This is a genomic window from Sphingobacterium sp. UGAL515B_05, from assembly GCF_033097525.1.
In the GTDB taxonomy this organism is placed as follows: domain Bacteria; phylum Bacteroidota; class Bacteroidia; order Sphingobacteriales; family Sphingobacteriaceae; genus Sphingobacterium.
On sequence record NZ_CP109907.1, the window covers coordinates 3056590 to 3517962 of the forward strand.

Here is a 461373-nt window from a genome sequence, read left to right on the forward strand (position 1 = left end):
TTCCCATAAGGATTAGATCATTCCTACGACTAATATAGTCTTGTAGCATCTCAATCGCTAATGCTTCATCTTCAATAAGTATACATGAAAAACCATTCTCCATCATGTTAAATTTTAATAAATAATCATTTATGAATAGGAAGTTGTCATTGTGACTGTACCAGTTTCATCTGTCTCGTCAAAAATTCCTTTACCTGTACTATTTGAATAATCTGCACTTCCGATAATTTCCTTTTCAATTTTTAAAAATTGTTCAATTTCTGAATTAGATAGTTCCATAATTTTTATTGTTTAGTGACTAATATTTTTCACTAAAATCTGCCTACTATCCACTCGAAAAAAATATTCTCGTCAAACTCGTGTTTGACCATTATGAACTACCGATTTTACCCTATTTCTTTGTTTTATAGGTTTTAAGGGTGTTTTTTCTGTGTTTTTCCAGTTTGTCGAGTAATTCTATTGTTTTGGATGGGTGAAAATTGAGTTTGACGAGAAAAGTTGGTTCGTGACTCTTTATATGTTATAATCATTGACAATGAAATGGAAGCGGATCACTTCATCATATGGAATCTTATATCCATGTACCTTAAGATCACAGTAACCAAGAACTAGGGTATTCGAAGTAGTATGGCACGAATCAATAACGGTTTATATAACGGGAATATTAATGTCAATTTCTAAAATATGAGGTTGACATTTTTCTGTATTTATAGACCTAGAAGCCAACTTTATCGATAAAGATGAATTAAATTGAGATCAGCCTTCAATAGTGGCAAATCTTACTCATGTTAAAAGAATCTTCCCGAAAAACATTAACCCATTAAAATTAGGAAGGTTAATCTTAACTCGAATACTCAATTATATCAGACTAACAAATTCTAAACCTATGCAATTTGCTAAAGAAATTATATATTCCGATTGGTCCACAAGTGAATGGTTATTTAAAATTGAAGAAGTGTTTTGTCCTCTAGAATATTCTGATCATAAAAATATGATGGTCATTCAAACTGAATTTTTGGAATTGCTTAAAACGAAGATGATCTATTTTCTTTCTAGTTTTACAGAAATCATAGGAACGACGACAAAAAAGGCAAAAACTGCGATGTCTCAGCTTATTTTGACCAGTGATAAGATATATTCCTATTTAATCACCATATCAAAGATTGAGAAGAGCCTTCAAGTTCGCAATTTGTATCTTCAAATATTATCAATAATAGAGTCTCTATTAGATGATTGTGAAAAACTAAATGAAAAGTTGTTACGTGAATTGTCATTAACGAGATATGCCTCATTTGTTGGAAAGGGGATATTTAAAAATAACGTCGAGATAGTAAAATCGAAACTAAAAAATACCTCATTAGATCCTTCCCTTACTCAAGTGATAATAAATGGTATGGTTAGCATAGTTCAACGAAAAGAGATTAAAAGAGGAGAGCTAAAATACGCATATATGATATTAGGTAAACTTTTAAATATGGATTTCTTAGTTTCTGAAAACGTTGAAGAGCTTTTAATCACTTATGATTTTAATTCGCCCGAATTTTTTAATTATCATGCCAAACGCTGTAGCGATCTATTGCTCAAAAACTCAAGTCTGCACTTTCAAATGGAGTTACTGATCGCTATGGAGGACCATTTAAATGAAATACCAATGTTGAGTGGACAGCGATTTAAATTGGATGATGAATCAATAAGGGAACAATTAAAGATCTTTTATCGAGAGAAAAAGGACAATATCAAACAACGGATAGAATTAAGAAGGTCGGAAATCCAAGATTCCAAACTTTGGGAAGAAAATGAGAAGGCTCAAATAAATCTTCCTGTCCCTCAAATTGGGTTTCTAATTCGCCTATTTATGGAGCAGGGTCTAATTCCCAAGGAGGATATCGGAAAAACATTCAGTTACTATGCTAAACATTTCAGAACTCCTAATACAAGTTTTATCTCCGCCGATAGTTTGCAGAAGAAATCATTAGACGTTGAATTCTCTACAGCAAGAAAAATGAAAGGACACTTAATTGGAATGGTAAACTGGATTAATGAACATTATAATACCTCAAATTATAATAAATTATAATTGTTTTCTCACAAACTGTTCCATTAAACCCTGATTCTCCAAAAATTGTAGTAATTCAAAATACCAATGGTAATTGAAATTTTCGTTTTTACGTAAAAGTGGAAGATTGACATTCAACATAAGTAACATTCCAATAAAGGATAAAGGAATCTTGGGGTTTTCCATAGGGATTCCTATTAATCCTTTTGGAAGAAATTAAAGAAAGTTAAATAACGAGGAGTATTCCATCGTTATTTAACTTTATAAATATGGATTCTTTGGTATTTCAATTAATTTGTATCCATCCTTTTTTAAAGATTCCCGTAATTCGACTACAGGAAGGGTTTTAAATATTATTATGCTTAAAGACTGACTTGGTACAATGCCAAAATTTGATAAAAAATCCCTAAGACCTTTTTTGAAGAGAATTTTTCTAAACTTCATCTCTGATTTTTCAGCTGGAATTTTTTCACTTCCTGGAAACCAGAAGTTTGGATTGAAATTTTTGATCGCTACCAATGGTAAGTTTATACCAGCTGCAAACTTTTCCATTTCCCTTTCAGAAACCTTATATACAAAGTTGCCAACTGCTTCATAAGAAAAGCGGTTTTTCCATATCTTATTTACTAAGCCATATTTTACCTTCTCTAAAACATTGTTCATAAATAACAAGAAAGGCATTTTCATGATCGGATCTTGCGGTTCGATAATTACAATCCCCTTTTTTGCTACTCGGATCATTTCATAAAGAGCGGCATAAGGCCGTGGAAAATGATGATAGGTTTCTTTACATAGGATATAATCTATGCTATTATTTTCGAACGAGAGATTTTCTGCATTTTCAGCGGAGTATTGCTCAACAATGCCAACCTCTTTAGAGACGGCAAGAAATTCATCACTTATATCGGAGGCAATTACGTTTTGGACGCCATTCTCGATTAAATAGTTCGCATCATGCCCGTAAGCGTCACCTACGGTCAACCAGGAAGCATTTTTATATTTTGTAATTGGTTTAACACATTCAAAAAACTGATTCTGCAACCAATGATTTATGGTTCCTTTATATGTCTTTATTCCATTTAACAAAGCTATCTTCTGTTCTTTTTCGGGAAAGAGATTTGTATACCAATTGGAATGCCTATTATAACTGTCTTCTTGAAATGATTTCACCTTCATACTAGTATTTTTCACTTTATAGACTTTTTAATGAACTACATTAACAGAATAAAATACAATTACAATTTAGACGGAGCAAAAATTCTCGACCAACTCTATTTTGACCTATACCAACACGTATATAACTTGGATATATTAAATAAAAAAGCTGGATGATTACTTGCTTTAATAAAGCTATGGCGATATTAGCTAAAAATGGAATTCATGTAGCTTGGATGCCGAATCGTTAAGGAGAAATCGAACTCTGGAAAAACGATAGGAGAGTGGCTATAAACCTCATTTTTTGCTTCATAGATAACCAAGGATTACAAAATTTTGTTAAAATTTTCGAACTATAAAAGAACATGCTTTAATAGTTTGGTTAACAGTTTTTTATGGGTATAAAAAAAGGAGACACTTTCTGTTAAGTGTCTCCTTAAGTGGAGCTGGAGAGATTCGAACTCTCGTCCAGTCATGGTACTGTATACGCTTTCTACATGTTTAGCTTCTCTTTAATTGTCGAGCGAGGGAAGGTGAGTCGCTTACCTATACCGTACGCCGTAGTTGCTGTTTCTCACAAGTGCTTAGCAACATCACACTTGCCAGTTCTATTGTTCGATGCCCCGAATGTTAAACCAAAGAACAGGATCTAACGGGACAAATAGCTATGTTAAGTCTAACTTAAGCAGCTAAGGCGTAGTTTTCTTCGCCAGTTATAATTCTGAAAGTTCAGATTAAAGTGCTCTACTAACAACGCACTACATGCTTACATAACCGTCTCCATCCTGTCAATTCCGGTCAACCCCAATTATGTCTTACAAAGGTACTATTTTTTTGCTTAATCAGCAAGATACGTGCGATTCTTATTTAATGCTTTGGTTCTGAATGGAAAACAAATGATGCTTTAATAAAATTGCTAAAGAATCGAACCTTATTTGACCGGCTGAGTGTTCTGTTATTTTTACAGGGATTTTGATAGGCAGAAAGTTCTTGATGGATTTATGTTTTCAATAAAAAAGCTGGATTTTATATCCAGCTTTTTTATTATTTGATCAATCCAATTATTTGATCAATCCAGCCCTTTTCAACAAAGGTTCTACCGAAGGTTCTTGTCCCCGGAAACGTTTGTAAAGAACCATTGGATGTTCGGTTCCACCTTTTGAAAGAATATTATCCTTGAATTTGGTTGCGATTTCCTTATTGAAAATACCGTTTTGTTTAAAGTAGTCAAATGCATCGGCATCCAGTACTTCGGCCCATTTATAGCTGTAATAGCCCGAAGAATAACCGCCATTGAAAATATGGGAGAAGGCTGTGCTCATGGCATTGTCCTTGACATCGGGATAGAGTTTTGTCGAGGCAAACTGTTGATCTTCGAATGCTTTCAGATCCGAGATCGCGGTTGGATCCTGTCCATGCCAGCCCATATCCAATAGACCAAAGCTCAATTGGCGCATTGTTGCCATACCCTCAAGAAATGAAGCGCTTTCGCGGATCTTTTCGACAAGTTCAATCGGAATCACTTCGCCAGTTTCATAGTGTTTGGCAAATAGCTCAAGAGCTTCTTTTTCGTAGCACCAGTTTTCCATCACCTGACTCGGTAACTCGACAAAATCCCAATATACAGAGGTTCCAGATAGTGTAGGATAAGTGCTATCAGCTAGCATACCATGTAGGGCATGTCCAAATTCGTGAAATAATGTGGTCACTTCCTGAAAGGTCAACAGCGAAGGTTTTGAAGCTGTAGGACGTGTAAAATTGCAAACAATGGAGACATGCGGACGTTCTTGTTTACCCTGTTGAATGTACTGTGGCTTGAAAGATGTCATCCAGGCCCCATTTCTCTTTCCTTTACGCGGGAAGAAATCGGCATAGAAGATAGCGACTAATTCACCGTTGTCTTTACTGACCTCAAATGTTTGTACTTCTTCGTGGTAGGTATCTATTGTATCGACTTCCTTGAAGTTGATGCCAAACAAGCGATGGGCTACTTCAAATGCACCTTGTAAGACATTTTCGAGTTTGAAATAAGGTTTGAGCTTTTCATCGTCCAAATTAAAGCGTTCCTGTTTCAGCTTTTCGGCATAATAGGCGCCATCCCATTTTTCCAATTGGTCTATGCCATGCATGTTTTTTGCAAATTGGGATAATTCTGCAAATTCTTTCACTGCCGCTGGTTTCGCTTTTCCAAGTAGGTCGTTTAGGAATTCGGTGACTTTACTTGGGTTTTGCGCCATACGTTCGGCAAGGACAAAGTCTGCATGGGTGGCGTAGCCTAATAAGTTAGCCCGTTCGAAGCGCAGTTTTACAATTTTAAGGACATTGTCCACGTTGTTGTGCTCGTTATCCTGAAAAGCTTTACGGCCTGCGGCGAGGGTAATTTCTTTGCGAAGTTCCCGATTGTCGGCATAAGTGACAAAAGGAAGATAGCTCGGGAAATCCAGGGTAAAAAGCCAGCCTTCTTTTTCGTTGGCTTTAGCCAAAGCATGGGCAGCTTCTACAGCACCCTCTGGAAGTCCAGCAAGATCTTTTTCGTCTGTTACCAACAGCTGATAGGCATTGGTTTCGGCCAGGACATTCTCCCCGAATTTCAATTTTAAAAGCGATAGCTCGGCATCTATTTCGCGGAGCTTTTCTTTCTGTTCATCATTTAAAAGTGCGCCGTTGCGTACAAAATCCTTATAGGATTTTTCCAATAAGGTGGTTTGCTCTGCCGTCAATGTCAGTTGATCCTTCTGGTCGTATACAGCCTTAACCCTTTTGAAAAGATCGAAATTTAAGGTGATATCATTGCCTAAAGCAGATAGTTTTGGGGCGACATCCTGTGCGATCTTTTCGAGATCAGCATTGGTTTCAGCGGAATGCAGATTGAAAAAGATATTGGACAAACGATCTAGTGTCTGTCCAGAGTAGGACATAGCAGCGATGGTATTGTCGAAAGTTGCCGTTTCGGGATTGTTGACGATAGCATCTACTTCATCTTTTGTCTTCTGAATAGCCTCATCAAATGCGGGAATATAATCTTCGTTTTTTATCTGTGAAAACGGAGCCGTGTCGTGCTGCGTTTTAAATTTTTCTGTTAAAATACTCATAGGAGTAAATGTAATAAATATTTATTTCAAGCGATAACATCTGCTTAAATTATGGGGCTGAGATGATATTTGACCGAATAGGCGTTTAGGCTGCGCCGAAAATTTAGGAGGAAAATTAGAACTGCATAAAAAAAGAGCTCAGAGGAGCTCTTTTTTATATTTGGGTAGGAGATTAGGCCAGTTTTCCTAATGCTTCTTTGATTCTTTTTAAAGCTTCAATCAAACTTTCGTCTGAAGCAGCATAAGACAAGCGGATGTAATTGTCGTTACCGAATGAATCTCCACCTACTGTAGCTACGTGACCAACATTCAATAAGTACAATGCCAAATCAGATGAGTTTTTAATGACATTACCATCTTGGTCTTTTTTACCAAAGAACGAAGAGATTTCTGGGAAGAAATAGAATGCGCCCTCTGGAAGATTTGTTCTTACGCCAGGGATTTCAGTCAATAGATCGTATACCAATTGGCGACGACGAGCGAAAGCTTCTTTCATTTTGTTGACAGATTCTAATCCTTGTTCATAAGCGACGATTCCTGCACGTTGAGAAATTGAACATGTACCTGAGGTTGTCTGTCCTTGTAATTTATCATTCGCGGCAGCAATGGTTTTGTTGGCAGCGATATAACCTAAACGCCATCCCGTCATTGCAAATGCTTTTGAAAAGCCATTGATGATAATTACTCTATCTTTGATGCTTTCAAATTGTGCGATGGATTCGTGTTTGTCTACAAAGTTGATATGCTCGTAGATTTCATCGGATAGGATAAATACCTGTGGATGTTTTTCGAAAACTTCAGCTAATGCAGCCAATTCATCTTTGCTGTAAACTGTTCCTGTGGGGTTGTTTGGCGAAGAGAACATAAACAATTTGGTTTTTGGTGTAATTGCCGCTTCCAATTGTGCTGGTGTAATCTTAAAGTTATTGTCGATCTCTGTATTGATAAATACCGATTTTCCTTCTGCTAAAACGACCATTTCGGAGTATGATACCCAATACGGTGTTGGGATAATTACCTCATCACCTGGGTTGATCAACGTCAAAATTACATTAGACAGGGATTGTTTCGCACCTGTAGAAACAACAATTTGAGAGATATCATAATCTAAATTGTTTTCTGTCTTCAACTTGTTTACAATTGCCTGGCGCAATTCAGGGTATCCCGGTACCGGCGAATAACGCGTCCAGTTTTCATCTAGGGCTTTCTTCGCTGCATCTTTTACATGCTCAGGGGTGTTGAAATCAGGTTCACCTACGCTAAGGCTAATTACATTAACGCCTTTCGCTGCTAATTCGCGGCCCAACTTGGTCATTTTAAGTGTAGCCGATTCGGACAAATTATTTATCCTGTCTGATAAGTATGATGATGTGCTCATGGTAAGACAAAGATATTATATACGTTGCAAATAATCTTCTTTATTTTTGAGAATTTACAAAGAAAAGTAGCTCTTTTATTGGGCTTTTTTAATAAAAGGGCAGTTGAAGCGATTTAGCACAGTTATTTAATTGATCCCTGATGTTGGATGTTCAAAACTAATCGTTCTGATTTGTCGTTATATCTTTACCTTTGCGCTCACAAAAATGCTGGCTAGTCCTCATTTCATCATTAGCTATAGAAGGTTTCATATAGAAGATAAGCATCATGTCAAGACAAAGAAGATTGGTTTTATTATCGCTTTTTACGGGAATAGGTTTGATGATTGTGAAGTTTTTTGCCTACTTTTTAACGGACTCCAGTGCAATCTTTACAGATGCGGCAGAGAGTATCGTTAATGTGATTGCTTCGGGTTTTGCATTTTATAGTATTTATCTTTCGGCGCAACCTAAAGATGAGAATCATCCCTACGGGCATGGTAAAGTGGAGTTCTTTTCGGTGTTTTTGGAAGGTGGACTTATTTTTATCGCCGGCGCCATTATCTTAGCCAAGGCTTGCTACAATCTTTTCTTTCCGGCAGCGTTAACGCACCTTGAACAAGGGATTTATCTGATCGGTATTACATCTGTGATAAATTTTGCAGTAGGATTCTATATCATGAAGCGTGGACGTGCATTGGGCTCTATTACCTTGGTGGCGGACGGAAAACATCTGCAGGTAGATGCCTATAGTACGGTCGGATTGATACTGGGTTTACTATTGATGAGACTGACAGGTTTCCAATGGATCGATGTGGTCATTTCAATTGTATTGGGGCTTTTTATCCTCTTCAATGGTTATAAGCTACTTCGCCAATCGATCGGTGGATTGATGGATGAATCGGATACAGCGCTCGTACAGGATGTCGTCGAAATCTTGGAGCGCAATCGGAAAGATGAATGGATTGATGTTCATAATCTTCGTGTACAGCGCTATGGGAACGAACTCCATGTAGATTGCCATCTCACACTACCCCGTTACCTTGACCTTATCCAGGTGCATGATGAAATTTCTGCTGTGGATAAGATTGTTAATAAGGAGATGTCGGTACGGACCGAATTTTTCGTTCATGCGGATCCTTGTCTTCCACAGTGCTGCCAATATTGTCAGGTCGACAATTGCCCAATTCGTTCGGAGCAATTTCGGGGACGAATTTCGTGGGACACAGACAATGTTACACGAAATCAGAAACATTTTTTATATGCTATTGCTGAATAGCGGATGCAGTTTCTGCCGTTCTTAATAGGAATAGTGTCTAGTCTGATTTCTTCGCGTATAGTAAACTAAAAAAAAGCTAGTTTATATAAATATATATAAAAAAAGGTATCTTTGCCTTTTAGCAAAAGAGTTTAAAAATCCTATATGAAGCACATTCGTAATTTCTGTATTATTGCGCATATTGACCATGGCAAAAGTACTTTGGCAGACCGCCTTTTAGAGTATACCAATACCATCAGTCAGCGTGAGGCACAGGCACAATTACTTGATAATATGGATTTGGAACGTGAACGTGGTATTACGATCAAGAGTCACGCCATCCAAATGAATTATAAAAGAGATGGTCAGGAATATATTTTGAACCTGATTGATACCCCGGGACACGTGGATTTTTCTTATGAGGTGTCGCGTTCAATTGCTGCCTGCGAGGGCGCTTTATTGATCGTTGATGCATCTCAAGGTATTCAGGCGCAAACGATTTCAAATTTATATCTAGCGTTGGAGCATGATTTGGAAATCATCCCAATTCTCAACAAAATGGACCTTCCTGGTGCTATGCCGGAAGAAGTCAAAGATCAGATTGTGGATTTGATCGGTGGTGACCGCGATGCGATTATTCCTGCATCTGGTAAAACAGGTCTTGGTGTTCCGGATATTTTGGAAGCTATTGTGGACCGTATTCCACATCCAGTGGGTGATCCTGATGGACCTTTGCAAGCCTTGATTTTTGACTCTGTTTTCAACTCATTCCGTGGTATCATGGCTTATTTTAAAGTTGAAAATGGTGAAATCCGCAAGGGCGACCGCGTGAAATTTGTTGCTACTGGGAAAGAATATTTTGCCGATGAAATTGGTACACTGAAGTTGAATCAAGTACCTAAAGAAGTCATTAAGACCGGTGATGTAGGTTATATTATCTCTGGTATCAAGGAGGCACGTGAGGTGAAAGTAGGGGATACCATTACGCATAAAGATCGCCCTTGTTCTGAGGCTATCCAAGGGTTTGAAGAGGTGAAACCGATGGTCTTTGCGGGTATTTATCCTGTCGATACGGAGGATTACGAGGAGTTGCGTGAATCGATGCACCGTTTGCAGCTAAACGATGCTTCTTTGGTGTTTGAACCAGAGTCGTCGGCAGCCTTGGGTTTCGGTTTCCGTTGTGGTTTCTTGGGTATGCTTCACATGGAGATTATTCAAGAACGTCTAGAGCGCGAGTTTGATATGACGGTGATCACGACAGTTCCCAACGTATCCTATAAGGCCTATATGACCAAAGATAAAGAGGAAGTGGTCGTACATAATCCTTCTGATCTACCGGATCCAAGTAAATTGGATTCAATTGAAGAACCATATATCAAAGCTAATATTATTACGAAATCGGATTTCGTTGGACCTATCATGTCACTTTGTATCCAGAAACGTGGTACGATCATGAACCAACATTATTTGACTTCAGATCGTGTTGAATTGGTCTTTGAAATGCCAATGGGAGAAATTGTATTTGACTTCTATGATAAGTTGAAAACGATCTCTAAAGGTTATGCTTCATTTGATTACCATCAGATTGGTTATCGCAAGTCAGATTTGGTAAAACTGGATATTCGATTGAACGATGAACCTGTAGATGCCTTGTCATCGTTGATACATAGGAGCAACGCCTATGATTTTGGTAAAAAAATCTGTGAAAAACTAAAAGAACTATTACCCCGTCAACAATTTGAAATTCGTATCCAGGCGTCAATCGGTGCAAAGATTATTGCCCGGGAGACGATCTCAGCTTTACGTAAAGATGTTACGGCAAAATGTTATGGTGGTGATATCTCCCGGAAGCGTAAGCTTTTGGAAAAACAAAAGAAAGGTAAGAAACGCATGCGTCAGGTTGGGAACGTAGAGATTCCGCAATCTGCATTTATGGCGGTATTGAAATTAGATTAATCAAAATAACACAATAATAAAGGAGCTCTTGGGCTCCTTTTAAATACAATAAAATCTCCTAAACATGAATCTTTTAGATGGTAAACTAGTTTCCGAAAAAATTAAAGAGCAAATTGCGTTAGATGCTGCTGAATTTACGACACAGACCGGCCGTAAGCCTCATCTGGTTGCTATCCTTGTGGGGAATGATGGTGGTAGCGAAACCTATGTAGCTAGCAAAATGCGCAACTGTCAACTGGTCGGCTTTGAATCAACAAACATTCGTTATGATGAAAACATAACAGAGGATGAATTGATCGCTAAAGTCAAAGAAATCAATCAGGATGAGTCTATCGACGGTTTGATTGTTCAGTTGCCTTTACCAAAACATATTGATCCGGATAAAGTTACCGAAGCAATTGATTACCGCAAAGATGTGGATGGTTTCCATCCGATCAACCTCGGACGTATGCAACGTAATCTTCCTTGTTTTATTCCAGCTACGCCATATGGTATTATGTTGATGTTGGATTATTATAAGATCGATACAGCAGGCAAGCACGCTGTAGTGGTTGGAAGAAGTAATATTGTGGGATCGCCAATGAGTATCTTACTGGCTCGTAATTCCAATCCAGGTAATTGTACTGTGACATTAACACATAGTCGCACAAAAGACCTTAAAACAGAGGTTTTGCGGGGTGATATCATTGTTGCAGCAATCGGTAAGAAAAATTTTGTTACAGCAGATATGGTTAAAGACGGTGCGGTTGTGATTGATGTCGGTATTAATAGAGAAACTTCTACAGCAACAAAATCTGGTTTTAAGCTATATGGTGATGTCGATTTTGAAAATGTTGCTCCTAAAGCGTCCTGGATTACACCGGTACCGGGCGGAGTTGGGTTAATGACAATCGTGGGGTTATTGAAAAATACGTTAGAAGCTGCGAAAGGAACAATCTATCCGAAGCAATAATTTTGTCTAATTGGCATAGAAGTTGTAAATTGATGTATACGTGCTCTGATGAGCCGTTGAAAACTACACTCATAAATCAATTTATAATGAAAAAAATTGCACTTTTAGCAGTCGTAGCAGGAGCATTGGTCATGTCTTCTTGCAACAATTCGGAGAAAAAAGACACTACAGCGACAGATTCGGCAAAAACAGTCGGTGAGCATGTAGATGCGGCAATCGCAGATTTAAAAAATGCGGAGGAAAATGCCCGTTTGAAAGCAGAGCAGGCGAAAAAGGATTTGGATGAAGCTATCGCAAAAGGCGATAAAGCTGCCGAGGAAAAGGCTCGAGCTGCTTCTGAAGAAGCTAACACTGCCTGGGAAAAAACCAAGGATGCTTTGCGTAATGCTGGAGAAGATGTAAAAGAGGGATTGAAAGACGCAAAAGATGCGACAGTAGATGCGACAAATACAGCTGTTGATAAAACAAAAGACGCTGCAAAAGATGTCGCTGACGGTACGAAGAAAGTTGCAAATGATGTTGCTACCGGAACCAAAGAGGCTGCTAAAGATGTAAAAGATGCTTCCAAAAAAGTAGGTGACGATATTAGTCGGAAAGCTAAAAATGTAGGTGAAGCGTTGAAAAATTAGTTGACGTATTTCATTTGAACGATAGGGAAGGGGAGCACTTTTTTGAGTGCCCCCCTTTTTTATATCACATCTTTATAATATTGACTTAAATAGGTTTATTGGTAATAATCCCATAATAATTTGGAAAGCTTACGGGTAAGTGCCTCTGCTTCATTTGTTTTACCCCAGCTTTTGTCTACATTGTTCTTGGTGAAAATACTGAAAACATAATCTCCTTTCGGCGCATTGACCAAAATGACCTCATTGCGTACGTCATCTAAAGAGCCTGTTTTTGAAGCTGTTTTAACAGTGGACGGGATTTGCGATAGCCCTCTTTCATCATAGAACATGTTGCCCATAAAACGATACATCTGATCGGAAGATTTTGGCGATACAACTTTGCCTTGTCGGATTAGTGTGACCAGGTCGGCCATTTCTTTTGGTGTAGTCTGGCCCCAGCCATATCTTTCCCAATCTGACTTCCGTCCCTCTGTCTGTGAGTTGACACGCGTCTGAGTTAGTTGAAGCCCGCTCATTAATTTATTGATCGCGACACCTCCGCCCGCAAGTTTTTGATTCCAAATGCTGGTTACATTATCACTATAAGATAGCATAAGCGCAACCAGGGTTTTAAGATCAACTTGTGTACTGTCTTTAAAAAATTGCATTAGCCCTGAGCCGCCATATCGTTGACTAGCACGGTAGAGCAGTTGCTGATCAAGTTGTAGTTCACCTTTTTCAATTTTATCAAAGATGCCGACTAAAATGGGGATTTTAACAATGCTTGCCGTCGGGAAAATGCTGTCGCCCTGGATGTTGACTTCTTTGTTTTTTTTGAGGTGGTGTACATAAATGCCAACATCGCCTTGAAAACCCTGAATCAGCTGTTTAATCTGTGATTCGAGTTTTTTATCGGTAGCGGTTTTTTGGCCAAAGGACAGTAATGATAAGAATAGTAACGCAAATGATAGGAATATTTTGTGCATTGTGAAGATATAATATATGTTAAATGTGGTGGATAATAGTTATTTTTATTGTTTATAGGGCTTAAGTTATGAAATATCCATGATTCGTACGCACAGACATCGATGAAAAATAAACTGGATATACTAGCACGGACATTGAAGACTGATTTTGACTATGAAATTATTTATGATTTTGATCGGTTGTAAACCGAGAAATAGACGGACAGAACAGCATGACATTTTCTTCGGTATTGGTAATGAGCTGAAGGATTTTGTCTATCCCATTAAAGATTTTTGGCCCGAGGCTGACGGTAAAATTCACATTGATGCGTACCGTATTGTCCATAAGATTGGGGAATATGAGATCAAGGTTACTGAAAGGGAGGATGAACAGGCTATTGATTCAGAATTGAAGTTGTTTTTTGTTAATTTAGGTGGCTACAAACCGAATGAATTTGACGAGTTCCATTACAAAGAACTCATTGTAGCATCCAGTTTGGCCAAGGCGACTGAAAAGGCAAAACGCACTGTTTTTTGGAAGCACCACAGTTCGGCACATATCGATGATAAGTACGGTTTGGATGTTGATGATATTTATGAGATAGAAGATTTGCTATTACCTCATGATAAAGAGCTGTATAGTATTCAAATTACGCCAAAGACCGGTCTAGAAGAAGATACCATTGCGAATGGATATTTTAAACTGAGTGCGCTGTAATAAGAATGTGCTATTGGATTTCTTAAACATAAAAAAGGCTTCTTTATTAAGAAGCCTTTTTTATGTTTAACCAATATTTTGTTGGTTCTGATGTTGTTTTCTAATGACACTATGTTTTTTACCGTATACAAAGTAAATCAATAAGCCTAAAGCGAGCCAGACCGCTAAACGCTCCCAGCTTTCAATTGGCAATGAGGCCATCATTAAAATACAGACCAAGATACCCATGATCGGAACGAAAGGAACCAATGGTGTTTTAAACGGGCGCTCCAAATTAGGATCTGTTTTACGTAGTACTAGAATACCTACACATACAAGGGTGAAGGCAAATAGGGTACCAATACTTACCATATGCCCAAGGTCAGAAACTGGAACGAAACCTGCGAATATACTTACGAATACCATGAAAATAGCATTTGTTTTCCAAGGAGTCTGTCTTTTGGATAAGTCTGAAAATATCTTTGGAAGCAAACCATCTTTACTCATCGAATAAAATACGCGGCTCTGACCAAGTAACATCACGAGAATAACTGAAGTATATCCTGCAATAATCGTAATAATCAACGCTGTATTTAAGAAATGATAGCCTGTTCGAGCAAAAGCTGTCGCAACTGGTTTAGCATCACCTTTGAACATCGTATAGTTTTCGATACCTGTCATGACGTAAGAGAATAAAACATACAAAAGTGTACAGATTATTAACGAGCCGATGATACCGATTGGCATACCTTTTTTTGGATTTTTTGCTTCTTGAGCAGCTGTACTTACCGCGTCGAAACCGATGAATGCAAAAAAGACAACGCCTGCAGCCCGTAATACTCCACTGATACCAAAGTGACCGAAGTCATCACTTTTTAAAAATGACCAAAAGCTTTGCTGTCCACTTTTCACAAGCTCTTCACCTGCATTTGTAGGGATAAATGGATCGTGGTTAGCAGGATTGATAAAGCTCCATCCCAAGGCAATGAAAATCAATACTACACCAACTTTTAGGATAACCAATATATTGTTTACGCGGGATGATTCCTGTGTGCCGCGCATCAGTAACAGCGATAGTAAACAAACAATAATGATGGCCGGCAGATTGACTACACCACCTTCCCAAGGGCCTTTGAGCAGGGTGTCGGGGAGCTGGATATGAAATATCATCAGGAGCTGATTGAAATACTGAGACCAACTGACGGCAACCGTGGCTCCTGCTAGTGCATATTCTAGGACGAGATCCCAGCCGATTATCCAGGCAACAAATTCACCCATTGTGGCGTAGGAATATGTGTAAGCACTTCCCGCAACAGGGATCATAGAGGCAAATTCGGCATAACAAAGACCTGCGAATCCACAGCCTACTGCTGCGATAATGAAAGATAGGATAACAGCTGGCCCTGCATTTTCAGCAGCGGCAATCCCTGTTAGGGAGAAAAGTCCTGCCCCAATGATAGCCCCGACACCGAGGGCGATAAGGCCCGAGCTGGACAGTGTCCTCTTTAGCGTGTGTTCTCCATTTTCATTTGCTTCAGCAATGAGTTGAGGAATCGATTTTTTAAATAGCATAGGATTAATTCTTTACGATTATTTAGCTTTTCAATTGTTTAATTAATGTCAAATATAAATGATCTCAATGAAAAAAGGGAAGATTGCTCCTCCCTTTTGTAATAAAATCTGAATCAAATGCCTGTTTGGGTACTAATACGCTGCTGTAAAGCGTTTATTGAGGAATTGTTTGTTCTCAATTTCGTCTGCTATTGCTACAGCAAGATCCTCTACTGATAATCTAGAACGACCCTCCTGATCAAATACAGGAGTATCAAGGCCTGTGCGGTATTTTCCGGTACGGGTTCCACCAGCATGGGAATTCATTTCTATAGCAGGACTAAACATGGTCCAGGTAAGTTGATCTTCTTTCCGGATGGTATTCAGATAATCTGCTGCAGCTAATGCCCCAGGTTTAATTTCTTTTGGAAAATCCGGTGAATCGACCAGTCTATTTCCATCAACCAATAAACTTCCTGCACCACCAATAACAATGAAACGATTGATACCGGCATCTTTAACAGCCTGTTGGATGGCCAATGCACCTTTTGTAAAATCTTCATAAAGATTAGGGTTGGTCCATCCGGCATTGAAAGCCGAAACAACAACATCAACACCTTTTAGCGCAGAAACCAATTGATTATTATCATTGATATCTACTTGGAGTTTGGTTACTTTTTCACTCGATGGAATATTTTCGATGTGGCGGGCGATGGCGACTACGTCATAGTTACGGTCTACCAATTCTTTTACGAGATGAGATCCTTATCCTGTGGATCCAATTACTGCTACTTTCATGTTTCCTTTAATTAAATGTTTTGCTAAAATCAGCCAGGGTTATCTTTTCCAAACGTTGTACAATATCAGTGTCGACTTCCTGATACAGATCCTGGAGTTTGGAGTTGATATTTTTGCCCACAATACATGCCGGATTGGGATTGTTAAATTTCCCGCCGAAATCGGTTTGCTTGGTGCTGATATAAATATCAGCCAAGGTAATCGTTGGATTCTCGGGATTTATGCGAATACCGCCGCCCTTACCTTCTTTACTTGTCAGTAAAGATGCTGTTTTGAGAGATGCAATTTCTTTGCGAACCACACTTGCATTGACCTGGATGCTTGACGCAATATATTCAGAAGAAAGCCATTGATTTGACTCTTCTAACTGTGCCAGAACCATAATGTGTAATGCTGTTGCGAACCTCAAGTTGTGTAACATCCTCTGCTGATTTTTCTAAATTATAACACAAAGTAACAGAAAAGGTTTTAAACTGAAATAAAAATTATTACAGTTTAAAACCTTCTGACAATCACGTGATAAAAGTGTTTGTTTTTTATTTTTTCTCGTTAAATTTTTTATAGCTATCCATGATATAGACCTTCAGAGTCTCTTGGCTGCTGTTTTGAATAAATTTATAGGAAGGTCTAAACCTTTCCTTAAACAGGGCTAGATCTGAACCATTGAGCGGAGTCAATTCTTTGATCAGATTTTCGGTGAATTTTCGATCAACTGCTCTTTTCTCAAGTTCTGCGACGAGGAGTTTGTGATTTGAACGTGCCTGTTTTCCCTCTTTGCTAAATATACGGCTTGGAGAAATCCGTACTCCGCCGCGGTTTTGACTTGCGTCGGAATACTTTCCTAAAGTCTTCTCGCGCTGGATTTCAGCAGCAAGTCTACTGTCTGTCATCCGTTCTACGACAACTTCATTGAGTTCGATAACATTATTCATTCTGTTCAAATAGATTCTGCGTAAGCTGCTATCATAAATGAAGACAGTATCTTGTTCATATCCCACAGCCTTGATTAACAAGAGGTCGTTAATATTGGCGTCAATTGCAAAGGAGCCATCTCTATTGGTCTGTACTTCAGCCTTGGTTCTTAAATTTTGAATTTGTGCAGCCTCAATTTTCTCACCGCTGACAAGTTCCATAATAATCCCCTTGGTTTTTTCCTGTGCAACAAGATGTCCACTCATTAGTGTAATAAGTAAGCAGCTTAGAATCGTTTGTAAGATTTTCATGTGAATAAATATAGTTATGTATTTTCAATCTATGAATGAACAGGGTATTTGCCGTTTTGTTTAGGCCGTACGTTCATGATCGTTCTCTAGCCAAAAATAACGAATAGATTTTGAAAATCTGCTAATTTGCTTTCCACGAATTATTGTCTGGGTTTTTGTCCGGCATGACCATGTCAGGATCTAGCTGTACAGATTGCAATGACTCTGTGGTGGGTATTTTAAATTGCCATACGTCGTTTCTTTCCCAGATTTCCACGGGTAGTTTTTTTCGAATCTTCTTGCCTGATACGGTTGTAGCTTCAACAATAACTGGCATCGGTAATTTTTCGAGATTTTCCACGGTGACAAGTGCGCCAAATTTTGGCTCATTGTTGACATAGGATACCGATTTTATACCTTGGTCCATTTGCCAGTTGTTGACAAACCACCCGCGCCAGAACCAGTTTAGGTTTTCTCCAGCACCATTTTCAATAGCTTTGAAGAAATCCTCCGGTGTAGGGTGTTTGTAAGCCCATTCTTGGATATACTTTTTAAAGGCGTAATCGAAGCGCTCAGGACCGATGATTTCGTTTCGCAATAATTTCAGTCCATAAGCTGGCTTATAGTAGACCAAAGCACCAATATTACGTTCTTTCATGTTTTGCGGGGTACTCATGATCGGTTCAAGATTACGGGCAGTAAAGATGTACGATCTGCTCGCCTGATTACGGTAATATTCGCCATTGTTGAATTCCTTTGTTGCGAGTTCGTTAATAAATGTATTGAACCCTTCATCCATCCATCCATGTTCACGTTCGTTGGATGCGACAATCATTGGGAACCAATTGTGACCAAACTCGTGGTTGGTAACACCCCAAAGTGAGCCTGCTTTGGCCTGATTGCCACAGAACGACAAGGCTGGATATTCCATTCCACCGACATTGGAGGCTACATTGACCGCTACAGGGTAAGGATACTCAAACCAGCTTTTTGAATAGATTTCAATTGCAGCTTTCGTGTATTCTGTCGAGCGTTCCCAGGCATTGTTACTGTTACTTTCAATTGGATAGGCTGACAACGCGAGGGATTTTTTTCCACTCGGTAGATTGATCTTCGCACCATCTAAAATAAATGCCGTAGAGGACGCCCAGGCAATGTCTTGTGCATTATTAAGTTGATATTTCCAGGTTAAGGTTTTCTTGTCAGGCCTGGAGTTTTTTGCGTTAACTTCTTCGGCGGAGCGGATGATCACGGTTTCGTCGCTGCGTTGTGCCTGTTGGTATCGCTTGAGTTGCTCAGCTGTAAATACTTCCTGTGGGTTTAATAATTCGCCACCCAATACAACCATGTGGTTTGCCGGAGTAGTGATCTCAACCTGGTAATTTCCGAATTCACGATAGAATTCTCCCGGTCCTGTATAAGGAAGGGTATTCCAACCTCTAATGTCGTCATAGACACACAGTCTTGGGAACCATTGTGCAATGGCATAGATTTTTCCGTTTTTTGTGTCAAGTATACCTGTACGGTCCGCACCATATTTAGGAACGGTGTATTGGTATTTAATCTTAAAAGTTATTTTTCCGCCCTTGCTCTTTAATGCCGCAGGAAGTCGAAGTTGCATACGGGTATCGTCAATAATATATTCGATGGCATTTCCGTTTACATCCGTAACAGATTGTATCTGATATCCACCATCAAAAGTTGAGTTACCATCACCGTAACGGCTGTTGGTCAAGGGGGAGATCAATTGACCACGGCCATGTTGTGAAAACATATTTTGATCTAATTGTAACCACAGATAGTTCATATTGTCTGGACTATTGTTGCTATAGGTAATCTCGACAGATCCTGTAATTTGATCATTTTGATCGTTCAGGGAAGCCTGAATTTTATAGTCGGCTGCATTTTGCCAGTAGGCAGGGCCCGGTTTTCCGGCTGCGGAACGATATTCATTGCCATTATTTTTAAAAAACAAGGGTGCAAAGGCCTCTGTATAGCTGTAATTGGATGTTTTCTCCTGTGCAAAGGCCGGATAAGCATAGCTCAACGCAACAAGGCTTAAAGAAGCCAGTGCAATTCTTTTCATCATACGTCTACTTAAATTATGTTTATTTGCTCCAATATACAATGAAAAGTACATTGAGCCAAAAAAAACGCAAACGACGTTTCATAATATAAGGGATAGAAAGGGATCTTAAAGGTTTATTTAAGATAATTGGAGGCTTTTTAGAACCTCCATTCCGGGAAGCTTTGTGGAACTATTTTAAATTTGTTTCGTACTCTGCTTCATTAAAACCGAGTAATATACCTTTGTTGTATTCAATAACAGGACGTTTAATCATACTTGTATTTTCCTGAAGTACTTTATTGGCACTATCACCATCAATGACTTGCTCTTGAGTTTCTGGAGATAACTTTTTCCAAGTGGTTCCCTTTTTATTCACTAGCGCCTGCCAGTCTACCTGTGTTTCCCACTCTTTTAATTTATCTACACTGACGCCTTCTTTTTTGAAGTCATGAAATTGAAAGGGAACATTATTGTCTTCCAACCATGTAAGTGCTTTTTTTACTGTGTTACAATTTTTGATACCGTATACCTGTAGCATAATAGTGACAATTTGGTGAATTCAAATTTAATCAATCCCGATACAATTTTTAAAATAATTCATATTTCTATGGTGTCTTTTCTGTGGTTGAAGGATAATGGTGGATATTTTGTTGGCAATGCCATTGAAAAAGGAGCAACCGGAAAGTTCCTATTCAATTGAACAATTCAAGGTTTTATGATTTGTTAAGATTCTACATCCCACGGGAAATGATAGTGTATTTAGTACACTATAAAAATTAGGAAGTAATAATAATTTTTAATAATTTAGTAGCTTCAAGTTTAATGAAAGATTAAAATAAATCAATAACAGAAATATGAGCCTAAAAGATTTTAAAGGTGTATTGACAGGAGATCAAGTACAAGAGTTGTTTGAGGTTGCGAAGAAACATAAGTTTGCTTTGCCTGCGGTAAACATTATCGGAACAAACTCTATCAATGCGGTTATGGAAACTGCGAAAGCAGTAAATTCTCCTGTAATTATTCAATTGTCAAATGGTGGAGCGCAATTCTACGCTGGTAAAACCTTAAACAACGATAATTTACAAGCTTGCGTATTGGGAGCTGTATCTGCAGCACAACATGTTCATTTATTAGCTGAGCATTATGGTGTAGCAGTTATTCTGCATACAGATCACGCAGCTAAGAAACTTTTACCTTGGATCGACGGTTTGTTGGACGCTGGCGAGAAATTCTTTGCGCAACACGGAAAACCATTGTTCTCTTCTCACATGTTGGATTTATCGGAAGAGCCAATTGAAGAAAATATTGAAATTTCAGCTAAATACTTAGCGCGTATGAAACCACTTGGTATGACTGTTGAGATCGAGCTGGGTGTGACAGGTGGTGAAGAAGACGGTGTTGACAACTCGGATGTAGATAGTTCAAAACTGTATACCCAACCGGAAGAGGTTGCGTATGCTTTTGAAGAATTGTCTAAAGTATCTGACAAATTTACAGTGGCAGCTGCATTTGGTAATGTTCATGGTGTTTACAAACCAGGTAATGTGAAATTGCAACCAGTTATATTACATAATTCACAAGAATATATTCGTGAGAAATATAATCTTACTGCTGAGAAGCCTGTAAACTTCGTATTCCACGGTGGTTCTGGTTCTTCTCCTGAAGAAATTGCAGAGGCGATTTCATACGGTGCGATCAAAATGAACATTGATACGGATATGCAATGGGCATTCTGGGATGGTGTAAGAGCTTATGAAGCGAAAAACCATGATTATTTGCAAGGTCAGATCGGTAACCCTGAAGGAACTGATTCTCCAAATAAAAAATATTACGATCCACGCGTTTGGTTACGTAAAGGTGAAGAAACTTTTGTTGCTCGTCTGAAAGAAGCGTTCGCTGATTTGAATGCAGTAGACGTTAATAGCAAACTATAAGCATAGGTTGAAAAAATAGATCATAAAGGCGCCCTTATATAGGGCGCCTTTTTTATGTCAAAATAGGTTAAAAATGTTGTTCTTAATAGGAATTGGCTTATTTTTTGACGAACAACAATAAAAAGTCAAGTAAATATGAAATTTTTAGGAGTCAGTGTAATTCTTTTATTAATTGCCCAAATGGGGTTTGGGCAGGTGAAGCAAAATGTTGGCGATTTTTCTTCGGTTGTAGCGACGGACAAGATTCAGGTGGAGTTGATTAAATCCGACGAGTCCTTGGTGACGTTTGAAGGACAGAACCATGAAAATGTTAAGGTCGTCAACACAAATGGATCCTTGGTTTTGAAAATGAATACCTTGAATATGCTGCAAGGGGGGAATATCTCTGTGAAGGTATATTACAAGAGTTTGAACAATGTGGAAGCAAAAAAAGGAGCCAAGGTATTTGCAACGACAAATAATCCAGTTGCTGCTGACCACTTAAAAGTATATGCTTCAGAAGGTGGTTTGGTCGATCTCTATACAGCGGTAAAAACAGCTGAAATAAAAGTGACCTCGGGGGCTACAATCGCTTTGTATGGAAAGGCAAATAAACAGGAGATCATTTCGAATTTTGGCGGCAAATATGAAGGTAAAGACTTTAAGACAGCAACAACGGTAGTTACTGTCAATGGCGGGGGAAAAGCGGATGTTTTTGCCACTGATTCGATCGAAACAAAAACACGTGGTGGTGGTGTCATTGATGTCTATGGAAAACCGGAACAACGTGTAGAAAAGAAAATGGCCGGCGGAACAGTCAACTTTAAATAAGTAAACTGTCTTGAATTTGTCAATTTTAGTGCGAGTTTATTTTAGTTGATTTTATAGAAAAGAGTGGAAATTTGAGGTAATAGATGAAATAAAAAGGGTTTAGCTTGATTGGGGTGATGATTGTTGTTTAACCTTTTTATTAAAAAGGTCAGTTATTTTGTTTTTCTCATCAGAAACCTTCTTCATTTGTGCTTAAAATACTTATTTTTGTGAGGGAATAATAAAAATAGTATTATGGCAAAGCGTAATTATGTTTCAAATTCTACGGAATCTACGCGCATGTTCAAGAATGACTTTTTAGAGTCTTTGACGAAAGTGCATTGGAGTGTACCTTTGATTTTCTATGTACCCGTGGTTGTTTTCTTTTCGTATAAAGCTCTAGTTTGGGGAGAGATTTCTTTTTTAACATACAGTGGGTATTTTATTTTTGGTTTAGCTTTCTGGACTGCTTTTGAATATGCATTACATCGTTGGGTGTTTCATTTTCATCCGACATCGGAATGGGGAAAGCGAATCGCTTTTATTTTCCATGGTGTGCATCATGATTATCCAAGAGACCGTATGCGTTTGGTGATGCCGTTGTCAGCGAGTATTCCACTAGCTCTTTTGGTGTATCTTGGTTTTACATTGTTTTTTTCGAATGAGTTTATCTTAGCCTGTTTTTTCTCAGGTTTTATGGTGGGGTATTTGATCTATGACGAATGTCATTATGCAATGCACCATGCTAATTTTAAAAGCGGTATTTTCAAACGGATCAAGCAGCACCATATGTTGCACCATTATTCTGATCCAGAAAAAGGTTTTGGAGTGAGTTCTTCCTTATGGGATGAAATTTTACGCTCAGGTTTCGAAGAAAAGGAACCCAAAAAAGATTCTACTTCCTTAAAGGAAGAAAAAGCATAAATTGAATCACATCAACTAAAAAAGCCCTTGGAAACTCCAGGGCTTTTTTTATGGATTAATTTTTCTTTTTATTTGACAATGTCAAGTGGGCCTTGTAGGCTAACTTTAGATCAATGGCTTCTTGTCGGGGTTGGCGTGCAGGTATTCCAGTTTGAACTGAAACATTTGGGCCATTTTCTGCGCACGCCATTTGGCTTCTTCTGCCTTTTGTCCACTGTATAGGCGATCTACTGTTGCTTCGAATAATTTGAGCCATTGACCAAAATGTTGCGCATCAATGGGTAAGTTGATATGGGGTGGAAAGGGGCTGCCAAAATAACGATGTTCATCCAGTAGGATAGTCTGCCAGAAACTATACATCTTCTCAAGATGGATCGCCCAATTGTCTCGGATTCGTTCTTTAAAAATAGGTCCGAGCAAAGTATCGTTACGTATCGTCGTATAAAATTGATCTACTAATACTTTAATGTCATCGAGTGTTTGGATATCTTGTTTCATCGGCGTATGATCTAAGCTCATGAATAAAGACCTGTAGCTGGATCAAAAGCTTCTTCATGATGTTTATCTGGATTAAATGTAGTGACATTTAGGGAGAATCGCATCACTTGGATGTAAAGATGTCTCGTTGAAATATTGTAATTCTCTTTTATTGTCAGTAAATTGACTCAATACTAAGGGAAAAACATATGGGAAAATACGTTCTTTTAATCCTATTATCGATGGGATTTTATGCTGTCGAGGCGCAGGTTACAACAATTTCGATCAATAAGGAAAATTTTCAATCTTCTGGTTTTCCATTTAAGGGGAAGCGTGTGTTACAAGTGGAACGCATTCAAACTCCAAAAGAAGACAATTATATTGTATTTTCAAAAGAGGAACGGGGTGCCGATCCCGATAAGCTTTATGTACAGCAATTTCAGCAGATCGATGGAATGTGGCAGCTTGTGGCTGATGAATTGATATCCGAAGAGGGGATCGTTACGTCGGTTTGGGAATCTCGGAAGGCATTTTTTGATGCGGATAAGGATGGTAAATTGGATGCATTATTTATCTATTCAAGGCATCCAAAAGATGATCTCCAAAAGCAGCTTAGCTGTATAGGACTTGTTCTTTACAAGAACAAGTTTTACCGTCTTCGTGCGGAGGAAACAGATGGTTATAGTCAAACAACGTTTTCAGAAAATTATGCATCCCTACCGGTTGAGGTAAAGGAAAATGTGGAGCGTTATTGGAATAATCTGGATAAAAGATAATTTTCGGTACGGGTTTGGAATCTACCGAAAGATCGATCATACGACCTTTCGGTAAACTTGTTATTGTCTATTTTATCAGATAGAAATCATTCCCATGTTTTTTGATGACATTAATTGATTTTACCTATGAAAGGCTCGTTCAATCGGTTGTTTCAATGCATGGATAGGACATCGCTCAAATCAATGTTACTGGAGTACAGTGAGCAATTGCTTTTCTTCTTCGATTTGTGTTTTACTGATCACATAACGTGCAATATGCTGGTCCTTCAATTGATCTATCGTCTGAATAACGTCTTTTGTGCGCGCTTCTTTGCTAGGCTTAATCAATACAATCATGTCCTTTGTGTCGGGCATAGAGCTTATCTTAGCTTTTAACTGTGCAATAACGACTGAGAGCCCTTTCTCGATATCTACCGGTACTTTTGAAGAGCTGATCGGTTTTTTGAAATCCCCATGATACCACATGAATTTTCCTTCGCCTAAGATGAGGGTCGCCGTGCGGTTTTCATCAATAAGAACCGAACTTTCTACATCTGATTTAATTTTGTCTGGCATGGCGATATCCATTGCAGATGGTTTATTTAATGTTGTGGTCAGCATAAAGAATGTAATGAGAAGAAATGCGAGGTCTACCATGGCTGTTAAATCTACTTTAGGAGCCATTTTTCTGCTTCTTATTTTTTTCTTTCCCGTTTCTTGCGTTTTTTGGTTTAATTCTGCCATGATCGTCATCTTTAGGTTAACACGTTGTTGTTACTCACTATGATGATGTCAGCGAAGAACGGATTCCACAGTATTTTTTTTAAAAAACTGGGGTTTTTCTCAAGTACTTTCTGTGTTTTTTTTCTTAGTTGTTGATAATCAGTTTTTTTTATGCTATGTTTTAGTTTGTTCATTGTTGATCCGATTTGACCAATTCTCTTGTCATTTTGTCCTTTCGATCGATTTAGGGCGCTTGCTAGGCTGTCGAAATTTTTTTAGTGGTTTGAAAAAAAACCCTTCAATGCTGAAAGGCTTTTCTTGTGGAGTTGTAGTTAAGTTGCTCAGCAACCGCTTTGGTTAGGCATGCGTTTATAAATTATTTTGTTATCTCTTTGTACATAGTCGCCCGCTACTATTGGACACGAATACTTCGGCGCGAACATGACACTACGCCCCCTTATCGTTATTTTGTCGTTTACTTTCAGACTTTTCAATTGTTGAAATTCATTAGAATTTTCCAGACCAAAACTTAGAATATAGTCTTTACGATTAATCCTAATCATCACTCCAAAACCTAACTGTGCACCAAGAGGAAGATAGAGAGAAGTTACAACCGCCTCTATGTTAGCAGAATTCTTTACTTGATTCTTTATTTTCGCAGCATTGTCAAGTACTTTTATACCTTCGGGAGATTCTTTCCATTTTTTGAATTTTATACCATTGGGGCTCGCTTCCCATTTATTCCTTTCGGTGGTCGTTTCAGTGAGAGTGCGTGAATTCGGAGCCGTTTTTTTTAAAGTTTCATTTTTGATTTCGCGATTAGCAAAGGCCAAGCCGCTTCCTATAGCGAGCGGTAAAACCAATACGTAGATAATTTTTTTCATATTTTTAAAAGTTTAATGAACATTAGATTTATCCCAGTAAATTAGATCCGTTCAAACTTTTTTTCTCGTATCTGTTTTAGAGTGATGTAACAAAATTACTTTGATGATACTTATATAGAGGGATTTAGATTGTAAATAGTGATGTAATCTTTGTAAATAAATTGTAAATCGTATGTCTGAAAGCCGAAATATTTTCTCAGGGAACCGCAAGTACTTGTATGGCGGCATAATACTCTTGTTTATTGCGATGGCCTTTGTTGCTTTTGATATGACTGGCACAGACGATTTTGATAGCGCTAGGAGGGAAGTTTTGCTTAGGAGGATAGGGGATGAACTGCTTACGCAGTCTGGAGACAGTAGATCAAGGGTACTTCCGGTAGAAAAGATTCAAGAAAATGAATATCAGATCAGGTTTGAGAATGAAATCACCTTTACACCAGACTCACTGGTGAGTGCTATTCAGCGCCTGTTGATCAATGATCCTCATGCCCGTGATTATGTCGTTAATGTACTCAACTGTGGCAATTCGAGTGTAGCTTATGGATATGCTATTTCCCATAATGAAAAGGATGATATTATTGCTTGTAGAGGTAGAGTGCAACCTAAAGGATGTTACATGATCAATATTAAATTTAAACCGAGCGGGATAAATACAGCAGCGAATAGCTATTTTCTTGGTATTCTGTTGTTTTTAGCATTTGCTGGATTCTTTTTTTTGAAATCGGATCGGAGGCGAAGCAATGTGTTAGACGATCAAAATAGCAGTATTTTAACCTTTGGGGCCGTTTTGTTTAATCCGCAGGAGCGAGAAATGGTCATTAATGAAAACACCATAGATCTCACTGGAACGGAAGCTCGTCTGTTACATATTTTCGCCTTGTCTCCTAACCAGACAATAGCGCGAACACGGCTGCAAAAAGAAATTTGGGAAGATGAGGGAATTATTGTTGGGCGCAGTTTAGATATGTTTATATCAAAACTTAGGAAAAAATTGGAGTTTGATCCGAATATCAAAATTACGGTTATACGTGGTAAAGGATATAAACTTGAGGTAAGTTCTTAAGAAGAGTAAGGGGATAAATTGGGCTAAAATGCAAAAAGCCTTTCATTTCTGAAAGGCTTTTTCCGCGGAGAGTGAGGGATTCGAACCCCCGAACCTGTGACAGTTAACGGTTTTCAAGACCGCCGCATTCGACCACTCTGCCAACTCTCCGCGACAAAAGTAGAAATTTTGGGTAGAATTACAAAACTTATTTTACATTTTTCTTTGTTTAAAAGCAGTTTTAGCACTCTTAAATAGAAATGTAGTTGAATACCAGTTGGTTATTTTTAGAGGTTGACCACCTTTCGATGTCATATTGGAGATAGCGGACTCTGCTTTGGGCGATATGTCCGCTTTTAGATGGGATCATAATCTTGTTTTAAGGTTATTTATTGCAATTAAAAAAGTAATCATGAACGTATTTTTAAGGAACAAACATCATCCGATTTTTCAATTCCCGAACTGCCGTTCTAACTCCTGTAATTCAAAAATAACTTCGTTGATTGATCGGTCAATTTTAGCGAGTTGTTTTTTACCCAGATAAAAGTATGAAAATAGAATCCAGCTATAGGTTGGAAGGTAAGTCAGTAAATAATAGTGGAAACTGGCACCTGTTAGGATTTCCCGAAGATAGATCGAGATCGCTATCCCGAGAAGAAGATGATAAATCGGCATATTCCAATGAATTCTTTTCTTTCGAAAGTAGTCAAACTGTTGCCACTGTTGTAAATGTTCGGTAGGTAAAGCTGCTTCGTTGATCTGTTTGATTTTACGTGCAGTAGTCAACATTAAGTATGCCTGTATAAAGCAAAGGAAGGATACGATAAACATCGATGTGTACAATGCGAGCGTTTTATGCCTAAAATCAAGAAAATATGCCAGAGCAAGAATAATTAGACCTGTTACAAGCAATAAAACAGCACCGGCTATTTCTTTCCTTATTAATTCTTGACGAAAGTTTTTGACCTTATTCAGGTGTTTTGGGGGCAAGATATTTTGTTTGCTATCCTGTTTCCAAAGATGTTGTAAATCGTTAAAGTCTTGCATATTTATGGAAAATTTCGGTTAATTCTTTTTTAATTCTATGGATTTTTACACGGAGATTATTCTCTGTAATTCCCGTAATTTCTGCTATTTGCTCATAAGGTTTTTCATCTAATACCAATGTGATCAGTACCCTATCAGCTTCTTTTAGTTTGCTGATGCATTTGTATAGCAGATCAATCTGCTGTACTTTTTCAGACGATGATTCCTCTGGTATTTCGATGCAGCTTGTGTCGGTCATTTTTTTTAAATGTTGATGTTTTTTTTCGCATACTCGTCAAGCAATTATTGATCGCTATTCTGTAGATCCAGGTACCTAATTTGGCATCGTTGCGAAAACTGTCGAGTTTTTTCCATACAGTAATGAAGGTCTCTTGAATTAAATCTTCTGCATTATCTCGGTCTCCGGTATAACTGAGGCATAGCTTGCGGATGGCCGGCGCATATTCTTTGTAAATAATCTCAAAGTTTTCTTTGTTGGTCATCGGGTTATTTTAAAAATGTGTCTAGTTCTTTAAAAAACCATATTGGCTGATCATACATAATAAAATGCTTACTGTTGGTATTGTGTAAAGTTAGCTTTTTTACATACTTATATTGCTCGGAAAGAATATGCTGCGATTTTTCCAGCGTTTCGTACTTACTACCCAGTACCAAAACGGGTATGGTAATTTTAGCAAGATCCTGACGGATATCCGTTGTCATCATTTCATAAAAAGCAGATGCTAATGTAACTCTATCGCTCTGTACTTGCCATTCGGCTATTGTTTTGGCTTTTATAGAATCGGTTACCAGCTGTCGTGCTATATTTTCAGCATATACACTAAGTTGTTGGTCTCCCATTGAAGTAAATTGTGCGATAAGTGCATCTTTATCGACCAACTTTTTCACTTCCTCTACACTTGTATTTGGGTTCTGCATGCCCGGGTAGAACGGTACTCCGTCCACAACGATAACTTTTTGAAATAGGGAGGGTGCAGTGCTTGCGATCCAGAGACTCAAAAAGCCTCCTAAACTATGGCCTAGAAGAATCGGATTTTGCAATTTTTTTGCCTCTGTATATGCTATGATTTCATTGCGCATAGTCTCAAGCAATGCTTCTTTAATCGGTGCTTGTCCTGCGAAGCCAGGAAGTGTAAGCACGTGACATTCGTATTTATCTTTTAAGTGATTTACAGTTTCTGTCCATACAGTTCCACTACAGCTATATCCTGGAATAAGAATGATTGGTGTTCCTGTTCCATAGATACTGACCTGAAAATCATATTTTTTTTGTGCAAATGCCGATCCGTAAATTATGAGTAAAAGTATTGAAATACCGACTTTGGTGAAATGGCTTAAATAGTTCGGTAGATCTTTATTGATACGAAGAACAATAGTTTTCATAAGCATTGAATTTAAAATTAGTAATTATGGTTTTCTAGAATATTCTGCCTATTAGATGTTATGAATTACAGATTATTACATAAAGGAATGAAAAAAGTGAAAAAGAGTGCATGTGGCCAGGAAGAGTTGTGTGAATTGTTGTTTTCTTGTAGGTAACGCTCTGATAATTCGAATGGAATGGTACTATAAGAAAATTGATCTTTTGATGGGAGAGAATAAAGGGGCAAAAGCAAAAAGCCTTTCATTTCTGAAAGGCTTTTTCTGCGGAGAGTGAGGGATTCGAACCCCCGAACCTGTGACAGTTAACGGTTTTCAAGACCGCCGCATTCGACCACTCTGCCAACTCTCCGCGACAAAAGTAGAAATTTCGAATAGATTTACAAAACTTATTTTCTATAGCTAGTCTTAGCGTTTGAAAATGAGCTAGATTGTTTTTAAAAAAGTCTATGCAGGGATAATCTCATGGCAGTGTTTCCTGATGTTGGCCGCAATTTTGTCGATCGGTAAATCGTCTTGGTCGATACCAAATGGCTCTTCAATGGACTCACCAATTAATTCAAGAGATGCTAAAACATATAAGATAAATGGTACAGCAATCACAACAAAGTAACCGATAGAAAAAACATAACCTACTGGAAGGGTCATGGTATAGAAGATAATGAACTTCTTGATAAATGCACTATATGCCAATGGTATTGGGGTGTTTTTAATACGCTCACAAGCTCCACAAACATGTGTCATGGTAATAATTTCCTCATTAAGGATAATAAGCTGATCGCCAGTTATAGTTCCTTCTTTATATAGATCATTGATTTTGTGGAAGATCATGGTAGAAACTTGGTTCGGACCATGTTTTTTATTATCCAAAGCCTTTAACTCAGGGTGTTCGTTTTCGTCGAGCATAAACTTGGTGTAATCCGATCTTAGAAAATCGTATAGTGTTTCTGCGAATAGGGGGATTGCCTTTCTGAAAAAACTACGATTCACTTTGTCATCTACATCCAGCATGGCATTTAGTTTATACGAAAAGGCTCTACTAACATTAGTCAATGTACCCCATTGTTTTCTGGCTTCCCACCAGCGGTCATAGGCCGTGTTTGTTCGGAATACCAGTAAAAGCGATATAACAAAACCGAGTAAGTTGTGGACAATGGTAATGTTTTTGACCCAGCTCTTTTCATTTAGTTTGAGGTATTCCAATTCTAGAAAGGCAATCATCCAGGAATAAAACGCTATCAAAACAAGAAATGGCAGTAACTTTTTGAAGGTATCTGATTTATGCAACTTGAAAGTTGCCGAAAGCCAGTCTTTGGGGTTGTATACGATCATACACAAAAATATAAATTGTTGCGAAAATTTTGCGAGTTAATTGCTATTGCCGTAACTTCATCGTGCTATGGCACAACAGCAATCAAAAAGAAAGAAAACAAGTATAAAAGGAAGTCAGGTTCGTGGAACAAAGTGGATTTGGATGATAGCAGGGATGCTGGTGTTTTTCCTCTGTCTTGTTGTGTGGCATTATCGGGCTGGAATTATATACTATTTTCGCGTGGCTACCTCCAAAGACAAGTCTCTGACGAAGGAAGCTAAATATGATATTCGTAATATTGAGATTATGAGCAAGCACGATGATAAGGTGTTTGGCATAGACGTGTCTACCTATCAGGAAGAAATAGATTGGCAGAAGGTAAGTACAATAAATGATCATTTTCCGATAGATTTTGTGTTTATCCGGGCGACAATGGGTGAAAAAGGCATTGATGATAAGTTTAGTCAAAATTGGAGTAAAACGGAAAATAGGGCAGTTTTGAGAGGGGCCTATCATTATTTTAGACCCAATGAGAACTCGGTCAAGCAAGCGAGGAATTTTATTCGGAAGGTTAAACTACAGTCTGGCGATCTTCCACCGGTCTTGGATATTGAGGAGCATCCAAAACAACAATCGATGGATAGCTTGAAAGTCGGGCTAAAACGTTGGCTTGAAGAAGTCGAAGCCCACTACAAAGTAAAACCCATTCTTTACTCCGGAGATAAGTTTTATAGTGACTTTTTGGAAAAGGAATTTGCAGCTTATACGTTGTGGATTGCAAATTATAACTTTTGGGTTGAGAACCCCAAAGAGCATTGGGCGTTTTGGCAATTTTCTGAAAAAGGTACTGTCAGAGGGATTCAGGGCAATGTGGACTTAAATATATACAATGGTAAAATTGAGGAATTGGAAAAGCTGCTTATTCCTTTTAAATAGTAAAATATATGCATAGAGTTTTTATCACATTATGTGGGGTTTGGTTAGCACTGTTTAATGGTCAAATGCAATTGCATGCGGAATCGAAGACTCATCGGGTCGAGATGTCGCAACCCGCTTCAGATTTACCACGATTAACATTGAAAGAATTTAAAAAATTGCGTCGTGAAACAGCTATCCAAGTTCTTGATACGCGACCTGGCGATATTTTCCTACAAGGATTTGTACCTAAATCTATAAATATAGGCTTTAAAGGTCCTTTTGATCACTTTTTGGGGCAAGTATTTCCAAATAAAGCTCAAAAGCTTTTATTGATTACAGACAGCGATAGTCAAGATACAGTTTATCATCATTTATTACAGTTGGGTTATACCCATATTATTGGGGTTTTAGAAGGCGGCATTGAAACTTGGAAAGCTAGCGAAGATGTAGTCTCGTTGCGTAATATCAGTGCAGGAGAATTCAGGAAAAGATCAGATCAAGGTCATATTGTGGATGTAAGAACAGCTAAAGAATTTGGTAATGGACATATTGACAATGCAATGAATATTCCATTAACAGATTTCGTTAATTTTGGTTCTACGCTTAAAAAAGACAATCAACAGCTGTATGTACACTGTCAATCAGGTTATAGGAGTGCAGTGGCTGTATCTATTTTGAGCACTAAAGGATTTAAACATATATGCAATATCCAAGGTGGGTATAAGGCATTGCAAGAAGAAGTAAAGGAGAATCAATAATGGCTACTTTTGACCAGATTATTCAATCAAATTCGCTGGTTTTGGTGGATTTTTTTGCGACGTGGTGCGGTCCCTGCCAGACTATGGCGCCGATTTTACAGGATGTAAAGGAATTTTATCAAGATGATTTGTCTATCATTAAGATTGACGTGGATAAGAATCCAAAAATTGCTTCGATTTATAAGGTAAGTGGCGTGCCTACTTTCGTGTTGTTCAAAAATGGCCAACAGGTATGGCGACAAAGCGGCATGATTCCCAAGATGGAATTACATAAATTGATCGATCAAGTAAAGTAAAAAATCAAGTAAAGTAAAAAATAAGGCGTTCAATTTGATTGAACGCCTTATTTTTTAATGATACTCTGGTGTTTTAATAGGTAGTGTTATATCGCACTAAAATATTAAAATTCATCGTCATCATCGAAGTCATCCAATCCTCCAATCGAGTCGATTTCAGGTAAATCGAAATCATCATCGAAATCATCATCATCGTCATCAGGACCGTTGAAAGATGCGAATTTTACTTCTTCAAGATCTTCGTTAGCTAAAGTTGCCGTGTTCATAAAATAATACTTTATTGTTTCTTATTCAATGTTGTAAAATTAGAGAAGAAAACTATTTTTTAAAACTTTTTTTTAAAAAAATATTAAGCTTTATTTTTCTGTTAATCAGTATGTTGAACTGTATTTTGAAAATAAAAATTTATTTTATTTTATTTATTCATTTGTTTCGCCAATCGCATTGTCCTCAGTAACGATGTCTTTCAATTGTGGGAGATCTCTCACACCATTGATTCCGAAGTGATCCATGAACTGCTGGCTTGTTGCATAAAGTAATGGTTTTCCGATACTATCTGCTTTTCCCGCAATTTTGATCAGTTTCTTTTCCAGTAATCGTTGAATAGAATAATCACAGCTTACACCTCTAATCTGCTCCACTTCTAATTTTGTTATCGGTTGTCTGTAGGCAATGATTGCGAGTGTTTCTAGTGCTGATTGACTTAGTTTTCGCTTGTTATTGTGATTTTGGAGCTGTTGTATCGATTCATGATAAAGAGCTTTTGTCAAAAACTGATAGGCGTTGTTGATATAGCGTAATTCGAGTACATAGTCTTCGTCCTGGTACTTCGTTTCAATTTTTTTAATCAACTCACGTAGCTCTTCCCTGGATACTTCAATGGCTAAGGATTCCTGCAAAATCTGTTTGATATCGGCAAGATCTATTCCTTCCGCAGAAGCAAATATAATTGCTTCAATATTTCTTATGACGTCTTTCAATGTATCGTATTAATAGTTAATGACCTGTTCGACCATATGGGCTGGTAGCTCGCGGAACTCATATTTTTGTGTTCGCAGTTGTGGGCTGAATCCAGCTTCCAAAATAGCTTCCTGTATAGATTTTGATGTAAACCGATGTGGTGCACCAGCTGCCGAAACGACATTTTCTTCAATCATAATTGAGCCGAAGTCGTTCGCTCCAGCGTGCAGACATAATTGCGCTGTGCGCTTTCCGACGGTGAGCCAAGAAGCCTGTATATTTTTAATATTAGGAAGCATAATGCGGCTTAAGGCAATCATACGAATATATTCTTCACTTGTTACGTTGTTAGTAATGCCGCGAAGTCTTTTCAATAAGGTACCATCATCTTGGAAAGGCCAAGGGATAAATGCAATAAATCCATGGGACTCCTGAGGTTTTTCATCCTGTACTTCGCGAATCCATGCCAAATGTTCAAAACGTTCTTCTATCGTTTCGATATGACCAAACATCATGGTGGCAGAAGTTGGTAAATTAATTTTATGGGCTGCCCGCATAACATCTAGCCATTCTTTACCACCGCATTTTCCTTTTGATATAAGACGTCTCACACGATCATTGAGAATTTCAGCTCCCGCTCCAGGTAGCGAGTCTAGTCCTGCTTCTTTCAATTGCGTCAAAACTTCAATATGGCTCATATTCTCCAGTTTGGAAATGTGTGCAATTTCAGGCGGGCCGAGCGAATGTAGTTTTAGCGTAGGATAAAGTTCCTTTAATTGCTTGTAAAGGTTTTTGTAAAACTCAATACCTAAATCCGGGTGATGGCCACCTTGCAGCAGCAGTTGATCGCCCCCGTATTTAAAAGTTTCCTCTATCTTTTGTTTGTAGCTTTCAATATCGGTAATGTAACTATCTTCATGACCAGGGCGACGGAAAAAATTACAAAACTTGCAATTTGCAATACACACATTCGTGGTATTGACATTTCTGTCGATTTGCCAGGTTACTTTGCCATGTGGCACTTGTATTTTACGCAATTCATTGGCTACGAAAGTCAAATCAGCTGTAGGTGCGTTTTGATATAAAAAAACACCCTCTTCCTTGGATAGGAACTCAAATCGGAGCGCCCGTTCTAATAAATTACTTACATTCATCAACAACAAATATAAGGAGCTTTTAGCTTATTTGGACCTATTTGCGGAATATTTGACAATGCACATTGAATTTTGGGAAACGTTCCGGATATAAAAAACAAAAGGATGTGCTTGTGTAACAATACTATTGCATTTTAGCTTAGTGTATAAAATACAATAACTTGATTTATAGCGCTTTGTGAATTAATTAAGATTTTTCCTTTTTTTTTACATTTATTATTCTTTACATTTATTTAACAGATTTTAACATTTCTGGAAAATAACCAAATTAGAAAAAAAATGAATAACCAAAGGGCCTGAACCTGTCAATAATATCGCATTGTTGTCGTCAGACCTAAAAAAATGACCAAAAACTTAAATTAAAACCAATATCAACTAAAACAACTAAAGAATAAACATAAATTTTTTTAAACCACCTATTTAGTAAAATTATGATGAAAAAAACGGACAAAAATTGCTGTTTTGATCTCATATTGGGCCAAAAGTTCAATAAGAGGTTTCTGATTATGAGTTCTCTTCTCATTGGGGGAGGAATGACCACTCATGGATTTGCCAGTGGATTAACCAACCATGGCAAAGTTGAAGTCGTTTCATTAATGAAAACCAAAGGCTTACAACAGACACCGATCAAGGGAGTAGTGAAGGATGCGGCTACAGGTCAAGGTCTTACTGGTGTATCTGTCAAAATTAAGGGGAGTAGTAATGGAACATCGACAGATGAAAATGGCGCATTTACTATTCAAGGAAAAATCGGGGATGTGCTTATTGTCAGTTACATTGGATACAAAAGTACGGAGGTAGCTGTTTCTTCGAAAGCTGATCTTACGATTTCACTAAGCGGCAGTGAAGATGCATTAGAGGAAGTCGTTGTCACTGGTTATTCTACACAGCGGAAGAAGGATCTGACCGGATCTGTTGCTGTAGTCAATACAGATCAATTGAAGACCACACCAGCTGCGAGTGCTGTAGAGTCCTTACAGGGACGTGCCACAGGGGTTCAAGTTGTTACGGACGGTGCACCGGGTGCTACTCCAGCGATTAAAATCCGTGGCTACAGTACAATTAATAACAATGAACCGCTATATGTTATCGATGGTGTTCCATACGAAGGAAAACTGAGCTGGTTAAACCAGAATGATATCGAGTCTATGCAGGTCCTGAAAGATGCGTCGGCAGCATCTATTTACGGTTCTCGTGCAAATAATGGTGTTATTATTATAACAACAAAATCGGGTAAATCAGGTAAACCACAGATTAATTTGGATACTTATTATGGCGTACAAGTACCTAATAGCAGTAGATTTCCGAAAATGTTAGATCCTCTGCAGGTATATAGGATAAATGGTAATACAGGTGATCTTCCCGTTTATCTCCGCTATGGTTCGCTTTCTGGGAATGAGATAGATCCTAAGAATGTAGATATGTCGAAGTATAACTACGCGGACAACAAAGAAGAATTTTTTCAAATTACAAAAGCCAACCAGGCGGGTACGGATTGGTTTAAAGAATTATCACAAAATGCCCCTACGCAATCCTATCAATTGAGTGCAGTTGGTGGTGGTGAAAACGCATCTTATGCAGTCTCGGGAGGATATTTAGGGCAAAAAGGAACAGTAATCCATACTGGATTTGAAAGATTTAACGTCCGTTCAAATACGAACTTCTCTGCATTTAACAAGAAACTTCGTTTTGGAGAAAATATGCAGTATTCGATGACAAAAGGTCATGGTATTGGTGTTAATACGAATACAGCCGGAGATTATATAGGTGAAGGTAGTGCGCTTGGCTTTGCCTATCGGATTAAGAACATTATTCCTGTGTATGATGAGGGAGGGAACTTCGCTGGGTCGATTGGTGGATGGGGAAATGGTGAAAATCCTGTCGCTATTGCTTATCGCGCAAAAGATGATGTGAATAGATCCAATCTATTTTTTGGCAATGCTTTTGGAGAATATGATATTTTGAAGGGATTGACATTCAGGACAAGTTTTGGTATTAAATATGAAAATTATTATGGTGTTGATTATACCTATCCAAATCTCGAGTTTCAGGAGGGAAGTGCCAATAATGGGATTGCCGAAACGGCAGGTTACAATACTGAGTGGACTTGGACCAATACATTGAATTATAAAGTGAATTTTAACGACGTTCATAATTTAAATATTTTGTTGGGAACGGAGGCTATTGACAATTCGCATCGCCAAGTTAGAGGAACTGATAATGATTTCTTTATTACGAATAACTTAGATTATTTTTATGTCGGTTCGGGTAGCAAGAAATCGGGAGCAAGTGAAGGAGCCTACGGTTCGCTGTTTTCATTGTTTGGAAAGGTAGACTATTCTTATAAAGATCGTTATATATTAAGTGCCACAGTAAGAAGGGACGGTTCTTCAAATTTCGGACCGAATAACAAGTATGGTGTATTTCCGGGAGCCAGTGCAGCATGGCGCTTGTCACAGGAGGATTTTATGAAAAATATCTCTTGGTTGAATGATTTGAAAATCAGGGCGGGTTATGGAATTACGGGAAATCAACGAATTCCCGGTTATCAATACTTAAAGAGATTTCAACTATCACAAAATTCCTCTTCCTATCCAATTGGTGGAAGTCTTGTAAGTGGGATGTGGATCAGCGATTATCAAAATGAAAATGTGAAATGGGAACAGGTCAAATCGCTCAATCTCGGATTGGACTTCTCTATTCTTGAAGGTAAAATAGACGGAACATTTGACTGGTATAATAAGAAAACTACCGATATGTTATTTGCTTTACCTCTACCTGCAACAGCAGTTGGAAGGGGGAACTCTCCTTATTTAAATGTGGGTGATATGCAAAATAAAGGGGTAGAGTTGTCTCTTAACTATCACCATAAGCAACATGATCCGAATAAATTTGATTTTGACTTAGGGGTTAATTTCTCGAAAAATGACAATAAAATTCTTTCACTCGCTCCGGGAGTCGAACAGGTTGTGTACGGAGCGTTTCGGAGTATGGAGACATCTATTATGAAAGCGGGAAGCCCTTTTGGCGCATTTTATGGATTTAAGGTCGCAGGAATTTATCAGAATAGCGGTGAGTTGACTCAGTATGCTTCTTATGATTTGGCTCGTGTGGGCGGCTTCCGCTTTGAGGATATCAATAACGATGGTAAAATAGACGAAAGTGATAAAACGATTATTGGTAGCCCACATCCGGATTTTACCTATGCAATTAATTTTAACGCGCGGTATCAAAATTTTGATATGATGATGTATTTCTATGGATCAAAAGGTAATCAAAATTATGAAGCAACTCGTTATTTTACTGATTTTGGTGTTTTTGATGGACAAAAAAGTACGCGGCTCCTAGACATGTGGAGTACTGAAAACCCATCTGGTTCTGTACCATCGATAACCAAAGATAAAGTGTCTCCAAATGAATACGCTTCATCAACATATTATATTCAAGATGCGAGCTTTTTCAAAATGAAAAATTTCCAGATTGGATATAACTTTCAGACTGATAAATTATTTGGATCAAATACCGGGGTGAAGAGACTTCGTGCTTATCTAGGGGTGACCAATTTGTTTACAATTACAAAATATAAAGGATTAGATCCTGAAGTTACGGCGACACCTTCCAAATACCCTGCACTTGGCGTTGATTTTGGGGTGTATCCACAGTCAAGACAATACATGTTGGGCGTAAGTGTAGGATTTTAGTTTAATGTTTAATTTGAGTAAAATGAAAAATATAAAAATATTGCTTGGAATCACGGGTATAGCTATTCTGGGCTTAGCGAGTTGTGGTAAAAGTTTTTTGGAAAAGAATCCGCAAGGACAATTGATTGAAGATCAGGTCGGCATTAAAAAAGGTGTAGAAGCATCGCTAATAGGTGCCTATTCCATATTAAATGGTAATGTGAGTGGTACCTGGGGCAATTATTCTTCTGCTCCGAGCCAATGGGTATTTGGTGAAATTACTTCAGATAATGCGCATAAAGGATCCATACCGACAGATCAACCTGATATGAATGCATTGGTGAACTTTTCTCCTATTTCATCGAATGATAATTTAAGTACGATGTGGCAAGTGTACTATGAAGGTGTTCTCCGTACAAATACAACGCTCAAATTATTAGCTGAGGATCAGAGTAAAGGTAAGACTGTAACTGCAGAGCGTGCTAAACAGATCGAAGGAGAGGCAAAATTGTTACGGGCCCACTATTATTTTCTATTATGGCGTGTATTTAAAAATATTCCAATTATAAATGAAAATACCTCAATTGAAGAGGCTAAAACTATTAAAAATGATCAGGATATTTTGCCGCTGATTGAAAGTGATTTGAAAACTGCTGTTGCGAATTTACCTTTGACAAAAATTAACAACGAGGCTGGACGAATGGACCAAAATGTGGCAAAATCATATTTAGGGAAATTTTACCTTTATCAGAAAAAGTATAAAGAAGCACTTGATTTGTTTAAGGCTGTCATTGCAGGAAAAGACATCACCACAATGCCTTACCAGGACAACTACGATGTACTGAAAGAAGACGGTCCTGAGGCAATTATGGTATCAAAGCATATAATTAACCCGGATGGTTCGGGAGATAATGCAAATGTTGGGGATATGTTGTCGGGTTTAAATGGTGGACCTGTTGGATGTTGTGGTTTTTATCAACCTTCCATAGACTTGGTTAATGCCTATAAAGTTGACGCGAATGGATTACCGTTGTTAGATGGATCTTATAGAAACAATCCGTATACTTCGGATATTCTTTTGACAGGAAAGGATCTTACTGATTATAAGGTGAATACAAATCTACAATTCGATCCTCGCCTTGATTATAATGTCGGAAGAAGAGGAGTCATGTATTTGGATTATGGTGTATTTCCTGGAGATCCTTGGTTGAGACGTGAGGATGGACAGCGACCACATGCTGGCCCCTTCTCTATTATAAAGACAATGATCCCTAAAGCGCTATTTTCAGGACATACGGCGAATGATGGCACCTATGTTACAGATTTAGATGTAAATATTATTCGCCTCGCTGATGTTATATTAATGGCGGCTGAGTGTGAAGTTGAATTGAATAACCTTCCTGAAGCATTGAAGTATGTCAATGCTATTCGAATCAGGGCATCTAAATTGCCTGGAAAGCTGACAGATACAGGAGTTCCTGCTGCAAAATATAATGTGAAACCTTATCTCACTTTCACTGACCAAGATCAGGCTAGACGAGCAGTACGTTTTGAGCGTAGATTGGAGCTCGCAATGGAAGGACATCGTTTTTATGACCTTGTACGTTGGGGGATAGCGAAGGATGTAATTACAGCCTATTCGGCCTTCGAAGGAGGTATTCTTCCTACATTTAAAAATATCAACTTTACTCCCAATAAAAATGAAATCTTCCCGATTCCTCAAGTTGAAATCAATGCGAGTATGGGAAATCTAAAACAGAATCCCGGATACTAATTTTTTGTATTCGATTATTTACGCGGCCATCTAATCAGATGGCCGCATTTTTTGTTATGTTTACAGCAATGAAAAAATTTTTAAGTGCATTGTTGCTGTTGTGGTTTGTGTCAGTTGCTAGTTTCGTGACGAAGGCTCAGGGTTTTGAGGATGTTTATCAGCTATTTCAAGAATCTAAAATATTAAATGATCATTTTGTTGGTTTTTCTTTGTATGACCTAAATGCCAATAAATATGTCATGGATATAAATGGTAATAAGCATTTTACACCAGCTTCCAATACAAAGATGTATACTACCTATGCTGCTCTAGCACTTTTGGGGGATTCAATACCTGGTTTGGAGTATGTGGAACGTGGAGACTCGCTGCTTATTTGGGGGACAGGTGATCCGACGTTTTTGCATAATCGCTTAGATACCCGGGTGGTGTACAACTTTTTAAAAAATACGAATAAACGCATTTTTGTTGTGCCAGGGACAATGAAGAATAAGTTCTTTGCGCATGGTTGGGCGATGGAAGATTTTGAAGCTTATTATCAGCCTGAAATCAGTACATTTCCTATTTATGGCAATGTGGTCACTTTTCGACAAAAAGGTTATAATTATTTATCAACTTCTCCAGCTAGTTTTCAAAATTCACTGGATTTTTTGCCGGAACCTAAGGTAGGTGATTTTGAACTTTCCCGTTCATTTCGTGCAAATTCCTTTTGGATGTCCAAACGTCCCGTTCCGAACGGCTATGTCAATGAAGTTCCTTTTATCTATTCTGATAGCTTATTTATTAAATTATTGTCGGATAGTCTAGGTAAATCCGTGACCTTATTGTCTTACCAAAAACCAAGCAATACCAAGATACTCTATTCCGGCAGTACCAAAAATTTAATCCGTGAAATGATGTTGCCAAGTGATAATTTTATTGCTGAACAATTTTTAATGATGTGTTCGTGGAAACAATTCGGTCAATTTGATACTTACTTGGTGCGGGACTGGATGAAGAATAACGTTTATAAATACTTTTCAGCTGAGGTTGCCATTTTTGATGGATCGGGCTTGTCGTCCTATAACAAAGTGACTCCGCAAAATAATGTCGATCTATTGGTCGTCTTGAAAAATAAGTTGCCGGATGAGAAGGAACGGTTTCGTCTTTTTCCGGCTGGAGGTGTAGATGGTACCCTGAAACGTACCTATAGCAAAGATCTCGGAGAACCGTTTGTTTTTGCTAAAACAGGAACGATTACATCTGTCTATAATCAAAGTGGTTATTTGATCACACGGACAGGAAGGCGCCTGGCATTTTCTTTTATGAACAATAATTATATAGATGATCGAGCAAGTGCAATTCGTAAAGAAATGGCTAAAATAATTACTTATATTCGTCAAACTTATTAAGCCAATTTAAATGGAAGCAATTGTAAAAAACAATAAAAAATTGATTCGTTCTTGGGCCATGTTCGATTGGGCCAATTCTGCATACAACCTTGTTATTACTTCCACGATATTCCCTGTTTACTATACCGCAATTACTACAACAAAAGAGCATGGTGATGTTGTTCGTTTCTTTGGGATTGAAGTCGTCAATACCGCACTTTCCAATTTTTCTTTGGCTTTTGCCTATCTGTTGATGTCTTTTTCTTTGCCCTTTATTTCTTCGTACGCTGATGCAAAAGGAAAAAAGAAACAGATTATGAAATTCTTCACTTATGTTGGCGCAGTTGCATGTATGTGTTTATTTTTTTTCAAACTTGAAACTTTGGAAATTGGTATCATCTGTTTTGTGCTAGCAGCGATGGGGTATATTGGCGGTGTTTTGTTTAATAATTCCTATTTGCCGCTTTTGGCGACAGTCGATCAGCAAGATAAGGTGAGTGCGCAAGGTTTTGCCTATGGTTATATTGGCTGTGTCACTTTACAGATTCTTTGTTTTGTAGTGGTGCTTAAGCCTGAATGGTTTGGTATTACAGATGCTTCACTACCGGCCCGTATATCGTTTCTAATGGTCGGATTGTGGTGGCTTGGGTTTTCAATGATTCCTTTTAAATACCTGCCTAAAATCGAAGCAACCGAGAATAACACAGGTAAGAGTTTCGTTCAGAATGTACGGGATGAATTCGGCCATGTTATCCAAAAGATCAAAGGTATCCCTGAAATAAAACAGTTTTTGCCAGCTTTTTTCTTTTATGCAATTGGTGTTCAGACTTTGATGATTGTTGCCTCTTCTTTTGGGGAGAAAATTTTGCATTTAGGTGCAGAAAGGTTGATTGCTACCATTCTTCTCATTCAACTAGTAGCTATCTTAGGTGCATTTTTAATGTCTTATTTATCTACGCTTTTTGGGAATATCAAGGTGTTGATCGTTGTGGTGATGATCTGGATCGGAATCTGTATTTCGGCCTTTTATTTATCTACCCCACTTCAGTTTTATATCATTGCTGCATTGGTCGGTTTAGTGATGGGCGGGATTCAGTCCTTATCGCGTTCAACCTATTCTAAATTAATTCCGACCGATATCAAAGATACGACTGCTTTCTTCTCTTTTTATGACGTCACAGAAAAAGTTGCCATTGTCATTGGATTATTCTCATTCGGGTTTATAGAACAGGTTACACACAATATTCGATATTCGGCATTGGTTCTTTCTTTATTTTTTGTAATTGGATTGTTACTTTTGATCCGGATATTAGTATCCAATAAATCTTAATTTTATTGATTGAATTGCATATGAAAGTAGAACTTTTTGTTCCTTGTTTTATAGATCAGCTTTACCCTGAGACCGCTTTTAATACGGTTCGTTTATTAGAAAAGGTCGGCTGCGAGGTTGTCTATAATCCTGAGCAGACATGCTGTGGCCAGCCTGCCTATAATGCTGGATTTTGGGATGATGCAAAACAGGTCGGACGGAAGTTTTTAGGTGATTTCTCGGGAGATCATGTGATTATTTCTCCTTCGGCGTCCTGTACTGGTATGGTACGACATGCCTATAATGATTTATTCGCAAATTCGGCAGATTCCCATCAATGTCATAAAATACAGCAACAGGTTATGGAAATCTCTGATTTTTTAGTAAACGTGCTAAAAAAAGAGTATTTTGGAGCTGAGTTGGAGGGTGTTGCGGTGTACCACGATTCTTGTTCGGCTTTGCGGGAGTGCAAGATTAAAGAGGAACCACGGAAATTATTGAGTAAGGTCTTAGGTTTGGAGATGGTGGAGGTGAAAGATAGCGAGACATGTTGTGGGTTTGGGGGTAGTTTTGCCGTTAAATTCGAAGGAATATCCGCAGCAATGGCTGAGCAAAAAGTGCGCAATGCACTTGATCTGAATGCGGATTATATTATTTCCACTGATTCATCTTGTTTGCTACAGCTTCAATCTTATATCGATAAACATAAATTACCCATTCAGACGCTGCACCTCGTTGATGTGTTGACTACTGGCTGGGGAAATATTTAAATAACACATTAAATCTAAACACATGAATTCAAGAAGAGATTTTCTTAAAAACCTTGCACTAGCGTCTGCTGGTATAGCATTAGCTCCCTCTTTGGAGAGTTTTGCGGTAGCAAAGAAAGATTGGTTTGACATTTCCTTGGCTGAATGGTCATTGCATAAATCCTTGTTCAAGGGAGATTTGAACAATTTGGATTTTCCGGTATTAGCTGCCAAAAAATACGGTATCTACGGGGTGGAATATGTAAATCAGTTTTTTAAGGATAAGGCTAATGATAATAACTACCTTACTGAGCTAAATATGCGTGCAAAAGATAATGGTGTACGTAATGTACTCATTATGATTGATGGTGAGGGAAATCTCGGTGATGAAGATGAAACAAAGAGAAAACAAGCCGTGCAAAACCATTATAAGTGGATTTCTGCAGCTAATTTCTTAGGTTGTCATGCAATCCGTGTCAATGCGGCTGGAAAAGGGACTCCTGAGGAAGTAAGTAAACGTGTTGTTGAAAGTTTAACAACGCTATCTGATATTGGTAAAAAAGCAGGAATCAGTATTATTGTGGAAAACCATGGTGGTATCTCTTCGCATGGTGACTGGTTGGCCAATACATTAAAAGCAGTAGGTAGTAAGTATTGTGGAAGTTTACCTGATCTTGGTAATTTCTATGAGTATGATCGTTATCAAGGTGTGACGGATCTAATGCCTTATGCACATGGTGTGAGTGCCAAAACACATGATTTTGATGCCAATGGAAATGAAACGCAAATTGACTATGAGCGTATGTTGAAGATTGTTAAAAAAGCAAAATTCAAAGGTTATGTGGGGATCGAATATGAGGGAAGTAAGTTGAGCGAAGAAGAGGGTATTTTTGCTACTAAAAAATTACTTGAACGTTTGCGCCCTTTGATTTAATATTTAACTAGCCGAGTTCTTTCCATTTCCTGAAAAGAACTCGGCTAGTTAAATAGGTTTTAATTGAAGTGTTGCTCGGATGCAACAACGAAAAAAACTGCCGTCCATTCTTTAGAAACCTATTAAAATCTTCACTATCTTGCTTGAGTATATGAAGACGAGTGAACAACCTCTTTCTTTGTGTAGAGGATCATCGGATTTTTCCGTTTACCGATGGTATATTTTATAAATGGAAATCGCACTACCTTATTTTGAAAAATAACGACTAAAAAAACATGAATTTTGAAAAAAATGCAGTTCTTGAAACCCATTTGCAAAAAGTAGGGGCGGAACATGTATTGGTACAAGGGCATCCTGCCGGCTTGTTTGTATTATTCTTCACAGAGATGTGGGAGCGTTTTAGCTATTATGGTATGCGGGCGCTGTTGGTAAATTTTCTGGTTTCTACCATTGCCCAACAAGGATGGGGTTGGACCAACTCCGAGGCCATGAAGCTTTATGGTTTGTACACCGGGATGGTGTTTTTAACGCCACTGTTCGGCGGGATTATAGCCGATCGCCTAACAGGATATAAAAAATCCATTATGGTCGGAGCCATAATTATGACGCTGGGACATATCGCTATGGCTTTAGAGGGATTTAATAAAAGCTTCTTTTTGGTGGGTTTGGTGTTGATTGTTTTGGGAAATGGATTGTTCAAACCCAATATTTCTTCGATGGTAGGGAAATTATATCCGGATAAAGGCGGTAAAAAGGATGCGGGTTATACCATCTTTTATATGGGCATCAACGGGGGAGCGTTTTTAGGAATGATGCTATGCGGTTATATTGGTGAAAAGATCGGCTGGCATTATGGCTTTGGGCTTGCCGGAGTATTTATGTTTTTGGGAATGTTGCAGTTCTATTTTGCACAACCCATTTTCGGAAAAATTGGAAATACACCAGAGAAGCGAGACGAGTTAACCGATATTGCGGCCGGTCAAGAAGAAAATCCAAAGCATATTGTTCGTGATCGTTTGCTGGTAATAGCCATTTTTATGTTGTCAAGTATTGTTTTCCATTTAGCTTTTGAGCAAGCAGGTGGCTCGATGACGATCTTTGCGAAAAATTATACACAACGGGTATTGAGTGGTGAAGTGGCGGTTTTATTTAAATGGTTGGATGCTGCATTGACGGTGTTGCCGATTGTGGTAATTACCGGAGTACTGTTTGTTTTAGCAAAGAAAATCGTACGTAAATACCCTATGATCATACTTTTTTCGAGTATTTCTTTTGTGATCATTTGGTCTTTGTGTCTTTGGAAAGTTTATCGGGAATATTATGGTATGAATTCAGAAGTTACTGTATCCTGGTTTCCGATGTTAAATTCTTTCTTTATCATTACGCTGGCCGCATCATTTAGTAAGATATGGGAGAAAGTATGGAATCCTTCTGGTCCAATTAAGTTTGCCATGGGACTGACATTGGTTGGGATTGGTTTTGCAGCTTTATCCATTGGAAGCTCTGAGATTCCTACCGGTGCAAAGACGGCCTCTGTTAGTATGATCTGGTTGGTGTTGGCGTACTTTTTTCATACAGTGGGCGAATTATGTATTGGTCCGGTCGGACTTTCTTATGTCAGTAAACTATCGCCCAAAAAATTCCTGGGCTTATTGTTTGGTTTTTGGTTTTGTGCCAATGCCATAGCTAATTTTATAGGGGGCTTCATTGGGTCATATATTGATAAGATTACAGAATCTCATTCCATGTCATATTTCTTTGCTGTATTTACAGTAATTCCTATGGTGGCTGCTGTATTTCTTATTCTGGGTAACAAAAAAATAAAAAAGATGATGCATGGAATTGATTAATTCATAGAAAAATAGTGTATCTTCAAGCGATTTTTATCAAAATAAAAACAAAACCTGAGTTATAAAACAATTATTGAAATTATATGAATCAAGAAAAAGATCAAGTTCTTGTAGCACATCTTGCTAAGCAGGGGATCGATGACAAGATGGTAAATGGGCATCCTGCCGGATTATTTGTGCTATTCTTTACAGAGATGTGGGAGCGGTTTAGTTACTACGGTATGCGGGCATTGTTGACCTTATTTTTAATAAGTTCCCTTGCTGATGGGGGATGGGAATGGAGTAATGAACGTGCCATGAAACTTTACGGTTTATATACTGGTTTTGTCTATTTAACCCCATTGATCGGTGGAATGATTGCCGATAAGCTAACCGGTTTTAAGAAGGCGATTTTGATAGGCGCTTTGGTAATGACTTTGGGGCACTTGTCTATGGCATTTGAGGGCGTGAATTCCAATTTCTTTTATCTTGGTCTTGTGTTAATGATTTTGGGTAACGGGATGTTTAAACCGAATATTTCTTCCATGGTAGGAAATCTTTATCCAGATCAAAGTCCTAAAAAAGATGCAGGGTATACCATATTTTATATGGGCATCAATGCGGGTTCATTTTTGGGAATGCTTCTATGTGGTTATATCGGCGAAAAAATTGGCTGGCATTATGGTTTCGGGCTTGCTGGTGTATTTATGTTCTTTGGGATGTTGCAATTCTATTTTGGACAAAAAATATTTGGAATTATCGGAGATTCACCTAAAGCACTTCAGGCTTTCCATGAAAAAAAGATCAAAAATCACGAAGAGGAGGAGGAGGTCATTCCTGCACATGTTGTCCGTGATAGGTTAATCGTTGTCACCATATTTATGTTGGCTAGTGTGGTTTTCTTTCTGTCTTTTGAACAGGCGGGCGGATCCATGTCTATCTTTGCAAAGGATTATACACAAAGGGTCCTGTCTGGAAGTTCGGCAGTGACATTTAAATGGATTGATACTATTTTGACTATTGTGCCTATCGTTATTGTGACGATCGTCCTAACAGCATTGGCTAGAAAAATATATAAACAGTATCCATTGACTATTTTATTTACCGCTGTCTCATTTGGTATCATTTGGTGCTTGGGCTTATGGAAAGTTTTTCGAGAAATTGGAATAACCGGATCGGAAGTTGGGGCCTCATGGTTTCAGATATTGAATGCATTTTTTATTATTTCACTGGCATCGTCATTTAGCAAATTCTGGGAGAAGATATGGAACCCTTCGGGACCAGTTAAGTTTGCGCTAGGTTTAATATTGGTGGGAATTGGATTTGCAGCATTAGCTTATGGGGCAAGTGAGATTCCTCAAGGAGCAAAGACAGCGTCTGTCAGTATGATTTGGTTGGTGATCGCCTATTTCTTCCATTCAGCAGGGGAGCTTTGTCTTTCACCAGTTGGCTTGTCTTATGTTAGTAAGCTTTCGCCAAAGAAATTTTTAGGACTTCTTTTCGGTTGCTGGTTCTGTGCTTCGGCTATTGCCAATTTTATCGGTGGATTTTTAGGCTCATACATTGATCGCATTACAGAAGAACATTCGATGTCCTATTTCTTTATGATATTTGCAATAGTTCCTGGGGTTACGGCATTGCTATTAATTGTCTTCAATCCAATATTGAAAAAAATGATGCATGGGATCAACTAATCAGGATCGATAGCATCATAAAAAAAGGGCTAATCAATACACTGATTGGCCCTTTTTTATCTCTTTTACTTTTCTGTTGATGCTTATTTATGTTTATTCTTCCACTTTTAGAAGTAGCTTATCGATGCGATGTCCATCCATATCAAGCACTTCGAAAATTAGATTTTTAAATCGGACACGTTCGCCTTCTTCGGGTACGTGATCTAATCTTAGAAACACGAGGCCTCCTACAGTGGTTACGTTACTAATCTCATCTTCGTCTTCTTCGGAAAGACCGATTTCAAATTCATCCAAAAGATCCTCAATCTGATATTGTCCGTCGACAACATAATCGCCGTTTTCCAATTGACGTATTGTCGGACGGGCACTTAGGTCGCTTTCTGTGATGTTGCCGACCAAATCGCCAACGATATCCCGTAAAGTAATAATTCCCTGTGGTGACCCATACTCATCAATGACAACCGCTTGATGGATACTGGAGGTACGCAAGGTATTCATAATGCTATACGATGAACTGAATTCGTTAACAAACTTGATCGGTAACATAAGTGTTTTGAGATCAAATGCTTCGTTCTGGAGGCATTGACGGAGTAATGATTTTACATGAACAACGCCTTTAATATTGTCGAGGCCACCTTCACAGACCGGGTAGATGGAATGATCGTTGTCTAAAATGATCTTTCTGTTTTCTTCAAAGGAATCTTCCAGATCCAAAAAAACAATGTTTTTGCGGTGAGTCATTAGGTTGACCGCTTTTTTGTCCCCTAAACTCAACAGACGGTCGACGATATCGTGCTCAATACCTTCGATGACGCCACTGTCGACACCTTCGTCTACTAATGCCTTAATTTCTTCTTCTGTGACACTATTGCCGCTGCTCTTGATATTGAGTATTTTGACAATAAACTCCGTCGACATACTGAGTAGCCATACAAATGGCCGAACGATTTTGCTAAGCAGGTTCATCGGGTAAGCAATCAGCATCGCGTACTTCTCCGGAATAGCCATACCGATACGTTTGGGGACCAGTTCACCAAGCACCAACGAAAAGTAGGTGATGATAAAGACGACAATGATAACGGCGAGCTGTTCACTATAGGGGGCTATGATACTGGATTTATTAAAGATCTCTACGAGGTAAGATGAAATACTGCCGCCAGAAAAGAATCCGGTTAGGATGCCAATAAGGGTAATGCCTATTTGTACAGTGGATAGAAAGCTGTTGGGCGATTCTTTTAGGTTTAGCGCTATTTTTGCAGCGGCATTGTTTTTATCGCTTTCAGCCTGTAGCCTTGCCTTTCTGCTGGATACGATGGATATTTCTGATGCCGATAGTATTCCGTTTAGAATAATCAGGACTAAAATAATAATTGCTTCGGTAAGCATAATGAGTTGAAAAAGTTGTTTGCTAGGCTAATTTACGGAAAAGACCGGCCAAATAGTAGGATTATTCTGATTATGTCGAGCATTCATAAAAAAAGCCGTATATCTTTCAATACGGCTTTTATGATAATAAGCGTGTTTTTTCAATTACATTCCACTATCATCTAACATAAAGGTATTTTTCTTGGTTTTCCATTTTCCTTTTGTGAAATCAGGGAATTCCAACGTTTTATTTCCTTTTGCAATAGACTCGGTAGATAATGGGAATACAGCACTCATGGTTACTGAATCATACACGTCAATTGGAGTCTGTACTTTTTGTTTTACAGCCTGAATGAACGCATTGAATACGAACCAGTCCATACCGCCATGACCAGAACCGTTTGCTACCTCTTCATATTTTTTCCAGATTGGGTGATCGTATTTCTTTACCCATTCGTCTGCAGAATCCCAGGTGTGTGGTTTGGATTTACCCTCGATGTGAATACCTTTGGCAACATCCATCCAAATACCGTCTGTTCCTTGTACGCGGAAACCGATAGAGTAAGGTCTTGGTAAGTGTGTATCATGCGTTAATAACATGGTTTCTCCATTCGCACATTGTAACATCGTTTGAGTGATATCACCATTTTTGTAATTGATCTTACCGTTAGGATGTCCCGGGGAAACTTTATTGACATAGGCTGCCAATCCACGGGCTTTACTTGAGTACGAAGTGATATGAGTGAATCTGTTCCCCTTGTTGATATCTGCAAATTGCATAATTGGACCTAAACCGTGTGTAGGGTATAGATCACCATCTTGGTCGATATTGAACTGTGTACGCCATTGTGCCTCAGAAATCGCTTTCGGACCATATTCAACGCCATGGCCATAATAGGCTTTTCCGTCATTGAATAATACTTCGCGTAAATCGTGTTGATAACCGCCTTCCAGGTGCAACAATTCACCAAATAGTCCTTGTCTGTGCATATTCAATACCGCAAGTACATCACGACGGAAGGCAACATTTTCTAGGGTCATGTAAGGTTTTCCAGTTTCTTCGGATGCTTTCACAATATCCCAGTGATCTTGTAGCGTTAAACCTGCAATAACCTCGCAACCCACGTATAGACCAGCTTTCATTGCATCAATAGCTTGGTTTTTGTGGAATTGCCAAGGCGTTGCAATAATGACAGCATCTAATTTTTCATTGCTTAACATCTTTTTGTAAGCATCAACTCCACCAGTATACTCTTTTGGAAGTTTGGTGCCTTTTGCGTTGAATTGTTTACGGCATTGTGCTAGAGATTCTTCCTGGGTGTCACAGACAGCCACAATTTCTAGATCATCTCTGTTTAGGGCAATTTGAACGTGATTACGTCCTCTAAGGCCTACGCCAATAAAACCGATTTTTATTTTCCCATTTGTTTGAGCAAATAATTCTGTACTTGAAAGGACACCGATTCCAGCTGTAGTGATGGCAGTCGATTTTATGAAATTTCTTCTATCCATTGTTTTGAGATATAAGGAGTTTGTATATTAGTTATTTACTTGTTTGAAAACAGTCTTTAAGACTGGCTACTATTAACAAATATATTATTTCATTTGGGATAAATGAAAGTGCAAACGTTTGCTTAATTTTATTAAATTTCATGCAAACGTTTGATTGAAATAAAAATTATCATTTATTAATTCAATTTGTGATATTGCAAGCACATTGATGATTTAAAAAACATAGTTTAATGTCTGATTTTAACCAATTAGTAGTAGAGAACGCAGCAAAACAATTCACATTAGAAGGAGATATCATTTCAGTGCAACCGTTTGGTTCTGGCCATATCAATGATACTTATCGCGTAGTTACTACTGTATATAGCGGTGTATCGCATTTATTACAACGTATTAATCACCATGTTTTTCCGAACGTGGATGGATTAATGCACAATATTGAGATTGTCACCAAGCATCTTAGTAAGAAAGTTAAAGTCGCTGAAGGAAAAAGAATCAGCGACTATGTATTGACAATAGTTCCTACAAAAGATGGGAAATTATATATAAAAGATAGTCAGGGTAATTATTGGCGCATGTTTATCCTCATAGAGGATACCAAAAGCTATGATATTGTAGAGACTGAAGTACAGGCAGCGGAAGGTGGTCGTGCTTTTGGTTTGTTTCAAAAGCAGCTATCGGATTTAAATGCCTCATCGATCGTTGAGGTACTTCCTAACTTTCATAATATAGAGTTTAGACTCGAAAATCTTCGAAAAGCAATCGCTAATGATGTCTGTCAACGCGTAGCGTCGGTGAAAGACAAATTGGATTTTATCTTTAGTCGTGAAGATCGAATGAAAACCATTCTTGAACTTGGTAGTAAGGGGGAACTTCCGCTGCGTATTACACATAATGATACCAAGTTTAATAATGTATTGTTAGATCGCCAGGATAAGATGCAATGTGTGATCGATTTAGATACCGTCATGCCGGGCTATGTGGCATACGACTTTGGAGATGCTATTCGGACGATTATTAACCCCGTTGCTGAGGATGAGAAGGATGTTTCGAAAATTCTGCTAAATCTTGCTTTGTATAAAGCATATGCCGAAGGTTATTTGGAGGAAGCGAATGACTTCTTGACAACTTTGGAGAAAGAAACATTGGTAGATGGAGCCTTCTTATTGCCATATATGCAAGGAGTACGTTTCTTAACGGACTATTTGGAAGGAGACCATTACTACAAGACTAAATATGAGGACCATAATCTTGTGCGTACAAATACGCAACTGAAATTGGTTGAGGAGATGGAAAAGAATGAAGCATTTATGCGTAAGGTAGTTTTTGATTGCATTTAACAATTTTATACCTTTAATCATATTGAGAAGCTTCGATCGCGTAGATGAAGCTTCTTTTTTCTGTAAAAAAAATATTCGAATGAAAAAACTAACCATTTTGCCTATCGCAGCAGAGCTGACCAATACACTAGATTATCATACTTTGTCGAAGCTCTTGAGCCATCTTGAATCGCATTCTTTGGAGTTTAATAATTGGAGCGAATCTTTCCCGTATAAACCTGAGGTACAATTTAAGATTGGCTACACCCGGGAGTATCTAGTGTTGCAATATGATGTCATCGAAGAACAACTTCGGGGTAATTATTCCGATACAAATCAAAATGTATGGGAAGATAGTTGTGTGGAGTTCTTTATTTCATTTGATGGACGCAAACATTATTATAATCTTGAATTTAATCTAATTGGAACGGGCCTTATCGGTTATGGCCCTGCCGAAAAGGCGAGTAGAAATCGGTTGGACATTGCAACAATAGAACAGGTGCGTACTTACTCTTTAATTGAGCGTAATGGTTCCGATAAGCGGTGGAGTATGATTGAGGTCATTCCACTTGCAGTATTTCAGTTTGACGATCTTGTAGAGCTGAAAGGTAAACTGATACATGGGAATTTTTATAAATGTGGCGATCATCTCAAACAACCACATTTTATCTCTTGGAATAAAATAGAAAACCCAACTCCTAACTTCCATCTCCCCGAGTTTTTTGGAGAAATGGTCTTTGGTTAGGAGTTAAGTAAAAAAGGTGATGCTTATTGGTAAACAGATTCTTTTTTGAATTTCTTTGCCAATAAAGCATATACTAATACACGGTATTTATTTTTATTGGATTTACCAATAGCGGTAATAACCTCCTCTAATGCTTTGTCTAGCTCAGGGCCGTCTTTTAGCCCTAGTTTTTTGATTAAGAAATTTTGTTTGATACGGTTCAGTTCTTCGGGATCTGATGCAGCGACGGTTTCGGAGTCTGCATTGTAAATGGAAGGTCCTATTCCTTTTGTTACTTTTGCAATAAATGCTTCATCTAATGATAAGCCTAGCTTTTTTGATTCTGCAACATATGCAGCAATTTTTTCATCTAATTTGCTCATAATTATGTAAGTGATTTAATTGTAGGTAGTTAAGTTAGGTAAAAAAGTCGATAAACAAAATTATTCTTTTGTTCCGGGAAAGAATGTTACATTTGCAGTCTTGATAAGTGCCGTTAATTAAAATGTGGAAAAATTCAGCTAATTATTCTTGGTAATTGTTGTAAGTTACATTTTTATAAGTTATCTTTGCACCTCAATAATTGAATATACGTAATCATAATAATAATGAAAAAAGATTTGCATCCTTCAAATTACAGATTAGTTGTATTTAAAGATATGTCAAATGACTATGCTTTTATTACAAAATCTTGTGTTGATACTAAAGAAACTATCACATGGGAAGATGGTAATGAGTATCCAGTTGTAAAACTAGAGATCTCTCATACATCACACCCTTTCTATACAGGTAAAATGAAATTGGTTGATACTGCTGGTCGTATCGACAAATTCCGTAACCGTTACAACAAAAAATAATTGTAGCAGATCTGTATATTACAATATTAAGAACTCGATAAATATAATTTGTCGAGTTTTTTTTGTTATTTTTAATTTGTGAAAATCTTCTTTACAGATTGCTTTGATTCGATCCAGTTGTTGGATAAGCTTAGCTCCCCATTAACTACTTTTGATAGAAAGAGTCTTTATCCATTTACTTTCGTGAAATCTTGCTTGGACCTTCGGGTTGGTATACTGACTTTACGGGAGAAATGGCAAAAATTAGCTTTAGCATTTGATGTACACTATATTGCCGCTCATTCGAACGAAGAGGGGATTATTTGGCTGTCTGAGAACGTTATCCCGTCAGTAGTATTATTGCAGGCTATACAGCGCTTGGGTGTAGGAGAGGTCCTTGTACAGGGTGGATACGTTATCGCTTGTTGTTATGCACGTATGGGTTCTTATCGTGTACAAGAGATTGATACGTCAGTGGATCTACTAAAGGGGGTAGAAGATCTGTTTTTGCTTACAGGAACTGAAATAACAAGTGATTTCAATCTGCTGGTACAAGATGTTCAGTCGTCCAGTATAGCTGTGACGAATCAATTGTTAGGAAATGACCTTTATGTAGCCGATCGTGTTAGCGTGGAGTGTGCTACGATCAATACCCTCCAAGGCCCCATATATATCGATGAAGATGTTACAATTATGGAGGGAGCGCATTTGCGTGGTCCATTGTACCTTGGTAAAGGAGCTGTTGTGAAAATGGGCGCCACGATTTATGGCAATGTTTCGATAGGGAAGCAGAGTGTCATTGGGGGAGAGATCGGGAATTCGGTCATAGGTGATTTTTCGGCCAAGGGGCATCATGGTTATCTAGGTTGCTCGGTGATAGGGGATTGGTGTAACTTAGGGGCTGGTACCTCTAATTCCAATTTGAAGAATAACTTAAAGACCGTTTCAATTTACGATTATGCATTGGACGGTGTTCGGGATACAGGTCTGTTAAAATGCGGAGCCTTTATTGGAGACTATACGCGCCTTGGTATCAATTCGGCTTTAAATACAGGTACGGTAATTGGAATTGCAAGCATGCTAGCAGATACAAGTTTTTATGCTAAATTTGTACCGTCATTTGCTTGGGTGTTCGACGGAGGTGTGCAAACTTATGAATTTGATAAGTTTATGGCATATTTGGAGACGCTGTATGCATCAAAAGGGGAAGAGCTCACGGAGCAGATTAAAGATAAATTGAATCAACTTAACAAAAAATATAATTAAATCGTAAAATCATGCGTAAAAAAATCGTAGCTGGTAATTGGAAAATGAATTTAGACTATCAATCAGGATTGAGCTTGTTTTCTGAAATTATCAATATGGCCAAAGATGAAGTGATTGGAAACCAGGAATTGGTTGTTTGTAGCCCATTTATTCATTTGTCAAGCCTTGGGCAATTGTCGAAAAATGTTGCAAATGTAAATATCGGTGCGCAGAATATTCACCAAGCTGAGTCCGGAGCCTATACAGGTGAGATTTCGGCTTCACAGGTAAAATCAGTAGGCGCTTCACATGTTATTTTGGGGCACTCTGAAAGACGTGCTTATTTTGGTGAGACTGATGCATTGTTGGCATCTAAAGTGGATATTGCATTAAAACATGATTTAACACCAATATTCTGTATTGGAGAAACGAGAGAAGAACGTGAATCTGGAGCTTTCTTTGATGTGATCAAAACACAATTGACAGATGGATTGTTCCACTTGTCTAAAGAAGCTTTTGCATCTGTGGTATTGGCATATGAGCCAGTTTGGGCAATTGGTACTGGCTTGACAGCTAGTCCTGAGCAAGCACAGGAGGTTCATAAATTTATCCGCGAGGTGCTAGCTGATCAATATGGTCAGGAGATTGCTGATAATACAAGTATTCTGTATGGAGGGTCTTGTAATCCAGGTAATGCAAAAGATTTGTTTGCTCAAGCCGACATCGATGGTGGTTTGATCGGAGGGGCTTCTTTAAAATCGAGAGATTTTATTGATATCGCTAAAGTATTTAACGGCTAATTTTTAGAAATGAAATACGTAGAGGTTATCTTTCAAATGCGATCAGGTGAAGAATGGCAGAAGGATTTGTTGATATCTGATTTGGCTGATATTGGCTTTGATACTTTTGAGGATACCGAATCTGGATTTGCAGCTTATATTTCAGCTGCAAATCTTGACTTGCAAGCATTAGAAACTTTGATGCTTCAACCTTATGAAGGCCTAGAGGTCGATTATAAGATACAGGAAATAGAAAACCAGAATTGGAATAAATTGTGGGAAAGTAATTTCAACCCAATTGAGGTGGGGGGGCAATGCTATGTGCGTGCAACTTTTCATGAGGCAAAACCTGAGTTTCCCTATGAAATCATTATAGATCCGAAGATGTCTTTTGGCACGGGCCATCATCAAACAACTTCGATGATGCTTCAGTATATTTTGGAGAATGATTTTAATGGCAAGCAGGTTTTGGACATGGGCTGCGGTACAGGGATTCTGGCCATTTTGGCATCAAAAAAAGGTGCTAATTCTGTGTTGGCGGTGGATTATGATGAAATATGTGTCGAAAGTGTGATCGAAAATAGGGCACTCAATCATGTTGAGCATATTGAGGCGCTCTGTGGATCTTACGAAGTATTAACAGGTCGGGTCTTTGATGTGATTTTGGCAAATATTAATCGTAACATTCTTTTAGAACAATTACCTCAGTATGCATTAAGCATTCGAACAGGGGGTGAGCTGTACCTAAGCGGTTTCTATGAGCAGGAAGATTTAGCAATCTTAAGCGATGCGGCGACGTCATTAGGTTTTGAGTTTATCTCCAATAAAGTTTTAAATAATTGGTGTGCAGCCAAGTTTGTGAAGCGATAATTTAGCTATGCGGATTCATTTTATAGCAATAGGTGGTAGTGTGATGCATAACCTTGCTATTTCATTGGCAAAACAAGGGCATCAAGTGACAGGTTCTGACGATCAGATCGTAGAGCCTTCCCGTTCCCATTTGATTGAAGCAGGCTTGCTTCCCAATCAATTGGGCTGGTTTGCGGAAAAAGTGACGGAGGATATTGATGCTGTGATCTTGGGTGCTCATGCCCAGGCAGATAATCCTGAATTAAAGCGAGCACAGGAATTAGGTCTTAAAATTTATTCTTTTCCAGAATTTATACAAGAGCTTTCACAGGATAAAATCCGGGTGGTTATCGCTGGAAGTTACGGTAAGACAACCATAACGAGCATGGTGATGCACGTTATGCGATTTCTAGGAAAAGAATTTGACTATTTGGTAGGGGCTCAATTAAGGGGCTTTGATAAGTTGGTCGATATTACTAAGCATAATAAGATTATTATTATCGAAGGAGATGAATATGTTTCATCCAAGATTGATCCGAAGTCTAAGTTTTTGTATTATAAACCGAATATAGCCTTAATTTCGGGTATTGTATGGAACGAGTTTAACTCGAAGATATCACAAGAGGAATATATTAAACAATTTGAAGATTTTATTGACTCAATTCCGCCTAAAGGTACCTTAATTTATAATAAGGAAGATGTTGTGTTACAGAAGGTTCTCCAAGATACGAAAGATTGTAAGATCAATAGACATGGCTATAAGATTCCTGATTATACAATTAATAAGGGGGTAACTTATATCAATACACCGGATGGAGATGTTCCTTTGCAGGTGTTTGGTAAGCACAACCTATCTAATATTGCTGGGGCCTATACGATCTGCGAATGGCTGGGGATCAAAAAGAAAGAGTTCTTTGAGGCAATAAAAAGTTTTAATACTTCGATTCGTTATTTGGAGTTTGTTGCAAGCTCGGAAGGATCGGTGGTTTATCAGGATTATGCCTGTAATGCGGATAAAGTGAAGTCAAGTATTCACGCCGTGAAAGAGCAATTTCCTAATCAGAAATTGGTCACAATTATCGAATTAAACTCGTATGATAGTTTAGATTCTTCCTTTTTGTTACAATATGCAAACTCGATGAAAGAGTCGGATGTCTCTGTGGTCTACGTGAATATAAATTCTTGTAAAGAACTTAATAAAGATATCGAAAGTGTCCCAAATAATATTAAGGATAATTTTAATAATCCTGATTTAGAGGTTGTTGTAAGTTTAGACGGACTCTATTCATTTTTAGATGGTGTCAAATCAAAGGGCTACAATTTACTTCTTATGAGTTTAAATAATTATAATGGGGTTAATTTGTCCGTGCTGGCTGATCGGTTTTTTAGAGATTTTTAGAGAAAAAATTATAATTTAATGTAAATTAAATTGTAATTTATTATTTTTGTTTAAAATATCTACCAGATGAATGCATTAGGAAAAAAAATCAGATTACTTAGACACCAAAAGGGGTGGAGTCAAGAGGATGTTGCAAAACGATTGGATATCTCAATCCCAGCATTTTCTAAAATTGAAACAGGGATTACAGATGTGAATTTGTCTCGCCTGAATCAAATTTCAAAATTATTCAATTTGACAGTTGTTCAACTTTTATCTACTTCTGATTCTGAAGAAGACAAAGAGTATGTAAATGAGGTGAATGCTTTGACGCAAAAATTACAACAACGCGATAGCGAAGTAATTGAATTGCAGAAAAAGGTTATTGATCTTTATGAGCAATTGCACAAAAGATAAGGCATATTAAAATTGTTACCGAAAAGGCAATCCAAAGGGTTGCCTTTTTTTGTTTATGCAACTTTATTTTGGTCAAAAGTGATTTTGTTTTTGTTTCTTTGTAAGTATTTTATCAAAAAAATAAAGGTTGATTATTTATGGGGAGATTAAACGGGGATATTACGACTAGCCCGTCGACTGATTTTTTTAAGTCAAATGTATTGGGACAGCGTTCAGGGCTTTTTGTCCTTTTCTTTACAGAAATGTGGGAACGTTTTTCGTTCTACGGGATGCGTGTACTCTTAATGCAGTTTTTAACTGCTGCAGTTATTCAAGGTAGTCCTTTCTCGGGATGGTCTTGGACTGCACAACAAGCTGGAGCACTTTATGGAACCTATGCCATGATGCTCTATTTAACTCCTATTATAGGAGGGATTATAGCGGATAAATATATTGGATCGCGTAAAGCTGTGATCATCGGTTCGGCGATTATGACGCTTGGCCATGCTGCCATGGCCTTTGATACTTCGATTATGTTTTTCCTTGGTTTAGTGTGTCTAGTTATCGGAACGGGTTTCTTCAAGCCTAACATGCCATCTATCTTAGGTGAGATGTATAAAGATCTGCCAGAAAAAAAAGACGGCGCTTATACCATATTTTATATGGGGGTCAATGCCGGTGCTTTCTTTGGTATGATGCTATGTGGATATATTGCCGAAACTTATGGCTGGCATTGGGGATTCGGTTTGGCTGGTATCTTTATGCTTTTGGGAACACTGCAGTTTGTTTTCGCAAAACCACTCATGGGAAATCTTGGTGTTTTAAATAAGTCCACCTCTGGGGAGCATAAAGTTATCGCTGAGGATACGGATACAAGAAATCCATTTACCATACGGGATTATGTATTGATCGCGATAGTTTCTATTATTGGTTTTGTATACGCTTTTAATGACCCTTTATCTAAGAATGGTATTGTTGATGTATTTTCTCGTTTGGATACGCCGTTTCTAAGGGGGCAGTATATAATGGTCATTGTGGCGTTAATTCTCTTCATATATCTTATTGTTACACGGATTATGCGTTATGATAAGGTTGTAAGGGATCGGATGTTCGCAGTTGTGCTGTTAGCTTTTTTCTTGGTCTTCTTTTTTATGAGCTTTGAGCAGGGGGCAACTTCATTAGTTCTTGTGGCTAGAGATAATATTGATAGATCACTTACTGGTGCTGCATTGACAACCTTTAATGTGGTAAATGGTTTATTGACGATTGTACCGCTTTCGATTATCTCTTGGGTTCTGATTAAATTGGCAAAAGTAACCTGGAACAAAATTGCCATTTCAAATATCGTATTGTTTATCTGTTTTGGGTTGATTTGGGGAGCAGTAATCTGGATGTTGTACAATGAGTTCAATAAAGAAGCATCAGAAATCAAAGTTTCTTGGTTCTCTATTCTAAACTCATTTTTTATCATTGCACTAGCCTCTTCAGTATCCAAAATTTGGGAGTCGAAGTATAATCCATCAGCAGCCTTTAAATATGGCTTTGGTCTGATCTTGGTTGCGATAGGATTTTTCATTATTGGATTAGGATCAATAGGAATAAGTCAGGGGGCTAAAATCTCGATGGTATTTTTGGTGCTGACCTATTTGTTCCATACATTGGGTGAATTATTTATTTCACCGGTAGGCCTCTCTTACGTATCGAAATTGGTGCCGGCTCGCATGCTCGCATTTATGTTTGGAATCTGGTATTTAGCGATTGCTATAGCACAGAAGGTTGCAGCGGTATTGGGGGGACAAGTGGAGACCATTCAAGAGGAACACTCTTTGAGTTACTTCTTCTTCTTATTTACAGCAATTCCTGCCTTAGCAGGCCTGTTAGTAATGCTGTTTAATCCATTGATTAAACGATTGATGCACGGAATTAAATAACAAATATATAAGCTTCTTTTACGAAAGAAGCTTTTTTGATTAATATAAATTAGTATGGAGGTTAGTACAAGGGAATCGCTAGAAGAGATTCAAAATTTTGACGGAAAGTACCCAAAGCAAATCTGGAGTTTGTTTTTTTCCGAGATGTGGGAAAGATTCTGTTTCTATGGTATGCGCGGTATGTTGGTGTTCTTTATGATCACACAACTAAACTTTGCTGAAAAGGATGCCAATTTACAGTATGGAGCGACACAGGCATTTGTTTATGCGTTTACATTCATAGGTGGGCTGTTTGCAGACAAAATTCTTGGTTTTAGAAAGTCTTTATTCTGGGGTGGCTTATTGATGATCGTAGGGAGCTTATTTCTTGCAGCAGATCCGCATAAGTATTTCTTTTTTGGTTTATCATTTATCATTATAGGTACCGGTTTTTTTAAACCCAACATATCGACGATGGTAGGCGAGCTGTATAAAAAAGGTGATGTTCGTCGTGATGGTGGTTTTTCGTTGTTTTATGCGGGAATAAATTTAGGTGCATTCTTAGGCGGATATATCTGTGTTGCGATTGGTAAAGGATATATGCTGACGTCAATTATTTCTGAGGGACATCGTTGGAATGTTGCTTTTGGTTTGGCGGCGGTAGGAATGTTGGTTAGTTTAGTGAATTTTCACTTTACCAAAAGGCATTTAGGACCAATAGGACTTCAACCAGGGGATCCTGAGGCCATAGTAAAGACGAAGGCATTACCAAAATGGGTAGAATATGCTGTATATATTGCCACGTTGATTTTTATCCCTATTATTCAGATCATGGTGTCAAAAACGCAGTATACAGACTATTTTATGTACACAATTGGCCCATTGACGCTGTTGTATCTTTTCTATGAAATGTCTAAAGTGACTGCTGAAGAGCGCAAGAAGTTAATTGCTGCCCTGGTGTTTATTCTTTTCTCGATTATTTTTTGGGGAATATATGAGCAAAGTGGCGGTTCATTAAGCATCTTTGCTGCAAAGCATTTGAATGATTCTTTATTGGGCGTTATGACGCTCGATCCAAATGGTGTTAACAATTCAGGGGGAGCGTTATTTATTATTGCATTAGCACCTCTTTTTGGCCTTTTTTGGATTTGGCTGGGCAAACGTAAACTTGAGCCAAATACCATTATTAAGTTTGGTCTTGGTTTTGTTTTCTTGGGATTAGGCTATTATGTCCTATTTGCTACGCGTTTATTCGCTCACGATGGTATGACCTCATTGGATGTCTTTACACTTGCCCTGCTAGTGATCACCGTTGGGGAGCTTTGTCTATCACCAATTGGTCTTTCCATTATGACGAAATTGTCTCCGGCGAGATTGCAAGGTATCATGATGGGAATGTGGTTCTTGGCGAGTGCTTACGGTCAGTATGTAGCAGGTTTGATCGGTGCTAGTATGGCCGAAGCTAAGGAAGGAAGTTCATTGGCGGATAAATTGGTGACTTATACAGAGAGTTATAAACAATTAGGTTTATATTCTTTGATTGCCGGTGTGGTGCTTATAGCCTTGTCGCCTGTTGTACGTAAATTGATGGGTAACGTGAAATAAGCGTTAACAATTTTGACACATTAAAGTTATTCGTTCAACATAAAAAAAGCTTGATTATTAAATCAAGCTTTTTTTATATCAATAAATCCATTTGAATTTATAATCTTTTTCTGGAACCTTCATCCGATCAGCCAGTCTAGCCAAACGATCGGGTAGTTTTAGTAGATAATCTCTCGCTTTCTCGCCTTTATCATTCAGCCCTGTGACTTGATCTATTTGCCATTCGTTGTTTAGGTCTTTCAATATATCAACATAGTCTAAGGCAGTATATACACCCAGTCGTTGAGCTGCATCAGAGAAATGTGCAAATGCTTCTCCTTGGGGCTCGCCTGCTTCTCTTAAGAACTGGGCTGGCATAACAATTTTTTTACGCATCATATCCTCAAATGCAATCATGACTTCACTCGGGTCTACTGTGATTGCTTTTGAAATAAAAGACATATAGGCTTTGGCATGGCGTGCTTCATCAGATGCGATGACACCACACATTTTTGCCAAAAGTTTATCACCGCTTTTTTTAGAAAGCCCAGATACACGACGGTGGGAAACGTTGGTTGCCAATTCCTGAAATGAAGTATAAATAAAATTCCGGTAAGGGTCTGCACCAGTACCGATATCAAAACCGTCTTGAATAAGATATTGCGTAGACATTTCAAATTGACGCATGTCTATTCTACCTGACAAATAAAGGTATTTGTTCAACAGGTCCCCGTGGCGGTTTTCTTCAGCCGTCCAAGCGCGTACCCATTTCATCCATCCACCTTGTTCGTTTTTGTCAACATCTTCTACCATGGTCAACCATGATTCGTACGTTGGAAGGGCCTCTTCGGTGATGGTGTCTCCAACTAATACTGCGACCAAATCATAAGAGAGTTCTTTTGCACTTTCCTGCAACTCTTTTACTTCCTCAAAAAAAGTGTCCCTAGAAGAATCTGGAAGAAAATCGGCAGGTTGCCACATGTCTTCAACAGGCTTCAGGTATTCGCTCATCTCATTGAGCATGAACGGTTCCAAATAGGCCATCACTTCTTTACGTGAGCCTTCTGGTAAATTTAGAGGTAATTCTTGCATATCATTACAAAGGTAACTAAATAGCATCAATAAATTATAAAAGCGAACTATAATTGTTTAAAATGCCAGAAATTACTTTTTTGGCTGAGGATACCTTGGAAAACCGACATTGATAATGACATAAAAAACAGATTGGCCAGCCTGTATTCGATAAAATACTATTAACTTTGTATAAATTATTTAGACGACGTTGGAAAAATTTAATATAGATAAAATACGTGCCGATTTTCCGATTCTGAAGAGAGAGGTCAATGGTAAACCATTGGTTTATTTGGATAACGGCGCGACAACACAGAAGCCGAGTTCTGTTATCAATTCGATTGTACATTATTATACAGATATGAATAGTAATGTGCATCGGGGCGTACATTATCTTAGTCAGATATCGACGGACGCTTTTGAGGTGACTCGGAAAAAAGTTCAGGCTTTCATCAATGCTGCTGAAGATAAGGAAATCATTATCACCAAAGGAACCACAGATGGAATTAATCTGATTGCAACTTGTTATGGCAGAGCTTTTATCCACGAAGGTGATGAGATTATTATCTCAGCGATGGAACACCATTCTAATATTGTGCCTTGGCAGATGCTTTGTGATGAAAAGGGCTGTAAAATTCGGGTTATTCCGATGAATGATAAAGGTGAGCTTGATATGGATGCCTACAGCAATTTGTTTAATGAGAAAACCAAATTAGTTGCTGTAACTTATGTTTCAAACTCCCTCGGGACAATCAATCCTGTGCGTGAGATGATTTCAATTGCTCACCAACATGGTGCTGTTGTGTTAGTTGATGCTGCACAGGCGGTTCAACATATACAGATTGATGTTCAAAAGCTTGATGTAGATTTTTTGGTATTCTCCGGGCATAAAATGTACGGCCCTACTGGAGTTGGGGTGTTATACGGTAAAGAGGACTTATTGAACGCGATGCCGCCTTATCAGGGTGGTGGAGATATGATTAAAGAGGTCACTTTTGAAAAAACGACCTATAACGAACTGCCCTTTAAATTTGAGGCGGGTACGCCCAATATTGAGGCCGGTATCTGTCTGAACGAGGCTATCGATTATATCAATTCTATAGGTCTGGAAAATATCGAGGCCTACGAACACGATTTGTTGCAGTACGCTACGGAGAAGTTGGCTGAAATTCCGGGAATGCGGTTTATTGGAACAGCCGAGAAGAAATGTTCCGTTATTTCATTTGTAATCGACGGTACGCATCCTTATGACGTTGGTGTGATCTTGGATAAATTAGGAATCGCTGTGCGTACAGGCCATCATTGTGCCCAACCTGTCATGGATAGGTTTGGCATCCCGGGAACGATTCGTGCTTCTTTAGCCGTATATAATACAAAAGAGGAAATAGATATTTTGGTCGCCGGTATTCAACGCGCGGTCAATATGTTGGTTTAATAAAAAATAGGTATGACCATTAATGAAATACAGGATGAATTAATTGAGGATTTTGCTTTCTTTACGGATTGGATGGAAAAATATGAGTACATCATCCAGCTGGGAAAAGAAGTGCCTCTAATTGATGAACAATACAAAACAGATGAATATATCATCAAAGGATGTCAGTCCAAAGTATGGCTTTTCCCGGAAATAAAAGATGGAAAAGTGTATTTTACGGCAGATAGCGATGCGATTATCACAAAAGGCTTGGTGAGTTTAATGGTCAAAGTGCTATCTGGACATAGCGCCAAGGAGATCGTTGATGCCGATTTATATTTTGTAGATAAAATAGGGTTAAAAGAACATTTGTCACCGACAAGGGCAAATGGCTTGCTATCCATGATTAAACAAATGAAATTGTACGCATTGGCATTGCAAGTGAAAGCTTAAAAGGGGATTATTCATCCCCTTTTCTTAATACTCTTTTACATAGCTCTTATCCTCAGCTTGAGGTTCCTCTTGAAATTATCCTATGAGCTCCTGGATAATGATTTTTTTCATTTTCATGAGCGCTTCATTTGCCCCCGGTCGCTGAAGTAATGTTGCAATTTGTTCGGGTACGATCTGCCAGCTTACGCCGAATTCGTCTTTACACCAGCCACACATGCTCTCTTTACCTTTCTTCGTGATATTATTCCAGAAATAATCAATTTCCTGCTGATCTTTACAGAGGATGGTGAGTGAAATACCTTCGTTAAACGTGAAAGTTTGAGGAACTCCGCTATCCATTGCCATGAGCGTAAAATCCCGGACTAAAAATTGGGTATGTTGGATTGATCCGATATATTCACCTGCTGTGTATTTCATGATTCCATTGCTTCGAAAATCATGAAATAATTCTGCATAAAATGCTAAAGCTTGTTCGCAATTTCCCTGTTGCTCTCCGCAATACATTAAGGTTGGTACAATTGCCTGTTGGTTGGTGTCGCTTAGTTTACCGAGGTATAATTGCCAATTGACACCAAACTTGTCGGCCAGCCAGCCGTAGTAAGGGCTCCAAGGGTAGGAGTTTAGTGGCATTAAGGTATTGCCGCCCACAGCAAGTGAATTCCAGATACGATCAATTTCCTCTTTGCTTTCGCAAATGGCCATAAATGATATGGAGGGGTTGGGTTTGAATATGGGACCTCCATTTATTCCAATAAATTTTACACCGTTTAGGACAGCTTCAACAACGATGGGAGAGCTATTGCTAATATGGCTTTCCGGGAAGATGCGACAGTAAAGATCAAAGGCTTCCTGCGCGTTTTGATCGAACCAAATGGATGGGATAATTGAATTATTCATCATTTTCTTTTTGTTTTAGCGTTCACCTATTTGTATTTGTCGTTCAAGCCCTTTTTAGCGAGGACCAACGGCTTAATTTTTTCAAGACGGGATTGTTTCGTTTTTTCTTGCTTGGCCTCATCGATGTACTCGACGTATTCTTTCTGTTTTCCTGGTGTTAAAGCCCGAAAACTTTTCCCGAAGGTCGGATCTGCCTGTAGCGCTTCTAATAATAGGCCAGTGGGGGGCTTCGTTGGAGATTTCGTTGGTTTGAGCTCTTTTCCCTCGTCAATGGTTTGGATGGATTCTTGGATATAGGCGGCTATTTTTTCGACATCCATATCCATAACGTCTTCAAAGCGCCATTGTCGTAATGCTTTCGTTTTTCCTTCGGAGGCACTGATGAGATGTTTATCCGGATCGGCTAAGAATACACCATTATAAAACCAGAGGGAAAAGAAATTTTTAAAGCCGCCCCAACCGATGACATTTTTTCCTTTATGAGTATAGATGTAACTCCCCCATTTGAATTCCTTTTTTAAGGAAGTTCGCAGGATGATTTGCTGCATGAGTTCTTCGGCCTCCTGCCAGTTCCCTCGGCTTTGGTACCAATTAGGGCCTTGTTTGTCTTTAAGCTTATCAATATTAAAATTGACAATATCGGTAATTATTTGTGTTGGAATCGGTTGATCCAAGGGGATTTGTATCGCACCTTTTGTGGTCTTAAAATTTTTGAGTTCTGTAGCGAAGTGCGCAATAGCAGCTGGTCCTGGATAGAGGCCCAAATGGTTTTTGTTCATCGCAAAATGGATGATATTACCCTTGTATCTGAAGGTCGGCATTTGATAAGAGATCGTTTCATCTGCAGAAGAAGGGACTAAGCCAGCAATAAGCTGTCTCACCTTGATCAGATATTCTTTTTTCTCCCCTTCAAATTGATTGATATATTCGTCTATTGTTGCGATGCTCGTTGCCATAATTTGTGTTATTCTTTGATTCTCGTATACTTATTTTCAATAAACTGTATCGTTTCGGACATAAGCTGATGGAGTATCTCTATATTGATGTCGCTTAATTTCTTGATGTATATGCAGGCTTTGCCTATTTTGAATTTCCCTAGCTGATCGACCAAATGTCGGTGCTCATCGGTACCGGTAAATACATAAAGGGAGATTGCTGATTTTCGGGGACTGAATCCGATCAAAGGAGCATAGCCTTCATGCCCACTTGCATAGGTATAATGATAGTTTCCAAATCCGATGATCGTTGGTCCGTACATTTTAGCCGGCTCACCCGTTGTGGCTTCCATAAGTTGTATCAATATTGCACTATCGATTTGTTTTTGTGGGTCGTCAACTGTTTTTATAAAGTCTTGGACAGATGCTTCGGTATATGCCGTTTTATTTTTTGCCATGTATAGTTGAAGTCTTTGCCGGATATTCGGATAACTTTAATTGAATATATTGTGTTTGAAGTAATTCGATGAGCAGCTATTTTTAGATAGCACTATTTTTGGAACATAAAATCGAAAGCTCCAGTTCTCAGATTGATATCATATTCTAGATAGGCTTTCATACACGCTAAAAAGTTGGCCCAACCTTCTGTTTGTCGCATCATAATCAGAATTCCATCTGCATCGTTGTTCATTTCGTGTTCTGTGATCTTGATGACCGTCGCGTTTTCTCCGAATGTGGATAGTGTGATTTCTACCCGTTGATTGGGAAGTCCCCCGCTCCAGTCAAAAGAGATATAAGAATTGGGGTTGATGGTTTTTCCTGTCACGGGAAAACTGTCGGGAAATTCTGGAAATGTCCATTCTACCGTTTTATCTGTCTCTAGACGTCCAGTTGAAGATTTTATAAAATAGTGATTCATTTTATTAGGATCTACAATGGCCTCAAAAACTTCGTTGATTGGTTTCTGAATTTGGATGCTGGCTTTGGCGGTTAGTTTTTCCATATTAATTTAAAGTTTTAGACAAATATTCAATAAATACAGATAGCTTGTATCTGATTATGTTAAAAATATTTTAAAGATCTTTTGGTGACCATGGAGCAATCTATTGCTTAGATCACTGTTTATTTATATTAAGATGTATATACGATATAAACATCCTATTAAAGAATAGGTTTTCTTTTTTGGGACTCGGATCAATATTTCCCCTAAAACGAACGAATTGTACACTTATAAAATGTAGTTTTAGATTATTTTTGATTATAGTTAAAATCGCCCCTGTATTCCTTCCATTAGGTCGCCGGGAACGATAATTCAATAAATTTAGAAAGGGTGTCTGCCTGAAATCTTTCAGGTTGGATTTGCCACCTTCATAAAACCAAAGTTATGTTTAAAATCAAGTGTTTTTTTCTTCTTATGCTTTCTTCGGGAATATTGTTTTCGAGCGCACAGATTAAAAATGTAAATGAGGGCAATGAGGCTTCAAATATGTTTAATGATGCGACAGCACGTGATAAAAATGCGATTGTTGAAGCAGAGACTGGTTGGTGGAAACAAGCTGCATTAACTCGTGAACAACGCCTAGAAAAATGGAAGGTAGCCTCATTTGGTATGTTTGTTCATTGGGGTGTTTATTCTCAATATGGAAATATTTGGAAGGGGAGGCCGGGAGGGGGCTATGCGGAGCATCTGATGCGTGTGATGAAAATCCCACGTACTGAGTATCTTGATTCTGCACGTAGATTTAATCCTTTTAAGTTTGATGCAGAGGAATGGGTATTGTTGGCAAAAAATGCAGGGATGAGATATTTTATCATCACGGCTAAGCATCATGATGGCTTTGCGATGTATCCTTCTGCATTTTCAAGTGACTATTCATTGTCAAGCACCGCATTTAAAAGGGACCCATTGGCGGAATTAGCAGCAGCCTGCCATAAATATGGGCTTTTGTTTGGATTCTATTACTCGCATGCTTTTGATTGGGAGCATCCGGATGCTCCGGGCAATGACTGGGATTACAGTAATCCAGGTGGGGATAAATTGTTGGGTGGTACAAATTGGTTTGACAAGCATCCCGAATGGTTGACAAAGGCCAGGCATTATGTAGATCAAAAGGCGATTCCACAGATTGAGGAACTTATTCAGCGCTATCATCCGGATTTGTTGTGGTTTGATACACCTCATAAGTTGCCGCTATCTGAAAACCTGAGAATTTTAAAGGCTATTCGAACAGCAGATCCGAATATCATAGTCAATGGTCGATTGGCGCGTACCGAGGAAAAGAATTATGGCGATTATCTGAATACGGCAGATCGACCTGAGGAATATTATCCAGTTGCTTCTGGCGCTTATTGGGAGGCCATACCAACTACAAATGAATCCTATGGCTATTCGTCGACCGATAAGAGCCATAAACCGACTGCTCATTTTATCAAACTCTTAGCGAAGGCTGGGGCCATGGGTGGGAATATTCTAATGAATATTGGCCCCAAGGGTGATGGAAGCATCGACAGTGCTGACGTCGAAATTTTAAAGGGCTTAGGACAGTGGATGCGGGGGAATAGTGAAAGTGTCATTGATGTTGGACCATCTCGTTTACCTCGTCAGCCCTGGGGAGTCATTACACAGCGTAAAAATACCTTGTATTTACATATTTTCGAACGCCCCTTACGGAATGATCTCATTGTCGGCGGACTGATTGCTAAGGTTAATTCTGTTTCGTTATTGTCGGGAGAAACGATCAGAAAATATAGATGCGAAAAAGATGGACTACATATTCCTATAGATCAAATTACGTCTCAGGATGATGACCTGGTTGTGGTGGTGCAATTGAAGGATACGATAACGAATCCAATTAATCCTGATTTAATGTATGTGGATCATAATATCAATAAAAACCGGCTACTGACCTTTTATGCAAAACAGATAGGTAGCCCGATGAAGTTTGGGGATGGTAAAAGGAATCGCTACTATGTGACGGGTTGGACTAGTTTAAGTCAGGGTTTGAGATGGGAAACGAATGTGTTAAATGGCGGACGCTTCAAGGTGGCTATACGGTATGTGAAAGATGTTGCAGGTACGGGAGGGAAGCTCGGCTTAAATTTAGGAGGGAAGAATATGGATTTTACAATAGATCCGTCGTCTTCTGTCAGTTTGCATGACAATCAACTTGAATTGGGTACGGTGCTATTACCAAAGGGCAAGCAAGTGATTGAATTACATGCCCATACTATAGCGGGGACCGAAATGGTGAAGTTTTTGGAAGTCATATTGCTTCCGGAATAATTTGTATTGAGCTTGGTGAGCATCCCCTCTTGCGGAATCGAGAGCCGTTCAAAATGCTAGAGCTAAATACATTCCGGTCAGGTGGATCGCCTACATGATCTAAGCGAGAGCTATCTCAGTATCTGATAGCTTTTAAGGTAAAATACCGTAGAAATATCTTTCATAATCCATTCGCATTTTATTAAATTACACTAGTAAATATTAACCGCTATCGAAGGATTGCCATGGATCAAACCGCTAAAAGATCATCTCTTATTTTATATTTCTTTATCATGTTGTTTTCGCAATGTGCCATCGCCCAACAGACTTTCTCCTATGGAAGTTTCGGCAAGCTGAGCATGTACGCCCCGAAAGGTAAACCAAATGCCTTGGTGTTATTTGTTTCTGGAGATGGAGGTTGGCAGTTTGGGGTAATTAATATGGCTAAATTTCTAGCTGCACAGGGGGCGCTCGTCGCGGGTATCGACGCGAAGCATTTTGCTACTTCAATGGCACGTTCAAAAAAGGATTGTTATTATCCAGCTGCAGATTTCGAGCAGCTCAGCATGGCCCTCCAAAAGAAATATCAGTTTGAAAGCTATCAGAAACCCATATTGGTAGGTTACTCCTATGGGGCAACCCTGATCTATGGCTTGATTGCCCAGGCTCCGGCAGGTACTTTTCGTGGCGGGATTGCCTTAGGCTTCTGTCCGGATATCAATATGGCTAAACCACTCTGTAAGGGCAGTGGATTATCTTCCCATATCTTAAAGCCAGGAAAAAGTTATTATCTGGATCGTAGCGAAAAGCTGGCCGCTCCGTTTTGGGTACTTAATGGTGTAAAAGATCAGACCTGCCCCTTTAACGCCACAGCAGATTTTCTTAAAGGGATAGGAAATGTCCAATTGGTCAGCTTGCCCAAAGTAGGGCATGGTTTCTCCATTGCCGATAATTGGCTGCCCCAGTTCCGGATGGCCTTTCAAAAGTTGCAGGTGGCGGGCCAGCCTAGCCAAAATGCGGGTGTACTCAAAACGGATATGCCTATTGAGATATTGGAACCCAAGGGCGCTACAAGGGAATTGATGTTTATGATTTCTGGCGATGGTGGTTGGACCAGTTTCGACAGGGAGCTGGCCAGTACTTTTGCGACAAAAGGGATCAAAGTGATCGGCTTGGATGCACAGAAATATTTTTGGAATGCAAAGACACCAGAACAAACGACAAAGGAAGTGTCCGAGATCTTGACCTATTTTCAGGAAAGGGAACCTAATATCAATTTTTCGATAATGGGTTATTCTTTTGGGGCCTGTGTGATACCCTTTATCGCCAACCGCCTTCCCGAGAAGTTAAGAAAAGCGACCACTGGATTGGTTTTGTTATCGCCAGATGATCAGGCCGATTTTGAGATCCATGTGGCGGATATGCTAAGTTTAGGTGATCGAAGCGAACCTTATGATGTGGTAGCGGAGTTAAAGAAAGTCAGTCTGCATAAACTGTGTATATTTGGTTTCGGGGAAGATAGCGAGATTGCAACGAAGTTTAGAAATACAGGAGCACCTGTAGAAATCTTACCTGGAGGGCACCACTTTGATAATGATTATGAAGCTATTGCCGCCAAGGTGATCAGCTCCATAGCGATCAAATAGCCACGTTTAATCATATCGTCTAGCCTAATGATGAAACGTTCACTTAAGGCTAATGATTATTATTTCAAGGAAATTCTGGCTTTTCTATTCTTCTTACTAAAGGTACTTTCTTGGAGGCCTCGCTGATCGATGGATTGAAGTCTTTTGGCATGAGCAATATTGATTTGATTGCTGTGTTTGTGCTTTAACCCGCCCATTTCCGAACCTTGAGAAGATCAATTTTGGTGATTGCCACAATTTCTTGATGATAAGATGATAGAGATAAATATCAAAAATGATATATCCTAATACCAGCTTATAGCTAATACCAGTTTTCAATCAATCTTTAGACAGTAATTAGTCAGTCATTAGTCAGTTTATACTGAACCATCACTGAACGAGCACTGAACAATCACTGAACCATCACTGAACAAGCATTGTAATAAGAGCGAATTTCTTTCCTACTTGATCCTAATTTGTTACAGCTAAAAAAAAAGACTACGCTTAGGTAACAGAACGATCGTTATCGTGGGGTAATAAAGCATTTTGGGAAGTAGATTAACATGTTCCGATCAAAACCTTCCGATAATTCTTTCGGGTTCAAATACTGTTAAAACAAAAAAAGCTAATCGTAAGATTAGCTTTTTTTGTTTTATCTCATTGAATGAATATTAAAAAAGCGATTCCACGAATGAGATGATCTATCTAAGGTGCCCGTTAGCCCCAAGTGCCATGTACAAATTAATTCTTTCTATGCGTTGTTGCAAATGGAGGTCGATAGTATTCATTTCTTTTTTTATGAGATCCCTTTGTTTTTGAAGTAACACGAAGTTGTTGCTACTCCCGACATCAATCTGTTTTTTTGTTAAAGCTATATTCTGTTCTAAGGCAGAAATTGCTTGTTGTTGTAAAACGACTTGCTTGTCGATAGAGCTTAGATTTGCCAAAGCAGATTCAACTTCATTGAAGGCTAGTAGTACTGATTTTGCATATTCTTCGACCAGTTGTTTTTGTCTGGCCGTTTTTATTTCTACATTTTTTCTTAATTTTCCACCATTGAAAATGGGAGTAGTAAGGCCTCCGCCGATTTTGATTAGTGGATTAGAGAATAAGTTGCTGATACCATCTACATTCGTTTCCGCAGCTCCCACTGAAGCGCCGATATTAATAGCGGGTAATCTAGCTGCTTTGGCTTCCTGTACTTCATAAAAGCTAGATTCTATTTGGAATTGACGTGCCATGATATCAGCTCTTTTCTCCAAAATATTGAGCGGGAAATTAGTGGGGATATCTTCTTTCAATGGCGAAAATTTCGAATATACTTTAATTAATCCTTCGGGGTATTTTCCACATAATATTTCTAAACTCCGTCTTGATTGCGCGTTGCCATTTTTTATTTTCTCAAGATAGGAATTCAAAAGAATAATTTCACTTTCGATACTTGACAGGTCTAGCATATTAGCCGTTCCGACTTTATTCTGAATAGCACGAATTTTTTTTAAATCTTCCGTTTTAGCGATAAAGTCCCTGATTTTTTGTTCTTGATACTGTCCTGCAATATTGAGATAATATGTTTTAGCAATTGTAGCTGCAACCGACTGTTCTAGCATTTTCTGTTGTGCTAGTGCCGAAAAATACTGACTCACACCAACCATCTCCGCGGATTTATTTTTCCCCCATAGATCAAGCTCCCAATTGGTTTTTAATTGCAGATTACCAATGTGACTACCGCTAACAAGATTGTTATTAGTATTTGCCAAGGCATTGACGGTTGGATAAAGGCTACTACCAGCGATATCCATGGCTAGTTCTGCTTGATTCAGTTTTTCTTTTGAAATAAGGATATCGGCATTATGGGCAATACCCTCTTTAATTAAATTCTCCAGATCAAGCGTCAATAATGTATTCATCCATGCGTATGAAAAACTAGGCTGGTCTTGATTCTTCTCTTGAATCCATTTGGCGGGAATCTCTGTATTGGCCATGATCGTACTCGAGTTTTTTAGACTGTCTATTTTATCAGGTGTTGCACTTTTGTAACCGATACAGGAAGTCAGGCTTAGGAAAAGACTGCCAACAATACTTATTTTTTTTAACATATTAATGCAGTTTAGGGATTAGATAATTGAGTTTACTGCTAACACGTACCATCACTTTTCGGATAAGGTGTAATGGTTTGATATGTTTTGAGTAAATAACTGCAGTTCCTCGGGAGCCGACTGTCAATAACTGTTCGTTTTCGTCCAGGACAAATTTTGCGATGAGCTTTCCATCAGTTTCTGGTAATTGCCTTGCCGTTTCTGGGATTCCCGAAGTGGTTGAATTCCCTCCAAGTAGCCCTCCGGCATTGTTCATGATACCTTGACTCGTTGCATCAACTACATAATCCAGCTTTGCTTTCACGACTCTTCCAGGCGCTGTTTTTAAGGCTAGCTCTACTTCATCTCCATTTTTAACAGTCTCTAATTCATTTTGAGAGAAAAATGCGATGACGGATTGTTGTTTTTGGATCAAGACAAAAGCCGATTTAAAAGGAGCCATCATTGCGCCTTCATTTAATTGTACATTTGGAATTAAGCCGTCTGTGGGAGCTAAGACAACCGTTTGTGAAAGATTCCATTTTGCCTGCTCTAGTTTGGCCTTAAGTTCCGCTATAGAAGCATTTTCTCCATGATGCGTAGCGTTATATTTGGTTTCTAGAGACGATTTTTGTGCTTGAGCGGCATTAATTCTTGATTGCAGGTCTTGTGATGTTGCAGTAGCTTGTTCCAGATCAAATCTGTTGGCAGCGCCTGCATCGACCAATTCTTGGTACTGTTTGATTCTTTTATTGATCAAATTAAGTTGGTATTGTAGGCTTGTGATGTTTTTACGAGCAGCATCAATATCCAAATTGTAAGATGACACGGTAGATTTCACATTGCTTAACTGAGCTTCCAAAGAATTAATTTCTTGCTGATAGGGGACGGGATCGATGGTAAACAAGGTATCTCCTTTTTTTACTTCCTGATTAGTTTTAACATATACTTTTTTTACTTTTCCCAAAGTTTGTGTGGTAATATCCACACTCCGGTTGCCTACTTTGACGTCAGATGTAATGGGGCAAAAATAGTTGAGGCTCAAAATAAGTGCAATTGATCCGAAGATTGGCAAGGAGAATACAATAATCTGCGTATTGAAGTTCCAGGGGATAAGTTTTAGTTTTTTGATGAGCAGCCAGCAGATACCAGCGTATATACCTATTAGTAATTCTAACATAACTTTATTCTTTGTAATTTTTTGTTGTAATCGGATACGATTCTTTAATTGATCAGTTTGTGTCCTTTGAGGGCTTTGCTGTTTCCTCCAGATCTGTTGAAGGTAATTTTTCTTTTTTGTAATCGTAGTTTGCCCAAATTAAAGCAACTGGCCAAAGTAACCCTCCAAAAATCAATGAAAGCAAGCACATGCTTTTTATTGCGCTTAGCTGCGGATGATTTTTCCTTTCAGCTATTTTCTCTGGGTAAATATGAACCTTCCAAAAGAGGACAATCCCTGCGATAGGTAAAATTAATATGATAAACCATGATGCTATATCTGCGATTGTATCCTCAGCACCTCCAGTAGACGCATGTGATACACTGCATAGCATGATTAAACACAATGTTGTTAGTAATTTTTGCATTATAAAATAAAATTGAATGATAAAAATCTCGGCGATATCAGTTAAGATAAAGCCGAGTATCATGAAAGCATGATTTAAAACGAATCGTTTGTGTTGTATTCTTCTCGAATGACATTTCGCAGAAGTTCAACATTTTCATGGTAGATTGCAGCTTGTTGGGGACTTAGTATCTTGTCGAATGCCTGATCTGTTTTCTTGAATGTTTGCTGTAATCTATGTTGCGCTTTCCTTTTGCTCCTCTTGCTATCGGCCGATAAATAAGCCTCAAGTTCGTTTCGGACATGCTCAGCTGTCTTTTGATTGATATCGAAAACAGGATCCAACTGATCTTGGGTTAATTCCAGCATTTTATTCATGGCCATTGTTCTAAAAGTAGCTGCCCTTACGATTTTATTTTCTTTAAAAATCTCGAATTGAGTCGGTGATAAAAGTTCTTGTAAAGCGATGTTTCTTTGTTTTAGAATTTTTATCAGACCATCGATTTCCTCGGCATGGGTTAGATGTTGAGCTTTACTTTCATTATTTAAACTTTCAAGTGTATTTGCTGCGTGAAGGTTAATTTGATACACTTGTTCTGTTTGTGAGGTCGTCATATTCAAAAATGACATTTCATTTGTTATGTAGATTCCGATGTTTTCAACGTTCTTGGATTGTGCATTGACGACATGATTTGTTAAGATTAGGAATAGGCCCAATGTGCTTATTCTTAAAGAAAAGTTGTTCATTTTGTTTTTCGTTTTAAATTATACTTTTAGACAAAAGGCTGTTTTACAGCTTTTTTGACGAAGCAAAATTAGAACGAATAAACGCTGAAAAAGTATTCCTAAGTTACTTTTTTGGTGGATTTTTTTTATGTATACGGGCTGTTAATCGAGATAGGGAGTTCGGTGTTATGCCGAGGAAATTGGCGATATATTTTCGGTTTGTATTCCTGGTGATATAAGAACGGTCTTTTAAAAAAACTTCATAGCGGGCGCTTGGAGAATCACTGCACAATTGTTCTGTGCGAGTTCGTAATGCATCAATAATCGTTTTTAACGATTTGATGTAAAACTGGAAAATCCCCTTGTATTGAAAAGCTAGCTCTTCAAAGCTATCTTTTGAAAATAACAACAATTGAGTGTCCAAAACCGCTTCAACGGTATATTTGGTTTCCCGCTGATCGGAGTAATGCTCGGGAATTCCGACGATAATAGCATCGTCTGCTTCCGAGGTTAGAAAAACATTATTTTCTGTGCCATCATCCGAATAAAAATACCAACGTAGTAAACCTGTAGTGAGTATAAAAATAGAGTCAAATTTATTGCCCGCTGTTGTAAGTTTGGCCTTTTTTGGAAGGAATAATGGTTTACATATTTTAGACAATTCAATTTGCTCTTCATCACTAAGCTGCTGAAGCTGTTTCAACTGTTTCAATAAGTCCAATTGAGTTTGCATGATGGTCTTTGAGTTATTAATCCAAATTTAGAAAAAATTGTGTTGAATTGAAAAATACGCAACGGCAAAAGAATGGCTGGCTGACTGTTAAAACAAAAAAAGCTAATCGTAAGATTAGCTTTTCTTTTGTGATCCCGCTGGGATTCGAACCCAGGACCCATACATTAAAAGTGTATTGCTCTACCAGCTGAGCTACGGAATCCTTTCTGTTTTTGAAAGTGATGCAAAGGTAGAAAAATAAGTTATTTGTGCAAAATGTTTTTGTCTTTTTTATTGATTAAAGTTGTAACTATTTAAAAATTACTGAATTATTTTTTATTAAAAAAGCCTTTTAGGAAACTTGCGGATAGGATTGGTTTGTATGGAGGCTGTTTTTTGGAACGAGGAGACATATTTTTGATGTAGAATAGCCATAAAAAAAGCCAGCTAATTGCTGACTTTTTTATTTTTTAGGCTGGTATTGATAACATTATTCAGTTACCACGCCCATTTTACTAAACTTGTCAATTCTTTCAGTAACTAATGTATCGCTATCTTTTGCCGTCAATTCTGCAAGATCTTTCAACAGCTGGCTTTTTAGATTAGCCGCTGCTGCCGCAGGATCTTGGTGAGCACCACCTAGCGGTTCAGGGATAATACCATCAATCAAGCCGTTACCCAACATGTCTTCTGAAGTCAATTTTAATGCCTCAGCGGCTTTTTCTTTATGATCCCAGCTTCTCCATAGGATAGAAGAACAAGATTCAGGTGATATGACCGAATACCAGGTATGTTCCATCATGTAGACTCTGTTTCCAACGCCAATACCCAAAGCTCCACCTGAAGCTCCTTCACCAATAACAACGCAAATGATTGGAACTTTCAATACAGCCATCTCCATGAGGTTACGTGCAATCGCTTCACCCTGTCCGCGTTCTTCAGCTTCAAGTCCTGGATAAGCACCCATCGTATCAATTAAAGTGATCACAGGTTTATTGAACTTTTCAGCCATTTTCATTAAACGTAGGGCTTTTCGGTAGCCTTCAGGATTGGCCATTCCAAAGTTGTGGTATTGACGCTCTTTGGTATTTTTACCTTTTTGATGACCGATGATCATAACGGCATTACCATCAATAGAAGCCATACCACCGACAATCGCTTTATCATCCTTAACGGTTCTATCACCATGTAACTCGATAAATTCGTCGCAGATAGCCTCTATATAATCATAAGTCTGAGGGCGATCCGGATGGCGTGACATTTGAACGTTCTGCCAGCCTGTTAAATTGCCGTATATTTCTTTTTCAGTAGAAGCAAGCTTTTCTTCAAGCTCACGAACGGTTGCGCTCATGTCAACTTGAGTTTTTTCGGCAACTTGAGTTACCTTTTCAATTTGCAATTGCAAGTCTGCAATTGGCTTTTCAAAATCAAACGTGGTTTTCATATATCTATTTTATGAAAATATTCAGAGGGCTAATTTAGCGCATTTTTTCTGAAATTAAAATTAGGGAGGATAATATCATTGGAATTCCTTTGTTACATTTGCGTTATAATCGTACTGGTGGCTTAGTTTTTGATTGTAGGCCTGTGAAAAATGTTGACTTATGCTGAAAAAATATTTTTACTTTCTTTTGTTACTGATCTTACCTACACTTGTTCGATCAGAAAGTTATCCTGAGGTTTTATTTGACAATAGTGTTATCAACGGGAGTTATGCGAAGAGTATCGCTCATTATACTGGTGAATCATGGATCCAAAATGTAAGCTATAGCCTACCGGTTTCCGATAGTTTGTTTTTTACGCCAGGCAATTCGCTTTCTTTGCGGTACGTTTCTTCTCCTAATGGTAAATGGGAGGCAAGTATTTTAAACGATAAACAGAAATTTCCCTATTTAATTGCCAAGGATGATCAGTTAACTTTTAAGCTTTTTATTCAAAGCAATACTGAAAAGGGACAATTGCCAAAAGTCACCTTACAGCAAAATGATACGAGGACAAATGCTGTGGATATCGCAAATTATATCGATGATTTTGCTTATGATACTTGGCTTAATGTTTCCATTCCAGTCGCTAAATTTGTAGGAATTTCATTAGGGAAGCCTGTTTCCGCTTTAATTTTGGAACAGAATGGAACTGCACTGCAGACAAATCAACTATTTATCGATCAAATAGAGTTTTTGCCCAAAAACTATCCAAAGGTAAGACTGTCATCAGCAGCTATCTTATCTAAGATCAGTTCCGTGGATAAACAAGTCGAGTTGGTCTGGCAATTGCCGCTAACACCAAGTATTCGCTATGTCAAAATCTACCGTTCGGAAGATAAACTCAATTTTCAGCCGATAGCAATTTTACCCATCTATGTACAAAAGTCACTAGATAGAGTAAATGAATATAACAAATCTTATTATTACAAGATCGCTTGGGTAGACTATAATTATGTTGAATCTCCTTTTTCTGAGGTTAGGGAGGTACAGACAAAAAAAGGTACGGATACGGAGATGTTAAATTTTATCCGGAATGCTCATGTGAATTATTTTATAGACAACTATGATGTGAATAGTGGTATGTTTCTGCCTGATCGAGGCAACAGGCAGGCTATTGTATCTACAAATGAAACTGGTTATGCGATCTTGGGCTTACTTGTGGCAGGAGAGAATAACTTGATCTCGCGACAAGCTCTTTTGGCTAGATTAACACGGATTGTGAAATTTTTGAGCAGTGCGCAACAACATCAAGGGGTCTTTACGGCGCTTTACGATGGCCGGTCGGGGGTGCCTTTTTATCGCGACTCAATTCCAACGTACGATTTGCGCGGAACCTCCCATATCATGGAGTCGCTTTTAATCGCCCGCCAATATTTTTCTAAAGAGGATCCTGAGGAACAGACGTTGAGAAATAACATTACGAAGCTCTGGGAACGTATAAATTGGAACTATTTTACAGACGCACAGAATCCTGATGTACTTTGGAATAAATGGTCGCCTGTAGACAGTACAGCTCGATCGAGGCCTTTGGGGGGATTTAACGAGAGTTTGGGTACGTATTTGCTGGCGATGTCTTCACCTACCCACCCTTTAGCTATTTCAGCTTATATCAATGGATTTGCAACCAAACATAAAGGCAACGAATTGTATTTTGGGGATGACTCCAATGATTTGGCTCCTGAACTCAAAATGAAATTAAATGATTCTTTAGCGCGTTTAATAAGTGCAAACCCTTTAATTGGCGACACGGGAAATGCCGGAATTTCGATATACTCCGACGACAAAGTTATTTTTGCCAAAAGTATTGCAGGCGGCAGTTTAAATGAATCATTGATGGCTGTCTATCGTCCCTTTTTGATTATGGATCCTAAAGGGAAAGTAGATGATTTTGTAGATTACAAGAAATATTTATCGAATTATATTCTTGCCTATAAACGGAGAGATAATGAAATGAGTATAGGGACTCGATTTACCGATATTTGGGGAGTGGAAAATGTGGAAGATACCTATCAGGGGTATTTGGTGAATCCTGCAATAGCTATTGCAGCTTACCCATTTGAAAAGGAGATTGGTCTAAAAGCATTACGTAAATTTTACGAAGAATACGCTGATGTGTTATTTACACAATATGGTTTCAGAAGCTGGATTGATATTAAAAACAACGATGTTTCTGAAAGTTATCGTGCGAGGAATCAAGCAACGATTGCCGTGATGATCGAGAATGCAAATTCAGGCATGATTTGGAAATTGTATGAGAATATTCCTGAGGTAAAAAAGACTTTAGAAAAAGTATATACCAAGAAATAGATTTGTTACGTTAGATATGACGTAGAACGGATGTCATATTGGACTTTTTTCGCTATATTTACTTGCTTAAATCGATATTAAATACGTTAGAAACGACATGCTTAGAAAAATTAATTTGGGAATTTTAACCTTATGTGCAAGTTTATCGTTATTTTCCTGTAAACAACAAGCTATTGTAGTCAATCCAGGTGCAGTTGTAACAAAAGATGGAACTGATGATGGTTTGAAAAATGTGAAGAAGGATTTTAATGATGCGAAAAGAACTGATGAAGGGATTAAGTTTAGTATATCGTCTGATTTATTGTTTCCAACAAACTCTTCTTACCTATCTGAGAAGGCAAAAACTGAAGTTAGTAAATTAGCGTTGATCTTGAAGGAAAGTAATAATAAGATCAAAGTTGATGGATATACTGATGCTACGGGTACTGTTGAGTATAATCAGTGGCTTTCCGATAAAAGAGCGGCGTCTGTTAAGAAGTTCTTGGTAGATTCAGGGGTTGCTGAATCGCGCATTACGGCAAAAGGTTTCGGTCAATCAAATCCAGTTGGAGATAATAAAAGTCCGGAAGGACGTCAAAAAAATAGAAGAGTGGAAGTTACTATTTTAGATAAAAAATAGTTTATCAGACCAATTCTTAATATAAAAAAAGCGAGATATTTAAGATATCTCGCTTTTTTTATGCAGTTATATGGCGGTTTTATGCCGCTGTGTATGGTCTCCCGAAACAAGGTGTTTTAATACGGGAGAAATCGGAATGGGGCCTGTCTGCCGGAATTGTTTTCGATAAAATCTGAGGCTAAGATAAAAAGCGTTGAAAAAGATGAATTTAGAAGAAGATAATAGACAGAAGCCAATTTTTCGGGAAGCCATTTGGTTTGTGGACTCAGTACACTATATGCACACTATGGCAACTCCGCATTGCTTATTGCTTTATTTTCGGGTTTAAAACCTGCAGTTCTAGCGATCATTATATTTGCAACCTTTCGGATGGGGCAGAAATCTCTTGTCAGCACATGGCATTATTTGGTCGCATTGGCCGCTTTTCTGCTATCGTATTTTGCTGGGCTTCCAATGCCCTGGATTATTGTGGGTGTGATTGCTGTTGGTCTACTACGCTATGCAATCTTGTCAAAAACTTCCAAAATTGATGCTATCCCGGGGCCTTTAGTGATTGTTTTGGCCTATGTTGGTTTTATGGCTGGCTTCAATCATTTTCATCAGTCCTATTCCATGGCAGCAATAGGTTTGATCACTACAGCATATTTTACTTTTCTTCCAAACTTTGCCTTGATTTTTGTTGGGGCGCCACTGATTGAACGGACCCAAAAAAATACATGTATACAATTTATCCTATCTTTAGTGACTGCATCCGTAGTTGGTGTAATCGTTAATTTGGCCTGTTATTTAGGTATAGGGATTCTATTTCCAAGTGGTGTCAGTTCTTGGTATGCCATTGAGCCGATGGCTCTGGTTTGGGTGTTATTTTCACTTTTTCTTTTATTCAAGTATAAAATAGGCATGTTGAAACTTATATTGTTGAGTCTGGCCTACGGCTTTCTCTTATTTTTATGGCGATTAAATAAAATGCCCATGGGCTGATGAGCTTCGCAAGCAAGTTTATTAAAGATTGAAGGGAGTTTTGTGAATTTGACAGGGCCATTCGAGGTAACATATGCGCATAAACAAGAAAAGCCCATCGTTAGATGAGCTTTCTTGTACCTAGGGCGGGAATCGAACCCGCACTCCCTTAACGGGAACAGGATTTTAAGTCCTGCGTGTCTACCAGTTCCACCACCTAGGCAGGTGAGCGAAAAACGAGATTCGAACTCGCGACCCCAACCTTGGCAAGGTTGTGCTCTACCAGCTGAGCTATTTTCGCATTGGAATTTTATTTCAATTTTTAAAAGAACCTTGCGTTCCTTTTTGGTGATGCAAATATAGAGCGAAAATTCAATATTGCAAAATATTTATTTACTTTCTTTCTGTGTTTTTTATAACTCCTTTGAATTCAGTGTAGAAAAAATTAAATCACTTTCAAATCCGCGGGATAGTGCAAACTGATAAACTTTGTTTTTAACTGCATAATGGTTCTTACCACTAATTTCACGGAGTTTTTTGTCAATGATATGATTTAAGATTTGTTCATATTCATCTAGATCGATTTGCTTAAATGCAATTTTTATCAATTGTTCGGATACTCTTTTTGCTTTGAGTGCCTGCTTGATTTTTACTTTACCCCAGCCTTTCATGCGGAGTTTTCCGTTACAGTAGGCAATAGCAAAGCGTTCTTCATTTAAAAAATTATCGCTGATCAAATTGGCCAATACATTTTCGACTTCTTCTTCGTTTAGTCCCCAGCTGTAGAGCTTATCGCGTACTTCTTGCTGTGCGCGTTCTTGATAGACGCAATAGCTTTCCGCTTTCAACTGCGCCTGATGCTGCGTTAATATCTTCTTGTTTCTTTTTTCTTCGTCAAACATATTGTCAAAATTTCAAAAATAATATGAAATAACTAAAAAAATGTTCAGTTTTGACACAATCAAAATATATCAGGAGAATGTACAAAATATCGGAAATCGCCCAGATTTTACATCCCAATCGCACATTTATCACGGATCCCAATTCTTTTGTCCAGCATTTATTTTATGACAGCCGTAAAATTGCCCAGGCGGACAAGGGCATTTTTTTTGCACTTCAGAAGAACAGAGATGGTCATCGGTATATCCGGGAAGCCTACGAAAAAGGAGTTCGTAATTTTGTGCTTCAGGCCGATGAGGGACAGGAAATGGAGCTTTTGGAAGCTAATATTCTTTGGGTAGCGGATAGTTTAGTTGCTATGCAGGAGCTGGCAACTTTTCATCGTCAGAAATTTGATTATCCTGTCATCGGAATTACTGGAAGCAATGGTAAAACGATTGTAAAAGAGTGGCTTTTCCAGCTTATGTCTCCTGAATATAAGATTTACCGAAGTCCTAAGAGCTATAATTCTCAACTTGGTGTGGCTTTGTCCTTGTGGGGGTTGTCCGGTCAGTATAATCTTGCGCTAATCGAAGCGGGGATTTCAGAAAAGGGGGAAATGCTGCGCCTTGAGCAGATGATAAAACCAACTATAGGACTATTGACCAACATCGGTGTTGCCCACAAAGCTGGTTTCAAATCTAAGGAGGAAAAGATTTATGAAAAGCTCGAGCTTTTTAAAAATGTTGAAACCATGATTTTTCCAAATAGTTACCTCGAAAATATTCAATTGCCATATAGGCCACGAAAATTTTCTTGGGGGCTTGATGAGGGCCTTTCTTTGGAAGTATACTCCATCAAACAGGTTAACGACCGATTTACTATGGTCACGTTCTATTATACCGGTCGCACCTTTGCTGTTGAAGTACCGTTTGTGGATAAAGGAAATGTTGAGAACGCGATAAATTGTGTAGCGGTGATGCTACGTTTTGGTTATGAAAATGAAGTGATCGCATCGAGGATTAAAGAGTTGCAGCCCGTGGCGATGCGTCTTGAGTTAAAAAAAGGAAAAAAGAATAGCTCCATTATCGATGACTCCTATAGTAATGATCTGGATGCGCTGCAGATAGCCCTGGAGTTTTTAAATCAGCAGGGACAGCATCCGTTCAAGATGTTGATATTGTCGGATATCCCTGGGGTCCATATCGAAGATGAAAAAAGTTTGTCCAAGCTGAAACGTTTGCTTCGTGAGTATCGTTTGGATAAATTGATATTGATAGGTGAAGTGTTGCCTAAAGTGGCAGCACAATTTGATGTGCCTTCTATTTCATATAGCGATACAACTGCTTTCTTGGCCGATATTAGGTCGCTTTCTTTTGAAAATGCCACGGTGTTATTGAAAGGAGGACGTGAGTTTCATTTTGAACGTATCAGTCAGCTTTTAGTTGCAAAATCACATGATACAGTGCTTGAAATCAATTTGAATGCACTCGAGAATAATTTGAACGTATATCGACAGCTGCTGCCGAAACAGGTGAAGTTGATGACCATGGTAAAAGCTTTTTCGTATGGTAGTGGAAGCTTCGAGATCGCAAATCTTTTGCAATTCAATCGGGTGGATTATCTGACGGTTGCTTTTGCGGATGAGGGAGTTGATTTGCGTGGTGCGGGCATAAAATTACCTATTGTAGTGATGAGCCCTGATGAAAGTTCTTTTGAGTCCATTGTTCAGTATCACCTTGAACCGGAAATTTATAGCTTTAGAATATTGTTCTCCTTTTTGAATTTTCTGAAAACGAAACAAATAGCTTCTTTTCCGATTCATATTAAGATAGATACAGGTATGCATCGGTTGGGTTTTATGCCTGACGAGGTCGATCGTTTAATAGCGGTGCTACGTGCGGAAGCGATTTTAGAGGTCAAATCTGCATTTTCCCACTTAGCGTCTGCAGGTAATGAAAAGGATCGGGAATTTACACAACGACAAATTGATCTGCTGGATGAATTTACAAAGCGTCTCGAAAGTGGTATAGGATATTCTTTTCTACGTCATATTGCAGCAACATCGGGTATTGAATTGTGGCCGAATGCGTATTTTGATATGGTGAGGTTGGGGATAGGTCTCTATGGTATCGATATTGAGCGTCATGATTTACCCATTAGGGAGGCGAGTACCTTGAAAACGAATGTGACACAGATTAAATACCTCCCTGCAGGTGAAACCGTAGGTTATAATAGGCACGGCGTCCTGTATAGAGACAGTAAGATTGCGACAATTAAAATTGGTTATGCGGACGGTTACGATAGGCGTTTTGGTAACGGTGTTGGTAAAATGTTGATAAACGGGTTTTTAGTCCCTACTATAGGTGATATATGTATGGATATGTGTATGTTGGATGTTACGGATGTGGAAGTTGGAGAGGAAGATGAAGTTATCGTGTACCCTGATATAAAGTCAGCGGCGAAAGCTATAGGAACGATTCCTTATGAACTGCTGACGAGTATTTCCCAACGCGTAAAAAGAGTATATTTTTATGAATAATAAAGGATATTCTGCATTTTTGAATAATATTTGATTTTCAATTCATGTTTAGCAAATTAATCAGAGGATTTATTAATTATTTGATACGAGGTATCCTGGTGGTGGTTCCTCTAGCTGGTGCTATTTTTTTAATAGTTTGGATTGTTGCATCAGTTGATTCGGCATTGAATCTAACTGAACATTTTTTGGAGGATGATAGAGGGCACCCCTTGTATATTCCAGGAATAGGTATTCTGACCGTTATTTTGGTATTGGTTCTGGCGGGGCTTATTTTTACAAATTTTGTGACAGACCCCATTAAAGTGTGGATTAATCATCAGATCCAGCGGATTCCACTTCTAAATACCTTATATTCTTCGATTAAAGATTTTACAGAGGCCTTTGTTGGTGATGCAAAGAAATTTAATGAACCTGTCCTGGTGACGGTGAATGAGTTTGGTCTGAAAAAGATAGGTTTCTTAACGCAGCATGATTTAAAAAGCATTGGGCTTGAAGAAGAAGTTATGGTGTATTTTCCATATTCCTACTCTTTTGCAGGGCAGGTCGTCATTATCAGTGCAGATAAGGTGAAAAAATTAGATATGTCTCCAACAGATGCCATGAAACTCGTTGTTTCCGGTGGTGTGAGCGGGATAGCCCATTAGTCGGCTTTCATATCGGTTAAATAAAAATGCTGGAAGTCGTTGTATGATTTCCAGCATTTTTATTTTTGCTTATTCTGTCTTTCTACTTGTGGGGCTTTTCCAATTTATACGTCCATGTCGTTATTGGTATAGGACATTGCTATTGATTTTTTTTCTGCCCTAAAGTCGGATTTACTGGTGGGATTGGAATATAGCCGTCATCGCCAGGTACTTTTGGAAATTCATGATTTTCCCATTTTTCGCGCGCTATTTTTAATGTTTCAATGTCTGAAGCGACAAAGTTCCAGTCGATATATCGTTGTTCAGGAAAAGGTTCGCCCCCAAAAATGTAAACTGAAGTACCCGCCTTCATTTCGAATTCACATAGTTTCGCATCCTTGGCAACTAAAATCTGTTTTGGACCGAATTCCTGGCCTTCCGCATGAACAGTCCCATGAAGGATATATAATCCACTTTCGCCATATAGGTGATCGCCCAGTTTAATGGTCGCATCTTGTTCTGCTTTGATTTCAATAAGATATAATGGACTATATACCGGAACCTCGGAACGGTGGTTTTTAATTTCACCTGCAATTAAGCAATAAGATACACCGTCTTCGGTCCAATGTGGAAGCTGCGGTTCTTCTATGTGAACAAAATTAGGTTCCATTTTTTCGAGTTCTTTTGGTAGGGCCACCCAAATCTGCAGCCCATGTAGGTCGTGCGGCGTCGATCTCAGCTGTTCGGGAGTTCTTTCAGAGTGTGTGACACCCTTACCTGCCGTCATCCAATTGACTGCTCCTGGTTTGATCTCCACGGCATTTCCTAAGCTGTCACGGTGCATAATGCTACCTTCGAATAGATAAGTCAATGTGGATAACCCGATATGCGGATGTGGAGCAATATCCATAAAGTGCGGTTCGGCAATGTTATCAGGTCCCATGTGGTCGATAAAGATAAAAGGGCCGACCATACGTTTCTGCCTGAAAGGAAGAAGTCGCCCAACTAAGAAATTGCCTATGTCAGCGGCTCTTTCTTCAATAACTATTGCAATATTTGACATAATGTTTCCTTATTTTTGTGTTTCTAATCTAAAGCAATTTAAGAAATGTCCAGTATAATCAATCGGTTTTTGGGTAAAAAGAGTGTAAGAAATGAAGAGCTTTTGGCGCTAGCGGATAGGTTGTCTTTTAGGAACAGTCAGCTGGACAGCTTTTTGATAGGGCATTTTATACAAAATAACAAAATAGATCCAGCGGACTATTTTGTTTTTCAAGAGCAGTTGCTTAAGCTTCATGTTGACCGATTTGAGGCTATGCAGGTAGAGCTGAACTTGTTGAACCAATATTTGCAGTTGGCCGAACGTTTTCTTCCAGCAGGTTTTTCAGTCAAATGGGAAAATAAGCTACAGTCTCAGGATGAAATTATGTTGCCGCCGCTCATTCTTTTTCCTGTGGTACAGCATGCTGTTGAAAATGGTTATAATACGATGTCTTCTCATCCAGTTCGGATCCGATTGTCGGGCTCATCAAAGGTGATTATGCTGGAAGTTAGCTACCGCGTGAACCATTATCTGGAAAGTCAGTTTAGCAGCACATTGATACGTGATTTTCGACAGCGATTGGACTATCTTTTTCCGGAAAAACATAATTTGCTGATGAATAGCAACAGCAATACTTCTCGAATTACGTTAACTATCCAACTTTAGATGATATTGAAGTGTTTTAAGGCATTCCAGATGCCATTTTCATCAACGCTGTCTGTTATATAATCTGCAATTTCCTTTACCTCGGGATTGGCATTACCCATAGCAATTCCAATATGGGTGTGCGCTAGCATGGTAATATCATTTCCGCCGTCGCCAAATGACATGGTTTCTTCCAAGGTGAAGTTGAAATGATCTAAAAAAACATCTATTCCAATTTTTTTGCTTTGTCCCATCGGATTGACATCAGCAAAAATGGGCGTCCATCTCGAAGCAACCGAATTTGGCATCACATTTTCCATGAATTCAGCTTCTTCTTCAGGATTGATGAAAACATTGACCTGCATAACTGAGTCAAGATCAAAATCCTTTTCGTAATCCCGAATAGGTGGGGTGGGGACATTGACCTGTTCGTACATTCGTTGTACCTCCGGTGTAACCTGGTTCAAGGAAATTTCTTTTTCAGACATGAATGAAAAAGTCAGGTCTTCACGCTTTTTAGCATAATCCAATAAGGAGCGAATGTCTTTTTGAGGAATGTTATTTTTATAAATGACTTCCTGTTCCTTCGTGACGCAATACCCGCCATTGAAGGTGATATATCCATCAAAATCGAGGTAACGAATATGCCCCAGCTGATTGTAGGACCTTCCTGTTGAAACAAATACCTTGATGTTTTTTTCTTTTAATAATTGAAATGCTTGTTGAGTAGATTCGGGAACTTGATGTGTTTTGAAACTTAGCAAAGTTCCATCGATGTCAAAAAAGATAGCTTTAATCATGGATTTTTGGGTCAAAATCAAATATACTAAATACTTGGGATAGTGTAACTATTACAATATTAAATTTGAGGTGTTTTATCTCCTATAGGCTTATCTCGTTTTTAATTGTATTGAGGATAAGTATGCCCAAATGGAAGTCAGTCGGCCTGTAGATGCGAAGTCTCGGCTCTGGATTTATGACCATTGAAAGTAGTGGTGGGGGGCATGTTATTTGGTTAGGCTCGTTGAAATTAGTCGGAAGAATATTGACATGGGGCCTCATGAAAATTTTTACCACACTGGGGAGAGAGCAATACATATCAACCACATGATTAGAAGGAAATAAAATCGGAGATACAAGGGGGGGGGTAATAGGGAGATTATAAGTATTCATCCGAATAAGGTCCGAATAATGCCCCTATAAAGTCCCTATGAAGTATGTGTTAAAAAAGCTATTCATTTGAAGTTGGTATACTGTTGGATTTTTTGATATACATGATAAAAAAGAGCTCGAGGGCTGGATGATTTGGCTTGATATTGACTTTTCGAGGCGCATAAAAAGAGGAAGATCAAGGAGCTTATGATGCTGTTTTTTGTTGAAGCGAAACAATTGCAAGGTATCGTGTAACGCCGGATTTTCTTTAGTGGATTTTCGCAAAAATCTGACACAATCTTCTCTAATAATTTCGTAAATTTCAAGTTCAAAAAAATGTAAATTGTCTTGCATTTAATGTGTTGTATTAAAGAGGGTTAGAATTTTATGTATATTATTTTCGATACGGAAACGACGGGTTTGCCTAAGCGTTGGGACGCACCAATTACCGATACGGACAATTGGCCGCGCTGTATTCAATTGGCTTGGCAAATTCATGATGAGATGGGAAATTTGGTCGAACATCACGATTTCTTGATTAAGCCAGATGGATTTGATATACCCTATGACTCTGAAAAAATACACGGCATATCGACTGCATTGGCAGAAGAGCAGGGGTTGCCGCTTCAGGAGGTCCTAGAGAAATTCAATGTGGCATTGAATAAAGCCAAGTTTGTTGTTGGACAGAATATTGGTTTTGATTTGAATATCATGGGCTGTGAATTTTACCGTTATGGTGTTGCTTCCAATATGGCTAATATGCCTGTATTGGATACCTGTACGGAAGTAACAGCTGAACTCCTGAAAATTCCGGGCGGTCGCGGTGGACGTTTTAAATTACCCAATTTGACCGAGCTGCATTCCTATTTATTTGGAGTGCCGTTTGCTGAGGCACATAATGCAACAGCCGACGTTGAGGCAACAACACGTTGTTTTCTGGAGCTTGTCAGAAGAGAGGTATTCACTGCCGAAGAACTTCAGGTCGATACGGGCTACTTTGTCGATTTTAAAACCAACAATCCGGGGCCTATACCTACTGTTGGACTGAAACATATCAACCTAAAAGCAGCTTCTGATGAAATTAGAAAACGGTCTCAGCCAGATGAAGTCAAGGTTGTCGTTGATGCGGACGCGTTAGCAGCTTTAAAGGATGCCAAATTTGCCCATTTACATAACCATTCTCAGTTTTCGATCCTACAGTCGACGATGTCGTACGATAAGTTAGTTTCGGCAGCGGTCAAAGATAATATGCCTGCGGTTGCATTGACTGATCATGGAAATATGATGGGCGCCTTTGAATTTGTCTCTCGTGTTATAGGACACAACAAAGAAATTGAAGCACAAAATGCAGAGGCGATTGAAAATGGGCAGGAACCTACTGGTCAGCTTTTAAAGCCAATTGTTGGTTGTGAGTTTTTTGTTTGTGAAAACCACAAAGATAAGTCCAGGAAAGATAATGGGTATCAGATTGTGTTATTGGCAAAGAATAAAAGAGGTTATCACAATTTGGCTAAGCTCGCTTCCTTTGCGTATACAGCAGGGTTCTATTATGTACCCCGTATTGATAAAGATCTTATCCTTCAATATAAGGAGGATGTTATTGCTCTGTCGGGTAACCTACAAGGGGAAGTGCCTAATAAAATACTGAATATTGGTGAGAGCCAGGCCGAAGAGGCTCTGTTATGGTGGAAAGAGCAATTTGGAGATGATTTTTATCTCGAATTGATGCGCCATGGTCAGGAAGATGAGGATCGTGTGAATCAAACCTTGCTTAAATTTTCCCGCAAATATCAGGTCAAAGTTGTTGCAACCAATAATACATATTACGAGAAGAAAGGCGATGCGCATGCGCATGATATTTTGCTCTGTGTGAAAGATGGTGAGAAACTCTCAACGCCAAAAGGTCGAGGACGAGGGTTCCGTTTTGGTTTACCCAATCAGGAGTATTATTTCAAGTCTTCGGATGAAATGAAGGCTTTATTTAAAGATTTGCCCGAAGCCATTCTAAATATTCAGGAGATTGTCGATAAGGTAGAGATATTTAAATTAAATCGCGATGTCCTTTTACCTAAATTTGATATACCCGAAGAATTTCAAGTGGAAGCGGATCTTGAAGATGGCGGAAAACGTGGTGAAAATAAATATCTGGCTCATCTTTGTTATGTAGGGGCTGAGAAGCGTTATGAAGAAATAACAGATGATATTCGCGAACGTCTTGACTTCGAACTAGCTACGATCGAAAAGACCGGTTATCCCGGTTACTTTTTGATTGTTCAGGATTTTATTGCTGCTGCTCGTGACATGGGAGTTTCTGTGGGACCAGGGCGGGGATCTGCTGCTGGTTCAGCCGTGGCCTATTGTTTGGGAATTACCAATATCGATCCGATTAAATATGACTTGCTTTTCGAGCGTTTCTTGAATCCCGACCGTGTGTCAATGCCCGATATTGATATCGATTTTGATGACGAGGGGCGTGGTCGTGTCATGCAATATGTAATCAATAAATATGGAGCTAGTCAGGTTGCCCAGATTATTACCTATGGTACAATGGCAGCGAAGTCATCCATCAAAGATACCGCGCGGGTGTTGGACTTACCTTTGGGTGATGCCAATGAGATTGCCAAGCTGATTCCGAATCTTAAATTGTCCAAGATTTTTACTTTAGATGATGCTGGCTTAAAGGAAAAGCTGAGAACTGAGGAAATTGAAGCTGTTAATCGGTTGAAATCTATTGCTGATGGTGCTGGATTGGAGGCTGAAACGATCAGACAGGCCCGGGTTTTGGAGGGTTCTGTCCGAAATACAGGTATCCATGCCTGTGGTGTTATCATTACGCCAGACGATATTACTAATTTCGTTCCTGTTTCTTTGGCAAAAGACTCGGATCTTTATGTGACGCAGTTCGATAACCACGTTGTTGAAAGTGCAGGTTTGCTGAAAATGGACTTTTTGGGTTTAAAGACACTGACACTGATTAAAGATACAGTCGAAAATGTCAAATTAAGCCATGGTATCGTGCTGGATCCGGATCAATTTCCGATCGACGACGAGCTTACTTATGAGCTCTTTCAGCGTGGAGAGACCATCGGGGTGTTCCAGTACGAATCGCCTGGAATGCAGAAATACATGCGAGACCTTAAGCCGACGGTATTTGCCGATTTGATTGCGATGAATGCACTTTATCGCCCGGGTCCAATAGAGTATATTCCAAGTTTTATTAAGCGTAAGCATGGTATAGATCCTATTGTTTATGATTTGGATGCCTGTGAGGAATACCTCAAGGAGACCTACGGTATTACAGTATATCAAGAGCAGGTCATGCTTTTGTCCCAAAAGTTAGCCGGATTCTCGAAAGGTGATGCCGACGTTTTGCGTAAGGCCATGGGTAAGAAACAAAAAGCGGTACTGGATAAGATGAAGCCTAAGTTTGTTTCACAGGCAGAGGAGAGAGGGCATAATGCCAAAGTTCTGGAAAAGATCTGGACCGACTGGGAGGCTTTTGCGAGTTATGCATTTAATAAATCCCACTCGACCTGTTATGCTTGGGTAGCCTATCAAACAGCCTATTTGAAAGCGCATTTTCCAGCGGAATATATGGCTGCGGTACTTTCTAACAATATGAATGACATCAAGCAGGTGACATTCTTTATGGAGGAATGTAAGCGTATGGGATTAGAGGTACTTGGTCCTGATGTGAATGAATCCTATTATAAATTTACAGTAAACGAACGTGGTGCAATCCGTTTTGGAATAGGTGCAGTTAAAGGTGTCGGGGCAGGAGCAGTAGATGCTATCGTGCAAACTCGACAATCAGGATTGTATAAATCTGTTTTCGATATGGCCAAACGGATTGATCTTCGTGCGGTCAACAAGAAAGCTTTCGAGAGTCTGGCTTATGCTGGTGGTTTTGATAGTTTTGAGAACACGCACCGTGCACAATATTTCCATTCGGATGAAAATTCAACAGGAATGGAAAAGGCGATACGATTTGGCCAGCGATTTAAAGAAAATGAAAGTTCGGCCCAGGCGAGTTTGTTTGGTGTAGGTGGAGCTGCAGAATTGCCGGAACCTGTTTTGGCACCATGTCCGCAATGGGGATTGATTGAAAAGCTTAAATATGAAAAAGATGTTATCGGTATTTATTTGACCAGTCACCCCTTAGATACATACCGGTTTGAGATTGAGCATTTTTGTCAGAATTCGGTTTCAGATTTGGCTTTGATCAATAAAGTTAAAGCGGCAGAGGTCGATGAAGAGACTTTGCTTGAGTTTAATCGAATCAAGAATAAAGAATTAGTGATTGGTGGCATTATCGCATCGGCAAACCATCGATTGACGAAGACTGGTAAGCCTTTTGCGTCGTTTATCATAGAAGATTATAGTGATTCCTATGATATGGCAGTTTTTGGCGAAGAATACGTCAAATTGAAGGGGTATTTGCAAGAAGGCTATTTTGTGCAATTACGGGGTTTGGTACAGGAACGTTTCAGACAGGTTGGAAATTGGGGCTTTGAGCTGCGTAGTGTACAGTTACTTTCGGATCTTCGTGAGAAGATGGCGAAGAGTTTTACGATCAATATTCCTTTACCTAAGTTGAATGAAGCATTTCTTGACGGAATCAAAGATATACTGGCGCAAAATGAGATTGAGGGGGTTGTGCCAAATTGTCAATTAAAGTTTAAAATTTGGGATCCCCAAGATGAAATATCTGTCGAAATGCCAGCTAAAAGTCTGAAAATAAACCTAACAAATGAATTTTTGGACTGTATAGATAAGTTTGAAGGGATAAATTATCGATTGAATTAGTTTGGATTGGAATTTGTGTAATTAAGATTACAAATACATTGGTAGTTGTTACTATCTTTGTTTATTGATTTTAGCAATTAAATAGTATTAAAGATATAACTTCGGTTTATAAAATTAAAAGATTATGGCATTAGAAATTACAGATAGCAACTTTGAAGAAGTTGTCTTAAAAGCAGACAAACCAGTATTAATTGATTTTTGGGCAGAGTGGTGTGGTCCTTGCCGTATGGTAGGTCCTGTGGTTGAAGAACTGGCTAAGGATTATGAAGGTAAAGCTGTTGTAGGAAAAGTAAATGTGGATGAAAATCCAGAGATTTCCGTTCGTTATGGCATTCGTAATATTCCAGCTCTATTGTTCTTTAAAAATGGAGAAATTGTCGATAAACAAATTGGAGCTGTTCCAAAATCAGTATTGAACGAGAAATTAGAAAAACAATTAGCATAACTTAGTTAAAAGCAAAAAAAGCCTGAAATATTCTATTTCAGGCTTTTTTTTGCTTTTAAAATTTAGTTTTTTTGATTTTATCTTGATTTTTAATTGTTTTTGTCTATATTTTTTTTTGTTTTTGGTGCATTTTGTGTATTTATTTTGTTTTTTAGTGTTGTAATTTGCTGTATTTTTAGTGTTTTTGTGTTTTATTATGATTTTGTTGTTATTTTTTATGTGTGTATGCTTATTTTTTGATAAAAAATCATTTTTATTTGCATAAATCAATATTTTTTACTTCTTTTGAGTATTGAAATTGGTTTTCGAAAAGAATTTGTTTCGATTTTTTGATTTTGATGTTATTTTTTTTTGACTCGATGATTTAGGAGTTGTTTTTTTTGAAAAAAATAGAAATTGACAAAGATTTTCCCTTTCAAATACCCTAGATTATGCCTCGCGTTGCTCTCCGTAACGCGAGTTTTTTTTGGCTAAAGTATGGGTAAAAACAAAAGCGGCTATCCGAAAGGATAGCCGCTTTTTATTATTGACTAAATAAACTGAATTATTCAGCAATTACTTCGAAAGGAACTTGAACTTTCACTTCTTTGTGTAAGTTTAAGTTTGCGATGTATTCACCTAGTTCTTTAGGTTCTACTTCGAAAGTGATACGACGACGATCTACATCAAAACCTTTTGCTTTCAACGCATCAGCAATTTGAATGCTGTTTACTTTACCAAAGATTTTACCAGATTCACCTGCTTTAGCACCGATTGAAAGTTTGATAGCTTCCAATTTACCCGCTAATTCAGTAGCGTCTTTTTTGATTTTTTCTTGTTTGAACTGAGCTTGTTTGATGTTCTCAGCTAAAACTTTCTTTGCAGATTCAGTCGCTTGGATAGCAAATCCTTGCGGGATTAAGTAGTTACGACCGAAACCTGGCTTTACATTAACGATATCGTTTTGCTCACCTAAGCCTTTGATATCTTGTTTTAAAATTACTTCCATTTTCTATCGTCCTCCTTATTTAATTGCATCAGCTAAGTAAGGTAATAAGCCGATGTGACGAGCACGTTTAACAGCTTGAGCTACTTTACGTTGAAATTTCAAAGATGTACCAGTTAAACGACGAGGTAAGATTTTACCTTGATCATTTACAAATTTCATCAAGAAGTTAGCATCTTTATAATCGATATATTTGATACCATTCTTTTTGAAACGACAGTATTTTTTACGGTTGTCCTCTACTTTAGGAGCAGTTACGTATTGGATATTTTCGTTAGCCATTAGTTTGCGCCCTCCTCAGTTTTAGTTTCAGCTTTTTTGTTGAATGCACCGCTACGTTTTTTCTCGTTGTATGCTTTAGCATGTTTGTCTAAGCTTACAGTCAAGAAACGCATAATGCGCTCATCACGTTTGTATTCAACCTCTAATTTATTGATTAATTCACCTGGAGCCTTGAATTCAGTTAAGTGATAAAATCCAGTAGTTTTTTTCTGGATTGGATACGCTAATTTTTTCAAACCCCAATTGTCTTCAGCGACAATCTCGGCTCCGCCTTCTGTTAAGATGTTTTTGAATTTTGCGATTACTTCTTTCGCAGCATCATCAGAAAGCAACGGGGTAAGAACGATTACAGATTCGTACTGTTGCATTGTGTTAATTAATTTTGTTATTTAAAATTCCACTTTTGTGGAAGTGCAAAGGTAGTTATTATATTGTTATGTTGCAAAGCTTTGAAATAAAAAAGTTTAGATCCTTTGGAGGGATCTAAACTTTTCTCAACCGAACGTGGCTATATTTTAGTTCAATTTCTTTAATTCTTCTTTGATAGCTGCCTGTATTTTCTCGCTAACAGGGACTAAAGGAAGTCGTAATTGATCTTTTCCGATCCCCAATTCCTGTAGAATATATTTTACACCAGCAGGGTTTCCTTCAATAAAACACAGATCTGTAATGTCAAGGAGTTCATTATGGATCGATCTAGCTTCCGCATAATTGCCTTCAGCGCATAACTTAGCTAATGTGGCGACCTTTTTCGGTAATGCGTTTCCAATCACTGAAATGATACCAGCAGCTCCAAGAGACATCATCGGCAAGGTAACCGGATCATCTCCAGAGATCAATAGAAATCCCGTAGGTTTATCCCTTAGAATTTCGCTGAATTGCGCAAAATTTCCAGAAGCTTCTTTGATGGCTACGATATTGGAAAAATCATTGGCTAGTCGTAATGTTGTCTGTGCTGATATATTGCTGCCTGTACGCCCAGGCACATTGTATAAAATAACCGGAAGTGGAGAGGCCTTTGAAACAGCCTTGTAATGCTGGTAAATGCCTTCTTGTGTTGGTTTGTTATAATAAGGAGATACGGATAAAATTGCACAGAAGCCTGTTGGATCAAAGTTTTTAATTTGTTCCACAATTTCGGCCGTATTATTACCACCAATTCCAGCAACCAAAGGAAGTCTACCGTTCACGCGCTTGACAGTAAAATCCCAGATACGCTTTCGTTCATCATTGGTTAAAGTGGCAACTTCTCCAGTTGTACCTAAAGAAACCAAATAATCCATACCTTCGTTGATTTGCAAGTCAATTAGCTGACCTAATGCTTCGAAATCAACAGATTCATCTGAGTTAAAAGGAGTGACTAATGCTACTCCTGCGCCGTGAAGCTCGTTCATCTTGTTTTTGTATTTATATAAATTTAATTAAAAAAACTTACTTGGGATTAATGAGTTCAAATAGTTCTTGATCATTAATCATCGGGATACCTAATTTTTCTGCTTTCGCTAGTTTGGACGGTCCCATTTTATCTCCCGCTACGAGGTAGCTTAATTTGGCAGAAATGGAAGATAACATCTTTCCGCCATTGCTTTCAATTACTGCTGCAAGCTCTTCACGTGAATGGTCTGCAAATACACCGGAAATCAGGAAGGTTTTCCCTTCAAGTGAATTGCTCGCAAGGATAATCTCCTTTTCCTCAATTTCGAAATTTAAGCCATAATTTCTCAGTGCAACAATCTGTTGTTGATGAATTGGATTGTCTAAGTATTCTTTGACACTCTCCGCAATACGGCGTCCAATATCTTGTACTCCTTCGATTTCCTCTGTCGAGGCTTGCGCGAGTGCATCAATATTTTTGAAATGCTGGGCTAATTTTTTTGCAATCGTCTCGCCGACATGACGTATTCCAAGCGAAAATAAAACTTTTTCAAAAGGTTTTTCTTTGGATTTTTCGATGCCGTTTAGCATGTTATCGATTGATTTTTGACCGAAACGTTCCAGTTGTTGCAGGTCATCTTGATGGTCTTTTAGGCCATAGATGTCAACGATATTGCGTAACAAACCTTTCTTGAAGAAAGTATCCACGGTCTCGTCTCCCATTCCTTCGATGTCCATCATTTTTCGTCCGATAAAATGCTGCATTTTGCCAACAATTTGTGGTGGGCATCCCGTTTCATTAGGGCAGTAGTGTACGGCTTCGCCTTCTTGTCGTATGAGTACTGTGTCGCATTCCGGACAAGATGTGGGGTAGACAAAACTTGTTGATCCTGCTAATCTTTTCTCGAGATTTACCCCAATTATTTTAGGTATAATTTCGCCCCCTTTTTCTACAAAGACAGTGTCATCTTCGTGTAAGTCGAGACGTGCAATTTCATTCGCATTGTGTAAGGAAGCGCGTTTTACCGTTGTGCCTGCCAGTTGTACAGGTTGAAGATTGGCAACAGGTGTAACAGCACCGGTACGTCCAACTTGATAACTAATCGAGTTCAATGTGGTTTCTACACGCTCTGCTTTGAATTTATAGGATATTGCCCAACGTGGATTTTTGGCAGTAAAGCCAAGTTCCTCCTGCTGTGCGTAATCATTTACTTTAATAACAATTCCATCAATTTCATAACCTAGGTTATGACGTTCGACATCCCAGTAGTCAATAAATGCAAAAACATCGGTTAACGTGCTGCATTTTCTGCTATGCTCGCTGACGTGAAATCCCCAGTCTTTGACATGGTTTAAGCTATTCCAATGGTCGTGAAATAGATTTGTTCTGTTGTCGCAGTACAAAAAGTAAAGGAAACAGTCCAATGGGCGTTTTGCAACTTCAGCTGAATCTTGGAGTTTGATGGTTCCAGATGCGAAATTTCTTGGGTTGGCATAGGTTTGCTCCTCATTATCGGCTCGTTCCTTATTCAGGCGGAGAAAAGCTGATTTGTGCATAAATATTTCACCTCGTATTTCGAATTGATCTGGATAATCTCCTTCTTTGAGTTTGATCGGGATAGAACGAATGGTTTTAACATTGTTTGTGACAACATCGCCTTGTGTACCATCACCGCGTGTAACGGCTTTACTTAGTAGGCCATTTTCATAAGTCAAGCTGATGGATAAACCGTCAAATTTTAATTCACAAACATATTCGAACTGATCGCCGATGATTTTGCGGATTCGCTGGTCGAAATCAAGTAACTCCTCCTGATTGTATGTGTTGCCCAATGAAAGCATTGGCCAGCGGTGCTTTTCCGTTTGAAATCGGGAGGTAATGTCTCCCCCAACACGCTGTGTAGGGGAGTTGGGGTCGGCAAAGTTGGGATATTGAGCTTCCAGCGCTTCGAGTTCCTTTAATTTAAGGTCGAAGTCGTAGTCCGAAATAACACTGTTCGCCAATACATAGTATTGATAGTTATAATGGTTGAGCTCTGCCGTTAAGTCTTTTATCTTTTTTTCAATATCCATCACCAACATTTTGCAAAATTACAAATAAAAAGTACGTTTAAATAAAATAAATAAAGAATCTTGTCGTAATGACTGCTTTATTTTGAAAATGCGTTTTTCTGCATTTTATGTTACAGGGAAATAATACGCTATTTGAAATCCTCTGGATTTAGCTGAGAAAATTTATGTTTGTTATTTGTGTAAAAATCAATGATAATCGATTTTTTGTACTGCCCTTTTGTATTTTCTTTCACCTTGTATTTTTTTCGTTTTTTAGCATTTTTGAAAATATTCAAGAAGAAATACTGATGTGCACGACTGATTGCCCAGGCATCCTTGGGTTTCCTGTCGATCAGAAACTTAGCAAGGGCTGCAAAGTCAAACCAAAGCCTGATGAAAATGACCCATATGGCTTTGCCCAGCGGTAGGTTTTTTTGCAGCATGACCATGTTATTCCTAAAATTGAGGTAAGTCTTTTTGGGATTACTTGCATTGAGGGTTCCTCCACCAACATGATACACAATAGATTTAGGACAATAGCCTATGCCATAGCCCATTTTCTTTAATCGCCAACATAGATCGATTTCCTCCATATGAGCAAAGAAATCTTCGTCAAGGCCATCTGCCTCCTTCCACGCGTCAGAGCGAATAAAAAGTGCAGCTCCAGATGCCCAGAAAATCTCGGATTCATTATCGTACTGTCCCGCATCATCTTCTACTTCATGTAGTATTCTGCCTTTACAGAAAGGAAAGCCAAAGTAATCCAGATAGCCACCCGCCGCTCCGGCATGTTCGAACTTCTGCTTGTCATGAAATGAGCGTATTTTGGGCTGTGCTGCTGCCAGGGAAGGGTTTCTTTCCAAGTATTCAATCACTGGCTCAATCCAGTTTTGGCTCACTTCAACATCCGAATTGAGGAGTACATAGTAATCAGCATCTACACGCTGCAGTATTTTGTTATAACCTCCTGCGAAGCCATAGTTTTTGTCATTTTCAAGGATAGTAATCGTCGGATAGTACTGTTTCACAAATGAAATTGAATCATCATCGGAGGCATTGTCTCCAATGACAAATTCGACATTCGGATACGAACTGTTATATACGGATGGTAAAAATTTTTCCAGGAAAAATCGGCCATTCCAATTGAGGATAACGACAGCTACTTTTGGTAATTTACTCATTTTCTACGTTTTCTTTTCCAGCGATTATGTGACCATAACCAATATTCTGGGTTTTCACGAATAAGCTGTTCAGCAAATTGATTGTGTATATCGGTAATTTCATGTTCTCCAAAGCCACTTGGATCTTCGATTAAAGTAACAAATTTACAGAAATATTGCCCTCTTTTGGGCTTTCTTCCGATATAGCAATAGACCACAGGCGCTTTACTTATTCTAGAAAGTCTTTCAGCTCCTGTATAGACCAATGTTTCCTGATTTAGCCAATTAATAAAATAATCGGAATCTGAATACAGCGGTGTTTGATCGGCAACGAGTATACTGATATTGGGCTGGCCTTTCAACTTTACGATATGACGGAGTATTTGTTTCATTGGTACCATTTCGGCGCCAAACCTTCCTCGCATATCATTGTATACTGTATCAATATCTTTATTATTGAGTGGTTTGTATACAATCAGCGTAGGGAAGTTTGTGATTAAGCTCAAACGGTGAATACCCAGCTCCCAATTGGCATAATGTGAGGTCACACCGATTACGTTTTTGCCCGCTTCGAGGTGTTTCGTCAATTCTTCTACATCTTCCAAAGTCATCTTTTTCTTTACTTCCTCAGCGGTAATCGTTTTCAATTTGATCGATTCGACAAGGAGATCGGGGAAAAAACGATAAAACTTTTTGGCAATCACCAGACGTTCTTTATCCGTTTTTTCTGGAAAAGCATTCTTTAAGTTCTGAAATACAATATTCTTCCTATATCCAATAATATAGTAGAGTATGTAATAAAGCCCATCGGAGATCAAATATAGAAACCAATAGGGGAGAAGAGAGATGATATAGATTAATGCGTTTAACGCTTTTTGTTTCATGCTATAGCTAAAATTCCCAGTGTTCTTTACAAATATCCTTAATTTAAGTTATTTTTGCGTCACTTATAACAAAAATCATCAGTTTTTATGGAATCGCAGTTATTACTTCCGGCATGTTATCTTCCACCAATATCCTATTTTCATACGATACAAGAGCATAATCTTCCTTTGGTCATCGAGAAATATGAGCATTTTCAAAAGCAGAGTTATCGTACGCGGGCCCGCATTGCTTCAGCAAATGGTGTACAGGATTTGATTGTACCCATTCAACATGGCAATAAAGAACGTGTTCCTATGAAAGATATTCGGATAAGTTATGAGTTTGACTGGCAGCGTTTACATTGGCTAAGTATCCAGACAGCTTACCGTAGCTCTGCATATTTTGAATATTATGAAGATGATTTTATACGTTTCTATGAGGAAAAGTTTGCGTATTTGGTAGATTTTAATGTTGCTCAATTAGAACTCATTCTAAAATCGATCAAACTTAAACGAACAGTAGGGTTTACAGAAGAGTATGTGCCTGCGCCTTCGGAAATGATCGATTTCCGTAACCTGATCCATCCTAAAAAAGAAAGTATACTGCGTGATCCAAAAGAATATTATCAGGTTTTTTCTGATAAAAATGGATTTTACCCCGATTTAAGCATCATCGATTTGTTATTCAATCAAGGACCACAATCAAAAAGTTACCTGTAGCCTGACGGTTTTTCGAACAAAATGCGTTTAATATTGTTGTTATTCAATATTGAACGCATTCAAATGAAACAATTCTTTTTTACTTTTCTTCTTTTTTCTTTGTGTTGGACTTTCGCGCGGGCTCAGGGCGGTGTTGATACGATACATTATCGAAAAGTTTACTATTGGGGTACAACGGGAATGGGCTTTCCGATCGGAAAAACCAAAGATATACTTTCGCCAAAGTTTTCTGGTAGTATTGGTTTGGATATCTCCCTGAAAAATCCAATGTTTTTCGTATCCCCCACACTTTATACACTTTCATTCAAGTATAAGCAGCGATTGGTCGATCCGAATTTTGAGTATCGTATCGAAGATGCAAATACCAATTTCTATACCCTTTCATTTTCGGGGGGCATTAGGAAGCAGATGCGATTATTGAATATCTATGGTTTTGTGGGGCCTGGTGTAGGATTGACGAGTGAGCCAAGGGCAAATGTACTCGCGGACCAAAAGCTTATTAAGATGGAAAATATAAATCACCTGAATTTCTCCAGCAAAATAGGTGCTGGGGCAGATTATAAATTTAACGGCTTCTTTTTAGGACTTGAGCTTGGTTATCTCCATAATTTTAGGAAGATACAGGATACTCCTGTGAATATTTTTACCGTTATGGTGGGATTGAAATCCGATATTACACAAATTGGGGATAAAGTCATCAATGTCATTGGCATCGATGGTTCCATTAGCGGTAAAAAAGAGAAAAAATAGACGGCTTATTTTAAGACCTGAATGGTGTCTCCAACATGCGCTTCGGCGTCGCTGCCTGTTTTTTTAACTTTTTCCGTTTGTTCAACCGCTACTGCAAATGTGGACGGAATAATGCCTGCACCAAATTTGATTGCATAAAATTTGGTGAATTCTGCTCCAAAGTACAGTATTGCAGCCGAATAGTAAATCCATAATAACATGACGATGATTGATCCCGCAGCTCCGTAAAAGCTTGCTGTGGAGGAAAGATTCAGATAGATTGAAATGCCGTACCGGCCTAACATAAAAAGTAAGCCTGTAAAGATAGCTCCACCAAGCATGTCCCTGAATTTTACTTTCGCATCCGGAAGGAAGGAAAAGATAAAGCCAAATAAAATGACAATGACCGAAAATGTGATACCTGTATTCACCCATGAAATGAGTGCAATCGGAATAAAAGGAAAATAAGTCATGACTAAATTGGTCACGGCAACGATAACTCCGTTGATCATGAGTGAGGCAATTAGTAAAAAACCAAGGGCGATGACGATGGAAAAAGAAATCAGCCTGTTGATGATTAATTTTAGCCATCCCTTTTTCGGTTTCGGTTTTACTTTCCAGATATTGTTTATTGAGTCCTGTATATCAACGAATAAGGTTGTTGAGGATAGAATCAATGTAACGATACCTATCATGATCCCCATATTAGATTTATTCTCGAAAGTTATCTTCTGAAGATAGGACTGGATCTGTGTGGTCACATCCTGACCAAAAAGAACCATGACTTCCTCCAGCACCTGATCCTGCGCTGAAGATCCACTTTGAAGATGTTCTCCATAGAAAAATCCAATACACCAGATAACAATCATAAGAAGTGGGCCGATGGAGAAGACGGTATAATAAGCCAATGAAGCACTCTTCTTCATACATTTGTCATCATTGAATCCATTAAAGGCATCAATTAAGACATGCCAAATGTTTTTCCAGTAGGCGAGTGTAAATAAGTCTCGTAGTGTAACGTGCTTCATAATAAGATGATCAGCTCCAATAATCGTGCAAATTGTTACTCCTGGTTTTGTTCCTGATACAATTTGTCGATTGCTCCTTCGTTCTCTTTTAAAATAATTTTTCGTTTTAGACTCAATTTTGGCGTCAATTGACCGTCGTTGATTGTCCATTCCTTTGGAAGAAGAATAAATTTCTTGACAATTTCCCAATGTCCAAAGTTAGTAGATAATCGGTTAATTTCTTCTTGATATTTTTGGATTACTTCCGGATTTTTGATTATTTCTTCGTTTGAACCGCTGGTAATACCTTTTTGGTTTGCCCATTTGGACAGCACATCAAATGCAGGAACAATCAAGGCTCCCGGAAATTTTCTATTTTCTCCAAAAACCATGACCTGTCCGATTAATGTAGACTCCATGAGTTTGTTTTCAATGGATTGGGGAGCGATATATTTACCACCTGCGGTCTTAAACATTTCCTTTTTTCGATCGGTTATTTTTAGGAAACCATCGGATGTAATTTCTCCAATATCGCCCGTTTTGAAAAAACCATTATCGTCAAAAGCTTCTTTTGTGGCTTCTTCATTTTTATAATAGCCTGTCGTGATACTAGGGCCCTTGACAAGAATCTCACCATCTGAAGCAATTTTAACTTCTAAGTTTTTCAGAGGTTTCCCTACAGTCCCAAATTTCAACCCATTGGGTAAGTAGGAGTTTACAGCAATAACCGGAGATGTTTCAGTCAGGCCGTACCCCTCAAGTACTTTAAGCCCAGCGGCCCAGAATACTCGCGCTAAACGCTCTTGAAGAGCTGCACCACCGGATACAATGATCTTAATATTTCCGCCAAGAGCTTCTTGCCATTTCGAAAATATCAGTTTTCTGGCGATCGCAAGTTTGAGCTTATAAAGCGGTCCATTATGCTCTGGTTCTTGAAATTTCAAACCAAGATCAACAGCCCAGAAGAAAATTTTCTTTTTTAATCCAGTTAAGGCTTTCCCTTTTTCAATAATCTTGTCGTATACTTTCTCCAGGACACGGGGTACGGTGGTGAATACATCCGGTTTGACATCGTTGATATCGGCAACAACATTGTCTAAGGTCTCGGAAAAATAGATCTGGATTCCTTTTGAATAGTACATATAGACCACCATGCGTTCAAAAATATGGCATAGCGGAAGAAAGCTTAGTGCTGTTTTGAAATCCGATCGGATGAGATGATTGCATGCCAAGACGTTGCTGTATACGTTTTTGTGGGACAGGTATACACCTTTAGGGCGTCCTGTGGTACCTGAAGTGTAGATCAGTGTTAATAGATCTTCTTCTGTAACAGCCTCTCGAAGTGGAGCTAGGTCAGTTGTGTCATCTTTTGCTGTTTCGATGAATGTTTTCAGCTGCGTATAATTCTCAATGGCATCAAATGTATACAGTTGTGGGTGTATACCGTGCTCTTTGATGGCTAGTTCAATACGGTCCGTCAATTCTCTGTTGCTGACAAATAGTACGTTGACATCCGAGTCATTTACAATAAACGAAAGATCCTGTGCGGATAAAGTAGGATAGAGGGGGACAGTTGCGAGACCGATTTGATTGCAGGCAAAATCAACTAAATTCCACTCGGGTCTGTTGCCGGACATGATTCCTACCCGATCACCTTTTTTGAGGCCTAATTGCAGTAACGCCCTGCTTAAGGTGTCAATTGCGTCGGTGTATTCTTTGGTAGAATATGTCTTCCACTGGCCATTTCCATCTCGCCCAGCTACCATGATGTCCTTTGCGTATTTTTCTTTATATAAGGTTATAAAGTCAAAAATTCTGCCCATATCACTTGAGTTTATTTGGTTACTACTACATGCTGTATTGACCTAAATATACAGAAATAAAGTTGGATAATTTGGGATTATTGTCATAACAAATTAAACATTGTTTCGTTATAGCTGTAATGGATATTTACCCTATCGAAAAGGTCCTTCGTAAGGGAAGTTCTGGTAAATAGTTTTTTATGTGCACTGCAATTATATTGCATATAAAAAGCAATTTATCTATGTTTGGAAAAATGTAAAGCAAAAAAAGCGTACGATTTTTATGAAAAAAATATTTTTGGCTGTCGGTGGAATGCTGATGTTTGGAGCATTATCCAATAGAGCTATGGCTCAGTTGGACAATAGAGGTGCTATTGGTGGACGATTCGGGTCTGCTCAGGGAATTACATATCGTCACACGCTTAACTCGGACCACGCATTGGAAGGTATTATGAGTATTCAGAGTAATTCTGATTTTCGCCGTTTCCGCGTTGTGGGCTTATATGAAATCTATAAACCATTGACTGCTGGGTTTAATTGGTATTATGGTTTTGGTGGTAGTATCGGTTCCTATAAGGAGAAAGACAAAATTATCGATGGTCAGCGTCATTCATTTGATTCACAGCTTAATCTCAGTATTGACGGTATCGTAGGTATTGAATATAATATTCCGCAGGCACCGTTTCAAATCTCATTGGATGTAAAACCTTATTTCGATTTTCTAAACGAATCCAGTATCAAATTATTTGATCCGATCGGTTTTTCGGTAAGATATAAATTTTAAAAAAAGAATAGCGGGATTTCCCGCTATTCTTTTTTAATGATAATACTTCCGTGTTAAGCCATCCAGATTTTACCTAGCAATTCCTGTAGAAAAGTTTGTTCTTTGAGCGGACGGATTTCGTATATCTTTTTATTGCTCTTTTTGATTTGAACAGGGATTTCCCGCACTAAACCATCTCGTGCCACCAGGAAGTTTAATATTTCCCCCTCTTTGGCATGTTGAACAATGAAATCAATTTCCTTGTCTTTAACATCGAGCCTGTTATTATTAATTGCAATCAGTTCGTCTTTTACACTTAATCCGGCATCATATGCACCAGAATATTTTTCCACTGTCGCTACCGAAATTAACCCATCCACTTTGTTGGTTGTAATGCCTAGTGTCAACGTGTTGTTATCAACATTGGTATCAACAATTTCATAACCGACTAGATTAAAATAATCGTTGTATTCCAGTTCTCCGTCCTGATGAGCAGCATCGAAAATATCGTCCAGCGAAGTGCCTGCGATACGTTCAGCAAGGCTTCTCAATTCGTTTTCTTCAAATCCACGATCAAGTTTTAGGTAGAACTCCTCATAAGCCTCGCGGATAACATCATCCAATTTTAGCCTACCTTCTGTAGCGGCAATAATTTTAATATCCAACAATGCTGTCAGCATTGCACCTTTGTTGTAATAGGAAATTCCTGAATTTATCGAATTTTCATCAGGCCGATAATATTTAATCCAGGTATCGAAGCTTGAGGCTGCTGCAGACTGTATCGTATGCCCAGGGCGGTTTAATACAATGTTGAAATCGTTGGCTAACAAAGCGAGGTACTCTTTTTCATCATAGAATCCACAGCGTTTAATAATTAAATTATCATAGTACGAAGTGAATCCTTCCATGATCCAGAGGCCTGTGGTATAGTTTTCGGCATCGTAATTAAACGGTCCTAATGCTTTTGGACGTAAGCGTTTCACATTCCATAGGTGAAAATACTCATGTGCAACGAGACTCAAATAGTTTTTGTAACTTGTCTCATTTAGATAGGCATTTCTCGAGGCTCCCAATACTGTTGAATTGAGATGTTCTAGACCTCCCCCTCCAGATTGGTAGTTGTGGGTAATAATGACATATCGCTCATTGGGGTTCGAACCCCAGATGCGGGTTTCCTCTTCGACGATACGTGTGATATCTTTCGTTAAGCGTTCTTTATCATAACTTCCGCCTCCGACCATGGCGCATTCATGTTCGACACCGGCAGCCTGGAATTTCCAGACATCCTGATTACCAGCCTCGATGGGCGTATCATATAATATGTCAAAATTTGGCGCATAAAACTTACGTTCTCCAATTTGTTCGAGTCCAGTTGATATACTTGCCCAAGAATCTTTTAATGCTATGCTGATTGTCGAAGGATTGTCTATGCGGCCGTCGATATGAAAGAAAGTTGCCGTAGGCACAATAAAAGCATGGTCACTATCGAAAAAGTTGGTACGCACAGAAACTTCAAAACCGTATACCGCGTAGATGACTTCGATCTGATCCAAAGATTCTGTGGGTATTCGCCAGGTGTTCTTTGAAATTTTCTGGTAGGCAATTGTATTTCCTGTTTTGTCAAATGATCGGAATCGTTCTACGTTTTTAGCATATTCACGAATTAAATAAGATCCAGGAGACCAGACCGGCATTTTTAGATCGACATAAGGCTGGTTGAGCTTTGCGATGCTCATTTTTACTTCGATATAATGAGCTTGTACTTCTGAAAATGATACCTCAAAATGTATTTCGGGTATACTGAAATGGTCACTGTCCATGAAAGATGATTTTAGTATGAGCTTACAAAATTAAAAGTATCGTACGCTTAACCAAACAAAAAAATAGATTGTTGGTTCTACAATTATGAATCAGCGTGCTCCGTCATTGCTCCTTCAGTAGAAAAAGAACAATGACGGGAAGCAGCTAATAGTACCCTCCAATATACATAAATTTATTTAAGAAATGAGGTGTTAATCGATAGGCATAATAGCTGCTTTGGATGAAATACCGGTTTTTATTGGACTGGGGAGATGAAGCAAAAAATCTGTTTTTTATCAGAATTTTTGCTAAGTTTGATACAGTAGTTTATAGGGGGAAAATAATCAAAAATTTGTATGATCTTAGTTGTTGATAGCGGCTCTTCAAAGTCGGATTGGAAGTTGGAATTGCCAGATAGTGCACCTATCTCGTTCAGTACAAATGGACTCAATCCTTTTTTTGTAAATGAAAAGGAAATCACACGTGTTATTAAGGAGATACCCGAAATTATTCCCTACGCCGATGAAGTTACGGAGTTGTATTTTTTTGGTGCAGGATGCATTACACCTGATCGTCGGGAAATGGTTTCAAATGCATTGACGCCCTTATTCGAAAATGCTTACATTTCTGTTGAGAATGATCTTTTTGGTAGTGCCTTAGCAACCTGTGGTAATAAAAAAGGTTATGTAGCGACATTAGGGACAGGTTCTGATTTGAGTTTTTTTGACGGAGAGGAGCTGATGCCATCGCATAATGGAAATGGCTATGTATTAGGTGATGAGGGATCGGGGGCATATTTTGGGAAAAATCTTGTTAGACTTTTTCTATATGGCCGTATGCCGAAAGATCTGAACGAAAAATTTGCGAACAAATACAGAATAAATAAAGAGATCGTCATCAAAAATGTTTATCAAAAAGAACGTCCAAATGCTTTCTTAGCATCGTTTGCACCGTTCATGTCCGATAATATTACCCATCCGTTTATTATTGATCTGGTAAAGAGTGGATTCGAAGAATTTGTTCAAGCTTCGATTTTGACCTATCCGGACTATAATAAATATGCCTGTCACTTTGTAGGCTCTATTGCTTATAGTTTTGATTTAATTTTACGGGAAGTCTGTGAAGCACATCAGATAAAGGTAGGTACCATTTTAAAATCTCCTATCAACGAGCTTTTTGATGCGGTACTGGAAAGAGAGAGTAATTCATTGTTAAGTCTTTAAAATAATTAGATATGATTATTGCAACTATTATGGTGTATATGTCAATGTTATTTGGCAATCCCAATTTTTATGATTTTAAGTTTACGACACTTGATGGGCAAGAAGTGAAAATGTCCGATTTCAAGGGAAAGAAAATATTGATCGTGAATACTGCCTCAAAATGTGGTTTCACAAAACAGTACAAAGATCTGGAGGAATTGCACAAAACCTTTGGCGATAAGCTCGTCATTATTGGCTTTCCGGCAAATAATTTTGGACAACAGGAACCGGGTTCAAATGCGCAGATTCAAGAGTTTTGTGAACAAAATTATGGTGTTGATTTTCTAATGGCCGAAAAGGTCGATGTGAAAGGAGATCAAATATCACCGCTGTTTAAGTATTTGACCGCTCAGGAAAACCCCGATTTTAAAGGTGAAATCAAATGGAACTTTGAAAAGTTTTTGATCGATGAGAACGGTAAACTTGTACATCGCTTCCGTTCAGCGACGAATCCGCTGGATCCGGCTATTGTAAACTGGGTAGAAAACAAGAAATAGTAAAAATAACAAAATAAAAAAGCTGCAAAATCTGCAGCTTTTTTATTTTGTTTATTGTCCAGTCGATCCGAGGGCCTCTGGTTTCCCCATAAAGCTTAGCGACAAGGTTATAGTTTATGGGTTCGCTTTTGTTTACTTGATGTAAGTTGTTGCCTATTTGATATATGCATCGTACAAGGCTCCTATACAGTCTTTAAGCAAAGGGTTGAAGTCATCGCTATCGGGGATATTGCAGCCATTAGTTATCACAATAAACCCATATTTTTTCTTTGGATTGAAAAACAGAGCACTATACAGTCCATATGCCGAACCGGTATGTCCTGTCAGCGTAACACCGGGGACAATTTTTGCATTGTTCATAATCGCTAACCCATAGCCTGATTCTTTATTTACAGCTGTCTGCATAATCTTCGCATATTTTTTACTGATGATGTTTTTTCCCTGACTATGGCCGTAGTTCATGTGCATCATCATGTATCTGGCTAAATCTAAGGCAGATATTTTCATTCCACCTGTCGGAGAAAGCACAGGAGTGCTATACCCCAGGATGTATTGATTGAGTTCTTCCCGACGTGGATTATAGGCACTCGGCTCTTCATGAGGATTTCCCTTTTCATCAAAGGCATATAACGGTACAAATCTTCTCTGGTCCAAAGAGTCGATACAATAACCACCATATAGGTTGAGCGGTTTGAGGATATGGTTAACAATGTAGCTGTCGACACGTGTATTGGTCAGTTTCTCCAGAACGGCACCAGCCATATTAAAATTGAGATTACAATATTGGTATTGTGTGCCGGGTTCATAAAGATTGTAGGAATCTTTCCAATTTGGGTTTTTGGATGGATTGATGACATCAAGGTTGAAGTAACCATTTTTATCATTGACGCTGGACGTATGGGAAAGGATCATCCGGAGTGTTATCTTTTTTCCTGGATAATTGGGGTTTCTGATTGGAAAACCTATCAAATCCCCAAAGTCGTCGTCTAACTTGCATCGGCCATCTGCTATTAATTGCATTAATGATGTTGCAGTGAATGACTTTGAAATAGAAGCAATTCTAAAGAGGTCATTTTCTCCAAGGGCCGTTTTGGTTTCCAAGTTTTTGTAACCATAATTTTTGTGATACTTAATTTTATTGTTTTTGACGACGACCACACTGAGCCCGACAGCATTATAACGACGCATAATTGCTGTGAGATCATGATCAACCTGTGTTTGCTGACCCAGCAAAAATGTGGGAAAGAATAAAAAAATAAAAGCGGAGAGTAGGAGCTTAGGCGTTCTCATTGAATTGATTAGTTAGGATGTTAGTTATGGCATAAATGTAAGGAAATCCTTACGATTAATAGAAATAGTTACAGTGAATCCTTGCAATATATAATAGATGCTACGAAGTTGAATCATTCATATATTATAATTATAAGCTATTTTTATTTAAAACTATTCTAAACAATAAAATAATATCGTATGTTTGCGCCGACAAATAATTTTTACGAACTCACATTTTATTAACATGAGAAGAACTTTTCTGGGACTTGTTTTAAGTCTGGGATTGGTAGGAGCAATTCATTTGGATGCATCGGCGCAAAGTAAAGGGATACATGGCCGTGTTAAAACCAAAGATGGTGCACCAATTGAATCGGCTACAGTAACCATAGTTTCTTTAGGTAGGTCTACTTCGACTTCCGGTGATGGAAGTTTCCATTTTTCTAATCTTCCAGATGGAACCTATACTATTCGGATCAAAAGTATCGGAAATGGAGCTGAAGAGCGTACTATCGAGGTTAAAAATGGAAAGGCAACAGCCATTAATGTTTCTTTGAATATTTCTGAATCTCAATTGGAACAAGTGGAAGTGGTAGGTTACAACTCGCATAACAGTAAAACAGTCCATGTCGGTAAAGCAGGTATTATTGATCGGGATTTGCCGCAGAGTGTACAAATTATAAACGAACAGGTTATTGCAGATCAACAGGTTAATCGCCTGAGTGATGCGCTAAAAAATGCAAACGGTGTCGCGATGGGAGCAAATCGCGGTGGGGTCAACGAAAATTTTTACGCAAGGGGCTATAGCTTAGGCGGGAATAATATATTTAAAAATGGTGCACGAACCAACAATGGAGGTTCGATTGAGGCGAGCACCTTGGAATCTGTAGAGATTTTAAAAGGAAGTTCTGCTTTGTTATATGGGGGTGTATCTGGTGGGGCCGTTGTAAATCTGGTTACGAAAAAGCCTAAATTTTATTATGGAGGCGAGGCTTCGATGCGCGTAGGAAGTTATGACTTCTATAAACCAACAGTAGATGTATATGGCCCAATTTCCAATAAGGTTGCATTCCGCGTTATCGGAACTTATGAAAAAGCGGGCAGCTTTAGGGATCAGGTCACATCAAAACGTACTTATGTAAATCCTTCTGTTTTATATAAAATATCCGATAAAACTGATCTCAACTTTACATTCGATTACTTAAAAAGTGATTTTACTCCGGACTTTGGAATGGGAACTGTGGATGGAAAGTTGAATAATGAAGTTGGCAGAAACACTTTTATGAATGTGCCTTTTGCTTTCAACAGAACAAATACCTCAAACGGGCAGATCAATTTGAACCATAAGTTTAATGATTCATGGAATTTAAACGCAATAGCAAGTTACCAAACATACGACCGTGATTATTATGGATCAGATCGGATTCAAGCAAATAAAAATGGAATTGCACCGCGGAGTTTAACCCGGTCCAAATCAAATGAGTTTACGGCCAATCAGCAATTGAATCTAACCGGAACTGTAAAAACAGGATCCATCAAGCATAAGATCTTGGTGGGAGCAGATGCCGATCAATCGCATTCAAATGCGTATGCCTATAAAATTGATGCATCTAAAAATGTGGGTGGCGTATACGATTCAATTTATGTCTTTAATCCCTCGCAAACTGCGCAGCATTTGGTTTCGGGAAATGGACTTCGGACAGATATTCCACAAGCGGATCTATTGACGAAAACAACGACAGATATCTTCCGTTATGGTGCGTTTTTTCAGGACTTAATAGAAGTTACTGAACAATTTAAAGTATTGGCAGGTATTCGCTACACGTATCAGCGTACACCGAATTCAGAAAAGTATACTTATGCGACGAATCAATCGGAAGAGATTATTAATCTAGATGGTCAAAAAAATCCGATCGGAGCAAAAGTCGACAAAGCATGGTCGCCTAAATTTGGATTGATCTATCAGCCGATCCGCTCATCAAGTGTCTATGTTACTTATGCAAATAACTTTACATCGAATTCGGGATACGATGTAAATTATCAACCGTTGGCTCCCTCCATCATCGATCAGTACGAAGCAGGTGTGAAAAATGACTTTTTCAATGGTAGGTTATCCGCAAATGTTGCTTGGTATAGAATTAACAACAATCGCTTTGCCCAACAATTATTGGTACTTCCGAATGGAACAAGCAATAGCGATGCAAATATGAAAGAATTTTCTGGAAAGACGGCTTCAAGCGGATTGGAAGTTGATGTTACTGGAACCTTACTTCCAGGATTGAATGTTATCGCCGGTTATTCCTACAATTATATGCGTTATACCGAAACCAATCCAATTTCAAGTTATACAACCATCGTTGATGGTAAGGAGAAAGTGACTGAAATCTCTGGAAACGAAGAAAATGTACGTTTGGTAGGAACTACAGCACATACGGCTAATGGAACCGTGTTTTATACCATTCAAAACGGGGCTGTTAAGGGACTGAAGTTAGGTTTTTCCGCATTTTATACAGGTCGACGGAATGCAGGTTGGAATAATACAAAGATCAACGTACGCGATGGTCTTAATCGTTTGATCTCCGTTAGTCCATTTACAACCATAGATTTCTCCGCTGGTTATGCTTATAAAAACTGGAGTATTTTGGGTAAATTATCCAATATCACCAACGCGTTTAACTATTATATCCATGAAAACTATAGTGTGAATCCTATTCCACCGCGTAGTTTTATGGCAACTCTAGCATATAAATTTGAGAAGAGGTAATACCGCTCTTCTACCCATAAAAAAAACGGAGTCAGCAACATGCTGACTCCGTTTTTTATGCTGGAATTTCAATCGATGCCACTTTAGGACGCATTAAAATCAAGATACTCTTTCTGGATACAGGCGATAAATTCGCCTAATGCACTGTTTTTACTTTTTACATTAGAGACCAGGATCACTTCTGTTTTGCTATCCATATCTTCAAGCTTCATGATTTTTAGGTTTAAATGCGGGTATTGTTTGATGGTGGACGAAGGGACGACTGCCAGGCCCAAGCCTTGTGACACCAACTCAAGGATGGAAGACATCGAATTGCTCTGATGTACAATTTTGGGTTCAAAGCCCATGCGATTACAGATATTAATAACAAGTCGGTGGTATTCCGATGCGTATTTCTGATTGAAAGAAATGAAACTTTCATTAAAAAAGTTGATCGCATTAAATTCCACCTGTGACTGACCTACAATAACCATAGGGTCTTCGAAAAGGGGAGTGGTAAGCAATTCACTTGAATAAATTGGAGCACGCATAATACCCAGATCCAATTTTCCGTTTTCGAGCGCCAATTTTTGTTTCTGCGTCGATGTTTCGAAAAGACTAACTCTTAAGTATGGAAATTTCAATTGAATTTGCTTTAATACCGTAGCAAGCATTTTCTTAGGTGTCGAACTGATATAACCCAGTTTGAATTCTCCAGAGATATTGTTGTGGATCTGTTTGGTGATTGTTTTGCTGTGTTCGATATTCTGTAGGATCTCCACAACCTCCTCCAAAAAGTATTTACCTGCTTCCGTTAGCTCGACGCGTTTGTTGGTTCGGAAGAAAAGAATAACACCTAATTCGTCTTCTAGATCTTTAATCTGCCGGCTTAATGGTGGCTGGGACATAAATAAGCGTTCTGCTGCTCGGCCAAAATGAAGCTCCTCGGCTACTGTTTTGAAATAAATGAGATGTCGGATTTCCATCGATACTTTTTTGGTATGAATTGATGACAAAATAAATATTTTTAATGAATTCCAGTTAGTCCTACCTTTAAATTATTAAAAATTAATGGATGAAATACCGCCGACCAGACAGTGTAAGATACTGCTGTGCGGGGGAATCTATCTGAACTTTAGGGAATAAACAATTTACAAATGAACAAAGCGACGCTACAAGAGATTGAAACACGGTTTGACAATGATGTCGAGCGGTTCTCAAATTTAGAAACAGGGCAAGCAACCACATTGGATGCTGTATGGAACATGGAGCTTATTACGGACGCTATTGTCAGTCTTTATCCAAACGCTCAAAATATATTGGACATTGGATGCGGAGCTGGTAATTACGACGTAAAACTATTGCAAAAATTGAAGTCTAATCCAAATGTTAGTCTGTTGGACCTGAGCCAGCCTATGTTAAATAGAGCAAAGGAACGCGTTGGAAAATTAACCAACGGAGAAATTCAGTTGATTAAAGGTGACTTTCGTGCCGCAGCTTTAGAGGAAAACAAATTTGATGTCATTATCGCAACATCCGTTTTACATCATCTTCGAGATGATAAAGATTGGGAAAATGCGTTTAGCAAGCTGTTCCGCCTATTGAGAACGGGAGGAAGTCTGTGGATTTTTGATTTGATTGAGCAAAATAATGAACAGCTTCAAAAATTAATTTACAGGGAAAAATATGGTGAATACTTAACTAACCTGAAGGATGAGCAGTATCGTGATCATGTTTTTGACTATATCGAACATGAGGATACGCCAAGATCGCTGATCTATCAAGTAAACTTATTGACACAAGTTGGCTTTAAAAATGTTGATGTTCTACACAAAAATCTTTGTTTTGCTTCTTATATGGGATTCAAATAAGGGCTGGAAAACGAGTGTCAAATAAATAAGGCGATACGGGGAGTATCGCCATAAAATCACACTAACTATTAAAAAACCTATAGGACTAGGAATTTACAAATTCAATAAACCAATGTATGCTCCATCCCACGCTTCTCTACTTTTATTCCTCGTCACATGCGAGATGTCAAATAAATAATAAAATGTAATTATTAAGGTCAATACTTTAAAAAAATCAAGTATTTCCATTGGTTTACGTAAAGATATGTCTTTATTTTTTAAATACAAATAAAAATGATGAAAATTGAAAAATTATTATTATTTGACTGTTTTTAAGAATTCTTCCCAGGCGATTTGATCTGTTTTGAAGGTCAAATCTTCCGTTAATACCGATTCAATTGGTACCCATCGAAAAGATTGGAGCTTATTATCTTCAGGTTTCTGATCAGGATCGAAATCAAAAGCTTTGGTAGTCGTTCTGATCTGAATAGCTGAGGTATTCTTTACCTGATAGTAAATCGATATGATTTGGCTATCGTTAAAGCTTGATTTCTCATAAAAGTCTGTGGTGTAAATATGTTTAACCACAGCAATGTCAAAATCACATTCTTCCTGATACTCACGGATCAAAGCATCCAATAAGCCTTCCCCGTATTCTAAGCCCCCACCAGGGAATTTGGTAAATGAAACATTTTCCGTTCTTTCGTCGCTGATCAATACCTCTTGATTTTCATTGATCAATATTCCGTACACTCTTACGTTAAATGGAAACATGGGTTAATTATGTTTGTATATATTTAGTTTCTGTTTTTTTACAGTGGCATAAAACCATTGTCTACTGCAAATTCATCCAATCCGATATAGGAATAATGTCTGGGAAGAAACCAGCCTATTGCTTCCATGATATTGGTAAATTCTTTTTCAGTCCTGAATTGATTTGCAACGATATTGAATGCCAAATCTTGTGAAGCATTTTCTTCATCTTTATAATTACGGGCTAGGAGCATAACCTTTGTGTTCTTTACGCCATAATAATCCAAAAATTCACGTAATTGGGTGCGGACAGCCTGTGGAAGAATGGTCTCGGCAGGTTGCCCCACTAATATTTCTTCATCTTTGCCTATAATCGTTTGCTCATTTTTCTTAGAGAAAACACTATCATCTGTATAAAACTCTCCATTTAAAAAGTAGTTAACTAAGTCGCCATAGGTGAATACCCAATCAGGGTTTTCATTTTGTGTATTGATAGCAATTCCAAAACCTTTTGGCAACACGAAATCCTTTAGCCGATTTTTAATGACAAAAGCCTGAAAGTTCTGATCCTTCGGAACACTTTCGAGTTGAAAATAGGGAAATCCGTCAGGCCCAACAACCACTTCTGTTTCTGCTAATTTTAAGGTACATTCAGCAATATTAGCCAGAAATATATCACGCCACTCTTCATCCCGCTCTTCAAAGGGAACTTCCATCAGGCTATTTATTATAATCGTTTTTTCAAGGTCTCCCAATCGATTATCATTCGCATTGTTGCTATCGTCAAATAAATGTATTGTATTCATCTCGGATTGTGATTTTTTGATTTGCTGGTAAAAGTAAAAGAATATTTATTAATTAACGACGTTTTCTTGATTTCGAAGCGCCTTTTCGTTGATTGTTTTGGCTACTGGAAAGCATTTTCTCCCAGCTCAATAAATAAGGATGTTGATCATCAATTTTAATTTGCCGTTTTAAGGATAACTGTAATTTTATCCACTTTTCATTGTCCTCTGCATCGCAAAAGGTAAACGCCTTTCCCGCCGCTTCCGAACGGCCTGTTCGCCCAATTCGATGCGTATACAGCTCGGGGCTATCTGGAATCTCGTAGTTTATGATAGCCTCTAAGTCTGGAAAATCTACACCTCGCGCCAAGAGGTCTGTCGCAATTAATACACGTACCTCTTTTCGTCTGAACTTATCAATAATCTCTTCTCGTTTTTGCTGTGATTTATCGCCATATAATGCCGAGCAAGAAATGCCGTGTCGATCTAGATCTGTTGCGATCCGTTCGACTGCATGAACTGTTCGCGTGAAAACAATTACCTGCCGTGAAACACGGTTTTCAAGGAGATAACGGAGAAGATTCTTTTTATCATTTTTATCGACATAGAGTACAGATTCTTCTATTTGGCCTTTTTTGGCCTTTGCTTCTAGGTTGATCTCGACAGGGTTACTTAATCTCTTTCGAACAATTTTTTCGATTTCAAGGGTTTTCGTTGCTGAACTGAAAATGGTTTGTCTCTCAGCGGGCAATGCGCCAATAATTTTATTGAGTTCTTTCGTGAAACCAAGATCCAACAATTGATCGAATTCATCGATCACCAATGTGTCTATCGTTTTTAGATCGATAATACCTTGTTCAATGAAATCCAACAAACGTCCAGGAGTAGCCAAGATCATCTGTGCATTTGGATAAACTTCAAGTTGACTTTCATAAGTACCCCCACCATAGAAACTAGCTATAGTCAAACCCATACCATCGATAAGGCCCGATATGCGCTGTTTGGTCTGTATACAGAGTTCCCGTGTAGGAAGAAGTATCAGGACCGATAAGTGGTCTGCGGTAATCTTGGTTCGTAAGCGCTGAATAATAGGGATGGCGAAAGCCTCCGTTTTTCCCGTGCCGGTTGGGGCAATCGCCAAACAGTCTCTACCTTCCAAAATGGCAGGGATCGCTATTTCTTGAATAGGTGTAAGCGAAGAAAGCTTTTGTTTTTCAAGATTAGCGACAAGGATTTTATCGAGTTTAAGTGCTGAAAAATTCAAAATAATGAATGTAAAACCCAAAAATAAAAATTAAAAAGGACAATGGTGTTTTTGCCCGCTTATAGGAATTAAAAATCTGTAAAAATTAGGATTTTTTGTCAAAAAGTACTAATTTGAGAAATTAGAATATTCTATTTCAAATCTGAGTTATTGATTATCAATTTATTTGATAAACACCAATTATATAGAATAATATTTTTGTTAAATTTGTTGAAACAAAAAAGAATATGTTTGATACTGCATTTGACCAAAACAATGAATCTATTTCCACTTTGAGCTTTGACGAGTTCAAAAAGATTATTGTGAATGATTATCGAACTGCCTTAGAAAGTCGTTACGTGAGTTTATTGGGACGTAAAGAAGTGCTTACAGGTAAGGCTAAGTTTGGTATTTTTGGCGATGGAAAAGAATTGGCACAAATCGCGATGGCTAAAGTTTTCAGAAATGGGGACTGGCGGTCGGGATATTACCGTGACCAAACATTTATATTTGCTTCTGGCATCAGTGATGTCTACCATTTTTTCTCTCAATTATATGCCCATCCCGATGTCGAGGCAGATCCTTCTTCTGCAGGAAGGCAAATGAACTGTCATTTTTCGACTCGTGTTGTGGACGACCAAGGGAACTGGTTGGATCAAATGGTTCAGAAAAACTCGTTTTCAGATATTTCGACCACCGGTGGTCAGATGGCAAGGTTGCTGGGCTTGGGCTTGGCTTCTAAGTTGTATAAGCAGAATAGAAATTTAGACTACCTATCTTATTTTTCAAATAAAGGAAATGAAGTTGCATTCTGTACTATCGGAAATGCAGCGACTTCTGAAGGTGTATTTTTTGAAGTTATTAATGCCGTAGGTGTTCATCAGATTCCAACAGTGATTTCTATTTGGGATGATGGATATGGGATATCTGTGCCCAATGAAATTCAAACAACAAAGGGAGATATCTCAGAAGTCCTCAAAGGTTTTCAGAAGGAAGAACTGACAAACGGAATTGAGATATTCAAAGTGAGAGGATGGGATTATGCGGGTTTATGTGAAACGTACGAGCAGGCTGCCCATATTGCTCGCGAGAAACATATTCCATGTTTGATTCATGTGACCGAATTGACGCAGCCTCAAGGACATTCTTCTTCAGGTTCACACGAACGGTATAAATCGCAAGAACGATTGCAATGGGAAACTGACTTCGATTGTATAGCGAAAATGAAAGAATGGATCTTAAGTTCTGGTATTGCTACCATAGCGGAATTGGATCAATTGGATCAACATGCCAAAGACCATGTTCGTCAAGAACAAAAACGAGCTTGGGCCGATTATATTAAAACATTGAGCATCGAAGCTAGGGAAGCCATTGATTTACTTCAGGGCATTCCCAATGAGCGGGCTGATTTTGCGTCAAAGAAATTGCAATCGATGGTTGAGCCTTCTTTGAAAGAGGTTTACGGCCAGGTTCGCAAGGTATTGCACGAGCTAAAAGGTCAGCATAGCGATGGGCGCCAGCAATTATTAAATTGGTATAAAGAGAAGCAGGAACTGAATGAGAAACGTTATAATTCAAAATTATTTACAGATGGTGTTGATTCACCTGCTCATGTGACGGTCGTACCTGCAGTCTACAGTGAAGAAGCTAAAGTGGTGGATGGACGTGAGGTTTTGAATCTATGTTTTGAAGAGAACTTTAGACGTGACGAAAGACTGTTAGCATTTGGAGAGGATGTCGGTAAGATTGGAGATGTGAATCAAGGTTTTGCAGGTTTACAAGAAAAGCTTGGTGCGCATCGTGTATTTGATACCGGTATTCGGGAGAATTCAATTATAGGAAAAGGACTGGGTTTGGCAATCCGTGGACTTCGTCCAATTGCTGAGATCCAATACCTGGATTACCTAATCTATGGTATTACGGTCGCAAGTGATGATTTGGCTAGTTTAAGTTACCGCACCTTTGCTGGTCAGAAAGCACCATTAATTATTCGTACACGGGGTCATCGATTGGAAGGTATATGGCATTCGGGCTCGCCTATGTCGGTAATTTTAGGATCCTTGAGAGGTTTGCATGTATGTGTGCCGCGTAATATGACACAGGCAGCGGGTATGTATAATACGCTGTTCCGCTCTGACGAACCGGCTATTGTTGTCGAATGTTTGAATGGGTATCGTCTAAAAGAGCGTCTACCAGAAAACGTTGGTGAATTTACGGTACCAATCGGTTATGCCGAATGTGTTAAAGAGGGAAGCGATATTACTGTAGTATCCTATGGTTCAACTTTACGTGTTGTTGAAGAAGCGGCCGTGGAACTGGAGCGCTTGGGGATATTCATCGAAATTATTGATGCACAGACATTGCAGCCTTTTGACAAAGGAAAACTTTGCGCCGAATCGCTGAAGAAAACAAATAAACTACTTATTGTAGATGAGGATGTGCCAGGTGGGGCTTCAGCTTTCATCTTACAAGAGATCTTAGAGAAGCAAAATGGCTACTATCTATTGGATAGTCAGCCGAGAACACTGACTGCAAAAGCACATCGCCCACCATATGGTTCCGACGGGGATTATTTCTCGAAGCCATCTTCTGACGATGTTGTCGAGACGGTGTATGCCATTATGCATGAAGCTAATCCAGAAAAATATCCATCTATGTTTTAATAGATGGATATCTTTTTTTGTTTGACTAAGCTAAGTATTCCAAAGAGGGATGATAGCTTTTCTTAATTGAATATACTCGCAGCACCAATCATAGCTGCTTTTTCACCAAGTATTGCGGTGTAAATCTGAAATCTTTCAAATTCTTTTCGGTCACCAATAAAAATAGGTAGGGCCTTAGCGATATTGCCACCGATGATAAATATTTCAGAAGAATGTTTCTCTGCGAAGAACTGCATAAAATCAAAGAGATGTTTAGCATATTCATCTTTGATAATTTGAAATTCCTCAGTTTCCCGATGATTATCTAAAATCTCCTTAAGTCCTGTAACATCTTTTCCTGCTACTTCTTTGAAACGCTTGACGAACCACCGTGTGACAAGAAATTCTTCGAAAATACAATCTTCATAAGGGCTGTTCCATAGGGCGGCATCAAAGGCCTTCTCACCTTTATTCCATACCGCAGATCCAAGTCCAGTACCCAACGTAATTCCTAATATCCGGTTGTTTGTTTGCAAGTTCTGTACGAATATTTCACCTTGTAGGAAGGCTGCTGCGTCATTGATAAAGTGAATAGACGTAGGCGAAAGTCCCAATTCTTCAGCTAAAAGAGTTTTGACATCTTTATTGTAAAGATTGTCATACTTGCTTTGTCCCTGTATTTTAGATATGCCATTTTCGTAGTCAAAGGGTCCCGGCATAGCAATGCCGATGAACTGAATAGGAGCAGGAGAAGTGGCTATGATATCGCGTATAGCGGATGCCCAGGTTTGTAAAATCGTTTTAGCATCTCCTTGAGAAAAAACGTGGTTTCTGGCCACGTTTTCTAAGTATATATTCCATTGTTTTGTGTCAATGATACAGGCAGAAATATGTGTGCCTCCAATATCAACACCTACGACATAATTATCTTGCAGCATGTTTGTAACTTTGATTTTTAAGTAGATGATCCGCGATTACAAGTGCTGCCATAGCTTCCACAATAATTACTGCTCTCGAAACAACACAAGGGTCATGTCTTCCCTTGCCACTTGCAATCGCAGGGTTGCCATGGATATCCACTGTTTCTTGATCTCTCATGATAGTGGCAACAGGCTTAAATGCTACTTTAAAAGTAATATCCATACCATTTGAAATCCCTCCCTGAATCCCTCCAGAGAAGTTGGTATGTGTGTGCACTCGATTTAAATCATGGTCATCTGCTACAAATATATCATTATGTTCGGAACCTCGCAACTCCGAACCTGCAAAACCTGAACCATATTCAAAACCATGTACAGCATTGATGCTCATCATTGCTTTTGCAAGGTCTGCATGGAGCTTATCAAAGACCGGGTCGCCTAAACCAACAGGGACATGTCTGATGACAGCCGAAATACGTCCGCCAACGGTGTCACCCGCTTTTCTGACCGAGTCGATAAACTCAACCATTTCATTTGCTGTTGCTGGATCTGCACAACGTGCAATGTTCGCTTCCCGTAATTCAAGCAAAGCTTTTAGATCTTTGGTATCGACATTTGGTGCCTCGATAGTGCCTACCCCCGAAACGTGGGCAAAGATTTCTATGCCAAATTGATTCAGGAAGCTTTTTGCTACTGCACCTGCAGCAACACGGGCAGCGGTTTCCCTCGCCGAAGACCGTCCACCGCCTCGATAGTCACGGATACCATATTTCATCTGATAGGTGAAATCAGCATGGGAAGGCCTGAAGATATCTTTGATATGTGTGTAATCTTTCGAACGCTGGTCTTCATTTGGAATAACAATTGCTATTGGTGTTCCCGTTGATTTGCCTTCGAATACGCCAGATAAAATCTGTGCGGTATCACTTTCTTTTCTTTGTGTCGTGATCTTAGATTGACCTGGTTTACGTTTATCGAGTTCAGACTGGATAAATTCCTCGTCTATTGTTATATTTGAAGGGCAACCATCAATAATTACACCTATAGCTTTGCCGTGTGATTCGCCAAAAGTGCTAATTCTGAATAAATCGCCAAATGAATTTCCTGCCATAAAAATTAAATTTCAATAAACTTAGATAAATTTGCCTTTAAATGCAATTCTAAAGCACCAGACTGGCTACAAATTTATGAATCTGTAACTCGTATATGGCTTAATAGATTACATCACAATTTTTTGTCCCAGGCTAAAGGCTATCTGGGAGATTGAATAATAAAACAGAGATTAATGTTGATGTTAATCCCTGTTTTTAATATGTTAGTCAATTACAAAAGCTTGCGCTTGTAAATGTTTCCAAAAATCAGGATATGATTTTTCTACAACTTGAGGTTCAGCAATCTTGATTTGGTCAAAAACTAAAGCCAGCGGTGCAAATGCCATCGCCATACGGTGATCCTCGTAAGTGTCGAAGGTCACATCTTTAGGCTGATATACCCCTGCTGTTTTCAGGTGATAGGTATCACCATCTTCGATCAATTCAGCACCGAACTTTGCGATTTCGGTCTGTAATGCAGCGATACGGTCGGTTTCCTTAATCTTTAAGGTTTCTAGGCCTGTAAAGGAAACATCACGTTTTAAAGCCGCTGCGACAACGACTACTGTTTGTGCGAGATCAGGACATTCTTTAAAGTCGAACAACGTTTTGTCTGAATTGATTTCTTTTTTATTTAAATGCAATCCATCCGATTCAAAGCTCGAATAAACACCAAAATGTGCCATAATGTCTGTGATGGCAATATCGCCCTGTAAACTATGTTGTCTTAGTCCGGGCAATACAATCGATGCAGTTGCGTCGGCTAGTGCTACAATAGCATACCAGTAGGATGCTGCGCTCCAATCTGGCTCGACATATATGGTTTGCTTTTCAAATTCTTGCGGTGCAATTTTAATCGCATTCTCCGTCCATTCGTGTTGGATCCCGACACTTTTAAGCATATCTAAGGTCATGGATACATAAGGTCTGGAAGTTAATTCGCCTTCAATCTCTAACGTAAGTCCCTTTTTTAATGCCGGAGCAATTAATAGCAGGGCCGATATGTATTGACTGCTGATATTTCCTTTGATCTTAACACGGTCTTTTCCTTGAAATAATCCACCTTCAATCTTCAAAGGAGGATACCCCGCCTTTTTTTCATAATGGATTTCGGCGCCAATTTCTTTCATGGCATCGACCAATATTCCGATTGGACGCTGTTGCATACGCTCTGTCCCCGTCAGGATAAAATTGCCTTTAACAAGGTTGAGGTAAGCTGTAAGGAAGCGCATTGCCGTTCCCGCAGGGCCTATGTCAATCGTATTATAACCGGGTTGCGGTTCTGATGCGATTTGCAATACGCGGTTTAGGGTAACCGTATCTGCAGCCTCAGAGAGGTTGGCTATTTCAACTTGTCCTTTACTCAGCGATTGGATAATAAGAGCACGGTTGCTCTCAGATTTTGAACCTGTGAGTTGGACCGTGCCCTGTATCTTTTTTGAAGGATGCGTCAGCGTGATGACTTGTTGATTCATTATGCTTCTGCTGTTGGTTGCTCCTGAGTATTCATGACCGCATTTTGTTTGCGGATAGATTCGTTGTGAATTAATTCCAGGAATTTCGTCGCAAATTCGCTACCCAAAGAAAGCGCTTCCGCTAATTTAGTGCGTTTTTGAACAATTTCATCCCAACGGTTAACTTGCAAAATTGTCACGTTGTTATCGCGTTTGTATTCGCCGATTTTCTCCGCTATTTTCATACGTTCACCAATTTTTTGGATGATCAAATCATCTAATTTGTCGATGTTGCTACGCAATTCTGCTAATTTATCTTCGAATGAAGGATTGTCAGAAGCTGCTTTACGTAACGTCAAGTGGTCGATCAACTCGGCCAATGCAGCTGGCGTTACTTGTTGTTTTGCGTCGGTCCAAGCGACAGATGGATCAATATGTGATTCGATAATCAATCCTTGCATATCCATATCCATTGCTTTTTGTGCGATGTATGGTAACAATTCGCGGTTTCCACAGATGTGGCTTGGGTCGTTGATGATCGGTAGATTAGGACAAGCAGTTTTTAACTGAATCGCTAAATCCCACATTGGTTCATTACGGAATGCTGTTTTCTCGTAAGAAGAGAAACCTCTATGGATAGCACCTAATTTTTTGATACCAGCACGGTTGATACGTTCCAATGCACCGATCCACAACGATAAATCTGGGTTTACAGGGTTTTTAACAAATACTGGAATATCTACACCTTGTAAAGCATCAGCAATTTCTTGTACGGTAAATGGATTGGCAGTTGAACGTGCACCTACCCATAGTACATCCACACCAGCAGCCAAAGCTTCTTCCACGTGTTTTGCTGTAGCAACTTCAGTAGCTGTTAATAAACCTGTTTCTTTTTTCGCTCTTTTCAACCACTCCAAACCAATTGAACCTATACCTTCAAATTCTCCCGGACGAGTACGTGGTTTCCAGATACCAGCACGTAAAATATTTACTTTTCCGGTATTTGCCAACAAATGCGCTGTTGATACCAGCTGCTCTTCTGTTTCTGCACTACAAGGGCCTGCGATAATTAAAGGTTTGTCTCCTGTGTCCAACCAAGATTTTAAAGGAGTGATGTCTAATGTATTTTTCATGTTAAGTTTGATTATCTATTTTAATATTGTATGCGTAAATTGTTAATTATAGTTTTTCGTTTTTGACATACTCGCCCATAATATTGAAATTGACACTATGTTTGAGTACTTTACGTATTGCTGCTTCGTAGTCTGTTTGTTTTTTCCATTCTACGTCAACGAAAAAATCATATTCATTGCGTTTTCCGATTACCGGCATTGACTGAATTTTGCTCAAGTTGATATTCTGTTCGGCAAAGCATTGTAAAATAGTCGCCAGAGATCCTACTGTATTTCCTGTTTGGAATGATAATGACGCTTTATTGGCATTCTTATGTTCGACAACCTCATTAGATAATACGAGGAAACGCGTTGCGTTCTTTTTATTGGTTTCGATTCTCTTTTCTAATATTTCAAGACCATAGATTTCAGCGGCCAATGTCCCAGCAATTGCAGCAGTATCCGTTAATTTTCGCTCCGCAATCATTTTTGCAGTTGCAGCGGTATCAGATCCCTCGGTTATACGTACACCTTCAAGTTCAGAAAGAAATTCTTCACATTGGCGAATGGCAATTGGATGCGATTCGATGTGTTTAATATCCTTTAATTTAACGCCTGGCAATACCATGAGATTCTGTTGGATGTTTAGGTAAACTTCCCCAGTGATATGGAACTTGTAATCTCTTAATAAATTATAATTCGGTAATAGACTTCCCGCAATTGAATTTTCGATCGCCATAACGATATAGTCGACTTTTCTTTGCTTCAGCAATTCACAAGTTTTTTTAAATGAATCACATTCTACAATTTCAACTTCTCTTCCGAAAAATTTAAATGCGGCCTCTTCATGAAATGAAGCCTTTGCTCCCTGTATTGCAATTTTTAAACTCATTGTTTTTTTGTTCGCTATGTTGTCTCCAAAAAAAAGAGTCCCGATCATTTGAACCGGGACTCTTCTTGTTTGTATTTTTTATGATTTATACACAATCTAATCCCGGCTCTTATTTTTAAAATAAAAGAAGTTAAAATAGAAATATGTATATGTTCTGTTCATCCTGTTGTTGTTTGACATTTCAAATGTACGAATGTTTTTGAAATATCAAAGAAAAAAATAATTTTTTATTATAAATATTGAGTTAATTTCATGATTTTTTCACGTGTTTTTGTGTGGTTTTTTTTGATTAACTTTTAGTGGTTTATTTGTATTTTTTTTAAAGTGTTTATTTCTATTTAATTATGTTATAGTGTTGTTTTTTAGTGTTTTAAATTTTTGTTCTGTTGTTTTTATTTGATGATAAATTGTGTTTTTGTATTGTTTTTTTATGTTAAAAATAGCTTTATTTTTATGTGATTTTTTTGCTGTTTTTTTATATTAAATTTATGTGTTTTTAATATTAATATTTCCGTTTTTTTTGACTGTTTTGTTAAAAAAGTATTTTACTACCTTTGGACAAACGTTGGATTTTATGCTAAAACGAAGTAATTTTTATGTATGTGTATGTATGATCTGTTTTTTATTGACAGGTTTTACTTTTAAAGGAGAGGAAAAAGAGGCGAAGGTAAAGCGCGTTATCGATGGCGATACCTTTGTCATTGAAAATGGAACCTCAAAAGGGGAGAAAGTTAGGCTGATAGGGGTAGATGCCCCGGAAACGAGACGGACGGCACGCAAGGAAATCGGTTACTATGGTCAAGAAGCAAAGCAGTATTTAACGGCAATGTTGAATGGAAAAAGTGTTAAGTTAGTCTTTGACATTGGAAAACGGGATCGGTATGGAAGACTTCTTGCCTATGTGTATATTGGAAAGAAATTCGTCAATCGGGATTTGGTTGAACAGGGTTATGCAGTATCCTATACGCTAGCACCAAATGTACAATATGCAGATTTATTTGTAAAATTGGAACGTCAGGCTCGTCAGGAGAAACGTGGCCTTTGGAAATAAATGAATTTTGAATCATGATTTTTGTTTTATTCAGTGTCATCTGTAGCGTAACCGTTGCTGTTTTATTAAAATTGGCAAAACAAAATGGAGTCGAAACCAAACAAGTTATCGTTTGGAATTACCCCATGGCGGTTGCACTGGCCTATTTTGTATTGCAACCGAATCTAAAATCGCTCGTATGGGATGCTATGCCGGTTACGTTGTATACGAGTCTGGCGATATTACTTCCAGGGATGTTTGTTTTTATAGCTTTGTCCATTCGCTATGGTGGTTTGGTCAAGACAGAGATTGCACAACGCTTATCGTTGTTTATTCCCTTGCTTGCATCATTTTTCTTCTTTCATGAAAAAATGGAGGGACATAAGATGCTCGGAATAGCCCTTGGTTTATTGGCTATCCTATGTTCTATTGGCTGGCAAAAAAATGAGCATAGTGGCTCGATGGGAGCTAGTCATTATAAAGCGCTTTATCCATTATTGGTATTTATCGGTATGGGCATAATTGATATCCTCTTCAAACAGGTCGCCTTGCATGTTAATATACCTTATATCAGTTCCATGTTTATTATCTTTGTGATGGCGATGTTTATTGCAATGGTGCTGTTGCTGTATTTCCTTTTTGTGGAAAAGCAACGTTTTTCAAAGCAAGCTGTGGGATATGGATTGGTTTTGGGCGTATTTAACTTCTGTAACATCCTATTCTATATGAAAGCGCATCGTGCCCTACCAGACAATCCATCAGTCGTATTTACTGGGATGAATATTGGTGTGATCTCATTGGGCGCTCTAATTGGCGTCTTATTTTTTAAAGAAAGGTTATCATTATTGAATTATCTAGGCATAGCGCTTTCTATTGTTTCAGTTTTAATCATAGCATATCTATGAGTTTATTTGAAGATACTTACCGGACTATTGATGCAAAATACGAGGGAATTTTTAGAGATAAGGGCAGTAAATTTATTGCTTATGCTTTTCCATTTAAATCCGAAGAGCAATTAAAAGATCTGATTTTGGAAGTGAAAGCGATTCATCCGAAAGCGAGACACCATTGTTGGGCTTATCGTCTCACGCCAGATCGTGCTGTCTTTCGTGTGAATGATGATGGAGAACCGTCGGGAACAGCAGGACGCCCAATTTTGAACGTCCTCCTATCGATGGATGTCACCAATGTTATCGTGATTGTCGTTCGCTATTTCGGTGGTACATTATTGGGTGTCCCAGGCTTGATTAATGCCTACAAATCAGCAACGCAAGATGCTTTGACCCAAGCAGAAATTATCGAGCGTACAGTGAATGACCATTATGGTATTACCTTCGATTACCTCCATATGAATGCTATTATGCGGATCATAAAGGAAGAGGGCGTCGAAGTTGAAAAGCAGGAATTTGATAATCAGTGTTATTTGGAGTTTGAAGTCCGAAAAATGCAAGTCAATCGAGTTGTTGATCGGTTTTCCAAAATAGAAGGTTGTCAGTTAACTTATTTATATACGATATGATCAACGAATCGGAATTGATTTTGAACGCAGATGGCAGTATATACCATCTGAATTTGTTGCCGGAAGATCTGGCAAGTACAGTAATTACGGTCGGTGATCCAGACCGTGTAGCGAAAGTATCGAAACACTTTGATCGTATTGAACTCAAAAAAGGGAAACGTGAGTTTATTACGCATACCGGCTATCTGGGAAATAAACGGTTGACTGTAATCTCAACAGGTATAGGTACTGATAATATAGATATTGTGTTGAATGAACTGGATGCGTTGGCAAATATTGATTTTGCCAATAGAACGGTAAAGTCGACGCTCAGCTCATTGGATATTGTTCGCATTGGAACCTCTGGAGCGGTACAACAAGATGTTGAGATGGGAACTATTTTGGCCTCTGCGTATGGAATAGGTCTTGATGCATTGATGTACTATTATCAGGGATCTTACGACGGCGAGGAGCAGGCGCTTCAGGTTGAGCTAGCCGAATATTTTTCCGCATTAAACCTAAAGCCTTACGTTGCGAAAGCTGGCGCAAGCCTTCTGGGTCGAATTGCCTTTGATTTACCGAAGGGAGTCACCTTGACTGCGCCCGGATTTTATGCTCCGCAGGGAAGGACTGTTCGCTCAACTAATACGATTCCCAATTTTATAGACTTGATCAAGTCCTTTCAATATAAAGATCAGCGTTTCACCAATCTAGAAATGGAAACAGCGGGTATTTATGCATTGGCTAACATGTTTGGACATCAGGCTTTATCCATTAATGCAATCTTGGCAAGTCGGGTAGATGGTCGGTTTTCTTCCGCACCTGAAGAAGTTGTTGATAAATCTATACAGCTCGTTTTGGAGCGTATTTAACCGTTTATCTGCGCCATGCCGGGGAGTTTTTGTTTTTTTCTCAATTGATGCAGTAAAAAAGTTGAGAAGAACTAAATAAGGGTACAAATAGAAAAGGAGTTGTTTTTAGACAACTCCTTTTCTATTTGAATCAAATTTAAGCATGATGAATAGTAAAATGGTGAAACTCCATAAGGATGAACCGCCATAACTGATAAAAGGCAGCGGAATCCCGATAACTGGAACAATACCTATTGTCATACCGATATTGATAAATAAGTGAAAAAAGAGGATGGACGCTACACCGTATGCATATATCCTGGCGAAGGCTGAACGCTGTCGTTCGGCGATATGAATAATACGTAGCAGTAGGATGAGATAGATAAGTAATAAAGTAACCGATCCAACAAATCCCCACTCTTCTCCAACGGTGCAGAAAATAAAGTCCGTACTCTGCTCAGGTACAAAGTTGTATTTTGTCTGCGTTCCTTGTAGGTAGCCTTTGCCCAGAAGCTGTCCCGATCCAATTGCAATCTTCGACTGATTCAAATTATATCCTTTGCCTTTAGGGTCTTCCATTTTGCCTAGGATAATGTCAATACGGTCACGTTGATGGGGTTGTAGCACGTGTTCATAGACCAAGTCCACACAGAGAACAAATACAGCACAGGCTGCAAAAAGTATACTTAGATTGATAATGTATTTTCTTCTCTTACGATAGTTCCACATGACAAGGCCAATGAGCAATGCTAAAATCAAGATAAGAATCCAAGGATTGACCAATAAAGAAAGAACAAAAAGTAAAATGCATAGCCCGCCAAATATAAGCAGTTCATTATTAACATAGCCCTCGCGGTAGAATACAAAAATCAACGAAAAGAAGGCAAGGGCAGATCCAGTATCGGGTTGTAACATAACCAAAAATACAGGAAATAAGACAATACCGGCACCCATGGCCAGTGTCTGCATGGTCGGCGCTTTGTTACTTTGAGAACTTAGAAAGTTAGCCAAGAGCAGACAGGTTGAAAGTTTTGCAAACTCGGAAGGCTGTAAGCGGAAAAAACCTAAGTCAATCCAGGCCTGGTTTCCGCCGACATTTCGCCCTACAACGAGCACGATGACAAGTAGGACAGCTGTTATACCATAAAATATCGGTGAGGCGGAACTGAAAAATTTCGCGTCTATGATCAGAATGGATACCCCTAGAATAATTGCGGAAACAAGATATAAAGACTGTTTTCCATAATTGGTTCCTAAGGTAAAGAAATTGGGTAGTTCAGGATTGAATACCGCCGCACGGATATTGAATAAGCCAATTAAGCATAGCGCAAGCCAAAGCGTGATGGTTAGCCAGTCTATCTTTCCAAAGAAACTAGTTTTTTGATTATTCATATCTTCTCTTTATCTCGCTATGGTGAACAATTGTTTCCTTTGGTTTTGTTAAGGCTGCCAGCTGGCGTTTTGATTTTAACGTATCCGTTTTTGATTTTACAGAATCAGTCTTTTTTACATCTTTAATCTTTGGATCCACAACTTTTTTAGGTGCAGGAAGAAAATTCGCTTTATAAATGCGATCCTGAATATATTTTGGTGCAGTTATCGTGTCTTTGAGGTATTTCTCAACCATCATACTTGCGATAGGTCCTGCCCAGGTTCCACCGTAACCAGCATTTTCAACAAAGACAGCAATGGCAATTTTAGGGTTTTCTCTAGGTGCAAAAGCAAAGAAAACGGCATGGTTTTCTCCGTGTGGGTTTTGTGCTGTACCTGTTTTTCCGCACATTTCGATGCCTGGGATACGATTGGCCCAAGCGGTACCTTCGGGTGTATTGACAGCATCACTCATCCCTTGGATAACAATAGGATAATACCGCTCATCCACGCCGGCACTGACTTTTTCGGTAAATTCCTTCTTGGCAATTTTCTGTGCGCCAATACCTTTAATCAGATGGGGTCTATAATAAAAACCTTTGTTGGCAACGATAGCCATAATATTGGCCATTTGCAGGGGCGTTATACCCATTTCCCCTTGTCCAATAGATAAGGAGATATTGAAACTTGAACGCCATTTATCGTTACCATAGCGTTTGGTATAAAAATCTGACGTAGGTAGCAAACCTGGTTTTTCACCCGGCAGATCAATGCCTAGTTTATGACCAATTCCGAACTGTGTTACTGCATTGCGCCATAGATCGTATGCCTTAGGTCCCGAAAGCCCACGTCCGTCGATCATCTTAGCATAGGTAAATCCATAGTAGGTATTACAGGATACGGCTACAGATCGCTGTAATGTAGTTGAGCCATGATAGTGCGTACAGCCCATCCAGCCACGGCCACCACCATAGCTATATCCATGCGGGCAGAAAAATACCGTATTGCGATCAATAACACCGGCTTGCTGCGCAGTCAGTGCTGAAACAACCTTAAACACAGAGCCTGGGGGGTAAGAGGCTTGAATAGGACGGTTAAAAAGCGGTTTGGTGTCGTCTTTCAATAATTTCATATAATTATTGCCCGACTGTCTGCCGACCATCATGTTTGGATTGTAACTCGGGCTACTTACATACGCCAATATTTCACCTGTTGCAGGTTCAATAGCGACAATGGACCCCAATTTATTTTTCATGAGGTTTTCCCCTAGAATCTGTAGGTCCTTATCCAACGAGGAAACCAGTCCTTCCCCTGCAACAGCGAGTGTATCGTATTTCCCCTCCATAAATACTCCTTTCGGGCGGTTCAGCGCATCAACCATTAAGTTGTTGACACCACGTTTTCCCCGAATAAGGTCTTCATAAGAACGTTCTACCCCACTGCGACCAATATAGTCACCACTACGATAAAACCCGTTGGAGCGTTCAATATCTTTATCATTTACCTCACTCACATAACCCAAAAATTGAGCCGCTATGCTATCGGGATAACTTCTGATTGTTCTTTTTTGGACATAGAAACCACGAAATTGATATTGGTATTCTTGATATTGGGCCCATGTCCGTACAGAAAGCTGTTTTTCAAAAATGGATGCACGGTAAGGCGAGTGTACTCTTGCCTTTTCCATCCGTTTAATAAAGCCTTCCTTGTCAATGTCTATCAATTTGCAAAACAAAGCGGTGTCGATTTCTTTCACCTCACGTGGCGTAACCATAAGGTCATATACCGGTTCGTTTTGAACTAATACCTTTCCCTTTCGGTCCAATATAACCCCTCTGGCCGGGTACACAATGACCTTGCGCATGACATTGCTGTTTGCGGAATGTATATAGGAATCGTCTATGATCTGTAAATAGAATAAGCGGGCTACCAAGGTCAATGTGATAGCAATAAAGATTCCCGAAACGACGTACTTACGCGCAAAAAAACTGTTCATAGAAATGAATTTCTATCCATCGATCTACTACAACCGATCTTTCTTTTTGTAGAATAATATGCTAAATAATAGCATGATAATTACTGTAAATATACAACTTAAAACTATACTCAATAAGGTGTATTGGATGTGCTGGAAGGAAAAAGATTCCAAGAGATACAAAAATGTATGATGGATCAATGTTCCGAAAAAGATGTAGGAAAAGAACCAGCGAATATTCATGAACCCCAACATCGGGGTAAAAAAAGATTCACGTTCTTCAACTTCGAGCGTAATTTTCATGAAGAAAATACGGAAGGCGGCCAATGCAACACAGGCTGCGGTATTGACACCAAGGGTATCATAAAATGAATCTACGGTAAGTCCCGTAAGAAATGCGATCAAATACACCAGGAAATTAGGTGTTCCTGTCGGAAGTAAAAAAATAAATAAGATATAAGGAAATGCAGCGACCAGATTGTAATAACCGATATTTTGAAATAGGAAAACTTGCATGCCTATCAAAACGATAAATCGAATAATATTAAATATTAAAATCCTAGCCATTGTCCTTTGTCGATTCTTCTAGTGTCTTTAATTCTTTATTTAACAGGTCTTTTACAACGTAGACATGTTGCAAATTGGAGAAATTGGTGCTCAACAATAGTCTAAGATCCAAAAAAGCGTCTCCTGAAGAAATACCTGTCTGAATGACCGTTCCGACAAAAATTCCTTTTGGAAAATGTCCTGAATATCCAGAGGTATACACTTTGTCTCCTTTATTGACTTTGATATGGTTTGGAATTTCCTTGACCATTGCCGCACGGTAATCCATGCTATTGCCCCATACCAACGATCCGAAGACCTCGGTGTGGCCCAGTGTAACGGATATACGCGTATCTGGATGCAATAGGGATTGAACGGTCGAGAAGTTGGGGGAAACATTCAATACAATACCAACTACCCCGTTGGGAGCGATAACACCCATACCTCGCTCTATACCGTCTTTACTGCCTTTATCGAGTGTAATCGTATTTGCCTTTTGGTGGATGCTATTGTTGATGACATTCGCAATAATAAATTCGTAACGCCCAAACTCACTGCTGTCGATTGCTGGGACAGGACCGATCTTGATGCTGTCAGTTGATCGATAGGCTTGTAAGTCCTTTCTTAATTGTGCATTTTCCTTTGCAAGTGCATCGTTAGTCTCCCCGAGGTGCAGGTAGCTTTTCCAGGAATTGACCTTTGCGTACAGGCCTCCGATGATACTATTTGAAGAATTTAAAACAGAATTACGTTGGAAAGAATTGTTGGTGATCACCAAAAATAACGAGAATCCAAAAAATAGGATAAACCAGAAGAATGCATTGTATCGTCTCAGGAATAACCAAAGGTTTCTCATTTTTTAATGTGGGTATTTAATAAGCAAGCGATATAATAGTTTTGCATATTATATCGCTCTTTAATAAAATATTGTTATTAATTATCGAACGTTATGATTGCATCAAGAATTTAAATCGTCCAATATTTTTAAGTGCAATACCAGTCCCTCTTACGACAGCACGTAACGGATCTTCGGCAATATGTACTGGAAGTTTAGTTTTCGCTTGTATACGGCGGTCCAAACCGCGCAATAATGCACCACCACCGGTAAGATAAATACCTGTTTGATAAATATCCGCTGATAATTCTGGCGGAGTGATTTCAAGTGCTTTTAAGATCGCCTCTTCAATTTTTGAAATGGACTTATCTAGACAATGCGCTATTTCGGTGTAAGAAACAGTAATTTGCTTAGGAACACCTGTCATCAAATCACGGCCTTGCACAGCAAAATCTGCCGGTGGTTCCTGCAACTCAGGTAGGGCAGCACCGACTTCAATTTTGATTTTTTCTGCCGTACGTTCACCGATCATGATGTTATGTTGTCTTCTGATGTATTGAACGATGTCAGAGTCGAAGTTATCACCAGCAACACGAATGGACTGGTCACATACAATACCCGATAAAGCGATGACAGCAATTTCAGTGGTACCACCACCGATATCGATAATCATATTACCCATTGGTTCTTCCACGTCAATTCCGATTCCAACAGCAGCAGCCATGGGTTCGTGAATTAAATAGACTTCTTTGGCACCCGCAATTTCTGCTGAATCGCGCACAGCTCTTTTCTCTACTTCCGTAATACCGGAAGGAATACAAACAACCATACGTAGGGAAGGGAAAAACCAGCTCTTACCATTGTTCACCAATTTCACCATCCCTCTGATCAGGTGCTCAGCTGCCGTAAAATCAGCGATTACTCCATCACGTAAAGGACGTACTGTCTTTATATTGTCGTGTGTTTTACCCTCCATTTGCATGGCCTGGCGACCAATGGCGATCACTTTGTTTGTGGTGCGGTCAAATGCAACAATAGAAGGTTCATCCACTACTACTTTGTCATTATGAATTATTAGGGTATTTGCAGTACCCAAGTCAATCGCAACTTCTTGCGTAAACCAATTAAATAAGCCCATCTGCTAATCCTTAAGCTATTTTAAAATAATATGCAAACCTACACAAAAAAAATTAATCTTTTTGAGGTTATACATCAAAAAAAACTACATTCTGAAAGTAAATTCTATCTGGAAAAAACTGTCTTTAAATTTAACGAATATAATCTGTAATTCTTACGTTCCAGGGGAAGTTATTTTTAATTGGATGCGGTGTTAAAAAAGAATTAAGCCGGTGTTTTTGAAATCATTGACTCCGAGAAGAAAGAATCCAATCGGGAAAAGGTGGTTTTGACAACTATCTGGAGAGGGCTGTTGTTTCGAAGTGTTTCTACAGTCTGTTATTACATGTTTTTAGCGAGTGGATTAAACAGGTAAAATAGGGGTAAAAAACAACGCCATTATCACTTGGGATAATGGCGCTGTTGGGTATTGAAATAGTTTATATAGACTCCAATAGAAAGCTATTGTGCTGTTTCTGCCTGCTGTTTTTCTGGAGTTGGTTCATCATATTTGTGGAAGATCAAACGCACACCACTGTTTTTGGTGAAAAATTTGATCGACCAGTTTACGAATGTGATCAATTTATTTCTGAATCCATAGATGGACATCAAGTGGACAAACATCCAGGTCATCCAGCCAAAGAATCCATTGAAATGGATTTTTCCCATGTCAACGACAGCTTTATTACGACCTACCGTAGCCATGGATCCTTTGTCGAAATAGTTGAATTTCTCAGTTGGTTGATTGGACATTGTTTGAAGAATATGTTTGGCAACATAAGCTCCCTGTTGCTGAGCCACCGGGGCAACACCTGGTAGGCCGCGAGGAAGATCATCTGTGATAAATGCCGAAACATCACCAATGGCATAAACACCTGGCATATCAATAACACGGCATTGATCGTCTGTCTGTATACGGTTGCCTCGTTGGATAATCTCCTTTTTGAAACCATTTGGATATTGCCCAGCTACACCTGCTCCCCAGATAACCGTTTTTGTTTCAATGCTTCTGCCATCGGCGAACGTAATTGAATTGCCATCATATCCGGTTACCTGAACATTCAATAATACTTCTACACCTAAATCTTTGAGGTACTTTTCTGAATCTTTAGAAGATTTTTCAGATAAGTTAGCCAATACTTTTGGAAGTCCTTCAACCAGGTAAACCGACATCTCAGATTTTTTCAATTCTGGATAATCTTTCTCAAGAACATTGTTTTTGATCTCTGCGATTGCCCCCGAAAGTTCAACACCTGTTGGACCACCCCCAACAATTACAAAATTCAAATTAGCTTTACGATCAGCAGGGTTTTCTATACGTACTGCTTCTTCGAGATTCTGTAAAACATAGCTTCGAATATTTAATGCTTCTTGTATGTTTTTCATCGGCAAAGCATATTTTGTGATTTGTTGATTGCCGAAGAAGTTCGTCGTAGCACCTGTAGCAACAATTAAATAATCATAGTCAAAATCACCAACATCTGTTCTTACAATCTTAGCCTCGTTGTCAACGCTTTTTACGTCAGCAAGTCTAAAATGAAAGTTGTCTTGGCCTTTGAACATTTTGCGGACAGGGAAGGAGATAGAGTCCGCTGAAAGAGTACCCGTGGCAACTTGGTACATCAATGGTTGAAAAGTATGAAAGTTATTTCTGTCCAGCAACAGAACTTCAACTTCCTTATTTTTAAGCTTTTTAGCAACTTCAATTCCTCCAAATCCAGCACCAATAATGATTACTCTTGGGAATTTTCTATTTGAACTATTGCTTGGCATATTTTTAATAGTTTGTTGTAAAAATTCGGTACAATCGAATTAAGCTGCAAATATCTTAAATTTTGACTCAAAAAGCTAAAAAATATTTATTTATTGTGCTGATATGTTGTGAATTTTATTGTAAAGTAGCTAATTCTTTCAATAATATGTTTTGTACTTGTTTGATTTTTAGTTCTTTATGATGGATATTGCTATCTCAAAAAAAAATCGATTAATAGTGTTATCATTGTGTATTTTATACACAATGATAACACTATTGTAGTGCGCCTTTTATCTTGATTTTCATACCGTTGTTGTTATTGTGCAGATAAAGCTGACAGGCAAGACGGCTTTGATCATCGGCATCCGGGAGCGTGTCCAGCATGTCGAGCTCCTGATCACTCGCTGAAGGAAGCGTATCCAGGCCTTCGACAACTTCGATATGACAGGTAGCGCACAGCGCCATACCTCCACAAGTGGCCAGAATTTCATATTCGGATGCCTTTAAAATCTCCATGAGTGAAAGATTGATATCGGTAGGAACCTCCAGCGTATTTTCGGTCCCATCACGATCAATAACAGTGACATGAATTAAATTATCGTCCATGGCTAGAATGTATTTATACCGTTTACAGTGGTGTATTTGAATGTCAATTTTTGATCTGGGTAGACAAATTTAAAAGCACTTTGACACATCAGTGCAGCCTCATGGTACCCGCAGAGAATGAGTTTCAGTTTGCCTGGATAGGTGTTGATGTCTCCAATTGCATAGATCCGCTCGATATTGGTTGAATAATCAAACGTATTGACCTCTATCGCATTTTTATCGATATTTAATCCCCAATCTGCGATTGGACCAAGCTTCGGCGTAAGACCATATAAGGGAATAAAATAGTCTGCATCTGTTGCGATGACTTCTTTTTCTTTATTGGTTGTTTCAACATGGGACAAGTAGCCATTGCCATGAATATTGGTCAGATTGTGCGATAATAATAAGTTGATCTTACCCTGTTGGGCCAATTTGAAAACCTTTTCAGCTGAGTCCGGAGCGCCCCTGAAGGAGTCACTTCGGTGGATTAACGTGACCTGTTGCGCAATATCTGCGAGATGGAAGGTCCAATCGAGCGCGGAATCACCGCCACCGGCAATGACGATTTTTTTATCCCGGTACTTGGCAGGGTCTTTTACCATATAATCTACGCCTTTTCCTTCAAAGAGATGAAGATTTGGAATTTCGGGCTTGCGTGGTTCAAAGCAACCTAAGCCTCCGGCGATGACAATAACCTGTGTATGAACCATCGTATGATCATTGGTTTCTACAATAAAAGAACCGTCGTCCTGTTTTGTTATATGTTCCACACGCTCACCTAAGGTGAATGTGGGGGCAAAGGGTTTAATCTGTTCAAGCTGTTTATCGATCAACTCCTGCGCAGTGATACTTGGATAACCAGGAATGTCGTAGATAGGCTTATGGGGGTAGATCTCCGAAAGTTGACCGCCCACTTGGGGTAACACATCAATCAAATGGCAGCGCATTTTTAAAAGCCCGGCTTCAAAAACTGCGAATAGGCCAACAGGTCCTGCTCCGATGATACAGATATCCGTATTTATCATAGCTATTCTATATTTAAATTGTTATATATTGTATTCAAAATTCTTGTGAAAGCTTCGAAATCTTCGTCCGTTAGATTTTCCCAGGCCTTCATGCGAATCTCCGCGACAATCGGCGTAAGCGATGCTACTTTTAATTTCCCTTCTTCGGTCAAATGGAGGTAGAGACTCCGACGGTCTGTTTCATCGGTAATCCGCTCAGCCAGATTTTTTTTAAGAAGGATATCTACGATCCGTGTGAGTGTGGGCTGGTCTTTTCCGCAGCGCTTGGCCAGTTCTTTTTGTGAAAGTTGATCTGTTTCGTACAAAGCCTTTAAAATGGTCCATTGGTCTACAGTAATATCAAATCCTTTCTCGGCAAAAGAAGATTGGGCGAACTGTTTTACTTTCTTGGCTGTTTGGTCCAAGATGAAGGAGTAGCGGTCAAATTTTTCGTTTAGCATACAAATATTTAGTACACCAAATATATTCAAAATATTTAGTGTGACAAGTAATTTGAATGCAATAAAAAAGGGCGTTCATTCGAACGCCCTTTTTTATTTTATCAATATGTCTCGTCCTGAAATATCGATACACAAAAAGAATCGTTATGGAAGAAGGAACAAATTATGTAAAGCGGACTCAGCGTGATTACACTTTAACATTGAAGCTGAATGTCGTTAAAGAGATTGAATCGGGGAAATTGACACTCTCCCAAGCTCAAAAACAGTATGGCATCCAGGGAGATAGCACTATTCGCAAATGGTTAAAAAAATATGGTAACTTTGATTGGGAGAATCAAATACCATCCAATATGGCAAAGTCACCAGAACAGCGCATTTTAGAACTGGAAGCCAAAGTCAGACTGCTGGAGAAGCAAAAGGCTCAACTTGAGCATCAGAATCACATCGCTGATTCCAAAGCGATCATCTTTGACATGATGATCGATATTGCAGAAAAAGAATATAAAATCGACGTAAGAAAAAACTTGAAACCCGCGCAATCAATCGTTTCCGGCAAGAAAAACAAGAAAGCCTAAGTTTTACTTGTGGATTGTTCGGGTTAGACAGGCAGGTGTATTATCGAAGGATCAAACGTATAGCCAGGAGCCAGGGTATAGCCGGGAAAATTGTGGACTTAGTTCATGAAATACGCACTACCCAGCCAAGAATAGGCACACGGAAACTTTACCATATATTGGCAAGGGAGCTACAGGCATTAAAAGTGGGCAGAGACAAATTCTTTGATATTTTACGCGCCAACCATTTGTTAATTACACCTAAAAGAAGCTATCATACGACCACTATGTCACATCATAGATTTAGAAAATATCCGAATATTATTAAAGAAGTGACTGTTTGCCGTCCCAATCAGGTTTGGGTAAGTGATATCACTTACATAGGGAAGCGAGAAAGCCCCTGTTACCTGAGTTTGGTTACAGATGCCTATTCGAAAAAAATTGTTGGCTTTGAGGTCTCGCGGACCATGTGCACACCGCATGTTGTAAAAGCACTAAAAATGGCACAAAAACAAAGAAAAACAAACGAGCCGTTAATCCATCATTCCGACAGAGGGGTACAATATTGTGCAGAAGAATACCAATATTACCTAAACAAGTATCAGCTCAGGTGCAGTATGACAGAAAACTCTGATCCTTATGAAAATGCCATCGCTGAACGAATCAATGGTATACTCAAACAAGAGTTCATGATTGATACCTATCATTTAGATCTACATTTGATGAAGCAGATCGTAGCTGAAGCAATCGATATCTATAATAATGACAGACCACATTGGTCTAATCATATGCTAACTCCAAATCAGATGCACATGAAATCAAACATGAACTTCAGAACTTATAAAACAAAAAACAGTAGCAACCTATCGGCTACTACTGTTTAAATTATTTATTTTTAATCACTGAAAACCTGTATCGATTTTTCAGGACTAGTCAATATCAGCTATTATGGTCTTACGACTTCAGCTTTTTTAGCAGTATTACCTTCTGCCAAATGTTTTCCTTTACGTAAGTCATATACTGAAGGTGCAGCTAAGATAATCGATGAATATGTACCTACGATAACACCGATTAAGATCGCGAATGAGAATCCACGGATAACTTCACCACCAAAGATAAACAATACAGCAAGAACAAACACGATTGTCAATGAGGTGATAATTGTTCTACTTAATGTCGAGTTGATCGCATGGTTTACGACATCGCCAAGATCTTCATTATGTGCATTTGGTTTCGATACGAATTCACGTAAACGGTCAAATACAACCACTGTATCATTCACCGAGTAAGCAATTACAGTTAATATCGCTGCTACAAAGTGTTGGTCAATATCAAGTGAGAATGGTACGATACCATCCAAGATAGAGAATAATCCCAATAAAATGATCGCATCGTGAATTGTTGCAATAGCTGCTCCAACTGAATATTCCCATTTATGGAAACGGATCAAGATGTAAGCTGCAACAATAATGATAGAGAAAATTGCTGAGCTGGTTGCTCTAGATTTGATGTCGGTAGCGATACTTGGTCCAACTTTTTGAGACGAAAGAATCTCATGTTTATTGGAAGCATCTACTTTCGATAGACCTTGGTTTAATTTGTCCAATACTTCTTTATCAGCACTGTCCGAAGTTTCTTCGATATGATAAGTTGTTGTAATACGCAATTGATTGGATGCACCGAATACTTTTACTTCTGTAGTTTTCTTGAATATATCATCCAAGTTTGTACGTACAGCTTCTAAGTCCACAGGTTTGTCATAACGAACAGTATAAGTACGTCCACCTTGGAAATCCACACCTAAACTGAATCCTTTTGTGAAAATTGATGCAGCAGAAATTATTACAGCAACGATTGAAATGGCGTAAAAGATTTTACGTTTCTGCACGAATTTGAAGTTTGCGTTATGCAACGTGTTTGCAGACCAAGGAAAGAGACTTTGATTTTGAAATCTTTCGCCAACATCCATTCAAAGATAACACGTGTAACTAAGATCGCAGTAAACAATGAAGTAATAATACCCACCATCAACGTTGTTGCGAATCCTAAGATCGGACCACTACCAAATAAAAATAGGATAATACCAATTAAGAAAGTTGTGATCTGCGAATCCAGGATGGATGGTAACGCATGTTTGTAACCATCGGCAACAGCCTGACGGATCGATTTCCCTAAGCCCAGTTCTTCACGGATACGTTCATAAATCAAAACGTTTGCATCGACAGCAGTACCCATTGTCAATACGATACCGGCAATACCAGGTAGGGTCAGTACGGCATTTAAGGATGCCAATACCCCCATAATGATAAATACGTTTAACAATACCGCGATGTTTGCTACGATACCCGCCGTATTGTAGTAAGCGATCATAAAGATCATTACCACGATAATACCGATAACAGCGGAGTTTACACCGGCATCGATGGCAGCCTGACCCAAAGTAGGACCCACTACAGCTTCTTCAACGATTTTAGCAGTTGTCGGAAGACGACCTGCCTTCAATACGTTCGCCAAATCTTTGGTATCTTCTACCGTAAAGGATCCAGAGATTGATGAGCTACCATTTGGAATTTCACCGTTTACAGAAGGAGCAGAATAAACTACATTATCAAGAACGATAGCAATTGCATCTCTGTTTTGAGCTGCTTTTGCAGTAATTTTCTTCCATTGATGAGCACCCTCACTGTTCATTTGCATACCAACCACAGGTTGATTTTTATCATCAAAGTTTGCTGTTGCGTCAGTGATCACATCACCCGTCAATACAGCGCCATTGTCTTGTCCAGACCCTTTAATTGCGTATAATGATAGTTGTTCAGGTGTTTTTTGCTCAGGTTTTACAGCCCATAAAAGCTTTAAGTTTCCAGGAAGGATTGATTTCACCTCAGGACGTTGCAAGTAAGCATTTACTTTTGCCGTATCTTTTAATGAAGCAATACCCACCAATGGGCCTGGGCCAAGTGTGGGCTGCTGGTTTTCGTTTAGATATGCGTTTGCTCTTAAAATTTCAAATAATGGATTTTTCTGCCCTAGATTAACAGCAGCACTGTCTTTCTTAGCATCTTTTTTACCACCGGTTAGATTAGACAATAAATCATCTGATTTTTTGCTTGTATCTGCTGCAGCATTTGTTGTAGCAGCTGGAGCAGCTTTTAACGTTGATGCTAAAGTTTTATCGATATTTTCCAGTATTGGATAAATTTCCTGGTTTGTATAGGTTTCGTAGAATTCCAATTTAGCCGAACCTTGTAATAGGTTACGAACACGGCTTTCATCTTTCACACCAGGTAATTCGATCAAAATACGGTTTGTACCTTGTTGAATTTGAATGTTTGGCGATGCAACGCCAAATTTATCGATACGTGTACGAAGTACTTTGTATGAGTTTTGGATGGCATTGTCTGCTTCTTTTTGAAGGAATGATTCGACTTTGGAGTCTGAATCACCAGGTTTAATTAGAGCAGCGTTATCTTTTGTTGAAAAGAATGTCGATAGTGGAGTTGTAGCACCGATGGATTTGTACTCTTCCATAAATAAAGCAACGACTGTTTTTGCACTCGTTTTGCTTTTTGCTACTGCTTGCTCCAACGCTTTGTTGAATTTCTCATCTTTTGGATTGTTCGCCAAATTGCGGATCAATTCGTCCAATGAGATTTCCATGGTCACGTTCATACCACCTTTCAAATCCAATCCCAAAGCGAGTTCATTTGCTTTGGCTTCCCGATAGGTGTATTTTGCAAAACCTAAATTGTACACTACTTCACCTGCCATTGAGTCGAGGTAGCTTTTCTCTTTCGCCAAGTCTCCTTTGGCAAAATTCTCAGCATCTCGCTCCACATTGCGGGTCACCCAAGTAAATGATAGGGAGTATAGACACGCTAATGACACCACTATCACTAAAAGTTTAATCAGCCCTTTACCTTGCATCGTCTGTTATAATTGTATTAATTTTAATGTTAAATACTGTTTATGTAATTGATAATTAGTTCTCGTTTAATCACATTTTACCAAGAATGGCAAAGGTATAAAATTTTTGTAGAATGAAAAGTTTTATTTACGCCAATCAGGTCAACGGCATAAAAATAGGAGAATTGAAGAAAAAAAGAAATATTTATTGATTTTATTTATAAAAAAAGGCCCTGCTCAACATAGAGAAGGACCTTTTATACTGTCTAGTTGTTTTTATATTATTTCAATGTGTATTTGATACCGAACGAGAATGTTGAAGCATCAAAATCACTGTTGTGGTTCAATCTCCAGTCAGGTTTCCAGTCTGCGTGGAACGCAATCGGAGCAACTGGAATTTTAAATTCCAAACCTAATTGCGGACGCAACGCAACGTTTGTAATGTTATCACCTACGTCAATAAAAGTCAATTGTGCACCAACACCTGCATACCATCCCAAACCATTAACACCTTGGAAAGGTCTCGCATATTGGTAATCCGCACCAACAGCAACAACATGGTCGTCAAACATCACTTGTGCTTGCCCCATGTTGGCACCACCAAAAGATTGCTTATATTGAACACCCCATAAGTCAGTTGTTGTACCATCGAATACAACACCTATCGCTGATCTAAATGGAGACTGAGCTTTCGCTTCCTGTGCGCCAAATGCTAATGCTGCGACGGCAGCTAATGAGAGTAATGTCTTTTTCATAATTATCTTATCTTTATATTTTCATTAATTAAAATAACTTTTCGTGTTACCAAAAGCAAATAGCCTGCCAAAAAATGATAAAGGTCGGGACGTACACGAAGTGAATGCTTAATTCATAACGTTTCTAATTTGTCTTCCGATTGTAATTTGTATCTTTTATTTTTTATTATTGCTTATTTTTCTTAAATTTGCCTGGCAAATAGAAAACCCAATACATATTTGCCATGCAATTAGATCCACAAAAATTCGTAGCAGAAGGTCTCACTTACGACGACGTCTTATTAATTCCAGCTTATTCTGAGATTTTACCCCGTGACGTTGATACGAGCACTTCGCTAACAAAAAAAATCAAATTAAATATTCCATTGGTTTCTGCAGCAATGGATACGGTAACCGGTGCTGATTTGGCGATTGCGATTGCTCAAGCTGGCGGTATTGGTATGTTGCATAAGAACATGACGATTGCAGAACAAGCTGCTGAAGTACGCAAAGTAAAACGTTCGGAGAGCGGTATGATTCAGGATCCAGTAACGTTATTGGCAACAGCAACTGTGGGCGATGCCTTCAATATTATGAAGGAGCACAAAATCGGTGGAATTCCTGTTGTGAACGAAAAAGGCCAATTGGTTGGTATTGTAACGAATCGTGATCTTCGTTTCCAAAAAGATATGAGCCGTCCAATCAACGAATTGATGACTAAGGAAAATCTTGTTGTCGCGCCCGAAGGAACGGATTTGGTGAAAGCGGAAGAGATTCTTCAAAATGAAAAAATCGAAAAACTTCCCGTAGTCAATGAGGATGGTATTTTGAAAGGCTTGATTACTTTTAAAGATATCCAAAAATATAAACATTACCCCAATGCTGCCAAAGATAGCCATGGCCGTTTATTGGTTGGTGCGGCAGTAGGTGTTACACCAGATACCCTTGATCGCGTTGAGGCTTTGGTGAAAGCAGGTGTGGATGTGGTTACAATTGATACGGCACATGGGCATTCTAAAGGTGTAATTGATAAGTTGAAATTGGTGAAATCTCAATTCCCTGAATTACAGGTAATCGTTGGAAATATTGCGACAGGTGCAGCGGCAACAGCTTTGGCTGAAGCAGGTGCAGATGCCGTAAAAGTAGGTATCGGACCGGGTTCAATCTGTACAACACGTATTATTGCTGGTGTCGGTGTTCCTCAGCTTTATGCTGTATATGAAGTTGCCAAAGCACTTAAAGGAACTGGCGTGCCATTGATCGCAGATGGTGGTATCAAACAAACAGGTGATATTGCAAAAGCAATTGCAGCCGGAGCAAGCACAATTATGGCTGGCTCTTTATTCGCTGGTGTGGAAGAAGCTCCAGGTGAAACAATTATCTATGAGGGACGTAAGTTTAAATCTTACCGCGGTATGGGTTCAATCGAAGCCATGGAAAAAGGATCTAAAGATCGTTATTTCCAAGACGTAGAAGATGATATCAAAAAATTGGTTCCGGAAGGTATTGTTGGGCGTGTTCCTTACAAAGGTACATTGGCTGAGGTCGTTTATCAATATATTGGCGGATTACGCGCTTCCATGGGATACTGTGGAGCTGCAACAATTGAAAAATTACAGGAAGCACAATTTGTCCGTATTACAGGAGCAGGGTTGAGAGAGTCCCATCCACATAATATTTCCATTACGAAGGAAGCACCAAATTATAACAGCAGAGGCTAGATGTTGCCTGGATGATATAAAAACCGATAATCTTGATTATCGGTTTTTTTTTGTGTAAAAATATTAGCAAGATAGCCCCAGTGATCAATAGGAAATTTGTACTTTTATACCCTATTCTCAGGTTTTAAAATTTAAGGAGTTAATTTGGATTATTTAGCGGGTTTAAACCCTTCACAACGAGGAGCCGTAGAGCAAACAGAAGGTCCTGTGATGATTGTTGCGGGAGCTGGTTCAGGAAAAACACGGGTAATTACCTATCGTGTAGCACACTTGATTCGAAAAGGTGTTGATCCATTCAATATCTTGGTATTAACATTTACCAACAAGGCCGCCAAAGAGATGCGCGCACGTATCGTTTCTGTCGTTGGAAGCGAAGCGAAAAATATTTGGATGGGAACATTCCACTCGGTATTCGCAAAGATACTCCGTGTCGAAGCAGAATTGATCGGTTATCCCAGAAACTTTACCATCTACGATACGGACGATACCAAAAGTTTGTTGCGTGCCATTTTAAAGGAAATGAATCTCGATGATAAGCTGTACAATGTCAATCATGTGTATGGACGTATCTCACAGGCAAAAAACAACTTGATCTCACCACAGGAATATAATAAAAATGAGGCTATATTGGCTGAAGATATTTCCAATGGTCGTGGTCAATTGGGACAGATTTATATGACCTATGCGCAACGTTGCTACCGTGCAGGAGCAATGGACTTTGACGATTTGTTGTTTAAGACAAATGTGTTGCTAAATAAGCATCCAGAGGTATTGCATAAATACCAGCATCAGTTTCGTTATCTGATGGTGGATGAGTATCAGGATACCAACTTTTCCCAGTATCTCATCGTAAAACGTCTGGCGGCAGTTAATGAGAATATCTGTGTGGTAGGGGATGATGCACAATCGATCTATGCATTTCGTGGTGCAAATATTCAGAACATCCTGAATTTCCAAAAGGATTATCCAGATGTGAAGATCTTTAAATTGGAGCAGAATTATCGATCGACTAAGATGATTGTGAATGCGGCCAATTCGGTGATTGCGAATAATCAGAATCAATTGGAAAAAAATGTTTTCTCGGATAATGAAGAGGGCGAAAAGATCAAGGTTTCACGTGCTTTCTCTGACAATGAGGAAGGTAAGATCGTTGCTGACCAGATCATCGAAGAGAAATCATTAAAAGGACTTAATTATAAAGATTTTGCTATTCTGTATCGTACCAACGCCCAATCCAGGGCAATGGAGGAGGCCTTACGCAAAATTAATATCCCCTATAAAATATACGGTGGTACTTCTTTCTATCAACGGAAAGAAATTAAAGATCTGATCGCGTATTTCAGACTCACCTTCAACCCAAATGATGAGGAAGCACTAAAGCGTGTTATCAATTATCCACGTAGAGGGATCGGGGATACGACGATAGAGAAGATCATGATCGCTGCAGATCAGAATCAATACCGTATATGGGATGTTGTCGCAAATGCAGCCCAGTTTCTAGACGGACGTAGTGCAACTTCTGTCGGTGGTTTTGCACAGATGATACAGAGTTTTCAAGCTCTTGCCAAAAACAATAACGCATTTGATACGGCAATGCATATTGCGCAGCACTGTGGTATTCTGAAAGAATTGTATGAAGATAAATCGGTAGAGGGGTTGGCGCGTTACGAAAATATCCAGGAACTCCTCAATGGTATCAAGGAGTTTTCGGAACGGGAAGATATCGAAGAGCGTGGACTTGATGTCTATATGCAGGATATCGCCCTGTTGACAAACGACGATAATGATAAAGATCCAAATGCTGATACTGTATCATTGATGACCATTCACTCTTCCAAAGGATTGGAATTTCCGATTGTTTTCATTGTAGGCTTAGAAGAAAACCTATTTCCTTCCCAGTTATCGTTGAATTCCAGGTCGGAATTGGAAGAGGAACGAAGACTTTTTTATGTCGCTGTTACGAGAGCTGAAAAAAAATTACTACTTTCGTATGCTACTTCGCGATATCGTTGGGGAACGCTGAATAACTGCGAACCCAGTCGCTTCTTGGATGAATTGAATCCGGCATGTCTTGCATTGGATTTTAAACCACGACAAACTTCTGCCTCAGCCGGAAGTTTTCAAGGCGAACGAATTGCATGGCAACAAAAGGACAGTGATGATACGTTTTCTAAACCTAAGCCTAAGCCGATGGTGAAAACGACATCAATACTACCGAAAGCCCACAAACCTACTGCGGGTTTTGCTCCTTCAGATACATCAAATCTTCAAGTCGGCATGGAAGTTGAACATGAACGCTTTGGATTTGGGAAAGTTGTTAATCTCGAAGGAAACAAAGGAGATATAAAAGCAACTATTTTCTTTAAAGAGTTGGGACAGAAACAATTGTTGCTTAAATTTGCAAAACTTAGAATAATTCAATAATAAAATACCAAAACGGCATCTTGATCGTTTAATTAGGTACTTATATTAGCTATATGAACTTTGACTACAACAGCACTAGACCAAAATTGATCCTTGCAGAATATGGTCGCAATGTGCAAAATATGGTAGATTACATCTGTACTTTACCCACAAAGGAAGAAAGAAATAAACATGCGCAGATTGTAATCGATATGATGGGGGTATTGAACCCACATTTGAGAGACGTGTCTGATTTTAAACATAAACTGTGGGATCACCTACAGATTATCTCTGATTTTAAATTGGATATTGACTCACCTTATCCAATTGCTACAGCGAAAAGTGTGAAACATGAAGTTGAGCATTTGGGCTATCCGCAGCATTCCATTAGATTCAAGCACTATGGTTTTACCGTAGAGAAAATGATTGAAAAGGCTTTATTGGCTAATGACGAGGCTAAAAGAGAGCAGATGGTTATCGGTATCGCCAATTTTATGAAAATGGCTTACCTGACCTGGAATAAGGATTCTGTTTCGGACGAGTTGATCATCCAGGATCTCAAAGAGTTGTCAGGTTATCAATTGACCTTACCGGAAGGTACCGTTTTGACTAAACTTGACTTTAAAACTCCGCCGCCGGGAAATCGTGTTAAGGGACCTGCCAATAATAATTCGGGCGGAAATCATAACAATAACAATAATAACAATAATTCTGGCCACCAGTCGAAAGGTGGAGGTAAGCCTCGTATGACAAACAACAACAACAATAACAATAACAATACGAAGCGCAATAACTACGGAAGCAATAACAACAGCTACAGTAGGGATAACAATAACAACAGCTACAGTAGGGACAACAATAACAGAAACAGAAAGCCGCAGGGTAATTATAATAATAAACGAGGCTAGTTCTTAAAGATTTTGTTTAAAGAAGCAGGCAATTGCGAAGTGATTAACAGATTTCTTTACAATTGCCTTCTTTTTTTAAGAATCGCGCTGTTTTAATAAAAAACAAGGTTCTTTGGTCTCCGATCCCTGTATGTTAGGCGGAAGGCTAAATATCCCAAGGCTAATACAAGAACTGGGATAAGATACTAAGAAGATATCACTTATATATAAATGAACGCATTTGAAATAATCGGTGGAAAACCGTTAAAGGGAGAGATTATTCCTCAAGGAGCAAAAAATGAGGCCTTACAGATCCTTTCTGCAGTTTTACTGACAGAAGAACCTATGACCATCAGTAATATCCCAGATATTAAGGATGTCAATAAGTTGATCGATCTATTGGCTGCTTTAGGTGTTAAAATTAATCGCGTAGATAAGGACACATACGTTTTTGAAGCCAAAGATATAAATATAGACTATTTCCAGTCACCCGAATTTAAAGAAAAAGGTGGTGGATTGCGGGGCTCTATCATGATTGTCGGTCCTTTGTTGGCTCGATTCGGAAAAGCCGCTATTCCGAAACCGGGGGGTGATAAAATAGGACGTAGACGATTAGATACACACTTTTTGGGCTTTGAAAAATTGGGCGCTAAGTTTGTGTACGATGCGACTACCCATTTTTTTAACGTTGATGCGACGGAGTTAAAAGGAAGTTATATCCTTTTGGACGAAGCTTCTGTAACGGGTACGGCGAATATCGTGATGGCTGCTGTATTGGCAAAAGGGACAACAACGATATACAACGCTGCTTGTGAGCCTTATTTACAACAACTATGTAAGATGTTGAATCGCATGGGTGCTAAAATATCCGGTATTGGATCTAATTTGTTGACTATCGAAGGAGTAGAGCGTCTGGGGGGAACTTCACACCGCATGTTGCCTGATATGATTGAAATAGGTTCTTTCATCGGACTTGCAGCAATGACAGGTTCAGAAATCACCATTAAAGATGTCTGTTTCGAAGAACTTGGCGTTATCCCATCTGTATTTTCGCGCTTAGGTATCAAGTTTGAATTACGTGGTGATGATATTTTTATTCCGGCGCAAGAATCGTATGAAATCGATACATTTATCGATGGATCTATCCTGACGATTTCAGATGCACCTTGGCCAGGTTTTACGCCCGATTTATTAAGTATAGTACTTGTTGTGGCGACTCAGGCAAAAGGAAACGTATTGATCCACCAAAAAATGTTCGAGAGCCGTTTGTTCTTCGTGGACAAATTGATTGATATGGGGGCGCAGATTATCTTGTGCGATCCGCACCGAGCAACCGTTATTGGACTGAATAAATCACACCACCTGAGAGGTATTGAGATGACTTCGCCAGATATTCGTGCCGGGGTGTCTTTATTGATTGCAGCGCTATCTGCCAAAGGAAAATCTGTGATCCACAATATCGAACAGATTGAACGTGGCTATCAAGATATCGAAGAACGCTTGCGTAAATTAGGAGCCGATATTAAACGTATCGATGCCGAACCAAAAGGTCATTAATTAAAGCGAATAGCCTATGTGCTAGTGTAAGATAAAAGAAGCTCCGGATATAAATTCTGGGGCTTTTTTTGTGATATCTGCGTCAAATAAGGTAAATTTGTCTATACTACATTTAAATAGCTATAGATATGAAAAAATATCTAAAAAAGTACGCCTTAGTTTTCCCATTATTAGGCATAGTACTTCTTTTTCACAATTGTCAATCCTCTACACCTAAAGAGGTTAAGCTACATGAAGAATCAAATACAACAACGGATATCCGCTCTTCTAAACGGATCAATGCTGCGGTAATTGTACAGAAAGTTACTTTTCCCAATATGCCATTTGCTGAACTGATCAGGTTGATGAATCTGACAAAGGATAGTTCGCCCGCAGCATTGTGGAAAACGATATCCGCGCTACCTCCGTTAGAGCAAATGAAGAAAGATAGCTTTGATATTGAAAATCCCCTGCAACGCATGGAGCTTATGCTTGTTCCTTTGCGCAAGATGGAAATCAAGTTCGATCAACAACAGGCAAAATCTGATGCGGAGGGCCTGACCTATCGTTTGCAAAATTATGTGAATTATGGCAAGAGCTCGGGCGAAGGTTTTCTTGCAAATCGCGAAAATGAGGGGATCAATTTAGCACTGAACTTTCCTGAAGGAAAACATAAAGAATTCGCTAAAGTGCAGATACGAATAAATCCCAAAGAGTATATGATCGATAAGACCGGAAAAACAAAAGTAATTGCCGGCATTACCTGCCAGCAGGCCATTTACAATAAAATTGATGCAAATGATAATATACTCCCCAAATTTGTCGTTTGGAAAAGTCCAAGGATTCCAAAAGGAATTAATCTGTTACATCCTTATGTGTTTGATGAAAAAGAAGGAATCCTTGAAATCGATGCCTATCTCAATGCAGATGAAAATTCCCTATTGCGCTTTACAACCACAGCTGTCGTCGAAAAAAAATTTGAACCCAAAGATTTTGAGATAAGAGAAGCACATGCCAAGCTTGACGGGGCCAAGGATCAAAACAGCATCGAAAAAAATGTACTTGATGTAGTGTTTCATTAGAAAACACCATAAAAAAGGAGTTGATCAATTGATCAACTCCTTTTTTATTTGGAATATATGTAAAAGTTTACATTAAAGGAGCAGGTGCTTCTTCTTCAAATAAAGGGAATTCCTTGATAATGTTATACCATGTGATTACCTTTTTAATATCCGAAGAATAAACACGTGATTCATCATGGCCAGGAGCTACTTCACGGAAGAAATCTCTTAATGTTGCGCCATCAGATTTTGTATCTGGCAGAGCGATGCCTTTCTCTTTGATTGTTTCAAAAATATTCAATAGACGAATTTCTTCTTCTTCACCATAGATGGTGATATCTTCCAAAGTCGCCATTTTTGTAGAAGATAAACTTACTACAGTTTTGATTTTTGCCTGATCAAGGGTTTCTAAAATAAAACCACCTTTATTTTGTCCAACCAATTTGAACAATCCTGGTTTACCAGTTACGGATACTAATGCTCTTAAATTCATTTTAATACGATTTAAATCTCCAAGAATTAATCTTCGATAACTTCAATTGATAAAATACGGTCACCTTGTCTGATATCGTCAACAATGTCTACGTTTTCGATAACTTTTCCAAAACAAGTATGGTTACGATCTAAGTGAGCAGTGTTGTTACGGCTATGACAGATGAAAAATTGAGAACCACCAGTATTACGGCCTGCATGAGCCATAGACAATACACCTCTATCGTGGTATTGGTTTTCGCCTGTTAATTCACAGTCAATTTTATAACCAGGGCCACCTGTTCCAGGGATTCCTGCAGCTCCTTCACGTGAATTTGGACATCCACCTTGGATAACGAAATCAGGGATCACACGGTGAAATGCCAATCCATCATAATATCCTGATTTAGCAAGTTTGATAAAATTGGCTACTGTATTTGGAGCATCAGCTGTGTAGAACTCCACAGTCATGTCGCCTTTTTCTGTTTTAATAATCGCTTTACTCATATTCAAAAATTTTTATGAAATACAAAGATAACGTTTCAGAGTGAAATGTGAAGTAAATCCCCATTGCCAATTTTTTTTAATTGATAGATTGTGTATTTCTCAGGATATTAAGTAACCGTATTTTTGTATATTTATGTACGCTAGCCAATTATAATTAACTGTATATGTCAAATCCGTACAAACTAGTCATTCGGGAGTGGGCAGAGGCCGATCGTCCGAGAGAGAAACTATTGAGCCAGGGCCGTAGGGCACTTACCGACGCCGAATTACTGGCTATCTTGATCGGATCTGGTTCCAAAAATGAAAGTGCTGTTGAATTATGCCGGCGCATATTGGCCGATGTCAATAACAACCTGCAGACGCTTTCGATGATGGAGGTTTCAGAACTGAGCATGTATAAAGGGATAGGCGAGGCAAAAGCCATCGCTATTCTTGCCGCATTGGAGCTCGCACGCCGCAAAAACGACCTCCCCGCAGAAGAACGTAAGCTCGTAAATAGCAGCCGCTTCGTTTACAACTTTATGAAACCCATACTTCAGGATCTGCCCCATGAAGAGTTTTGGACGCTGTATCTCAATACAGGGTATAAAATATTAGACAAACAACTGATTGGACGGGGGGGTAATGATTTTACGCCAGTCGATGTCCGGATTATATTACGATCTGCACTTAGCCTTAAAGCACATGCAATTATATTAGTTCATAACCATCCCTCGGGCACCTTGTATCCAAGCAATGCTGACAAAATTCTGACGCAAAAAATTGTTGAAGCCTCTAAAATTATGGATATTAGAGTTGCCGATCATTTAATCTTTACCGATAACGGATATTATAGTTTTAAAGATGAAGGTATAATCGACTAGTTACAGCAATTCTTAGTATGAACAAAAACAGTATTGATAGATTCACAAACAGGGTTGTCGATTACGAGAAATTTAGACCTTGTTACCCAAAAGAGATTATTCAGTTGCTTAAAGAACAAATAGGGCTGGATAAAAAGTGGTTGGTTGCCGATATCGGTAGTGGTACAGGGCTATCTACGCAACTTTTTCTCGAAAATGGGAATGACGTTTTTGCTGTTGAACCCAATCGGGAAATGCGTGAATCTTTACTGCATCATTTTAAAACCTATCGGAATTTAATCGCACTGAATGCGACTGCCGAAAATACATCGATTGAATCTGGATGTGTAGATCTCATTTTTGCAGGGCAATCGTTTCATTGGTTTGACCGGGAAGCATGTAAAAGGGAGTTCGCTCGCATTCTCACAGAAAATGGACGTATTGTTCTCGTCTGGAACCAGCGTGATCCCAGCGACGCTTTTCAACAGGAGTACGAAGATTTTCTGCTCAGTCATATACCAAGTTATCAATCTGTGAGTCACAAAAATATCAGTGATGATGATCTCAAACAATTTTTTGGATCACGTTCAATGACCAAGGTAACCTTACCAAATCAACAGATATTGGACCTTCGGTCGTTTTTGGGAAGAGTACGTTCATCATCCTATTTTCCCAAAGAGCAGGCTGAAAACAAAACGCTCTATGACGATCTCCGTACACTTTTCGATAAGTACGCAATCGCTGAGCGTATCGTATTCAAGTATATTACCGAAATTTATATCAGTTAACTAAGAAATAGGAATTTGCAAAGCTTCTTTCGTTGCATTTTTTCTCTTCCAGTCGAAAACTCTTCGCATAGGAGAAGAATGAAAAGGGAAGATTAAGATGAATAACGTTAGGATTACCCCGATAATAAATAGCCCGGAGTAGGCGTCGCGTAAGGATAGTAGCGAGGCTTGAACTTGGACCGATTTCATTATATTTCCTCTTTGTAGCACCAAGCTATTTGTTCGATCGATTATACCAGCAAGATTATTGGCATGAAGGATCTGTAGGTGGTAATACCAATTGGCAATGATGTTTGACCAGACTACAGGCACCAAAAATGAACGTGTAAGAATCAAAAATACTAACCCCGAGAGGTAATATTTGCTGGGAATATTACCGGCCATATATACGCCTATTCCTATGTAGGAAGTGATCACGCCCATTCCTCTTAATGTCAAAGGGAGATAGAACAAAGCCGTGTTTGTTTGTTGGTCGATAATCCTTGCAAAGAAAAAGCAAGATAGGGCATAACACGCTGCGGAGAATGCCAAAATGAACTTGCATTTTTTTGTTAATTTGAAATATATATAAGCGATTACAGCGCCAATCATATAACCAGGAATTACATAGGTATTTATTTCGGCGACTTCCAAGGGGTTTGTACCAAGCGTAATTCCCAAAAGAGAGGAGTACAGCGAGGTCGAGCTATAAAAGATGCCGAAAATAAAAATTATTCCAATGGAGATAGGCAGAATCCGTGTTGAAAAGGCTTCAAAATTTAAGAGTGATTTTCGGATTAGTACACTTCTATTTATAAAAAGTATAAAAAAACAGAGCGATGCGATTCCGGTGACCAAAATAAACCTGGAATGAAACCAATTTTGTGTCAGACCATATGTGCTGAAATAGGCGAAATTCAATAATGAAATGCAAAGTAAAATACTTCCAAACCAGTCATATTGATACAGCGGTACCTTTTTAAAATCTGACGATTTCATAAAGATGATGCAGATTAACAACGCTACTGCAAGTAGTATATTTTGAAATAAAAAGACAGTTTCCCAATAGAAACGTGTTGCAAATAGAACAGATACATAACTTGCCAAGGCAGGAATGATCATTGTCATGGGGTAGTAGACTGCATATAATTGATACCGTTCTCCACGTGGCATGAGAAAAGGGATCATTTCCCCAATGATAGCCATCGTGACAATAATCTTGGCACTCCCAATAAAAAATGTGGCCATACAGATGTTGACACCATTATTGGCATGTTCCAAAACCGCATTGGAAGCGAGGATAATGAAGATAGATACAATTAATATCGTCTTTTTGGAAAATAATTTCAACAACCTAAATACCAGTGGTATGGCACATACCATTCCCGCATAATAACAATATGTAGCCATACTCAGATCTGCGGTAGTACCGGCGTATCCATTCATGACATACGTGTTAATGGATGTTGGGATTCCATTATTGAACGAAAATAAAATATTGAGTACAAACAGAAAGAACAATTCCCAACCTGAACTCAACCAATCTCTGAATATGCGATCTTTCATGATTATTTAATACGTATGATAGCATTCATACCTACGCGAAGCATGGCGAGATCTTTTGGGGTATTGGATGCTGTAAAATTAATTCTAACCGGAATGCGCTGTTGTACCTTAACAAAGTTCCCCGTAGAATTGTCAACCGGAACAGCAGAATACTTAGATCCTGTTGCTTCGGATATGGCCGCCACTTCACCTTCAAATGTCTTCCCGGCCAATGCATCAATTTCAATGTTGACTTTTGCCCCGAGGGCAATATTTTTTAGTTGACTTTCGGTATAATTTGCGGTAATCCATTTCTGCTCATCACGTACAATATTGACCAATGGCGTACCGTTTTGCACCAATTGGCCCTCTTCTATCGTCCGCCGTCCCAATACACCGTCGTACGGTGCAGTGATCACCGTATACGAAAGGTTTAACTTGGCTAGATCAATCGCGGATTCTGCCTTTAGTAATGAGGCATCATTGATTGACAGCTTCTGTTCAGACTCATGTGTGTTAAGTTTCGATACACGCTCTTGCGCCAAAAGTGCCTTATATTTGGCTAACATGGCCTCATAATCTGCTTTTACCTGATCGAATTGATATTGCGTTACTGCCTCATCTTTCACCAGACTCTCGTAACGCCTATAATTCAATTCCATATTATCTAGCCGGGCTCTCATCTCATCGATATTGGCATTTGCTATCGCAGTACTATTGCCGGCAATGGCAATTCCAGATTGCGATATTGTTTTACTTGCTTTGGCATCGGCAAGAGTGGCTTGTGCATTTTGTAATAAAATTCTGTACTCAGCATCATCAATAATGACGAGTGTATCGCCTTTGTGAACTTTTTGATGCTCATCAAATCGAATTGTTTTGATATAACCGCTGATACGCGAATTTATAGGGGTAATATGGGCGTCTACCTGGGCATCATCTGTATAAACAGATTCGTTGATGTGGAAAAAGACTAAGATACCCCAGATAATTGTAACCACAATGACGACTGCAGATAGGATGTTGATGATCCATATCTTCCGCCTTCGTTTTATTTCTTTCTCACTTAATGTTGAATTGCTCATGACTCAATTACTTATCTTCTTTTTTCTGAAAATCAAGGCTCCCGATACGATTGCTTATCAATAATTGCGGTCAATTTTTCGAGAGTTTCTGTAATTTCCAATACTTTTTTTTCTGATATCTCCTGCAGGATAGCACAGTAGAGGTCTTGCTGGACAGGGTCTAATAATGTCCTATATTCGTCTCCCTTTACCGTTAATTCGATTAAATTATTTCGTCTGTCATTGGGATCGCTGACGCGTCTAACCAGATCCCGTTTACAAAGATTATCGATCAGCGGAGTGACACTTGCTTTGTTCTTCTGTATTGCTGTGGCTATATCTTGCTGATTCATTTGCTCCTTTTTCCACAGTGCTGCCAATACTTGTAACATTTCATAGGTGATATCCAATTGCTGTTCCTTTATTTTCTGGATATAGTATTGTTTTAAGCTCGTTCGCAAAGCAATGATACTATCCACTAAGGGTTTTACTGGATTCATGGATTCGTTTTTCATAGTACAAAGTTAAATATAAAACAGTTAAATATCAAACTAATTTACTTTAGTTAAAAATGTGTTAAAGATGAGTGCTTTAGAGAGAGATGGCATTTTATTTGGGAATACTTAAACGAAAGGAAAAAAGATATGTTAAGAGTTGAATTAATCTTTTTTAGACGTTGCTTGCTGCCACTGCTGATTTTAGCAGGCGGGATAAGTGTTGTAAGGGCGCAGCAAATGCATGCTTTTAATAACTTAGAAAATGATTATCATTTTGTATATCGGTGGGTAGATCCGTTCTTCCCTTTAAGCCCACAGGTCGATGTGATGACCTTGGATGTTGCGCCGATCGATAAAGAGCCCGAGCAGCAGGAGAAAATAAAGACGCCAAGGGGAAAACAACGTTTTACGGGCAGGGTGAGTGAGTGCATATATGAAGGTTCGGAAGTAACCGTTGGCTCTAGAGAATCTGTTGGAAATATAACCTACATGTCCACTAATTCATCCACACGGTATCGTGTTGCCATTGATCGAAGGAGTAATGAGTACTATCATGGAAAGCCTGTATTTATCGATGCGAAGGGCGTAAAATATATAATTGATTCGAAATTCAGAAAACAAGTTGTTGAATAATTCCTTCGCTAAGTTAAAAGTATGTTAAAAATGTTTTGTTAAAGAAATTAAATAAAAATATGGCATTTGTATTGTACTTTTATTTACAATTATTTAAATAACAATTGAGTTATGAAAGCAATAAATCGTTTCAAAAAAATCACAGCTGCATTAGCTTTGATCGCTGCAGTGGGATTGGGACAATCCTATGCACAAACGGCTCCTAAAAAAATGGAAAAAGAAGCCAAAAAGTCTGAACAAAAAGCAAAAGAAGTAAAGACTAAAGCCAACGAGGCCGAAACGAAAACGAAGGCAGCGCCAGTGAAAGCTACAGCGAAGAAGGAAGCTGCAGTCAAGGAAAAGTCAACGCAGACGAAAAAGATGGCTGATACAAAAACACCGCCAGCAGCACCAATGGAAGCGAAGGAAAAAGCCGTAAAAAAAGAAAGCGCTAAATCTGAAAAACAAGCCACTGCTGTTAAAAAGGATGCCGTAGCAACAACTGATAAAGCAACAAGTGAAAAATACAACGGCCATACAGTCTATCTCGGTCCAAAAGGTGGCAAATATTACATCAACGGAAATGGTAACAAAACGTACATTTCTGACAAAAAATAAAGAGCAGCTGAAAACGAATTATATCAAAAAGGGGACAGTACGATCGATGTCCCCTTTTTTGATTTCAATAGTTTATCGTAGCAAATTCATTAAATAGCTTTTGTCGAGATAAAAGACATCTAAACTTCCGCCCTCATCCAGAATACTGTTGCTAATCTCCTTTTTATGTTGCTGTAAGGTCTGAATTTTATCTTCGACCGTGTTAGGGCTGATTAATCGAACAGCGGTGACCGTCTTTTGTTGCCCCATACGATAGATCCTGTCGATTGCCTGTTGTTCAACAGCAGGATTCCACCAGGGGTCTACCAGGTACACTACATCGGCTGCGGTAAGATTAAGTCCGGTACCACCGGCTTTTAGACTAACCAGAAAAACGGGGATATCCTTGTCGGATTGAAAGTCACTAACCAATTTACCTCGATTTTTGGACTGGCCCGTGAGCATCAACGCGCGAATCCCCTGTTTATCCAAAGCCTCTTTAATCAGGTTGAGCATACTGACAAACTGTGAAAACACGATCATTTTGTGCTGGTCTTTTTTATGCTGAATCTGCTCGATAAGCATTTCGATTTTGGCAGAGTCCGCAGCGGTAGTCAGATCTTCGTTTTGGAGAAGTTTGCTTGAATTACATATCTGACGCAATTTTGTTAGACCTTTTAGGACATGCATGGGGCTTTTCTTGATTTCATCGCCATCTTTGGCTGAGATAAAATCCCGAAACTCTTTTTCATAAAGATCATAAATTCGCCGTTGGGCAGTTTTCATCTCACAGTAAAGGATCAGTTCATTTTTTGCAGGAAGATCACGTAATACATCCTGTTTTGTTCTACGGAGAATGAAAGGCTTTATTTTCTCTTTCAGCATTTTTTTTCTCTTGCGGTCATGGAAAGCATCAATAGGAGTCGTATAGACATCTTTGAAATATTTTTTGCTTCCTAGTAGCCCCGGCACAATAAAGGAAAGCTGGGCATAAAGATCCATCGTATTATTCTCGATAGGAGTTCCTGTTAAAATAATGCGATTTCTTGATTTTAATAAATTTACCGTTTTGTATCGCTGGGAATCCGGGTTTTTGATTTGCTGCGATTCGTCCAATATGACATAATTGAAGGTTATTTTTTTTAGCGTATTAATATCCGTCAGCAGGTTGTGATAAGAAATTAAAACAAGGTCATATTGTTCAAACTGCATCCCTTTTTCCATTCTATTTGGACCATCTAAAACCAACGTCTGGAAAGATGGAAGGAATTGCTGGATTTCATGCCGCCAATTAAAAATTAAGGTCGTGGGAAGTACAAGTAATGTTGGTGCAGATTGTCCCTTTGCTTTTTGAGTAGCCAGAAAGGCTAATATTTGGATCGTTTTGCCAAGTCCCATGTCATCGGCAAGACAGCCGCCAAAGTTAAGCCCATCCAAGAAATGCAGCCATTGTAGTCCTTGTTGCTGATAAGGACGTAAGTTTCCGACAAAAGTTGGAGGTAGCTGGACCTCGGATAGCGAAGAAAAATTAGCGAGCTGCTTTCTCAATGTGCTGAGCTCCGCCAACACGATGGGGTCTAACTCAGCCTGATCAAATAGTTGATCGATCTCATTGAATTTGTATTTTGGAATTTCAATGAAATCATCAGCGATCGATTCGGCAGCATTAAAATAGGCCTCAAATTTATCGAGCCACTGTTGCGGTAAAATGCCCTGGGTGCCGTCATCCAAGGTGATGAATTGCGAGCGGTTCCGTACTGCCTTTTCAAGTTTTTTTAGGGAGACACTTTTGGGACCAAATTTGACCTGTATATTGGCGTTGAACCAATTTTGTCCACTGAGGACCTCTACATGTATTTTTCCCTTAAAACGGCTTAATTTATTTCCATGTAACGTATTAAATCCAATGATCTGTATACCCTGATGCTGCCATTCCTCAAAAGCATCCAGAAACCAGTTACTGTCCAGAAAGTATTTGCGATGCAAATAAAAATGCTGAAAACTTCCCGCATCCATTTGCTCCTGAAAATAGGGATGCTGTTTCAGTAACAGGGAAATAACTTTTGTTTCAGCTTCACGTTTCCGATCGACCAAAAATTGTGTACCCTTGCTGTCTGTACCGAATATATTCCGCTTACTTAAAATAGGAATTTCGACCTCACCATAACGCATGACAGGAATAAGGTTGACAAAATCTTCCGATTCCTCCAGAAACAAAAGTGGCTGCATGTCCTGATAATACAGATTTTCCTTCAACTGTGGCTTGCTTGCTTTGGGAATATCTTTAAAATTTAACTCCACGGAATGTGCTATCTGTTCCAAAAACAACCTGTTGAATTCTTCGAACTTACGCTGATGGATCAATAATTGCTCCCCCTTATTGCCAAACAAACGGATCAACTTGAGGTGAAACCTATTTTCAATCAGAAAAAGCTGATTTTTGATGAGAATGAAATGGTCCAAAAGAACAACTAAATCCTGTAAATTGTAGGCTATCGTATGAATATGAATTTCTCCATGAATGGCATAAAACGCACCTTTTTTTGTAATAAAGAGCTTAATATCACCTTTGTTTAGGTTAAATTGAACCGGGGATAAGGTGGAGGCTGTTATATTGTCGGATTTTTCATAGTCATGCAGATAAAAATCGAGGTGTAAAGGGTTTTTTGCAACCGCTTTCAGGCTGGAGCTGATTTCGATATCCTGTTGCACAGCTTGGGAAAATTGGTAAACAGCGGTGTAAAATTGCATTTCCTCAATTGAGCTGCTTTGCCAGATACGAGACTGGCTCTCACTAGCGGAAATCGGGTTTTTAGGAAGGCCGGATTTCGTCATTGGCGCTCGACACAGGAGTATTTGTAGATTTTTGTAATACCGGTTGCGCGTTAACACCACAAAATGATGCTGCTGTTCGGCTGTCGTCTTGACCTTCGGAGCAAGAGATTCCTCCACTAAATCAAAGTCATCAATGGAGGTTAGTTGTTTGTCTTTTAACAGAAACTCCAGCTTCCCTGTTTTGATCTGGGCAGCAAAATAGTTTTCTAAAGACGATTCCTTTTCCATCCCATATTGTGCCGCAACCTTCTTGAGGAGATGCTGATAGCGGTTGGGATCAAAAAATGCCAGCCAATTCTCCTGTGTAAATAGTTTACTTAAAGCCGCTTTTTGATGACGGCAGAATCCTGTTTGTGGACAACTGCAAAAGACGGCTGTTGTGGGCAATGTATGGATGATCATCACTTCAAAATCGGTATAATTCTCCAGTACCTGAAAAGTTGCCTGATTGACCTCCATTTCCATCGCATTGACCTGGAAATGGGCCAGTGTCAGGTCCATCCAAGGAAAATAAGAATAACGGCTCACCTTGGTGAAATCGATATCGGTCAATGTATACTGATGGAATTCCATGATGCTTGGTTAAAAATTAAAACTCATTCCGCCATAATAATTACGTAAAGGGGCAGGATTAAAATACCGTCCTCCAAAAGCATTGATATCGTTTCCAAGACTATATTTTTCATTGAGTAGATTGTCGGCCCCAACAAAAAATCTGATTTTATGCCGTGAACAGACAGATTTGCTCCAGGATAATTTGCCTTGTAAAAGATGATACCGTTTGGCATAAACAGTGTTTGCGTCATCCAGTGGTATTGCTGCTGTTAAATTGGAAAGAAGATCCAGATGGAATTCATTCGGGAAAAATATATTCAACGAATTTACCCATACCGTTTTAGGAACCGCAGGAAGTTTATTGTCCTTATAGTTTTTGTCGCCTACCTGATAGGTTTTGAAACTGTAGTCATTGAGGGAAAAATTGCTGGTCAGCTGTAGGCTACGGACCATACCGGTTGTTTGAGGCCTGATCAAATACATGAATAGCGAGGCTTCCAATCCCTTTTGGTTTATTTTACCCGCATTTTGAAAATATTCAGCGCCATTATCTCGTACCTGTCGGATAATGGCATTGTTCATTTGATACGTGTAGGCCGCTGCGTCTAAAATAATCCGGCGATTCCACAAATGCCAACGAAGCCCAAATTCATGGTTTGTACCTGTTTCTGGTTTCAGCATCGTATTAATTGTATTGTCTGACGAGCGGACCTCAGCAACAGTTGGTGCAGAGAAACCTTTAGAAATCGATGCTCTAAGTGCAAGCATTGGAGTGATCAAATAGGATAGTGCTGCTCGTGGCATCCATGTACTCCCGAAATCAATATTTTCTTTGTTTTCTTGTGCGACAGGAAAACGTTGCTGGTAGCCAATTTTATTCTCATTTAATCCGAGCGACAGCTCTACCTGGAGACGCTCTAGCCACTCCAGTTGGGTGCGTGCAAAAAATGATTGCTGACTATTTTCCAATTTGTCCTTGGCCTGAGGATCGGTAGCGACACCTAGGGCGTTGTCATAATTGTCAATAGCATACCAGCCCTTTTGCGCTTCCAAGCCCAGTTGGACTTCATATTTTAAATCTTGGCTCAACAGATCGACATAAGATAAATACAGGCGCGTTCCTAAATTCTTTTCATCTCTTTTCTCGTAATTGGTGATGAAGGGATTTTTGATCTGATTGGATGAACCAAATACACTGGCGAATAAGGTCATCTTAGAACTGAGATGCGTCTGGTTGCTCAGTCCACCAAAGAATGTTTTATCGTAGATTGCTGCTTTTTGTTCAGCAGCACCAGGATTTGGTCCGCCCTTAGGCCGGGCCTGCCTGCGGTCGCTCTCCATTTGTGCTGCGGTGAGCCCTCCCGGAGTTTGGTAACCGAGATCCGAATAGAAACCGGTGAATTTCAATTCGGATGTTTTTGCATATTGCCAATTGTAATTGAGCTGGATATTCTTTTTGTTTAAGGCTGAATTCTGGCGATAACCGTCACTTCTCGTCCAACTTTGATTGATAGCAAGTTGCTGAGTCCGGTTGATGGGTAATATTGCATTGAGCTGTTCTTGGAAAAGACCGTAGGAGCTCCCCGTTAATTGGAGGTTGACTTCAGGTTTGTCAGATCGATCAAATCCTTTACTATAAAAGGAGAGTACACCGCCTGAATTGGCCCCATAGATCGATCCATCTGGACCTTTCAATATATTTATTTGTCCAATTGCGGATGGATCTATCAAGTTAAGATAGGTGTTCCCGCCTGCGTCAGTAAATGGAAAGTCGTCCAGATATATTTTGACATTGCGAACACCAAAAGGTGAACGGATCATACTCCCACGGAGTGCTAGCCGGTAACTCCCAGGGGAACGTTCTTCCATGCGTAAACCCGGCACCCTGTTCATTGCTGAAACAAAAGAGGGCGACTGCTGGGATTGGATCATTTGGCTGCTTAACACAGCCGCAGAAGATGTCAATCGCAATAGCGGTTGTTTATTGAAGTAGGCTTTAACTTCGACTTGTTCTAGCCGATTAGTCGTAGTATCCACTTCCTGCGCATATAATTTGCTACATAAACCAAGGGTAGCAAGTAGGTAATATCTTTTCATCGTTAGGGTTTGGTCGGCTTAGTCTGCAAATTCCTGACTGAAATAAATTTCAAAAATCTGCTTTTTCTTATTGTATTTTAGGCATTGAAAATTCGCATATACGGAGCTGGTCGGCACACAAAGACTGTTGGCCATGGCTTCTTTTGAGAATTTTTTGTTCAGACAGCCCTGCTGCAAATCAAAGTTTTTGTTCGTCGAAATATCGGTCACATCAAAGGAATTGTCGTCAATCAGGTAATTTGAATTGTTTAAACGAATATAATCCTCTTGATAAACCAGTTCGGAAGCAACGAGATAATCGAGCGATCCAAAGCTGGATGAACAATCCAGATTTTGAAGGGTATTGACAACTTTTAACTCTTTATACAAGGTGTTGTATGTATTGCGTTTATGATCGAATAAGGTGATCTCGATGTGATGATTATCTTTGTTGTACAGCATATACCCAAGGTCACCGGAGCCATTTTCGAAGATATTCCCTTTCGCGATCGCTAAAACAGCCAAGTTAGGATGCCCAAGAAAATAATCCTGCTGGTCTGCACTTAGTGTTGTCGTTAACTTCTGATGAAGTTTATCGAAGAGGCCGGCATCGTTCATTTTCATTAACTGCTGCGTTTGTTCTTTAGTTCTATCTGCAAAACGCGGGTTATCGTAGCTCGAAGTATCCGATGGGAGCGGTGGTGATGCAGGAGGGACTACCTGTTCTTTCTTTTGTACGTCATTTTTCGTTGTTTTTGGCGTCTTTGTCTGATGACAGGAAACAAGAGCCAATGATAATACAATGTATAGAAAAAAGGTTTTTAAATTCATGATGAAGTATCGTCAATGCCAATTCAGTCACTCTTCGTGAATAGAAAGAGCAACAACATCGGCTAATTTAGTTATTTTATGGCAAACAAAGCTGTCGCAACCTGGATTTAGAAGGCTTCATTCAGCCCTAAAAAGAAACCACGGGAGCCATATTTTCCAAAGGCATAGTCCAGACATAGATTTGTACGTGTTGCTTTGTTAAAGAGCACCCGTAATCCGGCACCACCCCCAGGTTGCCACCTTTCAAAAAGTTTGGTGCCCAGTTCGTCGCTGGCAGTCTGTAGGTTAAAAAAAGCAGCTCCGCTCAAAAAGCGATTCTTTAAAATTGGGAAGCGGTATTCTGTTTCGGCATAACCGAAAGAAATTCCTTTGAAATAACCAATGGTATAACCCCGTCCACTTCTGACGGCTACGTCTCTTCCCGTTCCTGGGAGATCAAAATAGGGAAGTGTACCACCAAGTTTATAGGAGCCCCAATACCAGAAGGCAAGTACATGAGCGGGGTCGGACTGAGATAGACTAAAGTATTTTCGAAAGTCGGTGGTAAGCTGTACAGCACTTTTGCTACTGCCCAACAGCGTTGTGTTCCATCGCACACCGATATCCGAATAGATTCCTTTGTAAGGCCTATTGGGATTGTCTCTTGTCATATATTGCATATTGAGCAATAGTCCATTGGAATTATAACTGTCGGGCTCGAAGCCATGTTTTTCGGTGTAGATGGTATTGGGCGTAATGTTGCCATTGGGGCCGCTGCTGGTTATTTTTCGTCGTAAGTCAAACGCCAATCCGGCTCCAACAAATAGTCCGTCGGCGATACGTTTATAGACTTTTTCATTAAATGTAAACGCGTTATATTTTGCTCCGTATTTCTTATGGTCGGGGTTGGCAAGGATCTCTTCATCGGCATTGTTCCATTTTCCATGGGGAGTCATGCCCAAACCCGCATCTAAAGCGACCATTTTGACAAGTGCAAAAGCGCCCTGAAAATTTAGTTTATTGTTGGGGGTAAAGATATTATGACTGATATAGAAGACCATGATGTTTTTTGTGGTGATTGAGGCGGATGTCGCTGCGATCGACATGGTCGTTGTTTTGGGGTCGCCCAGTACTTTCCCGGCGACAGCCTTGATTCCGATCTGACCACCAATGGTTGGGTTGTAGGCAATGTTGGGCATTAAGGTGATGGGAGAGCGTTTACTCGCGTGTTCCTTTTTTCGTTTGGGATGGATTATTCTTCCGATTAAATCCGATATATCGTATTGACTGGCCATGGCCGAGTCACGCTGATGTTTGTACTGTGCAAGAGAGTCTGTTTTTGCCTCGGTTTGAGCAGCGAGCAGCGTAGGGATTGAAATTAAAAGTATTCCTAAAAAAGCATGTCGGAAGAAATCGTTAAAACGTAAAAGTTGATGCATACATTCGGGTCTATCTTAAAACTAAACGTCAAAAAAAATAAAATGTTTTCTCAAGTACTCGGAGCCTGTCTTTTTTTGATCTTTGAACAAATGCAAATGTGGTATTGTGTTGAAGAAGTTTATTTTTCTTGCGGAGCTGGAGAATTAAACTTGCAAATCACAGCAAATTTATCTTAGTTTGATTATTTAAACTAGGATATGATAGGACGCACTATATTTAACTATGGATTGACTTTGCTTTTATTGACAGGGGTAGCTCATGCGCAAGAACTGTATACCCCAAGAAATATTCAGCAAGCGATCGAAAAGGGAACCCGTACCAAAACGGGTCTACCAGGGAAAAACTATTGGCAGAATTTTGGTAAGTATGATGTGCGGGTGCAATTGGATCCGGCTACAAAGATGGTGAGTGGAACAGAGACTATTGTGTACACAAACAATAGTCCCGATACATTGAAACGCTTGGCTATCCGATTTGTTAACAATGTGCACAAACCTAATGCGGTACGTGCTGCATACGCTTCGGACGACTACCTGACTTCGGGTCTAAAGATTAAATCGTTTAAATTGAATGGTCAAGTTTACGACGTAAACAGCAAGGACTGGGGAACGGTGAAGTTAGGCGATTTTGGGCAGAAAATCCTTCCGGGAAGCACTGCAACATTGGACATTAGCTGGGAATATCCGTTATCTGTCGAAAGCGACCGTGAAGGGTTGTTGAATACTTCCACCTTTTATTGTGCGTACTCTTATCCGCGTGTGTCTGTATACGACGATTACAATGGCTGGGATCTTCTGGAACATAATGGCCGACAAGAATTCTACAATGGTTTCAACGATTATCAATTTGAGATATCCGTTCCGAAGAACTTTGTTGTGTGGGCGACAGGTGAATTGACAAATGCGGCTGAGGTACTGCAGAAACCTATTCTGGACCGTTTCGAAAAATCAAAAGTCAGCGATACGCCAATACATATCGCGACAGATGCCGAAATGAAAGCGGGGAAAGTGACAACACAAGAAGCCTGGAATAAGTGGAAATTCAAAGCAACCTATGTGCCTGATTTTTGTTTCAGTGTGAGTGACAATTATATCTGGGATGGCGGGAGTGTAGATTTGGGAAGTAAGCGCGTGAGTGTGCAGTCAAGCTATGTCGCCGGAACGCCAGATTTTGAACAATACATTGGTTGGCAGCAATATTGCATTGACTGGTTTTCTAAAAATTGGCCTGGTGTCACCTATCCGTACCCAACAATGACAGCCGTTCAGGGGTTTGCAGATATGGAATATCCGATGATGATTAACGATTCGAGTGTCCCAGATAATCTTGTGGACGCAAGGCAAACAGCGGACCATGAAATTGCACATACCTATTTCCCTTTTTACATGGGTATCAATGAGACGCGATACGGTTATATGGATGAAGGCTGGGCTACTGCATTGGAATTTTGGATTGGAAATGCGGAGATTGGTGCCGAAAAAAATAAAGAACTTTTCAAAGATGCCCGTGTAAAGCGCTATATCTTTGACCCCTCTACCGAAGAAGACCAACCCTTGATTACCATGACCTCTCAGTTGAGTGGTTTAGGGTATGGTAACAATGCCTACATCAAGGCCGCATTGTCTTATATTGCGTTACGGGATTACCTGGGTGATGAACTGTTTAAAAAAGCACTACACCATTACATGGAGCTATGGCATGGAAAACATCCGACGCCTTGGGACTTCTTTTACAGCATCAATGCTGGAGCTGGGCAGAATTTAAACTGGTATTGGAAAAATTGGTATTTCACCAATAATTACATTGACCTTAAGGTGAATGGTTTTAAACAGCTTGCTGGTAAAAATACACTGACGATCACCAATGTCGGGGGATTTGCAATTCCCTTTGATGTGTTGATTACCTATACGGATGGATCGGTGGAGACAAAACATCAAACTCCGTCAATTTGGCAACACAATGAAAAACAGGTAATCCTGACTTGGACTTCGACTAAAAAGGTGAAAAATATTACCTTGGACGGCGGCATTTTTATGGATTACACCGCCAAGGACAACAGCTGGGACGTTATTAAATAACCCGATCGATCGTGTCAGCCTTTATGTTTGAAAAGGTTGACACGATTGGTGACTGAATGCTGTTGAAGTCTGCCTACAACTAGGTGTCCATTCCTGTAAGCCTTACCCTGGGGCTGTAAGATTACAGCTGATCGATGCTTCGAAATGTCAGATTAATTCGTGCACTGAACACCTTTTTTGTCGGTGGAAGCCGATGCAACCAATACGTTTGTGTAAGACCTTTCATCACCAATAAACTTCCATGGCCCAAGATGATGTCTATTTTTTCTTTGCTCGTTTTATGTTTAAAGGCAAACTTTCGTTCAGCACCAAAGCTTAAAGAAGCAATTGCTCCATTTTTTTTGAGGTCTTTTTCACCGTCACTGTGCCAGGCCATTCCTTCGTCGCCATTGTGATAAAGATTCAACAGACAGGAATTATACGTCTCCTGTGTTTGTTGTTCGGCAATCTTTTTCAGTTCAAGAAGTTCCTTTGTCCAGGGAAGCGCCCTTTTAGTGGTGTTGGAATAGCTATATTCGAAAGCCTGGTCGCCATACCAAGCCACTTTTCGTTTGGTGACGATTTCGTTTCCAAAAATAATGGCACGGTCATTTACCCATTCGATCGAGTCCATGAGTCTATCAAAATAGTGGTTTGCTTCCTGTGGAGGTAGTATTTTACCATAATAATTGACAGTCCCATCGTAAGGGAGTAGATTTCTATTGCCATCGAAGAGATTGTCGAAAAGTTCCATGTTATCGTATTGTGTGTGTTTACTAAATAGCCGTATGCAAAGTCTCCCATCCGATCATCGCTGTTTTCCGCATTGGATCCCATCGGTAACCACCAAATATACCGCTGTTTTGTATAACACGGTGACAGGGGATAAGGTAAGCTATCGGATTGCTTCCAACAGCTGTGCCGACAGCACGGGAAGCCTTGGGGTTTCCGATTTGAGAAGCGATAGCACCGTAAGTGCTTAATTTACCCATAGGGATTTTTAATAAAGCTTCCCAGACTTTCAATTGAAAATCAGTGCCTTTTAAATGTAATTTTACCTGACGGATATCTTTATCTTGGGGATTTAATGCGCTGAGTGCATTCTCATGCATGCTGTTCCCCTGTTGTAGGTATGTTGCGTTCGGAAATCGTTGCTGAAGAGCGTCAAAAGCTGTTATGTTATCATCCGCGTAGGCAATATGACAAATACCTTTTGAGGTGGATGCAATTAGCATTGTGCCGAATAAGCTCTGATAATACGCGTAGGAAATCAATAAATTGGAGCCTTCATTTTTATATTCAGCCGGAGTCATCCCCTCAATGTTGATAAATAGTTCATGAAGTCTACTGCTGCTGGAAAGGCCAAGCTGGAATGTTGTTTCAGCAATGTTATTTTCCTTAAGCAATGATTTTGCATAATTTATACTTACGTACTGTAAGAATTTCTTGGGGCTTGTACCTGCCCATGCGGTAAACATGCGTTGAAAATGAGCTTCACTCATGTAAACATGAGAAGCGATCTGACCCAATGTAGGTTGAGACTTAAAGTTTTCCTGTAAGAAATGTATGGCCTTGGCGATACGTTGAAAATCTACTTCTTGTTGAATAGTCATGATTGTTCATTTAATTTATACAAAGTTGCTAATAAGAAGAAGTCTTTAAAATCCGATTTATGCTAAATTAAATGTTGGATGAAGGAGATTTGTCCGAATGACCTAAGGATTTATCTGGTGCGACTAGATCACGGATCAGTTGTTTGAGTTCTTTTATTTCGGGGAATCGACCGGCTCTTTTTCGATCGAATATCTCCTTATCCGCTACCCGTACTGTATAACGGCCTGCAATTTCGCTGGGGACCAGCATCACTCCATGGATCTCATCCGTGAACGAACTCAGTACCTCCTGCGCCATATAGGCGGCGCGCAGCATCCAATTGCATTTTGGACAATATTCAATTTCAATAACAGGTTTTGTTGCCATGGGTTAAGTTCAAGTACGTTGTTTTTGTTTCAAACAAATTTATCAATCCTAGCGCTGCAATCCTAACGCTTTTTGTCATGGAAATTTCGAGATTATTTCCAGGCTCAGCGGAGTCCTGTATACAACCAGCCCATTCCATTGGCCTTGTTCTCGGTTAATGGAATGGGCTGGTATTGTTGGATATTCCTGATAGGTATGCTGGAGGCTTAACCGATTTTCAAAGAAGTCATGGTCAGCGATCCAGCCACTGAATTGTCGTTGAAGAGAAACAACTCATCATTTTTCTCCTGTAAACCCAAGGTATAGATTAAAGGGAGGTAATGTTCAGGCGTTGGAATTGCCAAGTCGAACTCTTTGCCTTGTTTTCTGAAATCTATGAGCGCTTGATGGTTGCCATTCTGAATAAATTTCTTCATTTTTTCATTGGCTATAGTAGCCCATTCATACGCATAGCCTGCCGTATCGAGTTTGTCCCAGGCGACCATCCGTAAGTTGTGCACCATATTACCGCTACCGATAATGAGTACACCTTTTTTTCTTAGCGCGTTTAATTGCTGTGCGATCTCATAATGGTATGCTGCAGGCTGTGTGTAATCGATGCTCATTTGAATAATAGGAACGTCTGCATCAGGGTATAGATGTTTGACGACAGACCATGATCCATGGTCCAGCCCCCATTTGTCGTCGAGGTGAACGTCTGTTTTGCTGACAATGCGCTGTGTTTCTAAAGCGAGTGCCGGGCTGCCTGGAGCTGGGTATTGGACATCAAATAATGCCTGAGGAAAGCCGCCAAAGTCATGAATGGTGGCGGGATGCTCCATCGCTGTGACAAATGTTCCACGTGTTTCCCAGTGTGCCGAGACAACAAGAATCGCCTTCGGTTTTTCGAAAGTTTGGCCAATTTTTTTGAATCCCCGGACAAATTCGTTGTCCTCTATGGCGTTCATGGGACTTCCATGTCCTAAAAATAAGACTGGAAATTTGTCCGTTGCCTCCAGTTCCTCGGAAAATTTATATAAAGAGTTTGCTTTATGAGCTACTCCAGCTAATGGTAATGTTGCCATAATTTTAATAAAATCCTTTCTACGCATTTGATATGATGTGGCTGCGTCAATTTTTATTACAAAGGTAGGGGATGGGCTTAGCTAGGCGGTATCATTATCCTGTCAATCTGTTGTACTATTCGGAAATCTGTTGTACGCTATTCGGAAATAAGTTTTTGGATTTCATTTCTAAATTCCGAAGGCGTCATGCCTGCTTTCTTTTTGAAGACATTGGTAAAGTAGGCTTTATCTTGGTAGCCGAGTTCAAAACCAATTTCCGAGATCGTTTTAGTTGTTGTCAACAAGAGGTTTTTTGCTTCAATAAGTTTCCGTGTTTCGATAATCTCAGAAACGCTTTGTTGTAATATGCTCTGACAAATTAAATTTAGGTTTCGTGTCGACATAAAAAGCTTCTCCGCGTAAAAATTAACGCCTTCGGGACGGCGGTAGTTCTCTTCCAGTATAGAGAGAAAGCTTGTGAACGTTGTACTCTGATTTTTCAATTGCTGTTGGCTGTCTGGAAATTGCCTTTTCCGTTCAGATTCAATCATGGTAAAGATGGTGCTCAATAGCTGCTTGATAACCGCATAGTCTACGCTATTTTGTGAGCATTCCTGTTGCATTAGCTCACACAAGACGATCAATCGGCCAAAGCAGTTGGGGCTGGCGAAGGTCAATGTCGCATTTTCATGAAAGTGGGCGTAGAGCTGGAAAGTCGTTTCGGGGATAAATTCACTTTTAAATCGAACGACCCAAAATTCAATGTTATTATTATGCAAAAGAGGTTTGACGCGGTGGGTTTTGCCCTGTGTGACAAAACTTATAAATGGAGCGGTGTAGGTTTTTGTTTTAAAATCGATAAAATGTTCGAGTTTTCCTGCCACACCAATAATCAATTCCTCGAAATCATGTTGATGTATTTCGTTTTTGGATTGTTGTATGCGCAGTGCCTCGTCGGCGTCAACTTTGTAAATTTTGAAAAGTCCGTTCAAAATAAGGAAAATTTTAATTTGCTATTTACGAATATACGGTTTCATTTACATTTTGTTTGTCAAAGACCATTTGGCTTTTCATATTGATATTTTGCTTGTTTCAGCGGCAGTTTTGACAAAGAGGGGAGGCCTGTTGTTGCGTTGCTTAGGCTCAAATTGTATACTGATTTGTAATTAACAGCAGTATAGCACCGTTTTAACAGGGGGTTAATAGGGCTTGTACCCCTGCTAACCCCCTGTTAACCCCCTGTTATCCCCCTGTAATACCCCTGCAAATTATTAACAAAAATTAAACGAAATGGATAATAGATCCAGTGCGAAGCCTGCCTCCATACGCTATAGGATGACCTGGGTTCTGTGAATGGCCCAATCTGGCGGCCGGATCAGCCATTCCAGCCCTCCGACCACCTGTTTTGCAAAAAGAATCGTGCACCGTTACAGGCAGTTAAGGGAAAAATGAAATAAATAAGAACAAAAGGCTTGGAAGTTTGTTCCTAAACTCCCTATCTTTGCACCACTCCGCAAGGGAGGGACGGTTACCACGAAAGAGGGAATCATGAAAAAAGAAGGGTTTAAGAGAAGTCTGGCAGGATCTAAAATCCCGCTCAGTTTATTTTAAACGCGGAAATCGAAAAAAGGGGAAAGAAAAAAAACTTAAAAAAGTTTTTGGAAGTTCAGAAAAGATTTCTACCTTTGCAGTCCCAACGGAAACGAAGGGAAAAACAAAACGATAAAGAGTGGCGCAATGCCCATCGGAATAAAGCGGATACGGAAGTTGAAGCGACAAAGTTCTTTAAGAAAACACAATCATGTAAGCGTGACGAGTAGACAAACGAAAGTCATGAACAAATTCAAGTAATTCGTTCAATTCGATCCAAGATCAGAGATATAAAAAAAGAATTCTGATTATTATAAATAGTTGGAATCAAAAACTTCATTTTACAATGGAGAGTTTGATCCTGGCTCAGGATGAACGCTAGCGGCAGGCCTAATACATGCAAGTCGGACGGGATCCATCGGAGAGCTTGCTCGAAGATGGTGAGAGTGGCGCACGGGTGCGTAACGCGTGAGCAACCTACCTCTATCAGGGGGATAGCCTCTCGAAAGAGAGATTAACACCGCATAACATCAACAGTTCGCATGTTCAGTTGATTAAATATTTATAGGATAGAGATGGGCTCGCGTGACATTAGCTAGTTGGTAGGGTAACGGCTTACCAAGGCGACGATGTCTAGGGGCTCTGAGAGGAGAATCCCCCACACTGGTACTGAGACACGGACCAGACTCCTACGGGAGGCAGCAGTAAGGAATATTGGTCAATGGGCGGAAGCCTGAACCAGCCATGCCGCGTGCAGGATGACTGCCCTATGGGTTGTAAACTGCTTTTGTCCAGGAATAAACCTAGATACGTGTATCTAGCTGAATGTACTGGAAGAATAAGGATCGGCTAACTCCGTGCCAGCAGCCGCGGTAATACGGAGGATCCGAGCGTTATCCGGATTTATTGGGTTTAAAGGGTGCGTAGGCGGCCTATTAAGTCAGGGGTGAAATACGGTGGCTCAACCATCGCAGTGCCTTTGATACTGATGGGCTTGAATCCATTTGAAGTGGGCGGAATAAGACAAGTAGCGGTGAAATGCATAGATATGTCTTAGAACTCCGATTGCGAAGGCAGCTCACTAAGCTGGTATTGACGCTGATGCACGAAAGCGTGGGGATCGAACAGGATTAGATACCCTGGTAGTCCACGCCCTAAACGATGATAACTCGATGTTGGCGATAGACAGCCAGCGTCCAAGCGAAAGCGTTAAGTTATCCACCTGGGGAGTACGCCCGCAAGGGTGAAACTCAAAGGAATTGACGGGGGCCCGCACAAGCGGAGGAGCATGTGGTTTAATTCGATGATACGCGAGGAACCTTACCCGGGCTTGAAAGTTAGTGAAGAGTGCAGAGACGCACTCGTCCTTCGGGACACGAAACTAGGTGCTGCATGGCTGTCGTCAGCTCGTGCCGTGAGGTGTTGGGTTAAGTCCCGCAACGAGCGCAACCCCTATGTTTAGTTGCCAGCATGTAGTGGTGGGGACTCTAAACAGACTGCCTGTGCAAACAGAGAGGAAGGTGGGGACGACGTCAAGTCATCATGGCCCTTACGTCCGGGGCTACACACGTGCTACAATGGATGGTACAGCGGGCAGCTACATAGCAATATGATGCTAATCTCTAAAAGCCATTCACAGTTCGGATTGGGGTCTGCAACTCGACCCCATGAAGTTGGATTCGCTAGTAATCGCGTATCAGCAATGACGCGGTGAATACGTTCCCGGGCCTTGTACACACCGCCCGTCAAGCCATGAAAGTTGGGGGTACCTAAAGCATGTTACCGCAAGGAGCGTGTTAGGGTAAAACCGATAATTGGGGCTAAGTCGTAACAAGGTAGCCGTACCGGAAGGTGCGGCTGGAATACCTCCTTTCTAGAGTATCGAAGATCGGTGCTCGTCGCGTTACATATGATTGCAGAAGAAAAAACATCAGAAGAAAGTGCCCGCCCCTAAGGGAGCAGGACCGAGAGAAAGAGATGAACAAGATAAGCTAGTCCCGTAGCTCAGTTGGTTAGAGCACTACACTGATAATGTAGGGGTCAGCAGTTCAAATCTGCTCGGGACTACGAAAACGTTTGGGGAATTAGCTCAGCTGGCTAGAGCACCTGCCTTGCACGCAGGGGGTCAACGGTTCGAATCCGTTATTCTCCACATCTCCGGGGAAGTATATAGCGATATACTTCATCTATACCGGAAAAAGAGTTCTTTGACATATTGAAAGAGAAAAAAAATTACAAGAGAAGACAACAGTATAGAGACAATACGTGTATGTGTTCGATGTAGAGAGGAGACCCTCGGTGAATGCCGAACGAATCTTTACGTAGCATACGGGTATATATATCAAAAGCAGCCGCATAGTAGCAAAAGGCTATGCCGGTGAAGAAAGTAAATAAGGGCACACGGGGGATGCCTAGGCTCTCAGAGGCGAAGAAGGACGTGATAAGCTGCGATAAGCTTTGGGGATTGGCAAATGCGACTTGATCCAGAGATTTCCGAATGGGGCAACCTGACTATTTGAAGAATAGTCGTATAAAACGCGAACGCGCTGAACTGAAACATCTAAGTAGGCGTAGGAGAAGAAAATAACAATGATTTCCCAAGTAGTGGCGAGCGAACGGGAAAGAGCCCAAACCGGTCATGTTACGGCATGACCGGGGTTGTAGGACCACGACATTGTACAGCGCTATGAACTGGAAGCAGGTGGGAAACTGCGCGACAAGGGTGAGAGCCCCGTACAGGTAAAGAATGTTGACATAGTGGTATCCTGAGTACCGCGGGACCGGAGAAATCCTGTGGGAATCCACCAGCACCATCTGGTAAGGCTAAATACTCCTGAGAGACCGATAGTGAACCAGTACCGTGAGGGAAAGGTGAAAAGAACCCCGAACAGGGGAGTGAAAAGAACCTGAAACCGTGTGCTTACAAGCGGTTGGAGCAGGCAGGTCCTGTGACAGCGTGCCTTTTGCATAATGAGCCTACGAGTTACTCTTGTCTGGCAAGGTTAAGTCCTTCAGGGACGCAGCCGAAGCGAAAGCGAGTCTTAATAGGGCGCATAGTCAGATGAGGTAGACGCGAAACCTTGTGATCTACCCTTGGGCAGGTTGAAGTTGCAGTAACATGTAATGGAGGACCGAACCGATAAACGTTGAAAAGTTTCCGGATGACCTGAGGGTAGGGGTGAAAGGCCAATCAAACTGGGAAATAGCTCGTACTCCCCGAAATGTTTTTAGGAACAGCGTCGGCGTAGAGTTTGATAGAGGTAGAGCTACCGATTGGGTGCGGGGGAGTCAAATCCTACCAAATCCAGACGAACTCCGAATGCTATCAAATATAGCCGGCAGTGAGGCTTTGGGTGCTAAGGTCCAAGGCCGAGAGGGAAAGAACCCAGACCATCAGCTAAGGTCCCCAAATTCGTTCTAAGTTGAACTAACGAGGTCCGGTTGCCCAGACAGCTAGGATGTTGGCTTGGAAGCAGCCATTCATTTAAAGAGTGCGTAACAGCTCACTAGTCGAGCGGCCGGGCGTGGATAATAAACGGGCATCAAGAACGGTACCGAAGCTATGGATTTGTACTGAAAGATGTACATCTGGTAGGGGAGCATTCCATCGCCGGAGAAGCAGTTTGGCAATGAACTGTGGAGGTTATGGAAAAGCAAATGTAGGCATAAGTAACGATAAGGCGGGTGAGAAACCCGCCCACCGAAAGACCAAGGTTTCCTGATCAACGTTAATCGGATCAGGGTCAGTCGGGACCTAAGGCGCACCCGAAGGGGGCAAGCCGATGGACAACTGGTTAATATTCCAGTACTCTTCATAACTGCGATGTGGTGACGGAGTAGTGACACTGCCGCGAACTGACGGAATAGTTCGTTGAAAGGCGTAGGTATAGGGACGGTAGGCAAATCCGCCGACCCTGCTGAAACCCAATAGTACAGCAAAGCTCCGGTGGCGCTGATAGAGCAGGTAAACAGACTTCCAAGAAAACCCGCTAAGCTTCAGGTTATGAAGACCCGTACCGCAAACCGACACAGGTGGTCGAGGAGAGAATCCTAAGGTGCTCGAGTGAGTCATGGCTAAGGAACTCGGCAAAATGGCCCTGTAACTTCGGGAGAAGGGGCGCTGTCTCGTAAGAGCAGCCGCAGTGAAAAGGCCCAGGCGACTGTTTAACAAAAACATATGGCTTTGCAAAATCGCAAGATGAAGTATAAGGCCTGACACCTGCCCGGTGCTGGAAGGTTAAGAGGGGATGTCATCGCAAGAGAAGCATTGAATCGAAGCCCCAGTAAACGGCGGCCGTAACTATAACGGTCCTAAGGTAGCGAAATTCCTTGTCGGGTAAGTTCCGACCTGCACGAATGGTGTAACGATCTGGGCGCTGTCTCAGCCATGAGCTCGGTGAAATTGTGGTATCGGTGAAGACGCCGATTACCCGCAACGGGACGGAAAGACCCCATGCACCTTCACTATAGCTTAACATTGAGATTGGGTACAGGATGTGTAGGATAGGCGGGAGATGTTGAAGTGGCTTCGCCAGGAGTCATGGAATCAACCTTGAAATACCGCCCTTTCTGTATTCGGTTTCTAACTCGCTATGTCGAGGACATTGTTTGGTGGGTAGTTTGACTGGGGTGGTCGCCTCCAAAAAGGTAACGGAGGCTTTCAAAGGTAAGCTCAGTACGCTTGGTAACCGTACGTGGAGTGCAATGGCATAAGCTTGCTTGACTGTGAGACCGACAAGTCGAACAGGGTCGAAAGACGGACATAGTGATCCGGTGGTTCTGTATGGAAGGGCCATCGCTCAAAGGATAAAAGGTACGCTGGGGATAACAGGCTGATCTCCCCCAAGAGCTCATATCGACGGGGAGGTTTGGCACCTCGATGTCGGCTCGTCACATCCTGGGGCTGGAGAAGGTCCCAAGGGTTGGGCTGTTCGCCCATTAAAGTGGCACGCGAGCTGGGTTCAGAACGTCGCGAGACAGTTCGGTCCCTATCTGTTGTGGGCGTTGGAAGTTTGAGTGGATCTGACCTTAGTACGAGAGGACCGGGTTGGACAGACCTCTGGTGAACCTGTTATGCCGCCAGGTGTACGGCAGGGTAGCTACGTCTGGAATAGATAAGCGCTGAAAGCATCTAAGTGCGAAACTAGCCACGAGATGAGACTTCCTTATAGGGTCGTAGAAGATGACTACGTTGATAGGCCATAGGTGTAAAGGTTGAGAGACCAAAGCCAAGTGGTACTAATAGCCCGAAGCTTTCTCAAGCAGACAGACACTGTTGTCTTCCTCTTTAATTTTTGAAACATACAGGAAACGAACCTCTTTCAATACATATGTCAGTTGGCATGATACATGATAGAATATCATAGATCATGCCAATAAAGATTTTTAGGTGCCTATATCGGCGGTGTCTACCTCTTCCCATTCCGAACAGAGCAGTCAAGCCCGCCAGAGCCGATGGTATTGCCGTAACAGGTGGGAGAGTAGGTCGGTGCCTTTTTTTACACGGAAGCCCTTGCTGGAAACAGTCAAGGGCTTCTTTCGTTTGGATACTTCCATGGCCATTACACTTCGGCCACTGACCATCACTGCCTATCCTCCGACTATCGGTTATCGCAGCACAGGACCGTCGGTGAGCCCTGTCCATCGGCAGCTGTTCCGAAACCGCCGCTATCCTGCAACATTATTATTGGACAATCGTTTGCATTCCATAATCCCTTTTTTACTTCGATTTACTATTGTATTATTGTTATGTTAATTTAATGCATTATAAATCATACGCATGAAGATATCTTTTTGGAGCACAAAAGCACAAATCAGTTTACTGATGGGATTGGCTTCTCCTTTTATTTTTCAACCCTCTCGAGTTGACGCTAAAGTAAGTACGATCAATTATTATAATACAATAGGTCGCGATCAAGGAAACCGTATTATCACGATTCAGAAAATTAATCCGACAACAGTCGAGATTGTATACGATAATGGTCAACGTCTTACTTTAGATTTCTACGGTAATCATATTTTTAGGATGTTCCAGGATGTTCATGGCGGTATTATCCGTGATCCCGAAGCAAAACCCGAAGCAAAAATATTGGTAGAGCAACCTCGGAAAACAGTCACTGGGCTTGAGGTAAAGGATGAAGGTAATAAGGTCAGCATCGCCACGAATGATATTCTTTTTTCAATGGATAAACAGACTTCTCAGTTTAGTATCCTCAATCGGAAAAGCAATAAAATTGTCGTTGAAAGCTTAAAGCCAATTGTTTTCGAAGAGAAACAAGTAAGCGTTGAATTGAAGGAAAATGCGGATGAATACTTTTTTGGTGGTGGCGTTCAAAATGGGCGTTTTTCACATAAGGGAAAAGTGATTGCAATCGAAAATCAGAACAGCTGGACCGATGGTGGTGTTGCCTCTCCAACCCCTTATTATTGGTCAACCAAAGGGTATGGTTTTATGTGGCATACCTTTAAGAAGGGAAGTTATGCCTTTGGAGCCAAAACCCCTGGGACAGTAAAATTGGCGCATGACACAGATTATCTGGATGTCTTTTTTATGATTAATGACGGGATAGTACCCTTGCTCAACGATTTCTATCAATTGACGGGCAACCCAATTCTTCTACCGAAATTTGGTTTGTATGAGGGGCATCTTAATGCCTATAACCGCGATTTTTGGAAAGAAGATGAAAAGGGAATTCTATTTGAAGACGGCAAACGCTATAAAGAAAGTCAAAAGGACAATGGCGGAATCAAAGAATCGCTGAACGGTGAGAAAAACAATTATCAATTTTCGGCTCGCGCTGTAATTGATCGTTATAAGGCTCATGATATGCCTTTGGGATGGATTCTTCCAAATGATGGCTATGGTGCTGGCTATGGCCAAACGGAATCTTTAGATGGAAATATCCAAAATTTGAAAGAGTTTGGCGATTATGCACGTAAGAATGGTGTAGAAATCGGTTTATGGACGCAGTCTGATCTTCATCCCAAAGATAGTATAAGTGCATTACTACAACGTGATATCGTAAAAGAGGTTCGGGATGCGGGGGTGAGAGTCCTAAAAACGGATGTGGCCTGGGTTGGTCCTGGATACTCTTTTGGTCTCAATGGGGTCGCTGATGTGGGACATACCATGCCTTACTATGGTAACAACGCTCGTCCATTTATTATTTCATTGGATGGTTGGGCAGGCACACAGCGCTATGCCGGTATCTGGTCGGGCGACCAGACTGGAGGCGTATGGGAGTATATTCGATTCCATATACCAACGTATATCGGCTCGGGACTTTCAGGTCAGCCCAATATTACCTCCGATATGGACGGGATCTTTGGTGGTAAAAACTTTAAGGTGAATATTCGTGATTTCCAATGGAAGACCTGGACACCAATGGAACTCAATATGGATGGCTGGGGATCGAACGAGAAATACCCGCATGCTTTGGGTGAGCCGGCTACTTCTATCAATCGTCTGTATTTGAAATTGAAATCTCAATTGGTTCCCTATAGCTATAGTGTTGCGAAACAAGCAGTAGATGGACTACCTATCATTCGTGCTATGTTTTTAGAGCAAGCAAATAGTTATACGCTTGGAAAGGCAACGCAATACCAGTACCTCTATGGTCCAAATTTCCTTGTAGCACCGATTTACCAGGAAACACGTGTGGATGAGAAAGGAAATGATATGCGCAATGGTATCTACCTGCCGGATGGTGAATGGATTGATTATTTTACGGGTGAAAAATACCAGGGAGGGCGTATTATCAATAACTTTAATGTGCCTATTTGGAAGCTGCCTGTTTTCGTGAAAAATGGAGCCATTATTCCGGTCACCAACCCAAATAATAATGTGCTGGAAATCAAAAAAGATCAACGTATTTATGAAGTATATCCTTATGGAAGCTCTAGTTTCCTAGAATATGATGATGATGGAAAGACAGAGGCCTACCGTTATGGTAAGGGGGCAAGTACATCCATAACTTCGCAGTTAAACAACAATAAAGTTGTTTTTGCGATTGCTCCAACGCAAGGCGAATTTGACGGTTTTGAGAAAATGAAGTCTACGGAAATTCGTTTCAACGTTAGCAAAGCACCGAAGAAATTGACAGTAAAGGTCAATGGGAAAAATAGCAAACTTAAAGAAGTGAATAGTATAGATGCGTTTAATACTTCTGAAAACGTATATTTCTATGACGCACAACCAAACCTGAATCAGTTTGCAACCAAGGGATCTGAATTTGAAAAAGTACCTTTGGTGAAAAATCCGATGTTGTTGGTACGACTAGCCAAACAGGATGTCTCATCGACCGCAATAGAAGTACAATTGGAGGGTTTCGAATATGCTCCTGCAGACAACTATCTGGCTCAGACTGGTGCTTTGACCTCGCCCAAAGCTGTTATCACAGATCAACATACACAAGCGTATACCTTAACGCCAACCTGGGAAAAGGTTGCAAATGCTGATTATTATGAAATTGAATTCAATAATCTGATCTATTCGACCATCAAAGACAGTCAATTGCTATTCGAAGGATTGGCCGCGGAAACGGATTACCAGTTTAAAATTAGAGCTGTCAATAAATCTGGTGTTTCAGATTGGAGTACATTTGCCGCAAGAACAAAAGCAAACCCGTTGGAATTTGCCATCGAAGGAATCAAAGCAGAGACTTCTGTGGATAACCAAGGTGGAAATGGTATCAATAAATTGTTCAATTATGACGAGGGGGATATGTGGCATACAAAATGGGGACAGACAGCGGTTCCGTTTGATATGACCTTAGATCTAAAATCCGTTAATCAATTGGATAAGTTTGAGTATCTTCCAAGAACCGATGGCGGAAATGGCATCATTTTAAAAGGAAAAGTATTCTATAGCAACGATAAGGACACCTGGACGGAAGCTGGTAGTTTTGATTGGAAACGTGATGGCGAAATGAAACGTTTTGATTTTAGAACCCATCCGGTGGCTCGATTTATTAAAATTTCAGTTTCTGAAGCTGTGGGAGGTTTTGGTTCAGGAAGAGAATTATATGTGTTTAAAGTACCAGGATCGTCAAGCTACTTACCGGGCGATATTAATAATGACCGATTGATCGATCATAATGACTTGACTTCCTACATTAACTATACGGGATTGCGACTGGGAGATGGAGATTTCGAAGGTTATGTCAGCAATGGCGATGTCAATAAAAATAATCTGATTGACGCTTATGATATTTCCAATGTTGCTGTTGTCATAGAAGGTGGTGCGAAACCAAATAAAGAAGAAAAGGTCAGTGGTAAATTAAAATTGGTTCCCTCAAAGACGACCTTAAAGTCAGGCGATATTGTGGAGATTAGTGTTAGTGGAGAGAATCTTAAAGCTGTCAATGCACTTAGTTTTGCCCTTCCTTACAATCAGGGTGATTTTGAGTATGTCGGTATTGAGTCCTTGCATTTAAAAGAGATGAACAATTATAGCAACGATCGTCTTCACACCAATGGAAGTAAGGCTCTGTATGCTACTTTTGTTAATCTAGGTAACAAGGAGACCTTGAATGGATCTGAAGTTTTATTTAAGATTAAATTAAAAGCGAAACGTAATGTCAACTTCAATCTGAAAGCGATAGATGGTATTTTAGTAGACAAGAAGCTAAATTCTGTTTCTTTCTAAATCAGTTACGATAAAAAGAAGGGGGATCTTTATAGATCCCCCTTCTTTTTATCGTAACTGATTGGTGTGATTAATTTAGCGCCATGCTAAGATCCATCAGTAAAATTTCAGTATCAGCCGAAGTAGATTTTAAACTGATTTCTGAGACATCCCAAATACCGAAGCCATCTCGGGTCTCTAATGCTTGTCCTTCTACTGTAACACTTCCTTTAAGTACAAAGATGTAAACACCGTTGCCTGCTTGTTTAATCTGATAGTTCGTTTCGATATCTTTTTCAAAATGACCTAGATGAAACCAGGCATCTTGATGGATCCAGACCCCTTCATCCGTTGGATCTGGCGAAAGTATCTGTTGAAACCTGTTGTGTCGCTGACTGACATCTAGCGTGATTTGATCGTATCGTGGTGTTACATTTCGTTTATTTGGATATACCCATATTTGTAGGAATTTTACAATTTGATCATCATTTTTATTGTATTCACTATGCATAATACCCGTTCCGGCACTCATGATCTGAATATCTCCTTTTTTGATGATCGCTTTATTACCCATGCTATCCTCGTGTTCTAAATCACCCTCCAATGGAATACTGATGATTTCCATATTATCGTGTGGATGTTTGCCAAAACCTCTTCCTTCAGCCACCATATCATCATTTAGTACCCGTAATACACCGAAGTGCATACGCTCCGGGTTGTGATAATTGGCGAAGCTGAAAGTATGATGGCTCTTGAGCCATCCATGATTGGCGTAGCCTCGGCTGGACGCTTTATGCAGTACACTGTGATCTTCCAATTTGGATATTTTGTTTTCAATAGCGTTTGATTCCAAAGCTTCCAATGGTTCTATTTCATCGATATCATTTTGTAAGACATCTCCAGCGGAAGAGTTTTTTGTGAATATGCCGGAACCTAAAAGTCCTTTTTTTATAAAGTTTTGTGTGTTCATGATTTCATTAATTTATTTATTTAATTAGATGCAGGGCATTTAATTAATTGTAATCGCTAATTACTCAGTTACTAATTCAGGAAAAAGGCTGTACACTTCATTTTTTAGAAGGCCGCTTCCTCCACCGTAGTGTTGTATTAAGCCGATCGGATAATTTAAAAGAGAAAGATGATCGGTGATTTCCTTTTCTTCTTGCTGGGAAAGACCTGAGCTCAATAAAATGACGTCTACGGGATTATCCCTAAGGTAACTTTTACAGGCACCCAGCTCCTCTTGAACAATGGCATGCCAGCTCGTATTGCTCTCGATAATTCGCTTCAGCGTTAGAAGGATGTCTGTATTTTTTCCAAATACAACAAAGCTTAAAGTTCTCATAGCGCTAAATTTTTAAGACTGCATGTTTGTATGGATCGTGGTTTGGACAACAGCCGTGTTTTTTAAGATTTTGGAAACTGGGCATTCTTCTGCTATCTGCTTGAGACGTTCCGCAATTTCTGTCGCCAAGGTTTGATCAAATGAGATTTCACGTTCGAAATAGGTGACCACCTGTTCTTTTTCTATTCGGAGATACATATTTGAACTCACGGAAATACCTTGGATAGCGAGACCTTTTTTATCAATATACATTCTTAGCGTCGCTAAAGTACAGGACACCAAAGAAGAAACTAGTAGTGTATACGGATCGGGGCCAAGATCTCTACCGCCGAGTTTTTCAGGTTCGTCTGTGATAAATTCTCCGTTTCTCCATTGGATGGTGGTCTTATATTTCTGTTCCGTGATATGGCCAGACACCGGTTTGTCTAAAATGTACTTCATACGAACTAGTCTTTTTATTTGTGATACTACAAAATTAAGTGGGAATTGATTCATTTCCATTGATGTAGTTCAATAAATATTGACTTATTGTGCAATCCTATGACCAAAAGATGGGGACAATACAGCTTTATTTTTCTCGGATAGACGATCGTTATTTTCAAAGAAAAATAAAAGACGGAAATAAGTTCAATCGCAGAAATTTTCTTACTTTTAACAGTCGAATACATGCAATTTTTTTAAGGGATTTTAATTTAATATTTCGGTTATGATGAAGAGATTTTTACTTGTCGGACTTTTTGCTGGTGTAACCCATTTTATGGCTTTCTCACAATCACATGAGCTTCGTGTGGGAGTTACCTCTGGTGTGTCCAACTTTACGGGATCCGGAACCGAAGCAAAGAGCACGTTGAATGGATCTACGCAGCAGGACTATTATACCAATAATCCTTATGGAAAAAAATATGGAATCAATATTGGTGGCGCTTTAAACTACCGTTATGTTTTTGCCAATAACCTAATATTAGGTTTAGAGGGTGCATATGAACGATTGCAGACAAAGATTGATTTGGAGGGCAATGAATTTATGAATGGAAGTCGAGGCCAAACCCGTCTCAATCAACAATTTATCAATTTTAATCCTTTTGTTGGCTATCGTGTCTTTTTTGAGCCGATGACAATGGATATTCAGTTGGGTATGGATATTGCGAAAACGCTGAGTATCAAAGAAAATGGTAGCATTGAAGATAAACAGGGAAATAAAACAAGTTTTGATCGTGACAGAGGCAAGGTTATCGATTTGGATCTACGCCCTCGTTTACAGTTTAATGTAAATTATGACCGTTATACTGTGTTTGCCGGTTATTCATGGGGATTGAAGGATTATAACAACGGGATGCTTGGTGCTGATCCCGGTGTGGCACGATTAAATGTATTCCGCTTAGGCCTGCAGTATCAGCTATTAACTCCGATCTTCAAAAATGACTAAAGGCAGGTTAGAAGCATTCAGTGATGGTGTTTTGGCCATCATTATAACGATTATGGTACTTGAATTAAAAGTGCCGGAAGGATTTACTTTTGCGAGCCTCAAACCTATATTTCCCAAAATTATTTCTTATATCGTAAGTTTTATGTATGTGGGAATCTATTGGAATAACCATCATCATCTGTTCCAAATTGTTCGTAAAGTGAACGGGAAGGTTCTTTGGAGTAATTTGCATTTATTATTTTGGTTGTCATTAATGCCAGTGACAACGAATTGGATTGGCGAGTCACATTTTGAAAGAGACCCAATTATTGCCTATGGCTTTGTTCTGATCATGTGTTCCATCGCATATCATATTGTTGAATATTTTGTGATTCAAATCGAAGGGGAAGAATCTGCATTGAAAAGAGCTGTCAAATCGAAAGTTAAGGAGAATATTTCTACGACTCTTTACTTTTTGGGGATAGGGCTATCGTTTATTAACCCCTATGTCAGTTTGCTCATGTATGGAACAGTCGCTGTGATGTGGCTTATACCTGATCGCCGTATTGAAAAAGAATTGCAGGATCAATAGCTTTGCTGATCCAATGTTTGAAGGATAAACGTTGCACGTTACCTGACAGTTGTCTGCGGAACAACGATGGTTTCATAGCCTAGTTTCTGGTAGGTATCCCGCATCACTTTAAAGGTATATTTAGCTTCTGCCCAAGTTTGTTTCCGCTCATTGTCATTTTCGTAAATAGCCTTCCAGGGGGGGAGGATAAAAACTTTGTTGTGATACCGTAGTTTTTTTGCCTCTTGTAATATCTCTTCTTCGAAGGCAAGATTTTCCATCGTGATGTAAGCCAGTGTATCGGGGATTCCACGATCAAAAAACACGTAGTCTTTTGTGTTTTTCTTTCGCTGCGCCAAATAGCTAGCAGATGAAGCAGCTAGCATGAGCCTGCTATAGTGAAGTTTATTTTTCCAGGGCAGTCCATCTGTATCGGCTTCCAATTGTTCTCTGATGATGCGACGCGCATCCTCTTCCACCATGCTAAATCCCCGCTTATGTAATTCTTTTAATAAGGTTGTTTTACCGACTCCAGGTCCTCCTGTAAGAACGACAAAATAGTTTGTTTGATCCATAATGATTAAAATGAAGTGATTTCCGAAATGGAAAAAATTGGATGTAAAGAATGATTGCTCGCTACAATTTTAAAAAAATTAGCTGTATTGTTTTGCAATTTTCTTTTCGGGTTCGACGTAGCATGTATATAAGAAAAATAAAAATATATATTCTAGTGGCTTCATCAAAATATAAGTCATATTTGATGCGCTGCTTGAATTAATTTTGACGGAGATATTAAAACCATATTTATCGTAGCAATATCTGACATAGCGATGTAGTGCTGGCGATAAATCGCTTAATATTTCTTCGAATGCGTTGGCCACCTGAAGCTGTCTATTGACAATGATCGTGTTGCCATGTCTTGTGCCTAGCCGTAGGGGTTTAACAAGGGCAGGATCTCCTTTTGCCGCAACTGTACAGAGGTAATGGCCCTGATGATCGAGGATAGGAGGGTGCATTTTTTGTGAAAATGCCCAAGTAGTTGTTTCTGTAAAAACTTTCACCATGGAGTCCCGATCCTGCCCCAATAGGATGAGGATGATCGTTAGTAGGAGAAAGACCGGAACAAGTAAAATAAGAGCACATGCCGGATAATTCAGCTTTGAGGAAAGCAGGTTATTGATTTTATTGAGCGTGCTGTTAGCATAGCTTCTGCTCATAGCGTAACGCCGTTCTTCAACGATGATTTTACGGATTAGCCCAATGCCCATAATCAAGCAGCATATTGGCGTGAAAATAAAGAATAAAGTTCCTTCGTTGCCAACATACATATCCAATGTGGACGTATCGTGGTGGCTGACCTGAACGAGCACAAACAGACTGATAATACTACCTATCATTAACATAATTAGCATCAGGACAAGAGGAATAGGGGGGATTTTTCGTCCCTTGAGCCAAATCGCTATTGCTGAAATATTGAATGCAATGAAATAAAATGATAGCGATACAAGGTGTTTTCCGCCGAAGGGAATATAACAATCACCATCTACGGGATCTACGGCTTGATTATATTGACTCGAGTGGAATAATAGCCCTACCCCGCTTATCATTAATGAAATCAGGTAGCCGATGATAATGGCATACTCAACAATTGTTATTTTCCGCTTTTGTTTTTTGACAGCCGAACGAAGTAGATATAAAATCCCGAACAGCGTAAGAAGAATAAGGAGAAAAATGAAGATCATAATGGGGTGAACAGTTATAATTCTAAAACGAATATCGTCAAATCATTTGTTTAATTCAGTTACAAGGCAATCAATTGTTTTTGGAATATATCCGTATAACGGATTGAATCCAAAATTATTGAAGTGTTTAATGGGTCGGAATTCAAAATTTTCTCAACAGTGTAGAAGCTATTAAGGTATCTATAGTGCCCATGTCCAGCAAAGACCAGAGTCTAATTTTTACCGAATAATCTGCTCCAAAAATTCTTTTTTTTGCTGCTTTGAGAGCTGTCTGTGGTTTCAAAATGTTTAGGGTCTGCATGGATCGTCTCTGTTTTGACATTTGGCAAAATCTCATTTTCTGGAAGTCCATTGCGTTGTTCTATTTCCTGGATCTGTTTTAATGCTGTTGTCTGATATAAAAGCGGTCCGTCTTTGTCGCAGTTAAAGAGGTTGGAGTAACTTTTTGATTCATTCAGATCAAAAGGTTGTGGTTCTACAACTTCTGTTGCTTCCAAGAGACCAAGGTTTCGATCTTTGGCATATTGCAGTGCATTGAGGAAAATAGAAATACGGTTATCAGAAAATAGCGTATCTAATTCAGCCTTGATCGTCGGGTCACTTTGGTAATCTATCAACAATTGCGCGACTTTTTCTGCTGGGATAAACACACCCGAACAATAATTTTCTACAAGCCTATTTTCGATATTATTGGTTAGAAATTCTTGTTGAACAAATTGTTCCCACTGTTTGTAATAGCTGGATAAATGGTCATTTTTGGAGAAGGACAGGGCTCCACCTCGAACATAGAAGTATTTTTCGAAAAAACCTTGGACAACAGCAATGAAAAAACCGTGGGTTTTGTCAAAATAATCATTTTTGTCGGTTTCCCGGCCCGCATTTAAGGTGTCTTGGTACTTGGTTTTATAGAAATCTTCCAATTGGTGAACTGCAGAAACTTCCTCAATCTTTTCGGGATTTTTGAGTAAGTCAAAATACCAAGTTTCTATCTGCTGTTCTGAGATGGGGTGGTAACTAATATCATAGCCCATAATGACTGTTTTTAATCTCTTATGTTGTAATTGCTAATATATTAAAAATTAGCAATTTGTGCAAGATGAATCGCTCTAATATACCGCTTTTTTCGCCTAAAGGGATAGGTTGATGGCACTTTTATATAGGAGGTGTGCGAGGGTGACATGTTTGCCTATTTCATGAATATTAAGTACTTTGGTCACAAACAGAATTTATATATGAAGCACTTACTATTTATTATTTTCATGTCGATGAGCTTATTTTTTACCGCTTGTCAATCCCCAAGTCCAGAGACTTTTTTCGGAAAAGTTGTTTTAAACACAAATCTTATAGCAGATTTTGCCCCTGAACGCTATGGTAAACAGCTCGAGCAGGAGACCGTTGAATTTGCGGATATGCCCTCCAGTAAGAAAGTAGGCGATGAAGCTCAAAAATCTGTCGGAATCAAGATTCAGGTTGTCGAAAAGGCCTTAAAAGATATTAAGGAACTGAATGTTTCCGATGCCGACGCGAAAGCATTGAAAGAGCAGTCGATTGCATTATTTGAAAAAGTATTGCCGGTCTATAAAAATGAATATACTGCTTATGCAAAGTTATGCGACAGCAAAGGTTCGGCAGAAGAAAAGCAGGCATTACTCCAAAAGATCGAAAAAAACGATATGCCTTCCATTAACGAGGTGTTTGACAACGTATATGCTTTAGGAAAAGCGTATGCTGAAAAACATAACCTGAATGTTAACTGGGGGAATTAAGTAGATGAAGGAAACAAGCTTATACAGAAATAAAAAGAAAACAATTCAGCTATTGTCAATTTCGGGAGTCCTATGTTTATTGCTTCTACTCGTTTTATTGTACAGTATCGGTTTATTTGACGGTATATTTAAAGCCAAACCGACAGTTTTTTCTGCAGGAGCATTGCTGGTACTCTTAGTTTTATTGTTTTCTAGCCTACTGAGCCTTCGGGATAAAACAGCGCAAATTGTTTTGAACGACCGTTATTTTCTTGGAAAGACAACACCCGTATCGAAAGCTTTTGGCCAAGGCGACTGGCAGGATGTTAAAAGCATCGACTTACAAAAAGTCGGTGGCGATACGATGGTCATTGTAACACTGCATAATCCTATTAAATATAAAAAGCAGCTTTCGTCGCTGTTATGGAAAATGGCTTATCAAGAATCCACTCAAGAACTGTGTATCATGTATTCGTCCTCAACTATTGATTTGGATCCCTCGGAGCTTTACCAACTTTTTGTATCCTATTGGAAAGAGGCAAAAGTAATCGATAAGTAGTAAACAAATTAGGCCATTGCAGACTTTATAGCATCAATCTTCTGTTGGATGATCTCTTTTTCCAATGTTGTTTTAGCCAGGATTTTTGCTTTGTTAAGGTTTGCGATGGCTTTGTTTTTGTCCAGTTCCTTATAGAGTTCTCCCAAGAGCACAAGATAAAAGTGATTGTCTTCTAGTTGTAAGGTTTTTACTTCGACTAATGCGGCTTTAACACCTTTTACTTTATATAGTGCAAATATTCTATTCAATGCAGCTGCCGGGGAATAATTGACGACTAATAAACGGTCATACCATTGCAGGATTTCGGCCCATTTTTCTGGACTGTCTTCCTTTATACAATGGCATTGCGCAATCTTTGCCTCCAGATGGTAAGATGTGAGCTCGTCGCCCGATGCAGCGTTTTTCAGAAAATGTAGCCCTTGATGTATAAGTGCTTGATTCCAGCGTTCCTCATCCTGTTGCTCATACAAAATGAAATCACCTTCATTGGTCAGCCTTGCCTCGAAACGGGAGGAATGAAAACAAATCAGTGCAATGAGCGCATTGGTCTTAGGAGTATTTGTTTTTTCATAAGTCGAAAGCATTAGCGCAAGGCGTAACGCTTCAATACAGAGCTCCTTTCTTAAAATTTGATTTTGGGTTTTAGAATAATACCCTTCATTAAATAAGAGGTAAATAATATGGAGTACGTTATCGAGGCGTTTAATAATTTCTGCTTCGGAGGGCAGTTCGAGTTCGATTTTTTCTGAACGTAGTTTTTCCTTTGCTCTGAATAGGCGCTTATTGATGGTTTCTTTGTTGGAAAGAAATGCTTCGGCAATTTCGTCTATACCAAAACCACAGAGGATTCTAAGGGCAAGACCTATTTGAGCCTCACTGGCAATTGCTGGTGTACAGATTGCAAACAGCATTTTTAATTGGCTGTCTTTGATATTTTCCTGCGAGAAATTAAAGTCGTCGAAACTTTCCGCTTCCGGCTCGCTCTGCCGCACTGCAGGGATGATTTTATCTGTAAATATTTTATTTCTTCGAAACTGGGCCAGTGTCTTTTGTTTTGCAACCGTGTACAGCCAAGCCCTAGGATTTGCAGGAACGCCTTTGGTCTGCCAAGATTCTGTGGCCAATAAGAAAGTTTCGCTGACGATATCTTCGGCGATTTCGATGTATTGAAGACCAAAACTCTTACTGATGACAGCGACTATTTTGGTAAATTCTTGCTGGAAAAGCTGTTTTAGAAAATCCGGATCCATAAGTCTAAAATAGGGGCGGCTGTGCGCGTATACAGCTGCCCCTGTATATGATTAGTTGAGCAGTGCACGTATCTCTACACTGCCGTTAAATTCGAGAATAGGACAGCCATGGGCTAAGGTTGTAGCTTCGTCGAGATCGTCTGCTGTGACGACAATAAAACCGCCGAGTCTTTCCCTAATTTCTACAAAAGGTCCATCTGTAACGATACCGCCTGGCTTTAATACCTTTCCGGCTGGATCAAGACGGGAACCATGATCCTTCAGTTTTCCTTGCGCATCGATGTCACTAATCCAGTCGTGCCATCTTTTGTTCACAGCTTTTGCTTCTTCCTCTGTCAGCTGACTTTGTTCATTGGCCCCCTGACGAAATAATAATATGAAATCTTTCATTTTTATGCTTTAATTTATCGTATAAATATCGACCTCGTGTTTATGAGGTTGGTTGTACTTTGTGCTGCCCAACTTTGTAGCTTCCTGCTTGTGTGCGGAAGGAAATATTGATCCTGTTATAAGAATTGATCGCTGTAATGGCCAAGGTCAGGTCGATAAGTTCTTCTTCCGAAAATACAGCAGTTGCTTTCGTATAAACCTCGTCCGACACATCGCCATGCGTAATTTTCGTCACGGCTTCGGCCCATTCCAGCGCTGTACGTTCACGTTCGCTATACAGGGGGGCTTCCCGCCAGGCATCCAATAAGAACAATCGTTGTGGTTGATCTCCGGTCGCCAGTAGATCTTTTGAATGCATATCCAGACAATATGCACAGCCATTGATTTGTGATACACGGAAGTAAATAAGATGCAAAAGCTCTTGTTCTATCGAACACTTGCTCAGATATGTACCTATTCCATACATTGATTTCATGGCATTTTGCCCTTTTGCGAAAAAATTGATGCGTTGTTCCATTTTTTTATTGTTTTTAGTGTAACTGATTTACACCACAACAATGCTTGAAGTTAAAGAAATTGGACATGTTGATCTGTGTATTTTTAAATTATGTTGTAAAGTATTGTTTTTCAATTGTTTAATTTAATTATTTCTCTAATGAAATTCTAATAATTTTCTAAAAGATCTCTAACGGATTCTCGGAGCAGGAATGTGGACCTTTGCAGGCAAAGGAGGAAAAAGAGATGAGTGTTTTTGAATTTGCCATACGATTATTTGCAGCCTTGCTTTTGGGGGCTGCTGTGGGAGTAGAGCGCCAATGGCGCCAGAAAAATGCGGGGCTTCGGACAAATACCTTAGTTTCGTTGGGAGCAGCAGCTTTTGTGCTGCTTTCCATAGAAATTGGCGGTGATGCTACCGGACGGATTGCTTCTTATGTGGTCAGCGGAATTGGTTTTCTTGGCGCTGGTGTGATTATGAAGGACGGTTTGAATGTGCATGGTCTAAACACGGCGGCGACGATTTGGTGTTCGGCTGCAGTAGGCGCGCTCTCCGGTCTAGGTTTGCATGCCCAAGCATTTGTCGTTGCGTTGGCTATTATTTTTACACACCTGATCTTTCGTCCAATCGGACAAAAAATGGCCTTCTTGACTTTTAATAAATCGGCAGCATCACAGACCGAATATCTACTGACCATAGGCTGTGGGATAGACATCGAAAATCATATTCGTGTTTTATTGATGCAGATGCTGAGCAGTAACGAAAAACTGTTGTTGTCTTCGCTTTCGAGTGACGATAACCTCGCTACCAATGGCGTTGTCATTAGGGCCATCGTTAGAGCTATCGGTCAGCAAGACAGTCTTATCGAACGGATGGCTAGCCGATTGACCATCGAAGAAAGAGTAACAAAAATAAGCTGGGAAATTATAGGTACAGAGTCAGATCTGTAATAAGAATCGGATCTGTAATAAGAACGGGATTTGCGGAAATTAACAGGAAAGGGGCTATAGGGCTATGATTAAAATGAACAATAAAACAGCAAAGAATCCATTGCACAACATGATCAGTTCCAATGGAATGAATGTGGGGACCGTGACCAAGTTGCAGGGGGTGGCCAGTCAGGATGAAAAACTTGCCTGCGCGATGTTAGAAACGAGCAGAGAGGGGATTACAGACGAAATGGCTAAGGAACGTCAACAGAAATTTGGGTTAAATGAAGTGAAACATCAAAAGGCCCCAAAGTGGTATGTGCAGCTATTGAAATCTTTTGCTAACCCCTTTATATATATCCTGTTATTGATTGCAACTGTTTCCTTTATCATTGATGTAGGGCTTCCAGAGGTTGGCGAACGAGATTATAAAACAGTTGTTGTGGTGTCCATTATGATTTTGGTCAGTGCGCTGCTTCGTTTTGTACAGGAGTATCGAAGTAATGCCGCTGCAGAAAAATTAAAAAGTATGGTCAAAACTACGGCGACGGTATTGCGGAAATTTAAAGGGAAAAGAGAGATTCCTATTGTTGAACTGGTGCCGGGAGATATTGTATACCTTTCTGCCGGGGATATGATACCTGCAGATTGCCGTATCGTTCAAAGTAAAGACCTTTTTGTGAGTGAAAGCATGTTGACAGGTGAGGCGCTTCCTGTAGAGAAGAATTATTTGCCCATCCGGAATGCGGCGGACAAATCACCTATTGAACTTTGTAATATTTGTTTTATGGGGACCAATGTAGTTAGTGGATCGGCGATAGCCGTGATTGTAACGACAGGAAGTTACACCTATTTCGGGAGTATCAGCAAATCGATTACCGGCGAACGTCCCGAAACAAGTTTTGATAAGGGTATAAATAAGGTGAGTTTCTTATTGATCCGTTTTATGCTGGTCATGGTTCCGCTGATTTTCTTGATTAACGGGTTGATGAAAGGGAACTGGACGGAAGCGCTACTTTTTGCTATTGCTGTCGCTGTAGGTTTAACCCCCGAAATGCTACCCATGATTGTCACCGCTAACTTGGCAAAGGGTGCAGTCAACATGAGTAAGCGTAAAGTTATCGTCAAGCGGTTAAATTCTATCCAGAATATAGGTGCTATGGATATGCTGTGCACCGACAAAACAGGCACGTTGACATTGGACAAGATCGTCATGGAAAAACATCTTAATGTGTATGGGGTCGAAGATGACGAGGTGCTCAAGTGGGCCTATCTCAATAGTTTTCATCAGACTGGTCTCAAGAATTTGATGGATAAGGCTGTGTTGGAACATGCCGAATTGCACGATTACTTGAAAGTGGAGGATCAATATCTGAAAATTGACGAGATTCCATTTGATTTTCAGCGGCGAAGGATGTCTGTGGTCCTCAAACAGCATAATGGCAAACATCTGTTGATCTGTAAAGGGGCTGTAGAGGAAATGCTTGAGCTTTGTACACATGCTTTTGATCCGGGAGATGACCGCAGTCTGCATGTCGAAAATGACCGTACTGTACCGATGGACGATACGATGCGTAAAATTGTGTTGAAAACATCCAGAAAGATGAATGAGGAGGGGCTACGTGTTTTATTGGTTGCGATCCGCGAATTTGACGGTGCTCACCCCTTGACCTATGCTGTTGCAGATGAAGAGAAGTTAACTTTAACCGGTTTCATCGGCTTTTTGGATCCGGCCAAACCCTCTTCACAGCCGGCTATTGAAGCTTTACAAAAATTGGGAATCGGGATCAAAGTGTTGACTGGAGATAATGAGATTATCACACGCAAAATTTGTATGGATGTCGGCATTCCGGTGAATCGGATTGTCAATGGAAATGAATTAGATAGCATTCCCGACACCGAGCTAAATCAATGTGTTGATGAGGTATCGGTATTTGCTAAATTGAGTCCTCTCCAAAAAGTTCGTGTCGTTAAAGCATTGCGGGAAAAAGGACATACGGTTGGCTTTATGGGCGATGGTATCAATGATGCAGCGGCACTTAAGGAGGCTGATGTGGGTATCAGTGTGGATACGGCTGTTGACATTACCAAAGAAAGTGCAGATATCATTCTGCTGGAAAAGGACCTTATGGTGCTACGCAAAGGGGTTATTTATGGACGTCGAACTTTTGGCAATATCATTAAATATATCAAGATGACGGCAAGCAGCAATTTCGGCAATATGTTCAGTATGCTTGGGGCCAGTGCTTTTCTTCCCTTTCTACCGATGCTGCCGGTGCATCTGCTAATTCAAAATCTACTCTACGATATATCGCAGGTATCTATTCCTTGGGACAGCATGGATGAGGAATTTATCGTCGAGCCAAAGAAATGGGATGCTGGCAGTGTCTCTAAGTTTATGTTATTTATTGGCCCTATAAGTTCACTGTTTGATTTCGCCACTTTTGCGGTATTGTTTTTCGTGTTCAAGGCCAATACGGTATCGGATCAAACACTTTTTCAGACTGGTTGGTTTGTAGAGGGATTGCTTTCACAAACATTAATTATCCATATGATAAGAACTAAGAAAATACCCTTTATTCAAAGCTGGGCTGCTGCACCGGTTGTTGCCTTGACGAGTTTAATTATGATTATTGGTGTCGTTTTGCCGTTTACGCCATTTGCCGCTGCCTTAAAAATGGAGGCACTGCCTCTGACTTATTTTCCGTGGCTAATCGGCATTTTGGTCTGCTATTGTTTACTTACACAGTGGGTCAAAAATTGGTTTATCCAGAAATTTCATACCTGGTTATAGTTTTAAATTATTGGAGTAAAATGCTGAAATTCATCAACAATAATGTTAATTTTAGACAAATTACTCCAATGAAACTTATAACATATACCCTTGCTATCGCTGGATTGGGCCTAATGGCTTCCTGTGGATCGGGAACTCATAACAGACAATCTACTGCTGATACTGCTGTGAATGAAAAATTTAAATCGTATGAAGACCGTTTTATTCAGCAGCTTTGGAAAGAAAATCCGGAATGGGCTACCCAAGTAGGGTTCCATCAGTATGATTCCTTGTTGACAATTCCGGATGCCAATACGCGAAAACTACGTCTGGAGTTTTCGAAAAGACATTTGGACAGCCTCAAAAGTTTTGATCTGAGGACCTTGAATCTTTCTCAGCAAACAGATTATCATCTGATTCAAAACTATCTTGAATCCAATGTTTGGTCCATTGAGCAAGAGCGCGCGTATGAGTGGAATCCTTCTTCGTACAATGTTGGCGGGACGATCGCTTTTATGCTTGCCGAAAATTATGCGCCATTATCGACCCGACTTAAAGCTATTTATCAACGTTTGACGAAGATTCCGGCCTATTATGAGGCCGCGAAAGTACAGCTTAAAAACCCGGCCTTGGTATTGACCGATTTGGCAATTCAACAGAATTTGGGCGGTTTATCTGTTTTTGAAAGCGATTTACGGGATTCACTGAAAAAATCCGATCTGCCGGCTTCAGAAAAGGATGCCATCCAGAAGGCTTCGCAACAAGCTATTGCGGCGATCAACGGATATGTTCAATTTTTAAAAGTGACACCAAATCCTTCTCCGCGAAGTTTTAGATTAGGAAAAGAACTTTACGACAAGAAATTTGATTTCGATATCCAATCGGGTTCAACGGCCGAACAGATTTATCAGGCTGCTCTAGCGAGAAAAAGCTATTTACACGGAGAGATGTATAAAATCAGCAAAGAACTGTGGCCTAAATATTTTGGAAAATCATCCTTGCCGTCAGATAGTTTGCTTGTCATTCGAAAGATGATCGACACCCTGTCTGTCAAACATGTTAAAGCAGAAGAGTTTCAATCCGCTATCGAAGCACAGATACCTAAGCTGGTTGCGTTTGTCAAACAAAAGGATTTATTGTACATCGATGATAGCAAGCCGCTCGTGGTGCGTAAAGAGCCTGCTTATATGGCTGGGGTTGCGGGAGCTTCAATCAGTGCACCTGGTCCATACGATAAAGGTGGGAATACCTATTACAATGTGGGTAGTCTAACAGGCTGGACCAAAGAGGCAACGGAGAGTTACCTCCGGGAGTATAACCATTATATCTTGCAAATACTCAATATCCACGAAGCTATTCCGGGCCATTATACCCAATTGGTGTATGCAAACCAATCGCCGAGTCTCATCAAGAGTATTTTAGGTAATGGTGCAATGATTGAGGGCTGGGCTGTCTATACCGAACAAATGATGCTCGAAAACGGTTACGGTGACAATGCTCCTGAAATGTGGTTGATGTGGTACAAATGGCATCTGCGTACCGTATGCAATGCTATACTCGATTATAGCGTTCATGTGAAAAATATGAGTGAAAAAGACGCTATGCATTTGTTGGTTGATGAAGCGTTTCAACAACAGGCCGAAGCAGCCGGTAAATGGAAACGTGTGTCTGTGAGCAGTGTGCAGCTGACGTCTTACTTTACGGGATATAAAGAAATTTATGACCTTAGGGAAGCTGTAAAACAAAAAGAAGGGAAACAGTTTAATTTGAAGGCGTTCAATGAAAAATTCCTGAGTTTTGGTAATTCACCCGTGAAATATATTCGGGAAATGATGTTAAAATAAATAGAAGGAATTCGAGTAATGATAAAGCCACTTTGAGGAGTGGCTTTATTTTTTATCACAGCTTATTGCTCAATGGCGACATCAGCAGTTACCTTGGCAAATTTGTTTCGATAATCTATTGGTGTAAGGCCTGTAATTTTTCGAAAAATATCCCGAAAGGCTTTTGTGTCGGTATAGCCTACATCAAACATCACCTCGGAAACGTTTTTTCGTGACGCTTCGAAGAATTTTTTTGCAGCTTCGATGCGCACGCGTTGCAGGTATTCGACAGGCGTGTTGTTGGTTGCTTCTTTGAATCTCCGTTCAAATGTGCGCCGCCCAATATTGACATGATTGGCCAGTTCTTCGACTGTAATTTTCTCCTCGTACTTCTTCTCGATATAGTCTTGAGCTTGTTGGATATCCAGATCAGCATGATTACGTTGGCCTCTGAATATGGCGAATTGCGATTGATTATCCCGGCTGATATCCAGCGCAAAATATTTGGCTATGAGTACGGCTGTTTCCCTGTCGGAATACTTTTCCACTAAATAGAGGATCAGATTCCATAAGCTGCTCGCGCCACCACTGCTGTAGATATTTTCATGTTCAGTGATCACAGCGCCATCCTCAATTTCAATGTGGGGATATTTTTCCTTGAACTCTTCGATATGTGCCCAGTGTGTCGAACATTTTTTTCCATCTAAAAGACCTGTCTCAGCGAGCAGGAAAGCACCCACGCACAGACTGGCAAGACTAGCCCCTTTGTGGTACAGTTTTGTGAAATAAGGGATCGCTTCGGCATTATCGCGTATTCCTTTTTCTATGTTGCCAAAAATAGGCGGTATAATAAGCAGATCTGTTTTCTGAACGTCCTGTAGTAGCCGGTTTGTCTTGATGGTATACTCCCCGCTATTGGCCGGAACGTAAGTCGTTAAACCTACATATTCGACTTCAAAAATAGGCTGTTTTCCAAAGGCCGTTAGAAATTCATTGGCCGTATGAAAGGTTCTGAACGCAGGGGTAATACCTTCGATAGTGCCGTATTCGGGAACAAAAACAGAGATTTGCATATCATTTTTGGTTTATGATATAAAGGTACAAATAGTTTTTGTCGTAATCTACCCCTAAAGTTGTCGTCTTTGCAACAGCCGCAATGTTGTGATCCTTTGCATCTTTGTTATATCAATATAAACGATAGAAAAACAATGGAAAGACAGACAAAAATTACAGTTGAAGCAACGATTAATGCTACTGTAGAAAAAGTATGGAAATTATGGAACAGTCCGACGGATATTATGCAATGGAATTCGGCAGACCCGAGCTGGCACTGCCCAAGCAGTGAAAATGATCTTCGCGTTGATGGTACTTTTAAAAATAGAATGGAGGCAAAAGATGGAAGCTTCGGATTTGACTTCGAAGGAACCTACCATACGGTAAATTTATACCGGGAAATTGCATATACCATGGCTGATGGAAGAGCTGTAAATACGCTTTTTTCCGAAGCGGAAGGGAAAACCAGTGTGATAACAGTTTTTGATGCGGAACAGGAAAATGATCCTGAATTACAAAAATCGGGCTGGCAGGCTATTTTAAATAACTTCGTAAACTATGTAGAATCTGCGAATTAGTAATTCAAGGATTCAAGGCTGATTATCACTGAAATTATACATTTAAACAAACGACTTATACAATGAAAAAGAACAAGATTGCTTTTTGGATAGCAACGGTATTTATAGTTCTCTGGGAAGGACTGATGCCACTTGGAACACTGTTATTTGCGCCGCAATATATCAATGCGGGCACAAAACCATTGGGATATCCCGACTATTTTGCCTATGCTTTAATTATCTGTAAGCTGTTGGGCGTTATTGCAATTGCAGTACCGCAGGTTCCAACCAAATTAAAAGAATGGGCCTATGCTGGATTGACATTCAATTTAATATTTGCTTTTATTAGTCACGCATGTGTTGACAAAAATACAGCATTTATGCTGATGCCCATTTTAGTATTGGGGGTACTTGCTGTTTCTTATTTCTATCAGGCCAAGATTGCTCGTTTAAGCAACAAGGAGACAGCTAGTACAGGAGCATATCATCAGACTTCAGTAGTGTAGCAAGTTTACCGGATTTTATTGGACTGAAAGAATGTACTAATAGCGAGTAAATAAAAAATAAGCAATGGTTATTCACTTATAAACAATATAGATATGAAAACGAATCAGGTTTCATTACATCGAATTATTCAGGCAAGTCCTGAAAAGGTATTCCGTGCTTTCGCAGATCCGATAGCACATGCCAGCTGGCTACCTCCTTATGGTTTTGTCTGTACAGTACAGCAAATGGATTTTAAAGTAGGCGGAAGTTTCAAAATGACCTTCATTAATTTTAGTACCGGCCATAGCCATTCTTTTGGTGGTGAGTACCTTGAAATTGAGCAAGATACCTTTATCAAGTACGTGGATCGATTTGATGATCCCAATTTACCGGGCGAAATGACAACGACTGTTTCCTTGCGTAAAGTGATCTGTGGTACAGAACTTAAGATTGAACAGACTGGAATTCCTGAGGTTATTCCTGCCGAGATGTGCTATCTTGGATGGCAAGAGTCGTTGGAGAAAATGAGAAAACTTGTAGAGCCTGAAATACCGGATGCATAGCCAATTGATATGATGTTAGTTCAGCCAATGGAACGCTTGCAAAGCGGAATTTTCATTACATTCTCAGGAAATTGTAGAGCGGCACTTACGTTTTATCAGACCTGTTTTGGGGGAACGTTACATTTTGATATGTTCGAAGAACCCTTGCAGGGCTGTGCTGAAATACCTGTAGTGAGTGCCACTCTTATTTCCGGACGTATCGCAATTTACGGCTCTGATTTGGTGCACAACGAGGGACGGAGAGTAGGAAACTACGTCGCTGTGTTTTTGCCCTGTCGGGATATTTCCGAGCGTGGGGAATTGATTGAAAGACTTACATCCCAACAAAAAAGAAGAATAGATGATGATAAGCAGCAGAAATTTATTGAAGTAACTGATTTGTTCAATGTACGCTGGGTGCTGGGAATTTAGATTCCGCTTTCCTATACATTTGTTTTTTTTGATAAAAAAAAGCAAATTGGACTTAAAATCAGTGCTATGATCTTTGTAGAAAATGAGTTTGCCCCTTTAAAGAAAGTTATTCTTACGGTGTCTGAATTTGGCTTTCCGGAAATGATGAAAGTTGAAGATCTTCGGTTTTTATCTTCCACCGCGTTGGAGGGTGAATATGCCAATGCAGGAAAAGATTTTGGAGAAGTGTATCCCGAATTGCAAAAGGCATGGGAACAAGAGCGGCATAATTTTGCTTTGCTGTTGGAGAAATATGGCGTTGAAGTGTTGCGGCCACGTAACCTAACAGCACTTGAAAAAGTGTCCGGAGGAGAACACGGTTATTCTAATTTTTTTGTCCGTGACCCATTTTTCACCATTGGAAATGCCGTTATTGAGGGGTCAATCCGTTTTATGCAGCGCCGCAATGAAATATGGCCCATCCGGGATGTGTTGGAACGTGAAGTTTATCAAAGTGACTGCCTTTATGTGGCCGCGCCAAGACCCGCCATGGCGGAGCAGGAGGAGTTGGGATTATGGCATGGCCCTTTTATAGAAGGGGGCGACATCCTGGTATACGGTAAACATATTTTTGTCGGCAACTCTGGGCTTTCCTCAAACAGCCTTGGGATTAAGTGGCTCGCTAAACTATTACAGCCTTATGGTTATCAGGTTGAAGAAGTGATGCTTCATCCCAATATACTTCATTTGGACTGTGCACTAGGACTGATCCGCGAAGGATTGATGATCGTTTGTGAGGAAGCGCTACCCTATGGGATACCCCAAAAACTGAAAACATGGGACAAAATTGTGGTCAATTTGAAGGAGGCGAGCTTGCTAGCAACGAATGGTCTGCCTATTAATCCGACAGTCTATGTGACTGATCCTGTTTTTGGCTATATTGGAGATAAGCTCTCCGCTTGTGGTGTTCATGTTGAATACGTTGATTTCCAGATCAGCCGTAGCTTTGGCGGATCCTTTCGATGTAGTACACAGCCATTATTGCGAAGTTTTTAGTAGATCTTTTAATGCTATCTGTCCCACTTAGCGGGATATTTGTCCAAAGCAAAAACAGTTTTTTTGTCTGCAGATAATGCTATCTGACCCGCTTGGAGACTCATCTTTTAGAGGATTTGTCCAAAAGCAAAAACTTTTTTTTGGCAGCAGATTTGTCCAGTGAAAGCCTTTCATTTTCGTTTGTTTTTAACTTTTACTATATTCATGTAACATATCATTGTTTTGGTATACTAACATATTATTAACAGTTAAAATAAATTATGAATTTATCCATAGAGACCCTTAGTAAGACCTATTCTAATGGAGTAAAAGCTTTAGACGCCGTAAACTTAGAAATTAAGCCTGGGATGTTTGGTTTACTGGGACCAAATGGTGCTGGCAAGTCTTCTTTAATGCGGACAATTGCGACACTTCAGAAACCCGACAGTGGCCGTATTACTTTTGGTGATATTGATGTACTCAAAAATCAGCTCGATTTGCGGAAAGTTTTGGGTTATTTGCCACAGGAATTTGGTGTTTATCCCAATCTCTCTGCATCAGATCTGCTGCAATATTTTGCAAAGCTTAAAGGAATTAAATCGAAAGCCGATCGGGATGCCATTATCAATCGTGTTCTTGAGGTAACCAATCTTTGGGACGTGCGCAATAAAAGCGTAAGTGGTTACTCGGGCGGGATGAAGCAACGTTTTGGTATTGCACAATTGTTGCTGAATGATCCCAAGTTAATCATTGTAGATGAACCGACTGCAGGGCTTGACCCCGCGGAAAGACATCGTTTTTTGAACGTTCTACGGGAGATAGGTACAGATCATACGGTCATTTTTTCTACGCATATTGTGGATGATGTGCGTGAACTGTGTCATGAGTTGGCCATTCTGAATGGAGGAAAGATTCTTTTGAGAGGCACTCCTAAAGAATCCATCGATCAATTGGATGGTAAGATCTGGGTACGTATCATCAGTCGGGATCAACTGGATGAGTATACACAAAAATATAACGTTATTTCAACCAATTACAATCAGGACAATACACTCAATATCCGGGTGTACAGCGATGCGCGTCCTGATGAATCATTTGTGAACGCTCAAGGCCAATTGGAGGATGTCTATTTTGTAGCGCTAAAAAATGATCAACGCCATGTTTAAAGCCATCTTCCATTTTGAGTTTGCGCGTTGGTTTAAGAGTTCTGCCGTCTACATCTATATGGCACTCTTCTTTGCGCTTTCGCTGTTTATTATGTTGTCTTCGCTCGGCATCTTTGACGGTATAACAGCAACGACCTCATCCAACACCATTATGAACTCTCCATGGGCGATTAATGGTATGGTCAATGGGATGTCGACTATTATTTATTTCTTGATACCGTCCATTGTTGGAGCCTGTGTCTACCGGGATTTTCAATATCAGGTGCATACGATACTTTTCAGTTACCCTTTCTCAAAAACGGACTATCTACTCGGTAAATTCTTTGGATCAGTAGCTGTTGTATTGGTTATTGTATTTGCTTCAACCTTGGGGATTATCGTCGCACAATTTGTGCCGGGTATCAATCAATCCTTATTGGGGCCAATTCATGTTTGGGCATATTTACAGACCTATCTTGTACAGGTTATCCCAAATCTCATTATTTTTAGTGCAATTATCTTTGTGCTGGTAACATTGACACGAAACGTATACGTTGGTTTTGTCGCGGTGTTGATCCTTATTATTCTTCAGGTGCTGGTTCAGAATCTGGCGAACAATATGGACAATCGTTTTGTAGGGGCATTGATAGATCCTTTTGGGGATAGTGCCATCTCATACTATACCCAATACTGGTCTCCAGATGAGAAGAATGTCAATAATCTTCCCTTTACTGGTGCTGTTATTTATAACCGGTTAATATGGCTCGCTGTCGCAGCCTTATTCATTGGCGGGTTTTATATGTTGTTTTCTTTTTCACAACATTCGATTTCCTTTAAATCATCGAAAAAAGGAGCCCGTTTAACCAAAAATAACTTTGATAGTATCTTCAAAATCAATCTACCTAAAGTAAACTATGATTTTTCGACCTTTCATTATTTGAAAACAACATGGACAATGGCGCGATACGACTATCGCTATATCGTCAAAAATCCGGTGTTTTTAATATTGACTTTGGTAGGAGTATTATTCATTATCTTGATGGCAAGCACCATTGGCTCGATATTCGGAACGTCGACTTATCCGGTGACCTGGAAAATGCTGATGATCCCGGGGACTACATTTAAGTTTTTCCTGCTGATCCTGACGTTTCTTTTTACGGGACTTCTTGTCCATCGCGGAAGCATTACGCGGATGGGAGGATTGTTGGATACAACAGCGACGCCCAACTGGGCTTTTATGGGATCGAAGATTATCGCAATTCTTTTGATGCAATTGACTTTGCTGGCCGTTGTGATTGCGACCTGCATGGGGTTCCAGGTGTACCATCACTATTATAATTTTGAAATTGGACAATATGTGATGCATCTGATGGTGTATGGTATGCTGTCAAATTTGGTATGGCTGTTTATTTCACTTTTTGTACATACGCTTTTCAAAAATTACCTGGCTGGTTTTTTTGTTTTATTGACCCTCTTTATTGGATTACCTTTTTTATCCATGGTCGGTGTAGAACAGGAAATTTATCAGTTTAACCAGGGACCGGATCTGGATTACTCGGATATGGATGGATTCGGCTATGTTCTTCCATTTTTAACGTATCGGGTTTATTGGCTGCTTTTTGCGGTGTTTTTTGCCGTTATTGCCCTGCTATTATGGCGAAGAGGCGGTTTTTCGGGAGTTCGGGAGCGTTGGGGTATTTTTAAAGCGAATTTAGGGCCGGTAACAACGGCAATGCTCATTTTTGCCTTTGTGGGCTTTATTGGCATCGGTGCTGCAATATATTACGAAAACCACATTAAAAATCCATATTATACCAGTTTAGATCATGAAAAACAGGCTGTAGAATGGGAAAAAAAATATAAGAAATACCAGTACAGGCCGCAGCCCCGTGTCGTGGATATTAAGTTTAATCTGGATATTTTTCCTGATACGCGAAGTTTTAAAGCGCATGCGGACTATGTATTAAAAAATAAGACCAATACGCCTATAGATTCTATTTTTGTCAATTACAATAATTACGATTATACATTTTCTTTAAGTGTACCAAATAAATTGATCTCTGCCGACGATAAATATAATTTCAACATTTATAAACTCGAGAAGCCGATGGCTCCAGGCGATTCTATTGTGTTGAAATTTAGTACTGTTAGTCCGGCCAATACCTGGATAAATGAAAAATCGCCTGTAAAGGGCAATGGTACGTTTATCAACAATATGCTTTTCCCGAATATAGGCTATCTTGACCGTGGCGAGTTGGTCGATAATGATGTCCGTAAAAAGTATGGACTTCCGTATCGCGATAGAATGGCTCCGCAGACTGACAAAAGGGCTCTGCAGAATAACTATATATCCAACGATGCCGATTGGATCCATTTTGAAGCTACAGTAAGTACGGCCAAGAATCAGTTGGCTATTGCTCCGGGCTATCTCACAAAACAATGGGAGAAAGATGGCCGTAAGTACTATCAATATAAAATGGATTCGGAAATCCTGAACTTTTTTGCATTTAATTCGGCCGAATATGAAGTCAAAAAAGATAAGTGGAACGGGGTTAATTTGGAGATTTATTACCATAAGGGGCATACCTATAACCTCGATCGCATGATGGCTTCCAGTAAAGCTTCTTTGGCTTACTATACGAAGGAATACAGTGCTTACCCGCATCGACAATTGCGTATTATTGAATTTCCGCGCACAGCGGGAACTTTCGCGCAGTCCTTTGCAAATACAATTCCTTTTTCCGAAGCGATCGGTTTTATTGCTGATGTCAATGAGAAGAAGGAAGATGCGGTCGATTATCCCTATGCGGTAACAGCCCATGAGATTGCACATCAGTGGTGGGCACATCAAGTGGTAGGAGCCAATGTGCAGGGGGCTACATTGATGTCCGAAAGTATGTCTGAATATTCATCGCTCAAGGTTTTGGAAAAAAGATATGGCAAAGGGCAGATGCGTAAGTTTCTCAAAGATGCGCTCGATGGCTATTTACAGGGACGAAGTGCCGAAAAGCTAGGTGAAAAGCCGTTGATGTATAATGAAAATCAAATGTACATCCATTACCAAAAGGGATCCCTGGTACTTTATGCCTTGAGCGATTATCTGGGGGAGGATCTTTTTAACAGGACAGCCCAATCTTATTTACAACGTACAGCGTTTCAAAACCCACCGTATACAACTTCATCAGAGTTTGTGGATAGTTTTAGGCAGGCGACTCCGGACTCATTACGTTACCTGATTAAAGATATGTTTGAAACGATCACCCTGTATAACAATAAAATAGAAAAAGTAAGTTCTAAGAAACTTAAGAATGGTAAATACCAGGTTGATATCCAATTTGAAGTTTCCAAGTACCGCGTAGATGGCAATGGGAAAAAGAGTTACAATGACGAAGGTGGACAGCCGCTGTCCTTTAAGAAATCAGATCGTGTGACCCTGAAATCATTGCCATTGGCAGACTATATCGAGGTAGGTGTTTTCTCAGATAAGAAAAGCAAAGACGGTAATAAACGTCAGGAGCTTTATCTAAAAAAGCATAAAATCGATCGAATCAACAATACGATGACGTTAGTTGTTGATCAAAAACCCGAACAGGTTGGTATAGATCCTTACAATAAATTGATCGATATTGAATCGGACGATAATCGAAAGGAAATATAAGGAGAGCCCGGTAAAAAAAAAATCCCCATCATGCGATGGGGATTTTTTTATTGATTCCGCTCTTGTGCTCCCATTTGAGCTCCTAATATAGTACGTGCGCTGGCAGGAATGCAACAGCCATGTGGGCAATCAAGAATGGTACGCAAAGATGTTGAGTCCTCACATCTTTGTTAAATGAAGCTGAAGAATGTTTTCAGTTACCTGTTTATGGCCCACCAGTTTAAAATTAGAGATCAATTTATGGTCTGTTGCTAAAATCCCACCATTGCCAATAATTACGGGATGTATGTTAAAGTAAATATCCGTCACCCATTTGCCTTCAAGGAAAAGATTATAAGTTGCGGTGCCACCGCCAATAATAATTTCCTCAAATCCTTTTTCTGAGAGATGCTTCATAGCCTCATTCGGGTGGGCCACAACCTTGAACTCTTTTGATATACTCCCTCCTTCAGAGAGAATGACCAGCTCAATACCCTGGAAAGCGGCTTTGATATTTACAAATGCGCCTTCTAACATCTCAAAGGTTTTTCTTCCCATAACATAGTTACCGGCTTTGGTAGCTATGCTCATAAATTCAATTATGGCTTCTTGTGGTGCCTGGTAGCTGCTGTTTTCAGCTAATAGTACTTTTCCGTTTGCGGAGATGTTTGCTATCAATGTAACTTTCATATCTTGGTTTTAAAATTTGATCACAAAACTATTTTATCTTTATAGTATAGACACCATGCCTTACCTTGAGGTAAGTGATAAACACGATACAAATGACATTAATTACACGATGCGAAAAAGATACCGGTAAAGAAAGATCGCTGGAGCTAAGAGATGCTATTGAACTATTAGGAGGAAAATGGAAAATATGTATCCTGCAGCAACTTTCGTATTTAGGTACTATGCGGTTTAAAGACCTCCTGGAAACCATTATTGGCATTTCGCCAAAAGTGCTGACAGCAGAGTTGCAGCAGTTGGAACAAAATTATTTGGTGGTAAGAACGATAAACAATACTAAACCCATTACGGTTTCTTATTCACTTACAGCACATGCTTACGAAGCAAGAGCCGTTTACAATGCCTTGTTGGAATTTGGTGCTAAACACAGAAAGAAAATAAAAGAAGTAGCTAAAGCATCCCATACACATGCTCAGTGTACTTGATAGCTTTTTGGCAGATGTTCTGGGGCAATGAATTTTTTTGGGATCATACCGAAAGTTTGGGGGAGGAGAAGTTTTTAAGCATACAATTTCATTACTCTATATAGGAAGAATGTGGTGTCCCTTACACCGCGAAAGACACTCCTGAACGCTTTGAGCTTTGCATTGAAAGATTCTGCTGAAGCATTGGTGCTTCTATTGTCGAAGTAGTGTAGAATGTATTGATGATGCGCTGCAATGGATCTTGCTACGCTCTCAAATGAAGCGATGCCCGCATTTTCAACCTGATTATGCCACAGTCCCAGTTTGGTAAATGCTATCTTTTTGTCCTGGCATTTATTGAATATCACCCAGGGCAATTCCAAGGTCATAAGCGAGCTTTAGCTTGGGAAACCGCATGAACAACAATTCAGCTCGGTGTTTCTGGTTTTCGGACCATCGGCTTGGGTGTTTGAACAAGAGGTGTCTGGATCTAGCCAGTAGCTGTTTGAGCGTGTCTCCATTAGGCAACAACTCGGGTTCATATGGGATTCCTCCCTTTCGCGATTCCATTATCTTCTTGCTTTCCGCATCCAATACTTCCCAACGATACTTAATACGAAGTTCCTGCACTGCATCGTAAGCTAACTTTTGGACATGGAACCGGTCGACCACACGCCTGGCATTCCTGAAACATCTACGGATTGCCTTGGCCATGTTCGGCGCCATATCCATGGTCACCTCCTTTACCTTATTCCTTGACCGTAAAGGTATTAACTCAAGAACAGTGATGATATCTTCGGCCTTGGTGCCCTTGATAGTCGCTAGGATCGTCCCTTTACCTCCTTTTGCCGATTTACTGCTAACAATGGTATATAATTCACCGTTGCTAAAACTGGTCTCATCGATGCTCAAGCGTTCAGAGATGTTCCCGGGGAAAAGAGTCCATCGCTCTGCATGTGGCTTTTGGCTCCAGTCATGGAAGTCACTGAGATGGTTCTTGTATTGATCCTGAAGTTGCTTGCCGTCCACCTGGAAGAATAACCCTACCAATTGGGCACTGACAGGATAGTTATCCAAATATCTTCTTTAAAAAAAGCCCGAATTCAGTCGTCATTCGAGTACCCTCACGCACCAGGTTCCAATCTCTTGTGATAATATCTCCCGTATCTAACACTGTCCAGCGGCGGCGGCGGATATGTAGAGTAACTTTCTGACCTCTAATGGGAAAGTCTGAAATCTCTGTGGAAGGCATAAAGCCCTTTGACTCCAACTTGCTGTTCTCATAGCCCGTTGGAGCAATATTAAGCTCGTCTAGATAAATGTGGAGCTGATTGTCAACCTGATCGACTTCTAAAATCTGAAAGTATTCTAAAAGCCCTTCGGGCATCAATAGGGATAGTAATTTACGTTCGGCGTCTTGCAAGGGATATCTGTATTAAACAAACTAAACTAGGAAATTTTTTGTATTCCCCCAAGAATTCTGCTTGATCCTTTTTTTGTTATCCGTTGGGATTAAACAATAAATCCCCATATTGCTATGAGGATTTATTTGTGCTCCCACCTGGGCTCGAACCAGGGACCAAAAGATTATGAGTCTTCTACTCTAACCGACTGAGCTATAGGAGCAGGTCTTTTGTTTTGTCAATTTAAACAGCTGTTGTGCCGTTTTGACGATGCAATTATCGATATTTGTATCGATATTTCAAAATAATTCGATGGAAAAAATTAAAAATATTGTTCTTGATTATGGGAATGTGATCTTTATGATCGACTTTGTAAAATTGAAAGATGCTTTTACTCAGTTAGGTATAGAAAATGTTGATGCCGTATTTGGACATCATGGTCAAAGTGCACTTTTTGATAATTTTGATAAAGGAAAAATTGATTCGACGCAATTTCGTGAGGGGATAAGAGAACTAACCCAAAACCCAGCACTGACGGATGCACAGATTGATACAGCCTGGAACAGTTTACTGATCGGTGTACCACAGGGTAATCATGAGATTTTAGTCCAGTTGAAAGATCGATACCGTACCTTTTTGTTAAGTAACAACAATGCAATTCATTATGCCTACTGTATGAATGATATTCATGAGAAATATGGTGTTGCCGACAATGAAGGTTTTTTTGAAAAGACCTATTACTCCCATTTAGTAGGGATGCGCAAACCAGATGCAGAGATTTTTGAATTGGTTATGCAAGAGCAACAATTGGATCCGGCAGAGACTTTATTTATTGATGATAGTCCTCAACATCTGGCAACAGCAAAACAATTGGGTTGGCATACGGCATTGTGTACTAAGGAGAAACCGCTAAGAATTTTGTTGGAAGAATTCGAATTGCTATAAAAAATGATTTTGTTTTCCTTTTTAAAAATAAATAGCTTACCTTTGTCCCACTTTAAATTTAAAAGCGGCGAAAGGAGGTATATATAACGCATGATTATCGTAAATGTAAAAGAAGGAGAATCTTTAGATAGAGCATTGAAACGTTTCAAAAAGAAATTCGAAAAAACTGGAGTTTTAAGAGAGTTGCGTTCACGTCAAGCTTACGAAAAGAGATCTGTAACTCGTCGCATTCAAGTGAAAAAAGCGATTTACAAACAATCTTTGAATCAAGATGTAGCTAACTAATTGATTCGCTGAGAATTTTAAAATATAAAGGGAAAAGCATTGCTTTTCCCTTTTTTTTGTCCTTTTAAGTTTGTAATTTAAGCTATATAGCAAGGGAAAATATGTTGGAAAAGGAGTTTATTCGGTTTTTGCAGATTGAAAAAAGGTATTCAGAACATACGGTTATTGCCTATAAGCATGAGCTGGAGATGTTTCAGTCTTTTTTGGATCGTGAGGGACTGACCGTGCCGGATATCGTATACCGTGATTTACGCCATTATTTCGCGCAAATGGTAGAGTCCGGAAAAAATGCAAGTTCGGTCAACCGGAGTATGTCCTCCATGCGAACTTATTTTAAATTTTTGCAAAGAGAAGAGTGTATCGCGAAAAATCCCATGACACTCATTAAAGCGTTAAAAACTGCTAAAAAACTACCTGTAGTCGTTGAAAAGGAAAAGCTGGTGCGTTTATTGGATCAGATGGGACAGGAGCAGGATGGATTCGAATCCTGCCGCGATTATATGGTTATGGAATTGTTGTTCGGTACCGGGATTCGTTTGGCCGAATTGTTGAAAATTAAGGAGCAGGATATCGATTTTTTTAATAAAAATATTCTTATATTAGGTAAAAGGAACAAAGAACGCTTGGTTCCGATCAATAATCTTTTATTGAAAGAATTGAAAAACTATTTGCAACAAAAGGCGACGCAATTTGTTGATACTAATAACAGCTTACTAATCGTTACGAAAGAAGGCAAGCCGGCATATGCCAAGCTGATCTATGATATTGTACATCGGCAATTGACGCTGATTTCTACTCAAGGTAAGAGAAGTCCTCATATTTTGAGACATACTTTCGCAACGGCCCTGTTGGACAATGGGGCGGATTTAAATGCAATTAAAGAGCTGCTGGGGCATGCAGGGCTTGCGGCAACACAAGTGTACACGCATAACTCAGCAGAACGATTGAAGTCAATTTATAAACAAGCTCATCCAAAAGCTTAAAAAAAGGAGGAAAAATGAACATTACTGTGCAATCCATTCGATTTACTGCTGATCAAAAGCTAATCGAGTTTATTAAAAAGAAAACAGGAAAATTGGAGCAGTTTTTGGATTCCATTATTGGTGGCGAATGCTACCTGCGATTGGAAAATGTCGATGATGAGGCAAATAAAATTTCAGAAATTAAATTAAATATCCCGGGAAGCCAGCTTTTTGCGAAAGGGCAAGCGAAGAGCTTTGAGGAGGCGACAGATATTGCTGTCGAATCCTTGCGTAGACAGATTAATAAACATAAAACAAAGACAAAAAATACAGTTATCAATGGACGTAATGAAGTTCTTACCCTAGAGGAAGAAGAAGAGGAAGAATACGATTAATAACTATCAAAATATAGATGTAAATGTAGGAGGTCAGTTATAAAAACTGGCCTCTTTTTTTGTACCGTTCTATTGTAATTGGTCCGTAAGAACCTTACGTGGATTTTCGGGGCTGTTGATCTATGTGAAATTAGGAAGGATTTATTTCCATTACTCGCTGAAAGGCTTATTTATATTAAATCAAAATAATCTTCTGTTTTACTTGGATTGATTATAAATAATATTTATTTTTGATCGATTTAAATGATAAGAGAAATAGAAATGTCAAAATTGGTTTGTCCGTTAGCAAATGTTGAGGAAGTTTTTTCAACCACAGCAGGTACAGTTTATCAATGTAGCCGCAAAAATTGTTTCTGGTTGGAGTATAATAATGAAACAACCTCTTTCTCGGTATCGGATTTTTTGAAGTTTAAGAAACGTATCGATGCGATTGATGTTGAGCACATGCTTCACGACACAACACGTTCATCGGATTTTGAAATCATTATGCCTTTCCGTACGGAAAGATGTTTCATCTTAGCTGTAGAGGATGTCCTTCAATTGCGCGAATTGTTAGATGGCGCTAAATTTATGATGGAATTGAATAGCGTCGTCAGAACTTGTTTGCAGGTTTCGCCATTTGCAGTTTTTGCATAAGGCTATACATATAAAAGAACTGAAAAAAGCGGTGTACGTCTGTGATGTACACCGCTTTTTGTTTGGAAGGACCTTATTTAATTTTAATTTAAATAAGTGTCAATGAGGTCGTCCTCTGGTTTTATTGACATTCAATGATTTTTAGGCCTTTAAGCCACTTATTGTTTTAATTTATCGCTTATTGAAAGTATCAATATTACGTATTTGTAATTGTATTGATTCTAAACAAGTTGCGGTTTGCATGTCTAATTTAGACTGAATTTGTATTGCATATTCTTGATACAGATTTTGAAGATCTACTGTATCTTTGTAATGTAATCAGGTGATGATGTGTTTCACCTGTTGATGTTTTAGAAATTAAACTTAAGGTAAATATGAAAGATTTATTGAAATTAAAATCTTCTTTGAAAGAAGAGATCGAAAATATATTGAATGCACAGATTAAAGTTGAAGCTCATTCTTCAGCCTTATATTTGGCAATGTCTTCATGGTGTGATGATCAAGGTTTGGAAAATGCTTCAGAATTTTTTGCGAAACAATCCAACGAAGAGCGCGAGCACATGTTGAAGCTTTTCAATTATATCAACAACCGTGGTGGTCGTGCAATTTCTCCGGAAGTTACAGGTATCCCGCAAGATTTTGAATCGTTCCGTGGCGTTTTTGAACAAACATTGGAACAAGAGATGTTTGTTACTGAACAGTTCAACAACATCGCTGATAAATGTGCTAAAGCGAAGGATTATGTTACTTTTAATTTTGTACAATGGTTCTTGGAAGAGCAAGTAGAAGAGGAGTTTGTTGCAAGACGTATCCTTGAGTTGTTCGATGTAATTGGTGAAGACGGTACTGGCCGTTGGGAAATTGACAAACACCTTGTTAAGGTTAGCTTTGCGGGCGAATAGAAAATTGTAAAAAATAGTGTAAAAAACGAGCTGTTGGTGAGACAGCTCGTTTTTTTATATACAAAATCACAACTTTTTACGTTAATAGCTTAAGAATTCTTATATTGAATTGTATTATTGCAAAGTCTATTTGATGGAACTAAGGGGCGGGAATATTATCCGGTTAGTACTTTTTTTAGCTATAACGAACTTGTTTTTTTTACCCAAAAGCGCTTTAGGGCAGGTGTCAAAAAAAGAAGTTTATGGAATTGTTGTAGATACTGCAGGAAGGCCCTTAAATGGCGTCAGTGTTCATCTGACGAGTTCTCGCGATACCTTGTTCTCATCCACTTCCGCAACAGGTTATTTTCATTTTAGTCGTGTACTCGGTAATGATATTCGCATTAGCTGTAGCCAGCTAGGCTTAAGTATATTGGAGCGTAGTTATCCCTTGTACAATAGCACGACAGCTAAATTGGATGTTGGAAAATTGACCATGTTTCCCCATGTGTCTCTTTTAAAAGAAGTTGTTATACTAAAATATAAACCCATTGTCTATAAGCAGGATACTGTTCAATTTAACCTGGATGCCTTTCAATTTGATCGTCGGGCACTCTTGGAAGAGGCGCTTAAAGCATTGCCCAATATACAGGTTTCCCGCGATGGTTCTGTCTATGCTTTCGGTAAGCCCATATCCTCTGTTAAGGTAGATGGGAAAAAATTTTTTGGTGGCGATGTGCTCACCGCTACACGTAATCTTCCTGCAGATTTTGTTAAAAGTGTGCAGATTATTGATTTTTATGGTGATGAGGCGACGGCAAAAGGAATTAAAAGTACTGAATCCGAAAAAGTCCTGAATATCGTGCTCAAAGATGATAAGAAGAAAATTACTTTTGGTCAAGCTACACTTGGCGGTGGTTCGGTAGATCGTTATTTGGGTAGTGCTGGACTGAATCGCTTTAATGACGGGAAAGAGTATTCTGTTATCGCATCGGTGAATAATACGAATACCAATCTCTTTTCTTTCGGCTCTCCCAATGGAGGGGAGCGCGAACGGGAAATGGGCGAGCTTGCCGACTTTGCAGACCCTACGGATGGGGTCAATAAAATTGGATCTGTCGGGGGGAGTTTTTCTAGTCCGCTTTCTAAAACGGTAACAGCAAGCGGTAAGTATTCCTTTACGCAGCGCAATAATTATATCCAGGGAAATTCCTTATTACAATCGATATATGGATACGGCAAAGTCGCGAATAATTTGATTAGTAATTATGAAGATTACAAGATAAAATCAATCGATCGTATACATAAAATGGACTGGGATTTTGATATGAAGCTGTCGCCCAAAGATCAGCTTAAAATATCGCCCAAACTATCCTGGACCAATTCGACCAGCAATACGTTAAAAGATAGAAGGATCCAAAATAATCGGTTGAGTAGTACGGGAAACTATGGCGCGGCCAATAGTACAGAAAGTCCTGCAGCAGCTTTAGATCTTTTTTACGTGCGAAGTTTTACTAAACCGGGGCGGAAAGTGCTTTATACATTGCATACGGATTTTAATTCCCTGGATAAAGATGAGGAAGTGCGCGATTTTAATAGAGCGATCGACAGCAGCACGAACGTGCCAAAAATAACAGAGACTTATCTGAATCAAATGGTCCGTTCCAGCAATGAAAATAAAAATATCCAAAGTCGGTTGTCGTTGGTAGAGCCTGTTGATTTAGGTGGTACCTTGGAGATCAATTACGATTTCGACTATACCAAGATTGATGCGAGCCGCTCCACTTTTGATAATAACAATAATTTTAACAACGGCCCCATACTGGTAGACTCCCTTAGTTTGAAGTACGACTACTCCTTTGCTAGCAATAAAGTCGGCATGATTTACCGGCAAGATTTAAGCGAGAAAGTGAAAGTGAACTTCGGTTTTGCTGTTCAACCTTCCGAATTAACGGGAAGTTCAACGGACAAACTGATAAAAACCTCCTATTCAAATGTTAACCTCGTACCTTCTGCTGGATTGAAATGGAAGTTTACCAAAGAGGAGGATCTTTCCATGGACTATTATGGACGTAATAACCAGCCTAGCTTCTATCAGATACAGCCTGTAGTGGATAATACCAACACACAAAATATTGTGATCGGAAATAAGGATCTGAAATCCGAATTTGCACATAGTATTGTTTCAAAGTATCGGAAATCCATTACACGAAGGGGGCAATATTTAGAAGCGAGTCTGGCTTTTAACTTGGTAAATGACAAGATTGTAGCAAACCGGACAATTGAACCGAATTCAACGATACAGAAAACGACTTATCGCAATACAGAAGGTTATTATGATATTAAAAGCTATTATTTGTTTACAGCTTCTTTATTGTCGGATAATTTGCAGATGAGCTTGAATGGTAATGCAGATTATTACAACAATATTTCCTATGTCAATGATAAAAAGAGCTTTGGCGGGCACTTTTTGTTTACACAGGCTCTTCAATTCCGCTATACCTGGAGTGATATCTTTGAAGCCGAATTAAATGGAAACTATTCTTTAAACAGGGCGACATTTGACTGGCCTGTACAAGATAATATCACGGCACATTCCGGGATTGTTGGGTTGGGATCTAAAGCGTATTTAGGGAAACATTTTACCATGGGACTTGAGCTTTCTCAAAAATTTAATGCGGGTTATTCGAGCTCATGGAACAATATTAATCCGACGATAATCAATGCCTATATGGAATATACTTTTGGAAGGAATAACTTGGGGATGTTGAGATTTCAGGGATTCGATCTGATGAATCAGAATACTGGTATTTCACGTGCCGTGGTGGGAAATGATATTTTAGATGTTCGGAACAATCGTTTGGCTCGTTATTTTATGCTTTCGCTCAATATAAGGTTACAGAAATACCCAAAAAAATCATGATGAAAGCCGTTATTATTACTGAACCGGGTGGACCGGAAGTTTTGGAAGTCCACGATGTGGAGATGCCACAGATCGGTGAACTGGAGGTTTTGGTGGAAGTAAAGGCTGCAGGAGTGAATAGGCCTGATGTTTTTCAGCGTAAAGGCAACTATCCGGCACCTCCCGGTGTGGATGCGCGAATACCGGGATTGGAAATAGCAGGGATTGTAGTCGCTAAAGGGAAGGATGTGGTTGATTGGTCTATTGGTGATCGTGTATGTGCACTTGTTGGCGGTGGAGGCTATGCTTCCTATGCGAAAGTCTATCAGGGGCATTGTTTACCTATTCCCGATCATTTAGATTTTGCGGAGGCTGCTTCGCTGCCCGAGACCGTTTTTACGGTCTGGGACAATGTCTTTCGACGGGGAATGTTGCAGGCCGACGATCATTTTTTGGTGCACGGTGGTGCTGGTGGGATCGGCAGTACGGCCATTCAATTAGCGACCTTGTTTGGTGCGGTAGTCTATACGACAGTCAGCTCAGCTGAAAAGGCTAGCTTTTGTAAATCATTGGGAGCCAGCAAAACAATAAATTATAAAACCGAGGATTTTCTGGAGGCGCTGAAGCCTTTGGGGGTTGATGTTATTTTAGACAGTATTGGCGGATCATATTTTGAGAAAAATATCAATCTATTGAACCCTGATGGCCGGTTGGTTTACATTAATGCGATGGAAAGCGCAAGAGTCGAGTTAAACTTGCTCAAATTAATGCAGAAACGGATTGTTTTAACGGGAAGTACACTGCGGGCGAGAGACCGTGAATTTAAGCAAGTGTTACGGGATGATATCTGGTCTCAAGTATGGCCGAAGCTTAGCGCTGGCGATTTCAGACCTACTTTATACCGTGTGCTTCCTTTTGCGGAGGCCGCTGAAGCCCATCGATTGATGGAAGATTCAAGCGTATTGGGTAAAATCGTCTTAAGTTTTTGATCGCTGAAAGCTGAGCGGTGTCGTGCCGGTTACATTTTTGAAGTATTTATGGAAGCTCGAAAAGTTTTGAAAACCCGATTCAAAGCAGATCTGCTTCACCGTCTGTTTGTTTTCTATTAATAAATTGCAGGCTGTCTTCACACGCATTTCGATCAGAAACTGAAAGAGTGTTTTTCCGATTTGTGATTTGAAATAACGGCAGAACGAATTGGGGGTCATTCCCGTTAGGGAAGCAAGTTCCTGCAGTCGTATCTGGTCGCGATAATTTTCACCGATATATTGCATGGCAATCTGCATTCGGTTGGCGTCCTGATCTTGCAGCTGGATGGTAAAAGTGGGACTCGTTAATAGATCATGTTGTTCTTCGGTCGAAATATATTGTAAGATTTCTAATAAATGAATAATACGTGTGGTACCTGTTGCTGCCAAGATAGCGTCAATTAATTGCACAGTTTTTAGTCGGCTGCTCTCCAATAATGAAATGCCTCTTTTGGCTACACGTATAAGGTCTTTGATGGATTTATTTTCAGGTAAATTAATGAAATCATTTCCCCAAAAGTTTTCCTTAAAATGTAGCACACGAATATCTGCGCTTTCTGCTTCTTCCTCTTGAAGATAAATTTCGTCAAATAACCAATAGTGAGGCAGGTTTGAACCAACAAGGGTGATATCGCCCGATTCAAAGCGCCGGACACTATCCCCAATAAATTGGGTACCTGAGCCTTTGGCAAAATATATTAATTCCAGTTCTTCATGGTAATGCCAAAGATTATGGTACTGGGGCGTATTGTCTCTTCTCGCGTTGAACGAATGCTCAAGATTGCTGTTTAAATGAAGCAGTTGTGCTTTCATAATTATGAAATATATGCAGTAAAGTTACATAATTCAGTTTAGCTATGGTAATATAGCTTAATAATTTGATAATATACTTGAATATTGTCTTGCATTTTTAAGCTTATTTTACATTAAATAACTACTTATAACCATTTGAAAAATATGACGAATAAAAAGAGTTACGCATTTGCCTTGATTTTGGTGACATCCTTGTTCTTTTTTTGGGGATTTATTCATAACCTTGATCCAATCTTAATTCCGCATTTGAGGAATGCGTTTAGTTTATCCCATTTCCAGGCTTCCTTAGTCGATTCAGCTGTATTTATCGCTTATTTTGTGATGGCGATTCCTGCTGGAATTATTATGAAAAAATATGGCTATAAAGCCGGTATTTTGATCGGATTGATCTTTTTTGCCATTGGCTGTTTCCTTTTTGTACCTGCGGCCAATACGATAAGTTATGTTTTCTTTTTGGGGGCTTTGTTCGTTGTTGCTTGTGGTCTTACTATTCTGGAAACTGCAGCAAATCCGTATGTAGCGATTTTAGGAGATCCAGCTTCGTCGGCGCAACGACTTAATTTTGCACAGTCCTTTAATGGGTTAGCAGCCTTTGTTGCTCCGATTTTTGGTGGAAAATTTATTTTATCCCATGAACCCAAATCACAGGAAGAACTGGCGCAAATGGCGGAGCAGGCAAAGATGGCGTATATTCAGTCGGAAACAGCTGCTGTGAAATTGCCTTATGTGGTACTAGGGATATTGATCTTATTGATCGCAGCTTTGTTTTTCTTTACCAGATTACCTGATATCAAGGATGCTGAGGAAGAAGGTAGAGCCGGTTTTTTCCATGCGTTGCGTCATAAAAATGTGCGTTGGGCAGTGGTGGCTCAATTTTTCTATGTGGGAGCGCAAGTTTGTATTTTAAGCTTCCTCGTATTATATGCAACAGAAGCTGCCGGCATATCAGGTAAGGATGGTGCCGATTATGCTGGGTTTGCTGGATTGGCATTTATGTTGGGCCGGTTTATCGGTACATTTTTTATGCGTTTCGTGTCAGCATCCAAGCTTCTGATCATCTATTCCGCTATAGCAATCGTTCTATCCCTATTTGTCATTTTCGGATCGGGTATTCAGACCCTATACGCGCTGATTGGCATTGCATTCTTTATGTCCATTATGTTTCCAACGATATTCGCTTTTGGTGTACAAGGTATTGGTGCCGATACCAAATCTGCTTCTAGTTTGATCGTCATGTCTATTGTAGGTGGTGCTTTATTGCCGCCAATATTGGGTTTTATCTCTGATAAAACGGGACATTTCCAATATGGCTATTTTGTGCCATTGGTTTGTTTTATTGTTGTCTTGTTGTTTGCTTTCCAAAATAGAAATGTCAGTATTGCGGAAACAGAAAATCTTAAATCACATTAATTAGTTAGTAATGAAAAGATATGTCATGGCCTTGGATCTTGTGAACGATCCACAATTGATCAAGGAATATGAGGATTACCACCGTGAAGTGTGGCCGGAAATAAAACGCTCGATCCTGGATGCAGGTATTCTGCAGATGGAGATCTATCGTTTTGAAAATAGATTGTTTATGAACATGGAGGTGGGTGAAGATTTTTCATTTGAGAAAAAATCAGCCATGGATGCTGCCAATGAAAAAGTTCAGGAATGGGAACAGCTGATGTGGAAATATCAGTCGGCTATTCCGGGGGCAAAGGCAGGAGAGAAATGGGTAATGATGACAAAAATATTTGAATTAGTATAATTATGGCTATACAGCGCTATTTACAGATCCATCCTATGGATAATGTCCTTGTTGCATTACAGGACTTGGCTGAGGGAACAACGATTGTTTTTGAAGGTAAGGAATTTACATTAAAGCAAGCTGTTGCTGCCAAACATAAATTCACGATCCAGCCAATGGAACAAGATACGGAGATATTGATGTATGGTGTTCTGGTTGGGAAATTGAATACTCCCTTAGCTGAAGGGGAACTTATTACCACCGAAAACTTGCGGCATGCATCGGAAGATTTTAGAATGGGCAACCGTAAGACCGATTGGACAAAACCTGATGTTACTGCATTTAAAGATAAAACGTTCAATGGATTCCACCGTTCAAACGGGACGGTTGGAACGGCCAATTACTGGTTGGTTATTCCGTTGGTTTTTTGCGAAAACAGAAATGTATTGACCTTGAAGGCTGCATTTGAGGAGAAGCTGGGCTATAAAGTAAAAGCGAATAATTACGTTTCCGAGGTCGAAGATCTCATTGGCTTATATAAGTCCGGTGCTGATGTAAATACGATCCTTAGTCAGGATCTACTTGCTAATTCGACTTCCAGTGAGCAGGAACGCTTATTCAAAAATGTCGACGGCATCAAGTTTTTGAATCATGAAATGGGATGCGGCGGAACACGTATGGATTCGGATGCTTTATGTGGTCTTTTAGCAGGCTATATTACCCATCCGAATGTTGCGGGGGCAACCGTATTGAGTTTAGGATGCCAGCATGCGCAGGCTTCTATTCTGAAGGCGGAGATTGAAAAGCGAAGCCCGGGTTTTGATCGCCCGCTATATATTTTCGAGCAGCAGAAAGAAGGAACTGAAAAGGAACTTATGCAAAAGGCTATTAAGGCAACTTTTGCGGGGATGATGCAAGCGGATAAAAATGAGCGCAAACCAGCCACATTGGACAAATTATGCATTGGACTGGAATGTGGTGGCTCGGACGGATTCTCGGGAATCTCTGCCAATCCAGCGCTCGGTTTTGTATCGGATATTTTGGTGACTTTAGGCGGATCGGTGATTCTGGCGGAATTTCCTGAATTATGTGGCGTGGAGCAGGAGTTGAGTGATCGTTGTATCGATGAGCCAACTGCGGAGCGTTTTATGTCGCTGATGCGTACGTATAATGCAAAAGCCGAAGCTGATGGCTCGGGTTTCTATATGAATCCTTCTCCGGGAAATATTCGTGATGGCTTGATTACTGACGCGATTAAGTCTGCAGGAGCAGCCAAAAAAGGAGGAACATCACCTGTTGCAGCGGTGATTGATTATCCTGAATTGGCCAATGGTCCAGGGTTAAACTTACTGTGTACTCCTGGTAATGATGTGGAAAGTACCACTGCAGAGGTGGCCGCAGGTGCCAATATCGTCTTGTTTACGACTGGCCTAGGTACACCTACCGGTAACCCGATCACACCGGTTGTGAAACTTTCAACAAATACCAAAACTTTTGAGAAAATGCCCGATATCCTGGATCTGAACTGTGGTACTATTATCGAAGGTACAGAGACTATTGAGGAGGCAGCACACCGTATTTTGGATTATGTGATAGAAGTTGCTTCCGGTGAAGTGAAACCAAAAGCGGTGTTGTTGGGTCAGGATGATTTCATCCCTTGGCGTAGAGGTGTTTCATTGTAGTTGAGTATAATGAGTTTTTTGAAAATCCATGACAACTAATTATGTACATATGAAACTTAAACATGTAATCTGTGGTTTGGCCTTGCTGCTGGGATCTGTATCCGCGAGCTATAGCCAGCAACTTTATCAACCGAGTCCCGAAAATCTAAAAAATAGGGAATGGTTTGAACAATCTCGGTTTGGAGTTTTTATCCATTGGGGGGTATATAGTGTGCTGGGAGATGGTGAATGGGTCATGAACAACCAAAATATCAGTTTGGATGAATATGCATTGCTGCCTAAATTTTTCAATCCAATTTCCTTCAATGCGAAAGAATGGGCGAAGTTATTTAAACAGGCCGGAGCCAGGTATATCACCTTTACCACCAGACATCATGATGGGTTTTCGATGTGGAATAGCCAGATCTCAGATTATAATGTGGTGAAGAAATCGCCCTTCAAACGCGATATTGTGAAAGAGTTGGTGGAAGCTTGCCATGCTGAAGGGATAAAAGTGATGTTCTACTATTCACTTTTAGATTGGCACCGGGATGATTATTTACCCGTTGGTAAAACGGGCGGCGGCATTGCGGGCCGCGATTCAACAAAAGGGGATTGGAATCATTATGTCCAGTTTATGAAAAGCCAATTGACCGAACTTTTGAGCAATTATGGCAACATCGATGGGATCTGGTTTGATGGTCATTGGGACAAGCCCAATGAAGATTGGCATTTTAAAGAAATCTATGAATTGATTCATAAGTTACAGCCGCAATGTTTGGTGGGTAACAATCACCATTTGGCGCCATTTGAAGGTGAAGATTTTCAGATGTTCGAACGTGATTTGCCTGGCGAGAATACCACTGGGTTCGGCACGAAAGCACATGATGTCGGGAAATTGCCGAAGGAAGTATGTGGAACAATTGCAGGATCGTGGGGATTTGAGCTGAAAGATCGGACACGAAAATCTTTTCAGGAAGTGCTGAAATACCTGGTCAAAGCAGCTGGTCATGGTTCCAATTTATTGCTCAATGTAGGTCCGATGCCGAACGGCGAGATTCAGGACTATCAACAGGAGCGTTTGAAAGAACTTGGAAAATGGCTATCGGTGTATGGTGAAACAATCTATGGAACAGAAGGAGGAGCGGTGCCGCCAACAGACGATTATGCGTTGACAAAAAAAGGAAATCAGGTGTATTTACATGTGTTTAAAACAGATAAAAAGGAATTGTTGATCAATAACCTGCCTTATCAGGTGAAAAAAGTAAGCACATTTATCGGAAAGAAAGAGATTAAGTTTAGTCATAAGAACAATAGTCTACGCGTGGATTTGCCAACATCGACAGATGAAGCAGATTTGGTATTGACATTAACAATTAAATAACAATGGGAAAATTAGAACAAAAAGTAGCTGTAATTACCGGTGGTGGTAGTGGGATAGGCCGTGCGATCAGTCTGCAATTTGCTGCAGAAGGAGCAAAAGTTCATATTCTGGATTTGAATGAAGACGGTGGTAATGCGGTGGTTGATGATATTTTGGCTTTGGGTGGCCAGGCTGTGTTTAATCGTTGTAATGTAACTGACCAGCAAGAAATTACTGCTATAGCACAAAATATCGGAAAAATTGATATTTTAGTAAATAATGCAGGTATTGCTCATGTTGGTAATTTGGAAAATTGTCAATCAGAAGATTTTGAGCGTGTTTTTAATGTGAATGTTAAGGGAGCATATAATGCATTGCATGCTATCGTGCCGATGATGAAAGCGCAGGGTTCGGGAGCAATCCTTAATCTAGCATCCATCGCTGCATGGGTTGGTATCACGGATCGTTTTGCTTATTCGATGAGCAAAGGTGCTATTTACGCGATGTCAATGTCTGTTGCAAGGGATTACATGGCATACGGTATTCGTTGCAATAGCATTTCGCCTGCACGTGTACATACGCCATTTGTGGATGGATTTATCGCAAAAAACTATCCTGGAAAAGAGGAAGAAATGTTTGAAAAATTATCAGCAAGCCAACCAATAGGCCGCATGGCACAACCGGAGGAAATTGCCAAATTAGCACTTTTCCTATGTAGTGACGACGCGGGCTTTATTACTGGGAATGACTATCCAATTGACGGTGGTTTTATTAAATTGAACAATTAAAAAGCTAAAAATAAAATATCTATTATCTCAATACTATAAAAATGAAATTAATACGTTTTGGAGCTCAAGGCAAAGAGAAAATCGGTGTTCAGATCGATGGTGTAAATTACGATGTAAGCGCATTTGGTGGTGATTACAATGAGCAATTCTTTGCTGAGGATGGTGTAGCTCGTTTAGAAGAATTTGTGAAGGCAAATGAAGGTAAGTTGATTGAAGTTCCTCAAGACGAGCGTATCGGAGCACCTTTTGCCCGCCCATCCAAAATTGTTTGTATTGGATTGAACTATTTAGACCATGCAAAGGAAACCAATGCACCTATTCCTGCTGAACCGATCATCTTTATGAAATCGACCACTTCGTTGGTAGGTCCATACGATAATGTCATGATTCCTAAAGATTCTTTAAAAACAGATTGGGAAGTGGAGTTCTGTATCGTGATCGGCAAAAAAGCCTCTTATGTAGAAGAGCATGAGGCCTTAGATTATGTGGTTGGATATGTGTTGCACAATGATGTTTCCGAACGTGAGTATCAGTTGGAACGTGGCGGTACCTGGGATAAAGGAAAAGGATGTGATACTTTCGCACCAATGGGACCCTTCATGGCGACAAAAGAGGAAATCAAAGATATCAACAATGTGCGTCTATGGTTAAAGGTAAACGGAAAAACCTATCAGGATGGCAATACCAAGGATTTGATCTTCTCGGTAGCACATGTGGTGTCGTATGTGTCTAAATTTATGACTTTGTTGCCTGGCGACGTTATTTCAACAGGTACACCTGCAGGTGTTGGGTTAGGATTTAATCCACCGATTTACTTGAAACCCGGCGATGTTATCGAGTTAGGAGCAGATGGTCTTGGGGAGTCCCGTCAGACTGTTGTAGCGTATTCAAAAAATTAATTGCTCATCAGGTTTTCATTTCATTATGCGTATAGATACCCATCAGCATTTCTGGAAATTCGACCCAATTAGAGATCGTTGGATTACCGAAGAAATGCAGGTCATAAGACGTGATTTCAGCCCTTTGGATATTCAGTTTGTGCTTGAACGAAATGGATTCGGAGGGAGTGTTGCTGTTCAGGCAGATCAATCCAAAGAAGAGACTGCTTACTTGGTTCAGCTGGCTAATGATTATCCTTTTATTAAAGGCGTTGTGGGCTGGATTGATCTTCAAGCAGCAGATATTCGACAACAGTTGGATAGCTATCAGTCATATACGGTCATCAAAGGATTTCGTCATATTGTTGAAGGAGAAGCGGATCCTGATTTTCTTATCCGCCCTGCCGTACTAAATGGACTGAAGGCATTGGCAGATTATGGTTATACTTATGATCTGCTCATCCGTCCACGTCATTATGCAGCAACGCTAGATTGTGTGCAGCAAAATCCAAATCTACAATTTGTGCTGGATCATATCGCTAAACCGCCAATCAAGTCGAAAGCATTTGATGAGTGGGCAGCGTTTATCGATGCGCTATCGGCTTTTTCGAATGTTGTATGTAAAGTTTCTGGACTTGCAACAGAGGCCGATTGGGAGGGATGGAAGCTTGATGATTTTAAACAATATCTGGAGCATATCTTTGCACGTTTTGGAAAGGAGCGCATTATGTATGGGTCAGATTGGCCGGTATGTCTATTGGCGGCATCTTATGAAGAAAGTATTGCCATAGTTGAAGATAAACTAGGACAATTTACAGCTGCAGAGAAGAACGCATTTTGGGCAGAGAACGCTATACGTGTATATAATCTTTAAAAGGAAAAACTTCAGTATGTTATGAAAGGGAAAAATAACATGCTGAAGTTTTTTATTGGCCATGAAGCCGGATAAATGGGCTGAATAACGTCAATATAAAATTAATCAATAACCAGAGAACGAGTTCATTGTTGCGAATGTTAAGCACAATCAATGAAACAAACCATTCAATAAAAGTATTATGGATCTTCATTTAAGAGATAAAGTTGTTATTGTTACCGGCGGAGCAAAAGGAATCGGGCGGGCCGTAGTTCATGCCTTAGCTAAAGAACAGGCTATTCCGGTCATTGTTGGTCGTAAACAGGCGGATAATGAAAAAGTCAAGGAAGAAATCAAGCAATTTGGTGTGGATGCACTCTGTATTGAAGCAGAGTTATCTAAACCCGAAGATTGTGAACGAGCAGTCCAAAAAACATTGGAAGTATATGGCCGTATCGATGGTTTGGTGAATAATGCTGGGCAAAATGATGGTGTCGGATTAGCATCCGGTAATTATGAAAAATTTGTTGCTTCGCTGCACAAGAACTTAATTCACTACTATCTGATGGCACATCACGCCTTGGATGCATTGAAAGCTTCTAAGGGCAGTATTGTGAATATTTCGTCCAAAACTGGCGAAACAGGACAGGGGAATACCTCAGCTTATGCGGCATCCAATGGCGGACGTAATGCGCTTACACGCGAGTGGGCTGTAGAATTGTTGCCTTATTCGATTCGTGTAAATGCCATTATCGTGGCAGAATGTGCAACTCCGCAATACGATACCTGGATTCAAACCTTATCAAATCCGGAGGAGACCTTGAAGAAAATTACGGATCGCATTCCATTGGAGCATCGCATGACGACAGCAGAAGAAATAGCCGATACAACAGTCTTTTTGCTGTCTAACAAGTCAAGTCATACAACTGGCCAATTGATTCATGTGGACGGTGGCTATGTGCATCTGGATCGCTCCATTATTGCTGAATCGTAGTAGAGCAGCGATTGGGTTTTGGAAATTAAACTTGTGTGGTTTTTAAAGTGACAACTTGGTTCATTTCCAAAATCCATGAGCGTTTTTTTGATATTGCCCTTCAATCAATGAAAACATCTCCCATCGAACTCGGGTAGTAGTGGTATGGTGAATGTTCTACATAGCGAAGACGAAGGGGAAGTTGTATGAAATGCAGTTAGCTAAAACAAAAAAAGCCTGTTCAATGAACAAGCTTTTTTTGTGGTGCCACCTGGGTTCGAACCAGGGACACAAGGATTTTCAGTCCTTTGCTCTACCAGCTGAGCTATGGCACCAGTTGACCTTTTATTTAAATCTGTGATCATCAGATTGAAGCGTGGTGCCACCTGGGTTCGAACCAGGGACACAAGGATTTTCAGTCCTTTGCTCTACCAGCTGAGCTATGGCACCGCTTTTTTGCTATGGGTTTGTTTCCCTATTGCGATGCAAATATAGTCCGATAATTTGAATTCTAAAACTTTTATGCAGATTATTTTCGTACTTTTTTCGAACGTGTTGATTTTGATCGAGATAAAATTACAAGAAACTAACATATAGGAAAAGGAATAAGCTGTATCTTTGCATTTCAATAATTAGAGATGAGTAAAAGAGGAAGAGTTTTAGTTGCAATGAGTGGAGGGGTAGATAGCTCCGTTGCTTCTGTCATGCTCCACGAACAAGGATATGAAGTTATCGGTATCACGATGAAGACATGGGATTATGCATCCGCAGGTGGTTCGTCGAAAGAGACCGGATGTTGTAGCCTTGATAGTATCAATGACGCTCGTACATTAGCCGTAAACTATGGTTTCCCTCATTATATATTAGATATACGTGATGAGTTTGGAGATTTTGTGATTGATAATTTTGTAGAAGAATATATTGCTGGACGCACGCCTAACCCATGCGTATTGTGTAATACCCACATCAAATGGGAGGCTTTAATGAAACGTGCTGACAAATTGGACTGTGAATTTATCGCTACCGGGCACTATGCCAATATCCGTATGCACGACAATGGTCGCTATGTGATATCAAAAGGTAAGGATGAAAATAAAGATCAATCTTACGTTCTATGGGGCGTGTCTCAAGAAAACCTTGCGCGGACGCAGTTCCCTTTAGGATCTTTCACGAAGAAGGAAATTCGTCAGATGGCTTTGGATATGGGACAAAAAGAATTGGCCAATAAGTCTGAGAGTTATGAAATCTGTTTCGTTCCTGACAACGACTACCGTGCGTTTTTGAGACATAAGGTGCCAACATTGGATCAACAAATTGGTCCTGGTAATTTTATCCTTTCCGATGGTACCGTCGTCGGTAAACATATTGGCTACCCTTATTTCACCATCGGTCAACGTAAAGGCTTAGGTATTGCCTTGGGTAAACCGATGTTTGTGATCGAAATCCTTCCAGAAAGTAATACGGTGGTATTGGGTGAAGAACACGAACTTGAAAAGTCACATGCCTATGTTCGCAATGTGAACTTTGTGAAATATGCAGGACTGGATCAACCGATGGAAGCAATTTCAAAGGTACGTTATAAAGATTCTGGTGCTTTGTCGACCATCTCCCAAGAAGGCGATAAAGTGCGCATTGATTTTGTACACAATGTGAAAGGTATTGCTCCTGGACAATCGGCCGTTTTTTATGAAGGCAATGATCTACTCGGTGGTGGTTTCTTAATGAAATAAGAAGAAGCTGGATTGAGATCTAGCATAAAAATTTTAATCCCTATACTGTAACGACAGTATAGGGATTTTTTGTTTGGTTTAAAATGCGATTTATTTGGGCTTCAAACTCGAGGATATTCGCTTTCGGCCTTTGGGAAAATTAAGAGATCCAAATTTGTTTTTACTAATAATTTTAGTAGTTTTAACCTATGAATGCATCGGAATATCTTAAAGGCAGGGGGGCACAGATCAATCCCAATAACAAATTTTTTTCTAACCAATACGTGCAGGAGCATGTTGAAGGGCTGGATGAGGAGTTCTTGGGGGCCGAAAAAACACAATTTATTCCGACTCATCCAAAATCCATTATTTCTAAGTCAAATAGTCCGGATCTCCGTTTTGAAAGGTCCATTAACCCCTATCAGGGCTGTGAGCATGGGTGTATTTATTGTTATGCGCGCAATTCGCATGAGTATTGGGGTTTTAGTGCAGGATTGGATTTTGAGCGTAAGATTCTGGTAAAACATAATGCGGCTCAGCTTCTCGAACAGGAGTTTAGAAAATCGAGCTATCAGCCCGATTTGATTATGCTTTCCGGCAATACAGACTGTTATCAACCTATTGAACGAAAGCTGGGTATCACACGTTCACTTCTAGAATTGATGGTCAAATACCAGCATCCGGTCTCTATCATCAGCAAAAATGTACTGATGCGGCGGGATTTTGATCTTTTGCGTGGGCTTGCAGCGCACAATCTGGTTTCCGTTGCAGTAACCATCAATTCGTTGCGCGAGGAGGTACGTCAGAAAATGGAACCCCGTACTGCAACGGCATCGGCCCGGTTGAAACTGATTGAGGGATTGGCAGGGATTGGTGTACCCGTTATGCTGATGATGGCACCCATCGTTCCGGGGATCAATAGTGATGAGATTTCAGATCTGATTCGTTCGGGAGCAGATGCGGGAGCAATTACAGCCTCTTATACCATCGTGCGGCTCAATGGACAGATCGGTGGTATCTTTAAGGATTGGCTCTATCAGAATTATCCTGACCGTTTTGAAAAGGTATTACATTGGATTGAAGCCTGCCATGGCGGAAAAATTAACGATACCGATTTTGGACGGAGGATAAAAGGGGATGGTCATATGGCCGAGAGTTTACAGCATTTATTCAAGCTTTCCGTCAAGAAATATATGAATAATGGGACACTTCCATCCTTGAGAAGGGATCTTTTCCGCTTACCCGATGCAGGCACGCAGCTCGGCTTGTTTTAATTATTATTGTCAAATGGCTGAAGAAAATTAAGCCATTTGTGTAATTTTAAAAATGGAAATTAAAACAGAACGGCTCAAGCTCAGATCCGTAGAGAAAATAGATGTGGAAAATATCCATTCCCTATTAATGTACCCTGAATCTGCATTGTTTAATCCGAGTGGATTTCCGGATGGAATAGCCCATACGGCGCAAATGGTGGAAGCTTGGTCAGCGCAAATCAATGAATCCGATGTCCGAAAGGATTATACCTTTTATATAGAAACTCTAGAAGGAAAGGAATTTATTGGTCTAATTAATATCAGCGTTGTCAAGCTACGCTATCGAAATGCAGAAGTATGGTTTAAGCTTGTTCCGACAATGTGGAATAAGGGCTATGCAACAGAGGCATTGAACCGAATCTTGACATTTGGTTTCAAGGAACTTAATTTTCATAGAATTGAGGGCGGCTGTGCTGTTGAAAATATCGCTTCCGCGAAAGTAATGGAGAAAGTCGGCATGGTCAAAGAGGCCCGCAGACGGAAAATTTTGCCTTTAAAAGATGGTTGGAGCGACAATTATGAATTTGCTATTCTCGAGGAGGAATACCCGCTTTAAATTTTAGCAAAAAAGCCTGATTCATGCAATGAATCAGGCTTTTTTTATTGATAAGATCGAGGTTCCAGTGAACTAAGATTTCTTTCTTTTGATCAAAACATAACTCACATAGCTTAATATAAGCCAAGCGGGGATCAATTCTACCGGAAGTTTCATTCCCGTTATCCACATAATGCCAAGTACAGCGATCAAAAAGATCAGACAGATATAGTTACTTAGGGGATATAGAAAGGATGGAAACTTGGTCTGTAAGTGGGCATCGAGTTTATTCTTTCTGAAATACAAGTGTGTAATGGAAATCATCACCCAGTTTATAATCAGTGAAGATACCACAAGCGACATCAAGATCTCCAAGGCATTTTTCGGCGCAACATAGTTGATAAATACACAGATCGCAGCGAACAGTGCCGAGACCAAAATTGCGTTAATAGGCGCATGATTCTTGTTGAGTTTCGAAAGAAAACGAGGGGCATTCCCCTGTTCTGCCAGTCCATATAGCATTCTGCTATTGCTGTACACACTGCTATTATATACCGATAATGCGGCGGTTAGGACAATGAGATTTAGCGCATTTGCAATAATTTTTGTGAAATAGAAAGTCTTTCCAAAGATGGTAAATTCAAATCCATTAAGTTTATCAAATACCAGTACAAAGGGACTTGTATCGGCGGTGATATTCGTCCACGGCGTCAAAGAGAAAAGAATAATGAGTGCACCTACATAAAAGATCAAGATCCGATAGATTACCTGGTTGGTCGCTTTGGGGATGTTCTTTTCGGGATGTTCGGCTTCTGCAGCAGTAATACCAACCAACTCTAGGCCACCGAAAGAAAACATAATCAATGCCATGGCCGAAAGGAGACCTTCAAAATTGCCATCCGATGTTTCGTTAAACCAGCCTTTTGAGAAAAAACCACCATGTGAAGTCAGGTTGCTGAGACTTGCCTGCTCACCTCCAGTACCGCTTGCCAGTAAGTATACACCAAAAACAATCATTGCGATGATCGCAATAACCTTAATAATGGAAAACCAAAATTCCGTCTCGCCATAAATTTTGACAGAGGCAAGATTAAGGGCGTTGATAGCAAAGAAGAAAAATAAACTTGATGCCCATAGGGGTATTTCAGGCCACCAGAACTGCACATAAACGCCTATTGCTGTGAGTTCGGCCATGCTCACCAAGATATACAGGACCCAATAGTTCCAGCCCGAAGCATAACCTGCAAAAGAACCCCAATATTTGTTGGCGAAGTAGCTAAAACTTCCTGAAACAGGTTCCTCAACGACCATCTCGCCCAATTGGCGCATAATAAAAAAAGCAATAATTCCAGCGAAAGCATAGCCGAGTATAACTGCCGGCCCAGCTAGTGTGGCAGCCTTCCCAATACCCAGAAATAAGCCTGTGCCAATTGCACCACCCAGGGCAATTAATTGAATATGTCTATTTTGAAGTCCTCTTTTTAATTCTTCCTTATTGTTCTGTTTCTCCATGTGTATGGTTAATACGGTTACTAGTCTGTTTTGACTGATCCTTGGCAGGGGAAACCTATGAAGACTTTACTCCGTACCAGAATCGAATTGGTCAAAATTGCTGCCGCTGTATGATGTGCCGACGAATATCGTGGCTCCCAGTGCATCTTTTGCCCTAAGCGCATAAAGTTAACAAAACACTCAGGTATTTGTGCACATTCTGTTGTGCTTTTAATGTATTTCGTTGTTTTTTTATAAACAATGGCGGTAGCCATGTTTGGCTAAAAAATAGAAAGCGCCGTAATTTGGAAATACGGCGCTTTATGAACTAGTAGCTAGTGTGATTTTTGGCCACTCTAGCTAATAACGAAATCTTATTTGTAAATGCTACTCAAAAAGATAAATTAATTTGTTTTTTGTGTTTTTTCTATGCTGCAGTCGCATCCACAGCCTTTTGAGCAGCTTGACTTGCCCTTTAATGATTTTCGGACATTTTTAACGACATACCATACAGCCGCCAAAACGAGAATTCCTACGATGAGATATTGTACTGTTAAATTATCCATAGCTTTTTATTTTAAAAGTTGATAAGCAATTAAGGCACTGAAATAGGCCAAACCTGTCATAAAACCAAGCTGTATTAAAGTCCATTTCCACGAACCTGTTTCCCTTTTTACTGCGGCAATTGTACTCATACATTGCATAGCAAAAGCATAGAACAGTAATAAGGATACACCGGAAGCTAAATTGTAAGCCGGCAAACCGGTATTCCGGTTAATTTCGCTTTTCATTTTGCCCAATACCGTTGTTTTAGATGCTTCATCTTCGATATCCACTTCGTCACCAAGGCTATACACGGTGGCCATTGTGCCCACAAATACTTCACGGGCAGCAAAGGAAGAAATGAGACCTATGCCCATCTTCCAGTCATAGCCTAATGGTTCAACAACAGGTTCAATAGCCATGCCAAGATAACCAAGGAAGGAGTGCTCCAGCCGATAAGATGAAACTTCATGCTCCAAATCTGCTTCGGACAGGTTGGGGTTATTTTTTGTTACATATTCTTCTGCTTGGCTAAATTTGTCGTTTGGACCAAAACTGCCTAATGCCCAGAGTATAACGGAAATGGCTAAAATAATTTTACCTGCGCCGAAGACAAAGCTTGATGCTTTTTCCCAAACATTTAAGGCTACATTTTTCCAATCCGGAGTCTTATAGGTGGGGAGTTCAAAGATGAGAAATGATTTGTGTTTTGATTTGATGACTTTGGTCAGGATAATCGCGGATAGCAAAGCTGCGAATATGCCAAGCAGGTACATCACAAACAATACAATACCTTGTATTTGAAAGCCTCCTAATTTCGTGTCCGGTATCACCAGTCCGATCAGAACGATATAAATAGGGAGTCGTGCCGAGCAGGTCATAAAAGGCGTTACCAGAATAGTGACCAGTCTTTCTTTGCTATTTTCGATGTTACGTGCAGACATGACCGCAGGAACAGCACAGGCTACGCCCGAAATCAATGGAATCACTGATTTTCCATTCAGACCAAAGGGACGAAGCCAGCGGTCCATCAGGAAAACAACACGGCTCATATAGCCCGTTTCTTCCATGATCGAGATAAAGATGTATAAAATAACAATCTGTGGAATGAAGATTACAATCCCGCCAATACCTTTGATAATACCATTGCTGAGCAAATCGGTCAGAGGTCCTGCAGGAAGTGCTGTTTGTGTATAGGCTGCAAGATCACCAAATAAACCATCGATAAAATCCATGGCTGGTCCAGACCAGGTATAAATTGCCTGGAAGATTAAAAAGAGGATGCCAAAGAAGATAACATAACCAAAGATTGGGTGAAGCAGGATGCTATCGATCGTATTGGTTTTGTTTTTATTCGAGGATTCATCCTTTACATAGATTTCAGCAAGGCTGCTATCTAAGGATTTACTACGCAGTATGGCTTCGTCTTTTTGCAGCTTTTCGGCCCGCAATTGATATTTTTCACGGATTTGCTGAATAGCCTGATTTTTTTCCTTCGATAAAAAAGATACTTCGCCTTTGGCCAGGTATTGCCAGGTATGGTATTCCGTATCTAATGGGAAAAGACGTTTGGTTTCCTCTAATGCTGCATCAGCTTCCGTTGGTAAACTGAATTTGCTGATATACATGGGCGGAACAGCATCAAAGTTTTTGATCAGCTGATCGATACCTTGCCCCGTACGCGCATTGGTTTCGTATACTTTTGTATTTAATAGGTGCTCAAGTTTCTGAACATCGATTGTAATTCCTTTTTCTTTGGCTTCATCAATCATATTGATGACAAAGATGGCCGGCAGACCGAGTTCCCGGGCTTGTTGATAAAGAATAATAGACCGTTTTAGGTTCGTTGGTTCGGCGACGACAACGACGAGGTTTGGTCTGAAACTACTTTCTTTATTGACTAAAGTATTGAAAACAACTTCTTCGTCCAATGAACTTGGGAACAGGGTATATGTACCCGGTAAGTCAATAATACGATAAACTTTGTTGTTGGCTTTAACTTGCCCCTCACGTTTTTCGACCGTAATACCGGGATAATTTCCTACTTTCTGATTTAATTTTGTAATCCGGTTAAATAGAGATGTTTTACCCACATTTGGATTACCCAAAAGTGCAATAATCGGGTTATTCATTATTTCTGATCAATAAGGATGACTTTAGCTTCTGATTTGCGGATAGCAATTAAGGCGTTATTAGCACTAATATTTAGACATATAGGACCGTCCAAAGGTGCGATATGTTTCACTTCTACTTCAGTACCGGGAGTAAACCCCAATTCGAAAAATTTAGCTGGAATTTCGTGTGAATCAAAATCGATAATTACCGCCTTTTCCCCTTTTTTTAGCTTATCTAAGCTAGTTCTATTACGCATCTACCTGTTTTTTTGAATTCTTCAAATATACAGAATTTCTACCATTTAGAATGATTCTAATGTCATAGTTATGTATTTAGTAAAAAACAGCTATCTTTACTGTTAAGAACGATTAATTATCAACCAGAATGAAGATTGAGGACGAAATCAAAGTAAATAAGTTCAGCAATGAATGGCATCGTTGTACGGTAAATATTCTATATACGTACAATTGGATTAACAATGAGCTAGAACAGCGTGCTGCCAAAGAAGGAATCACTTTGAAACAGTTTAATGTCTTGCGCATATTGAGGGGCCAATATCCGAAGCCTGCAACCAATAATCTGATTAAATCAAGAATGTTGAGCTCTACCCCAGACATCTCACGTATGATTGACCGTATGGTTTCCAAAGAATTGGTTTCACGTTGTCAATCGGGTGGGGATAAAAGGGCAGTGGATTTGGTTATCACTGAGAAGGGCCTCGAGATTCTTAAGAGTTTAGATGAGGATATGCTGATGAAGGATCTTTTACCTAATCGAATTAGCGAAGAAGAAGCTGTTACCCTAAACACACTGTTGGATAAACTTCGCGGCTAAAGAAATTAATGCGCATGGTCATGATGTTCATGATCATGCGGTTGTTGATCCTGGTCGTGCCCATGATCATGTTCTCCGACAAATAGGAAACTTCCGAGTGCAATAGCAACACCTGCTATCACAGCAATCATTTTCTTTTTATTGAATTTATGATGGTCAATTGAGCCCGATTCAAAAAGTATCGTCGTTGATATGTGCAAGAAAATACCAATAACCACAGCCATGATTTTATCAAAATATTGCTGGATATTTCCTACTTCACCTGCGCTGATGGCTTTACTCAGCAAAAAACCAAATGGAGTCATTGCCGCAAATAAAGCTAGTGTAATAAGGATGGTGTTTTTCTTTAAATGTGTACTCAATAAAATACTTCCCAATGCAAATGCCGCCGGAATGTGGTGGATGGATATGCCTAGTGCAAGTTCAGTCTGATGTGTTGCTGCAAGTGGCATGCCCTCAAGAAACGCATGAAGACATAGACTGAACATAATACCGATTGGAAAACGATGATTGTGGTGGTCGTGATCATTATCGGTATGGATATGGCCATGCTCGATCCCTTGGGAGAACTGTTCAAGAAAGAGCTGGAAAAGAAATCCAGCAAGCACATAAATACCCAATACCTCAGGTGAAGTATTGTTAGACTGATAGACATGTGGAATGAGGTGCAGTACCGTAATAGAGAATAAATAGGCTCCACTGAAAGAAAGGATGAGTTTAAGGAAACTGGTTCCTTTCTTTTGTACAAAAAATACAGCAATTCCACTTGCAAATGCAGGTATGAATAAAATTAAAATCAATAAAATTGAATTCATTATACGTGTTCAGTTTTAAAAAAGCTAGGCACAAACCGTTTGAATAAGTAGCCTGTTGCCAATCCAACCAGGATACCTAAGGCTGAGCCACAGAGGACATCAAACGGGTAATGGACACCAACATAAATTTGAGAGACCGAAATTAGGGTTGCCCAGGTAATACAAAGCCAAAGCGCATGTTTCCATCTTCTCCGGAAAAGTACAATCCAGAAAAAAGCAAGGGAAAAATGATTGGCCGCATGAGAGGAGGTAAAGCTAAAGCCAGAGCCACATCGCACCCGGATGTTGACATTTTCTTTAAACTCCACGTCGTTACACGGTCTGATTCTTTTTACAGTCTTTTTGATCAAATGCGATGATATACCATCGGAAATTCCGAAGGTAACCAAGGTCATGGCAACAATTAGAATTCCTGTTTTTCCATAGGTCTTTATGAAAAATATGATCAGAAATAAATACAAGGGGGCCCAAGTGTATGGATTGCGTAATATAGGCAATAACCAATCAAATACGGGGTTACTCAAGCCCTGATTAATGGCCAGAAAAATCTCTTGATCGATGTGTACTAATTGTTGAATCATAAATGTTGCTGATGACAATGAAATTCCCAAACTTTAAAAACTCACTTTTCAAAAGTAAAAATAATTTCATTGCAAACGGTTGTTTCTTTTAAAAACAACTTTGTTGCAACAAATATACATTAAATATTCATTAATTATAATTTTAATTCGATATTTTATTGCCATTGTGCTAAATTTACACGTTAATCAATTCAAAAGAAATGACTTTAATTAAATCAATATCAGGAATACGAGGTACGATAGGCGGGCGTGCTGGAGAGGCACTTACCCCGATAGATATCGTTAAGTTTACGGCTGCTTATGGCAAAATAATTGTTAAGCAGAGTGGTATCAAAAAAATTGTTGTTGGAAGAGATGCGCGTGTTTCTGGTGAGATGGTAAGTAATTTGGTGATTGGAACCCTGCAAAGCATCGGTGTTGATGTGGTTGATTTAGGTCTTTCAACAACGCCGACGGTAGAGATTGCTGTACCTATGGAAAAAGCTGCTGGTGGTATTATTTTGACTGCTTCACACAATCCAGGTCAATGGAATGCGCTAAAGTTACTGAATGCAAAGGGCGAATTTATTTCAGATGCCGAAGGGCAAGAGGTATTGGCCCTTGGTGAATCCTTAGACTTTGATTTTTCCGAAGTTGAAGTATTAGGACAGGTTCATAAAGACTATTCCTATTTACAGAAACATGTAGACGCTGTATTGGCGTTGCAATATGTTGATAAGGAAGCGATTAAAGCCGCTAATTTTAAAGTTGCTTTGGATGCCGTAAATAGTACAGGTGGTACATTCATACCTGCCTTATTGGATGCGCTTGGTGTGCAGACAATCTATAAAATCCATTGTGAGCCGAATGGTCAGTTTCCGCATAATCCCGAACCATTAAAAGAGAACTTGACGGATTTATCGGCTGCGGTTATTGAAAACAAAGCTGATTTAGGGATTGCTGTAGATCCAGATGTAGATCGATTGGTCTTTATGATGGAGGATGGTGAGTTGTTTGGTGAAGAATATACCTTAGTGGCCGTAGCAGATTATTTATTGCAGCATAAAAAAGGAAATACAGTTTCTAATTTATCTTCTACACGCGCACTGCGTGATGTAACTAAAGCACATGGTGGCGAATATTATGCCGCTGCTGTTGGTGAAGTCAACGTGGTTACAAAGATGAAGGAAGTCGATGCGGTAATTGGCGGAGAAGGAAACGGCGGTGTTATCTATCCTGCATCTCACTATGGCCGTGATGCGCTGGTAGGGGTGGCCATCTTCTTGACACATCTGGCTAAACTTGGTAAAAAAGCCTCCGAATACCGCGCCTCATTACCGCAGTACTTTATGTCAAAAAACAAGATTACACTGACTCCGGAATTGGACATTGACAACCTATTGGCCAAAATGGAGGAAAAATATAAAAATGAAGACCATTCAACAATCGATGGATTGAAAATAGACTTTGAAAATGAATGGGTTCATTTACGTAAATCGAATACCGAACCGATTATTCGGATTTACTCGGAGGGACCTACGCCTGAAGCTGCTGAGCAGATCGCGCAGAAGATTATCCGCGAAATTGAAGAAATAATCAAATAAAGACAAAAGCTGCATATGCAGCTTTTTGTTTTAAGACTGATCTCATCGTAAGAGGATTGTCTTAGTTATTACGAAGTTTTATAAAGTATGATTAGAAAGATCATTTTAGGTACGTATTGTTTTCTTAGTTTAATTTTATTTGTCTTTCCGACAAGTGCCCAGCAGCCTATGGACGAAATCAATGGGCTACTGGATCGTTGGCACAAAACTTCGGGTGAGGTAAAATATGGCCCATTTTTGAATGTTATTGCTTCGGATGGAGTTATTTTGGGTACTGATCATGATGAAAGGTGGGATAAAACCCATGCGGAGAAGTTCAGCGATCAATATTTCAATCCAAAAAATGCCTGGACTTACACCTATGACAAGCGGCATATCAGTTTTAATGGCGATAGCACGACGGCCTGGTTTGATGAAACGTTTAAGATCAATACCAAGTCCTTTCGTGGCGTGGGCGTATTAACTAAGCTGGACAATGAATGGAAGCTTCGTCAATACAGCATTTCCATGTCGGCACCATATGCGGATGTGAAAGCGGCCGTAGGTGGAAAGGCAGGTCAGAAAATTCACAGTAACCTGTTATTGGTGATGGTGCTGTTTTTCTTTATGGCCATGTTATTTGTGCTGAGTCAACGCCTCAAGATCTCTTACCCCATTCTGTTGGTTATTGGCGGACTTGTGATCTCGTTGATTCCCGGGGCACCTGTCATAAGTGTTGATCCCGATATCGTGTTTATGGTATTTTTGCCGCCCTTGCTTTTTGAAGCGGCCTGGTATACCAATTGGGGGAATTTTCTAAAGTGGCGACGGTCTATTTTTATCATGGGCTTTGGTTTGGTCTTCTTCACATCGCTGGCGATTGCCTACTTTTCGGTCAGTATTATTCCGGGGTTTACCTTGGCGCTGGGCTTTTTACTGGGTGGGATTATCTCTCCCCCAGATGCCGTGGCTGCTAGTTCTGTCCTGAAAGGGGTAAGTATTCCTAAACGTGGAATTGCGATATTGGAAGGGGAAAGCCTGGTGAATGATGCGGCTTCATTGACGGTATTTAGATTTGCATCCATTGCGATTCTTACCGGCCAGTTTGTGATGAGCACTGCGACGACGCAGTTTCTGATGTTATCGGTCATGGGCGTCGTAGTTGGTCTGGTCATCGGTCACATCCTCTATATATTCTTACGTTATGTAGCTAAGTCGTCGAGCATTTCAACACCCATAACCCTCATTGCACCTTACCTGATGTATATTGTTGCGGAGCATTTTGAGTGGTCGGGGGTCTTGGCCGTGGTTAGTGGCGGATTGTTTCTTTCCTTCAGGGCAGGGGATTACCTCAACTATCATACGCGTATCCAAACGAAAGAGGTTTGGGCGACAGTGGGCTTTCTCTTAAATGGATTTGTCTTTATTTTAATTGGACTTGAACTTCCGGTAATCATCAATGGTTTGGGGGAATACTCCATGGAGGAAGCTATTGATTATGCATTGGCGATTTGTGTAATTGTTATTGTTTTGCGATTAATCGCCGTTTATCTTTCGGCTTTTGTTCCCAGGATATTGTTCAAACGGGTCCGCATCAAGGAAAAGAGTCCAGGATGGAAATTGCCCCTGGTCGTTGGCTGGGCCGGTATGCGCGGAGTGGTTTCTTTGGCATCAGCATTAGCAATACCATTGACGTTATATGATGGAACGGCCTTCCCACACCGAAATCTGATTTTGTTCATTACCTTTGTGGTGATTTTAGTGACGCTTGTTTTTCAGGGGCTTACATTGCCTTTGTTGATTAAATTGATAAAAATTGAAGAGGTCGATGAGCAAGCTTCCATGGAAGAACAGATCGATGAGATTCGGGTACGTCTTGGCAAAGAATCTATTGCGTATCTGGATAAACATTACGCAAAGGAAATGCTGGAACATGAGACAATTGCCCGTGTTAAAGAGCAGATCATCCGGAGCGTAAATGCATCGGAACGAGCAAAAGAGGAGGATACCCGTGCGCAGCTTTCTGCAGTAAGGGGGCTCTATAATAAAATTATGTTGGAACTTTTGGCGCTACGTCGTGACGGTCTGTACAAGATCAAAGAAAGTAAGGCTTTTGACAGTGATGTTATTAAAGAGATCGAGTATTCCCTGGATCTGGAAGAATCGCGTTTGTCGCGCAAATAGTTGTTTATAAACGAGTAAACCTCGTTTTTTTTTGCACGGCGAAACCTAGTGTCGGCATTGAAAGAAATGTGCTTAGTCGAGCAAAAAATAGTGCGCTAGTGTTGTAAGTAATCGTGCGCGGAAGTGCAAAAAATAGCGAATTTAGCTTATAATGCTAAATTCGCTATTTTTCCTTTATCGCCCGCTAAAAATATTGCTCGACCTTTTTTTGCCTTTTGGACGGCATTAAAACTTTCCTTTCCGATAGCGGTCCAGTTTTTCCCGCCGTCATTCGACAGATCTGTACCCGAGGTACCTGTGCTGATTAGCTGTTTTTTGGAAATATATATCACGGCCGACTTAAAGCCAGCGGGAGCTGTTTTTGGTGCAAACCATGTTTTACCGCCATCGTTGGTTAGTAGGCTATTTTTTTCTTTGTTTTTATCCGCTTTGTAATCGCCACCGACTACAATGCCAGTTTTCGACGAGTAAAATGCTACGGAAAAAGGACCGGTGCTATTTTTCCCCTGAATGATGGGGCAGCTGTAACGTTGCCATGTGTCCCCCTGATCTTTGCTGCTGTAGATATTGGCCGCTGTTCCACCGGTGGCAATCCAGTATGTCCCTTTATTATCGCAATAGATGGATGTTCCACTGGCCGCAAAACCTGCCTCTCCTTCCGTAATTGTAAAGTGCATATTTGCGGATATATCTTTCCAGGACTTTCCGAAATCTATGCTTTTTAATAGGGGCATTTTCCCCTGAATGGCGTCGCCAAAGGCAATGCCGACCCCTTTTGGTGTGAAAGCAAAACCGTCATAAAATATTTCGGGTCGCTTGTCTGTGAATACTTCTTTCCAGCTTCGACCGCCGTCATGAGTACTTAAGATGATCGCAGGGGAACCTGCCGAAATAATTAAGGCTTCATTCTCATCAAATGCTTCGATATCCCTAAAATCTGTTTTTTCGTAGCCAATTGGATTGACCCACTGCCAGTTTTTTCCGGCATCGGTGCTGAGCCCGACGGTACCGTTGCTTCCGCTTACCCATACCGTTGTATCATCGACCACGCTTAGGCCTCTGTAGCTGCTGTTTCGCTCTTGATTTACAAGGTTAATGGTCGCTTGTTGAGCATTCAGATGGCCCAGGAACAAGATGTGGGTAATAAAAATCAGAAATAAAGGTTTCATGTGGTTATACTTTTTATTTAAACAAATCTACTCGTCTTTTTGAAACTTTTCCTTGTTTTTTTAAGATTGTTTTGCGGAGCTGAAGAAATCCAACCGTCATTTTCCTCGGTGATTTAAAATAAGGAATGCTCAATACGACCAACAGCGCAATGCAGGCGGAAGTGCCGAGGGCTCCGCCATAACCAGTAAAAAATTTACTGGTATTGAGCAGAATTGTCGTGAAAATAACGCCAGCTAGAGCCAAACCGAAATAGGTTGATAGCTGGTTTTTTGAGACCATGCCTATAAATGACGCGCCTATAAAAATAGGGGGGATGTACTGTGCGAGATAAGGAGAAACACTTTGTGGGAAGAAGTGAAGGAAACCTGCGACAACTAAGGTCAGCATTGCGGACGAGCGCACTGCCCCTTGGTGAAACTTGGTGTTGACATAGTATGTCGCCGTGCTCCCGATGATGCCAACTAGGTATAAAATGAATGTTTCCATATTACTTAAAAATATATAACAGCAGGTATGTCAATGAAACCCCAAGAAAGGCCAATGTGCCTAGTTTACCGCCGACACCATTTAATAAACTCTTCGATACAATCAGGAAGATCGCTGTAAAGATACTGGCTGCTAAAATAAAAGAGAATCCATGAGCTACCTGCGCATTGGACATTCCTACAAATGCACCGCAATAAATTGCTGCAGGGAGGTGGGGCAGATAAGTTGAATTTTTGTTGATATTGGGAATGAAAGAAGCTATGGTACCTGTCAGCGCTGCCCCCAATACAGGGCCCAAACCGAAGATCTGATTGAAATAGTAGGATGCAATCGCCCCTATAGGTACCCAAAGGGCAATTTTGATCGATTCATATTCATGCCTGTGATGATGAATGGGCGACCTGAGGTAACTGTATAAAATCAGTAAGGACAATAGGCCGATAAAAGCCAATACAATATAAGAATGTGTATTTTCTACAAAGATGGCCACTAAAAAAAGGGCCTGAATGACAAATAATAAGCAGATGCTTATTATCCTAAATTTCTGCCGGGCTTGCATTTAAACAAATTTAGGCAAAGGTACTGATTATTTGTCTATTCTATTGGTAGATTTTCTTTTTATCAATATGGGATCAAGAACAATCTGTTCGATTGCTTCGTACGGACTTTTTTGTTTAACCATTTTCAGAAAGAGTTTTGCACATTCTTCCCCCATTTTGTTGGCCTGTTGATCAATACTTGATAGTGTAGGGCTGATAAAGGAAGAAAAGGTCTGGTTTGCAAAACCGATCACTCCTGTCGCTGGAATGGCAATATTTGCAGTTTTTAATGCCTGTATAATTCCCACGGCTGTAAAGTCATCACCACCAATAAAGGCGTCCGGTTGGATTACAGATTTTAGAATCTGTTCGGTTCCTTTGATGCCGGCTTCAATGGATAAGTCGCCACGAATGATAAAGTCTTCCTGCGGGGAAATCTCCGCATCTTTTAAGGCCGCTTCGAAACCACGGAAACGATCCTGGAAAATAGCGATTTCTTTGTCCGTTGTGATAAAGGCAATGTTTTTGTAACCCTGTTCGAGCAGGTGCTGTGTTGCAAGGTAGCCGGCTTTAAAATCGTCAAGTTTGACCACAGGAGCAGGAATATCTTTATGGGTACGGTCAAAAATAACCAGGCATTTGCGCTGATTGATCACTTCCTGAAAATGCTGGGTTTCCTGCGTCTCCAGCGACAACGAAGCAATGATGCCGTCTACCTGAGCTTCAAGTAAAGTCTTCACGCCATTGACTTCATCTTCAAAAGATTCATTCGATTGATAAAGCAATAGGCTGTAGTTGTGTTTTTTTAACTCTTTTTCAATGCTATGCACGGCTTCTGCAAAAAAATGAATTTGCATGGTAGGAACAATGACACCGATGGTATTGGACTTGCCCGAGGAAAGAGAAGAGGCCAACTTATTGACGCTGTAATTCAATTCCTTTGCTTTGTCTAACACCAGTTTTCGTGTCGCCTCACTGATCGTAGGCACATTATTTAGTGCGCGCGATACGGTAGAGACTGTCACTCCAAGCGCACGGGCTATATCATAAATTGTCGTTTTTTTATTCACGCTCCAAAGTAAATAATTTTATTTAATATTTTGATAATTCAGAAACATACCCTACTTTTATGCAACCGGTTGCAGTATAAGGCCGATGTTGTTTTTTATAACCAATTAGAATTGATTACCATGTATTTATTAGGTATAGACGTAGGTACTTCTTCCGTAAAAGTTTCGATTGTTGAGGCATCTTCACAACGTAAGGTTTGCTCAGTGCAATATCCGGACGTAGAAGCTCCTATCATTACGTTGGAGCCCAATTGGGCTGAACAGAACCCGCTCGATTGGTGGGACTACTTTAAACAGGCTCTGTTGAAGGCAAACAGGCTGGGCCTGTATGACCCGAAAGCAATTTCGGCCATTGGTATTGCCTACCAGATGCACGGTTTAGTTGTGGTCGATAAAGATCAGCATGTGTTGCGAAATGCCATTATCTGGTGCGACAGCAGGGCTGTTGAATTGGGAAATATCGCTTTTGAAGAAATCGGAAGGTCTTTCAATCTGAGTCATCATCTGAATTCACCCGGTAATTTTACAGCGTCAAAGTTGGCCTGGGTAAAAGCAAACGAGCCGGAAATTTATGAAAAAATAGATAAGATCATGTTGCCGGGGGATTTCATCGCCATGAAACTTTCGGGGCAGGTGACGACTTCCATCTCAGCCTTGTCTGAGGGGATATTCTGGGATTTCAAGGACAATGTATTGTCGCGTACGATTATGGACTATTATGGCTTTGATGATCATCTTATTCCTGAGATCTTACCTGTGTTTTCAACGCATGGTCAAATTAAATCCGCTGTTGCTGAAGAACTTGGGCTATCCAGTACAGTGACCATCAATTATAAAGCCGGCGACCAGCCCAACAATGCACTTTCGCTGAATGTCCTTCAACCTGGCGAAGTTGCTGCGACGGCTGGCACTTCAGGGGTGATCTATGGCGTCAGTGACAAACTGATCGCCGACCGCGAATCGCGCGTAAATACATTTGCCCATGTGAATTATCAGGACAATGATATCCGGACAGGTGTACTGCTCTGTATCAATGGAACAGGCATTATGAATAGCTGGGGGAGACGTTTGTTGGGCCACGATTTGTCTTATGAGCAGATTAATGCGATGGCTGGCGCATCTCCTATCGGTAGCAAAGGATTGCAGGTTATCCCATTTGGCAACGGTGCCGAACGGATGCTCAACAACCAAACTGTTGGGGCTTCAATTTCGGCGATAGATTTGAATAGGCATGAGACAAGCGATATGCTGCGTGCTATACAGGAAGGTATTGCATTTGCTTTTCGCTATGGTTTGGATATCATGCGCGAAAATAATCTGCATCCAAATATGATTCGTGCAGGTTATGCGAATTTATTCTTGAGCTCCGTTTTCAGGGAGTCATTTGTGGGGGCCACTGACGTTCCTGTAGAAATCTTTAATCATGATGGCAGTATTGGCGCCGCTCTTGGAGCAGGTATAGGAAGTGGGTATTATGCCGATTTTACAGAAGCTTTTCGTTCTTTGAAACCTGTTTATACAGTGGAACCTCAATTTGTAGCGCAATATGAGGAGCACTATCAGCAATGGAAGGAATTATTAAACAAACAAATAAATAACAAATAAGATGAATATTATCAAAGGGAAAAAGGAATTTTTCAAAGGCGTTGGCCAAATTCAATTCGAAGGAAAAGACAGCACAAATCCATTGGCTTTCCGTTATTATAATCCAAAACAAATTGTTGGTGGCAAGACCATGGAAGAGTATTTTAAATTTGCCTGTTCATACTGGCATTCTTTCAACGGTAACGGATCTGATCCATTTGGCGGACCGACACATCAATTTCCATGGGATGAAAGCAACGACGTAATCACGAGGGCAAAAGATAAAATGGATGCAGCATTCGAATTTATCAGTAAAATAAATATCCCCTATTATTGCTTTCATGATGTAGACTTAGTTGATTATTCGGATAATGTGGTTGAAAATGAAAAACGTCTGTCAACTATCGTTGATTATGCGAAGGAAAAACAACAGGAAAGCGGTATAAAATTGCTTTGGGGAACAGCCAACCTTTTTAGCCATAAACGCTATATGAATGGAGCTGCAACTAACCCTGATTTTCATGTTCTTGCACATGGTGGAGCACAGGTCAAGGCAGCCTTGGACGCAACGATTGCTCTTGGTGGTGAAAATTATGTTTTCTGGGGTGGAAGAGAGGGGTATATGAGCCTTTTAAATACCAATATGAAGCGTGAGCAGGAACATCTTGCACAGTTTTTACATATGGCCAAGGATTATGCCCGCAAAAATGGTTTTAAAGGAACTTTCTTTATCGAGCCTAAACCATGTGAACCAACAAAACATCAATACGATTATGATGCGGCTACTGTGCTGGGCTTCCTGCGTCAGTATAATCTTTTGGAAGATTTTAAATTAAATTTAGAGGTAAACCATGCGACATTGGCCGGACATACGTTCCAGCATGAGCTACAGGTTGCTGTAGATGCAGGTAAATTAGGCTCCATTGATGCTAACCGTGGTGATTATCAAAATGGATGGGATACGGATCAATTTCCGAATGATATCAATGAATTGACCGAAGCCATGTTGATTATTTTAGAAGGTGGTGGATTCCAAGGTGGAGGTGTGAATTTTGATGCCAAAATACGCCGCAACTCGACAGATCCTGAAGATTTGTTTTATGCACATATCGGTGGTATGGATCTTTTTGCACGCGCGCTTATTACGGCAGAGCGTATACTGCAGGACTCGGATTACAAAAAAATACGGGCCGACCGTTATGCTTCTTTTGATACAGGCCATGGTGCGTCATTTGAAGAACGAACACTGACCCTGGAGAACTTAAGGGATTTAGCTGTGGAATTAGGAGAACCAAAAACCATTAGCGGTAAGCAGGAGTATTTAGAAAATTTGGTCAATAGATATATATAGTTCTAAAAATATTTCTATATTAGGCGATCAAATTAAACCAATTACCAATACATGAATAATTATTTAAGCACAAAAGATTACATCGTTTTCCTGATATACTTTGTTATTGTGGCAGGTTACGGATTATGGGTGTACTATCGCAAGAAATCTGAATCTGTAGGTTCCAAAGACTATTTTTTGGCTGAGGGGTCATTGACCTGGTGGGCTATCGGAGCTTCACTTATTGCATCCAATATTTCGGCCGAGCAATTTATCGGTATGAGCGGTTCCGGATTTAAGATGGGATTGGCTATTGCGACTTACGAGTGGATGGCTGCCATTACACTGATTGTCGTTGCGGTATTTTTTATCCCGGTATACTTAAAGAACAAGATCTTTACGATGCCACAGTTTCTCCATAAACGATATAATGGAACTGTTGCGATGATCATGGCCGTTTTCTGGTTGCTGTTGTATGTTGTCGTCAATTTGACATCCATCCTCTATTTGGGAGCTATTGCGGTAAGTAGTATTTCCGGTATCAGTCTGGAGGCCTGTATGTATGCCATAGCGATTTTTGCTGTGATCATTACCTTAGGTGGTATGAAAGTAATCGGCTATACGGATATTATTCAGGTTTTCTTTTTGGTATTGGGTGGTTTGGCGACCACTTACCTAGCCTTGAATCTCGTTTCAGAGCACTATGGTGGATCAGGAGTATTGGAAGGCTATCACTTGATGACCGAAAAAGCTTCCGACCACTTTCATATGATTCTGGATCGTAAAAATGAGAACTATCTCGATTTACCGGGGCTGACCGTATTGATTGGCGGTATGTGGATCGTTAATTTGAATTACTGGGGATGTAATCAATACATCACGCAACGCGCGCTTGGAGCAGATTTGAAAACCGCAAGAAACGGTATCTTGTTTGCTGCATTTCTGAAGTTATTAATGCCTATCATTGTCGTGTTGCCGGGTATTGCAGCCTATGTCATGTGGAAAGATGGCTTGTTCCAAAATGAAATGATGCAACATGGTGAGGTGAACCCTGACCACGCTTATCCAGTTTTGTTGAATTTATTGCCAGCAGGTTTAAAAGGCTTATCGTTTGCAGCATTGACAGCGGCAGTGGTCGCTTCTTTGGCAGGTAAAGCAAACAGTATTGCAACAATCTTCTCCTTGGATATTTATAAAAAAGTATTCAATACAGAAGCATCGGATAAGAAATTGGTCAATATCGGCAAGCTAACTGTTGTGGTTGCCATGATCTTGGGTGTGCTGATTGCGCCACATTTGGGTATCGATAAAAAAGGTGGATTCCAATATATTCAGGAATATACGGGGTTTGTATCTCCTGGTATTTTTGCGATGTTCATTTTAGGATTCTTCTGGAAGAAAGCAACTTCAAATGCAGCTTTGTTTGCAACAATTGGTGGTTTTATTTTCTCCATCATCTTCAAGAAATTGCCGGATTGGGTTGATCTGTCATTCTTGTCATCGACAGGTTTCTCCGTTCCAAATCCAACGACAGGAATCTACGAAATTCCATTTTTGGATAGAATGGGATTTGTTTTCATCATCTGTATTATCGGAATGATTCTCATTAGTATCATCGACAATAAGCGTGGTGTCGTGCCAGCTGGATTGGAAGTTGATACCACGATGTTTAAACCACATCGGGCGTTTTTGGTCATTGCATTGATCGTAGCGCTATTGGTTACAGCATTATATTCAATTTATTGGTAATTCAATAGCAAATAAGATTTTAAAAACTCCCATCAACCGAGGTTGATGGGAGTTTTTTGTTTGTTTTAAAAATACCTATCTTGGTTTTACTAAAACCTTTGCTTAACGAAAGATTACTGCTATGAAGAGAAGATCCCCCTTGCTACTGACGACGCTGTTTGGATTACTTATTACCGGAGTGCCAATGCTGAGCTCTGCTCAGCGCACACAGAAACCACCCTTACATGGAAAACATTGGATGGCTATTACGGGCAAACCCTTGGCGGCAACAGCCGGTGCCCAGCTATTCCAACAAGGCGGAAATGCGGTGGACGCTGCTTGTGCAATGCTCGCAGCAACCTGTACGATGTGGGATGTACTGAGTTGGGGCGGAGAGACGCAAGCGTTAATTTATCATCCGAAACTAAAGAAGGTCATTGCGATAAATGCCTTGGGGGTAGCACCCAGTGGAGCGACAGTCGATTTTTTTAGATCAAAGGGCTACGAATTTCCACCAGAATATGGCCCTCTTGCTGCTGTCACACCGGGTACACCCGGCGGATTGTGCTATATGTTGGCGCATTATGGAACGAAAAGTCTAGCAGAAGTATTAGCTCCTGCTCTTGAAATGGCTGCAGGGTACCCGATTGACGCGCAAACTGCAACGAGTATTGAACGTGGCAAAGAGCGCATTAAAGCATGGCCGTACAGTAAAAAGGTATTTTTAGTACATGAAGGTAAATCCTGGGAAGCTCCAGAGGCGGGAGAGGTTTTCGTGCAGCAGGATCTGCATAGGACCCTGTCCAAATTGGTAGAAGCCGAAAAGCAGGCTCTTGCGGCGGGAAAAGACCGGAAAGCTGCAATCATGGCTGCTTATGACCGGTTTTATACCGGCGATATTGCAGATGAATTTGTCCGTGGCAGTAAGGAGCAGGGTGGCTTAATCACGAAAGCAGACTTAGCCAATTGGAAACCCATTGAGGAGGAACCATTGCATGTCAATTATAAGGGCGTTGACGTATATAAATTACAAGAATGGACACAGGGACCAGCCATGCTACAGAGTTTGCAGTTGCTGAAAAACTTTGATCTAAAGGCAATGGGTTATAATTCTGCTTCTTATATTCATACACTCTATCAGGTTATGAATTTGGCCTTTGCTGATCGGGATTTTTATTACGGTGATCCTTACGGTAAACCTAAGACACCTATTCAAGGTCTTTTACATGAGTCCTATGCCAAGTCGAGGGCCGCAACCATTGATCTTACGCAAAATAACCCGAATGTACTTCCGGGAGACCCTTATCCCTACGAAGGTAAGCAGAATCCGTATCTTTCGTTACTGGAGCAGCGTGAGAAGGAGTTTACGCCACATACGGAGCTGAAAAATGATTTTGTGCCTAAACATGATGCACGCACAAGTTCGTCGCTAACGGAATTGCCAAAAACAGCTCTTTTGGCATCTTTAACCGTGGATAGTGCTTATGTCGACCGTTTATTGCGGGGAACAACAAGCGTTGAAGCTGCGGATGAAGAAGGTTGGGTTGTTTCGATCACACCGAGTGGTGGTTGGCTCCCTGCCTGTATTGCCGGAAATACCGGGGTGGGCATGAGTCAGCGCTTACAGAGTTTTGTCTTAGATTCATTGATTAACCCGTTCAATGTGGTCGAGCCGGGTAAAAGACCGCGTGTAACGCTTACGCCTTCGATGGCTTTGAAAAACGGAAAACCTTACCTTTCTTTTGCCGTGCAGGGCGGAGATACACAGGATCAAAACCTATTGCAGTTTTTCTTGAATATGGTCGAGTTTGGTATGACGCCACAACAAGCCAGCGAGGCGGCCAATATCAACAGTAACCAGCTTTGGCTATCGCTGGGAGGAACGAAGACCGACGATCGAAAGCCGCGCTCAGGTAGCCTTTTATTGGATAAAAATACAGCACCAGCAATTATTGAACAATTAAAGAAAATGGGGTATAGCATACAGCTCGGTGATCGTACCAGCGGCCCTATAAATGCGATTTATTTCGACCAGCAGCACCATACGCTTTGGGGCGGTAGCAGCAACAATGGGGAGGATTATGGTATCGGGTGGTAGCGTCTCCTTGGCTTGCTGCTCGGTTTTGGTTTTGTTATCTCCGTGGTATTTGTTATCTTACCTACTGATCGGAAACTGATTTTTGTTATGGAGGGTAGTGTCAATAAATATTCGTTTGTTTTTCAGCCTGATGAAGCTGGTATTGTCTTGGTAGATGGCTTGAAGCGGCGACTACGTGCATCGTTAGCCGAGCTGTTTCCGGACAAAAACAAAGGCTGGTACCCCAGTTGCAATTCCAAAGCCCATGTAACGATATGTGCTTTTGAAGCAGACGGGAGCAAACTGACAATGGCTATTGAGGCTTTGCAGGAGACTTTGGTCTATGAGCGGAGTCAGTATGTTTATTTCGATCATTTTTCATCATTTGCCGGTGGTGCTTTCTATATTGCGCCGACAGTACATGCCCGCAGTTATCTCAAGGATCGGGCGCGGAAGGTTGTTCAAACTTTATCGGAATTTGATTTGATCGAGATTAGCGACGAACCCCATATTTCGATTGGACGACATCTGGAGCCAGAACAGCTTGAAATTGCAAAAGAACAGTTGCGGTCTGTCGACCTGAGCTTTATGTGCAAGGGCGTTCATGTGCGGCAGTTTAAACCTGATTTAGGTCAATATGAGATCATCGATTTCATCCAATTTGGCAACCAATCGAAGGAAAATTCTGGCCAGCTGGCATTTAAATTCTAATAATATCGCGGTTTAATTGCCTAATAATGTAAAGCTTTTTATCTTTAAGGCTGACAATAGACGATATTGCACTTATAGTACTTTATGCATTACGACGAATCTCATCATAAATCCCTATCTGATATCCATGAAAGTGTAGATGTCAATCAAGGTAAATCCAAATTTAAGAAGATACTTAGTTTCTTTGGTCCAGCTTATCTCATTAGTGTGGGGTATATGGATCCAGGTAACTGGGCTACCGATCTTGCTGGAGGAAGCCAATTTGGCTATACCCTGATTTGGGTGCTGTTGATGAGTAATATCATGGCGCTAGTACTACAGAATCTATGTGCCCGTTTAGGTATTGTACGCGGTAAAGACCTTGCGCAGTGTAACAGGGAGACCTATCCTAAACGGATGAATTTTGTGCTCTATGTGCTTGCTGAAATTGCGATTGCGGCCTGTGACCTGGCGGAGGTTTTGGGGATGGCAATCGGTCTTAACCTCCTTTTCGGCATTGATCTGCTCTGGGGAGTAATGATCAGTTTTGCAGATACCTTCTTATTGCTCTATCTTCAGAAGCTGGGGATGCGGAAAATGGAACTTTTTATCATTGGACTGATCGCGCTTATCGGCATGTGTTTCATGGTAGAAATGTTTTTGGCTAAACCGGATTTTGCGGAGGTAGCCACTGGATTTATACCCAGTATCCCGAATAGTGCCGCATTATATATCGCTATAGGCATTATAGGTGCAACCGTCATGCCACATAATCTATATTTGCACTCGGCTCTTGTGCAGACGCGGAAGATTGACCGGAATGAGGTTTCGATCCGAAAATCGCTCAAGTATAACTTCTGGGATAGTGCCATTGCTTTGAACCTAGCCTTTTTGGTAAATGCCGCGATATTGATTCTTGCAGCCTCTGTTTTTCACAAAAACGGTATGCATGACGTTGCCGAACTTGAAGATGCTTATCACCTATTGGGTAATCTTCTTGGAACAGAATGGGCCTCAAAATTATTTGCTGTTGCCTTGATTCTTGCCGGACAGAGCTCAACGGTGACGGGAACCCTAGCCGGCCAGATCGTGATGGAGGGATACCTTCGATTGCGGATTAGTCCGACACTGCGAAGGATTATAACCCGACTTTTGGCGATTATCCCGGCTGTATTGGTGATACTTATTTCGGGTGAAGGTCGCGTTGGACAGCTGCTGATCTTTAGTCAGGTGATCTTGAGTATGCAGCTCGCTTTTGCCGTCATTCCGTTGATCCATTTTGTGAGCGATAAAGTCAAGATGGGTTCTTTTGCCATTAAACCGCTAACAAAAATTGCGGCCTGGATGATAGCGGCCATTATCGCTGTTCTGAATTTTAAATTGGTCTACGACGAAGTGGTCGGCTGGATTGGTGAAGCGGATAATATTGTGGTAACGGTATTATTGGTGATGGGCGCTGTGGGTTTGTTTGCCTTATTGATGATGACCGTATTATACCCCATTTTACTCAAATCGAAACCAACGGAGCTGGAGGTTCACCCACCATTTGAGGCATTGCATTTTGAACATAAGGGCTCTTTTAAGAAAGTTGTGGTTGCGTTGGATTTCTCAAATTCAGATCAGAAAGTAATCCAATATGCTTTACAGCTGTCGCATGACGACACGACCTTTGTCGTTGTACATATCGTCGAGAGTGCATCGGTGAAATATACCGGGGATTCGACGGATGATTACGAATCGCGTCAGGATTTGGAACGACTGAAATTGTATGCTGATTTTCTATTGTCGCAAGGACATCAAACTGAATATGAACTGGGATACAATAACCGGATCAAGAGTATTGCAGAAGTATGTGAAAAATACGGCGCCGATCTACTGGTTGTTGGAAGCCATGGGCACAGTGGTGTGAAGGATTTTGTTTTCGGTGAGACAGTTAACAAGCTGCGACATGCGGTGAAAGTCCCTGTTTTTATCGCCCAATAGGCCTTAAGGGGCTATTCAAAAGAGCCTCTGTCTATTCACTGTAATTTTATTGCTGAAAAAGTGAGCGGGGCGATCGCTAAGTGCTAAATAATTCTTATTTTTGCGACATCAAATCAAGATATGAGCGACGCTATTAAACACGAGTGCGGAATCGCACTAATTCGCCTGTTAAAACCCTTATCTTATTATCAGGAAAAATATGGTACGCCATTTTATGGCATCAACAAATTGTACCTATTAATGGAAAAACAGCATAACCGTGGACAAGACGGGGCTGGAATTGCAACCATTAAATTTGATGTAAAACCTGGAAATCGTTACATTTCGCGTTACAGAGCAATGGGCTCAACTGCTGTGGCAGACATATTCGAATATGTACAGAAAAAATTTGCTTCTGTTCAGAAAGCATTTCCGGAGGAGTCAAAAGATACGCAATGGTTAAAAGATAACGTAAGTTTTACGGGAGAAGTACTTTTAGGACATTTGCGCTATGGAACGCATGGAAAGAACAGTATCGAAAGCTGTCACCCATTTTTAAGACAAAACAATTGGATGTCTCGTAATTTGGTGGTAGCGGGTAACTTCAACATGACCAATGTGGACGAATTGTTGCAACAGTTATATGAGTTGGGACAACATCCAAAGGAAAAAGCGGACACCGTAACCGTTTTGGAAAAAATTGGCCATTTCTTAGATGATGAGAACCAAGATCTTTTCGATCAATTCAAAAAAGAAGGTCATTCTAATATTGAGATCAGCTCGCTGATTGCTAAAAATATTGATGTTACCAAAATATTGAAGCGTTCGGCCAAAACTTGGGATGGCGGTTATACCATCGCAGGTATCTTTGGTCATGGTGATGCTTTTGTTATGCGCGATCCAGCGGGTATCCGTCCGGCGTTTTATTATCAGGATGAGGAGATCCTGGTTGTAGCATCGGAAAGACCGGTCATCCAAACTGCATTCAATATTCCTATTGGTGCTGTGAAGGAAATTAAACCAGGCCATGCCCTGATCGCTAAAAAAGATGGTACAGTATCCCAAGAGATGTTTAGACAACCCGTAGAACAACGTTCTTGTTCTTTCGAGCGTATTTACTTCTCACGTGGATCAGATGCTGATATCTATCAAGAACGTAAAGAATTGGGCAGATTACTGGTGCCTCAGGTATTGGAATCTGTCAAAAATAATATCAAAAATACCGTATTCTCGTTTATTCCAAATACAGCTGAAGTATCATACTATGGCTTAATGGATGGTATCAATACCTATGTTCGGGATTTTCAAAAAGATACTTTATTGAATCGCTCAGAAAAAATTTCTGATGAAGAATTGGATGAGATCTTGAGTATTAAACCTCGTTTTGAAAAACTTAACGTGAAGGACGCTAAACTGCGCACGTTCATTACGCAGGATGCGGACCGTACAGATATGGTACAGCACGTATACGATACAACGTACGGTATTGTAAAGGATCACGAAGATACGATCGTTGCCATTGATGACTCGATTGTTCGGGGAACAACATTGAAACAAAGTATTTTAACGATCCTAGATCGTTTGAATCCGAAAAAAATCGTGATCGTTTCATCTGCGCCTCAGATCCGTTATCCAGATTGTTATGGTATCGATATGTCACGTATGGGTGAGTTTGTCGCTTTCGAAGCCGCTATTAATCTCCTAAAACAACGTGGTATGGCACATATTATCGATGAAGTTTATCAAAAATGTGTGGTATCAATGACCCAAGATGTCAATGATATCGATAATTATGTCAAAGCCATTTACGCGCCTTTTACTGATGAAGAGATTTCGGAAGAAATCGCTCGTATTGTAAGACCTCACCACCTGAAAGCAGAGTTTGAAGTAGTTTATCAAACTTTGGATAATTTACACAAAGCTTGTCCAGACCATAAAGGTGATTGGTATTTCTCCGGCGATTACCCAACACCTGGTGGAAACAAGGTTGTCAATAAAGCATATATGAACTGGATTGAAGGAAAGAATGTAAGAGCATATTTCAGCAGCTAAGTTCAAAATTATCATAGGAAGGGATGCAAAAATGCATCCCTTTTTTTTTATATTCGTACCGATTAATTTCAATATCCTAAACCAAAAACCGATTAAAGCAAAGGGAATTGCTGTCCGTAAATAAATCTATCATGAAGCACATTTTTAAGAGCCTCTATTTTCAAGTCATCGTGGGTATACTTGTAGGGATTATCTGTGGTATCTATTACCCAGACTTTGCTGTTAAGCTAAAACCACTAGGAGATGCTTTTATTAAACTGATCAAGATGGTTATTGCGCCATTGATTTTTAGCTCCATTGTGATCGGTATAGCGGGAATGCAGGATACGAAAAAAGTGGGGAAAATCGGTTTAACCTCCATTATCTATTTCGAGATCATGACAACGATTGCCCTGATTATCGGTTTGGTCTTTGTTAATTGGATACAACCGGGGACCGGAATGAACGCCGATCCCGCTAGTCTTGATGTATCTTCGGTATCCCATTATATTTCAGAATCCAAAGAGCCACATGGTTTTATGGATTTTATCATCGGGATTATTCCAGGTAATGTGATTGCTGCGGTGGCGTCGGACAACATGTTGCAGGTACTCGTTTTTGCGGTGCTATTTGGGATCGGTATGACAAAAATAGGACAGAAAGCATCTGAGCCTGTGCTCCATGTATTGCAATCTTTTCTGAAGGTTCTCTTCTCCATTATCAAAATGATCATGTATCTGGCTCCAATCGGGGCAATGGGAGCAATGGGTTTTACGATCGGTAAGTTTGGAATCCAGGCCTTATCTAAACTCGGTATGCTGATGTTGAGCTTCTACCTGACCTGTATTATCTTCGTGATCATTGTGATTGGGGCGGTATTGTATTTTTATCTCAAGGTGAACGTTTTTAAGTTTTTAAAATATATCAAAGAAGAGATTTTAATCGTTTTGGGGACCTCCTCTTCTGAGTCGGCTTTGCCGGGCATTATGCAGAAGATGGAAGATGCGGGCTGTGCCAAGCCTGTTGTGGGCTTAGTTATCCCCACGGGTTATTCTTTCAATCTCGATGGGACAAGTATCTATCTGACTATGGCGGCGGTCTTTATTTCGCAGGCCCTCAATATGCATCTCAGCCTGGAGCAGGAAATTACCTTATTGCTGGTATTGCTATTGACCTCCAAAGGGGCTGCGGGCGTAACAGGGAGTGGTTTCGTTACCCTTGCCGCGACTTTGCCTGTAGTTGGCCATGTTCCGGTAGAATCTGTCGCTTTGATCTTTGGTGTGGATCGTTTTATGAGTGAAGCAAGAGCGATAACCAATTTGATCGGAAATTCAGCGGCAACGCTGGTGATTTCAAAATATGAAGATAGTCTGGACGAGGAGCTCCTACATGAAAAGTTAGGTTCTAAACGATGATTTCCACAATCAAAAGCTATGATAAAGGAAGCTTGGCTCCAACAAAGAATTGTTTGGAAATCAGCTCAAACTGTTCAAGAATAGCTGATCAGGTTTTGTGAGCGAAATAGAAGATTATATCTCCTATTACAATAATCAACGGATAAAACTAAATTTAAATGGAATGAGCCCGACAGAATATCGAGCTCATTATTACAAATCTAATTAACTAAATTTGTCCAATCTTTTGTGGGCAGTCCATTTGGACAACCCCTTTCTATTCAAAACCTTTCGGGTATCTATTAATTCTCTTTTTTGGTATTTTCTATATCTTGAGCCAGATCGATGGCACCAGTTACTTTTTCTTCCAATAGCGCGAGTTTGATCACCTGCGACATTTCAGTCACATAGTGGAATTGCATGTCTTTGATATAATCTTCCTTGATTTCCAAGATGTCTTTTTCATTGGATTTACAAAGGATAATATCTTTGATGTTCGCACGTTTTGCGGCAAGGATTTTCTCCTTAATACCGCCAACAGGCAATACTTTTCCACGTAAAGTAATTTCACCTGTCATGGCTAATTTTTCCTTCACTTTACGTTGGGTAAATAGCGATGTCAGTGCGGTAAGCATTGTTATGCCAGCTGAGGGACCATCTTTTGGAATGGCGCCCGCAGGAACGTGAATATGGATATCCCAATGGTCAAAAACGCGATAGTTAATGCCGAAATCCGAAGCGTGGGCTTTCAGGTAGGCTAGTGCAATCGACGCAGATTCTTTCATGACATCACCCAAATTACCTGTCAGGCTCAAACGTCCTTTTCCGGGGCTCAGCGAAGATTCTATAAATAAGATATCGCCACCTACGGAAGTCCAGGCCAGACCCGTTACAACACCGGCAACATTGTTATTTTCGTAGATGTCCTTATCAAATATTGGAGCACCCAGGATATCGAGCAAATCCTGTTCGTTGATACTCGGACTATAATCCTTTTCCATGACAATGCGTGTTGCAATACCACGTACCACGGAGCCGATCTTTTTTTCTAATCCGCGGACACCAGATTCACGTGTGTAATCCTCGATAATCTGTTCGATGATCTTAGCTTTTAACGACACATCTTTGGCTGCCATTCCATGCATTTCGCGTTGTTTTGGCAAAAGGTGCTTTTTCGCGATTTCGATTTTCTCTTCGATGGTATAACCATTCACTTCGATAATTTCCATCCGATCCAATAACGCAGGTTGAATAGAACTCAAGGAATTGGCGGTCGCAATAAACATTACTTTGGAAAGGTCAAACTCCATTTCGACATAATGATCATAGAAATGTGTGTTTTGTTCCGGATCCAATACTTCCAATAAGGCCGACGAAGGATCTCCTTTGAAGTCCGCGCTCATTTTATCGATTTCGTCCAAAATAAAAACCGGATTTGCTGCTCCTGCTTTTTTCAGTGACTGTATGATGCGGCCCGGCATTGCGCCGATATAAGTTTTACGGTGTCCTCTGATTTCTGCTTCATCGCGTACACCACCCAAGGCCATACGGGTATATTTACGCCCCAATGCTTTGGCAATAGATCTTCCCAAAGAGGTTTTACCGACTCCCGGAGGGCCTACTAAACAAAGAATAGGTGCTTTCATATCATTTTTTAATTTCAATACCGCAAGATATTCAATGATACGTTTTTTTACTTTCTCAAGCCCATAATGATCTTTATCGAGCACTTTTTGTGCTTTGTTTAAATCAAAATTGTCTTTTGTTGTTTCATTCCAGGGTAGATCAAGTAGTAGCTCAAGGTAATTGAGTTGTACAGAATAATCTGCAGCGGCAGGATTGATACGCGATAGCTTTTCGAGTTCTTTTGTGAAATGTTTTTCAACATCAACATTCCATTTCTTTTTCTTACCCCGTTTTTTAAGCTCTTCCAGCTCAAGATCGGGCGTGTTTCCACCCAGCTCTTCCTGAATTGTTTTAAGCTGTTGGTTCAAGAAATAATCACGTTGTTGCTTGTCAAGGTCGACGCGTACTTTATTCTGGATCTGGTGTTTTAGTTCCAGCATCTGGATTTCTGTCGTCAACAGCTCCAATAAAAGTTTGGCACGATTCTCTACTTTAGGTATTTGAAGCAGCTCCTGTTTCTTTGTCATTTCGACATTGATATTCGACGAAATAAAGTTGATCAGAAAAGAAGGGCTTTCAATATTTTTGATAGCGATACCAGCTTCACTAGGTAAGTTTGGCGACAGTTGGATGATCTGCAGCGCCATTTCTTTTAAAGTGGAAATGGTCGCTTTGAAGTGCTTGGTCATCTTCGGCTTTGCCTCGTTGAATTTCTCCACACGTGCCTTTAAATAAGGCTCGGTTTCCACAATCTCCAACAAGTTGAACCGCTGTTTTCCCTGGATGATGACGGTGGTATTACCATCCGGCATTTGGAGCACTTTAATGATATGAGCTACCGTGCCCACTTTATTTAGTTCTTCAAATCCTGGGTCCTCTACTGTCATATCCTTTTGAGAGACAACACCGATAGTCTTACTGCCTTTATAGGCCTCTTTGACCAATTTGATGGACTTATCTCGACCTACGGTAATCGGAATGACAACACCGGGGAATAATACGGTATTACGTAAAGGCAAAATAGACAATGCTTCTGGAATTTCAGCATTCGCCATATTATCTTCATCCTCTTGTGTAAGTAGGGGGAAGAATTCGGTATCCTCTGCAACGATTGGAATTGCTTGACTGAAATCAAAAGTTTCGAATTTGCTCATAGTATTTATTTTGTGTATTTGGCAGTCGCTGACATGTTGACGGCTGACTTTCAAATTTTAAGCTTCTATTGTTGTTTCCCCTATATTGCAAGGGAAGTGCCAATTGCTAAAAGTGAGCAAAATTACAAATCTATTTTCTAGAATAGGAAAAAAAGGCAGGTTAAATAAAATTTATCTGCCATTTGTTGGAGAAATAGGCATAATAATTGTAATATTGGAATGTGAAAGGGCGCCGATGGCAGTTTTTAAGTTTAAAGAAATCAATCGGATGCTTTTTTACAGATGTAGAAACGATCACAAGTGATCATTAAAGAGTGAATATAAAAACGTAACTATTTAGATATGAATTTAAAATCATTTAAATTGGGTTTGTTTACTGGGGTTTTTGCTTTAGTTGCTTTTAGCGCGAATGCACAACAACCAAAACAGGCTGAGCATAGCAACGCTAATGTGAGAATGGGGCAGAAAGCTCTTTTGGATGGTGATTTCAAGAATGCAGAGTCATACTTGACTAAAGCCCTCCCTCAGGAAGGGAAAGATCCGGACGTATTATATATGTTGGGATATTCTCAATTTCAAAATGGTGACTATAAAAAATCAGCTGAAACTTTTGGAAAAGTAGTTGCATTAAACGGGAAAAATGCCAATGCGCTATACTTCAAAGCGAAAGCAACAAACAATCTGGCTGTTCAATCAACGAACAAAACATCTGTTGCGAATAAAGAACAGTTGTTGAAAGTAGCTATTGAAGATTATTCAAAAGCAATTGCCATTACGCCTACCGATTCGAAATTCTATCAAAATAGAGCGATCGCTAATCGTGATTTAGGTATCTTGATCGGAACAGAGGGTACCCCTAACTACAATAAGGCAATGGCAACTGACGCTTATAACAATGCAATCAAGGATTACGAAAAAGTGTTGAGCTTTGATGCATCGAAAAAAGATATCCAAACAGAAATCAAAAAAGCGAAAGTATATAGAGATAACTTGAAATAGTATCGCTATAAAAGCATAGAAAAAGGGAATACCATTGGTATTCCCTTTTTCTATGCTTATTAATTTTCTACCTATTGATTTTGTGCCTATTGATTTTGTACCTATTGATTTTGTACCTGTTGATTTTGTGCCTGTTGATTTTGTGCCGGTTGAAATGTACTTGTTGGAATGTAACGGTCGGAATATGCCTGTCACAAATGAGATCCACTTTCATTTCGAGGGGTGAGTTTTGACAGTTTTTACTTTGATAAATTTCAAACGAATTAGGCACTGAAACTGTTCTTTTCCTAAATCAAAATGAATATTATGGAAACGAATCGATTGTCAAAGGAAATGCAGGAAATTTTAATCAGTCAGATGACAAAAGAGGCTGAGGCTGCACAGATTTATTTGGCGTTGGGGGTATGGGCAGATGATCAGGGTTATGGCGGAATCGCCAATTTTCTGTATAGACATGCCCAAGAAGAGCGAAATCACATGACTAAAATTATGGGTTATATTCTGGAAAGAGGTGGCCGCCCCAGAATACAGGCTATTGCAGCGCCGCCCGCGGATCCGCAATCGCTGACCGAATGCTTTAATCGCGTTTTTAAACACGAAGTCGATAATACCGAAGCGATCTATAACATTGTCAATTTAGCGATGGCCCAGAAGGACTGGGCAACATGGAACTTTGCACAGTGGTTTGTCAAGGAGCAGATCGAGGAAGAGAAGTTAGCATTGGAATTGATTGATAAACTGAAAATCGCTGGTGGTGACCGAGCTTCAGATGAATCCTTGTTTGCGTTGGATTCCTCCTTGGAAGCCATGCCCGATGAAGTGGCCTTGGCAAGGGAAGCAACAGCAGATGACCCCAAATAAGTATAAAATAGAAAAGCGGGATATTGAAGATCCCGCTTTTCTATTTTTATTATGGACTAATTCTTAATCCGTTTCACGATCATTTATTATCACGATTAATTTACTTTATACGCAATGGTAGATACACCCCGAAGGTGATGTTCCGCCCCATATTGTAGACACCAAAGCTCGTGTCTTCCTGTGAAAGACGTCCTGGGCGCAATCGGCTCAATGCATCATAATAACGTTTGTTGGTCAAGTTTGAAGCTGCTGCAAATACTTTGAGCTGTTGCGATCCGAGATGTAATGTCGTCCCGATTCCTGCATTCAATAAAGTGTAGGAGTCCGCTGGAGTCTCGAACGTTTCATCAATGCGGTTCTGTTTGAAATAATTGTCCAGCCCCACAGAAACGTAGAAAGCGTTCAGGCCGCTAATCTTGGGCTCAAGACGCAGTGTATTGTGTACAACACCTGCTGGAATCAATGCCAAGGGTCTGCTAAAGGTATTGTTCTGTGCATGGGTATAGCTAAATGTATTATCCAGGTGTATCCAGTTCAACAGGTGAAAATTCAGGCTTCCTTCGACACCGTAAAGATTGGCATTGACCTGGCCATAGCGATATACGTCGTAGGTATGCGCATCGCCATCTTCGCCCACCACGGTTTTCGTGTCGCCTTTTGTTGTTGAGGCATAAATAAAATTGTGGATATAGTTTTCATAGATTCCGATACTTCCAGTAACGATGCTATGTCCAAACTCGAGCGTTGCATCCGCTTGGTAGCTTCGTTCAGGTTTCAGATGTTCATTTCCCACTTCATAGCGGTACGTTCCTTCGTGTACCCCATTGGAACCTAATTCTGCCGGATTAGGTGCTCTAAAAGCCGAACCGGCATTTGCTTTGAAATTGAGGTCTTCGCTGAAAATATGGGTATATCCAAGCGCTCCGCTAACATTGCTGAAACTATTTTTAAAACCAGCGAACTGTTCTTCGTCTTCAATAAAGAGTTGTTTGCCTTTGTTGTTGACATAGTCATAGCGTAATCCAACGTTAAAAGTATTTTCGCCCCAGGTTTTCTTTGCATAGCCAAAAGCGCCCAATTCCAACTGATCATAGGCCGGAATTAAGAATTCAACACCTTTATTCAAACTGTGTTCCTGGCTAGCACTAATACCAAATACATGTTGCCAGCCATTTTTTTCACTCAACGAATATTTTGCGTCAAGTGAATATGTATTCAGGTCAAAGAATAGGGAAGGTGTCGCTTCTTCAAGCTCCCGACGTTGATTTTTTTGATAGCCCAGATCAAGTTTTAAACTACCGGAACCGATGATAAAGTTATTGTTGAGGGCCAGTTTGTAATGGCGGATGTCCTGCTTGGGGAAATCTAAGGTCCGGCTTTTTGAGTTTATGTAAAGCGGGTCACCAGGTTCGGCATCGTAAAAGCCGATATTATTTTTTAGGTACGAAAAATTCAGATGAGAGTAGCCCCATTGCTTGTTTAGCCCGAGCATACCGCTGAAATTACTGGTATTAAAACCACTATTGCCATATCGGCCTGCCGGCGTATTATAAGAATAGGCATTTTGATAAGAACCACGCCCACGCCATACGAAACCATTTTCATTACCGGTAAGCATAACCGAACTATTGGTTAGTCCGTTGTTGGTGGAGTAGCTGCTCAATACTTCACCTTTAATTTGCCCAGCTGTAGGAACATTTGGTTCAAGCACATTGATTACACCGCCAATAGCATCAGATCCATACATCAAAGAGGCTGCACCACGCAGGACCTCCACACGATCCGGTTGATTTTGGTCGATTTCAATACCATGTTCGTCACCCCATTGCTGTCCCATCTGTTTGACACCATCGCTCACCGTGACGACACGGTTATAACCAAGGCCCCGTATAACGGGTTTTGAAATGCCTTGTCCTGTTGTGATCTGGCTTAGTCCGGGAACTTGTCGGGCCAGCGCGTCAATAAGATTTGTTGCATTTCCCTGTAGTTCATCTTTGGAGATTACAGCAACCGAGGTACTGTTGCGACGGCTCTGCGAAGTGACCAGTGTACCTGTAACGACGACTTCATTGGTTTCAATAATACTTTCGGTTAGGGCGAAATCAAGGGAAAGATTTTCCGAAGTTAGATCGACGGCCTTGACAACGGACTGATAACCCAAGAAACGGACCTCAACCAAGTAGCGTCCACTTGAAGGAAGTGATTTGAAGCTATAATGACCCTGTTGGTCAGATGCGGTGCTCGAACGCAGTTGTTGCAGTGATATCGTAGCACCAGCAATGGGAAGATTTGTTTTGGCGTCCGTTACTTTACCGCTAATTGTTGCGGCAAGGGCCGGAAATATGGAGAAATAGGAGACAAGCATAAAAATGCAGCCTATAATTTTAAGTTTCATCTGTACGAATAATTTTTACGTATATAACATCGAGGAAAACAGCAGTCCAATAACTCATCGTATGAATTCTTGAGATTGTGGAGTTCCAAAAACTTTTATGAAGTCGTTTGTCGCAATAATGAGAAGAGTATATGAATAACATTATTGGACTTATGTAAAAACTAACAGATGGGGGGACCACGATTGCCAGAAAGCAGTGATCGAATAATTTGATCTCCCGTGATAAACAGGCCAAATTCGACCTGGCGTGTCGGGAGTATTAATTCGCTTAGCGTAAAATGAAAAACAATTTGTGGATGTGAATTTTGATCACAGATGGAACACTTCGGATGGTCTGCATGGTGTTTTTTTGCAGGACTGTCTACGATACTGAGTGCAGTTTGTGGATGCGCATGGGTATACACAATGAACTGACCAATTAAGAAGGTCATTAAGAGCATTAATGCTGCGAATTTGTTCAAGGAGATATCTTTCACGCTGAAATCACTACGTTTAAACCCATTTATCCGTTGAGTTATTGTGTTAATCTGGTCAAAGATAAGGAAAATAAAATATAAAGCAATTGTGTTGCATTTATTATTGTTGTGACATTGTATAAATGTCCGCTTAAAAGATAAACTGAATTTACGAAAAAGCCCTCAAAAATGGATGCTATTCTTGAGGGCGCTGTGTATGGTACTGATCAGGCGGTCTATTTTTTGGAAGGAATAAACTTGCCTTCAATTTCGTATTGATTGGCATCCAAACCTTGGACATCCTGCAGTTTGACAATTCGATACAGCGAGTCGCTGTAATAGTCTAATTTTTCTTGACTATCGTATAAGGTATTTGTTATCTTTTTATCGATATGGATGTGTTTTACCTTTTCGTTTTTGTCAAACTCGATGCGCAGTTTCTGTATCTGCAGTTCTTTCTTTTTAGCTGTAAATTCTGTTACACAGTCTACAGCTTTGACTTCATACAGTGATGGATCGAAGTTTTTGCTGATATCGGCAGCTTGAAAAGCGGAGAGTTCATTTTTCCAGCTGCCAATTTTTAGTTCGCGTTGCTCTTTCTCACCGTCTTTGCTGACAGATTTCAGAACTGCGGGATTGAGCTGCTGCAAGCGATTGACTTCGGCATTAAAAAACGAATCGACAGAAAATATAGCTGTAGATTTTTGTGTTTTTTTTGTTGCGGATGGCGATCCACAGCTCCAAAAAAGCAGAGCACTGCCCGTAAGAAGGGAAAGTGCTCTGCTGCTATTTTTAAGTAAATTATTATTCTGATACCAATACATTTCCTGTCATTTCAACGGGGATATTGACGCCTAAAAGCTGTAAGACGGTCGGGGCAATATCACCTAATTTACCATCTGCTATTTTCTTATACTGATCGTCAATTAAGATACACGGAACCAAATTGGTGGTGTGTGCCGTATTTGGCGATCCATCTTCATTGACCATAAACTCGGAGTTACCGTGATCGGCCAAAATAATAAAGGAATAACCATTTTTAAGGCCTGTTTCAACAACCGTTTTTGTACATTGATCAACAGTTTCTACTGCTTTTATGACAGCTTCAAAAACACCGGTGTGACCTACCATGTCTGGGTTTGCAAAATTCAGACAGATAAAATCTGGTTGAAGGGTCTCCATGTCGTTGACGATAGCTTCTGTAATTCCTTTAGCAGACATCTCTGGTTGAAGATCGTAAGTCGCTACTTTTGGTGATGGAACTAGCAAGCGGTTTTCACCTTCAAACTGTTGTTCACGACCTCCTGAAAAGAAAAATGTCACGTGCGGATATTTCTCTGTTTCGGCAATACGCGTTTGTGTTTTATGGTTTGCTTCCAACACTTCACCCAAGGTATTGGTCAAGTTATCTTTTTGGAATACCACTCTGACATTTTGGAATGTTTCATCGTAAGATGTCATTGTCACATAATATAGATCTAATGGTTGTAGATCATATTCTGGAAATGCCTTTTGTGTCAACGCAATTGTAATCTCGCGGCCACGATCTGTTCTGAAGTTGTAACAGAATACAACATCACCTTCTTGGATTGTTGCCACTGGCGCACCATTTGCATCTACCAATGCAATTGGTTTCACAAATTCATCGGTTACACCTTCGTCGTATGATTTTTGGATCGATGCAACAAGGTCATTGGATTTTTCACCTTCCGCTTTGACTAAAAGATCGTATGCTAATTTTACGCGTTCCCATCTGTTGTCGCGGTCCATTGCATAATATCGACCGATTGCAGAGGCAAAAGTACCTGTTGTCGTCTTTAAATAGTCTTGTAAGTCTTTAACATAACCAATGCCGGAGTTTGGATCCGTATCACGGCCATCTAAAAAGGCATGTATAAAAACTTGGTTGCTTGTCAAGCCGGCCTGTTTTGCAGCATCACATAAGCCTTTTAAGTGCTTAGTATGTGCGTGTACACCACCATCGGAAAGTAATCCGATAAAGTGTACCTTTTTGTTATTTTCTAAAGCATATTTAAATGCATCTTGAATGATCGGATCCGAATTGAATACACCGTCGTTGACAGCCTTGTGAATACGACCCAATTCTTGGTAGACGATTCTTCCGGCACCAAGATTCATGTGACCAACCTCCGAATTACCCATCTGTCCAGCAGGTAAGCCTACAGCTTCACCCGAAGCCTCTAAGCTTGAATTGGGATAAGCCTCTAATAAATGATCTAAAAATGGGGTGTTTGCAGCTTCAACTGCATTTGATTTATCATGTTTTCCATATCCTAGTCCGTCTAGGATCATGAGTGCAACTTTTTTCTTATTCATCGTATAACAAAGATAATCTTAATTTTAGAATCTATCAACGCATCTTAAAAAGTTCCCTTGTTAATCCCTAATAATTTTATAGGTTTGTGGCATAATTTATGTTTGGTTAAAAAGCAGAACTACCTAATGATTGATATGGATGATAGAAGCTGTTCTATAATATGTTGAGCTATATGAAATTTTTAAGCTATTGCGCATTTATACTTATTAATAGTCTTTTTGTACACACTGCGGCCTTCGGGCATTATTTGAAAGAAGTAAATACAGGGGTAAAGGTAGCTTTGCCAGGTGATGATGATTCTTTAGGAAGTATTTCGGAGGAACTGAAATCGTATTTGAAAGAAGGTAATGCAAAAAATATGGCCAAGTATTTCGGTTCTAACTTAACCTTATCAATTTTGGGAGAGAATGGTGTTTATACAAAATACCAATCGGAAATTATGTTGGCGGCATTTTTTAATCAGCATAAACCCAAGACTGTTAAATTGACCCAAGCCAGCAATGCGAACAATGGCTATCAATATTTTACATTTTCATTAGCCACAGAACAAGCCAACTATCGTGTCTTTATAAAGATAGGTGTAGGAAATAATAACCATTCTGTTGAAGAGCTAAGAATCGACAAAAATTAAAGCTAGCGATGCTTTTTTTATAAATCTATTTTTCGATTAAAAAATTATTCCACATCTTAGCCCAATAAATAGTATTTATGGAGAAGGAAATCAAGGACTATCTGGCCCAGTTTGTAAAAAAGGCTGTCGCGGAAGATTTGGGCGATGGTGATCATACCTCACTTTCTACGATTGAGGCTGGGGCGCAAGGTGAAGCCAAATTGATTGTTAAGGATAATGGTATTTTAGCAGGGATTGAAGTCGCACAGGCGATTATTGCTTATATTGACGATACGTTGGCCTGTGAGGTGTTTATCCAGGATGGAAGTCAGGTTAAAGTAGGTGATATTGCTTTTTATGTGAGGGGAAATATCCAAAGTATTTTGCTGGCAGAGCGTTTGGTGCTGAATGTCATGCAGCGTATGAGCGGCATTGCGACAACTACCCGAAAATATGTAGACCTTCTAAAAGGTACAGATACGAAAGTTTTGGATACACGGAAAACCACACCCTTATTGCGTGTATTGGAGAAAGAGGCCGTTCGTATAGGAGGTGGAACCAATCATCGTTTTGGTCTTTTTGATATGATTTTAATTAAGGACAACCATGTGGACTATAGTGGTGGTATTGTGCCGGCGCTAAAACGTGCAAATGATTACAGAAAGAACCTAAATAAACCAATAGAAATAGAAATTGAAGTCCGAAATTTTGCGGAGCTTGATGAAGTTCTTAACTTTGGCGAAGTGGACCGGATCATGTTAGATAATTTTTCGCCGCAGGATGTAGCCAAAGCTGTTCAGATTATTGACCATCGATTCAAGACAGAGGCCTCTGGGGGAATAACTTTCGACACGATCCGATCGTATGCGGAGGCTGGGGTAGATTATATTTCAGTAGGTGCTTTGACACACAGTGTAAGGAGCCTGGATCTTAGTCTGAAGGCCAAATTAATATAAGAACTGATTTAATTAATGATATCGATTTATTTAGTAACTGCAGTATTACTAGCTTATTTGTTTGGATCCATACCTACAGCAGTTTGGTTGGGACAGGCATTTTATGGGGTAGATGTTCGTGAGTATGGTAGCGGTAATGCTGGGGCGACTAACACCTTTCGCGTATTGGGCCCTAAAGCGGGATCGATCGTGATGTTTGTAGATATATTTAAAGGCTGGACAGCAACAAACCTGGCTTATTTAATAGAACTGGGGCAAAATACGAGCGATGTCCAATTTGTCAACTTTCAGTTGGCACTTGGCGTTATTGCGGTATTGGGGCACTTGTTTCCTGTGTTTGCGGGATTTAGAGGTGGAAAAGGGGTGGCCACACTGTGTGGTATGATCCTCGCCATACATACACCTGCCGCTTTGGTCTGTGTTTCTGTGTTTATCATCATCCTGCTGACAACACATTATGTTTCGTTGGGTTCCATTTCAGCAGGTTTTGCATTTCCCTTTAGTTTGGCCTTTATTTTTAAAACAACGATACCTTCTGTGCTGCTTTATGGGATAGCCATCTGTATCTTGTTGTTAATTACCCACCAAAAGAATATAGAGCGCCTATTAAAGGGACATGAATCCAAGATTTATCTCTTTAAGAAAAAGTCGAAGGAAAAAGAATAGGCACAATAATTGCATCCGCTATAACGTATTTAATAATTTATTGTGAAATATCCATGTTGGAAAAGCTTAAAGCCGATCGCCAGCGCACGGATATTCCATATGGCCATTGAAAGAAAATATATACATATGAACGGAGTGTTTAAATATTCGGCTATGGTATTAGCATGTGTAACACTGGCATCGGGGTTGTCAGGTTGCGCAACTTCAGCAGTTACAGGAAAAAAATATTTGAAATTGGTCAGTGCAGATCAAGTGAACCAACAAGCTGCATTGGCTTATAAAGATTTCTTATCGAAAAATAGCGCGAAAGTAGTAACCGGAACTGCAGATGCAGCTATGGTGAAACGCGTTGGTAACAAGCTAGCGACGGCGGTTAACCAATATTTGCAAAGTACGGGCCGCGCAAATCAATTTAACTTCAACTGGGAGTTTAATCTGGTGAAGAGCGATGATGTGAATGCATGGTGTATGCCTGGGGGTAAAGTTGCGGTATATACCGGAATATTGCCGGTAACACGTACAGAAGCGGGGTTGGCAACAGTTATGGGTCACGAGATCGCCCATGCTATTGAGGAGCATTCGGTAGCTCAGGCTTCGAATCAGATTGCTTTACAATTAGGTGGACAGATTTTAGGATCAGCGGCAGGGGTATCTGGAAACAGTACGCTCGGTGTTTTTAACAATCTGTATGGTTTAGGTGGTAATCTGGCACAGTTAAAGTTTTCGAGGAGCGATGAATCGGATGCGGATGCAGCAGGTTTGATTATTATGGCTTTGGCAGGTTACAATCCAAATGAGGCTGTAGATTTCTGGAAACGTATGGCATCGGGTAGTCAAAAAGGGCAGCCAGAGTTTTTGAGTACGCACCCGAGTGATGAGCGACGGATTGCGGATATTCAGAAATTGATTCCAAACGCGATGAAATATTATAAAAAATAAAGAATCAAACATGACTAGTCCTGAAAAATCGATACGGGTTTTCAGTGATTAAAAATAAATAATTTAAACAGTAGTAGCCGATAGGTTGCTACTGTTTTTTGTTTTATAAGTTCTGAAGTTCATGTTTGATTTCATGTGCATCTGATTTGGAGTTAGCATATGATTAGACCAATGTGGTCTGTCATTATTATAGATATCGATTGCTTCAGCTACGATCTGCTTCATCAAATGTAGATCTAAATGATAGGTATCAATCATGAACTCTTGTTTGAGTATACCATTGATTCGTTCAGCGATGGCATTTTCATAAGGATCAGAGTTTTCTGTCATACTGCAACTGAGCTGGTACTTGCTTAGGTAATATTGGTATTCTTCTGCACAATATTGTACTCCTCTGTCGGAATGATGGATTAACGGCTCGTTTGTTTTTCTTTGTTTTTGTGCCATTTTTAGTGCTTTTACAACATGCGGTGTGCACATGGTCTGTGAGACCTCAAAGCCAACAATTTTCTTCGAATAGGCATCTGTAACCAAACTCAGGTAACAGGGGCTTTCTCGCTTTCCTATATAAGTGATATCACTTACCCAAACCTGATTGGGACGGCAAACAACCACTTCTTTAATAATATTCGGATATTTTCTAAATCTATGATGTGACATAGTGGTCGTATGATAGCTTCTTTTACGTGTAATTAACAAATGGTTGGCGCGTAAAATATCAAAGAATTTGTCTCTACCCACCTTTAATGCCCGTAGCTCCCTTGCCAACATATGGTAAAGTTTCCGTGTACCTATTCTTGGCTGGGTAGTGCGTATTTCATGAACTAAGTCCACAATTTTCCCGGCTATACCCTGGCTCCTGGCTATACGTTTGATCCTTCGATAATACACCTGCCTGTCTAACCCGAACAATCCACAAGTAAAACTTAGGCTTTCTTGTTTTTCTTGCCGGAAACGATTGATTGCGCGGGTTTCAAGTTTTTTCTTACGTCGATTTTATATTCTTTTTCTGCAATATCGATCATCATGTCAAAGATGATCGCTTTGGAATCAGCGATGTGATTCTGATGCTCAAGTTGAGCCTTTTGCTTCTCCAGCAGTCTGACTTTGGCTTCCAGTTCTAAAATGCGCTGTTCTGGTGACTTTGCCAAATTGGATGGTATTTGATTCTCCCAATCAAAGTTACCATATTTTTTTAACCAATTGCGAATAGTGCTATCTCCCTGGATGCCATACTGTTTTTGAGCTTGGGAGAGTGTCAATTTCCCCGATTCAATCTCTTTAACGACATTCAGCTTCAATGTTAAAGTGTAATCACGCTGAGTCCGCTTTACATAATTTGTTCCTTCTTCCATAACGATTTTTTTTGTGTATCGATATTTCAGGACGAGACACAAACACAATAAAAAAAGCGGAGTATGCACCTAGCATACTCCGCTTTTTTATAAGCGTTATTTATGGCTATATTATACGCCGGCAAAAGCATCACTAATGCCGAGTACGACACCAACGACTAGTCCCATAAAATTAAAAGCGATGGTGATGATGACTATGATGCCAATAAACTTATAATGTTTTTTGAGTGCATCTAAGCACAACTCCAATTGGATGCTATCGCGATTCTCGATTGCTTTTTTTGCTTTTGATCCAAAATTATACAGGAAATAGATGGGAAGGCAGAAAAAAGCAAGAAATAGGAGATAGAGTACACCGAATGTAGATAAAGCCCCGGCTGTTACATATTCGTCGGCCCCGAGTGATAATGCACTGGCTCCGAAGATTAGGCTGACCATGGTTATGGCAGAAATGCCGATGAAAATAAAACAGACAATGGCCAAAAAATTGGCCCATTTGGCCGCTGAAGCCAAGAAGGAGAGCCCTGCATGGGACAATTTAATGTCTGCAGGTTCTTGAAAAGAAGAATTTTGAATACCGTCTTCCATGAAGCATAAATTATTAGGTGCGCGAATTTCTGAAAAGTTCTCGGTTTTTGAAACATTTTTTATATAAACCATCACGTCTATACAATCGTTTTGATTTTTTCGATCAGCATAGGTTATAGTGGCTCAAATTCGACAAGAAACTGAGTTGTTTAATAAAAGTCTCGATTGACAGGAAATTAGTTAAAAATTTTTAAAAAGTTAAATTCCGAATGGAAGAATGTTGTTACAAAAGATTTTTGCGGATTTGATGTGGAAAATTATTTTAGAACAGTTTGTGCGGAGGGGAATGCTGGTTTAAAACATGTTACAACGTTTTTTTTGCTGATAAATTGTATGTTAATATAGTAAAATTTGTCTGTATTTCATGAAGTATGTGTGGTTTAGTGTGTTAAGTTTATATTAAGTCCTTTGTAATTTGAAATCTCTTAGTAATTTTGCTTAACATTTTTTAACAAATCACATTATATGAAAAGATCTTTACTCTTTTTCGCTCTTGTTATGGCCAGCTATGGTGCTGTACAAGCTCAGGTTACGACAAGTAGCGTTACAGGTATTGTAAAAGAAGCAAACGGCAGTCTAACTTCGGGTGCTACGATTAAGGCTACACACGTGCCATCAGGAACTGTTTATACAGGTTCGGCCAATGCTGCAGGCCGTTTCAACTTAGCTAACATGCGTGTTGGAGGACCTTACAAAATTGAAGTTACCTATGTTGGACAAGACCCTATTATCTATAATGATGTCTATTTACAATTGGGACAGCCATTTGTGTTAAATCCTGTTTTTGCAGATAAAAACACAACTTTGGAAGAAGTTACGGTTACGGCGCGCAGAGGTGCAACCAAAACTGGTGTTTCAACTATTGTAGGTAGAAAGAAAATCGAGGAAATGCCAGCTATTTCCAGAAGTATCACCGATTTGACAAAACTAAACCCGCAAGCAAACTCACAAGGAGATGGTTTCTCGTTTGCTGGAAGAAATAGTTTATTTAACTCATTAACTTTGGATGGTGCTCAAATGAATAATGCTTTTGGTTTATCCGCTCTTCCAGGTGGACAAACAAATGCACAACCATTTTCTTTAGATGCAATTGAGTCTATTCAGATCAACCTTTCTCCTTATGACGTAAAACAAGGTGGCTTTACTGGAGCAGGTGTCAACGCGATTACAAAATCTGGTACGAACACAGTAACTGGATCGGCTTATTGGTATTTCAAAAACCAAGACTTACAAGGCTATAAAGTCGATGGTGAGAAATTACCAAAAACAGAATCATATAAAAATAACCAGCTTGGATTTAGCGTTGGTGGTCCAATCATTAAGAATAAATTATTCTTTTTCTTAAATGGCGAGACAACGAAACGTACAACTCCCGGCTCTAATATCCTTGCGAACCGTGGTACTGGTGGCGCAAATGAGTCAAATGTTAAGGCGTCTGATTTAGATTTAGTAAAGAAAACTCTGATCGATAATTATGGATACGATCCAGGCGTTTATGAAGGATTCAATAATGATCAAAAGGCGAATAATATTACCGCCAAAATCGACTGGAATATTAACGAAAAGCATAAATTTACCCTTCGTTATAACCACTTAGATTCCTATAGAGATATTAATCCAAGTGGATCCAATAGTAATAGGGGACGTGGACCAAGTACCACCTCGATGATTTTCTCCAATTTACGCTATCGTCAAAACAATAATATCAATTCCATTACAGCGGAGTTAAACTCCACTTTCAATAGTAAATACGCAAATCAGATTCAAGTCGTTTATTCAGCATTTAGAGATTTTAGAGATCCTCTAGGAACTGCTTTTCCAACTGTTGATATTGAAAACGGAAGTGGCGCAAACTACATTTCATTTGGACAGGAACCATTTTCTGGATTAAACAAATTGAATCAAAATTTATTCAGTATCACTGATAACTTCAATATTTTTGCAGGAGCACATACATTCACCTTTGGTGGGTCATTGAACTATCAAAAATATAGTAATTCTTTTGCGCAGTTTGTAAGTGGTCAGTTCCGTTATAAAAATATGGACGATTTTATAGCTGCTGCCAAAGGTGATAAAACCATCCAACCTTCGCAATATCAATTAACTTATTCTGTCGTTGCGGGAAATGAGAGGCCTTCAGCTGATTTCAGTATGATGCCAATAGCACTTTATGCACAAGATGAGTGGTTTGTAAAACCAAACTTTAAATTGAGTTATGGCGTGAGAGCAGATATTCCTGTATATACAACAGACATTGTCACTAATGAAAAAGTATTGGGAATGACATTTGCTAACGGGGAAAAACTTGATGTTTCACGTTTACCGAAAGCTCGCGTATTAGTTTCTCCAAGAGCGGGATTTGATTGGGATATCAGACAAGATAGATCTTTTGTATTACGCGGAGGAACGGGTATTTTTACAGGTGGTGTCCCAGGGGTATGGTTAACGAACCAAGCTGGCCAAACCGGTATGACGTATGGAAATATTTTAGAAAATATTAAAGATGGACCGGTTAATAGACCATTTAATCCAGATCCTAATGCTTACTTGCCTGCTGATCGTAAGAATCCAGCAACTTATGAAATCGACGTGACTTCGAGAGATTTCAAAATGCCTCAAATTTGGAGATCCAATCTTGCTGTTGAATATAGCTTACCATGGGATATGAAAGCGACCTTAGAGGGGATTTATACCAAATCGATCAATGAGGTTTACCATAGAGATGCAAACTTGTCAGATCCAAAAGGAACCTTTTCGGGTACAGGAGATACGAGAGCGTATTGGTTAGCCTCTGGTAATGCAAGACAGATCAATTCATCCATTACACGTGCTATTGTTTTAGATAACACTTCTAAAGGAAATGCTTATAGTCTTACTGCGCAGTTGGAAAAACGTTTTGGAAAATATGGTGATGCGATGGTAGCTTATACTTACAGCAGCGCTAAAGATATTACTTCAAATCCTGGTTCTCAAGCAAACTCTGCGTATACAGGTAATGCCATTGTAAGCAATCCAAATTCTCCGGTATTGGCTTATTCAAGCTTCATGGTGAGAAATAGAATCATTGCTGCAGTAAATATTAATTTCAATATTACGCCACAATTACCTACAAGAATAGGTTTAGTGTATGAAGGTAGACCATATGGTGATACTTTTGGTGCGACACGATTTAACTATACAGTTAGTGGAGATATTCTTAATGGAAGTGGACGTTTTTCAAATGTTTTAATGTATGTGCCTAAAGACCGTGCAGATATCGCTTTAGTTGATATTGTGGATTCTAAGGATAAAACGAAAGTTCTTGAAACTGCAGATGCACAATGGACACGTCTTGATGCTTATATTAATCAAGATAAATATTTAAGCACAAGAAGAGGCCAATACGCAGAACGAAATGGTGCTGAATATCCATGGATGAATCGTTTTGATATCCGTATCATGCAAGAATTGTCTAAAGTATTGAAGACAAAAGACAATCACAGATTGCAAGTTTCATTTGATATTATCAATGTTGGTAACTTGTTGAATAGCAAATGGGGGGTTACGAAAACACCTAATATTACCAACTTTATGCAATATCAGGGTGTGGCTAACAATAAGCCTACTTATACTGTTAGCCAAAATCTTAAAGAGCAGACTTTCAGAAATAATACTGGTATTGATTCCAGATACCAAATGCAGTTAGGTATTCGCTATATCTTTAATTAAGTTATACCGACCTAATTTAAATGACAAAAGAAATCCCCGATCCTTTACAGGTCGGGGATTTTTTATTTTATAATCTCCATTATTGTTTTTAAGCAGGCGAAGGAATTTATAGGATTTTCCGGTTCTATCCCCTTGAATGGATGAAGCACGCGTAAAGCACTCCCTAAGCACGGGTATAGCACAGTCACTGTTTACGCAAACGTTGCGTAAGCCTATTGGCAAAAGAGAAAAGTACGATAAATGCGCTGATCCAGTACAACTAAACTGCCGAAACGAACCCTGCTAACTTTCGGTATACACTGTACAAGCAAAGTGACGCCATGCGGATAGTATCCATTACCAATCTTTCCACCTAAACGAACAAAAACTACCCCCTTAATACAGACTGGCTTGCTGATATTTGGCTTATAACTTAATTATAAACCCAACTGATGATGAAGCAGTTCTGTATGTCCATACTCCTGGGTATTGGCGTCTGCATGTCTCTTTGTGCATTTGCGCAAAGCACAGACCTGGTTAATTGGCCAGCGCAGGCTGACCCCAGATTAATAGGTGATCTTGTGGCTCAACGTTTTGTGGCAAGTCCGCATAACAGTTTTAAACCGCCAGCTCCGCCAAAAAACATTACTTATCCCGAAGTATGTGCTTGGTATGGGGCATTGAAGTATGCCGAAGTGAGCAATGATCAGAAATTGTTGACGCAATTGACACAACGTTTTATGCCCTTGTTTGACACGGAAAAGCACCTTGTTCCGCGACCTTGGCATGTGGACTTTTCCGTCTTTGGAACGGTTCCGCTGGAAATCTATTTGCAAACGAAAAACAAAAAATTCTATACCATGGGAATGCGTTTTGCAAATGCACAATGGTCCATTCCGATTGACTCCCCTCAGGTTGTAAAAGATAGTTATCAGAAATTTCTCGATAAAGGACTTACCTGGCAGACCCGCTACTGGATTGACGATATGTATATGATTACCATGATTCAATCAAAAGCCTTTCAGGTAACGGGAGATCAGCACTATATTGATCGTGCAGCCCATGAAATGGTGGTCTACCTCGATACCATTCAAAAGGAAAATGGTCTTTTTTATCATGCACCGGATGCGCCTTTCTTTTGGGGCCGCGGGAATGGCTGGATGGCTGCGGGAATGAGTGAATTGCTGTATTCATTAAAGAAAGACAACCCCAATAGACCCAAAATATTGGCTGCTTACCGCAAAATGATTACAAGCCTAAAGAAGTATCAACGTCCGGACGGCCTTTGGGGGCAATTGATTGATAAACCTGAATCCTGGGTAGAAACTTCGGGTTCTGCCATGTTCACTTATGCCATTATTATGGGCATAAGACAGGGATGGCTCGATGCGGAGGAGTATACGCCGATCGCACGCAAGGCATGGATTGCTCTGACGGGCTACATCAACAAAGATGGCGATATCAGCAACGTTTGTGAAGGTACCAACCGAAAAAATGATTACCAGTACTACCTTGATCGAAAACAGAAAACAGGGGATATGCACGGCCAGGCGCCCATACTATGGTGTGTGTACGCTTTATTAAAAAAATAACCAGCTATGATGAGATTATGGACAATTTTGCTGCTTTTGTTGGCGACAGCAGCATCGGCACAACCTATTCGTTGGCAGGAACAATATCCCGGTGTTTGGAAAGGAACATTTGGCAAACCCGATAATTATACGCTGCTATCTGCAGCGGGCGCTACACCTCAAGCTGCGACCCTCGAACGGTTGCAATCTGTCGATTTTCCATTGCCCAAGATGGAGGTGCATGCCGAACTGATCGATGGTAAAACATACCTGCGGTTCCCGCTGCAAAAAAACGAACAGATCTACGGACTGGGACTTAATTTTCAGACGGTACATCAGCGGGGGAAGATCCTTAACCTGCATGTCGACCATTACGGTGGCAAAGATAATGGGCGCACCCATGCACCTGTTCCGTTCTACGTCTCTTCCAGAGGATATGGTATATTGGTCAACTCAGCACAATATTTAACGTATTATGTGGGAACAGGCGTACGGAAAGATGCTAAAGTTCCAGCAGAAGTAAAAGATCGCAATACCGATAAAAGTTGGAACTCCCGGCCTTACTCCGATGCGGTGGAAGTATACGTCCCTACAGAAGGGGCCGAAGTTTATGTATTTGCAGGCATCAATCCGCTCGATGCCATAAAACGCTATAATCTCTTTTGTGGTGGTGCCCTGCCGCCGAAATGGGGGCTTGGTTTTACGCAACGTGTACAAAAGCTTTATACGGCAGATGAGGTGATTAAGGAGGTGGCGGAATTTGAGGAACATGGCTTCCCGCTTGATTTTATCGGTCTCGAACCCGGCTGGCAGTCCAAGGCTTACCCTTGCTCATTTGAATGGGATAAGGGACGTTTTCCAAATCCGGAAGCCTTGGTAAAGAAACTGGCCGATAAAGGTGTGCGCCTGAACCTCTGGACTAATCCGTATGTCTCACCCGACGCTCCCATTAGCAAATCTATTGAGCCTTTTACCGGTTCGCATACAGTATGGAATGGGACCGTTCCTGATTTGAATCACGCAGACGCAAAACGCATCCTTGCAGGCCAACTGAGCCGTTCGCAGATCGATATTGGCATCAGCGGATATAAGATTGACGAGGTCGATGGTTACGACTACTACCTATGGCCCGATATGGCCAAATTTCCCTCAGGTATCAGTGGGATACAAATGCGGCAAACCTATGGTGTACTTGCACAAAAATTGACCGACAGCCTATACCGCCAGCAGAATAAACGAACGTTTGGGCTGGTGCGTGCATCGAACGCCGGAGCCAACAATATGCCCTATGTGATCTATAACGACTATTATAGTCATCAGGACTTTATCACTGCACTGGTCAATAGCGGGTTTTGCGGCGTATTGTGGACACCGGAGGTAAGGGGCTCCAAAACAGGCGAGGAATGGTTGCGCCGTTTCCAGACTGTTGTATTCTCACCAATGGCCATGATCAATGCTTGGTCGAGCGGAACAAAACCCTGGTCTTTTCCTGAAGTGGCCGAAAAAGTGAAGTACTATGCGCAGTTGCGGATGGAATTGATGCCTTACCTCTATTCTGAATTTGCAAAATATCATTTTGAAGGAGCACCTCCCTTTCGGGCCATGGTGCTGGAAGAGGGATTTCAGGGGCAAACAAACGCAAGCCTGAGCAATCAGGATCTGGAAACAAATCCTTATCTGGAAGCGGTAAACAAGGAGATAAAAGATCAGTACATGTGTGGTGAATATCTGTTGGTGGCGCCTTTATTTACAGGCGAGTCTACTAGAAAGGTGCTTTTGCCTAAGGGCAACTGGTATGATTTCTATTCGGGCCGTTATGTCGGTAATGGCGAGGAAATCGTTGCCAAACCCGAAGACGATCGGATACCCGTCTATGTAAAAGATGGTGGCATTATTCCAATGACGACAGCACGGCTTCATGCGCCTGCAGCAGGAGAAAAAGTGAACCTGATTATCCGACATTATGGGGAGAAGGAGGGGATGTATAACCTGTATGACGATGATGGTCTGAGTTTCGATTATGAAAAAGGGGCCTATTCTTGGCGTAGGATAGTCCTGAAAAGAAATGCGTCCGGGAAACTGGAAGGCGATATCTCGGCACCAGCCAAAAATAAACCGAATACGATAGGTACAATAAAGTTTGAATTTATGGGGCAATGATATTGTTTTGAACAATAAGCTATGTTTTAAGCCCCTAAAAACCATTTTTTACCGCTAAAAAGACCAAAAAATACACTGTTTAACCTCGCAGATAGACTGATATTTGAGGTAACTGATTATAAAAAATAACCAATTTATTAAATGCATGGCTGGGGTATCGATCATCTTCTCATGATAGACAATCGCCATAAAAACTGATTTATTATGATAAAAAGTATCACAAAAATGGGGTGCTTTGTACTCTTCCTATTTCTAGCCTTGGGGAGTATAGGCTTACCGGTCTTTGCCCAACAAAACATTCGGCTTTCAGGAAAGGTGACCAACAAAAAAGGAGAGGCATTGCAGGGAGTCACTGTTCGTATAAAAGGGAAAAGCCAGGGGACAAGCACAGATGCCACGGGGAAGTATCAGCTTGATGTTGTATCATCCAGTACCGTTGTCTTTAGTCAAGTGGGCATGAAAGAGCAGGAGCGTACTGTCGGTAACCAGCGGCAACTTGATGTCACCTTGGAAGATAGTGACAATGCGCTGGATGAGATTGTTGTTACGGGTTATGGTGGTGTTGCAAAGAAACGTGACCTTACGGGCGCTATCTCTTCCGTCAACGCAAAGAAAATAGAAGAACGTCAGCCTATTAACCTTTTCGATGCCTTACAGGGGCAGGCTGCCGGAGTCCTTATTGTCAATGACGGTGGTGGGGCACCTGGGGCGACAGGATCTATTCAGGTGCGGGGTACCTCCACGTTGAATGGGGGAAATGGTCCTTTATATTTGGTCGATGGAGTAATTAACCCCGATGGTGCCACCATAAATCCAACAGATATCGAGAATATCGAGGTCCTCAAAGATGCTGCTTCGGCATCTATTTATGGATCGCGTGCAGCCAATGGCGTTATCCTTATCACAACCAAGCGTGGATCAGAGGGAAGACCCATGGTTAATGTTAATTACAATCATCTTTTCGGCCGTCTAGCTCATTATATCCCAGTAAGTAACTCTGCTGAAGTAAGGGCTTTCCGATATATTCAAGGCCTCAATACCAATACGGATTCCATCAACCCAAGTTTCAATTCGGATAACGATTTACAAAGACTCTTGTTGGGAAATCTTGCTCAAAAGAAGGAAATCAAGATGAGCGTTTCCGGTGGTCAGAAAAATCTCCGATACTACAGCAGTTTGAATTACCTGGATGATAAATCGATCATCTTGAATAGTTACGCCAAGCGTTTACAGTCACGTATCAATGTTGAATATCAGTTTTCATCCAAATTGAGGTATTCCAACAATATTTCTTTTTCCTGGCAAAAAGGCAATACCATTCCCATCGGCAATACGATCCGTGTCGTGATGGACCGTCCGGCATATTCCTTAATTTACTATCCCGATGGCTCTTTAACAAGTTACATCGGTTCGAAGCGAAATCCTGTCGCCAACGCCTTGTTTGAAAAAAATATCGATGAAACCTATTCCGGACAATTGAACAATCAGTTAGATTATCAAATTCGGGACGACCTGAAATTTACGACCTTGTTTAATGTGCGGTTGGACAATTTACAGAATACCCAATTCTCACCTCGTTTTTTATCGGCAAACAAGGATCAGAATAGCGGAACAAACGAGTTTAATAAAACGTTCACCTGGGAGTTTCAATCCTATCTGAATTATAGCAAGACTTTTGCACAGGACCATAATGTGACGGCCTTATTAGGGTTCAGTTCGGATCGTAGACGCTATGACCGTTTTCATTCTGAATATATGAATAGCGTAAATGAGGAAGTTCTGGTGACTTTTCCGGATTACCTCACGCCGTCAAAAACCTATACCACAGCAACGGCCAACGCATCTGCCTCTATTTTTAGCCGGGTTGGCTACAATTACAAAGGACGTTATCTCGTTCAGGGATCCTACAGAAGGGATGGTTCATCGCGGTTCGGCGCAGCAAATAAATGGGGGAACTTTCTCTCAGCATCTGCTGCCTGGCGTTTTTCGGACGAGAATTTCATGAAATGGGCGAAGCCGGCATTGGTAGATGCTAAATTAAGGTATAGCATTGGACAGCTTGGAAACGATAAGGTCGGCGATTATGAATCGTATACCAAAGTGGCCTTCGGCGGGTCTTATAATGGTGTTGGCGGAGCTGCATTGACCAGTACATTTGGAAATAATCGAATCAAATGGGAAACAACCACCCAGAACAATGTGGGCTTAGACCTTACTTTCTTAAATGGACGATTGGGATTTACGGCAGATTACTATGTCAAGACTACAACAGATTTACTGTATCCACGAGAGCTTGCAAAGGAAACCGGTTACGCAAAAGTGAATGTCAACCTGGGAACGATTCGTAACCGCGGAATGGAGTTTGTAATTAGTGGAAAACCAATTGTAACACGTGATTTCAGCTGGGAAGTGAATGGTAATATTTCTTTTGAACGGGGTAAGATTGTGAAGCTGGCCGATGGAATCCCATTTTTCCCGGGCAATAAATGGTACGCGGAAGAAGGCGGCCGTATCGGAAATTTCTACGGCTGGCGCAATTTAGGGGTGTATGCCTGGGACGAGTCCAATGCCTACAATGATAATTGGGAGAAATTGACACTTGTACTTGACGATCAGGGCAAACCCATGTATCGTGATGGAAAAGCAGTCTATACCTTCAATGGTAGTGATTACCAGGGTACAGTACATCAGCTATATGCGCCCGACGGTAAACTGAAAGGTGGAGATGCTGAATGGCTTAACAATAAGAAAGATAGTTTGATCAATGACGAAGACCGTATGATCCTCGGCAACGCGACACCCGATTTCTATTTTGGTTTTATGCAGACCTTTAGATACAAACGATTTACCCTAAATGTACTCTTTAATGGTTCCTTTGGCGGTGAAGTTTATAATGCGCTGCTGCAACGTCAAAATTATCCGACCAACACAGGAGCAGGCTCTCCGGATATGGTCTATAATGTATGGCGCAAACCAGGCGATGTGGCCAAATATCCAAATTATGTGGAAAGAAACAACCGCGGAAACCTAAAAACTAACCAAAATAGCCTTTATATCGAAGATGCAACATTTGTTCGTCTGTCAAGTGCACGCCTGGCCTATACCTTCGATCCGCAGTTGATCAACAGATTAAAAATGAAAGGGCTTACAGCTTTTGTTTATGGAAGCAACCTGTTGACATGGACCAATTATAGGGGCTACGATCCCGAATTCAGTACAAACAATCCGCTGACACCGGGAGAGGACGATGGCCGTTACCCGAGGAGACGGGAGTTTGGATTTGGCGTAAATATCAATTTTTAGCATTTATCGATTAGGGTAAGTTCCGTCTGAAGGATGGGACAGATAAAATATTTTTGACATGAAAACAAAGATCTTAGCACTGTTACTGCTGTCAGCTACATTGGGAGGCTGTAACAAATTTTTGGAAGAGAAACCGCTGGCCGAAGTTGCGCTGGACCAGCATTATAAAAACTTATACGATGTGCAGGCCGCAATAGCCGGCATGTATAGCGCCTTTCAGCTTGAAATGGTCGGTAAGGGAAATTATCAGGACAATAAAGACAGTTATCTCGAAAAATACCTGTATTGGGGCGAGTATCGTGCCGATAATTTTGACCGTGCAATTAGTTACACCAAAGACTATGTGGACGAGATCGTATTAAATAGCCTTACGCCAACCAACCAGTTTTCAGACTGGAGCGGGCTCTATACCGCCATCGGGCGTATCAATAACAATATCAAGTATATTCCAAAGGCAGCCGAGTTGGATAGCCGTATTACCCCGGAGATGCTTAAGGATTATCTCGCGCAGTGTTATGCGCTTCGAGCGATGTGTTATTTCTATCTCGTCCGTGTTTGGGGTGATGCTCCGATATGGCTTGAACCTTATGAGGATGTACAGCAGCCCGCTGCCAGCGCACGTGAACCGAAAGATAAGATATTGAACGAGGTCATTATTCCAGATCTGGAAAAAGCCTATTCTTTGGTCGATAAAGATGCGAAAAACGCCCTATGGACAATCGGCGGGGCAGGAATATGTGCGATCATGTGTGATGTGTATATGTGGAAAAAGGACTATCAAAATGCAACAAAATGGATCACACGCCTGTTTTTGACAAAGTCTCCTACAGGAGTGAGCTATGCCGGAACCAATGAAACCAATTTGCAGGATGGCGCAAGCTGGAAGACCATTTTTGTCAATCCAACTTCCAGTAAAGAAACAATTTGGAGTATCCATTGGGATTACTTAAAAAATGGCTGTGCCTGTATGCAAACGTCGTGGTCTCCCAATAATAAGCAGATCATAGTCGATGAAGGAGTGTGGGCAACCTGGTTTCAGCCACAAACGACAACCTCGCCAAGCCCTGATATTAGACCACAACAAACATTGGATGTCTATTTTGGATTGCCAAGCAACAAGAGAGATCGCTTTATCAAGTGGTATCCCACTGATGCCAACCCAACCAAAGCAGATCCATGGCCAGTGACAAATCAGGCCCTACCGGTTTATTTGACCATGTACCGGCTGAGTGACATGTATCTCTTATACGCTGAAGCGTTGAATGGCCTCGGGGACCGCACCGATGCCCTGAAATATTTAAACTTTGTCCGCAAGCGTGCACGCCTGCCACAGTATGATGCGAATGATGCAACTATTGCCACAAGCTACCAGTTGGAAACAGCGATTTTGGATGAACGTCGTCTGGAACTTTTTGGTGAAGGTAAAAGGTGGTTTGATCTGGTGCGCACCGGACGTGTGAAAGAAGTGATGGATCCGATCTTGAAACGTAGACAGGAAGAAGCAGGTAACTTAGATAAACCTGGATTTCTAGATCCAACAAACAGAGTGTATTGGCCTATTCACCGGAATGTTTTAAACTCCAATAAATCATTGGTTCAAAATCCCGGATATACAGATTAACAGAAGAATTTAAATCAGAGAGTCATGAAAAGAATGTTTAAGACCAAATGGACATATAGCGCTATCATCGTAGCAAGTCTATTAATGACAAGTTGTTCACTTTTCGATTTGGAACTGCAAAAAGATTATGATTACCAACATAAAACTTTAGATCCCAATATCGGGATAAGCGCAAGGAAATTTTTGGAGAACCGATCTTATGAGACGGTAGAAAACCCAACGGATACAGTTTTCAAATGGATGCGGAAAGGCTTAGAATATGCAGGAATTCCTTTGGAAGAATTTGAAAAAAACGATCGAACCTTTATTTTCTTACATAATGAAGCCATAAAGACCTGGGATACTAAAACGAAGAAGGTGACAGCAGGCCTGTTTTTTGATTTTCCAATTGTGACCGGAGTGGACGGAACAGGCAAACCGATTACGAGACCGGCAACAAAATGGGAAGAATACAACAAAGATGATGTCCGTAACTATTTTCTTTACCTGATGCTGCAAGGGAATTACAACTTCGATAAGCTGACCATTGAAAATACCAAAGCGAAAACCATGCTTCCCGCCAATACGGTTGCCAGCAAAAGTTCTTTATTGGGATACATGAATGAAGGCAAAGGTTTTGATCAGGAAGGGCTGATGGCGTTACGTCTGGTCAATAACAGTGATTTGGCGCCGATTCAGATTAACAATAAAACCACCAATCGATCCGGGGGCTATATTGTGACCAATGGCGTGGTTCATGTCTTTGGAAGCAAGGGCAATACAACAGTTTATCCTTTTTCGGGAGCACTTTAACGAAAGAACCTTTTAAACAAATTTAAATATGATCAAAAAGAATTCAGTTATTGCTTCACTTCTGCTGCTATTGGCGGTAGGAACTAGCTGTGAGAAATCGCCAGCCGAAAAACTCACTTTAAACAGTATTGCCTGTGTGCAATGCCACACCATTCAGTCGGCAGCGGATCTTCAGGCACTGAGCTTACAGCCCGGAGACACGGTCATCATGAAGTCCGGCCAATGGACCAATCAGGAACTAACCTTCAGTGCTCAGGGGACAAAACAGCAGCCTATTGTATTGATGGCAGAGCAGCGGGGGGCAGTTATCATGAAAGGTACTTCTTCTGTTAGTATCACGGGACAATGGTTAGTTGTGGATGGACTCGTATTTCAGGAAGGGTATACGACAGGCAAAAATGTGGTGGATTTTACTTCTTCCTCTTCAAACTGCCGCCTTACCAATACGTCAATTGTGGACTACAATCCGCCGGCAGCAACCACCGACTACCGTTGGGTTTCCATTAACGGTTCCTACCATCGCATTGACCACTGCTATTTAAAAGGAAAGACCCATCAGGGACCGACCATGGTCGTATGGGGGACCAGTAAACCAATGAAACACCGAATTGATCACAACTTCTTTGGTGAGCGTGCTGCGGTACCGGACAATGGTGGGGAAACCATCCGTGTCGGAACCAGCGACTGGTCAATGACAAATGCACTGACAACTATTGAAGATAATATTTTCCAGCGCTGTAACGGTGAAACGGAAATTATATCCAATAAGATGGGAGCCGATACGATCCGCAACAACTATTTCTATGAAAGCCAAGGAACTTTATGTCTGCGGCATGGCAATGGATCTGCCGTTTATGGCAACTATTTTGTTGGCAATGGCAATAGCGCCGCTGGCGGTATTCGTATCATCGGTGAAGATCATCTTGTCTACAACAATTACTTCCAGAATATGGCCGGCACGGGACAAAAAGCTGCGTTGGCCATCATGGACGGTGTACCAAATTCACCTTTAAGCGGTTACTTTCAGGTAAAACGCGTAAAAGTTGTTGCCAATACCATGATCAAGTGTAAGCAGTCATTTGATATAGGGTCAGGTAAAGGTGGCAATAGCCGGACATTGCCGCCGACGGATGGGCATATCGCAAATAATGTGGTTTCACAATCTGCCCAGTCTACCATGTTGACCTTTACCGATCAACCGGTCAATTTTGTGTATCAGGGAAATATTGTTTTTGATGTACCGACAAGTCAACAGCTGCCGGCTGGATTTACCCGAGTTAATCCACAGTACACACTAACAACAGATGGCATCTATGAGCCTACGAGTAGCAGCCCGGTATTGGGTGCCTTTGTGGGGAATTATCCTTTTGCTGCGGCAGCAGATGCTAGAGCGCCTAAACTGGATACAAAACACCGCGATCTGCTGAAAGCCCAAAATGTAGGTCCTGTATTTATGACCGGCCTGGGAAATAGTTTGGTCATTAATCCTTAAAAAAAACTAAACATTATTTTATGCGGGGAATAAATTTTTTATTCCCCGCTTTTTTTTTGCGGTAAACAATGCTTGTATTTACCGCATATAATTTTGAGATCAAGGGCAACAACAGACTGCTACCAAATTATACCTAAAAACAATTTTAAATCAGTATTTAGACAGTAATCAGTCAGTGTTTATTCAGTCGTCACTGAGCAATCACTGAACAAGCACTGAACGAGCACTGAACAAGCATTGTAAAAAGGTTGAACTTGACTACTATCTGATCCTGATTTGCTGCAGCTAAAAATTATTCTGGAAAAAGGGAAAAGTTACACGTGTGAACAAGAATAACCGAGACTACTACTAAAAGAACCCAAGGCCCGATCACCAGATAGGTCGTTGTTTTATTTAATGATTGGAAAGGTTATAAAGTTTTTGCACTCACAGGTGGTAAGTTTGGCAATTTTCATTTGTACTTTTTGACAGGTTTTGGAGAATGCTTTTTTCGGTATTCTTTATAATTTCCATGTTTTTCGTATTCCAGCGTACCTTCCGCACAGTAACTGCTGAGATAAACAGAAAATTTATTGCTCTGTTCCTTGTTGGCATGCAGCTGTTGGATTATTTCAGAAACACGGCGGGGTATCTCGAAAAAATTGGAATTATAAACAAGATCATCCAGTTCTTTCGTCAGCTCAATACGACGTTTTGACTCCGGGGGGATATTGTAGAGCGGCGTTAAATCTATCTGTTTTTTGAATATGGTGTGCGGTTGAATTTTTAACGCACGGCAGATCAGGATAAAGTTATTCAGTGAAGCACCTTTTCCGCGTTCAATGGCCGCGATTGTATTGGTGGTTAATCCGGTCATATTGGCTACATCTTTCAAGGTGTAGTATATTTTTTCACGTTGAACGCGCAATTGCTCGCCGACTTCCTCCAGTATATTCTCATTGGTATATCCCATATACAAATGGAAAACTTATTTGCGCATTTTTAGAATAATAATATTTGTGATTTATTTGCGCAAATAAATATTTGTTTTTATATTTGTTTCAACGAAAGCCGATAACTAAACTTAAGTTATAACAACAGGGCGGGAGACGAGGTGTTAATCTGTTGAAGTACGACTAAAAGCTAAATAATGAGAAAATTAAGAATAAAAAACATCGCAAAGTCACCGGAATAAAATTGATTTCGATTTTATAGACTTATATCAAGTATCCTATGTTGATAACCCCTATTATTGACTTGTAACTGCCATTCAAAGCATAGGATGAATAAAAAATAAAATTATTTGAATCGTTGAAATAGACTCGGTATTGAGTTTATTTAAAAGCTGTTTTTGCGCAAAAATGAAGTAATTATTTTGCGTGAGGGACGTTCTTTGACTTATTGGTATTGAAAGGGAAAATATAAAAATTTAGGCTGATCGGATGTTTTGCTGATCGGTTTGATTAGAATAGGAGGCATCTTGTGATGCCGTAGGGTGAGCGCAATGGCGACTCACTAAATACCCCTTTTTAATAAAATGTTGGGTAACATTCTACGCTATGTTCTTGATTATTATTGGGATACTAGGAGGTAAGATGTTAATGATCTCAAATTGTGAGGTATACACAACGTAAGGCGGCCTCTTGAGGAACTTGAGAATGGTGTTAATGACCTCAAATTGCGAGGTGTACACAACATTGAAAATATAGATCCAAAGCGAGTATAAAATGTTGATGATCTTAAAATTTAGGGTATATACAACAGGGCGCTTTTCGGACTTTTCTTATTTCTTGAAGTTGATTATCTCAGAATATAGAGTATACACAATTAGAGACTCGTTAACAAATAATGGGTTATGAGAAGTTCATGATTTCATCATTTAGGGTGTATATAAAGTAGGGCGGACCTTTTGTAAGTCTTCTGAGATGTTAATGATCTTAGAATGTAGGTGATATACGCAACTAGCTCGTGGGCTATTACTGTTTTTTACTTGATACTAGAATTTTAAAATTATATATGGAGGCATCTTGAAATTCCGTAGGGTGAGCGCAATGGCGACTCACTGAATATCCTTTTTTCGAAAAATGTTAAGGAAATGCAGGGTATAACAAATAAGATACGATTATTTGGCGTAAAAGATATTATTAGTTTCAATAAGTAGGTATAAACAACCTTAATCGAATTTAAAAAAAGATAAAAATATTGGTGATCTCAAAAAGTAGGGTATATACAACATACGCGGTCCTTCTCATCAATAACAACGTCGTGTTAATGATCTCAGAATGTAGATGATACACGACTAGCTCGTATACTACTACTGTTTTTTACGTGATGTTAGAATTTTCAAAAATTATATATTGAGGCATCTTGTTATGCCGTAGGGTGAGCGTAATGGTGACTCACTAAATGCCGCTTTTAAGAAAATTTTGGGTTACATCCTACGCTATGTTCTTGGATTATTATTGGAATATTAGAGGGTAGGGTGTTGATGATGTCAAAATATAGGGTATATGCAACGCCGTTATGTATATAGATATCACGGATTCCGGTGTTGATGATGTCAAAATATAGGGTATATGCAACCTAAATAGGGAAGACCATAGACCTTTAACTGGTGTTGATGATGTCAAAATATAGGGTATATGCAACTTCATAATTTCACGTATTTAATTAAAATAGGTGTTGATGATATCGAAATAAAGGGTATACACAACTTGGGAAACGTCGTTTCTGTTATGATAACGATGTTAATGATCTCAAAAAGCAGGGTATACACAACTGAGTCTTGTTTGTGAAACGTGAGAAATTTGATGTTGATTATATGCAATTAGCGTTTGAGCTGCTACCGTAATTAATTCCGTTGCGTAGTACTTGAAAAGTAAGAAAATTTTCAAAATTATATATGGAGGCATCTTGTTATGCCGTAGGGTGAGCGCAATGGCGACTCACTAAATACCCTTTTTAAGAAAATGTTGGGTTACATCCTGCGCTATGTTCTTGATTATTATTACGATAATATGTGGTAGGATGTTAATGGTCTCAAAATGTCGGTTAGTAACAACCTAAAAGTATAGAATATGCAACATTATTCTGATGTTAATGGTCTCAAAATGTCGGTTAGTAACAACTTGAAAGTTTTGTTTTGTCTTGTTCTAGGGATGTTAATGTTCTCAAAATGTTGGTTAGTAACAACGCGAATCCATACACAGTAATGCTTAAAATGATATTAACGATTTAGAAATGAAGGGTATACATAGCGGTAAACTTTTTGTTGAAGATAAATTTCTAGATGTTGATAATCTCAAAATGTAGGGTATACACAACGAATGGCCCTTAGACTAGGTTTTCCCGATCGATGTTAGCGATCTCAAAATGTAGGGTATACACAACATTACTCTATTCAAGCGTTCAAAACTTAAGATGTTGATGATCTCAAAATTTAGGCTATATGCAACTATTACAGAATAATACCTATTCTTTAAGTAGATGTTTAGTGATCTAAAATAAAGGGTATACACAACTGTGCGTTTTCATGCATCGCTGTATTAGCTGTGTTGACCACATAACATAGGGGGTATACACAATATAATGAGTTATGAACAAATAATCTGATAGAGCACTATAGCATAGCGTCATAACTATTTTAGCCTGTATAACTTTAATATCCCACTCAATACCAATAAGTTTTTATAACCATATAACGATTTACGCTTACCCGGCTTCGGTTTCCATAAGATCGTCAATTTCCGCCGAAGCTGTGGTAAGTGATTTTCGTGTGCTAACCATAAAAACCAATTATGAAACCAATTTTACTAAACAAGGACATTAAAACTGCCATTGAACACCTGCACAATGGTCATGAAAAGGGGCTTAAATTTTTCTACCAAAAATTCTATGAACACTTCCTTTTTCGCGCCCGCCGTGCTACTGATGATGAATGTACTGGTGAAAGTATCGCCCAAGAGGCTTTTCTCCGTCTTTGGCTGTTCCGAGAAAATGTACATTCCGAAACCGAGGTCTTCGACTTTCTGAAAGGCCAGGTGAAGTCCGCCATTCACGCTTTTTATCAAAAATCGCGCAATAGGTTTCACCGAAGCTTACTCCGCCTCGACAGCATTGAGGACTATCAGGAATTTATGCTGGGTTACGAACTGGAAGAGGACAGCGAAGAAGATGTCCTCTATATCGAGCAACTGGAACTGGAGAAGAAAAAGAAAATGGATCAGCTCAATGCCATTATGCCTAACCTCAACAACGATCAACAGCTCTTTATACGCCTTTGCCTCAAATATAGTTTTAACTATGAACGTATCGCTTACTATATGGGGAATATCTCTGATTATGAGGTTAGCCTACAAATAGAGAAAACAATCGAATACCTGCGTTCCATCGTTCATAGTGAAGAGAAAATGCAGCTAATGGCCAAACCTGTTGCATTTAAGTTGAATGGCGAAATGACCGAAGAAGAAGCTGAGGTCTTCCGCATGCGCTATGAATTGCAGTATTCCTTTGACAAGATTTCAGAAGCTTTACAATTGGATGGGGGACAGGTGCGTACTTTATTTATTAATGCACATGCAAAAATTAAATCTGCTAAGAAAACAGCATAAAAAACATAAAAAGATATGGCAGCTGATACAATGGTATTGACCCGCAAAATACAGGTTTTTGTGGATTGTGACGATAAAGAAAAACGATCGGAATATTTTAAACAACTCTTTGAATGGCAGGATCTTGTTTTCCGCGGGGCCAATATGGTCATCACCCATCAATATGTACAGGAAAATCTGAAAGATCTGATTTATCTGCAAGAAGATGTGAAAATCAAACTGGCCGATCAGGCAAAAGACCCGGAAGGTGTATTGAATACTTCACGGATGAATACAACTTATCGCCTACTGTCCAGTTATTTTAAGGGACGAATTCCCACAGATATTCTATCCCAGATAAACACGGCTTTAATCAAATATTTTCAGGCAGATCGTCTCTCATACTGGAAGGGTGAAAAATCACTTCGCAATTACAAAAAGGATATGCCCATTCCCTTTCCTGGTAGACGAATTAACTTGAGTAAAGATGAGAATAATAGAGATTTTAAATTCACACTATTCAAAATACCTTTTCGGACCTACCTCGGTAAAGACCGATCGGATAAAAGGGTATTGCTCCAACGTGCATTGGTCGGACAAATCAAAGTCTGCAGCAGCGCAATCAAAATTGTTAAAGGCAAGATCTTTCTTCTGCTGGCCCTGGAACTTCCCAAAAAGATCCAAGAATTGAAAGATAACATTATCGCCGAAGCGTCGCTTTCTATCGAACATCCTATAGCAGTAACCATCGGTAAGGAGTCCTTTCAGATCGGCAACAAGGAAGAGTTTACTTACCGCCGTATGGCCATTCAAGCAGCACGACATCGTTTACAAAAAGCCGCCGCATTTGATAAAGGTGGACGTGGACGTAAACGGAAAATGAAAAGCTTGGAACACTACAACGAAAAGGAGAAAAATTACGTAGACACCAAACTCCACCTCTATAGCCGCCGGTTAATTGAACTTTGTGTGAAAGCACAAGCCGGTACACTCTTATTGGTTAACCAATCCAATAAGGAAGAAATTGCAAAAGGGGATGAATTCCTGTTGCGAAACTGGAGCTACTATGGACTTATCGAAAAAATTAAATACAAGGCCAAAATGGTCGGTATTAACATTATTATAGAATAAAATTAATCCAATTTTTCGCCCCGATAAAATTTCGTATACGCATCCCGTGCATAGCCGTTGTCTAAGTACTCAAACGTGCTAGCACCGGCTCCCTTTAACTCCTGGCCGCGATAGAAAACTGCCCAGGAGTCTTTTGCATAACCTCCTCCAAGCGCTTTAAATGTAGATGGCGAGGCACCCTTAACCTTTACCCCCTGATAATAAACTGTCCAGGGATCTGCCGCATAGCCGTTTCCGATTAATTTGAACGAGTTGGGGCTGCCGCCCTCGACTTTGACTCCGCGGTAAAAAAGATTCCAGGCGTCTTTGGCATAGCCATCATCAAGGTATGCAAAGGTTGAAGCAGAAGCCTCTTCCACTTTCTGATTTTTAAAAAAAACAGACCAATTGTCCTTGGTGTATTGACCGCCAAGGGGCTGTGTGTTAGGACCAGCAAATTTATCATTCTTTTCACCCCTATAATAGCTCGACCAATTATCTTTTGCATAACCCCGCCCGAGATTTTCAAAGCTTGAAGCATTGGCTCCATTAATTTCCTTGCCTAAATAGTAAGCTTTCCAGGGGTCTTTGCTGTAACCATTTCCCAATACCTTGAAGGAAGACGCTGTTGCGTTTGACAATGGCTTGCCATAAAAATAAACCCTCCAGGCATCGCTGGCATAACCGTCTCCCAGGAATTGGAAAGTGGATGGACTTGCATCAACTATTATTGCTCCTCGAAAATAAACCTTCCAAATGTCCTTTGCATAACCCGAACCTAAAAATTGAAATGAACCGGCATTGGCGTTCGGAATTTCTTTACCGCGATAATAAACACGTGACCCGATTTTACTGTAACCATCGCCCAGATGATCCTGAAGCAAAAGGGCAGTACGGTTATATTGAGCAATATTTGCACAAATAGCCTGTGTGGCAGTAGTCAACAAAAGAAGAAGGAGCATGGTTTTAAATGGGACTTTTGTCATCATATAGGGCATCGGGTTAAATTTGAAAGCAAATGATCATGGTGTACTCTTGTTAATGAGACCCGGTAATACTCGTAAAGTTTAGTCATTAATTAAATTTTTTTGTGCGCTATCTTGCCCTTGTTCCAAGATCGGTCTGCTGTTTGTTTGCTGATTCTTTGCTGTTCCTCTGCTGATTGATTGGTGGTTGTTTGCCGTTTCTTTGCTTATTCTTCGGGGCTTCTTCGTATCTGCTTCGAGAATGGTTTGCTATTCGTTTGCCGTTTCTTTGGTGTTTCTTTGGTGTTTTTTTGCTGTTTCTCTGCTAAAATGGTAAATAAATAGCAACCAATCGGCAAAGAATAGGCAAAGAATAAGCAAGCAAGGTGGCTCTTAAGCCCCTAGAATACCTTAAGCGAATACGAGCAATCCTGCTAGAGAAGGCTAATGCGATCGCAAAAACAGGGTCTATGGGTAAGCTAACTTGCCTAACAGCGAAAGGCTGGACGCAAGGTTGCATAGATGGCATTTATTTGGTCGGCTGTAAGTGTATTTCGGGAAAGGAGTAGCTGGAATCCTGGATGGTGGTAAACAGGGAATAATCGGTGTAATCCGGAACGGATATCCGCAGGAGATAGCTGCCCTTTTTTATCACCTGTATTTTAAATTCGCCATTGCTGTTTCTAACGGTATCCCGACCTAATAAAGCCAGGGGTTCCCTTTCCTTATTGGACGCATAGGTTTCAATAATAAAATACCCAACGGGGTTATACTGATGGTCAACCAGCCGACCGGTAATACGGTAAGGTGGAGTAGTAAACAGCCCATACAGTGAACAAGAGAGTAGCAGTAGTTTTAGCATATTTTTCCAAGGATGTAGCTCGATAACATACAGGTATCCAGCTGATGAATCTTAAAACAGCGATCGTCGCCTCACGATTGGAATGACAATCTATGCAAAGGTAGCCTGCTGCGTCATTGAATACATATCACAAGCTTATGAAAAACTATCATTTTGCATTTTCTGCTTGTAGGCGGAAGGAGATAAACCCGTCAGTTTTTTGAAAAATCTGGAAAGATTATTAGGATCGCTGAAATGAAGTTCAAAGGCAATTTGGGCGATAGACTGTTCGTCCAATACAAGCCGCTGTTTGATTTCTTGTATTTTTCGATGTTGGAGGAGGGTAATTGGACTATGTCCGGTGTAGGCTTTGATTTTGCGATTCAGCTCATTGCGGTGTATTTTTAGTAAACTAGCATATTGGTTGCAGTTCAGGTTGGAATTGACATGCTCTTCCAGGAGCATTTTAAATCGAGTGAGCAAATTGTTGTTCGCGCTTTCGCTGGCTATATGATGAAATGCACGAAATAGCCGGTCCAGTCGAAGTAAAATACTGGCAAGTAATGCGCGAATCATATTGGGGCTGTCGGATCGGAACGCTCCGATTTCAAAAACAATTTCGGAGAGCATGGATTTGAATAACCCAAAATCGCCACCCATCGCGACAATATAAGGTGCAAATGAATAATTGTAAAAATAGGGAAGTTTGTATACCAGTGTTTTATCCTGAAAGAAAGATTCCAAAAACTCGGGCTTAAAGATTAAATGAAATCCTTTGACACCGTTTTTATCAAAGTCACATTGCTTAATCTGATTGGGCGAAGCGAATAAGATCGTACCTGGGCATAATTCGATGCGTTTTTCATTGGTATAGGCCACACCGCTTCCCTGTTCAAAAAACATGATCTCAAAAAAGTTGATGGTGTGCGGACCGGCCTCAAAAATCAGATCGGTATTATCCTCGAACCGATGGGCATCCATCGCTAAGGGAAAGCCGTATTTGCTGTCGTCAAAATCAAAATACCGCATAGTAATGTCTTTAACCCTGTAGGAAACGCATAGGTGCTAAACCCTCGCTCAGTAAATATAATATTTTTTCTGATTATCGCTTGAGAGGGAACTGAGGCCCGATCCCTGTAATGCAAATGCTGCCAGTCAAAAAACAGAGGCCATGTCATATTCAGGTCAATGAAAGGCTATATATGCTCCTTAATTTGAAAAAGTAATATATTTTTTGTATATTGCTGGTTATGAGTTTTAAAGAAAAATTAGAGAACTGGCGCACGTCAATCAATCGCGCCGGTAGTGGTGAGGAATTGTATATTTTGCTTTTGAACTACAAAAGGTTTATCAATAAAAATTGGATGGACGATTTTGGCGATCCGGGCAACTGGAAATCGGAATTAAATCAGGTCATCAGCAAAGTAAGAAACAAGGTGGATGTAGCAGATATCAGAGCCTGCCAAGATTTATCGTCCTATCAGGACGATGCCCGGCAGACAGCACATTCACTCAATCATACGTTAAAATATCATCACTCATTGACAAAAGGGTAGGCTAGGCCTACCTTTTTTTGTTACCAAAATTTTATAAATTATTTATTAAGCGGGATGTATAATCAGCCATGATTGTACATCCCGCTTTATTTTTTTCCTATTTCTCTGCAGTAGACAGTGGCTCGCTAGCCTAATTATGATGCACAGCCTGAACCTATTATTGAAAAAAATATTTGCCCATGTCAGAAAATGTTTTTACTATTGTAAAGTAGTATAGAATAGTATAGATTACTAGCCCTATACTATAAACTAATAACCAATCTATAAGAAGACCAATTTATGATCTACCACATGTATTACCGAATCTGTAAATGGCAGCGATGTAGTCTTGTCTTCCTCTTTCTTTTGATAACTGGCTTTGCAAGTGCACAGTCCAAATCATTTGAATTAAGAGGTGTTGTATTAGATAGTGTCGGACATTTACCCATTTCCAATGTTACAATTGCCTTCGTGGGAAAGAATGCAGTTGTATCAACGGATGCACAGGGGCAGTTCCTGATCAAAGATGTACACCTCAACGATCAGCTTGTCCTGACTTCGGTCGGATTCGACCGAAAAACTGTTCAGGTCACCAGTACCAACCGGATGACCATCTTTCTGTCTTCATCAAGTTCAAACCTCGATGAAGTGACTGTTGTCGCTTATGGCACACAGAAAAAAACGAGTATGGTCGCTTCGATCACCTCCATTAATCCGAAAGAAATTAAAGGCCCTACCTCCAATCTGACCACCATGCTGGCAGGTCGGGTAGCGGGTTTAATTGCGTATCAGCGCAGTGGTGAACCCGGAAATGATAATGCCTCGTTCTTTATTCGAGGTGTCGGGACCTTTGGTGCCGGAAAAAAAGACCCCTTGATTCTCATCGATGGGATGGAATCGAATACAACAGCTTTAGCGCGGCTACAGCCCGATGATATTGCTGGTTTTTCGGTGCTGAAGGATGCGGCCGCCTCTGCATTGTATGGTGCCAGAGGTGCAAATGGTGTGGTTCTGGTGAATACCAAAAGTGGTATCGTGGGAAAGGCAAAATTTAATGCGCGTTTCGAAAACTCCATTTCTACCAATACCCGAAATTTCCAATTTGCCGATAACATTACCTATATGAACCTGGCAAATGAAGCGGTATTGACGCGCAATCCCAAAGGGGCTTTGCCTTATGACCAAAATAAAATCGATCATACCGCTAGGGGCGACGATCCGCTGCTTTATCCAAATAATAACTGGATCGATCAATTGATTAAAGATTATACCAACAACCAGCGTTTCAATTTCAACGTAACTGGCGGGGGAAACCTGGCGCAATATTACGTCGCGGGTACTTTTAACAATGACAAAGGAATTTTGAAATCGGAAAGCGGTAATAATTTTGACAATAACATTAACCTCAAAAATTATTCGATACGTTCCAATATCACTTTAAATGTAACCCCGACAACCATAGGAATTATCCGTACTTCGGCTCAGTTTGACGATTATAAGGGGCCCATCGGTGGTTATGATGATTGGGGTAATTTGATCAATGGGGGGCAACGGGTATTCAAAGAGGCCATCTGGTCCAATCCGGTGATGTTCCCGGCAGTTTATCCAGCTTCTTACGCACCGTTTACAACCCATCCGCTCTTCGGAAATAACTTTATACCGACGACAAAGACCTTGTACAATAACCCTTATGCCAAGATGGTCAACGGTTTTCAGGAATACAATAGTTCCACAGTCAATGTACAATTGGAGCTGAAACAGAACTTTGATTTTATCACAAAAGGTTTGTCGGCCCGTTTGATGGCTTATACACAACGGTACTCGTATTTTTCGGTGCGCAGAAGCTTTGAACCTTTCTACTATAATCTGCTGAAAATACCGGGTACAAACAATACGGTATTGAGCTTGCTGAATGAAAATCAGGGAACAGAATACCTGGACTACAGTCAAGGTGATAGGATACAGAATACAACGACCTATGGCGAATTTGCGGTCAATTATAACCGGACCATTGGAAAGGATCACGACATCACGGGTATGCTCATCGGTATCATGCGCAATTATCAGACAGCAAATGGAGGCAATTTACAGGCCTCTCTGCCAGCACGTAATATTGGTGTATCTGGACGCGCAACGTATGCGTATAAAAATAAATACCTTTTTGAAGCAAACTTTGGTTACAACGGTTCCGAGCGCTTTTCTAAAGATAAACGATTTGGCTTTTTCCCCTCTTTTGGAGTAGGCTGGAACCTCCAGGAAGAGCCGATGTTTGAGTTTATGACACCGGTGGTATCTCGTTTAAAACTACGGGCAACCTATGGTTTGGTGGGTAACGACCAGATCGGTAACGACCGCGACCGCTTTTTCTATTTATCACAGGTCAATCCAAATGATAATGGAAAAGGATTTTCCTGGGGAAATCTTTGGGATTATACCCGACCGGGTTATTCCATCTCGCGTTACGCCAATCCCAATATTACCTGGGAACGTGCCAAAACATTTGATGCAGGTTTTGATCTGAATCTTAAAAATGGATTAGGTGTTGTCTTCGACTACTACAACTCCAAGCGAAGTGATATCTTAATGGTACGCTCAACGGTTCCGACGACAGCAGGTTTTCAGGCCGATATTCAATCCAATATGGGCAAAGCGGAGAGTAAGGGATTTGACCTGACTTTGGATTACAACAAATCCTTTGCAAATACCTGGTGGACGCAGTTGCGCGGTAATATGACCTATGCGACCAATCGCTTGCTGACCAACGAAGAGCCAAACTATCCGGCAAATTTATCTTACCTGACACATTTGGGGTATCCGATTAAACAACAATATGGTTTGATCGCCGAACGCTTATTTGTCGATGATATTGAAGCCGATAACTCGCCATTGCAAAATTTTGGTGGTGCACTGAAAACAATGGGCGGTGATATCAAATACCGTGACATTAACGGTGATGGCAAAATAACTGATCTGGACAAGGTGCCCATCGGTTTTCCAACGGATCCTGAAATTATCTACGGTATGGGCTTCACCGTTGGTTTCAAAGGATTTGATGTCAGTGCTTTCCTACAGGGCTCTGCACGTTCATCGTTTTTTATCAATCCCGGAAATATCACGCCTTTCGCCATCAATGGTCCCTATCAAAACGGGCTGTTAAAACAGGTTGCCGATAGTCACTGGTCGGAAGATAATCAAGATATCCGTGCATTTTGGCCACGATTGACCGACGGATTCAATAACAACAATAATCAATTCTCGACCTGGTGGATGCGCAATGGTGCCTTCCTCCGCCTAAAATCTGTTGAATTGGGTTATACGGTACCAAAGAAGATCCTGGATCGCTGGAAGATGTCCAATATCCGCATTTATACCAATGCCCTGAATCTTGCGGTATGGAGCAAATTTAAAATGTGGGATCCTGAAATGGGTGGTGATGGTTTGGGTTACCCGGTTCAGGCGGTATATAATATCGGAATCAATGTAGGATTATAAAAAACAATGTATCATGAAAAAGTTAACTGTATTTAAATCGATGGTGGTATCAGGTCTATTGTTTTTTCAATCCTGAAACTATTTGGATGTCGTACCCGACAATGCTCCCACAATAGATAATGCCTTTACCATGCGCAGTGAAGCCATTAAATATTTGGCAACCTGCTATTCTTATTTGCCCAATGATGGCGAACCGACTATAAATCCCGCTTTTATGGCAGGAGATGAGTTCTGGCTGGATTACCCAACACGGAGTATCAACGGGACAAACTGGAACATCGCCCGTGGCAATCAAAGTGTCACTAATCCTTATGTTAATTATTGGGACGGATATATGTTCAATGCCATTCGCGACTGTAATATCTTTTTGGAAAATATTCAAAATCCCGAAAAGGTACGTGATATGACGCAAGACGAACGTACCACCTGGGAGGGTGAGGTATTGTTCTTAAAAGCCTATTATCATTTTATGCTGATGCGTCATTATGGCCCTATTCCCATTATGGATGTCAACGTTCCTGTCACAGCACCAATTGAGGAGACGCAGGTAAAGCGTCAGCCGATAGACCAAGTGGTTGATTATATCGTGAAGGTACTCGATGAGGCCGCAAGTAAGCTGCCAAGTGCGGTGCAGTCGCCAGTAACTGATCTGGGGCATATCACAAAACCAATTGCTTTAGGTATCAAGGCAAAAGTCCTATTATATGCTGCAAGCCCATTATTCAATGGTAATACGGATTATGCAACCTTCAAAAATGTGGACGGCACCTTATTTTTTAATCAGAGCTTCCAAGCCGAGAAATGGCGTAAAGCAGCGCAGGCTGCAAAAGAAGCAATTGCTGCCTGCGAGGAGCTGGGCATGAATCTATACGAATTTCCAACACCGGTACGCCCACTGTCCAATACCACAATGATTCAGATGAGCATTCGTAACGCTGTGACGGAAAAATGGAACCGCGAGATCATCTGGGGGAATTCAAATTCGCGGACATGGCAGTTGCAGTACTCGTCCATGGCGCACATCGATCCGAATAATGCCGGCAACAACAGCGTCAACGGTACCTTGGCCCCGACAATCAAAATCATTGAACAGTTTTATACGAAAAACGGGGTGCCGATGGATGAAGACAAAACCTTGATTTTAGCAATAAAAATCAATTACGTGCCGGAACGCATGAGGAACGCTTCAACAACATCGAAAATTACCGAACAGCGCGTTTGCATTTTGACCGTGAAAATCGTTTCTACGCCAATGTGGGCTTTGACGGTGGGGTTTGGTACATGGAAAATAGCCCTAGTCAGACGGACGAAAATACCTGGACAACACAACTTCGTTTAGGCTTATTTGGCAGTGGTGTTTCCGTGCCGATCACAACCTATTACCCAAAGAAGCTGGTCAATTGGAAATTTGCCTTTAAGGATGGAAACAGCTCGCATATCGAAGAATATCCATGGCCTATGCTACGGCTTGCCGACCTGTATCTGATGTATGCCGAAGCGCTGAACGAAAGTGAAGGACCGACAGCCGATGTATTCCTCTATCTCGATAAGATTCGCAAGCGCGCCGGTCTGGAAGGGGTGAAAGAGTCCTGGTCAAAGTATGCTTTCAATAGCGCCAAACCGACGACAAAAGAAGGACTCCGTGCTATCATACAACGCGAACGTAATATTGAGATGAGCTTTGAAGGTTCCCGCTTTTGGGATTTGAGACGCTGGAAGCTTGCCGCGCAGGAACTCAACAAAAATATCACGGGCTGGGATCGCAATCAGGATAAAGACCATCCGGAGCTTTTTTACCAGGAACAGACCTTCTATCAACAACGATTCGTGGCACCAAGAGACTATTTTTGGCCGATTAAAGAAAGTGATCTATTGGTCAACCCTAATTTGGTACAAAATCCGGGTTGGTAATTAGCGTATTAAATTGAAGAAAATCATGAAAAAACGAATATATCGCAATAGTATCTATGTCATGGCTGGCCTGCTGTTTTTACTGCTCGGCTGTAAAGAGGAAAAAGGCTGGACCTTAATGGAAGACGACCAGACCAAACCGGGAGTGGTACAGCATCCCTCCGTCGTAAATGGCTATGGACAGGCAACCATACATTACAGCCTTCCGGAGAATGACAACATACTCTATGTCAAAGCCGAATATGTGATGGCGAGCGGCGCCACCCGTGTTGTCAAATCGTCTACCTATACCAATGAGATCTTAATTGATGGATTCCCCGATACCAAGCCGCAAACCGTTAAACTGTATGCGGTAAGCAAAGCTGAGGTTGTGTCGGATCCCATAGACGTCATTGTTGAACCCAAGACGCCGATCTTTAATTTGGTGTTTGGAGAGATGAAAGTAACGGCTGCCTTTGGCGGTATCCGCATTACCTCAACAAATAAGGAAAAAGGAAATGTGGTCATCGTACCGATGGTAGACTCGCTCAACAATGGCGAATACCTGCCCTTAGATAACTACTATGGACAGGATTCCATCATCTTATATAATGTCCGTGGATTGAAATCCAAAGAAATGAAGTTCGCATTTTATGTCCGCGATCGCTGGTTAAATAAGTCTGATACGCTGTACACTTCGATTACGCCATTGGAGGAAAATCTGTTTAACCGGCAATTGTTTACACCCTTACGCTTGCCAGGGGACGCGCAAATTCTCTATGGCTCCATGGACAATCTATGGGATGGTAATCTCAATACGTCTAAATGGCCAAGTTTCTATACTGTGGAGAATGCCGGTGTGCCGCAATCGGTCACTTTCTCGATCGGTAGAGAAGCAAAACTAAGCCGCGTGGTGATCTTTCCGAGACGGGAAAACGGCTTCTACGATAAGGGCAATTTACGTGATTTTGAGATCTGGGGAAGCAATACGCCGAATTTGGATGGCTCATGGGAGTCCTGGACCAAATTGGCTACCTGCACGGTACGTAAACCATCGGGAACACCGTCGGGAACAAATACCAATGCTGATGAAGTGTATGGTACCTCTGGCTGGTCATTCGATCTACCGGAAGATGCTCCGAAATACAAATACCTGCGCATTCGCAATCTGCGCAATTGGCGGGGTAGTTATTTTATGCAGATTAACCAGATTCAGGTATGGGGCGTTTATTAATCAATTTAAAAAGCAAAGTTATGAAAAGATATATCATATTGCTGTCCTTGTTTATCGTGGCGCTGTTGGCGGCTTGTTCCAAAATGGACGAGTTTACCGAACACACCGACGGGAAAGCAATTATCTACCCGGCAAAGCTCGATTCGATTAGAATTCGTTCGGGAAAATACCGTATACAAGTAGAAGGTGTCTATAGAGCTTCCTCGGGTGTTTCTGAGCTGCGTATCTATTGGAACAGTAAGCAGGATTCGATGAAAATACCGGTCAAACTGACGGGTAAGGTGGATACCGTACGTTATTTAATCGACAAACTGCCTGAAGGGCCCATAAATTTAGAAATTCGTAGTGTGGATGCCGCAGGGCGCTTTTCCGTTCCCACCTATGTGGTGGGGAACGTATATGGCGATCGTTATCGCGAAGGACTTTACCAACGTGTGGTACTCGAACAGAATTTTATTGCTGGACAGCAACTGCAATTGGGTTTGCAAAATGTATCGGAAACCATGGGCTTTGATGGACTGCGTATCGCGTATAGAAATTGGGATGGTGGTACCACAGATACCGTGGTGCGTACCAAAAATCAGGATGAGAAGATTGGTCTTCAACGCTATCTTCCTGGTGCCGAAGTTTCGTATCGTACTGTGTTCAGACCCGATAGTTCGGCCATCGATACCTTTATGGTCAAATCGACCAAATTGGCTGTGAAAAAAGACAACATTACACCTTGGTACCTCCAGAATTACAAAACACCATTTACAGCGACGGTCTATGACGGTAATCGCTGGGGAGTTTTGGACAACTGGATGACAAACGCTGCCATGAAAAACCATAACGGTTACGGTGGTTTTGGATCGGATGATGGCGGTGTGGTCAACATTGAAGCAGGCTGGGGAGCTCCGGCTATCGTAAATGGTAAAATAGAGCAAAAAGTAACCTTATTACCCGGTAAGTATCGTTTTTTTTGTAACTTATCCTGGACAAATTATGATCAACCGCCAGCAAAACTGGTTGTTAGCAAAGCAAACAGTGGAATTCCAGATCTTGAGCAGATTCAACAGGCAATGGCCCATGCTGATGTTAAATCAGATGGCGTTTATTTTGAAATCAAAGAAAAGGTTACGGTCAATATGGGAATGCTGGTCAATTTTCAACCTGACCATTACATGAAGATCAACGCTTTTCAAATCAATTTACAATAATATCAAGCAGAATGAAGACAGTTATTTTCGCGCTAAGTTTTATGCTATGTACCTTCATGTTATGCGCACAGCCTTTTCAGGTCAAGAAAAATGGCCTAACGTTGACCTATAACAAACTAGATGGAACATATTCACTAAGTAAAGATCAAGTCGCCTATATCCAACAAGCAAGTGCCTATCTGGCACTTGCTAATGGACAAAAAATTAGTACTGATAAACTGAAAGGAACCCGCAGCGTCACAGAAAAGCGTATTCAGGACAATTTGGGCAAAGGCATACAGTATACCATTTCGGTTAAAACCCAACAGGGCATCACATTGCTGCAGCATTTTTATTGCTACGACACAATAGATGGTGTCATCCTTGAACTGGAAGTTAGGGGTAAAAATATAGCCAGCAATGAACTTGTGCCGATCTGGTCAAATGCGTCGGTTGCCGGCCTGGGAAAATCCTTGTACCAACTGGCTGTTCCTTTTGATAACGATACGTTTATTTCGTATGAAAACAATGTCCTTGCAAGGAATAGTAAGCGCAGCGCCGAAGTCGGTGTTGTATACGATAAGGACAGCGGAAAAGGGCTGTTGATTGGTTCATTGGATCAATCCGTCTGGAAATCGGGTATCGCGATCGAAGGAGATCAGGGGCAATATACCCACCTGGCAGCGCAGGCCGGATTTACGGATGTAACTATCACACGTGATTCCATGGCGCACGGGACGGTGAAGGGGGATGTCATTCGTTCCCCAAAATACCTCGTGTCTTACGACAAGGATTGGCGCATTGGGCTCGAAAACTATGCTAAAATCCACCGGAAACTATCGCCGGCCTATGTGAAATCTTGGCAAGGTGCCACACCTGTCGGCTGGAACAGCTGGGGCGTGATACAGGAAAAACTTAATTTTCAGAATGCCACAGGCACAGCAGACTATTTCGCAAAAGATATTCCTTATTTCCGCAACGCAAATGGCGAGGCTTTTATAGATCTTGACTCTTTTTGGGATAATATGACGCCCGGAGGTATGTCAGGTGACTACACGCAGCTGAAGCAATTTGTTCGCTATTGTGATTCTTTGGGCCTCAAGCCCGGCGTCTATTGGGCTCCTTTTACAGACTGGGGGCATGGAAGTGGCCCCGACCGCAAGGCGGAGGGAAGTCAGTTTACCTTTGGCCAGCTCTGGACCAAAACCCAGAAAGGCTACCACAATTTAGATGGTGGTCGGGCTCTTGACCCGACACATCCCGGTACGTTGGCCCGTATGGATGTGATCTTAGGGAAATTGGTCGACTGTGGCTTCCGAATGATCAAGGTCGATTTCCTCTCTCATGCGGCAATCGAATCCACAGGTTTTTACGATAAAAAAATTCAGACAGGTATGCAGGCGTATGCTGTGGGGATGAAACATCTCGTCGACGTGCTGCAGGGTAAAATGTTGATCTATGCCGCAATTTCGCCGTCTTTGGCAACTGCCCAATTTGCACACATGCGCAGAATAGCCTGCGACGCCTGGAAGACGATCGATCAAACTCAATATACGCTAAACAGCGTTAGTTACGGCTGGTGGCAAACCTATCTCTACGATTTTATCGATGCCGACCACCTGGTCTTTCACGATGAAAGCCCTGAAGTCAATAAGGCAAGATTGCTTTCCGGTGTGGTAACAGGGACCATTATTCTTGGCGACGACCTGTCGAAAAAAGAAAACTGGCAGCCAAAGATGAATCAATATCTGCAGGATCCCGAAATTCTAAAAATTATAGCCGACGGTAAAAGCTTCCGTCCGGCAGGATTTGTAGAAGGAAAAGCAGCAAATACGTATTATTACAAAAAAATTGGAACAACGCTGTATGTGGCCGTATTTAATTACAATACAACCCCGGCAGCAATAAACATAGATTTTAAACAGATTGGCCTGGAGCCAAATACAACCTATAAGGCGGTGGAACTGTTTGAAAAAACAGCGCAGGAATTTACTGCTAAAAATCCCATTGCCTTTGAGCAAGCAGGAGCAAAATTGCTTAAGATTGCTCTTTAGTTAATAATATTATATGAAGATAACCAAAGAAGAACAGTTTAAGGCGTTGATCGATCGGATCAAACGATTGGAAGCTTTAAATGGGCTTTCGAAACATGAATGTATCGTACAGGGCGTGTTGGATGCCATTGATGCCAATGAACTGGAGGTGCACGCCAGTTTGCCTTCTGTCAATAACTTGATCCAATACCTGGGCTATGCACGCGAAACCTTTGCCAAAGCTTACCGTGACCTGATTGCTCATGGTGTGGTGGAATCCAAAAATAGAAAAGGATATTTTGTAGTCAGTAATAACACGCAGTTGAAACAGAAAGTTGCCGTCCTGTTATATGCTTACGATACTTTTCAGGATACCTTGGTATCCGAATTGCGGGCCAATCTTCCGGAGGAAGTGACGGTCGATCTTTTTTTCCATCACAACAATATGGAAACCTTTGAGGATATTTTCAACCGGATTCAGGGACGCTATACGGTATATATTGTCGCTCCCATTGAAAATAAAGATTCTGAGCGTTTATTGCGAAATATTCCTGTGTCAAAACTATTGATTATCGACCGGCTGATGGATTTGGGTGCGGAATATTCTTATGTTTCTCAGGAATTTGAAGCAGCCACCTATGCTGTGTTTCGGGAGCTTTATCCAAAGATCAAAAAGTATAAAGAAGTGATCTTCTATTTTAGGGAAAATACAGCCGAACCCAATGAAATCAAAAATGCTTTCTTACGCTTTCTGAAAGACCATAAGATAAAAGGACGTATCGAAAAGCAGTACCATGTAGGTGATCTAAAAAAGGGGAAACTGTATTTTACCATTCATAATCCGGAACTCTATCAGATGTTAAAAGAGGTGCTGCAAAAGGGCTGGACCTTGGGCGAGGATCTGGGGATTTTATCGCATAATGATGATGTCATCAAAGAGATTATCAGCGGTGGTATTACCACCTTTTCAACAAGTTTTGCACGGATTGGGGCCGAAGCAGCCAAGTTTGTGCTCGAAAGAACATTGATTCGGGAAGTGGTGCCGACAACATTGGCAGATCGCGGCTCTGTCTAAAATAGGGAAGTTTATAAAATGATAGTTTTTAGTTTTTGTCTTTTTACCGGTTTGGTCGCTTTGGGATCCTTATGGAAGTTTAAAACCAACTATTCCAATACCTTAAATGGCTTTTTCCTTGCCGGAAAGAGCAATAGTTTTTGGATGGTAGGCTCGGCTTTGCTATTAACCAACCTGAGCGCCAACCAGTTTATCGGTGAAAATGAATCGGTCTATATCAACAACCTGTCGGTCATCGGCTGGGGGGTGAGCTCGGTGGTCGCGATGCTCCTGGTTTCGGAATTTCTGCTGCCTATCTATTTTAAACATGGTTTTCGGACGGTGCCGGACTTCCTTGCACTGCGGTTTGATCCGAAAACTAAAATGTTGGTGTCTATCCTGATTCTGATCGGATACATCGTCAACTTATTGCCACCGGTATTATACGGTGGTGCACTAAGCCTAGCTACAATGTTTGATGTGCCCGGACTGCTGCACATCAGTTATTGGCAGAGTATCTGGATACTGGTCTGGGCCCTCGGTATCATCGGGAGCTTATACAGCATTTTGGGCGGATTGAAGTTGATCTCCCTGTCTGACCTCGGTTTGGGCCTCTGTCTGTTTTTGCTCGCACTATTGATTCCGATTTTTGCCTTTTGGTATTTGGGGAATGGTGACATCTGGACGGGGGTACTCCAGTTATTTCACGATAAAAAAGAACATCTCAATGCCGTCGGTGGAAAGCATGATGCGGTTCCATTTTCGACTTTATTTACCGGCATGCTGCTGATCAATTTTTACTATTGGGGGATGGAACCCTATATCGCACAACAGGCATTGAGCGCCAAAAATCTAAAGGAAGCACAAAAAGGAATGACTTTGGCTGCGGGAGGCAAACTTCTGATGCCATTATTGATCAATTTACCTGGCCTTCTGGCGGTACACTTATTGCCGCATGTGCAGCCCACAGCTTCTGTTTTTCCGAAACTCATTGTCCTAATTTTTCCGGATGTATTGATTGGTTTTTCATTGGCCTTGGTCTTTGGTGCGGCAATGACTACCTATACTGCTGGCCTTCAGAGCTGTGGCAGCTTATTTGTTTTTAATATTTATAAACCTTACCTGGAACGTAGAAACAGAACGCTCAGTGAAAGGGAGCTGGTCAAAAAAGGAAAACTGTTCGAATTGATCATCTCTATCTCGGCCATATTTATTGCACCTTTTATCCTCTTTGCCCATGACGGATTTTATACGTACCTCCAAACCGTGTCGGGGCTGTTCAATATGCCCATTTTCACCATTATGATCTTGGGGATTCTATCGCGTCGCGTTACGCCAAGGATGGCACAAATCGGCCTGTTCCTGTACATGGTCAGCTACTTCGTTCTGGTGTTTGTCTGGAAGACAGAGCTACACTATCTGCACCTGTTCGCGCTATTGTTTATCGCTGTAGCACTGGTCATCTGGGGGGAAGTAAACTGAGCCAGCCAAACTATCTATCGGCGTATCAGTTTGAGTTTTCAGGCCAGGATAAAGAAGCCTATTGGAAGGGAAGGTACCGGATTGGCGCTTTTCTCATCCTTTTGATGATTGTCATCTACCTTGTTTTTTCACCCTTGGGCATTGCCCAATAAAATTGTATAAACCACTATGTTGATGCACACAAAAATGAAATACGTTCTCTTAACACTCTTGATCATTTGTTTTGGCACTTCCCAGGCCCAACGGTATTATCTCTGGGATGATCGACCTGCCAAAGATTGGATGACCGAAGCATACCCGATCGGAAATGGACGAATAGGAGCCATGATCTTTGCGGGCGTAAATCAGGAACATATCCAATTTAATGAAAATAGCCTCTGGACAGGTGATGAACAGGAGACAGGTGCCTATCAGGCTTTTGGTGATCTTTTTGTTCGTTTTGACTCCGATATTAATAAACCCTTTACCGCCTATAGCCGGAAATTGAATTTGGATAAGGGCTTACATGAAATAGCCTACCAGCAGGATGGACAGCAAATCAACCGCCGGTATTTTGCGAGTCAGCCCGATCAGGTCATGGTATTTGACTATGCAAATAGTAAAAAAGGGAAACTCAATGCCCAGATCGCACTTCGGGATGCACATGGGAAGGTGGTGCAGGCAGAAGATGCTCACCTGTGGTTTCAGGGAACGCTCGACAATGGTATGCGGTATGCCGCACAGGTACGCGTACAGGTCGTCGGTGGTTCACTTTCCAAAACGACAGATGAAAAAGGACAGACTGTCCTTACCGTAAAATCTGCCGATCGACTTATTCTGCTGCTGAGTGCCGCAACAGATTACGCCAATACACGGGCAACCAACTGGAAGTCGGCCGAAGAACCGATGCAGGTCAATGAGCGTTATCTGCAGCAAGCGGAAAGATATGGCGTAAATAAGCTGCTGGCACGGCACGTTGCAGATTATACAGCGCTGTTTAACCGCGTGACGCTTGATCTTGACCATAGCCAGCTGGACGCTAAGCAAACAACAAAAGCGCTGTTGGAAGCCTATAAAAAACAGCCGATCCCGGCTCTGGAAGCATTAGTATATCAATATGGACGTTATCTGCTGATCAGTTCCTCACGGAAAGGCGGTTTGCCTGCAAATCTGCAAGGGCTTTGGAATAACAGTAACAATCCACCATGGCGCTCAGATTACCATTCCAATATCAATGTACAGATGAACTATTGGCCTGCAGAAGTCGCTAATCTGGGTGAATCGGCCTGGCCTTACCTCGATTATATCAATAGCATGCGTGAGGTGAAAAAAATAAATACACAAAAGGAATTTCCGGGCGTAAGGGGCTGGACCGTAAAGACCGAAAATAATATCTTCGGTGGGGAGAGCTTCCTTTGGAACACCCCCGGAAGTGCCTGGTATGCTCAGGCGCTCTGGGAGCATTATGCCTTTAACAAGGACGAGAAATACCTGCGCGAATTTGCATACCCGATTTTAAAAGAAATAAGTGAGTTTTGGGATGATCGTCTGGTTCGAAGACCGGATGGAACTGTGGTGGCGCCAAAGGGCTGGTCGCCGGAACATGGCCCCACAGAGGATGCCGTGAGCTATGACCACCAGATTATTTACGATCTTTTTAACAACTACATCCAGGCGAGCACAGTTTTAAATATGGACGCCGATTACCGTAAGCATATCGCGGCACTTCGCGATGCGCTGCTCAAACCCAAAATCGGTAAATGGGGACAGTTGCAGGAGTGGGAAACGGATCGTGATGATCCACAGGACAAGCATCGCCATGTCTCGCATCTGTTTGGCCTGTACCCCGGTAACCAGTTCTCTGTTTTAAAAACACCGGAACTGGCCAAAGCTGCACGAGTTACCCTCACCGCGCGAGGCGACGAATCCACCGGTTGGTCCATGGCCTGGAAGGTGGCTTTTTGGGCCCGCTTGCAGGATGGGAATCACGCCTATAAAATCCTAACTAATTTCATTAACCTCGTCGGCGGCGATGGTATTGATTACAACAATGGCGGTGGCGTTTACGCCAACTTGCTCTGCGCGCATCCACCTTTTCAGATTGATGGCAACCTGGGTTATGTGGCTGCGGTGAGTGAAATGTTGCTGCAGTCGCAAACGGATGTGCTGGAATTACTTCCTGCACTGCCTCATCGCTGGTCGGCCGGAACAGTGAAAGGACTCAAAGCCCGGGGCAATGTACACATCGAAAAGATGGAATGGAGCAACAGCAGCATTAGACAGCTTATTCTTTCATCGCCGCAAGATCAAACGATTCAGGTGTTAAGTCCTTCGCCATTGGCAGGTCTAAGCCCACAGCAGGAAATCAATGGTAAATACCTTTATAAGATTCAATTAAAAGCAAACAAAACAGTCAAGTTCGTTAACAAATCCTAAATCTATTTATATATGCCAACCCATCATTTTAAACATGTTGTACTCGGGCTTTTGATGACCCATGGGCTTGTGCATCTGGAGGCACAGGCGCAGTCCAAACAGATTCCTATTGAAACCAGATCGAATGCCTTAGTGTTGGAGTACGATTCCACGAAAACACTGAAAATGCTTTATTACGGTGAAAAATTGAGTGATTCTAAAGAGTACTCGACCATTGCAAGCGGTTATAGGCAATTGACCGATTATAGTGGCCTCTCCAATGCGGCGTATACCCCCTCAGGTTCAAAAAACCTATTGGAACCAGCCATCAGTGTCGTTCATGCTGATGGTAACCGTTCACTTGACCTGCGCTATGAAAAGCATGCGGTGAAAAACCTGGATGCCAATGTCAAACAGCTTGATATCACCCTAAAAGATCCGGTATACGATATTTATGTCGTTTTACACTACAAATCGTTTTTGAATGAGGATATCATTGAGCAGTGGGCAACGATCCAGAATAAGGAAAAGAAGGTCGTCACGCTGGAAAAATTTGCTTCGGCCAATCTGACCCTGCGCTCCAAGGCGTATTGGCTACGGCAGTACCATGGCGACTGGGCAAAAGAAATGCAGGTGGACGAGGCTCCGTTAACACATGGCATCAAAGTGCTGGACAGTAAGCTCGGAACACGCGCGAATTTATTCCAACCACCTTCCTTTATGGTGTCTCTGGGCAAGGCGGCATCCGAAGATGAAGGAACAGTACTGATGGCAAGCCTCGGGTATAGTGGAAATTTTAAGGTGGATTTTGAAGTGGATTACCTCAATAACCTGCGTATCATTGCCGGAATAAATAACTATGCTTCCAATGTGAAATTAGCCAGCAACCAGGAATTTACAACACCCAAATTGATTTATACCTTGTCGACAAAGGGAAAAGGCACCGCCTCCCGAAATCTGCACAATTGGGCCCGAAAATATCAGCTGCTGGATGGAAATGGCGAACGCCTAACTTTACTCAACAATTGGGAGGCGACCTACTTTGATTTTAATGAACAAAAATTAAAAGGTTTGCTCCAGGATACCAAAAAACTAGGGGTAGATTTATTTTTATTGGATGACGGCTGGTTTGGAAATAAATATCCGCGTAACAGCGATCATTCCAGTCTAGGAGATTGGCAACCGAACCGGACAAAACTACCCAATGGTATCGCAACACTTGTCGAAGAAGCGACTAAGCAGGGCGTTAAATTCGGTATCTGGGTAGAACCCGAAATGGTTAGCCCCAAATCCGAACTCTACGAGCAACATCCGGATTGGGTTGTCAAACAGCCACAACGTGAAGAACATTACTTCCGTAATCAGTTGATCCTGGATCTGACAAATCCCAAGGTGCAGGATTTTGTTTTCCAGATTCTGGACGACCTGTTTACTAAAAATCCGGCATTGGCCTATATCAAATGGGATTGTAATGCGGTCATTTACAATGCGCATTCCGCATTTCTAAAAGACCAAGGTGCTTTCTATGTTTCTTATGTGGAAGGCCTTTATAAAGTGCTGGAGCGCATTCGTTCGAAGTATCCGAAAGTGCCGATGATGTTGTGTTCGGGCGGTGGTGGTCGTGTGGACTATGCGGCACTTCGGTACTTTACCGAATTTTGGCCTTCGGACAATACAGACCCTCTGGAGCGTATTTTTATGCAGTACGAGTATTCGTACTTTTTCCCGGCAATCAGCACCTCCAACCATGTGACAGACTGGGGAAAACAGTCCCTCAAATTCCGTACGGATGTAGCCATGATGGGTAAACTGGGGTTTGATATTGTGGTGAGCCACCTGAAAGAACAGGATCTGTTATTCTGCCAGCAGGCGGTAAAGAATTACGACGCGCTTAAAGGAACAATATGGCACGGGGAGCAGTATCGTCTGGCCGATCCACGTGAAGGGGACTTCGCCGCCCTCAGCTATGTGAATAACCAAAAAACCGAGGCTGTCATCTTCAACTACCTGGTCAATAACCGCTATGGCATCGGAACAACCGATCCTGTCCGTTTAAAAGGACTGGATGCCCAAAAGCAATACCGGGTGGAGGAGATCAACCTGTATCCGGGAACTAAGTCGAGCTTAGGCCAGGGACAAACCTATTCGGGCGACTACCTGATGAAAGTTGGCGTAAATCCAGACCTGAATAGCAACCGTCCCAGTGTTTTACTAAAAATATCGGCACTTTAAAAGGATAACGATGGCACATCCGAAGCTCCGACGCTAACAACCCGGACTTCGGATGCGCCAAATGTATAAACCCAATTGAGCAAAAAACTCAAAAATCATGATAAAACCTAAACAGTATAAACGGACTTTACTGGCGCTCCTACTCAGCGTTGCCAGTGGATTTTCTGCCCTACAGGCCAAAGTACAGCTGCCGGCTTTTATTGGCGACAATATGGTGCTGCAGCAGAAAGAAAAGGTCAAGATCTGGGGAACCAGTACCGCAGTCGGCAAGGAACTTAGCGTAAACACCAGCTGGAACAACAAGAGCTATCAGGTTGAGGTCGATCAGCAGGGAGGCTGGCAAGTCTATCTGGAGACACCGAAATACGGTGGACCCTACCAAATTACCATCAACGATGGTGATCAATTGATCCTAAAAAATATTCTGATCGGTGAAGTCTGGTTTTGTTCAGGACAGTCAAATATGGAAATGCCTCTGGCGGGTTGGGGTAAGATCAATAACTTTGAGCAGGAAATCAAAGCAGCCAACTTTCCCAATATTCGTATTTTGCAGATTCCAAAAGCAACGGCCAATCAACCTACCACCGCAGTGAAGGTGGAGTCCGGTGGATGGAATCCGGTGACGCCACAAAGTATTCCGGAGTTTTCGGCGACAGCCTATTTTTTTGCGCGCGAGATCTACGAGAAAACAGGCATTCCTATTGGCCTAATCCATTCCTCCTGGGGCGGAACAATTATTGAAGCCTGGATGAGCCGGGAGGCACTTTCACCTTTTTCAACCTATACGGCGGCCATTGAAAAAATCCAACGTCCGGATGCACAGGAAATCTATGCGAAAGATCTGGCCGAATGGAATCGCGTCGCCGAACAGCAGGATCAGGTGAAGATAGCAACGCAAGGCGAGTGGTTTGCGTCACTATTGGATAAAAGCAGCTGGTCGACGATTACTATTCCGAGCTTTTTTGACAAGAACCTATTTCCGGGAATGGATGGTGTCGTTTATTTTGGCAAAGACGTTGAACTACCGGCACATTGGCAAGGTAAACCTCTTAAGTTGATTTTGGGAGCGATTGATGACAACGACATCACTTATGTCAATGGTACAAAAGTGGGTGAAACTGTCGGTTACGACCAGATTCGGAACTATACTGTTCCTGCAACGGCCAACAACGGCAGTCTATTGCATATCGCCGTTCGCGTATTTGATGGAGCCGGCGATGGTGGAATATATGGCGGTACAGAACAGCCACGACTGGAAGGGCCAAATGGCGAACAGCTATCTCTCGTTGGAGACTGGAAATGCAAAGTAGGTTATGATCTGGCGAAGCTGCCCGCAAAACCTAATGCGATGGAGGGTCCCAACAGGCCTACTGTGCTCTACAATGCCATGGTTAAGCCTTTTGTGGATTTTAAGATAAAAGGCGCCATTTGGTACCAGGGTGAAAGTAACGCAGATTCAAAAGACGCTCCTTATCAGCAACTGCTGCCCGCACTGATTCAGGACTGGCGCCAGCAGTGGAACAATGAAAAGATGCCTTTTTATTTTGTTCAACTGGCCAACTTTAAAGCGAAAAGTGTAACACCGCAGCCTTCTTCCTGGGCGAGATTACGGGAAGCGCAGCGCCAAACACTCAAATTGCCTTATACAGGTATGGCTGTTATAACGGATATCGGCGATGCACAGGATATTCATCCGAAAAACAAGCAGGATGTCGGTAGAAGACTTGGCTGGATCGCAACAGCGCTGCTCTATGGCAAGAAGATCCCTTATTCGGGCCCTGTTCTTCAGCATTGGACGACAAAAGCCGCAGAAATGGAACTTAGCTTTAACCCCATGGGCAAAAAGCTTGTGCTGAAAGGAGCGGATAACCGCAACAGTAGTTTCACAATTGCTGGTGCCGATCAGGTTTTTTATCCTGCAGAAGTCAAACAGGTCGGAAATAAGCTGATCGTATCTGCCAAAGAAGTACCGTCGCCCGTCGCAGTGCGCTACGGCTGGGCCGATAACCCGGACCTGACTTTATACAACGAAGCCGGGATACCCGGATCTCCCTTCCGAACCGATGACTGGACAAAAAACTAAAGCCACATGAGTAGATCATCAAAAATAAACAATCGGAAAGGTCAGTTACTCTGCACGCTTGTGGTTTTCTTTCTTTCGGGCAACTTATTTGGGCAGGTGCAGGGCGGCAAACTTTGGTATCGGCAGCCGGCAAAACAATGGGAGGAGACCCTGCCCTTGGGCAATGGAAAAATTGGCATGATGCCTGACGGTGGATTGAAGAATGACCATATTGTGCTCAATGATATCACCCTATGGTCGGGAAGCCCTCAGGATGCCAATAATTATGAGGCCAGCAGGTATTTGGATAGTATTCGAAATCTGATCAAAAGCGGGAAAAACGACCTTGCTCAGCGTCTGATCGACCAGCATTTTATCTGCAAAGGCCCCGGATCGGGCGGTAAGCAATGGGGCTGTTATCAAGTGCTCGGCAATCTGATGCTTGCTTTTGACGGACAAACGGATCTCAACGCAGTGCAGAACTATCGCCGGGAACTGGATCTCGATAAGGCGATGGCAAAAACAAGCTATGAGCTCAAAGGCGTCCGGTATAGCCGCGAATATTGGACAAGCTTTGCTGATGACCTGGGCGTTATTCGTTTACAGAGCAGCAAAAAAGGCCAGCTAAGCCTGGAAATCAAGATTGACCGTACCGAAAGGGCTACTGCCAAGACCGAGGATGGCGAGCTTGTTTTGGTAGGACAATTGGACAACGGTGTGGACGGTAAAGGAATGCAGTTTAAAACACGTGTCCGCGCACAGATAAAAGGCGGGAAACAGCTTGTAAAAGGGCAATCTATTGTTATTCAACAGGCTGACGAAGTGCTGATTTACGTGGCAACAGATACTGATTTTAAAGGTAAGGATTTTGAGCGTACGACGGCTGAAACGCTAACAAAGGCGTTGAAAAAATCCTATAGCCAGCAGTATGCCGAACATCTGCGAAACTATTTGGTCCTGTTCAACCGTTTGTCGCTCCGATTGGGGCAGTCGAAAGATGACCTACCGACCGATGAGCGTTTGGTGGCCTTTGGTAAAGAACCGGATCAGGATCCAGGGCTGGCAGCGCTATTCTATCAGTATGGTCGTTACCTTAGTATCAGCAGTACGCGCTTAGGCTTGCTACCACCAAACTTACAGGGCTTATGGGCAAATCAGATTCAGACACCCTGGAATGGGGACTACCACCTGGATATCAATGTGCAGATGAACCATTGGCACCTCGGGGCGGCCAATTTGGGCGAGCTCAATGAACCCTTGGTAGGTCTTGTGGAAGGTCTTATGGCCCCGGGGGCAAAGACCGCGAAAGCATACTATAATGCACCGGGCTGGGTAGCCCATGTGATCACCAATGTATGGGGCTATACCGAACCCGGAGAGTCTGCTTCCTGGGGAATTGCCAATGCGGGCTCGGGCTGGCTCTGCAATAACCTTTGGGAACATTACCTCTATACCGAAGATATAGCCTATCTACGACGCATATACCCGATTCTCTACGGAGCAGCACAGTTTTACTCCAGTGCCCTGACCGAACACCCAACCAAGGGCTGGCTATTGACTTCGCCCTCTGTATCTCCCGAAAATTCCTTCAAGCTCCCCAATGGGCAGCAGGCAAACGTCACGATGGGACCAACGATAGATAATCAGATCGTACGTGAATTATTTGGAAATATCATCCATGCAGCGGGATTATTGGGCAAACAATCCGATCCTTTTTTAACGAAGGTTGCGGCGCAGCTTAAACGCTTAGCTCCGGCGGTACAGATCGCCAAAGATGGCCGCATCATGGAATGGATCGAAGATTATGAAGAGGTGGATTCGCAGCATCGGCATATCTCACATTTGTACGGTTTGTATCCCGGTTATCTGATTCGTTATGATGAACATCCAGACTGGCAGCTTGCCGCTAAAAAAAGCCTAGATGTGCGGGGGGATGATGGACCGAGTTGGGCCATTGCCCATAAACTACTCTTTTGGACCAGATTGCATGAAGGCGAGCGGGCTTATAAATTATTTCGGCAACTCATGACCCCACGTGTCGATACACATATCAATTATGGCGCCGGTGGTGGTGTTTACGCCAATTTGTTAACAGCAGGCCCCCCATTTCAGATCGATGGTAATTTTGGTGGAGCAGCTGGTATTGCCGAGATGCTGGTGCAGTCCCATCAGGATACGGTATATCTTCTACCGGCTGTGCCTCAAGCCTGGAAAAGAGAAGGCCGGGTGAGGGGCATGCGCATCAAGGGAAATCACACGCTAGATATGGAATGGAAAGATGGTAAGATACTGAACTATCAGATTTATTCACTCAAATCACAACAACTTAACGTATGTATAGATCATAATTGGATCGCCTATCGTACAAAAGAAAAATAACAAAACATAGCGTCCTCAACCGAATTGGAACATGCAATTTTTTGCATGATAGGGGATGCTTTGTGCCAAAAATTTCAAAATAAAAGCACCTTATAAACAAAAAAAGTAAATATGAAAACAGAAAAGACAAGACAATGGCCTTTGATCAAGGGCCTGTCCTTCGGTCCTGAGGCCAGTATAATGGCACTCTGTCTTTCGATAGCTGTACCCTACACGGGCTCCGCTGCATCTCTAAGAACGACAGACCGTCGTTTTGCCCCAACAGAAAAAGTTCCTTCCACAGTCGCGGGTGTAGTACGTCAACAGCGCACAATAAAAGGAAAAGTGCTGGATAATACAGGGCGCCCGCTACCGGGTGTGACAGTACGGGTCAAAAATGCAACGCAGGAAACGCAAACGGATCAGCAGGGGCAATTCGAACTCAGCCTGACAGGTGGAACTGCCGTACTGACGTTCTCTTCTTTGGGATTTGAAACCAGGGAAATGGCTGTTGCTGCCAATGAGGGAACCGTGAATGTGCAGCTGAACGACGCTTCGTCGAGTTTGGAAGAGGTCGTTGTGGTCGGTTACGGTACACAAAAGAAAGTAAACCTAACCGGTGCCGTGGCTACAGTGAGTGGCAAAGATATGATCAAACGGCCCGTTGTCAATACAGCTTCCATGCTGCAGGGGGCAGTGCCGGGTGTTCAGATCAATCAAGGGTCAGGAGAACCGGGCAATGAAGGCGTTTCCATCCGCATTCGTGGTAAGGGTACATTTAGCGGCGCCGGGTCGGATCCCCTGGTGCTCATCGATGGTGTGCAGGGCAAATTCTCCGACGTCAATCCCAATGATATCGAAAATGTCAGTGTGCTGAAAGATGCCGCCTCCGCAGCAATCTACGGCTCGCGTGCAGCCAATGGCGTTATTCTGATCACGACGAAACAAGGGAAATCGGGAAAAACAACCGTCCAGTATGACGGAAATGTGGGTATCTATAAGCCCACGAAAATGTTTGATCTGATCACCAACTCGGCGCAGTATATGGAATTATACAACGAAGCGCGCAAGAATTCCAATCTCAACGACGGCCTATATCCCGCCGATGTGATCGCTGCCTATCGCAACAGCAACGATCCTGTAAAATATCCAAATACGGACTGGCTGGGGCTTATTTTCCAAACAAAACCGACGTATACCCATAATCTCGGTATCCAGGGCGGAAACGAGAAGACAACCTTTAATGTTGGCTTGGGCTACGTCAATCAGGATGGAATGATCAAAGGTTTTAACTACGACCGTTATTCCGCCCGCCTCAATCTGACGACCAAAATCTCGGAAGGTATTAAATTCGGAACAAATATTTTGCTCAAAACAGGGCATACCGAATCTATCCCGGGCGGATCCAAAGACCTCTTCCTGTCGGCCATGTCGCAGGCACCAACTTATGGCCCATTTTTGCCGGATGGTAGCGGACGGTACACGTACAAAGCTTACGACTGGGAGTACAACAATAAAAATCCTATGGCCGTATTGGATCGGAAATTCACGTACAATACCGACGACTATGCGGCTAATTTACAAGCCTGGATGGAGGTACAGCTGTTTAAAGGTCTTTCCTGGTATACCAAAGGGGCCTATAATTTCAATATGGACAAGTACAAGGATTATAAATCAACGTTGGATGAATATTATTACCATACGGGCACGCTCGGAACAACATTGGATCTTGGAAAGGGCCTTACGGATCAGGATCAGCAAACAATATACACCAATTTATTTACTTACCTGAACTATGATCGCGCGTTTGGCGCACACCACCTCAAAGCGCAGGCCGGATATAGCATTGAAAAAAGTAAGTATACCTACCTTCAGGGCTTCAGACAGAATTTTGTCGACGATACACTAACAGAATTAAATGCGGGGGGATCGGATATTCAACGGGCAAACGGAACGGCCAACCAATGGGCGCTGATCTCTTATTTCGGCCGATTGAACTACGATTATCAGGGGAAATACCTCTTGGAAGCCAATATGCGCTACGATGGTAGTTCCAAGTTTTACGGTAAAAACCGTTGGGCAGCGTTTCCTTCTTTCTCTGCAGGCTGGCGTGTATCGGAAGAATCTTTTGTCAAGGAATTTGCTTCCGGTTGGTTGGATAATTTGAAGATCCGTGGATCCTGGGGGCAACTTGGAAACCAGAATGTGGTGGATGTGAATGGCTATTCCTTAAATTATCCATACCAGCCTGTATTGGGACTTACAGGTAATTATTCATTTGATAACAATAGTCTGCAATCGGGGGTGGCACAGCAAAGACTGACCAACCCACTGATCAAATGGGAAACAACAACCATGACAGATGTTGGGGTAGATTTAAGCCTGTTCAAAAATTTGGATATTACTTTCGATTGGTATAAGAAACGGACAACCGACATCCTACGCCCTTCGCAGATCACGGCAATCGTAGGATTGGGCGCCCCAAATATCAATGACGGTATCGTTGAAAATAAAGGTGTTGAATTAGGAATTACCTATCGCAATCAGCTTACTACGGGCGCATTAGAAGGTTTACGTTATCAGCTAGGGGCAAACCTCGATCGTTTCAAAAACAAGCTGGTCAAATTTGGCGAGCCTGAAATCGGCGGCTATACGATCAAAAAAAATGGCTACGCGATGGACAGCTTTTACACCTACGAAGTCATTGGCATATTTCAATCCGATGCCGAAGTAGCGGCGGCGCCTAAGCAGTTTAATGATAATACACTGCCAGGAGATCTGAAGTATCGGGATGTCAATGGGGACGGAAAAATAGATGCGAACGACAGAACAATTATTTCCGGTGTAGATCCAAAACTGAACTATAGTTTTAATCTAAGTGCAAGTTTTAAGGGCTTTGACTTTTCGGCTCTATTACAAGGGGTATATGGCGTCAAATCCTATGTTTCGGGCTGGGGTGTAACCCCATTTGTACAGGGTAGTCCGCCGACAAAAGATTGGTTAGACCGTTGGACACCTGAAAACCCTTCGACAACGATGCCCCGTATTTATTGGGGTTGGAGTGCTCCGGAGAAATTCAGCCGTGCTTCCAGCTATTTTATACAGGACGCTTCATACTTCAGGTTGAAAAATCTTGTGTTCGGATACACTTTACCTGAAGGGCTGTTGAAAAAATATAAAATTGACCGCCTAAGGGTTTATTTTTCGGGTGATAACCTCCTTACTGCGACCAAATTTAAGGGCTTGGACCCTGAACGCTATGGAAATGGTGATCTGGTGCAGTATCCACAAAACAAGATTTATTCATTTGGTGTACAAGTTAACTTTTAAGTGCTATGAAAAAGAAATTTATAACAGCGTTGATGCTATCCGGACTATTTTTTGGTTCCTGTAACAGTGCCTTGGACCTCAATCCTTTGGATCAGATCGCTTCGGACAATTATTTTAGCAAAAAATCGGATTTTGATAATGCCTTGGCCGGTGTATATGCCTCGTTGCAGAGTGAGGCTTTCTCCTACGGGATGCCTTTCCGGGACTGTCTGACCGACAATGGCTACAATCAGTTCAACTCAGGTAGCGTCAATGAAATCGTCGGTGGGAATTTAAATCCGACCACAGGTGGCTACGAAACCGGGATCTATAACGATGCTTATGTAGGTATAGGACGTGCCAATCGCCTGATCGAAAAGCTTCAGGGCTATAACGGCGCCGATATGAACGATGCAGAGAAGAAAAATATGGAAGCCGAAGCCCGCTTTATCCGTGCTTTTGTTTATTTCCAATTGTACAGTATTTATGGTGAGGTGCCGCTAGTGCTGACTTCCCTCAGTCTGGAGAATCAGCGTCAGCCAAAGGAAACTGCGGAGAATATTCTAAAACAGATTAGGGCTGATCTGGATTTTGGGATCGCTAACTTAGCGGCTAAACCTTATTTCAATAATGGGGGGCATGCGACCGCAAGTTCAGCAAAAGCCTTGAAAGCACGGGTTTTACTGTTTGCGGCTTATGGTGACAAAGGGGTGCCCGATTTAGCAATCTTGAAAGAGGTAAAAGACTTATGCACCGATGTCATGAAAGAGTATACCCTGAGTACGGCTTTTGAAAATGTCTTTCGCGATGCAACACAGAAGAACAATACCGAGATTATCTTTTCGGTCAATTTTCTGGCACCGAATAATACCGCTCCCTGGGACATGTACCTCGGCGACTGGATCGCTGCTTCACCGTTGCAAAACCTGGTGGATACCTATGAATGCAAAGATGGTCTGCCTTTTGGTGAATCACCTTTGACTGACCGAGCCAATCCCTTCAAAGATAGGGATCCGCGCTTGAGCAAAACAATTTTCGTGGATCATCCCGACTTTGGCGGCGGTAAGATCCATACACCGTCCAATCCGCGGCCTACAGGTTATGGGGTGCTGAAATTTTTGGATCCGGCCAACTTACCTTTTGGCTTTTCAACATTGAGCCAACAGGATGCTGTTGTACTGCGGTTTGGAGAGGTGTTATTGATGTATGCCGAAGCACAAAATGAAATCGCCGGGCCAGATCAATCGGTTTACGATGCTATGAATACATTGAGGAGCCGCGTTCAGATGCCCGGGTTCCCTGCCGGTTATACCAAGGAAAAAATGCGCGATCGTATCCGCCACGAAAGAAGGGTTGAACTTGCTTTCGAAGGACTGCGGCATTACGACTTGATTCGTTGGCATATCGCAGGCGAAGTACTCAATGCGGTCAAAGACAGTAAAGTGCCCTATCATTTTGAAGACAAATTTTACCGCTGGCCATTACCACAAACAGAAATTGAGAAAAGCGCAGGTGTGTTAATTCAGAATCCAAACTATAAATAATAAGATTATTGCCTTCTTTTAAATCGGCAATTTCCTAAACCAACCACAGCAGCGCGCACGAAGTCCTTTCGATGCGCGCTTTTTTTTGCCGATAAAGATTATTGTAAAGGAATCAGGACATTCTGTTCCAAGCGTACAGGGACATGCTTCACCGAGGTAAAACCGTCTTCCTTGGAAATGATGTTGGAAAGATCCAGTCCTCTTTTGGAGAACGTACTGATCAAAGCTGTTCTAAAGGTTGCCTTGGCTGAACCCCAGCCTTGTCCCAAAATGGTGTCATTGTTGAGCTGGATCAGTTCATCTGTTGAGTAATAACTGAATTTTTCCAGTAAGTGTTGGTAAAGATTTGTTGTAGTAGCCATACAATTTAAAAATTTAAAAGATTAAACCATAAACTGTATCCAGATCTTGTTGGGGAAAATAATCGTTCTGTGACGTTTATTTTGGTCGAAACCCGTATTAATTTACCACCGCGGTGCCTGCACTCGGTTGGTATTGCATCATGCAATTCTGAATACTCTACAAATATAGTAGATTATTTTTTATAATAAAAAATATTTTTGTTTTTAAGGGTAAATGGGCGTTAGCAACAGGAATAGGGCGGTCAAAAGCGAGGCGCATTGTTGGCTGTGATTTGGTTATGAAGCGGATAGCTGGGCGAAAAATTTATCATGTTACTGTAATCTCATCGAAAATACTTTTAAAAATAGAGATAAGACAATACTTTTGCGCCATGAATAGAATTGCGGAAATTAACGAATACATTGCTACCGAACGCGAGGTATTATTGCAACACCCTTTGTATCGTAAGATCAAAACGATCAAGAATCTACGTTCTTTTACAGAAGGGCATGTGTACGCTGTATGGGATTTTATGTCTTTACTAAAAGCTTTACAGATTAAATTGACCTGTACGACTTTACCTTGGTTTGCGAGTGAGCATCCATCAACACGCTATCTAATCAACGAAATTGTATTGGCTGAGGAATCGGATGAATACATTGATGGTCGTCGTTTGAGCCACTTTGAGATGTATCTGGATGCCATGGATGCCATGGGTGCCGATCTTCATCTGGTCAATAAATTTATTGCTCACGCCAAAAAATCGAGCAACATATTCGATGTCATTGCAACGACCACATTGGACAAGCGGATCAAAGACTTTTTGAATTTTACATTCGAAGTGATTGCTGAGGGCGAGGTGCATAAAATTGCCGCAGCATTTACGTTTGGACGCGAAGATCTTATCCCGGGAATGTTTACCTCTATTTTGGAAGAAATTAAAACAAACTTCCCTACAGCCAATCTGGACAGCTTTATCTATTATTTTCAACGTCATATTGACCTTGATGGCGACGAGCATGGACCTTTGGCGATGCAGATGATCACAGATCTCGCGAAGGACGATGAGGTTAGATGGACGGAAATGAAGGAGATTAGTAAAGTTGCGCTACAAAAGAGAATACAGTTGTGGAATGCAATAGAAGATTCCTTATACGGATAGTTTGGTTTTATACCATCCGGAAAGGCCTTTCAAATCAACGTTTGAGAGGCTTTTTTTTTGTGCTTTAAAAAAGGATATGGTAAGATCTTCTTGGCAGATATTGGTCTTTTTGATTGAATTGATGAAAAAATGTCTTTTTTCCATAACATATTGGCGTTTGTGAAGAAATCCAAGTTCCAATAAGTGTCTAAGTTTGCAACGCAAAAAAATTACATAACACACGTGAACTTTTTTCCTCCCTATTGGGCAAAAGGCATACTAACCATAGGATTGTTAGTATGCGCTATTTCGGACACCTTCGCCCTCGATTCTTTGCGCATGTCCTTGAAAGACATGATCGACAAAGCACTACAGAACAGTAAATACATTGAGCAGTCTTATTTGCAGCTCAAAGAAACTGAGGTGGCGGTACAGCAGCAACGCATGGAGTTGCTGCCCAAGATTTCCGCCCGAGCTTCTGCTAGTTATGCGAGTAATATGCCTGTGTATGATCAGGGACTTTTAAATAAACCCGCCCAGCATGATATCATTCATTACTTGTACGATAGCGGCCTGGATTTTTATCTGAACCTCTACAACGGGCATCGGGACCTGATGAAAATTGAGTCCAAAAAATTGGAAAATGAGCTGGCTAGAATCGATTGGAAGAATGCCGCGGCGCAGACGAAATTGGAGGTTTGCAATCTTTTTTTGGATTTGGAACTGTCGTATAGTAACCGATCTTTAATCGAGCAGGATATTGCTGATCAACGGGCACAGCTCAAGGAGATTGAGCATCTGTATAAGGCGGGTGTTGTATTGCACAGTGACGTCCTGCGTATTTCGTTGGAGCTTTCGAAGCGGGAACTGTTGCTCGTGCAGATCGGTCATGATATTCAGGCTGCAAATCAGAAGCTGCAGCTAATTGGTGGTATTACTGCGGAGATTGTGCCCCTGCCCGAGCAGTTTCAGGTGGAAAACCCCAGCTATGAAGCGCTTGTTGCCGAAGCGCGAAGCCATGCTTTTTCCCTCCTAAAATCCGAACAGGAAGTGGTTTTGAAGAAGTTGTCGGTCAAACAGGCGCGATCAAATTATCTTCCTGAGTTGGGTTTGACCAGTACATTCACTTTTGCCAATCCACAGGTTTTCTTGTATCCCTATAACCCCAGCTGGTATAATCTGAGTATCACAGGGCTCAAATTAACCATACCGATCTCGGCAATTTATCTCAATAAAAACGTGGTGCGCGGAGCACAGATCGCCTTGGATCGACAAGAGGTAAAACACCATCATGAAGAGGAGATTCTGGAAAATCAACTATTACAGGCCCTGTTGGATTATCAATTGGCTATTAAGCAGCAGGACGTCTGTCAAAACAATAAGGCGTTGGCGCAGGAAAATGCACGGATTATAAAAAACAGGTATTTTAAATCATCGGCTTTGATTACAGATCTCTTAGATGCTGATATGCAATACCTAAAAACACTTTTTGATCTTGAAACCGCACATATTGCGCTACAGAAACATTATTATTTTATCGAATTTTTGAAGGGTACTATCTAATGAAACCTAAATCACGAAGAACAGTTGTGGAGGCACAACTCACTCGAATCACCAACTGGTTGGCTGGAATTGTCTTGTTGGCCTTGTTGTTATGGGGCGCTCAAGCATTATGGATGCGCTTGCGGTATACCTATACAAATGATGCACAGGTAACACAGTATATCAATCCCATTGTTTCTCGGGTGGGCGGATATGTGGTTTCTGTGCATTATCACGATCATCAATTGGTTAAACGGGGTGATACCTTGTTGCTTATAGATAATAAGGAATATAAATATGAGGCTGATCAGGTAGCGGCATCTGTCAATAAGGAAGCTGCAGAGATCAATGTTCTTCATAGTCAAAAGGAAATTCTCCAGGCGGAACATGAGTCTTTACGGACCTCAATTGCTGCCGGGGAGGCTCGGGTAACCAAGCAACAGTTGGAGTATGATCGCTATAATTATTTGTTTCAGGAAAAGTCTGCAACGGCACAGCAACTGGAGGATGTAAAAGCGACGTTGGATGTGTATAAGAGTGAGCTGGCTTCGTTAAAGCATAAATTACAGGCGTCACAGGAGCGTGTGCATGATGTGGATATGAAAAAAGGTGTGGTCGATGCCGAACGTGTTCGTTTGACGGCAGCTGTCGGCCGTAAAAGGCTTGATGTCGGCTATACCGTTATTCGCGCACCTTACGATGGGCAGATTGGCAAACGCACGATTGAAAAAGGTCAAATGATAAGTGCTGGCGAAGTTTTGGGCTTTATCGTCAATAGAGAAACCCCAACCTGGGTAACGGCTAATTTTAAGGAAACACAACTGCGTTATTTGCATCTTGGCAATAGGGTTGAGGTGGTTGCTGATGCGTATCCGGATCAAAAATTTTATGGGAAAATTATTTCCATCTCCCCAGCTACGGGTTCTGCATTCTCCCTTTTGCCGCCAGATAATGCAACGGGCAACTTTGTGAAGATTGTACAACGCGTACCTGTGCGCATTGAGCTGGATAAGCAAAGGGGAGCCCAACAGCTTCTTTCGGGAATGAATGTGAATGTGTTGGTATCAAAAAATCAGAACTAGTGAAAGGAATTTTCAAAGAATGGGTGCCGGAGTGGTTGATCAAGCTTATCCTGTTTAGCAGCTTGATGCCGAGTATGGTCTTATTTTTCCTGCCAGGTGCAAATACAAATGTCACCGCTGGATTTTACGGTGCCCAACCCAGTGATGTCCAGTTCCTGATCATTTTGTTTTATGCTGGTTTTGTTGGATTCTACGTTTTAGAACGACGCTTTTTTTTATACTTTCCCATCAAGCAGTACTACATTATTTTTAATCTTCTCCAGTTCTTGAATTGCTTTTTGATGTACAGCATCACCGATATCAGCTGGGTATATGGCCTGCGCTTTTTCCAAGGGATGTTGTTTGCTTCTGCCGTAAACTTATCGATCTCCATGATATTCTCACGGTTGAAAAGCGATCGGGCTAAGGAAGTAAGTTACGCTGTCTTTTTCGGCATGTTACTCTGCAGCTCCCCATTTAATACTTTCGTCACGGCTGAATTTATCGATTCATTCAATTTTGATCAGCTCTATCTATATGCTGCCTTATCATTTGTACCGGGTTTATTGTTGATTATGCTGTCGATGCGCTCTATAAGGCATATACGCCCTTACCCTTTGTTTTCATTAGACTGGGCAAGCTGTATTTTCTATAGTCTTGTGATCGTCAGTTTTGGCTATTTAATGGTGTATGGACAAGAAGTTTATTGGTTTAACGATCAGCATATGCTGATCATATTCGGGGTAGGTCTAGCGTTGCTTATTCTTTTTATTGTCCGGCAATTGGTGCTCCGGCGTGTGTATGTTCATTTGGCGATTTTTAAAAATAGGAACTTTCTCTTGGGCTTATTGATTTTGTATATGATGTATATCGAGCGCTTCTCCTTGACCATCTCAAATCAATATCTCGTACAGGTTATTCAACTTGATCCTATTCATTTGTCCTATATCCAGTGGTTTAATATTGCTGGTATCGTGGCCGGTGTTCTGGGCTCATTGTATTGGATGCTTGGGCAAAGGCCGGTAAAATGGATCTGGATTTCGGGCTATTGTTGCTTGCTGCTGTTTCACCAATGGATGTTTTTCTCCTTTGAGGGGCAGGGTAATGATGCGCATTTTTGGATACCTTTGGTTTTACACGGACTCGGAGTAGGGCTTATTATGGTACCCACCATCTTATTTTGCATTACCAGTTTCAGCCCTCAATTGGGGGCTTCTGCTGCTGCGGTCTGTCTTGCTATCCGCTACCTGGGCTACACGAGCAGTATCGGTTTGCAGAATTTTTTCAAATTGTTTGAATCTGCCCAGCACCAACAGGTGTTTCGGGATCAAACGGAAGTGGGCAACCCCTTGTTTCGGGAGTACCTGCAGCAGGAATCCGCCGGCGTTTTAAACCATGGATTACAGTATAAGGAACATACAGCCGCCTTAAAGCTCGTTGCTGAGCGGGTCAAGATCCAATCCTTTGTGCGCTATGCCATGGATTATTATGAGATCATGTCCATGATCAGTATCAGCGTACTTTTGCTGATACTGATTTCGCCTTCCTTGAAAAGTATGTATAAGAAGTTGAGAAAAAACAGAATCTCCCCAGCTTAGATCTCCTGAATATCCCATATCCCGGCTGTGCGTTGGAGTTCAACCAATGCTACGGCATAATTGTAACGGGCTTCATAATAGCTAAGCTGGGTATCATTGTAGGTCCGTTGAGCATTTAAAACTTCGAGTAGGGATGTTTCGCCTCTTTTATAGCTGTAAACCTTTCCTTCCAAAATTGCTTTTGCTTCCGATAGCATAGCGCTGTCAAATAGCTGTACCTGTTTTTGAGCGGCCTGGTAGGTTAGGAACGCTTGCGTAACTTCGATCTGAATGCGTAGGAGTACATCTTGATAGGCAACCTCGTCCTGATCGATCTTAAATTTTGCGGCTTTAAGATCGCCCGTTTTAAAATTCGAGAACTTTAGCGGAATTGAAATACCTGCATTTATAGCCGTAAACTGAGGCGTTGGTGCAGTTTCATTTCGTGCTTCTCCATTATAGGTAACGCCAAATGAAAGTCCGAGGTCTATTGCCCGGTTGGCCTGCGCCAATTGGAGCAGACGCTGTGACAGCTGTTTGTTTTGCAGGGCAACTTTTAGATCGCTGCGGTCATTTTGGGCTACTCTGACCAGTTCATCTAAGCGGTATGCCCGGTCCAAATGATCGAAAGCATCTGGGGGTACCCCCGTTGTCGTAAGGGAGTTGTCTGCCATAAATAGGGAAAGGTTTACAAGGGCGGATTTCCAGGTTGCTTCTGTTGCCAGCAACGTATTGTGCATATTGGCGGCCTCCAATTTAGATTGGCGGAAATCTATTTCAGGGATGCTCCCCAATTTATAGCGGATACTATCCGATGTGGCCAATTGCCTCAGTTGCTGATAGGAATTTTGGTTTATTTTCACCAATAATGCCTGCTGTTTTGCTGTTAAAAATGCAAGTGTAGCGTCGGCACGTAAATTTCGGAAATAATCTGCTAGCAATAAACGGGTTACCTCGGCTTCATCTTTGGCCAGGTTTATCCGGGCTTTTCGTTTAGCCCCCAATTCCAGGGTCCATGCAATTCCTGCATTATAGCCCCGCCCCAGTTGTTTTGTACGTTCACTATTATCAAAAATGCCCATGCTAAATTCAGGGTCAGGAAACACCCTGGCGCTAATGATATTGGCTTCAGCAATGCTGAGGTTGAATTTTTCGGCGGCGTAGCCCAGATTATTTTTAGCGACTGTATGTATAAATTTTGAATAATCGAGTTGCTGCCCTGTCAGTTCTGACACGCTGCTCTTCCTATCCTGAGCGATTGCTGTATGGTATAGCGCGAGTATAAAAAGAAAAAAGGTAAAGCTTTTCTTTGATAAAATAGGTTGTTTGTTCATGATCATCGACTTGTTCTGAATGTTCTGTTTTAGTTGGATCCCCTGCTTCCTAGCCTGAGCAAACCTTCAGCGGATGTGATTGCTGTGTAGGTTTGTCTAAAGGCTTTTTAATGTTCAGGTTGAATCCACTCCATGTTCAGGTTGAATCCATTCGAAACAGCAGAAAGCAAGCTGTTTCAAATGGATGAATTTGTATTTATTCTACGGGGTCTTTTTGTGTGGTGCTGTTACGTTCTAAAAGATAATAGAGTGGAGGGAGCACAAATAGTGTCAGGATAGTCGAAAATAGTAGGCCATAAACGATTACCGTTGCCAAAGGACGTTGCACATCCGATCCAATCCCTGTTGCTAGTGAAGCCGGAAGCAAACCAAGAATAGCTACCGTAGCGGTCATCAAAACGGGGCGAAAACGACTAAAGGCTCCCTGTGTTACCGCTTTATGTAGCGGCAGCCCATTTTTACACAGTACATTCATCTGTGAAAGCATCAAGACACCGTTTTGTATGGCCACACCGAATAAGGCAATAAAACCGACTGCCGAGGAAACGTTTAGCGTCATCCCGCGAACATGGAGTGCGAGCATACCGCCAAAAAGTGCCAAGGGTACGATGCCCATTAATAGACCAGCTTGCCTAAATGAACCAAATGTGCCATACAATAAGATAAATATAATGGCTAATGTCAATGGGACGATAATGGCAAGACGCGTATAGGCACGTTGCTGATTTTCAAATTGTCCGCCCCATTTTAACGTAATTTTATGTTGGTCATAGGGTATATTTTTGGCAATGGCATGCTGTGCTTCAGTGAGGAATGTCCCTAGATCGCGACCGCGAACATTTAGACGGACCGTCAACTGTCGGTTGTTACGCTCGCGTGAAATCATACTTTCTCCCGTATTGAGTTTAATCGTGGCCACCTGAGCTAGTGGAATACGGTTTCCATTTTCGGGATACAGCATTAAATTGCCGATTTTTTCAGGCGAATTCCTGTTTTCCTCCTGATATTGACAGGTAATATCATACACTTTGATTCCTTGATAAACCTGTGCAACGGTTTTTCCCCCGATAGCGATCTGGATCAGGTCAGTCACGTCAGCGATGTTCAGTCCGTATTGCGCTATTTTATCGCGATCGGCGATAATCTGCAATTGGGGGAGTGGTGGCTCCTGATCAATGGCCAGATCGACAGCTCCCTTCACTTGTTGGAGTGTTGTGATCAGTTCCTCGGCGACCCGTCGGGTTTCTTTTAAATCATCGCCGAATATTTTGACAACGAGCTCACTATGGGCGCCAGCGATTTTATCCATGACCCCGTCGATCATGGGTTGGGAAAAAGCAACATTGAAGCCCGGCATTTTCGCATATTCTGCAGCAAGCTCATTGATCAGATCTTCTTTGGTTTTCCCCCATTTCCATGTTTTGTAAGGTTTTAATCCCACACTAACTTCGAAATGGGAGGGTGTCCAGGCGTCGGTACCATCGTCGTTACGCCCCGCCTGTACCATGACATAGGAGATCTCATCGTGTTTAAGTGTGCGGGCACGTAGGGTATCGCTCATTTCTTTTGACTTTTCTACTGTGATGCCTGGGGGAAGTGACACTTGAAGCCAGATCGAGCCTTCATCCAACGACGGAAGAAAGTCCTTGCCAACGGAGGCCGTGAGCAAACCTGTGGCAAGCAATACAATTGCCAATGGAATGAAAACTTGTTTGGGAGCCTGCATAACCTTTTCTATCGCCGACTGATAAGCCGTAGTCAATTTTGCCAACCATTTGTTGTGAAAGATTTTTTGGGGTTTGCGATAGATCAAATAGGCCAACCCGGGTATAAGCACAAGAGCGACAGCCAAGGCACCGAAAAGGGCATAACCCACGGTATAGGCCATCGGCGTAAAAAGTTTTTTCTCGACGCGCTCAAATGCGAACAGGGGAAGATAGGCTGTAATAATGATCAGTGTCGCAAAGAATATCGGTTTGGCGACTTCAGCAATTTTCTGCGCAATAGTTTTTTCCTGCAGCAGACTTTCTGGTTCATCTTCTCTTTTTTTAAGAATGGTTTCGAGTATAACGATGGCTCCGTCTACAATAATCCCAAAATCAATTGCCCCTAAGGAAAGCAAGTTGGCTGGAATATGGGTGAAATGCATCAGAATAAAGGCAATCAACAAGGACAATGGAATGGTAATGGCCACCAAGAGTGCGCCACGCCAGCTGCCCAGGAAAATAATAAGGACAAAAATAACCAAGATCATACCTTCGAGAAGGGTTTTGGAAACGGTATGTAGGGTATTGTCGACCAAACTGGTTCTATCGAGCACGACATGTATTTTTACGTCTTCCGGAAGAATCTTTTCGTTTAGTTCGCGGACCGTTGCATTTACACCCGCCAAAACATCAGAAGGATTCTCATTTTTTAATAGCAGGACAATACCTTCGATATTGTCCGAATAATTGGCCCCGCGTTTATCCGAATATCCTAAAGCGCCTTTGCGTGCTAGATTTCCAAGTTTGATCTGACCGAGGTCACGCATATATATCCGATTTCCGTTGGTGGATTTTACGACGATGTTGCCCAAATCATCCAATGTCTTGACCAGACCGATGCCACGGATGACGTACGACTGATCGCCACGGTTCATCACACTGCCGCCGGCATTGGCATTATTGCTTTCGATCTTGGCGACAACTTCGGCAAGCGAAATTTCATATTGGTCAAGCTTTTTCGGATCCAGTTCCACTTGGAACTGTGTGGTGATTCCCCCAAAATTGGTTACATCTGCAACGCCCGAAACCTGCTTGATTTTGGGAATGATAACAAAATTTTGAAGATCCGTCAACTGGCGTAAATCGTGGGTTTTGCTTTCAAGAATATAACGGAAGATCTCACCTGTGGGTGAAGTCAGCGGATCTAATCCCGGACTGGCACCATAGGGCAGGGATAAATCAGCTAGACGCTCCTGTATACGGGCTCTCGCCCAATAATCTTCAACACCATCTTTGAAGACAATCGTGACCATGGATAAGCCAAAAGTCGTTTTACTGCGCATTACTTCCATCCCCGGCAATCCATTGATGGCCTGTTCGATCGGGATGGTGATCTGCTGTTCCATTTCTTCGGCAGCTAAGCCCGGTACCTGGGTTACGACCTGTGACGATACGTCAGCGATATCAGGGTATGCCTCAACCGAAAGTTGTCGCCAGGCATAGTAACCGAAAAAGCCGATCAATAGAAAAGATGCGGCGATTACCCATCTCTTTGCAATGATATGGCCAATCAATTGTTTAATATTCATGTGTTTCTATTTTAAAAGTTGAAAGCCTGAGCCCATCACAGGCCGGGTGTTAAATAAAAGGCACCTTCAGCAACAATCTGTTCCTGCGGAACCAGGCCTGTTAAAATCTGGATCGCATCACCTTCTGTTACGCCAGTAGTAACATAGCGCTTGACGAAGGTATTGGACGATGTTTTGACCCAAACAAAACTCTTATCGTTAAATTGAAATATAGCTTTTGCCGGAATGAAAAGTGTCGCAGTCATCTGCCGTTCGAATTCGGCGTTGACATACATCCCCGGTTTTAAGGTACGATCAGCATTTTCACAGGCAATGAGGACCTCAATATTCCGGCTTGCTTCGTCGACAAATTGGTTGATATGGATAATTTTTCCGGATATTTTTTTAGTAGGGAGCGCGTCTACGCTCACTTCAACACGCGCAAGTTGATCGATTGCCGGCAAGTCCTTTTCTTTGATGTAGGCCGATACCCACACGTTTGACAATTCGGCAATGCGGAGTAATGCCGGAGCGTCTTCTTTCGTGTACTGCCCCAGTACAATCGAACTACTTAAAATTTCGCCTTGAATAGGTGAACGAACAAGGAGAGGCTCACCGAGAACACTATGGGGCGGGTTGCTGTCGAATATTTTTAAGGCGGCAGTGGTATTTCCAAGCGCAGCATTGCTCGTCGCAAAATTTGTTGCTGCTTCTTCGAGTTCTTTTTTAGAGCCAACACCATGCGCGATCAGATCTTTTTGGCGTTTTAACATATTCTCGGCAAACATAAATGCTTGTTTGGCGTCAAGGTAAGCCCTTTGTGCCTCAAAATAGTCGGATGAACTAATTGAAAATAAAGGCGTGTTGATAGCAACTTTTTGGCCCAGTTTCACGTGCGATTTGACAATTCGTCCAGCAAAAGGGACCGGAATCTCCACATAACTGCTGGGAATAATCTTCACTGTAGCAGCTGCATTTAGTTTCAGTGCATGTTGTGCATGGGTCGTCGTAACAAATTTGAGTTTCGATAACAGGGACGTGTTTTCACTGACGGTCACGGTGTCTCCAGCTGCGCTGATGGCCGGAGATTGGTTGGGGCTTTCGTGAGACTGGCTGTTGCAAGCTTGCAGCAACAGCAGCACAGGGATCCAATTCATGTACCTCAAGGATTGGGTCGAATAGTTGATTGTACGGTTAATCATACCGCAAAACTATCCACCTGCTCCCGATAAGCCGGTTAGAGGGGCCTTAGAAAAAAATTAGAATTTTATTAGAATAATGAACGATGGGGGATATCAATGCTAAAAACACTTCCAACGCCTTTTGCCGAGCGGACGCTGATCTCGCCTTGATGGAGAAGCACGATTTTTCGGGTAAGCGATAAACCGATACCATTTCCCTCGCTATAATCTTTGTTACTTCCACGATAGAATGGCGTGAATATATTGGGCAGATCGACCGGGTCAATGCCTATTCCGTCATCTTTAAATTCCAGCTGAATCCTATTTTCATCCGCCTTGATAGCGATTAGGCATTTTTGATTGGGTGAAAATTTACAGGCATTTTCAATGAGGTTGACAAAGGCGACCTGCAATAGATACTCATTGGCATTGATGGATAGAAGTTTTTCATCTTCAATCGCCGGATCGACAAAAATGTCGAGTTTATAATTTGGACTTGACTGGAGAACCTGCTGACATGCATCAATTAGTATTTCATCTATACGTAAGGTTTTAAACGCGATTTCAGAACTGTCGTAACTTGCTTTGGCAAAATCAAGTAAGCTATTAAATAACTTCTTCAGTTTCTGTGCATCATTTAGCGTATTGTCGATGACAGTTTTATACTCCACTATGCTGCGGTCCTTATTGGCAGAAATCTCGAGTTCTGCAATCATGGCGGCCAAGGGCGTTCTTAGCTCATGCGAGATATTGGAGACAAAATGCTTTTGGGCGTCAAAGGAGTTTTCGAGGCGGTCGAGCATCGCATTGAATGTACTCGCCAATTCGGAAAGCTCGTCTTTATTTCCGCTACTCGTGAGCCTGGCATCCAAACTTGTCGCAGAAATGGTTTTTACACGTTGTGTCATTTCCAGGATAGGTTGAAAGACCTTTTTGGAAAAGAATATTCCTGCTGCATAGATCAGAAATATAGACAAAATGAAAACCAAAAGAATCGTAGATAATAGACTATTGAGTTTATTGTAGCCGTATTGATCATATGCTGCGGCTGTGATGATGTAAGTTTTGTCTTTATACGGAAAGGTTATGCCGATGACCTGCCATTTTTCCTGATAAAATCGTATCTCTTTATTTTTGAGAATATCCTGCAGCATGGCTGCTGTCTCTTTGACAAAGTCGATATCTACGGCATCATGATACAAGAGATCAAAACGGGTGTCGTAAATTGCAACCTCGACTTCGTTGAGGATTTTTCGGTTGTTGTGGTAGATATCTTCTAAGGTCTTTTTGTCAACTTTTGCATTCAAAAAAAGGTTTGCTTTGGTGTAAGCTTCTTTTTTCAATAGGGCGTAAAATTCTCTTTCCCGATTCTCCACCGCTGAAAAATATACTGTACAGGCAAATACCAGCAATATGGTGGCTGTAATCAGCGTGAATAATATGGAGATTCGTGTCCTGATTCGCATTAGTCCTGTTTTAGAATAAAGCCCATTCCGGATTTAGTATGGATATATCTGGTTGCAAAATCTTTGTCGATTTTCTTACGTAAATAGTTGATGTAAACATCAATGAAGTTGGTTCCGGTATCAAAATGCGTTTCCCACACTTTTTCAGCAATTTCCATTCTGGAAAGGACACGCTCGGGATTTTGCAATAAATAATGGAGTAACTTGAACTCTTTGGGGGTCAAATGGATTTCGACCGTATTCCTTTTGACGCTTTTGGTATGGAGGTTCATTTCCAGATCCCCATAACGTAAGATTGTTCCCGTGAGTGTATCTTGTTTTTGATATCTTTTGAGCAGAACTCTGATGCGGGCTAACAGTTCGCGCATTTCAAAAGGTTTGACCAGATAGTCATTCGCTCCGGCGTCAAAACCCTCAATTTTATCGTCTGTAGTTCCTAATGCTGTTAACATGATAATGGGAACATCGGGTTTGATATGACGAATTTCTTTGCAGAGATCCAGTCCATCCATCTTAGGGAGCACGATATCGGTTATGATAAGATCAAAGTCGTGTTGTAAGGCCATTTTCTTTCCAGATATGCCGTCGTAGGCAATAGCTGTTTGAAATTCATTTTCATCAAGTCCGCGTTTGATCAATCCTGCGACACGTACGTCATCTTCGACTAGGAGAATCTTCATATAAAGAAAAACGTTAAAAACTTCGATTCATCGAAGTTTATCTATGATACCAAATCATGGGCTATCCATGCATTGTCCCTACAAATGTATCAAACTAAGCTAAATTTACACGGATATGCAAATAAAACTTTCTGGATTTCATGGGAGCGCTAGGAAGTATAAGTAGCAAATGGTTTTGCTTCATGTGGATCATAAAACAAAACTGTCATCCAAATTAGAATACTTTTGGAATTTTAAAAATGAATGGAAAAAATATGTTGATTATTTTCAAATTGATAATCAACAGTCCAGCCTTGATACCGGGCGATTTCGGTAATAATTGCCAGCCCTAAACCACTGCCTTGGCTGTTTTTCGAAAGTTTGGAAAACCGTTTGAATAAAAGTATTTTATCCAAGGGCATTGAACCGGGATTATATACCGTTAAAGAAGTTTGATTGAGATGTACAGCAAGTGTATCGTTGGCATTGCTGTAACGTATGGCGTTCAGGAGTAGGTTGTTGATCAGGATTTCGGTCAGACTGCTGTTTCCTGTCAGCAGCACCGACGGTTGGATCTCCTGTTGCAGTCGTAGCTGTTTTAGCTCCAGATGTTCTTGCATGACTTCAATACTTTGTGTAACAAGCGAGTCCATACTGATTTTTTCGGAATGATCGAATTGACTGTTGTCAATCTTGGCGAGCAGCAGCAGGTTGCGGTTGATTCGCGTGCTGCGTGAAAGCGCTTTATGCATATCTTCAAAGAGCTGATACTGCTCATCGCTTAGATCAGGGTACTGCAATAAGATATCTAACTTATTTTTTAGGATTGCCAAGGGTGTTTGTAATTCATGAGAAGCATTTTCAGTGAATTCCTTTTGTGATCGGTATACGGCCAGGTTTTTTTCAAGAAGCTTGGATAAGGATTGATTAAGCTCATGGAACTCTATGGTGTCTGTTTGCTGAAAGTCAACCTGTTGTTGACTATTGAGATTAAATGCCTTCAACTTATCAACGGTATCTCGAAATGGTTTCCAGAGCCTAAGTGATATTTTTCTGGAGATAATAAGTAGACCAATGACCAAGATAACAAAGAAAAACAGCGTTGTTGCGGCGATGGCGGCGATGGTTTCTACAGATTCTTCAATATTTGTTTGTACGGTAAAACGATAAGGCGCACCATTGATCTGAATGACAGATGATAGGCATCTAAATCGGTCAATTGTCTTTGGCTCGACAAAACGCTGCGGTTTTTCGATGGTATACACGCTATCTTGCAATAAATCGCCCGGTTTTACGCGATGTATATTGGTTTCAGGTTGTATGGTATTCCATAAAGCGATGCTGGCTTCGAGCTTGTCTTCGGAGAGTTTTAAAATGTTCAGTTCGTAGGTTGTTTTTTTGACGATAATTTCGTTATGTTCGTCTAATTCACTTTTCCATATCCCGTCGATTACAAAATAATAAACAGGAATACTGACACCTAGTACGATCAATACATAGAGTAGAAATGGGGTTGTTATTTTGCTCAGTAGGGGTTTCATCTCACTATTTTTAATTTTCCCATTTGTAGCCCGTACCGTATACCGTTTTGATATAAGATTGACTTCCGGCGTCCTGTAGTTTCTTTTTTAAATTTTTGACATGAGCATAGACAAAGTCATGGTTGTCGAGCATATCAGCAATGTCGCCAGACAAGTGTTCCGCTAAGGTGCTTTTTGAAATCACTTTATTTTTGTTGCCGATAAAAAACATCAGCAGATCGAACTCTTTTTTGGTCAATACAACAGGAAGATCATTGACAATAACAGTTTTTGCCAGTAGATCAATCTGTATTTCGTTTTGTACAACACTATTTGAGCTGTTGAATTGTTTGCGACGGATCAGGGAATAGATTCGTGCTGTGAGTTCAGATAAATGGAAAGGCTTCGTTAGATAATCGTCGGCCCCCAATTGTAGCCCATGAATTTTGTCGTCCAGTGCATTTTTTGCAGAAATGATGATCACACCGTCCTGCTTTCGCTGCGTCTTCAACTCTTCGAGTAGTTTTAGACCATTTCCATCTGGTAGACCGATGTCAAGTAAGATACAGTCGTACTGATATAACTGAATTTTGTCCAGAGCATCCTTCAAAGTTGGCGCAAATTCGCATAAATACTGTTGCTCGCTAAGGTATGTTGCGATGCTTTTGGCCAGCTCCAATTCGTCTTCTATGATCAAAATCTTCATGTGGTAAAGATAGAATTTCAATTTAGTAGAAATTTAGAATTTATTCCGCAATGATCTATCAATTTTGTTCATTTTTATTTCTTGTCCTACGACAAGTGTAATCGCTATTGAAACGTGTAATTTTAGTATAAATCAGTTATTTAGTGTTTTAAAAAAATCAAAACGAAATGGATAAACCGAAATCATTAAAATTAGAAATCATCATTCCTGCTTATCGTATGCACAGTCAAATTTTTCTGAACGCGTTGGATGGCGTTTCGGAAGAAGATGCTTTAAAACGAATTGATGCACAGACCAACCATATCGTATGGATGGCGGGTAATTTTGTAAATGTGCGATATGCTATGGCGCATGTTCTTGGGCTTCAGGAAAATGATCCTTACCATGAGCTATTTTTTATGGGAAAGACACTCGATGAAGGTTATCACTATCCCAGTGTGCTGGAATTAAAAGAAAATTTTAAATCGATATCACCGAAAGTCTATGCTGCTTTGCTGCAAGTGGAAGATACGCAGCTGGCTGAACTATTTAAAATTAATATGAATATCCCTTTTATTGAGGAGGATAAGCTAAATTTCATCGGGATGTGTATTGGACGGGAGGATTATCTGGCCGGTCAGATTGCCTTGATGCGAAGGTTGCTGCACTATCCGGGCATGAAATACGATATTGACGAAAAAATACAGTACTAAAAGAAAAAATCGAGTACTAAAAATAGAAACTCAAGATCGGCCGCTGCTTAAAACGTCCGATCTTGAGTTTTTTAAGTATGAACCTGGTCGCATGATCTGTCTGCGCTAAAAAGTCAATATGTTGGTTATACCTAGAAATAAAGCTTACTCGCTACCTTTTATCGTCAATATAACACCTGAATATTTCTCGTGTTCTTTACCAATATAAAGCAGATCGACTTTTTTTGTCGCAGCATCCTCGAGCTGTTTTTTCAATAGATTTAAATCCATTTTTTCTGTTTTTTCCTGCCATTCATCGGTCGATTGAGGCTTGAACGAAGCGATATTCTTCATGTCAAAAAGTGCGGAATTTGTGTCGAGCTGCTTTGAACGATGTATAAAAATAGTGTCACCCACGATTTTATCAATTTTTATCCAACCTGCGGGAAGTCCATCAATGCTGTTACCATCCTGATCGGTAAAAAAAGTAGCACCATAAAGCTGGCCTGCCTTTAGTTGCTTCAAATTATCGATCATCTGACCCACTGCTTTTTCCTGTTGTTGATTTCCCAATTTATTCTTAACCCCATAAATGACTGCCCAGATAAGGATTGCCGCAGTGACAATTAGAAATCCTTTCCATAACTGAAAATAGGGGATGCTATACTGACTTTTGAACGCTTTGATCTCTGCTTTTAATTCATCTGAATAATTCCGTGCGTGAATCAATTTTCCCTGTTCGTCGTAAAGTCTGGAAAGTTTGACAAATCCACCGCCAAAAGGTAGGCCTATAAACCGACGGGCTGGCGTAATAATCTGTAAGGTGAAATTTCTTGGCGCGTTTTCTTTTTTTAAGGTTGCTGTTACCGTTTTTTCTGCTAATACAAAGTCGTAGATACTGAAAATAAAAAACATAGTCTGTCGTGATTTTTAATGAAGAACTGAGGGAAGGATTCCGGATCAGTTCGGCTTCATGAGCAATGAAGCATAAAAGCAAAATTAAAAGAAATAAATAAAAATCAATAAAAAGACCCAGGCATTGCAAGAAAATTTCGATTTTTGAAGGGTACATTTTTGAAAAGCAATAAGATCAAATGGATTTAATACGCTGTGCCTTTCAGGAGGCTGACAATATAAACCGAAATGTGCGGTATAAAATATGATAAACCTAAAACTGAGTTTTATTTTGATCTGTGTAACAAGTGTTGTTATGGGGCAAAAAATGGATAAATCAAAATTGGATAGCACCATTGCAGGCTATTACAAAGACCCGGCAGCTCCGGGGATTAGCTGTGCAGTTAGCCAAAATGGTCGTCTTACTTATCGTTATGCAATTGGACGTGCAGATTTGAAGGAAAAACGTGCAATCACATCCAGTTCACATTTTCGCCTGGCATCGGTAAGCAAACAGGTGACTGCACAGGCGATATATACCTTAGTGATTCAAAAGCGTTTAAAACTAGAGGATCCATTGTCCCTTTTTTTTGAAGATCTGCCTGTCGCACTGAAAGATATTACTGTAGCACAGCTTCTGCAACATACATCCGGAATCTGGGACTATGAAGAGCTTATTCCGAAAGAGAGGAAAGATCAGGTATCGGATAAGGATGTGCTGAAGTATATCCGGCAGACTGATCGTTTATATTTCCCTTCGGGAAGTCAATTTCGCTATAGCAATACGGGCTATTGTCTTTTATCGCTGATTGTTGAGCAAGTGGCAAAAAAATCCTTTGCTTCCTTTGTCAAAAGTCACTTGTTTGAACCCCTAGGTATTAGCAAGGGATTGGTCTATGAACCGGGCACGACGGTTGATGAACGAGTCTACGGTTATCATCCGACAGAAGGCTCCTACCTGTTTGCCGATCAGAGTGTGACAAGTGCGACACAGGGGGATGGGGGTGTTTATCTATCTGCTGAGGAATATCATACATGGGCCAATTTTTTGGTAAAAGATCGGTTAATACAGCCGGGACTGGAGCAATTGTTCGATCAAATGGCCTACCCGGTAAAGGATGGAATAGCGTATCATTTCGGCTGGTTTATTCAAAAAAATGCAGGCCATAAAATCCTGTTTCATTCAGGTGAATCTACCGGGTTTCATCATATCGTATATATTGATGTACAGAAAGACCTTGTGGTTTCACTTTTTAGCAATCGTGATGATTTTATGATCGGTGAAGCATTTGATGCCATCCTTAAAACAATGGGTATCAGCAAACCGGTATTGAATGGACAGCATCGTTCAACTTTTGCATGGTTGAACGGAGTATATGCGAATGAGTGAAAGAGGGACGCGGATTGAAATATGCATAAACAACAAATCGTCGCAGCTTCACCTGCGACGATTTGTTGTTTAGGAAGAGACCTATTTTAAAAAGTCGGGCGATTGATAGGCCGGATTGGGATAGGTATAGAACCCTTCCCCAGTAGCGACGCCCAATTTGTTTTTGTCTATAAAATGCTCTTTGAGATAGGCCACTGTTTTGATCTTTAAAGGATCATTTGTTGCATCGGCGCTCATTTTATTGATATTATAAGCTGTTGTGATGCCAACGATATCGAGTATGCCGAAGGGGCCTGTTGGCGCCCCAGTGGCAACCATCCAGGTTTTGTCGATCGTTTGGGCATCCGCCACTTCGTTGACCAAAAGATCTGTTGCCGCCGAAAGTAATGGGACAAGTAAGGAGTTTACAATATAGCCAGGCTGCTCCTTATGCAGTGGGAGGGCAACCATGCCAATGGATTTTGCAAAGTTTACAACCTGCTCAAATACAGTTTTGTCTGTACCCGGATGGCCCATAATTTCTGCTGTATTGTGCTTCCAGATTTCATTGGCAAAATGTAGCGCCAGGAACTTCTCTGGACGGCCGGTTTCTTGGGCAAATTGACTTGGTAGCAAGGTTGAGGAATTTGTGGCAAAAATGGTTTTCTCCGGAGCCACTTTCGCTAACTCCTGATAGAAGCCAATTTTAATGGCTGGGTTTTCGGGAACAGCTTCGATAAGAAGATCTGCGTTTGCTACCGCCGCGGCCAGATCTGAACTATAACTGAGCCTGTCAAAGGTTGAAGCCAGTTGTTCTTTACTCGCATGAAGATCTTTCTCGAATGCCTGCGCCAAAATATCAAATTTTGCTGCAGCTTTTTTAAGTACATCGTCGTTGATGTCGTATACAGTGACATGATAGCCATGAAATGCTGTTTGGAAAGCGATTTGATAGCCTAAAACCCCACTGCCAGCTATCGTTATATTTTTAAAGTCCATGATGTTATTGTTTTTTCAATTCGTAAAAATCTGCGCCACGGAATCATGGCGCAGGTTGTGATCCCTATCCTTTAATTCCTTTTAACCAATCTTTGAATTTGGTGATCTGCTCTGTCAGGAAAGATTCATGGTCTTCTTGTTCCTCAGAACCGATAGGTAGGATATGTTCAAAATAAGTGCCTTTTAGCATTTTACGTAGTAAGCCTTCGCCCACAAATGGTTTGTCATCATTTAATGTTTTGGCTGCTTTCAAAAGATGGCGGATGTCATATTGTAGGGGATTGATATCCGGAACCTGCTTGTTTAAGTTCAGCAGTTCGTATACCGCAATACGTGCGGTACGTACCGAGCTTTCCATGGTAAAGACAACGTCATTGTTGGTTTCCACAAACTGACCGATCAAGCCCAGGTTTTTACATCCTTCAGGTACGACTCTCGGACGGTCGCCTTTTGCTCTTGGCATAAACATCGAGGTGATGTAAGGCATGAATGTCGTACGTACAATCGTATTTTTGATAACATCGTCCAGTTGATCAATAATGCCCAAATGGTGACATAGTTCGGCTAGAATTTCATCTCCGGTACATTGTGGCATTGGCTTTTTGATGTAATTTCCTTCTTTATCCATAAATAAGGCATATACCCATAAGACAAGAACATCATCCGGTTGGCCAGGGAAATGTGGCTGTCTATTACAGGTGAAACTCATCAACCAATCGGAATCGGTAATGGTAATAATACCACCAGTAACAGTTTTGCCGGAATAAGGGTCGTTGACGGAATATTCTTTTAATTTTTCGACTAAAGCCGAAGGTTTACAGGTCAGGGTCGCAGACTCCCATGCTGATTTTTCGATGTTACTGCAGAACTTTTCGGGTTTACCAAAGATGGCGGATTTGGCAGCCAGATTTTTCCAGAGTTTCCAGCCTGCACTTTGACCGCTGCTGCTGTTGTCGATAGCGATGATCGGTGCATTTTTGTTGTCCCCGTAGAAGGTATCTTCTGTCATTGATCCAGTTGTCACAATGACGAAGTCGTCTTTTCCGATTGGAATTTTTACCTCTTTACCGTCTTGTTCTGTAATCAGGGCCTCCACAACTTTTCCATCGGTATTGCTTTGGATATCCAGGTCTTTGACCAATACATTGAATCGAATGTTTACACCTTTGCTTTGAAGTACTTTACGCAAAGGGGTCACAAAGGTGTCGTATTGATTGTATTTCGGGAATACAAGGGATGAAAGATCATTCAATCCGTCTATCGCATGTAAAAAGCGATGCATGTACAATTTCAGCTCAAGTAAACTATGCCAGTTTTCGAAAGCGAACATGGTACGCCAGAAGGTCCAGAAATTGCTGGATAAAAATGACTCGCTGAAGTAGTCTTCGATGGTTAAGTCATCTAGATCTTCTTTATTTTTGAGGAGCAATCGAATGATGGCCAGCTGATCCATTTTGCCCAATCCAAACTTGCTGAAGTCTTTTATCTCACCAAGTTTATGAATAAGCCTTGCTTTGGAGTAGTTGGAGTCGTTGTCATTGATCAAGCGGTACTCGTCCAGAACACTGTAAGGGGCAGGCATTTCCAATGCAGGAATGTCCTGAAACATATCCCAAAGATTTTCGTAGGTCATATCCATTTCCCTACCACCGCGGATGACATAGCCGTCGGTTGCATTACCGGCGCCATCTAACGAGCCGCCTTCCACATGGAGCTGTTCAAGGAATGTAATGTTTTCAGCAGGAACATGACCATCCCGGATAAAATAGTAGGCTGCAGACATCCCTGCTATACCACTTCCGACGATGTAGATTTTGCTGTCTTTATATGATTTTGGTGGAATACCTTTATTGCGTTGATAATTTCCGATCTGATCAGAAAAGGGCATCGATTTTTTCGGTGTGTTACGTTGTTGTTCTTTGCTTGAATCAGGTTCATGATTTACATTTCCATATTCAGCAGATGCATTTAATACGTTGTCGAATTTTGAGGTGATTTCTTTCATGATTCTTATGTTTTTTAATTCTTGAGTAAAGTTACTAAGACCACCTTAATCATTTGTGCCCTCAAATTCGCTATTGTTCTACCGAATTTCCTCTATCTACATATTTTGTCGCTTTCTGTATTCAGAAGGCGATAAGGTGGCGTATTTTTTGAAAAAACGACCAAATGCGGAGATGGAATTAAATCCGATTTCATAAGAAATTTCTGAGATTGTCTTTTCGGGATTCCCGAGTAGCACATAGGCTTCTTTAAGTACATGCTCATCAATAATTTCATGTGGCGTTTTACCTGATGCTCTTTTAACAACCTGAATGAGGTATTTGTTTGAAATAAATAACTGGTCGGCGTAATATTGTACCTCTTTGTATTGGTTGCTATGTCGCTGAACCAGGTCTATAAACTTATAGAACAAGTTGTTGGTCTCCTGTACACTCTCCATTGTATCTTGGTCTTTAGATGCCAGTTCGTCGGCGATTTCTAACAGGAGATTGAAAATAACCGTGCGGATGATATCTGCTGTAAAGTGCGTTGTTCTTAAAGTAACTTCTTTGAGGTAGTCTATTAATTTTAAGAGCTTGTCAATTTGTTTGTCTTGGGAAATGACTATGGTAAAGGTTGAATTTTTAAAAAGCCCCAGTTGTTCGATAAAGAATGGATTGACAATATGTTTAAGCAGGAATGCTTTGTCAAAAAAGAGCAGCTTCATTCTAAAGTCGGGGCTGACCTGCGAAAACCGGAAAATTGTTGTTGGGGCGGATACGAGGATGTGATTTGTCGAGATATGGTATTCCTGATTGTCTACCTGAATATTGATATCGCCCGCCGTACAGATACAGATGGCATAATAATCAATACGAAAAGCATTGCTTGGGTATTCAAAAATCGGATTTCCAGAAGAAATATAATAGGGGCGGTGGCAATTTACGCCAAAGAATGATAAGGTATCTTGAAGACTTTCGTGTGTGTGATCAGTTGTTTTTACCTTAAACTTCATTGACTTTTTGTTCGGCTTGGGCATATACAGTTCCTATTGTTTTAAATATTCGAATGGGTTTTGTTTATTCGGATGCTGTCCGTTTGCGCATGAGTTTTTCTGTGGCAATATCGTCTTCTATCCCGATGAAGAAACTTTTGAATCCGAATTTGTTCAGTAGTCGTCTCGATGCGGTGTTATCGGGATCAATGATACCAATCACATCTTTACCTGGATTTAATGTTGTGGCAAGGGCTAGCATCGACTCGCAAATCTGTGTTCCCAGCCCCTTTCCCCAATGTTCTTTGCGCAGCAAATAACCAATTTCGAATACACTTGGATCTTTTTTGTAATTAACAAGCTTACAGTCGCCTAAAAGCTTAAGTGTATCCGCTTCGATTACTTTAAAATAGCCTAAATCAGGATCCTTGTTAATTGCTAGAATCGAATCGAACTTTTTCCGGGCCTGCTCTTCGGACAATCCTTTGCCGGTAATGTATTTCATGACATCATCCGCTTTAACCAAGTCGTGGAAAGCGTCAAAATCTTCCGGGAGATATTTTTTGAATAGAAGTGTATTGTACATGGCTAATGCGTTTATTTACAAGATAAGGTTGTTTTCTCTTAAATCAAATTATCGGAACCTAAATCATCATCTTTCTGTATTATTTAACTTTTTCATGATTTTAGTTCTCCAATTTAACTTACATTGCCTTTCTGTAAAGCAGAAGGAAGCTTTTATAAGAATGTTTTCGTGGATTCAGCCTACAGGGGAAAAGGTGTTGGGACTGTGGCAATGCAACATGTACTGGATAAGCTGCAGGTGTATAAAGTTGATGTCAATGAGCAAAATCAGCAGGCTGTTGATTTTTATCTGAAAAAAGGATATCAGCTTATCGGGCGCTCAGCTGTAGATGGTATGGGCAAATCCTATCCGATCTTGCATTTACATCACGAGCGCGCTATCAATGGATTGAAATAGTATTAATAAAATGAAATAACTCATGATACAAGGTTTATACGAAACGCATATTCAGGTGCGTGATTTAGCTAAATCGGTCGCATTTTATACGGAGGTATTGGGATTACGTGTGGCACATCGCGATCCGACACGTCCTATTGTTTTTTTATGGATCGGAACCGGCAAAGACTATATGTTGGGGCTATGGCAGGAAGAAACAAACTTTCAACCGAGACATTTTGCTTTTAGAGCGGATAAAGAAGATATACTGAATTACGCTGTGGACTATCTGAAAACACGTGACCTGACACCTTATAATTTTTTAAAAGATGGGATCGAAGCACCGATGGTCTTTGCATGGATGCCGGCATTGGCCATTTACTTTAATGATCCGGATGGCAACCAATTGGAGTTAATCGCAGTTTTGGAAGGGGAGGGTAGGCCCGAACTGGGCGTGCTGTCTTACGCCGATTGGATCGATCGTACAACACAATAAGTCGCTTTTTCGCGACTTATTGTGTTGAATTCCATTCTTCGGCAAGGATAGCAAAGACCACATCATCTTCCCATTGACCATTATGGAAATAGCTTTTTACAAAATGAGCTTCCTTTCGGAATCCCAAACTTGTTAAAAGCTGCATGGATGCCTTGTTTTCTGGAGCTACCGAGGCCGTGATCCGATGTTTATGATACTGACGGAACAGGACCTCTATAACTGTTTTCAGTGCTTCTTTGGCATAACCCTGTTGCTGGCATTCTTTTTTTATGGTACAGCCCAATTCCACCTGCAGGTGTTCAGTACCAAAAAAATGAACGCCAATATCGCCGATTACAGCGTTTGTTATTTTGTCGGTCATAACGAGCTGAAACCAGGACTCTTGTTCATTGAATGTGCCCGGATTTTTCGCAATAAATGCATCGACTTCTGCCAAGGATTCTGGAATCCAGCCCTGGTATTTATTGGTTTCTTTATCCGAGCGGTAACCGAATACGGCCTGACTGTCTTCCGCCATAATGGGCCGAATCGCTAATCTTTCTGATTCAATATGCATGACTTAACGTTTTGAAAATCTAGTTATCGCTTCTTCGCGCGTACCTACAAAATTGATTCTTTTTGATTTATTGCTTTCGTAGATAAAATCGTTTAAACTTTTGCTGTTGTATTTGGAGAAATCGCCAACGATCGCAATGTCAAAGCCATACTGCGTATATTTTTGAAGAATTTCACCGGCAAGTTTTGTTTTAAGTTCGAAGAAATCGTCTGTGATGTTCTCTTGATAAAGAATTGCTTTGTATGCTTCTTGCGCGCGAGAGTCGACCATAATCTGTAGACCATCGTCGAGATTATGAATAAAGACGCCCGAACCTTTAACTTCAGCAATGTTTTCGTCACCTAATTGAATAATAGTGATTTCCATTTTTTTTGTTGTGTAGTTTTAAAAATAAATTTGTGGGACCATATTCCATGATCCAGTGCTCTACGTTGGGATATCCTGTTGGAAATGATCCGAGATAGTGGGTATACAGCTTTTAACCTGCAAATTCTTTCAGCATATTAATTGTTGGACAGAAGAACAGGGAGCCGGTATGGGCCGTACTAAAGTCCAGTATTCTATCGTAATTTCCCTCAGGTTCACCAATAAACATTCTTTTCAGCATCAATTGTACGGTACTGAATGTGCTGGCGTAAGCGATAAAATAGGTTCCCATTTCATTTGTTGCGATTTGCCCAAAAGGCATATTGTCGCGAACAATTTTCAGATCGTCACCGACATTGGCTAGGGCCGAATGTGAATTAGTCGGTTTTTCATCGTCGCCCATCTCAATATCGTTTGCTTTGCTTCTGCCGATGACCTTCTCCTGCTCAGCAACAGGTAGGGAGCGCCAGGCATTCATGTCATGAATATATTTTTGTACAAATAAATAGCTTCCGCCCTTATAGGCTGCATCCTCATCACCAACGATACCAAAGAAAGCACGATCCTCACCGAGGGGATTTTCTGTTCCGTCGACAAAGCCCAAGATACTTCGGCCGTCCCAATATCTGAACCCATGAACTTCCTCTTTGCAATCGGCAACGGGACGTAATAAGGCTGCAATTTCGGTGGCCATGTCAATGCAATAGCTTTTCTCATAAGCGCGAATATGGAAATGTAAATCTCCGGGGGTAGCTACAGCAATATGTTTTTGACCGATGATAGGTTCGAACGGAACCAATTCCTTTGGCATAGGTTCGTTGAGTTCCAGCTTTTTCCAGGCATGGTGGCTTATGCCCAATACCACGCTGGCTTTTACAAGATTTGAACGTACCTGTGCCGAATTATTGAGATTGACAACCAATGCGCATAAGCGTTGGAAGACATCCTTAATGACCACATTTTCGTGGAAATTCCATACCATAAACACCGTATTGTTGCTCGGTGTATCGATGACATTTTGGGCCTGATGATCCATAAGATAAGTTGTTGTGTGTTGTACAGCCTTGCTAAGCTACAAATAAAATCGGTTGTACGGATAGACTTTTTGCTTACTTAAATGCGGTTTTTTGATATAGTTTGACGATTTCATCAATGACCAGATCCGGTTCGTCATAAAAGACATGATGCTCCGCATTTTGAGCCAAAAGATAACGTCTATTGTTTTTTTGATCTGCAAATTTTTTAAGGGCAGCAATAAATAAACTGCGATCGGGTTCTTCAAAAGGCGATTTTCCTGAACCAATGACAGTCATGGGGACATTGATTTTTCCTGCAACCTCGTGTAAAACAGCCGTTGATGCTTCGTAGTTTAAAACGAGATGATAGAACCCTAAGCTTTCTTTTTTGATGTTATCAAGCTCACTGGCATATTCTTTCTTCAACGATTTGGATCGTTCCATGGTCATAAGATATGGGGATACAATATCGATCATTACTGTGCCGACAACCTGACCGGGATTGGTCGTTATAAATTTCATCGTATAGTTACCACCGAAGGAATGGGCAACAAGCCAGCCCTATCATAGGTAATTAAAGGTGCACCCAATTTGCTCGATAGCGGTTCCAATAACTTTCTCCAAACGGAACCATCATTTCCCGCTCCAGATTCAAAGACAATGGGGATACCTTTTCCTTCCATTACAGTAAAATGAAGGCTATGGTTGCCTACATTGATCATGGTATCCCTGAGCTGTGCTTTTACGGCCAGCCCGGGGAGTGTCAGTAGGAGGAAAACGGATAAAAGGAGATTATACTTTAGCCCGTACATCGTTCATTTTAAGTGTCATGCTTGTCGCTTCTGTCTCGATCCATTGGCTGTATTCGGCGATAGCCTGTAAGCGAAGTTCGTCGGAGATATACCCTTCCGTAACCATTTGTCGCGATTGGGCGACTTTGTTCCAGATGGCCAGATTGGTATCAAAGTTTGCTTCTCCTTTTTTGTAGGTCTGATCGGCATGGATAACCTGAACCGAATGGAAGCCTGCTTCTTGGAGCAGTGCAGCGACCTCATCAGCAACACGATTGTTCATACCTGCATCTGCTCTCCATTTCAGGAAAGTATGGTAAAATGTGAGCATGCTTTCCGGAGGGGCGGGGTTCCATTCAATGGCCGTGTGATTGTAGTCTAAAATTGAGATTTGTCCTCCGGGTTTTAACCAGGATTTAAATAAGCCCAATGCCCGGGGAATATCACTTAACCATTGCATGGTGCGCGCTGTTATAATCAGGTCGAACGGATGTGGAGGCTGATAATCAAAAATATTGCTGCAGACCAGGTTCAGATTTTGGGTGCTACCATAAAGCTCATTGCCACTGTCGATAAAAGACGGTGTATTATCGAGCCCGGTTATCGTTCCGTCGCCGATATAGCTTGCTACCTCATTGGTGAGCGTTCCAGTACCACAGCCTACGTCCAAGATTTCCATGCCAGGAGACAGTAAGGGAATAATCGTTCTATAATCGGAGGATAATGTTCTTCTTTCAAATATCTTATTGGCCTGTTGATCTTTTCTGTCGATAAATTTCTCTTTCATTGGATTGGGTTTAGTTGACTGTAAATATAGCTTTTGCTTTCCGGTTAAAAAAACTTCTATTCGTTAACCGTTGTTGTTACGCTAATCAGACCAACAGTTGAGTATATTCCTTGATTTGTTTATGGTTACTATCAGTCGAATATCCTATTCTCCATTAAGAAGGATATCGTAGTCTTTTTACAAGGTATTAACAGGGGGTTAACTGGGGAGCTACCCCTGCTAACCCCCTGTTATCCCCCTGTTAACCCCCTGTAATATCTCTGTTATTAGGGAACCTGATATAAAACAATTTCAAACCTGTATCGGGCGATAAAAGACGGCCATTTACTGCTTTATGACGATTATGTACTATTTTGATAGAAACAGCCATACTTTGCGATTAATACGCTAATTAGAAAATTATTTCAGGTCGTTTCCTGTTTTTTTAATAATAGTTTTTTATATTGTTATCAATAGTATTTGTGCCGTTGCAATTACACTAAGATATCCTGATATTATGCGAAAAGTATTCAAAATTCACATGCTAATGTATTGTGCTGTTTTTCTTTCAGCCTGTTCTTCCAACTATCTCATGACATTCAATGGGGAGAATGTAAAAAAAGATGAAGACAAGGGAACGTTTTCATTTAATAATGATACAGTACAAATTGATTATTCCTTTGCCGACAGAGATGGTCGAATTTACCTTCGAATAGAAAATAAAATCGATAAACCGATCTTATGGGATCTTAAAAATTCGGCCATGGTTATTAATGGTAAAACGCAAGGCTATTCTGCTGAACAAGCTGCTTTTAATGGAAAGATGAATGCTTCGGTTTCCGATATAAACGCTAGTAAATCCACTATATTCAATGATGCTTGGGTGAACGGTTCTATCACAGGATTGGTAAGTTTGCCTAAAGATGTGGTACTTATCCCACCACATGCCTATGTAGATGGGCATTATTTTGATTTTAAAAACGATGTTAAATCCATTGTACGATCATCCCAAAAAGAAAAAGTGTATATGTATGATATGAGTGGCGAGAGTTTTGCGGTAAAACTTGCTCGATTTGAAGGCGCTGACTCACCTTACAGTTTACGTAGCTATTTAAGTTATTCGATTTTAGAAGATGGTAAAGCTATTGTTAAAACTACGGAACAAAAATTTTATGCGGCACAGCTCTGGCAGACCGGTTCAGTAGCCCTTAATAATATTATTGAACTGTATAATAAGCGCGGAGACGTGCTGGCTGTTAAGGAAAAAAAGGGGCAGGGGGCAATGCTTGTAGGAGGTGCCTTGGCGTTAACTGCGGCGGCAGCAGCGATAGACCCAAAAGCGGCTGAATAATGCTTGTCAAAAAGGCAATTCAAATACGCTGTTAAAGGCTGTCCAACCCTTTAAATTTAGGGGCATTTAAATTAGAAAGACCGAATAAATTAGAAAGACCGACCCCATTACAACTGGGGTCGGTCTTTCTTTTGTTTAGGAATTAGGAGAAGTCCTATTTGACTGATGTACCGTCTATAATCTCTTCATCCGCTTTGCTGACCAATTTGGTGTCTTGTTTTAAGTCACCAAATATTTCGATCTGACCATCGATGCTACGTCCTTTCTGTACAGGAATACGTTGTGTTTTGTTCGAAACAACAGCAATCACAAAACTTCCTTCGCCCGAAGTAAATACGGCTGATTTCGGTACAACAAAAGTACTATCCTGCGATGTTAAAGGCAATTCGACCTCTGCAACCATGCCCGGCAATAACTTGTTGTCGATATTGTTAATGTCAATTTCTACCCGTTCGGATCTTAATCGGCTGTCCAGGGCACCCGATTTACGTGCGATCTTACCCGAGAAGGTTTGCCCAGGCAATGATTTGACAGTAAATTGTAAGGGCTGGTTTTCGGTCAGGAAACCCGAATATTGTTCCGGAACAGCAACGGCTAACCTCAGTTTACGTTGCTGTTGAATGGTCATGATGGGCATTTCCGAGCCACGGCCAGCAGGACCAACATAGGCACCCTGATTGACATTTCTTGTTGCGATTACACCGTCGAAGGGTGCTCTGATTTCCAAATAATTCAACAGGTTTTGTACCTCTGCGTAGGCCGATTTAGCGGCTTGGTACTGCGCAAAATCAGCATTCTTTTTTGACTCAGCAACCTCAAGATCCAGTCTAGCCACCGTTCCCTCTACTTTGCTGGTTTCGAAGAGTCTGTCGTAAGTGCTTTTTGTAGCCATATAGACCGCCTCCTGTGATTTCAGCCGCGATTTGGCTGCTGACAGCTGTGAACTCAATTCGGGAGCCTCCAATACAGCCAATAGTTGACCGGCATGCACTTTACTTCCGATGTCCACGTTAAGACTTTTGACGTAACTGCTGACCTTGGCGTAAATCTCGACCTGCTGGAATCCCGTGATTTCCCCGGGGATCTGCATTTTATTTGTTAATTTCTGTTTGGTGGGTACAAATGTCTCCATTGCCGGAGCTGCAGCTTCGGGACTTTCTTTTTTTGCATTTTCCTCGGCAGCCGAATGGCATCCTGTTAAGGATGCGATCAGGCCGGCGATAGCTAATATTTTGAACAAATTATTTTTCATGTTTTATAGATTATACTGCTTTTACGATAAAGGTTTTAATGCCGCAATATAGTGTTTACTTTCTTTGTCTTCAGGATCTAATGAGATCGATTGTGTACTGCTTTTTTCTTGCGCCCAAGCAAATATAAGCGGTAAGATGACGAGTACGGCAAATGTTGAAAATAGTAATCCTCCAATTACGGCTCTACCGAGTGGTGAAACCTGTTCGCCACCTTCACCATGACCAATGGCCATCGGGAGCATACCGACAATCATGGCCAAACTGGTCATGATAATAGGCCGAAGTCGTAAGGATGCTGCCTCACGCGCTGCAGCTAGGGCATCGCCATTATGCCGACGGATATGTTCGGCATTGGTGATGAGCAAAACAGCGTTCGCAATGGATACACCCACCGACATGATAATCCCCATGTAGGATTGTAAGTTGAGGGTAGATCCGGTTAACAACAGCAGAAGCAATGAGCCCAGCACAACCGCAGGCACTGTGGTGAGCACAACCAGAGAAACTTTGAACGACTGAAAGTTAGCCGATAGCATCAGGAATATAACGATAATGGCTACGGCCAAACCCGATTCGAGGCTGCTCATGGTCTCTGACAATACTTTTCCAAGTCCAATTTGCTCCATCGATAAACCACGAGGAAGTTCACCAAGGGCTTTGATACTGCGCTGTACATCCTTGGAGGCTGTTTTTAAATCGGTATGATCAATATTTGCTGTAACTGATACATAAGGCATTGCACCTAAATTGTCGTTTTCGCCATAGGTGAAGGACGGTGTGATCGTTGCAACGTCGCTCAGTATTGGGCGTGCTGAATTTTTCAATAAAGGGATTTCACCGATTTCTTTCTCATCTTTCATTTTATCGATGGGAACCTGAACTTGGACGTTGTAAGAAAGTCCTGCTTTTTCATCGATCCAGGTGTTTTTTTCGGTATAACGCGAAGAAGAAGTGGAAGCGATCAGCGACCGTGTTACTTCGCTGAGATCGATACCCAGTTGTGCAGCCCGGATGCGGTCTATCTTAATATCGTAAGAAGGGTATTTAATGGATTGTGCTAATTGCACATCTCTAAAATAAGGGATGGCTTTTAGTTCCTCAATCAATTTACCGGCGTACTTCTCGTTGTTCTTTTTGTTTTTTCCTGCTATCCGAACTTCAATAGGGGTGGGCGATCCCTGACTTAATACTTTATCTGTAAGTTCGATCGGTTCAAAGGATACCTGTACATCGGGAACTGCCGCTTTCAGGCGTTTCCGGTATTCATCACGGAAACTATCCATATCGTGATGGTAGTCTTTCAGTGCAATCTGGAAAACAGCTTCATGTGGACCAGCCATGAAAAGATAGATCGGTGATACTGAAAACTGTCCGGGTGCTGACCGATATAGACAGAGGATATGCTGATATGTTCTTTCCCAACCAGTTTTTCCAGTTCGGCCAGCGCTAGTTTTGCTTTTTCTTCGGTGCGTTCGATACGCGTGCCTTCAGCCGCACGGAGGCGCATTTGGAACTGACTGGAGTTAACTTTCGGAAATACATCCTGTCCGATTGTGGAAAGTAAAATGACAACAAGACTTATTGCTCCCAGCAGATAAACTACGGTAATGGTTTTCTTCCTTTTGAACAAACGGTCGATCATTTTCATGAATCTGTTTCTGAACCGTTCAAAAATACTGATCTTTCCATCGTTGTTAAAGTCTTCCCGTTCCACCAATAGTTTCTTCTGATTTAGGGTATCCTGCTCTGATTCTACACTCAGTCCAGTTGCTGCAAATTGAGCTTCATCTGTATTTAAACCCGTAGGTTGGACCGCATGTGGCGCTTTATGCGCATGATCTTTCATAAGCCAGTTGGCCATGATAGGAACAAATGTCTGCGAAAGGAGAAAGGATATGATCATTGAAAATCCAATGGACAAAGCCAGGGGAAGAAATAACGAACCCGGGATGCCTGTCATGGTAAATGCCGGCGCAAATACGGCTAGTATACAGAGCAGGATCAATAATTTGGGTAAGGCGATCTCTTTACAGGCATCCCAGATAGCCAAGGCTTTGGGTTTGCCCATATCCAGATGCTGGTGTATATTTTCTATCGTTACCGTACTTTCGTCGACCAGGATACCAATAGCCAAGGCTAGTCCGCTGAGGGACATGAGGTTGATGGTCTGCCCGAAGAGCTTTAGAAAGAGCACGCCGGAGATCACGGATATCGGAATGGTTAGGATAACGATCAGTGCAGCTCTTCGATCACCTAAAAATAGGAGGACCATTAGTCCGGTAAGGATAGCGCCGATTGCACCTTCGGTAATCAAACTCTTTACGGAATTAATGACATAGACGGATTGGTCAAATTCATAGGATAGTTTGACGTCGTCGGGTAAATTTTCCTGAATTTTTGGTAAGGCTGCTTTTAAGTTTTGGACAACCTCCCAGGTTGAAGCATCGCCGGCTTTGGCAATACTGACGTACACGGAACGTTTGCCGTTGACCAAAGCATAGCCTGCGGTAACGTCGGCACCATCTTTTACGGTAGCAATATCGCCAAGGTAAAGATTTTGTACTCCACCTTTAAATAGCGGGATTTTTTCAAAATCTTTGACATCCTTGATGGTATTGTTCGTTGGTGTAATGTAGTTTTTGTCCTGAATACGTACGTTTCCTGCCGGAGCGGTTTGATTGTTCAGTCTTAGCGCTTCCACGACCTGATCGGGTGTCATATTGTGGCTCCGCATTAAATCGGGATCAACGTTGACCTCAATTGTACGTGGACTTCCCCCAAAAGGAGGGGGCGACAGTAGACCGGGGATTGACGTAAACGATGCCCGGACATAGACGTTGGCCAGATCTTGTAGTTCATTATTGGACCGTTTGCTACTACTCAATACCAGCTGGCCTACAGGAAGGGAGGAGGCATCAAAACGAATGATGAAAGGCGGTTGTGAGCCTGGAGGAAAGGAGGCCTGGATCCGATTGGCCAGGGCACTTAGCTCGGCTGCAGCCTGTGCCATGTTGGTGTCTTCGTAATACGATACTTTCATTAAGGTCAGACCTTGAATATTCTTGGTCTCAATAGACTTGACCCCATTGGCAAAAAGAAGGATATTGACGTAGTTTTTGGCAAAGTAAGATTCCATTTGATCCGGCGAATAGCCACCAAATGGATGGGCAATATAAATAACCGGAAGGTTCATTTTTGGCAGGATATCCACCTTGATCGATCGAACGGCACCTATGCCAAAGACAATAAGTCCCAATACGAGTACGAGGATAGATATCGGCTTGCGTAAGGCAAAACGTATTAAATTCATGTAATGTTATTTATAGTTCTTTGTTGAAAATATCAAAATCTCCCGCAGCTGCGGCTTTTAGTAAAAGCGACTGCCAAAGATTGATGTGGACGATCTCTCGATCGGTTTCGGCTCTATTTAGTGTATAAAGGGTCTGCGTCACATCGACAAGCGTCGCTAGACCGTTTTTATACATCGTCATTTTTTGATTGTAAGCTTGCTGAGCTGCCGACACTTGTCGGGGAGCTTCTAGATCACTTTTTCGGGCCAATTGGATTTTCACATCAGCGGCATCCAGCTGTGCTGTCAATTGGGCTTCGGTAGTTTGGTATTCTTCCCTTAGGGCATCGTTCGTAAAGCGCTGTGCACTGATTTTTTTATTGATACGCGCAATCGAAGTCAGGTTCCAGTTTATGCCCAATCCCAAGAGATAATTTTGCCTACTGGGACGAACCCCTTGCCAATAATTTGTGCTATAGGCTTGTAAATCCGTGATGTAGTCACTTTTAAAGCCAGATCCTCTGGTCTGAAAGACTCCAAAGGCACTTACAGTGGGAAGATACTCTTTGGTTGATAGTTTCAACTGCTGTTCGCCAAGTTCAATTTTACTTTTATAAAATTGCAGAATAGGATTACTTTCAATCAAGTTGTCTGAAAGGGGAGTTAGCTCGACGGGTGTTTTCTGAACGAGCAAGGTGTCTATTTGCAGGTCTTTTGCTGGTATTCCCATCAATACTGTCAATTTGTTGTTTTGCTCCTTAACATTTTCACGGGCCTGATTGAGGCTGATTTTAGCGCGCGATACTTCCGCTGAAGCAAGCGTTGAATCCACTCCGGGCAATATTCCGTTTTTTACTTTGGTGGCAGCAATATTCAAAAATACCAGTGCACGATCGAGATTCATCTGTTGATTTTTTTCCAATCGTTGACTAGCCAATAAATTGAGGTAAGCCGCAGCAATCTTGATTTTATGCTGGAACTGTTCCTGACCGAGATCGGCCTGTAGTCGTTTGGTATCGGATTTGGCCAATTCGATACGTTCTTTTTTTCGTCCAAAGGTGTAAATGTCCCAATTGACATTGGCTAAGTAAAGCGCACCAAATGCGGCATTCCAATTTTGTTCTGGAAGAGCGGCTCCCGAAGAAGCTACACCCAGCCCACCAAATCCATACAGTGGACCATTTTGTCCGTTGACTGTTCCAAAGTCCTGTTGGGCTACGATGTTCAGATTGGGCCAAAAGTCGCGTTTGACTTGTTCATTGGTCTGCAGGGAGGACTGGAGATAATATTCCTTTGCCTTGATATTTCCATAATTTGCAATACCCTGTTCTACGGCATCGCGAAGCGTAAGCTTCTGAGCGAAGGAAGAGGAGGTCGCAAGTGATACAGCCAATGACAGCACTAAATTCAATTTCAGCATAGGTTATCTATCATTTTATGGACACGAAGATAGCGATGAGATGAATTGCGATGTCCCTTTAAAATGATCTATAGCGTTTAAAAGTGACCAATTTAATTCGTCATTTATTTTTCTACTGTTATAAACTTAAAACTTTTACTTTGTAACAGATTTTTAACAAAAAAAGGATTATGAGAAAGGTTTTGGAGAACAAGGTGATACAGGAGATCGTGCTATTGATCTTTTCGTTTATCCTCTTTACTTTGAACGATTGGATTTTGATCCTGAGCTGGAAGGGATTTTTGATGGGGGTGTTCTATTTCTTGATCCTTTATGCGCATGCGCAATTGAATCGCTTTTTCCTGTTGCCATTGCTACTTAAGAAGAATAAACCGCTGTTGTATATTTTGGCGTCGGTGGCAACACTACTGGTTTTTGCACTCATATTAAAAGAGCTAACGGATAATGTGATCTACAAGAATTGTTTTCTTTACAAGAATCTTGTTCAGAAAACGTTCCATTATCAATTTGGTGTATTATTGGGTTCGTTGATCTGTATATTGGGCAGTATCCAATTTATAGAGTTTTATCGCTTCCAACGGGTGAAGACCCGACGTGAACTGCTTTCCAATCAGACGCAATTGTCCCATTTAAAAAAACAGCTCAATCCACATTTTTTATTCAATACATTGAATACCATTTATGGTATTAATTTAAAGTATCCGGAACGTACCTCCGAATTGATCATCAAAGTTTCGCAGCTTCTCCGTTATCAGATGGAATGCAGCGATCGGGAATTTGTCGGTATGGATGATGAGATCGATTTTATCTCAAGTTATATCGAGCTGGAGCGTGAACGGTTAGGCTATCGCACGAAAATTGAATTTGATTATCAAAAAGAAGAAGATATCAATTATCAGATAGCGCCGATGCTATTGATTACTTTCGTAGAAAATGCTTTTAAACACGGAACCTGCAGTATTGAAGATTGTTTTGTACATATTTCGATCAAGATTGAAAAAGGGAACTTATATTTGCATGTACGGAATTCTGTTCCCGTGAAGAAAAGGAATGTTTTTTCGGCGAAAATAGGTCTGGAAAATACAATAGCGCGATTAAAGCTTTTGTATCCTAATCGGTATACATTAACGACAAATTCCAAAAAAGAGGAGTATGAGGTGTCATTGGTTATAAATCTTTAAACAATGAATAAAAATAGCTGTATTGTGGTTGATGACGAACCTGCGGCGCATTATGTACTGGTAAATTATATTGAAAGAAGTACTGATCTGCAGTTGGTCGCTCAGTGTTATAATGCTTTTGAGGCATTGGAGTTTCTTCGGGAGAACAAAGTAGATTTAATCTTCCTGGATATTGAAATGCCCGAAATTAATGGGATGGAGTTTCTGAAGATGCTGGATAACCCGCCCAAAACGATTTTGACAACAGCATATTCCGAATACGCCTTGGAGAGTTATGATTATGGCGTTGTTGATTATCTGTTAAAACCTATTTCATTTCCTCGTTTTTTTAAAGCTGTTCAACGTTTTTTATCCTATAACACGGCTGTGTCACCCCAGGAAGAAGAACCCAAATCAATTAGTATACGCATGGATGGCCGTATTATTGACGTTAAATTATCGCAGATCGATTTTATCCAGAGCTTTGGCAATTACGTGAAAATTGTCACTCCTAGTCAGACATTTTTGACCGCAAGCACCACCCAGCAAATTCTCACACAGGTGCCGGCATCAAAGTTTATCCGTATCCACAAATCTTACATTGCTTCGATCAATAAGGTGATCAAATATGAGCATGGAATGGTACAGATCAATAATACGTCCCTACCGGTCGGTATTACTTTCCGTCGGGAGTTACAGGAGCGGCTAGCCAATAAATAGTGCTAAGCTATGAAGCCGTTGGATCAGGTATCGCCGTTCTTGTCAATTCACAGTATATCATGTCGTAGCATATTATTTCGCAGCATATCATGTGAAGAAGAAAGTTCTCTCATTTAGCTGCAAGTGCTGATGCTGACGTTGGGGGTGTGCAAGACCGGAAAGTTTACTGAATTGGCAATAAAACAATATTCACTTGCTTTTTGATGTAATTCAATGGCCTGTGCAATCATCGTTGCATCTTTTACCCGGACCGAAGGATTTAGCGTAACTTCTTTAAAACGGCCTTTTCCACTTTCTTCTTCAAGCATGATCGCTGTTGCATGGTCTACATATTCTTCTACAATAATTTTATTGACCGAGCAGAAATGCAGGTACCATAACATATGGCAGGAGGACAGGGAGGCAAGCAATAGTTCTTCGGGATTGTGTTTGCTGGGGTCTCCCAGGAACGCTGGATCCGAAGAACCTTCAATCTCAGCTTTGCCGTCAATGCTAATGCGATGGCTTCTTTCGTAGTTTTTATAATGATCGGTTCCGCTGCCGCGATTTCCTGTCCACGTAATTGTGGCGATGTAATTATGCTGTTTCATTTGAAAATAATCGTTTGACGCTGTTGGTGCTAATCTGGAAGCAAGTTAAAGAATATCCCTTTATTCTAAACATAAGCACAATCTCTTCGGCGTAGAATTGACTTTCATATTATTTTTTTTGATCTATTTTTTTTATTTATAATATACTGATTGGTATTTTATTTGTAGGTTTGTACTGATTTTAATTAAATACAATATTTATGTATAGTACGGTGTTTTCTGTTGTTTTTAAATATACCTTTTGGTATTTTATTTTATGTTATGATTGGCGTATGTATTGAAATTTTTATCGTAGCCTTTTGGATGGTGGCAACTATACGGGGCGTACTTGTAAGACCTTTTTTGGTCGTGAATAATTCTGTTAACTAAAAATAGTTCGTATATGGAACAATATGATTTGGTTGTCATTGGGTCTGGCCCAGGCGGCTATGTTGCGGCGATTCGCAGTGCCCAATTGGGGTATAAAACCGCACTTGTAGAGAAATATGATACATTGGGTGGTACCTGTACCAATGTGGGCTGTATTCCCACAAAGGCAATTTTGGATAGTACGCATCATTATCATGAAGCACAGCATCATTTTGCTGCACACGGGATTCAGGTAGTGGGGCTATCGGTGGACTTTGATCGACTGTATGCGCGTAAAGATAAAGTGGTGTTGCAAAATACGCAGGGGTTGGATTTCCTGATGAAAAAGAATAAGGTAACAGTGATCCATGGAACGGCTTCTTTTGTCAATAATTCAACGGTGGAGATTGCTACATCAGCGGGGGAACGGCTGTCCCTTGGAGCAAAGAAATTTATCATCGCTACGGGTTCCAAACCAGCGACTGTTCCGGGAGTAACCATAGATAAAAAACGTATAATCAGCTCAACAGAGGCGTTGTCTTTGCAAGAGAAGCCAGATAAAATCGTTATTATCGGCGGCGGTGTAATTGGGGTTGAGATGGCATCCATATTCAATAGATTGGGTTGTGAGGTCACGATTATCGAATATGCCGATCGTCTCCTTGCCAATATGGATCATGAATTGGGAGATGCATTGAAAAAGATACTGCTGCATGATGGCATTAAAATTTTGCTTGAACAGGCTGTTTACAAAACAGAAAATGTAGGCACTGCGGCAAACGTTTTCTTTAGGGATCGAGCTGGTAACGAGCAGCAGTTACAGGCGGATTATATTTTGGTCGCTGTCGGACGGAAAGCATTTACAGCGGGGCTTGGTTTGGAGAATACAGCTGTTCAATTGGATGCGAGAGGGATGATCGTTACCAACGAGCAGTTACAGACGGCCGTTCCTCACATTTATGCTATTGGTGATGTGATCGGCGGAGCTATGCTGGCTCATAAAGCTGAAGAAGAAGCAATCTTTGTTGTCGAACATATCGACGGCCAAAAACCAAAGGTACATTACGATCGGATCCCTAGCGTGGTTTATACCTGGCCTGAAGTGGCTTCCGTTGGCGCAACAGAAGAGGAGCTCAAAGCAAAGGGTATAACGTATACGATTGGGAAATTCCCGTTTTCCGCCAATGCCCGTGCCCGTGCGGGGATGGATACGCAAGGTTTTGTAAAGGTGTTGGCCGATCCGAAATATGGCGAACTTTTGGGGGTTCATATCATTGGAGCACGTGCGGCCGATCTGATCGCCCAAGGTGTTTTGGGCTTGGAATATGAAATCACCGCCGATAGCATGGCAAGGGTGTCTTATGCACATCCTACTTATTCGGAGGTCTTGATGGAAGCGCATACCATTGCTTCGGGACGGCCATCCGTAAATATATAAGTATCCTATGCGCCTTTTCGATGAAGAACAAAATGTATTTCTTTTAGAAGAGCTAAGTGTATTCCCTTCGTAGAAAAGGCGCTGCTTGTCTATTTTTTTGGATACAAACATCAATTTGTCTATGTTTGTTGCGTATCATCCTTTGTTTTTATGGACAAACAGCTATTGTTGAAGAGTATTCAGAAAGAGATCGACCTCACGGAAGATGAAATCGTACGTCTATTGGCTGTTGTGGTATCCAAAAAAGTGAAGAAGAAACAATATTTGCTGTTGGAGGGCGATCTGAGCAGGTACACTATTTTTGTCGCTTCGGGTTGTCTAAGAAGTTATTGCGTGGATGAAAACGGCTTTCAGTATATTCAACAGTTTGCTCCCGAAGGCTGGTGGATCGGCGATATGTATAGTTTGGTAACCGGAAAACCGGGCAACCTATACATTGATGCGGTATTTGAATCTGAGGTATGGATGATTTCCAAAGTAGATCTGCATCGGCTCTATCAGGAGATTCCGAAACTGAATGTCTATTTTCGGATACTTGCCGAAAATGCATTGGTTTATTATCAAAGTCGATCGATGGAGAATCTCCGTCTAGCTGCCAAAGAACGTTACGAAAAGTTCTGTACACGTTATCCTACATTGATCGACTGTCTTCCGCAGAAACAAGTTGCCGCATATATCGGCGTTACGCCCGAATTTTTAAGCAAAATGCTGCATCAGTAGCGGAAATCGGGCTATCGGCAAGAAATTGCCCGGTGATCTACCATTTCTCTTTTAACAGCGTTTCCAATTGACTAATTTCTTCCTGATACATGGTTTTCTTTCTCGTTCCAAAGTAAAGTATATTCTCCACGGGAGAAGTCCCTTCCCAGATTAGTTTTATTTTTCCGGATGCAAGTGCTTCGGCACAAAGGAAGTCGGGAACAATGGAAAAGCCAGTATTGTTGCTCAAGCAACGTATAATTGAACTGATATTTGGAACGATATAATTGGGGCTGAAGTCCGGATGTTCGCCAAAGTGTGTCGACCAATAGTTTTTTAAATGATCCATATCGGCAGCCGTGCTATACCACAATTGTTTTTTTAGAAGCTGGGCTGCTTCCTTAATTTTATTGTCGCTCAGTAGTGACTCGAGTGTGGATGTGTCGGTCTGACACCCTGCAATCAAGACAATGCGCTCTTTTGAGAAAGCTTCGTATTGTAGATTCTGCTGGTTTCCTTTTTGAGGTGTAATAATAAGATCCAATAAACCATTATCAAGATCCTGCTGCATCTGAGGATATTCTCCAAATTTGATAATTAAATTAAAGGGGAGCTGTGCAATATGTTCTTCCAATGTGTATTGAAAGGTCTCAAAACACATTCCGATACTGATTGTGACACGTTCGTCCAATGCACGCTTGTGAAAATGCTGTTCACCGGTTTCTAGTTTTTTAAGTGGGTCAATAACATAGTTGTACAAGATTTTCCCCTTTTCGGTCGGCACCATTCTTCGCGCAGATCGATCAAAAAGCTTGTGTCCGGTAAAGGCTTCCAGGGAATTCAGATGTAGGCTGACACCAGGTTGAGAAATAAACAATTCCTGTGCAGCTGCAGATAATGTTCCGGTTTCATAGATTGCCTTAAATGTACGAAGCCATTCTAAGTTCCATTTCATAGTTATTATTTTTATGATACAAATATACAATTTAAATTATTTGTATGATTTAAAAATATGATAGAAATTTGTGTTATCAATAAGAAAAATTATAGAAATGAAAATATTTATTATCAACGGCGGACAGAAATTCGCACACTCGGGTGGTTCTTTCAATACCACAATAACAAATTGGACGGTTGAAACATTGGTTGAAAATGGACTTGAAACAAGGGTAACCAATATCAATGATGATTTTGATCCAATGGTTGAAGTTGAAAATTTTAAATGGGCAGACATTATCGTTTACCATTTTCCTGTATGGTGGTTTCAGGTTCCGAACCGTCTGAAGCTGTATATCGATGAGGTTTTTACGGCGGGTCACAACAACGGTATCTATAAAAATGATGGTCGTTCACGTAAGAATCCGGCTATTAATTATGGTACCGGAGGTTTGATGCATGGTAAAAAATACATGGTGACTTCGAGCTGGAATGCTCCTGATACAGCCTTTACAATGGAAAATGAGTTTTTTGATCAGCATTCCGTTGATGCCGGTGTTTTATTCGGTTTTCACAAGATGAATCAGTTTGCAGGATTGGAACATCTGGGAAGCTTCCATTTTCATGATATGGAGAAGGGGGCGTCTCAAGAACGTGTCGACAATTACGAAAAGGAATATAAACAATATTTGGAAGAGGTTTTCCATTTGGAAACTACGTTAAACTAAAAATTTATTGATCGATAAATCGCTTTATCCATGGCGTTATTGCGATGAAAAGAGTAAATTACCAAAATAAAAATCAATAACATGAAGGTATATTTAACCGCAATTTTAAAGGCAGTTCCCGCACATCGGGAAGAAGTATTGGCATTATTGTTAGAAATGGTCGAAGCAAGTAGAAATGAAGCAGCTTGTATACAGTACGATCTGCATCAGGTAAACAGTGATGAAAACCAGTTTATATTTTATGAAATCTGGGAAGATCAGGCGGGCTTGGATGCGCATAATCAACAACCTTATATTGTCGCATTCGGAAAAGTTGCCGGTGAAAAATTGCAGGAAGCGCCTCAAATTATATTAATGAATAAAATCGCTTAATTTACAATGTGGCCTGTAAGGACCGTATTGAAAAGATAGCAAAGAATATCATGTAGTGGATGATGTGTATAGGCGGAAGATATTAACTATAATTGAAGTATTGGTGGGTACCAAAATCATTTGTGTTGCCTTGAATAAGCTAGTCTTATTCTGATTTAGTGACGCGAATGATTTTGTTGGTACCTTGCTGAACAGCGACATCGACTTTATTTCGTTGCGTGTAGCTCTGTTGCAGGAGGTTCAATTTTTTGGCCAGTTGACCATCCTGATTGTCTAGCCAGAAGGTAGCAGCCATAATACCAATTTGAACTCTATAACTGGAATCAGTTTCCGGGACAAGCTGCTCGATAACCTGATGTTGATACCAAGTCAGATTTTTGTTTTCTTTTTGGGAAACACAGGCGTGTAGGAGAATTGCCAGAAGGGCTAGATAGCCCATTTTTAAAAGTTGACTGCGTCTTAGGTTCATCAATAGTTTTTTTGTGTTACACCAAATCTACTATTTTTTATCCAACGAATGAATTACCTTTGTAAATTTTTACGCTCCCGTTTAGACAGATACCCTTCATTTACTTATTAGACTTCTCGTGTATGTACATTCAAGTAAATCTAGAAATGTATGAAGTTTGCTGTTCATTTCGCGGTAATCATAAGTCTGAATTTCTTCAGGTGATTGGACAAATTGGAACGATTGGCTTTGAAGAAAGAGATCTTCTTCTGCAGCTATCAAAAGCCGGACGACTTCAGGTGTGAGTTCCATATGGCATTGAAATCCGTAGACGAGATTTGTATAGCGAACAATTTGTCTAGGGCAGCCGACGCTGCTTGCTAAGATTTTACTTTCTGGGGTAAGTCCAGGCATATCGTTGTGCCAATGTCCGACCGGTAATGGGCTGCCAAAATGTGCTATTTTGCTGTCGTTTATTCCTTCCTCTGTGAGCGTGATGGGGAAAACCCCAATTTCCTTTTGCGGACTATGTCTGTACGTTGCCGACAGCGCTTCGCCAATCAATTGTGCGCCCAGACATATACCAACAACCGCCTTGCCGGCATCAATACATCGGCGGATGAAAGCAATTTCGGCCTTAGCGTCAAAATAAGGGTATTCGGACGGGGATGAATCTGGGCTTTGAGGTCCGCCCATAATGATCAACACATCGATGGAATCTATTTCTTTTGGAAGGAGATCCTGTTGATAAACATGGGAGAAAGTAACTGAATGCTGTTGTTTTTCCGCCCAGGTTAAATAGGCCCCGGGTGCTTCAAAGACTTCGTGTTGTATAAAATGTATCTGCATTGGTTTTTATGTTATAGGTTCTCATTCCAGTAATAACTATCTGGTGTTGGGCGTTGTCCAAAAATTGCTGTGCCTACCCTGACAATCGTAGCACCTTCCGCTATCGCTATCTCTAAATCTCCGCTCATGCCCATCGACAATTCTTGCATCGATACACCGGGGATAGCTATGGCTATAAGCTGTTGTTGAATTTGTTTGAGCAATTTAAAACAGGCACGTACCTGTTCGGCCTCGGCACTCAATATACCGATAGTCATCAGTCCTTTAATCTTTAGTGTGCTTAATGTTGCTATTTGCTGAACCAGGCCGATCACTTCCCCTGGCGCAGCGCCGTACTTGCTCTCTTCGAAGGAAGTATTTACCTGGATGAGCACTTCCATGGTTTTATCTTCTTTTAAAAGTCGCTGATGCAATTTTTCGGCGAGATCTATACGATCGATCGAATGGATGCAGGATACGTTGCATTTGAGCAGATCCTTGATCTTATTGGTTTGAAGATGACCAATAAAATGATTGACATGGGGAACAGCGTTTAAATACTCAAATTTGTCTTTCAGTTCCTGCACTTTATTTTCAGCAATTAAAGTTTGACCAGTTTGTAGTGCGATTTCGATACGTTCGGCAGGTACGGTTTTAGTGGCCAGCAATAATTTTACTTCGCGGGGATCGCGACGGTTTGCTTTGCAGGCTTCGTCTATGCGTTGTTGTATGACCTGTATATTTTCTGCTATAAACTCATGCATGGTGCGGTGGTATTGTTTTTTTCATCATGATATCTATTTGTTTATCCTCACCCAGTTGAAAAATATGCTGGTCGAATGCGACAAAACCATTTTTCTGATAAAAATTGATTGCCCGCAAGTTTTTTTTCCCAAACACCAAGCCAGATAAATGAAGCTGCTTTTATTTGGGCTAAGGCTAGTGCTTTTTCAAACAATAACTGCCCCACTTTTCTACCCTGAAATTCCTGTAATACATAGATGCGTTCAATTTCTAATGCCTGGGGGCACTGTTGTTCGGTCTGGGCCTGGCCGGTATTTACTTTTAGGTAGCCAATAACATCATTTTTTAAGACAGCGAAGTAAAATTCAGATTCGTTATCGCAGAGCTCGGACAATAATTTTTCCTTTGAAAAACCTTCGGCCAGATAGGTCTTCATATTTTCTTCGGTGTTCGTGTCTGAAAAGGTCTGAATAAATGTTGCTTTTCCTATTTGCTGCAGCAGGTCAATATCTGTTAGTTTTACCTGTGTGATTGCTATGTCAGTGTGTGTGTTCATTTTTTTTCATTACTTATCGATCCATTTTTTTCGATGTAGGCGTATTTTATATAATTGGCCCCCTTGTTGTAAATGATTGAAATAGCTATTTCTTAATTTAATTCAAAATTACGGCCAATGGGTGCAAATGAGCTAGTCCAATTTGAATAATGTCGCTGGTCCAGTGTTCATTTATTGCGCTTGCTTAAGTATATTTACGCTGAAAGATAAGCAAAGAAAGGTGCCAGAAATGGAAAAATATGAACTAAGACGTTTAAAAATAGGAGAATGGCAGGAATATAAAAAAATTAGACTGGAGGCCTTATTTTCTACCCCTGAGGTTTTTGGTAGCAACTATCAAAAAGAAGCAGGGTACAGTGATGCAGAATGGATGGCCTTGCTGGATAATCCCAAATGTGCGATGTTCGGCTTGTATAACCAGGGAATATTGGTCGGGCTGACTGGTGTTGTATTGGATAGGGCAGATGAGTCAAACGCGATTTTGATCGCTTCTTTCATTCAGGAAAGTCATAGAGGCCAGGGTTTATCCCGTTTGTTTTATGAAGCGCGTATCGCATGGGCACGTGAGCGTGGGTGTGGCCAGATTACGGTATCCCATCGGGTGGGGAACGATGCGTCGAAAGCAGCGAATCAGTCATTTCATTTTAAATACACGCAATCCAGGGATGTCGTTTGGCCTGACGGAGTCGAAGCCGAAGAGCTAATCTATGTTTTACATCTTTAGTAAACAAGCTCACAACGGTGGATGAATTCAACAGAATATGCATACCGGGTCAAAACGCATCATATATTCTTTGCAGTAATCAACTAAAAATTGTGCTTTCAGATCAGTTATTGTACGAGCTGTTGGGCATTTTTGGATTATATTGTTGTACATGGTCAACTTTAGCAAATATGTGCGGGCCATTCATTTCAATTCCTGCAGCTAGAAAGTCATCTAAGATCGATTGAAAAATTTCAGACTTTGCCAGTTCAATTTCCGCTGATTTAGCAATGTACACATTCAGTTCATAGAGGACATAGAAATCGTCTAATTTTTTTTGTAAGACGAATGGCGCGGGGTTAAGGTTGACTCTTTTTATTCGGGGTGGAATGTTCAGTAACAATTCGTGTATACGTTGCCAAGGTTCTTCATAACCGACTGTCAATTCCACCTGAAAGCAGATTCCATCTTCTGAGAAGGTAGAATAATTGACGGTATTTCCAGAAAGTACCGACGAATTGGGGATGGTAATTTCTTCATTTTTTATCGTTCGAAGCCTTGTTACCAGTGGTGATTTTTCGATAACAACGCCTGTTTTGTCGGCGATAGTGATACGGTCTCCGATACGGAAAGGACGCATATAAGTGATCACAAGTCCCGCTATGATATTGGAAATTGCAGAAGATGATCCTAAAGAAAATAGGACACCTATAAATACGGATATTCCTTTAAAGATATCTGAATTTGCACCGGGTAAATACGGGAATATGAGCACCAGTGTGAAGGCTTGGAGCAGAAAGCGAACAATAGTAAAGGTAGGCATGGCAAAATCGCGATGGAAGCCATTAATTTCCAATTTGCCTTTGTCAATTTCGCTAAAAATATACTTTATGAATCGAACGGCATACCGCATGACAACGAGTATGACAAATACGGTAATCAGATTGGGGATATAATCCCAAATGGCCAAAACTGCGGTCTTCAGGGGTTTTGTGAAAAGTCCAATAAGATTGGATGCCCAACTCTGTGTAAATGGAAAAACACTGAAGACAATCGGCAGCATGATAAAGGCAATGAGGACGATCAGGCCCCAGCGTAAGATATTTATTGCATGAATAAACATCCGTGTTTTTTGTACCGAAGTGACAAGGACATAATTTTTGATCTTAATGTCTTTTATCCGCTGTGTTCTTTCCTTCAAAATTCGTTGCGTACCATATTTTTTCAACTTGTTTATCAGTAGAACCAATATCGAAAAGACAAGGAGAATGAGCAATACAAGTCCAATACGGGTAAGAAGTTTTGTAATGCTGTTATCTGCACGTTCCGTTGTGATTGAATCCTGAATTCTTTTTAGGTAGTTTGCCGCAATCTCTTCTTTGCTTTTTCCTTCAAGTAGTGCGTCGAGTTCAGTGACGGAAGTTATGACGAGATCTTTATATACGATGTCGGCACTGATTTCGTTGTTTTCGATTTTAAACGAATCTACTTTCACAAAATCATCTTCGTATAGATTATGGATTCTGCTGACCACATTGTAAGCACGATCTTTGGCCAATGATGATCCAAGTTTATTATAGATATAGAATAGCGTATTCTGAAATGGCGCGACCGCATATCTTTTGGTGTTTTTTTTGATGGAGTCTACTTTAACTTTCAGCTGCTGCTTCCGAAGGTTATTTTCTTCGTCAAACTCATTCAGCTGCTGTTTTAAATTTTCCTTTTTGGGGCTATTTTGACTTTTAAGATCGGCAATTTCATGCTGAAGTTTTACCCGTTCAAGAGAATCATTAATTTGCTGTTGTCTAATTCCGTTCAGTAAGGAACTCAGATCCAATTCTTTTTTATTGACCGAATCTGTTTCTTGTGCATAAAGCTGTGTGCTCGCTGAAAAAAGACAAGATATGGTCATTAAGAAATAAACGTAAATACTTCTCATTGTGTTGTTGGTAAAATTGAATGCCGATGTTTATTAGGTCATTTTGCACATAACGATCGGACGGGTTCTCAAAGATAATAATTATCTTGATTAGATGGCAGCATGTCAAATATGATATAAATTGAAGGTAAAATGATACGATGCGACAGCTGAATTTAAATTATTCCAACTTTCTTTGTTAAAACGATTGGGCATAAGTCCAATGCGGAAAACTATGTAGCTAATTTATCCAAAAAATATGATTAAACCTTTTCAAAAATCTATTCATGCAATGAACAAACTTGGGAAGATAGGTCTCTGTGTTATTGTGGCCTGTGTTTCCACTGTTTTAGATGGACACGGCCAAGAACGTAAAGCTCCGGCTTATCCATTGATTACGCACAACCCCAATTTTAGTATATGGTCCATGACGGATCAGCTTCATGCGTCGACAACGAAACACTGGACAGACGCTGATCACTCGCTGTTGGGCTTAATTGATGTTGATGGTAATATTTATCGTTTTCTTGGCAAAGAAGAGCCTAGTTATGCGGTTATTCTACCGACTTCGGAAGATAAATCTTATACGGTACAATATACTGAATCAAAACCTCAAGGCAGCTGGGAGTCTTCCGCTTATAATACGAATACGTGGAAATCAGGACTTGCACCCATCGGTGATGATGCACAACAGGTAAAGACGCTTTGGAAATCGGACGATATCTGGGTGAGACGTGAGTTTTCCGTAACGGATCCGAAGGGCATCAATGAGCTGTTTTTAAAACTCAATCATGATGATAATATAGACGTATTTTTGAATGGGAAGAAGGTTTACGAAAAGGTAGGTTGGACTAACAGCTTTCAATATTTACCGATTGACAAGGCGAATTTGAAGGCCGGGCAAAATCATATTGCCATCCATTTGAAGAATAGTGCTGGCGGTCGTTACCTGGATTTTGGCTTGGTCGACAGGCTTAAAGAGCGTGGACCGAAAATTCAGGAAGCCTTGCAAAAAGATGTGGAAATAACAGCGACGCGTACGGTCTATAATTTTCAGGCCGGTAAGGTGGATCTGAAACTAAGCTTTACGTCGCCTTTGCTTATGGATGATCTGAATTTATTGGCCCGACCGGTGAGCTATATCACGTATAACGTAAAAGCAAACGATGGCAAGCAACATGCTGTTAAAGTTTTTCTAAGTGCATCCACAAATATTGCGGTGTATAAGCCTTCACAGGAAGTAACCGCCGATAAATATGAAACGGCAAAATTGTCGGTACTAAAAGCGGGAACGGTCGAACAGCCTATTTTGCAGAAAGGTGCCGATGATATGCGGATAGACTGGGGGTATTTTTATGTTGCTTCACCAAAGCGGGATAAAACGCAACAGTTTATTAGTCCGAGGGGCGGAGCCGTCGACGCCTTTAGAAAGGGAACAACGACCGCTGCAAAAACTGTTAAGGGTACCTCACTTGCGCTGAACACGGTCATTCCATTTGGCAATGTGGGTGCGAAAGCGGAGGAGCGTTTTGTTGAGGTAGGATACGATGAAATTTATGCGATTCAGTATTTCAAAAATAACCTGCGACCATGGTGGAACAATTCTGGTAAAGAAACAATGGAAAATCAGCTGACTTTGGCTGCAGATGAGTATCGTAATGTGCTCGATAAGTGCGTAGCATTCGACAAAGCTGTATATGCAGATGCATTAAAATCGGGTGGAAAAGAATATGCACATCTTAGTGTGCTAGCTTATCGCCAAAGTATAGCAGCACATACCTTGGTGAAAAGTCCACAAAATGAACTGCTATGGCTTTCCAAAGAAAATAATAGTGGTGGTTTTATCAATACGGTGGATGTCACTTATCCTTCAGCACCATTGTATTTGATCTATAATCCGGAGCTGTTGAAAGGGATGTTAACTGGAATATTTTATTTTAGCGAAAGCGGTAAATACCCCTATCCTTGGGCGGCTCACGATTTGGGTACGTATCCATTGGCCAATGGTCAAACCTATGGCGAGCCTATGCCTGTGGAGGAATCGGGCAATATGATTATTTTAACTGCGGCAATCGCGAAAGTGCAAGGGAATGGGGACTATGCGAGGAAGCATTGGAAAACATTGACAACTTGGGTAGATTATCTCGTTAAAGATGGCTTTGACCCTAAAACGCAGCTCTGTACAGACGATTTTGCTGGTCATCTTGCACGAAATGCCAATTTATCTGTTAAAGCTATTGTGGGTATTGCCTGTTATGCGCAGCTAGCGGAGGCCATTGGTGAAACTGCAATCGCAAAAAAATACCGTGCAATTGCGGAGGAAATGGTTCCGAAATGGATGGAAATGGCAGATGCGGGCGACCATTACGCGCTGACATTTGACGATAAAAATACCTGGAGTCAAAAATATAATTTGATCTGGGACAAAGTGTTGGGATTGAATCTGTTTCCGCAAAAAGTGTATGATACGGAAATTAAGTATTACCTGACCAAGCAAAATAGATTCGGCATACCATTGGATAGCCGTAAGGCCTACACCAAAAATGACTGGATTCTTTGGACAGCATCATTTGCTCCGTCAAAAGAAGCATTTGAAGCTTTGGTGAAACCAGTCTATAATCATGCGATTCAAACGGAATCCCGTGTCCCATTAAATGATTTTTATGATTCGACTACAGGGATCCGTGAAAACTTTAAGGCGCGTAGTGTTGTTGGAGGTTTTTACATGAAACTTTTAGCGGATATAATGAAACAAAAATAAATAATGTCAATGAGCAGGGGGAGAACCTGAAATGAAATTTAGTTTGTGTTTAGTTAATAAGACGGCGGGCAATTATAGGATTGCTCGCCGTTTGTTTATCGGGTTATGCGTTTCAATGCTTCGCATGATATTTTCACAATATCCTCATGTTTGATGCGATGTTTTTTTTCTAGAAATTTTCCATGTACAGTAATTGCCTGCATAGTGATGAGTCGGTCAAGCTGCCTGGATGATAGTTTTAAACAGTTACGAATGACGGTGGCTAGTTTGAGCTGAAAGCTGAATGCATAGACGACTTTGAAGGATATGGTGTCTTGGTTTGTGCTGTGCAAATTTTCCATGAACCGCTGTTCATACTGTATTTCATATTTGATGGTATCGAAATCTGCTTCAACATTGTTCTTTTTTCTGATTTCTGTTGAAAAAGCGTATTGCCATGCTAGCTCCCTGTTGTTTTCCTGAAATCTATGAAACAGTTCCTTATTGATGGATTCGGGGCTGGCACGGGAAATAATGGTCATATTGTAGGTGTTATCACATTTGATACATCTATAAATCAACCAAACGTCGATATTTTTTTTCTGTGCATTCATTCTGAACTTTTCACTGCAGTAGAACCTATCACTATCGCAATGGCTGCAGGATCTTTTGAGAAGGGGAGTGTTGTGTGCTTTGATCTCCCAGATATATTCTTTTCGCATGAGTTGTAGTCGCGCTTAATATTCTTTATTTGATTTTTGATGTTATCGACGATATTGGAAAGGATGGGATACGGTATTTTAAATACTGAAATAGCATAAAATACTCTCCTGAGCTAACAATACCGAGAATAATAGGGTGAAATGAAAACCTGTTCGGATAGGAGTTACCCGAATAAAAGAATAATTAGCCTGTGGTTTGTGAGGCTAAATTATGCGACTATAAATTTGAAAATTGTGTTCAAAACGCTATTTCGTTGGTTTATAAACGAATTTAATTAATTTAATTGATTTTCCATGGATAACGAATGAAATTGCGCTACAATTTATATCCTATCTTGATATTAGATGACAAGTTGAATGCGCTGCAGTTTGTTTAAATAATAGATATCGTTAATAGGTAATTGGAATAAGAAGTGTGACCGTAGTGCCGGCAGTTGGGTCTTTGGTGGTCTGAACACTCGCTTTTTTTCCTAACAATTGCATACGTTCACGACTGATTGTTCCAGAGAGTGAACGATGTGTAATTTCAGGAATGTCTGGATTGACTTTACCGCTATCTTTAATCGTCACCCTTAGGATATCTGCAGATAACGCAAACTGGATGTCAATACTACCATCGCCCGTTTCGAGGTTTATACCGTGCAGAATTGCATTTTCAACATAGGGTTGTATCAGCATTGGTGGTAGCATGACTGCACTTAAATCTTGATCTTCAGGTTGTGTGATGTGGTAATGAAAAGCATCTTCAAAACGCATTTGCTGTAAGATCAAATAGTTTTCTAGGGTTTCAAGTTCCTCATTTAATGGAACGAGGTTTTCACGGCTTAATTCGAGATTGCTACGTAATAGTCGACTGAAACGGTGCAAATATTTGATGGCATTTTCTTTTTTATCCAGGCGCATGAAGCTCTGTACTGCGGAAAGGGTATTGAAAATAAAGTGCGGTTCCATCTGTGTGCGCAACAACTGCTGCTGCAATAAAACCTTTTCTTTCTCTTGCCTGGAGCGTCGCTGGCGAAAACTGTAATATAGGAAGAAAAGTATGATGATCAATAAAATAACCGCCAGGGAGGAAATGATCAGTCCTAAACGATTTTTTTGTAGCTGAAGTTTATTGATCTTGATATTTTCGTTCAGTATACGAATAGACTGATCTTTCGCCTGGAGTTGATATAGGGCATTCATTTCTGCGATCGCTTGTGTATTCTCCGATTGGTAAATGCCCCTTTGTAATTGCACAAGGTGATTTAGTACGTCTATAGCTGCTTTATCTTTTCCTTGCAGGCGATAGACGGCTGCGAGACTGTTTTGAAATGTAATTTCGTTGTTGGGAAAGATTAATTTGGGAAACTGCGCTTTAAGTTTGCTGGCTTTTTGGATGAATTTTTCTCCCAATGCCGGTTTATTTAATGAAACATAGATTGCGGCTACATTACTGTAATCTACAAATAAATTGTTCATCAGTATAGAGGATGCTGTCTGTTGGTGCAAACGTTCATCTATTGCTATTTTTAGCAATTCATAATGTAAAATGGAATCCGGTTTCTTAGCCGTTTCATAGTATTGGATCTTCGAATCGTAAAGAAAACTAATGTTGTATTTGTCTGGATTTTTAGCGTGTAATTCTTCGAGTTGATTAAGGAAGGGGGCAATATCTTCTGCTGGCCTTTGTAAGGTGTTCAGCGTCTGTATCATTTGTACCAATACGCGTTGCCGGTTAATATGTCCTTCTGGCAGTGAATCAATTAGCGGGAGTACCGAACGATTCATTTTTTCTGCAAGGTTATATTGGAAGGAGCTCAAGTTATTTTGGGCAGCGGACAATAATATTGCTGATTTTGCTTCGGTTGACAGTCCTGCAGCGGTATCCGACAAAACAATCGTGGCGGCTTTGTTATAATAATAGCCCGCTTCGCGTTGTTTTGCTTCTATGCTACGGATGTTTCCTATGCCATTGTAAATAAGTGCTTTGTATTTTGCGTTTCCAGTGGTGGGTTCAATGAGTTCAAGCGCCTGTTGAACAAAAAAAAGAGCCGAATCTTGACCGCTCATAGCATAGAGTCGTGCCAGGTAATATTTTACACGGGCAGCGAGTACCGTGTCTTTTTTTACGGTGGAATTTTGGTCTAACGTTAACCAGGCCTGTTTGATGGAATCTCCATTTGCTGCAGTTAATTTTTGGTCTTCGAGCGTTTTAATCTGTGCAGCAATAGCATCATGGTCGGGCAATAATCCGTCTTTCTTTCGAGCGCAAGCGATAAAAAACAAAGGCAGTAGTAGCCAAGGCAAAATGCGGTTCAGTGCGCTCATTTTTCTGGGAAAAGCTGATTTAAGATCGAATTTTTTCTGCGTGATGAAATTGGAATTTCCTCTTTGTTCTTTAAGACAATATACTCGGAACGATTGACACCAGAAATATGTGACCTGTTGACAAGATACGATTGATGGGTGCGTAAGAAATAAGGCTGTGGCAATAATTCTTCATAATATTTGAGGGGTTTAGAGATTAACTCTTTGGTACCATCATTTAAAAAGAAAAAAGTATAGGGACCGTCTCCTTTGCAGTACACGATGTTGTGAACAGGGACGATACGTACATGCTGTATGGAAGACAAAGCAATGCTTTCGGGAAGTTCGCTGGCATGTAAAGCTTCTTGTGCCATTGATAAACGTTGCATCCATTGGGGATTGTTTTCGCTTTTACGCCGGTAACGTTCTAAGGCTTCGTTTAGTTCGGTTTGATCGACCGGTTTCAAGAGATAATCCAAAGCACCGTATTTGATGGCTTTGATTGCAAAATGATTGTAGGCCGTAATGAAAATAATATTCTGTGGAATAACGGTTAGCTTTTTTAGGATGTCAAATGCTGTACCATCACGGAGCTGAATATCCATGAGTATAACGTCTGGTTGTTTCTCTTCAATCAATTTTACAGCATTTGTCACCGTATCGCTCCAGCCAACAAGTTCAACGTCAGTTTCCTGTTGGACCAAATAGCTGATTTCTTTGCGTACGGCGGGTTCATCCTCGATAATGGCTACTCTAATCATTTATCAATACTTTATAGTCTATAAAAATAATAATTGTAAGTAAGGAAACTGAATCCATTTACAATTCGTTGCAATTATTTACAATCTGGATTCCAGGTTCGGGTGGGGGTGCATTGGATTTGATCATTTAAAATTCCAAATAGCAGTTGAAATTTTTATATTTAGTATTGTATAGACCACTCGTAATATGGAAGCTCAAAAGTCATTAAAATCTGTTTTTGCTGGTAGCATTGGTTTGATTACCTTGTTTGCAGTCGTTGGGCAGTTTGTATTGAGTGCTCTTGTCTCAAAGCTCGGTCGCGTGGACTATATAGTTCAGTTTTTTAGTTATTTTACAATTCTGAGTAATGTAATGGTTCTGCTATGCTGTTTTTTTTCAGTTTGCTGGTCAAAAAGTCGAATGGGCTTATTTTTTACTAAACCCGAAACAATTACTGCCGTAACATTATACATTCTTATTGTCGGCATTATCTATAATACCCTACTCCGCTTTCTGTCGCATCCACAGGGTTTGTCAATGGTGGTTGACGAGTTATTACATGTGTTCACTCCTTTGAGTTTTTTCCTTTTTTGGTGGCGTTTTTTGTGCAAGGAAACAATCCGTTGGAGTCATCTTTTTTATTGGTTAATCTTCCCATTAGCCTATCTTTTTTATACGTTGTGGCATGGTTCGTTTTCTGGATTTTATCCGTATCCTTTTGTCAATGTTTCCGAATTGGGGATGGACAGGGTTATTTTGAACAGCTTTGGAGTAACCTTGGTTTTTGTCGTCATTGGTGCATTATTGATTGTTTTGGGCAAATGGCAAAACAGACAGCGTTCTCAACGGATTAAAAAATAAGAAAACTCAAAGCTTGTCGATGTTGTTATATGACTAGAACAGCGTTCTATTTTTTACTTTAATTGAATTGAAAATGGTTATACGATTTTTTGTCTGTGTCTCTTTGGTATTATGTGCGATATGTTGTTTTGGTCAAGTTGATGTTGATAAAATGCGAGCCGAGTACGCTACTGCTGTTAAAAACAAGAAACTCTGTGAAGCGAATCTGAAACTACTGGAAAGAGCTGCCAATTCAGCAACGGAGAAGGGATACCTCGCTGCTTATGAAATATTATGGGCGAAACATATGGGCAATCCGTTTACAAAATTAGGTCAATTCAAGAAAGGGAAAAAGCTTCTGGAGGAAATGATCATGAAATATCCCGATAATATCGATTTACGTTTTATTCGTTGGAGTGTGCAGACACATGCGCCCTCTTTTTTAAGCTATAGTAAAGATCGATTGCGGGACAAGGAATATTTGGTGCGCAATTTATATAAATTGCCCAATCCAAAGGGGCGAGAGGTGATCTATACGTATTTAAAAGAAGCAAATAGTTATCTTAAAGGCGAGCATGTCTTTTCACAGGCCGAATTGAATGAGCTCGCTAAGTAACAAGCGATCCATATAATGAGCTATCCATATAAGGTATGGTCATTCCGTTGCTTGTTCATTGATGCTGCATAAAAATCTTCGCATAGGTCAAGTTTTTTTTGGATGAAAATTTTCAACTTTGCATGATCAATAGCAATTAAACTTTAAAATGATGAAACAGATATTTATTAATCTCGTCGTAGCCGATGTGAATAAGTCAATGGATTTTTATACACAATTGGGCTTTACGAATAATCCTCAGTTTTCCGACGAACAAGGCAAATGTATGGTTTGGAGTGAGCATATTTTTGTGATGCTTTTATCTCCGGATAAATTTAAAACATTTACAGAAAAACCGCTTGCAGATACAAAAAAACAGATTGCAGCACTACTTTCACTTTCTGTTTCTGGTTTGGATCGTGTGAACGAAATTGTTGATAATGGATTGAAAGCCGGAGGCATTGAACCAACGCCAATGAAAGACTACGGTTTTATGCAACAGCGAAGTATTGAAGATTTTGACGGTCATACCTGGGAGATATTTTATATGGATATGAGCAAATTTCCAGCGGCATAGAGATCATATCGGAATAATCGGTTATCGTAAAGTCCCTTGCAGTCATGTAAGGGACTTTTTCTTTTGTTGTTAAAGTAGCGAAGTAGCTGTATGCCGATGATTGCTGCTGCCGATTTTTTTTAGCGTTGCCACGAATATTAAACCATCGGATGCGAATTATAGTTGTGCCTTGCGAAAAGCTGGGCTAGGGATTACATTTGACAACATATCCGTTTGCTGTTTAGATAAACGGATGGCTAACAAATCATAAAACTTGACACATGTTTAAAAATAAAAAGCTCAGCAAAAATCCGCTTCATTATGTTTATGCGATGATATGGTTGGTGTTATTTGGTTCCATCGCTTACTACGTTTATTCGGGAGCAGCATTTAAACCGGAGAATGGTAAAATTCACCTCGTAGCTATACTTATTGCATGGGTGGTGGAGTATCTGGGGCTTACAATTACAAGTCTACTCTTCTTATTGTATGGAATCTATCGGGCCATGATAACCGTTTTAGCGGATGTGAAGGATAATTTGTAAAAGAGCGTTTTTGGCTTACTAGTCAAAAACGCTCCTGTATAAGCTATGAAATAGCGGTATCCAATAGGTCATAGAGACTTTTGATCAAGGCCCGTATTTGGCTGCCATGCCGATCGGAAAATGAAAACTCATCTGCAAATCGGTTTGCTCCTCTCAAAAACTCCCGAAGCTGTTGTACATCCGCTGTAGTTGATGTGCCTGAAAATTTATTCTCATAAAGAAGAACATAGTCTAAAAACGGTTGAGCTGACTGATTGAGTGAAACTTCCTGTTGCAATAGCGTCAGAAGTTGCAGATAATGCGCTTTGATGTATTCAATAGTTACCATGGTAAAGGAATTTCTTGTACTAGTTGTTTAAAGGCATCATCTCTGACAGCTGCAGGGATAAATAGCTGAATTGCTTTGCCAGGCAGATGGGGGTTGATTATACCTGCGGCAATGGGTTGTCTTGCGGTGGTCCCCTGCCATACTTTTAGTGTTTTGGCTTGTGGCACTTCATAGCGGTAGAATTTACTGAAGTTGTTCCATGCCGGTTGAACGGCAGTACTGCCGATTACGTCGCCAACGGATTTTGGAATCTCTTTGGTCCAGTAGCCGCCAGCAGGATTTCCGCCAGTGACACGATATATTTTGGTGCCTGCGGGTAGTTCTGTCGCTGTAGCGTCCACAAAGTTGGCTGCTTCAACAGCAGGTAAATCTAAATCGGGGTTATTCCATGGGCTGTTCTTTCCATTGGCTAAGCCATTCGGTACATAATCAGATTTTTCTATTCCAGGGATATTGTTCCAGTCTTCAATATATACTCTTTGATGATAAATACTTTGTGCTGTTTCTAGGTTTTTCAGCAGAGCAGCCTTATCCTTGGACTTAGAAAATGCCTCTTTGAGTTTGGTTTGGTCCAAACCTTTTGCTATCCAATTGTTTAATTTGGCTTTGGTGCCTGTTCCTAAAGATTTTTCGAGGTCGTCCATCCAACTGGTCGAATTTTCAATATCATCGATTGGATCCTTATCCGAGGAACAATTAACGACAAGTTGACTTGTGAAGATTAACAGAATCAACAGTACTGTTTGCGTAAATCTGGTCATGATTGGTTTACGTTGTTAGTATATAATTAAATGTAATTAATAAAGTAGTTAACGTGTTTTTTAAATAATGGTTTTAATTTAAGTGGTTATTTGTTAAATAATTATTCTTATAGAAATACTTTTGTGTATTAATATGTGTTTTATCGGTGAAATTAGGTAATTGTTAAAATTTATGCAAATTAATTTTGAGAATTTACTTAATTTAAAGGAAAAGTAATTTTATAGATTATAGTGGTTTGCTATTCTCAAAATAGATCATTCTAGCTTCTTCTTTGGCGAATTTTGCTTGGGTATGAATCAAGTACCCATTCTATCCGATAGATTTGGATAGAATGAGGGATTCCAGCACGTTATAAGTGTGACGGGCTTTTGGTGCTATTAAAACGCGCCTTTAAATGCTGTCTTCTTGAACGGCGCAGACGTGATTTTTTAACAGGATAATGTCTATTTTTGGTGATATTGTTAAAGATTAAGGCCACCAGGAATAAAATGATACAGCCAGATAGCACAGGGCTTAATACGTACCAATATCCCATAGCTGAAATTTTTGTCCCGCTGCTAACGGCAATGAGTGCTGTTGCACCACCGGGAGGATGTAAAGTTCGGGTATATTGCATACAAACGATCGACAAGGCTACAGCAAATGGCGCAGTCAGCCAGATAATGTCGGGAAGGAGCTGCGCGACTGTAACCCCCGCAATAGCAGAGACAACATGCCCGCCGATAAGGTTGCGGGGTTGTGCAAGTGGACTTTGTATAGCACCATAAACCAAAACCGAGGAAGCGCCGAAAGAACCTATTAAAAAGATATTTTCCAGCGAAGGTAAATGAAGTGATTGGATATAGGCGATAATAAATATCCCAACAAAGGCACCAATAAATGACCAAAAATGTTCCCTGGGATCGACTAACGTTTCTCTATAGATCACATACCTATAGATCCGTAGTTGTCTGTGAAGATGATGTCTCATTTTATTTGCAAATATAGATCGATCAAGGACGCTAAGCTTTGCAAATATTATCTTGATGTTTGTAGAATTTATAACAAGCTATTCCCGTTTTCTATGCTGGATATCAGGATATTTAAGTGAGCAAAGTCCATCGACATGATGCCTAAGGAATGTCCTATTTTTATAGATTCAGGGCAGTTACAAAGCTTTTGACCCTTGTTCAGAGCGAAAAATTAACCGGGCAAAAGTACATTAAAATAATGAAATCTGTCTCTTCTATTGTCGCCTAATTGTGTGTTTGAGAAAAGTAACCATGCATGCTATGCTATGGTTTGAAGTTGAATTGATTTCTTCTTTTGGCTTTTTGACGGTTTCTTCTTCTTTCTTTTGTTTAGCCATATCCATATCCCTGTGATGGGGAGAGACGCCGCTAGTGTAACGGCTAAGCATGCAATAATTTTAGAGGGTAGTCCAAATATCGATCCCATATGGATGGATTTCATCATCCGTTGAACCTGCTGTGCCAATGGTAACTTTGCTAAAGGGTTATTTTTAAGTAACTGTCCGGATTTGCTGTCAAAGAATGCCTGGTTGATCTGTAAAGTTGTATTTGAAAAGTTTTCCTTGGTTAGCGCAAAAGCTAGATCCTTCTTTTCAGGAAATGTGACAATTATATTTCCCGAGGTAGGGTATAGGCGGTTTAGCTGCTGATAGATCGTATCCAGCACAAGGTAATCTGAAAAAGCCAGTTTGTTGGTGTTGCTGATCTTCTCTTTTGTTGATTTTTGGGTTGAACCCAATACTTTATAGAATTGTTTATTGTACCAATCGAAACTCCAGGTCAATCCTGTTAAGGTAAAAATAATTAAAAACAAAGATGCGTAGAAACCGCCGACTGCGTGAAAATCCCAGACCTTTCTTTTGAGAGAGGCTGCCTTTTTCATCGTTACACGTTGTCTGAATATGGATTTATTTTTGGGCCACCAAAGGTAAATACCACTTAGGGCAAGAAAGAGAGCCGCTAGAGCTGAGATTCCTGTTAGGGTACTTCCGATTTTTTCGACGAGAAGAAAACGATGGATATCTAAAGTCTTTTGAAAAAAACGGTCACTCTGCCGACCTTTGGACAATAGTTCTCCAGTATAAGGATTCATATATGCATACCAGTATCCAGTCTTTTTTTGTCCATACTGTATGCGGACACTGCGGGAAGGATCTGCTGGAATTTCGATGCGAAACAACTTTTTGTCCGGAAATATAACTTCGGCTTTTTGGGAAATATGTGCAAGGGAAAGACGATTGGTTTGTACGGTTACCTTCTGTTCTTTCGGCCATAAAAGTGGGGTAAGCTCTTTTTCAAAACTCAATAACATTCCTGTAACGCAAACAGCAAAAAAGATTACAGCAAATAATAAGCCCAAATAAAGATGGAGTTTTCCAAGTATATTTTTTAGAATATTTTGTTTAGCTCTTTTATTTGTCATAGATGCGCTGTCAATAGGATGAACAGCGCAAAAATACAGTATTATCAGTAATTATTCTAAATAAACGTAAAAAGTTCGATCGTGTCTTTAATCGTCCCAATCTTCATTATCAGCGTAATACTCTTCAGGTCTTCTGTCAATAGGTACGTCCTTGATCACACGGATTGCTGCGTTTCCTAAGTTGACATTAATGAGGAAAGAAGGGACATTCACAGAAAAGTTCCATCGACCATTGGTCATATAGACATATCCGCCCCGATAGGGATCATAGAATGTTTTATAATCGCTAAAGTACACATGATGTCTCATATCATAGTGATGTGCGCTAGCCCATCTGGGACGGCCATGATCATGTTCATATTCATGTTTCCAGTATTTGCGATCTTGCTTATCGCGTTCACGGACATATTTATCGTACTCCTTTTCTCGTTTTCTGATATATTTTTCTCGATCCTTGCTGCCATGCCAGCCATGGTCGTCATGTCCTCTGTGTTGTGCTTGTGTTAAAGCTGGCGTTGCCAGAACTAGGCTTAAACAGCCTACCGCAATAGAAAGTAGCTTTTTCATTATTCCCAAATTTTCATAGTTGGTATCTGGAATACAAAATCCTTGCCAATTGATCAATGGTTATTTCTGATCTAATTGGTTATGTCCGCCAAAGCTGCTTGGATTTCTTCTTAAACGGTACTGATTAGCGGGATAAGGCCTGAATGGCGATAAATAAGATAAACACTGTATTTAATCAAGGGAAATGTACATGTGGTAATATTCACCGCCTGCGAAAGGTGTTTTTTTACCAAGCTTAAAACCAATCCTTTCATAGAGCTTTTGCGCATTGGGATTCTTTAGGTCAACGAGCAGACCAACTTGTTTAAAACCATGTTGCTTGGCATGTGTAATCGCATACTGTAAAAGTTGTGTTCCGATACCTTTGCCCCGTGCAATGGGAGCAACAGCAATTGAATCGATATAAAATTCGTCACCAGCTGTTTCGGCTTCCGGAATCAAATTATTGTTGTACTGCTCCTTCATGTGATCCAAAATAGGCTGTCTTAATTCAACAAACTGATCAGCATCGTAGCCAGTTAAAGAACCTACAATACGTTCATTATCGTCAATTGCGACAAATGTGTTCTCATAACTATAGAGATTACCTTTTTGCCTAAAAAGCTGGGTTAGAAAAAGTACGGCCTCAGTTGGATCTTCTTTTTGAATAAAACGAAATATAATGTCTCCCATCGCCTGGAGCATAATTTCAGGTACAACATGCGAATCACTCTCTTTGGCTTTTCTAATTTTATTATGTATATCCATGATTTGAAGAATAAAAACGAAGTTAGTAAACTTGATCGACTTTCCTTAGGGGACCTTTGATTGGAGTGTTTTCGAAGAAAATTTACGATAACGAGCGATCTCTTGCTGGAGAGGGGGGAAAGCTGGAACTTTACTGACTGTGTTTGAAATGGCTCAGGATATCGATCCTGGCGAAAACCGATAAAAGTTAATTATATACATTCTTGTTAAAAGAATATATTGTCTACTTTGGGTCGAATATTTGATCAATGTACTTGAATATCGATCGCTTTATATTCCTAAAACATTTCTTGTTATTTTTGAAGTGTGTTGTTGTCTGTTAGGCGAAATCAACAGATTTTTTTGGATTAAAAACAAATTACAATGATTTTAAGAGCTACGGTTTCTGCTTTTTTGGTTGCCATCATCAGCCTAATTGCGACTCTACTTGTACAGAATGCAGATTTAAATTTAGTTTATGCTGCATTTTGCTGTTCGCCTTATTTTATTGTTATCGCCTTGGTTTATTTCCATTTTAATTTCTTTCGAAAGAAATTAAAGGTCTTAGAGAAACCAAAATTCGCTTTTGAACTTGGCTATGGTTTTCTTTTTTATTGCTTATTTTCTTTATTGCTTCCGGTACTTCTTTTTTTATCAACCCTGGGTGATGAATACGAGCATCGACTTTATGCGGATCCGGGCGGAGTGATCAAGGAAATGTTTCCCTTGATTTTAACACTCAGTATTTTCCTGACATTCTTTAGTAGCGTGATTATAACATGGGCTGTAAAATCCTGGAAATATTTGGTTCCGACTTTGCTTGGATATCTTATTTTGCTACCGATTGTATTTGCGTTCTCAACGACAATACGTGAGTTTAATGAACTCAGGGAAGAACGCCTCACGCAAGAAGATAATATCAGGGAAGGACGCTATAAATGGTTCTGTGCGATGAGTAATCCTACAGCTTATCCCGTCCAGTTGTATAAAGGCCGCTTTATCTTTCCGAAAGATGAGGATTATGAATTTACTTTTAGTGAGGGCAATATCGTGAACTATAACGCCGTTTGGGGACAGGCTGGGGGTGGTACATATGAGCAGGTGATGTCATTGCCTAAGGCATTGGACATTACGTGGTATTCATTTGCTGAAGATGTTTTTTATCGCATGAACGGTGCGATTGATTATGGTAAATTGCGGACGTTGTTCAGTACGCCATACCAAGAAAGAGGTGCGACGAAAACTGTTGATGAACATTATAATAAGGTTATTTTGGGCTTTGCTCCGGGGGCGTACTTGTAATATGGGCCACTGGAACAGGACGTCGTCAGGTCGAAATTGGTCGTTATCAAGCAGAAAAAGTAGTGCTCCATGCTACGGATACATCCAAGGAAAATGGAAATTATGGTAATATCTTTAATCAAGAATGGCGCGAACAGGTATTGTCCGATACATCGATTATTCCTTCGGATGTTCAACAAGCTATTGCAAATAAACCTATTCCCTATGGCTATTGGGATAAATTGCGCACGCGGTATTCTTTACAGCCAAAACTTGTTATGTCTGCCGACATTAAAACATTCGACGCAGACTTTGAATTTTATAATTCCGAACGTTTTGTCTTTGATGAGCGTCTTCGGGATATGGACATGGCATCTCGAGGTATTCCCAAAGATGTTTATATCAAATGGTATGATCAGCATAATAACCGATGTGCTGCGCGATTTTTGTTTGATGAAACTGAGACATTTAAAAACTTTGCTTCATTTTTTAATGATAAAAAGGACATTGGGGCTGTGCTGGAGTTCAATGTCGATACAAAGACTAAAATAGCAACAGCGACATTAAGGAATGATAACGAAAGTAAGCTGCTTTTGCAAACTGAAGTAATCGACTATGGAGAGCATTTCTAAAATTCGGAAGAGAATCTAAAGATCTTTTCTCATGTTATAGTTTGGTATTTCGACTTCAGTTCGTATTTGAATCTGCTCCGCGATAACTTTGAAGCCATTAGCTTCAAAAAAAGGTTTTGCTGTTTTGCTTACGTCTGCGGTTAAAATAGTGTTTTTATGTATGGTAGCTTCGGTTTCCAGTGCATTATAAAGCTGTTGTGCAATCCCTTGTCGTTGAAAATCTTTATGCACATACAAGACGTCGATATAATCTCCATGAGCTAAGGAGGCAAAACCAACAATCTTCTGATTCAGCACAGCTACAATAAAATACTGATCTTCGATTAGCCGATGCCAACGGCCAGTGTTATTGACGGATGATATCCATGCTACAATTTGCTCGTTATTATAATCATTTGCGCATACAGTCTCAATCGTTCCGGAAAATAGGATTAATATTTCCTGCAGATCTTTCAATATTCCTTTTCGGAGAGTTAATCCTGTTGTTTTTGTTTGAATTTTGTTCATTTTTTTGGAAAAGTGTTAAATAAAAGACCTGATCTGTCAAATCTAATGGCGTGTAATAGTGTTGAAAGAAGGCGAAATTTTAATAAAAACGTATAATTATGTTAAAGTTATAAATATTATATTTATAACCGGATTTGGGCGCATTGATTTGCGAGCAATATGTCTGTATTAACCATTTTCTTTAAGGATTTTGCGTGTTAATTTTAAAGAATTATTGAAAATTATTTTATTGGTTATACCAATAGGGAGACAGCGCGCTGAAATTGACCTTTTTTAAGCATGAAAACCATTTTATTTTATTCTTTTGTACTCGTTTCTTTGGTATTGTCAGGCAACCTTAATCATGTCTATGGGCAATCTGTAGCAGAAATATCTGCTATTGAGAATCCTGTTGTGCAACTGGAAGCTGTCCTACTGTTGCCCATCAGATTTGACGGTGATACGATCAAGTTGAGAAATGCCTTGGCTCCGGTTTTTGAATTGGCAGACAAAAAAAGGAATATTGCTTTAAAATGGGCCTATTATATGCGCATGGCCGATGGTTTCTCTATAGCTTTTGATCGTATAAATTCGTCATCTGAGCGCTATTATCGTTTGGCTGAGCAGCTGCTACGTGTTCATCCTGATGCTGAATTAGAAATGTTAGGTTGTGCCCGTGAAGGGTATTACAACTTCGTCTATAGACGGGTAAAAGAAGCATTTCCGTTCTTTCTACGAGCGAATGATTTAAAATCTAAAGTCAATATCAAAAAAATCCCCTTGGTGGTGAAGCATTACCAATTTATGGCGAGCTTCTACAGTTATATTGGTGATCAGGCAAATGCTGTTATTTATTTGGAAGAGGCTTTACCCTTTACAAAGCCGGTTTCACGAGAACGTGTCGATCTGATCAACTCCATTGCTGTATATCTGGCAAAGGACTCGCTCAATCACCAAGCCTTTTCTTATTTGAATCGTGCCATGGATGAGGCTAAATTGGCGAAGGATTCCGTGTGGATCGGTATTATTTCGGGTAATCTGGCGGATCATGCATGGCGAAAAGGTGAAAGGGAAAAAGCTATTGCATTGGTTAAGAAAAATATAGCGCTCTCCATGCGTTACAATGAACGTACAGATGCAATGCGGGCAAATCTCAATCTAGCTAATTGGTATATCGAATTGAAAGAATGGAAGTTGGCCGAGCAATATACGATGGCCTGTGAGCATTTGATGGAAGACAAACCCTATTTTTTGAAATATAAAATGGAACTAGCAAAATCCAAGTCCAACATTATGCGGGGCTTAGGACGTGAAGGGGAGGAGCTTAAGCAATTGCATTTGTATCTAATGCTGAAAGATTCGTTGGAAAAGAGAACGAATGACAAGGAGATACAGAAAATGCTCTGGCAAAGGGAATCTGAAAAATACAACCGGACTATCCAAGCCACGGAAGAAAAACGGATTCGAACAAAACGGATGTATCAGTTCATAGGCATTGTCCTTATGTTGATTTTTGCGATAGTTGTTCTGTTAGTCAATAAGTCGAAAATTAAAATTAAGATGCGGAATACTTTACTGGAAAAAGACCAACTTGCGCTTGCCTATGAAAAACAATTGTTAGATCAGGAGCTAATGATTTTACGCAACTCCTTGACCGAGTTTACAGACACTATCCGGCAAAACGATGTCGTCATCCAGCAACTTAGGCAGGAAGTAGTAAAGATTTCCGAATCTGATCCGGCATACCTGACACAAGTTACGGATAATCTGAATGCGCTTTTGCAGCAGCATATTATGACCGATGAGCGGTGGCAAAAATTCAAACATGTTTTTAATAAGGTGTATCCAGCTTATCTGACACAAATGCGGCAAACTTATCCAAAGATTACCGAGAATGACCTCAAGATATTAGCGCTGCTCAAATTGGATTTAAGTAATGCAAGTATGAGCGAATTGCTGTGTGTTTCGGTGGAAGCGGTTCGTAAGGCAAAACAGCGATTGAAGAAAAAATTAGAACAAACCGAAAAGTAAGGATATAGCGGTGCTATCAGGTGCATCCGCTGAAGTTAAGGAATGTTAAAAATAATGTTCGGTCATTTCTTTTGGCTATATTCATTTCAGCGTTTAAAACCTTTTTATTATGATAACGCCGATTATAAGTAGCTAATACATTTCTAATTGAATTCCATTAAGACGATACGGTTGAGTTTAAAATTTTTTAGATTCATTATTCTCTTTAATTTATTTGTGACAGGAGGTATTCTTTTACAGTCACCACGTTTTATGCTGAATTCCGTTGGAACAGCGTCGTTCTATATGTTCATTTTTTGGTTTAAAGTCATTGGTTCTATTATTTCTTTTATTGCCGAATATATTTTTCATCTTCCTAAGAAAGAAGTGTTTCTGAAAAATTTACATATATCTCCCATAAGTCTGCTGATAAGGCTTAGTGTAATAGACTTTTTGTTATTTGTAATTTTATGTTGGAGTCTGAAAATTTATCTAACGAGCTGCTATACATAGATAGTTTATCGTTTAGTCGTGGTGGCAGGAGCATTCTTTCGGGGCTTTATTTGACATGTGCGCAGCAAGAAGTAGTCGGGATTTTGGGCAGAAATGGTAGTTGGAAATCTACCCTGATGAACGTTATATTTGGACGTATTAAAGCGGATTTTGCTTTCATGCGTTGCAAAGGTGTTAAATTTGAAAAAGGCTACCAGACAGGAGAGATTACCTATCTCCCTCAGGAAGGTTTTTTGCCTAGAAATTTGCTGCTTTCTGAAGCCCTTCAATTTTTTCAAATCGATGATGTTAATTTACTGGAGCTTCCATTGGTTCAAGAGAATTTGAATAGGCGATTGAGTAGCCTATCATTGGGAATGATTCGTTTGTTTGAAACGCTATTGATCGTTTATACCAAAGCATCCATCGCTTTACTTGATGAACCCTTTGTCGGTCTTAGTCCTATTTATATTGAGCTTATTAAAGAACAGATTCAGTTAGTAAAACATCGAAAAGGAATATTGATATCAGATCATTATTTTAGGCAGGTAATGGAAATCAGTGACCGCATATACCTCTTGAAAGATTCACACTTGACCCAGGTCCTGAATGAAGACGACCTCTTATTGGGAGGTTATTTAAATTAAATAGATTAATCAAGTAGAACCTACCCGATTAATCTATTTACTATAAGCGACTAAACGCTATTGAAAACTATTTCGCATTTTTTGCAGTGACATTAAGTTCAATGTCAACGTTTTGTGCAATCATCCAATCTTGTGGATTACCTTCTGTACCGTAAGTAAGACCCCAATCTTGTCTTTGGATTGTAAATTTAGAGTAGAATGTTACTTCGTCACCATTGAACGTAATTTTTGCAGGGAAAGTTACATTCACCGTTTTATCTTTGATGGTTAAGTTACCGCTGACCGTATTTGTCGCATCAGCAACAACACTTTTTCCTTGCGCAGCATCGAATGGACCAACTTTGGTGATTTCGAATTTTGCAGTTGGATATTTTGCTACGTCAAAGAAATCAGCACTTTTTAAATGTGCATCCAAATCTGATGATTTTTTGCCACCGGATGTTGCAGGATCTACAGAAGCTGTATCTGTCAGAATAGAATTGACATCAATGGTGAAAGTACCACCAGTAACTGTATTATTTTCAGCTGAAAGTGTTCCTTCGCTTTTCAAAACACCATATCTTGGGTTTAAACCGCCTTTATGGTAACCAGTCCATTTTAATGAGCTTTTATCTGCTTCAACAGTGTAAGTCTGTCCTTTTTGTTCAGTTACTTCCTGAGCAGTTGTTGTTGTTGCTTTGTCGCCATTTGTGTTCTGACAAGAAGCTAACAATAGCATAAGGGCTAAACCCGAGATTAATTGCTTTTTCATTTTTTAATCGTTTTATTTTTTATATGTTATTTGCACTTTTCATTTTGCAGCATCAACTGTGCCAATTTATTCCTTCTGATGTTGCCAATACAAAGGTAGATGATAGATAGTTTATTTTAGGTATCAGTTTCCTTAAGGAAACTACTTTCCAAAAAGATAGTGGTCTGAAACTTTATAAATGCGTATTTTTGTAAGAATAAAGAAATCATGCCAATGGAGCCAAGCTTTGCTTGTGTATTCATCTATCGCTGATCGTTTAGGGAAATAGGATGCTCTAGGAAGGATGGTAATGCATGAATAAAAAAAAGTGAAATGAAAAAGGAAGCAACTTTAACGTCGTCGGGTGCATGTAAAACACGTGTGTTGGCCATTAACGATACCATGGAGATTTTAGCCGGAAAATGGAAATTTCATATTATAGGTACCTTATTGTTGGTCGAGAAATTACGTTTTATGGAACTGCTGCGCGAAGTTGAAGGGATAGGTGCGAAGATGTTGTCTAAAGAACTGCAGGATTTAGAAATGAACCAGCTGATCAGAAGAACAGTATTAAATACCAAACCCCTGACGGTAGAGTATGAATTGACCGAGTGCGGAAAAACGTTGGGTCCAATCATCGATGAGATTACTAAATGGGGTATAACCTATCGGAGTAAACTTTATACCAAGAATGAGGAAGTGGAAGCTACAAGCTAATAGGTAAACAGGTCTTTGTTTTTAGTGATAAGAGGAAAGCTGCCTGTAAAGAACCTGATACGTAGGTCGCAATTCCCTTTGATTATAGGTTATGAAAACGATAATAATTGTAAGTTTGTTCTAGAAATTACAGTCTAACCTACTAAAAGAAGACAGGATGCGGTTACAACACTTATTTTATTTGTCTCTTGGAGTTTTGAGTATCAGCAGTTGCGGACTTACCAAAAACGCCCGACACCAAGAGATTCCCTTCGATGAAGGGATCAAAAAAATTAACCATGTGGTTGTTATTTATATGGAAAACCATAGTTTTGACAATCTGTATGGCGAATTCAAAGGAGCCAATGGCATAGCGAATGTCAAGAAGGGGGATTTTTTACAGGTAGACGAGCACGGTAAAGCCTACCAATACCTCCCCGAAATTCCACGTAATAATTCCTTTCCAACCAATCTACCCAACCAATTTTTTAATATAGACCAATATGTACCTTCGGATAAGGCGACGCCCGATGTTACACACCGTTTTTATCATAATCAATTGCAGATCAATGGAGGGAAAATGGATAAATTTGCCCTCTATAATGATTCCAAAGGTTTAGCAATGGGCTATTACAATACAGAGAAGCTACCTTTGTATCCGTTTGCCAAAGCGTATACATTGTGTGATAATTTCTTTCAAAGTGTATTTGGCGGATCCTATTTAAATCATATTTATTTGATTTCCGCAGCTATTCCTGTTTGGCCTGATGCACCAAGCTCAATGGTTGCTAAACTCGATGCAAATGGCAAGATGATTAAGGATGGTGTAGTTACGCCAGACGGTTATGCAATCAATCACGTGCTTTCTCGCAACAAACCTTATCCCGCGAAATCGGATACTTCCAAATTATTACCTTCTCAGACTATGCCGACCATTGGCGATCGCCTAACAGCGAAAAATGTAAGTTGGGCTTGGTATTCAGAAGGCTGGGATGACGCTGTTGCCGAACGTAAAAATAATTTTGCCTACAATCATGAGCCCTTTTTATACTTCGCGAATTATGAGGATGGTAAGGAAGGGCGAAAACACATGAAGGATCAAAACGATTTTATTAAGGCCGCAAAAGAAGGGACGCTTCCAAGTGTGTCTTTTGTTAAACCGGGTGGGGGCAATGATGAGCATCCCGGAAGTTCGGCGGTCTATTCCTCCGAACAACTTGCGGTTAACTTAATCAATGCTGTATTGGAGGGACCGAATGCAAAAGACGCGTTGGTGATTTTGACCTACGATGAATTTGGTGGCTTTTTTGATCACGTTAACCCACCCGTCGTTGACCGTTGGGGACCTGGTAGCCGTATCCCGGCAATTGTCATTGGACCATTTGCTAAACGTGGTGTAGTGGATCATACGCCATATGAAACAGTGAGCATCCTTTCATTTATAGAAAAACGCTGGGGAATAGAGCCTCTTGCTGAAAGGGATAGAAAAGCAAATCCCTTTAGAAATGCGCTCGTTTTCAAATAAACGGTTTTTATATCGAAGGATAGGAAATTGAGCGATGTGTAAAAAGGTTGTCGTGTTTATTGTATTGGTTGCAATAGTATTTACCCTCGGATTTACTACAGGGCAGCCTGTTTATACAAAACAAAAAGTGGGCAATGCCCGTGAGCATCTGATTCAGAAAGAAGTACTGGGTCAGATGCTTTCTTTTAAGACTTATATTAAGGATACACTGAATGCCGAAGTACGGAAAGGTACAGTGGATACACTTGGGCTGAGAAGAGCTTTTTTGAAGACAAGGCTTCTTTTTAAAAAGTTTGAATGGGCGTCCGAATATTTTACTGCAGATCTATCCAGAAGATTAAATGGTCCTCCGGTGGAGGAAGTTGAAAATGCAGATTTGTTGGATCCCTCTTTGGCCAGGGGAGTGGAGCCTATTGGATTGCAGGTGATTGAAGAGCTTATCTATCCCACTTACGCTAATAACAATAGGCAAAAGCTAATTCGTGAAATCGAACATTTGATAACCAATACGGATTATTTGATTTCCTATTTTGAAGATCATCAATTGGAAGACTGGCGTATTTTGGATGCAACAAAATTGGAGGTGTTTCGGATTATTTCCTTAGGAATTACCGGATTTGATAATGCACTTTCTCGAAATAGTATGATCGAGTCCTCCATTGCATTAGGCAGTCTACAGCAAATTCTTTTGCAATATGCAGGTAGAAAAGAAACACTACCTTTAATGCTTACAGGGGCGATCAAATATTTGCAACAACATGCGGAATTTGAATCGTTCGATAGGGCGCAATTCATTACCCAATTTGCCAACAATATCAGCACGGAGATAGCACAGTTGCAACGTAATCTTCCAGGCCCTAAAATCAGATACAATCGGATGCTTCGGCAAGACGTCAATACGATGTTTGACCTGAATGCATTTAATGTAGATGCCTTTAGCCCAGGGCCGAAATTCCATTTCAGCAATGAAAAGGCTGTATTGGGCGAGAAATTGTTTTATGATGTTGCTTTGTCGGGGACACATACGAGAAGTTGCGCTTCATGCCATCATCCTGATCGCGCATTTACTGATGGGTTAAACTTGCAAGTGGACATTCATGGTTCGGGACGTTTGCTCAAACGCAATACGCCTACATTGCTCAATGCGGCCTTACAGTCCAACTATTTCTATGATATGCGTTCGTTGACGCTGGAAGATCAGATACACGAAGTCATTGGTAATAAGCAGGAAATGGACGGCTCGGTAACTGATATCGTTCAATACGTTTCTTCGGATAAAATCTATCGATCATTATTTAATAAAGCGTTCAATACAGCGGATGGACCGATCTCAGCTGAGCAGGTAAGCAATGCACTTGCTTCTTATATTCGTGGCCTGACCAAAATCAATAGCCGTTTTGATGATTATATGCGTGGGGATAAGAACGCATTATCCAAACCGGAAGTGGATGGGTTTAATTTATTTATGGGCAAGGGAAAATGTGCGACCTGTCATTTCCTGCCTTTATTCAACGGTGTTACACCGCCTAAATTTATTCAGAGCGAAGTCGAAGTCCTGGGCGTACCAAAATCCCTGAAAGATTCTGTGCTGGATTCCGATTTAGGGTACTATGATATCATTGGTGTTGATTCGTATAAATATGCCTTTAAGATACCTTCTGTCCGGAATGTAAAGAAAACTGCTCCCTATATGCACAATGGGATCTATCAGTCCTTGGATGAGGTCATGGAATTTTATAATAATGGGGGTGGGGCAGGATTGGGGATCAAATTACCCAATCAGACATTGTCAGATAGAAATTTGCATCTGACCGAAAAGGAAAAGAAAGACATCATTGCATTTATGGAAAGTCTCGAAAGCCAATAAAATGGCCGGTGGGTATCTCTTTTAGAATCCTATCGATTGTTTATGCTGGGCTAAGGAGTTTTATTGAGCCTAAATGAGGGGGTATCAAATTGATTGAGCTCTTGCAGTAACGGTAAGGGATTAATTCTTATCGTAGTTTTTCTTTCTTGTAGATTCTCTTCGGACCCTAGCGCTTTTACCTGTTCCGTTTTTATCCCAGTTAATAAGTTGAATTGGGTTTCAGTCGTTGTGTTTTTGCCATCCCAGGTTCCTTTTTCTAGGTAGATCAATTCAAAATTTCCATTTCTGCAACGAAATGTATAGTTGGCATGCCCATCTGTGATATCGGCTAATATATGAAGCTGACCATTTTCGATAGCGAAGTTGGGCAGCGGAAAATGGGGTTCGATCATCGTCGTTGAGGAGAGGGCCAACTGTAGCTTTCCGTTGGGTTTGGACAGAAATACCTGCGTTTTAATTGGTGTTGCCGTATTTGAAGTGTCCATGGCAAGAACAATTTTATCCGGATAACCATCATGATTTATATCGCCTTCTAGTTCTTGAATTTTTGCTGTAAAACTGTCTTTTGTTGCCTTTTGCTGGCCATATAAGGCTAAACTAGCTAAAAAGAATATGCTCAAGATTAGTTTTTTCATCCGGTATTAACACAGCATTAAATGAAACATAAATCGATTCAATATACGCATTCAAGATGGAAAAGCGATTATTTTACCCTATCTTGGTTTCTCGGGATTGATTAACAGTCCAGTTAGTTCGCCTTACTGATTATAGGAGTAGACTATAATACATAGAGTAACCACTTGTTCCGTCGAGCCATTGTACAAGTTCTTTATGGCTATAGTGAAAACCGGCTTTTCGGATAGCGGCTTTTGAAATCATATTTATTTCACGATGGCTTATCGTCAGTTTTCTTAATTGATTCTCGATGGCCCACACCATTCTTATTTTATACAAAAGACTCGATAGACCTAATTTTCTATACTGTGGCTGTATGAAAGACTGACCAAAGTAGGCTTCTTCTTTATTCAGCAACAGCATACTGGTTATCCCAATCATTTTTTCATCTTCGAAAAGACCAAAAACAATACGTGGGTATCTTATGCGTTCTGCCCAATCCCTATCAGATAGTTCTATTTCAGGAGGAGTGCTCTGTCGAAAAAGTGTAGGTTCGGTTTGAATTGACTCGATACGCATCGCTTTATAAAGTGGGGATTCGCTCTCTGTCAGCTGACGGATATGGAATGAACCTGATTGAAATGCTAAAACGGACTCTGACATAGCGTAATTAATGCTGTCTTAATGATTATTTCTAATACTATAATGCGAAAGTATGTATTATTATTTATACTTCAAATGTGGTATTGCATTCATTCCAAATTGCTGATTCCCGATGACTATGACGCGACAACTATGACGATACATGCCTGCAATTGAGTAAGCCACAATTGTATTAAAGCAACACATGATCCTATTCGTTTCAATGTGGCCTTATGCGCAAGTAGGGTATCAAAATATAAGTTTAACAAGTTGCATTTCCGTAATGGTGCTGAAATATAAGAATAGAACTACAGTAGTTCAGCTATTCTATTTTCTAAATCTTCTAGATCAAAAGGCTTGGCGAGATAGCTGTCTGCTCCAGCTTGTTGGGCTAGTGTTTCAATATCGGTATTTGCGGAGAGGTAGATAACAGGGATGTCTCGATATAAAGGATGTTTTTTGAGCAGACGAGTGGCTTCTACACCACCTATTTTTGGAATCCAATTGTCCATCAAGATTAAATCTGGACGTACCTCTTCAACCTTTTCGATGATATCGTGAGAGGTTTCTGAAACGGCCATATTATAGCCGTTTGTTTCAAGGATTATTGTGCATATTTCAAGGACATGTTTATCATCGTCCAACATCAGTATTGTTTTATTTGGCATGTTTTCGTTTTAAAAAAAGGTGGAGCTAAATTAACTAAAAAGCCTTAGGGGAAGCATGGGTAAAATACCGATTCTAATAAGTAGAAATCCCCATTTTTAGGCTTAATGGAAGATAGTTTTGTGATGAGACGAATCGTCCGAGTTTGAACTTTCAAAATTAATATTATCTTTATGGTATAATCAATAACCAATTCATCTTATTGCTCATGAAAAAGAATGCCTTTAACCTATATAGACCTTTCATCTTAGTTTTATTGCTTGTTGCTGTGGGAAGCTATGTAGCTGCGTTTGAGAAAGTAAATCAGGACTATTTTCAGTTGAAAGTGTATCATTATGAAACTGATGAACAGGAGAAAGTTATTGACCAGTATCTTGAGTCGGCTTATTTACCGGCATTGCATAAATTGGGATTTAAAGAAATCGGCGTATTTAAACCCTTAGAAAATGCAGTTGGCCAAGATAGATTGGTTTACGTGTTCATCAGTGCCGCTGATCTCAGTTTGCTGGTTAATTTGGATCAGCGGCTGGCCAAAGATCAAAAATACCTGGAGGCTGGAAAGATTTATATTGGGGCAAGTTATAGTAATCCTCCTTTCAAAAGGTTGGAGACAATATGGATGAAAGCATTTGAAGGAATGCCCAAATCAGCGCTTCCTAAATTATCTGCTGAAAAAAATAAACGCATTTATGAACTACGCAGTTATGAGGCCGCAACTGAGCAACTGTCTACGAATAAGATAGACATGTTCAACAACGGTGAAATCGATATTTTTAATAAGTTAAATTTTAATGCTGTTTTCTATGGACAAGTAATTGCCGGTAGTACGATGCCCAACCTGATGTATTTAACGGCTTTCGAAAATATGGAAGACAGGAATATACATTGGAAAGATTTTGGACCTTTATACAAACCAATGCAGGATTTACCGCAATACCAGAATAACGTATCTAAAAGTATAAAGGTGCTACTGTTTCCTACGGCATATTCCGATATTTAGAATTCGATTTAATTTATTTTTTTCTAACAAATAAATTAAATCTTTTGCACCAGTCAAAGAAGCTGGACAAAGCCTGTGTATCTAATTTTTCAAAATTGTAAATCTTATGCGGATAAGGCAGAGCATTGGTATAGATGCCTGTATTCGCTAAAACAAGCATAGGGCCATCGCTGTCAATTTGGTCAAAATATTTGCTGATGATTTTATAATGTGTATTAAATAGTGATTCTACAGCTTCATTGTTCGGAACGAGGGAGATGGTATAGTCGTAATCTGCATGTTGCATCTTTTGGCAATTGCAGATAATATTTTCGCCAAGGGAAACCTCATTTCCACTATCCCAAAGAAAATTGGCGACTTCAAAAAATAAATCGTTTTTAACTTGCCCGACAGGCTCGGCGATGAAATATCTCATTAGCTTTCTCTTTTATTTGCTTTACCTTTTTGAATTCCGTTGATTACAGTAGTTTTATTCCAGCGAAAATCTGCAATTCCTCAAAAAGGATTTTATACCTTTTGATATTGATGAATTAAGGAATGGGGTTCACTCTATTTTATATTACAAAGAAATATTAATCCAGTGGGGTTTAAAAGAGATAAAAGGTGGTAAGTATTGGACTATTCGAGGTTTTTGTTTCGAAATGTAAGGGCAGTCATGCCTGTTACTTTTGAAAATAAGCGTGAAAAATAAGGATAATCATCGTAGCCAAGTGCGGCAGAAATCTCCTTGACGGATTTACTTGAATGGTATAGCAGCCGTTTTGCTTCCAATACGATACGTTGTTGAATATGATATGTGACGGGCTTTCCAGTTGCTTTTTTTATGCATTCATTGAGATAAGCCGTTGATATTTTTAATTTTTCGGCATATATTTTTGGCTGTTTGTTTGTGATAAAATCTTTATCCAATAACGCATTGAACTGTTTTGTAATATGCTCTGCTCTGGACTGTGCGTCAATTTTTTTTGATTGTACTAAATACTGCGAAATAATTAGAGCTGCGATCGTATTGCAGCTGTCTTTCATGAACGTAGGATACAGTTTTTCGTGTTTTCTTTCGTTGAGCTTTAAACAGATATCTACCGTTTTCGATAAGATAGTGCATGTTTCTTGGTCAATGTTGATTGGAGCAATCGTATCAATATCTTTCAATGCATTGATGTAATCCGAATTCAGGTTTTCTACACTGATCATTAGGACACTAAACACACTGTAATCCATTGCGATGCCACGATGCACTTGATAGGGCTGAATGATCATGACAGAAGAGGAACCCAGTTGGTGTTGCTGAAAATCTATTTCGAAGATTCCATTTCCCTCCTCGAGTATAAAAAACAGGTAGAAATCATCGCGATGTGCCTGACTTATTTGGGCTAGTTCTAAATTTTTAACAGCATTCTTTTTTATCAGTATTCCTAAATTAAAATCATTCGGAAATGAATTTAGCGGTATAGTGTTACTTTTTTGCTGCATTTTTCTTGATAATTGATATGTAATGGCTGATCCAACAATTGTATGTCTTAAAAAGATAGTGCTTGTTAAGTAATTGTTATTGCTAAAAGGCTTCCTGTATTTCAGCGCCGATTAGTGGATTGGAAAGCACCATCAAATTTAAGTATTTGTCAAGATAGCGAGTATGTTTTTTCTGTATTCGGGATCTTTTTCCCGGAGTTCCAGGATATTGTTTTTTAAATCCACATTGACATACCATTCGGCATAGAGGTTCTTTTCATTGGCACCGTCGAAGAAAACTTTCGCTTTAATATAATCTTCATCAAAATGCTCTGGTCGTCCGCTGACAATCAATGCGGTGGAACCGACGCTATCTTGCATATTACCTAGCGTACCATCTATTTGAAATAAGCTATGTAAGGCCCTGGTAAAATTGTCGCTCAGTTTACCTATCGAATAGAAGTTAACTCCTTCACGGTAAAATCTTTTTTTATCAACCTCAGTGTCTACAATTCCCAATTTCATATCGGGTCGAAAGGCTATTGCCAGGCCTACTGTCTCTCTACCCCAAAGCCCCTTTGCCTGAATGATATGATGTTCGTCGTCGTCTTTCCAATATTTTGTTACTGTCAATTGCAAATCCACAAAATCATCGTCTTCGCTGACGTCGATTTGTTTCAGATTACCCTGTCCCTTCAAAAAATTCAAAAATCGCATAAATATCCTATTAATATGGTATTAAGCCCCAGTAGTCGCTATGGTGCTGGCGGTATCACGGCGAGCATGACTAGGTGGGAAGCTTTGGCTAAGTATATTAAAGATAATAAATATTTCAGATAAAAAAAGCGCTCAGTTAACCTTAAAGGCGTAAAAAATAACTAACTTATAAAGGAAGATTCTTTTCCTTTTTTTCTGATTCTACTTCATTTGAAACCCGTTCATTGATATTAATTTTAGCGTTGATAAAAGAGAAGATCATTGTTCCATGTTCCCGGGCATAGCTATTTGTAATGGAGTCTGCTACCATTGACTGTGTAAAGAAGGGACTGGTTGTTTTTAGTTCAGTTTCACGCTCCCAACGGTTCTTGACCCGGATCAAATTGCGGTATTTTTTACTCAGATCAAACCAATTGATATAATCGGCATTGAAAGAAACAGCCCTAATCCCCAGTTTGGAATAGTAGTTTATAGCACCTGCCTGTCCATAATTGTCGCAAAGAACGAGTGTATTTTGAGGTTGGGGAATCTGACGATAAACGCTATCTACTTTGTGGGCAAGTTCTTTCCAACCTAACATATCGGCAAAGTCTTGTGGAAGTGGGTGTTCTTCACCATCTTCCCAGGTTAACATGCCGTATTTACGGTATTTTCCAGGATGTTCTACAAAGTACGATGGATTGCGATTGGGAAAGGCAATGTTGTAGATCGGTAGAAACAAGATGCCTGTTAAAACGATGAAGATAGGCTTAAGAATTTTACCAGTTTTGTTTTCCAGTAGTGATGCAATATAAACCGCTCCGAAGGCAAAATAAATGGGATAAATACCTATCGCATAATAATCCTTGGCTCTTAAAAATAGGAAAATACCAATGGTAATAAAAAATGACCAGAAGAATAGGCGATAAGGTTTAAATGGGGGATATTTCAACAAGGCATATAAACCGAAAATTATAACAGGAAAAGTCCCGAAGAAAAACAAAAACTGAGAACGGACAAAGCTCCACCGATTGACGTGGACGAGTTGCGTTGCCTGAAGCTCTTTAAAATGAGAGAATACCGGAAAATTATTTTGATACTGCCATATTAAATTCGGCAAGATGATAAGTATGGCGATGAGTAAACTACCATATAATTTTCGTTCCGTAAATACCTTCCGTTCGGGCATGAGTGCAAGCGCAGGAACTAAACCCAAGATCAGAAACATGATATTATATTTATTCAAAAAGCCAATAGCAAATACAATGGCAATATAAAACAGCCATTTCGATTGTTGGTTGTTCAAATATCGTATGATGAGATAGTATATGGAAGTCCAGCACAATACATCCAGAGAATTTGGCTGATATAACCCATTCAGACGAAAGAGAACGGAAAACATAATACTGCAACTGCCAAATATAAGTGCAAAGAGGTTTCCTTTCAGCGCTTCTATTGTTTTCCAGACCACTAAAATCGTCAGAGCTCCGTACAATGCGGGGAAAAATTTGATCCAGAATTCGGAATTTCCCATTATTTTGATCAGATAGGAGGTCCAAGAGGTGAGGGGCGGAACAGAGAGATAGCCCCAAGCCAGATGATTCGCCTGATCGAGATGTAGAAATTCGTCACGCTGCAATTCGTAAATCGGACTAATCAGCTGATATTGAATGATGAATTTTAACAGGATGAGACCAATTAGGATAAATCGATGTTTAAGTGCCATCTTAATTTTTGTTTAGGGATATCAAGATACAATTTATGATAAAAATACAATGAAAACCGGAAACAAAAGATAGTCATCGGCAAAAAGATCCTGTTTAAAATTCCTTTCGTATTTTTAAACAGGATCTTATTATTCAAATTATGAGGGAATAAAGGTGTTTTCCACTGTGTTTTTTTGGAACTCACTTGGAGTTACGCCAAATGCCGCTTTAAAGCAGGTTGCGAAATAACGCGGATCTGAAAAACCAGTCTCAAAAGCCACTTCACTCACTGAAATGGACCGATCTTTTTCCATGATTTGACAAGCATGTTTTAGTCGTATGTTTTTAATAAACTCGCTAGGAGATACATTCAATAAAACTTTTGTCTTTCGATACAGAGTCGATTTGGATAAGCCTAGTATATCCCCAAGTTTGATTACATCAAACTGATCGTCCGAAAGATGTTGCTGGATAACCTGAATCATCTTATGCACAAACTTTTCGTCTAAAGGCGTGTGATCAAGTGTTGCTATATTAATCTGTGTATTCGTTTGAAAAACGCGTTGTCGGCAACGCTTATTGATGATGAAGCTTTGGATTTTGGCTTCTAAAACTTTAATCTCAAAAGGTTTGCTGATATAACCATCGGCGCCTGCTTGATAGCATTCAATACGATCTTCAATGCTATTTTTGGCTGTTAAGAGCAAAATTGGAATATGGTTTAGCTCTGCGTTTGATTTTAAGATCCTACAAAAATTGAGTCCATCGAGCTCGGGCATCATAATATCACTTACAATAATATCAATTTCTGTATTTTCGAGGACTTCTAATCCCTGAAGACCGTTATGTGCGATATGGACCTGATAATTGTGTGCTAAAATTCTAGCCATGGTTGAACGAAGCTCTTCATTATCTTCCACTAACAGCAGGTTAAGTCTGGGCTGTAGTATATTTTTTGATAGTCGCTGGTCGTCGGTATCAGATTCAATAATGGTCGTTTTAATTTCTTCGACAAATGGTTGTTCCATCACCTCTATTCCTTTCTTGCAGTAATATTGTTTATCGATCGGAATCGTGATCTGAAACATACTTCCAATACTTCTTTGACTCTCCACATGGATTGCACCATGATGAGCTTCTATCAGTTGTTTGGTTACCGAAAGTCCAATACCATTACTTTCAAGATGCTTTGTAGAATTATTGGTGTAAAAAGCGGTAAAAATTTTATCGACGTCCTCGGGGTATATTCCTACGCCATTATCACGAACATAAATAAAGAGTCTACTGGAATCTATTCCTTCCTCCACATGATAAGAAAGTGTAATCTTTCCACCTTGTTCGGTATATTTAAATGCATTTGATAAGAGATTGAAAAGAACTTTATCGATTTTGTCGACATCGTAGAAAAGGATTTCGGGACAGTCTCCATGTTGAATTTCAAAATCGATATTTTTCTTTTTGGCAATTGGACCAAAATGCATGGCTCCCAATTGAGTAACAAAAGAGGGGAAGTTGGATGCACTGATTTGTAGCTTCATACCATTGTTTTCCATCCTTCTGAAATCTAAGATTTGCTGGAGCAACCGTTTTAGCCGGCTTAGATTAAGGCGCATTTTATCAAATTGTTCCAAACTATTTTTCGTAGTCATCTGAACGTCATCAACTAAACAGGATATAATAGTTAGCGGCGTAAGCAAGTCGTGTGAAATATTGGTAAAATAACTGAGTTTGGACTGCGCGAGCTCCTTAGTCTTTTCTTTTTCAATTTGGGCAATTTTTAGATCACCACTCAATTTTAAACGCTTGAAAGAATAATTAATAAAAAAGAAGACAACCCCAGCGAAAATACATGTGTATAAAAAATAAGCTAAATTGCTTTCGTAGAATGAAGGCTTTTTTATTATTTCAATTTGAGTAAAAGTTGTACTCCACTTATTGTACAAGTCGGTTGATTTGACTAAAAATCGATAGTTCCCTTTACTTAAATTGTTATATGTTGCAAAGATCCGATCTCGAGGAGCATAGATCCATTCTTTGTCTACGCCTTCTAATTTATAAGCATAACGGATTTTTCCTTCCTGCGTAAAAGGTAGGGTCGAGAAGGATATTTCAATGTTTTGATCTTGGGGATTCAAGGTCAATTTAGCGGGGGAATCGCTGAATATTCCCTGTTTTGATTCCAAAATAATGGACTTATTATTAATTTTTATGTCTGAAATAAGAACTTTTTCTTTGAAATTGGGCACAATGCTATAATCGTTGAGTTGCACAACTCCATTGTAACCACCGAAGTAAACGGTATTACTGGTTTTATCTACTGCGAAAGCCCGTTTTGAAAACATGTTGACCTGAAGACTATCTGATGCTGAAAATTCACTGATATCTTTGCTTAGGCGGTTAATTTTGTATATGTTTCGGGTCGTAGACAACCAGGTATAATGATCAAGACAAACGATGTCAAGCAGCTGGTTTTTTTCAAATAATGTCGTATTGGCAATTTCCGTTACCTTCTTAGTTGTAGGTTGATAGCTAATCAACCTATTATCCTTGGTACCAATCCATAGATTCCCATCCTTATCCACATCCATGGTTTCGATCTGGTCGCTTTTTAACCCTGAGGTTTCTTTACCGATATGCATGGGTAAAGACCTTAAATCTCGATTATCTATGCAATAGATCCCATTTTCTTTGGTTGCAATCCATATATGGTTTTGATTATCTTGGGCAATGGCTACTGGTTGATCTTTTATTGTATGGATGACTGCTATATTTTCTGATTCCGATCTTTTCAGGAGCAAGCCTTTTGTTGTGGCAATCCAAAGTCGTTTTTGTTTGTCCGTGAAGAAAAATGAAGGTATTCCCCCGTGGGCGACCTGACCTGCTAGATCTATTTTTTGTAAGAATTTGATATTATTGTTAGTTTTCTGGAATATATTGATTGAAGATTCATAGGCGGATCCTACCCACAGTTCCTGTCCGAAATCCATCGCACAAGTTACGGCACGTATCGAGATCAAATCCCTAAAATTGGAATTACTATAGGTATTTAACTGATTTGTTTTAGGCGATAGGCTCCCAAAACCAAATCTTTCAAGGTTAAACCACAGAATACCTGTATTATCCCGATAGAGCATATTTAGGTTTGGAGCAATGCTGTATAAAGTTTTGATCTGTTTGAAACTATAGTTTTTTATAAGAGGTTTATCGAAACTAAACATGGAGACCCCTTTTCCTCCAATAGCGAGCCATAATGTCCCGTGTCTATCTTGATAGATATCGTTGAAGATATTTGTCGTATTGTCGAAATAACTAGATAGATCAATTTCCTGCACTAGTCCATTGTGATATTGCAGTGTAGATATCCCCGAAAAAGAAAGTACCCAAATGTATTGGCGACTTCGATCCTGGATAATGTTGTAAAATAGATCTTCTTTGCCGACATTACGTCGTTTATTTTTGATTTCAATTTCCTTATATGGATTATTTGGATCTTGTGGGTTGAATAGATAAATTCCATCTCCCCACGTGCATATCCATAGCTGCTCCCGATCATCTTCCATGATTTTGAATGGGTTGTTGCGCTGACCGAGTCTAGGGTAAGAGCGCAGTGTGCTGCTGTCGGGATTCAGTTTAAACAAGCCCGATCCCCACACACCGATCCAGATGTTGGTCTGGCTGTCTTGAAAGATCATATTAACTGTTTTACCGCGCATTAGATTATTGAGTAGCTGCGAACTTTGAGCTTCCGTCAAAGGGGTTAAGTCTTTATTATAAATAAAGATGCCATTGTCTGTTCCAATCCAGAGCCTCTTTTGACGATCTACCATCATCGTATTGACGCGAACTGTATTGACGCGTGAATCCTGTAGTGGAAATACCCTATAATTATGTTTATCGAGAACATAAACCCCACTCTCACTGCCTAAAATTAGCTTGTTACCCAACTCTATCAGCGTCCTAATAGATTGTTGGGTGGTTACTTTGCCTTCCGTGTTTCTAAGTTTAAAATTGAGTATGTTATACGCATCATAACGACTTAATCCTTGTGTGGATGCAAACCAAATATATCCTTCTTGATCTTGAATAGTCTGGTTGATCGTTAGAGAGGGAAGCTCATAATTTTTTGTCACAGGGTTGAGTCCCATTTGTTGACTATATACAATAGTTATTAGGGATAGAGATAGATACAAAAATGTGATAATCTGCTTAATACTTGCATTCATCTTAATAGTTTTTTATTTCACCAGTCCAATCCAGTGTAGGTAAACTTCTTATCGCAGTAACAGTTTCTGTGCTCAATTTTTTAGGGCTTAAATCTGAGAAGGTGTAATTGTGCTTCAATAACATCCCTATCGTACCGTGAAAAGAAAGAGTCCAACTGAATATTTTTAGGTTTATATGGATTAAAGATACAAATGTTTTTTAAATAAGTGTATATTGTACGTTTATTTAAAATAGAGCTCTTAAATACGATAGATTGGCCTTTTAGACGTAAATTGATCCCATTTTGGGTCATGATTAGTCTCTATTCAAACATCTTACACAGCGATTTGAAGTAGTTTTGTTTATCCCGGTTTGGGAATCAAAACTTATAAATCTTAAGACATGCGTATCAATTTTATTTTATGCCTATTGTTTATCGGAAATTTCTCTTTTGGACAGAAACTAAAAAAAGAAGTTGTCCTTTCTCAGCTTAAAAGTGCAAACCGGTATTGGCAATCGCATCACAAGCCAGAGGTTTGGGCATTTTGGGACCAGGCGGCCTACCATACTGGAAATATGGAATTCTATAAGATTTCAGGCTCAAAAAGCGATCTGAAATACGCTGAAGATTGGGCAAGGTTCAATGGTTGGAAAGGTGCTAAATCAACCAACAGGCAAGATTGGAAATATAGCTATGGTGAAACGGATGATTATGTTCTTTTTGGAGATTGGCAGATTTGTTTCCAGACCTATATTGATCTTTATAATTTATCGCCAAGTCCAGAAAAGATAGCTCGGGCGAAAGAAGTTATGGACTATCAGATCCATTCACCCAATACTGATTATTGGTGGTGGGCAGATGGTCTTTACATGGTTATGCCAGTCATGACCAAAATGTACAAATTGACCCAAGATCCACTTTATCTGGATAAAATGTATACCTATTTCTCCTATGCGGATAGTATTATGTTCGATAGGACGGATAAGTTATACTATCGTGACGCAAAATATGTTTATCCAAAACACAGAAGCCTCCATGGCAAAAAGGATTTTTGGGCGCGAGGTGACGGTTGGGTGTTCGCGGCCTTAGCGAAAGTTTTACAGGATCTACCCAAGCAGGATAAACATTACGATTATTATCAACGAAGATTCAAAGAAATGGCGGTTGCGATCATAAGCTGCCAACAGGATGAAGGGTTTTGGACGCGGAGCATGTTGGATCCGGATCATGCGCCGGGGAGGGAAACTAGCGGTACTGCATTCTTTACGTATGGTCTACTCTGGGGAATTAACCAAGGCGTACTCTTGAATCCGAAGTTTTCTCAGGCCGCCCTTAAAGGTTGGCACTACCTGAGTCAAATTGCTCTGCAGGATGACGGAAGAATCGGATATGTGCAGCCTATCGGTGAGAAAGCTATCCCCGGCCAAGTGGTCGACGCGAACTCTACGGCTCCATTTGGTGTAGGTGCATTCTTATTGGCCGGTACAGAAATGTACCGTTATCTCGATAAAAAATAATATAAGCTATGAAAATTAAGATGCGAGTTTTACCTTTTTTTCTGTTGCTGTTGGCAGTTCAGTTTGTCAAGGGCCAAATTGTAAAGCAGAAATCTACAGGTAATGAGGAAACAGGGAGAACTTTTTGGCTTCAAGAAATGGATCGTATGCTACGTCCTGTTTTGCGGAGCTTGGCCCATGATAGCCTACGATTAAACATGCCGCAGACAACATCAAATCATGTGGATAACAGAGAACATCGTATCAAAGTGCAATATGTTGAGGTACTGGGACGAGTATTGTCTGGTATAACCCCTTGGCTTTCATTGGATGGTGGTTCTGTCGCTGAAAGACAGCTACGTGATCAATATAGAATTTGGACGATTCAAGCACTTAAAAATGCATTGGATAGTAACGCACGGGATTTTATGCGTTTTGATCTTGGGGGGCAACAACTTGTAGATGCCTCCTTTATTGCTTTAGGTTTTATGCGAAGTCCATGGCTGTGGGATCACCTTGATCATCAAACCAAAAAGAATTTAATTGCATCGATAAAGATTACGCGGCAATTTCGTCCAGCATATTCAAATTGGTTGCTTTTCTCGGCGATGAATGAAGCGTTCTTAGCCAAATATTCGGAGGATTGGGATGTCATGCGTGTCGACTATGCTTTGCAGCAACTGGAACAATGGTATGTTGGTGATGGTATGTATATGGATGGCCCACAGTATGCTTTCGATTACTATAATAGTTATGTGATTCATCCTTTTTTGGGGGGTATCATGGATGTGATCCAATTGAAAACCCCGAACTATGATAACATGTTTGCGAAAATCAGGCTTCGAAACGAACGCTATGCTATTATCCAAGAGCGGCTGATCAATGCAGACGGTAGTTTTCCGCCAACAGGAAGATCCGTAATTTATAGGGCCGCGGCCTTTCATCACTTGGCAGACATGGCGTTTAAGAAGCGACTCCCAAGAGAACTGACAAACGGGCAGGTCCGTGGAGCGCTGTCTGCTGTATTAAAAAAAACAACAGAGAATCCAAGTACTTATCAAAATGGCTGGTTGACGTTGGGCATGTATGGTAGTCAACCTGGTCTCGCCGATTCTTACAATAATCAAGGAAGTCCTTACCTCTGTTCGGTGATTTTTTTGCCTTTGGGGCTGCCGGATGATGATCCTTTCTGGACAAGTGAAGTTACAGATTGGAGTGCCAAACGTGTCTGGTCAGGACAGGATTGGAATACAGATCATAGCAAGGGCATTCGCTAATACAGTACCTATGAAACGAGCATTAAAGGCTCAATTAAGAAAATGAATGAAAAGATATCTTAGTCAAATTTTAAGAATAGGGATGCTCTGTTTTGTATCCCAATTATTTCTCTGTCAGGTGCAGGGACAAAAAATTAAGGAAACAATAGCGGGGAGCGGATGGGCAAAGAATACGGTTAATACGGCTGTATTTCGCAAAAATTCCTTAGCAAGTGACCGTAAGTATCAGTATATATCTTATTATGACGACGAGGGATATGTCGTTTTAGGCCGACGTCTGCTATCGGGAAAGACTTGGCAGTTGCGGCGTACCGCTTATACTGGCCATGCCGAAGATGCACACAATGTTATCAGCATTATGGTGGACAAGGCTGGATATCTTCACGTATGCTGGGATCAGCATGACAGTCGATTGAGGTATGCACGTTCTCTTCATCCTAATAGCCTCGTGCTTGGTTATGAGCAGGTTATGGTAGGTCGAAATGAAACACAGGTGACTTACCCCGAATTTTTAAAACTGCCTAATGGCCAGCTGCTATTTCTATATCGGGATGGGGGATCGGGCAATGGCAATCTCGTGGTGAATAGCTATGACGTGAAACAGCAGCAATGGAAACGTATTCATAGCAACTTGATTGATGGTGAAGGAAAGAGAAATGCGTATTGGCAAAGTTATGTTGATAATCAGGGAACGATACATCTATCTTGGGTCTGGCGTGAAAGCCCAAATGTGGCAAGTAATCATGATATGGCGTATGCCTGTTCAAAAGATGGCGGATTAACCTGGGAGCGCAGCAATGGAACGAGATATAATCTGCCGATGAAAGCATCTACCGTAGAATATGCTGCCCGTATACCGCAGCAGCACGAACTGATTAATCAGACATCAATCGCTGCTGACGACAAGGGAAATCCTTTTATAGCCAGTTATTGGCGTAATCCAGGTTCTCGGATTCCACAATATAAAGTTATTTATTTGCAGGACAGCGAATGGAAAGTCCGCTCTTTTGATTTTAGAAGGACCTCATTTAGCTTAAGTGGTGGTGGAACAAAAGAGATTCCTATCGCTAGACCGCAGCTCTTGGTCCGGGGTAAAGATGATAGAATTGCCTTAACGCTGATTTTTCGAGACCAGGAAAGGGGATATCGGCCTTCGATTTTGACCTTACAGGGGATGCAGCGAGAAGCGAATGATCCTGTTGATCTTTGTGATGAATCTGTAGGATCTTGGGAACCTACATATGATACTGAGCTGTGGCGAAAAAAACGCAAGATAGCATTATTCGTACAGGCTACGGTCCAAAAGGATGGTGAGGGGTTAGCGGAAACTGCTCCGACAACCGTCAAAGTGCTGGAGTGGCGCGATAAAACCAGAAAAAAATAAGGAGATGAAAAATATGAAAATAAAACAGCAGATATCTCGAATTTTGAAGATAGTTTGTTTTTTTGTTGGCTTCGGAACGATTGTACAGGCGCAGACAAAAGCGGTTTTTGAGCTTAAAAATCCAGACTTTAAAAGAAGCCCATATACTGGCCTGACACGCCAGCATTGGTTGGATGCAGCGTCCTATTTGTTAGAAGGGGCTTTTTCAGAGGTTCAAGATCTTAATAGTCCCATGTTATTTGCCAAACAGCCTGGACGTAGCTATCCCAGAGATGGGGTGCACAACGAAACGGAACGATTAGAGGGGCTGTGCCGCACGCTTTTCATAGCTATCCCACTTTTAAAGGAAAATGCTGACTATAGGATTCGAGATATTCGTGTGGCGGATTATTATCGGCATCAATTGGAACAGCTATTGGACGAGAATTCTGAAAGTTATATTGCTCCACTTCCCAAAGATGGAGGGCCAAGTCAAAAGCTGGTGGAATTTGGCGGTTTAGCTGTTGCACTGATGGCTGCTCCAGAAGTGCTGTGGGATCCTTTGACAGCACATACAAAAAATGCGCTCGCCCAGACCATGCTAAGTTATGGCAATGGGCCAACGATACAGATGAATTGGCGCTTTTTCAATATCATGATCCTAAGTTTTTTTAAAAGTAGAGGCTATGCCGTCCGAGAGGATTATATCAGGGATCTTTTGGAAAAATGCTTAAAAGACTATCGTGGCGATGGATGGTATAATGACAGTCCATATTATGATTACTACAGCATGTGGGCTTTTCAGCTCTATGGGACAATATGGGCAAATAACTATGGCGATAGAATGTATCCTGAACTTGCGGCTCGATTTAAGGCGAACCTACGGGACGTTGTTAAAAGCTATCCTTATTTATTTAGTCGTAATGGTGAAATGATTATGTGGGGGCGTAGTATTTCTTATCGTATGGGGGCCGCTGTCCCTTTTCCACTATTGGGGGTACTGGATGATCCGTCCATTAACTATGGTTGGATGCGGCGAATTGCGTCAGGCACGCTGTTACAGTTTCTAGAAAACCCAGATTTTCTTTCAGATGGTGTTCCAAATCTTGGTTTTTATGGTCCTTTTGATCCCGCAGTGCAGGAGTATAGCTGCCGGGGAAGTGCATACTGGTTAGGAAAGTTTTTTCTAGGTCTTTTAGTTCCTGAAGATAGTGGGTTTTGGACGTCACCGGAAAATTTAGGTGATTGGGATAATAAAATTCCTGGAGCAAAGGTATTAAATACCTATGTTAAAGGTGCTGAAATCCTTATCACTGATTATGATAAAATTGGCGCTTCGGAAATTCGTTCTTGGAACTCAAGCGAGAAAGTGGGCTATTACCAAGGAACAGAAAATTATAATAAGCTATCGTATAGCAGTGCATTTCCTTGGCAGGCTGATGGAAAGAACGGAGAAATTTCAATGAATTACAGTTTTCAAAACAGTTCGAAGAAATGGGAATCACTTCGTATCTATCAATTTAAAGGTTATGAGCAGGGAATATATCGTCGTTTCGCAACCTTAGCCTCGGACACGACTGTGCATGTGGCTTTATCGGAGATGACATTGGAAAATGGATTTTTGAGATGTGATCAAGTACTTTCGAACAAACCTTTGATCTTTCGTTTAGGGCATTATGCCCTTCCAAAATGGAAAGATAAACCTATTCAAACGCATAAACTTCAGTATAAAGGGCAGGAGGCGATGATTTTAGATAATGGCGAGTACCAATTGGCTATGGTGAGGCTAATGGGCTGGCAGGGAATAGAAAGCATAAGCTGTCATGGGCTTCATCCTGTAGCCGAGGAGAGTGCCGTGTTGAATTGTTTTGTACAGGAAGGGAGACCACGAGAAAAATGGTATGTTACTTTGCAGCTGTGGAAAAGGTCGGGGGAAAAATGGGCGAATGACGAGTTGTTCCCGCAATTGAAAGCGACGGATAAAAAAGTGGAGATCCGGTGGCAAAATGGAGAAAGACACGTATTTGAGATTCTCCCATAGCCTGTGCAAAAACAAGAGGATAAAAAGAAAGCCACCGCAATAAATGTCTATCAGATGAGGGCCAAATTCGCTCTTTAGTCATTGTTTGTTCATTGTTTGTTCAGTGATCGTTCAGTGATGATTCAGTGATGATTCAGTGTAGACTGACTAGCTACTGACTGATTATTGTCTAAATATTGGTTAAACTTTGGTGTTAGATACTACTTGGTACACGTATGTTCAATTTTAATTGCCAACAGCTTCTTTCCGAATAAACCGGTTTTCAACTATGAAACCGAAACCTCAAATCAAATTGCCTTGAGCTTGGCTCTGCTTTTCTGATAAGATCTTTTTGAGGTTCTTGTCTTAGCTCCATACAAATGAGGTTCTAATAGTCTGACGGAATCAGTTTATACATGTTCAATGATGGCTTTTTTCGGTGTTTTGAAGCAAATTTCAACTCAATTGAACTAAAATCAAACACACTGATTTCACTTCACAGCTACTTTTGTCTTAAGTCTAACGATACTGTTTGACGAGATTATTTGCTTGTTTATCCGGGAAAATATGCGCGCTATTTTCATTAGGTAACAAGAACACCAATTATAAACAACAGTCTATGAATTCAAATTGAAAGAATATCCATTGGAAATTCTGGCATTGCTAGGTTGATCCCAGAAGCACTTAGAGAATAATATGCTAACCAAATCAATTATTAAACAAACTATGTTAAATCATTACTATAACAGATACACAAAAAGGGGACTCTTATTGAATAGTCTCTTTTTGATCGCTATGTCCAGTTATGGGCAGAGCACAAATGTGAAAGGGATCATTAAAGACACCTCAGGAAAGGGCATTGCAGGTGTTACAATTCGTGTCAAAGGTGGTACAGAAACAGTACAGACAAATGCTCAGGGGAATTTTGTGATTCAAGTATCCGCTGGAAGTACCTTAATCATCAGGTCAGTTGGATTTCAGGAGAAGCAGATTACGGTTGGGCAACAGGCCAATTTGGATATAGCGCTTCTGCCTTCAGAAAATGTGCTGGAAGAGCTTGTTGTGGTAGGTTATGGTAGCCAGAAGAGATCAGACATAACGGGATCAGTGGCTTCGGTTCCCAAAGACCGTCTTTCAAAAATTCCTGTAAACAATGTGATGCAAGCTATTCAGGGAGCGGTATCCAATGTGACAGTCTCACAGGCATCATCGATTCCGGGAGATGCTCCTTCTGCACAGGTGCGTGGTAGAAATTCAATCAATGCAAATTCTGAACCTTACATCGTAGTAGATGGAATTCCATTGTCGCGTACAGATGGGTCAATTAACGATATCAATCCCAATGATATAGAGTCTGTCGAAGTACTTAAAGATCCATCTGCGGTAGCGATTTATGGCGTGAATGGTTCTAATGGTGTCATTCTGATTACAACAAAAAGAGGGGTTTCAGGAAAACCTTCGATTCGATATAGTGGTTACGGCGGTGTGGAAAATGTTGCACATATCCTCGAACCAGTTTCAGGTGAAGAGCTTTTAAAGCGTTATGCCGAGTACGCACGGATTACTAATACAAGTTTATACAACGGTGGTCCGGTACGTAATCAATATGAATATGACAATTATGCAAATGGTGTGACAACAGACTGGTTGGATGCGGTTATGCAGACTGGCGTTGTACAAAATCATAATGTGAGTTTGTCTGGCGGAAGCGAAAATGCAAAGTATTTTGTTTCGGGAGACTATCTAAACGAAAAAGGGGTGCTATTGGGATACAATTACAAACGATACTCTTTTCGGACAAATACCGATTTTAAGGCTACAAAGTATCTTTCAGTAGGTACATCTTCATTTATCGTCGCGCATAATAGGGATGGTGGACGGGCAAATCTTTTGCAGGCTGCGGCAATGAGTCCTTACGCTAGAATGTATAACGAGGACGGTTCGTTAACACAGTATCCCATGTATTCGGAGCAATTATGGTCTAATCCATTATTGCCGACTACCTTGGATCCGCAACGCCGACAATTTAATATTTCATTGAATGGCTATGCAGAATTAAATTTTGGTGAATTATACAAGCCATTAGCTGGATTAAAGTACAAATTGAATGCAGGTTATTCCTATATACCTGTCAGGAACAATGAATATGAAGGGGAGTCTGTGTATAATTTTGCTGGGCTCGGACGTATTACCAATAGTGAAACACAGTCCTATACCGTAGAGAATATATTGACTTATACCAAAGACTTTGGTAAGCACCATATTGACTTCACGGGGTTATATGCCGCAAAGAGCAAATATTGGCAACAAGCAATTGCAACAGGAGAGGTATTTCCTAACGATGCATTAGGATGGGGAAATTTGGGGCTGCTTCAACGCAAAAAGTTTCGTCTACTGCAGATTTATACCGTTCTATTTCACAAATGGGTCGCTTAAATTATGCTTATGATAGCCGCTATATGTTGACCTTGACTGTCCGCCGGGATGGTGCATCTGTTTTCGGAAGAAACAATAAATATGGTGCATTTCCATCGGCAGCAGCGGCATGGAATATTCATAATGAATCTTTCATGCAGAATACAAAACACATTGTCAGCAATTTAAAATGGCGTATTTCTTATGGACTTTCTGGAAATGAGGCGATCGGTATTTATCAGACCCAATTCTTAATGAATTCCAATCCTATGGCAATGAACGGTTTATCGACGACTGCTTTAAATATTCGTACGTTGATGGGCAATGATAATCTGCAGTGGGAAAAAACGAAAGGTTTAAATACTGGCGTCGACTTTGGACTATTTAATAATCGGATCTCAGGTAGTATTGATGTCTATAAATCCAGTACTTATGATATGCTATTGCAGCAACTTTTGCCAAAATTAACTGGTTTTGTGAATGTATATTCCAATATGGGTAAATTGCAGAATACTGGTTTAGACTTGACCTTGAATACAAAAAATATTGTGAAGGATCATTTTAACTGGTCAAGTACATTGGTATTCTCCCGTAATAAAAATAAAATTACTGAAGTGTATGGCAATGGTAAGGAGGATTTGGGCAATAGATGGTTTATTGGTCAGCCCGTAGGCGTAATTTATGATTACACGAAAGTTGGTATCTGGCAGGAGGATGAGATTGCATCTGGCGCGAATAAAGGTTGGGATGATGCTGCGCAAGCGGGAGATCTTAAATTAGCCGATTTAAATGCTGATGGAAAAGTTGATGATGGTGATCGATCTGTTCTGGGACAGACTGCGCCGAAGTGGACTGCAGGTTTGACAAATTCGTTTACATATAAGGCGTTTACGCTTAATGTTTTTATAAATACAGTACAAGGGGCATTACGTAATAATCCGCAGATTGGCGGGGCGTCGGATGAGATGGGACGTCGCAGTACACCAGCGGCACTGGGATATTGGACACCGGAAAACAAAAGCAACGAATGGCGTTCTTTGGGGAATCACTCCAATATTCATGGTTATGGTTTTCCTTCAAATGCGAGTTTTACCCGATTGAAAGACGTGACCTTAAGCTATACAATGCCGCAACAGCTTGTCGAAAAAATTGGTGTGCAGGGCCTGACGGTATATGCAAGTGGGCGCAATTTGTATACATGGACCAACTGGTTGGGCTGGGATCCTGAGGCACGTGATATTACACGTGGATCCACGAACGATGCAATTAACTATCCGATGGTGAGGACTTATGTTTTAGGGATTAACCTTAGTTTTTAACGATACCGCATCATTTTTCAAAATCAATTATATACACATGAAAAAGACGATAAACAATTATACAACTTTATTTTCCATGCTGGCTTTGTTGTCCGTAGGAGCAAGTTCTTGTGGTAAAGGTTATTTGGACGAAAAACCCTATTCAAGTTATGATGCTACCAATGTTGATCCGACTACAGTTGAGAACAGATTGTTAGGCTTACATTACAATTTTGCGCAGCTCTGGGGGTATAGTGGCAGACAGGGATTTCTTTCCTGTTGGCAGATTGGCACAGATATTACAAATGCTGGATCAACGGAGGGAGTCGAAAATCCTTTTTATCAGTATGCCGATCTGAACTCCGAAAATGGAGGCGTAAGCTTTTTATGGGAAAAATGTTACGCATTTATTAACAATGCGAACCTTGTGATAGATGGGGTGGGAGATAGCAATGCGAAAGCTTCTGCCGAGGCAAAATTTTTTCGCGCCTATGCCTATAATATACTTGTTACCCTTTGGGGTGACGTGCCTCTGCTGACAAGTTCGATCAAAGTACCTTCATTTAATTATACACGGACCTCAGTTGCAGAAATTGACAAAGTTATAGCCGCAGATCTGGATTATGCTATTAAAGAGCTCCCAGATCTTGGAAAAGCCAGTGCGCCTAGCCGCATTAACAAAGATATGGCAAGACAGCTTGCTGCAGAAGCGTTTTTAAGAATAGGTATGCGGGACGCGAGCTATTTGGGACAGGCAGAAGCAATGGCAACGGCTATTATCGATGGCGGTAATTATAAACTGATCGAAGCACGCTACGGAAAATATCTGTCCGAAGGGGGTGATTATTTTAGAGATATGTTTCGGCAGGGTAATATGCGTCGAGGACAGGGAAATACCGAGGCAATCTGGACCTTTGAAGTAGAACTTAATCGAGAAGTAAACGGTGGTACTATTGATAACCCCCAACAACGCCGGGTATGGCAGCCGGCTTACCATAAATGGGATGGGATGATTAATGCCGATTCGCTGGGGGGAAGAGGAAATGGCAGGTTAAGGCTTAGCAATTTTATGAAATATAAGGTCTGGCAAGGTCTAAAGGGAGATATAAGAAATAGTAATTTCAATATTCGACGTACAACGAATTACAATCGTCCAAACTTTAGTGCAGAAATTGGTGTTGACGCGGATGGATTTCGGGTAGCAAAAGGTACCGGAATCAAAAATGTTGTCATCAAGACAGGGGATAAAGTTATCCCTTTCCGAACCGATAGTTTGGAAGTTTGGTATCCTTTTCCAACGAAATGGGGGGGGTATGATCCATTAGATGATTTTGGCTATGCATTGGTAAAAGATTGGCCTGTCATGAGATTTGGCGAAACCTATTTGTTGCGAGCAGAAGCTCGTTTGCGTCAGGGAAATACAGCAGGTGCCGCAGAGGATATCAATAAACTGCGAGACCGCTCGTTCAAAGCAGCACGCGTGGAGTCCAGTAATAATCAATTGGGAAAAGTCGCAGCCAGTCAATTAACGATTGATTTTATTCTGGACGAAAGAGCCCGTGAACTGATTTCGGAAGAAAATCGTCGAATGACGTTAGTTAGAATGAATAAATTGAAGGAACGTATTTTACTTAATGGTGATTCCGGTCCAGCAAATAAGATAACGACAGGTTTTCAGGATTACAATGTCTTATTGCCGATTCCACTAACTGAAATTCAGCTGAATAATAAAGACGGAGATAACCTAAAACAAAATCCAGGCTATAAATAGAATTTTTCGTCTTGAATATGGATGCTATATTTTAGGCGAATCAACAGATTATCGGACAATGGGCTTATTCTTGAATAAGTCCATTGTCTTTATTTTTTATAAATGTTATTTTCGTAAAAAAAGATTATGAGTATAGCTTTGCTATTGAATAGTGCTCGGGCAGAAGAGTGGAAGGCCGAGATTGCTAAACATTTGCCTGAAGTAAAGGTGGAGATATATCCCGAAATAGAAAATTATGAGGCAATAGAATTTGCGCTTTGTTGGAAACCTGATGTTAATTACTATACTCATTTTCCTAATTTAAAAGTTATTCAGTCCGGAGGGGCGGGTATAGATCATTTATTTCCAAACAAGATTCCTGCGCAGCTCCACGTTTGCAGGATTATAGATCCAATGCTGAAAAGCGATATGTTTGAGCATATTTTGACCTGTTTGATGTATGCAATGAAGAATTTTTCAGCGTATACTGCAGGAAAGAAACAACAGCATTGGCAACCGCTAGTATATAAATCCAATGGTGAAACCAGCGTGACCATTTTAGGTTTAGGTGAGATTGGAGCTTATGTTGCTGAAAGGTTGGTCCAATTGGGATTTCAAGTTAAAGGTTGGTCCAGTTCCCCTAAAGAGCTTTCTGGGGTAGTTTCTTTTACGGGGCAGGAGGGGCTGGGATCAGCTGTGGAAAATAGTGATTTTGTTGTTAACATTCTACCTTTGACCGATATTACTAGAGGGATTCTGGATCGTAATCTTTTTAATTTGTGTACGCGTGGAACGATTCTTATTAACGTTGGTAGAGGCGAACATCTCGTTGAAAATGAGCTGCTGGAAGCGATTGACAAGGGGCAGATTGCCGAGGCTTACCTTGATGTATTTCATCAGGAACCGTTGCCAAAAGAACATCCATTTTGGTCCTGTTCTTCTATTTTTATAACACCACATATAGCGAGTAGGACCAATATCAGTTCGTCGGTCCAACAGGTAGTGGATAATTATAAACGAATGATTCAGGGGCAGGCTTTACTGAATGAGGTTTCTTTAAAAAAAGGGTATTAATGATAATATTCCTTAAAGGAGATAAAGATCAGGTAATCTAAGATATGAATTGAGCATATTTTTTTGTTGTTGATTTTTTATAAACTTATAGGTAAACGAGTTTATTTTTTTAGATTTATATAGTCAATTATCCTTGCTTTATTAATAGTTTTATGAAAGTACAAGTCTCCGCAAATTTTAAGAAACATGCACGTAAAACAATTCTGTCTATTGTTGTTTTTGTAATCACATATATCTTACTTCTTCTCTTGGCAATAGGTATCACGGTTGGTTTTACGCTATTGGGAATAGTGATTTTCGCAAGCAAGCCTATGTTTTTAACCGCGGTATTGTGTTTGGGGTTATTCGGTTCGGGACTTACCATTCTATTCTTTTTATTAAAATTTGTCTTTACCTCGACAAAAGTTGATACAGGTCATCTTACCCGCATATATGAAGGTGACGAGCCGCAGCTATTCGCACTTATCCATGAAGTAGCGAAAGAGGTGGATACAAGTTTTCCAAAGAAAGTATTTCTTTCTCACGATGTCAATGCATCGGTGTTTTACGACTCGAATTTCTGGAGCATGTTTCTTCCAATTCAAAAAAACCTACAGATTGGTGTTGGACTGGTAAATTCGGTAACACAGCAGGAATTAAAGGCTATTCTCGCCCATGAATTTGGACACTTCTCACAAAAGAGCATGAAGGTAGGTAGTTATGTATACCATGTCAATCAAATTATCTACAACATGTTGTATAAAAACGAATCACTTGATAAAATGTTTGAGAAATGGGGAAATATCGGTGGTTATTCGGCTATTTTCATCAGTCTATCCATTTTTATTATTCAGCAGATCCAGCATGTTTTGAAACATCTTTATGAGTATGTAAATCTCAATTATCTCGCGCTATCGCGCGAAATGGAGTTCCATGCGGATGAAATTGCAGCGCATGTTGCAGGTTCCCAAGCTTTGGCCGATTCACTATTGCGATTGAGCTTTGCCAATCATGCACTCACGAATGTACTTAGCTTTTATGATAGCAAATTTTCTGAAAATATACGGAGTAGTAACATTTATCCCGAACATAGGTGTGTTATGTTGATGTTTGCTGAGCGGAATAGATATCAGATGCGGAATGGCCTGCCACAGATCGAATTGGCAACTTTAAAAAAGTATGATAAATCAAAGTTAAATCTTGAAAACCAGTGGTCATCACATCCCTCGGATGAAGACCGGGTAATAGCACTACAGAAGCTTAATATTGTTAAGCAGGAAACCGTCAATGATCCTGCTATTGCCTTACTTTCCAATGGAGCTGCAATAGCCAATCAAATTTCTGATAAATTATTTTCGGGGATACAGTATCAGCAGATGCCTTCAGCCCTAGAGATTACATCTTTTGCGGAGGATTTTGAAAAGAGAATAGCGATGTATGCGATCGATCAAAGATTCAATGATTTCTATGATTATAATCATCCTATCTTGAAAGGGGATACGCTCATGGGAAAAAAGCCAGCCCAACAATCGTTTGAAGAATTATTCGCCGATAGTAAGGTTGAAGCACTTTATGAGCTCAATAGTTTGGAAAATGATAAATATGTTGTTGAAGCAATTAGCAAAGGCGAGATAAAGTTAAAGACTTTTGATTACGATGGTACGAAATATCGGCCAGCAGATGCAACCGGATTACTCCAAAAAATTGCGGAAGACATTGCTATCACGGCGAAAAAAATAGCAGGTTATAACCAGGATATTCACTTTTATTTTGAACAACTTGCGGAAGTTCAGGGGAAACACCCAGAATTTGAACATAAATATAAGGACTTTGCTTTGTTTAATAAAAATTATGAAGCGGGACAGACCCGCTATAATGAAATGGTGGAGAACACAACGTTTGTATTTCAGACGCTCCCTTTTGTGGATATTGAAGCTAGATTGAGCGATCTTAAAAAAAGGGAAGAGGAATTTAAAAAAGAACTTGCTGTACTGCTCGAGCTTCCTGAAAGCAAACTTGATATGGAAGAGCAACTAATCAGCTCTTTGGATAATTATATTAGCAGCGAGCTCGTTTATTTTCATGTAGATCATTATAACGAAGAGAATCTCCAAATCATGTTTAATGCTATTTCAACGTATAAGAAATTACTCGACGATCATCATTTTGCTAAGAAAAGGTGTTATTTGAATTTTATGCTGACGCTTGAAGAAAATAAAGACAAGGGCAGCGTTCTGTCGCAATTGACCACTTAGATTGACGGTTTGTCCCTAGGCTAAACTCACGACGATAGTTTAAATTTGATGTATAGTGATCCGATTTACAATTGGAATTGTTTTAGTAAGAACTAAACTTTTTGTCATGAGAAAATTAATTATTAAGATGTCTATTTCTATTGATGGTTTTGTTGCAGGCATCAATGGTGAAACTGACTGGATGTTTAAAAATGGAGATGATCAGTCAAGAGCTTGGGTCTTGCATATTTGTGAGACAGCAGGTATTCATATCATGGGTCGAAAAACCTTTGAGGTAATGGCGTCATACTGGCCTACTGCCACAAATTCTTTTGCAGCAGCAATGAATAGAATTCCTAAAGCTTTATTCACTAATAACAGTTATGATCCGAAAACAGAAGCTTTCTCTGCCGGGAAAGTTTTTTTTAAACAAGCGCAGCAAGGTAAAGATGTGGTGAATGAGGAAAATATGGAAGCAATTTCTTCCTGGGCAAATGCTCGGGTTTTTGATGGAGATTTAATAGCAGGAATAAAAGCGCTTAAAGCAGAGGACGGAAGCCCGATCTTGGCACACGGAGGTGCTGATTTTATGCGAAGTTTAATTGAAACCGAATTAATTGATGAATATCATCTGATCACACATCCAATTGCATTGGGTACTGGGCTGCCTATATTCGACGGTCTTTCTAGATTTCTCGATCTAAAGCTTGTGAATGTTCAAGTTTTTCCTGGGGGCGTGGTTGCACATAGCTATTGTCCAGTGTAAAAAAACTATAAGAGCTGTAAAATAGGCCAGCTGTCTTGATACGAGATAAAGAATATCATGAAGAAATGTTATGATATTCTTTATCTTGTATATTCAATTAAGGGCTTAAAAATTTTGCGAATCTGCAGAAGGTCCATAACTTGCTGGCAACGGGATGTCATTGAGTCTATAATAAACACCTAATTGTGCTCTATGATGTGTAATTTGGTTTAACGAGTGACGAATAGCACCGTATTTGCTCCAGCTTGCCAGTTCATGGCCATCATTTTTAATGGTCCAGCTTGGAATCAAGTCTTCTTCCTTAGCTGTTTCTAAAGCATTTTTTCCGGTTTCGTAATCTTCGTCCAATTTTTTTAAGAGATCATCCCGGGTCAATAGACTTGTGGGCACATAAGCACTTTTGGCAAAGTCAAGTTCTGAAGTCTTTAAAATGGTGCTAGGCCATTCGAACACTTCGACTAAGTGGGTTGCCAGACGCATCATTTTCATGCTTTTTTCGTGTGGGACATATTCATTCTTGCCTTCAGGGAAAAGTGCAATAAAGTTTTTTGTAATTTGATATTCATTTGCTAATTCTTCTTTCAATTGTGGTAATGTTTCCATGTTTTTTTACTGTAATAATTTAAAATTCGATTAGTTATCCTACTAATAGCCTTTGATCTGGAATTGTTTTTTCGTTTAGTATTTCTTTTCCTGCCAAGGTTAAACAAAGATATAACCACTGTGTGACAGCTATGTGTCAGCATGAATTGGAAGAATCATCAATTTAGGATAAAAATAAAATAGTGCCAGTTCTTATTATCTCATGTTGTTGAAAACTTGGACTGCAAAGACTCGAATAGTTGTTTTTTATAACGTTTATTTAAGCAAGCGCTGCAAATAATAAAGCAGGTCAAGCGAATTGTAAAAAGGGTGAAAATGAGTATATAGTCTAAGTATATTTGATTGGTAATTAATTAAATAAAATTGAACTATGGGAAATAAGAAAGCAATATTCACTTTTGTAGGCCTGGTATTGGTTGCAGTAATTGGTATTGGTATATGGGCTTACCGTCTTTTGGGAAATATGGAGGCGGATCAGGAAAAAACAGAACAATTATCTTCCCGAATTTTAGCTGGTTTTGGCGATCATACCGCTATTTATAAATATCCGGTACAATTGTCCGCAGTAGACTGGGGGAAGAGCTGTCTAATTCTTGAAAATGGCGGTGCCGGTGATTTGGGAATAACTTATAAGGAAAAATGGAACGAGGCATTGGGAACAGTAGATAATTATCCCGGTGATGCTGTCAAAGGCATTGTTATGATAGCGATGGACATGCAGGAAAAAGGAGAGTACGTCAATAAGATCGGTCAAAAAGATAAAGCTTATCAGCGCAATTATATTATCAGCTATGTAGATCTCGACAAGAAGGTAGTCATCGCCCGCGATACCCTATATGGTGAGGAGCCGCCTTTGGTCAATCGTTCCTCCGGTTCGGGAGCAGGTGACTTTCCCTCGGACACTGAAGTTATAGATTCAATCAAAGGTAGGTTGAAATTGTAATTTTTTTCTCCATTTATGGAATTTGGATATTCTTCGCATCCATGCACAAAAGTTGAAGTGCCGGACGAAAGAATCTAGTACTTGGCTTTAGGTAAATTTATCTATTTTTAAAAGAATTTAGCCAGTATCTTAAACATGAAATGGAAATCAATTGTTGTCTGCTTTTTAGCTGTTCTGTATTCTGTGGTCCTTTGTGGGCAATCGAACTTATTCAATAGCCCGCGTGGATCTGCTGACTATTATATTTATAAACTGAGCCCAGAAGTTTTAAGAAAAATTCACCTGGGAGAAAAGAAATTCGATGAAGCTATGCTCAGCGATTTTTTTCTTAAGTATAAGGCCGGAAGTCCACAGCCGACTTTGCCCCCAGGTAATTATGTTCAGGTCCGCGCCAGTGGAGCTGATCTCATTTATCAGGAGTTGATTAGTGATAACCTATATGTCAAGATTATTCCGGCAGAAATTTTTGCGATTTGTCTATACGATTCGCTGGGAACGATTATAAAAGATGCGCAAGTAAAAGTGAAGGGACGTCGCATGTCATTCGATAAGAAGTTTCATTATTATAAAGCTGCCAATGCAAATAGTGACGATATCGTCAGTATTGAACATAAGGGTGTCTATCATTACCTGAGTGTAGAACGGAGTTGGCCTTACAAAGAAAAGGTTCCATTATGGAGAGGAATCAAAAATAGCTGGCTTAGAACAAAGTTTAAGATTAAGAGGTTCTTTCATAAACAAAAAACTGAACGGACAGAAAGCTTTATGGTTTTTAACAAGCCAATGTATAAGCCAAATGAGCAGGTTAAATTTAAAGCTTATCTTGAGGAAGAAAAATGGAAACCTTACCGTGATTCTATTGCCGTACGTCTGACAGGTGGGTATGGATATGCCAAAGATACCGTTTTGGCCCGACTTGCTCCCTATCGTCCAGGAATGTACAACTTTGCATTTGATTTGAAGGGGCTTGGCCTTATCCTTGATAAAGATTATGGGATTTCTTTAGAATCTACAAAAGCCAAAGACGTCTTGCAGCATCAGTCTTTCCGATATGAAGACTATGAGTTAAAAAGCCTAAGCTTTACTATGACGTCCGAAAAGACGAAATATGCCAAAGGAGACAGTGTGCGACTGAAACTAAAAGCTTTAAATGAAAATGAAATGCCCATATATGATGGGAAAGTAGATTTGCGTGTTGTGACAAGTCCACTTTATAAGCTTGATGTTAAACCCAATAAGGTCAATTTTATTCCAGATACATTATGGCAAACGAGCGTTTCGCTCGCAGATGTCGCGGAAAAGGAAATTGTATTGCCTGATTCAATCTTTCCGGCTGACATAGGTCTTACATTTCGGGTTATTGGCACCTACCTAAGTTCGGATAATGAAAGAATTGAGCGAAGTCTTGACCTTAATATACTCAACAGCGAAAAAGAAATTCGTATTGCTGTAAAAGACGGGCATGCAGAACTGAAGTATTTCGAAAAAGGTGTTGCGATGCCAGCAACTGCTCAGCTAATGATATTAGGTGAACATCGTGAAGTGCTGAAGACTGAAAATTTGAGTTTACCTAATTTGGTTTCTATACCTTGGCAGGCCGAAGAAATTGTTGTCAAGTCGAATGGATTCAGTAAAAGTGTATATCTGGAGGATCAGGAGCAGGCACAACTGAATTATCGGTTTTATCGAACTGCGGATTCGGTGATTTTGCATGTCAATAATCCCGCTATGATTCCATTTTGGTATCGTGTCCATCGTGCTGGTCGTACGATTGCTTCGGGTTATGATACCGAACTAAATAGTACATTTTTAGCCCGTGGAAAAGACGGATATAGCATGGAAATCACCTATCTTTTTGGAGGAAAATCAAAAGTTATCCGGGAAGAATTACCCTATGTGGAGAAAAATTTAAATTTGGCCGTCAACACGGCGACGACAGTTTATCCGGGGCAGAAGGCCGACGTAGAACTTTCTGTTACCGATAAGAATGGAAAACCGTTGAAAGATGTCGATATTACGGCCTATGGTTTTACCTCAAAATTTAGGTCTGCAACCACTCCAAATATTACTATTGGTGGTCTGATGCGAAGGGCAAGCGTCTCACAAAATCTTAATTTTAGTTTGGATGATGATGAGAAGGCTCATCAGGGAGCTCTTCAAAATTGGGCAAAATGGTCTAAAGATATGCAGTTGGATACAATGGCTTTTTATCGGTTTTTATATCCCAAAGATTATTATCAGGAGTCTCTTCCTCTAGATGCTGTCAAGAGCCAGATTTCCCCTTATGTCATAGTAAATGGTGCGGTGCAAGGGGTACATCTAGTTTGGATAGACGGCGTGCTGACTTATGCTAAACAAGAACAACAAAATAACAATGCTATTTTTGAAGTTTCTCCGGGGCAGCATGATTTTAGATTTAGGACCAAGGATCGCGATATTCGTGTAAGTGGCTTTTATGTTGACAAGGGAAAAAAGATCATTGTTTCCTTTAATGCCTCACAAGATACGATTGGTTTTACCTATCCCAATAAGGCATTCAGCAAAGGCCAGATTCTAGTTTATCGCTTACCTAAAGAAGATGTCGGTAAGTTGTACAAAAGCGAATTGACTGAATTGAAGCGCCAGTTGATTACAGTAACCAACAATTTTGGAGCCTGGCAATTACCCAATAATAATGCATTGATTGAGATGCCGGCATATATCCAGACAGCGGGAGATCTCTACTACCTCAATCCCGTAAGAAAAACTGTTTACGATAACCGGTTGCGTACACAGGTTCCCGTACCCCTGCTCGTGGGACCATTTCCAAGGACAGAAATGTATAATGGTGTGTCCAAAATAGGTACGCTCCTGGTTGACACAGCGAAAATTGGACGTTTTGAAATTGAAGGGGGCTATCAATATAGTATCTATAAAAATTATCAAAAGCAAAAAAGTTGGGATGGCAATCCTATGCGGATTGATCTGTATGATTTTACGCCAAATTTAGACTTTCAGGCGAGGGTATGGACATTGGATGATATCAAGGCAAACGTAGAACGTACTTTCGAAGAGACCATGCAAAATAGCACGGGACCTGCACAATTTGCTACGGTGAAGAAAGGAAAAAATGAGGCTATTTTTAAATTGAATTTAATTTTGGGCAATGATGTTGCACAAAAAGGCATTCGACCTACATTGATCTTTATTGAACCGACAAATGTAGAGGAGAGAATGTATTTTCGACTGTTTTACGGTGGGCATCGAACTTTTGGAGATCTTCCGGTCGGCGATGTTACTTTGCATATAGTAAAGGATGATTCAACTTCTTTTAGTTTGCCAATCAAACTCAAAGCCAATGGGATGAATTATCTCAGACTGGATTCTATTCAATGGAGCAATGCATCCCAAGCGGCGAGATTGGCTTACAAACTTGTACGCGATGAAATTATTGTACGTACCGTGGAAAATCCATTGCAGGATTCTATAAGACATGGGCAAGAGATTGATCCGCGGCTCTTAAAAATAGACCGGGAAGATTTTAGAGCGAAAAGAAAGAATAATAAGGTCGCAAGGATTTTGGTTTACGATGGTGATACGCCATTAATTGGGGCTAAGGTGAGTGTTTCGGATACCAAAAAACGATATTTCACAAGCTTTGACGGTAGTTTGGAACTTGAGCTCTCTGATGACAAAAATACTGTTCTTGAGATTGCTGCTTTAGGGTATAATACAACTACAGTCAAAGTCTCCAGTGGCAAAGATTATTTCGTGGAGTTAAAGCCAAGCGAAAATCAATTGGATGAAGTGGTTGTTGTGGGGTATGGCGTCCAAAAAAGGCAATCATTGACTGCGGCAGTGAAATCGATCAATGCTAGGATGGATGGGGTGACTACTGGTATGTTACAGGGAGTCGTAGCAGGGGTTCGCATTCGTGGCGCTGCTAGTCCGGCCCCCAATGAAAAACCATTGATTTTAGTAGACGGAGTTCCCTTTGAAGGTGATATTTCAAGTCTTGATCCATCGACTATCGCGTCATTGAATGTGATTAAAGATCAATCTATGCTTGGATTGTATGGTGCTCGGGCCGCCAACGGCGTAGTGATGGTTCAGATGAAAGCTGGAGCATCTGCGGCATCGACAGGTGCTGTGGATATGCCCTATTTGGAATCTGGAAATACGATGCGCGTGAACTTCCGCGATGATGCATTCTGGCAGCCAAAGCTAACTACCGATGCTCAGGGAAAAGCTAATTTTGAAGCGACCTATCCGGATGATATTACCAATTGGCGAACATTCTTTATTGCTAAAGGAAGTAAAAATTTTGCCGACATAAAAGAGCTAAATATCAAATCTTTTAAAGCTGTTTCGGCACATTTGGCGACTCCCCGATTTGCCATCAGAGGTGATCAGTTTACAGCCATGGGACGGGTTGTCAATTATCTTAGCGACAGCTTACAGCTCTTGCGTACCATCAACAATGGACTAACAACGCAGGAGGCAAAGTTAAAAATTGCAAAGTCCTATCGGGATCCTATATCGGTTATTGCCGATCAGGGGGACAGCATCCAACTTGCTTATTCGATCGGATTGTCAAATGGATATTTTGATGGTGAAAAACGTAGCATTCCGATTTTTGAAAAGGGGCTTGAACAACATGAAGGAGATTTTAAAGTGCTCAACAGTACCGAAGAGTATTTGCTAAAAACTTCTCCGGCGCTAGGCGAAATCACCTTGCATGCCGAAGCAAATTCGCTGGAATTTTTACAACGGGAAATCGAATCGATCGATCGTTACAAATTTCTATGTAATGAACAGATGGCTTCCAAATTGAGCGCATTGCTTTCTAAAAAAGAGCTTACAAAATTGATCGGAAAACCCTTTACAGACGATAAGAAAATAAGGGATCTCCTGAAAGAGTTACAGAAAAACAAAAATTCCAATCAGGGCTGGGGCTGGTGGAACAAGAGTGAAACTGTGACCTGGATCAGCAACTATGTGATCGGGGTACTGTTGGATGCCCGAGAAGCAGGATACCAGGTTGAGATCGATACGGAGATCTATGCAGAACGTGAAAAGGCCATGTTGAAAAGCAGCTTGGCTTCGCTGGATCTTCTATTGGATAAAGATCACCTTCACGGAGCCAAAGAGAATTTGTTTAGCTCCCTGCTATATCTGCTCCGGTTGGATCCTAAAACCGATTACAAAAACTATTTCTTCGAAATTGATACAAAACTGAAAAGTAAAACCATCAAGGATAAACTGTTGAAATATCTATTGATTTCAAAACTGGGTATTAAAGATTCACATGCTGCAGATACCGTTCTTAAATACGCATCAAAGGCTGTCTTAGGGGGGCTATATTGGACTTCTGGAGCTAGAACAGATCAGAAAGGCGGATTTTTTATGCGACCGACGGAAACCAATACCGAGAATACACTGTTGGCTTATGGTGTCTTAAGATCAATTGGCGGTCATGATTCGGATTTAGAAAATATCCGTAATTACTTTTTCGCGCAGCGGCAGCAAAACCAATGGTATAATATCTACGAATCTTCGCGTATCATACGAAGTATTCTTCCTGATTTACTGAAAGAGGGTGAGTCTTTCCAGGCACCGGTTATGGTCATCAATGGCAAACGCGTCACTACATTTCCGTATACGCAAAGCTTTAAGTCGGATGAACAGATTAAAGTGCGGAAAGAAGGGACGGGGCCGGCTTTTGTGACAGCCTATCAAAATTTTTGGAATCCAGATCCTGTCATAGAAAAAGAAAAGGGCCTTGCCGTGGCAACGCGTTTTAAGGACAATGGTGCTACGGTAGCGGCGCTCAAGGAAGGGAAGCCGGTAAAACTTGAAGCAAGCGTAACGTTAACTGGTGAAGCTGAGTATGTGCAGATCGAAGTTCCTATACCGGCGGGATGTTCTTATGAAACCAAAACCAATGGATACTATAGAATCGAGGCGCACCGGGAGCATTTCAAAGATCGTGTTGTCATTTTTTGCAACAAACTGGGGAAAGGTACGCATACCTTTGAGATCGAACTTTTACCTCGTTATACCGGGACTTATACTGTCAATCCCGCGAAGGCTGAATTAATGTATTTCCCGACATACTATGGAAACGAGAAAATGAAAGAAATCGTGGTGGAGTAAATATGCTTTTACAAAAAAAAGGGACTTATCACATGATAAGTCCCCAACATATAAAAACTAAAATTAAATTGTGCTATTGATGATCCCATCCACCACCTAAGGATCTGTATATGGCTACGCTTGCTTTGAGTTGGTTGACCTTTTTCTCAACGAGCTCAAATTTGGATTCCAGGGCATCGCGTTGTGTCAGCAGAACCTCCATATAATCTGCGCGGGCGTATTTAAAGAGGTCGTTGGAAATACCGATAGACTCATTTAATGCATCGACTTCCTTGGTCTTAATTTGTAAGCCATTCTCCAGATTTTTAATTTTGGAGAGCTGGTTTGCAACTTCAATATAAGCCGCTAATATGGTCTGCTCATAATGGTAAACAGCCTGAACCTGTCGCGCATTTGCATTATAATATGCGGCTTTAATTGCCCGTTTGTTGATCAAAGGGGCGGTGAGTTCACCAACGAGGGAAGAAAGAAAGGCTTCCGGTTTGATGAGATAAGTCGGGTCAAAAGCTTGAAAACCTACTCCTGCCGCAATGTCCAATGAAGGGTAAAAGCGGGCTTTGGCCGATTTGATATCCAGTTTGGACGCTGCAAGTTCATATTCAGCCTGTTTTATATCAGGTCTGTTTTCCAGGAGGTCGGCCGGGATGCCGGCATAAACGGTTTGCGGAACAAGCTTATCAAATGATTGTTGATCCCTTTGAACCGGCTGCGGGAATCTTCCAACAAGGTAGTTTATTCTATTTTCTGTTTCTGTGATTTTCTGCTTGATATCATATTGCATACCTTGGGTTTTCAATATCTGGGCTTCAAATCTTTTGACGGCAAGTTTATTGGATCGCGCATTTTTCTTCAAATCATTTACCACGACCAGTGCATCGTTTTGAATCTTTACATTCTCATTGATAACCATAAGTTCATTGTCGAGCGCTAGGAGTTCATAGTAAGAATCTGCAATTTCAGCGATCAGGTGAGTTACCATAAAGTTTTTGCCTTCCACGCTGGCAAAGTACCGTTGCAGCTGCGCTTTGGTCGCATTGTGGAGTTTACCCCAGATATCTGTTTCCCATTGTGCCTGTACACCAACTCCAAAATCAAATAGCGGTTCAGGCATTTCGCGTCCGGGTTCGATTTCTGTATTCTTTTCCATCGCTCCAATGTTTGTGTAGCGACTAACTTTGTCGACCCCAGCGCCAACTTTTACGCCTACGGAAGGTAGATATTCACCTTTTTTGGCGCTTACCTCATTTTTGGCTATTTCAATTTCCTGAAGCATAATATGTAACTCCTGGTTGTTTGCTAGTGCCTGACCGATCAGTCCTTGTAGATTGGGATCGCTGAAATAGCTGTTCCATTTGATTTTTCCTGTATTCACGGTGTCGCTGTCAGCATCCCCATATTTTCCGGGAACGGTTCTATTTTCGGCACGTTGTTTTATTTCCAGTGGTTTGCAGGCTGCAAGACTAAGCAAGAAAAGTGCGAAACCTGTATAGTGATATAATCTGTTCTTATTCATAATGTATCATGTCTTCGCTTAATGGTGATTCGTCTTCGGCTTGGATCATTTTTCTTCCGTCAGCCAATTTTGCAAAAATGTAGTAGAGTCCGGGAATGACAATAACGCCAAAGATTGTTCCGACGAGCATACCTCCCAGCGCTGAGGCACCTATGGTATGGTTACCAATAGCTCCGGCACCACTGGCAAAGACAAGTGGTACAAGTCCAGCGATAAATGCAAATGAGGTCATGAGGATCGGTCTGAAACGTGCTCGTGAACCCTCAATAGCTGCTTCCAATATGCTATCGCCAGCTTGGCGCCTTTTCACGGCAAATTCTACGATAAGCACCGCATTTTTACCCAATAAACCAATAATCATGATCAACCCGACCTGCGCATAGATGTCATTTTCAAGTCCCATAGCTTTTAATAGGAAGAATGATCCAAAGACACCAACTGGTAGCGACAACAATACCGCAAACGGAATGATAAAGCTTTCGTACTGCGCAGCAAGTACAAGATATACGAAGACTAAGACAACTAAAAAGACATAAACGGCTTCGTTTCCACGTTGAGCCTCATCATAGGACAAGCCCTCCCAGGCAACTTTATAGCCATGTGGTAATGTTTGAAGTGCAGTTTCGTTGATTGCCTGAATAGCGTCGGCCGTTGTATATCCATTTGCCGGAAGTCCACGGATGGCGGCCGAATTGTACATGTTGTAGCGCGTGATTTCGTTTGGTCCCTGTGTTTTTTTTAAGGTCATAAAGGCCGAATAAGGAACCATCTGGTCATGATCGTTTTTGACGTAAAGGTTCATGATATCGGAAGGTAGCCTTCTAAATTCTGGTGAAGATTGTACATAGACTTTGAAGAATTGACCGAAACGGATAAAACCCTGCTCATAGGTACTACCGATAAGGATATTGAGGTTGTCCATGGCTTTACCAATGGAAACGCCTTTTTGCATGGCGGCGTTATTGTCAAATACCAATTCGTATTGTGGGTAGTTAGCGGCAAAGAATGTAAAGACCCCGGTCAGTTCCTTACGTTTCTTTAAATTAGCGATAAACGCTTTATTTACTTTATCGAAATCTTGGTAATCGGTGGTTCTATTGAGGTCCAGCAGGCGCATGGAGAAACCTCCAGAAGAACCAAACCCAGGAACAGCGGGAGGTTCGAAGAATTCAACCGTTGCACCTAGATTTTTTGATTTTTCTTCGAGTTCTTCCATGATCTCTTTAACGGAGTGTTCACGTTCACCCCAGGTTTTGAGGTTGATAAGACAGGTTCCGGCATTCGATCCACGACCTTCGGTCATGATTTCATAACCTGCCAGTGATGAGACAGATTCTACGCCATCTACCCCTTGACAGATCTTCTGGAGCTCTCTGGAAAGCTTATTGGTCTGTTCCAATGTTGATCCTGGAGGAGTCTGAATAATGGCATATATTGTGCCTTGGTCCTCACTCGGTATAAAACCTCCTGGAAGCGTTTTGTTAATGACGAAAATTCCGACACAGAATGCTATTAAGATACCCCATGTAATCACTCTTCGGCTGGCAATTTTACGAAGTAAGGAGGCATACTTGCCCGTTATTTTATCAAAAGTACGGTTAAAAAGGTCGAGCGATTTAGTGAATACGTTTGATTTTTTTGGTTTACCATGGTTATTTTTCAGGAGCATCGCAGCCAGCACAGGAGTAAGGGTTAATGCGACTACTGCAGATATCACGATGGAACTGGCCATGGTAATTGAAAATTGACGGTAAAATGTTCCGACAGGACCTGTCATAAATGAAATGGGGATAAAAACGGCAACCATAACAGCTGTAATAGCGATAATAGCACCTGCGATTTCGGCCATGACTTCTTTTACAGCACTGTACGGCGATATGGCACTTTCTTCCATTTTGGCATGTACGGCTTCAATGACCACAATGGCGTTGTCTACGACAATCCCAATGGCAAGCACCAACGCAAACAAGGTCACTAAGTTGATCGACATGCCGAACCATTGGATGACGAAGAATGTACCTATCAACGAAACGGGCACGGCGATGATCGGAATCAAAGTCGAACGCCAATCGCCCAGGAAAATAAAGACGACAATGGCAACTAAAATAAAAGCATCGCGTAGGGTATGCATCACCTGTTCGATAGAAGCATCCAGGAATTGGGATACATCATAACTGATTTTATAGTCTATTCCTGGAGGAAAGTTACCTTTCATCTCCGCAAGTTTTGCCTTCACATCTTTGATAACGTCATTGGCATTACTACCATAATTCTGTTTCAACACAATCGAAGCCGAGGGATGCCCGTCTAAATTGGAATAGATGTCAAAGAATTCACTTCCCAGTTCGACTTTAGCCACGTCTTTTAACTTGATGTTTTCACCGTCGCCGTTTGCGCGAACGATAATATTGTCATATTGTTCAGGTGTATTGTATTGCCCTTTATAGGTTAGGACATATTCGAGGGATTGCGCAGCAATACCTGAGCTTTGTCCCAGTCGACCTGGACGGCCGATGATACTTTGTTCTCCTATCGCTTTCATCACTTCGTCAACCGACAAGCTGTAAGCTCGCATACGATCGGGATTTAACCAGACGCGCATGGCATATCTACGGCTACCTAAGATTTGCGATTTGGCGATTCCGTGGATACGATTGATTTCAGGAATGATGTTTACAGTTGCATAGTTGTACAAGAACTTTTCATCCATGCTTTTATTGGTACTGTAAAGATTCACGTACATCAGCATACTGGGCTGAATTGGATTGACGACGACTCCTTCCTTTTGAACAAGTTCAGGCAAGAGTGGCATAACCTGATCCACCCGGGTTTTCACCAGTACTACGGCATCGTTGGGGTCTGTTCCAGGATCAAATACGACGTTTACGGTTGCTTCACCGGCACTGGTCGCATCGGTTGCGATATAGCGCATTCCCTGTACACCATTGATTGCATTCTCCAGTGTAATCAGTGAGGATTTTACAAGTACATCAGCACTTGCACCAGGATAGGCAATGGAGACCGCCACAGTTGTCGGTGCGATTTTTGGAAATTGCTCTGTAGGAAGTTGCTTTATGGCCAAACCTCCGATAAATAGGATTACCACCGATATGACAATAGCAAATACCGGTCGATGTATTACTTTTTTAAACATAATGCTGCTTTTTTAATTACTCTGCATATAAATCTAAGTTTGACATGACTTTCTCCGGAGTCTGATATTTGGATTCAATAGTCTGGTTTTCCTGTACCATGCGAAGTCCATTCAGTAGAATCTTTTCGTCCTTGCCCAATCCGGAAGAAACAACATAGATATGTGGCAGTTCGGCAGCAATTTTTATTTCTCTTGCTTTTACTTTATTATCTTTTGTAATAACGTAAACATATTTTTTTTCAAGCTCCTCGAATGTAGCTTTCTGCGGTATCATAAGCGCGTTATTATAGGGCGATGTAATGACTATATTACCTGTCTCGCCATAACGCAATAATCCCTTTGGATTTGGAAAAGTCGCTCTGTAGGCAATATTTCCAGTTTCATTATTGAAGTCTGATTCAATTGTTTCAACAATACCCTCATGACCGAATTCTTTTCCATTGGCCATGTTTAACCGTACATGCAGCGGGCTATTGTCTTTTTTTGCGTCCATTTGATTGAGGTATTCGACTTCGGGGACATTGAAGTAAACCCACATTTTACTGTTATCGGACAGTTCTGTGATCAACTCGCCTTCATCGACAAGACTTCCTTTACGGACATGAAGCTTACCAACGATTCCTGAAAACGGTGCTACGATGTCGGTAAATTTGAGATGCGTATTCATAGCGGCTAACTCAGCTTTGGCTTTTTCATATTTTGCTTTTGCCATTTCAGTTTCCTGCGGAGCTACAATATCTTTTTCGGACAGATTTTTGGTATTCTGATATTCGATTTCAGCATATTTTACCTCAGCTTTGGCACGATTAACATCGGACTCATAGAGGTTGGGCATGATTTTAAAGAGGGGTTGTCCTTTTTGTACAAATTGACCTTCATCGACAAATATCGATTGAATGTAGCCTTTTTCCTGCGCGCGCAATTCAATATGGTTGATCGAACGGATTTGGGCGACATAGTCTTTATTGACAATTGTATCTTTGACCAAAGGAGTAGTGACGTTGAAAACTGCAGCTTCTTTTTTGTCTTTTTTTTCTGACTGACAGCTTGTAGATAGAATAATAAGGCACAGGCTTATATACATAAAGCTTCTCATGACCATGATAATAGTTTTTTAATTTTTTTCGAAAAATTGAACAATAGTGTGACATGCTTCCAGATGATTTTGAAAGCTATTTTGATGTTTTTTTAAGAAATTATTAAAAAATCACAGCCTGAATACACTGTAATGGATGTATAGGGCGTTTTTTCGTGAAGTAAGCTGGTTGGAATTTGCAAGCGAAACTGCTGTGCGAGTATTGTGAAATTGAGGATGGATATAGGCGGCTAGATTTCCAAAATCATTTCCGCTAAGTGCGAATAAGTTAGGGCTATTGGAGTCACTTCCCGTGTCGTCATTTTCGTTATCATTTTCTGAAAAATAAGCCCTTAGTTTTTCATGCCGATGACGTTTAGTTTTGCGAATAACTTTGGTCTCATAACCTTCGCTTTTTACTTCCTTGTTGAAGTGATTGACAGCATGAAGATTGCGGGAGGGGATATTATTTGGTGTTGGCACATGATACCAGCCAAAACTGATAAGCATTGCGCAAACTACGCCGAACAGATATTGATGGAATTTTCCTTGCATCCTTGAAAGCAAATGTAATTAAACTTTAAAAATGATACAAGTGATTTCGGTATGGAAATTTTAAAGTTTATGTAATATTGTTACAAAGTATTTAAACTGATGGTGTTTTAGTGATTATTTGTGTAAAAATTGCTCAAATTCCGTTTTTGAAATTGCGTTTAGGTGATATTTTTAAAAAATATGACCTAAATAGCTTTGGTTTTCTTTAAAGGGTTATGTTTTTAGGTGTTTTTCGGGTTGATTTTCGTTTTTTTTTTTTAGTTTGATGTTCTTTTGAATGAGTTGGGGAAGGGCAAATTTGACTTTTTTCATTCTCTAATAGGTGAAATCGTTTGTCCTGCTTTTATGCTGTTGTGAATGAGTTTTTTAAAAAGTTTGCTTGATTGAAAAGTGACTTGTTCTTTTATAGGGTACTTTGCTGTCGCTTGATCTAGTTTATTGAGGCGGCCCTAATACATATTCTTACAATTGGGCAAAATGGCTTACGGTACTTTTTGATAAGTAGGTAGCAACCGTAATGCCCAATTGGCTTGTTCTAGACCGTTTTAAGGGTTTTCTGATTATTTCGTAGCATTTGTATTGCTTTTTCAGCCCTTGTCTTTCGGGTTTGTTCCTGTTTTGCTGATCCAACCCAATCACAATAGCCTTGTTTGTATGATTTGGAAAGTGTTTCAAAAAAAGCATTGGCTTTTTCGTCCATATCCAACAATTGTTGGAGTTCCATAGGGACGCCTTCAATATGTTCACCTTTTTTTAGCATGTATTTTATCATTTGATTCCCTATAAAAATACATAAATATCCTCGAGTTGCCGGCCTTTATTGTATGAATACTTTTGACTTGCCCGTAAGGTAATACGATCAGTGGATTGCAGTACTTTTGCTTGAAATAAGACTTACAAGTTGCCGCTGTCTTCCTATGCGTTGAAACATATATTGTTCTTATTTGTTTTTCTATTAGTCAATAAAAATTTTCAATATGAAAGCAATACGTTTTTTTGGGCATAAAGATGTCCGCGTTGTAAATGATATGGTGAAGCCCGTTCCTAAGGGTGACGAAGTATTACTAAAAATTGGTGGTGCAGGTGTTTGTCATTCTGATCTCCACATTATAGATGAGGGGACCGTTGTAGGTACGGTGTTTACCTTGGGACACGAAAATGCGGGCTGGATTGAAGAAGTTGGATCTGATGTAAAAGACTATAAAAAAGGTGATGCGGTATTGGTCTATGGTCCTTGGGGCTGTGGGCACTGTAAACCCTGTCAGCAATCAAAAGAAAATTATTGTGATCACCAGTCTGAAATGGCTTATGGTGGTGGGCTAGGCCTAGATGGCGGGATGGCGGAATATATGCTTGTTCCTTCTTCGCGTTTACTGGTCCCAATTTATGACTTAGATCCAGTTATTGCAGCGCCCTTAACGGATGCAGCACTCACTCCTTATTCGGCAATAAAACGTTCGATCGGTAAATTGACAGCAGATGAGTATGTGGTTGTGATCGGAGTTGGAGGTTTGGGCCATGTTGCCTTGCAAATACTAAATGAAGTAAGCGCGAGTTCAATTATCGCCTGTGATGTCACCGAAGAAAAACTAGCCTTTGCTAAAGAACTGGGCGCAGCCTATGTGGTCAATTCGAAGGATGCAAATGCAGCCGAACAAATCAATAAGATTACGGGCATTAAAAAAGCTAAAGTAGTGATTGATTTTGTAGGCGCAACATCGACTATAGATCTAGGAACAAAGGTTGTGGGTTTGGATGGTGACCTGACAATTGTTGGATTGGGCGGAGGAAACTACCAGTACAGTATGTCGGGGCTTCCTTTTGGCGTGTGTATGACAAACCCATATTGGGGCTCGCGGGTTGAACTCATGGAAGTTGTCGGCTTGGCTAGGCAAAGGAAGATTCATATTGAAATTGAGCAGTTTAAGCTTGATCAGGCCAACGAAGTTTATGATCGAATGCGCAACGGTAAGATCAAAGGAAGGGCTGTACTGATTCCTTAGGAAAAAAAGTCTATCTTTTTAGTAGTTTATTTTGGTTTTTATCTTTTTGATGCTTATCTTTGTTGTATCATAATTTAGGTTTATAATTGGTTATTTAAGGTTTTCATTCTCCCCGTTTGAAAACCTTTTTTTTAAACTCTCTCTTTTGATTGATTATTAAAAACCTTCTGCCTTCTTTACTGTTGTAATACTAATAATCCGCGCTGATTTATCTGCAAAATATTTATGGACAAAACAATTCTCGTACTCACCGATTTTTCTGAAAATTCATGGACCGCTATCCGCTATGCGGCGAATCTGGCTAAAAGATTTAACTGGACAGTAGAGCTTCTGCATACTTATACTATCCCAATAAAAGACAGTGTCCATGCTAAAATGGAGAATATATTTTTGACGCCTCAGAAGGAAGAGGCTGAAGGCATGCTCAAGGACTGGCAGACACGTATCGACGATGAATTTCCTGATCTCAGCTGTAAAACCGTAAGTTTGCTCGGCAACCTGGAAAAAACGGTACTAAACTTACTACAAGAAAAGGAATACCGCTTTATCGTTATGGGAGCTAAGGGTAAAGGTATGATACAAAAAGCGGTATTGGGAAGTAATACCTTTGCCCTGATAAAAAAGAGTCCGATCGGTGTCTTGGCAGTACCCATCACGTTCCAAAAATTTAGGTTACAAAATATCGGATTACTGAGCAATTTTAAAGCGTCCGAATATGATCTACTCGACAGTTTCATCTTACGTGTACCGGAGAAATTCAATCTCAGTCTCTTGCACGTAACGCAAAAGTATATCTCTCCAAAACGAGAAGATATTGAAGACTGGAAACAAAAGCTATCCACCCAATTTTCGTTTAATAAAATTGATTATGTGGAAAAAAACGCGGTCAATCGCTTAGATTACAATATGCCTATACCGCGTTGCATCGACTATATGGTAGAAATCGAAGCTATTGATCTTTTACTTGTGTCGTACAGTCCTAAAAGTTTTTTCAAAAGTATATTTTCCAGAAATCTTACGAAAGCAATTTATCGTAATCTGACGGTTCCTACTTTTTTTAAGCGTAATTTATATTAATTGTCGGTAATCTCCTCCTTGTTATTACTATCCATTGGTTAAGTGTACACGGTTTAGTAAGTAGAAAATGATTGCACTAAAGTTAATAGCCGTGATTTTATGATTGCTAACTGAATTTAAATCGCCTCTCCGATATGAAGTAATGTATTCGTATTTTTCATTAGCTTTATACATAGTTGTATAAAATATAAACATAATGAGCCTTTGGATACTTCCTTTGATCACAATACTTTCCGCAAGTCCCGATAGTACGCATGCAGGAGAATATAAGTTTGCCGAAACGCCCAGTTGGAGTGATGAGTTTGATTACAATGGTCTGCCGGACGCAAAAAAATGGGGGTATGATGTAGGCTCCTTGCATAATGGCTGGGGAAATCATGAACTTCAATACTATACAGATGCAAATAGGAAAAATGCAAGTGTGGCAAATGGTGTTTTACGTATTACTGCAATAAAAGAACAGTATGAGGGGTTGGATTATACTTCTGCTAGGCTGGTCAGTAAGAACAAGGGCGATTTTCTGTATGGTCGATTTGTGGTCCGAGCCAAGGTACCGAAAGGGAAAGGTACGTGGGCAGCCGCTTGGATGTTACCGACAGACTGGGTTTATGGAGGATGGCCACATTCGGGAGAAATAGATATCATGGAGCATGTCGGTTATGACGAGAATGCAATACATATTACCGTTCATACAAAGGACTATAATCATTCCATTGGAACTCAAAAAGGAGTGATGAAGCGAATTGATCAGGCAACATCGGAGTTTCATGATTATCGGATTGACTGGACCCCCGAGTATATCCGGGGTTTTGTGGATGATGTTCAGATCTATAGTTTTCCGAATGAAGGAAAAGGGAATGGCGTTTGGCCATTTGATAAAAGATTTCATTTACTATTGAATCTAGCTGTTGGTGGAGATTGGGGTGGTGTGCAAGGCGTCGATGCCAGCGCATTTCCTACAGAGATGGAAGTGGATTATGTCAGGGTATATGATTTACTGAAACCTTAAATGAATCTTATTTTCTCTAATTTATAAAGATTAATTCAAATGTTTAGGCATCAAGGGAGAGGAAGGAATTATATTCATAATTTAAAGTTAGCCTCTATTTTATCTTGTGTTGCGGGTTTGGTCAATATTACAGGTGTTCTTGCCGTTAACACTTTAACAACAAATGTCACAGGTCACTTCGCATTTTTTTCAGAACAGTTGATTTTAATGAATTACAAGATGGCTTTGATTTATTTGTTATACATTGCTTTCTTTTTAATGGGAGCATCCGTTTCAGGTTTTATCGTCGAATTTGCCTCAAAAAATAAATCACATAACGCCTATATCATTCCAATTTGTATCGAGTCTATTATCTTAATTAATGTAGGACTGCTCCCAGCTTTCGTTAAAGCAGGGCCAACGTTGCCAACAATAATTTCATTTGCCCTTCTTTTTGCTATGGGACTTCAAAATGCCCTGGTAACGAAGGTGTCACAATCAGTTGTCAGAACGACGCATTTGACCGGATTGTTTACTGATCTTGGTATTGAAATCTCGCAGTTACTTTTTTATAGAGAAATTGCTGAGAAAGTGAAATTACACAAAAGTATTTTTCTTAAGTTGATGATTATTGGAGGCTTTTTTATCGGGGGAATTATAGGTGGTTTTATGTTTCAATATTTTAAATTGAAAACATTATTGTTACCCGCTACTATGCTTTTGTTTGCCTTATGGTATGACCATATTCTACTTAAGTTTTATCATTTGAAGCGAAGCTTAAGGGCGGATGAATAATAGTTTTGAGTCAGGATCTAACCTAATAACAACATCGGAAGCACTTGTACCTAAATCTGATGGGGATTTCCTTCACCTAATTATGCTTTTCCTTATTTCTCTGTAGCCGGAAGATTAGTACTGAAAGATATAATTATGTTGGCAGCAGCATTGATTATTGCAGCATATAGTGTTGACCGCCTGATGGAAAAGTAGATTTAGGATCAACGCGAATAGATGCTTTTTTATGAAATAGTTGCGGTTTGCCCAGACTAGCTAATAGTGAATCAAGCTTATTTGCCAACTTTTGGAAGGTATCTTTGTTCACAGTTGTATTTTGGCAGCATCTTTGTGTCTCGTCGTTAAACTATATTGAGTTATACCACGAACGATATGAAAATAACACGAACGACCCTTCCATTTCTTCTGTTTAGTTTCATCCTTTTAGTTGGATGCAACAATAATCAACAGATCAGGATGATTGATAAAGATGGGAACACACATTTGTTGACGAGAGAAGGTGATCGAAAAGGGGAATTGGGACTACAGCGCATCATCGCTCGTGGCAATGATACAGTAATAACAATTGATGGTGCAGGCCATAAAATGATATGGACAGCTTCAGATGTGACCAATATTGATACAACAAAGATTCAATATTATCTCAAAAAGAGAAATGGAAGCAGTGTTCATATTTATACACCCGTAGATGTAAATCAAAATTTTATAGATGTAGAGGATAGTCAAAATGTTTTGTCAGATCCTTATGATGGTACAGATAAGAAAAAATCCCTACTGTAGATTGCCGCATGAAAAAGCATAATTTGGGCTAAAGAGAAAATCCTAGCAAGTTTACTTGCTAGGATTTTTTTTGGGTACTTTGGCACCTTCTTTTTTGGCTTCGGAGAGGCCAATGGCAATCGCCTGTTTTCGTGATGTTACCTTTTTTCCGCTACCAGATTTTAATTTTCCCGCTTTCATTTCGTGCATCGTCTTTTCAACTTTCTCAGATGCTTTTTCTGAATATTTTGCCATAATAGTGTTACACCGTGATCTGTTATTAAACACTTCTGCAAAAAGAACAGTTGTTTCAGTTGAATCGTTTGAAAATTTTTTCAGCGCGAAATAGGGCGCATCTGTATCCGCTAATTCAATTCGCTGCCAGCTTTAATCACGGCTTGGTTGACGGCTTTTATTCTTTCAAGAACCATTTTTTGTATTTTACGGTCGTAAGTCAATAGTCCATTGACTTCGTGTTCCACGTCGGTAGTTTGCGTATAAATAGCAACACTCAGTCCTTTGTATCGGAGCAATTGTTCGACATTATCCATTAGGAATATATAACGGTCTGTGAGAGCTTCTATAGTGGGTTCGTAGGCATAGGCATTGTTTTCGACAGGCCACATGTGACCGCGGACAAATAAGCCCACGCCACCAAACTCTCCAAGGGAAGCTGCCCGTTTCGGATCAGGCTCTGAGGCACCCTTGGGGCCAACATAGATATGGGTGTCAACAAAGTCTCCATTTCCGGGATCACCATAAGCTTTTTGGTAAGATGGATTGTTGTTAAATCCCGAATTACCGTTCACTAAACGTGAAGGGTCATATTGTTTGGTCCAGTCGGTAATATTGCGCACATCGAAAGCGCCCCAGTTTTCGTTAAAAGGAACCCAGGCGATAATGGATGGCGAGTTGTAGTGGTCGTCAATGATGGCCTTGTATTCATCACGAAATGCTTTTCGATAAATCGTAGTATCTTCATCGGGATACCAAAGGCAAGGCATATCTTGCCACACGAGCAGTCCCATTTTATCTGCCCAATAATAGAAACGTTGGGGTTCGGTTTTCATATGCTTACGAATGAGGTTGTAACCAGCTTTTTTGGTAAACTCGATATCATATTTGAGCGCTTCTTCCGTAGGTGCTGTTAGAATACCATCGGGCCAGTATCCCTGATCCAGGAGACCGAGCTGCATCACAAATTTGTCATTCAATAGCGGCCTTACAATTCCGTTTACCTTACCAAGTTTAACATCACGCATACCAAAATAGCTCTTCACCTCGTCGATGATTTCTCCATTCTTCCCATGTATACTTAATTTTAAATCGTATAAAAAAGGGGAATCAGGAGACCAAAGTTTTGGATTTTCTACCGGGATATTAAATTCCATGCCCGACTGAATTACCGTTTTTGAAATTTCTTTTCCCTCCGAAGAAACGATGGCCATAACTTTTGCCTTCGCTGTGCTAGTGACCTGTATTTTTAGTTGTTTTTCTGCTACTTGAGGCAACAATTTGATTCCCTGTATATGGTTTTTGCTTACTGGTTCCATCCACACAGTTTGCCATATGCCAGAAGAAAATGTATAGTCGCCTCGAGGTCCATTTTTGCCCGAAGGATACTTACCGTCGTTCTTGTCATGCGCTGCAACGACAATGTTATTTGGACCGGCCTTTAAAAACTCAGTGATGTTAATCCAGAAGGAGTCGTAGCCACCTGAATGAGTACCCGCTTTTCTTCCATTTACAAATATGGTCGCATCGTGATCCACTGCACCAAAATGGAGTATAATATCTTTCCCTTTCCAATGATTAGGTAGCTCGAAATTTTTACGATACCACAGATTAATTTCTTGTTTGCGTTGTACTCCGGATAAATAGGACTCTGGACAATAGGGGACAAGAATGCTTTCTCGGCTGTGGTCAAAGGAAATGGGGACAGCAGGATTCAGTGCATTGGGAGCATCCTTTCCACCTATATAGTCCCATTTGCCGTTGAGACATAGCCATTCATTCCTTTCCATTTGGGGACGAGGATATTCGGAGAGTGGAATTTCTGTTTGCTTGGCTATTGCTGTCCATGGGGTTGAAAGCTGTTGCTGTTGTGCCAAAGCATTAAGCCAACCGAAGAGCGATAGTGCCAGCACAAAAATTGAGGTTTTGGTTTTTATCATGGTATACTTCTTGGTTTTTCAGAATATGAATATAAGTATACTAAAATGATTTAGTGTATTATAAACGAAATGTTACTAGTGGGGCTTTCGATATTGGGCTTGGTTGGTTGGTTGGTTGGTTGGTTGGTTGGTTGGTTGGTTGGTTGGTTGGTTGGTTGGTTGGTTGGTTGGTTGGTTGGTTGGTTGGTTGGTTGGTTGGTTGGTTGGTTGGTTGGTTGGTTGGTTGGTTGGTTGGTTGGTTGGTTGGTTGGTTGGTTGGTTGGTTGGTTGGTTGGTTGGTTGGTTGGTTGGTTGGTTGGTTGGTTGGTTGGTTGGTTGGTTCACAAAAGAAATAGAGACTGGATTAAACAAAACTACAGGAGCTGCTTTGTTGAGGCAGCTCCTGTAGTTTTGCTTATTACCAAATTTTGATTCTTTCTTCCGGTGACTTGTACAGTTTGTCTCCTTGTTTAACATCAAAAGCTTTGTAAAAAGCATCAACATTGATCAATGGACCAAAACTTCTGAAATATCCTGGAGAGTGTGGATCCGTTTTAACTTGGTTGACCATATATTTTTCACTGGATAGGGTTCTCCACACAGTTGCCCAGCTTAGGAAAAAACGTTGGTCTTGTGTGTATCCACTTATTTCACCTGGGTTTCCCTTATCTTTCAGATACATTTGAAGTGCGTCGTATGCAATGTTTACACCGCCTAAATCCGCTATATTTTCGCCGTTTGTAAATGTGCCGTTAACGAAAGTGCCCTTTACAGGCTCATATTTATCGTATTGAGCTGCGAGTGTTTTTGTTGCTTTTTCAAAATTGGCCTTATCTTCTGGTGTCCACCAGTCTACCAAGTTTCCGTCCGCATCAAATTGCGCACCTGAATCGTCAAATCCGTGGCTCATTTCGTGGCCAATTACGGCACCTATACCACCGAAATTGACAGCTGCGTCGGCTTGTGGATTGAAAAATGGCGGTTGAAGAATAGCCGCCGGAAACACGATCTCATTATTTACGGGATTGTAATAGGCATTTACTGTTTGTGGAGTCATTCCCCATTCTGATTTGTCTACAGCCTTGCCAATTTTAGCTAGATCCTTTTCATATCGCCATGTAGTGATATTTTGGAGGTTGGCATACAGATTACCGCCTTTATTTTCCGATAGAATATTCAATTTAGAATAATCTTTCCATTTGTCCGGATAAGCAACTTTTACGGTGAATTTGTTTAATTTTTCAAGCGCTTTTCCTTTTGTAGCCGAAGACATCCAGCTCAAATCGTTGATATGGACTGCAAAACTTTTCTTTAAATAGTCGATCAATTCGACCATTTGTGCTTTAGCTTCAGCTGGAAAATATTTTTCGACATATAATTTTCCGAAAGCTTCACCTAATGTAGAATTGATCAGTTCAAAACCTCTTTTATTTAACGCTCTTTGTTCTTGTTGACCTCTTAAATACTTACCATAAAAAGCAAATCGCATGTCTCCTAATTTTTCGCTTAAATAAGAGGCACTACCGTTGATCATATGGAATTTTAAGTAATCTTTAATAACAGGAAGGTTTTGTGCACTGACCAATTTATCGAAGTTCTTGTAATAACCTAATTCCCCAATGATTACTTTTTCTGTATTGACACCTACTTTTTTAAGGTACTCAGGTAGATTTACATTTTTAACCAAGGCGGTTAACTCTGCCATGGTCTGTGGATTGTACTGTAACGTATTATCACGGCTTTGTTCATTGGTCAAGTAGGTCTTCGCAATGCTTTTTTCGTAGTCAACGATTCCTTTTGCGGCAGCATCAGCATTTTTATAGCCTAATTCTGTTAACATGGAAGCTACATATTTTTGATACTCGGCAATAGCTTCGGTATTTTTATCATTTTCTTTTTGATAATAATCTCTTCCTAGTCCTAATGAGGCATCTCCTAAGTAGACCGCGTTCATTTTTGAATCTTTTAAATCAGCGTAGACCCCCCAGCCATAGAAATTATTCTCACCTTCTTTCGTTACGGAAGTTAAATAATTCTGAAGATCTTTTAGGTTTTTAATCGCGTCGATTCTGTTTAAATTTCCCTGGATCGGTTTAATACCGTCTGCATTTCTTTTCTGTAAGTTCATATAAGAAGCATACAGGTCCTGTATTTTTTTGCCCTCACTTCCTTCAGGAAATTTATCTTTTAAAAGTGAGTTCAGAATTTTCATCGAATTGTTGTCCGTATCTTCTGCCAATTTATTGAAGCTTCCCCAGGTGGGTTTGTCGGAAGGAATTTTAGCCGTTTTCATCCAGGTTCCGCTTACGTAGTTGTAAAAGTCATCCTGTGGACGTACAGATTTGTCCATTAAGCTCAGATCAAGTCCTTTGTCGGGTCCTGTACCTGCTGTCTGTGCTTCCGCATGCTGTGTGTAGACTCCAGCCAAGAAAATTAGGGCAAGTGTTAATTTTTTCATTGTTGTTTTAATGTTGTATGATTTTCAATAATTCAATCTGGGAGTACGCACAAATTACGGATAAAATAGTTTATGTTATTTGCTCCGGGTAATTCGATTTGTATCAGCCATGTCAATAATAATTAGCTGTGATTTTTTTTTAGCTAAAAAAATCATTTACACAAATGACGGAAAATTCTAATTCAGCAACAAGTAAATTTGATCATTATCTGTCATTTTATTAAACTAACCGGGTAAAGTAGCATGTCATTCGTTTGCTAACGAATAACATGAATATACTTTTTAAAGTACATCCTTTGATGTGTCGGTGAACGCTCCGCTATCTGACTTAGCTAAGATGTTATAGGACAAGAAGAAATACTAAACTTAATATGGAAATACTAAACTTAATATGAATTTAGTTTAGTATTAATAAACGATGTTTAATATTGCTTACATTTTCATCTATAAGTAAGCGATTATGTTCAAACTATCCTATTCAATTTCACCTAAAGTTACTGGCCTAACATTGTCATTGGCCATGCTGGCTGCACAGGGGTTTAGCCAGACCCGATCGTTCCAGGGGAGACTGGTCGATTCATTGAGTCAAGGCGCTATTCATGGCGCAACAATTCGTAATTCTCATTTAGCTAAGCTTGTTTCATCGGATCATTCCGGTAAGTTTGTGATCGACGCACATATCGGTGATACGCTAAGAATTGGCTACATGGGGTATCTTCCCAAGGTTTTCATTGTTGGTAATCAACCTTCATCCGTTATTTCGCTTATACCGAACCAACAATCCCTCAATGAGGTGGTTGTAACTGCGCTTGGTATCAAAAAAGAAAAGCAGGCTATTGGCTATTCAGTGCAGGAAATAAAAGGCAAAGACATGGTTAAAGCTCGGGAGCCAAATGCTATTTCTGGTTTAGCTGGACGCGTGTCTGGCTTAACAATTACACCGAGTACGAACTTATTTGGAGACCCGGGTATCACGTTACGTGGTCGGAGCAATATTCTTATTGTGGTCGATGGCATGCCGATTAATACCGATTCATGGAATCTTAGCCCGGATGATATCGAATCTTATTCTGTTTTAAAAGGGGCAAATGCTGCGGCATTATATGGGAACAGAGGTCAAAATGGAGCGATTGTGATAACGACAAAACGAGCAAAATTACAGGATAAGGGTTTCCAGGTTGAATTTAACTCAAGTACACAATTGCAGACGGGGTATAATGCGATACCAAAAATTCAAACCGAATATGGCCCTGGTTCAAATTATCAATATGCTTTTAAAGATGGTCGTGGTGGTGGAATCAATGACAACGATTACAACATTTGGGGACCCCGATTTGAAGGACAGCTTATTCCGCAATATAACAGCCCGATAGATCCAAAAACAGGACAGCTTATTCCCTTACCTTGGGAGGCCAGAGGAAAAGATAATTTGAAGAAATTTCTTCAGAATGGTCTTTTGAGTACAAACAATATTGCTATATCGACCAAAAATGATCATGGTGATCTACGCTTATCTGCTTCTCAGATGTTTCAACGGGGAACTACGCCTAACACGAAATTGGGAAGCACCAATATAAATCTTACCGGAGGCATCAACGCTGGGAGTAAGCTCCGTTTCGATGCGAGTATAAACTACAATAAGCAGTATTCACCAAATTATCCAAATATTGCTTACGGACCAAATAGTCCTATTTACATTCTTACATTATGGGGAGCGGCAGATTATGATATTGATGATCTTCGCAACTATTGGCAGCCTGGGAAAGAAAATGTACAGCAGTACAATCGTGAATACACCATTTATGACAATCCTTGGATGACGGCTTATGAAAATTTGAGGACTTATGATAAGGATGATATCTACGGTTACGTGTCGGCTAATTACAAGTTTAATGATAAATTGTCATTAAATGCACGTACCAGTGCTAGTACCTGGAATAGGAATAGAACGATTAAAATTCCAATTTCTGCTAACCTATATAATTATAATATCGGTGGAAGCCGTGTTGGAGGTTATCAGGAAACCTATGATACTTTTTGGGAAAATAATACAGAAGTTTCCTTAAAATACCAAAATCGTATCGCCGAGGACCTAGGCTTCTCAGGCTCAGTATTTGGTAATTTAAGAACCGTCAGTGTCAAATCGCTGTTTGCACGTACAGATCGTGGATTAACTGTGCCCGGTGTTTATGACTTAAGTAATTCGATCATGCCCACGGTGTCTACTAACGATCGCGCCCTGCGTCAGGTTGGAAGCGTTTATGGATTCATGGATGTAGACTATAAAAGTATGTTATTCTTAAATCTAACGGGGCGATTTGATAAATCTTCGACTATGCCGGTAAAGAATAACACCTACTTCTACCCATCGGCTTCACTAAGCGCTGTGATTTCACAGATGGTCACTTTGCCCAAGGTTATTTCCGCATTAAAAATCCGTGGGGCATATGCTAACGTTGCGAGTGATTTCGTCAATGAATCGGCCCAGTACGATATTTATAAACTTTTGCCGGCATACAGTAACTATGGACGTTGGGCCAATGCAATGACCGGCGTAACATTTACTGATGTATTACCTAACCCGGATCTTGTGGCAGAGCGTGTGAAAACGGCGGAAATAGGTTTGGAAACTCGTTTATTTAACAACCGTCTGGGTTTCGATTTTGCTTTTTTTAGAAACCTGGAAGGTCCCAGGATTATCGAATTGGCTACGTCGGTTACTTCAGGTGTAAGAGCGAGACAAACCAATGGGTTGACTTTATTGCGTAAAGGTATCGAGCTGAGTATTGATGGGACTTTGATTCAACAGAAAGATTTTAGCTGGAATGTAATGGTCAATGCATCAACAAATCATGCCTGGCTACATGACATCGATGGGCATCAAACGCGTTCGGGGAATGTTCGTGTTGGTGAACGATGGGACGGATATTACGTGAATGATTTTCAGCGTGATGAAAAAGGAATGCCAATTGTGGGTACAAACGGTTTACCAGCTTACAATCCTTATGTGAGCAGAATAGGTTATAGCGATAATAAATTTACGGCCAGTATCAGCAATAGTTTCCGATACCGTGATTTCAGTTTTAGTTTTCTTGTCGATGGCCGCTTTGGCGGTTTAATAAAAAATGTGCAGGATGCCAAACAATGGGGATCGGGAACACATCCCGAATCAGCAAATGAATATCGTCTAAAGGACTGGGAAAATAGGGATGTCAAAGATTATAAAGGAACTGTCATGACCAATGGGTTAAAAATAGTCAAGGGGCAGCTCAATACAGATCAGGATGGTAAGGTAATCTCCGATACAAGAGAATTTGCCCCAAATGACATTGCTGTGTTGTGGCAAAATTGGGCCACTAATTACTATCAGTCGGGACCAATTACGGCCAAAAGCCGAACCTTTGTCAAATTACGGGAGATCGTCTTCAGTTATAATGTACCTGCCAACTTGTTGAAAAATTCCAGATTCTTCCGCAGTGCAAGTGTTTCAGTCGTTGGTAGGAATTTGCTGTATTTCACTGGAAAAGGTACCCAAAATATGGATTTGGACCAATTCACCAGTGCTAGCTCAGACTACCAGACACCATCAGTAAAGAGCTTTGGTCTAAATCTTAACGCAACCTTCTAAAAACTTAGTCAAAATTTTTAAAAATGAAGTACTTTAAATCCACTCTCATTCTTCTCCTGTTCGGGTGCTCTTTCAGTTCCTGTAAAAAGATAACGGATCTACAAAAAGACCCTGCGGCTGTATATAATCCTGCTCCAAAACTTTTGTTTACGGGAATACTCATGCGTTCTTATGATGCGCCATGGAGTGAAGATCATCGAGATAATCAGTATATGACACAAAATGAAGCCTATTATGCGGGGCAGCCTTATGGATGGACTACAGGCTCTTTTGAAACGCCCTATGGTATATTGCGTGATGTGTACCGTATGGAAATCGAAGCTGCAAAAACTCCTGAATTGAGTGCTGCTTATATGACCATGGCCAAATTTTTCAAGGCTTATTTCTTTGCCCGAACGACTGAAATGTTTGGTGATATTCCATTGACAGAGGCTCTGCAGGGTGAATCGGCTGGCAATTTTGCCCCCAAATACAATACCCAGTTGGAGGTATACCAGCAAGTGCTTAGCTGGCTTGAGGAGGCGAATAATGAACTGGCAAATCTCAAAGAAAAAGGCAATATATTAGATGGCGATTTCTTTTACAATGGCAAGCCTGAACAGTGGCAGAAACTGGTCAACTCCTTTAAACTACGTGTTTTAATTAGCCTCAGCAAACGTGCCGATGATAGTCCCGCTTTGCGGGTGAAGGAACGCTTTGCTGAAGTTTTAGCGAATCCAACCAAATACCCGCTGATTCTTGAAAATCGGGATAATTTTCAACTCCTTTACAATAATATTAACACCTATCCGCTGTGGCCAACAGACGGTGTGATTATAAAAAAGGATGTGCGAAACACATTTGGAGCAACCTACCTGAATATTTTAAAGACTTTACAGGATCCAAGATTGTTGATTCAGGCACTGCCAGCTTCGGCGATGTCTTCTGATCCTACGCGCCCTTTTGACGCATTCAATGGAGGGAAAACAGGCGACCTACAGAGTACCTTGCTAAAGCAAGCGGCGGATGGACAGCTATCTATGATCAATTTCGATTATTGGCTCGCTTCGCCGTCTGGGGTTCCATCTATTCAACTTGGTGCCTCCGAAGTCCAATTTGCTCTGGCAGAAGGTATCAATCGCGGTTGGGCTAGCGGAGATGCTGCGGTAAGATTTCAGTCGGGGATAAGTCAGTCGATGCTGTTCTACGGAGTTTCTCAAGACAAGATCAATTTGTTCTTACAGGCAAATCCTTACAAAGGGAACAATGCGGAAGGGTTAAAGCAGATCTTGACACAAAAGTATGTGGCATTTTTTGAAAACTCAGGAAAACAGGCATTTTTTGAGCAGCGCCGGACAGGAGTGCCAGTTTTTGATATAGGACCTTCGAATGCCAATAATAACCAGATACCGAAACGGTGGGCATACCCTAAGACCGAATACAGTACCAACGAAACTTACTTGAAAGAAGCTTTGCAACGTCAGTTTAATGGATCAGATACCCAAAATGACATTATTTGGCTTATTAAATAAAATACAAAGTAAGCGTAATTAGTCATGGAAAGACCTCTCGGACACAAATCCGAGAGCTCTTTTTACGTAGACAATCGTTTCTATAAATCGTTTATTACTTCTCTTTGATGGTCAACATACGTATCAGGAGATCTTGTATGAAGAGACTATCAAGCTCTTTTCCAATAAATACCAGTGTATTCATTTTTCTTTCATCCTTTTTCCAATGGTTACCGTAGTCCATATCGACACGTGAACCGACGGTCTGTATAATGATTTTTTTGTTTTCATCTTTTTTATAACCAATTCCCTTCATTCGGTAAATTTTGTTTGGATACTTGCCGACGAGTTTGCTCAAACCGAGAAATAGGTTTACGAAATTAAATTCTTCAGCAAAAGTATAGACGCGCGTTGCAATATCGCTCAGATGTTGTTTTGCCAGACTTGATTTGCCAAGTATCAGTGAACTGCTTAGATTAACGTTCTTCAGAAAAGAAAAAGCTTCTGTTTTTTTTGTGTACTTTATTTCCGCGATTATTTCAAAAGGAAACCCCTCCGTTACTGTTGATTGGAGAGTTTTCGCAAGTGGGTTTACATGTGCTAAGTAGTTGCTTAAATAGCTCAAATATGCTGAATGTACCGCTTCGGTTTTGTTGATGATAATGACGTCGGCGGCCGTGATTTGCCGTAATACTTCATCCCTTTCCTTGATCTGATCTTCAATAAGTGCAGCATCAACCAAGCATATAATTTTTTTCAATGGGAAGTAATTCTTAAACATTGGATGCCTTGTAAAAGGTTCTGTTATAGCATCGGGTATAGCAAGACCTGTACATTCAATAACGAGCTCATCAAAGCTGTCCTTTTTTTGATAGAGCGATTCGAGTGCGGTGTAAAGTTCATCGTTCAGCGTACAACAGAGACATCCCTCTTGGAGTGCTACGAGTTGTTCATAATTTTCATTGAGCAAGGAGCTATCTATATTTAGTTGTCCTATCTCATTTTCAATGATAGCAAAGCGTTTTTTCGGATAGGATTTCATTAGCGCATTTAGAAAAGTCGTCTTTCCTGCACCTAAAAAGCCAGTTAAAATGGTTACTGGGCGAGCATGGGCTGTATTCATTTGCGATGATTATACATTTAATCTGCTTTTGGTATCTCCCGAACGAAAGTCGGGGAAAGGCAGACCTTATTTCAATAAATTGAAAAATTCGTTTCGTTTACTTTCTGATAAGAATATACCGCTGTATTCCAGTGTTGTTGTACTGCTGCTGGTATCTTTGACACCCCTTGCGGAAACACACAGATGATCTGCATCAATCACAACAATGATATCATCTGTTGCTAAGGTAGATCTGAGTTCATTGTAAATCTGTAAAGTAAGGCGTTCTTGCACCTGTGGTCGATGCGCATAATAGTCTACAATACGGTTTATTTTTGACAGCCCTATTACGCGGTCTTTGGGGATATAGCCTATATGTGCCCGTCCCACAATTGGTAAAAAATGATGTTCACAGGCTGAATTTACCCGTATGTCTTTTTCTATCAATAGCTTATTGTAGCCATAGCGATTTTCGAAGGTGGACAGCTTGGGTTTGTTAACTGGGTTAAGGCCATAGAACAATTCGTTGATATACATTTTTGCTACACGATGGGGCGTTCCGCTCAGACTGTCATCTTGAAGGTCGAGGCCAAGCTCATACATAATGTCCTTAAAAAGTTGAGATATCTTGCTGATTTTTTCTTCGTCTGTTCGATCAAATGCATCGGGCCGCAGGGGAGTATCCATTGAAGTCATCATGTGTTGGTCTCCTAAATCTTCCGGATTGGATGCTGCATCTTTTTTTAATAATGTGTTCATAAATTAATTTTTATCAAATCGTGCTGATTATACCTCTTGTCTATTGTCAAATGGAGTTGCCATTTCATAGCGCTATTCGTGGTATAAATATAATTAAAAAACATCAAATGCAATATAGTTGCTTTTACTGTTTTTTAACTATATTTGATAGGTAAATCTTTAATGCGTTATGTTTAAGCAATTTATTCTAGTCTTTTTGTGCGTTGTCGTAGGGAGTATAACTAGTCCGGTCTTTTCTCAAGGGGTAACGGAATCACAACATTTGGTCGATCATAAGCCTATGATGAATGAGGTTTGGAAAACTTTTGACACCATGCTCTATAAAGTGAACAAGGTTAATGGCAAGACGGTTTACACCCCTTATTTTCCGAGTAAGCTTGCGAAACTGGATGGAACAAGGGTCGAGTTGCAAGGCTATATGGTACCGTTAAGGGCCGGCCTTCGCCATAATAGGTTCCTTTTGTCGGTCTTGCCAGTGCATCAATGTATGTTTTGTGGCCAAAATGGTATTCCACCGATGGTGGAGGTTACGCTGAGCGACAACAATAAAGTGTGGTTAAAAGAGAATCCTGTTATTGTAAAAGGCTATGTCAAATTAAATGAGAAAGATCGGAGCAGGGTTGAAATCTTTATAAGAGATGCAGCTCTTCTAAAACAGTAGGGATTATCAAAAGCTAACGACTCCGCCAGGTCCACCAAAGAATGATTCCATAGATAAACACAGCGGCCGCGAGCAATAAAAATAGCTCGAAACTTGTCTCCGGAAAATTCGTCGATTGCGAAAGAAAGGCGGATATTAATAAAATGCCCAGTAGGCCAGCGGTTATGCTAACAATGAATTTCTGAGCTTTGTTTAATGCGGGGCTTACTCGGGGTACTACTTTTTTCTCGTGGATCTCATGTACAGGTTCGGTTTCCTTCAATAGTGCAATATCGAGATCAAGCTGCACTGCCATTAAATTGAGGGTATAAGCCCTTGGTAGAACTTCAGCTTTTTCGATGCGTTGCACAGATCGAAGATTCAGTTTGACAAGATCAGCAAGTTGCTGTTGGGAATATCCTTTACTGATACGGGCATTTTTGATCAAAAGCGCTATTTTCTCTTTGCTGGATTTATTGGTCATTTTATGACATTTTGCGGCGTATTCAAATGTCGTGAAATTAAATGATTTAAGGCTATAGCTTTGTGTAAAAAAAATCATGATCGCTATTGCTCTTGAATTGGTCGTCTCCCAGTTTTTGCTGGGTTATTTTTGCAAGCGGAACCTCCAGGTTCTGGGGTTTTCCTCAAAGGTCGGATCTTTCCTGTTCTGTCTGTTTGGTCCCATAATATACGTTACTGCGCTCTATTTGAGTATTGCTTATTTAGTTGGAAATCCGTATCAACTAAATCCGAATTATACGGTATCTGATTTTTTTGGCAGTCTTTATTATGTATCAAAAGCCGTAGTATTTGAGGAATTGATCTTTAGGGGAGCCGTATTATATATTCTAATGAGACGCTATGGTCATGGGAAAGCTGCATTGATCACGGCGCTGGCTTTTGGCATTTATCACTGGTTTTCGTACGGTATCGTGGGGCAGGTTTTTAAGATGCTGGAAGTCCTTGTATCGACCGGTATAGTGGGGTATTTATTCGCGCGGATTTATATTAAAACCAGTAAAATAGTGTATCCGATCGTTTTGCATTTTGGTTATAATTTTGCAACGATGATTCTATTTTCGAAAGAAAAAAATATCGGTCTGCAGCTCCTGATAAAAACGTATGCAGTAGATCCTGTCAAACCCGAGGGGATTTTGCCTTTGCTCGTTCTCGTTAGTTATTATATCGGTTTTCCGCTGTTGTGCTGCATTTTTCTTAAACAACTAAAAGCTGCAGATAATTTGTCCTGACTATCGGCTCGCATCCTATGGTTTGCTGATCAAGCTCTCTATTTGGATGTGAGTATTTCGCTATTCGTTCTTTGCTGATGGAACATAACGCTTACGCTAGTTTAAACCGACGGATCGTCGGCATAGAACGAGCTGACTCAAGTCTATTTACGTATAATTTCCACACTATCTTTCGGAAAATGATTTTGTAACCATTGTTGTAGCTTTTCCTGTTGTGTTTGAGGTAGCGGAGTTTTGGTAGAATAAATAAATGCGACAAGGTTGGCTAAGCTATCCTTTTTGCTGTAATGTTGTTGTATACCAATGCTATAGGAGCTTAGCTCGGGAAACAATACCAAGATATCCCGATCGAGCTGTGGATTGGCTAATTGGTATTTGGTAAGTTCATTATTGAGCGCTCTTATGGTAAGGTCTTTTTCACTTACAGCAGCGGTACGCTTATCGATTTCGCTAAGAATACTCGATTTTAGGTCTAAACTGTCCTGATGAATAACCAGCGAGGTATTGGTAATTCCAAATGTTTCCATGCTTTGTTGTAGAGACTCAACTTCTTTTTTGCTGAATTTTTTTGATAAGAAAGCCAGTTCTAATTTCTTTGGATTGCCATTCATCTCCAGTTTTTCATAAATAACCGTATAACCTTTATTGCTCAATTCCTGTTGAACGAACTGATTTACTTTGTTTGTGTATTTTTTTTCTTGCAGTAGATTGTAGGCAAAATATACGCTCGGCAATACAAGTATAATTGTGATGATGGTAATACTTTGCGTAATTCTTTTTTCCCGTTGTTGATCGACATAATGTGTTTTGGGGTACCGTAAATATTTGACAATCACAAAGGTCGAAATGCAGATAAAAACACAGTTTATTATATAGAGGAATAATGCGCCGGCGAAAAAGCTGAAATTGCCTATTGCGAGTCCATAGCCCGCGGTACAGAGCGGAGGCATCAGGGCTGTTGCAATTGCTACTCCAGGAATTGGATTGCCCTTATCCACTCTTGTAATGGCAATGACTCCGACCAGACCACCGAAGATTGCAATCATGACATCGTAAATATTGGGTGATGTGCGTGCTAGTAACTCAGATTGTGCCTCTTTGAAGGGGCTTAAAAGAAAATAGATAAACGACACGACTAAGCTGATCAATGTGGCGATCAGTAGATTTTTTAGCGATTTTTTTAATAACGGAAAGTCAAAAGTCCCTAAGGCAAATCCAGCTCCTACTATTGGCCCCATTAACGGAGATATCAGCATGGCTCCTATAATGACGGCAGTAGAATTTACGTTCAATCCAACAGACGCCACTACAATCGCGCAGGCAAGAATCCAGGCATTAGCTCCGCGAAAAGAAATATTACTGACAACATTTTCCAGAACAGCTTCCTTTTTTTCTTCACCTTGGTGTAGATCAAAAAATCGTAATATTTTATTCATAAATTTATTGTTGTGCTAAAAAATATAAATATAGGGCTTAAACTATTCTTAACGTGCTAAAACTATGCCGCCTTTGGTAATTTGGTTTGCCTAGGCGATAAAATAAAGTAGCGATGCCGGATGGATCCAACTTTGTTCGGATTGCTTGTGATCATAAATAGCGTTCCCTACAGGTATAAAATGACAAGAAGATTTTGTCGACTGCTCATAAAATATTATCTTTTAGTAATTTTAGAACTAAGAAACAAGAAATAGAAATGTCGTTAATAGATTTATCAAGACGTGTAGCGTTGGGAATAGATATCGGAGGGACCAATACGAAATTTGGGGTGGTCAATCATCGCGGTGAAGTACTTGAAAAGGGAAGCATAAAAACAGATGATTATGAGACAGTAGAGGAGTTTATCGATGCGTTGTATGAAAAAGCATCTCCTTTAATTGAAAATTTTGGCGGTAAAGATAGCTTTGATGGAATTGGCGTTGGTGCTCCGGATGCGAATTATTATACTGGAACCATAGACCATGCGCCCAATCTTCCTTGGAAGGGTGTCATTCGATTCAGTGACTTAATGACCGCAAAGTTTAATATCCCCTGTACCATAACCAACGATGCTAATGCTGCAGCCTATGGTGAAATGCTTTTTGGTGCAGCGCGGGGAATGAAAGATTTTATTATGATTACCCTAGGGACAGGTGTCGGCAGCGGTATCGTCGCCGGCGGAAAGCTTATCTATGGTCATGACGGATTTGCTGGAGAATTAGGTCATACCATTGTTAAACCTGGAGGGAGGAAGCATTGGAGCACAGGTTCTGAAGGAAGTTTAGAAGCCTATGCGTCAGCGACAGGAATAACGATCACGGCAAAGAAAATGAGAGCTGAGTTTCCTGAGTCGATGCTAAATCAGTATCCAGAAGATGCTATAAATTCGAAGACTGTTCATGAATGTGCCTTGAAAGGGGATGCAATTGCCATCGAAGTATTTAGATATACGGGGCAGAAGCTGGGTGAAGCCTTGGCCAATTTTGTGATGTTTTCATCTCCTGAAGCAATTCTCCTATTTGGTGGGGTAATTAAAGCAGGTGATTTTATCTTAAAACCTGCGAAGCTGCATATGGAAAGAAATCTTTTTCCTTTGTTTAGGAATAAAGTGAAACTTGTCTTTAGTGAATTGGAAGAAGCTGATGCTGCTATTCTTGGCGCAAGTGCATTGGTTTGGGAAAAATAAACTATTAATTTGTTCTCAAGATGCTAACACCATTTATTAGGGATACCGTTTGTATCTTGAGAACAGTTTTTTTTAAGTTGTTAATTTATAAATTTGTAAGGTCTTTCTGTTAGGGTAAATCCAATACGCTGCCCAGAATTGGCAAAGAAATAACCGACTATTTCATACCTAAGGAAAGCTGTTGTTATTTTTCGTGTATCTAAAGGCATAGTCTTTGCTGATGAATTCTTTTAAACTTAAAACTATTTGTATGAAAAAGACCGTTTTTCTTCTTTTGTTGCTATGCACAGCCTTATTCTCAAAAGCCGACCAACTACAGGCCCTAACACAAAAACAAGCGGAAACCGCAGTAGCATATCTTAAGAAAGAGCCCATTGTTATTTTGTGGTGTAGCTGCTGCGACAATCAAACGCCAAAAAAGATTACTGTAAACGAAGTATTTTACAAGCAATATCCTGACGGGAAATATTATTCTGTTATCGTAAAAGGTAGAGACGAAAGCGGAGTGGAAGTGGAAGAATATGTAGATTTAGCGTATGTATTTGTGAAAAAAGGGAAAAAAGCCAAAAGTCTAGGCAAGGTTTTAAAATTTGAATGTGATCCTTGTACAAAACCATTTGACTGGTCGGTTTAAATCGTGTAGTTAAGAACTAATTTCTAAAAAAAACTCCCGAACTTATGAGCTCGGGAGTTTTTTTGTGCGGAAGAAGGGACTCGAACCCCCACGCCTTGCGGCGCCAGATCCTAAGTCTGGTGCGGCTACCAATTACGCCACTTCCGCATTAGGATTTCTTATGATGTCGCAAATATATAAACCAAAGTGATATCTTGCAAGTCGATAAGCTAGATTCCTTCTTTTAAATACGGATCATCCTGTTTATGAATGGAATATTTTTCATTAGGATACTTGTCTCTTTGATCACATGATCTACAGACGGCCTGTTTACCCGATTTTTCGATGAAATGCTTGCTGTCCTAATCAAGTTTTGTTAAGGCCTTTGAATTTCGCAACAAAAATACATATTGAAAAAAATCAGTTGTATGAGTCTTCTCAGCGGGTATGATATTCTCGCCAAAAAGCCGTGATTTTACAGTTATTAAATTTTGGGAAGTAGCATAGGGTGAATGTGCAGCATTGAGTTTAAACAATGATATACTATTTGGTCGACTTAATTCTTTTAGATCCTGAATGCCTTTCACGAGCATAAGTGGGCCATCTGCATTTACCCAATCTACTTTTTCATCTGCAGGGGTTGGAAATTGAGGATTCTTTGGGAGATACATTTCACTAGCAATGGTATAACTAACAAAGCTAGATACCTTATATCCTTTATTTTTCAGGCGTGCAGCAAAAGGATCGTTGGTTGCATCCTTTCCTTTTTGTAAAACATGAAAGAAACCAAATAGCCCATATAGTTTTTTACCTTTAATATGGTGTTCTTTCATATAATTTTCCAAATTTAATAGCATAGCTGAATCCCTGGATACGTCAGACTTATCTGCTGTAAAGCTTTTATCTAGGCCAATAACAGTGATTTTTGCCGTATCAGCAAGGTTGCGGTTATAATCATAAATTTCACCCCATTTTTGATATAACTCTAAACTAGACTGTTGCGGAATACGTTTGCGAATAGAGCTAACCACATCTTTCAGTAGGGCGTTATCTTTTAGGGGCTTGGATAAAAAGCTGTTTAGTTTATTGGCATTTGTACTATCCATCTCAGCAATGTAATATTTAACACCGAGTTTTTTGTTCAAAAAGAATAGCAGCTCTTTGTCCAACTTTTGATTGTCTGCGTAGCCATGAATTTCCCCAAGTAAAAAAATATCCGAATCATAAAAGCTATTGTCGAATAGAGAATCTACAATACGATCCTTCATTTCCGTTTTATGGAGTTTGAGATACGCTATATTTTCCGCATTGGTATTTCCTATAAATATCCGATTGGAAATGAAAAAATAGAGGAATAATAGCCCAATAATGGCCAGTATAGCAAAAAATGTGATCTTAATAAATTTAAAAAACTTTTTCATAAATGAGGTTTTGGCAAAGGTATTATTTTTCAAGGAATGAACCAATAAGTATCCATGCGTATAATTAAAATATATGTATTGGTATTTTTAAGAATTGAGTCATTCTTCAATAGAATTGGGTCATTCTTCAATGACTATTGCCATAGGACGATTGCTAGCAAACTGCTAAGGGCTTATTTTACAGTTTTTTGTACGATAACAGAGATTTTGTAGTTACCCCGTAGCGTTTGTGTCCCTTGTTCCTTGTTCGGATAAGGGGCGATATCTTGTAATGAAATGATATATCCGTTGGTATTGGCAGTTCTTTGATAGCCTCTATCCTGTAAATCTATTGTAGCGAGCTTTATAATCGTGGGTTCGGTTGCTTTTTCTGCGATCTCAATTTCTGCTACCGCAACTCCAGACCAAATACAGTTGACGCCTTCAGGGCAACGGCTATCTTCTGAAATACCTTTAAATTTGATCTTGATCGGATATTCTCGCAATGATATACTTTGTCCCTCAGCTAAGGATACACTTTCTGTCTCTTTTCTATTTGCAATACTTTCCTTTTGAGTTGCACAACTTGCCAGTGAGCAAATTCCCAGTCCAATAATAATCGTTTTATAATTCATTATCTTTGCCGAAATAAAACTAGTGTATATGTTATCCAGTTATTACTACCAAAATTAAGCCATATTTAAGAGGTCCCGCTCGTAATAATCGCCGTTTATGCCACTGTTTGTAACTCTTATTGGTGCTAAAATCCTATTTGAATCATTGCTGTGGCTTTTGAGCGATTATTGCTGTGATCCATTTTCATGATGATATGATTTTTCAGGTTCGTCACAGCTCGTAAAGAATAAGCTGGTCTCAGCTAGTTTTGATTTATCGAATCTTTCATCTTGAAGAAAGGACAGACCCTGCCGGATGTACTTATTTAAATACCGATCGTCTTGCTCAGGATTTCCCGCAAAAAATGCTTCATTGTCTGATGCAAACTTGCTGATATATCTTTTGGTGACAGGATCTAAAATGTACTGTTCGAGGTCAGGGTAAAATATTGTGTAATGTGCATTGCTAAATATTTCTGTGGGGTCGGTATAGTTTGACTGATCATAATCCTTCTTCATGGCTAATATTTCGTTCCAATGCTCTTGATTTGAACCGTCTTGATTTTCTCTTAAAAAACCTTTTTCTCCACCATAATTGGAAAGCCTGATCGCTAATTTATTACCTTCAGCTAAATATAGATAAGCACTAAAATTTTGACGCGCACGTTGGGGTTTGTTATAAGCAGCTATAAAATCATTGAATTTTCCTGCATTGGTATACTGAAAGACTTGATAAGTGCTATCATCTTCCATATACTGACTTTGTACAATAAACTTAAGCGATTGAACCGGTTTGGATTCCTGATAAACAAAAGGGGGGCTGAAACAGTTTGCCTTGTCATTGAAAACCCGATGTGTGCTGTCATTATCAAATTGTACATAAGTTTTCCCGCCTTCAAAACCTGCCAAATTGAAACGAGTACTGTCTTTGAAGTTAGCATTGTGACGCCCATACAGTTGAAATAAAGGGGCTTCATCCGGATAGAAAAGCAGGTAATCTTTTTCAAAAATATAGGACCCGAAAACAGATGTAGCATAACCATATAACAGAAATTTGCCATCTTCAAAAAGACAAATTCCGCTATTATCACCATACTGTCCACTGATTGTCTTTGCCTTATCTTTTCCGTTTGGAAAATAGTGCGTGACTTGCTGTGCTTTACCATTTGTTACCATAAGGATAAGACTAATTAAGCCTAGAATTTTTTTAATAAATGATCTGCTTTTACTGTCTTTTCGCATCTCTTTTGTTGTTTATCAAATTTAAACCATTGCAACATTGGTTCAATGGTGGTATTTACAATCCGTGCAGGCATTTTACGATTCGCCGAAACCTGCAAGGGGGCAAACTAACACATATCCTTTCGCTTGGTAAATTAGTGGTTTTATCCGTCGTATTTTCAACTTACATTAACATTTTTTTCCACCTATTAGAACAAAATATACCCCACTTAGACCGCTGGTTCGAATATCTTTGATTCTCGTCTGATGAACACTTCGCCTGCTTTGAATGTTCATGGAAATTTATGAAGATTTAATAGCCAATTAAGATAAATAAATGTCAACACTAACCCGTATAAATGCATATATGCAGGTCAAAAAACATATTCGAATGAATATAATTGCTGATCTTGATATGAGTATTTTTTATTTTAAGAAAAGACCTTTCATCGTGATGGATTTGTCAAATGAAAAGATATATTTCAACGATAGTGGATTAGAGTGGTTACGCTCAGAAAAACAGATGGAACAGCCTGTTCAATGGACCCGAAGTAAATATCTTCCCTCCAAAAATTGGGTGGGACTCGCTGTAAATAACGAAAGAAATGATTTTATTATCCAATTAATTGATGAATTTTATCTAGCAACATGTGATATGTTATTGATTGCTGATAAAAGAAATGCTGGCTAAGGTATTAGGTATTTTAACCTGTTTTATAGGTACTTTAACTTATTTTATTTTAGTTGCTTTTTTTTCTGATTTTTAATCTCCATCTTTAGATCATTATAAACGTGAAATTTGAGTCCATTACACAACCTTTCTGAAGAAACATTGATTCTTTTGTTGAAAAAGAAGAATCAGCAGGCTTTTAGTTATCTTTACGATCACTATGCCAATGCGCTCTTTGGGGTGGTTTCTCGTATAGTGGCTTCAACTGAGCATGCGGAAGAAGTCATACAAGACGTATTTGTCAAAATTTGGCGACACATCGATGTTTTCGATGCCGAAAAAGGCCGTCTTTATACCTGGATGATCAACATTGCCCGTAATACAGCCCTCGATCATCGAAAATCAAAAGCGATCGTAAACGAACAGAAAAACCAACCGCTTTCAAATATCGTAAATAGGGAGGAAGAACAAGATCAAAGTCAGGACGAACTACATACGAAAGCAGATTTTATTGGATTCAGAAATATTTTAGATAAATTGAAGCCTGAATGGCGTATCTTGATTGAGATGGCCTACTATGAAGGATATACACAACAAGAAATAGCTGAACAACTTGATGTCCCGCTCGGAACGGTAAAAACTCGTACCAGAGCGGCATTTATACAGTTACAACAATTATTAAGGAGTATCGTTAATTTTGGATATTAGAGCATACATATCGTCGGGGATTATTGAATCGTACGTTTTGGGGCTGGCTTCTGAAGAAGAAGTGAGCATCTTGAATTGTATTCGAAAAAATAATGTCGAAGTGGAACAGGCCATCATCGAAGCGGAAACTGCACTCGAAGAGTTGGCTGATAGCCAAGCGATGGAGATGCCTATGCAGTTCAAACAAGAGATATGGAATAAACTTATAGCGGAAAATCTTGTGCCAAGCGAAGATCAGGAAGTCAACGAAGTCCTCGCGCCCGCTTCGACAGGTGATAGCGAAGTAATTGCTATCGGTGCCGACAAGAAAACGCTCGGTGCTCGGTCTTATACGTGGACGGTTGCAGCGAGTCTATTGTTAGCTGTTAGTATTGGTGCTAATATTTTCTTATATCAACGCAAACAGGATACAGTAAATAAGTTAAATCAGACGACGTCCTTACTTGATGCTGAACAAGAAAAAGTAGCGACATTACAGAACAAATGGGCACTCGTTCAAAACCCAGCGATCAAAACGATCCCTCTTAAGGGCGTAGAAAGTAAACCCGATTACCGTGCCTTGGTATTTTGGGATCAGGCATCAAAGGCAGTTTATCTAAGCATTGAGCACATGCCAGTTGCACCTAAAGGAAAGCAATATCAGCTGTGGGCAATGGTTGACGGTAAACCTGTTAATGCAGGTGTTTTTCCATTGGACTCAAAAGGAGACACAGCAAGTAAGATGCTTGATATTCCCAAAGCACAGGCTTTTGCCATTACGCTGGAAGATGAAGGCGGGAAAGATGCTCCAACGCTCAGCGCATTATGTGTAATGGGGAGTATATAATATATAAAAAAATGCCCTGATGGGATAAACCGATCAGGACACGCTAAAACAGGTAAACTACGTCTTTTGTTAGGATTTTATA

General features: G+C 40.3%; 389 protein-coding genes, 11 tRNA genes, 3 rRNA genes, 1 other RNA gene, 4 pseudogenes and 1 riboswitch (2 of these 409 cut by a window edge). Of the genes and pseudogenes, 209 read left to right on the plus strand and 199 right to left on the minus strand.

All coding sequences use genetic code 11. From position 1 onward, the window contains the following. Nucleotides 1-106 carry the 5' end (the start) of a hypothetical protein gene (locus OK025_RS12315; RefSeq protein ID WP_248932189.1) on the minus strand. The gene continues 281 nt to the left of window position 1, outside the view, so 106 of the gene's 387 nt are visible here — the first part of the coding sequence; it begins with the start codon at nt 104-106; its stop codon lies beyond the left edge, outside the window. A gap of 23 nt (nt 107-129) precedes the next feature. Continuing rightward, on the minus strand, nt 130-279 hold the full coding sequence (locus OK025_RS12320) for a hypothetical protein (RefSeq protein ID WP_248932188.1): 150 nt from the start codon (nt 277-279) through the stop codon (nt 130-132). Between the two features lie 607 nt (nt 280-886). Between OK025_RS12320 and OK025_RS12325 the strand changes: the two genes are divergently transcribed. Beyond that, nucleotides 887-2077, plus strand: a complete 1191-nt coding sequence (locus tag OK025_RS12325) for a hypothetical protein (protein WP_317669677.1) — start codon at nt 887-889, stop codon at nt 2075-2077. Between the two features lie 240 nt (nt 2078-2317). Here the strand turns inward: OK025_RS12325 and OK025_RS12330 are convergent, their stop codons facing one another. The 4 genes from OK025_RS12330 to OK025_RS12345 form a co-directional block, all read right to left on the minus strand. Beyond that, nucleotides 2318-3247, minus strand: coding sequence for a class I SAM-dependent methyltransferase (locus tag OK025_RS12330; protein WP_317669678.1), 930 nt, complete (start codon nt 3245-3247; stop codon nt 2318-2320). Nucleotides 3248-3649: 402 nt separating this feature from the next. Then, nucleotides 3650-4017: a transfer-messenger RNA gene (gene ssrA, locus OK025_RS12335) on the minus strand. 255 nt (nt 4018-4272) lie between these two features. Beyond that, nucleotides 4273-6303: a M3 family metallopeptidase gene (locus OK025_RS12340; protein ID WP_317669679.1), complete on the minus strand. Its 2031-nt coding sequence runs from the start codon at nt 6301-6303 to the stop codon at nt 4273-4275. A gap of 172 nt (nt 6304-6475) precedes the next feature. Beyond that, a complete protein-coding gene (locus OK025_RS12345) occupies nt 6476-7681 on the minus strand; it encodes a pyridoxal phosphate-dependent aminotransferase (protein WP_232475608.1) in 1206 nt (401 codons plus the stop codon). A 266-nt stretch (nt 7682-7947) separates the two neighbouring features. Between OK025_RS12345 and OK025_RS12350 the strand changes: the two genes are divergently transcribed. The 4 genes from OK025_RS12350 (at nt 7948) to OK025_RS12365 (ending at nt 12453) form a co-directional block, all read left to right on the plus strand. Then, entirely contained in the window at nt 7948-8937 is a 990-nt protein-coding gene (locus OK025_RS12350; RefSeq protein ID WP_153846845.1) for a cation diffusion facilitator family transporter, read from the plus strand. 144 nt (nt 8938-9081) lie between these two features. Continuing rightward, on the plus strand, nt 9082-10872 hold the full coding sequence (lepA, locus tag OK025_RS12355; protein ID WP_317669680.1) for a translation elongation factor 4: 1791 nt from the start codon (nt 9082-9084) through the stop codon (nt 10870-10872). Between the two features lie 64 nt (nt 10873-10936). Beyond that, nucleotides 10937-11824 carry a bifunctional 5,10-methylenetetrahydrofolate dehydrogenase/5,10-methenyltetrahydrofolate cyclohydrolase gene (locus OK025_RS12360; protein WP_317669681.1) on the plus strand — a complete coding sequence of 296 codons (888 nt, stop codon included), beginning with the start codon at nt 10937-10939 and terminating at the stop codon, nt 11822-11824. Between the two features lie 86 nt (nt 11825-11910). Further along, nucleotides 11911-12453: a hypothetical protein gene (locus tag OK025_RS12365; protein WP_115046770.1), complete on the plus strand. Its 543-nt coding sequence runs from the start codon at nt 11911-11913 to the stop codon at nt 12451-12453. 95 nt (nt 12454-12548) lie between these two features. Here the strand turns inward: OK025_RS12365 and OK025_RS12370 are convergent, their stop codons facing one another. After that, on the minus strand, nt 12549-13418 hold the full coding sequence (locus tag OK025_RS12370) for a serine hydrolase (protein WP_317669682.1): 870 nt from the start codon (nt 13416-13418) through the stop codon (nt 12549-12551). 154 nt (nt 13419-13572) lie between these two features. Here OK025_RS12370 and OK025_RS12375 point away from each other — a divergent pair, with 154 nt between their 5' ends. Next, nucleotides 13573-14115, plus strand: coding sequence for a DUF1543 domain-containing protein (locus tag OK025_RS12375; RefSeq protein WP_317669683.1), 543 nt, complete (start codon nt 13573-13575; stop codon nt 14113-14115). A gap of 66 nt (nt 14116-14181) precedes the next feature. Here OK025_RS12375 and OK025_RS12380 read toward each other — a convergent pair whose 3' ends face one another. From OK025_RS12380 to OK025_RS12405, 6 genes and pseudogenes are all read right to left on the minus strand, one after another. Beyond that, the gene (locus tag OK025_RS12380) at nt 14182-15666 is read right to left on the minus strand and encodes an amino acid permease (protein WP_317669684.1); all 1485 of its coding nucleotides are present in this window, start codon (nt 15664-15666) and stop codon (nt 14182-14184) included. A 132-nt stretch (nt 15667-15798) separates the two neighbouring features. Then, nucleotides 15799-16398 (minus strand): annotated as a pseudogene (locus OK025_RS12385) (NAD(P)-dependent oxidoreductase); the annotation flags it as partial. Between the two features lie 52 nt (nt 16399-16450). Continuing rightward, nucleotides 16451-16864: an Rrf2 family transcriptional regulator gene (locus OK025_RS12390; protein WP_201638667.1), complete on the minus strand. Its 414-nt coding sequence runs from the start codon at nt 16862-16864 to the stop codon at nt 16451-16453. 115 nt (nt 16865-16979) lie between these two features. Then, on the minus strand, nt 16980-17666 hold the full coding sequence (locus OK025_RS12395; RefSeq protein WP_317669685.1) for a carboxypeptidase-like regulatory domain-containing protein: 687 nt from the start codon (nt 17664-17666) through the stop codon (nt 16980-16982). Nucleotides 17667-17787: 121 nt separating this feature from the next. After that, complete coding sequence (locus OK025_RS12400; protein WP_317669686.1) at nt 17788-19734, minus strand: M1 family metallopeptidase; 1947 nt, start codon at nt 19732-19734, stop codon at nt 17788-17790. Between the two features lie 169 nt (nt 19735-19903). Further along, nucleotides 19904-20251: an ArsC family reductase gene (locus OK025_RS12405; RefSeq protein WP_317669687.1), complete on the minus strand. Its 348-nt coding sequence runs from the start codon at nt 20249-20251 to the stop codon at nt 19904-19906. 316 nt (nt 20252-20567) lie between these two features. On the opposite strand from OK025_RS12405, the gene fbaA reads away from it, so the two are divergent. The 3 genes from fbaA to OK025_RS12420 all read left to right on the plus strand — a co-directional run bounded on the left by fbaA (nt 20568) and on the right by OK025_RS12420 (nt 23360). After that, nucleotides 20568-21647, plus strand: a complete 1080-nt coding sequence (gene fbaA, locus OK025_RS12410; RefSeq protein ID WP_153846853.1) for a class II fructose-bisphosphate aldolase — start codon at nt 20568-20570, stop codon at nt 21645-21647. A gap of 135 nt (nt 21648-21782) precedes the next feature. Next, on the plus strand, nt 21783-22457 hold the full coding sequence (locus tag OK025_RS12415) for a head GIN domain-containing protein (protein WP_313187430.1): 675 nt from the start codon (nt 21783-21785) through the stop codon (nt 22455-22457). 234 nt (nt 22458-22691) lie between these two features. After that, on the plus strand, nt 22692-23360 hold the full coding sequence (locus tag OK025_RS12420; protein WP_317669688.1) for a sterol desaturase family protein: 669 nt from the start codon (nt 22692-22694) through the stop codon (nt 23358-23360). Nucleotides 23361-23465: 105 nt separating this feature from the next. Here the strand turns inward: OK025_RS12420 and OK025_RS12425 are convergent, their stop codons facing one another. Continuing rightward, complete coding sequence (locus OK025_RS12425; protein WP_317669689.1) at nt 23466-23858, minus strand: group III truncated hemoglobin; 393 nt, start codon at nt 23856-23858, stop codon at nt 23466-23468. A 188-nt stretch (nt 23859-24046) separates the two neighbouring features. Between OK025_RS12425 and OK025_RS12430 the strand changes: the two genes are divergently transcribed. Beyond that, a complete protein-coding gene (locus OK025_RS12430; RefSeq protein WP_317669690.1) occupies nt 24047-24613 on the plus strand; it encodes a hypothetical protein in 567 nt (188 codons plus the stop codon). Between the two features lie 186 nt (nt 24614-24799). Here OK025_RS12430 and OK025_RS12435 read toward each other — a convergent pair whose 3' ends face one another. Together OK025_RS12435 and OK025_RS12440 are read right to left on the minus strand one after the other, a co-directional pair. Next, nucleotides 24800-25336: a biopolymer transporter ExbD gene (locus tag OK025_RS12435; RefSeq protein ID WP_317669691.1), complete on the minus strand. Its 537-nt coding sequence runs from the start codon at nt 25334-25336 to the stop codon at nt 24800-24802. Nucleotides 25337-25656: 320 nt separating this feature from the next. After that, entirely contained in the window at nt 25657-26199 is a 543-nt protein-coding gene (locus OK025_RS12440; RefSeq protein ID WP_317669692.1) for a hypothetical protein, read from the minus strand. Nucleotides 26200-26371: 172 nt separating this feature from the next. On the opposite strand from OK025_RS12440, the gene OK025_RS12445 reads away from it, so the two are divergent. After that, on the plus strand, nt 26372-27262 hold the full coding sequence (locus OK025_RS12445) for a response regulator transcription factor (RefSeq protein WP_317669693.1): 891 nt from the start codon (nt 26372-26374) through the stop codon (nt 27260-27262). A 65-nt stretch (nt 27263-27327) separates the two neighbouring features. Here OK025_RS12445 and OK025_RS12450 read toward each other — a convergent pair. From OK025_RS12450 to OK025_RS12480, 7 genes are all read right to left on the minus strand, one after another. Next, nucleotides 27328-27412 (minus strand) — tRNA-Ser (locus OK025_RS12450). A 279-nt stretch (nt 27413-27691) separates the two neighbouring features. Beyond that, nucleotides 27692-28288 carry a hypothetical protein gene (locus tag OK025_RS12455; RefSeq protein ID WP_317669694.1) on the minus strand — a complete coding sequence of 199 codons (597 nt, stop codon included), beginning with the start codon at nt 28286-28288 and terminating at the stop codon, nt 27692-27694. After that, nucleotides 28275-28526, minus strand: coding sequence for a sigma-70 region 4 domain-containing protein (locus tag OK025_RS12460; RefSeq protein ID WP_317669695.1), 252 nt, complete (start codon nt 28524-28526; stop codon nt 28275-28277). The genes OK025_RS12455 and OK025_RS12460 overlap by 14 nt, the downstream gene beginning before the upstream one ends. Beyond that, nucleotides 28480-28770 (minus strand): RNA polymerase sigma factor, encoded by a 291-nt coding sequence (locus OK025_RS12465; RefSeq protein WP_317669696.1) that lies wholly within the window; start codon nt 28768-28770, stop codon nt 28480-28482. Before OK025_RS12465 ends, OK025_RS12460 begins: the two co-directional genes overlap by 47 nt. Nucleotides 28771-28774: 4 nt before the next feature. After that, nucleotides 28775-29671 (minus strand): alpha/beta hydrolase, encoded by an 897-nt coding sequence (locus OK025_RS12470; RefSeq protein ID WP_317669697.1) that lies wholly within the window; start codon nt 29669-29671, stop codon nt 28775-28777. A 264-nt stretch (nt 29672-29935) separates the two neighbouring features. Next, a tRNA-Ser gene (locus OK025_RS12475) sits at nt 29936-30020 on the minus strand. Between the two features lie 95 nt (nt 30021-30115). After that, entirely contained in the window at nt 30116-31000 is an 885-nt protein-coding gene (locus OK025_RS12480) for a bestrophin family protein (RefSeq protein WP_153846862.1), read from the minus strand. Nucleotides 31001-31067: 67 nt separating this feature from the next. Between OK025_RS12480 and OK025_RS12485 the strand changes: the two genes are divergently transcribed. Genes OK025_RS12485 through trxA (OK025_RS12495) form a run of 3 tightly spaced genes read left to right on the plus strand, consistent with a single transcriptional unit; the run spans nt 31068 to nt 32952 of the window. Further along, nucleotides 31068-31916 (plus strand): glycoside hydrolase family 25 protein, encoded by an 849-nt coding sequence (locus tag OK025_RS12485; RefSeq protein ID WP_317669698.1) that lies wholly within the window; start codon nt 31068-31070, stop codon nt 31914-31916. 8 nt (nt 31917-31924) lie between these two features. Beyond that, nucleotides 31925-32656, plus strand: coding sequence for a rhodanese-like domain-containing protein (locus OK025_RS12490; protein ID WP_317669699.1), 732 nt, complete (start codon nt 31925-31927; stop codon nt 32654-32656). Then, nucleotides 32656-32952, plus strand: coding sequence for a thioredoxin (trxA, locus tag OK025_RS12495; RefSeq protein WP_075994036.1), 297 nt, complete (start codon nt 32656-32658; stop codon nt 32950-32952). The genes OK025_RS12490 and trxA (OK025_RS12495) overlap by 1 nt, the downstream gene beginning before the upstream one ends. A gap of 104 nt (nt 32953-33056) precedes the next feature. On the opposite strand, the gene OK025_RS12500 is transcribed toward trxA (OK025_RS12495), so the two are convergent. The 3 genes from OK025_RS12500 to mqnC all read right to left on the minus strand — a co-directional run bounded on the left by OK025_RS12500 (nt 33057) and on the right by mqnC (nt 35066). After that, on the minus strand, nt 33057-33218 hold the full coding sequence (locus tag OK025_RS12500; RefSeq protein WP_167450446.1) for a hypothetical protein: 162 nt from the start codon (nt 33216-33218) through the stop codon (nt 33057-33059). 153 nt (nt 33219-33371) lie between these two features. After that, nucleotides 33372-33932 (minus strand): SMC-Scp complex subunit ScpB, encoded by a 561-nt coding sequence (gene scpB, locus OK025_RS12505; protein ID WP_317669700.1) that lies wholly within the window; start codon nt 33930-33932, stop codon nt 33372-33374. A gap of 9 nt (nt 33933-33941) precedes the next feature. Beyond that, a complete protein-coding gene (mqnC, locus tag OK025_RS12510; RefSeq protein WP_317669701.1) occupies nt 33942-35066 on the minus strand; it encodes a cyclic dehypoxanthinyl futalosine synthase in 1125 nt (374 codons plus the stop codon). Nucleotides 35067-35497: 431 nt separating this feature from the next. Between mqnC and OK025_RS12515 the strand changes: the two genes are divergently transcribed. From OK025_RS12515 to OK025_RS12550, 8 genes are all read left to right on the plus strand, one after another. After that, on the plus strand, nt 35498-38767 hold the full coding sequence (locus tag OK025_RS12515) for a TonB-dependent receptor (RefSeq protein ID WP_317669702.1): 3270 nt from the start codon (nt 35498-35500) through the stop codon (nt 38765-38767). Between the two features lie 22 nt (nt 38768-38789). Further along, nucleotides 38790-40520 (plus strand): RagB/SusD family nutrient uptake outer membrane protein, encoded by a 1731-nt coding sequence (locus OK025_RS12520; RefSeq protein WP_317669703.1) that lies wholly within the window; start codon nt 38790-38792, stop codon nt 40518-40520. 68 nt (nt 40521-40588) lie between these two features. Further along, nucleotides 40589-41908: a D-alanyl-D-alanine carboxypeptidase gene (locus OK025_RS12525; protein ID WP_317669704.1), complete on the plus strand. Its 1320-nt coding sequence runs from the start codon at nt 40589-40591 to the stop codon at nt 41906-41908. Between the two features lie 10 nt (nt 41909-41918). Then, nucleotides 41919-43217 (plus strand): MFS transporter, encoded by a 1299-nt coding sequence (locus OK025_RS12530; RefSeq protein ID WP_317669705.1) that lies wholly within the window; start codon nt 41919-41921, stop codon nt 43215-43217. A 20-nt stretch (nt 43218-43237) separates the two neighbouring features. After that, nucleotides 43238-43966, plus strand: a complete 729-nt coding sequence (locus tag OK025_RS12535) for a (Fe-S)-binding protein (protein WP_313187393.1) — start codon at nt 43238-43240, stop codon at nt 43964-43966. Between the two features lie 22 nt (nt 43967-43988). Then, the gene (locus tag OK025_RS12540) at nt 43989-44879 is read left to right on the plus strand and encodes a TIM barrel protein (protein ID WP_286753181.1); all 891 of its coding nucleotides are present in this window, start codon (nt 43989-43991) and stop codon (nt 44877-44879) included. A gap of 275 nt (nt 44880-45154) precedes the next feature. Next, nucleotides 45155-46729: a peptide MFS transporter gene (locus tag OK025_RS12545; RefSeq protein ID WP_317669706.1), complete on the plus strand. Its 1575-nt coding sequence runs from the start codon at nt 45155-45157 to the stop codon at nt 46727-46729. An 83-nt stretch (nt 46730-46812) separates the two neighbouring features. Then, nucleotides 46813-48402, plus strand: coding sequence for a peptide MFS transporter (locus OK025_RS12550; RefSeq protein ID WP_317669707.1), 1590 nt, complete (start codon nt 46813-46815; stop codon nt 48400-48402). Between the two features lie 93 nt (nt 48403-48495). Here OK025_RS12550 and OK025_RS12555 read toward each other — a convergent pair whose 3' ends face one another. Both OK025_RS12555 and OK025_RS12560 read right to left on the minus strand, forming a co-directional pair. Then, nucleotides 48496-49788 carry a hemolysin family protein gene (locus OK025_RS12555; protein WP_317669708.1) on the minus strand — a complete coding sequence of 431 codons (1293 nt, stop codon included), beginning with the start codon at nt 49786-49788 and terminating at the stop codon, nt 48496-48498. A 144-nt stretch (nt 49789-49932) separates the two neighbouring features. After that, nucleotides 49933-51279, minus strand: coding sequence for a Gfo/Idh/MocA family protein (locus tag OK025_RS12560; protein WP_317669709.1), 1347 nt, complete (start codon nt 51277-51279; stop codon nt 49933-49935). Nucleotides 51280-51509: 230 nt separating this feature from the next. On the opposite strand from OK025_RS12560, the gene OK025_RS12565 reads away from it, so the two are divergent. Next, a complete protein-coding gene (locus OK025_RS12565; protein WP_317669710.1) occupies nt 51510-52616 on the plus strand; it encodes an aminoglycoside phosphotransferase family protein in 1107 nt (368 codons plus the stop codon). 79 nt (nt 52617-52695) lie between these two features. Continuing rightward, on the plus strand, nt 52696-53340 hold the full coding sequence (locus tag OK025_RS12570; protein WP_317669711.1) for a carbohydrate-binding family 9-like protein: 645 nt from the start codon (nt 52696-52698) through the stop codon (nt 53338-53340). A gap of 23 nt (nt 53341-53363) precedes the next feature. Here OK025_RS12570 and OK025_RS12575 read toward each other — a convergent pair whose 3' ends face one another. Next, a complete protein-coding gene (locus OK025_RS12575) occupies nt 53364-53702 on the minus strand; it encodes a DUF2853 family protein (protein WP_317669712.1) in 339 nt (112 codons plus the stop codon). Between the two features lie 225 nt (nt 53703-53927). Between OK025_RS12575 and OK025_RS12580 the strand changes: the two genes are divergently transcribed. The 8 genes from OK025_RS12580 to OK025_RS12615 all read left to right on the plus strand — a co-directional run bounded on the left by OK025_RS12580 (nt 53928) and on the right by OK025_RS12615 (nt 62317). Continuing rightward, nucleotides 53928-54176: a type B 50S ribosomal protein L31 gene (locus OK025_RS12580; protein WP_046671774.1), complete on the plus strand. Its 249-nt coding sequence runs from the start codon at nt 53928-53930 to the stop codon at nt 54174-54176. A gap of 78 nt (nt 54177-54254) precedes the next feature. Continuing rightward, nucleotides 54255-55421 (plus strand): putative sugar nucleotidyl transferase, encoded by a 1167-nt coding sequence (locus OK025_RS12585; RefSeq protein ID WP_317669713.1) that lies wholly within the window; start codon nt 54255-54257, stop codon nt 55419-55421. Between the two features lie 11 nt (nt 55422-55432). Continuing rightward, complete coding sequence (gene tpiA, locus OK025_RS12590; protein ID WP_120333340.1) at nt 55433-56200, plus strand: triose-phosphate isomerase; 768 nt, start codon at nt 55433-55435, stop codon at nt 56198-56200. Nucleotides 56201-56209: 9 nt separating this feature from the next. Further along, entirely contained in the window at nt 56210-57049 is an 840-nt protein-coding gene (prmA, locus tag OK025_RS12595) for a 50S ribosomal protein L11 methyltransferase (RefSeq protein WP_120333341.1), read from the plus strand. A gap of 7 nt (nt 57050-57056) precedes the next feature. Continuing rightward, entirely contained in the window at nt 57057-58427 is a 1371-nt protein-coding gene (locus tag OK025_RS12600) for a Mur ligase domain-containing protein (RefSeq protein ID WP_286770958.1), read from the plus strand. A 66-nt stretch (nt 58428-58493) separates the two neighbouring features. Further along, on the plus strand, nt 58494-58823 hold the full coding sequence (locus OK025_RS12605; RefSeq protein WP_046671770.1) for a helix-turn-helix domain-containing protein: 330 nt from the start codon (nt 58494-58496) through the stop codon (nt 58821-58823). Between the two features lie 137 nt (nt 58824-58960). Next, entirely contained in the window at nt 58961-60733 is a 1773-nt protein-coding gene (locus OK025_RS12610; protein WP_088162803.1) for a peptide MFS transporter, read from the plus strand. 54 nt (nt 60734-60787) lie between these two features. Then, on the plus strand, nt 60788-62317 hold the full coding sequence (locus tag OK025_RS12615) for a peptide MFS transporter (RefSeq protein ID WP_115046804.1): 1530 nt from the start codon (nt 60788-60790) through the stop codon (nt 62315-62317). 78 nt (nt 62318-62395) lie between these two features. Here the strand turns inward: OK025_RS12615 and OK025_RS12620 are convergent, their stop codons facing one another. Continuing rightward, on the minus strand, nt 62396-63388 hold the full coding sequence (locus tag OK025_RS12620) for an acyl-ACP desaturase (RefSeq protein ID WP_317669714.1): 993 nt from the start codon (nt 63386-63388) through the stop codon (nt 62396-62398). Between the two features lie 190 nt (nt 63389-63578). Here OK025_RS12620 and OK025_RS12625 point away from each other — a divergent pair, with 190 nt between their 5' ends. Together OK025_RS12625 and OK025_RS12630 are read left to right on the plus strand one after the other, a co-directional pair. Then, nucleotides 63579-64802 carry a cysteine desulfurase gene (locus OK025_RS12625; protein ID WP_120333343.1) on the plus strand — a complete coding sequence of 408 codons (1224 nt, stop codon included), beginning with the start codon at nt 63579-63581 and terminating at the stop codon, nt 64800-64802. Between the two features lie 12 nt (nt 64803-64814). Continuing rightward, nucleotides 64815-65234: a SufE family protein gene (locus tag OK025_RS12630; protein WP_075994020.1), complete on the plus strand. Its 420-nt coding sequence runs from the start codon at nt 64815-64817 to the stop codon at nt 65232-65234. 75 nt (nt 65235-65309) lie between these two features. On the opposite strand, the gene OK025_RS12635 is transcribed toward OK025_RS12630, so the two are convergent. The 4 genes from OK025_RS12635 to OK025_RS12650 form a co-directional block, all read right to left on the minus strand. Continuing rightward, entirely contained in the window at nt 65310-66134 is an 825-nt protein-coding gene (locus tag OK025_RS12635; protein ID WP_317669715.1) for a VOC family protein, read from the minus strand. A gap of 23 nt (nt 66135-66157) precedes the next feature. Further along, nucleotides 66158-67087, minus strand: coding sequence for a DUF1801 domain-containing protein (locus tag OK025_RS12640; protein ID WP_317669716.1), 930 nt, complete (start codon nt 67085-67087; stop codon nt 66158-66160). Between the two features lie 8 nt (nt 67088-67095). Continuing rightward, nucleotides 67096-67524 (minus strand): DUF1801 domain-containing protein, encoded by a 429-nt coding sequence (locus tag OK025_RS12645; protein ID WP_317669717.1) that lies wholly within the window; start codon nt 67522-67524, stop codon nt 67096-67098. 92 nt (nt 67525-67616) lie between these two features. Then, nucleotides 67617-68069 carry an SRPBCC domain-containing protein gene (locus tag OK025_RS12650; RefSeq protein WP_317669718.1) on the minus strand — a complete coding sequence of 151 codons (453 nt, stop codon included), beginning with the start codon at nt 68067-68069 and terminating at the stop codon, nt 67617-67619. A 381-nt stretch (nt 68070-68450) separates the two neighbouring features. Between OK025_RS12650 and OK025_RS12655 the strand changes: the two genes are divergently transcribed. Together OK025_RS12655 and OK025_RS12660 are read left to right on the plus strand one after the other, a co-directional pair. Then, nucleotides 68451-70349 (plus strand): alpha-L-fucosidase, encoded by a 1899-nt coding sequence (locus tag OK025_RS12655; protein ID WP_317669719.1) that lies wholly within the window; start codon nt 68451-68453, stop codon nt 70347-70349. A 272-nt stretch (nt 70350-70621) separates the two neighbouring features. Then, a complete protein-coding gene (locus tag OK025_RS12660) occupies nt 70622-71974 on the plus strand; it encodes an AcvB/VirJ family lysyl-phosphatidylglycerol hydrolase (RefSeq protein WP_317669720.1) in 1353 nt (450 codons plus the stop codon). Nucleotides 71975-72654: 680 nt separating this feature from the next. Here OK025_RS12660 and OK025_RS12665 read toward each other — a convergent pair. The 7 genes from OK025_RS12665 to OK025_RS12695 form a co-directional block, all read right to left on the minus strand. Then, a complete protein-coding gene (locus OK025_RS12665) occupies nt 72655-74052 on the minus strand; it encodes a TolC family protein (protein WP_317669721.1) in 1398 nt (465 codons plus the stop codon). 1 nt (nt 74053) lies between these two features. Next, nucleotides 74054-75211: an HlyD family secretion protein gene (locus tag OK025_RS12670; RefSeq protein ID WP_317669722.1), complete on the minus strand. Its 1158-nt coding sequence runs from the start codon at nt 75209-75211 to the stop codon at nt 74054-74056. Between the two features lie 52 nt (nt 75212-75263). Beyond that, nucleotides 75264-75680 carry a DUF3302 domain-containing protein gene (locus tag OK025_RS12675; RefSeq protein WP_317669723.1) on the minus strand — a complete coding sequence of 139 codons (417 nt, stop codon included), beginning with the start codon at nt 75678-75680 and terminating at the stop codon, nt 75264-75266. 11 nt (nt 75681-75691) lie between these two features. After that, nucleotides 75692-76342: a hypothetical protein gene (locus OK025_RS12680; RefSeq protein WP_317669724.1), complete on the minus strand. Its 651-nt coding sequence runs from the start codon at nt 76340-76342 to the stop codon at nt 75692-75694. A 103-nt stretch (nt 76343-76445) separates the two neighbouring features. Continuing rightward, a complete protein-coding gene (locus OK025_RS12685) occupies nt 76446-77054 on the minus strand; it encodes a Crp/Fnr family transcriptional regulator (protein ID WP_317669725.1) in 609 nt (202 codons plus the stop codon). 129 nt (nt 77055-77183) lie between these two features. Then, nucleotides 77184-77256, minus strand: a tRNA-Lys gene (locus tag OK025_RS12690). Between the two features lie 267 nt (nt 77257-77523). Continuing rightward, complete coding sequence (locus OK025_RS12695) at nt 77524-78477, minus strand: acetyl-CoA carboxylase carboxyltransferase subunit alpha (RefSeq protein ID WP_046671762.1); 954 nt, start codon at nt 78475-78477, stop codon at nt 77524-77526. A gap of 160 nt (nt 78478-78637) precedes the next feature. Between OK025_RS12695 and OK025_RS12700 the strand changes: the two genes are divergently transcribed. The 3 genes from OK025_RS12700 to OK025_RS12710 all read left to right on the plus strand — a co-directional run bounded on the left by OK025_RS12700 (nt 78638) and on the right by OK025_RS12710 (nt 82424). Continuing rightward, entirely contained in the window at nt 78638-80824 is a 2187-nt protein-coding gene (locus tag OK025_RS12700; protein ID WP_317669726.1) for a glucoamylase family protein, read from the plus strand. Between the two features lie 97 nt (nt 80825-80921). Further along, nucleotides 80922-81443 carry an OmpA family protein gene (locus OK025_RS12705; RefSeq protein WP_075994015.1) on the plus strand — a complete coding sequence of 174 codons (522 nt, stop codon included), beginning with the start codon at nt 80922-80924 and terminating at the stop codon, nt 81441-81443. A gap of 252 nt (nt 81444-81695) precedes the next feature. Continuing rightward, nucleotides 81696-82424: a chromate transporter gene (locus tag OK025_RS12710; protein WP_333577064.1), complete on the plus strand. Its 729-nt coding sequence runs from the start codon at nt 81696-81698 to the stop codon at nt 82422-82424. 117 nt (nt 82425-82541) lie between these two features. Here the strand turns inward: OK025_RS12710 and OK025_RS12715 are convergent. From OK025_RS12715 to OK025_RS12725, 3 genes are all read right to left on the minus strand, one after another. After that, nucleotides 82542-82626, minus strand: a tRNA-Leu gene (locus OK025_RS12715). A gap of 5 nt (nt 82627-82631) precedes the next feature. Beyond that, nucleotides 82632-82704 (minus strand) — tRNA-Gly (locus tag OK025_RS12720). Between the two features lie 112 nt (nt 82705-82816). Continuing rightward, nucleotides 82817-83305, minus strand: a complete 489-nt coding sequence (locus OK025_RS12725) for a regulatory protein RecX (RefSeq protein WP_075994013.1) — start codon at nt 83303-83305, stop codon at nt 82817-82819. A 77-nt stretch (nt 83306-83382) separates the two neighbouring features. On the opposite strand from OK025_RS12725, the gene OK025_RS12730 reads away from it, so the two are divergent. Continuing rightward, nucleotides 83383-85824 carry a bifunctional UDP-N-acetylmuramoyl-tripeptide:D-alanyl-D-alanine ligase/alanine racemase gene (locus tag OK025_RS12730; protein WP_317669728.1) on the plus strand — a complete coding sequence of 814 codons (2442 nt, stop codon included), beginning with the start codon at nt 83383-83385 and terminating at the stop codon, nt 85822-85824. A 44-nt stretch (nt 85825-85868) separates the two neighbouring features. Next, nucleotides 85869-86468: a DUF502 domain-containing protein gene (locus OK025_RS12735; RefSeq protein ID WP_046671757.1), complete on the plus strand. Its 600-nt coding sequence runs from the start codon at nt 85869-85871 to the stop codon at nt 86466-86468. A gap of 139 nt (nt 86469-86607) precedes the next feature. Here OK025_RS12735 and OK025_RS12740 read toward each other — a convergent pair whose 3' ends face one another. Continuing rightward, complete coding sequence (locus OK025_RS12740) at nt 86608-87510, minus strand: pirin family protein (protein ID WP_201667337.1); 903 nt, start codon at nt 87508-87510, stop codon at nt 86608-86610. Between the two features lie 45 nt (nt 87511-87555). Between OK025_RS12740 and OK025_RS12745 the strand changes: the two genes are divergently transcribed. Further along, nucleotides 87556-88155, plus strand: coding sequence for a hypothetical protein (locus tag OK025_RS12745; protein WP_317669730.1), 600 nt, complete (start codon nt 87556-87558; stop codon nt 88153-88155). On the opposite strand, the gene OK025_RS12750 is transcribed toward OK025_RS12745, so the two are convergent. After that, nucleotides 88152-88934 (minus strand): Cof-type HAD-IIB family hydrolase, encoded by a 783-nt coding sequence (locus OK025_RS12750; RefSeq protein ID WP_046671754.1) that lies wholly within the window; start codon nt 88932-88934, stop codon nt 88152-88154. The genes OK025_RS12745 and OK025_RS12750 overlap by 4 nt on opposite strands. Before the next feature lie 739 nt (nt 88935-89673). Between OK025_RS12750 and dnaE the strand changes: the two genes are divergently transcribed. Together dnaE and trxA (OK025_RS12760) are read left to right on the plus strand one after the other, a co-directional pair. After that, complete coding sequence (dnaE, locus tag OK025_RS12755) at nt 89674-94092, plus strand: DNA polymerase III subunit alpha (protein ID WP_317669731.1); 4419 nt, start codon at nt 89674-89676, stop codon at nt 94090-94092. A gap of 124 nt (nt 94093-94216) precedes the next feature. After that, the gene (gene trxA, locus OK025_RS12760; protein WP_046671752.1) at nt 94217-94537 is read left to right on the plus strand and encodes a thioredoxin; all 321 of its coding nucleotides are present in this window, start codon (nt 94217-94219) and stop codon (nt 94535-94537) included. A gap of 544 nt (nt 94538-95081) precedes the next feature. Here trxA (OK025_RS12760) and rplI read toward each other — a convergent pair. From rplI to OK025_RS12795, 7 genes are all read right to left on the minus strand, one after another. Next, nucleotides 95082-95525 (minus strand): 50S ribosomal protein L9, encoded by a 444-nt coding sequence (gene rplI, locus OK025_RS12765; protein WP_046671751.1) that lies wholly within the window; start codon nt 95523-95525, stop codon nt 95082-95084. A 15-nt stretch (nt 95526-95540) separates the two neighbouring features. Continuing rightward, nucleotides 95541-95804 (minus strand): 30S ribosomal protein S18, encoded by a 264-nt coding sequence (gene rpsR / locus OK025_RS12770; RefSeq protein WP_028071347.1) that lies wholly within the window; start codon nt 95802-95804, stop codon nt 95541-95543. Next, nucleotides 95804-96172: a 30S ribosomal protein S6 gene (gene rpsF / locus OK025_RS12775; RefSeq protein ID WP_046671750.1), complete on the minus strand. Its 369-nt coding sequence runs from the start codon at nt 96170-96172 to the stop codon at nt 95804-95806. Before rpsF ends, rpsR begins: the two co-directional genes overlap by 1 nt. Nucleotides 96173-96319: 147 nt before the next feature. Continuing rightward, complete coding sequence (dapA, locus tag OK025_RS12780; protein ID WP_317669732.1) at nt 96320-97198, minus strand: 4-hydroxy-tetrahydrodipicolinate synthase; 879 nt, start codon at nt 97196-97198, stop codon at nt 96320-96322. Between the two features lie 37 nt (nt 97199-97235). Then, the gene (gene ligA / locus OK025_RS12785; RefSeq protein ID WP_075994005.1) at nt 97236-99260 is read right to left on the minus strand and encodes an NAD-dependent DNA ligase LigA; all 2025 of its coding nucleotides are present in this window, start codon (nt 99258-99260) and stop codon (nt 97236-97238) included. A 119-nt stretch (nt 99261-99379) separates the two neighbouring features. Next, nucleotides 99380-100411, minus strand: coding sequence for a glycosyltransferase family 2 protein (locus tag OK025_RS12790; RefSeq protein ID WP_317669733.1), 1032 nt, complete (start codon nt 100409-100411; stop codon nt 99380-99382). Continuing rightward, nucleotides 100408-101274 (minus strand): lysophospholipid acyltransferase family protein, encoded by an 867-nt coding sequence (locus OK025_RS12795; protein ID WP_120333360.1) that lies wholly within the window; start codon nt 101272-101274, stop codon nt 100408-100410. The genes OK025_RS12790 and OK025_RS12795 overlap by 4 nt, the downstream gene beginning before the upstream one ends. Nucleotides 101275-101361: 87 nt before the next feature. On the opposite strand from OK025_RS12795, the gene OK025_RS12800 reads away from it, so the two are divergent. After that, complete coding sequence (locus OK025_RS12800) at nt 101362-101973, plus strand: WbqC family protein (protein ID WP_317669734.1); 612 nt, start codon at nt 101362-101364, stop codon at nt 101971-101973. 63 nt (nt 101974-102036) lie between these two features. Further along, entirely contained in the window at nt 102037-102723 is a 687-nt protein-coding gene (locus OK025_RS12805; protein WP_317669735.1) for a hypothetical protein, read from the plus strand. A 5-nt stretch (nt 102724-102728) separates the two neighbouring features. Here OK025_RS12805 and OK025_RS12810 read toward each other — a convergent pair whose 3' ends face one another. Together OK025_RS12810 and OK025_RS12815 are read right to left on the minus strand one after the other, a co-directional pair. Then, nucleotides 102729-103730: a YihY/virulence factor BrkB family protein gene (locus OK025_RS12810; RefSeq protein ID WP_317669736.1), complete on the minus strand. Its 1002-nt coding sequence runs from the start codon at nt 103728-103730 to the stop codon at nt 102729-102731. Between the two features lie 35 nt (nt 103731-103765). After that, nucleotides 103766-105532 (minus strand): long-chain fatty acid--CoA ligase, encoded by a 1767-nt coding sequence (locus tag OK025_RS12815; protein ID WP_317669737.1) that lies wholly within the window; start codon nt 105530-105532, stop codon nt 103766-103768. Between the two features lie 262 nt (nt 105533-105794). On the opposite strand from OK025_RS12815, the gene OK025_RS12820 reads away from it, so the two are divergent. After that, nucleotides 105795-106295 carry a hypothetical protein gene (locus tag OK025_RS12820; protein ID WP_120333413.1) on the plus strand — a complete coding sequence of 167 codons (501 nt, stop codon included), beginning with the start codon at nt 105795-105797 and terminating at the stop codon, nt 106293-106295. Between the two features lie 53 nt (nt 106296-106348). Here the strand turns inward: OK025_RS12820 and OK025_RS12825 are convergent, their stop codons facing one another. Further along, nucleotides 106349-108094, minus strand: coding sequence for a peptidase M61 (locus tag OK025_RS12825; protein WP_317669738.1), 1746 nt, complete (start codon nt 108092-108094; stop codon nt 106349-106351). A gap of 336 nt (nt 108095-108430) precedes the next feature. Between OK025_RS12825 and OK025_RS12830 the strand changes: the two genes are divergently transcribed. Both OK025_RS12830 and OK025_RS12835 read left to right on the plus strand, forming a co-directional pair. After that, the gene (locus OK025_RS12830; RefSeq protein ID WP_201667347.1) at nt 108431-109297 is read left to right on the plus strand and encodes an N-acetylglucosamine kinase; all 867 of its coding nucleotides are present in this window, start codon (nt 108431-108433) and stop codon (nt 109295-109297) included. A gap of 11 nt (nt 109298-109308) precedes the next feature. Continuing rightward, nucleotides 109309-109833 (plus strand): glutathione peroxidase, encoded by a 525-nt coding sequence (locus tag OK025_RS12835; RefSeq protein WP_075993996.1) that lies wholly within the window; start codon nt 109309-109311, stop codon nt 109831-109833. A 153-nt stretch (nt 109834-109986) separates the two neighbouring features. Here OK025_RS12835 and OK025_RS12840 read toward each other — a convergent pair whose 3' ends face one another. Next, complete coding sequence (locus tag OK025_RS12840; protein ID WP_317669739.1) at nt 109987-111123, minus strand: serine hydrolase; 1137 nt, start codon at nt 111121-111123, stop codon at nt 109987-109989. Between the two features lie 226 nt (nt 111124-111349). On the opposite strand from OK025_RS12840, the gene OK025_RS12845 reads away from it, so the two are divergent. Then, nucleotides 111350-113866, plus strand: a complete 2517-nt coding sequence (locus tag OK025_RS12845) for a TonB-dependent receptor (protein ID WP_317669740.1) — start codon at nt 111350-111352, stop codon at nt 113864-113866. An 83-nt stretch (nt 113867-113949) separates the two neighbouring features. Here OK025_RS12845 and OK025_RS12850 read toward each other — a convergent pair whose 3' ends face one another. Continuing rightward, complete coding sequence (locus tag OK025_RS12850; RefSeq protein WP_317669741.1) at nt 113950-114861, minus strand: LysR family transcriptional regulator; 912 nt, start codon at nt 114859-114861, stop codon at nt 113950-113952. Between the two features lie 141 nt (nt 114862-115002). Here OK025_RS12850 and OK025_RS12855 point away from each other — a divergent pair, with 141 nt between their 5' ends. Further along, nucleotides 115003-115716, plus strand: a complete 714-nt coding sequence (locus OK025_RS12855) for a class I SAM-dependent methyltransferase (protein ID WP_317669742.1) — start codon at nt 115003-115005, stop codon at nt 115714-115716. 297 nt (nt 115717-116013) lie between these two features. On the opposite strand, the gene OK025_RS12860 is transcribed toward OK025_RS12855, so the two are convergent. The 3 genes from OK025_RS12860 to OK025_RS12870 are packed head-to-tail and all read right to left on the minus strand — an operon-like array spanning nt 116014 to nt 118497. Beyond that, complete coding sequence (locus OK025_RS12860; protein ID WP_153847724.1) at nt 116014-116469, minus strand: NUDIX domain-containing protein; 456 nt, start codon at nt 116467-116469, stop codon at nt 116014-116016. Nucleotides 116470-116507: 38 nt separating this feature from the next. Next, complete coding sequence (locus OK025_RS12865; protein ID WP_120333371.1) at nt 116508-117254, minus strand: hypothetical protein; 747 nt, start codon at nt 117252-117254, stop codon at nt 116508-116510. Nucleotides 117255-117306: 52 nt separating this feature from the next. After that, nucleotides 117307-118497: a DEAD/DEAH box helicase gene (locus OK025_RS12870; RefSeq protein ID WP_317669744.1), complete on the minus strand. Its 1191-nt coding sequence runs from the start codon at nt 118495-118497 to the stop codon at nt 117307-117309. A gap of 227 nt (nt 118498-118724) precedes the next feature. On the opposite strand from OK025_RS12870, the gene OK025_RS12875 reads away from it, so the two are divergent. Beyond that, complete coding sequence (locus tag OK025_RS12875; protein ID WP_317669745.1) at nt 118725-121139, plus strand: thiamine pyrophosphate-dependent enzyme; 2415 nt, start codon at nt 118725-118727, stop codon at nt 121137-121139. Between the two features lie 62 nt (nt 121140-121201). Here the strand turns inward: OK025_RS12875 and OK025_RS12880 are convergent, their stop codons facing one another. The 5 genes from OK025_RS12880 to OK025_RS12900 all read right to left on the minus strand — a co-directional run bounded on the left by OK025_RS12880 (nt 121202) and on the right by OK025_RS12900 (nt 126587). Continuing rightward, the gene (locus OK025_RS12880) at nt 121202-122056 is read right to left on the minus strand and encodes an ROK family protein (RefSeq protein ID WP_153847720.1); all 855 of its coding nucleotides are present in this window, start codon (nt 122054-122056) and stop codon (nt 121202-121204) included. Next, nucleotides 122043-123149, minus strand: coding sequence for a chorismate synthase (gene aroC / locus OK025_RS12885; RefSeq protein ID WP_075993987.1), 1107 nt, complete (start codon nt 123147-123149; stop codon nt 122043-122045). The genes OK025_RS12880 and aroC overlap by 14 nt, the downstream gene beginning before the upstream one ends. Before the next feature lie 204 nt (nt 123150-123353). After that, nucleotides 123354-124604, minus strand: coding sequence for a 3-phosphoshikimate 1-carboxyvinyltransferase (aroA, locus tag OK025_RS12890; protein ID WP_317669746.1), 1251 nt, complete (start codon nt 124602-124604; stop codon nt 123354-123356). Then, a complete protein-coding gene (locus OK025_RS12895) occupies nt 124604-125716 on the minus strand; it encodes a chorismate mutase (RefSeq protein ID WP_317669747.1) in 1113 nt (370 codons plus the stop codon). The genes aroA and OK025_RS12895 overlap by 1 nt, the downstream gene beginning before the upstream one ends. A gap of 46 nt (nt 125717-125762) precedes the next feature. Continuing rightward, a complete protein-coding gene (locus tag OK025_RS12900) occupies nt 125763-126587 on the minus strand; it encodes a prephenate dehydratase (RefSeq protein WP_046671823.1) in 825 nt (274 codons plus the stop codon). A gap of 574 nt (nt 126588-127161) precedes the next feature. Here OK025_RS12900 and OK025_RS12905 point away from each other — a divergent pair. The 4 genes from OK025_RS12905 to OK025_RS12920 are packed head-to-tail and all read left to right on the plus strand — an operon-like array spanning nt 127162 to nt 129987. Further along, on the plus strand, nt 127162-127638 hold the full coding sequence (locus tag OK025_RS12905) for a thermonuclease family protein (protein WP_317664269.1): 477 nt from the start codon (nt 127162-127164) through the stop codon (nt 127636-127638). A 14-nt stretch (nt 127639-127652) separates the two neighbouring features. Beyond that, nucleotides 127653-128522 carry an EamA family transporter gene (locus OK025_RS12910; RefSeq protein WP_317664271.1) on the plus strand — a complete coding sequence of 290 codons (870 nt, stop codon included), beginning with the start codon at nt 127653-127655 and terminating at the stop codon, nt 128520-128522. Beyond that, nucleotides 128519-129136, plus strand: coding sequence for a YigZ family protein (locus tag OK025_RS12915; protein ID WP_317664272.1), 618 nt, complete (start codon nt 128519-128521; stop codon nt 129134-129136). The genes OK025_RS12910 and OK025_RS12915 overlap by 4 nt, the downstream gene beginning before the upstream one ends. Continuing rightward, on the plus strand, nt 129133-129987 hold the full coding sequence (locus OK025_RS12920) for a nucleoside phosphorylase (RefSeq protein ID WP_317664274.1): 855 nt from the start codon (nt 129133-129135) through the stop codon (nt 129985-129987). Before OK025_RS12915 ends, OK025_RS12920 begins: the two co-directional genes overlap by 4 nt. A gap of 105 nt (nt 129988-130092) precedes the next feature. Here the strand turns inward: OK025_RS12920 and rodA are convergent, their stop codons facing one another. The 9 genes from rodA to OK025_RS12965 all read right to left on the minus strand — a co-directional run bounded on the left by rodA (nt 130093) and on the right by OK025_RS12965 (nt 139615). Then, nucleotides 130093-131358 (minus strand): rod shape-determining protein RodA, encoded by a 1266-nt coding sequence (gene rodA / locus OK025_RS12925; RefSeq protein ID WP_201667353.1) that lies wholly within the window; start codon nt 131356-131358, stop codon nt 130093-130095. Then, the gene (gene mrdA, locus OK025_RS12930) at nt 131351-133333 is read right to left on the minus strand and encodes a penicillin-binding protein 2 (protein WP_317664276.1); all 1983 of its coding nucleotides are present in this window, start codon (nt 133331-133333) and stop codon (nt 131351-131353) included. Before mrdA ends, rodA begins: the two co-directional genes overlap by 8 nt. A gap of 27 nt (nt 133334-133360) precedes the next feature. After that, nucleotides 133361-133879 (minus strand): hypothetical protein, encoded by a 519-nt coding sequence (locus OK025_RS12935; RefSeq protein WP_046671817.1) that lies wholly within the window; start codon nt 133877-133879, stop codon nt 133361-133363. Further along, on the minus strand, nt 133872-134714 hold the full coding sequence (gene mreC / locus OK025_RS12940) for a rod shape-determining protein MreC (RefSeq protein ID WP_075993981.1): 843 nt from the start codon (nt 134712-134714) through the stop codon (nt 133872-133874). The genes OK025_RS12935 and mreC overlap by 8 nt, the downstream gene beginning before the upstream one ends. Before the next feature lie 91 nt (nt 134715-134805). Continuing rightward, nucleotides 134806-135831 carry a rod shape-determining protein gene (locus OK025_RS12945; RefSeq protein WP_046671815.1) on the minus strand — a complete coding sequence of 342 codons (1026 nt, stop codon included), beginning with the start codon at nt 135829-135831 and terminating at the stop codon, nt 134806-134808. A gap of 440 nt (nt 135832-136271) precedes the next feature. Continuing rightward, on the minus strand, nt 136272-137582 hold the full coding sequence (locus OK025_RS12950; protein ID WP_317664282.1) for an NAD(P)/FAD-dependent oxidoreductase: 1311 nt from the start codon (nt 137580-137582) through the stop codon (nt 136272-136274). A gap of 253 nt (nt 137583-137835) precedes the next feature. After that, nucleotides 137836-138168, minus strand: coding sequence for a 2Fe-2S iron-sulfur cluster-binding protein (locus tag OK025_RS12955; protein ID WP_317664284.1), 333 nt, complete (start codon nt 138166-138168; stop codon nt 137836-137838). Nucleotides 138169-138170: 2 nt separating this feature from the next. Next, on the minus strand, nt 138171-139175 hold the full coding sequence (locus OK025_RS12960) for an NAD(P)/FAD-dependent oxidoreductase (RefSeq protein WP_317664286.1): 1005 nt from the start codon (nt 139173-139175) through the stop codon (nt 138171-138173). A 2-nt stretch (nt 139176-139177) separates the two neighbouring features. Then, nucleotides 139178-139615, minus strand: a complete 438-nt coding sequence (locus OK025_RS12965) for a MarR family transcriptional regulator (RefSeq protein ID WP_317664288.1) — start codon at nt 139613-139615, stop codon at nt 139178-139180. 146 nt (nt 139616-139761) lie between these two features. On the opposite strand from OK025_RS12965, the gene OK025_RS12970 reads away from it, so the two are divergent. Next, on the plus strand, nt 139762-140190 hold the full coding sequence (locus OK025_RS12970; protein ID WP_317664289.1) for a helix-turn-helix domain-containing protein: 429 nt from the start codon (nt 139762-139764) through the stop codon (nt 140188-140190). Between the two features lie 14 nt (nt 140191-140204). Then, nucleotides 140205-141053: an IS3 family transposase gene (locus tag OK025_RS12975; RefSeq protein WP_317664290.1), complete on the plus strand. Its 849-nt coding sequence runs from the start codon at nt 140205-140207 to the stop codon at nt 141051-141053. Between the two features lie 62 nt (nt 141054-141115). Here the strand turns inward: OK025_RS12975 and secF are convergent, their stop codons facing one another. The 3 genes from secF to OK025_RS12990 form a co-directional block, all read right to left on the minus strand. Further along, nucleotides 141116-142057 carry a protein translocase subunit SecF gene (gene secF, locus OK025_RS12980; RefSeq protein WP_317664291.1) on the minus strand — a complete coding sequence of 314 codons (942 nt, stop codon included), beginning with the start codon at nt 142055-142057 and terminating at the stop codon, nt 141116-141118. Further along, the gene (gene secD, locus OK025_RS12985) at nt 142012-144096 is read right to left on the minus strand and encodes a protein translocase subunit SecD (RefSeq protein WP_317664293.1); all 2085 of its coding nucleotides are present in this window, start codon (nt 144094-144096) and stop codon (nt 142012-142014) included. Before secD ends, secF begins: the two co-directional genes overlap by 46 nt. A 260-nt stretch (nt 144097-144356) precedes the next feature. Beyond that, nucleotides 144357-144830, minus strand: coding sequence for a hypothetical protein (locus OK025_RS12990; RefSeq protein ID WP_070565992.1), 474 nt, complete (start codon nt 144828-144830; stop codon nt 144357-144359). 224 nt (nt 144831-145054) lie between these two features. Between OK025_RS12990 and guaB the strand changes: the two genes are divergently transcribed. From guaB to OK025_RS13015, 5 genes are all read left to right on the plus strand, one after another. After that, entirely contained in the window at nt 145055-146530 is a 1476-nt protein-coding gene (gene guaB / locus OK025_RS12995) for an IMP dehydrogenase (RefSeq protein ID WP_317664294.1), read from the plus strand. 144 nt (nt 146531-146674) lie between these two features. Continuing rightward, nucleotides 146675-148954: an ATP-dependent helicase gene (locus OK025_RS13000; RefSeq protein ID WP_070565989.1), complete on the plus strand. Its 2280-nt coding sequence runs from the start codon at nt 146675-146677 to the stop codon at nt 148952-148954. Between the two features lie 53 nt (nt 148955-149007). Continuing rightward, nucleotides 149008-149841, plus strand: coding sequence for a DUF4290 domain-containing protein (locus OK025_RS13005; protein WP_317664297.1), 834 nt, complete (start codon nt 149008-149010; stop codon nt 149839-149841). 210 nt (nt 149842-150051) lie between these two features. Next, nucleotides 150052-151377, plus strand: a complete 1326-nt coding sequence (gene murA, locus OK025_RS13010) for a UDP-N-acetylglucosamine 1-carboxyvinyltransferase (protein WP_317664298.1) — start codon at nt 150052-150054, stop codon at nt 151375-151377. Between the two features lie 128 nt (nt 151378-151505). Next, nucleotides 151506-152438, plus strand: coding sequence for a hypothetical protein (locus OK025_RS13015; RefSeq protein ID WP_317664300.1), 933 nt, complete (start codon nt 151506-151508; stop codon nt 152436-152438). A 67-nt stretch (nt 152439-152505) separates the two neighbouring features. Here OK025_RS13015 and OK025_RS13020 read toward each other — a convergent pair whose 3' ends face one another. Both OK025_RS13020 and OK025_RS13025 read right to left on the minus strand, forming a co-directional pair. After that, complete coding sequence (locus OK025_RS13020; RefSeq protein WP_075993972.1) at nt 152506-152910, minus strand: DUF5606 domain-containing protein; 405 nt, start codon at nt 152908-152910, stop codon at nt 152506-152508. A gap of 26 nt (nt 152911-152936) precedes the next feature. Further along, nucleotides 152937-153395 carry a peptidylprolyl isomerase gene (locus OK025_RS13025; protein WP_046671802.1) on the minus strand — a complete coding sequence of 153 codons (459 nt, stop codon included), beginning with the start codon at nt 153393-153395 and terminating at the stop codon, nt 152937-152939. Nucleotides 153396-153559: 164 nt separating this feature from the next. On the opposite strand from OK025_RS13025, the gene radC reads away from it, so the two are divergent. Together radC and OK025_RS13035 are read left to right on the plus strand one after the other, a co-directional pair. After that, nucleotides 153560-154258: a RadC family protein gene (radC, locus tag OK025_RS13030; protein ID WP_120333384.1), complete on the plus strand. Its 699-nt coding sequence runs from the start codon at nt 153560-153562 to the stop codon at nt 154256-154258. A gap of 17 nt (nt 154259-154275) precedes the next feature. Continuing rightward, entirely contained in the window at nt 154276-155025 is a 750-nt protein-coding gene (locus OK025_RS13035) for a class I SAM-dependent methyltransferase (RefSeq protein WP_317664302.1), read from the plus strand. Here the strand turns inward: OK025_RS13035 and OK025_RS13040 are convergent, their stop codons facing one another. Genes OK025_RS13040 through OK025_RS13050 form a run of 3 tightly spaced genes read right to left on the minus strand, consistent with a single transcriptional unit; the run spans nt 155026 to nt 158128 of the window. Beyond that, nucleotides 155026-156570 (minus strand): MFS transporter, encoded by a 1545-nt coding sequence (locus OK025_RS13040; RefSeq protein WP_317664304.1) that lies wholly within the window; start codon nt 156568-156570, stop codon nt 155026-155028. Between the two features lie 2 nt (nt 156571-156572). After that, nucleotides 156573-157634: an HlyD family secretion protein gene (locus OK025_RS13045; RefSeq protein WP_075993967.1), complete on the minus strand. Its 1062-nt coding sequence runs from the start codon at nt 157632-157634 to the stop codon at nt 156573-156575. 32 nt (nt 157635-157666) lie between these two features. Then, nucleotides 157667-158128, minus strand: a complete 462-nt coding sequence (locus tag OK025_RS13050; RefSeq protein ID WP_317664306.1) for a MarR family winged helix-turn-helix transcriptional regulator — start codon at nt 158126-158128, stop codon at nt 157667-157669. 129 nt (nt 158129-158257) lie between these two features. Between OK025_RS13050 and OK025_RS13055 the strand changes: the two genes are divergently transcribed. Together OK025_RS13055 and OK025_RS13060 are read left to right on the plus strand one after the other, a co-directional pair. Further along, complete coding sequence (locus OK025_RS13055) at nt 158258-158743, plus strand: hypothetical protein (protein ID WP_317664308.1); 486 nt, start codon at nt 158258-158260, stop codon at nt 158741-158743. A gap of 111 nt (nt 158744-158854) precedes the next feature. Then, nucleotides 158855-159340, plus strand: coding sequence for a hypothetical protein (locus OK025_RS13060; RefSeq protein ID WP_317664310.1), 486 nt, complete (start codon nt 158855-158857; stop codon nt 159338-159340). A gap of 72 nt (nt 159341-159412) precedes the next feature. Here the strand turns inward: OK025_RS13060 and OK025_RS13065 are convergent, their stop codons facing one another. The 4 genes from OK025_RS13065 to OK025_RS13080 all read right to left on the minus strand — a co-directional run bounded on the left by OK025_RS13065 (nt 159413) and on the right by OK025_RS13080 (nt 167034). Next, a complete protein-coding gene (locus OK025_RS13065) occupies nt 159413-162727 on the minus strand; it encodes a DEAD/DEAH box helicase (protein WP_317664312.1) in 3315 nt (1104 codons plus the stop codon). Between the two features lie 9 nt (nt 162728-162736). After that, complete coding sequence (locus OK025_RS13070) at nt 162737-164806, minus strand: TonB-dependent receptor (protein ID WP_317664313.1); 2070 nt, start codon at nt 164804-164806, stop codon at nt 162737-162739. Nucleotides 164807-164824: 18 nt separating this feature from the next. Continuing rightward, on the minus strand, nt 164825-165616 hold the full coding sequence (locus OK025_RS13075) for a hypothetical protein (protein ID WP_317664315.1): 792 nt from the start codon (nt 165614-165616) through the stop codon (nt 164825-164827). Between the two features lie 107 nt (nt 165617-165723). After that, nucleotides 165724-167034, minus strand: coding sequence for a BamA/TamA family outer membrane protein (locus OK025_RS13080; protein ID WP_317664317.1), 1311 nt, complete (start codon nt 167032-167034; stop codon nt 165724-165726). Between the two features lie 198 nt (nt 167035-167232). Here OK025_RS13080 and OK025_RS13085 point away from each other — a divergent pair, with 198 nt between their 5' ends. Next, complete coding sequence (locus OK025_RS13085; RefSeq protein WP_317664319.1) at nt 167233-169113, plus strand: M1 family metallopeptidase; 1881 nt, start codon at nt 167233-167235, stop codon at nt 169111-169113. Nucleotides 169114-169234: 121 nt separating this feature from the next. Here OK025_RS13085 and OK025_RS13090 read toward each other — a convergent pair whose 3' ends face one another. The 5 genes from OK025_RS13090 to OK025_RS13110 form a co-directional block, all read right to left on the minus strand. Continuing rightward, the gene (locus tag OK025_RS13090; RefSeq protein ID WP_286732882.1) at nt 169235-169846 is read right to left on the minus strand and encodes an alpha-ketoglutarate-dependent dioxygenase AlkB family protein; all 612 of its coding nucleotides are present in this window, start codon (nt 169844-169846) and stop codon (nt 169235-169237) included. A gap of 22 nt (nt 169847-169868) precedes the next feature. Beyond that, nucleotides 169869-170705, minus strand: a complete 837-nt coding sequence (locus OK025_RS13095) for a methylated-DNA--[protein]-cysteine S-methyltransferase (RefSeq protein ID WP_317664322.1) — start codon at nt 170703-170705, stop codon at nt 169869-169871. A 67-nt stretch (nt 170706-170772) separates the two neighbouring features. Then, on the minus strand, nt 170773-171072 hold the full coding sequence (locus tag OK025_RS13100) for a SelT/SelW/SelH family protein (protein ID WP_120333397.1): 300 nt from the start codon (nt 171070-171072) through the stop codon (nt 170773-170775). Between the two features lie 206 nt (nt 171073-171278). Continuing rightward, the gene (gene ygiD, locus OK025_RS13105) at nt 171279-172136 is read right to left on the minus strand and encodes a 4,5-DOPA dioxygenase extradiol (protein WP_286883755.1); all 858 of its coding nucleotides are present in this window, start codon (nt 172134-172136) and stop codon (nt 171279-171281) included. A gap of 137 nt (nt 172137-172273) precedes the next feature. Next, nucleotides 172274-173107, minus strand: coding sequence for a helix-turn-helix transcriptional regulator (locus tag OK025_RS13110; protein ID WP_317664323.1), 834 nt, complete (start codon nt 173105-173107; stop codon nt 172274-172276). A 666-nt stretch (nt 173108-173773) separates the two neighbouring features. Here OK025_RS13110 and OK025_RS13115 point away from each other — a divergent pair. The 8 genes from OK025_RS13115 to OK025_RS13150 all read left to right on the plus strand — a co-directional run bounded on the left by OK025_RS13115 (nt 173774) and on the right by OK025_RS13150 (nt 183351). Beyond that, nucleotides 173774-173935: a hypothetical protein gene (locus tag OK025_RS13115; protein ID WP_201670127.1), complete on the plus strand. Its 162-nt coding sequence runs from the start codon at nt 173774-173776 to the stop codon at nt 173933-173935. A 113-nt stretch (nt 173936-174048) separates the two neighbouring features. After that, nucleotides 174049-175578, plus strand: a 16S ribosomal RNA gene (locus OK025_RS13120). A 120-nt stretch (nt 175579-175698) separates the two neighbouring features. Further along, a tRNA-Ile gene (locus OK025_RS13125) sits at nt 175699-175772 on the plus strand. Nucleotides 175773-175783: 11 nt separating this feature from the next. Then, nucleotides 175784-175857: transfer RNA gene (locus tag OK025_RS13130), tRNA-Ala, on the plus strand. Nucleotides 175858-176085: 228 nt separating this feature from the next. Then, a 23S ribosomal RNA gene (locus OK025_RS13135) occupies nt 176086-178966 on the plus strand. 124 nt (nt 178967-179090) lie between these two features. After that, nucleotides 179091-179202, plus strand: a 5S ribosomal RNA gene (gene rrf, locus OK025_RS13140). Together the 16S, 23S and 5S rRNA genes with 2 tRNA genes alongside form the textbook arrangement of a ribosomal RNA operon. 15 nt (nt 179203-179217) lie before the next feature. Continuing rightward, the gene (locus OK025_RS13145; RefSeq protein ID WP_317664326.1) at nt 179218-179460 is read left to right on the plus strand and encodes a hypothetical protein; all 243 of its coding nucleotides are present in this window, start codon (nt 179218-179220) and stop codon (nt 179458-179460) included. 24 nt (nt 179461-179484) lie between these two features. After that, nucleotides 179485-183351, plus strand: a complete 3867-nt coding sequence (locus OK025_RS13150) for a TIM-barrel domain-containing protein (RefSeq protein WP_317664327.1) — start codon at nt 179485-179487, stop codon at nt 183349-183351. 70 nt (nt 183352-183421) lie between these two features. Here OK025_RS13150 and OK025_RS13155 read toward each other — a convergent pair whose 3' ends face one another. From OK025_RS13155 to OK025_RS13165, 3 genes are read right to left on the minus strand one after another with little or no spacing between them, the layout of a single operon-like run. Next, nucleotides 183422-184300: a pirin family protein gene (locus OK025_RS13155; protein WP_317664328.1), complete on the minus strand. Its 879-nt coding sequence runs from the start codon at nt 184298-184300 to the stop codon at nt 183422-183424. Nucleotides 184301-184360: 60 nt separating this feature from the next. Continuing rightward, nucleotides 184361-184675, minus strand: a complete 315-nt coding sequence (locus tag OK025_RS13160; RefSeq protein ID WP_317664329.1) for a hypothetical protein — start codon at nt 184673-184675, stop codon at nt 184361-184363. A 12-nt stretch (nt 184676-184687) separates the two neighbouring features. Next, entirely contained in the window at nt 184688-185116 is a 429-nt protein-coding gene (locus OK025_RS13165) for an OsmC family protein (protein ID WP_317664330.1), read from the minus strand. Between the two features lie 265 nt (nt 185117-185381). Between OK025_RS13165 and OK025_RS13170 the strand changes: the two genes are divergently transcribed. Both OK025_RS13170 and OK025_RS13175 read left to right on the plus strand, forming a co-directional pair. Next, on the plus strand, nt 185382-186101 hold the full coding sequence (locus OK025_RS13170) for an outer membrane beta-barrel protein (protein WP_317664331.1): 720 nt from the start codon (nt 185382-185384) through the stop codon (nt 186099-186101). Further along, entirely contained in the window at nt 186094-186672 is a 579-nt protein-coding gene (locus OK025_RS13175) for a TMEM175 family protein (RefSeq protein WP_317664332.1), read from the plus strand. Before OK025_RS13170 ends, OK025_RS13175 begins: the two co-directional genes overlap by 8 nt. 38 nt (nt 186673-186710) lie before the next feature. On the opposite strand, the gene OK025_RS13180 is transcribed toward OK025_RS13175, so the two are convergent. The 3 genes from OK025_RS13180 to OK025_RS13190 form a co-directional block, all read right to left on the minus strand. Continuing rightward, the gene (locus OK025_RS13180; RefSeq protein WP_317664333.1) at nt 186711-187226 is read right to left on the minus strand and encodes an AAA family ATPase; all 516 of its coding nucleotides are present in this window, start codon (nt 187224-187226) and stop codon (nt 186711-186713) included. Nucleotides 187227-187304: 78 nt separating this feature from the next. Continuing rightward, nucleotides 187305-188393 (minus strand): DUF6688 family protein, encoded by a 1089-nt coding sequence (locus OK025_RS13185; protein ID WP_317664335.1) that lies wholly within the window; start codon nt 188391-188393, stop codon nt 187305-187307. A 212-nt stretch (nt 188394-188605) separates the two neighbouring features. Beyond that, nucleotides 188606-189424, minus strand: a complete 819-nt coding sequence (locus OK025_RS13190; RefSeq protein ID WP_317664336.1) for a hypothetical protein — start codon at nt 189422-189424, stop codon at nt 188606-188608. A gap of 201 nt (nt 189425-189625) precedes the next feature. Here OK025_RS13190 and OK025_RS13195 point away from each other — a divergent pair, with 201 nt between their 5' ends. Together OK025_RS13195 and OK025_RS13200 are read left to right on the plus strand one after the other, a co-directional pair. Then, the gene (locus OK025_RS13195; protein WP_153845129.1) at nt 189626-190159 is read left to right on the plus strand and encodes a hypothetical protein; all 534 of its coding nucleotides are present in this window, start codon (nt 189626-189628) and stop codon (nt 190157-190159) included. Between the two features lie 4 nt (nt 190160-190163). Beyond that, nucleotides 190164-190697, plus strand: coding sequence for an STM3941 family protein (locus tag OK025_RS13200; protein ID WP_317664338.1), 534 nt, complete (start codon nt 190164-190166; stop codon nt 190695-190697). Between the two features lie 8 nt (nt 190698-190705). Here OK025_RS13200 and OK025_RS13205 read toward each other — a convergent pair whose 3' ends face one another. The 3 genes from OK025_RS13205 to OK025_RS13215 are packed head-to-tail and all read right to left on the minus strand — an operon-like array spanning nt 190706 to nt 192854. Then, entirely contained in the window at nt 190706-191947 is a 1242-nt protein-coding gene (locus OK025_RS13205; RefSeq protein ID WP_317664340.1) for an RNA polymerase sigma factor, read from the minus strand. Between the two features lie 51 nt (nt 191948-191998). Then, a complete protein-coding gene (locus OK025_RS13210) occupies nt 191999-192337 on the minus strand; it encodes a YciI family protein (RefSeq protein ID WP_317664342.1) in 339 nt (112 codons plus the stop codon). 40 nt (nt 192338-192377) lie between these two features. Further along, complete coding sequence (locus tag OK025_RS13215) at nt 192378-192854, minus strand: carboxymuconolactone decarboxylase family protein (RefSeq protein WP_153845133.1); 477 nt, start codon at nt 192852-192854, stop codon at nt 192378-192380. Nucleotides 192855-193078: 224 nt separating this feature from the next. Here OK025_RS13215 and OK025_RS13220 point away from each other — a divergent pair, with 224 nt between their 5' ends. The 3 genes from OK025_RS13220 to OK025_RS13230 all read left to right on the plus strand — a co-directional run bounded on the left by OK025_RS13220 (nt 193079) and on the right by OK025_RS13230 (nt 198379). After that, entirely contained in the window at nt 193079-193783 is a 705-nt protein-coding gene (locus OK025_RS13220; protein ID WP_317664344.1) for an MgtC/SapB family protein, read from the plus strand. A gap of 73 nt (nt 193784-193856) precedes the next feature. After that, the gene (gene mgtA, locus OK025_RS13225) at nt 193857-196556 is read left to right on the plus strand and encodes a magnesium-translocating P-type ATPase (protein WP_317664346.1); all 2700 of its coding nucleotides are present in this window, start codon (nt 193857-193859) and stop codon (nt 196554-196556) included. A 68-nt stretch (nt 196557-196624) separates the two neighbouring features. Beyond that, nucleotides 196625-198379, plus strand: coding sequence for a DUF885 domain-containing protein (locus OK025_RS13230; protein ID WP_317664347.1), 1755 nt, complete (start codon nt 196625-196627; stop codon nt 198377-198379). 62 nt (nt 198380-198441) lie between these two features. On the opposite strand, the gene OK025_RS13235 is transcribed toward OK025_RS13230, so the two are convergent. Beyond that, a complete protein-coding gene (locus tag OK025_RS13235) occupies nt 198442-199431 on the minus strand; it encodes a GlxA family transcriptional regulator (protein ID WP_088162733.1) in 990 nt (329 codons plus the stop codon). Between the two features lie 135 nt (nt 199432-199566). Between OK025_RS13235 and OK025_RS13240 the strand changes: the two genes are divergently transcribed. The 7 genes from OK025_RS13240 to OK025_RS13270 all read left to right on the plus strand — a co-directional run bounded on the left by OK025_RS13240 (nt 199567) and on the right by OK025_RS13270 (nt 207245). Further along, entirely contained in the window at nt 199567-199989 is a 423-nt protein-coding gene (locus tag OK025_RS13240) for an SRPBCC family protein (protein ID WP_317664349.1), read from the plus strand. 62 nt (nt 199990-200051) lie between these two features. Further along, on the plus strand, nt 200052-200474 hold the full coding sequence (locus OK025_RS13245) for a DoxX family protein (RefSeq protein WP_317664351.1): 423 nt from the start codon (nt 200052-200054) through the stop codon (nt 200472-200474). Nucleotides 200475-200567: 93 nt separating this feature from the next. After that, on the plus strand, nt 200568-201017 hold the full coding sequence (locus tag OK025_RS13250; RefSeq protein WP_120336211.1) for an SRPBCC family protein: 450 nt from the start codon (nt 200568-200570) through the stop codon (nt 201015-201017). A gap of 9 nt (nt 201018-201026) precedes the next feature. Then, nucleotides 201027-201428, plus strand: a complete 402-nt coding sequence (locus OK025_RS13255) for a glyoxalase (RefSeq protein ID WP_317664354.1) — start codon at nt 201027-201029, stop codon at nt 201426-201428. 66 nt (nt 201429-201494) lie between these two features. Continuing rightward, nucleotides 201495-202463: an arginine deiminase family protein gene (locus tag OK025_RS13260; protein ID WP_317664356.1), complete on the plus strand. Its 969-nt coding sequence runs from the start codon at nt 201495-201497 to the stop codon at nt 202461-202463. A gap of 260 nt (nt 202464-202723) precedes the next feature. Beyond that, nucleotides 202724-203608 carry an ABC transporter ATP-binding protein gene (locus OK025_RS13265; RefSeq protein WP_317664358.1) on the plus strand — a complete coding sequence of 295 codons (885 nt, stop codon included), beginning with the start codon at nt 202724-202726 and terminating at the stop codon, nt 203606-203608. Continuing rightward, nucleotides 203589-207245: a M1 family aminopeptidase gene (locus OK025_RS13270; RefSeq protein WP_317664360.1), complete on the plus strand. Its 3657-nt coding sequence runs from the start codon at nt 203589-203591 to the stop codon at nt 207243-207245. Before OK025_RS13265 ends, OK025_RS13270 begins: the two co-directional genes overlap by 20 nt. A gap of 159 nt (nt 207246-207404) precedes the next feature. Here the strand turns inward: OK025_RS13270 and OK025_RS13275 are convergent, their stop codons facing one another. Continuing rightward, nucleotides 207405-207914: a dihydrofolate reductase family protein gene (locus OK025_RS13275; protein ID WP_317664362.1), complete on the minus strand. Its 510-nt coding sequence runs from the start codon at nt 207912-207914 to the stop codon at nt 207405-207407. A 92-nt stretch (nt 207915-208006) separates the two neighbouring features. Here OK025_RS13275 and OK025_RS13280 point away from each other — a divergent pair, with 92 nt between their 5' ends. Then, nucleotides 208007-208396 (plus strand): helix-turn-helix domain-containing protein, encoded by a 390-nt coding sequence (locus OK025_RS13280; RefSeq protein WP_317664363.1) that lies wholly within the window; start codon nt 208007-208009, stop codon nt 208394-208396. A 74-nt stretch (nt 208397-208470) separates the two neighbouring features. Here OK025_RS13280 and OK025_RS13285 read toward each other — a convergent pair whose 3' ends face one another. The 4 genes from OK025_RS13285 to OK025_RS13300 all read right to left on the minus strand — a co-directional run bounded on the left by OK025_RS13285 (nt 208471) and on the right by OK025_RS13300 (nt 210001). Further along, on the minus strand, nt 208471-208743 hold the full coding sequence (locus OK025_RS13285) for a transposase (RefSeq protein ID WP_317664365.1): 273 nt from the start codon (nt 208741-208743) through the stop codon (nt 208471-208473). Next, nucleotides 208730-209452, minus strand: a complete 723-nt coding sequence (locus OK025_RS13290) for a transposase (RefSeq protein ID WP_317664367.1) — start codon at nt 209450-209452, stop codon at nt 208730-208732. Before OK025_RS13290 ends, OK025_RS13285 begins: the two co-directional genes overlap by 14 nt. After that, entirely contained in the window at nt 209445-209798 is a 354-nt protein-coding gene (locus tag OK025_RS13295) for a transposase (RefSeq protein ID WP_286851555.1), read from the minus strand. Before OK025_RS13295 ends, OK025_RS13290 begins: the two co-directional genes overlap by 8 nt. 129 nt (nt 209799-209927) lie before the next feature. Further along, nucleotides 209928-210001, minus strand: a tRNA-Ile gene (locus OK025_RS13300). A gap of 89 nt (nt 210002-210090) precedes the next feature. On the opposite strand from OK025_RS13300, the gene OK025_RS13305 reads away from it, so the two are divergent. From OK025_RS13305 to OK025_RS13340, 8 genes are all read left to right on the plus strand, one after another. Then, nucleotides 210091-210723, plus strand: a complete 633-nt coding sequence (locus OK025_RS13305; protein WP_175441966.1) for an HAD family hydrolase — start codon at nt 210091-210093, stop codon at nt 210721-210723. Between the two features lie 90 nt (nt 210724-210813). Beyond that, entirely contained in the window at nt 210814-211008 is a 195-nt protein-coding gene (gene rpsU / locus OK025_RS13310; protein WP_046672133.1) for a 30S ribosomal protein S21, read from the plus strand. A 101-nt stretch (nt 211009-211109) separates the two neighbouring features. After that, entirely contained in the window at nt 211110-211991 is an 882-nt protein-coding gene (locus tag OK025_RS13315; protein ID WP_075993932.1) for a tyrosine-type recombinase/integrase, read from the plus strand. Nucleotides 211992-212005: 14 nt separating this feature from the next. Further along, nucleotides 212006-212365 (plus strand): ribosome hibernation-promoting factor, HPF/YfiA family, encoded by a 360-nt coding sequence (gene hpf, locus OK025_RS13320; RefSeq protein WP_070563758.1) that lies wholly within the window; start codon nt 212006-212008, stop codon nt 212363-212365. 243 nt (nt 212366-212608) lie between these two features. After that, on the plus strand, nt 212609-213001 hold the full coding sequence (locus OK025_RS13325) for a DUF6686 family protein (protein WP_317664379.1): 393 nt from the start codon (nt 212609-212611) through the stop codon (nt 212999-213001). A gap of 374 nt (nt 213002-213375) precedes the next feature. Further along, nucleotides 213376-213903, plus strand: coding sequence for a ferritin (locus OK025_RS13330; RefSeq protein ID WP_286775086.1), 528 nt, complete (start codon nt 213376-213378; stop codon nt 213901-213903). A gap of 223 nt (nt 213904-214126) precedes the next feature. Continuing rightward, nucleotides 214127-216805 carry a TonB-dependent receptor gene (locus OK025_RS13335; protein WP_317664382.1) on the plus strand — a complete coding sequence of 893 codons (2679 nt, stop codon included), beginning with the start codon at nt 214127-214129 and terminating at the stop codon, nt 216803-216805. Next, complete coding sequence (locus OK025_RS13340; RefSeq protein WP_317664384.1) at nt 216802-217773, plus strand: NAD(P)H-quinone oxidoreductase; 972 nt, start codon at nt 216802-216804, stop codon at nt 217771-217773. The genes OK025_RS13335 and OK025_RS13340 overlap by 4 nt, the downstream gene beginning before the upstream one ends. Here the strand turns inward: OK025_RS13340 and OK025_RS13345 are convergent. Continuing rightward, the gene (locus tag OK025_RS13345) at nt 217762-218625 is read right to left on the minus strand and encodes an AraC family transcriptional regulator (protein ID WP_317664385.1); all 864 of its coding nucleotides are present in this window, start codon (nt 218623-218625) and stop codon (nt 217762-217764) included. The genes OK025_RS13340 and OK025_RS13345 overlap by 12 nt on opposite strands. 144 nt (nt 218626-218769) lie before the next feature. Between OK025_RS13345 and fucP the strand changes: the two genes are divergently transcribed. The 8 genes from fucP (at nt 218770) to OK025_RS13385 (ending at nt 226894) form a co-directional block, all read left to right on the plus strand. Continuing rightward, complete coding sequence (gene fucP, locus OK025_RS13350; RefSeq protein WP_201669475.1) at nt 218770-220035, plus strand: L-fucose:H+ symporter permease; 1266 nt, start codon at nt 218770-218772, stop codon at nt 220033-220035. A gap of 10 nt (nt 220036-220045) precedes the next feature. Continuing rightward, complete coding sequence (locus tag OK025_RS13355; protein WP_317664389.1) at nt 220046-220378, plus strand: L-rhamnose mutarotase; 333 nt, start codon at nt 220046-220048, stop codon at nt 220376-220378. Nucleotides 220379-220380: 2 nt separating this feature from the next. Further along, nucleotides 220381-222039 (plus strand): altronate dehydratase family protein, encoded by a 1659-nt coding sequence (locus OK025_RS13360; RefSeq protein WP_317664390.1) that lies wholly within the window; start codon nt 220381-220383, stop codon nt 222037-222039. 49 nt (nt 222040-222088) lie between these two features. Next, entirely contained in the window at nt 222089-223402 is a 1314-nt protein-coding gene (locus OK025_RS13365) for an alpha-L-fucosidase (protein WP_317664391.1), read from the plus strand. A gap of 2 nt (nt 223403-223404) precedes the next feature. Next, nucleotides 223405-224169, plus strand: a complete 765-nt coding sequence (locus tag OK025_RS13370; RefSeq protein ID WP_201667385.1) for an SDR family NAD(P)-dependent oxidoreductase — start codon at nt 223405-223407, stop codon at nt 224167-224169. 41 nt (nt 224170-224210) lie between these two features. Continuing rightward, on the plus strand, nt 224211-225068 hold the full coding sequence (locus tag OK025_RS13375; RefSeq protein ID WP_075993923.1) for a fumarylacetoacetate hydrolase family protein: 858 nt from the start codon (nt 224211-224213) through the stop codon (nt 225066-225068). Between the two features lie 25 nt (nt 225069-225093). Further along, entirely contained in the window at nt 225094-225921 is an 828-nt protein-coding gene (locus OK025_RS13380) for an amidohydrolase family protein (RefSeq protein WP_317664395.1), read from the plus strand. A gap of 181 nt (nt 225922-226102) precedes the next feature. Then, on the plus strand, nt 226103-226894 hold the full coding sequence (locus OK025_RS13385) for an SDR family oxidoreductase (RefSeq protein ID WP_120336224.1): 792 nt from the start codon (nt 226103-226105) through the stop codon (nt 226892-226894). A 241-nt stretch (nt 226895-227135) separates the two neighbouring features. Here the strand turns inward: OK025_RS13385 and OK025_RS13390 are convergent. Beyond that, a tRNA-Phe gene (locus tag OK025_RS13390) sits at nt 227136-227208 on the minus strand. Between the two features lie 42 nt (nt 227209-227250). Beyond that, a tRNA-Phe gene (locus tag OK025_RS13395) sits at nt 227251-227323 on the minus strand. Nucleotides 227324-227511: 188 nt separating this feature from the next. Here OK025_RS13395 and mnmA point away from each other — a divergent pair. The 3 genes from mnmA (at nt 227512) to OK025_RS13410 (ending at nt 230451) form a co-directional block, all read left to right on the plus strand. Then, nucleotides 227512-228603: a tRNA 2-thiouridine(34) synthase MnmA gene (mnmA, locus tag OK025_RS13400; protein WP_046672147.1), complete on the plus strand. Its 1092-nt coding sequence runs from the start codon at nt 227512-227514 to the stop codon at nt 228601-228603. 188 nt (nt 228604-228791) lie between these two features. Further along, nucleotides 228792-229856 (plus strand): PA0069 family radical SAM protein, encoded by a 1065-nt coding sequence (locus tag OK025_RS13405; RefSeq protein WP_317664399.1) that lies wholly within the window; start codon nt 228792-228794, stop codon nt 229854-229856. Nucleotides 229857-229908: 52 nt separating this feature from the next. Continuing rightward, nucleotides 229909-230451 (plus strand): GNAT family protein, encoded by a 543-nt coding sequence (locus tag OK025_RS13410; protein ID WP_317664401.1) that lies wholly within the window; start codon nt 229909-229911, stop codon nt 230449-230451. A 72-nt stretch (nt 230452-230523) separates the two neighbouring features. On the opposite strand, the gene OK025_RS13415 is transcribed toward OK025_RS13410, so the two are convergent. The 4 genes from OK025_RS13415 to OK025_RS13430 form a co-directional block, all read right to left on the minus strand. Next, nucleotides 230524-231942: an amino acid permease gene (locus OK025_RS13415; protein ID WP_317664403.1), complete on the minus strand. Its 1419-nt coding sequence runs from the start codon at nt 231940-231942 to the stop codon at nt 230524-230526. A gap of 383 nt (nt 231943-232325) precedes the next feature. Beyond that, nucleotides 232326-232487, minus strand: coding sequence for a FeoB-associated Cys-rich membrane protein (locus OK025_RS13420; protein ID WP_317664405.1), 162 nt, complete (start codon nt 232485-232487; stop codon nt 232326-232328). 6 nt (nt 232488-232493) lie between these two features. Beyond that, a complete protein-coding gene (feoB, locus tag OK025_RS13425) occupies nt 232494-234596 on the minus strand; it encodes a ferrous iron transport protein B (protein WP_317664407.1) in 2103 nt (700 codons plus the stop codon). Further along, nucleotides 234596-234835 (minus strand): FeoA family protein, encoded by a 240-nt coding sequence (locus tag OK025_RS13430; RefSeq protein ID WP_317664409.1) that lies wholly within the window; start codon nt 234833-234835, stop codon nt 234596-234598. The genes feoB and OK025_RS13430 overlap by 1 nt, the downstream gene beginning before the upstream one ends. A gap of 128 nt (nt 234836-234963) precedes the next feature. On the opposite strand from OK025_RS13430, the gene OK025_RS13435 reads away from it, so the two are divergent. Next, nucleotides 234964-235413: a MarR family winged helix-turn-helix transcriptional regulator gene (locus tag OK025_RS13435; protein ID WP_317664412.1), complete on the plus strand. Its 450-nt coding sequence runs from the start codon at nt 234964-234966 to the stop codon at nt 235411-235413. 5 nt (nt 235414-235418) lie between these two features. On the opposite strand, the gene OK025_RS13440 is transcribed toward OK025_RS13435, so the two are convergent. Further along, nucleotides 235419-236228 carry a ZIP family metal transporter gene (locus OK025_RS13440; protein ID WP_317664414.1) on the minus strand — a complete coding sequence of 270 codons (810 nt, stop codon included), beginning with the start codon at nt 236226-236228 and terminating at the stop codon, nt 235419-235421. After that, a complete protein-coding gene (locus tag OK025_RS13445) occupies nt 236228-236809 on the minus strand; it encodes a phosphatase PAP2 family protein (RefSeq protein WP_120336230.1) in 582 nt (193 codons plus the stop codon). The genes OK025_RS13440 and OK025_RS13445 overlap by 1 nt, the downstream gene beginning before the upstream one ends. A gap of 200 nt (nt 236810-237009) precedes the next feature. Here OK025_RS13445 and glmM point away from each other — a divergent pair, with 200 nt between their 5' ends. Together glmM and OK025_RS13455 are read left to right on the plus strand one after the other, a co-directional pair. Further along, complete coding sequence (gene glmM, locus OK025_RS13450) at nt 237010-238392, plus strand: phosphoglucosamine mutase (RefSeq protein ID WP_317664418.1); 1383 nt, start codon at nt 237010-237012, stop codon at nt 238390-238392. Between the two features lie 87 nt (nt 238393-238479). Continuing rightward, nucleotides 238480-240555, plus strand: coding sequence for a Na+/H+ antiporter (locus OK025_RS13455; RefSeq protein ID WP_317664421.1), 2076 nt, complete (start codon nt 238480-238482; stop codon nt 240553-240555). Between the two features lie 146 nt (nt 240556-240701). Here the strand turns inward: OK025_RS13455 and OK025_RS13460 are convergent, their stop codons facing one another. From OK025_RS13460 to OK025_RS13475, 4 genes are all read right to left on the minus strand, one after another. Beyond that, nucleotides 240702-241724, minus strand: coding sequence for a WD40/YVTN/BNR-like repeat-containing protein (locus OK025_RS13460; protein WP_317664423.1), 1023 nt, complete (start codon nt 241722-241724; stop codon nt 240702-240704). 13 nt (nt 241725-241737) lie between these two features. Further along, nucleotides 241738-242211, minus strand: coding sequence for a hypothetical protein (locus OK025_RS13465; protein ID WP_286775096.1), 474 nt, complete (start codon nt 242209-242211; stop codon nt 241738-241740). 1 nt (nt 242212) lies between these two features. Further along, nucleotides 242213-242701 (minus strand): hypothetical protein, encoded by a 489-nt coding sequence (locus tag OK025_RS13470; protein WP_317664426.1) that lies wholly within the window; start codon nt 242699-242701, stop codon nt 242213-242215. Between the two features lie 96 nt (nt 242702-242797). Further along, nucleotides 242798-243820: a LacI family DNA-binding transcriptional regulator gene (locus OK025_RS13475; RefSeq protein ID WP_317664427.1), complete on the minus strand. Its 1023-nt coding sequence runs from the start codon at nt 243818-243820 to the stop codon at nt 242798-242800. A gap of 120 nt (nt 243821-243940) precedes the next feature. Between OK025_RS13475 and OK025_RS13480 the strand changes: the two genes are divergently transcribed. The 9 genes from OK025_RS13480 to OK025_RS26785 all read left to right on the plus strand — a co-directional run bounded on the left by OK025_RS13480 (nt 243941) and on the right by OK025_RS26785 (nt 256845). Beyond that, entirely contained in the window at nt 243941-245425 is a 1485-nt protein-coding gene (locus OK025_RS13480; protein ID WP_317664428.1) for a xylulokinase, read from the plus strand. Between the two features lies 1 nt (nt 245426). Then, nucleotides 245427-246755 carry a xylose isomerase gene (gene xylA, locus OK025_RS13485; protein WP_317664430.1) on the plus strand — a complete coding sequence of 443 codons (1329 nt, stop codon included), beginning with the start codon at nt 245427-245429 and terminating at the stop codon, nt 246753-246755. A gap of 51 nt (nt 246756-246806) precedes the next feature. Then, a complete protein-coding gene (locus tag OK025_RS13490) occupies nt 246807-248483 on the plus strand; it encodes a sodium/sugar symporter (protein WP_201638738.1) in 1677 nt (558 codons plus the stop codon). Between the two features lie 121 nt (nt 248484-248604). Continuing rightward, a complete protein-coding gene (locus OK025_RS13495; RefSeq protein ID WP_317664432.1) occupies nt 248605-250560 on the plus strand; it encodes a gamma-glutamyltransferase family protein in 1956 nt (651 codons plus the stop codon). A gap of 42 nt (nt 250561-250602) precedes the next feature. Further along, a complete protein-coding gene (locus tag OK025_RS13500) occupies nt 250603-251250 on the plus strand; it encodes a 2'-5' RNA ligase family protein (protein ID WP_317664434.1) in 648 nt (215 codons plus the stop codon). Between the two features lie 84 nt (nt 251251-251334). Further along, nucleotides 251335-253212 carry an Nramp family divalent metal transporter gene (locus OK025_RS13505; protein ID WP_317664436.1) on the plus strand — a complete coding sequence of 626 codons (1878 nt, stop codon included), beginning with the start codon at nt 251335-251337 and terminating at the stop codon, nt 253210-253212. Nucleotides 253213-253332: 120 nt separating this feature from the next. Then, nucleotides 253333-255243 (plus strand): amidophosphoribosyltransferase, encoded by a 1911-nt coding sequence (locus OK025_RS13510; protein WP_317664437.1) that lies wholly within the window; start codon nt 253333-253335, stop codon nt 255241-255243. Between the two features lie 131 nt (nt 255244-255374). Beyond that, nucleotides 255375-256637 carry a C4-dicarboxylate transporter DctA gene (dctA, locus tag OK025_RS13515; RefSeq protein WP_317664438.1) on the plus strand — a complete coding sequence of 421 codons (1263 nt, stop codon included), beginning with the start codon at nt 255375-255377 and terminating at the stop codon, nt 256635-256637. Between the two features lie 97 nt (nt 256638-256734). Continuing rightward, the gene (locus OK025_RS26785) at nt 256735-256845 is read left to right on the plus strand and encodes an IS3 family transposase (RefSeq protein WP_083295844.1); all 111 of its coding nucleotides are present in this window, start codon (nt 256735-256737) and stop codon (nt 256843-256845) included. 73 nt (nt 256846-256918) lie between these two features. On the opposite strand, the gene lon is transcribed toward OK025_RS26785, so the two are convergent. Then, a complete protein-coding gene (gene lon / locus OK025_RS13520; RefSeq protein WP_317664439.1) occupies nt 256919-259396 on the minus strand; it encodes an endopeptidase La in 2478 nt (825 codons plus the stop codon). A 342-nt stretch (nt 259397-259738) separates the two neighbouring features. On the opposite strand from lon, the gene OK025_RS13525 reads away from it, so the two are divergent. The 3 genes from OK025_RS13525 (at nt 259739) to OK025_RS13535 (ending at nt 261256) form a co-directional block, all read left to right on the plus strand. Beyond that, a complete protein-coding gene (locus OK025_RS13525; RefSeq protein ID WP_309362354.1) occupies nt 259739-260395 on the plus strand; it encodes a tetratricopeptide repeat protein in 657 nt (218 codons plus the stop codon). Nucleotides 260396-260447: 52 nt separating this feature from the next. After that, nucleotides 260448-260621, plus strand: coding sequence for a hypothetical protein (locus OK025_RS13530; protein ID WP_317664442.1), 174 nt, complete (start codon nt 260448-260450; stop codon nt 260619-260621). Between the two features lie 80 nt (nt 260622-260701). Continuing rightward, nucleotides 260702-261256, plus strand: coding sequence for a ferritin (locus OK025_RS13535; RefSeq protein ID WP_317664444.1), 555 nt, complete (start codon nt 260702-260704; stop codon nt 261254-261256). A gap of 100 nt (nt 261257-261356) precedes the next feature. Here OK025_RS13535 and OK025_RS13540 read toward each other — a convergent pair whose 3' ends face one another. The 4 genes from OK025_RS13540 to gpmI form a co-directional block, all read right to left on the minus strand. Next, the gene (locus OK025_RS13540; RefSeq protein ID WP_317664446.1) at nt 261357-263651 is read right to left on the minus strand and encodes a TonB-dependent receptor; all 2295 of its coding nucleotides are present in this window, start codon (nt 263649-263651) and stop codon (nt 261357-261359) included. Nucleotides 263652-263812: 161 nt separating this feature from the next. Beyond that, nucleotides 263813-264127 carry a hypothetical protein gene (locus OK025_RS13545; RefSeq protein ID WP_317664448.1) on the minus strand — a complete coding sequence of 105 codons (315 nt, stop codon included), beginning with the start codon at nt 264125-264127 and terminating at the stop codon, nt 263813-263815. A gap of 215 nt (nt 264128-264342) precedes the next feature. Further along, a complete protein-coding gene (locus OK025_RS13550; protein WP_317664450.1) occupies nt 264343-264930 on the minus strand; it encodes a hypothetical protein in 588 nt (195 codons plus the stop codon). Next, nucleotides 264911-266443, minus strand: coding sequence for a 2,3-bisphosphoglycerate-independent phosphoglycerate mutase (gene gpmI, locus OK025_RS13555; RefSeq protein WP_317664452.1), 1533 nt, complete (start codon nt 266441-266443; stop codon nt 264911-264913). Before gpmI ends, OK025_RS13550 begins: the two co-directional genes overlap by 20 nt. Before the next feature lie 173 nt (nt 266444-266616). Between gpmI and OK025_RS13560 the strand changes: the two genes are divergently transcribed. From OK025_RS13560 to OK025_RS13575, 4 genes are all read left to right on the plus strand, one after another. After that, on the plus strand, nt 266617-267075 hold the full coding sequence (locus OK025_RS13560) for a DUF4783 domain-containing protein (RefSeq protein ID WP_317664454.1): 459 nt from the start codon (nt 266617-266619) through the stop codon (nt 267073-267075). Nucleotides 267076-267152: 77 nt separating this feature from the next. Then, nucleotides 267153-268010, plus strand: a complete 858-nt coding sequence (gene nadC, locus OK025_RS13565) for a carboxylating nicotinate-nucleotide diphosphorylase (RefSeq protein WP_317664456.1) — start codon at nt 267153-267155, stop codon at nt 268008-268010. Nucleotides 268011-268025: 15 nt separating this feature from the next. Beyond that, on the plus strand, nt 268026-268676 hold the full coding sequence (plsY, locus tag OK025_RS13570) for a glycerol-3-phosphate 1-O-acyltransferase PlsY (protein ID WP_145329740.1): 651 nt from the start codon (nt 268026-268028) through the stop codon (nt 268674-268676). Nucleotides 268677-268829: 153 nt separating this feature from the next. Next, the gene (locus tag OK025_RS13575; RefSeq protein ID WP_317664458.1) at nt 268830-269615 is read left to right on the plus strand and encodes a M48 family metallopeptidase; all 786 of its coding nucleotides are present in this window, start codon (nt 268830-268832) and stop codon (nt 269613-269615) included. Nucleotides 269616-269678: 63 nt separating this feature from the next. Here OK025_RS13575 and OK025_RS13580 read toward each other — a convergent pair whose 3' ends face one another. The 3 genes from OK025_RS13580 to OK025_RS13590 form a co-directional block, all read right to left on the minus strand. Continuing rightward, nucleotides 269679-270527, minus strand: a complete 849-nt coding sequence (locus OK025_RS13580) for an IS3 family transposase (protein WP_317664459.1) — start codon at nt 270525-270527, stop codon at nt 269679-269681. Nucleotides 270528-270541: 14 nt separating this feature from the next. Further along, on the minus strand, nt 270542-270970 hold the full coding sequence (locus OK025_RS13585; protein WP_317664461.1) for a helix-turn-helix domain-containing protein: 429 nt from the start codon (nt 270968-270970) through the stop codon (nt 270542-270544). A 111-nt stretch (nt 270971-271081) separates the two neighbouring features. Continuing rightward, on the minus strand, nt 271082-271558 hold the full coding sequence (locus OK025_RS13590; RefSeq protein WP_317664463.1) for a hypothetical protein: 477 nt from the start codon (nt 271556-271558) through the stop codon (nt 271082-271084). A gap of 465 nt (nt 271559-272023) precedes the next feature. Between OK025_RS13590 and OK025_RS13595 the strand changes: the two genes are divergently transcribed. The 7 genes from OK025_RS13595 (at nt 272024) to OK025_RS13625 (ending at nt 286184) form a co-directional block, all read left to right on the plus strand. After that, a complete protein-coding gene (locus tag OK025_RS13595; protein WP_120336253.1) occupies nt 272024-275266 on the plus strand; it encodes a TonB-dependent receptor in 3243 nt (1080 codons plus the stop codon). Nucleotides 275267-275697: 431 nt separating this feature from the next. Beyond that, nucleotides 275698-276837, plus strand: coding sequence for a glycoside hydrolase family 105 protein (locus OK025_RS13600; RefSeq protein ID WP_317664465.1), 1140 nt, complete (start codon nt 275698-275700; stop codon nt 276835-276837). Between the two features lie 6 nt (nt 276838-276843). Beyond that, complete coding sequence (locus tag OK025_RS13605) at nt 276844-278976, plus strand: TIM-barrel domain-containing protein (RefSeq protein ID WP_317664467.1); 2133 nt, start codon at nt 276844-276846, stop codon at nt 278974-278976. 204 nt (nt 278977-279180) lie between these two features. Then, nucleotides 279181-282279, plus strand: coding sequence for a TonB-dependent receptor (locus tag OK025_RS13610; RefSeq protein ID WP_317664468.1), 3099 nt, complete (start codon nt 279181-279183; stop codon nt 282277-282279). A 58-nt stretch (nt 282280-282337) separates the two neighbouring features. After that, nucleotides 282338-283900 (plus strand): RagB/SusD family nutrient uptake outer membrane protein, encoded by a 1563-nt coding sequence (locus OK025_RS13615; RefSeq protein WP_317664470.1) that lies wholly within the window; start codon nt 282338-282340, stop codon nt 283898-283900. A 24-nt stretch (nt 283901-283924) separates the two neighbouring features. Next, a complete protein-coding gene (locus OK025_RS13620; RefSeq protein ID WP_317664472.1) occupies nt 283925-284692 on the plus strand; it encodes a hypothetical protein in 768 nt (255 codons plus the stop codon). Nucleotides 284693-284720: 28 nt separating this feature from the next. After that, nucleotides 284721-286184 (plus strand): polysaccharide lyase 6 family protein, encoded by a 1464-nt coding sequence (locus OK025_RS13625; RefSeq protein ID WP_317664474.1) that lies wholly within the window; start codon nt 284721-284723, stop codon nt 286182-286184. A gap of 451 nt (nt 286185-286635) precedes the next feature. On the opposite strand, the gene OK025_RS13630 is transcribed toward OK025_RS13625, so the two are convergent. Next, a complete protein-coding gene (locus OK025_RS13630; RefSeq protein ID WP_317664476.1) occupies nt 286636-287136 on the minus strand; it encodes a helix-turn-helix transcriptional regulator in 501 nt (166 codons plus the stop codon). 2824 nt (nt 287137-289960) lie between these two features. Here OK025_RS13630 and OK025_RS13635 point away from each other — a divergent pair. Both OK025_RS13635 and OK025_RS13640 read left to right on the plus strand, forming a co-directional pair. After that, nucleotides 289961-290773, plus strand: a complete 813-nt coding sequence (locus OK025_RS13635; protein ID WP_317664477.1) for a hypothetical protein — start codon at nt 289961-289963, stop codon at nt 290771-290773. 15 nt (nt 290774-290788) lie between these two features. After that, nucleotides 290789-291883 carry a hypothetical protein gene (locus tag OK025_RS13640; RefSeq protein WP_317664479.1) on the plus strand — a complete coding sequence of 365 codons (1095 nt, stop codon included), beginning with the start codon at nt 290789-290791 and terminating at the stop codon, nt 291881-291883. 2 nt (nt 291884-291885) lie between these two features. On the opposite strand, the gene OK025_RS13645 is transcribed toward OK025_RS13640, so the two are convergent. From OK025_RS13645 to OK025_RS13655, 3 genes are all read right to left on the minus strand, one after another. Next, nucleotides 291886-292851 (minus strand): DKNYY domain-containing protein, encoded by a 966-nt coding sequence (locus OK025_RS13645; RefSeq protein ID WP_317664481.1) that lies wholly within the window; start codon nt 292849-292851, stop codon nt 291886-291888. Between the two features lie 505 nt (nt 292852-293356). Continuing rightward, nucleotides 293357-293689 carry a hypothetical protein gene (locus OK025_RS13650; RefSeq protein WP_317664483.1) on the minus strand — a complete coding sequence of 111 codons (333 nt, stop codon included), beginning with the start codon at nt 293687-293689 and terminating at the stop codon, nt 293357-293359. Nucleotides 293690-293824: 135 nt separating this feature from the next. Continuing rightward, on the minus strand, nt 293825-294697 hold the full coding sequence (locus OK025_RS13655) for an AraC family transcriptional regulator (protein WP_317664485.1): 873 nt from the start codon (nt 294695-294697) through the stop codon (nt 293825-293827). Nucleotides 294698-294918: 221 nt separating this feature from the next. On the opposite strand from OK025_RS13655, the gene OK025_RS13660 reads away from it, so the two are divergent. From OK025_RS13660 to OK025_RS13730, 15 genes and pseudogenes are all read left to right on the plus strand, one after another. Beyond that, nucleotides 294919-295224 (plus strand): hypothetical protein, encoded by a 306-nt coding sequence (locus OK025_RS13660; protein ID WP_317664487.1) that lies wholly within the window; start codon nt 294919-294921, stop codon nt 295222-295224. 279 nt (nt 295225-295503) lie between these two features. Further along, nucleotides 295504-298695, plus strand: a complete 3192-nt coding sequence (locus tag OK025_RS13665; protein WP_317664489.1) for a TonB-dependent receptor — start codon at nt 295504-295506, stop codon at nt 298693-298695. Nucleotides 298696-298777: 82 nt separating this feature from the next. Continuing rightward, a pseudogene (locus OK025_RS13670) lies at nt 298778-299386 on the plus strand (RagB/SusD family nutrient uptake outer membrane protein); the annotation flags it as partial. 527 nt (nt 299387-299913) lie between these two features. Next, nucleotides 299914-300606: a RagB/SusD family nutrient uptake outer membrane protein gene (locus OK025_RS13675; protein WP_317664490.1), complete on the plus strand. Its 693-nt coding sequence runs from the start codon at nt 299914-299916 to the stop codon at nt 300604-300606. Nucleotides 300607-300631: 25 nt separating this feature from the next. Then, nucleotides 300632-301819 (plus strand): DUF5000 domain-containing lipoprotein, encoded by a 1188-nt coding sequence (locus tag OK025_RS13680; RefSeq protein WP_317664491.1) that lies wholly within the window; start codon nt 300632-300634, stop codon nt 301817-301819. Nucleotides 301820-301839: 20 nt separating this feature from the next. Continuing rightward, the gene (locus OK025_RS13685; protein WP_317664492.1) at nt 301840-303018 is read left to right on the plus strand and encodes a DUF4998 domain-containing protein; all 1179 of its coding nucleotides are present in this window, start codon (nt 301840-301842) and stop codon (nt 303016-303018) included. An 11-nt stretch (nt 303019-303029) separates the two neighbouring features. Further along, the gene (locus OK025_RS13690; RefSeq protein WP_317664494.1) at nt 303030-305051 is read left to right on the plus strand and encodes an alpha-galactosidase; all 2022 of its coding nucleotides are present in this window, start codon (nt 303030-303032) and stop codon (nt 305049-305051) included. Between the two features lie 13 nt (nt 305052-305064). Continuing rightward, entirely contained in the window at nt 305065-306105 is a 1041-nt protein-coding gene (locus OK025_RS13695) for a GntR family transcriptional regulator (RefSeq protein ID WP_317664496.1), read from the plus strand. Nucleotides 306106-306123: 18 nt separating this feature from the next. After that, on the plus strand, nt 306124-307566 hold the full coding sequence (locus tag OK025_RS13700; protein ID WP_317664498.1) for a solute:sodium symporter family transporter: 1443 nt from the start codon (nt 306124-306126) through the stop codon (nt 307564-307566). 186 nt (nt 307567-307752) lie between these two features. Beyond that, the gene (locus OK025_RS13705) at nt 307753-309981 is read left to right on the plus strand and encodes a glycosyl hydrolase family 95 catalytic domain-containing protein (RefSeq protein ID WP_317664499.1); all 2229 of its coding nucleotides are present in this window, start codon (nt 307753-307755) and stop codon (nt 309979-309981) included. Between the two features lie 12 nt (nt 309982-309993). Then, on the plus strand, nt 309994-312192 hold the full coding sequence (locus OK025_RS13710) for an alpha-galactosidase (RefSeq protein WP_317664501.1): 2199 nt from the start codon (nt 309994-309996) through the stop codon (nt 312190-312192). 97 nt (nt 312193-312289) lie between these two features. Continuing rightward, nucleotides 312290-314275 (plus strand): sialate O-acetylesterase, encoded by a 1986-nt coding sequence (locus OK025_RS13715; protein ID WP_317664503.1) that lies wholly within the window; start codon nt 312290-312292, stop codon nt 314273-314275. A gap of 6 nt (nt 314276-314281) precedes the next feature. After that, nucleotides 314282-316633, plus strand: a complete 2352-nt coding sequence (locus tag OK025_RS13720; protein WP_317664505.1) for a glycoside hydrolase family 95 protein — start codon at nt 314282-314284, stop codon at nt 316631-316633. A 111-nt stretch (nt 316634-316744) separates the two neighbouring features. Continuing rightward, entirely contained in the window at nt 316745-319942 is a 3198-nt protein-coding gene (locus tag OK025_RS13725; RefSeq protein ID WP_317664507.1) for a TonB-dependent receptor, read from the plus strand. A 5-nt stretch (nt 319943-319947) separates the two neighbouring features. After that, on the plus strand, nt 319948-321465 hold the full coding sequence (locus OK025_RS13730; RefSeq protein WP_317664509.1) for a RagB/SusD family nutrient uptake outer membrane protein: 1518 nt from the start codon (nt 319948-319950) through the stop codon (nt 321463-321465). Between the two features lie 98 nt (nt 321466-321563). On the opposite strand, the gene OK025_RS13735 is transcribed toward OK025_RS13730, so the two are convergent. Continuing rightward, complete coding sequence (locus OK025_RS13735; protein ID WP_070567048.1) at nt 321564-321827, minus strand: 5-oxoprolinase; 264 nt, start codon at nt 321825-321827, stop codon at nt 321564-321566. 67 nt (nt 321828-321894) lie between these two features. Beyond that, nucleotides 321895-321988: riboswitch (SAM-I-IV-variant riboswitch) on the minus strand. 210 nt (nt 321989-322198) lie between these two features. On the opposite strand from OK025_RS13735, the gene OK025_RS13740 reads away from it, so the two are divergent. The 4 genes from OK025_RS13740 (at nt 322199) to OK025_RS13755 (ending at nt 327149) form a co-directional block, all read left to right on the plus strand. Next, on the plus strand, nt 322199-322969 hold the full coding sequence (locus tag OK025_RS13740) for a DUF3050 domain-containing protein (RefSeq protein ID WP_317664514.1): 771 nt from the start codon (nt 322199-322201) through the stop codon (nt 322967-322969). 222 nt (nt 322970-323191) lie between these two features. Beyond that, nucleotides 323192-324511 (plus strand): TolC family protein, encoded by a 1320-nt coding sequence (locus OK025_RS13745; RefSeq protein ID WP_317664516.1) that lies wholly within the window; start codon nt 323192-323194, stop codon nt 324509-324511. Further along, nucleotides 324511-325572 (plus strand): HlyD family secretion protein, encoded by a 1062-nt coding sequence (locus OK025_RS13750; protein ID WP_317664518.1) that lies wholly within the window; start codon nt 324511-324513, stop codon nt 325570-325572. The genes OK025_RS13745 and OK025_RS13750 overlap by 1 nt, the downstream gene beginning before the upstream one ends. Beyond that, nucleotides 325572-327149: a hypothetical protein gene (locus OK025_RS13755; RefSeq protein WP_317664520.1), complete on the plus strand. Its 1578-nt coding sequence runs from the start codon at nt 325572-325574 to the stop codon at nt 327147-327149. The genes OK025_RS13750 and OK025_RS13755 overlap by 1 nt, the downstream gene beginning before the upstream one ends. Here the strand turns inward: OK025_RS13755 and OK025_RS13760 are convergent. The 7 genes from OK025_RS13760 to OK025_RS13790 all read right to left on the minus strand — a co-directional run bounded on the left by OK025_RS13760 (nt 327146) and on the right by OK025_RS13790 (nt 337268). Then, nucleotides 327146-328462, minus strand: a complete 1317-nt coding sequence (locus OK025_RS13760; protein WP_317664522.1) for a TolC family protein — start codon at nt 328460-328462, stop codon at nt 327146-327148. The two genes, OK025_RS13755 and OK025_RS13760, sit on opposite strands and share 4 nt — an antisense overlap. A gap of 196 nt (nt 328463-328658) precedes the next feature. Then, nucleotides 328659-331757, minus strand: a complete 3099-nt coding sequence (locus OK025_RS13765; RefSeq protein ID WP_317664523.1) for a CusA/CzcA family heavy metal efflux RND transporter — start codon at nt 331755-331757, stop codon at nt 328659-328661. 35 nt (nt 331758-331792) lie between these two features. Further along, nucleotides 331793-332893 carry an efflux RND transporter periplasmic adaptor subunit gene (locus tag OK025_RS13770; RefSeq protein WP_317664525.1) on the minus strand — a complete coding sequence of 367 codons (1101 nt, stop codon included), beginning with the start codon at nt 332891-332893 and terminating at the stop codon, nt 331793-331795. A gap of 113 nt (nt 332894-333006) precedes the next feature. After that, the gene (locus OK025_RS13775) at nt 333007-334383 is read right to left on the minus strand and encodes an ATP-binding protein (RefSeq protein ID WP_120336282.1); all 1377 of its coding nucleotides are present in this window, start codon (nt 334381-334383) and stop codon (nt 333007-333009) included. Then, nucleotides 334383-335063, minus strand: a complete 681-nt coding sequence (locus OK025_RS13780; protein ID WP_317664526.1) for a response regulator transcription factor — start codon at nt 335061-335063, stop codon at nt 334383-334385. The genes OK025_RS13775 and OK025_RS13780 overlap by 1 nt, the downstream gene beginning before the upstream one ends. Before the next feature lie 233 nt (nt 335064-335296). Then, on the minus strand, nt 335297-336583 hold the full coding sequence (locus OK025_RS13785) for a HAMP domain-containing sensor histidine kinase (protein WP_317664527.1): 1287 nt from the start codon (nt 336581-336583) through the stop codon (nt 335297-335299). 10 nt (nt 336584-336593) lie between these two features. Continuing rightward, complete coding sequence (locus OK025_RS13790) at nt 336594-337268, minus strand: response regulator transcription factor (RefSeq protein ID WP_317664528.1); 675 nt, start codon at nt 337266-337268, stop codon at nt 336594-336596. A gap of 167 nt (nt 337269-337435) precedes the next feature. Here OK025_RS13790 and OK025_RS13795 point away from each other — a divergent pair, with 167 nt between their 5' ends. Next, nucleotides 337436-337960, plus strand: coding sequence for a DinB family protein (locus OK025_RS13795; protein WP_317664529.1), 525 nt, complete (start codon nt 337436-337438; stop codon nt 337958-337960). A 144-nt stretch (nt 337961-338104) separates the two neighbouring features. On the opposite strand, the gene OK025_RS13800 is transcribed toward OK025_RS13795, so the two are convergent. Next, on the minus strand, nt 338105-338854 hold the full coding sequence (locus tag OK025_RS13800; RefSeq protein ID WP_317664530.1) for a hypothetical protein: 750 nt from the start codon (nt 338852-338854) through the stop codon (nt 338105-338107). A gap of 244 nt (nt 338855-339098) precedes the next feature. Here OK025_RS13800 and OK025_RS13805 point away from each other — a divergent pair, with 244 nt between their 5' ends. Further along, a complete protein-coding gene (locus OK025_RS13805; protein ID WP_317664532.1) occupies nt 339099-340223 on the plus strand; it encodes a serine hydrolase domain-containing protein in 1125 nt (374 codons plus the stop codon). A gap of 81 nt (nt 340224-340304) precedes the next feature. Here the strand turns inward: OK025_RS13805 and OK025_RS13810 are convergent, their stop codons facing one another. From OK025_RS13810 to OK025_RS13825, 4 genes are all read right to left on the minus strand, one after another. Then, nucleotides 340305-341201 (minus strand): 3-hydroxyacyl-CoA dehydrogenase, encoded by an 897-nt coding sequence (locus OK025_RS13810; protein WP_115050007.1) that lies wholly within the window; start codon nt 341199-341201, stop codon nt 340305-340307. Nucleotides 341202-341265: 64 nt separating this feature from the next. Further along, nucleotides 341266-343206 carry an oleate hydratase gene (locus OK025_RS13815; RefSeq protein ID WP_317664535.1) on the minus strand — a complete coding sequence of 647 codons (1941 nt, stop codon included), beginning with the start codon at nt 343204-343206 and terminating at the stop codon, nt 341266-341268. 96 nt (nt 343207-343302) lie between these two features. Next, entirely contained in the window at nt 343303-344199 is an 897-nt protein-coding gene (locus OK025_RS13820) for a helix-turn-helix domain-containing protein (RefSeq protein ID WP_317664537.1), read from the minus strand. Nucleotides 344200-344263: 64 nt separating this feature from the next. Continuing rightward, complete coding sequence (locus tag OK025_RS13825) at nt 344264-344764, minus strand: GNAT family N-acetyltransferase (RefSeq protein ID WP_317664539.1); 501 nt, start codon at nt 344762-344764, stop codon at nt 344264-344266. Nucleotides 344765-344887: 123 nt separating this feature from the next. Between OK025_RS13825 and OK025_RS13830 the strand changes: the two genes are divergently transcribed. Beyond that, the gene (locus OK025_RS13830) at nt 344888-345160 is read left to right on the plus strand and encodes a GNAT family N-acetyltransferase (RefSeq protein ID WP_317664541.1); all 273 of its coding nucleotides are present in this window, start codon (nt 344888-344890) and stop codon (nt 345158-345160) included. A 22-nt stretch (nt 345161-345182) separates the two neighbouring features. Further along, nucleotides 345183-345635, plus strand: a complete 453-nt coding sequence (locus OK025_RS13835; RefSeq protein WP_317664543.1) for a VOC family protein — start codon at nt 345183-345185, stop codon at nt 345633-345635. Between the two features lie 16 nt (nt 345636-345651). Here the strand turns inward: OK025_RS13835 and OK025_RS13840 are convergent, their stop codons facing one another. The 6 genes from OK025_RS13840 to OK025_RS13865 form a co-directional block, all read right to left on the minus strand. Next, nucleotides 345652-346191: a GNAT family protein gene (locus OK025_RS13840; protein ID WP_317664545.1), complete on the minus strand. Its 540-nt coding sequence runs from the start codon at nt 346189-346191 to the stop codon at nt 345652-345654. Between the two features lie 3 nt (nt 346192-346194). After that, entirely contained in the window at nt 346195-346557 is a 363-nt protein-coding gene (locus OK025_RS13845) for a DUF4180 domain-containing protein (protein WP_317664547.1), read from the minus strand. 112 nt (nt 346558-346669) lie between these two features. Next, nucleotides 346670-347593 carry a Dyp-type peroxidase gene (locus tag OK025_RS13850; RefSeq protein ID WP_317664548.1) on the minus strand — a complete coding sequence of 308 codons (924 nt, stop codon included), beginning with the start codon at nt 347591-347593 and terminating at the stop codon, nt 346670-346672. Between the two features lie 73 nt (nt 347594-347666). Beyond that, nucleotides 347667-348095 carry a hypothetical protein gene (locus tag OK025_RS13855; protein WP_317664549.1) on the minus strand — a complete coding sequence of 143 codons (429 nt, stop codon included), beginning with the start codon at nt 348093-348095 and terminating at the stop codon, nt 347667-347669. Continuing rightward, the gene (locus OK025_RS13860) at nt 348092-348385 is read right to left on the minus strand and encodes a hypothetical protein (protein WP_317664550.1); all 294 of its coding nucleotides are present in this window, start codon (nt 348383-348385) and stop codon (nt 348092-348094) included. The genes OK025_RS13855 and OK025_RS13860 overlap by 4 nt, the downstream gene beginning before the upstream one ends. After that, nucleotides 348366-349151, minus strand: coding sequence for a methyltransferase domain-containing protein (locus OK025_RS13865; RefSeq protein WP_317664551.1), 786 nt, complete (start codon nt 349149-349151; stop codon nt 348366-348368). The genes OK025_RS13860 and OK025_RS13865 overlap by 20 nt, the downstream gene beginning before the upstream one ends. Nucleotides 349152-349647: 496 nt before the next feature. On the opposite strand from OK025_RS13865, the gene OK025_RS13870 reads away from it, so the two are divergent. Further along, on the plus strand, nt 349648-350481 hold the full coding sequence (locus OK025_RS13870) for a hypothetical protein (RefSeq protein ID WP_317664552.1): 834 nt from the start codon (nt 349648-349650) through the stop codon (nt 350479-350481). Nucleotides 350482-350635: 154 nt separating this feature from the next. Here OK025_RS13870 and OK025_RS13875 read toward each other — a convergent pair whose 3' ends face one another. From OK025_RS13875 to OK025_RS13885, 4 genes are read right to left on the minus strand one after another with little or no spacing between them, the layout of a single operon-like run. Further along, nucleotides 350636-351733, minus strand: a complete 1098-nt coding sequence (locus tag OK025_RS13875) for an efflux RND transporter periplasmic adaptor subunit (RefSeq protein ID WP_317664554.1) — start codon at nt 351731-351733, stop codon at nt 350636-350638. Nucleotides 351734-351754: 21 nt separating this feature from the next. Further along, a complete protein-coding gene (locus tag OK025_RS26790) occupies nt 351755-353074 on the minus strand; it encodes an efflux RND transporter permease subunit (RefSeq protein ID WP_411567670.1) in 1320 nt (439 codons plus the stop codon). Continuing rightward, on the minus strand, nt 353035-355044 hold the full coding sequence (locus tag OK025_RS26795; RefSeq protein ID WP_411567671.1) for an efflux RND transporter permease subunit: 2010 nt from the start codon (nt 355042-355044) through the stop codon (nt 353035-353037). The genes OK025_RS26790 and OK025_RS26795 overlap by 40 nt, the downstream gene beginning before the upstream one ends. Before the next feature lie 10 nt (nt 355045-355054). After that, nucleotides 355055-356443: a TolC family protein gene (locus tag OK025_RS13885; RefSeq protein ID WP_317664555.1), complete on the minus strand. Its 1389-nt coding sequence runs from the start codon at nt 356441-356443 to the stop codon at nt 355055-355057. 170 nt (nt 356444-356613) lie between these two features. Between OK025_RS13885 and OK025_RS13890 the strand changes: the two genes are divergently transcribed. Together OK025_RS13890 and OK025_RS13895 are read left to right on the plus strand one after the other, a co-directional pair. Then, entirely contained in the window at nt 356614-357624 is a 1011-nt protein-coding gene (locus OK025_RS13890; protein ID WP_317664557.1) for a sensor histidine kinase, read from the plus strand. 3 nt (nt 357625-357627) lie between these two features. Continuing rightward, nucleotides 357628-358323, plus strand: coding sequence for a LytR/AlgR family response regulator transcription factor (locus OK025_RS13895; protein ID WP_201667452.1), 696 nt, complete (start codon nt 357628-357630; stop codon nt 358321-358323). A 113-nt stretch (nt 358324-358436) separates the two neighbouring features. On the opposite strand, the gene OK025_RS13900 is transcribed toward OK025_RS13895, so the two are convergent. Beyond that, a complete protein-coding gene (locus OK025_RS13900) occupies nt 358437-358913 on the minus strand; it encodes an OsmC family protein (RefSeq protein WP_201667453.1) in 477 nt (158 codons plus the stop codon). 382 nt (nt 358914-359295) lie between these two features. On the opposite strand from OK025_RS13900, the gene lpdA reads away from it, so the two are divergent. Beyond that, entirely contained in the window at nt 359296-360699 is a 1404-nt protein-coding gene (lpdA, locus tag OK025_RS13905) for a dihydrolipoyl dehydrogenase (protein ID WP_317664560.1), read from the plus strand. A gap of 150 nt (nt 360700-360849) precedes the next feature. After that, nucleotides 360850-361419, plus strand: coding sequence for a Crp/Fnr family transcriptional regulator (locus OK025_RS13910; RefSeq protein ID WP_317664562.1), 570 nt, complete (start codon nt 360850-360852; stop codon nt 361417-361419). Between the two features lie 37 nt (nt 361420-361456). Here OK025_RS13910 and OK025_RS13915 read toward each other — a convergent pair whose 3' ends face one another. Then, complete coding sequence (locus tag OK025_RS13915; RefSeq protein ID WP_120336304.1) at nt 361457-362353, minus strand: LysR family transcriptional regulator; 897 nt, start codon at nt 362351-362353, stop codon at nt 361457-361459. A gap of 97 nt (nt 362354-362450) precedes the next feature. Between OK025_RS13915 and OK025_RS13920 the strand changes: the two genes are divergently transcribed. Together OK025_RS13920 and OK025_RS13925 are read left to right on the plus strand one after the other, a co-directional pair. After that, nucleotides 362451-363062, plus strand: a complete 612-nt coding sequence (locus OK025_RS13920; RefSeq protein WP_317664565.1) for an NAD(P)H-dependent oxidoreductase — start codon at nt 362451-362453, stop codon at nt 363060-363062. 81 nt (nt 363063-363143) lie between these two features. Beyond that, on the plus strand, nt 363144-363434 hold the full coding sequence (locus tag OK025_RS13925; RefSeq protein ID WP_317664567.1) for a putative quinol monooxygenase: 291 nt from the start codon (nt 363144-363146) through the stop codon (nt 363432-363434). Between the two features lie 145 nt (nt 363435-363579). Here the strand turns inward: OK025_RS13925 and OK025_RS13930 are convergent, their stop codons facing one another. The 4 genes from OK025_RS13930 to OK025_RS13945 all read right to left on the minus strand — a co-directional run bounded on the left by OK025_RS13930 (nt 363580) and on the right by OK025_RS13945 (nt 366010). After that, the gene (locus OK025_RS13930; protein WP_313180982.1) at nt 363580-363903 is read right to left on the minus strand and encodes a hypothetical protein; all 324 of its coding nucleotides are present in this window, start codon (nt 363901-363903) and stop codon (nt 363580-363582) included. A gap of 96 nt (nt 363904-363999) precedes the next feature. Next, nucleotides 364000-364731 (minus strand): type 1 glutamine amidotransferase, encoded by a 732-nt coding sequence (locus OK025_RS13935; protein WP_317664570.1) that lies wholly within the window; start codon nt 364729-364731, stop codon nt 364000-364002. Nucleotides 364732-364742: 11 nt separating this feature from the next. Further along, nucleotides 364743-365474, minus strand: a complete 732-nt coding sequence (locus OK025_RS13940; RefSeq protein WP_317664572.1) for a YggS family pyridoxal phosphate-dependent enzyme — start codon at nt 365472-365474, stop codon at nt 364743-364745. 47 nt (nt 365475-365521) lie between these two features. Further along, nucleotides 365522-366010: a GNAT family N-acetyltransferase gene (locus OK025_RS13945; protein WP_317664573.1), complete on the minus strand. Its 489-nt coding sequence runs from the start codon at nt 366008-366010 to the stop codon at nt 365522-365524. 229 nt (nt 366011-366239) lie between these two features. On the opposite strand from OK025_RS13945, the gene OK025_RS13950 reads away from it, so the two are divergent. Further along, a complete protein-coding gene (locus OK025_RS13950; protein ID WP_317664575.1) occupies nt 366240-366734 on the plus strand; it encodes a GNAT family N-acetyltransferase in 495 nt (164 codons plus the stop codon). A 103-nt stretch (nt 366735-366837) separates the two neighbouring features. Here the strand turns inward: OK025_RS13950 and OK025_RS13955 are convergent, their stop codons facing one another. Next, nucleotides 366838-368652 carry a mechanosensitive ion channel family protein gene (locus OK025_RS13955; protein WP_317664577.1) on the minus strand — a complete coding sequence of 605 codons (1815 nt, stop codon included), beginning with the start codon at nt 368650-368652 and terminating at the stop codon, nt 366838-366840. A gap of 271 nt (nt 368653-368923) precedes the next feature. Between OK025_RS13955 and OK025_RS13960 the strand changes: the two genes are divergently transcribed. Next, a complete protein-coding gene (locus OK025_RS13960) occupies nt 368924-371392 on the plus strand; it encodes a glutaminase domain-containing protein (RefSeq protein WP_411567701.1) in 2469 nt (822 codons plus the stop codon). A 95-nt stretch (nt 371393-371487) separates the two neighbouring features. Here OK025_RS13960 and OK025_RS13965 read toward each other — a convergent pair whose 3' ends face one another. From OK025_RS13965 to OK025_RS13975, 3 genes are all read right to left on the minus strand, one after another. Next, nucleotides 371488-371985 carry a DUF1062 domain-containing protein gene (locus OK025_RS13965; RefSeq protein WP_317664579.1) on the minus strand — a complete coding sequence of 166 codons (498 nt, stop codon included), beginning with the start codon at nt 371983-371985 and terminating at the stop codon, nt 371488-371490. A gap of 498 nt (nt 371986-372483) precedes the next feature. Continuing rightward, nucleotides 372484-374403 carry a sensor histidine kinase gene (locus OK025_RS13970; RefSeq protein WP_317664580.1) on the minus strand — a complete coding sequence of 640 codons (1920 nt, stop codon included), beginning with the start codon at nt 374401-374403 and terminating at the stop codon, nt 372484-372486. Continuing rightward, entirely contained in the window at nt 374400-375143 is a 744-nt protein-coding gene (locus tag OK025_RS13975; RefSeq protein WP_317664582.1) for a LytTR family DNA-binding domain-containing protein, read from the minus strand. The genes OK025_RS13970 and OK025_RS13975 overlap by 4 nt, the downstream gene beginning before the upstream one ends. A 187-nt stretch (nt 375144-375330) precedes the next feature. Between OK025_RS13975 and OK025_RS13980 the strand changes: the two genes are divergently transcribed. The 4 genes from OK025_RS13980 to OK025_RS13995 all read left to right on the plus strand — a co-directional run bounded on the left by OK025_RS13980 (nt 375331) and on the right by OK025_RS13995 (nt 377659). Further along, the gene (locus OK025_RS13980) at nt 375331-375984 is read left to right on the plus strand and encodes a Pr6Pr family membrane protein (RefSeq protein WP_317664584.1); all 654 of its coding nucleotides are present in this window, start codon (nt 375331-375333) and stop codon (nt 375982-375984) included. 73 nt (nt 375985-376057) lie between these two features. Continuing rightward, nucleotides 376058-376579, plus strand: coding sequence for a hypothetical protein (locus OK025_RS13985; RefSeq protein WP_317664586.1), 522 nt, complete (start codon nt 376058-376060; stop codon nt 376577-376579). A gap of 148 nt (nt 376580-376727) precedes the next feature. Next, nucleotides 376728-377135 (plus strand): VOC family protein, encoded by a 408-nt coding sequence (locus OK025_RS13990; RefSeq protein WP_075993825.1) that lies wholly within the window; start codon nt 376728-376730, stop codon nt 377133-377135. A 260-nt stretch (nt 377136-377395) separates the two neighbouring features. Continuing rightward, on the plus strand, nt 377396-377659 hold the full coding sequence (locus OK025_RS13995; protein WP_317664588.1) for a hypothetical protein: 264 nt from the start codon (nt 377396-377398) through the stop codon (nt 377657-377659). 43 nt (nt 377660-377702) lie between these two features. Here the strand turns inward: OK025_RS13995 and OK025_RS14000 are convergent, their stop codons facing one another. The 6 genes from OK025_RS14000 to OK025_RS14025 form a co-directional block, all read right to left on the minus strand. After that, nucleotides 377703-377987, minus strand: coding sequence for a hypothetical protein (locus OK025_RS14000; protein WP_075993823.1), 285 nt, complete (start codon nt 377985-377987; stop codon nt 377703-377705). Next, nucleotides 377981-378748, minus strand: a complete 768-nt coding sequence (locus tag OK025_RS14005) for a hypothetical protein (RefSeq protein ID WP_317664591.1) — start codon at nt 378746-378748, stop codon at nt 377981-377983. Before OK025_RS14005 ends, OK025_RS14000 begins: the two co-directional genes overlap by 7 nt. A 350-nt stretch (nt 378749-379098) precedes the next feature. Continuing rightward, nucleotides 379099-379719 (minus strand): HPP family protein, encoded by a 621-nt coding sequence (locus OK025_RS14010; RefSeq protein ID WP_317664593.1) that lies wholly within the window; start codon nt 379717-379719, stop codon nt 379099-379101. A gap of 299 nt (nt 379720-380018) precedes the next feature. Next, nucleotides 380019-381182 (minus strand): PepSY-associated TM helix domain-containing protein, encoded by a 1164-nt coding sequence (locus OK025_RS14015; RefSeq protein ID WP_317664595.1) that lies wholly within the window; start codon nt 381180-381182, stop codon nt 380019-380021. Between the two features lie 87 nt (nt 381183-381269). After that, complete coding sequence (locus OK025_RS14020; RefSeq protein WP_182330892.1) at nt 381270-381749, minus strand: hypothetical protein; 480 nt, start codon at nt 381747-381749, stop codon at nt 381270-381272. A 171-nt stretch (nt 381750-381920) separates the two neighbouring features. Beyond that, a complete protein-coding gene (locus OK025_RS14025; RefSeq protein WP_317664599.1) occupies nt 381921-382496 on the minus strand; it encodes a GNAT family N-acetyltransferase in 576 nt (191 codons plus the stop codon). 930 nt (nt 382497-383426) lie between these two features. On the opposite strand from OK025_RS14025, the pseudogene OK025_RS14030 reads away from it, so the two are divergent. Then, nucleotides 383427-384388: pseudogene (locus OK025_RS14030) on the plus strand (DUF2931 family protein). A gap of 15 nt (nt 384389-384403) precedes the next feature. Here the strand turns inward: OK025_RS14030 and OK025_RS14035 are convergent. Next, nucleotides 384404-384895 (minus strand): GNAT family N-acetyltransferase, encoded by a 492-nt coding sequence (locus OK025_RS14035; protein ID WP_317664600.1) that lies wholly within the window; start codon nt 384893-384895, stop codon nt 384404-384406. A 279-nt stretch (nt 384896-385174) separates the two neighbouring features. Between OK025_RS14035 and OK025_RS14040 the strand changes: the two genes are divergently transcribed. Beyond that, a complete protein-coding gene (locus tag OK025_RS14040) occupies nt 385175-386905 on the plus strand; it encodes a hypothetical protein (RefSeq protein ID WP_317664601.1) in 1731 nt (576 codons plus the stop codon). Nucleotides 386906-387354: 449 nt separating this feature from the next. Continuing rightward, nucleotides 387355-388023 carry an ATP-binding cassette domain-containing protein gene (locus OK025_RS14045; protein WP_317664603.1) on the plus strand — a complete coding sequence of 223 codons (669 nt, stop codon included), beginning with the start codon at nt 387355-387357 and terminating at the stop codon, nt 388021-388023. A gap of 67 nt (nt 388024-388090) precedes the next feature. Here the strand turns inward: OK025_RS14045 and OK025_RS14050 are convergent, their stop codons facing one another. Further along, nucleotides 388091-388774 (minus strand): YceI family protein, encoded by a 684-nt coding sequence (locus OK025_RS14050; RefSeq protein ID WP_075993812.1) that lies wholly within the window; start codon nt 388772-388774, stop codon nt 388091-388093. 312 nt (nt 388775-389086) lie between these two features. On the opposite strand from OK025_RS14050, the gene OK025_RS14055 reads away from it, so the two are divergent. From OK025_RS14055 to OK025_RS14065, 3 genes are all read left to right on the plus strand, one after another. Then, entirely contained in the window at nt 389087-389470 is a 384-nt protein-coding gene (locus tag OK025_RS14055; RefSeq protein ID WP_075993811.1) for a winged helix-turn-helix transcriptional regulator, read from the plus strand. A gap of 157 nt (nt 389471-389627) precedes the next feature. Then, nucleotides 389628-390974, plus strand: a complete 1347-nt coding sequence (gene acpA / locus OK025_RS14060) for an acid phosphatase (RefSeq protein ID WP_317664606.1) — start codon at nt 389628-389630, stop codon at nt 390972-390974. A gap of 34 nt (nt 390975-391008) precedes the next feature. Continuing rightward, nucleotides 391009-392841: a cytochrome-c peroxidase gene (locus tag OK025_RS14065; RefSeq protein WP_317664608.1), complete on the plus strand. Its 1833-nt coding sequence runs from the start codon at nt 391009-391011 to the stop codon at nt 392839-392841. 50 nt (nt 392842-392891) lie between these two features. Here OK025_RS14065 and OK025_RS14070 read toward each other — a convergent pair whose 3' ends face one another. The 3 genes from OK025_RS14070 to OK025_RS14080 all read right to left on the minus strand — a co-directional run bounded on the left by OK025_RS14070 (nt 392892) and on the right by OK025_RS14080 (nt 394766). Next, nucleotides 392892-393476, minus strand: a complete 585-nt coding sequence (locus OK025_RS14070; protein ID WP_317664610.1) for a hypothetical protein — start codon at nt 393474-393476, stop codon at nt 392892-392894. 130 nt (nt 393477-393606) lie between these two features. Beyond that, the gene (locus OK025_RS14075) at nt 393607-394119 is read right to left on the minus strand and encodes a GNAT family N-acetyltransferase (protein WP_317664611.1); all 513 of its coding nucleotides are present in this window, start codon (nt 394117-394119) and stop codon (nt 393607-393609) included. A 287-nt stretch (nt 394120-394406) separates the two neighbouring features. Next, nucleotides 394407-394766, minus strand: a complete 360-nt coding sequence (locus tag OK025_RS14080; RefSeq protein WP_088162542.1) for a response regulator — start codon at nt 394764-394766, stop codon at nt 394407-394409. 206 nt (nt 394767-394972) lie between these two features. Here OK025_RS14080 and OK025_RS14085 point away from each other — a divergent pair, with 206 nt between their 5' ends. Next, nucleotides 394973-395764, plus strand: coding sequence for an NIPSNAP family protein (locus OK025_RS14085; RefSeq protein ID WP_317664612.1), 792 nt, complete (start codon nt 394973-394975; stop codon nt 395762-395764). 13 nt (nt 395765-395777) lie between these two features. Here the strand turns inward: OK025_RS14085 and OK025_RS14090 are convergent, their stop codons facing one another. From OK025_RS14090 to OK025_RS14110, 5 genes are all read right to left on the minus strand, one after another. Beyond that, entirely contained in the window at nt 395778-396179 is a 402-nt protein-coding gene (locus OK025_RS14090) for a hypothetical protein (RefSeq protein ID WP_145330776.1), read from the minus strand. Between the two features lie 203 nt (nt 396180-396382). Continuing rightward, nucleotides 396383-397237, minus strand: a complete 855-nt coding sequence (locus tag OK025_RS14095) for a helix-turn-helix transcriptional regulator (protein ID WP_317664616.1) — start codon at nt 397235-397237, stop codon at nt 396383-396385. A 138-nt stretch (nt 397238-397375) separates the two neighbouring features. Further along, nucleotides 397376-397933 carry a hypothetical protein gene (locus OK025_RS14100; protein ID WP_317664618.1) on the minus strand — a complete coding sequence of 186 codons (558 nt, stop codon included), beginning with the start codon at nt 397931-397933 and terminating at the stop codon, nt 397376-397378. A gap of 166 nt (nt 397934-398099) precedes the next feature. Next, nucleotides 398100-399638 (minus strand): ArnT family glycosyltransferase, encoded by a 1539-nt coding sequence (locus tag OK025_RS14105; protein WP_317664620.1) that lies wholly within the window; start codon nt 399636-399638, stop codon nt 398100-398102. 138 nt (nt 399639-399776) lie between these two features. Next, nucleotides 399777-403841 carry a response regulator gene (locus tag OK025_RS14110; RefSeq protein ID WP_317664622.1) on the minus strand — a complete coding sequence of 1355 codons (4065 nt, stop codon included), beginning with the start codon at nt 403839-403841 and terminating at the stop codon, nt 399777-399779. A 382-nt stretch (nt 403842-404223) separates the two neighbouring features. On the opposite strand from OK025_RS14110, the gene OK025_RS14115 reads away from it, so the two are divergent. From OK025_RS14115 to OK025_RS14160, 10 genes are all read left to right on the plus strand, one after another. Then, nucleotides 404224-405339 carry a glycoside hydrolase family 88 protein gene (locus OK025_RS14115; RefSeq protein WP_317664623.1) on the plus strand — a complete coding sequence of 372 codons (1116 nt, stop codon included), beginning with the start codon at nt 404224-404226 and terminating at the stop codon, nt 405337-405339. Nucleotides 405340-405347: 8 nt separating this feature from the next. Beyond that, nucleotides 405348-406595 (plus strand): DUF2264 domain-containing protein, encoded by a 1248-nt coding sequence (locus OK025_RS14120; protein ID WP_317664624.1) that lies wholly within the window; start codon nt 405348-405350, stop codon nt 406593-406595. Between the two features lie 46 nt (nt 406596-406641). Next, the gene (locus OK025_RS14125) at nt 406642-407979 is read left to right on the plus strand and encodes a BNR repeat-containing protein (protein WP_317664625.1); all 1338 of its coding nucleotides are present in this window, start codon (nt 406642-406644) and stop codon (nt 407977-407979) included. A 4-nt stretch (nt 407980-407983) separates the two neighbouring features. Next, complete coding sequence (locus OK025_RS14130; protein ID WP_317664626.1) at nt 407984-409999, plus strand: DUF2264 domain-containing protein; 2016 nt, start codon at nt 407984-407986, stop codon at nt 409997-409999. A 705-nt stretch (nt 410000-410704) separates the two neighbouring features. After that, nucleotides 410705-412414: a SusC/RagA family TonB-linked outer membrane protein gene (locus OK025_RS14135; protein WP_317664628.1), complete on the plus strand. Its 1710-nt coding sequence runs from the start codon at nt 410705-410707 to the stop codon at nt 412412-412414. After that, nucleotides 412402-413712, plus strand: coding sequence for a SusC/RagA family TonB-linked outer membrane protein (locus OK025_RS14140; RefSeq protein ID WP_317664630.1), 1311 nt, complete (start codon nt 412402-412404; stop codon nt 413710-413712). Before OK025_RS14135 ends, OK025_RS14140 begins: the two co-directional genes overlap by 13 nt. A 37-nt stretch (nt 413713-413749) precedes the next feature. Further along, a complete protein-coding gene (locus OK025_RS14145) occupies nt 413750-415462 on the plus strand; it encodes a RagB/SusD family nutrient uptake outer membrane protein (RefSeq protein WP_317664631.1) in 1713 nt (570 codons plus the stop codon). Nucleotides 415463-415588: 126 nt separating this feature from the next. Next, the gene (locus OK025_RS14150; protein WP_317664633.1) at nt 415589-416515 is read left to right on the plus strand and encodes a glyoxylate/hydroxypyruvate reductase A; all 927 of its coding nucleotides are present in this window, start codon (nt 415589-415591) and stop codon (nt 416513-416515) included. A gap of 152 nt (nt 416516-416667) precedes the next feature. Then, nucleotides 416668-418749, plus strand: coding sequence for a M48 family metallopeptidase (locus OK025_RS14155; protein WP_317664635.1), 2082 nt, complete (start codon nt 416668-416670; stop codon nt 418747-418749). 106 nt (nt 418750-418855) lie between these two features. Beyond that, on the plus strand, nt 418856-419494 hold the full coding sequence (locus OK025_RS14160; protein WP_317664637.1) for a dihydrofolate reductase family protein: 639 nt from the start codon (nt 418856-418858) through the stop codon (nt 419492-419494). A 105-nt stretch (nt 419495-419599) separates the two neighbouring features. Here OK025_RS14160 and OK025_RS14165 read toward each other — a convergent pair whose 3' ends face one another. Continuing rightward, nucleotides 419600-420097, minus strand: coding sequence for a DinB family protein (locus OK025_RS14165; protein ID WP_317664639.1), 498 nt, complete (start codon nt 420095-420097; stop codon nt 419600-419602). A 370-nt stretch (nt 420098-420467) separates the two neighbouring features. Here OK025_RS14165 and OK025_RS14170 point away from each other — a divergent pair, with 370 nt between their 5' ends. Both OK025_RS14170 and OK025_RS14175 read left to right on the plus strand, forming a co-directional pair. Continuing rightward, complete coding sequence (locus OK025_RS14170) at nt 420468-421040, plus strand: hypothetical protein (RefSeq protein WP_120336345.1); 573 nt, start codon at nt 420468-420470, stop codon at nt 421038-421040. Between the two features lie 135 nt (nt 421041-421175). Further along, nucleotides 421176-427175 carry an alpha-2-macroglobulin family protein gene (locus OK025_RS14175; RefSeq protein ID WP_317664641.1) on the plus strand — a complete coding sequence of 2000 codons (6000 nt, stop codon included), beginning with the start codon at nt 421176-421178 and terminating at the stop codon, nt 427173-427175. A gap of 73 nt (nt 427176-427248) precedes the next feature. Here the strand turns inward: OK025_RS14175 and OK025_RS14180 are convergent, their stop codons facing one another. The 5 genes from OK025_RS14180 to OK025_RS14200 all read right to left on the minus strand — a co-directional run bounded on the left by OK025_RS14180 (nt 427249) and on the right by OK025_RS14200 (nt 434232). Further along, nucleotides 427249-428688: an efflux transporter outer membrane subunit gene (locus OK025_RS14180; RefSeq protein ID WP_317664642.1), complete on the minus strand. Its 1440-nt coding sequence runs from the start codon at nt 428686-428688 to the stop codon at nt 427249-427251. Beyond that, nucleotides 428681-431842 carry an efflux RND transporter permease subunit gene (locus OK025_RS14185; protein WP_317664644.1) on the minus strand — a complete coding sequence of 1054 codons (3162 nt, stop codon included), beginning with the start codon at nt 431840-431842 and terminating at the stop codon, nt 428681-428683. Before OK025_RS14185 ends, OK025_RS14180 begins: the two co-directional genes overlap by 8 nt. A 16-nt stretch (nt 431843-431858) precedes the next feature. Beyond that, nucleotides 431859-432944, minus strand: a complete 1086-nt coding sequence (locus OK025_RS14190) for an efflux RND transporter periplasmic adaptor subunit (protein ID WP_317664646.1) — start codon at nt 432942-432944, stop codon at nt 431859-431861. Nucleotides 432945-433049: 105 nt separating this feature from the next. Continuing rightward, entirely contained in the window at nt 433050-433472 is a 423-nt protein-coding gene (locus OK025_RS14195; RefSeq protein ID WP_317664647.1) for a hypothetical protein, read from the minus strand. A 535-nt stretch (nt 433473-434007) separates the two neighbouring features. Beyond that, nucleotides 434008-434232, minus strand: a complete 225-nt coding sequence (locus OK025_RS14200) for a YdeI/OmpD-associated family protein (RefSeq protein ID WP_159731546.1) — start codon at nt 434230-434232, stop codon at nt 434008-434010. A gap of 217 nt (nt 434233-434449) precedes the next feature. Between OK025_RS14200 and OK025_RS14205 the strand changes: the two genes are divergently transcribed. The 6 genes and pseudogenes from OK025_RS14205 (at nt 434450) to OK025_RS14225 (ending at nt 439115) form a co-directional block, all read left to right on the plus strand. Further along, nucleotides 434450-435475 (plus strand): NAD(P)-dependent alcohol dehydrogenase, encoded by a 1026-nt coding sequence (locus tag OK025_RS14205; protein WP_317664649.1) that lies wholly within the window; start codon nt 434450-434452, stop codon nt 435473-435475. Between the two features lie 225 nt (nt 435476-435700). Continuing rightward, nucleotides 435701-436552, plus strand: a complete 852-nt coding sequence (locus tag OK025_RS14210; RefSeq protein WP_317664651.1) for a universal stress protein — start codon at nt 435701-435703, stop codon at nt 436550-436552. A 196-nt stretch (nt 436553-436748) separates the two neighbouring features. Beyond that, on the plus strand, nt 436749-437561 hold the full coding sequence (locus OK025_RS14215) for a glycoside hydrolase family 16 protein (RefSeq protein WP_317664653.1): 813 nt from the start codon (nt 436749-436751) through the stop codon (nt 437559-437561). 39 nt (nt 437562-437600) lie between these two features. After that, nucleotides 437601-438335, plus strand: a complete 735-nt coding sequence (locus OK025_RS14220; protein ID WP_317664655.1) for a YoaK family protein — start codon at nt 437601-437603, stop codon at nt 438333-438335. 96 nt (nt 438336-438431) lie between these two features. After that, nucleotides 438432-438530: pseudogene (locus OK025_RS26800) on the plus strand (DUF417 family protein); the annotation flags it as partial. Nucleotides 438531-438707: 177 nt separating this feature from the next. Beyond that, the gene (locus OK025_RS14225; RefSeq protein ID WP_317664656.1) at nt 438708-439115 is read left to right on the plus strand and encodes a hypothetical protein; all 408 of its coding nucleotides are present in this window, start codon (nt 438708-438710) and stop codon (nt 439113-439115) included. A gap of 51 nt (nt 439116-439166) precedes the next feature. Here the strand turns inward: OK025_RS14225 and OK025_RS14230 are convergent, their stop codons facing one another. Together OK025_RS14230 and OK025_RS14235 are read right to left on the minus strand one after the other, a co-directional pair. Next, the gene (locus OK025_RS14230) at nt 439167-439349 is read right to left on the minus strand and encodes a DUF6496 domain-containing protein (RefSeq protein WP_145330741.1); all 183 of its coding nucleotides are present in this window, start codon (nt 439347-439349) and stop codon (nt 439167-439169) included. 110 nt (nt 439350-439459) lie between these two features. Next, complete coding sequence (locus OK025_RS14235; protein ID WP_317664659.1) at nt 439460-441268, minus strand: glycoside hydrolase family 2 protein; 1809 nt, start codon at nt 441266-441268, stop codon at nt 439460-439462. Between the two features lie 53 nt (nt 441269-441321). Between OK025_RS14235 and OK025_RS14240 the strand changes: the two genes are divergently transcribed. Further along, nucleotides 441322-441603, plus strand: coding sequence for a hypothetical protein (locus tag OK025_RS14240; RefSeq protein ID WP_317664660.1), 282 nt, complete (start codon nt 441322-441324; stop codon nt 441601-441603). A gap of 62 nt (nt 441604-441665) precedes the next feature. Here OK025_RS14240 and OK025_RS14245 read toward each other — a convergent pair whose 3' ends face one another. Further along, nucleotides 441666-443705, minus strand: coding sequence for a M13 family metallopeptidase (locus tag OK025_RS14245; protein WP_317664661.1), 2040 nt, complete (start codon nt 443703-443705; stop codon nt 441666-441668). 460 nt (nt 443706-444165) lie between these two features. On the opposite strand from OK025_RS14245, the gene OK025_RS14250 reads away from it, so the two are divergent. Together OK025_RS14250 and OK025_RS14255 are read left to right on the plus strand one after the other, a co-directional pair. Further along, complete coding sequence (locus OK025_RS14250) at nt 444166-447333, plus strand: SusC/RagA family TonB-linked outer membrane protein (RefSeq protein ID WP_317664663.1); 3168 nt, start codon at nt 444166-444168, stop codon at nt 447331-447333. A gap of 23 nt (nt 447334-447356) precedes the next feature. After that, nucleotides 447357-448844, plus strand: a complete 1488-nt coding sequence (locus tag OK025_RS14255; RefSeq protein ID WP_317664665.1) for a SusD/RagB family nutrient-binding outer membrane lipoprotein — start codon at nt 447357-447359, stop codon at nt 448842-448844. 94 nt (nt 448845-448938) lie between these two features. Here the strand turns inward: OK025_RS14255 and OK025_RS14260 are convergent, their stop codons facing one another. Together OK025_RS14260 and folE are read right to left on the minus strand one after the other, a co-directional pair. Continuing rightward, nucleotides 448939-449946, minus strand: coding sequence for a GTP-binding protein (locus tag OK025_RS14260; protein WP_317664667.1), 1008 nt, complete (start codon nt 449944-449946; stop codon nt 448939-448941). Between the two features lie 66 nt (nt 449947-450012). Further along, a complete protein-coding gene (gene folE, locus OK025_RS14265; protein WP_317664669.1) occupies nt 450013-450684 on the minus strand; it encodes a GTP cyclohydrolase I FolE in 672 nt (223 codons plus the stop codon). Between the two features lie 169 nt (nt 450685-450853). Between folE and OK025_RS14270 the strand changes: the two genes are divergently transcribed. Next, a complete protein-coding gene (locus OK025_RS14270; protein WP_317664671.1) occupies nt 450854-451345 on the plus strand; it encodes a hypothetical protein in 492 nt (163 codons plus the stop codon). 13 nt (nt 451346-451358) lie between these two features. Here the strand turns inward: OK025_RS14270 and OK025_RS14275 are convergent, their stop codons facing one another. Then, complete coding sequence (locus OK025_RS14275; protein WP_317664673.1) at nt 451359-451808, minus strand: helix-turn-helix domain-containing protein; 450 nt, start codon at nt 451806-451808, stop codon at nt 451359-451361. Nucleotides 451809-451884: 76 nt separating this feature from the next. Between OK025_RS14275 and OK025_RS14280 the strand changes: the two genes are divergently transcribed. Beyond that, nucleotides 451885-452577 carry a CPBP family intramembrane glutamic endopeptidase gene (locus tag OK025_RS14280; RefSeq protein WP_317664674.1) on the plus strand — a complete coding sequence of 231 codons (693 nt, stop codon included), beginning with the start codon at nt 451885-451887 and terminating at the stop codon, nt 452575-452577. Nucleotides 452578-452720: 143 nt separating this feature from the next. On the opposite strand, the gene OK025_RS14285 is transcribed toward OK025_RS14280, so the two are convergent. Then, nucleotides 452721-454013, minus strand: a complete 1293-nt coding sequence (locus OK025_RS14285) for a TIGR00341 family protein (protein WP_317664676.1) — start codon at nt 454011-454013, stop codon at nt 452721-452723. Between the two features lie 257 nt (nt 454014-454270). Here OK025_RS14285 and OK025_RS14290 point away from each other — a divergent pair, with 257 nt between their 5' ends. Both OK025_RS14290 and OK025_RS14295 read left to right on the plus strand, forming a co-directional pair. Beyond that, the gene (locus tag OK025_RS14290; RefSeq protein WP_088162509.1) at nt 454271-455239 is read left to right on the plus strand and encodes an ROK family protein; all 969 of its coding nucleotides are present in this window, start codon (nt 454271-454273) and stop codon (nt 455237-455239) included. 250 nt (nt 455240-455489) lie between these two features. Continuing rightward, nucleotides 455490-455873 carry a hypothetical protein gene (locus OK025_RS14295; protein WP_075993777.1) on the plus strand — a complete coding sequence of 128 codons (384 nt, stop codon included), beginning with the start codon at nt 455490-455492 and terminating at the stop codon, nt 455871-455873. Between the two features lie 65 nt (nt 455874-455938). On the opposite strand, the gene OK025_RS14300 is transcribed toward OK025_RS14295, so the two are convergent. The 4 genes from OK025_RS14300 to OK025_RS14315 all read right to left on the minus strand — a co-directional run bounded on the left by OK025_RS14300 (nt 455939) and on the right by OK025_RS14315 (nt 459108). Next, nucleotides 455939-456020, minus strand: a tRNA-Leu gene (locus OK025_RS14300). A gap of 194 nt (nt 456021-456214) precedes the next feature. Beyond that, on the minus strand, nt 456215-457273 hold the full coding sequence (locus OK025_RS14305; RefSeq protein ID WP_317664680.1) for a hypothetical protein: 1059 nt from the start codon (nt 457271-457273) through the stop codon (nt 456215-456217). 173 nt (nt 457274-457446) lie between these two features. After that, a complete protein-coding gene (locus OK025_RS14310) occupies nt 457447-457887 on the minus strand; it encodes a hypothetical protein (protein ID WP_317664682.1) in 441 nt (146 codons plus the stop codon). 165 nt (nt 457888-458052) lie between these two features. Further along, nucleotides 458053-459108 carry a preprotein translocase subunit SecD gene (locus OK025_RS14315; protein WP_317664683.1) on the minus strand — a complete coding sequence of 352 codons (1056 nt, stop codon included), beginning with the start codon at nt 459106-459108 and terminating at the stop codon, nt 458053-458055. 370 nt (nt 459109-459478) lie between these two features. Between OK025_RS14315 and OK025_RS14320 the strand changes: the two genes are divergently transcribed. The 3 genes from OK025_RS14320 (at nt 459479) to OK025_RS14330 (ending at nt 461291) form a co-directional block, all read left to right on the plus strand. Further along, entirely contained in the window at nt 459479-459778 is a 300-nt protein-coding gene (locus OK025_RS14320) for a hypothetical protein (protein WP_317664685.1), read from the plus strand. Between the two features lie 108 nt (nt 459779-459886). After that, complete coding sequence (locus OK025_RS14325; RefSeq protein ID WP_317664687.1) at nt 459887-460465, plus strand: RNA polymerase sigma factor; 579 nt, start codon at nt 459887-459889, stop codon at nt 460463-460465. Further along, nucleotides 460455-461291 (plus strand): anti-sigma factor, encoded by an 837-nt coding sequence (locus tag OK025_RS14330; RefSeq protein ID WP_317664689.1) that lies wholly within the window; start codon nt 460455-460457, stop codon nt 461289-461291. The genes OK025_RS14325 and OK025_RS14330 overlap by 11 nt, the downstream gene beginning before the upstream one ends. A gap of 69 nt (nt 461292-461360) precedes the next feature. Here the strand turns inward: OK025_RS14330 and OK025_RS14335 are convergent, their stop codons facing one another. Next, a protein-coding gene (locus OK025_RS14335; protein WP_317664691.1) for a ferritin-like domain-containing protein crosses the window boundary here: on the minus strand, nt 461361-461373 show its 3' portion. It continues 821 nt past the right edge of the window; 13 of the gene's 834 nt are visible here — the last part of the coding sequence; its start codon lies off the right edge, out of view; the stop codon is at nt 461361-461363.

What these genes read in the sequence shown, in the direction of transcription:
- OK025_RS13950 (WP_317664575.1), top strand. Translation starts at nt 366,240, where the DNA reads ATGGAAAAATATGAACTAAGACGTTTAAAAATAGGAGAATGGCAGGAA.
- OK025_RS13920 (WP_317664565.1), top strand. Translation starts at nt 362,451, where the DNA reads ATGAAAATATTTATTATCAACGGCGGACAGAAATTCGCACACTCGGGT.
- OK025_RS13380 (WP_317664395.1), top strand. Translation starts at nt 225,094, where the DNA reads ATGCGTATAGATACCCATCAGCATTTCTGGAAATTCGACCCAATTAGA.
- OK025_RS14025 (WP_317664599.1), bottom strand. Translation starts at nt 382,496, where the DNA reads ATGGATATACATAATAAAATTAGAAAAGCCAAAGAGAGTGATTCGCAT.
- OK025_RS12425 (WP_317669689.1), bottom strand. Translation starts at nt 23,858, where the DNA reads ATGAAACAAGATATCCAAACACTCGATGACATTAAAGTATTAGTAGAT.
- OK025_RS14130 (WP_317664626.1), top strand. Translation starts at nt 407,984, where the DNA reads ATGAAAAATATGAAAATAAAACAGCAGATATCTCGAATTTTGAAGATA.
- OK025_RS12915 (WP_317664272.1), top strand. Translation starts at nt 128,519, where the DNA reads ATGAGTTTATTTGAAGATACTTACCGGACTATTGATGCAAAATACGAG.
- OK025_RS13875 (WP_317664554.1), bottom strand. Translation starts at nt 351,733, where the DNA reads ATGAAAAATAATTTGTTCAAAATATTAGCTATCGCCGGCCTGATCGCA.
- OK025_RS14285 (WP_317664676.1), bottom strand. Translation starts at nt 454,013, where the DNA reads ATGAATAAAATATTACGATTTTTTGATCTACACCAAGGTGAAGAAAAA.
- OK025_RS13860 (WP_317664550.1), bottom strand. Translation starts at nt 348,385, where the DNA reads ATGTACGGGCTAAAGTATAATCTCCTTTTATCCGTTTTCCTCCTACTG.
- OK025_RS13340 (WP_317664384.1), top strand. Translation starts at nt 216,802, where the DNA reads ATGATGAAAGCCGTTATTATTACTGAACCGGGTGGACCGGAAGTTTTG.
- OK025_RS12380 (WP_317669684.1), bottom strand. Translation starts at nt 15,666, where the DNA reads ATGCTATTTAAAAAATCGATTCCTCAACTCATTGCTGAAGCAAATGAA.
- OK025_RS14105 (WP_317664620.1), bottom strand. Translation starts at nt 399,638, where the DNA reads ATGGCACTTAAACATCGATTTATCCTAATTGGTCTCATCCTGTTAAAA.
- OK025_RS13325 (WP_317664379.1), top strand. Translation starts at nt 212,609, where the DNA reads ATGATAAGAGAAATAGAAATGTCAAAATTGGTTTGTCCGTTAGCAAAT.
- OK025_RS12340 (WP_317669679.1), bottom strand. Translation starts at nt 6,303, where the DNA reads ATGAGTATTTTAACAGAAAAATTTAAAACGCAGCACGACACGGCTCCG.
- OK025_RS13690 (WP_317664494.1), top strand. Translation starts at nt 303,030, where the DNA reads ATGAAGACAGTTATTTTCGCGCTAAGTTTTATGCTATGTACCTTCATG.
- OK025_RS13625 (WP_317664474.1), top strand. Translation starts at nt 284,721, where the DNA reads ATGATCAAAAAGAATTCAGTTATTGCTTCACTTCTGCTGCTATTGGCG.
- OK025_RS13605 (WP_317664467.1), top strand. Translation starts at nt 276,844, where the DNA reads ATGATGAGATTATGGACAATTTTGCTGCTTTTGTTGGCGACAGCAGCA.
- OK025_RS13535 (WP_317664444.1), top strand. Translation starts at nt 260,702, where the DNA reads ATGGAAACGAATCGATTGTCAAAGGAAATGCAGGAAATTTTAATCAGT.
- OK025_RS12655 (WP_317669719.1), top strand. Translation starts at nt 68,451, where the DNA reads ATGTTTAAAATCAAGTGTTTTTTTCTTCTTATGCTTTCTTCGGGAATA.
- OK025_RS12535 (WP_313187393.1), top strand. Translation starts at nt 43,238, where the DNA reads ATGAAAGTAGAACTTTTTGTTCCTTGTTTTATAGATCAGCTTTACCCT.
- OK025_RS13435 (WP_317664412.1), top strand. Translation starts at nt 234,964, where the DNA reads ATGAAGATTGAGGACGAAATCAAAGTAAATAAGTTCAGCAATGAATGG.
- mqnC (WP_317669701.1), bottom strand. Translation starts at nt 35,066, where the DNA reads ATGAATGTAAGTAATTTATTAGAACGGGCGCTCCGATTTGAGTTCCTA.
- OK025_RS14120 (WP_317664624.1), top strand. Translation starts at nt 405,348, where the DNA reads ATGAAAATTAAGATGCGAGTTTTACCTTTTTTTCTGTTGCTGTTGGCA.
- OK025_RS14235 (WP_317664659.1), bottom strand. Translation starts at nt 441,268, where the DNA reads ATGATAAAAACCAAAACCTCAATTTTTGTGCTGGCACTATCGCTCTTC.
- OK025_RS14180 (WP_317664642.1), bottom strand. Translation starts at nt 428,688, where the DNA reads ATGAATAAGAACAGATTATATCACTATACAGGTTTCGCACTTTTCTTG.
- mrdA (WP_317664276.1), bottom strand. Translation starts at nt 133,333, where the DNA reads ATGAACAGTTTTTTTGCGCGTAAGTACGTCGTTTCGGGAATCTTTATT.
- OK025_RS13730 (WP_317664509.1), top strand. Translation starts at nt 319,948, where the DNA reads ATGAAAAAGAAATTTATAACAGCGTTGATGCTATCCGGACTATTTTTT.
- OK025_RS14200 (WP_159731546.1), bottom strand. Translation starts at nt 434,232, where the DNA reads ATGCTAAAAAAAGGTGAACATATTGAAGGCGTCCCTATGGAACTCCAA.
- OK025_RS13465 (WP_286775096.1), bottom strand. Translation starts at nt 242,211, where the DNA reads ATGGAAACATTCATTTTATACCTAGTTGGCATCATCGGGAGCACGGCG.
- OK025_RS14065 (WP_317664608.1), top strand. Translation starts at nt 391,009, where the DNA reads ATGTGTAAAAAGGTTGTCGTGTTTATTGTATTGGTTGCAATAGTATTT.
- OK025_RS13160 (WP_317664329.1), bottom strand. Translation starts at nt 184,675, where the DNA reads ATGAGAACTTTAAGCTTTGTTGTATTTGGAAAAAATACAGACATCCTT.
- OK025_RS12965 (WP_317664288.1), bottom strand. Translation starts at nt 139,615, where the DNA reads ATGCTAAACGAAAAATTTGACCGCTACTCCTTCATCTTGGACCAAACA.
- OK025_RS13695 (WP_317664496.1), top strand. Translation starts at nt 305,065, where the DNA reads ATGAAGATAACCAAAGAAGAACAGTTTAAGGCGTTGATCGATCGGATC.
- OK025_RS13510 (WP_317664437.1), top strand. Translation starts at nt 253,333, where the DNA reads ATGAGCGACGCTATTAAACACGAGTGCGGAATCGCACTAATTCGCCTG.
- OK025_RS13430 (WP_317664409.1), bottom strand. Translation starts at nt 234,835, where the DNA reads ATGCGTAATAGAACTAGCTTAGATAAGCTAAAAAAAGGGGAAAAGGCG.
- OK025_RS13245 (WP_317664351.1), top strand. Translation starts at nt 200,052, where the DNA reads ATGAAAAAGAACAAGATTGCTTTTTGGATAGCAACGGTATTTATAGTT.
- OK025_RS12675 (WP_317669723.1), bottom strand. Translation starts at nt 75,680, where the DNA reads ATGATACTCGGCTTTATCTTAACTGATATCGCCGAGATTTTTATCATT.
- OK025_RS14215 (WP_317664653.1), top strand. Translation starts at nt 436,749, where the DNA reads ATGAGCCTTTGGATACTTCCTTTGATCACAATACTTTCCGCAAGTCCC.
- OK025_RS12435 (WP_317669691.1), bottom strand. Translation starts at nt 25,336, where the DNA reads ATGGCAGAATTAAACCAAAAAACGCAAGAAACGGGAAAGAAAAAAATA.
- OK025_RS12375 (WP_317669683.1), top strand. Translation starts at nt 13,573, where the DNA reads ATGAAATTATTTATGATTTTGATCGGTTGTAAACCGAGAAATAGACGG.
- OK025_RS12825 (WP_317669738.1), bottom strand. Translation starts at nt 108,094, where the DNA reads ATGGACAGTGACCATTTCAGTATACCCGAAATACATTTTGAGGTATCA.
- OK025_RS12520 (WP_317669703.1), top strand. Translation starts at nt 38,790, where the DNA reads ATGAAAAATATAAAAATATTGCTTGGAATCACGGGTATAGCTATTCTG.
- OK025_RS12515 (WP_317669702.1), top strand. Translation starts at nt 35,498, where the DNA reads ATGATGAAAAAAACGGACAAAAATTGCTGTTTTGATCTCATATTGGGC.
- OK025_RS13895 (WP_201667452.1), top strand. Translation starts at nt 357,628, where the DNA reads ATGAATAAAAATAGCTGTATTGTGGTTGATGACGAACCTGCGGCGCAT.
- OK025_RS12600 (WP_286770958.1), top strand. Translation starts at nt 57,057, where the DNA reads ATGCGGATTCATTTTATAGCAATAGGTGGTAGTGTGATGCATAACCTT.
- OK025_RS12630 (WP_075994020.1), top strand. Translation starts at nt 64,815, where the DNA reads ATGACCATTAATGAAATACAGGATGAATTAATTGAGGATTTTGCTTTC.
- OK025_RS12900 (WP_046671823.1), bottom strand. Translation starts at nt 126,587, where the DNA reads ATGAGTTTAAAAATTGCAATACAGGGAGCAAAGGCTTCATTTCATGAA.
- OK025_RS14310 (WP_317664682.1), bottom strand. Translation starts at nt 457,887, where the DNA reads ATGAATTATAAAACGATTATTATTGGACTGGGAATTTGCTCACTGGCA.
- OK025_RS13835 (WP_317664543.1), top strand. Translation starts at nt 345,183, where the DNA reads ATGATACAAGGTTTATACGAAACGCATATTCAGGTGCGTGATTTAGCT.
- OK025_RS14045 (WP_317664603.1), top strand. Translation starts at nt 387,355, where the DNA reads ATGTTGGAGTCTGAAAATTTATCTAACGAGCTGCTATACATAGATAGT.
- nadC (WP_317664456.1), top strand. Translation starts at nt 267,153, where the DNA reads ATGGAGAAGGAAATCAAGGACTATCTGGCCCAGTTTGTAAAAAAGGCT.
- OK025_RS14010 (WP_317664593.1), bottom strand. Translation starts at nt 379,719, where the DNA reads ATGAGACATCATCTTCACAGACAACTACGGATCTATAGGTATGTGATC.
- OK025_RS13650 (WP_317664483.1), bottom strand. Translation starts at nt 293,689, where the DNA reads ATGCTAAAACTACTGCTACTCTCTTGTTCACTGTATGGGCTGTTTACT.
- OK025_RS14210 (WP_317664651.1), top strand. Translation starts at nt 435,701, where the DNA reads ATGGACAAAACAATTCTCGTACTCACCGATTTTTCTGAAAATTCATGG.
- lepA (WP_317669680.1), top strand. Translation starts at nt 9,082, where the DNA reads ATGAAGCACATTCGTAATTTCTGTATTATTGCGCATATTGACCATGGC.
- OK025_RS14190 (WP_317664646.1), bottom strand. Translation starts at nt 432,944, where the DNA reads ATGGTCATGAGAAGCTTTATGTATATAAGCCTGTGCCTTATTATTCTA.
- OK025_RS13090 (WP_286732882.1), bottom strand. Translation starts at nt 169,846, where the DNA reads ATGGAACTTTTCGACAATCTCTTCGATGGCAATAGAAATCTACTCCCT.
- OK025_RS13710 (WP_317664501.1), top strand. Translation starts at nt 309,994, where the DNA reads ATGCCAACCCATCATTTTAAACATGTTGTACTCGGGCTTTTGATGACC.
- OK025_RS13375 (WP_075993923.1), top strand. Translation starts at nt 224,211, where the DNA reads ATGAAATTAATACGTTTTGGAGCTCAAGGCAAAGAGAAAATCGGTGTT.
- OK025_RS13195 (WP_153845129.1), top strand. Translation starts at nt 189,626, where the DNA reads ATGAAGCACTTACTATTTATTATTTTCATGTCGATGAGCTTATTTTTT.
- OK025_RS13085 (WP_317664319.1), top strand. Translation starts at nt 167,233, where the DNA reads ATGATAGGACGCACTATATTTAACTATGGATTGACTTTGCTTTTATTG.
- OK025_RS13795 (WP_317664529.1), top strand. Translation starts at nt 337,436, where the DNA reads ATGGATAAACCGAAATCATTAAAATTAGAAATCATCATTCCTGCTTAT.
- OK025_RS13315 (WP_075993932.1), top strand. Translation starts at nt 211,110, where the DNA reads ATGTTGGAAAAGGAGTTTATTCGGTTTTTGCAGATTGAAAAAAGGTAT.
- OK025_RS12485 (WP_317669698.1), top strand. Translation starts at nt 31,068, where the DNA reads ATGGCACAACAGCAATCAAAAAGAAAGAAAACAAGTATAAAAGGAAGT.
- OK025_RS13385 (WP_120336224.1), top strand. Translation starts at nt 226,103, where the DNA reads ATGGATCTTCATTTAAGAGATAAAGTTGTTATTGTTACCGGCGGAGCA.
- rodA (WP_201667353.1), bottom strand. Translation starts at nt 131,358, where the DNA reads ATGAATAATCAAAAAACTAGTTTCTTTGGAAAGATAGACTGGCTAACC.
- folE (WP_317664669.1), bottom strand. Translation starts at nt 450,684, where the DNA reads ATGAACACATTATTAAAAAAAGATGCAGCATCCAATCCGGAAGATTTA.
- aroA (WP_317669746.1), bottom strand. Translation starts at nt 124,604, where the DNA reads ATGAATCAACAAGTCATCACGCTGACGCATCCTTCAAAAAAGATACAG.
- OK025_RS13445 (WP_120336230.1), bottom strand. Translation starts at nt 236,809, where the DNA reads ATGATTCAACAATTAGTACACATCGATCAAGAGATTTTTCTGGCCATT.
- murA (WP_317664298.1), top strand. Translation starts at nt 150,052, where the DNA reads ATGAACGCATTTGAAATAATCGGTGGAAAACCGTTAAAGGGAGAGATT.
- OK025_RS14260 (WP_317664667.1), bottom strand. Translation starts at nt 449,946, where the DNA reads ATGAATACAGCCCATGCTCGCCCAGTAACCATTTTAACTGGCTTTTTA.
- OK025_RS12325 (WP_317669677.1), top strand. Translation starts at nt 887, where the DNA reads ATGCAATTTGCTAAAGAAATTATATATTCCGATTGGTCCACAAGTGAA.
- OK025_RS14075 (WP_317664611.1), bottom strand. Translation starts at nt 394,119, where the DNA reads ATGTCAGAGTCCGTTTTAGCATTTCAATCAGGTTCATTCCATATCCGT.
- OK025_RS12460 (WP_317669695.1), bottom strand. Translation starts at nt 28,526, where the DNA reads ATGACCGACACAAGCTGCATCGAAATACCAGAGGAATCATCGTCTGAA.
- OK025_RS12470 (WP_317669697.1), bottom strand. Translation starts at nt 29,671, where the DNA reads ATGAAAACTATTGTTCTTCGTATCAATAAAGATCTACCGAACTATTTA.
- OK025_RS12545 (WP_317669706.1), top strand. Translation starts at nt 45,155, where the DNA reads ATGAATTTTGAAAAAAATGCAGTTCTTGAAACCCATTTGCAAAAAGTA.
- OK025_RS12580 (WP_046671774.1), top strand. Translation starts at nt 53,928, where the DNA reads ATGAAAAAAGATTTGCATCCTTCAAATTACAGATTAGTTGTATTTAAA.
- OK025_RS13865 (WP_317664551.1), bottom strand. Translation starts at nt 349,151, where the DNA reads ATGAAAGAGAAATTTATCGACAGAAAAGATCAACAGGCCAATAAGATA.
- OK025_RS13530 (WP_317664442.1), top strand. Translation starts at nt 260,448, where the DNA reads ATGCTTATTAATTTTCTACCTATTGATTTTGTGCCTATTGATTTTGTA.
- OK025_RS13100 (WP_120333397.1), bottom strand. Translation starts at nt 171,072, where the DNA reads ATGGCAACAAAACCTGTTATTGAAATTGAATATTGTCCAAAATGCAAT.
- OK025_RS12665 (WP_317669721.1), bottom strand. Translation starts at nt 74,052, where the DNA reads ATGTTAAAAAAAATAAGTATTGTTGGCAGTCTTTTCCTAAGCCTGACT.
- OK025_RS14050 (WP_075993812.1), bottom strand. Translation starts at nt 388,774, where the DNA reads ATGAAAAAGCAATTAATCTCGGGTTTAGCCCTTATGCTATTGTTAGCT.
- OK025_RS12575 (WP_317669712.1), bottom strand. Translation starts at nt 53,702, where the DNA reads ATGAGCAAATTAGATGAAAAAATTGCTGCATATGTTGCAGAATCAAAA.
- OK025_RS13345 (WP_317664385.1), bottom strand. Translation starts at nt 218,625, where the DNA reads ATGAAAGCACAACTGCTTCATTTAAACAGCAATCTTGAGCATTCGTTC.
- gpmI (WP_317664452.1), bottom strand. Translation starts at nt 266,443, where the DNA reads ATGAATAAGAAAAAAGTTGCACTCATGATCCTAGACGGACTAGGATAT.
- OK025_RS12660 (WP_317669720.1), top strand. Translation starts at nt 70,622, where the DNA reads ATGTTGTTTTCGCAATGTGCCATCGCCCAACAGACTTTCTCCTATGGA.
- OK025_RS13070 (WP_317664313.1), bottom strand. Translation starts at nt 164,806, where the DNA reads ATGAAAAGATATTACCTACTTGCTACCCTTGGTTTATGTAGCAAATTA.
- lpdA (WP_317664560.1), top strand. Translation starts at nt 359,296, where the DNA reads ATGGAACAATATGATTTGGTTGTCATTGGGTCTGGCCCAGGCGGCTAT.
- OK025_RS13985 (WP_317664586.1), top strand. Translation starts at nt 376,058, where the DNA reads ATGGTTATACGATTTTTTGTCTGTGTCTCTTTGGTATTATGTGCGATA.
- OK025_RS13060 (WP_317664310.1), top strand. Translation starts at nt 158,855, where the DNA reads ATGAAAGCAATAAATCGTTTCAAAAAAATCACAGCTGCATTAGCTTTG.
- OK025_RS13365 (WP_317664391.1), top strand. Translation starts at nt 222,089, where the DNA reads ATGAAACTTAAACATGTAATCTGTGGTTTGGCCTTGCTGCTGGGATCT.
- OK025_RS12560 (WP_317669709.1), bottom strand. Translation starts at nt 51,279, where the DNA reads ATGGATAGAAGAAATTTCATAAAATCGACTGCCATCACTACAGCTGGA.
- OK025_RS12705 (WP_075994015.1), top strand. Translation starts at nt 80,922, where the DNA reads ATGCTTAGAAAAATTAATTTGGGAATTTTAACCTTATGTGCAAGTTTA.
- OK025_RS12700 (WP_317669726.1), top strand. Translation starts at nt 78,638, where the DNA reads ATGCTGAAAAAATATTTTTACTTTCTTTTGTTACTGATCTTACCTACA.
- OK025_RS13480 (WP_317664428.1), top strand. Translation starts at nt 243,941, where the DNA reads ATGTATTTATTAGGTATAGACGTAGGTACTTCTTCCGTAAAAGTTTCG.
- OK025_RS14275 (WP_317664673.1), bottom strand. Translation starts at nt 451,808, where the DNA reads ATGACCAATAAATCCAGCAAAGAGAAAATAGCGCTTTTGATCAAAAAT.
- OK025_RS14090 (WP_145330776.1), bottom strand. Translation starts at nt 396,179, where the DNA reads ATGAGATATTTCATCGCCGAGCCTGTCGGGCAAGTTAAAAACGATTTA.
- OK025_RS13270 (WP_317664360.1), top strand. Translation starts at nt 203,589, where the DNA reads ATGATCAACGCCATGTTTAAAGCCATCTTCCATTTTGAGTTTGCGCGT.
- OK025_RS13410 (WP_317664401.1), top strand. Translation starts at nt 229,909, where the DNA reads ATGGAAATTAAAACAGAACGGCTCAAGCTCAGATCCGTAGAGAAAATA.
- OK025_RS13490 (WP_201638738.1), top strand. Translation starts at nt 246,807, where the DNA reads ATGAATAATTATTTAAGCACAAAAGATTACATCGTTTTCCTGATATAC.
- OK025_RS13940 (WP_317664572.1), bottom strand. Translation starts at nt 365,474, where the DNA reads ATGCATGAGTTTATAGCAGAAAATATACAGGTCATACAACAACGCATA.
- OK025_RS13840 (WP_317664545.1), bottom strand. Translation starts at nt 346,191, where the DNA reads ATGCATATTGAATCAGAAAGATTAGCGATTCGGCCCATTATGGCGGAA.
- OK025_RS12365 (WP_115046770.1), top strand. Translation starts at nt 11,911, where the DNA reads ATGAAAAAAATTGCACTTTTAGCAGTCGTAGCAGGAGCATTGGTCATG.
- OK025_RS13035 (WP_317664302.1), top strand. Translation starts at nt 154,276, where the DNA reads ATGAACAAAAACAGTATTGATAGATTCACAAACAGGGTTGTCGATTAC.
- OK025_RS13870 (WP_317664552.1), top strand. Translation starts at nt 349,648, where the DNA reads ATGCGAAAAGTATTCAAAATTCACATGCTAATGTATTGTGCTGTTTTT.
- OK025_RS12370 (WP_317669682.1), bottom strand. Translation starts at nt 13,418, where the DNA reads ATGCACAAAATATTCCTATCATTTGCGTTACTATTCTTATCATTACTG.
- OK025_RS13370 (WP_201667385.1), top strand. Translation starts at nt 223,405, where the DNA reads ATGGGAAAATTAGAACAAAAAGTAGCTGTAATTACCGGTGGTGGTAGT.
- OK025_RS26795 (WP_411567671.1), bottom strand. Translation starts at nt 355,044, where the DNA reads ATGAATTTAATACGTTTTGCCTTACGCAAGCCGATATCTATCCTCGTA.
- OK025_RS13185 (WP_317664335.1), bottom strand. Translation starts at nt 188,393, where the DNA reads ATGATCTTCATTTTTCTCCTTATTCTTCTTACGCTGTTCGGGATTTTA.
- aroC (WP_075993987.1), bottom strand. Translation starts at nt 123,149, where the DNA reads ATGGCAGGAAATTCATTTGGCGATTTATTCAGAATTAGCACTTTTGGC.
- rpsF (WP_046671750.1), bottom strand. Translation starts at nt 96,172, where the DNA reads ATGCAACAGTACGAATCTGTAATCGTTCTTACCCCGTTGCTTTCTGAT.
- rpsR (WP_028071347.1), bottom strand. Translation starts at nt 95,804, where the DNA reads ATGGCTAACGAAAATATCCAATACGTAACTGCTCCTAAAGTAGAGGAC.
- OK025_RS12695 (WP_046671762.1), bottom strand. Translation starts at nt 78,477, where the DNA reads ATGAAAACCACGTTTGATTTTGAAAAGCCAATTGCAGACTTGCAATTG.
- OK025_RS14320 (WP_317664685.1), top strand. Translation starts at nt 459,479, where the DNA reads ATGAATATAATTGCTGATCTTGATATGAGTATTTTTTATTTTAAGAAA.
- OK025_RS14295 (WP_075993777.1), top strand. Translation starts at nt 455,490, where the DNA reads ATGAAAAAGACCGTTTTTCTTCTTTTGTTGCTATGCACAGCCTTATTC.
- OK025_RS12860 (WP_153847724.1), bottom strand. Translation starts at nt 116,469, where the DNA reads ATGTTTCCATTTAACGTAAGAGTGTACGGAATATTGATCAATGAAAAT.
- OK025_RS13045 (WP_075993967.1), bottom strand. Translation starts at nt 157,634, where the DNA reads ATGAGCAATTCAACATTAAGTGAGAAAGAAATAAAACGAAGGCGGAAG.
- OK025_RS13770 (WP_317664525.1), bottom strand. Translation starts at nt 332,893, where the DNA reads ATGAATTGGATCCCTGTGCTGCTGTTGCTGCAAGCTTGCAACAGCCAG.
- OK025_RS13610 (WP_317664468.1), top strand. Translation starts at nt 279,181, where the DNA reads ATGATAAAAAGTATCACAAAAATGGGGTGCTTTGTACTCTTCCTATTT.
- OK025_RS12855 (WP_317669742.1), top strand. Translation starts at nt 115,003, where the DNA reads ATGAACAAAGCGACGCTACAAGAGATTGAAACACGGTTTGACAATGAT.
- dctA (WP_317664438.1), top strand. Translation starts at nt 255,375, where the DNA reads ATGAAGCACATTTTTAAGAGCCTCTATTTTCAAGTCATCGTGGGTATA.
- OK025_RS13055 (WP_317664308.1), top strand. Translation starts at nt 158,258, where the DNA reads ATGTTAAGAGTTGAATTAATCTTTTTTAGACGTTGCTTGCTGCCACTG.
- OK025_RS13715 (WP_317664503.1), top strand. Translation starts at nt 312,290, where the DNA reads ATGATAAAACCTAAACAGTATAAACGGACTTTACTGGCGCTCCTACTC.
- OK025_RS14230 (WP_145330741.1), bottom strand. Translation starts at nt 439,349, where the DNA reads ATGGCAAAATATTCAGAAAAAGCATCTGAGAAAGTTGAAAAGACGATG.
- OK025_RS14250 (WP_317664663.1), top strand. Translation starts at nt 444,166, where the DNA reads ATGTTCAAACTATCCTATTCAATTTCACCTAAAGTTACTGGCCTAACA.
- OK025_RS12725 (WP_075994013.1), bottom strand. Translation starts at nt 83,305, where the DNA reads ATGTTTGACGAAGAAAAAAGAAACAAGAAGATATTAACGCAGCATCAG.
- OK025_RS13775 (WP_120336282.1), bottom strand. Translation starts at nt 334,383, where the DNA reads ATGCGAATCAGGACACGAATCTCCATATTATTCACGCTGATTACAGCC.
- dapA (WP_317669732.1), bottom strand. Translation starts at nt 97,198, where the DNA reads ATGAACGAGCTTCACGGCGCAGGAGTAGCATTAGTCACTCCTTTTAAC.
- OK025_RS12620 (WP_317669714.1), bottom strand. Translation starts at nt 63,388, where the DNA reads ATGCAAGAATTACCTCTAAATTTACCAGAAGGCTCACGTAAAGAAGTG.
- OK025_RS13260 (WP_317664356.1), top strand. Translation starts at nt 201,495, where the DNA reads ATGATCTTTGTAGAAAATGAGTTTGCCCCTTTAAAGAAAGTTATTCTT.
- OK025_RS13005 (WP_317664297.1), top strand. Translation starts at nt 149,008, where the DNA reads ATGAACTTTGACTACAACAGCACTAGACCAAAATTGATCCTTGCAGAA.
- OK025_RS12500 (WP_167450446.1), bottom strand. Translation starts at nt 33,218, where the DNA reads ATGAACACGGCAACTTTAGCTAACGAAGATCTTGAAGAAGTAAAATTC.
- OK025_RS12540 (WP_286753181.1), top strand. Translation starts at nt 43,989, where the DNA reads ATGAATTCAAGAAGAGATTTTCTTAAAAACCTTGCACTAGCGTCTGCT.
- OK025_RS14125 (WP_317664625.1), top strand. Translation starts at nt 406,642, where the DNA reads ATGAAAAGATATCTTAGTCAAATTTTAAGAATAGGGATGCTCTGTTTT.
- OK025_RS13850 (WP_317664548.1), bottom strand. Translation starts at nt 347,593, where the DNA reads ATGGATCATCAGGCCCAAAATGTCATCGATACACCGAGCAACAATACG.
- OK025_RS13780 (WP_317664526.1), bottom strand. Translation starts at nt 335,063, where the DNA reads ATGAAGATTCTCCTAGTCGAAGATGACGTACGTGTCGCAGGATTGATC.
- OK025_RS13915 (WP_120336304.1), bottom strand. Translation starts at nt 362,353, where the DNA reads ATGAAATGGAACTTAGAATGGCTTCGTACATTTAAGGCAATCTATGAA.
- OK025_RS13250 (WP_120336211.1), top strand. Translation starts at nt 200,568, where the DNA reads ATGAAAACGAATCAGGTTTCATTACATCGAATTATTCAGGCAAGTCCT.
- OK025_RS14135 (WP_317664628.1), top strand. Translation starts at nt 410,705, where the DNA reads ATGTTAAATCATTACTATAACAGATACACAAAAAGGGGACTCTTATTG.
- OK025_RS13615 (WP_317664470.1), top strand. Translation starts at nt 282,338, where the DNA reads ATGAAAACAAAGATCTTAGCACTGTTACTGCTGTCAGCTACATTGGGA.
- OK025_RS13065 (WP_317664312.1), bottom strand. Translation starts at nt 162,727, where the DNA reads ATGGAATTCCATCAGTATACATTGACCGATATCGATTTCACCAAGGTG.
- OK025_RS12745 (WP_317669730.1), top strand. Translation starts at nt 87,556, where the DNA reads ATGTCCAGTATAATCAATCGGTTTTTGGGTAAAAAGAGTGTAAGAAAT.
- OK025_RS12390 (WP_201638667.1), bottom strand. Translation starts at nt 16,864, where the DNA reads ATGTTACACAACTTGAGGTTCGCAACAGCATTACACATTATGGTTCTG.
- OK025_RS13945 (WP_317664573.1), bottom strand. Translation starts at nt 366,010, where the DNA reads ATGAACACACACACTGACATAGCAATCACACAGGTAAAACTAACAGAT.
- mreC (WP_075993981.1), bottom strand. Translation starts at nt 134,714, where the DNA reads ATGAGAAACCTTTGGTTATTCCTGAGACGATACAATGCATTCTTCTGG.
- OK025_RS13645 (WP_317664481.1), bottom strand. Translation starts at nt 292,851, where the DNA reads ATGATGACAAAAGTCCCATTTAAAACCATGCTCCTTCTTCTTTTGTTG.
- OK025_RS13845 (WP_317664547.1), bottom strand. Translation starts at nt 346,557, where the DNA reads ATGGAAATCACTATTATTCAATTAGGTGACGAAAACATTGCTGAAGTT.
- OK025_RS12465 (WP_317669696.1), bottom strand. Translation starts at nt 28,770, where the DNA reads ATGACCAACAAAGAAAACTTTGAGATTATTTACAAAGAATATGCGCCG.
- OK025_RS12840 (WP_317669739.1), bottom strand. Translation starts at nt 111,123, where the DNA reads ATGAGAACGCCTAAGCTCCTACTCTCCGCTTTTATTTTTTTATTCTTT.
- OK025_RS12740 (WP_201667337.1), bottom strand. Translation starts at nt 87,510, where the DNA reads ATGTCAAATATTGCAATAGTTATTGAAGAAAGAGCCGCTGACATAGGC.
- feoB (WP_317664407.1), bottom strand. Translation starts at nt 234,596, where the DNA reads ATGAATAACCCGATTATTGCACTTTTGGGTAATCCAAATGTGGGTAAA.
- OK025_RS13635 (WP_317664477.1), top strand. Translation starts at nt 289,961, where the DNA reads ATGAAACCAATTTTACTAAACAAGGACATTAAAACTGCCATTGAACAC.
- OK025_RS13965 (WP_317664579.1), bottom strand. Translation starts at nt 371,985, where the DNA reads ATGAATGCACAGAAAAAAAATATCGACGTTTGGTTGATTTATAGATGT.
- OK025_RS13960 (WP_411567701.1), top strand. Translation starts at nt 368,924, where the DNA reads ATGAACAAACTTGGGAAGATAGGTCTCTGTGTTATTGTGGCCTGTGTT.
- OK025_RS13970 (WP_317664580.1), bottom strand. Translation starts at nt 374,403, where the DNA reads ATGAGCGCACTGAACCGCATTTTGCCTTGGCTACTACTGCCTTTGTTT.
- OK025_RS13630 (WP_317664476.1), bottom strand. Translation starts at nt 287,136, where the DNA reads ATGGGATATACCAATGAGAATATACTGGAGGAAGTCGGCGAGCAATTG.
- OK025_RS12735 (WP_046671757.1), top strand. Translation starts at nt 85,869, where the DNA reads ATGTTTAGCAAATTAATCAGAGGATTTATTAATTATTTGATACGAGGT.
- OK025_RS14280 (WP_317664674.1), top strand. Translation starts at nt 451,885, where the DNA reads ATGATCGCTATTGCTCTTGAATTGGTCGTCTCCCAGTTTTTGCTGGGT.
- OK025_RS12805 (WP_317669735.1), top strand. Translation starts at nt 102,037, where the DNA reads ATGAAACAATTCTTTTTTACTTTTCTTCTTTTTTCTTTGTGTTGGACT.
- OK025_RS13785 (WP_317664527.1), bottom strand. Translation starts at nt 336,583, where the DNA reads ATGAAACCCCTACTGAGCAAAATAACAACCCCATTTCTACTCTATGTA.
- OK025_RS13720 (WP_317664505.1), top strand. Translation starts at nt 314,282, where the DNA reads ATGAGTAGATCATCAAAAATAAACAATCGGAAAGGTCAGTTACTCTGC.
- OK025_RS13190 (WP_317664336.1), bottom strand. Translation starts at nt 189,424, where the DNA reads ATGGGCTATGATATTAGTTACCACCCCATCTCAGAACAGCAGATAGAA.
- OK025_RS12935 (WP_046671817.1), bottom strand. Translation starts at nt 133,879, where the DNA reads ATGGCTAGGATTTTAATATTTAATATTATTCGATTTATCGTTTTGATA.
- fucP (WP_201669475.1), top strand. Translation starts at nt 218,770, where the DNA reads ATGACGAATAAAAAGAGTTACGCATTTGCCTTGATTTTGGTGACATCC.
- OK025_RS14195 (WP_317664647.1), bottom strand. Translation starts at nt 433,472, where the DNA reads ATGCAAGGAAAATTCCATCAATATCTGTTCGGCGTAGTTTGCGCAATG.
- OK025_RS13255 (WP_317664354.1), top strand. Translation starts at nt 201,027, where the DNA reads ATGATGTTAGTTCAGCCAATGGAACGCTTGCAAAGCGGAATTTTCATT.
- lon (WP_317664439.1), bottom strand. Translation starts at nt 259,396, where the DNA reads ATGAGCAAATTCGAAACTTTTGATTTCAGTCAAGCAATTCCAATCGTT.
- xylA (WP_317664430.1), top strand. Translation starts at nt 245,427, where the DNA reads ATGAATATTATCAAAGGGAAAAAGGAATTTTTCAAAGGCGTTGGCCAA.
- OK025_RS12910 (WP_317664271.1), top strand. Translation starts at nt 127,653, where the DNA reads ATGATTTTTGTTTTATTCAGTGTCATCTGTAGCGTAACCGTTGCTGTT.
- OK025_RS12640 (WP_317669716.1), bottom strand. Translation starts at nt 67,087, where the DNA reads ATGGCAACGAGCATCGCAACAATAGACGAATATATCAATCAATTTGAA.
- OK025_RS12615 (WP_115046804.1), top strand. Translation starts at nt 60,788, where the DNA reads ATGGAGGTTAGTACAAGGGAATCGCTAGAAGAGATTCAAAATTTTGAC.
- OK025_RS13990 (WP_075993825.1), top strand. Translation starts at nt 376,728, where the DNA reads ATGATGAAACAGATATTTATTAATCTCGTCGTAGCCGATGTGAATAAG.
- OK025_RS13505 (WP_317664436.1), top strand. Translation starts at nt 251,335, where the DNA reads ATGCATTACGACGAATCTCATCATAAATCCCTATCTGATATCCATGAA.
- OK025_RS12820 (WP_120333413.1), top strand. Translation starts at nt 105,795, where the DNA reads ATGAAAAAAATATTTTTGGCTGTCGGTGGAATGCTGATGTTTGGAGCA.
- OK025_RS13620 (WP_317664472.1), top strand. Translation starts at nt 283,925, where the DNA reads ATGAAAAGAATGTTTAAGACCAAATGGACATATAGCGCTATCATCGTA.
- OK025_RS12445 (WP_317669693.1), top strand. Translation starts at nt 26,372, where the DNA reads ATGTCTGAAAGCCGAAATATTTTCTCAGGGAACCGCAAGTACTTGTAT.
- OK025_RS13440 (WP_317664414.1), bottom strand. Translation starts at nt 236,228, where the DNA reads ATGAATTCAATTTTATTGATTTTAATTTTATTCATACCTGCATTTGCA.
- OK025_RS13015 (WP_317664300.1), top strand. Translation starts at nt 151,506, where the DNA reads ATGAAAAAATATCTAAAAAAGTACGCCTTAGTTTTCCCATTATTAGGC.
- OK025_RS12920 (WP_317664274.1), top strand. Translation starts at nt 129,133, where the DNA reads ATGATCAACGAATCGGAATTGATTTTGAACGCAGATGGCAGTATATAC.
- OK025_RS13420 (WP_317664405.1), bottom strand. Translation starts at nt 232,487, where the DNA reads ATGGATAATTTAACAGTACAATATCTCATCGTAGGAATTCTCGTTTTG.
- dnaE (WP_317669731.1), top strand. Translation starts at nt 89,674, where the DNA reads ATGTATATTATTTTCGATACGGAAACGACGGGTTTGCCTAAGCGTTGG.
- OK025_RS13275 (WP_317664362.1), bottom strand. Translation starts at nt 207,914, where the DNA reads ATGAAAGTTACATTGATAGCAAACATCTCCGCAAACGGAAAAGTACTA.
- OK025_RS14225 (WP_317664656.1), top strand. Translation starts at nt 438,708, where the DNA reads ATGAAAATAACACGAACGACCCTTCCATTTCTTCTGTTTAGTTTCATC.
- OK025_RS14155 (WP_317664635.1), top strand. Translation starts at nt 416,668, where the DNA reads ATGAAAGTACAAGTCTCCGCAAATTTTAAGAAACATGCACGTAAAACA.
- OK025_RS14165 (WP_317664639.1), bottom strand. Translation starts at nt 420,097, where the DNA reads ATGGAAACATTACCACAATTGAAAGAAGAATTAGCAAATGAATATCAA.
- OK025_RS14080 (WP_088162542.1), bottom strand. Translation starts at nt 394,766, where the DNA reads ATGCCAAATAAAACAATACTGATGTTGGACGATGATAAACATGTCCTT.
- OK025_RS13075 (WP_317664315.1), bottom strand. Translation starts at nt 165,616, where the DNA reads ATGAATTTAAAAACCTTTTTTCTATACATTGTATTATCATTGGCTCTT.
- OK025_RS12525 (WP_317669704.1), top strand. Translation starts at nt 40,589, where the DNA reads ATGAAAAAATTTTTAAGTGCATTGTTGCTGTTGTGGTTTGTGTCAGTT.
- radC (WP_120333384.1), top strand. Translation starts at nt 153,560, where the DNA reads ATGTCAAATCCGTACAAACTAGTCATTCGGGAGTGGGCAGAGGCCGAT.
- OK025_RS12790 (WP_317669733.1), bottom strand. Translation starts at nt 100,411, where the DNA reads ATGAGTAAATTACCAAAAGTAGCTGTCGTTATCCTCAATTGGAATGGC.
- OK025_RS14160 (WP_317664637.1), top strand. Translation starts at nt 418,856, where the DNA reads ATGAGAAAATTAATTATTAAGATGTCTATTTCTATTGATGGTTTTGTT.
- OK025_RS13205 (WP_317664340.1), bottom strand. Translation starts at nt 191,947, where the DNA reads ATGGATCCGGATTTTCTAAAACAGCTTTTCCAGCAAGAATTTACCAAA.
- OK025_RS13655 (WP_317664485.1), bottom strand. Translation starts at nt 294,697, where the DNA reads ATGCGGTATTTTGATTTTGACGACAGCAAATACGGCTTTCCCTTAGCG.
- OK025_RS12635 (WP_317669715.1), bottom strand. Translation starts at nt 66,134, where the DNA reads ATGATGAATAATTCAATTATCCCATCCATTTGGTTCGATCAAAACGCG.
- OK025_RS12880 (WP_153847720.1), bottom strand. Translation starts at nt 122,056, where the DNA reads ATGCTGCAAGATAATTATGTCGTAGGTGTTGATATTGGAGGCACACAT.
- OK025_RS12685 (WP_317669725.1), bottom strand. Translation starts at nt 77,054, where the DNA reads ATGCAAACTCAATTGGACTTATTGAAACAGTTGAAACAGCTTCAGCAG.
- OK025_RS12350 (WP_153846845.1), top strand. Translation starts at nt 7,948, where the DNA reads ATGTCAAGACAAAGAAGATTGGTTTTATTATCGCTTTTTACGGGAATA.
- OK025_RS14270 (WP_317664671.1), top strand. Translation starts at nt 450,854, where the DNA reads ATGTTTAAGCAATTTATTCTAGTCTTTTTGTGCGTTGTCGTAGGGAGT.
- OK025_RS12875 (WP_317669745.1), top strand. Translation starts at nt 118,725, where the DNA reads ATGTTTGATACTGCATTTGACCAAAACAATGAATCTATTTCCACTTTG.
- OK025_RS12550 (WP_317669707.1), top strand. Translation starts at nt 46,813, where the DNA reads ATGAATCAAGAAAAAGATCAAGTTCTTGTAGCACATCTTGCTAAGCAG.
- OK025_RS14055 (WP_075993811.1), top strand. Translation starts at nt 389,087, where the DNA reads ATGAAAAAGGAAGCAACTTTAACGTCGTCGGGTGCATGTAAAACACGT.
- OK025_RS13900 (WP_201667453.1), bottom strand. Translation starts at nt 358,913, where the DNA reads ATGAAACAGCATAATTACATCGCCACAATTACGTGGACAGGAAATCGC.
- OK025_RS12360 (WP_317669681.1), top strand. Translation starts at nt 10,937, where the DNA reads ATGAATCTTTTAGATGGTAAACTAGTTTCCGAAAAAATTAAAGAGCAA.
- OK025_RS13740 (WP_317664514.1), top strand. Translation starts at nt 322,199, where the DNA reads ATGAATAGAATTGCGGAAATTAACGAATACATTGCTACCGAACGCGAG.
- OK025_RS13910 (WP_317664562.1), top strand. Translation starts at nt 360,850, where the DNA reads ATGGACAAACAGCTATTGTTGAAGAGTATTCAGAAAGAGATCGACCTC.
- OK025_RS13150 (WP_317664327.1), top strand. Translation starts at nt 179,485, where the DNA reads ATGAAGATATCTTTTTGGAGCACAAAAGCACAAATCAGTTTACTGATG.
- OK025_RS13360 (WP_317664390.1), top strand. Translation starts at nt 220,381, where the DNA reads ATGGCTATACAGCGCTATTTACAGATCCATCCTATGGATAATGTCCTT.
- OK025_RS13025 (WP_046671802.1), bottom strand. Translation starts at nt 153,395, where the DNA reads ATGAGTAAAGCGATTATTAAAACAGAAAAAGGCGACATGACTGTGGAG.
- OK025_RS12970 (WP_317664289.1), top strand. Translation starts at nt 139,762, where the DNA reads ATGGAAGAAGGAACAAATTATGTAAAGCGGACTCAGCGTGATTACACT.
- OK025_RS13180 (WP_317664333.1), bottom strand. Translation starts at nt 187,226, where the DNA reads ATGGATCAAACAAACTATTTTGTCGTTCTTACAGGAGGACCTGGAGTC.
- OK025_RS13700 (WP_317664498.1), top strand. Translation starts at nt 306,124, where the DNA reads ATGATAGTTTTTAGTTTTTGTCTTTTTACCGGTTTGGTCGCTTTGGGA.
- OK025_RS13525 (WP_309362354.1), top strand. Translation starts at nt 259,739, where the DNA reads ATGAATTTAAAATCATTTAAATTGGGTTTGTTTACTGGGGTTTTTGCT.
- mgtA (WP_317664346.1), top strand. Translation starts at nt 193,857, where the DNA reads ATGAACAATAAAACAGCAAAGAATCCATTGCACAACATGATCAGTTCC.
- rplI (WP_046671751.1), bottom strand. Translation starts at nt 95,525, where the DNA reads ATGGAAGTAATTTTAAAACAAGATATCAAAGGCTTAGGTGAGCAAAAC.
- OK025_RS13585 (WP_317664461.1), bottom strand. Translation starts at nt 270,970, where the DNA reads ATGGAAGAAGGAACAAATTATGTAAAGCGGACTCAGCGTGATTACACT.
- OK025_RS13980 (WP_317664584.1), top strand. Translation starts at nt 375,331, where the DNA reads ATGGAAGCTCAAAAGTCATTAAAATCTGTTTTTGCTGGTAGCATTGGT.
- OK025_RS14020 (WP_182330892.1), bottom strand. Translation starts at nt 381,749, where the DNA reads ATGAAAAAGCTACTTTCTATTGCGGTAGGCTGTTTAAGCCTAGTTCTG.
- secD (WP_317664293.1), bottom strand. Translation starts at nt 144,096, where the DNA reads ATGCAAGGTAAAGGGCTGATTAAACTTTTAGTGATAGTGGTGTCATTA.
- hpf (WP_070563758.1), top strand. Translation starts at nt 212,006, where the DNA reads ATGAACATTACTGTGCAATCCATTCGATTTACTGCTGATCAAAAGCTA.
- OK025_RS12810 (WP_317669736.1), bottom strand. Translation starts at nt 103,730, where the DNA reads ATGAAGCACGTTACACTACGAGACTTATTTACACTCGCCTACTGGAAA.
- plsY (WP_145329740.1), top strand. Translation starts at nt 268,026, where the DNA reads ATGATATCGATTTATTTAGTAACTGCAGTATTACTAGCTTATTTGTTT.
- OK025_RS14140 (WP_317664630.1), top strand. Translation starts at nt 412,402, where the DNA reads ATGGGTCGCTTAAATTATGCTTATGATAGCCGCTATATGTTGACCTTG.
- OK025_RS14085 (WP_317664612.1), top strand. Translation starts at nt 394,973, where the DNA reads ATGAAAAAGAATGCCTTTAACCTATATAGACCTTTCATCTTAGTTTTA.
- OK025_RS13805 (WP_317664532.1), top strand. Translation starts at nt 339,099, where the DNA reads ATGATAAACCTAAAACTGAGTTTTATTTTGATCTGTGTAACAAGTGTT.
- OK025_RS14145 (WP_317664631.1), top strand. Translation starts at nt 413,750, where the DNA reads ATGAAAAAGACGATAAACAATTATACAACTTTATTTTCCATGCTGGCT.
- OK025_RS14040 (WP_317664601.1), top strand. Translation starts at nt 385,175, where the DNA reads ATGAAAACCATTTTATTTTATTCTTTTGTACTCGTTTCTTTGGTATTG.
- OK025_RS12955 (WP_317664284.1), bottom strand. Translation starts at nt 138,168, where the DNA reads ATGGACGATAATTTAATTCATGTCACTGTTATTGATCGTGATGGGACC.
- OK025_RS13885 (WP_317664555.1), bottom strand. Translation starts at nt 356,443, where the DNA reads ATGCTGAAATTGAATTTAGTGCTGTCATTGGCTGTATCACTTGCGACC.
- OK025_RS14170 (WP_120336345.1), top strand. Translation starts at nt 420,468, where the DNA reads ATGGGAAATAAGAAAGCAATATTCACTTTTGTAGGCCTGGTATTGGTT.
- OK025_RS12835 (WP_075993996.1), top strand. Translation starts at nt 109,309, where the DNA reads ATGATTATTGCAACTATTATGGTGTATATGTCAATGTTATTTGGCAAT.
- OK025_RS13995 (WP_317664588.1), top strand. Translation starts at nt 377,396, where the DNA reads ATGTTTAAAAATAAAAAGCTCAGCAAAAATCCGCTTCATTATGTTTAT.
- OK025_RS13165 (WP_317664330.1), bottom strand. Translation starts at nt 185,116, where the DNA reads ATGAAGTACATTTTAGACAAACCGGTGTCTGGCCATATCACGGAACAG.
- OK025_RS13935 (WP_317664570.1), bottom strand. Translation starts at nt 364,731, where the DNA reads ATGCAGATACATTTTATACAACACGAAGTCTTTGAAGCACCCGGGGCC.
- OK025_RS12320 (WP_248932188.1), bottom strand. Translation starts at nt 279, where the DNA reads ATGGAACTATCTAATTCAGAAATTGAACAATTTTTAAAAATTGAAAAG.
- trxA (WP_075994036.1), top strand. Translation starts at nt 32,656, where the DNA reads ATGGCTACTTTTGACCAGATTATTCAATCAAATTCGCTGGTTTTGGTG.
- OK025_RS13235 (WP_088162733.1), bottom strand. Translation starts at nt 199,431, where the DNA reads ATGCAAATCTCTGTTTTTGTTCCCGAATACGGCACTATCGAAGGTATT.
- OK025_RS14175 (WP_317664641.1), top strand. Translation starts at nt 421,176, where the DNA reads ATGAAATGGAAATCAATTGTTGTCTGCTTTTTAGCTGTTCTGTATTCT.
- acpA (WP_317664606.1), top strand. Translation starts at nt 389,628, where the DNA reads ATGCGGTTACAACACTTATTTTATTTGTCTCTTGGAGTTTTGAGTATC.
- OK025_RS13735 (WP_070567048.1), bottom strand. Translation starts at nt 321,827, where the DNA reads ATGGCTACTACAACAAATCTTTACCAACACTTACTGGAAAAATTCAGT.
- OK025_RS13595 (WP_120336253.1), top strand. Translation starts at nt 272,024, where the DNA reads ATGAAAAGATCTTTACTCTTTTTCGCTCTTGTTATGGCCAGCTATGGT.
- OK025_RS12345 (WP_232475608.1), bottom strand. Translation starts at nt 7,681, where the DNA reads ATGAGCACATCATCATACTTATCAGACAGGATAAATAATTTGTCCGAA.
- OK025_RS12945 (WP_046671815.1), bottom strand. Translation starts at nt 135,831, where the DNA reads ATGGGCTTATTTAATTGGTTTACGCAAGAAGTTGCGATTGACTTGGGT.
- OK025_RS14000 (WP_075993823.1), bottom strand. Translation starts at nt 377,987, where the DNA reads ATGGTAACTATTGAATACATCAAAGCGCATTATCTGCAACTTCTGACG.
- OK025_RS12650 (WP_317669718.1), bottom strand. Translation starts at nt 68,069, where the DNA reads ATGGAAAAACTAACCGCCAAAGCCAGCATCCAAATTCAGAAACCAATC.
- OK025_RS13155 (WP_317664328.1), bottom strand. Translation starts at nt 184,300, where the DNA reads ATGAACACACAAAACTTTATAAAAAAAGGACTTTTAGGTTCCGGCATA.
- rpsU (WP_046672133.1), top strand. Translation starts at nt 210,814, where the DNA reads ATGATTATCGTAAATGTAAAAGAAGGAGAATCTTTAGATAGAGCATTG.
- OK025_RS12680 (WP_317669724.1), bottom strand. Translation starts at nt 76,342, where the DNA reads ATGAACAACTTTTCTTTAAGAATAAGCACATTGGGCCTATTCCTAATC.
- OK025_RS12865 (WP_120333371.1), bottom strand. Translation starts at nt 117,254, where the DNA reads ATGAATACAATACATTTATTTGACGATAGCAACAATGCGAATGATAAT.
- OK025_RS13815 (WP_317664535.1), bottom strand. Translation starts at nt 343,206, where the DNA reads ATGAAAGAAATCACCTCAAAATTCGACAACGTATTAAATGCATCTGCT.
- OK025_RS13040 (WP_317664304.1), bottom strand. Translation starts at nt 156,570, where the DNA reads ATGAAAGATCGCATATTCAGAGATTGGTTGAGTTCAGGTTGGGAATTG.
- OK025_RS13215 (WP_153845133.1), bottom strand. Translation starts at nt 192,854, where the DNA reads ATGGAACAACGCATCAATTTTTTCGCAAAAGGGCAAAATGCCATGAAA.
- OK025_RS14220 (WP_317664655.1), top strand. Translation starts at nt 437,601, where the DNA reads ATGTTTAGGCATCAAGGGAGAGGAAGGAATTATATTCATAATTTAAAG.
- OK025_RS12605 (WP_046671770.1), top strand. Translation starts at nt 58,494, where the DNA reads ATGAATGCATTAGGAAAAAAAATCAGATTACTTAGACACCAAAAGGGG.
- OK025_RS13705 (WP_317664499.1), top strand. Translation starts at nt 307,753, where the DNA reads ATGAAATACGTTCTCTTAACACTCTTGATCATTTGTTTTGGCACTTCC.
- OK025_RS13800 (WP_317664530.1), bottom strand. Translation starts at nt 338,854, where the DNA reads ATGTTTTTTATTTTCAGTATCTACGACTTTGTATTAGCAGAAAAAACG.
- OK025_RS13665 (WP_317664489.1), top strand. Translation starts at nt 295,504, where the DNA reads ATGATCTACCACATGTATTACCGAATCTGTAAATGGCAGCGATGTAGT.
- ygiD (WP_286883755.1), bottom strand. Translation starts at nt 172,136, where the DNA reads ATGGCAACATTACCATTAGCTGGAGTAGCTCATAAAGCAAACTCTTTA.
- OK025_RS12830 (WP_201667347.1), top strand. Translation starts at nt 108,431, where the DNA reads ATGATCTTAGTTGTTGATAGCGGCTCTTCAAAGTCGGATTGGAAGTTG.
- OK025_RS12950 (WP_317664282.1), bottom strand. Translation starts at nt 137,582, where the DNA reads ATGCCAAGCAATAGTTCAAATAGAAAATTCCCAAGAGTAATCATTATT.
- OK025_RS13200 (WP_317664338.1), top strand. Translation starts at nt 190,164, where the DNA reads ATGAAGGAAACAAGCTTATACAGAAATAAAAAGAAAACAATTCAGCTA.
- OK025_RS13790 (WP_317664528.1), bottom strand. Translation starts at nt 337,268, where the DNA reads ATGAAGATTTTGATCATAGAAGACGAATTGGAGCTGGCCAAAAGCATC.
- OK025_RS12815 (WP_317669737.1), bottom strand. Translation starts at nt 105,532, where the DNA reads ATGGGCAGAATTTTTGACTTTATAACCTTATATAAAGAAAAATACGCA.
- OK025_RS13540 (WP_317664446.1), bottom strand. Translation starts at nt 263,651, where the DNA reads ATGAAACTTAAAATTATAGGCTGCATTTTTATGCTTGTCTCCTATTTC.
- OK025_RS14255 (WP_317664665.1), top strand. Translation starts at nt 447,357, where the DNA reads ATGAAGTACTTTAAATCCACTCTCATTCTTCTCCTGTTCGGGTGCTCT.
- OK025_RS14315 (WP_317664683.1), bottom strand. Translation starts at nt 459,108, where the DNA reads ATGCGAAAAGACAGTAAAAGCAGATCATTTATTAAAAAAATTCTAGGC.
- OK025_RS12750 (WP_046671754.1), bottom strand. Translation starts at nt 88,934, where the DNA reads ATGATTAAAGCTATCTTTTTTGACATCGATGGAACTTTGCTAAGTTTC.
- OK025_RS12555 (WP_317669708.1), bottom strand. Translation starts at nt 49,788, where the DNA reads ATGCTTACCGAAGCAATTATTATTTTAGTCCTGATTATTCTAAACGGA.
- OK025_RS12455 (WP_317669694.1), bottom strand. Translation starts at nt 28,288, where the DNA reads ATGCAAGACTTTAACGATTTACAACATCTTTGGAAACAGGATAGCAAA.
- OK025_RS13685 (WP_317664492.1), top strand. Translation starts at nt 301,840, where the DNA reads ATGAAAAGATATATCATATTGCTGTCCTTGTTTATCGTGGCGCTGTTG.
- tpiA (WP_120333340.1), top strand. Translation starts at nt 55,433, where the DNA reads ATGCGTAAAAAAATCGTAGCTGGTAATTGGAAAATGAATTTAGACTAT.
- OK025_RS13355 (WP_317664389.1), top strand. Translation starts at nt 220,046, where the DNA reads ATGAAAAGATATGTCATGGCCTTGGATCTTGTGAACGATCCACAATTG.
- OK025_RS13455 (WP_317664421.1), top strand. Translation starts at nt 238,480, where the DNA reads ATGATTAGAAAGATCATTTTAGGTACGTATTGTTTTCTTAGTTTAATT.
- OK025_RS14185 (WP_317664644.1), bottom strand. Translation starts at nt 431,842, where the DNA reads ATGTTTAAAAAAGTAATACATCGACCGGTATTTGCTATTGTCATATCG.
- OK025_RS13415 (WP_317664403.1), bottom strand. Translation starts at nt 231,942, where the DNA reads ATGGAGAAACAGAACAATAAGGAAGAATTAAAAAGAGGACTTCAAAAT.
- OK025_RS13050 (WP_317664306.1), bottom strand. Translation starts at nt 158,128, where the DNA reads ATGAAAAACGAATCCATGAATCCAGTAAAACCCTTAGTGGATAGTATC.
- OK025_RS13855 (WP_317664549.1), bottom strand. Translation starts at nt 348,095, where the DNA reads ATGAAATTTATAACGACCAATCCCGGTCAGGTTGTCGGCACAGTAATG.
- OK025_RS12800 (WP_317669734.1), top strand. Translation starts at nt 101,362, where the DNA reads ATGGAATCGCAGTTATTACTTCCGGCATGTTATCTTCCACCAATATCC.
- OK025_RS13600 (WP_317664465.1), top strand. Translation starts at nt 275,698, where the DNA reads ATGATGAAGCAGTTCTGTATGTCCATACTCCTGGGTATTGGCGTCTGC.
- OK025_RS14095 (WP_317664616.1), bottom strand. Translation starts at nt 397,237, where the DNA reads ATGCAGCAAAAAAGTAACACTATACCGCTAAATTCATTTCCGAATGAT.
- OK025_RS13765 (WP_317664523.1), bottom strand. Translation starts at nt 331,757, where the DNA reads ATGAATATTAAACAATTGATTGGCCATATCATTGCAAAGAGATGGGTA.
- OK025_RS13280 (WP_317664363.1), top strand. Translation starts at nt 208,007, where the DNA reads ATGACATTAATTACACGATGCGAAAAAGATACCGGTAAAGAAAGATCG.
- OK025_RS13020 (WP_075993972.1), bottom strand. Translation starts at nt 152,910, where the DNA reads ATGAATTTAAGAGCATTAGTATCCGTAACTGGTAAACCAGGATTGTTC.
- trxA (WP_046671752.1), top strand. Translation starts at nt 94,217, where the DNA reads ATGGCATTAGAAATTACAGATAGCAACTTTGAAGAAGTTGTCTTAAAA.
- OK025_RS12905 (WP_317664269.1), top strand. Translation starts at nt 127,162, where the DNA reads ATGCTAAAACGAAGTAATTTTTATGTATGTGTATGTATGATCTGTTTT.
- OK025_RS12530 (WP_317669705.1), top strand. Translation starts at nt 41,919, where the DNA reads ATGGAAGCAATTGTAAAAAACAATAAAAAATTGATTCGTTCTTGGGCC.
- OK025_RS13460 (WP_317664423.1), bottom strand. Translation starts at nt 241,724, where the DNA reads ATGAAACCTTTATTTCTGATTTTTATTACCCACATCTTGTTCCTGGGC.
- OK025_RS13640 (WP_317664479.1), top strand. Translation starts at nt 290,789, where the DNA reads ATGGCAGCTGATACAATGGTATTGACCCGCAAAATACAGGTTTTTGTG.
- OK025_RS12415 (WP_313187430.1), top strand. Translation starts at nt 21,783, where the DNA reads ATGAAATTTTTAGGAGTCAGTGTAATTCTTTTATTAATTGCCCAAATG.
- OK025_RS14305 (WP_317664680.1), bottom strand. Translation starts at nt 457,273, where the DNA reads ATGAAAAAGTTTTTTAAATTTATTAAGATCACATTTTTTGCTATACTG.
- OK025_RS12395 (WP_317669685.1), bottom strand. Translation starts at nt 17,666, where the DNA reads ATGAAAATCTTACAAACGATTCTAAGCTGCTTACTTATTACACTAATG.
- OK025_RS12420 (WP_317669688.1), top strand. Translation starts at nt 22,692, where the DNA reads ATGGCAAAGCGTAATTATGTTTCAAATTCTACGGAATCTACGCGCATG.
- OK025_RS14150 (WP_317664633.1), top strand. Translation starts at nt 415,589, where the DNA reads ATGAGTATAGCTTTGCTATTGAATAGTGCTCGGGCAGAAGAGTGGAAG.
- OK025_RS26790 (WP_411567670.1), bottom strand. Translation starts at nt 353,074, where the DNA reads ATGGCTGGTCCACATGAAGCTGTTTTCCAGATTGCACTGAAAGACTAC.
- OK025_RS13750 (WP_317664518.1), top strand. Translation starts at nt 324,511, where the DNA reads ATGAAACCTAAATCACGAAGAACAGTTGTGGAGGCACAACTCACTCGA.
- OK025_RS13230 (WP_317664347.1), top strand. Translation starts at nt 196,625, where the DNA reads ATGAAACTTATAACATATACCCTTGCTATCGCTGGATTGGGCCTAATG.
- OK025_RS12795 (WP_120333360.1), bottom strand. Translation starts at nt 101,274, where the DNA reads ATGAAACAAAAAGCGTTAAACGCATTAATCTATATCATCTCTCTTCTC.
- OK025_RS13080 (WP_317664317.1), bottom strand. Translation starts at nt 167,034, where the DNA reads ATGCATCAACTTTTACGTTTTAACGATTTCTTCCGACATGCTTTTTTA.
- OK025_RS14035 (WP_317664600.1), bottom strand. Translation starts at nt 384,895, where the DNA reads ATGAACAAAATTCAAACAAAAACAACAGGATTAACTCTCCGAAAAGGA.
- OK025_RS13760 (WP_317664522.1), bottom strand. Translation starts at nt 328,462, where the DNA reads ATGAACAAACAACCTATTTTATCAAAGAAAAGCTTTACCTTTTTTCTT.
- OK025_RS12405 (WP_317669687.1), bottom strand. Translation starts at nt 20,251, where the DNA reads ATGCTACAGGTATACGGTATCAAAAATTGTAACACAGTAAAAAAAGCA.
- OK025_RS13680 (WP_317664491.1), top strand. Translation starts at nt 300,632, where the DNA reads ATGAAAAAACGAATATATCGCAATAGTATCTATGTCATGGCTGGCCTG.
- OK025_RS12895 (WP_317669747.1), bottom strand. Translation starts at nt 125,716, where the DNA reads ATGAAAAATACATTAGACATCACTCCTTTAAAATCTTGGTTGGACACA.
- OK025_RS13930 (WP_313180982.1), bottom strand. Translation starts at nt 363,903, where the DNA reads ATGAACCTAAGACGCAGTCAACTTTTAAAAATGGGCTATCTAGCCCTT.
- OK025_RS13495 (WP_317664432.1), top strand. Translation starts at nt 248,605, where the DNA reads ATGAAGAGAAGATCCCCCTTGCTACTGACGACGCTGTTTGGATTACTT.
- OK025_RS12960 (WP_317664286.1), bottom strand. Translation starts at nt 139,175, where the DNA reads ATGATAAATACGGATATCTGTATCATCGGAGCAGGACCTGTTGGCCTA.
- OK025_RS13265 (WP_317664358.1), top strand. Translation starts at nt 202,724, where the DNA reads ATGAATTTATCCATAGAGACCCTTAGTAAGACCTATTCTAATGGAGTA.
- OK025_RS13170 (WP_317664331.1), top strand. Translation starts at nt 185,382, where the DNA reads ATGATGAAGAGATTTTTACTTGTCGGACTTTTTGCTGGTGTAACCCAT.
- OK025_RS12565 (WP_317669710.1), top strand. Translation starts at nt 51,510, where the DNA reads ATGTCTGATTTTAACCAATTAGTAGTAGAGAACGCAGCAAAACAATTC.
- OK025_RS12490 (WP_317669699.1), top strand. Translation starts at nt 31,925, where the DNA reads ATGCATAGAGTTTTTATCACATTATGTGGGGTTTGGTTAGCACTGTTT.
- fbaA (WP_153846853.1), top strand. Translation starts at nt 20,568, where the DNA reads ATGAGCCTAAAAGATTTTAAAGGTGTATTGACAGGAGATCAAGTACAA.
- OK025_RS14290 (WP_088162509.1), top strand. Translation starts at nt 454,271, where the DNA reads ATGTCGTTAATAGATTTATCAAGACGTGTAGCGTTGGGAATAGATATC.
- OK025_RS13210 (WP_317664342.1), bottom strand. Translation starts at nt 192,337, where the DNA reads ATGAAAGATTTCATATTATTATTTCGTCAGGGGGCCAATGAACAAAGT.
- guaB (WP_317664294.1), top strand. Translation starts at nt 145,055, where the DNA reads ATGCAATTAGATCCACAAAAATTCGTAGCAGAAGGTCTCACTTACGAC.
- OK025_RS14100 (WP_317664618.1), bottom strand. Translation starts at nt 397,933, where the DNA reads ATGCGATTTTTGAATTTTTTGAAGGGACAGGGTAATCTGAAACAAATC.
- OK025_RS12730 (WP_317669728.1), top strand. Translation starts at nt 83,383, where the DNA reads ATGTACAAAATATCGGAAATCGCCCAGATTTTACATCCCAATCGCACA.
- OK025_RS14110 (WP_317664622.1), bottom strand. Translation starts at nt 403,841, where the DNA reads ATGAATGCAAGTATTAAGCAGATTATCACATTTTTGTATCTATCTCTA.
- OK025_RS12570 (WP_317669711.1), top strand. Translation starts at nt 52,696, where the DNA reads ATGAAAAAACTAACCATTTTGCCTATCGCAGCAGAGCTGACCAATACA.
- OK025_RS13305 (WP_175441966.1), top strand. Translation starts at nt 210,091, where the DNA reads ATGGAAAAAATTAAAAATATTGTTCTTGATTATGGGAATGTGATCTTT.
- prmA (WP_120333341.1), top strand. Translation starts at nt 56,210, where the DNA reads ATGAAATACGTAGAGGTTATCTTTCAAATGCGATCAGGTGAAGAATGG.
- OK025_RS13660 (WP_317664487.1), top strand. Translation starts at nt 294,919, where the DNA reads ATGAGTTTTAAAGAAAAATTAGAGAACTGGCGCACGTCAATCAATCGC.
- mnmA (WP_046672147.1), top strand. Translation starts at nt 227,512, where the DNA reads ATGAGTAAAAGAGGAAGAGTTTTAGTTGCAATGAGTGGAGGGGTAGAT.
- OK025_RS14205 (WP_317664649.1), top strand. Translation starts at nt 434,450, where the DNA reads ATGAAAGCAATACGTTTTTTTGGGCATAAAGATGTCCGCGTTGTAAAT.
- OK025_RS13725 (WP_317664507.1), top strand. Translation starts at nt 316,745, where the DNA reads ATGAAAACAGAAAAGACAAGACAATGGCCTTTGATCAAGGGCCTGTCC.
- OK025_RS12645 (WP_317669717.1), bottom strand. Translation starts at nt 67,524, where the DNA reads ATGGCAAAAAATAAAACGGCATATACCGAAGCATCTGTCCAAGACTTT.
- OK025_RS13560 (WP_317664454.1), top strand. Translation starts at nt 266,617, where the DNA reads ATGAAATTTTTAAGCTATTGCGCATTTATACTTATTAATAGTCTTTTT.
- OK025_RS13095 (WP_317664322.1), bottom strand. Translation starts at nt 170,705, where the DNA reads ATGACTATTCAACAAGAAGTAGATTTTCAACGTATCGCCAAGGCCATA.
- OK025_RS12400 (WP_317669686.1), bottom strand. Translation starts at nt 19,734, where the DNA reads ATGATGAAAAGAATTGCACTGGCTTCTTTAAGCCTTGTTGCGTTGAGC.
- OK025_RS12610 (WP_088162803.1), top strand. Translation starts at nt 58,961, where the DNA reads ATGGGGAGATTAAACGGGGATATTACGACTAGCCCGTCGACTGATTTT.
- OK025_RS13175 (WP_317664332.1), top strand. Translation starts at nt 186,094, where the DNA reads ATGACTAAAGGCAGGTTAGAAGCATTCAGTGATGGTGTTTTGGCCATC.
- OK025_RS12440 (WP_317669692.1), bottom strand. Translation starts at nt 26,199, where the DNA reads ATGAAAAAAATTATCTACGTATTGGTTTTACCGCTCGCTATAGGAAGC.
- OK025_RS13220 (WP_317664344.1), top strand. Translation starts at nt 193,079, where the DNA reads ATGAGTGTTTTTGAATTTGCCATACGATTATTTGCAGCCTTGCTTTTG.
- OK025_RS13405 (WP_317664399.1), top strand. Translation starts at nt 228,792, where the DNA reads ATGAATGCATCGGAATATCTTAAAGGCAGGGGGGCACAGATCAATCCC.
- OK025_RS14070 (WP_317664610.1), bottom strand. Translation starts at nt 393,476, where the DNA reads ATGAAAAAACTAATCTTGAGCATATTCTTTTTAGCTAGTTTAGCCTTA.
- OK025_RS13820 (WP_317664537.1), bottom strand. Translation starts at nt 344,199, where the DNA reads ATGAAGTTTAAGGTAAAAACAACTGATCACACACACGAAAGTCTTCAA.
- OK025_RS13890 (WP_317664557.1), top strand. Translation starts at nt 356,614, where the DNA reads ATGAGAAAGGTTTTGGAGAACAAGGTGATACAGGAGATCGTGCTATTG.
- OK025_RS13240 (WP_317664349.1), top strand. Translation starts at nt 199,567, where the DNA reads ATGGAAAGACAGACAAAAATTACAGTTGAAGCAACGATTAATGCTACT.
- OK025_RS14115 (WP_317664623.1), top strand. Translation starts at nt 404,224, where the DNA reads ATGCGTATCAATTTTATTTTATGCCTATTGTTTATCGGAAATTTCTCT.
- OK025_RS12845 (WP_317669740.1), top strand. Translation starts at nt 111,350, where the DNA reads ATGAGAAGAACTTTTCTGGGACTTGTTTTAAGTCTGGGATTGGTAGGA.
- OK025_RS12480 (WP_153846862.1), bottom strand. Translation starts at nt 31,000, where the DNA reads ATGATCGTATACAACCCCAAAGACTGGCTTTCGGCAACTTTCAAGTTG.
- OK025_RS14015 (WP_317664595.1), bottom strand. Translation starts at nt 381,182, where the DNA reads ATGACAAATAAAAGAGCTAAACAAAATATTCTAAAAAATATACTTGGA.
- OK025_RS13330 (WP_286775086.1), top strand. Translation starts at nt 213,376, where the DNA reads ATGAAAGATTTATTGAAATTAAAATCTTCTTTGAAAGAAGAGATCGAA.
- OK025_RS13810 (WP_115050007.1), bottom strand. Translation starts at nt 341,201, where the DNA reads ATGGACTTTAAAAATATAACGATAGCTGGCAGTGGGGTTTTAGGCTAT.
- OK025_RS13925 (WP_317664567.1), top strand. Translation starts at nt 363,144, where the DNA reads ATGAAGGTATATTTAACCGCAATTTTAAAGGCAGTTCCCGCACATCGG.
- OK025_RS12990 (WP_070565992.1), bottom strand. Translation starts at nt 144,830, where the DNA reads ATGAAAAAGACATTACTCTCATTAGCTGCCGTCGCAGCATTAGCATTT.
- OK025_RS12430 (WP_317669690.1), top strand. Translation starts at nt 24,047, where the DNA reads ATGGGAAAATACGTTCTTTTAATCCTATTATCGATGGGATTTTATGCT.
- OK025_RS13955 (WP_317664577.1), bottom strand. Translation starts at nt 368,652, where the DNA reads ATGAGAAGTATTTACGTTTATTTCTTAATGACCATATCTTGTCTTTTT.
- OK025_RS14005 (WP_317664591.1), bottom strand. Translation starts at nt 378,748, where the DNA reads ATGACCAGATTTACGCAAACAGTACTGTTGATTCTGTTAATCTTCACA.
- OK025_RS12670 (WP_317669722.1), bottom strand. Translation starts at nt 75,211, where the DNA reads ATGTTAGAATTACTAATAGGTATATACGCTGGTATCTGCTGGCTGCTC.
- glmM (WP_317664418.1), top strand. Translation starts at nt 237,010, where the DNA reads ATGACTTTAATTAAATCAATATCAGGAATACGAGGTACGATAGGCGGG.
- OK025_RS13975 (WP_317664582.1), bottom strand. Translation starts at nt 375,143, where the DNA reads ATGATTAGAGTAGCCATTATCGAGGATGAACCCGCCGTACGCAAAGAA.
- ligA (WP_075994005.1), bottom strand. Translation starts at nt 99,260, where the DNA reads ATGTTGGTGATGGATATTGAAAAAAAGATAAAAGACTTAACGGCAGAG.
- OK025_RS13590 (WP_317664463.1), bottom strand. Translation starts at nt 271,558, where the DNA reads ATGGAAGACGGTATTCAAAATTCTTCTTTTCAAGAACCTGCAGACATT.
- OK025_RS13825 (WP_317664539.1), bottom strand. Translation starts at nt 344,764, where the DNA reads ATGTACAATACACTTCTATTCAAAAAATATCTCCCGGAAGATTTTGAC.
- OK025_RS13550 (WP_317664450.1), bottom strand. Translation starts at nt 264,930, where the DNA reads ATGTATTGGTATCAGAATAATAATTTACTTAAAAATAGCAGCAGAGCA.
- OK025_RS13575 (WP_317664458.1), top strand. Translation starts at nt 268,830, where the DNA reads ATGGTATTAGCATGTGTAACACTGGCATCGGGGTTGTCAGGTTGCGCA.
- OK025_RS14245 (WP_317664661.1), bottom strand. Translation starts at nt 443,705, where the DNA reads ATGAAAAAATTAACACTTGCCCTAATTTTCTTGGCTGGAGTCTACACA.